418 protein-coding genes, 20 tRNA genes, 3 rRNA genes, 12 pseudogenes and 6 riboswitches (1 of these 459 cut by a window edge) are annotated in these 461373 nt (G+C 35.8%); of the genes and pseudogenes, 317 read left to right on the top strand and 136 right to left on the bottom strand.

Annotated elements, in window-relative coordinates; genetic code table 11:
- The 5 genes and pseudogenes from MKX66_RS17060 to MKX66_RS17045 form a co-directional block, all read left to right on the top strand.
- Positions 1–1193, top strand: partial view of a flotillin family protein gene (locus tag MKX66_RS17060; RefSeq protein ID WP_002029662.1) — the 3' portion only. The gene continues 382 nt to the left of window position 1, outside the view; 1193 of the gene's 1575 nt are visible here — the last part of the coding sequence; its start codon lies off the left edge, out of view; its stop codon occupies positions 1191–1193.
- A 112-nt stretch (positions 1194–1305) separates the two neighbouring features.
- Positions 1306–2493 (top strand): annotated as a pseudogene (locus MKX66_RS30885) (HAMP domain-containing protein); the annotation flags it as partial.
- Positions 2485–3432, top strand: a complete 948-nt coding sequence (locus MKX66_RS30880; protein ID WP_373695849.1) for a methyl-accepting chemotaxis protein — start codon at positions 2485–2487, stop codon at positions 3430–3432. The pseudogene MKX66_RS30885 and the gene MKX66_RS30880, both read left to right, overlap by 9 nt.
- Before the next feature lie 308 nt (positions 3433–3740).
- Positions 3741–5351 carry a sensor histidine kinase gene (locus MKX66_RS17050; RefSeq protein WP_326997106.1) on the top strand — a complete coding sequence of 537 codons (1611 nt, stop codon included), beginning with the start codon at positions 3741–3743 and terminating at the stop codon, positions 5349–5351.
- A complete protein-coding gene (locus tag MKX66_RS17045; protein ID WP_061689360.1) occupies positions 5351–6043 on the top strand; it encodes a response regulator in 693 nt (230 codons plus the stop codon). Before MKX66_RS17050 ends, MKX66_RS17045 begins: the two co-directional genes overlap by 1 nt.
- A gap of 69 nt (positions 6044–6112) precedes the next feature.
- Here the strand turns inward: MKX66_RS17045 and MKX66_RS17040 are convergent, their stop codons facing one another.
- Positions 6113–7417 carry a CitMHS family transporter gene (locus MKX66_RS17040; protein WP_061689361.1) on the bottom strand — a complete coding sequence of 435 codons (1305 nt, stop codon included), beginning with the start codon at positions 7415–7417 and terminating at the stop codon, positions 6113–6115.
- Between the two features lie 254 nt (positions 7418–7671).
- Between MKX66_RS17040 and MKX66_RS17035 the strand changes: the two genes are divergently transcribed.
- The 20 genes and pseudogenes from MKX66_RS17035 (at position 7672) to MKX66_RS16945 (ending at position 28179) form a co-directional block, all read left to right on the top strand.
- Positions 7672–7926, top strand: a complete 255-nt coding sequence (locus tag MKX66_RS17035; protein ID WP_149190134.1) for a hypothetical protein — start codon at positions 7672–7674, stop codon at positions 7924–7926.
- 136 nt (positions 7927–8062) lie between these two features.
- A complete protein-coding gene (locus tag MKX66_RS17030) occupies positions 8063–8566 on the top strand; it encodes a nitrous oxide reductase accessory protein NosL (RefSeq protein WP_002140312.1) in 504 nt (167 codons plus the stop codon).
- A 289-nt stretch (positions 8567–8855) separates the two neighbouring features.
- Positions 8856–9728, top strand: a complete 873-nt coding sequence (locus MKX66_RS17025; RefSeq protein WP_326997107.1) for an ankyrin repeat domain-containing protein — start codon at positions 8856–8858, stop codon at positions 9726–9728.
- Positions 9729–9898: 170 nt separating this feature from the next.
- Entirely contained in the window at positions 9899–10579 is a 681-nt protein-coding gene (locus MKX66_RS17020; RefSeq protein WP_002125110.1) for a GNAT family N-acetyltransferase, read from the top strand.
- A 307-nt stretch (positions 10580–10886) separates the two neighbouring features.
- Positions 10887–11453 carry a glycerol-3-phosphate responsive antiterminator gene (locus tag MKX66_RS17015; RefSeq protein ID WP_002169199.1) on the top strand — a complete coding sequence of 189 codons (567 nt, stop codon included), beginning with the start codon at positions 10887–10889 and terminating at the stop codon, positions 11451–11453.
- The gene (locus MKX66_RS17010; protein ID WP_113708913.1) at positions 11450–12547 is read left to right on the top strand and encodes an ABC transporter ATP-binding protein; all 1098 of its coding nucleotides are present in this window, start codon (positions 11450–11452) and stop codon (positions 12545–12547) included. The genes MKX66_RS17015 and MKX66_RS17010 overlap by 4 nt, the downstream gene beginning before the upstream one ends.
- On the top strand, positions 12547–13479 hold the full coding sequence (locus MKX66_RS17005) for a carbohydrate ABC transporter permease (protein WP_215590666.1): 933 nt from the start codon (positions 12547–12549) through the stop codon (positions 13477–13479). Before MKX66_RS17010 ends, MKX66_RS17005 begins: the two co-directional genes overlap by 1 nt.
- On the top strand, positions 13476–14297 hold the full coding sequence (locus MKX66_RS17000; protein WP_341086785.1) for a carbohydrate ABC transporter permease: 822 nt from the start codon (positions 13476–13478) through the stop codon (positions 14295–14297). Before MKX66_RS17005 ends, MKX66_RS17000 begins: the two co-directional genes overlap by 4 nt.
- A gap of 27 nt (positions 14298–14324) precedes the next feature.
- Positions 14325–15701, top strand: coding sequence for an ABC transporter substrate-binding protein (locus MKX66_RS16995; protein WP_002029681.1), 1377 nt, complete (start codon positions 14325–14327; stop codon positions 15699–15701).
- A 419-nt stretch (positions 15702–16120) separates the two neighbouring features.
- Positions 16121–16825 (top strand): metallophosphoesterase family protein, encoded by a 705-nt coding sequence (locus MKX66_RS16990; protein ID WP_002029682.1) that lies wholly within the window; start codon positions 16121–16123, stop codon positions 16823–16825.
- Between the two features lie 212 nt (positions 16826–17037).
- A complete protein-coding gene (locus MKX66_RS16985; RefSeq protein WP_002091066.1) occupies positions 17038–17709 on the top strand; it encodes a response regulator transcription factor in 672 nt (223 codons plus the stop codon).
- 11 nt (positions 17710–17720) lie between these two features.
- Positions 17721–18959 (top strand): sensor histidine kinase, encoded by a 1239-nt coding sequence (locus tag MKX66_RS16980; protein WP_033708775.1) that lies wholly within the window; start codon positions 17721–17723, stop codon positions 18957–18959.
- Positions 18960–19192: 233 nt separating this feature from the next.
- Positions 19193–20014: a hypothetical protein gene (locus MKX66_RS16975; RefSeq protein ID WP_002140315.1), complete on the top strand. Its 822-nt coding sequence runs from the start codon at positions 19193–19195 to the stop codon at positions 20012–20014.
- Between the two features lie 43 nt (positions 20015–20057).
- On the top strand, positions 20058–20786 hold the full coding sequence (locus MKX66_RS16970) for a C39 family peptidase (protein WP_002125127.1): 729 nt from the start codon (positions 20058–20060) through the stop codon (positions 20784–20786).
- Positions 20787–21079: 293 nt separating this feature from the next.
- Positions 21080–22123: pseudogene (locus MKX66_RS30875) on the top strand (HAMP domain-containing protein); the annotation flags it as partial.
- Positions 22115–23062, top strand: a complete 948-nt coding sequence (locus MKX66_RS30870) for a methyl-accepting chemotaxis protein (RefSeq protein ID WP_433736617.1) — start codon at positions 22115–22117, stop codon at positions 23060–23062. The pseudogene MKX66_RS30875 and the gene MKX66_RS30870, both read left to right, overlap by 9 nt.
- A gap of 78 nt (positions 23063–23140) precedes the next feature.
- Positions 23141–24739: a sensor histidine kinase gene (locus tag MKX66_RS16960; protein ID WP_341086781.1), complete on the top strand. Its 1599-nt coding sequence runs from the start codon at positions 23141–23143 to the stop codon at positions 24737–24739.
- Between the two features lies 1 nt (position 24740).
- Entirely contained in the window at positions 24741–25448 is a 708-nt protein-coding gene (locus MKX66_RS16955; protein ID WP_341086780.1) for a response regulator, read from the top strand.
- 122 nt (positions 25449–25570) lie between these two features.
- Positions 25571–26917: a 2-hydroxycarboxylate transporter family protein gene (locus MKX66_RS16950; protein ID WP_002029691.1), complete on the top strand. Its 1347-nt coding sequence runs from the start codon at positions 25571–25573 to the stop codon at positions 26915–26917.
- 59 nt (positions 26918–26976) lie between these two features.
- Positions 26977–28179, top strand: coding sequence for an NAD(P)-dependent malic enzyme (locus MKX66_RS16945; protein WP_002029693.1), 1203 nt, complete (start codon positions 26977–26979; stop codon positions 28177–28179).
- 293 nt (positions 28180–28472) lie between these two features.
- On the opposite strand, the gene MKX66_RS16940 is transcribed toward MKX66_RS16945, so the two are convergent.
- Together MKX66_RS16940 and MKX66_RS16935 are read right to left on the bottom strand one after the other, a co-directional pair.
- Positions 28473–28997 (bottom strand): DUF4871 domain-containing protein, encoded by a 525-nt coding sequence (locus MKX66_RS16940; RefSeq protein ID WP_341086776.1) that lies wholly within the window; start codon positions 28995–28997, stop codon positions 28473–28475.
- A gap of 181 nt (positions 28998–29178) precedes the next feature.
- Positions 29179–30105 carry a DMT family transporter gene (locus tag MKX66_RS16935; RefSeq protein WP_002140321.1) on the bottom strand — a complete coding sequence of 309 codons (927 nt, stop codon included), beginning with the start codon at positions 30103–30105 and terminating at the stop codon, positions 29179–29181.
- A 120-nt stretch (positions 30106–30225) separates the two neighbouring features.
- Here MKX66_RS16935 and pdxR point away from each other — a divergent pair, with 120 nt between their 5' ends.
- Positions 30226–31626 carry a MocR-like pyridoxine biosynthesis transcription factor PdxR gene (pdxR, locus tag MKX66_RS16930; RefSeq protein WP_341086774.1) on the top strand — a complete coding sequence of 467 codons (1401 nt, stop codon included), beginning with the start codon at positions 30226–30228 and terminating at the stop codon, positions 31624–31626.
- A gap of 34 nt (positions 31627–31660) precedes the next feature.
- Here pdxR and MKX66_RS16925 read toward each other — a convergent pair whose 3' ends face one another.
- The 3 genes from MKX66_RS16925 to MKX66_RS16915 all read right to left on the bottom strand — a co-directional run bounded on the left by MKX66_RS16925 (position 31661) and on the right by MKX66_RS16915 (position 34532).
- Positions 31661–32173, bottom strand: coding sequence for a GNAT family N-acetyltransferase (locus MKX66_RS16925; RefSeq protein ID WP_002029700.1), 513 nt, complete (start codon positions 32171–32173; stop codon positions 31661–31663).
- Positions 32174–32319: 146 nt separating this feature from the next.
- Positions 32320–33783: a sensor histidine kinase gene (locus MKX66_RS16920; protein WP_002188251.1), complete on the bottom strand. Its 1464-nt coding sequence runs from the start codon at positions 33781–33783 to the stop codon at positions 32320–32322.
- Positions 33784–33860: 77 nt separating this feature from the next.
- Positions 33861–34532: a response regulator transcription factor gene (locus MKX66_RS16915; protein WP_002010439.1), complete on the bottom strand. Its 672-nt coding sequence runs from the start codon at positions 34530–34532 to the stop codon at positions 33861–33863.
- Positions 34533–34865: 333 nt separating this feature from the next.
- Between MKX66_RS16915 and MKX66_RS16910 the strand changes: the two genes are divergently transcribed.
- Positions 34866–34988: a hypothetical protein gene (locus MKX66_RS16910; protein WP_002029704.1), complete on the top strand. Its 123-nt coding sequence runs from the start codon at positions 34866–34868 to the stop codon at positions 34986–34988.
- 362 nt (positions 34989–35350) lie between these two features.
- On the opposite strand, the gene MKX66_RS16905 is transcribed toward MKX66_RS16910, so the two are convergent.
- Complete coding sequence (locus tag MKX66_RS16905; RefSeq protein ID WP_002010444.1) at positions 35351–35857, bottom strand: GNAT family N-acetyltransferase; 507 nt, start codon at positions 35855–35857, stop codon at positions 35351–35353.
- Positions 35858–36358: 501 nt separating this feature from the next.
- Positions 36359–37165 carry a formate dehydrogenase accessory sulfurtransferase FdhD gene (fdhD, locus tag MKX66_RS16900; RefSeq protein WP_215590673.1) on the bottom strand — a complete coding sequence of 269 codons (807 nt, stop codon included), beginning with the start codon at positions 37163–37165 and terminating at the stop codon, positions 36359–36361.
- Between the two features lie 295 nt (positions 37166–37460).
- On the opposite strand from fdhD, the gene fdhF reads away from it, so the two are divergent.
- The 8 genes from fdhF to MKX66_RS16860 all read left to right on the top strand — a co-directional run bounded on the left by fdhF (position 37461) and on the right by MKX66_RS16860 (position 49736).
- Positions 37461–40403, top strand: coding sequence for a formate dehydrogenase subunit alpha (gene fdhF, locus MKX66_RS16895; protein WP_002010447.1), 2943 nt, complete (start codon positions 37461–37463; stop codon positions 40401–40403).
- Positions 40404–40415: 12 nt separating this feature from the next.
- Complete coding sequence (locus MKX66_RS16890; protein WP_002140332.1) at positions 40416–40898, top strand: DUF1641 domain-containing protein; 483 nt, start codon at positions 40416–40418, stop codon at positions 40896–40898.
- Positions 40899–41052: 154 nt separating this feature from the next.
- A complete protein-coding gene (locus MKX66_RS16885; protein ID WP_341086772.1) occupies positions 41053–42924 on the top strand; it encodes a glycerophosphodiester phosphodiesterase in 1872 nt (623 codons plus the stop codon).
- Between the two features lie 370 nt (positions 42925–43294).
- Positions 43295–44428: an alanine dehydrogenase gene (ald, locus tag MKX66_RS16880; RefSeq protein ID WP_002010453.1), complete on the top strand. Its 1134-nt coding sequence runs from the start codon at positions 43295–43297 to the stop codon at positions 44426–44428.
- Between the two features lie 103 nt (positions 44429–44531).
- Positions 44532–45947, top strand: a complete 1416-nt coding sequence (locus MKX66_RS16875) for an amino acid permease (protein ID WP_002063741.1) — start codon at positions 44532–44534, stop codon at positions 45945–45947.
- A 126-nt stretch (positions 45948–46073) separates the two neighbouring features.
- Complete coding sequence (locus MKX66_RS16870) at positions 46074–46634, top strand: class I SAM-dependent methyltransferase (protein ID WP_016101850.1); 561 nt, start codon at positions 46074–46076, stop codon at positions 46632–46634.
- Between the two features lie 349 nt (positions 46635–46983).
- A complete protein-coding gene (locus MKX66_RS16865; protein WP_002010461.1) occupies positions 46984–47361 on the top strand; it encodes an ArsR/SmtB family transcription factor in 378 nt (125 codons plus the stop codon).
- Positions 47362–47381: 20 nt separating this feature from the next.
- On the top strand, positions 47382–49736 hold the full coding sequence (locus tag MKX66_RS16860) for a heavy metal translocating P-type ATPase (protein WP_341086770.1): 2355 nt from the start codon (positions 47382–47384) through the stop codon (positions 49734–49736).
- A 224-nt stretch (positions 49737–49960) separates the two neighbouring features.
- Here MKX66_RS16860 and MKX66_RS16855 read toward each other — a convergent pair whose 3' ends face one another.
- Positions 49961–51424, bottom strand: coding sequence for a nicotinate phosphoribosyltransferase (locus MKX66_RS16855; RefSeq protein WP_002169184.1), 1464 nt, complete (start codon positions 51422–51424; stop codon positions 49961–49963).
- 199 nt (positions 51425–51623) lie between these two features.
- On the opposite strand from MKX66_RS16855, the gene MKX66_RS16850 reads away from it, so the two are divergent.
- The 3 genes from MKX66_RS16850 to MKX66_RS16840 all read left to right on the top strand — a co-directional run bounded on the left by MKX66_RS16850 (position 51624) and on the right by MKX66_RS16840 (position 54897).
- Positions 51624–52895 (top strand): tetratricopeptide repeat protein, encoded by a 1272-nt coding sequence (locus MKX66_RS16850; protein WP_002029721.1) that lies wholly within the window; start codon positions 51624–51626, stop codon positions 52893–52895.
- 1 nt (position 52896) lies between these two features.
- Positions 52897–53022, top strand: a complete 126-nt coding sequence (locus MKX66_RS16845; RefSeq protein WP_002029719.1) for an NprX family peptide pheromone — start codon at positions 52897–52899, stop codon at positions 53020–53022.
- Positions 53023–53196: 174 nt separating this feature from the next.
- Entirely contained in the window at positions 53197–54897 is a 1701-nt protein-coding gene (locus tag MKX66_RS16840; RefSeq protein ID WP_012260292.1) for a M4 family metallopeptidase, read from the top strand.
- 63 nt (positions 54898–54960) lie between these two features.
- On the opposite strand, the gene MKX66_RS16835 is transcribed toward MKX66_RS16840, so the two are convergent.
- Positions 54961–55509, bottom strand: coding sequence for a TVP38/TMEM64 family protein (locus MKX66_RS16835; protein WP_002029716.1), 549 nt, complete (start codon positions 55507–55509; stop codon positions 54961–54963).
- Between the two features lie 399 nt (positions 55510–55908).
- On the opposite strand from MKX66_RS16835, the gene MKX66_RS16830 reads away from it, so the two are divergent.
- Complete coding sequence (locus MKX66_RS16830) at positions 55909–56427, top strand: RNase A-like domain-containing lipoprotein (RefSeq protein WP_002125157.1); 519 nt, start codon at positions 55909–55911, stop codon at positions 56425–56427.
- Between the two features lie 14 nt (positions 56428–56441).
- Entirely contained in the window at positions 56442–56714 is a 273-nt protein-coding gene (locus MKX66_RS16825) for a hypothetical protein (RefSeq protein WP_016101844.1), read from the top strand.
- A 54-nt stretch (positions 56715–56768) separates the two neighbouring features.
- On the opposite strand, the gene MKX66_RS16820 is transcribed toward MKX66_RS16825, so the two are convergent.
- The 3 genes from MKX66_RS16820 to MKX66_RS16810 form a co-directional block, all read right to left on the bottom strand.
- Positions 56769–58031, bottom strand: a complete 1263-nt coding sequence (locus MKX66_RS16820; protein WP_341086769.1) for a VanW family protein — start codon at positions 58029–58031, stop codon at positions 56769–56771.
- Between the two features lie 234 nt (positions 58032–58265).
- A complete protein-coding gene (locus MKX66_RS16815; RefSeq protein ID WP_002029713.1) occupies positions 58266–59282 on the bottom strand; it encodes an LCP family glycopolymer transferase in 1017 nt (338 codons plus the stop codon).
- A 332-nt stretch (positions 59283–59614) separates the two neighbouring features.
- Positions 59615–60793 (bottom strand): NupC/NupG family nucleoside CNT transporter, encoded by a 1179-nt coding sequence (locus MKX66_RS16810; RefSeq protein ID WP_088038426.1) that lies wholly within the window; start codon positions 60791–60793, stop codon positions 59615–59617.
- Between the two features lie 91 nt (positions 60794–60884).
- Between MKX66_RS16810 and gloA2 the strand changes: the two genes are divergently transcribed.
- The 3 genes from gloA2 to aspA all read left to right on the top strand — a co-directional run bounded on the left by gloA2 (position 60885) and on the right by aspA (position 64292).
- Positions 60885–61271: an SMU1112c/YaeR family gloxylase I-like metalloprotein gene (gloA2, locus tag MKX66_RS16805; protein WP_001017670.1), complete on the top strand. Its 387-nt coding sequence runs from the start codon at positions 60885–60887 to the stop codon at positions 61269–61271.
- Between the two features lie 107 nt (positions 61272–61378).
- Entirely contained in the window at positions 61379–62677 is a 1299-nt protein-coding gene (locus tag MKX66_RS16800; RefSeq protein ID WP_016093357.1) for a hemolysin family protein, read from the top strand.
- Positions 62678–62858: 181 nt separating this feature from the next.
- Entirely contained in the window at positions 62859–64292 is a 1434-nt protein-coding gene (aspA, locus tag MKX66_RS16795; RefSeq protein ID WP_002029742.1) for an aspartate ammonia-lyase, read from the top strand.
- A gap of 38 nt (positions 64293–64330) precedes the next feature.
- Here the strand turns inward: aspA and MKX66_RS16790 are convergent, their stop codons facing one another.
- Together MKX66_RS16790 and MKX66_RS16785 are read right to left on the bottom strand one after the other, a co-directional pair.
- Positions 64331–65950, bottom strand: coding sequence for a lactate permease LctP family transporter (locus MKX66_RS16790; RefSeq protein ID WP_002029741.1), 1620 nt, complete (start codon positions 65948–65950; stop codon positions 64331–64333).
- Positions 65951–66153: 203 nt separating this feature from the next.
- Positions 66154–66582, bottom strand: a complete 429-nt coding sequence (locus MKX66_RS16785) for a TlpA disulfide reductase family protein (RefSeq protein WP_080683317.1) — start codon at positions 66580–66582, stop codon at positions 66154–66156.
- Positions 66583–67080: 498 nt separating this feature from the next.
- Between MKX66_RS16785 and MKX66_RS16780 the strand changes: the two genes are divergently transcribed.
- Both MKX66_RS16780 and MKX66_RS16775 read left to right on the top strand, forming a co-directional pair.
- Entirely contained in the window at positions 67081–67368 is a 288-nt protein-coding gene (locus tag MKX66_RS16780; protein WP_001075217.1) for an ArsR/SmtB family transcription factor, read from the top strand.
- 207 nt (positions 67369–67575) lie between these two features.
- Positions 67576–67755, top strand: a complete 180-nt coding sequence (locus MKX66_RS16775; RefSeq protein ID WP_002010492.1) for an acid-soluble spore protein H — start codon at positions 67576–67578, stop codon at positions 67753–67755.
- 42 nt (positions 67756–67797) lie between these two features.
- Here MKX66_RS16775 and MKX66_RS16770 read toward each other — a convergent pair whose 3' ends face one another.
- Both MKX66_RS16770 and MKX66_RS16765 read right to left on the bottom strand, forming a co-directional pair.
- Positions 67798–69147, bottom strand: a complete 1350-nt coding sequence (locus tag MKX66_RS16770) for a peptide MFS transporter (RefSeq protein WP_061674012.1) — start codon at positions 69145–69147, stop codon at positions 67798–67800.
- A gap of 380 nt (positions 69148–69527) precedes the next feature.
- Positions 69528–70496: an ABC transporter substrate-binding protein gene (locus MKX66_RS16765; RefSeq protein ID WP_002125165.1), complete on the bottom strand. Its 969-nt coding sequence runs from the start codon at positions 70494–70496 to the stop codon at positions 69528–69530.
- Positions 70497–70668: 172 nt separating this feature from the next.
- Here MKX66_RS16765 and MKX66_RS16760 point away from each other — a divergent pair, with 172 nt between their 5' ends.
- From MKX66_RS16760 to MKX66_RS16750, 3 genes are read left to right on the top strand one after another with little or no spacing between them, the layout of a single operon-like run.
- Positions 70669–71673 (top strand): FecCD family ABC transporter permease, encoded by a 1005-nt coding sequence (locus tag MKX66_RS16760; protein ID WP_002029732.1) that lies wholly within the window; start codon positions 70669–70671, stop codon positions 71671–71673.
- Positions 71670–72728: a FecCD family ABC transporter permease gene (locus tag MKX66_RS16755; protein WP_002125167.1), complete on the top strand. Its 1059-nt coding sequence runs from the start codon at positions 71670–71672 to the stop codon at positions 72726–72728. The genes MKX66_RS16760 and MKX66_RS16755 overlap by 4 nt, the downstream gene beginning before the upstream one ends.
- 12 nt (positions 72729–72740) lie before the next feature.
- The gene (locus MKX66_RS16750; protein ID WP_002188271.1) at positions 72741–73562 is read left to right on the top strand and encodes an ABC transporter ATP-binding protein; all 822 of its coding nucleotides are present in this window, start codon (positions 72741–72743) and stop codon (positions 73560–73562) included.
- 32 nt (positions 73563–73594) lie between these two features.
- Here MKX66_RS16750 and MKX66_RS16745 read toward each other — a convergent pair whose 3' ends face one another.
- Positions 73595–74326 (bottom strand): class I SAM-dependent methyltransferase, encoded by a 732-nt coding sequence (locus MKX66_RS16745; RefSeq protein WP_326997117.1) that lies wholly within the window; start codon positions 74324–74326, stop codon positions 73595–73597.
- 212 nt (positions 74327–74538) lie between these two features.
- Here MKX66_RS16745 and MKX66_RS16740 point away from each other — a divergent pair, with 212 nt between their 5' ends.
- Genes MKX66_RS16740 through MKX66_RS16730 form a run of 3 tightly spaced genes read left to right on the top strand, consistent with a single transcriptional unit; the run spans position 74539 to position 77222 of the window.
- Positions 74539–75729, top strand: a complete 1191-nt coding sequence (locus MKX66_RS16740; RefSeq protein WP_078180279.1) for a glycine C-acetyltransferase — start codon at positions 74539–74541, stop codon at positions 75727–75729.
- 44 nt (positions 75730–75773) lie between these two features.
- Positions 75774–76739: an L-threonine 3-dehydrogenase gene (locus tag MKX66_RS16735; protein WP_033708778.1), complete on the top strand. Its 966-nt coding sequence runs from the start codon at positions 75774–75776 to the stop codon at positions 76737–76739.
- Positions 76740–76799: 60 nt separating this feature from the next.
- Positions 76800–77222, top strand: a complete 423-nt coding sequence (locus MKX66_RS16730; protein WP_002029727.1) for an NUDIX hydrolase — start codon at positions 76800–76802, stop codon at positions 77220–77222.
- A 40-nt stretch (positions 77223–77262) separates the two neighbouring features.
- Here MKX66_RS16730 and MKX66_RS16725 read toward each other — a convergent pair whose 3' ends face one another.
- The 3 genes from MKX66_RS16725 to MKX66_RS16715 all read right to left on the bottom strand — a co-directional run bounded on the left by MKX66_RS16725 (position 77263) and on the right by MKX66_RS16715 (position 81700).
- A complete protein-coding gene (locus tag MKX66_RS16725; RefSeq protein WP_341086766.1) occupies positions 77263–79146 on the bottom strand; it encodes a vWA domain-containing protein in 1884 nt (627 codons plus the stop codon).
- A 3-nt stretch (positions 79147–79149) separates the two neighbouring features.
- Positions 79150–80043 carry an ATP-binding protein gene (locus tag MKX66_RS16720; protein ID WP_000892986.1) on the bottom strand — a complete coding sequence of 298 codons (894 nt, stop codon included), beginning with the start codon at positions 80041–80043 and terminating at the stop codon, positions 79150–79152.
- 127 nt (positions 80044–80170) lie between these two features.
- On the bottom strand, positions 80171–81700 hold the full coding sequence (locus MKX66_RS16715; RefSeq protein ID WP_002010479.1) for a cardiolipin synthase: 1530 nt from the start codon (positions 81698–81700) through the stop codon (positions 80171–80173).
- Between the two features lie 380 nt (positions 81701–82080).
- On the opposite strand from MKX66_RS16715, the gene MKX66_RS16710 reads away from it, so the two are divergent.
- Both MKX66_RS16710 and MKX66_RS16705 read left to right on the top strand, forming a co-directional pair.
- Positions 82081–82392, top strand: a complete 312-nt coding sequence (locus MKX66_RS16710; protein WP_033733777.1) for a hypothetical protein — start codon at positions 82081–82083, stop codon at positions 82390–82392.
- Between the two features lie 825 nt (positions 82393–83217).
- Entirely contained in the window at positions 83218–84921 is a 1704-nt protein-coding gene (locus MKX66_RS16705; protein ID WP_002010499.1) for a putative bifunctional diguanylate cyclase/phosphodiesterase, read from the top strand.
- Between the two features lie 31 nt (positions 84922–84952).
- Here MKX66_RS16705 and MKX66_RS16700 read toward each other — a convergent pair whose 3' ends face one another.
- Positions 84953–86350 carry an amino acid permease gene (locus MKX66_RS16700; RefSeq protein ID WP_002010500.1) on the bottom strand — a complete coding sequence of 466 codons (1398 nt, stop codon included), beginning with the start codon at positions 86348–86350 and terminating at the stop codon, positions 84953–84955.
- A 438-nt stretch (positions 86351–86788) separates the two neighbouring features.
- Here MKX66_RS16700 and treR point away from each other — a divergent pair, with 438 nt between their 5' ends.
- From treR to treC, 3 genes are all read left to right on the top strand, one after another.
- The gene (gene treR / locus MKX66_RS16695; RefSeq protein WP_002029746.1) at positions 86789–87499 is read left to right on the top strand and encodes a trehalose operon repressor; all 711 of its coding nucleotides are present in this window, start codon (positions 86789–86791) and stop codon (positions 87497–87499) included.
- 295 nt (positions 87500–87794) lie between these two features.
- Positions 87795–89222 carry a PTS system trehalose-specific EIIBC component gene (gene treP, locus MKX66_RS16690; RefSeq protein ID WP_002010521.1) on the top strand — a complete coding sequence of 476 codons (1428 nt, stop codon included), beginning with the start codon at positions 87795–87797 and terminating at the stop codon, positions 89220–89222.
- 13 nt (positions 89223–89235) lie between these two features.
- Positions 89236–90897 carry an alpha,alpha-phosphotrehalase gene (gene treC, locus MKX66_RS16685; RefSeq protein WP_098635236.1) on the top strand — a complete coding sequence of 554 codons (1662 nt, stop codon included), beginning with the start codon at positions 89236–89238 and terminating at the stop codon, positions 90895–90897.
- 31 nt (positions 90898–90928) lie between these two features.
- On the opposite strand, the gene gerKC is transcribed toward treC, so the two are convergent.
- The 3 genes from gerKC to gerKA are packed head-to-tail and all read right to left on the bottom strand — an operon-like array spanning position 90929 to position 94623.
- Positions 90929–92053, bottom strand: coding sequence for a spore germination protein GerKC (gene gerKC, locus MKX66_RS16680; protein WP_088038445.1), 1125 nt, complete (start codon positions 92051–92053; stop codon positions 90929–90931).
- Positions 92034–93140, bottom strand: coding sequence for a GerAB/ArcD/ProY family transporter (locus MKX66_RS16675; protein WP_341086764.1), 1107 nt, complete (start codon positions 93138–93140; stop codon positions 92034–92036). The genes gerKC and MKX66_RS16675 overlap by 20 nt, the downstream gene beginning before the upstream one ends.
- Positions 93121–94623: a spore germination protein GerKA gene (gene gerKA / locus MKX66_RS16670; RefSeq protein WP_044444478.1), complete on the bottom strand. Its 1503-nt coding sequence runs from the start codon at positions 94621–94623 to the stop codon at positions 93121–93123. Before gerKA ends, MKX66_RS16675 begins: the two co-directional genes overlap by 20 nt.
- Before the next feature lie 408 nt (positions 94624–95031).
- Here gerKA and MKX66_RS16665 point away from each other — a divergent pair, with 408 nt between their 5' ends.
- The 14 genes from MKX66_RS16665 (at position 95032) to MKX66_RS16600 (ending at position 112076) form a co-directional block, all read left to right on the top strand.
- Entirely contained in the window at positions 95032–96864 is a 1833-nt protein-coding gene (locus MKX66_RS16665) for a GAF domain-containing sensor histidine kinase (RefSeq protein WP_341086762.1), read from the top strand.
- 1 nt (position 96865) lies between these two features.
- On the top strand, positions 96866–97507 hold the full coding sequence (locus MKX66_RS16660; protein WP_199634200.1) for a response regulator: 642 nt from the start codon (positions 96866–96868) through the stop codon (positions 97505–97507).
- Positions 97508–97896: 389 nt separating this feature from the next.
- Complete coding sequence (locus MKX66_RS16655) at positions 97897–102138, top strand: S8 family serine peptidase (protein WP_215590695.1); 4242 nt, start codon at positions 97897–97899, stop codon at positions 102136–102138.
- Positions 102139–102396: 258 nt separating this feature from the next.
- Positions 102397–102996 carry a TasA family protein gene (locus tag MKX66_RS16650; RefSeq protein ID WP_000023369.1) on the top strand — a complete coding sequence of 200 codons (600 nt, stop codon included), beginning with the start codon at positions 102397–102399 and terminating at the stop codon, positions 102994–102996.
- Positions 102997–103196: 200 nt separating this feature from the next.
- Complete coding sequence (locus tag MKX66_RS16645; RefSeq protein WP_215590696.1) at positions 103197–103883, top strand: CPBP family intramembrane glutamic endopeptidase; 687 nt, start codon at positions 103197–103199, stop codon at positions 103881–103883.
- Between the two features lie 23 nt (positions 103884–103906).
- A complete protein-coding gene (locus MKX66_RS16640) occupies positions 103907–104878 on the top strand; it encodes a phosphotransferase enzyme family protein (protein ID WP_326997122.1) in 972 nt (323 codons plus the stop codon).
- 159 nt (positions 104879–105037) lie between these two features.
- Positions 105038–106498 carry an alanine/glycine:cation symporter family protein gene (locus MKX66_RS16635; protein WP_002029764.1) on the top strand — a complete coding sequence of 487 codons (1461 nt, stop codon included), beginning with the start codon at positions 105038–105040 and terminating at the stop codon, positions 106496–106498.
- Between the two features lie 10 nt (positions 106499–106508).
- On the top strand, positions 106509–107363 hold the full coding sequence (locus tag MKX66_RS16630; protein ID WP_307837906.1) for an amino acid ABC transporter ATP-binding protein: 855 nt from the start codon (positions 106509–106511) through the stop codon (positions 107361–107363).
- A 12-nt stretch (positions 107364–107375) separates the two neighbouring features.
- Complete coding sequence (glnH, locus tag MKX66_RS16625) at positions 107376–108206, top strand: glutamine ABC transporter substrate-binding protein GlnH (protein ID WP_000916495.1); 831 nt, start codon at positions 107376–107378, stop codon at positions 108204–108206.
- 87 nt (positions 108207–108293) lie between these two features.
- Positions 108294–108950: an amino acid ABC transporter permease gene (locus tag MKX66_RS16620; RefSeq protein WP_061673994.1), complete on the top strand. Its 657-nt coding sequence runs from the start codon at positions 108294–108296 to the stop codon at positions 108948–108950.
- Positions 108951–109595 (top strand): amino acid ABC transporter permease, encoded by a 645-nt coding sequence (locus MKX66_RS16615; RefSeq protein WP_326997123.1) that lies wholly within the window; start codon positions 108951–108953, stop codon positions 109593–109595.
- A gap of 204 nt (positions 109596–109799) precedes the next feature.
- Positions 109800–111218 (top strand): amino acid permease, encoded by a 1419-nt coding sequence (locus tag MKX66_RS16610; RefSeq protein WP_002029755.1) that lies wholly within the window; start codon positions 109800–109802, stop codon positions 111216–111218.
- Positions 111202–111579 (top strand): OsmC family protein, encoded by a 378-nt coding sequence (locus tag MKX66_RS16605; RefSeq protein ID WP_326997124.1) that lies wholly within the window; start codon positions 111202–111204, stop codon positions 111577–111579. Before MKX66_RS16610 ends, MKX66_RS16605 begins: the two co-directional genes overlap by 17 nt.
- Positions 111576–112076, top strand: a complete 501-nt coding sequence (locus MKX66_RS16600; RefSeq protein WP_341086753.1) for an HIT family protein — start codon at positions 111576–111578, stop codon at positions 112074–112076. Before MKX66_RS16605 ends, MKX66_RS16600 begins: the two co-directional genes overlap by 4 nt.
- Before the next feature lie 21 nt (positions 112077–112097).
- Here MKX66_RS16600 and MKX66_RS16595 read toward each other — a convergent pair whose 3' ends face one another.
- A complete protein-coding gene (locus tag MKX66_RS16595) occupies positions 112098–113081 on the bottom strand; it encodes a helix-turn-helix transcriptional regulator (protein WP_341086751.1) in 984 nt (327 codons plus the stop codon).
- A gap of 65 nt (positions 113082–113146) precedes the next feature.
- On the opposite strand from MKX66_RS16595, the gene MKX66_RS16590 reads away from it, so the two are divergent.
- A complete protein-coding gene (locus tag MKX66_RS16590) occupies positions 113147–113671 on the top strand; it encodes a dihydrofolate reductase family protein (RefSeq protein ID WP_016101817.1) in 525 nt (174 codons plus the stop codon).
- Positions 113672–113709: 38 nt separating this feature from the next.
- On the opposite strand, the gene MKX66_RS16585 is transcribed toward MKX66_RS16590, so the two are convergent.
- Complete coding sequence (locus MKX66_RS16585) at positions 113710–115080, bottom strand: sensor histidine kinase (protein WP_002167094.1); 1371 nt, start codon at positions 115078–115080, stop codon at positions 113710–113712.
- Positions 115081–115091: 11 nt separating this feature from the next.
- A complete protein-coding gene (locus MKX66_RS16580) occupies positions 115092–115769 on the bottom strand; it encodes a response regulator transcription factor (RefSeq protein ID WP_098635228.1) in 678 nt (225 codons plus the stop codon).
- Between the two features lie 174 nt (positions 115770–115943).
- Between MKX66_RS16580 and MKX66_RS16575 the strand changes: the two genes are divergently transcribed.
- The 4 genes from MKX66_RS16575 to MKX66_RS16560 all read left to right on the top strand — a co-directional run bounded on the left by MKX66_RS16575 (position 115944) and on the right by MKX66_RS16560 (position 119777).
- Positions 115944–117191 (top strand): cell wall-binding repeat-containing protein, encoded by a 1248-nt coding sequence (locus MKX66_RS16575; protein ID WP_341086749.1) that lies wholly within the window; start codon positions 115944–115946, stop codon positions 117189–117191.
- Positions 117192–117347: 156 nt separating this feature from the next.
- Positions 117348–118799: a SulP family inorganic anion transporter gene (locus MKX66_RS16570; RefSeq protein WP_341086747.1), complete on the top strand. Its 1452-nt coding sequence runs from the start codon at positions 117348–117350 to the stop codon at positions 118797–118799.
- Positions 118800–118864: 65 nt separating this feature from the next.
- Positions 118865–119287, top strand: coding sequence for a universal stress protein (locus MKX66_RS16565; protein ID WP_002010593.1), 423 nt, complete (start codon positions 118865–118867; stop codon positions 119285–119287).
- Positions 119288–119660: 373 nt separating this feature from the next.
- Positions 119661–119777 carry a DUF4027 family protein gene (locus MKX66_RS16560; protein ID WP_002125236.1) on the top strand — a complete coding sequence of 39 codons (117 nt, stop codon included), beginning with the start codon at positions 119661–119663 and terminating at the stop codon, positions 119775–119777.
- A gap of 116 nt (positions 119778–119893) precedes the next feature.
- Here the strand turns inward: MKX66_RS16560 and opp4A are convergent, their stop codons facing one another.
- The 6 genes from opp4A to glpT form a co-directional block, all read right to left on the bottom strand.
- On the bottom strand, positions 119894–121669 hold the full coding sequence (opp4A, locus tag MKX66_RS16555; protein ID WP_341086746.1) for an oligopeptide ABC transporter substrate-binding protein: 1776 nt from the start codon (positions 121667–121669) through the stop codon (positions 119894–119896).
- Between the two features lie 12 nt (positions 121670–121681).
- Positions 121682–122587 carry an ABC transporter permease gene (locus MKX66_RS16550; RefSeq protein ID WP_215590709.1) on the bottom strand — a complete coding sequence of 302 codons (906 nt, stop codon included), beginning with the start codon at positions 122585–122587 and terminating at the stop codon, positions 121682–121684.
- A 17-nt stretch (positions 122588–122604) separates the two neighbouring features.
- Positions 122605–123573: an oligopeptide ABC transporter permease gene (gene opp4B, locus MKX66_RS16545; RefSeq protein ID WP_215590711.1), complete on the bottom strand. Its 969-nt coding sequence runs from the start codon at positions 123571–123573 to the stop codon at positions 122605–122607.
- Positions 123574–123587: 14 nt separating this feature from the next.
- On the bottom strand, positions 123588–124514 hold the full coding sequence (locus tag MKX66_RS16540; RefSeq protein WP_002140382.1) for an ABC transporter ATP-binding protein: 927 nt from the start codon (positions 124512–124514) through the stop codon (positions 123588–123590).
- Positions 124501–125520, bottom strand: coding sequence for an ABC transporter ATP-binding protein (locus MKX66_RS16535; protein ID WP_215590713.1), 1020 nt, complete (start codon positions 125518–125520; stop codon positions 124501–124503). Before MKX66_RS16535 ends, MKX66_RS16540 begins: the two co-directional genes overlap by 14 nt.
- Before the next feature lie 274 nt (positions 125521–125794).
- Positions 125795–127144: a glycerol-3-phosphate transporter gene (gene glpT, locus MKX66_RS16530; RefSeq protein ID WP_002029809.1), complete on the bottom strand. Its 1350-nt coding sequence runs from the start codon at positions 127142–127144 to the stop codon at positions 125795–125797.
- Positions 127145–127415: 271 nt separating this feature from the next.
- On the opposite strand from glpT, the gene MKX66_RS16525 reads away from it, so the two are divergent.
- The 12 genes from MKX66_RS16525 (at position 127416) to MKX66_RS16470 (ending at position 139705) form a co-directional block, all read left to right on the top strand.
- Positions 127416–127883 carry a MarR family winged helix-turn-helix transcriptional regulator gene (locus MKX66_RS16525; protein ID WP_002140385.1) on the top strand — a complete coding sequence of 156 codons (468 nt, stop codon included), beginning with the start codon at positions 127416–127418 and terminating at the stop codon, positions 127881–127883.
- 19 nt (positions 127884–127902) lie between these two features.
- Positions 127903–129516, top strand: a complete 1614-nt coding sequence (locus MKX66_RS16520) for an MDR family MFS transporter (RefSeq protein WP_044444494.1) — start codon at positions 127903–127905, stop codon at positions 129514–129516.
- 138 nt (positions 129517–129654) lie between these two features.
- Entirely contained in the window at positions 129655–130626 is a 972-nt protein-coding gene (gene rbsR, locus MKX66_RS16515; protein ID WP_341086742.1) for a ribose operon transcriptional repressor RbsR, read from the top strand.
- Between the two features lie 13 nt (positions 130627–130639).
- Positions 130640–131536, top strand: a complete 897-nt coding sequence (rbsK, locus tag MKX66_RS16510; RefSeq protein ID WP_341086741.1) for a ribokinase — start codon at positions 130640–130642, stop codon at positions 131534–131536.
- Positions 131533–131928, top strand: coding sequence for a D-ribose pyranase (gene rbsD / locus MKX66_RS16505; protein WP_002125248.1), 396 nt, complete (start codon positions 131533–131535; stop codon positions 131926–131928). The genes rbsK and rbsD overlap by 4 nt, the downstream gene beginning before the upstream one ends.
- Before the next feature lie 18 nt (positions 131929–131946).
- On the top strand, positions 131947–133431 hold the full coding sequence (gene rbsA, locus MKX66_RS16500) for a ribose ABC transporter ATP-binding protein RbsA (protein ID WP_002029800.1): 1485 nt from the start codon (positions 131947–131949) through the stop codon (positions 133429–133431).
- A 3-nt stretch (positions 133432–133434) separates the two neighbouring features.
- Positions 133435–134370, top strand: coding sequence for an ABC transporter permease subunit (locus tag MKX66_RS16495; RefSeq protein ID WP_002029798.1), 936 nt, complete (start codon positions 133435–133437; stop codon positions 134368–134370).
- 14 nt (positions 134371–134384) lie between these two features.
- On the top strand, positions 134385–135308 hold the full coding sequence (rbsB, locus tag MKX66_RS16490; protein WP_061673978.1) for a ribose ABC transporter substrate-binding protein RbsB: 924 nt from the start codon (positions 134385–134387) through the stop codon (positions 135306–135308).
- A gap of 38 nt (positions 135309–135346) precedes the next feature.
- Positions 135347–135994, top strand: coding sequence for a fructose-6-phosphate aldolase (gene fsa, locus MKX66_RS16485; protein WP_000667669.1), 648 nt, complete (start codon positions 135347–135349; stop codon positions 135992–135994).
- Positions 135995–136292: 298 nt separating this feature from the next.
- Entirely contained in the window at positions 136293–138683 is a 2391-nt protein-coding gene (inhA2, locus tag MKX66_RS16480; RefSeq protein ID WP_098635223.1) for a M6 family metalloprotease immune inhibitor InhA2, read from the top strand.
- A gap of 322 nt (positions 138684–139005) precedes the next feature.
- Complete coding sequence (locus tag MKX66_RS16475; protein WP_002029794.1) at positions 139006–139347, top strand: hypothetical protein; 342 nt, start codon at positions 139006–139008, stop codon at positions 139345–139347.
- A 28-nt stretch (positions 139348–139375) separates the two neighbouring features.
- Complete coding sequence (locus MKX66_RS16470) at positions 139376–139705, top strand: hypothetical protein (RefSeq protein ID WP_012260316.1); 330 nt, start codon at positions 139376–139378, stop codon at positions 139703–139705.
- 17 nt (positions 139706–139722) lie between these two features.
- On the opposite strand, the gene MKX66_RS16465 is transcribed toward MKX66_RS16470, so the two are convergent.
- Positions 139723–140877, bottom strand: a complete 1155-nt coding sequence (locus MKX66_RS16465; RefSeq protein WP_341086740.1) for an MFS transporter — start codon at positions 140875–140877, stop codon at positions 139723–139725.
- A 226-nt stretch (positions 140878–141103) separates the two neighbouring features.
- On the opposite strand from MKX66_RS16465, the gene bdhA reads away from it, so the two are divergent.
- The 6 genes from bdhA (at position 141104) to MKX66_RS16435 (ending at position 147400) form a co-directional block, all read left to right on the top strand.
- Positions 141104–142156, top strand: coding sequence for a (R,R)-butanediol dehydrogenase (bdhA, locus tag MKX66_RS16460; protein ID WP_000645834.1), 1053 nt, complete (start codon positions 141104–141106; stop codon positions 142154–142156).
- Between the two features lie 118 nt (positions 142157–142274).
- Positions 142275–142619 (top strand): potassium channel family protein, encoded by a 345-nt coding sequence (locus MKX66_RS16455; protein WP_000948238.1) that lies wholly within the window; start codon positions 142275–142277, stop codon positions 142617–142619.
- 264 nt (positions 142620–142883) lie between these two features.
- Positions 142884–143735 (top strand): phospholipase CerA, encoded by an 852-nt coding sequence (gene cerA / locus MKX66_RS16450; RefSeq protein ID WP_002029789.1) that lies wholly within the window; start codon positions 142884–142886, stop codon positions 143733–143735.
- 76 nt (positions 143736–143811) lie between these two features.
- The gene (gene sph, locus MKX66_RS16445) at positions 143812–144813 is read left to right on the top strand and encodes a sphingomyelinase C (protein ID WP_215590718.1); all 1002 of its coding nucleotides are present in this window, start codon (positions 143812–143814) and stop codon (positions 144811–144813) included.
- Between the two features lie 113 nt (positions 144814–144926).
- Positions 144927–146099 (top strand): amino acid deaminase/aldolase, encoded by a 1173-nt coding sequence (locus MKX66_RS16440; RefSeq protein ID WP_002029787.1) that lies wholly within the window; start codon positions 144927–144929, stop codon positions 146097–146099.
- Complete coding sequence (locus tag MKX66_RS16435; protein ID WP_193663954.1) at positions 146087–147400, top strand: D-arabinono-1,4-lactone oxidase; 1314 nt, start codon at positions 146087–146089, stop codon at positions 147398–147400. Before MKX66_RS16440 ends, MKX66_RS16435 begins: the two co-directional genes overlap by 13 nt.
- 4 nt (positions 147401–147404) lie before the next feature.
- Here MKX66_RS16435 and MKX66_RS16430 read toward each other — a convergent pair whose 3' ends face one another.
- Positions 147405–148559 carry a VanZ family protein gene (locus tag MKX66_RS16430; RefSeq protein ID WP_341086738.1) on the bottom strand — a complete coding sequence of 385 codons (1155 nt, stop codon included), beginning with the start codon at positions 148557–148559 and terminating at the stop codon, positions 147405–147407.
- A gap of 171 nt (positions 148560–148730) precedes the next feature.
- Here MKX66_RS16430 and MKX66_RS16425 point away from each other — a divergent pair, with 171 nt between their 5' ends.
- Positions 148731–148934, top strand: coding sequence for a hypothetical protein (locus tag MKX66_RS16425; protein ID WP_002010557.1), 204 nt, complete (start codon positions 148731–148733; stop codon positions 148932–148934).
- Between the two features lie 104 nt (positions 148935–149038).
- Here MKX66_RS16425 and MKX66_RS16420 read toward each other — a convergent pair whose 3' ends face one another.
- Together MKX66_RS16420 and MKX66_RS30865 are read right to left on the bottom strand one after the other, a co-directional pair.
- Entirely contained in the window at positions 149039–149851 is an 813-nt protein-coding gene (locus MKX66_RS16420) for an undecaprenyl-diphosphate phosphatase (RefSeq protein WP_002010553.1), read from the bottom strand.
- Between the two features lie 132 nt (positions 149852–149983).
- A pseudogene (locus MKX66_RS30865) lies at positions 149984–150487 on the bottom strand (methyl-accepting chemotaxis protein); the annotation flags it as partial.
- Between the two features lie 661 nt (positions 150488–151148).
- Between MKX66_RS30865 and MKX66_RS16410 the strand changes: the two are divergent.
- The 5 genes from MKX66_RS16410 (at position 151149) to MKX66_RS16390 (ending at position 155259) form a co-directional block, all read left to right on the top strand.
- Positions 151149–152444 carry a 3D domain-containing protein gene (locus tag MKX66_RS16410; RefSeq protein ID WP_088038472.1) on the top strand — a complete coding sequence of 432 codons (1296 nt, stop codon included), beginning with the start codon at positions 151149–151151 and terminating at the stop codon, positions 152442–152444.
- A gap of 103 nt (positions 152445–152547) precedes the next feature.
- The gene (locus MKX66_RS16405; protein ID WP_078185072.1) at positions 152548–152775 is read left to right on the top strand and encodes a helix-turn-helix transcriptional regulator; all 228 of its coding nucleotides are present in this window, start codon (positions 152548–152550) and stop codon (positions 152773–152775) included.
- Positions 152768–153241, top strand: a complete 474-nt coding sequence (locus MKX66_RS16400) for a DUF2178 domain-containing protein (RefSeq protein ID WP_341086733.1) — start codon at positions 152768–152770, stop codon at positions 153239–153241. Before MKX66_RS16405 ends, MKX66_RS16400 begins: the two co-directional genes overlap by 8 nt.
- Positions 153242–153359: 118 nt before the next feature.
- Positions 153360–153992 (top strand): class A sortase, encoded by a 633-nt coding sequence (locus MKX66_RS16395; RefSeq protein WP_002186970.1) that lies wholly within the window; start codon positions 153360–153362, stop codon positions 153990–153992.
- A 145-nt stretch (positions 153993–154137) separates the two neighbouring features.
- The gene (locus MKX66_RS16390; RefSeq protein ID WP_341086731.1) at positions 154138–155259 is read left to right on the top strand and encodes a YHYH domain-containing protein; all 1122 of its coding nucleotides are present in this window, start codon (positions 154138–154140) and stop codon (positions 155257–155259) included.
- Between the two features lie 30 nt (positions 155260–155289).
- On the opposite strand, the gene MKX66_RS16385 is transcribed toward MKX66_RS16390, so the two are convergent.
- On the bottom strand, positions 155290–156675 hold the full coding sequence (locus tag MKX66_RS16385; protein ID WP_002029777.1) for a peptide MFS transporter: 1386 nt from the start codon (positions 156673–156675) through the stop codon (positions 155290–155292).
- A gap of 253 nt (positions 156676–156928) precedes the next feature.
- Between MKX66_RS16385 and brnQ1 the strand changes: the two genes are divergently transcribed.
- Together brnQ1 and MKX66_RS16375 are read left to right on the top strand one after the other, a co-directional pair.
- A complete protein-coding gene (gene brnQ1, locus MKX66_RS16380; RefSeq protein WP_445662208.1) occupies positions 156929–158230 on the top strand; it encodes a branched-chain amino acid transport system II carrier protein BrnQ1 in 1302 nt (433 codons plus the stop codon).
- Positions 158231–158363: 133 nt separating this feature from the next.
- A complete protein-coding gene (locus MKX66_RS16375; RefSeq protein ID WP_215590723.1) occupies positions 158364–160085 on the top strand; it encodes a DUF2339 domain-containing protein in 1722 nt (573 codons plus the stop codon).
- 40 nt (positions 160086–160125) lie between these two features.
- Here MKX66_RS16375 and MKX66_RS16370 read toward each other — a convergent pair whose 3' ends face one another.
- Positions 160126–161673, bottom strand: a complete 1548-nt coding sequence (locus tag MKX66_RS16370; protein WP_215590724.1) for a DNA-binding protein — start codon at positions 161671–161673, stop codon at positions 160126–160128.
- A 181-nt stretch (positions 161674–161854) separates the two neighbouring features.
- A complete protein-coding gene (locus MKX66_RS16365) occupies positions 161855–163246 on the bottom strand; it encodes an amino acid permease (protein WP_002029773.1) in 1392 nt (463 codons plus the stop codon).
- 265 nt (positions 163247–163511) lie between these two features.
- Between MKX66_RS16365 and MKX66_RS16360 the strand changes: the two genes are divergently transcribed.
- The 3 genes from MKX66_RS16360 (at position 163512) to MKX66_RS16350 (ending at position 165583) form a co-directional block, all read left to right on the top strand.
- Positions 163512–164804, top strand: a complete 1293-nt coding sequence (locus MKX66_RS16360) for an NCS2 family permease (protein WP_002029772.1) — start codon at positions 163512–163514, stop codon at positions 164802–164804.
- Positions 164805–164943: 139 nt separating this feature from the next.
- Positions 164944–165144, top strand: coding sequence for a helix-turn-helix transcriptional regulator (locus MKX66_RS16355; RefSeq protein WP_000301182.1), 201 nt, complete (start codon positions 164944–164946; stop codon positions 165142–165144).
- 4 nt (positions 165145–165148) lie between these two features.
- The gene (locus MKX66_RS16350) at positions 165149–165583 is read left to right on the top strand and encodes a hypothetical protein (protein WP_016121469.1); all 435 of its coding nucleotides are present in this window, start codon (positions 165149–165151) and stop codon (positions 165581–165583) included.
- 33 nt (positions 165584–165616) lie between these two features.
- Here MKX66_RS16350 and MKX66_RS16345 read toward each other — a convergent pair whose 3' ends face one another.
- The 8 genes and pseudogenes from MKX66_RS16345 to MKX66_RS16310 form a co-directional block, all read right to left on the bottom strand.
- A complete protein-coding gene (locus MKX66_RS16345) occupies positions 165617–166054 on the bottom strand; it encodes a GNAT family N-acetyltransferase (RefSeq protein WP_341086721.1) in 438 nt (145 codons plus the stop codon).
- Between the two features lie 14 nt (positions 166055–166068).
- A complete protein-coding gene (locus tag MKX66_RS16340; RefSeq protein WP_002090894.1) occupies positions 166069–166359 on the bottom strand; it encodes a DUF4022 family protein in 291 nt (96 codons plus the stop codon).
- An 18-nt stretch (positions 166360–166377) separates the two neighbouring features.
- On the bottom strand, positions 166378–168207 hold the full coding sequence (locus MKX66_RS16335) for a monovalent cation:proton antiporter family protein (RefSeq protein ID WP_016093315.1): 1830 nt from the start codon (positions 168205–168207) through the stop codon (positions 166378–166380).
- Between the two features lie 269 nt (positions 168208–168476).
- On the bottom strand, positions 168477–168788 hold the full coding sequence (gene qoxD / locus MKX66_RS16330; protein ID WP_002029843.1) for a cytochrome aa3 quinol oxidase subunit IV: 312 nt from the start codon (positions 168786–168788) through the stop codon (positions 168477–168479).
- Positions 168789–169391 (bottom strand): cytochrome aa3 quinol oxidase subunit III, encoded by a 603-nt coding sequence (qoxC, locus tag MKX66_RS16325; RefSeq protein ID WP_002029841.1) that lies wholly within the window; start codon positions 169389–169391, stop codon positions 168789–168791.
- Positions 169392–169404: 13 nt separating this feature from the next.
- The gene (gene qoxB, locus MKX66_RS16320; RefSeq protein WP_002063826.1) at positions 169405–171339 is read right to left on the bottom strand and encodes a cytochrome aa3 quinol oxidase subunit I; all 1935 of its coding nucleotides are present in this window, start codon (positions 171337–171339) and stop codon (positions 169405–169407) included.
- Positions 171340–171372: 33 nt separating this feature from the next.
- A complete protein-coding gene (locus tag MKX66_RS16315) occupies positions 171373–172248 on the bottom strand; it encodes a cytochrome aa3 quinol oxidase subunit II (RefSeq protein ID WP_002010605.1) in 876 nt (291 codons plus the stop codon).
- Positions 172249–172530: 282 nt separating this feature from the next.
- A pseudogene (locus MKX66_RS16310) lies at positions 172531–172750 on the bottom strand (amino acid permease); the annotation flags it as partial.
- A gap of 409 nt (positions 172751–173159) precedes the next feature.
- Between MKX66_RS16310 and MKX66_RS16305 the strand changes: the two are divergent.
- From MKX66_RS16305 to MKX66_RS16275, 7 genes are all read left to right on the top strand, one after another.
- Positions 173160–173870, top strand: coding sequence for a C39 family peptidase (locus tag MKX66_RS16305; protein ID WP_033708232.1), 711 nt, complete (start codon positions 173160–173162; stop codon positions 173868–173870).
- 129 nt (positions 173871–173999) lie between these two features.
- A complete protein-coding gene (locus tag MKX66_RS16300; protein ID WP_326997146.1) occupies positions 174000–175175 on the top strand; it encodes an amidohydrolase in 1176 nt (391 codons plus the stop codon).
- 1 nt (position 175176) lies between these two features.
- Entirely contained in the window at positions 175177–175374 is a 198-nt protein-coding gene (locus tag MKX66_RS16295) for a DUF3311 domain-containing protein (protein ID WP_002029838.1), read from the top strand.
- The gene (locus MKX66_RS16290) at positions 175371–176843 is read left to right on the top strand and encodes a sodium:solute symporter family protein (protein WP_341086718.1); all 1473 of its coding nucleotides are present in this window, start codon (positions 175371–175373) and stop codon (positions 176841–176843) included. Before MKX66_RS16295 ends, MKX66_RS16290 begins: the two co-directional genes overlap by 4 nt.
- 101 nt (positions 176844–176944) lie before the next feature.
- The gene (gerLA, locus tag MKX66_RS16285; protein ID WP_080019353.1) at positions 176945–178423 is read left to right on the top strand and encodes a spore germination protein GerLA; all 1479 of its coding nucleotides are present in this window, start codon (positions 176945–176947) and stop codon (positions 178421–178423) included.
- Entirely contained in the window at positions 178424–179548 is a 1125-nt protein-coding gene (locus MKX66_RS16280) for an endospore germination permease (protein WP_341086716.1), read from the top strand. It begins immediately after the preceding gene.
- Positions 179532–180698 carry a Ger(x)C family spore germination protein gene (locus MKX66_RS16275; RefSeq protein ID WP_341087654.1) on the top strand — a complete coding sequence of 389 codons (1167 nt, stop codon included), beginning with the start codon at positions 179532–179534 and terminating at the stop codon, positions 180696–180698. The genes MKX66_RS16280 and MKX66_RS16275 overlap by 17 nt, the downstream gene beginning before the upstream one ends.
- Positions 180699–180901: 203 nt before the next feature.
- Here MKX66_RS16275 and MKX66_RS16270 read toward each other — a convergent pair whose 3' ends face one another.
- From MKX66_RS16270 to MKX66_RS16260, 3 genes are read right to left on the bottom strand one after another with little or no spacing between them, the layout of a single operon-like run.
- Positions 180902–182302 (bottom strand): nucleoside recognition domain-containing protein, encoded by a 1401-nt coding sequence (locus tag MKX66_RS16270; protein ID WP_215590733.1) that lies wholly within the window; start codon positions 182300–182302, stop codon positions 180902–180904.
- Entirely contained in the window at positions 182280–183002 is a 723-nt protein-coding gene (locus tag MKX66_RS16265) for a FeoB small GTPase domain-containing protein (protein WP_002090874.1), read from the bottom strand. Before MKX66_RS16265 ends, MKX66_RS16270 begins: the two co-directional genes overlap by 23 nt.
- Entirely contained in the window at positions 182999–183256 is a 258-nt protein-coding gene (locus tag MKX66_RS16260) for a FeoA family protein (protein WP_002090873.1), read from the bottom strand. Before MKX66_RS16260 ends, MKX66_RS16265 begins: the two co-directional genes overlap by 4 nt.
- Positions 183257–183756: 500 nt before the next feature.
- On the opposite strand from MKX66_RS16260, the gene MKX66_RS16255 reads away from it, so the two are divergent.
- The 4 genes and pseudogenes from MKX66_RS16255 to MKX66_RS16240 all read left to right on the top strand — a co-directional run bounded on the left by MKX66_RS16255 (position 183757) and on the right by MKX66_RS16240 (position 187210).
- Complete coding sequence (locus MKX66_RS16255) at positions 183757–184656, top strand: phosphate ABC transporter substrate-binding protein PstS family protein (RefSeq protein WP_002167124.1); 900 nt, start codon at positions 183757–183759, stop codon at positions 184654–184656.
- A gap of 71 nt (positions 184657–184727) precedes the next feature.
- Entirely contained in the window at positions 184728–185618 is an 891-nt protein-coding gene (gene pstC / locus MKX66_RS16250) for a phosphate ABC transporter permease subunit PstC (protein ID WP_016101789.1), read from the top strand.
- Positions 185619–185620: 2 nt separating this feature from the next.
- Positions 185621–186541, top strand: coding sequence for a phosphate ABC transporter permease PstA (pstA, locus tag MKX66_RS16245; protein ID WP_002010630.1), 921 nt, complete (start codon positions 185621–185623; stop codon positions 186539–186541).
- A 139-nt stretch (positions 186542–186680) separates the two neighbouring features.
- Positions 186681–187210, top strand: a pseudogene (locus MKX66_RS16240) (AAA family ATPase).
- A gap of 49 nt (positions 187211–187259) precedes the next feature.
- On the opposite strand, the gene MKX66_RS16235 reads toward MKX66_RS16240, so the two are convergent.
- Complete coding sequence (locus tag MKX66_RS16235) at positions 187260–190304, bottom strand: efflux RND transporter permease subunit (RefSeq protein ID WP_341086710.1); 3045 nt, start codon at positions 190302–190304, stop codon at positions 187260–187262.
- Positions 190305–190974: 670 nt separating this feature from the next.
- On the opposite strand from MKX66_RS16235, the gene MKX66_RS16230 reads away from it, so the two are divergent.
- The 25 genes from MKX66_RS16230 (at position 190975) to MKX66_RS16110 (ending at position 199771) form a co-directional block, all read left to right on the top strand.
- A 16S ribosomal RNA gene (locus MKX66_RS16230) occupies positions 190975–192526 on the top strand.
- 146 nt (positions 192527–192672) lie between these two features.
- Positions 192673–195594: ribosomal RNA gene (locus MKX66_RS16225) — 23S ribosomal RNA — on the top strand.
- A 100-nt stretch (positions 195595–195694) separates the two neighbouring features.
- Positions 195695–195810, top strand: a 5S ribosomal RNA gene (gene rrf / locus MKX66_RS16220).
- The 16S, 23S and 5S rRNA genes sit together here with 20 tRNA genes alongside, the layout of an rRNA operon.
- A 5-nt stretch (positions 195811–195815) precedes the next feature.
- A tRNA-Val gene (locus MKX66_RS16215) sits at positions 195816–195891 on the top strand.
- 8 nt (positions 195892–195899) lie between these two features.
- Positions 195900–195983, top strand: a tRNA-Tyr gene (locus MKX66_RS16210).
- Between the two features lie 12 nt (positions 195984–195995).
- Positions 195996–196070 (top strand) — tRNA-Gln (locus MKX66_RS16205).
- Between the two features lie 4 nt (positions 196071–196074).
- Positions 196075–196150, top strand: a tRNA-Lys gene (locus MKX66_RS16200).
- A 16-nt stretch (positions 196151–196166) separates the two neighbouring features.
- A tRNA-Leu gene (locus tag MKX66_RS16195) sits at positions 196167–196247 on the top strand.
- Positions 196248–196276: 29 nt separating this feature from the next.
- Positions 196277–196351 (top strand) — tRNA-Gly (locus tag MKX66_RS16190).
- A gap of 16 nt (positions 196352–196367) precedes the next feature.
- Positions 196368–196456, top strand: a tRNA-Leu gene (locus MKX66_RS16185).
- 3 nt (positions 196457–196459) lie between these two features.
- Positions 196460–196533: transfer RNA gene (locus MKX66_RS16180), tRNA-Arg, on the top strand.
- Between the two features lie 10 nt (positions 196534–196543).
- A tRNA-Pro gene (locus MKX66_RS16175) sits at positions 196544–196617 on the top strand.
- Positions 196618–196632: 15 nt separating this feature from the next.
- Positions 196633–196705, top strand: a tRNA-Ala gene (locus MKX66_RS16170).
- A gap of 18 nt (positions 196706–196723) precedes the next feature.
- Positions 196724–196816: transfer RNA gene (locus tag MKX66_RS16165), tRNA-Ser, on the top strand.
- A gap of 61 nt (positions 196817–196877) precedes the next feature.
- Positions 196878–196970 (top strand) — tRNA-Ser (locus MKX66_RS16160).
- A gap of 24 nt (positions 196971–196994) precedes the next feature.
- Positions 196995–197071 (top strand) — tRNA-Met (locus tag MKX66_RS16155).
- 2 nt (positions 197072–197073) lie between these two features.
- Positions 197074–197149: transfer RNA gene (locus MKX66_RS16150), tRNA-Asp, on the top strand.
- Between the two features lie 9 nt (positions 197150–197158).
- Positions 197159–197234: transfer RNA gene (locus MKX66_RS16145), tRNA-Phe, on the top strand.
- A gap of 19 nt (positions 197235–197253) precedes the next feature.
- Positions 197254–197329 (top strand) — tRNA-Thr (locus MKX66_RS16140).
- A gap of 3 nt (positions 197330–197332) precedes the next feature.
- Positions 197333–197403 (top strand) — tRNA-Trp (locus MKX66_RS16135).
- A gap of 10 nt (positions 197404–197413) precedes the next feature.
- Positions 197414–197490, top strand: a tRNA-Ile gene (locus MKX66_RS16130).
- Positions 197491–197497: 7 nt separating this feature from the next.
- Positions 197498–197572 (top strand) — tRNA-Asn (locus MKX66_RS16125).
- Position 197573: 1 nt separating this feature from the next.
- Positions 197574–197645 (top strand) — tRNA-Glu (locus tag MKX66_RS16120).
- A gap of 131 nt (positions 197646–197776) precedes the next feature.
- Complete coding sequence (locus MKX66_RS16115; protein ID WP_215590739.1) at positions 197777–198196, top strand: CBS domain-containing protein; 420 nt, start codon at positions 197777–197779, stop codon at positions 198194–198196.
- A 423-nt stretch (positions 198197–198619) separates the two neighbouring features.
- A complete protein-coding gene (locus tag MKX66_RS16110; RefSeq protein ID WP_215590741.1) occupies positions 198620–199771 on the top strand; it encodes a DUF3965 domain-containing protein in 1152 nt (383 codons plus the stop codon).
- Positions 199772–200012: 241 nt separating this feature from the next.
- On the opposite strand, the gene MKX66_RS16105 is transcribed toward MKX66_RS16110, so the two are convergent.
- Together MKX66_RS16105 and MKX66_RS16100 are read right to left on the bottom strand one after the other, a co-directional pair.
- Entirely contained in the window at positions 200013–200345 is a 333-nt protein-coding gene (locus MKX66_RS16105; RefSeq protein ID WP_002010638.1) for a hypothetical protein, read from the bottom strand.
- A gap of 5 nt (positions 200346–200350) precedes the next feature.
- Positions 200351–201511, bottom strand: coding sequence for an SH3 domain-containing protein (locus tag MKX66_RS16100; protein WP_002029853.1), 1161 nt, complete (start codon positions 201509–201511; stop codon positions 200351–200353).
- A 259-nt stretch (positions 201512–201770) separates the two neighbouring features.
- Positions 201771–201883: riboswitch (TPP riboswitch) on the top strand.
- Positions 201884–201943: 60 nt separating this feature from the next.
- Positions 201944–202047, top strand: a riboswitch (TPP riboswitch).
- An 89-nt stretch (positions 202048–202136) separates the two neighbouring features.
- Here MKX66_RS16100 and tenA point away from each other — a divergent pair.
- The 19 genes from tenA to MKX66_RS16005 all read left to right on the top strand — a co-directional run bounded on the left by tenA (position 202137) and on the right by MKX66_RS16005 (position 218117).
- Positions 202137–202832 (top strand): thiaminase II, encoded by a 696-nt coding sequence (gene tenA, locus MKX66_RS16095; RefSeq protein ID WP_002140424.1) that lies wholly within the window; start codon positions 202137–202139, stop codon positions 202830–202832.
- Positions 202801–203553, top strand: a complete 753-nt coding sequence (locus tag MKX66_RS16090; protein WP_215590745.1) for an ABC transporter ATP-binding protein — start codon at positions 202801–202803, stop codon at positions 203551–203553. Before tenA ends, MKX66_RS16090 begins: the two co-directional genes overlap by 32 nt.
- On the top strand, positions 203553–204305 hold the full coding sequence (locus MKX66_RS16085; protein WP_002029858.1) for an ABC transporter permease: 753 nt from the start codon (positions 203553–203555) through the stop codon (positions 204303–204305). The genes MKX66_RS16090 and MKX66_RS16085 overlap by 1 nt, the downstream gene beginning before the upstream one ends.
- Positions 204302–205303 carry an ABC transporter substrate-binding protein gene (locus MKX66_RS16080; RefSeq protein ID WP_341086704.1) on the top strand — a complete coding sequence of 334 codons (1002 nt, stop codon included), beginning with the start codon at positions 204302–204304 and terminating at the stop codon, positions 205301–205303. Before MKX66_RS16085 ends, MKX66_RS16080 begins: the two co-directional genes overlap by 4 nt.
- Before the next feature lie 10 nt (positions 205304–205313).
- On the top strand, positions 205314–205934 hold the full coding sequence (gene tenI / locus MKX66_RS16075) for a thiazole tautomerase TenI (protein WP_016101785.1): 621 nt from the start codon (positions 205314–205316) through the stop codon (positions 205932–205934).
- Positions 205927–207036, top strand: coding sequence for a glycine oxidase ThiO (gene thiO / locus MKX66_RS16070; protein ID WP_002140430.1), 1110 nt, complete (start codon positions 205927–205929; stop codon positions 207034–207036). Before tenI ends, thiO begins: the two co-directional genes overlap by 8 nt.
- Positions 207037–207051: 15 nt before the next feature.
- On the top strand, positions 207052–207255 hold the full coding sequence (gene thiS / locus MKX66_RS16065) for a sulfur carrier protein ThiS (RefSeq protein ID WP_001049509.1): 204 nt from the start codon (positions 207052–207054) through the stop codon (positions 207253–207255).
- Between the two features lie 2 nt (positions 207256–207257).
- A complete protein-coding gene (gene thiG, locus MKX66_RS16060) occupies positions 207258–208028 on the top strand; it encodes a thiazole synthase (protein ID WP_002087526.1) in 771 nt (256 codons plus the stop codon).
- Positions 208021–209040: a thiazole biosynthesis adenylyltransferase ThiF gene (locus MKX66_RS16055; protein ID WP_193652589.1), complete on the top strand. Its 1020-nt coding sequence runs from the start codon at positions 208021–208023 to the stop codon at positions 209038–209040. Before thiG ends, MKX66_RS16055 begins: the two co-directional genes overlap by 8 nt.
- 15 nt (positions 209041–209055) lie before the next feature.
- Complete coding sequence (gene thiD / locus MKX66_RS16050) at positions 209056–209868, top strand: bifunctional hydroxymethylpyrimidine kinase/phosphomethylpyrimidine kinase (protein WP_033708803.1); 813 nt, start codon at positions 209056–209058, stop codon at positions 209866–209868.
- Between the two features lie 85 nt (positions 209869–209953).
- A riboswitch (cyclic di-AMP (ydaO/yuaA leader) is annotated at positions 209954–210101 on the top strand.
- A 93-nt stretch (positions 210102–210194) separates the two neighbouring features.
- On the top strand, positions 210195–210581 hold the full coding sequence (locus tag MKX66_RS16045) for a hypothetical protein (protein WP_002029867.1): 387 nt from the start codon (positions 210195–210197) through the stop codon (positions 210579–210581).
- 16 nt (positions 210582–210597) lie between these two features.
- On the top strand, positions 210598–210828 hold the full coding sequence (locus tag MKX66_RS16040) for a hypothetical protein (protein WP_016101779.1): 231 nt from the start codon (positions 210598–210600) through the stop codon (positions 210826–210828).
- Positions 210829–211090: 262 nt separating this feature from the next.
- Positions 211091–211236, top strand: a riboswitch (cyclic di-AMP (ydaO/yuaA leader).
- A 94-nt stretch (positions 211237–211330) separates the two neighbouring features.
- Positions 211331–211435, top strand: a complete 105-nt coding sequence (locus MKX66_RS16035; protein ID WP_000887888.1) for a SipW-dependent-type signal peptide-containing protein — start codon at positions 211331–211333, stop codon at positions 211433–211435.
- Positions 211432–211512 carry a K(+)-transporting ATPase subunit F gene (gene kdpF, locus MKX66_RS16030; RefSeq protein ID WP_000973728.1) on the top strand — a complete coding sequence of 27 codons (81 nt, stop codon included), beginning with the start codon at positions 211432–211434 and terminating at the stop codon, positions 211510–211512. Before MKX66_RS16035 ends, kdpF begins: the two co-directional genes overlap by 4 nt.
- Before the next feature lie 19 nt (positions 211513–211531).
- Positions 211532–213199 carry a potassium-transporting ATPase subunit KdpA gene (kdpA, locus tag MKX66_RS16025; RefSeq protein ID WP_341086703.1) on the top strand — a complete coding sequence of 556 codons (1668 nt, stop codon included), beginning with the start codon at positions 211532–211534 and terminating at the stop codon, positions 213197–213199.
- A 13-nt stretch (positions 213200–213212) separates the two neighbouring features.
- A complete protein-coding gene (kdpB, locus tag MKX66_RS16020) occupies positions 213213–215303 on the top strand; it encodes a potassium-transporting ATPase subunit KdpB (RefSeq protein WP_326996995.1) in 2091 nt (696 codons plus the stop codon).
- 17 nt (positions 215304–215320) lie between these two features.
- Entirely contained in the window at positions 215321–215902 is a 582-nt protein-coding gene (kdpC, locus tag MKX66_RS16015) for a K(+)-transporting ATPase subunit C (RefSeq protein WP_326996996.1), read from the top strand.
- Positions 215903–215958: 56 nt separating this feature from the next.
- Positions 215959–217113: a KdpD-like non-kinase potassium sensor gene (kdpDN, locus tag MKX66_RS16010; RefSeq protein ID WP_326996997.1), complete on the top strand. Its 1155-nt coding sequence runs from the start codon at positions 215959–215961 to the stop codon at positions 217111–217113.
- Positions 217114–217262: 149 nt separating this feature from the next.
- A complete protein-coding gene (locus tag MKX66_RS16005) occupies positions 217263–218117 on the top strand; it encodes a patatin-like phospholipase family protein (RefSeq protein ID WP_002029877.1) in 855 nt (284 codons plus the stop codon).
- A gap of 72 nt (positions 218118–218189) precedes the next feature.
- Here the strand turns inward: MKX66_RS16005 and MKX66_RS16000 are convergent, their stop codons facing one another.
- Complete coding sequence (locus MKX66_RS16000) at positions 218190–219491, bottom strand: NCS2 family permease (protein WP_002029878.1); 1302 nt, start codon at positions 219489–219491, stop codon at positions 218190–218192.
- Positions 219492–219715: 224 nt separating this feature from the next.
- Here MKX66_RS16000 and MKX66_RS15995 point away from each other — a divergent pair, with 224 nt between their 5' ends.
- The 3 genes from MKX66_RS15995 to MKX66_RS15985 all read left to right on the top strand — a co-directional run bounded on the left by MKX66_RS15995 (position 219716) and on the right by MKX66_RS15985 (position 222133).
- Positions 219716–220582: an SDR family oxidoreductase gene (locus MKX66_RS15995; RefSeq protein WP_002087502.1), complete on the top strand. Its 867-nt coding sequence runs from the start codon at positions 219716–219718 to the stop codon at positions 220580–220582.
- 374 nt (positions 220583–220956) lie between these two features.
- A complete protein-coding gene (locus MKX66_RS15990) occupies positions 220957–221718 on the top strand; it encodes a L,D-transpeptidase (protein WP_341086699.1) in 762 nt (253 codons plus the stop codon).
- Between the two features lie 163 nt (positions 221719–221881).
- Positions 221882–222133: a hypothetical protein gene (locus MKX66_RS15985; RefSeq protein ID WP_002029881.1), complete on the top strand. Its 252-nt coding sequence runs from the start codon at positions 221882–221884 to the stop codon at positions 222131–222133.
- Between the two features lie 32 nt (positions 222134–222165).
- Here MKX66_RS15985 and MKX66_RS15980 read toward each other — a convergent pair whose 3' ends face one another.
- The 9 genes from MKX66_RS15980 to MKX66_RS15940 all read right to left on the bottom strand — a co-directional run bounded on the left by MKX66_RS15980 (position 222166) and on the right by MKX66_RS15940 (position 229029).
- Positions 222166–222381, bottom strand: a complete 216-nt coding sequence (locus tag MKX66_RS15980; protein WP_002029883.1) for a DUF1540 domain-containing protein — start codon at positions 222379–222381, stop codon at positions 222166–222168.
- Positions 222382–222453: 72 nt separating this feature from the next.
- Complete coding sequence (locus MKX66_RS15975; RefSeq protein ID WP_002029885.1) at positions 222454–222906, bottom strand: thioredoxin family protein; 453 nt, start codon at positions 222904–222906, stop codon at positions 222454–222456.
- A 12-nt stretch (positions 222907–222918) separates the two neighbouring features.
- On the bottom strand, positions 222919–223338 hold the full coding sequence (locus MKX66_RS15970; RefSeq protein ID WP_002125372.1) for a disulfide formation protein C: 420 nt from the start codon (positions 223336–223338) through the stop codon (positions 222919–222921).
- A 165-nt stretch (positions 223339–223503) separates the two neighbouring features.
- Positions 223504–223752 (bottom strand): YhdB family protein, encoded by a 249-nt coding sequence (locus MKX66_RS15965; RefSeq protein ID WP_001195459.1) that lies wholly within the window; start codon positions 223750–223752, stop codon positions 223504–223506.
- 121 nt (positions 223753–223873) lie between these two features.
- Positions 223874–224383 (bottom strand): PCYCGC motif-containing (lipo)protein, encoded by a 510-nt coding sequence (locus MKX66_RS15960; RefSeq protein ID WP_002029887.1) that lies wholly within the window; start codon positions 224381–224383, stop codon positions 223874–223876.
- Positions 224384–224428: 45 nt separating this feature from the next.
- A complete protein-coding gene (locus MKX66_RS15955; RefSeq protein ID WP_341086697.1) occupies positions 224429–225538 on the bottom strand; it encodes a GerAB/ArcD/ProY family transporter in 1110 nt (369 codons plus the stop codon).
- Positions 225539–225554: 16 nt separating this feature from the next.
- Complete coding sequence (locus MKX66_RS15950) at positions 225555–226637, bottom strand: Ger(x)C family spore germination protein (RefSeq protein WP_341086695.1); 1083 nt, start codon at positions 226635–226637, stop codon at positions 225555–225557.
- A complete protein-coding gene (locus MKX66_RS15945) occupies positions 226634–228151 on the bottom strand; it encodes a spore germination protein (RefSeq protein ID WP_341086692.1) in 1518 nt (505 codons plus the stop codon). The genes MKX66_RS15950 and MKX66_RS15945 overlap by 4 nt, the downstream gene beginning before the upstream one ends.
- Positions 228152–228432: 281 nt before the next feature.
- Positions 228433–229029 carry a hypothetical protein gene (locus MKX66_RS15940; protein ID WP_341086690.1) on the bottom strand — a complete coding sequence of 199 codons (597 nt, stop codon included), beginning with the start codon at positions 229027–229029 and terminating at the stop codon, positions 228433–228435.
- 231 nt (positions 229030–229260) lie between these two features.
- On the opposite strand from MKX66_RS15940, the gene MKX66_RS15935 reads away from it, so the two are divergent.
- Together MKX66_RS15935 and spoVR are read left to right on the top strand one after the other, a co-directional pair.
- The gene (locus MKX66_RS15935; protein ID WP_044444615.1) at positions 229261–229821 is read left to right on the top strand and encodes a nitroreductase family protein; all 561 of its coding nucleotides are present in this window, start codon (positions 229261–229263) and stop codon (positions 229819–229821) included.
- Positions 229822–229938: 117 nt separating this feature from the next.
- Positions 229939–231354, top strand: coding sequence for a stage V sporulation protein SpoVR (spoVR, locus tag MKX66_RS15930; RefSeq protein WP_002029894.1), 1416 nt, complete (start codon positions 229939–229941; stop codon positions 231352–231354).
- Positions 231355–231412: 58 nt separating this feature from the next.
- On the opposite strand, the gene MKX66_RS15925 is transcribed toward spoVR, so the two are convergent.
- Positions 231413–231886, bottom strand: a complete 474-nt coding sequence (locus tag MKX66_RS15925) for a MarR family winged helix-turn-helix transcriptional regulator (protein WP_326997005.1) — start codon at positions 231884–231886, stop codon at positions 231413–231415.
- A 152-nt stretch (positions 231887–232038) separates the two neighbouring features.
- Between MKX66_RS15925 and MKX66_RS15920 the strand changes: the two genes are divergently transcribed.
- From MKX66_RS15920 to MKX66_RS15860, 13 genes are all read left to right on the top strand, one after another.
- Positions 232039–232623: a DUF3238 domain-containing protein gene (locus MKX66_RS15920; RefSeq protein WP_326997006.1), complete on the top strand. Its 585-nt coding sequence runs from the start codon at positions 232039–232041 to the stop codon at positions 232621–232623.
- Positions 232624–232759: 136 nt separating this feature from the next.
- On the top strand, positions 232760–233344 hold the full coding sequence (locus MKX66_RS15915) for a DUF3238 domain-containing protein (protein ID WP_326997007.1): 585 nt from the start codon (positions 232760–232762) through the stop codon (positions 233342–233344).
- A 267-nt stretch (positions 233345–233611) separates the two neighbouring features.
- On the top strand, positions 233612–235276 hold the full coding sequence (gene cdr, locus MKX66_RS15910; protein WP_326997008.1) for a CoA-disulfide reductase: 1665 nt from the start codon (positions 233612–233614) through the stop codon (positions 235274–235276).
- Between the two features lie 185 nt (positions 235277–235461).
- Complete coding sequence (locus MKX66_RS15905; protein WP_000456201.1) at positions 235462–235725, top strand: metal-sensitive transcriptional regulator; 264 nt, start codon at positions 235462–235464, stop codon at positions 235723–235725.
- Positions 235726–235813: 88 nt separating this feature from the next.
- Positions 235814–236374 (top strand): sulfurtransferase TusA family protein, encoded by a 561-nt coding sequence (locus MKX66_RS15900; protein ID WP_044444623.1) that lies wholly within the window; start codon positions 235814–235816, stop codon positions 236372–236374.
- A gap of 38 nt (positions 236375–236412) precedes the next feature.
- Complete coding sequence (locus tag MKX66_RS15895; RefSeq protein WP_002087465.1) at positions 236413–237543, top strand: MBL fold metallo-hydrolase; 1131 nt, start codon at positions 236413–236415, stop codon at positions 237541–237543.
- A 27-nt stretch (positions 237544–237570) separates the two neighbouring features.
- Complete coding sequence (locus MKX66_RS15890) at positions 237571–237801, top strand: sulfurtransferase TusA family protein (RefSeq protein ID WP_002087464.1); 231 nt, start codon at positions 237571–237573, stop codon at positions 237799–237801.
- Between the two features lie 24 nt (positions 237802–237825).
- Positions 237826–238053 carry a sulfurtransferase TusA family protein gene (locus MKX66_RS15885; RefSeq protein WP_002087463.1) on the top strand — a complete coding sequence of 76 codons (228 nt, stop codon included), beginning with the start codon at positions 237826–237828 and terminating at the stop codon, positions 238051–238053.
- Positions 238054–238119: 66 nt separating this feature from the next.
- Positions 238120–238479 carry a sulfurtransferase gene (locus MKX66_RS15880; protein ID WP_326997009.1) on the top strand — a complete coding sequence of 120 codons (360 nt, stop codon included), beginning with the start codon at positions 238120–238122 and terminating at the stop codon, positions 238477–238479.
- A gap of 4 nt (positions 238480–238483) precedes the next feature.
- Positions 238484–238849 carry a rhodanese-like domain-containing protein gene (locus tag MKX66_RS15875; protein ID WP_326997010.1) on the top strand — a complete coding sequence of 122 codons (366 nt, stop codon included), beginning with the start codon at positions 238484–238486 and terminating at the stop codon, positions 238847–238849.
- A gap of 14 nt (positions 238850–238863) precedes the next feature.
- Positions 238864–239160, top strand: coding sequence for a rhodanese-like domain-containing protein (locus MKX66_RS15870; RefSeq protein WP_107887860.1), 297 nt, complete (start codon positions 238864–238866; stop codon positions 239158–239160).
- A gap of 72 nt (positions 239161–239232) precedes the next feature.
- Positions 239233–239712 (top strand): DsrE/DsrF/DrsH-like family protein, encoded by a 480-nt coding sequence (locus tag MKX66_RS15865; protein ID WP_002087459.1) that lies wholly within the window; start codon positions 239233–239235, stop codon positions 239710–239712.
- 33 nt (positions 239713–239745) lie between these two features.
- Positions 239746–240519, top strand: a complete 774-nt coding sequence (locus MKX66_RS15860; protein ID WP_002087455.1) for a sulfite exporter TauE/SafE family protein — start codon at positions 239746–239748, stop codon at positions 240517–240519.
- 33 nt (positions 240520–240552) lie between these two features.
- Here the strand turns inward: MKX66_RS15860 and MKX66_RS15855 are convergent, their stop codons facing one another.
- Entirely contained in the window at positions 240553–240993 is a 441-nt protein-coding gene (locus MKX66_RS15855; protein ID WP_002029912.1) for a hypothetical protein, read from the bottom strand.
- A 148-nt stretch (positions 240994–241141) separates the two neighbouring features.
- On the bottom strand, positions 241142–242344 hold the full coding sequence (locus MKX66_RS15850; RefSeq protein WP_131929390.1) for an LCP family protein: 1203 nt from the start codon (positions 242342–242344) through the stop codon (positions 241142–241144).
- A gap of 314 nt (positions 242345–242658) precedes the next feature.
- Between MKX66_RS15850 and MKX66_RS15845 the strand changes: the two genes are divergently transcribed.
- The gene (locus tag MKX66_RS15845; protein ID WP_326997012.1) at positions 242659–243657 is read left to right on the top strand and encodes a YhdH/YhfP family quinone oxidoreductase; all 999 of its coding nucleotides are present in this window, start codon (positions 242659–242661) and stop codon (positions 243655–243657) included.
- Between the two features lie 34 nt (positions 243658–243691).
- Here the strand turns inward: MKX66_RS15845 and MKX66_RS15840 are convergent, their stop codons facing one another.
- From MKX66_RS15840 to MKX66_RS15830, 3 genes are all read right to left on the bottom strand, one after another.
- The gene (locus MKX66_RS15840) at positions 243692–245347 is read right to left on the bottom strand and encodes a Na/Pi cotransporter family protein (protein WP_002010739.1); all 1656 of its coding nucleotides are present in this window, start codon (positions 245345–245347) and stop codon (positions 243692–243694) included.
- 510 nt (positions 245348–245857) lie between these two features.
- Positions 245858–246847 carry an NAD(P)-dependent alcohol dehydrogenase gene (locus tag MKX66_RS15835; protein WP_098635821.1) on the bottom strand — a complete coding sequence of 330 codons (990 nt, stop codon included), beginning with the start codon at positions 246845–246847 and terminating at the stop codon, positions 245858–245860.
- Positions 246848–247028: 181 nt separating this feature from the next.
- Entirely contained in the window at positions 247029–248231 is a 1203-nt protein-coding gene (locus tag MKX66_RS15830; RefSeq protein WP_002140467.1) for an MFS transporter, read from the bottom strand.
- A 320-nt stretch (positions 248232–248551) separates the two neighbouring features.
- On the opposite strand from MKX66_RS15830, the gene MKX66_RS15825 reads away from it, so the two are divergent.
- From MKX66_RS15825 to MKX66_RS15795, 7 genes are all read left to right on the top strand, one after another.
- Complete coding sequence (locus MKX66_RS15825; protein ID WP_002029923.1) at positions 248552–249640, top strand: DUF871 domain-containing protein; 1089 nt, start codon at positions 248552–248554, stop codon at positions 249638–249640.
- Between the two features lie 78 nt (positions 249641–249718).
- Positions 249719–251659 (top strand): BglG family transcription antiterminator, encoded by a 1941-nt coding sequence (locus MKX66_RS15820; protein WP_215590761.1) that lies wholly within the window; start codon positions 249719–249721, stop codon positions 251657–251659.
- A 110-nt stretch (positions 251660–251769) separates the two neighbouring features.
- Positions 251770–252090 carry a PTS lactose/cellobiose transporter subunit IIA gene (locus MKX66_RS15815; RefSeq protein WP_215590762.1) on the top strand — a complete coding sequence of 107 codons (321 nt, stop codon included), beginning with the start codon at positions 251770–251772 and terminating at the stop codon, positions 252088–252090.
- Position 252091: 1 nt separating this feature from the next.
- Entirely contained in the window at positions 252092–252397 is a 306-nt protein-coding gene (locus tag MKX66_RS15810; protein ID WP_002134545.1) for a PTS sugar transporter subunit IIB, read from the top strand.
- 76 nt (positions 252398–252473) lie between these two features.
- On the top strand, positions 252474–253784 hold the full coding sequence (locus MKX66_RS15805) for a PTS sugar transporter subunit IIC (protein ID WP_002140468.1): 1311 nt from the start codon (positions 252474–252476) through the stop codon (positions 253782–253784).
- Positions 253760–254038 (top strand): hypothetical protein, encoded by a 279-nt coding sequence (locus MKX66_RS15800; RefSeq protein WP_002087437.1) that lies wholly within the window; start codon positions 253760–253762, stop codon positions 254036–254038. The genes MKX66_RS15805 and MKX66_RS15800 overlap by 25 nt, the downstream gene beginning before the upstream one ends.
- A complete protein-coding gene (locus MKX66_RS15795) occupies positions 254028–255113 on the top strand; it encodes a DUF871 domain-containing protein (RefSeq protein ID WP_215590763.1) in 1086 nt (361 codons plus the stop codon). The genes MKX66_RS15800 and MKX66_RS15795 overlap by 11 nt, the downstream gene beginning before the upstream one ends.
- 175 nt (positions 255114–255288) lie before the next feature.
- On the opposite strand, the gene entC is transcribed toward MKX66_RS15795, so the two are convergent.
- From entC to MKX66_RS15775, 4 genes are all read right to left on the bottom strand, one after another.
- Positions 255289–256725, bottom strand: a complete 1437-nt coding sequence (gene entC / locus MKX66_RS15790; RefSeq protein ID WP_326997014.1) for a cell wall-binding protein EntC — start codon at positions 256723–256725, stop codon at positions 255289–255291.
- Positions 256726–257443: 718 nt separating this feature from the next.
- Positions 257444–258595, bottom strand: a complete 1152-nt coding sequence (locus tag MKX66_RS15785) for an ABC transporter permease (protein WP_445662213.1) — start codon at positions 258593–258595, stop codon at positions 257444–257446.
- Positions 258596–258621: 26 nt separating this feature from the next.
- Positions 258622–259296 (bottom strand): ABC transporter ATP-binding protein, encoded by a 675-nt coding sequence (locus MKX66_RS15780; RefSeq protein ID WP_016101751.1) that lies wholly within the window; start codon positions 259294–259296, stop codon positions 258622–258624.
- Positions 259293–260396 (bottom strand): efflux RND transporter periplasmic adaptor subunit, encoded by a 1104-nt coding sequence (locus tag MKX66_RS15775; RefSeq protein WP_341086674.1) that lies wholly within the window; start codon positions 260394–260396, stop codon positions 259293–259295. Before MKX66_RS15775 ends, MKX66_RS15780 begins: the two co-directional genes overlap by 4 nt.
- 211 nt (positions 260397–260607) lie before the next feature.
- Here MKX66_RS15775 and MKX66_RS15770 point away from each other — a divergent pair, with 211 nt between their 5' ends.
- The 4 genes from MKX66_RS15770 to MKX66_RS15755 all read left to right on the top strand — a co-directional run bounded on the left by MKX66_RS15770 (position 260608) and on the right by MKX66_RS15755 (position 265364).
- Positions 260608–261342 carry a YwaF family protein gene (locus MKX66_RS15770; RefSeq protein WP_326997015.1) on the top strand — a complete coding sequence of 245 codons (735 nt, stop codon included), beginning with the start codon at positions 260608–260610 and terminating at the stop codon, positions 261340–261342.
- 87 nt (positions 261343–261429) lie between these two features.
- Positions 261430–262296, top strand: a complete 867-nt coding sequence (locus MKX66_RS15765; protein WP_063219336.1) for an ABC transporter permease subunit — start codon at positions 261430–261432, stop codon at positions 262294–262296.
- Between the two features lies 1 nt (position 262297).
- Complete coding sequence (locus MKX66_RS15760; RefSeq protein WP_088038539.1) at positions 262298–263302, top strand: ABC transporter permease; 1005 nt, start codon at positions 262298–262300, stop codon at positions 263300–263302.
- 139 nt (positions 263303–263441) lie between these two features.
- Positions 263442–265364: an ABC transporter permease gene (locus tag MKX66_RS15755; protein ID WP_341086672.1), complete on the top strand. Its 1923-nt coding sequence runs from the start codon at positions 263442–263444 to the stop codon at positions 265362–265364.
- A gap of 38 nt (positions 265365–265402) precedes the next feature.
- Here the strand turns inward: MKX66_RS15755 and brnQ2 are convergent, their stop codons facing one another.
- From brnQ2 to MKX66_RS15735, 4 genes are all read right to left on the bottom strand, one after another.
- Positions 265403–266719 (bottom strand): branched-chain amino acid transport system II carrier protein BrnQ2, encoded by a 1317-nt coding sequence (gene brnQ2, locus MKX66_RS15750; RefSeq protein WP_326997018.1) that lies wholly within the window; start codon positions 266717–266719, stop codon positions 265403–265405.
- Between the two features lie 220 nt (positions 266720–266939).
- Positions 266940–267509: a spore coat protein CotJC gene (gene cotJC, locus MKX66_RS15745; RefSeq protein ID WP_002140479.1), complete on the bottom strand. Its 570-nt coding sequence runs from the start codon at positions 267507–267509 to the stop codon at positions 266940–266942.
- A gap of 12 nt (positions 267510–267521) precedes the next feature.
- On the bottom strand, positions 267522–267785 hold the full coding sequence (locus MKX66_RS15740) for a spore coat protein CotJB (protein WP_002140482.1): 264 nt from the start codon (positions 267783–267785) through the stop codon (positions 267522–267524).
- Between the two features lie 8 nt (positions 267786–267793).
- Positions 267794–268009, bottom strand: coding sequence for a spore coat associated protein CotJA (locus tag MKX66_RS15735; protein ID WP_000357172.1), 216 nt, complete (start codon positions 268007–268009; stop codon positions 267794–267796).
- A 109-nt stretch (positions 268010–268118) separates the two neighbouring features.
- On the opposite strand from MKX66_RS15735, the gene MKX66_RS15730 reads away from it, so the two are divergent.
- The 6 genes from MKX66_RS15730 (at position 268119) to MKX66_RS15705 (ending at position 271339) form a co-directional block, all read left to right on the top strand.
- Positions 268119–268484 (top strand): VOC family protein, encoded by a 366-nt coding sequence (locus MKX66_RS15730; protein ID WP_000398543.1) that lies wholly within the window; start codon positions 268119–268121, stop codon positions 268482–268484.
- 20 nt (positions 268485–268504) lie between these two features.
- Positions 268505–269284, top strand: coding sequence for a DUF2935 domain-containing protein (locus tag MKX66_RS15725; protein ID WP_341086667.1), 780 nt, complete (start codon positions 268505–268507; stop codon positions 269282–269284).
- A gap of 312 nt (positions 269285–269596) precedes the next feature.
- Positions 269597–269878, top strand: a complete 282-nt coding sequence (locus tag MKX66_RS15720) for a YkvA family protein (protein ID WP_000733844.1) — start codon at positions 269597–269599, stop codon at positions 269876–269878.
- Positions 269879–269889: 11 nt separating this feature from the next.
- Positions 269890–270495 (top strand): DedA family protein, encoded by a 606-nt coding sequence (locus MKX66_RS15715; protein ID WP_002140485.1) that lies wholly within the window; start codon positions 269890–269892, stop codon positions 270493–270495.
- Between the two features lie 110 nt (positions 270496–270605).
- Positions 270606–270974 (top strand): DUF3992 domain-containing protein, encoded by a 369-nt coding sequence (locus MKX66_RS15710; RefSeq protein ID WP_002087413.1) that lies wholly within the window; start codon positions 270606–270608, stop codon positions 270972–270974.
- 20 nt (positions 270975–270994) lie between these two features.
- Entirely contained in the window at positions 270995–271339 is a 345-nt protein-coding gene (locus MKX66_RS15705) for a DUF3992 domain-containing protein (RefSeq protein ID WP_000525803.1), read from the top strand.
- Between the two features lie 60 nt (positions 271340–271399).
- On the opposite strand, the gene MKX66_RS15700 is transcribed toward MKX66_RS15705, so the two are convergent.
- Positions 271400–271825: an S-Ena type endospore appendage gene (locus MKX66_RS15700; protein WP_002087412.1), complete on the bottom strand. Its 426-nt coding sequence runs from the start codon at positions 271823–271825 to the stop codon at positions 271400–271402.
- Between the two features lie 353 nt (positions 271826–272178).
- Here MKX66_RS15700 and MKX66_RS15695 point away from each other — a divergent pair, with 353 nt between their 5' ends.
- Both MKX66_RS15695 and MKX66_RS15690 read left to right on the top strand, forming a co-directional pair.
- A complete protein-coding gene (locus MKX66_RS15695; protein WP_326997019.1) occupies positions 272179–274641 on the top strand; it encodes an FN3 and LamG domain-containing metallophosphoesterase family protein in 2463 nt (820 codons plus the stop codon).
- A gap of 80 nt (positions 274642–274721) precedes the next feature.
- The gene (locus MKX66_RS15690) at positions 274722–274925 is read left to right on the top strand and encodes a hypothetical protein (RefSeq protein WP_000391506.1); all 204 of its coding nucleotides are present in this window, start codon (positions 274722–274724) and stop codon (positions 274923–274925) included.
- Positions 274926–275069: 144 nt separating this feature from the next.
- On the opposite strand, the gene MKX66_RS15685 is transcribed toward MKX66_RS15690, so the two are convergent.
- Positions 275070–276467, bottom strand: a complete 1398-nt coding sequence (locus MKX66_RS15685; protein ID WP_341086663.1) for an amino acid permease — start codon at positions 276465–276467, stop codon at positions 275070–275072.
- 353 nt (positions 276468–276820) lie between these two features.
- Between MKX66_RS15685 and MKX66_RS15680 the strand changes: the two genes are divergently transcribed.
- The 10 genes from MKX66_RS15680 to MKX66_RS15635 all read left to right on the top strand — a co-directional run bounded on the left by MKX66_RS15680 (position 276821) and on the right by MKX66_RS15635 (position 285351).
- Positions 276821–277948: a cation:proton antiporter gene (locus MKX66_RS15680; protein ID WP_002010790.1), complete on the top strand. Its 1128-nt coding sequence runs from the start codon at positions 276821–276823 to the stop codon at positions 277946–277948.
- A 124-nt stretch (positions 277949–278072) separates the two neighbouring features.
- A complete protein-coding gene (locus MKX66_RS15675; protein WP_341086662.1) occupies positions 278073–278402 on the top strand; it encodes an outer surface protein in 330 nt (109 codons plus the stop codon).
- Positions 278403–278419: 17 nt separating this feature from the next.
- Positions 278420–279283 (top strand): MurR/RpiR family transcriptional regulator, encoded by an 864-nt coding sequence (locus MKX66_RS15670; RefSeq protein ID WP_326997022.1) that lies wholly within the window; start codon positions 278420–278422, stop codon positions 279281–279283.
- 155 nt (positions 279284–279438) lie between these two features.
- Complete coding sequence (gene murQ / locus MKX66_RS15665) at positions 279439–280323, top strand: N-acetylmuramic acid 6-phosphate etherase (RefSeq protein WP_326997023.1); 885 nt, start codon at positions 279439–279441, stop codon at positions 280321–280323.
- 23 nt (positions 280324–280346) lie between these two features.
- Positions 280347–281711: a PTS transporter subunit EIIC gene (locus MKX66_RS15660; RefSeq protein ID WP_002029962.1), complete on the top strand. Its 1365-nt coding sequence runs from the start codon at positions 280347–280349 to the stop codon at positions 281709–281711.
- 50 nt (positions 281712–281761) lie between these two features.
- Positions 281762–282820: a DUF871 domain-containing protein gene (locus tag MKX66_RS15655; RefSeq protein WP_341086661.1), complete on the top strand. Its 1059-nt coding sequence runs from the start codon at positions 281762–281764 to the stop codon at positions 282818–282820.
- A gap of 168 nt (positions 282821–282988) precedes the next feature.
- Positions 282989–283393, top strand: a complete 405-nt coding sequence (locus tag MKX66_RS15650) for a DoxX family protein (RefSeq protein ID WP_001077751.1) — start codon at positions 282989–282991, stop codon at positions 283391–283393.
- A 182-nt stretch (positions 283394–283575) separates the two neighbouring features.
- Positions 283576–284376 carry an MBL fold metallo-hydrolase gene (locus tag MKX66_RS15645; protein WP_341086659.1) on the top strand — a complete coding sequence of 267 codons (801 nt, stop codon included), beginning with the start codon at positions 283576–283578 and terminating at the stop codon, positions 284374–284376.
- The gene (locus tag MKX66_RS15640; protein WP_341086658.1) at positions 284376–284780 is read left to right on the top strand and encodes a nuclear transport factor 2 family protein; all 405 of its coding nucleotides are present in this window, start codon (positions 284376–284378) and stop codon (positions 284778–284780) included. Before MKX66_RS15645 ends, MKX66_RS15640 begins: the two co-directional genes overlap by 1 nt.
- An 88-nt stretch (positions 284781–284868) precedes the next feature.
- Positions 284869–285351, top strand: coding sequence for a PRK06770 family protein (locus MKX66_RS15635; RefSeq protein WP_002087394.1), 483 nt, complete (start codon positions 284869–284871; stop codon positions 285349–285351).
- 33 nt (positions 285352–285384) lie between these two features.
- Here MKX66_RS15635 and MKX66_RS15630 read toward each other — a convergent pair whose 3' ends face one another.
- Positions 285385–286296, bottom strand: coding sequence for a DMT family transporter (locus MKX66_RS15630; protein WP_256485645.1), 912 nt, complete (start codon positions 286294–286296; stop codon positions 285385–285387).
- Positions 286297–286501: 205 nt separating this feature from the next.
- Here MKX66_RS15630 and MKX66_RS15625 point away from each other — a divergent pair, with 205 nt between their 5' ends.
- Complete coding sequence (locus MKX66_RS15625; protein ID WP_002188423.1) at positions 286502–286996, top strand: Lrp/AsnC family transcriptional regulator; 495 nt, start codon at positions 286502–286504, stop codon at positions 286994–286996.
- Positions 286997–287286: 290 nt separating this feature from the next.
- On the top strand, positions 287287–287742 hold the full coding sequence (locus tag MKX66_RS15620) for an N-acetyltransferase (protein ID WP_326997027.1): 456 nt from the start codon (positions 287287–287289) through the stop codon (positions 287740–287742).
- A gap of 78 nt (positions 287743–287820) precedes the next feature.
- Here the strand turns inward: MKX66_RS15620 and MKX66_RS15615 are convergent, their stop codons facing one another.
- Positions 287821–288591 (bottom strand): SDR family NAD(P)-dependent oxidoreductase, encoded by a 771-nt coding sequence (locus MKX66_RS15615; protein WP_326997028.1) that lies wholly within the window; start codon positions 288589–288591, stop codon positions 287821–287823.
- Between the two features lie 140 nt (positions 288592–288731).
- On the opposite strand from MKX66_RS15615, the gene MKX66_RS15610 reads away from it, so the two are divergent.
- From MKX66_RS15610 to MKX66_RS15590, 5 genes are all read left to right on the top strand, one after another.
- Positions 288732–289091, top strand: a complete 360-nt coding sequence (locus tag MKX66_RS15610) for a MerR family transcriptional regulator (RefSeq protein ID WP_002087388.1) — start codon at positions 288732–288734, stop codon at positions 289089–289091.
- 493 nt (positions 289092–289584) lie between these two features.
- Positions 289585–289941 (top strand): DMT family transporter, encoded by a 357-nt coding sequence (locus MKX66_RS15605; protein ID WP_002010813.1) that lies wholly within the window; start codon positions 289585–289587, stop codon positions 289939–289941.
- A gap of 2 nt (positions 289942–289943) precedes the next feature.
- Positions 289944–290258 carry a DMT family transporter gene (locus MKX66_RS15600; RefSeq protein WP_326997029.1) on the top strand — a complete coding sequence of 105 codons (315 nt, stop codon included), beginning with the start codon at positions 289944–289946 and terminating at the stop codon, positions 290256–290258.
- A gap of 138 nt (positions 290259–290396) precedes the next feature.
- The gene (locus MKX66_RS15595) at positions 290397–290975 is read left to right on the top strand and encodes a TetR family transcriptional regulator (protein ID WP_002063960.1); all 579 of its coding nucleotides are present in this window, start codon (positions 290397–290399) and stop codon (positions 290973–290975) included.
- A gap of 210 nt (positions 290976–291185) precedes the next feature.
- Positions 291186–292388, top strand: a complete 1203-nt coding sequence (locus MKX66_RS15590; protein WP_326997030.1) for an MFS transporter — start codon at positions 291186–291188, stop codon at positions 292386–292388.
- A gap of 53 nt (positions 292389–292441) precedes the next feature.
- On the opposite strand, the gene MKX66_RS15585 is transcribed toward MKX66_RS15590, so the two are convergent.
- Positions 292442–292780: a winged helix-turn-helix transcriptional regulator gene (locus MKX66_RS15585; protein ID WP_002188429.1), complete on the bottom strand. Its 339-nt coding sequence runs from the start codon at positions 292778–292780 to the stop codon at positions 292442–292444.
- 169 nt (positions 292781–292949) lie between these two features.
- On the opposite strand from MKX66_RS15585, the gene MKX66_RS15580 reads away from it, so the two are divergent.
- Positions 292950–293489, top strand: coding sequence for an ester cyclase (locus MKX66_RS15580; RefSeq protein WP_098635810.1), 540 nt, complete (start codon positions 292950–292952; stop codon positions 293487–293489).
- 19 nt (positions 293490–293508) lie between these two features.
- Positions 293509–294054: an NAD(P)H-dependent oxidoreductase gene (locus MKX66_RS15575; protein ID WP_305927090.1), complete on the top strand. Its 546-nt coding sequence runs from the start codon at positions 293509–293511 to the stop codon at positions 294052–294054.
- Positions 294055–294200: 146 nt separating this feature from the next.
- Here the strand turns inward: MKX66_RS15575 and MKX66_RS15570 are convergent, their stop codons facing one another.
- Complete coding sequence (locus tag MKX66_RS15570; protein WP_061689542.1) at positions 294201–294719, bottom strand: hypothetical protein; 519 nt, start codon at positions 294717–294719, stop codon at positions 294201–294203.
- Between the two features lie 32 nt (positions 294720–294751).
- A complete protein-coding gene (locus MKX66_RS15565) occupies positions 294752–296491 on the bottom strand; it encodes an SgrR family transcriptional regulator (protein WP_098635808.1) in 1740 nt (579 codons plus the stop codon).
- Between the two features lie 154 nt (positions 296492–296645).
- Here MKX66_RS15565 and MKX66_RS15560 point away from each other — a divergent pair, with 154 nt between their 5' ends.
- Positions 296646–297908, top strand: a complete 1263-nt coding sequence (locus tag MKX66_RS15560; protein WP_341086647.1) for an MDR family MFS transporter — start codon at positions 296646–296648, stop codon at positions 297906–297908.
- A 51-nt stretch (positions 297909–297959) separates the two neighbouring features.
- On the opposite strand, the gene MKX66_RS15555 is transcribed toward MKX66_RS15560, so the two are convergent.
- The 5 genes from MKX66_RS15555 to gapN all read right to left on the bottom strand — a co-directional run bounded on the left by MKX66_RS15555 (position 297960) and on the right by gapN (position 303842).
- On the bottom strand, positions 297960–298163 hold the full coding sequence (locus MKX66_RS15555) for a hypothetical protein (protein ID WP_002010828.1): 204 nt from the start codon (positions 298161–298163) through the stop codon (positions 297960–297962).
- A gap of 251 nt (positions 298164–298414) precedes the next feature.
- On the bottom strand, positions 298415–298930 hold the full coding sequence (locus tag MKX66_RS15550) for a type 1 glutamine amidotransferase domain-containing protein (RefSeq protein ID WP_215587328.1): 516 nt from the start codon (positions 298928–298930) through the stop codon (positions 298415–298417).
- A gap of 282 nt (positions 298931–299212) precedes the next feature.
- Complete coding sequence (locus tag MKX66_RS15545) at positions 299213–300412, bottom strand: ABC transporter permease (RefSeq protein ID WP_341086644.1); 1200 nt, start codon at positions 300410–300412, stop codon at positions 299213–299215.
- Positions 300413–300472: 60 nt separating this feature from the next.
- Positions 300473–301897 carry an amino acid permease gene (locus MKX66_RS15540; protein WP_088038583.1) on the bottom strand — a complete coding sequence of 475 codons (1425 nt, stop codon included), beginning with the start codon at positions 301895–301897 and terminating at the stop codon, positions 300473–300475.
- 146 nt (positions 301898–302043) lie between these two features.
- Positions 302044–302225: riboswitch (Lysine riboswitch) on the bottom strand.
- A gap of 177 nt (positions 302226–302402) precedes the next feature.
- Positions 302403–303842, bottom strand: coding sequence for an NADP-dependent glyceraldehyde-3-phosphate dehydrogenase (gene gapN, locus MKX66_RS15535; RefSeq protein WP_002010835.1), 1440 nt, complete (start codon positions 303840–303842; stop codon positions 302403–302405).
- Positions 303843–304470: 628 nt separating this feature from the next.
- Between gapN and MKX66_RS15530 the strand changes: the two genes are divergently transcribed.
- The 5 genes from MKX66_RS15530 (at position 304471) to MKX66_RS15510 (ending at position 310777) form a co-directional block, all read left to right on the top strand.
- Positions 304471–306231, top strand: a complete 1761-nt coding sequence (locus MKX66_RS15530) for an ABC transporter ATP-binding protein (RefSeq protein WP_341086640.1) — start codon at positions 304471–304473, stop codon at positions 306229–306231.
- Complete coding sequence (locus tag MKX66_RS15525; RefSeq protein WP_341086638.1) at positions 306228–308228, top strand: ABC transporter ATP-binding protein; 2001 nt, start codon at positions 306228–306230, stop codon at positions 308226–308228. The genes MKX66_RS15530 and MKX66_RS15525 overlap by 4 nt, the downstream gene beginning before the upstream one ends.
- Positions 308229–308531: 303 nt before the next feature.
- Positions 308532–309329, top strand: a complete 798-nt coding sequence (locus MKX66_RS15520; RefSeq protein ID WP_002030008.1) for an amino acid ABC transporter substrate-binding protein — start codon at positions 308532–308534, stop codon at positions 309327–309329.
- Positions 309316–310014 carry an amino acid ABC transporter permease gene (locus MKX66_RS15515; RefSeq protein ID WP_033706449.1) on the top strand — a complete coding sequence of 233 codons (699 nt, stop codon included), beginning with the start codon at positions 309316–309318 and terminating at the stop codon, positions 310012–310014. The genes MKX66_RS15520 and MKX66_RS15515 overlap by 14 nt, the downstream gene beginning before the upstream one ends.
- 28 nt (positions 310015–310042) lie before the next feature.
- Positions 310043–310777, top strand: a complete 735-nt coding sequence (locus MKX66_RS15510; protein WP_002010843.1) for an amino acid ABC transporter ATP-binding protein — start codon at positions 310043–310045, stop codon at positions 310775–310777.
- A 51-nt stretch (positions 310778–310828) separates the two neighbouring features.
- On the opposite strand, the gene sasP is transcribed toward MKX66_RS15510, so the two are convergent.
- A complete protein-coding gene (sasP, locus tag MKX66_RS15505; RefSeq protein WP_000013349.1) occupies positions 310829–311032 on the bottom strand; it encodes a small acid-soluble spore protein, SasP family in 204 nt (67 codons plus the stop codon).
- 490 nt (positions 311033–311522) lie between these two features.
- Here sasP and MKX66_RS15500 point away from each other — a divergent pair, with 490 nt between their 5' ends.
- Positions 311523–311768, top strand: a complete 246-nt coding sequence (locus MKX66_RS15500) for a hypothetical protein (RefSeq protein ID WP_002087367.1) — start codon at positions 311523–311525, stop codon at positions 311766–311768.
- A gap of 16 nt (positions 311769–311784) precedes the next feature.
- Here MKX66_RS15500 and MKX66_RS15495 read toward each other — a convergent pair whose 3' ends face one another.
- On the bottom strand, positions 311785–313245 hold the full coding sequence (locus tag MKX66_RS15495) for a YheC/YheD family endospore coat-associated protein (protein ID WP_012260385.1): 1461 nt from the start codon (positions 313243–313245) through the stop codon (positions 311785–311787).
- Positions 313246–313264: 19 nt separating this feature from the next.
- A complete protein-coding gene (locus MKX66_RS15490) occupies positions 313265–314317 on the bottom strand; it encodes a YheC/YheD family protein (protein ID WP_002010850.1) in 1053 nt (350 codons plus the stop codon).
- 125 nt (positions 314318–314442) lie between these two features.
- On the opposite strand from MKX66_RS15490, the gene MKX66_RS15485 reads away from it, so the two are divergent.
- Both MKX66_RS15485 and MKX66_RS15480 read left to right on the top strand, forming a co-directional pair.
- Positions 314443–315588, top strand: coding sequence for a DUF445 domain-containing protein (locus MKX66_RS15485; protein ID WP_033708825.1), 1146 nt, complete (start codon positions 314443–314445; stop codon positions 315586–315588).
- Positions 315589–315731: 143 nt separating this feature from the next.
- Positions 315732–316085, top strand: a complete 354-nt coding sequence (locus MKX66_RS15480) for a YlbF/YmcA family competence regulator (RefSeq protein ID WP_002030016.1) — start codon at positions 315732–315734, stop codon at positions 316083–316085.
- Positions 316086–316237: 152 nt separating this feature from the next.
- Here MKX66_RS15480 and MKX66_RS15475 read toward each other — a convergent pair whose 3' ends face one another.
- Together MKX66_RS15475 and MKX66_RS15470 are read right to left on the bottom strand one after the other, a co-directional pair.
- Positions 316238–316834, bottom strand: coding sequence for an NDxxF motif lipoprotein (locus MKX66_RS15475; RefSeq protein WP_088292456.1), 597 nt, complete (start codon positions 316832–316834; stop codon positions 316238–316240).
- A 24-nt stretch (positions 316835–316858) separates the two neighbouring features.
- Entirely contained in the window at positions 316859–317416 is a 558-nt protein-coding gene (locus MKX66_RS15470; RefSeq protein WP_215590782.1) for an HAAS signaling domain-containing protein, read from the bottom strand.
- A 411-nt stretch (positions 317417–317827) separates the two neighbouring features.
- Between MKX66_RS15470 and alsS the strand changes: the two genes are divergently transcribed.
- From alsS to MKX66_RS15450, 4 genes are all read left to right on the top strand, one after another.
- Positions 317828–319516: an acetolactate synthase AlsS gene (gene alsS / locus MKX66_RS15465; RefSeq protein ID WP_002125517.1), complete on the top strand. Its 1689-nt coding sequence runs from the start codon at positions 317828–317830 to the stop codon at positions 319514–319516.
- 16 nt (positions 319517–319532) lie between these two features.
- The gene (alsD, locus tag MKX66_RS15460; RefSeq protein WP_002030021.1) at positions 319533–320291 is read left to right on the top strand and encodes an alpha-acetolactate decarboxylase; all 759 of its coding nucleotides are present in this window, start codon (positions 319533–319535) and stop codon (positions 320289–320291) included.
- Positions 320292–320509: 218 nt separating this feature from the next.
- Positions 320510–321589, top strand: a complete 1080-nt coding sequence (locus MKX66_RS15455) for a tetratricopeptide repeat-containing glycosyltransferase family 2 protein (RefSeq protein ID WP_215590783.1) — start codon at positions 320510–320512, stop codon at positions 321587–321589.
- Between the two features lie 49 nt (positions 321590–321638).
- Positions 321639–322748 carry a glycosyltransferase gene (locus MKX66_RS15450; RefSeq protein WP_002169077.1) on the top strand — a complete coding sequence of 370 codons (1110 nt, stop codon included), beginning with the start codon at positions 321639–321641 and terminating at the stop codon, positions 322746–322748.
- A 179-nt stretch (positions 322749–322927) separates the two neighbouring features.
- Here the strand turns inward: MKX66_RS15450 and MKX66_RS15445 are convergent, their stop codons facing one another.
- Positions 322928–323542: a DNA-3-methyladenine glycosylase gene (locus MKX66_RS15445; protein ID WP_012260391.1), complete on the bottom strand. Its 615-nt coding sequence runs from the start codon at positions 323540–323542 to the stop codon at positions 322928–322930.
- Positions 323543–323676: 134 nt separating this feature from the next.
- Between MKX66_RS15445 and MKX66_RS15440 the strand changes: the two genes are divergently transcribed.
- Both MKX66_RS15440 and MKX66_RS15435 read left to right on the top strand, forming a co-directional pair.
- The gene (locus MKX66_RS15440; protein WP_012260392.1) at positions 323677–324549 is read left to right on the top strand and encodes a Cof-type HAD-IIB family hydrolase; all 873 of its coding nucleotides are present in this window, start codon (positions 323677–323679) and stop codon (positions 324547–324549) included.
- Positions 324550–324946: 397 nt separating this feature from the next.
- The gene (locus MKX66_RS15435) at positions 324947–328912 is read left to right on the top strand and encodes a SpaA isopeptide-forming pilin-related protein (RefSeq protein ID WP_341086633.1); all 3966 of its coding nucleotides are present in this window, start codon (positions 324947–324949) and stop codon (positions 328910–328912) included.
- Positions 328913–329013: 101 nt separating this feature from the next.
- Here MKX66_RS15435 and MKX66_RS15430 read toward each other — a convergent pair whose 3' ends face one another.
- On the bottom strand, positions 329014–330717 hold the full coding sequence (locus MKX66_RS15430; protein WP_012260394.1) for an S-layer homology domain-containing protein: 1704 nt from the start codon (positions 330715–330717) through the stop codon (positions 329014–329016).
- 250 nt (positions 330718–330967) lie between these two features.
- Here MKX66_RS15430 and MKX66_RS15425 point away from each other — a divergent pair, with 250 nt between their 5' ends.
- Both MKX66_RS15425 and MKX66_RS15420 read left to right on the top strand, forming a co-directional pair.
- Entirely contained in the window at positions 330968–332458 is a 1491-nt protein-coding gene (locus MKX66_RS15425) for a coproporphyrinogen III oxidase (protein WP_002010930.1), read from the top strand.
- A 271-nt stretch (positions 332459–332729) separates the two neighbouring features.
- On the top strand, positions 332730–334286 hold the full coding sequence (locus MKX66_RS15420; protein WP_341086631.1) for a fatty acid--CoA ligase: 1557 nt from the start codon (positions 332730–332732) through the stop codon (positions 334284–334286).
- A gap of 26 nt (positions 334287–334312) precedes the next feature.
- Here MKX66_RS15420 and MKX66_RS15415 read toward each other — a convergent pair whose 3' ends face one another.
- On the bottom strand, positions 334313–334783 hold the full coding sequence (locus MKX66_RS15415; RefSeq protein ID WP_201051320.1) for a hypothetical protein: 471 nt from the start codon (positions 334781–334783) through the stop codon (positions 334313–334315).
- A gap of 351 nt (positions 334784–335134) precedes the next feature.
- On the opposite strand from MKX66_RS15415, the gene MKX66_RS15410 reads away from it, so the two are divergent.
- The 4 genes from MKX66_RS15410 to MKX66_RS15395 all read left to right on the top strand — a co-directional run bounded on the left by MKX66_RS15410 (position 335135) and on the right by MKX66_RS15395 (position 341702).
- Positions 335135–336604, top strand: coding sequence for a SulP family inorganic anion transporter (locus MKX66_RS15410; protein WP_341086628.1), 1470 nt, complete (start codon positions 335135–335137; stop codon positions 336602–336604).
- 334 nt (positions 336605–336938) lie between these two features.
- Positions 336939–338459 (top strand): putative polysaccharide biosynthesis protein, encoded by a 1521-nt coding sequence (locus MKX66_RS15405; protein WP_040963037.1) that lies wholly within the window; start codon positions 336939–336941, stop codon positions 338457–338459.
- Positions 338460–338602: 143 nt separating this feature from the next.
- Entirely contained in the window at positions 338603–339691 is a 1089-nt protein-coding gene (csaB, locus tag MKX66_RS15400; RefSeq protein WP_002087333.1) for a polysaccharide pyruvyl transferase CsaB, read from the top strand.
- Between the two features lie 148 nt (positions 339692–339839).
- A complete protein-coding gene (locus tag MKX66_RS15395) occupies positions 339840–341702 on the top strand; it encodes an S-layer homology domain-containing protein (protein WP_326997038.1) in 1863 nt (620 codons plus the stop codon).
- Between the two features lie 94 nt (positions 341703–341796).
- On the opposite strand, the gene MKX66_RS15390 is transcribed toward MKX66_RS15395, so the two are convergent.
- Positions 341797–343176, bottom strand: coding sequence for an O-antigen ligase family protein (locus MKX66_RS15390; protein WP_063217453.1), 1380 nt, complete (start codon positions 343174–343176; stop codon positions 341797–341799).
- Positions 343177–343506: 330 nt separating this feature from the next.
- On the opposite strand from MKX66_RS15390, the gene MKX66_RS15385 reads away from it, so the two are divergent.
- From MKX66_RS15385 to MKX66_RS15375, 3 genes are all read left to right on the top strand, one after another.
- Complete coding sequence (locus MKX66_RS15385; protein ID WP_215590791.1) at positions 343507–344295, top strand: enoyl-CoA hydratase; 789 nt, start codon at positions 343507–343509, stop codon at positions 344293–344295.
- A 136-nt stretch (positions 344296–344431) separates the two neighbouring features.
- Positions 344432–344752: a hypothetical protein gene (locus MKX66_RS15380; protein WP_002010902.1), complete on the top strand. Its 321-nt coding sequence runs from the start codon at positions 344432–344434 to the stop codon at positions 344750–344752.
- A gap of 17 nt (positions 344753–344769) precedes the next feature.
- Positions 344770–345096 (top strand): nucleoside triphosphate pyrophosphohydrolase, encoded by a 327-nt coding sequence (locus MKX66_RS15375; protein WP_002125566.1) that lies wholly within the window; start codon positions 344770–344772, stop codon positions 345094–345096.
- Positions 345097–345116: 20 nt separating this feature from the next.
- On the opposite strand, the gene MKX66_RS15370 is transcribed toward MKX66_RS15375, so the two are convergent.
- On the bottom strand, positions 345117–345296 hold the full coding sequence (locus MKX66_RS15370) for a hypothetical protein (RefSeq protein WP_001103321.1): 180 nt from the start codon (positions 345294–345296) through the stop codon (positions 345117–345119).
- A gap of 127 nt (positions 345297–345423) precedes the next feature.
- Here MKX66_RS15370 and MKX66_RS15365 point away from each other — a divergent pair, with 127 nt between their 5' ends.
- From MKX66_RS15365 to MKX66_RS15350, 4 genes and pseudogenes are all read left to right on the top strand, one after another.
- Entirely contained in the window at positions 345424–346473 is a 1050-nt protein-coding gene (locus MKX66_RS15365) for a M42 family metallopeptidase (protein ID WP_088038602.1), read from the top strand.
- A gap of 58 nt (positions 346474–346531) precedes the next feature.
- Positions 346532–346784, top strand: a pseudogene (locus MKX66_RS15360) (hypothetical protein); the annotation flags it as partial.
- Positions 346785–347008: 224 nt separating this feature from the next.
- Positions 347009–348601: an N-acetylmuramoyl-L-alanine amidase gene (locus MKX66_RS15355; protein ID WP_012260406.1), complete on the top strand. Its 1593-nt coding sequence runs from the start codon at positions 347009–347011 to the stop codon at positions 348599–348601.
- 172 nt (positions 348602–348773) lie between these two features.
- Positions 348774–349727, top strand: a complete 954-nt coding sequence (locus MKX66_RS15350) for a TRM11 family SAM-dependent methyltransferase (RefSeq protein WP_012260407.1) — start codon at positions 348774–348776, stop codon at positions 349725–349727.
- A 201-nt stretch (positions 349728–349928) separates the two neighbouring features.
- On the opposite strand, the gene MKX66_RS15345 is transcribed toward MKX66_RS15350, so the two are convergent.
- Complete coding sequence (locus MKX66_RS15345) at positions 349929–350429, bottom strand: DinB family protein (RefSeq protein WP_001273686.1); 501 nt, start codon at positions 350427–350429, stop codon at positions 349929–349931.
- A 462-nt stretch (positions 350430–350891) separates the two neighbouring features.
- Entirely contained in the window at positions 350892–351107 is a 216-nt protein-coding gene (locus tag MKX66_RS15340) for a YflJ family protein (RefSeq protein WP_002030060.1), read from the bottom strand.
- Between the two features lie 240 nt (positions 351108–351347).
- On the opposite strand from MKX66_RS15340, the gene MKX66_RS15335 reads away from it, so the two are divergent.
- The 7 genes from MKX66_RS15335 (at position 351348) to MKX66_RS15305 (ending at position 359715) form a co-directional block, all read left to right on the top strand.
- Entirely contained in the window at positions 351348–351701 is a 354-nt protein-coding gene (locus MKX66_RS15335) for a DUF3870 domain-containing protein (protein WP_001225455.1), read from the top strand.
- 528 nt (positions 351702–352229) lie between these two features.
- On the top strand, positions 352230–353168 hold the full coding sequence (gene glaH / locus MKX66_RS15330) for a glutarate dioxygenase GlaH (RefSeq protein WP_088038604.1): 939 nt from the start codon (positions 352230–352232) through the stop codon (positions 353166–353168).
- Between the two features lie 58 nt (positions 353169–353226).
- Positions 353227–354429, top strand: coding sequence for an L-2-hydroxyglutarate oxidase (lhgO, locus tag MKX66_RS15325; RefSeq protein ID WP_341086624.1), 1203 nt, complete (start codon positions 353227–353229; stop codon positions 354427–354429).
- A 240-nt stretch (positions 354430–354669) separates the two neighbouring features.
- Positions 354670–355131 carry a VOC family protein gene (locus MKX66_RS15320; RefSeq protein WP_215590797.1) on the top strand — a complete coding sequence of 154 codons (462 nt, stop codon included), beginning with the start codon at positions 354670–354672 and terminating at the stop codon, positions 355129–355131.
- Positions 355132–355387: 256 nt separating this feature from the next.
- The gene (locus MKX66_RS15315) at positions 355388–356440 is read left to right on the top strand and encodes a proline racemase family protein (RefSeq protein WP_215591277.1); all 1053 of its coding nucleotides are present in this window, start codon (positions 355388–355390) and stop codon (positions 356438–356440) included.
- A 19-nt stretch (positions 356441–356459) separates the two neighbouring features.
- Positions 356460–357437 (top strand): ornithine cyclodeaminase family protein, encoded by a 978-nt coding sequence (locus MKX66_RS15310; protein WP_215590798.1) that lies wholly within the window; start codon positions 356460–356462, stop codon positions 357435–357437.
- 175 nt (positions 357438–357612) lie between these two features.
- Positions 357613–359715 (top strand): hypothetical protein, encoded by a 2103-nt coding sequence (locus MKX66_RS15305; protein ID WP_341086621.1) that lies wholly within the window; start codon positions 357613–357615, stop codon positions 359713–359715.
- A 289-nt stretch (positions 359716–360004) separates the two neighbouring features.
- On the opposite strand, the gene MKX66_RS15300 is transcribed toward MKX66_RS15305, so the two are convergent.
- The gene (locus MKX66_RS15300) at positions 360005–360343 is read right to left on the bottom strand and encodes a hypothetical protein (protein WP_002030071.1); all 339 of its coding nucleotides are present in this window, start codon (positions 360341–360343) and stop codon (positions 360005–360007) included.
- Positions 360344–360662: 319 nt separating this feature from the next.
- Here MKX66_RS15300 and MKX66_RS15295 point away from each other — a divergent pair, with 319 nt between their 5' ends.
- The 8 genes from MKX66_RS15295 (at position 360663) to MKX66_RS15260 (ending at position 367949) form a co-directional block, all read left to right on the top strand.
- Positions 360663–362252 (top strand): ABC transporter substrate-binding protein, encoded by a 1590-nt coding sequence (locus tag MKX66_RS15295; protein ID WP_159146286.1) that lies wholly within the window; start codon positions 360663–360665, stop codon positions 362250–362252.
- A 298-nt stretch (positions 362253–362550) separates the two neighbouring features.
- Positions 362551–363501 (top strand): ABC transporter permease, encoded by a 951-nt coding sequence (locus MKX66_RS15290; RefSeq protein WP_002035186.1) that lies wholly within the window; start codon positions 362551–362553, stop codon positions 363499–363501.
- Between the two features lie 6 nt (positions 363502–363507).
- On the top strand, positions 363508–364359 hold the full coding sequence (locus tag MKX66_RS15285) for an ABC transporter permease (protein ID WP_002035185.1): 852 nt from the start codon (positions 363508–363510) through the stop codon (positions 364357–364359).
- 27 nt (positions 364360–364386) lie between these two features.
- Complete coding sequence (locus MKX66_RS15280; protein ID WP_016119684.1) at positions 364387–365379, top strand: ABC transporter ATP-binding protein; 993 nt, start codon at positions 364387–364389, stop codon at positions 365377–365379.
- On the top strand, positions 365372–366343 hold the full coding sequence (locus MKX66_RS15275; protein WP_341086613.1) for an ABC transporter ATP-binding protein: 972 nt from the start codon (positions 365372–365374) through the stop codon (positions 366341–366343). The genes MKX66_RS15280 and MKX66_RS15275 overlap by 8 nt, the downstream gene beginning before the upstream one ends.
- Positions 366344–366669: 326 nt before the next feature.
- The gene (locus MKX66_RS15270) at positions 366670–367194 is read left to right on the top strand and encodes a hypothetical protein (RefSeq protein WP_085309462.1); all 525 of its coding nucleotides are present in this window, start codon (positions 366670–366672) and stop codon (positions 367192–367194) included.
- Between the two features lie 287 nt (positions 367195–367481).
- Entirely contained in the window at positions 367482–367643 is a 162-nt protein-coding gene (locus tag MKX66_RS15265; RefSeq protein ID WP_002150223.1) for a hypothetical protein, read from the top strand.
- Positions 367644–367790: 147 nt separating this feature from the next.
- Positions 367791–367949, top strand: a complete 159-nt coding sequence (locus MKX66_RS15260; protein WP_002087303.1) for a hypothetical protein — start codon at positions 367791–367793, stop codon at positions 367947–367949.
- Positions 367950–368069: 120 nt separating this feature from the next.
- Here MKX66_RS15260 and blaIII read toward each other — a convergent pair whose 3' ends face one another.
- Positions 368070–369017, bottom strand: coding sequence for a class A beta-lactamase BlaIII (gene blaIII, locus MKX66_RS15255; protein ID WP_215590801.1), 948 nt, complete (start codon positions 369015–369017; stop codon positions 368070–368072).
- A gap of 566 nt (positions 369018–369583) precedes the next feature.
- Positions 369584–370906, bottom strand: coding sequence for an MFS transporter (locus tag MKX66_RS15250; protein ID WP_341086610.1), 1323 nt, complete (start codon positions 370904–370906; stop codon positions 369584–369586).
- 225 nt (positions 370907–371131) lie between these two features.
- Between MKX66_RS15250 and MKX66_RS15245 the strand changes: the two genes are divergently transcribed.
- From MKX66_RS15245 to MKX66_RS15180, 14 genes are all read left to right on the top strand, one after another.
- Positions 371132–372721 (top strand): sensor histidine kinase, encoded by a 1590-nt coding sequence (locus MKX66_RS15245; RefSeq protein WP_341086608.1) that lies wholly within the window; start codon positions 371132–371134, stop codon positions 372719–372721.
- Positions 372722–372740: 19 nt separating this feature from the next.
- The gene (locus tag MKX66_RS15240) at positions 372741–373418 is read left to right on the top strand and encodes a response regulator (RefSeq protein ID WP_341086607.1); all 678 of its coding nucleotides are present in this window, start codon (positions 372741–372743) and stop codon (positions 373416–373418) included.
- Positions 373415–374383, top strand: a complete 969-nt coding sequence (locus MKX66_RS15235) for a tripartite tricarboxylate transporter substrate binding protein (RefSeq protein ID WP_341086606.1) — start codon at positions 373415–373417, stop codon at positions 374381–374383. The genes MKX66_RS15240 and MKX66_RS15235 overlap by 4 nt, the downstream gene beginning before the upstream one ends.
- 137 nt (positions 374384–374520) lie before the next feature.
- Positions 374521–376371, top strand: coding sequence for a PDDEXK-like family protein (locus tag MKX66_RS15230; protein ID WP_341086603.1), 1851 nt, complete (start codon positions 374521–374523; stop codon positions 376369–376371).
- A gap of 69 nt (positions 376372–376440) precedes the next feature.
- A complete protein-coding gene (locus MKX66_RS15225) occupies positions 376441–376857 on the top strand; it encodes a hypothetical protein (RefSeq protein WP_341086602.1) in 417 nt (138 codons plus the stop codon).
- A gap of 88 nt (positions 376858–376945) precedes the next feature.
- Positions 376946–377890 carry a helix-turn-helix transcriptional regulator gene (locus MKX66_RS15220; RefSeq protein WP_341086600.1) on the top strand — a complete coding sequence of 315 codons (945 nt, stop codon included), beginning with the start codon at positions 376946–376948 and terminating at the stop codon, positions 377888–377890.
- 236 nt (positions 377891–378126) lie between these two features.
- The gene (locus MKX66_RS15215) at positions 378127–382497 is read left to right on the top strand and encodes a hypothetical protein (RefSeq protein WP_341086598.1); all 4371 of its coding nucleotides are present in this window, start codon (positions 378127–378129) and stop codon (positions 382495–382497) included.
- Between the two features lie 3 nt (positions 382498–382500).
- Positions 382501–382665 (top strand): hypothetical protein, encoded by a 165-nt coding sequence (locus tag MKX66_RS15210; protein ID WP_170952767.1) that lies wholly within the window; start codon positions 382501–382503, stop codon positions 382663–382665.
- Between the two features lie 25 nt (positions 382666–382690).
- On the top strand, positions 382691–384706 hold the full coding sequence (locus MKX66_RS15205) for an AAA family ATPase (RefSeq protein ID WP_341086596.1): 2016 nt from the start codon (positions 382691–382693) through the stop codon (positions 384704–384706).
- Between the two features lie 15 nt (positions 384707–384721).
- Positions 384722–385168, top strand: coding sequence for a hypothetical protein (locus MKX66_RS15200; RefSeq protein ID WP_341086594.1), 447 nt, complete (start codon positions 384722–384724; stop codon positions 385166–385168).
- 104 nt (positions 385169–385272) lie between these two features.
- Entirely contained in the window at positions 385273–386754 is a 1482-nt protein-coding gene (locus tag MKX66_RS15195) for a type I restriction-modification system subunit M (protein WP_341086592.1), read from the top strand.
- Positions 386747–387931: a restriction endonuclease subunit S gene (locus MKX66_RS15190; protein WP_341086590.1), complete on the top strand. Its 1185-nt coding sequence runs from the start codon at positions 386747–386749 to the stop codon at positions 387929–387931. Before MKX66_RS15195 ends, MKX66_RS15190 begins: the two co-directional genes overlap by 8 nt.
- Entirely contained in the window at positions 387928–390870 is a 2943-nt protein-coding gene (locus MKX66_RS15185) for a type I restriction endonuclease subunit R (RefSeq protein WP_341086588.1), read from the top strand. Before MKX66_RS15190 ends, MKX66_RS15185 begins: the two co-directional genes overlap by 4 nt.
- Positions 390871–391169: 299 nt before the next feature.
- Complete coding sequence (locus tag MKX66_RS15180) at positions 391170–392822, top strand: HNH endonuclease (protein WP_341086586.1); 1653 nt, start codon at positions 391170–391172, stop codon at positions 392820–392822.
- A 44-nt stretch (positions 392823–392866) separates the two neighbouring features.
- Here the strand turns inward: MKX66_RS15180 and MKX66_RS15175 are convergent, their stop codons facing one another.
- A complete protein-coding gene (locus MKX66_RS15175) occupies positions 392867–393598 on the bottom strand; it encodes a M48 family metallopeptidase (RefSeq protein ID WP_341086585.1) in 732 nt (243 codons plus the stop codon).
- A gap of 186 nt (positions 393599–393784) precedes the next feature.
- On the opposite strand from MKX66_RS15175, the gene MKX66_RS15170 reads away from it, so the two are divergent.
- The 13 genes and pseudogenes from MKX66_RS15170 (at position 393785) to MKX66_RS15110 (ending at position 408917) form a co-directional block, all read left to right on the top strand.
- On the top strand, positions 393785–396319 hold the full coding sequence (locus MKX66_RS15170) for an McrB family protein (protein ID WP_341086583.1): 2535 nt from the start codon (positions 393785–393787) through the stop codon (positions 396317–396319).
- Complete coding sequence (locus tag MKX66_RS15165; protein ID WP_341087653.1) at positions 396294–398738, top strand: restriction endonuclease-like protein; 2445 nt, start codon at positions 396294–396296, stop codon at positions 398736–398738. The genes MKX66_RS15170 and MKX66_RS15165 overlap by 26 nt, the downstream gene beginning before the upstream one ends.
- A gap of 334 nt (positions 398739–399072) precedes the next feature.
- The gene (locus MKX66_RS15160) at positions 399073–399951 is read left to right on the top strand and encodes a hypothetical protein (RefSeq protein WP_341086581.1); all 879 of its coding nucleotides are present in this window, start codon (positions 399073–399075) and stop codon (positions 399949–399951) included.
- Between the two features lie 186 nt (positions 399952–400137).
- Positions 400138–401241, top strand: coding sequence for a phosphoribosyltransferase-like protein (locus MKX66_RS15155; protein WP_341086579.1), 1104 nt, complete (start codon positions 400138–400140; stop codon positions 401239–401241).
- A 74-nt stretch (positions 401242–401315) separates the two neighbouring features.
- A complete protein-coding gene (locus tag MKX66_RS15150; protein WP_341086577.1) occupies positions 401316–401564 on the top strand; it encodes a hypothetical protein in 249 nt (82 codons plus the stop codon).
- Between the two features lie 195 nt (positions 401565–401759).
- Positions 401760–402782 (top strand): reverse transcriptase family protein, encoded by a 1023-nt coding sequence (locus tag MKX66_RS15145; protein WP_341086576.1) that lies wholly within the window; start codon positions 401760–401762, stop codon positions 402780–402782.
- Between the two features lie 576 nt (positions 402783–403358).
- A pseudogene (locus tag MKX66_RS15140) lies at positions 403359–403684 on the top strand (nucleoside triphosphate pyrophosphohydrolase).
- A 197-nt stretch (positions 403685–403881) separates the two neighbouring features.
- Positions 403882–404742, top strand: coding sequence for a DnaD domain-containing protein (locus MKX66_RS15135; RefSeq protein ID WP_341086574.1), 861 nt, complete (start codon positions 403882–403884; stop codon positions 404740–404742).
- Entirely contained in the window at positions 404739–406028 is a 1290-nt protein-coding gene (gene dnaB / locus MKX66_RS15130) for a replicative DNA helicase (RefSeq protein ID WP_341086573.1), read from the top strand. The genes MKX66_RS15135 and dnaB overlap by 4 nt, the downstream gene beginning before the upstream one ends.
- A 519-nt stretch (positions 406029–406547) precedes the next feature.
- Positions 406548–407747, top strand: a complete 1200-nt coding sequence (locus MKX66_RS15125) for an FAD-dependent monooxygenase (protein WP_341086572.1) — start codon at positions 406548–406550, stop codon at positions 407745–407747.
- Positions 407748–407896: 149 nt separating this feature from the next.
- Positions 407897–408514 carry a hypothetical protein gene (locus MKX66_RS15120; protein WP_341086571.1) on the top strand — a complete coding sequence of 206 codons (618 nt, stop codon included), beginning with the start codon at positions 407897–407899 and terminating at the stop codon, positions 408512–408514.
- 7 nt (positions 408515–408521) lie between these two features.
- Positions 408522–408755 (top strand): DnaB-like helicase C-terminal domain-containing protein, encoded by a 234-nt coding sequence (locus tag MKX66_RS15115; protein WP_445662212.1) that lies wholly within the window; start codon positions 408522–408524, stop codon positions 408753–408755.
- A 21-nt stretch (positions 408756–408776) separates the two neighbouring features.
- The gene (locus tag MKX66_RS15110; protein ID WP_341086567.1) at positions 408777–408917 is read left to right on the top strand and encodes a hypothetical protein; all 141 of its coding nucleotides are present in this window, start codon (positions 408777–408779) and stop codon (positions 408915–408917) included.
- A 233-nt stretch (positions 408918–409150) separates the two neighbouring features.
- Here MKX66_RS15110 and MKX66_RS15105 read toward each other — a convergent pair whose 3' ends face one another.
- The 3 genes from MKX66_RS15105 to MKX66_RS15095 all read right to left on the bottom strand — a co-directional run bounded on the left by MKX66_RS15105 (position 409151) and on the right by MKX66_RS15095 (position 412458).
- Complete coding sequence (locus MKX66_RS15105; RefSeq protein ID WP_341086565.1) at positions 409151–410530, bottom strand: aldehyde dehydrogenase; 1380 nt, start codon at positions 410528–410530, stop codon at positions 409151–409153.
- Between the two features lie 323 nt (positions 410531–410853).
- Complete coding sequence (locus tag MKX66_RS15100; RefSeq protein WP_341086564.1) at positions 410854–411741, bottom strand: DMT family transporter; 888 nt, start codon at positions 411739–411741, stop codon at positions 410854–410856.
- Positions 411742–411912: 171 nt separating this feature from the next.
- Positions 411913–412458, bottom strand: coding sequence for a TetR/AcrR family transcriptional regulator (locus MKX66_RS15095; protein ID WP_341086563.1), 546 nt, complete (start codon positions 412456–412458; stop codon positions 411913–411915).
- Positions 412459–412743: 285 nt separating this feature from the next.
- On the opposite strand from MKX66_RS15095, the gene MKX66_RS15090 reads away from it, so the two are divergent.
- The 3 genes from MKX66_RS15090 (at position 412744) to MKX66_RS15080 (ending at position 415559) form a co-directional block, all read left to right on the top strand.
- The gene (locus MKX66_RS15090; protein WP_341086561.1) at positions 412744–413877 is read left to right on the top strand and encodes an NADH-dependent flavin oxidoreductase; all 1134 of its coding nucleotides are present in this window, start codon (positions 412744–412746) and stop codon (positions 413875–413877) included.
- Positions 413878–413924: 47 nt separating this feature from the next.
- Positions 413925–414833 (top strand): alpha/beta hydrolase, encoded by a 909-nt coding sequence (locus tag MKX66_RS15085; protein ID WP_341086559.1) that lies wholly within the window; start codon positions 413925–413927, stop codon positions 414831–414833.
- A gap of 69 nt (positions 414834–414902) precedes the next feature.
- Positions 414903–415559: an SDR family oxidoreductase gene (locus MKX66_RS15080; protein WP_341086556.1), complete on the top strand. Its 657-nt coding sequence runs from the start codon at positions 414903–414905 to the stop codon at positions 415557–415559.
- An 81-nt stretch (positions 415560–415640) separates the two neighbouring features.
- On the opposite strand, the gene MKX66_RS15075 is transcribed toward MKX66_RS15080, so the two are convergent.
- A complete protein-coding gene (locus MKX66_RS15075; RefSeq protein WP_341086554.1) occupies positions 415641–417674 on the bottom strand; it encodes a sigma 54-interacting transcriptional regulator in 2034 nt (677 codons plus the stop codon).
- 327 nt (positions 417675–418001) lie between these two features.
- Here MKX66_RS15075 and MKX66_RS15070 point away from each other — a divergent pair, with 327 nt between their 5' ends.
- Positions 418002–418760: a gamma-glutamyl-gamma-aminobutyrate hydrolase family protein gene (locus MKX66_RS15070; protein ID WP_341086553.1), complete on the top strand. Its 759-nt coding sequence runs from the start codon at positions 418002–418004 to the stop codon at positions 418758–418760.
- A 152-nt stretch (positions 418761–418912) separates the two neighbouring features.
- On the top strand, positions 418913–420343 hold the full coding sequence (locus tag MKX66_RS15065) for a YfcC family protein (protein WP_341086551.1): 1431 nt from the start codon (positions 418913–418915) through the stop codon (positions 420341–420343).
- A gap of 93 nt (positions 420344–420436) precedes the next feature.
- Here the strand turns inward: MKX66_RS15065 and MKX66_RS15060 are convergent, their stop codons facing one another.
- On the bottom strand, positions 420437–421012 hold the full coding sequence (locus tag MKX66_RS15060; RefSeq protein WP_341086549.1) for a TetR/AcrR family transcriptional regulator: 576 nt from the start codon (positions 421010–421012) through the stop codon (positions 420437–420439).
- A 142-nt stretch (positions 421013–421154) separates the two neighbouring features.
- Between MKX66_RS15060 and MKX66_RS15055 the strand changes: the two genes are divergently transcribed.
- Positions 421155–422630, top strand: a complete 1476-nt coding sequence (locus MKX66_RS15055; RefSeq protein WP_341086547.1) for an MDR family MFS transporter — start codon at positions 421155–421157, stop codon at positions 422628–422630.
- 128 nt (positions 422631–422758) lie between these two features.
- Here MKX66_RS15055 and MKX66_RS15050 read toward each other — a convergent pair whose 3' ends face one another.
- The 5 genes from MKX66_RS15050 to MKX66_RS15030 all read right to left on the bottom strand — a co-directional run bounded on the left by MKX66_RS15050 (position 422759) and on the right by MKX66_RS15030 (position 425018).
- The gene (locus MKX66_RS15050; protein WP_151304818.1) at positions 422759–422959 is read right to left on the bottom strand and encodes a hypothetical protein; all 201 of its coding nucleotides are present in this window, start codon (positions 422957–422959) and stop codon (positions 422759–422761) included.
- A 282-nt stretch (positions 422960–423241) separates the two neighbouring features.
- Entirely contained in the window at positions 423242–423769 is a 528-nt protein-coding gene (locus MKX66_RS15045; protein WP_341086541.1) for a permease, read from the bottom strand.
- Positions 423766–424248, bottom strand: coding sequence for a hypothetical protein (locus tag MKX66_RS15040; protein WP_002140612.1), 483 nt, complete (start codon positions 424246–424248; stop codon positions 423766–423768). Before MKX66_RS15040 ends, MKX66_RS15045 begins: the two co-directional genes overlap by 4 nt.
- Positions 424241–424582: a PadR family transcriptional regulator gene (locus tag MKX66_RS15035; protein WP_002087269.1), complete on the bottom strand. Its 342-nt coding sequence runs from the start codon at positions 424580–424582 to the stop codon at positions 424241–424243. Before MKX66_RS15035 ends, MKX66_RS15040 begins: the two co-directional genes overlap by 8 nt.
- 289 nt (positions 424583–424871) lie before the next feature.
- Positions 424872–425018 (bottom strand): YjcZ family sporulation protein, encoded by a 147-nt coding sequence (locus MKX66_RS15030; protein ID WP_000540380.1) that lies wholly within the window; start codon positions 425016–425018, stop codon positions 424872–424874.
- 200 nt (positions 425019–425218) lie between these two features.
- Between MKX66_RS15030 and MKX66_RS15025 the strand changes: the two genes are divergently transcribed.
- Complete coding sequence (locus MKX66_RS15025; RefSeq protein ID WP_002140614.1) at positions 425219–425455, top strand: hypothetical protein; 237 nt, start codon at positions 425219–425221, stop codon at positions 425453–425455.
- 127 nt (positions 425456–425582) lie between these two features.
- Here MKX66_RS15025 and MKX66_RS15020 read toward each other — a convergent pair whose 3' ends face one another.
- Positions 425583–426131 carry a DUF4352 domain-containing protein gene (locus tag MKX66_RS15020; RefSeq protein WP_341086540.1) on the bottom strand — a complete coding sequence of 183 codons (549 nt, stop codon included), beginning with the start codon at positions 426129–426131 and terminating at the stop codon, positions 425583–425585.
- A 519-nt stretch (positions 426132–426650) separates the two neighbouring features.
- Here MKX66_RS15020 and MKX66_RS15015 point away from each other — a divergent pair.
- The 4 genes from MKX66_RS15015 to MKX66_RS15000 all read left to right on the top strand — a co-directional run bounded on the left by MKX66_RS15015 (position 426651) and on the right by MKX66_RS15000 (position 428712).
- Positions 426651–427109, top strand: a complete 459-nt coding sequence (locus tag MKX66_RS15015) for a MarR family transcriptional regulator (protein WP_107888114.1) — start codon at positions 426651–426653, stop codon at positions 427107–427109.
- 45 nt (positions 427110–427154) lie between these two features.
- Entirely contained in the window at positions 427155–427688 is a 534-nt protein-coding gene (gene pssA, locus MKX66_RS15010; protein ID WP_044440278.1) for a CDP-diacylglycerol--serine O-phosphatidyltransferase, read from the top strand.
- A gap of 39 nt (positions 427689–427727) precedes the next feature.
- Positions 427728–428099 (top strand): ATP synthase subunit I, encoded by a 372-nt coding sequence (locus MKX66_RS15005; RefSeq protein ID WP_341087651.1) that lies wholly within the window; start codon positions 427728–427730, stop codon positions 428097–428099.
- Between the two features lie 139 nt (positions 428100–428238).
- Positions 428239–428712 carry a hypothetical protein gene (locus tag MKX66_RS15000; protein WP_012260456.1) on the top strand — a complete coding sequence of 158 codons (474 nt, stop codon included), beginning with the start codon at positions 428239–428241 and terminating at the stop codon, positions 428710–428712.
- A gap of 125 nt (positions 428713–428837) precedes the next feature.
- On the opposite strand, the gene MKX66_RS14995 is transcribed toward MKX66_RS15000, so the two are convergent.
- Positions 428838–428939: a YjcZ family sporulation protein gene (locus MKX66_RS14995; protein ID WP_000505688.1), complete on the bottom strand. Its 102-nt coding sequence runs from the start codon at positions 428937–428939 to the stop codon at positions 428838–428840.
- 344 nt (positions 428940–429283) lie between these two features.
- Positions 429284–429541 (bottom strand): annotated as a pseudogene (locus tag MKX66_RS14990) (IS4 family transposase); the annotation flags it as partial.
- On the opposite strand from MKX66_RS14990, the gene MKX66_RS14985 reads away from it, so the two are divergent.
- The 5 genes from MKX66_RS14985 (at position 429539) to MKX66_RS14965 (ending at position 434498) form a co-directional block, all read left to right on the top strand.
- Positions 429539–429697: a DUF6241 domain-containing protein gene (locus tag MKX66_RS14985; RefSeq protein WP_001982172.1), complete on the top strand. Its 159-nt coding sequence runs from the start codon at positions 429539–429541 to the stop codon at positions 429695–429697. The pseudogene MKX66_RS14990 and the gene MKX66_RS14985 overlap by 3 nt on opposite strands.
- A 283-nt stretch (positions 429698–429980) precedes the next feature.
- Positions 429981–430748: an ABC transporter ATP-binding protein gene (locus tag MKX66_RS14980; protein WP_002086075.1), complete on the top strand. Its 768-nt coding sequence runs from the start codon at positions 429981–429983 to the stop codon at positions 430746–430748.
- Positions 430738–432726, top strand: coding sequence for an ABC transporter permease (locus MKX66_RS14975; protein WP_341086537.1), 1989 nt, complete (start codon positions 430738–430740; stop codon positions 432724–432726). The genes MKX66_RS14980 and MKX66_RS14975 overlap by 11 nt, the downstream gene beginning before the upstream one ends.
- Positions 432727–432807: 81 nt before the next feature.
- Positions 432808–433479: a response regulator transcription factor gene (locus MKX66_RS14970; protein WP_097810615.1), complete on the top strand. Its 672-nt coding sequence runs from the start codon at positions 432808–432810 to the stop codon at positions 433477–433479.
- Positions 433476–434498 carry a sensor histidine kinase gene (locus MKX66_RS14965; protein WP_341086536.1) on the top strand — a complete coding sequence of 341 codons (1023 nt, stop codon included), beginning with the start codon at positions 433476–433478 and terminating at the stop codon, positions 434496–434498. Before MKX66_RS14970 ends, MKX66_RS14965 begins: the two co-directional genes overlap by 4 nt.
- A gap of 280 nt (positions 434499–434778) precedes the next feature.
- Here MKX66_RS14965 and MKX66_RS14960 read toward each other — a convergent pair.
- Positions 434779–435348, bottom strand: a pseudogene (locus MKX66_RS14960) (IS4 family transposase); the annotation flags it as partial.
- Between the two features lie 172 nt (positions 435349–435520).
- Here MKX66_RS14960 and MKX66_RS14955 point away from each other — a divergent pair.
- Together MKX66_RS14955 and MKX66_RS14950 are read left to right on the top strand one after the other, a co-directional pair.
- Entirely contained in the window at positions 435521–435721 is a 201-nt protein-coding gene (locus MKX66_RS14955; RefSeq protein WP_215590834.1) for a hypothetical protein, read from the top strand.
- 260 nt (positions 435722–435981) lie between these two features.
- Positions 435982–436440, top strand: coding sequence for a putative iron-sulfur cluster-binding metallochaperone (locus MKX66_RS14950; RefSeq protein ID WP_002087258.1), 459 nt, complete (start codon positions 435982–435984; stop codon positions 436438–436440).
- 119 nt (positions 436441–436559) lie between these two features.
- Here the strand turns inward: MKX66_RS14950 and MKX66_RS14945 are convergent, their stop codons facing one another.
- Positions 436560–436883, bottom strand: coding sequence for a hypothetical protein (locus MKX66_RS14945; protein WP_002110670.1), 324 nt, complete (start codon positions 436881–436883; stop codon positions 436560–436562).
- 999 nt (positions 436884–437882) lie between these two features.
- Here MKX66_RS14945 and MKX66_RS14940 point away from each other — a divergent pair.
- Positions 437883–438188, top strand: a complete 306-nt coding sequence (locus MKX66_RS14940) for a hypothetical protein (RefSeq protein ID WP_002140620.1) — start codon at positions 437883–437885, stop codon at positions 438186–438188.
- A gap of 61 nt (positions 438189–438249) precedes the next feature.
- Here MKX66_RS14940 and MKX66_RS14935 read toward each other — a convergent pair whose 3' ends face one another.
- Together MKX66_RS14935 and MKX66_RS14930 are read right to left on the bottom strand one after the other, a co-directional pair.
- A complete protein-coding gene (locus MKX66_RS14935; RefSeq protein WP_002125677.1) occupies positions 438250–438471 on the bottom strand; it encodes a hypothetical protein in 222 nt (73 codons plus the stop codon).
- A 12-nt stretch (positions 438472–438483) separates the two neighbouring features.
- On the bottom strand, positions 438484–438687 hold the full coding sequence (locus MKX66_RS14930) for a hypothetical protein (RefSeq protein ID WP_078176431.1): 204 nt from the start codon (positions 438685–438687) through the stop codon (positions 438484–438486).
- 98 nt (positions 438688–438785) lie between these two features.
- Between MKX66_RS14930 and MKX66_RS14925 the strand changes: the two are divergent.
- Positions 438786–439030, top strand: a pseudogene (locus MKX66_RS14925) (N-acetylmuramoyl-L-alanine amidase C-terminal domain-containing protein); the annotation flags it as partial.
- Between the two features lie 294 nt (positions 439031–439324).
- Here the strand turns inward: MKX66_RS14925 and MKX66_RS14920 are convergent.
- Positions 439325–439666, bottom strand: a complete 342-nt coding sequence (locus tag MKX66_RS14920) for a YolD-like family protein (RefSeq protein WP_159146308.1) — start codon at positions 439664–439666, stop codon at positions 439325–439327.
- A 155-nt stretch (positions 439667–439821) separates the two neighbouring features.
- Here MKX66_RS14920 and MKX66_RS14915 point away from each other — a divergent pair, with 155 nt between their 5' ends.
- The gene (locus MKX66_RS14915) at positions 439822–440103 is read left to right on the top strand and encodes a barstar family protein (protein ID WP_033715111.1); all 282 of its coding nucleotides are present in this window, start codon (positions 439822–439824) and stop codon (positions 440101–440103) included.
- A gap of 616 nt (positions 440104–440719) precedes the next feature.
- Here the strand turns inward: MKX66_RS14915 and MKX66_RS14910 are convergent.
- The 3 genes and pseudogenes from MKX66_RS14910 to MKX66_RS14900 form a co-directional block, all read right to left on the bottom strand.
- A complete protein-coding gene (locus MKX66_RS14910; protein ID WP_002140622.1) occupies positions 440720–441895 on the bottom strand; it encodes an MFS transporter in 1176 nt (391 codons plus the stop codon).
- 288 nt (positions 441896–442183) lie between these two features.
- Positions 442184–442495 carry an ArsR/SmtB family transcription factor gene (locus tag MKX66_RS14905; RefSeq protein WP_002087249.1) on the bottom strand — a complete coding sequence of 104 codons (312 nt, stop codon included), beginning with the start codon at positions 442493–442495 and terminating at the stop codon, positions 442184–442186.
- 175 nt (positions 442496–442670) lie between these two features.
- Positions 442671–442772: pseudogene (locus tag MKX66_RS14900) on the bottom strand (TetR family transcriptional regulator); the annotation flags it as partial.
- Between the two features lie 244 nt (positions 442773–443016).
- Between MKX66_RS14900 and MKX66_RS14895 the strand changes: the two are divergent.
- Positions 443017–443643: a VanZ family protein gene (locus MKX66_RS14895; protein WP_215590836.1), complete on the top strand. Its 627-nt coding sequence runs from the start codon at positions 443017–443019 to the stop codon at positions 443641–443643.
- 41 nt (positions 443644–443684) lie between these two features.
- Positions 443685–443939 (top strand): annotated as a pseudogene (locus MKX66_RS14890) (hypothetical protein); the annotation flags it as partial.
- Positions 443940–444183: 244 nt separating this feature from the next.
- Here the strand turns inward: MKX66_RS14890 and MKX66_RS14885 are convergent.
- From MKX66_RS14885 to dhaS, 3 genes are all read right to left on the bottom strand, one after another.
- Positions 444184–444291 carry a YjcZ family sporulation protein gene (locus MKX66_RS14885; RefSeq protein ID WP_000505673.1) on the bottom strand — a complete coding sequence of 36 codons (108 nt, stop codon included), beginning with the start codon at positions 444289–444291 and terminating at the stop codon, positions 444184–444186.
- Between the two features lie 295 nt (positions 444292–444586).
- Positions 444587–445585 (bottom strand): DhaKLM operon coactivator DhaQ, encoded by a 999-nt coding sequence (gene dhaQ, locus MKX66_RS14880; protein WP_215590837.1) that lies wholly within the window; start codon positions 445583–445585, stop codon positions 444587–444589.
- 19 nt (positions 445586–445604) lie between these two features.
- Positions 445605–446171 carry a dihydroxyacetone kinase transcriptional activator DhaS gene (gene dhaS / locus MKX66_RS14875; RefSeq protein WP_002166228.1) on the bottom strand — a complete coding sequence of 189 codons (567 nt, stop codon included), beginning with the start codon at positions 446169–446171 and terminating at the stop codon, positions 445605–445607.
- 326 nt (positions 446172–446497) lie between these two features.
- Here dhaS and dhaK point away from each other — a divergent pair, with 326 nt between their 5' ends.
- Positions 446498–448249 (top strand): dihydroxyacetone kinase subunit DhaK, encoded by a 1752-nt coding sequence (gene dhaK, locus MKX66_RS14870; RefSeq protein ID WP_215590838.1) that lies wholly within the window; start codon positions 446498–446500, stop codon positions 448247–448249.
- Positions 448250–448323: 74 nt separating this feature from the next.
- Here the strand turns inward: dhaK and MKX66_RS14865 are convergent, their stop codons facing one another.
- Positions 448324–448965: an FMN-dependent NADH-azoreductase gene (locus tag MKX66_RS14865; protein WP_341086531.1), complete on the bottom strand. Its 642-nt coding sequence runs from the start codon at positions 448963–448965 to the stop codon at positions 448324–448326.
- 210 nt (positions 448966–449175) lie between these two features.
- On the opposite strand from MKX66_RS14865, the gene MKX66_RS14860 reads away from it, so the two are divergent.
- Both MKX66_RS14860 and MKX66_RS14855 read left to right on the top strand, forming a co-directional pair.
- Positions 449176–449682 (top strand): RrF2 family transcriptional regulator, encoded by a 507-nt coding sequence (locus MKX66_RS14860; protein ID WP_016101675.1) that lies wholly within the window; start codon positions 449176–449178, stop codon positions 449680–449682.
- Between the two features lie 191 nt (positions 449683–449873).
- Positions 449874–450044 carry a DAK2 domain-containing protein gene (locus MKX66_RS14855; RefSeq protein WP_371411555.1) on the top strand — a complete coding sequence of 57 codons (171 nt, stop codon included), beginning with the start codon at positions 449874–449876 and terminating at the stop codon, positions 450042–450044.
- Positions 450045–450142: 98 nt separating this feature from the next.
- Here the strand turns inward: MKX66_RS14855 and MKX66_RS14850 are convergent, their stop codons facing one another.
- A complete protein-coding gene (locus MKX66_RS14850) occupies positions 450143–450694 on the bottom strand; it encodes a DUF4352 domain-containing protein (RefSeq protein ID WP_341086526.1) in 552 nt (183 codons plus the stop codon).
- Between the two features lie 305 nt (positions 450695–450999).
- Between MKX66_RS14850 and MKX66_RS14845 the strand changes: the two genes are divergently transcribed.
- Complete coding sequence (locus MKX66_RS14845) at positions 451000–451389, top strand: hypothetical protein (protein WP_060750949.1); 390 nt, start codon at positions 451000–451002, stop codon at positions 451387–451389.
- Between the two features lie 249 nt (positions 451390–451638).
- On the opposite strand, the gene MKX66_RS14840 is transcribed toward MKX66_RS14845, so the two are convergent.
- Positions 451639–451845 carry a hypothetical protein gene (locus tag MKX66_RS14840; RefSeq protein ID WP_002035364.1) on the bottom strand — a complete coding sequence of 69 codons (207 nt, stop codon included), beginning with the start codon at positions 451843–451845 and terminating at the stop codon, positions 451639–451641.
- 261 nt (positions 451846–452106) lie between these two features.
- Positions 452107–452213, top strand: a riboswitch (SAM riboswitch).
- Positions 452214–452295: 82 nt separating this feature from the next.
- Between MKX66_RS14840 and MKX66_RS14835 the strand changes: the two genes are divergently transcribed.
- The 3 genes from MKX66_RS14835 (at position 452296) to MKX66_RS14825 (ending at position 457119) form a co-directional block, all read left to right on the top strand.
- Positions 452296–453354 carry an LLM class flavin-dependent oxidoreductase gene (locus MKX66_RS14835; protein WP_085309524.1) on the top strand — a complete coding sequence of 353 codons (1059 nt, stop codon included), beginning with the start codon at positions 452296–452298 and terminating at the stop codon, positions 453352–453354.
- Positions 453347–454303, top strand: coding sequence for an ATP-grasp domain-containing protein (locus MKX66_RS14830; RefSeq protein ID WP_341086523.1), 957 nt, complete (start codon positions 453347–453349; stop codon positions 454301–454303). Before MKX66_RS14835 ends, MKX66_RS14830 begins: the two co-directional genes overlap by 8 nt.
- Before the next feature lie 431 nt (positions 454304–454734).
- Positions 454735–457119, top strand: a complete 2385-nt coding sequence (locus MKX66_RS14825; protein ID WP_341086520.1) for an immune inhibitor A domain-containing protein — start codon at positions 454735–454737, stop codon at positions 457117–457119.
- A 638-nt stretch (positions 457120–457757) separates the two neighbouring features.
- Here the strand turns inward: MKX66_RS14825 and MKX66_RS14820 are convergent.
- Entirely contained in the window at positions 457758–458588 is an 831-nt protein-coding gene (locus MKX66_RS14820) for a VanW family protein (RefSeq protein WP_098635059.1), read from the bottom strand.
- A 1-nt stretch (position 458589) separates the two neighbouring features.
- Complete coding sequence (locus MKX66_RS14815; RefSeq protein ID WP_341086517.1) at positions 458590–458796, bottom strand: hypothetical protein; 207 nt, start codon at positions 458794–458796, stop codon at positions 458590–458592.
- Between the two features lie 729 nt (positions 458797–459525).
- Here MKX66_RS14815 and MKX66_RS14810 point away from each other — a divergent pair.
- Positions 459526–461265 (top strand): S-layer homology domain-containing protein, encoded by a 1740-nt coding sequence (locus tag MKX66_RS14810; protein WP_341086515.1) that lies wholly within the window; start codon positions 459526–459528, stop codon positions 461263–461265.
- Positions 461266–461373 lie beyond the last annotated feature (108 nt).

The raw sequence follows: 461373 nt of genomic DNA, 5'->3' as shown, positions 1-461373 counted from the left end.
CGGAAGAGTTAAAAGTAGAAGCAAAAGAAGTTTTAGAAGGGCATCTACGTGCTATTTTATCTTCTATGACAGTAGAAGATGCTTATAGTAATAGAGAGCAATTCGCACAAAAGGTGCATGAAGTGGCCTCTACTGATTTGAAGAAGATGGGACTTCGCATCGTTTCCTTTACAATTAAAGAAATAATGGATAAAAACGGCTACTTAGATGCACTTGGTCAGCCGCAAATTGCAATGGTTAAGCGTGATGCAACAGTTGCAAATGCAGAGCGTGAAAAAGAAGCACGAATTGAAAAAGCTCGTGCTGAGAAAGAAGCAAAAGAAGCAGAATATCAACGTGATGCACAAATTGCTGAAGCTGAAAAGCATAAGGAATTAAAAGTACAATCTTATAAGAGAGACCAAGAACAAGCTCGCGCAGATGCAGATCTTTCTTATGAATTACAACAAGCGAAAGCGCAACAAGGTGTTACAGAAGAGCAAATGCGAGTTAAAATCATTGAGCGTGAAAAGCAAATTGAGTTAGAAGAAAAAGAGATTGCGCGTCGTGAAAAGCAATACGATGCAGAAGTAAAGAAAAAGGCAGATGCAGATCGCTATGCTGTTGAACAATCAGCCGAAGCGGAAAAAGTAAAACAAATGAAAAAAGCAGATGCGGATCAATATAAAATTGAAGCAGAAGCAAGAGCACGTGCAGAAGAAGTTCGTGTAGAAGGTTTAGCAAAAGCAGAAATTGAAAAAGCGCAAGGTCAAGCGAAAGCGGAAGTACAAAAAGCGCAAGGTACAGCGGAAGCAGATGTTATTAGGTTAAAAGGTTTAGCAGAAGCAGAAGCGAAACAAAAAATTGCAGAAGCATTTGAATTATATGGGCAAGCCGCGATTATGGATATGGTTCTTAAAATGCTTCCAAGTTATGCGAAAGAAATTGCGAGTCCACTTAGCAATATTGATAAAATTACAGTTGTTGATACAGGCGGCGGTGGTAAGAATAGCGGTGCCGGTAAGGTTGCAGGCTATGCGACTGATTTAATGGCAACAATGCAAGAAACGTTAAAAGCTTCTTCTGGCATTGATTTAAAAGAATTACTAGAAGGATTCGCTGGAAAAGGTGCCGTGCAACAACTATCAAATGATAAACCTGTAGTATCAGTAGTAGAAGATGAGAAGAAAGAAATAAACAAAGATAAAGAATAGCAAGATGAAAAGAACCTCTAGTAAATGGGATACTAGAGGTTCTTTCGTGAAATGTAGTATTTCGAATAATGTACATTTTTATATATTGTTTTAATTATTTAAATTCTATAGAATGAAAAAGGTATGTAACAATACTTTAAATGTAGAGAAAGATGAGGGAAAAGAGAAAGAGGGTCTCATCAATACATTTAAATCGTATGATTTGTATAAAAAGATTAAATGTAAAGTAATTGCATTTAAAACGGTATGGAGGGGTAGGAATATGTTTCAAGGAAAATTAAGGAGTAGAAGCTTAAAAACAAAGTTACTTGTATCATTTATTATTATTTTAATTCTTCCAAGTATTGTAATTGGTTGGACGTCTTATCAGCAGGCGAAGACAAATTTTAATGAAACAATTTTGCAATCAGCAAAAGATAACGTGAAGGTTTTAAATAATGTAATTAATAAAGAGTTAGATAGTAAGAAAGTAGACGCAGCATATTTTACAAAATTATTCACTGGAGCGAGCTATCAAGCAGATCAGCTTCAAAACGTGCAAAATAAATTAGAAGAATATAATAAATTACATCCAGAAATGGAAGCAATCTATACTGGATCTAGTAATGGACAATTTATTCAATCACCGGTACTTCAAATGCCAGAAGGGTATAATCCTACAGAAAGAGATTGGTATAAAGAGGCAGTGAAAAAAAGTGGTGAAGTAATTATCACAGCTCCATATAAATCAAAAACGACAGGAAATATTGTTGTTACAATAGCAAAACAAAATGAAGATAAAAGTGGCGTTCTCGGTATTGATTTAATTATTAATGATATTGTAAATACTTCAAAAATGGTTAATATCGGTAAAGAAGGGTATGTTGCAATTTTTGATCAAGATAAAAATGTAGTAGCACATCCAGCGTTAAAGCCGGGGGAGAAGGTAGAAGAGAAACTTGAAAAAGAGCTGTACAAGCAGGAAATAGGTGATTTTAAATTCTCATTAGATGGTGAGGATCGTAATATTACCTTTAAAACAAATAAGCAAACTGGATGGAAAATAGCAGGAATTATGCCTTCAAAAGAAATAATTGAAGCGGCTGAACCTATTTTCTATAAAACATTAACTGTTATTGGTATCTCGTTAATAATTGGTGGAATTATAATTTACTTCATAATCGCTTCTATTATTAAACCGTTAAAGCAACTTGTTATATCAGCGAGGAAAATTAGCGAAGGTGACTTAACGGAATCAATTGCTGTTCGTTCGAGGGATGAAATTGGACAGTTAGGTGAAAGTTTTAATGAGATGGCGGCATCATTACATGATGTAATTTCAAATATTAATACTTCAGCTGGTCATGTAGCAGCTTCTTCGGAAGAATTAACGGCTAGTATGAAGCAAGCAAGTGAAGCGACGGAACAAATTACAAGGGCGATGGAACAAGTATCGAGTGGGGCAGAAATACAAACGCGGGAAGTTGAAGAAGGAGCGACTCTGTTAGAAGAAGTTACAGAAGGAATTCAGCGTGTTGCGGATAGCTCTTCATTAGTATCCACAGCCTCTATGTATACGAAGCAAAAAGCTGAAGATGGTGGAAAGTTAGTTGAACAAACTGTGAATCAAATGCAATTAATTCATGAGTCTGTGTCACAGTCAGACGAAGTCATTTCTTTATTAGATGATAAGTCGAAGCAAATTGGAGCTATTTTAGAAGTGATTCAACATATTGCACAGCAGACAAACTTATTAGCATTAAATGCTGCAATTGAGGCTGCAAGAGCTGGAGAGCAAGGAAGAGGTTTTGCAATTGTAGCAGATGAAGTACGTAAACTAGCGGAACAATCGGGACAGTCTTCTACGGAAATTGGAAAGTTAGTGAAAGAGATACAATTTGATATAAAAGAAACTGTAAGTTCTATGAATCAAGTTGGGACAGAGGTACAATCAGGGCTTGTAGTTGCAAATGAGGCGAAGCAAAGCTTTGTAGAAATATTGAAATCTACAAATGATACAGTTGTACAAATTGATAGTATGGTAGATGTAGCGAAGCGAATGACGATAGATACAAAACAAGTAAGTGCATCTATTAATGAAATTGCAGCAACGATTGAAGAAAATGCAGCAAGCGTTCAAAATATTGCTGGCTCCTCTGAAGAACAAGTAGCTTCAGTAGAAGAAATAAATTCAGCAGCAGTTCACTTATCGCGAATGGCTGAAGAATTACAAGAGATGATTGGTAAATTTAAAGTGTAATAACAAGCATTAAGAAACGAGGTAGTAATTTTACCTCGTTTCTTTTTTTATCCCGCTATTTGTGGGCAGTAAAACTCCCACCTCATAATTCGGCTGGAGCAAAGAAGTTAGGTGGGAGTCGGGCGGCCCGTAGATGCCCGATTGGTGAAGGCTAATGATCAGTGAGGGATGAACAAAACCCCCACTGATTAAAGTTTCACTTTATGAAGATAAAGATAAAGAAATATATAGTAACCGTGTTATGATAAAAGGTGATATTTAAAAAAACTGTATTTTCTTTAAATTCTATCTTTAGCCATGTTAGGGGAATGATTTTGAAATTGAAGAAATTGAAACTACAACCGAGAATTACATTAACTATTAGTACACTTATTCTTGCTGTGCTTCTGTTAACGAGTTATTTATTTTACTACATATTATCTGAAACAGTAGAAGAACAAATTGGAAAAAGGGCGTTGCATGTTGCGAAAACAGTTGCTGCTATACCGGAAATTGGGGAAGCTTTTCAAAAAGAAAATCCAGCTTCTATTATTCAGCCAATTGCAGAAAAAATTCGAATCGAAACAGATGCTGACTTTATTGTAGTTGGAAATAAAGATGGTATTCGTTATGCACATCCTAAGCGAGATAAAATAGGAGAAGCTATGGTGGGCGGAGATAACAAAGGGGTTCTATTAGAAGGGAAATCTTACGTTTCGAAAGCAACGGGATCATTAGGGCCTTCATTACGTGGAAAAGTCCCAATTCGTAATCAGGATAATGAAATTATTGGTGTAGTATCTGTTGGTTTTTCCATGGATGATATTCATGGAGCGATAGAAGTGTATGGAAAGCGTGTGTTTTGGATTACAATAACAGGTCTGTTAATTGGGATAATTGGCTCTGTATATTTAGCTAAAAGTATTAAGCGGATGATGTTTGGAATGGAGCCAGAAGAAATTTCATCTTTATACGAGGAGCATAGTACAGTTATTCAATCTGTACGTGAAGGAATTGTAGTAATCGATAAAAATGGTATGGTTAGTTTAGTAAATCAAGCGGCATACGATATCCTTTCTTTAGATAAACAACAAAATATAATAGGGAAATTTATTTTAGATGTTATTCCTAATTCATCGATACTGGATGTACTTCAAACCGGAGAAGAACAATTTGATCGCCAATTAAATATAAAGGGGCAGGATGTTATTGCTAATCGTCTACCTATTAAAGTTAATCATAAAGTAACTGGTGTAGTATCCAGTTTACGCTTGAAATCTGAGATGGATCAATTAACAGCAGAATTGTCTCAAACGCGGCAATATACAGAGGCACTGCGGGCACAAACGCATGAATATAACAATTTATTGTATACGCTTTCGGGTCTTATCCAATTAGAGTCGTATGAAGATGCTTTAGAGCTTATTCATAAGGAAACAGCAGTATATCAAGAGTTCGTTCAATTTATTATGAAACGAATTCAAAATCCATGGTTAGGTGGGATTTTAATTGGATTTTATAATAGGGCGCGAGAGTTGAAGATTGATTTTATGTTAGATCGGGAAAGTAGTTTAGAAGAGTTAAGTCCGCATATTGAGGGTAATTACGTTGTTTCTATTTTAGGGAATTTGATCACGAATGCATTTGAAGCAATTGAAAGAAATCAAGATCATGATAAGAAAGTAAGAATGTTTGTAACAGACATGGGGGAAGAAATATTAATTGAAGTAGAAGATTCAGGACAAGGTGTTCATGATGAAATAATTACAAGTATATTCTATAAAGGTTTTTCGACGAAAGTGGGCGAAAAACGTGGATATGGATTAGCGAAAGTGAAAGAGTTAGTGGAAGACTTAAATGGAAGTATTGCGATTGAAAAAGGGGATTTAGGTGGTGCTTTATTTATCATTGCATTACCGAAAGAGAGAGGCGAATTGTAATGAATGAGGGGATTGAAGTATTGATTGTAGAAGATGATATTCGGATTGCGGAAATTCATCGTCGTTTTACTGAAAAAATTGAAGGGTTTAAAGTAATTGGAACAGCAACGACTGGGGAACAGGCGAAAGAATGGTTAGAGTTTGTAAAGCCACAACTCGTTTTATTAGATGTATATTTACCTGACATGCAAGGGACTGAACTCGTCACATATATTAGGCATAATTTGCATGATACAGATATTATTATGATTACAGCCGCATCAGAGACGAATGTAGTGTGGCATGCTTTACGAGGCGGAGTAACAGATTATATTGTAAAGCCACTTACATTTGATCGGTTTAAAACAAGTTTAGAAAGTTATCAAAAGAAGATTACGAAGTTAAAGAAAAATATTCAATTATCTTCAGAACAGATTGAACATCTATGGTCCCAAAGAGGGGTGCAGGCAAATCAAATAGAATATGCGCCAAAAGGAATCGACCCTTTAACGTTAGCAAAAATAAAAAAGCATATGCTAACTATTAATGAAGAGGGAATTACTGCAGAGATACTAAGTTCAATGGTAGGTGTAAGCCGATCAACTGCTAGGCGCTATTTAGAGTATTTGATCTCTGGAAAGAAAGTGCATGCGGAGCTTATATATGGAAGTGTGGGAAGGCCAGAAAGAAGGTACTTCCGCGTTTCTTCATAGGGGATTTTTACAACAATAAAAACAGTAGAGGATTATTACATTTCCTCTACTGTTTTTTCTAGTTTCATCTTATATTGGAATAATTCCAATTACAATTCCAGTAATCAACATAACCATTGTCGTTCCAACGGCCCAAAGTAAAGTGAATCGTTGGTGTTCACCAAAATCAACCTTGGCCATTCCGACTAATAAATAAGTGGAAGCAACGAGGGGACTCAGTAAGTGAACAGGTTGACCGAGTAACGAAGCACGTCCCATTTCTGCTGCACTAATTCCGTAAGCGGCAGCAGCTTTCGTTAAAATAGGTAATACGCCGAAGTAAAAAGCATCATTAGACATGAAAAATGTGAACGGCATACTTAGTAAAGCTGTAATAATTGGAAGCTGTGGGCCAAGTGCATCTGGTATAAGAGTAACAACACTTTGAGCCATCGCATCTACCATTTTTGTTCCAGATAGAATACCTGTGAAAATTCCAGCAGCAAAGACGAGAGAAACAACCGCTAATACGTTTCCAGCGTGAGACGCAATACGCTCTTTTTGTTGCTCTAAGTTTGGATAGTTAATCATAACGGCAATAGCAAAAGCGACTGTAAATAGAACAGGTAGCGGCATAACTTCTAGTATGAGACAGACAAGTAATGTAGCGGTCAATAAAAAGTTAATCCATAGCAGTTTAGGGCGTTTATGCACGGCAGCTTCAACAGTCGCAGCTTGCTCATCCATTGTTTGCATTTGTTTTAAATATTGTACATCCATAATTCCTAAACGTTTTCTTTCTTTTTTTCCAAGATAATAGGCAACGAAAACTACCCAAATTGCACCAGCAATCATTCCTGGTATAAGTGGTGTGAAGAGCTCTGATGCATCAAGTCCAAGAGCACTCATAACCCGAGCAGTTGGTCCACCCCAAGGTGTAAGATTTGTAACACCTGCCCCTAACATAACAACCCCAGCTAATATAAGTGGATTCATTCCAAGACGTTTATATAGTGGATACATTGCGGAAACTGTAATCATATATGTTGTTGTTCCGTCACCATCTAATGAAACGATAATAGTAAGAATAGCTGTACCAACAACAATTTTTAAAGGATCACCTTTTACAAATTTTAAAATTTTACTAATAACAGGATCGAATAAACCGCTATCAATCATAATTCCGAAATATAAAATGGCGAACATAAGCATAATACCAGTAGGTGCTAGCTTTTGAATTCCTTCTAACATCATCGGGCCCATATTGGCATAAAAGCCACCAATTAATGCGAAAGTAATTGGAATTAATATTAATGCTACTAAGGCTGACATACGTTTAGTCATAATCAAAAACATAAAGACGAATACCATTGCAAATCCAAGTAATGCTACCATGTAATCTCCCCCTCAAAAAATGATTACGCTTTCAAAATAAAATAAAAATTCAGATAAAAGGTTTTTTGTTTATAATAAAAGGTTCAATTGGAATGGTAAATAATTTGAAAAATAACATCATTAGAAGCATAATCTTTATTTTGATCATTTTGTTCACAGGGTAATTTTGAATTTTTAAAAAGATAAATGCCTTCGTACAAGAATGATAGAATAAGATGGAAATAGCGAAGCGTGAAGTAGGGAGTAGATTTTGAATGCAAACAAGAATAGAAGAAATTTATAGTTCATGTAAAGGAAAAGTAGAGGAGATTTTTATTAATGAATCCTCTTACGTATATGAATGGGAGAAATTAATGATGATCCGAAAGCACGATGGTGAGCTTGAGAAAATCGGGATAGGGATCAGTGGAAATATAAGATTAGTAAATGTAGAAGTTGGACAGGAAATTGATACGGATACATTATTAGTTAAGCTGGAAGATGATTTATTAATTACTGGTTGTGAATGATGAGGGATGTGTAGAAGTAACTGCACATCTCTTTTTTGTTCCATATATTACAAAAAGAACATTGTTTTTTCACAAATCTCACACAACCTTCTGCTATTCTTTTCGTGGAGTATACGGTTTTTAGGGAGGAATATTAATGAGGGTAAAATATGTCGTACTTGTTATATGTGTATGTTTCATCTTTATGGCAGTAGGATGTGGAAAACAGGAAATAAAAGCTGTGGCAATTAATGAGAAACATGATAAATGTGATATTTGCCAAATCGGGGTAATGGATAATCAATTTGCAACAGAAATCATTTTAGAAAGTGGAAAAGCGTTAAAGTTTGATGATATCGGTTGTATGTATAAATGGATGGAGATCAATTCAGGTGAAAAGACGAAAGAAAAATTTGTTCGAGATTATGATTCGAAAGATTGGGTTTCGTTAGAAGATGCTACTTACGTATATGATAAAACAATAACGACACCGATGGCTTATAATGTCATTTCATTTAAAAATAAAAAAGATGCAGAGAGTTTTGTATCTAACTATAAGGGGAAAGTTCTTTCGTATAAAGAGCTATCAGAGCATAAATGGGAAATGAATAAAGAGATGATGGGGAAACCGAAAACAGGGAATCACGGTGGGCATCATTAATAATAGAAAAAGACAACTATATAGTTGTCTTTTTCTATTATTACTCAGGTGCAAATATAGAAAAGGTGTAAAAATTTTAGAAGAACGGTTACAATGGAATATAGTAACCTAAAGCAATCATTTATGTACTTTTTAGAAATATATACAAATGCGGTAAAAACGTGCTAAACTAATTGCTTCATAATGTTAATGATGAGGCCATCAGGCGTATCATTCCAATAGGTTGAGAAACATAGTATAAGTTTAAGATAATCCGATTAAAGAAGGAATCTAAAGGGCTTATGGATAAATGTACTCAAGAAGTGTTATTGTATGTGATGGAGGAATGGTTAAGAAAACATTATCTTTCATAGGAGCTGTAGTTGTGAGAAAACAAAAAATTTTATTATGTATGTTATTAGGACTTTTAATGACGGTAGTGGCTTGCGATAAGCAAGAGGAGCCAGAATCAAAACCGGTTCATGTGAAAAACGAAAAGAAAAAAGAAAAGCATAAAGAACAGGAAGAATCTAAAGAAGAAAAAAGTATAAATTTAATGGACAAACAGTTGCTACTTTCTGCGACGCTTGGAGACACAGAAACAGCTATGAAGCTGATCCAAGATGGAGCGAATATCAATGTAGAAGGTGACAACGGAGAAACGCCTGTCCTTGCAGCAACGTATCAAAATCATGTAGAGACAGTTAAAGCATTAATTGATGCGGGTGCTGATATTGAAATTCAAGACGAAAAACAAAGTAATCCATTTCTTTATGCAAGTAGAGAAGGATATACGGATATTGTAAAAGTATTAATTAATGCAGGAGTTAATACGAAGGAAACGACTAAGTCAGGTGGAACAGCACTTATTTCTGCATCTGAGCGTGGCCATGTAGAGGTTGTTAAAGAATTATTAGAGCATACAGATATTGATGTGAATTATAAGAATGAACGTGGTGGAACAGCTTTATTAGAAGCAATTGTATTAGGAAATGGTAGTGAAAGTCATAAGAAAGTAATTCAAATGCTTATTGACCACGGGGCAGATGTAAATATGGCCAATAAGGAAAATATTACGCCGCTGCAATATGCTGAAAAAAGAGGTTTTAAAGATATTGCGAATATGTTGAGGATAGCTGGAGCGAATGAAGTAGTACAGCCGCAACCACAACTGGCAGAATAACAAGCTGAAGAAATAAAAAGCACGAGATAATCCCATTTAGATAGACAGAATGAAGAAGTCATTTTAGTATGATGGATTCAGTAATGTGTATTTAAATGGGATTTTTGTTTTGAAAAAATGGATGGATGCTATATCGAGAAGGCTACAAATAGTAGTTAAGGAGGGTATAAATGCGATTTTCAGAACTTGAGTTAATAGCAATTCAGGCAGAAGTTTTATTTGTTCATAATCAAGTAGGAAGAATAAAGTGTGTAAATGAAAATGGAAATCTGAAAGCACCACGTTTTTTTCTTAGCAGAACTCGTGAAGGGAATATAACGAGGTATCATTATAAACTGCATGGTGAAATGATAAGTAAGATTGAGAAATTAATTCGAGAATGCTCAAATCACATTGAGATAGCAAAGATTATTAAAGTATTAAATGAAGAGAGAACGGTGGAGAATATTTGGGTGGGTCCTGCTTTCATGTTCCCTAATAATTTACATAAGCCAACTAGAACAATACAAATAACAGAGAAGAATAAAGAGCTTTTGCGAGAAAATTTTTCTAATCTAATAGAACAGATGGAATGGAGGCGACCTTATTTTGCAATTGTAAAAAATGAAAAGGTAGTTTCTATATGTTGCAGTGCCAGAAGTACGCCCGTAGCTGCTGAGGCAAGTGTGGAAACTTTAGTGGAGTTTCAAGGGAATGGATATGGTGCTGATGTCGTTACAGCCTGGGCACTATCAATACAAGAGGAAAAGCGCATTCCGCTTTATAGTACTTCTTGGGATAACTTTGCTTCGCAAGCAGTGGCGAGAAAACTAAAACTCATTAACTATGGAATGAATTTACACATTGATTGAATTTTAAACATTGTTGTGTTCTGTTGGGGTTTATTCGTATATCTAGATTATTGTAAAAGTGATATGGTGAATATTAACATTCGATTAACATCTAATTAACAATTTATCAAAACTGACTTAATAAATGCGTAATATAGTAAAGATAACAAAATAACTAGGGTAGAGAACATTTGAGAACACCCGCTTACATATAACGTGCCGCTTTCTTAAGTGTGCTCTATTCCCTAGAGTTCAAATAAGGAGAAAGGTGTTCTATGTAAGTAGGTGTTTTTAGTTTGGATAAAAATAGAAAAGCTAGGTGGAATGAATGTTTAAAGAACCTTATATTGCGATGATAAAGGATTGGGAAGGGTACAAAACATACAAAAAATTACCGAAAACAGTTTTTCTTATGACTGGTTCAATGCTGGAGTTACCAGAGCGTGTATATGAACTACAGAAACATGGACACGATGTATTTCTTCATTGTGATTTTATACAAGGCTTAAATACGAACACAGAGGAAGCACTTTTATATATTCAAGATGTTATCGGAGCACAAGGTATTATTTCGACAAAGGGATCGACAATTCGAAATGCCAATAAAATTGGATTGAAAACGATTCAACGCATTTTTATTGTTGATACTTTATCTCTTACAAAATCAATTGAAAATTGTAAAACGACTAAACCGAATGCAGTAGAGATTATGCCTGGCATTATGCCTTCTATTATTAAACAGCTAGCGGAGGAAATAAAATTCCCTATTATTGCAGGTGGGCTGATTCAAACGCGAGAGGATGCAGAAATCGCAATTCGTGCAGGAGCAAGTGCAATTTCAACGAGTCATTATGAAGTGTGGATACAAGAAGAAAAAAGGAGTGCAACCTTGTGATTGAATTGAAAAATGTTTCAAAGGTATATAAAAATGCGGAAGAGACAGCAGTTAAAGACGTATCAGTTCATATTAAAAGAGGAGAATTTTTTGTTTTAGTTGGACCTTCTGGATGTGGAAAAAGTACATTATTACGAATGCTGGCTGGTTTAGAAGAAATTTCTTCGGGAGATTTAATTATTAATGAACATGTTGCAAATGATTTAGAGCCGAAAGACCGTAATCTATCAATGGTATTTCAAAATTATGCATTATATCCACACCTAACTGTAGAAGAAAATATTTTATTTGGACTTAAGGTAAGGAAGGTACAAAAAGAAGAGCGACAAAAGCGATTAATGGAAGCTATTGAAATGGTAGGACTGAAAGAGTATGTGAAAATGAAACCGGGCCAATTATCAGGCGGGCAAAGACAGCGTGTTGCACTTGCTAGGGCCATCGTCAGTCAAGCACCGATTTGTTTAATGGATGAACCACTTTCGAATTTAGATGCGAAATTACGTGCACAGATGAGGATTGAAATTAGAGAAATTCAGCAACGATTAGGAATTACGATGATTTACGTTACTCACGATCAAATAGAAGCAATGACTATGGGAGATCGTATTATGGTTTTAAATAAAGGAAGTATACAACAAGTTGGAACACCGCTTGATATATATAACGAACCAGCAAACGAATTTGTTGCAAGTTTTATAGGTTCTCCTTCTATGAATATAAATGATGGGGAAGTGGATAAAGAAAAAGGCATATTACATATAGGGCAATTGCAAATCCCATTATCTATTGGACAGCTAAAGCAATTACCAGAAGGAACTATTCGAATAGGTATGCGTCCTGAGCATATTGCACTGTCTGAGGAAGGACAAGAAGTGACGCTGCAATCTGTAGAAGTATTAGGGAATGAATCTATATTAAACTTTGCGGTAAATGGAACAACTTGGAGTGCGAAAGTCATCGGACAGTTACTCCTGAACAAAGGTGACAAAGTAAAATTATTATTCTCGCAAGAAAAACTATGCTTCTTTCATCAAAATAAGAATGAACGATTAAAAGTGGTGGCTGAAGAAGAGTTGAAAGTGGTGGCGAAATAATGATTGAAGTAGGTAAGTTACCAGTTCAAACAACAGTGTCAAAAAAGAAGAGTTTATGGGGCAGAACGAAAGATTTAAGAATAGGATTATTGTTTTTGGCGCCATCTATTTTGTTATTTTCAATTTTTCTTTTCTATCCATTGTTTAGGACGATCTACTATAGCTTTTATTTAACAGATATACACGGAGAAGCTAATCTTTTCGTTGGCTTAGAAAATTATCAATATTTATTTTCGGATCCTGCTTTCTACAAAAGTATAAAGTCAACTTTATTATTTGTTTTATATACAGTTCCTACTAGCATTGTATTCGCCTTATTTCTTGCATTAATTGCAAATGAAAAAGTAAGAGGGATCGGGTTATTCCGAGTACTATTTTCTTCAACGATGGGAATATCAGTAGCTGCTAGTGCAGTGATTTGGCTATTTTTATTTCATCCAAGTGTAGGGTTATTTAATAATATATTAGCCTCTATGAATCTTTCTGCAATCGCATGGTTAACGAGTCCAGAATGGGCACTGTTTTCTGTATCGGTTACAACGGTTTGGGTGAATACAGGATTTGCATTTTTAGTTATATTAGGTGGTTTACAAAATATTGATACGTCTTTATATGAGAGTGCATCTATAGATGGTGCTAGTTATTTATATAAGCTTCGCCGCGTTACATTACCGATGCTATCACCAACTTTATTTTTTATCGTGACAGTAACGTTAATTAGTGCATTCCAAAGCTTTGGACAAATTGATATTTTAACGCACGGTGGACCGAATGATGCAACGAATTTAATTGTGTACTCGATTTATAAAGAGGCATTTGTGAATCATCAATTTGGAACAGCAAGTGCACAAGCGATGGTATTATTTATTTTCATTTTTATTGCTACATTGATTCAATTTAAGTTTGCTGAGAGAAAGGTGCATTATAAATGATCGTTAAACAGTGGAAACAAAATTTCCTATTATACATGCTGCTCATTATTAGTGCAGTAATGGTGTTTTTTCCTGTACTGTATGCGTTTTTAATAAGCTTTATGACACCAGACGATATTCAAATGAGAAGGTTATTTCCAACTCAATTTACTTTTGATAATTTCATTAATATTTTTCAAAAAGTACCTCTTTTTACATACTTATATAACAGTTTAATTGTATCGACAGTTGTTATGCTTGGACAACTTATCGTATCCAGTTTAGCAGCTTATGCTTTTGTTTTTCTTCAGTTTAAAGGCAGAAACTTAATTTTCTTCTTGTTTATTTCAACAATGCTTATTCCGTGGGAAGCAACGATGGTACCGAACTTTTTAACGATTCAAAACTTCGGATGGATTAATAGTTTTGCTGGGATGACGGTGCCATTTTTTGCAACAGCTTTCGGTATTTTCTTACTACGTCAACATTTTATGACACTTCCGAATGAACTGAAAGAAGCTGCTTTTATTGAAGGGATTGGAAATGTAAGGTTTTTATTCAGTGTTGTAATTCCGTATTGTAAAACGAGTTTTATTACGCTTGGAGTATATAGCTTTTTAACAACGTGGAATATGTATTTGTGGCCGCTCTTAGTAACCACTGATGAAAAAGTAAGAACGGTTCAAATTAGTGTAAAGCAGCTTCAATCTCAAGAAGTTGCAACTGATTGGGGCAGTGTAATGGCCGGTGTTACGGTTATCGTCATTCCAACGTTGATTTTACTATTTTTAGGGCAAAAGCAATTACAAAAAGGATTAACAAAAGGTGCAATTAAATAAGCATACATAGGAAAAGGTGGGATTGAGATGAGTTTATTGAAAAAAAGTGCTGCTCTTTTAATGGCAGCCACAATGGCATTAACCGGCGCAGCTTGTTCAAATAGTAAAACAGAGGGGAAACCTGAAGCACAGGCAAAAGTAGCTCCAGTTGAAAAGAATGGTGATAAAACTGTAATTCGTTTCTGGCATGCAATGGGTGGAAAAACACAAGGTGTACTAGATGGGCTTGTTGCAGACTATAATAAGTCGCAGAATAAATACGAGATAAAGGCAGAGTTCCAAGGAACATACGAAGAGTCTTTAACGAAATTTAAAACGATGTCTGCAACGAAAGAAGCGCCAGCTCTTGTTCAATCGAGTGAAATTACAACGAAGTATATGATTGATAGCAAAAAGATTACGCCTATCGATAGCTGGATTAAAAAAGATAAGTACGATACATCAAAATTAGAAAAAGCAATTACGAACTATTATTCAGTTGATGAAAAAATGTATTCTATGCCGTTTAATTCATCTACACCAGTATTAATTTATAATAAGGATGCTTTCGCGAAGGCTGGATTAGATCCAGAGAAAGCTCCGCAAACATATGATGAGTTAAAAGAAGCGGCGAAAAAGTTAACGATTAAAGAAGGCGGAAATGTAAAGCAGTATGGATTTTCAATGCTGAATTATGGTTGGTTCTTTGAAGAGTTGTTAGCGACACAAGGTGCTTTATATGTAGACAACGAAAACGGCCGTAAAGATGCTGCAAAGAAAGCGGTATTTAACGGAAAAGAAGGTCAAAAAGTATTTGGGATGTTAGATGAATTAAATAAAGCTGGTGCACTTGGAAAGTATGGAGCAAGTTGGGATGATATTCGTGCTGCGTTCCAGTCTGGACAAGTTGCTATGTATTTAGATTCTTCAGCTGGTGTTCGTGATTTAATTGATGCATCTAAGTTTAATGTAGGCGTTTCGTATATTCCGTATCCAGAAGATTCGAAACAAAATGGTGTTGTTATTGGCGGTGCATCATTATGGATGACGAATATGGTTTCAGAAGAAACGCAGCAAGGTGCTTGGGACTTTATGAAATATTTAACGAAGCCAGATGTACAAGCAAAATGGCATACTGCAACAGGATATTTCTCAATTAATCCAGATGCATATAATGAGCCGTTAGTAAAAGAGCAGTATGAAAAGTATCCGCAGTTAAAAGTAACGGTAGAGCAATTACAAGCAACGAAGCAATCTCCAGCAACTCAAGGGGCATTAATTAGTGTATTCCCAGAATCAAGAGATGCAGTTGTAAAAGCATTAGAAGCAATGTATGACGGAAAGAATAGTAAAGAAGCTTTAGATGAAGCTGCAAAAGCAACAGATAGAGCAATTAGTATTTCAGCTCGTACGAGTCAAAAATAAGAGAAAGCCGCATCCTTTTTCAGGATGCGGCTTTCTTTATTGGGAGATAAGGGATCAAAGAAATGATGAAGTCTTATCTCGTTTATATGAGTAAAGGGTCTAGAATGAATTTTGTCTTTTTCATTATTTGTTTAACTCCATTGCAACTTGTTTCCCATTTACAAAAACCGCTGCCACCGCTACTACAACTTCCATCACTTTTTTCATATCTCATCTCTCCTTGTTTTTTGTTTCATTTCTTACTTTTAGTATAAGGAAATGCAGTAATTGCAACCATCGAATTGGATGACAAGAGACTTACATTGTTGTAAGGATAATAGTTTTATTTGTAATAAATGCTATTTCGGATTGTGATTCAGAAATTTCTGTCGTTTTAATCTATAATTAGAAAGAGAATGGTTTAGAAAGAAGGGGAAGAAATGAAGAGAATACTTGTTATTAGTGATATTCATGGAGAAATAGAAAAGTTCGAACAGTTATTGGAAGAAGCTCAATACGATGCAAGACAGGATCAATTGATTTTATTAGGGGATTATGTAGATCGTGGTCCAAATGCGCGTGCAGTAATTGAAAAGGTAAAAGAGTTAAAAGAAGCGGGAGCCCTCGTTCTAAAGGGCAATCATGAAGATATGATGATCAAGGCGTTAACGACTGATGAGGAACGTTCATGGAACCATTGGGTAAAAAGGAATGGTGGAGATAAAACGTTATATAGCTATGGATTTGTAGAAGAAGACATTGCGGTTAATGAGGAAAACTTCCAAAAACCGATTTTACAATCTCATATATTAGAGGAACATGTAACGTTTATTCAAGAATTAGATCATTACATTGAAACAGAAGAGTATATCTTTGTACATGCTGGTGTTGAGCCGATGAACCGAGTTTCTGAATCTGAACCATATACGTTAATGTGGATCCGTAATGAATTTCATAATGGATATAGCGGCGAAAAGGTTGTTGTATTTGGCCATACGGAAACAAAAACGCTTCATGGTAGTGAGAATTGCGGAGTGTATTTTGGTAGTAATCGTATTATTGGAATTGATGGCGGTGCGGTTTATGGTGGTCAGTTAAATTGTTTAGAATTGCCGAGTAAAAAGGTGTATGTAGTAAAAAATTGAAAGAGATAAGGGTAATCTTATTTCTTTCAATTTTTTATTAAGCAAAATTTAAGAAAGAGCCTTTATAATAAAGGTTCAAAATTTTATATCGAGCAAAACTTTAGAAGGAAATAGTTGAAAATGAAATTACATAATATGATTACATTATTTCGTTATGAAGAGAAGAGATGCAATAATAAAGAGAGTTGAAATAGATTGTGGAAGGTGAGAATATGCGCTTACTTGTAGTAGAAGATAATGCCTCGTTATTAGAGTCTATCGTACAAATTTTACGTGATGAATTTGAAGTGGATACGGCAATGAATGGGGAAGACGGCTTGTTTTTGGCGCTGCAAAACATTTATGATGCAATTTTGCTTGATGTGATGATGCCAGAAATGGACGGATTTGAAGTGATTCAAAAAATACGTGATGAAAAGATTGAAACGCCAGTCCTGTTTTTGACAGCGAGAGATTCTTTAGAAGATCGAGTGAAAGGATTGGACTTTGGTGGAGATGATTATATTGTTAAACCGTTTCAGGCCCCTGAATTAAAAGCGAGAATTCGTGCATTACTACGCAGAAGTGGTAGTTTAACAACACAGCAGACCATTCGCTATAAAGGAATTGAATTGTTCGGAAAAGATAAAGACATTCAAGTAGATGGACAAGGTATTAAACTGACATTAAAACAATACGAGCTACTAGAGTATCTCATTCAAAATAGCGGGAAGATTTTAATGCGTGAACAAATTTTCGATCGTGTTTGGGGATTTGATTCAGATACGACAGTAGCAATTGTAGAAGTGTATGTACATCATTTACGTAAAAAATTAGAACCATTCGGTTATCAGAAAGATATTCAAACCGTTCGTGGTATTGGATATATATTAAAAGAACAATGAGAAAGGGAAGCATGTTTCAAAAGACACGTATTCGTCTAACTATATTGAATTCGTTAGTATTTATCCTATTAATAGGTGTATTAGGTAGTATTATTTATTCGTACACATACAAGCGTACTTATAATGAAGTGGATCAATCTATAAAAATGATAACTCAGTATAGAGAAAAATTTGATGTTAAAATGCCACCACCAAGAAAACGTATAGAGAATATCAAAATTCGAGACCCACGGATAACTATAATAACTTGGAATGGAAAAATAGTGGAGATAGAAGGCGATAACCATAAATTTCGCTCTAACTTTGAAGGGGATTTGGAAAAGTTTTCTCCAAAAAAGGTAGGGGATTTGCAAGATATTGAAGTGCAAGGACGATATTTTAGAACGTTTGCGTTTCAAGAAGATGGAAAAATAGTTCAAATTGTACGTGATACAACAGCTGAAGAAGAGATGCTAAATACTTTATTTTTAATTCTCATAATAGGTTGTAGCATAGGCAGTCTATGTGCAATAGGTATCGGTTTTTTCCTAGCTGGCAGGGCACTCATACCTATTCAAAATTCATGGGAGAAACAGCAGCAATTCGTTTCCGATGCATCACATGAATTAAGAACACCGCTTGCAGTTATTCAATCAAAAACGGATGTATTATTCCAGTCGCCATCCGCTACGATAGAAGAAAAAGCCGTGGATATCTCTACAATTTCAAAAGAATGTAGGCGGCTATCGAAACTCGTTAGCAATTTATTGTTGTTAGCACGTTCGGATTCTAATCAAATTGAGATGGATAAGAAAACATTTGAACTGGATAAGTTGTTAGAAGAAATTATAAATCCATATAAAGAAATTGCCTCTTATCAAGAAAAAGCGATGATATTAAAAGTAGAACGTGATATAACGTTTATGGGTGATAGAGAGAGAATCCATCAAATGATGGTCATATTGTTAGATAATGCGATGAAGTATACGAATGAAGATGGGCATATTCAAATTGATTGCACACAAACGAGTAATTCAATTTGTATACGGGTGAAAGATAATGGGATAGGAGTTAAAGAAGAAGATATTCCAAATTTATTTGATCGTTTTTATCAAGGAGACAAAGCAAGAAGTATGTCAGAAGGAGCTGGGTTAGGTCTTTCAATCGCTAATTGGATTGTAGAAAAGCATTATGGAAAAATATCGGTAGAGAGCAAATGGGGAGAAGGAACTTGTTTTGAAGTGATTTTCCCAAAAAATCAAAGATTATAAGTGAGAAGACGACCTTGTTTTTACAAGGTCGTCTTTTTTAAGGGAAAGTTAAGGAATAACTTGTAGCATGTATTACATAATGGAAACTTGTGATGGAAAAAAAAGATGTAAGGTTTTTTTGAATGAACTGGATAAATCATAAGGTTATTTCTAACAGAGATGAAGTTTATGTATAGTATAAAAAAAATTATGGGAAAGCTGGAAAAAGAAAGCGTGAGAGGGAGGAAGAAGTCTTGAAAAAGAAAATGATGACGGTATTCACTATTGGAGTAATGAGTTTAAGTATATTAGGGGGTGCCTCCCCTTCTGGAATGACAAAAGGAAAGACAGATTACACGCAGCGTAGTAAAGAACAATTAAATGATGGGAAAATACATGCAATGCATACGGAAGAAAAAGCGGAAAAGTTAGGCATTGAAACGGATGGGAAAGAACAAATTACGTTAGAAAAAGAAATTCATGAGACGGAAGTAGGAAGAGAAGCTAATCAATTAGGTATCTCGGCAGAAGGAAAAGATGTTGGAATTCTTTCAGAAGAAATTTATGAAACAAAAGTGAGGAAAGAAGCGTTGAAACTAGGAATATCTATAGAGAATACGTCGATTGTAAGTTTAATTGATCAAATTAATAAGATTAAAATTAATAATGAAGCAGAAAAGCTTGGTGTTTCAACTGAAGGAAAAGAAATAGAAGAGATTGAGGAAGAAATCTACGGAACGAAAGTTAGAGAAGAAGCAGAAAAGCTAGGTATTGCTCAACAAGGAAAAGAGATGGAAGAGTTAGCAGGGGAAGTGTACGAACAAAAAGTACAGGAAGAAGCAAAAAAATATCATATTGATTTATATGGCAAAGATATATATCAAGTATTAAGAGAAATAAATGAGCAAAAGGTAATAGAAATAGCAGATGAGCTAGGTATGGATAGAACGAATTTGAAGATTCAAGATTTAGCGGAGAAGATAAATCTTGAACAACCTGAAAAGGGAAAAGAGCTTAAGTTTGTTCCTATGGTTCAAACAGATGCTAATGCGTTTTATTCGTATTTAACGAATTAAAAAGGGCGTGAGAGTGATACGAAAATGGAAGTGGTATATATGTATGGCCTTACTATGTATAGGGGTATGGGGTGCATATACAAATGGAATTACAAAGTATGTGGAGAAAGTAAAGGGGTTACTATTTTCAAGTGTACAAAGTCAAAAACGAATAGAGTTTAGTAATAACGATGAAAAAGTCATGTTATCAAATGTGCCTTTAATTCAGCAATTACCAGAGTTAGATAGAGGCTGCGAAGTAACAAGTTTAGCGATGATGTTACAATACGCAGGTGTTTCTGTAGATAAGATGAAATTAGCAAATGAAATAAAAAAAGTTAATTTTATGGAAGATGGTGTACGTGGGAATCCGAATGAAGGATTTGTAGGGAATATTTATACCTTTTCTGAATCCGGATACGGTGTATATCACGGACCACTTTTTCAATTAGCAAAAAAATATTTACCGAATAAAGCTGTGGACTTAACAGGGAAGAGTATAGAAGAAATTTATAAGAGTGTAAAAGCAGGGCACCCGGTAGTCATGATTACGAATGCAACATATGCTCCTTTAGATGAAGATGAATTTACTACATGGGAAACAAATAGTGGGGATGTTTCTATTACGTATAATGAACATTGTGTTGTACTTGTTGGGTACGATAAGGAATCTGTATATATTCGAGATCCCCTCGATGATAGCTTAGATGTAAAAGTGCCAAGAGGAAAATTTGAACAGGCATGGGTGCAGATGGGGAGTCAGGCAATTAGCTATGTAAATAACTCCAAATAAATTAGGAAGAAGAGCATGAACTATATAACTATAAGGTGAAGGATAAAGATTTAAGGAATTGTAAGAGAAGTTTTGCAGATTTTTTTGAAGAGAAGCTGTTAAAAAACAAGAGAACTTTAGCTTATTATATATGCTAAAGTTCTCTTGTTTTTTAGGATTAAAATGTTTAGGAGAAGTGGATATGTAAAAATGCATAATTGACGAAAAAATTACATGTTATCATTATATATTGTTTTATACATGTTGATTGTATAAAATTACACAAGTGTTCTATTACATAAAGGAGGATTATTATGCAAAAAATATTTAACTGGGTTAAATGTATGAGTATCAATAAAAAATTAATCATTTCATTTTTTATTATTTTAACTATACCAGGACTTATTATCGGTGGTGTTTCATATCAAACTGCCAAAACAAATTTTGAACAACAAATTACAGGTAAAGCAAAGGAAAATATTTCAGTTTTAAATACTGTTATTTCTCAAAATATAGAAGAGAAATTTGTTGATGCGGCGTACTTTGCAGACATTTTAACAGAGGATACATATCCAAACGGACAAGAAGAAATAGTAAGAACGAAGTTAGCACAATATATAAAGCTTCATCCAGAAGTAGAAGGTATTTATATTGGAACGCAGACGGGGAAGTTTATAAGAGAACCATTTATTCAAATGTCTGATGGCTATAACCCAACAGATAGATCTTGGTATAAAGAAGCGCATGAAAATAAAGGAAAGGTAATTGTTACTGCACCATATCAATCAGCATCTACTAAAAATATGGTAGTGACAATTGCTAAAGAAGTAAAAGATGGTAAAGGTGTTATAGGAATTAACTTAAATTTAGATAACATCTTAAAAATTTCCAAAATGATTAACATTGGTGAAAAAGGTTATGCAGTTATTCTAGATCAAAATAAGCAAATTGTTAGTCATCCATCTAGAAAACCAGGTGCAAAAGTTACTGATCCGTGGATTAAACCAATTTATGAAGAAAAACAAGGAAATGTGTCTTATACAGAACAAGGTGATAAAAAGAATTTAATCTTTGCAACAAATGAGAAAACAGGATGGAAAGTAGTTGGAGTTATGTTCGACGAAGAAATTACCCAAGCTGCGAATCCAGTGTTTTATAAGACTTTGATTGTCATTGCTATCGCTATTGTATTTGGTAGTGTATTAATTTATTTCATTACAAAGTCTATTACAAGACCATTAAGAAAAATAGCTGACTCGGCACATAAAATTAGTAAGGGAGATTTGACAGAGAAAATTACAATCCATTCCAAGGATGATATAGGGAAATTAGGGAATTCATTTAATGAAATGTCTGCCTCTTTACAAGATGTGATTACTCAAATTAGTTTTTCAGCAGAACATGTCGCTGCATCGGCTGAAGAGTTAACAGCGAGCGTACAGCAAGCAAATGATGCGACAGATCAAATTACAATTGCAATGGAACAAGTATCAGGTGGGGCTGAATCACAAAGTCAAGGTGTTGAAGAAGGTGCGGCTACATTACAACAAGTAAATACAGCAATTCAAGATGTAACTGGAAGCGCAGAGTCAATTTCTATTTCCTCATTACATGCGCGAGAAAGAGCTGAAGAGGGAGAAGATTTAGTTGAACAAACCGCAAAACAAATGCAGTCTATTTCTAAATCGGTATCCGAGTCAGATGCTATTATTAAACTTCTTGATGAGAAATCAAAGCAGGTAGGAGCTATTTCTGAAGCAATTCAAAACATTGCTACTCAAACGAACTTATTAGCTTTAAATGCAGCTATTGAAGCGGCAAGAGCAGGTGAGCAGGGAAGAGGATTTGCTATTGTAGCTGATGAAGTTAGAAAATTAGCAGAGCAATCAGGAGAATCATCTGGAGAGATTGCAAATTTAATTGCAGAAATTAAGGCTGATATTGAACATACTGTTAAGGCAATGGGTAATGTGAGTGGGGAAGTTCAACAAGGCTTAGATGTTGTAACAAAAACGAAAGTAAGTTTTACAGAAATTTTAAGTTCTACTACTCATATTGTTTCTCAAGTTAATCAAATGGTAGAAACAACGAAGAGAATCGCTGGAGATGCAAATGAAGTGACAAACGCTATTGATGAAATTGCAGCGGCTGCAGAAGAAAATACAGCTAGTATGCAAAGTGTTGCAGCTTCAACAGAAGAACAAGTAAATTCGATGGAAGAAATTAGTTCGGCTTCGCAAAACTTAGCTGAGATGGCCGAAGAACTACAAGCAATGACTAGTAAATTTAAAGTATAATAACAGCAAATAAGTAAGGTGAAAATAATATCACCTTACTTATTTTTATATTCAGTAATTAGGGGAGTCATTAACGGGATGAAAAAAAGAAAAAGACTATGGAATTTATGGAAAACGATTACATTGTTAGTTTGTACAGTTGTAATTTTTTCTTTACTTGTTACAGATATATTAATTAGTCATAATGTAGAGCGGACAACGGAGGATAGCCAGGCAGAGAAAGCGAAAACAATTGCACATATTGTGGCGAATGATTCGATTGTAATTGATGGTTTGATTGGGAAAGCAGGTACTTCTGCAATTCAAATGTATACAAATAGAATATTAAAAAACACAGGTGTTCAATTTATTGTAGTTATGGACATGAATGGAATAAGAAAATCACATCCAGATCCTCAAAAAATAGGTCATCATTTTATTGGGGGAGATGAAGGGCCTGCATTGAAAGGAAAGGAACATGTATCGCTAGCAGAAGGAACTTTAGGTATTTCAATGCGAGTGTTTGTACCTATATTTTCTGAAACAGGTGAACAACTTGGCGCGGTGGCCGTTGGTATCTCGGCAGATAATGTAAAAGAGAGAGTTAAGGAAAGTAGACATATTATTTATATCGGTGTCGGAGTTGGAGTACTAGTCGGACTTATAGGAGCAATATTGCTAGCTAGACATATAAAGAAAAGTTTATTCGGTCTTGAGCCGCACAGGATAGCGAAAATTCTTGAAGAAAGAAATACGATGTTACAATCTGTAAAAGAAGGCATTATTGCTGTAGATAAAGAGGCGAGAGTAACGTTAATTAATAATGAAGCGAAACGGCTATTTAAAAAAAGTGGACTGGAAGAAGATTTTATTGGTAAAGATGTTGAGTTGTATATGCCAAATTCACGTATAAAAGAAGTGTTGCAAACAGGCGAGGTACAATTAAACGAAGAACAAAATATTTACGGAATTACGATTGTCACAAATCGTGTTCCTTTATATGTAAAAGGAGAAATAGTTGGCGCGATCGCAACATTTCGTGATAAAACAGAAATTAGAAAATTAGCAGAAGAACTAACTGGTATTAGGCTATATGCGGAAGCGTTACGGGCACAATCTCATGAATTTATGAATAAAATGCATGTCGTATTAGGGCTAACACATATGAAACAGTATGAAGAATTGCAGAAATATGTAAGTAGTATGGTATCAGAGCATCAATATGAAATTGGCGGGATTATGAAAAAAATTCAAAGCCCAGTATTTGCTGGATTTTTACTAGGTAAACTTAGTTATGCTAGAGAGAAAAATATAAAGTTAGTTATAAAAGAGGATTCTTACTTACCAGAAATATATGATGAACGTATCATTCATGAACTGATTACCATTGTCGGAAATTTAATTAATAATGCATTAGACGCAGTGACGAATTGTGAGAAGAAGCAGGTTGAAGTTGGAATACAATATGGGGATACATTAATAATTACAGTACAAGATACGGGGAAAGGCATACAAGAAGATAAAATTGATGCATTATTTATAAAAGGTTATTCTACAAAGGGTGATAATCGGGGGTATGGTTTGCATCTTGTAAAGGAAAGCATACAGCGAATAGATGGGGAGATTTATGTTCATTCATCGTTAGGAACCGGAACGACAATAACGATTGAAATACCTAAAAGTAGGGATGAGAGATAAGATGATCAAAGTTTTGATTGTAGAAGATGATCCGATGGTTGCGATGTTAAATAAGCATTATTTAGAGCAAGTGGGAGGGTTTGAACTTGTCCATGCAGTTAACTCAGTTAAAGAAGCGATAGAAGTGATAGAGAGGTCACGAGTAGACTTCATATTACTTGATATTTTTATGCCTGAGGAGACTGGATTTGAGCTTTTAATGTATATTCGAAATCAAGAAAAAGAAATTGATATTATGATGATTTCAGCTGTACATGATATGGGAAGTATTAAAAAAGCATTACAATATGGAGTTGTAGACTATCTAATTAAACCATTTACATTTGAACGCTTTAAGGAAGCATTAACGGTGTATCGAGAAAAATTTACTTTCATGAAAGAACAACAAAAAATTAGTCAATCGGAATTAGATTCGTTAATTTTACAAAAAGAAAAAAGAGAGTCCTTTGACTATAAAGAGCTTCCGAAAGGATTAACAAAGCAAACATTGCAATTAATTTGGAAGAAAATCGAATCACTTAATGGACAAGCATTTACAACTGATGAAATGGCACAATTAGTAGGGGTTTCGAGAGTTTCTATTCGAAAGTATGTAATGTTTTTGAATGAAATCGGAGTATTAGAGAATGAAATGGTGTATCAAAATGTGGGAAGACCGGTGAGTAAATTAAGGTGTATTGACCAAAATAAAATAGACTTTTACGTATAAGCGACTTATTATAGGTCGCTTATACTTTTTTTAATTACAAAAGTAGTTACAAAACTTACAAAAACTATTTTTACTATTGAAAGCGTTTTAATATTGTTATTAAGAAAACAAGGGGGTGCCATATGGGAATTCAAAAGAATGTGGAAGCGGTATCATTTTCTGAAGGCAATGAATTGAAAAGTGAATCTTTCGCTTCTAAAATTATGAACGTTAAAATCGGTGTTATACCTTTACCGTTATATGTAGTATTGGCTGCTATTATTTATGGAGCATCTGTATATAATAAATTACCAGCAGATATGATTGGTGGTTTTGCAGTTATTATGATTATGGGTATTTTCTTAGGTGATATTGGAATGAGAATTCCAATATTAAAAAATATCGGTGGTCCAGCAATTCTCTCATTATTTATTCCATCGTTACTTGTATTTTTTAACTGGATGAATCCAGCTTCAATGGAAGCTGCGACCATGTTAATGAAAAAATCGAACTTTTTATATTTATATATTTCTTGTTTAGTAGTTGGAAGTATTTTAGGAATGAACCGTAAAGTATTAGTACAAGGTTTCGTTCGTATGTTTATTCCTTTAGTAGTAGGGACGTTAGCTTCTGTAGCAGTAGGCTTATTAGTCGGTTCACTATTTGGATTTGAAATGAAGCAGACATTCTTCTTTATCATCGTACCAATTGTGAGTGGTGGTATCGGAGAAGGGATTTTACCATTGTCGCTAGCTTATAGTGATATTTTAAATGAATCATCAGCAACATTTGTATCACAGCTTATTCCGGCAGCTATTATTGGAAATATGTTTGCAATCGTGAGTGCAGGGTATATGAAGCGTTTAGGTGAGAAGAAACCGGAGCTTAGTGGGAATGGTGTATTAGTAAAAACAGACAATCAAGCAGATTTATTAAAGGAGCAAAATACAGAAAAACCAATTGATTTCTCATTAATGGGAGCAGGATTATTGATTGCATGTACATTCTTTATTTTCGGAGGATTCGCTTCTAAGTTTATCGGTATTCCAGGAGCAATCATTATGATTTTTTCAGCGGCAATTGTGAAGTACTTTAATCTAATGCCAGCAAAAATGGAGCAAGGAGCATTCCATTTATATAAATTCATTTCAAAGAATTTAACATGGCCATTAATGGTCGGTTTAGGATTGCTATATATTCCTTTAAAAGACGTAGCAGCAGTTCTTTCGGTAGGATATGTTGTTGTATGCGCATCGGTTGTTCTTACAATGGTAGCGTCAGGTTTTCTTGTAGGGAAAGTGATGAAAATGTATCCAGTTGAATCAGCGATTGTAACTGGATGTCATAGTGGTTTAGGTGGAACTGGAGATGTTGCTATTTTATCAGCTTCAAATCGTATGGAATTAATGCCGTTCGCACAAATTTCAACGCGTTTAGGCGGGGCAGCAATGGTCGTAACAGCGACAATTTTATTAAAAATGTTTTCATGATCAAACAAGCTAGCTATATTCATATAGCTAGCTTGTCAAATTAAGGGGAGATTATAAGTATGTTAGAAAAACAAATTAATGAAAGATCATTGTTATTGCATAAAGAATTAGTAGGGAAAATTGAAATTACAAGTAAAGTAGAAGTGAATACAGCGGACGATTTAAGTTTGACTTATACACCGGGGGTAGCAGAGTCTTGTAAAGCAATTGCGGCAGATGAGGAAACAGCCTATGACTATACAGCACGTGGTAATATGGTTGCAGTTGTTTCAGATGGAACTGCAGTACTTGGTTTAGGGAACATTGGACCGAAAGCAGCTATGCCTGTTATGGAAGGGAAAAGTATTTTATTTAAGAATTTTGCGAATGTAGATGCTTTCCCGCTATGTTTAGGTACGACTGATGTGGATGAAATCGTTACCCTTGTGAAAAATCTAGAGCCTACATTTGCAGGAATTAATTTAGAAGATATTGCAGCACCACGTTGCTTTGAAATTGAAAGACGATTAAAAGAAGAAACGAATATTCCTGTATTTCATGATGATCAGCATGGGACGGCTATTGTCGTTTTAGCAGCTGTTATTAATGCACTAAAAGTTGTAAGTAAACAAATGAATGATGTGAAAATTGTTATTAACGGTGCGGGCTCGGCAGGAATTGCAATTGGAAAATTGTTATTAAAAGCTGGTGCAAAGCACATTACGTTAGTTAGCTTAGAAGGTATTGTTTGTGAAGGTGAAACATGGATGAATGGAGCACAAATCGAAGTTTCAAAGAAGACAAATCGAGAATACGTACGTGGAACATTAAAGGAAGCAATTCATCAGGCTGATATTTTCATTGGTGTATCGGCGCCTAACGTATTAACGAAAGAACTTGTACAGACGATGAATGAGAAAGCGATTGTGTTTGCAATGGCGAATCCAATTCCAGAAATATTCCCAGAAGATGCATTAGAAGCTGGAGCTGCTGTAGTTGGAACTGGTCGTTCTGATTATTCAAATCAAGTAAATAATGTATTAGCGTTCCCTGGTATATTCCGTGGTGCATTAGACGTACGCGCGACTGATATTACAGAAGAGATGAAATTAGCAGCAGCATATGGGATCGCTAATATAATTACGGACGAAGAGCGTAATGCGAATTATGTAATTCCAAATCCATTAGATAAAAGAGTTGTTCCAAGTGTTGCAGAAGTAGTAGCGAAAGCAGCCATTGATTCAGGTGTGGCACAGATTACGAAAATGCCAAGTTATAAATAGTCAAAAGCAGCGCCTTAAAAAGGCACTGCTTTTTTTGAGATAAGAAATCAAAATAATGAAGAAGTGTAAATTTATTCAAGCCCCTTTCATTATTTATTTAACTCCATTGCAACTTGTTTACCATTTATTAAAACCTCAGTTACTGCTACGATCACTTCTATCATTTTTTTCATCTCTCATCTCTCCTCGCGTCATTTCTTACTTTAAGTATAAGAGAAGAGAGATAATCCACCTATCGAAGTACGTGACGTAGAAATTACATTGTTGTAAGGAAGTGTTTCAGTTTTGTCACTTTATTCGGCATTGATTACAAATTGATCATAATATCTTTCATTCACATATATGTTTAATACCCATAATCCAGATGAAGGTAGTGACATTACGAGAGGGAGTTCCTTTACGGTTGTATCGACTGTATTTGAAGTAGTCCAAGTTTGTTTGGAGGTTTCTTTTTGAAAGAGTACTGGTGTTGGAGTTGTAGTTCCTTGTTTTAACGCGATAATAGATAGTTTTCCAGTTGGCATTTCAGGATCCAGGAAGAACCACATTATTTCATTTTGCTCATTTACGATAATAGAGCTATCAGCCATTGCAATTTTTCTTTCAATGCCTTTTAACGGTATTTTTCCTTCTACGAATGATGGTGCTTCTTCCCAATTTACATCTTTTAAGACACTAAGGTGAAAAAAGGAAGGTGCGTTAATTTGAGAGGATGACGTTTCTATTACTTCTTTTTTAGGTGCTGTTGAATCGGGTTGCGATTGCGCGCAGCCAGTAATGAGGAAGGAGAAAAGTAGCATAGTTCCGATTTTTTTCATGGTGCCACACTCCTAATTTTTATTGTTAGTGTAATTGTATTTGCTAGAAGACGAGACAATTCCTTTAAATCATAAAAAGAGGTCGTAAGTTTTGTACGACCTCTTTTGACATTTTCTATCCCAATTGGTGAGGGCTAATAATCAGTGGGGGATGGAACCCCTCACTGATTAAAGTTTCACTTTATATTTGTTCAGTTGAAAAGGTTGGTTCTCTCTCTTTTTGAGGCATTGTTAAGAAAATAACAGAAAGGACGATACATACTCCGCCTAATAATTGATATGCTCCAAAAGATTCATTAAGCCAAGCGATTGAAACGATGGCAGCTACAAGTGGTTCAATGCTAGATAAAATACTTGTTTCTGTTGCTGCCAAATATTTAAGACTCCCGATATAAAGAAGGAAAGAAAGAGTGCCACTTATAATGATAAGAATAAGCATAGAAAAAGTTTGAAGTGTGAAAGTTTGCGAAATCTGATTCCATCCAAAAGAACGATTACAAATAAGCAGTGCAATCCCTCCAATTAACATCCCCCAGCCAATTACTATAGTTGTTCCGCATTCTTTAATAAGGGAAGCCGGATGAAGGGTATAAAACGCAAAACCAATCGCTGTTAATAGGCCGAAAGTAATAGCTGCTTTAGATAAAACAATATTTTCGATTGAGCCATTTGTAATAATAAAGTATGTTCCTGTTAGAGCAGTTATAATTGCGAGTATTTGCATAGAAGCAGGGAATTTCTTTTGCTCAAACGCAACGTAAATGGTAATAAGAACAGGGCCTAGAAATTGAAATAGCGTTGCCGTTACGGCATTACTAATATGAACTGTTTCGATAAAAGCGTACTGCGCACCAAGCATGCCAAGAATAGAGAAAATAATAAGCTGTATAGAATGTCTAGGGTGTCTCCAAATTTGAAATATGTTTTGTTTCTTTATTAGTAAGAAAGACAAAATAAATACTCCTGCAAGCAACAAGCGAATTGTTAAAAAATCAATTGATGATACGTTCGTATGTTGAAATAGCCATTGAATCATCGGTCCAGATAATCCCCATAATGTGGCTCCTGTAATAATCATAATGAGTCCGATACGTCTACTTTTGTTCATGATCATGCATCTCCTCTTTAGTATTTGATTTTTTATGTGTGACATGATAAAAGGAATTATATATAAAATCTGGTACTGTAAAAAGTATCAGATTTTAGTTTTATTAAGGGGTCAGATATTATGTTAGAATTAACGCCTAATTTAAATATGAATAGTAAGAAGGCATTGTATGTGCAGTTGTATGAGTATATAAAAAAAGAAATTAAAGATGGAACGATTCTATCTTTTACGAAATTACCGGCTAAGAGGAAGCTAGCAACATATTTACAAGTAAGTAAAAATACAGTAGAGGCGGCTTATGAGCAACTTCTTGCCGAAGGATATATTGAGTCGATTTCTAGAAAAGGTTATTTTGTATGTGAAATCGAGCAAATGATTCATGCGGAAGGTAGCGAAGAGGTAATAGAGGAAGTACCTTTTCAAGAGCAGGTGTATAAATTTGACTTCACTCAAACGGGTGTGGATACTAGTACTTTTCCGTTTCATGTATATCGAAAAATTACGAACGAGGTATGGCAATTTGAAAATAAAGATTTACTTTTTATTGGACATCCGCAAGGGGAGGTAAGTTTACGAGAAGCAATCGCGAGCTATTTGTATGAATCTAGAGGTGTGCGATGTTCGGCTAGTCAAATTGTAATCGGAGCTGGTACGCAAATATTAGTGAAGTTGTTATTTCAATTGTTAAAAGGAAGTGGTTATGCAGTTGAAAATCCAGGCTACCACCGGAAAATGGTTGTTTTTGAGCAAGGGGAACAAAATGTCCAAATGTTATCTTTAGATAAAGATGGTATTTGTATTTCAGAGTTAGAAAATAGTTCAGCTAATATTGTGTTTGTTACACCTTCTCATCAGTTTCCATATGGGATGATTATGCCTATCACGAGAAGGATGCAGCTTTTACAATGGGCGAAGAAAGAAGAAGGTAGGTATATTGTTGAAGATGATTACGATAGTGAATTTCGTTATTCGGGAAAACCTATACCGGCACTGCAAGGGTTAGATACAGACGGGAAAGTTATTTATATGGGGACGCTCTCTAAAGCGCTATTGCCATCATTACGGATGAGTTATATGGTGTTGCCAAAATCCCTTATTAAGCAGTATCAAGAGCAATATTTATTTTACACACAAAGCGTTTCAAGAATGGATCAAGAGATCATTAGGAAATTTTTAAATGACGGGCATTGGGAAAAACATATTCATAAAATGCGTGTTGTGTACCGAAAGAAGAGAGACCGTCTTGTTTCGGTATTAGAAAAATATTTTTCTAATCGCATTGAAGTAATAGGGGAAGATTCCGGCCTACATATTTTATTAAAAGTGCATAATGGGATGGAAGAGAAAGAATTAATGGAAGCTGCAGCTGAAAGGAGTATTAAAGTGTATCCTGCTTCGATATATTATAAGGAAGGGACTTCTCCCAAAAGTACAGTATTGCTTGGATTTGCGACTTTATTAGAGGAAGAAATTGAAGAGGCCATTCAATTATTATATACAGCATGGTTTACAAGAAAGTAAAAAAACATCCTCATAAATGGAGGATGTTTTTTTATTATTTTTCTTCATCTAGGAAAAGAACCATATGCTCTTCATCCCAATATTGTCCGTTATATTTTAATGAACGTTCTTGCACGCCAAATGTTTTAAAGCCTAATGACTCATAAAGTTTTTTTGCACCATCGTTTCCGACAACAACATCAAGCATAACTTGCTCTACTTCTAAAGATTTAGCAAGCTCAAGACATTCTTTAATAAGTGCTTTTCCCGCTCCAAGTCCGCGTGCTTTTGGAGACACGTATACTGAACCGATTTTTGCTTTATGTTCTTGTTTTACATATGGTTTCGTTTCCAGTGTTGCAACTCCGATTAAAGTGCCATCTTTAAATGCACCTAGTGTATAGTTCTCATCTTGTGCTAATTTTTGGGCTTTATATTCAATAGCACACTCTTTATTAATAATATCTTCATAAGAAGAGCTGAAAGCTTCCGGATTTTGTTTTAATCCTTCTACTCGAAGTTCTAAGTAAATTTCTGCTTCGTCTTTTGTTAATACATGGATATCCAATTGTATCACCCTCCAAATCTTTGACAGTTATACCTATATTTTATATTGAAATAAGAATAATTTCAAAAGCTTAGCTTATAATAGTTGGTTTTATAAATAAAATAGCACCAGTAGTGTTGACTACTACTGGTGATTTCACGCATATATTATACAAATGGTAATTCAATTATAAATTCTGTTCCGACTTCTAATTCGCTTTTAACTTCAATAGAACCATTATGAAGTTCTACAATTTCTTTTGCAACAGCCAGTCCGATACCTTTTCCACCTGTAGCTCGTGTTCTGGATTTATCGACACGGTAAAAGCGATCAAAAACATGTGGGATATCTTCTTTTGGAATACCTTCACCTTCATCTTGTACACTTATTGTAAAAGTATTCGCACTGGTTAGTACACGTATTATTATAGAAGTGTTTTCTGGTGAATGTTGATAAGCATTGTGTAATAAATTTAACATAACTTGTTCCATACGTCTTTCGTCTATGCAAACTTCTAAATCATCTTTGCAATGTACATGGAGTTGCATTTGTTTGTTTGTTAATGTTGTTTTTGTTTTTTCAACCATTCGTTCTAAAAATGGTTTAAGAATTACTTTTTGTTTTTTTATAACAAACTGGTGTTGCTCTAATTGTACAAGCATAAATAAATCTTGTACGAGATCGGTTACACTATCCGTTTCGTCTTCAATGATTTGTAGGTATTCTTCACGTTCTTCTTTCGTTAGAGAATCTCTTTTTGCTACCTTTGCATAACCTTTCATATACGTTAATGGAGTTAGTAATTCATGCGCTACACTAGCGAGAAATTCGTTTCGTTCTTTTTTCATATACGTAAGTTCACTAGATAAATCTTCAATCGTTTTTGCTAAGCTTCCAAGTTCATCATTTCGTTTAATTCCTAATTGAATCGGCTTATTTAATTTTGACATTTTTTCTGTCGCCCGCTTCATTTTTATAAGCGGTTCTGTAATAACACGAGAAAAAACAAAGACAGAAATAGTAGTTAAAATAATTGTCAAAACACTAATGATAAGAAATTGATTCATGAGTTTAAGTAACATATTTTCTAAGAAAGATGTCTTTAATAACATATATAACTTACCTTGAAATCCTTGAATTTCCAGCGGGCTTACTGTTGAGATGAATTTTGATTTTTTCCAGTTTTTTTCAACGATTAATCCACCTTCTGGGATAGTCTCAGTTTTACAAGTAAGTTGTTTTTGCATTTCTTTCGTTACGGGTTCTGAGGTAGAAATAATTTTGCCGTTATTGTCTGTTATAATGATAGCTATATCAGAGTTAGCAATTAATTCTGATTCAACTAAGTGTTCAGCCTCAGTGTTGATATCAAACTCGGGGTACACAGCACGTTTAGGTCGTTTACTGTGTTCAGCGCTTTCTGTGAGTTGCCTTTCTTTAGAATATGCACCCCACTTCGCGCGGTTTTTAATCATTTTACTATAGCGATTTCCTTTCTCTAAAAGAGCAAGAGTTTCCTCTTCAATGCGTATGTTTGAAAGGTTCTTATAAAAAGATACGAAGGCAATTGTTTCAATACATAAAGCTAATATTAAAAAGTATGTCCCAACTTTAAGGGAAAGTTTGCTCATTTTCTCACCATACCTTATTTTATATAGAGTGAAACTTTAATCAGTGGGGATTTATCCATCCCCACTGATTAAAGTAATTATTCACTTTTCCATTTATATCCGACTTTATAGACGGTTTCTAAGTAATCTTCAACTGGAAATTCTTTTTTGCGTAATTTATCACGGATATTACGAATATGTGAATCGATAGTTCTGTATTCGATGTCTGTTTGATAGCCCCAAATTTTTTCAATTAAATCATCACGGCTGTAAGCACGGTTTGTATTTTGTAAAAAGAGTCCAAGTAACGAGAATTCAATAGGAGTTAGTGAGATTCTTTCACCATAAACTGTAACAGTATGTTTCGTTTTATCCCACTCAATACCATTGAAGCTAACAAAGCCATCTTTCTTCGTACGGCGTAATATAGCCTCGATTCGCGCGACTAATACATGCTCATCGAATGGTTTTGTAATGTAGTCATCTGCTCCCATAGTCAGACCTTTGACCATATCATAATTTTGGTTGCGAGCTGTTAGCATAATAATTGGAACGTTGGAAATTTGACGGATTTGATAGCAAGTATCCCACCCATCCATATTCGGCATCATAACATCTAATAAAATAATATCGAAGTCCTTTTGTTCGATTAATTCTAGCGCTTCAAGGCCAGAAGTAGCTTTCATACAAAAATAGCCACGAGGGCTTAAGAACAGATCTAACAATCGTAACATACGTTCTTCATCGTCTACTAATAAAATTTTCACCATAATCTTGTGCACCCCAAACTATTCATTCTACTTGTATAGTTTACATGAAAATAATAAAAAACTCTTTTTATGTGATTGAATGGATGGCTGATTTTTTCAATCAGGGCAATTGACATAAAAAATGCACTAGTTTTGCACAACTATTTTTTATAATAGAAAACGTAGCGACACAAATACCCTATGTTGCGACATAACGTCATGTCATTTTATTTATAAAATGACAATTCCATTCTATTGTGTATGTGAGATAGAGAGGGTTTTCGTATTCACCTCGCATCGGATAAGAAAAATTTCCTATCTCACACTTTTTTTAATATAAAGGGGATTGTACACATGAGTAAAAAAGTAGAACGTTTACAAAAAGAAAAGCAAGATCGTAATGCGATTGTAATGTGTGTTGCGGTATCTATGCTTATTATGATAAGTTGTGTAAATAAATTTTTCGGGATTTTATAATAGAAAAAAAGCTTATTGCTTCTTAAGAAGCAATAAGCTTTTTTAATGTGTTCTATATAATAAACCAGGGTAGAATTGCCAGTCCAGAAGTTACAATTGCTGTAGCAAATATTAAAAAGATAGCTTGTTTTTTTTGTTTCATGTTACATTCTCCTCTACATATCAATTGCATGCTATACGTTCATTTAATAATTAGCGGGAGACGGATCCTCCTCGCTGAGTGAAGTTTCACTTTATATTTTTAGTATAACGAATGGAAAGGATTGGAACGATCGATAAAGGTGACATGAAGATTACATTGTTGTAATGAAAAAAGCATCTTAATTAATAAGAAGATGCTTTTGAAAAATTATATTAAAATGTTAATTATTTAAGAATAAAACCATATGCTCTTCGTCCCAATATTGGCCATTATGTTTTAAGGAACGTTCTTGCACACCGTAAGTTTGGAAGCCGAGGGACTCATATAATTTTTTTGCAGCAGTGTTATCAGCGACAACATCAAGCATAAGCTGTTCTACATGTAATTTATCGGCATTTTCAATAATCGCTTTAATTAAAGCTCGTCCTGCACCGAGGCCACGCGCTTTTGGAGAAACAAAAACTGAGCCGATTTTTGCCTTATGCTCTTGCTTAATAAATGGCTTTGTTTCTAGAGTAGCAATACCGATTAAATCATTATCTTTGAAGACACCTAGAGTATACTTATCCGGATTGCTTAATCGCTTTGCCATAGCAGCGACAGGGTTTTCCTGTTTAAGAACATCTTCATAAGAAGAGCTAAAAGCCTCAGGGTTTTTCATTAAACCTTCCATACACACTTTCAAATAAATTTCTGCATCCTCTGTTGTTAATAAGCGAATTTCCATAGTTGTAACCTCCTAGATTGATTCAAATTTAATTCATTAACTTTGTAAGATTAAGTTTAGTTAAATGTATTCTGTGACTATTCTTTCTTAATTTGTAAAAGAATGAAAAGATTATGCTACTATGTTTTCATTTTATTTATCCCGCTATTTGTGGGCAGTAAAACTCCTACCTCAAAATTCGGCTGGAGCAAAGAAGTTAGGTGGGAGCCCTGCTGCCCGTAAAAGCCCGATTGGTGAAGGTTAATAATCAGTGGGGGATGAACACCTCCCACTGATTATAGTTTCACTTTATGTAATGAAATTATATATTAACTTTATTAACTATTCAAGGTTTTAATATGTTACATTTATATAACTAAAATTCCCGCTTTGTAAAGGAGTCATTTTTATCCGAATATTCGTGGGAGTCGGATTGCCCGTAAAAGCCCGATTGGTTGAGCTAATAATCAGTGAGGAGGGAAAAACCCTCCACTGATTAAATTTTCACTTTCTTTTACGTATTCAATCGTTTATTTTGTAGCCATCGATTCGTTCCGGATGTGTATAAATATTGCAAGATCCATTTCGAATAAATCCTACTACGGTAATACCTAAATCGTGGGCGAGTTGCAGGGCTAGTTTAGTTGGAGCTGATTTAGATAGAACAATTTCGCAACCTATTTTTGAAACCTTTAACAAAATTTCAGATGAGATGCGTCCGCTAAACGCAATGATTTTCCCTTGAACAGAGATATTGTTTCGTAAACAATGACCGTATATTTTATCTAGCGCATTATGTCTTCCGATATCCATTCTTGATAAAAGAATGTTATTTCGATCACATAAAGCGGTATTATGCACACCACCCGTTTGGCGAAATGTAGTTGAAGATTGTTGTAAGGAAGTCATTAGGTGAAAACATTCTTCCGGAGTAATAGTTATATGTATATCATGTAACTTTTTTGCTTTTGCTGCATCGTTGACGAAAACAAAACCTTGTCTACTTTTCCCACAACAAGAAGTTACGTACCGTTTATTATATAAAGTTTGATAGAGCGGATTAATTTTTGATGATTTTACATGGACAATTCCGTTTTCTTTTTGGATCCATAATTCTTCAATATCTTTATAAGAAGAAATAATTCCTTCAGAAATTAAAAAACCGGTTACCATATCTTCAATGTAATTAGGAGTGCATACAACTGTTACATATTCTTCGCTATTTAATTTAATTGTAATGGGAGATTCCGTAACAACCTCATCGGTTTGTTTTGAAAATGTACCAGAGTGATAACGTACAATTGTATATGTTTCTTGAATAGGCCCCATATTAAATTCCCCTTTATATGTATTTTTCTCCATATTTATCATAAAACATCGAAAAAACAAAAGCATCTACTAACAAGAAGATGGCAGATTATTTTGGTTATTATTGTATATGTACGATATAATAGATTTGTAGAATAGCGACATTTTCAAGCTTTCGTAGTTATACCTTATAACATCTAGAATCGACTTCCAAAGGAAAGTATTTCAACAGGGCGCTTCAAAAATATGTACAACACAATTATGAAAACGGATTCATAATTGTGTTGTACAGTTAGTTGTAAGGAGAGGGGAAACTATGACAGAACAGACAGTCCGTGTAACCGTTGATGGTAAAGAATTTTTCGTATCAGGTGAAAAGACGATACTCCAATTGTTTAACGAAAGTAATTTAGAACATCCTCAAATTTGTCATGTACCAGAGGTAGATCCTATTCAAACTTGTGATACATGTATTGTAGAAGTGAATGGAAGTTTACTACGTGCCTGTTCGACAAAGTTGGAAGATGGCATGCATATTGAGAGGCAATCGGAACGTGCAAAGGAAGCACAAACTGAAGCGATGGATCGAATATTAGAGAATCATTTATTGTATTGTACAGTATGTGATAACAATAATGGTAACTGTAAAGTCCATAATACAGTACATATGATGGAGATTGAAGAACAGAAATATCCATATGAACCGAAAGTAAGTGCATGCGAAGTGGATACGTCGCATCCATTCTATCGATACGATCCAAATCAATGTATTGCTTGTGGGCAGTGTGTAGAAGTATGCCAAAATTTACAAGTGAATGAAACTTTATCGATTGATTGGAGTTTAGACCGTCCACGTGTTATTTGGGACAATGGTGTGAGTATAAATGACTCGTCTTGTGTTAGCTGTGGGCAATGTGTAACAGTTTGTCCTTGTAATGCATTAATGGAAAAAACGATGCTAGGAGAAGCTGGATTTATGACTGGTTTAAAACCAGATGTGCTTAATCCAATGATTGATTTTGTAAAAGATGTAGAGCCTGGATATAGCAGTATTTTAGCAGTTTCAGAAGTAGAGTCCGCGATGCGTAAGACGAAAATTAATAAGACAAAAACAGTTTGTACATTTTGTGGTGTAGGTTGTTCATTTGAAGTATGGACGAAAGATCGTCAAATTTTAAAAGTGCAACCTGTTTCAGATGCACCGGTTAATGGTATTTCCACATGTGTAAAAGGAAAATTCGGATGGGACTTTGTGAACAGTGAAGAGCGTATTACAAAGCCGTTAATTCGCCAAGGGGATATGTTTGTTGAGGCTTCATGGGAAGAGGCTCTTGAAGTTGTTGCATCTAATATGCAACATATTAAATCAGAGTATGGTAGCGATGCGTTTGGGTTTATTTCTTCTTCGAAAGTAACAAATGAAGAAAACTATCTTATGCAAAAACTAGCTCGTCAAATATATGGAACAAATAATGTAGATAACTGTTCCCGTTATTGCCAATCTCCAGCAACAGACGGTTTATTTAAAACTGTCGGTATGGGCGGAGATGCTGGAACAGTGAAAGATATTGCTGAGGCAGGTCTTGTTATTATTGTTGGGGCAAATCCAACAGAAGGACATCCTGTACTTGCAACTAGAGTGAAGCGTGCTCATAAATTACATGAACAAAAACTAATTGTCGCAGACCTTCGTAAACATGAAATGGCGGAGCGTGCTGATATATTTGTTCACCCGAGTCAAGGGACGGATTATGTATGGCTTGCTGGGATAACGAAATACATTATTGATCAAGATTGGCACGATAAAAAGTTCATAGCTGAAAATGTAAAGAATTTTGATGAATATAGCAAAATGCTAGAAAAATATACGCTTGATTATACTGAGGGAATTACAGGGATTTCTAAAGCTCAGTTAAAAGAAATGGCTCGTATGGTATATGAAGCAGATGGTACTTGTGTACTTTGGGGAATGGGTGTAACTCAAAATACAGGAGGAAGTACAACGTCAGCAGCAATTTCAAATTTACTTCTCGTTACAGGTAACTACCGTCGTCCTGGTGCCGGTGCGTATCCGTTACGCGGGCATAATAACGTACAAGGTGCTTGTGATATGGCGACATTACCGAACTGGCTTCCGGGTTACCAAGCTGTTTCAGATGATGTGCATCGTGCGAAATTTGAAAAAGCATACGGTACTACCATTCCGAAAGAACCGGGATTAAATAATATCGCAATGTTACTTGCGGCCGAAGAAGGAAAACTACGTGGTATGTATGTTATGGGAGAAGAAATGGCTTTAGTAGATTCAAATGCCAACCATGTACAACATATTTTAGCGAATTTAGACTTCCTTGTTGTTCAAGATATGTTCTTATCGAAAACAGCTCGTTTCGCCGATGTTATTTTACCAGCAGCACCAAGCTTAGAAAAAGAAGGAACGTTTACGAATACAGAGCGCCGTATTCAAAGATTATACGAAGTATTGAAACCGCTTGGTGATTCAAAACCAGATTGGTGGATTTTACAAAAAGTAGCTCGTGCACTGGGCGGAGACTGGAATTATGGAAGTCCAAGTGAAATTATGGACGAAATTGCATCGCTTGCACCGTTATACTCTCAAGCGACGTATGACCGTCTAGAAGGCTGGAATAGTTTATGTTGGGGTAGCCATGATGGTAGTGATACACCATTATTATATGTAGATGGATTTAACTTCCCAGACAAACTAGCACGTTTATCACTAGATGAATGGGTTCCGCCAGTTATAGCACCAGATGAGTATGATTTACTATTAAATAATGGCCGTATGCTAGAGCATTTCCATGAAGGGAATATGACGAATAAGTCGGCTGGTATTTTATCTAAAGTGTCTGAAGTATTTGTTGAAATTTCACCTGAACTTGCTAAAGAACGCAATGTGAAAGATGGTGGTCTTGTAGAGTTAGCATCACCATTTGGAAAAATCAAAGTACAAGCGCTTGTTACAGATCGTGTAACTGGAAATGAGTTGTATTTGCCGATGCATGCGACAGTAAATGAAGAGGCAATCAATATTTTAACAGGAACAGCAACAGACATTTATACGTGTACACCAGCTTATAAACAAACAATGGTGAAACTGCGCGTATTACGTGAAAAAGGAAATCGTCCGTTACCATCTTCAAACCCGAGAGATAAAAAACGTCATCCGCAAAATGGTGTTGAAATCGAGCGAAAGTGGCAAAGAAAACAATACGTATCACTTGTGGACCAGAATTAGGGGGCGGAGATAATGGCAAAAGAGATTACTTTAATTAAAAAGAAGATTGTAACAGAAGAAGAAAAAAAACAGCAAGTAACAGATGAGTTGTTAAATGATCTAGCTGAGAATAGAGAAGCAGTAGAAGAGACGATGCAGCTATTAGCGCAGTTGCAAAAAGCAGGAATTTTAGATGCAGCAATTAGTTTACTTGCTGCAAAAGAAGATGTTTCCAAAATAGCTGTTGAACAATTGAATCGTGAACCAGTAAAAAACGCATTAAACAATATGATGGGGGCAGGAGAGGCATTATCTTCAGTGGACCCAGAAATAACGAAACAAATAACATCTAGTTTAGTCACTGGATTACAATTTGCAACAGAGGAATTAAATAGTGGTAAAAAAACAAAAGTGATGGATTTCTTTAAAGTGTTAAAAGATCCAGATATCAATAGAGCAATTACATTCGGTTTTAGCTTCTTGAAAGCATTTGGTCAAGGGTTAGAGAAAAAATAGAGTAAATGAAAAAGTGATGGCAAGTAGCCATCACTTTTTCATTGTATGTATAAGAGTGTTCATGTTAAGCGGAATATATTATTATTAAAAAGATGGGTTGGAAATGGAAATATGGAATCCATCTCAAATATCGTTTTAGAATGTGGAGGAATATATGCAACACCGTAAAAGACTATCTATACCAGGGGTAATGGGACATTCCTTTCAAACAGTTAGATTTGCTTTTTGGAATGTATTAACCTTTCAACTTGCTTATAAATTATTAGCAGCGATTGTATTTGTCCCGCTATTTGGGATCATTTTTAATAAGTTATTGTATTTTGGTGGTTATGCAAATGCGACGAATGATGAATTATTAGCGTTTTTAAAGACACCATACGGCATTTTGGCAATCGTAATTTTATCATTGTTAGCACTGTTTCTTATCTTTACGGAATTTGCGGTGCTTATTATCATTTCGTACTTCGCTCATAAAAGACAAAAGGTGAAATTACGTCCGATTTTATATAAAACCGTAACGTATTTACCTACTCTTTTCACATATTGCTTACCGGGATTTATTTTATATGCTGTCGTATTGTTACCGCTTTTAAATCTTGGATATGAAACGGCATTAATTCCGCAAATTCAAATTCCTAACTTTATTACAGGAGAACTGTTTAAGACAACGATGGGACAAGTTGGTTATTACACGTTCTTTGCTGTAGTTGCGTATTTGAACCTTCGCTGGATTTTTGTTCTACCTATTGTTGTTTTAGAGCAAAAGCCGTTTCGCACAGCAGCACGTAAAAGTGCAACGTTAGTAAAAGAAAGTTTTTTTAAAGTACTATTCTTTTTAGTAGGATTTTTTATTTCAATAGGGATTGTGTACGGTGTATTTTTTGGAATGTATTTATTGTGTCTATGGGGCATGTATGAATTTACAAATCCACAGGGAACATTTGCATTATTAGCAGAATCAACAATGTCTGTATTTTTAACGAGTACATTGTATTTATTTAGTTTTATCGTGACGCCATTTTATGTTATGGCAATAACACGATTGTATTTACAAAAGGTTCCGGTTGAAGATGTTTTATTAGAAGAAGGATTAGATTATTCGAAAACAAAAGCAGATAAATGTTTCTTCCAAAAACATCGTTGGAAATTTATTGGTGTATATATTGTAGGAATTATTACTGCCGGAATGGTCGTTGCCTTCATTGTAACGTTTATTTCAAATTCATATAAAGAACCAATTATTATGGCTCATCGTGGTTATATTTCAAAAGGTGTAGAGAATACGAAAGAAGCTCTGCAGGGGGCTATTGATGCCAAAGCAGACTACGCTGAAATTGATGTACTGCAAACAAAAGACGGTGAACTAGCAGTTATACATGATTTGAAGCTAAAACGTCTTGCGAATGCTAATGTTCACGTGTCAGATTTAACGATGGAGGAGTTAAGAGAGCTTACCCTTAGTCAAGATGGGTTTTCAGGACAAATAAGTACACTTGATGAGATCATTAAGCTGGCAAAAGGAAAAATCAAACTTAATATTGAAGTGAAGCTCCATGGTGGCGAAAAAGATTTCGTAAACAAAGTATTAAAAGCGATTAAAGATAATGAATTTGAGAAGCAATGTGTCATTCAAACGTTACACTATCCGCTTATTAAAGAGTTTAAACGTGCAAATCCAAATATAAAAGTAGGATACATACTGTATGCGAGTAGAGCTAACTTAAAGAATGTGAAGGCTGATTTTTATGTAGCAGAAGAATACATGTTAAATAAGAAATTAGTAAAAGAAGCAAGGAAGCTAAACAAGCCAATTTACGTATGGACAGTAAATGATATGGAAAGTTTAAAGGCATATTATAAGTTAAACGTGGATGGTATCATTACCGATTATCCTGAAGACGCACGTGAAACAATTAAGATGTTAAAAGAGCAAGAAGATCGTGAAAGTGATATGTTTGATAAAATTACCGAGACGACAGAAGATCTATTTTCAAAGTTATTTATGATCTATCCAGCTGCTGGCTAAATGCTAGTAGCTGTTTTTTTTATGGAAAGAATATATTTCTAAAGTATTGTACAAAGTAATAAGTGTATATGTATACGTAACTACTTAGTTTTTTTGCATTGTTACATTATTGTCAAATAATAAATAATTACTATGCGTTTTGAATGGATATAATGTAAATAGAGTGATAGATAATGAGATGGTACAAGTAACCCAATAGAATCAATGTTTCGTATATTTACACTATTCTAAATATATAAACTTTAAAAAAATGGTATGTTAGCGTTTTCATAATTTTTAAGTTATGCTAGAATAAGGACATAAGTTATTAATTATTACAAAAAGAAAAAAGAATTCCTTTTTTCTGTTAATTATAAGGGGGCATTTCATTATGCGTATTGGGGTACCAGCAGAAATTAAAAACAACGAAAACCGTGTGGCAATGACACCAGCAGGTGTTGTACATTTAGTTCGTAACAATCACGAAGTATTCATTCAAAAGGATGCAGGTGTAGGATCTGGTTTCACAGATGCTCAGTATGTTGAAGCGGGAGCAAAAATTGTTGATACAGCTGAAGAAGCTTGGAACATGGAAATGGTTATGAAAGTTAAGGAACCAGTTGAAAGCGAATACAAACACTTCAGCGAAGGTTTAATCTTATTCACATACTTACACTTAGCTCCAGAACCAGAATTAACAAAAGCGTTAATCGAGAAGAAAGTTGTTGCTATCGCATATGAAACAGTACAATTAGAAAACCGTTCTTTACCATTACTTGCACCTATGAGTGAAGTAGCTGGTCGTATGGCTGCACAAATCGGTGCGCAATTCCTTGAGAAAAACAAAGGCGGTAAAGGTATCTTACTTGCAGGTGTTCCAGGAGTTAAACGTGGTAAAGTAACAATTATCGGTGGTGGACAAGCTGGTACAAATGCTGCTAAAATTGCAGTTGGACTAGGTGCGGATGTAACAATCATCGACTTAAGTGCAGAACGTCTTCGTCAATTAGATGACATTTTCGGAAACCAAGTAAAAACTTTAATGTCTAATCCTTACAATATTGCAGAAGCTGTAAAAGAGTCTGATCTTGTAATCGGTGCAGTATTAATCCCAGGTGCAAAAGCGCCAAAACTTGTAACAGAAGAAATGATTAAATCAATGGAACAAGGTTCTGTTGTTGTAGATATCGCGATTGACCAAGGTGGTATTTTCGAAACAACTGACCGTATTACAACTCATGATAACCCAACTTATGAAAAACACGGCGTTGTTCACTATGCAGTTGCAAACATGCCAGGTGCGGTTCCACGTACATCAACTCTTGCATTAACAAACGTAACAGTACCATATGCAGTACAAATTGCTAACAAAGGCTACAAAGAAGCTTGCCTAGGCAACACTGCATTATTAAAAGGTATTAATACATTAGAAGGCTATGTAACATTCGAAGCAGTTGCAGAAGCTCACGGTGTAGAGTACAAAGGTGCTAAAGAATTATTAGAAGCAGAAACAGTATCTTGCTAATAGAAGCATTATACAAAACAAAATCGAACAATATATAAAACAACATGATAAGAGCTAAGAGATAATACCTCTTAGCTCTTCTTGGTAAAAGGGGGCATTCATCGTGGCCAACCTATTTAAAAAGAAATCCGTTACGCAATTGTTAGGGGAAAGTAAAAGTAAAACTTTGACGAAAACGCTAGGGGCATTTGACCTAACAATGCTAGGGATTGGTGCGATAATTGGTACAGGAGTTCTAGTATTAACTGGATTAGTAGCAGCAAGAGATGCTGGTCCAGCAGTTATTTTTTCATTTATGATTGCAGCAATTGTTTGTGGATTTGCAGCTTTATGTTATGCAGAGGTTGCATCTGCACTTCCTGTTTCAGGTAGTGTGTACACATATTCATATGCAACAATTGGTGAGTTTGTTGCCCATTTAATGGGATGGACATTGCTATCCGTATATGTCGTAACGACTGCCGCAGTAGCTGGTGGATGGACAGGTTATTTCAATAATTTAGTGAGTGGATTGGGACTTGAAATTCCAAAAGCGTTGTTAACGATTCCATCGCAAGGTGGTATGGTGAACTTACCCGCAGTTATCGTTACGTTGGTGATAACTTGGTTATTATCACGAGGTACAAAAGAAAGTAAGCGTGTGAATAACATAATGGTATTAATTAAAATTGGTATTGTTGTTTTATTCATTGCAGTTGGTGTATTCTACGTGAAACCAGAAAACTGGATACCATTTGCACCGTACGGCTTAAGTGGAGTCTTTGCCGGAGGAGCAGCAGTATTCTTCGCTTTCTTAGGATTTGATGCATTAGCAACTTCTGCTGAAGAAGTAAAAAATCCGCAACGTGATTTGCCGATTGGTATTATTGCTTCATTAGTCATTTGTACAATCATTTATGTTGTAGTTTGTCTCGTTATGACAGGTATGGTTTCTTATAAGGAATTAGATGTACCTGAAGCGATGGCCTATGTATTAGAAGTTGTAGGACAAGATAAAGTGGCTGGTGTAATCGCTATTGGAGCTGTAATTGGTATTATGGCTGTAATTTTCGCATACATCTACGCTACGACACGTGTATTCTTCGCTATGAGCCGTGACGGTTTATTGCCAAAATCTTTTGCGAAAATTAACAAGAAGACAGAAGCACCAACATTTTCAGTTTGGTTAACAGGAATTGGTAGTGCTTTAATTGCCGGATTTATCGATTTAAAAGAATTGTCGAATTTAGCGAATATTGGAGCGTTATTAACATTTGCGATGGTTGGTGTAACTGTCATCATTCTTCGTAAAACGCACCCGAAATTACAACGTGGATTTATGGTACCACTTGTACCAATCTTACCGATTATTTCAGTTGCAAGCTGTCTATTCTTAATGGTAAATCTACCGTTAAAAACATGGATATACTTCGGTGTTTGGTTAGCAATCGGAGTGGTTGTATACTTTGTTTATTCGAAAAAACATAGTCATTTAAAAGACGATGGAAGTTCGCAAGATAGTTTAGAAAAAGCTAATTAAAGGGATATAAAGTTAGTAAGCCTTGTGCGTCTAGGGAGCGCGCAAGGCTTTTTCTTTTGGGGAAATAAAGGAGACCAATGTTATGTTGTCGAATTTTTATGTCGGAATATAAGAAGGGGTGGAAAGATGGAGACGAAAGTTGTCGTTGGAGCAGAGGGATATAATAATAACCCAGGTTGGTTACATACAAATGAGGATGAATTAAATTTATTAAAAAGAGAAACGTGGCTTAATAAATTTCAGCCTAATTCTTTATCGGTAATTTTAGCTGAACATGTATGGGAGCATTTATCGTATGAAGAAGGTATAGAAGCAGCTAAAATATGCTTTGAGTTTTTACAAGATGATGGTTATATTCGTTGTGCAGTGCCGGATGCATTTTTCCCCAATGAAGAATATCAGCGTGGTGTGCAAGTGGGAGGACCTGGCCCGTTAGATCATCCAGCTGCAAGTCATAAAATTGTACATAACTACAAAACGATTATATCTATGTTTGAAGCAGTAGGTTTTCAAGTAAAGCTTTTAGAATACTGTGATGAGAATGGCCAGTTTCATTATAGTGATTGGGAAGAGAACGGTGGATTTATTTATCGATCGAAACGTTTTGATCATAGAAATCAAGATGGTAAATTAGGATTTGCTTCGTTAATTGTGGATGCAGTAAAAGTTAATAAAGTGAAACTTTAATCAGTGGGGGCTTCATCCCCCACTGATTATTAGCCCTCACCAATCGGGCTTTTACGGGCAGTTAATCTCCCACCTAACTTCTTTGTTCCAGCTGCATTTTGAGGTGGGAGTCTTACTGCCCGTTAATGCGGGATAAATAAGAAGGGATGCACGGTAGTTTTCGTGCATCCTTTTTGTATGAAGGGCATGATAGATGCGGAGAATATTTATATATTTATTTTGAAATATAAACGAAATGTTTTAAAAAATGTATGAGAATTCATTGACACATATGAATGGACGCTCATATAATAAAGATATAAGACATATGAATAGTTGTTCATATGTTCAAATAAAGAGGTGAGCTGTGATGGCTGAAAATAAAGTAGAAACGCAACAGGAAGCATGTTCTCAAACGGTAATTCACGAGGAAATCGTGGATCAAGTAAAACAAACAATTCCGACTGATGAAAGTTTAAGTAAAGTAGCAGAATTATTTAAAGTATTAGGTGACCGTACACGTACGAGAATATTACATGCATTATTTGAAGCTGAAATGTGTGTTTGTGATTTAGCTTATTTATTAGGAATGACGCAATCTTCAATCTCACATCAGCTTCGTGTATTAAAGCAAGCGAAGCTTGTAAAGAACCGTAAAGAAGGAAAGGTAGTTTATTACTCATTAGCTGATCAACACGTAATTCATATCTTCGAGCAAGCGTTTGAACACGTAAACGAGGAAGAATAAAAAAGCGAGGAGGGAGAACGATGGCAGAAGCATTAGTGAAAAAGAAACTTATGCTAGAAGGTTTAGATTGTGCAAATTGTGCAATGAAAATTGAAAAAGGTGTTGGGAATATAGAAGGGGTAACATCTTGTTCCGTAAACTTTGCAACAAAAACGATGCTTTTAGAAACACCGCAAAATAAAGAAAATCAAGTTGTTACGGAAGCGAGGCAACTTGTTACAAAATTAGAGCCACATATTAAAGTGCAAGAAGAGCAAAAAACAAAATCAGTAAAAGAAGTATTTGTACTAGAAGGCTTAGACTGTGCAAATTGTGCAATGAAGATTGAAAATAAGGTAAAGGAAATGCCAACAATTTCAGAAGCGACTGTTGATTTCGTATCAAAGAAATTACGAGTAGAAGTTGCAAATAAACGAGAACTTGAATCGACTGTACAAAATATAAAAAATGTTGTTCAAAAGTTAGAGCCTGATGTAAAAGTTGTTCGTGAAGAGGAAAAAGGACACGACCATGATCATGGTGATGGAAATGTGAAAAAGATGATAGGAAGATTAGTAGTCGGTGGAATTTTGACAGGAATTGCTGCGTTAGCCGGATTACCGCAAATGATAACAATTCCATTATTCGTCCTTGCTTATTTATTAATAGGTGGAGATATCGTTTGGAGAGCGGTAAGAAACATAACTCGCGGCCAAGTGTTCGATGAAAACTTTTTAATGGCAATTGCAACTTTAGGAGCTTTCGCGATTCAACAATATCCAGAAGCGGTAGCAGTTATGCTATTTTACCAAGTAGGGGAACTGTTCCAAAGTATTGCAGTAAATCGTTCTCGAAAATCAATTACGTCATTAATGGATATTCGTCCTGACTATGCGAATGTGAAAGTTGGAAACGAAACGAAACAAGTATCACCAGAAGATGTGCAAATTGGTGAGTATATTATCGTAAAACCAGGTGAAAAAGTACCGTTAGACGGGAAAGTAGTTGAGGGAACATCAATGATGGATACTTCAGCGTTAACAGGTGAGTCTGTACCGAGGGAAGTAGAAGTTGGTAATGACGTATTAAGTGGTTTTGTAAACCAAAATGGTGTATTAATTGTCGAAGTTACAAAAGAGTTCGGTGAATCCACGGTATCGAAAATTTTAGACTTAGTACAAAATGCAAGTAGCAAAAAGGCGCCAACAGAAAACTTTATTACAAAGTTTGCACGTTATTATACTCCTGTTGTAGTTATAACAGCAGCAATAATGGCATTTATTCCACCACTTATTTTAGAGGGTGCTACATTCTCCGATTGGATTTATAGAGCTTTAGTGTTCTTAGTAATCTCTTGTCCATGTGCGCTCGTTGTATCGATTCCTCTTGGATTCTTTGGCGGTATTGGTGGGGCATCTAAAAGTGGTATTTTAGTAAAAGGAAGTAACTATTTAGAAGCATTGAATGATGTGAAATATATCGTTTTTGATAAAACAGGAACATTAACAAAAGGTGTCTTTAAAGTTACGAAGATGGAGCCTAGTGAAGGTATCACAGCTGAAGAGCTATTAGAATATGCAGCATTTGCAGAAGTATATTCAAATCATCCGATTGCACAATCTATTCGAAATGCATATGGAAAATCAATCGATGAAAATGCTATTGAAGACTATAGTGAAATTTCTGGTCATGGTACGGTTGTAAAAGTACAAGGAAAAGAAATTTTCGCAGGTAATGCTAAATTAATGAGCAAAGAAAACATTACATTTAAGCAACCAAATACAGTAGGTACACTAGTTCATGTTGCTGTAGATGGTAAATATGCAGGTTATATTGTTATCTCTGATGAGGTAAAAGAGGATTCAAAACAAGCAATTCAAAAGTTAAAAGAACTAGGTATTAAGAAGACAGTCATGTTAACTGGTGATGCAAAATCAGTCGGGGAAGCTGTTGGTAAAGAATTAGGTTTAGATGAAGTTCATGCCGAATTATTACCACACCAAAAAGTAGAAGCAATCGAAAAAATTGATGCAGCAAAACGCGGTAAAGAAAAGATTGCATTCGTCGGTGATGGTATTAATGATACGCCAGTACTAGCAAGGGCAGACGTTGGTATTGCGATGGGAGGCTTAGGGTCAGATGCAGCAATTGAAGCTGCTGACATCGTTATTATGACTGATGAGCCTTCAAAAATTGTGACAGCAGTAAAAATTGCAAAACGTACACGTAGCATCGTATGGCAAAATATTATATTTGCATTAGGGGTAAAAGGGTTAGTGTTATTACTCGGCGCCTTTGGTATTGCAACAATGTGGGAAGCAGTCTTCTCAGATGTTGGTGTGACGTTACTTGCAGTATTAAATGCAATGCGTGTACTACGAGTAAAAGATTTATAAAAAAGAGGACGCAATTGCGTCCTCTTTTTTATTGGTTATTTTGTTGAAAGTGACTCAAGAAAATAATATCAAATATTATTTTGTTTTTAAATAATTTAATATATAAATTTACAAAAATATAATATTCTTCTTATTATTTTAATATATTTTTTAAAAATATCTATATAGTATTGAAAAATGGAGAAGTGGGGGAGGGACAAAACCCCACTGATTAAAGCTTCACTTTATTTTTGTATATTTTTTTCAACCTGTTCTCGAACAGTTTGAATATAATTCATTTTATGATCCCAACATTCTTGGCTTAAATCGACAGGGTACTCTTCTGGGTTTAAAGTTCGCATATACTCTTCCCAAAATAGTGAGAGGCTGCGTTCATTATACTTTTGAATATCTAATATATTAGGTAATTCATACGCTCTTTTACCGTTAATGAAAATATCTTGATGTAGTTCGCGTGCTTCAAAGCTTGTTACGAATTTACTTATATATGTATGAACTGGATGAAACATTTTTAAACGCTCTTCTTTTCCGGGTTCTTCTGACTCTAAAGCAATATAATCGCCCTCTGCATGATCGTTAACACGGTTAATAATACGATAAACTCGTTTAAGTCCTGGGGTTGTAATTTTTTCAGGATTAGATGAAATCTTAATCGTATCATTTAATTTTCCGTCAGTATCTTCAATAGCGACTAGTTTATAAACAGCCCCTAATGCTGGCTGCTCAAAGGATGTAATCAGCTTTGTACCAACACCCCATACATCAATTTTTGCCCCTTGAGATTTCAAGTGCATAATCGTATATTCATCTAAATCGCTAGAAGCGATAATTTTTGTGTTTGTAAATCCAGCTGCATCAAGTTGTTTTCTGGCCTCCTTTGATAAATATGCCATATCACCACTATCAAGGCGAATGCCATAAAAATCGATACGATCCCCGAACTCTTTTGCAACACGAATCGCATTTGGAACACCAGATTTTAATGTGTCGTATGTATCGACAAGAAATACACATTTTTTATGTGTTTCAGCATATTTTTTAAATGCAACATATTCATCGCGATATGCTTGAACGAAAGAATGGGCATGTGTGCCAGCTACAGGGATGCCAAATCGTTTCCCTGCGCGAACGTTACTTGTAGATGAAAAACCACCAATAAAGGCAGCTCGTGTTCCCCAAAGGGCAGCATCAAACTCATGAGCGCGTCTTGTACCGAACTCTAAAAGCTCATCATTATTTGCAGCGTGCTTCATACGTGCAGCTTTTGTAGCAATTAATGTTTGGTAATTTACAATATTTAAGAGGGCGGTTTCAATTATTTGTGCCTCGCCAAGCGGTGCATCAACACGTAATAATGGTTCGTTATTAAAAACAACTTCGCCTTCTTGCATACTACGAATCGTGCCAGTAAATTTCATGTTTTGTAAATAATGAAGGAAGTCTTCTTCAAATTGCAGCTCTGCTAAATAAGCGATGTCACTTTCGGTAAAGCTGAAATTTTCTATGTACTCTACAATTTTTTCAAGACCAGCAAAAACAGCATAGCCGTTTTCGAATGGAAGCTTTCGAAAGTATAGATCAAAAACAGAACGGCGAGTATGAATACCATCTTTCCAATATGTATAAGCCATGTTGATTTGATATAAATCTGTATGTAAGGCGTAACTATCGTCTTTATAATGATTCATTGCGAAAACACCTCCGTAATTTGGTTATAGTATACCAATTTTTCCCCTTTCGTAGCAAAGAAGTAATAGGGGATTGAAGTCAAGAGAGAAAAAAATGAAATAATGCATATTTTTTAGAAAATTTACATTTATCAATTTATATTTCTCTAGATTTTATGTATTATTAGAGTAGTGGGGGTAATGAGAATGGAGGAGGACAATGCAACAAACATTAGAAAAAATAGGCAAGCAAGTTTTTTATAAACGGCTACAGCAAAAAATGACACAAGAAGAATTATGTCAGGGCATTTGTTCTGTCTCATACTTAAGTAAGATCGAAAATGGAAAGATTGAAGCATCAGAAGAAATTCTACAATTGCTCTGCACAAGACTAGAAATTGCTGTGACGGATTTGAGAGATGTAGAAGAAGATGTGAAAGTGAAGTTGGACGAGTGGTTGAATGCATTAGTTCATTTGGACAAGCAACAAGTAGAGCGCATATACGAAGAGTTGCAAGGTGAAATGAAGCATGTGTTGGATTTTGAAATTATAAATTATTATAAACTGCTGTATACACGTTATTTAATTATGAAAAGGGATTTTCCTGCTGTCGAAGAAGAGTTAGAGAGCTTAAAGAAGATGTATAAAAAGTATTCACCATTCCAGAAATTATTATATACGTATAGCAAGGGATTATATTATTTCTTACAACATAAATATAAGACGGCATTGGAGTACTTGGCTCGAACAGAAGTAATGGCGAAGGAGCAAGGGTATCACGAAAATGGAATATACTTTAATTTAGCTCTTGTTTACAATGAATTAGAAGTTGAACATATGACTTTACATTTTGCTAATGTAGCAATGGAGGGATTTAAGAATGAATATAAGTTTCGGTATGTAATAAATTGTCAATTGCTTATTGCGTTGAGTTACATACAGAAAAGGCAATATGATGAAGCGCTTTCTATTTATAATAATATTTTGAGAGAGGCGAATTCTTTTGCTGATAAAGAAAGCATAACAGCTATTGCTTTAAATAACTTAGGATTTTTGTACTATAACTTAAAAGATTATGCAAAGGCTAAAGATTATTATTTGCAATGCTTAAAGTATAAGAAGGAAGAGGATTTAAATTATATTGATGCAGTATATGAGATTGCTTTACAGTGTATAGAATTAAAAGAATTTGAAGAAGCAAAAGAGTGGATCAGTAAAGGGGTAGATGTCGCGAAGAGGGATGAAAAGTATAAAAGTATGCTATATATACTTTTAGTGCTTAAGCATAAATACTTTGAAACTAAAGATGTTTATAAAAAATTTTTAGAAGTTGAGGCGATCCCATTTTATAGAAGTGAAGAGAATAAAAAGGAATTAAAAATGGTGTATTTAGAACTAGCAGCGTATCATGAAGAATTATTAGAGTTTCGAGAAAGTAATAACTATTATAAATTAGCAATTAATTTATTGGAAGAAAAGGGAGGAAAATAATATGAAGAAAATAATTATTGGTGCTTTGGCTTTGGTAGCTGTATTAGTGGTATTGGAACCTCAGTATGCTTGGACATCGGATATCTATGGTCAAGGAGAGAATGTAGTTGAAGTGGTAAACTCTTAATAAAAACCCCCTTTCCAAACGGAAAGGGGGTTTTTATTTTTCAATATTTGTTCCTCAAAATTCTACAACACTTGAGAAAGAAATTAATTGAATTTTTAGTATATTAATAGTGGAAACATAATGATAATATGAAACTACTCTTTTTCAAAAATTTTTTATTAGGGGGAATGTTAGATGAAAAAGAAGAGTTTAGCGTTAGTGTTAGCGGCAGGAATGGCAGTTACTACGTTCGGAGGGACAGGCTCTGCATTTGCGGATTCTAAAAATGTACTCTCTACTAAGAAGTACAATGAGACGGTACAGTCACCTGAGTTTATTTCTGGTGATCTAACTGGAGCGACTGGTAAGAAAGCGGAATCTGTGGTGTTTGATTACTTAAACGCAGCAAAAGGTGATTATAAGCTAGGGGAAAAGAGTGCACAAGATTCTTTCAAAGTGAAACAAGTGAAAAAAGATGCTGTAACTGATTCAACAGTAGTACGTATGCAACAAGTTTACGAGGGAGTACCTGTATGGGGGTCTACTCAAGTAGCTCACGTAAGTAAAGATGGTTCTTTAAAAGTATTGTCTGGAACAGTTGCGCCTGATTTAGACAAGAAGGAAAAGTTAAAAAACAAAAATAAGATTGAAGGCGCAAAAGCAATTGAAATTGCGCAACAAGATTTAGGAGTAACACCTAAATACGAAGTAGATCCAAAAGCGGATTTATATGTATATCAAAATGGTGAAGAAACGACATATGCATACGTTGTGAATTTAAACTTCTTAGAGCCAAATCCAGGAAACTATTACTATTTCATTGAAGCGGAAAGCGGTAAAGTGTTAAATAAATATAATAAACTTGATCATGTAACGAATGATGATAAGTCACCAGTTAAGCAAGATGCTCCTAAACAGGAAGCGAAAGCGGTTGTAAAGCCTGTAACAGGGACGAATAAAGTTGGAACTGGTAAAGGTGTATTAGGAGATACGAAATCGCTTAATACAACGTTATCTGGATCATCTTACTATTTACAAGATAATACGCGCGGAGCAACAATTTTCACATATGATGCGAAAAACCGCTCAACATTACCAGGAACATTATGGGCAGATGCAGATAATGTTTTCAATGCAGCGTATGATGCAGCGGCAGTAGATGCTCATTACTATGCAGGTAAAACATATGATTACTATAAAGCTACATTTAACAGAAACTCTATTAATGATGCAGGAGCACCATTAAAATCAACAGTTCATTACGGAAGTAAGTATAATAATGCATTCTGGAACGGCTCACAAATGGTATACGGAGATGGTGATGGTGTAACATTCACTTCATTATCTGGTGGCATTGATGTAATTGGCCATGAATTAACACATGCTGTTACGGAAAATAGCTCGGATTTAATTTATCAAAATGAATCAGGAGCGTTAAATGAAGCAATTTCTGATATTTTTGGTACTTTAGTAGAATTCTATGATAACCGTAACCCAGATTGGGAGATTGGTGAAGATATTTATACACCTAGTAAGGCGGGAGATGCACTTCGTTCTATGAGTGATCCAGCGAAATATGGTGACCCAGACCATTATTCTAAGCGTTACACTGGTTCAAGTGATAACGGTGGCGTTCATACAAACAGTGGTATTATTAACAAACAAGCTTATTTATTAGCAAATGGTGGTACGCATTCTGGTGTAACTGTAACTGGTATCGGTAAAGATAAATTAGGTGCGATTTACTACCGTGCAAATACACAGTATTTCACGCAATCTACTACATTTAGTCAAGCACGTGCTGGTGCAGTACAAGCTGCAGCTGATTTATATGGTGCTAGCTCTGCAGAAGTAGCAGCAGTTAAGCAATCATTTAGTGCTGTTGGTGTAAACTAAGGCTTTAAGGGATAGTTATTAATAAAATACCTCAAAAATAAAGAAGGAGCATAGGCTCCTTCTTTATTTTTTTCTCCATTTTTTCCACAAATAAAATAATCCAACACAACCTGCGATTGTAATAATCCATTTCGCTTCATTTGTTCCGTTAATGACATGATATGCAGAATATACTTCAATCAATAAAGCCGGTATTTTCCCTATTGTGCTGGCAATACTGAAAGAGAGTAATGACATTTTGCCTAGAGCTGCAAATAAAGTAACGATACTTGATGGGATGAAAGGTATGAATCGAAACGATAGAACGAGTAGAAAGGCCTCTCTACCTTCTACATAAAGTAGGCGTTCTACCTTTGGATACTTATTTACTTTGTTGTGAGTGAATTTCTGAAGGCCTATACGATAAATATAAAACGAGATAATAGCCCCTAATGCCTCACCTGCGATCGAAATAATGGTTCCGTTTGTTACACCGAAGAGTTGTATGTTAATAGCGGTCAAAAAAATACTAGGGATAAAACCTAAAAGACTGATGATGATGTTAATTAAGATACTAAGTGGAATTGCGATTGAATAATAGTCTGTTAAGAAGTTTTGAATTGTTTCAGCCATTGTTTAAAATCCTTTATCTTTTTTTGCATTACACCATATTTCTATTGTGTAGGCAAGTGCAAATTTACATAATGTAGGAAACTGTTGATAGAAAGGGGTTTGTATACCTCATATAGGTATTGGGTATATGAAAGTAGGGGTATATTTAGTTTGTTTAAAAAACACTCCATAAATCCTGTATTTAAAGGGTTTGTGGAGTGTTTCGATTGGTGTTTTCATCTGGGAAATAATTATAAAAACATGGGGGTATATTTTATAAAGGGCGAAAAACAGTGATTTGATGAAAGGGGGGTGGAAAATATAGCAAAATGAATGAGGATTTTAAAACTGTATACATTTTTTCTTTGTGAAATTGACTTTTAGTGGAGTTACGATAATAATCATGGAAGAGGTGATACGATGAAACGATTAAGTAGTCTTTTCTTGAGTAGTTTATTGGCACTAATGCTGATTTTAAGTGGATGTGCAGGAAAAGAACAAAAAACAGAAAAACCAAAAGAGGATCATTCTACATCAGTAGAAAAAATTAGTGATAATATTTTAGATGAAATGGAAGGGCCACCTAAAAATGGTCATACGATTGAAAGGCATGTAGGTAAATCAGAAGAGGATTTGAAGAATCGTTTGAAGACAGATAAAGTTTCAGCGGCAAGTACATACTATGATAAGGAAACAGCGACAAAGGCTGTGAAAGATAGTTTAAAACAACATGATAAAGAAATTCAGGATTGGTTGAAAAACTCTAAAGAGGCTCGTCTTGTATTGAATACAACTCATTCATTCCCAGTTGGAAAAACAGTAATAAAGAAAAATATGAATGTAAAAGACAAACTAGTAAAGACTGTTACTGTTTTAGCGAGAGATAAATCAGGAAATCTAGGATTTAAGATTATTACTTCTTATCCATCAGATAAATAAAGGGGGGAGTATATATGTATCCAACATTACAATACTTTCTTAAATCGTACTGTACGTTAAGTATTCATGAGGATGAAATAGTAAGCGTGATGGAAGAGTTTATAGAGCAAGAGGACGAAGAGATTGTTTTGAAATTACGCGATGAATTAGTAAATATGAAGAAAAAGAACGCGTGGGAAGAAGCGTGCGTATTAGCTGCGAAGCAAGGCAATCGTGTGTGGTCTTTAGAAGAAACGAAAGATCATCTGGGGATTTTTTTACTATTATTGCAAAAGAAAAAGGCGTGAGTAGATCACGCCTTTTTGTATACGCTTTTTGAAATTTGTCCGTTTGATATTATCTCATTGTTTTGGGGCACTTTTATATACGCTTTTTGAAATTTGTCCATTTGAGAGTACTTCACCGTTTTGTGTTACTTTTTTATACGTAACCGCTGTTATTTTATCACCAGTATTACTAATTACTTGAGAAGAAACTTCAACATTTTTATCAGTATTTGTACCGAAAATACGTGTAGTAATACTACCGCCATTTGAAAATGCTTGAATGTAAATATGCTTACCTGTATTGTTTTTAAATTTTAAATCCGGACCATAATCTGCCACTGCTGCATCCTGCCCAAGTGGTAAATAATTTACGGGCATAGAATGATTGCTTCGAGAAACAATTCCTAAATCTGCCCTTAAAGCTGCGCTGTATAAAGTACTACTTACTTGGCAAACGCCTCCGCCTGCACTTTGTATAACTTTACCTTGTGAATATACTGCTGCGGATTTATAACCATGTGCAGCATCAGTTACGCCAACACGGCCATTAAAACTAAACGTTTCATCAGGTGCTACAATAACTCCACTTAAAGTATTAGCTGACTTATTTACGTTATAGGATTGATTTCCATTACGGCCAGCCATTGGGGTAGAGTATTCAGCAATCACTTCTTTAATCCCCATTTGTTGTATATCTTCTGTAGAACGTTCAGGTTTTATTAGTGTAACTGGTAATACAACATCGGGTGTGCCAGAAGTAATAGCTGCGCTTGTTAAATCGGTTAATTTTCCTTTATCAATTTTTTCTCCATTTTGACTTTGGCTAATATTTACTGTAGAGCCTTCAACACTTAATTCGGCGTTGACAGGATTCTTTAATGTTTCATTATATTTATCCTTTATAAAGGTTTCATAAGTTGTTGTATTTAATTGTGGTGTTAATTTATAGTCACGTTTTACTTCACCGTTTTCAGCTTGCTTACGCATGTTGTAACGATTCATTACGTTCCCTTCTTGTTCTTTAAAGATATTGTCGACAATATCCTTCTCTTTATAATCTACTCCTAAATCTTTCCACGTGTAATTTTGCTTATCATTTTGGAATACGTAGTTAAGAGATTTTTGATTTAATTCATTCATCTTTTGATTAACAAGGGCTTGAATATCTGCTTTATTTTTTCCATCAAGAGAAATACCTTCAAATGTAGTGTTTGGTAGTGCAGTTGTATTTAGTTGATTATTTAATTTGGATACATATTGATATCCACCAATACCACCAACACAAAGTAATATGCCACCAGCAATAGCGGAACCAATCAGTATTTTGCTTAGCTTCATTTATTTCCCCCCAGAAAAATTTGTATAAATATATGTATTACATTTTTTGTATAAAAATGATGAAAATAACATTATGTACGTCCTAGTATACTATTATTTTCACTACGTGTGTAATGTTTTCATAAAAAATGTTACACTGCTGTAATAATTGTCTCTTTTTGTCACAATATGCATGAGAAATATGTTGAAAATTATAATAAAAAGGCTGCTTAGAAAAATCTAGCAGCCTTTTTATTATAATTTTTTATGCTCATTTTTATTCGTAACACCGAGATGTTCTTGAAGTGTTGTCGATATATCATTAACACTCTTTTCGTTTGGAACGTAATAATAAATACCACCTATATATTTATCAGTACCTTCCACTTGCAATTTATCCATTTTTAAATTTGAATCCATTGAATTTTTTGCAATAGTCATCATATCATCAAAAGTTAAATTTGTTTTTAAGTCTGTATCGACAGCATCTAATAGGCTTCCGATTTTATTAATGGAATTGAGAGATAGGGCTTTTTCAGCAATAGCTTCTAAAACAAGTTGTTGTCGTTGACCGCGCATATAATCACTGTCAATATGGCGAGTTCTAGCTAGTGCAAGTGCTTCTTCTCCATTTAAATGTTGACGCCCTTTTTTTAGGTGAATTGCATCTGCTTCGTCGCTACTATTTTGTTCTGTGAACTCAACTGGAACGTCGACAGTTATACCACCTAGAGAATCAACAATCTTGATAAAGGATTTGAAATTAAATTTTACATAGTAATCAACTGGTACATCTAAAAATTTTTCTACTGTATCAATTGTGCTGTCTACACCACCAAATACATGTGCATGTGTAATTTTATCATATTTATCACGTGATTTAATGAAGACGCGTGAATCACGTGGAATGCTGACTAGTTTAACAGATTTATCATTTTTATTAATTGTTGCAAGTAGTAATGCATCTGTACGAGTCGCTTTTCCGTAACCTTTTTCCCTGATATCACTTTCATCAACACCCATGATCAGGACAGAAATATTATCAGTCATAGGTTTAACAGCTTTTTCACGTTTGCTGGATTTATCTCCTCGGCCGAGTTCAGAATAAGCGTTGCTTAAGACGGATTTTGCTTTACTGTATATATGGAAGGAATATCCTCCTGCTCCCATTGCTACAATAAGTAATGGAATAAGAATGAACCAAAGTAGGCGCTTTTTCTTTGAGCGTCCTTTTTTGGCTCGAGTTTCGTTGTTAATGTCGGATTTCATCATTTTTTCTCCTTTAAAACAATCAAAGTGTATACATCTAGAAGCGTATTAAAACACATAAAAAATATTTTACGCTAAATAAAAGGTATTGTACATGCATAAAAAATAGATGTATTGATTATTTATCCCGCATTAACGGGCAGTAAAACTCCCACCTCAAAGTCCAGCGAATGCAAGGAAGTTAGGTGGGAGATAACTGCCCGTAAATGCCCGATTGGTGAGGGCTAATAATCAGTGGGGGATAGCCCCCTCTGATTAAAGTTTCACTTTATAAGACATCTATTCGTTATTGTATACAAAAGACAGGGATAAGAAAATGATAAAATTTTACCTAATTAAAGCATAATACTTACAATAATCGCAGATAAAATACTAACAAGAGTAGCGCCGTATAGTAATTTTAGGCCGAAGCGGGCAACAACATTTCCTTGTTCTTCGTTTAACCCTTTTACCGCACCGGAAATAATTCCAATGGAAGAAAAGTTGGCAAAAGAAACGAGGAAGACAGAAATAATACCAACTGTACGGATAGAGAGAGTGCTGGAAATTTTGCTAAGATCCATCATTGCTACAAACTCATTTGTTACAAGCTTTGTTGCCATAATGCTACCAGCTGTGACAATCTCAGAACTTGGTACGCCGATAAGAAATGCAATAGGGGCGAATACATAGCCTATTAATTGTTGGAAAGTAATGCCGAATATAATGAGGAATAGGTCATTAATGCAACTCATTAATGCGACGAATCCAATGAGCATAGCACCGACGACAATTGCTACACGAAAACCATCAAGAATGTATTCTCCAAGCATTTCAAAGAAACTTTGTTTTTCCCCTTTTATTACCAAAATGTCTTCATCATCGTTAACGTCGTAAGGGTTAATAATGAGTACGATAATAAAACCACTAAATAAATTGAGAACGAGTGCGGTTACTACATATTTTGGTTCAATCATTGTCATATAGGCACCGACAATGGACATAGATACTGTTGACATAGCAGAGGCGCAAAGTGTATATAGTCGATGTTTTGGAATTTGGGCTAATTGTTTTTTAACCGTAATAAAAACTTCTGATTGGCCGACAATAGCGGAAGCGATGGCGTTGTAAGATTCTAATTTCCCAAGACCGTTTATTTTACTAAGAAAGAAACCAATCCAACGAATAAAGAATGGTAGTATTTTGAAATGTTGTAATATACCAATTAAGACGGAGATAAAGACAATCGGTAATAATACGTTAAGGAAAAATGGCATTTCCCCTTTATTTGCAAGACCGCCAAATACAAAGTTTATACCACTGGCAGCATACTCAAGTAGCCTCGTAAACAGGCCAGAAATTACCGTAATAAGTATGAGACCAATTTCTGTATTTAATAATAAATAGGTTAAAATTAATTGTATAATAAGCATGATGAAAATTGGTTTAAATTTAATATGTTTTTTATTGTTGCTAGCAATATAAGCAAGGAAGAAAACAACGATAAGTCCCACGAAAAAAGTAATAAATTTCATAGTAAGCCCCCTAAAAGAGATATTCTGCTATATATGTTTTTCATTTCAAGGGAGAATATGCATCTTTGGTAAAGAAAGGAATAGAGAGAGCATGAATATATGTAGAGTGCACCACGTTGCAATTATTTGTTCGAATTATGAACTGTCAAAGGATTTTTATACTCGGATATTAGGTTTTAAAGCGATAAATGAAGTATATAGAAAAGAACGAGATTCTTATAAGTTAGATTTATGTGTAGGGGAAGAGTATCAAATTGAATTATTTTCATTTCCTAGTCCACCTGAGCGCCCAAGTTTTCCAGAAGCAGCTGGACTTAGACATTTAGCATTTGCTGTTACAAATATAGAAGAAGCTGTAAACCATTTAAAACAATGCGGTGTGGAGACTGAAGCGATACGTATGGATGAAATTACGGATAAAAAATTTGTCTTTTTCCAAGATCCTGATGGCTTGCCTTTAGAATTGTATGAGGCTTGAAATTGGTGAATTTTATATAGGGTTGCTTTCAAATAAATGAAGAAACTAAAGTGAAACTTCTTTTTTAAAGGAGGTGTAACTTTAGCTAAGAAAGCTAAAGGACATATGTGGATATTTTAAAATTACTGATGGTAGCCATCCTTATTGCGTTAACAGCATTTTTTGTGGCTGTTGAGTTTGCAATTATTAAGGTGCGTAGCAGTCGTATTGATCAACTCGTTAGTGAAAAACGACGAGGAGCATTGGCAGCTAAAAAAGTAACTTCGAATTTAGATGAGTATTTATCAGCATGTCAGTTAGGTATTACAATTACTGCTTTAGGGCTTGGGTGGTTAGGAGAGCCCACTATAAAACATATACTCGAGCCGTTGTTTTTAAAACTACACCTATCTCCTGCAATTGCAAGTACAGTTTCATTTATTATTGCCTTTGCAGTTATTACGTTTTTACATGTTGTCATTGGTGAACTTGCTCCGAAGACGCTCGCTATACAAAGGGCAGAGCAAGTTAGCTTATTATTATCGAAGCCAATTATTTACTTTTACCGAGTAATGTATCCGTTTATTTGGGCTTTAAATGGTTCTGCAAGGCTTGTAACAGGGTTATTCGGATTACATCCGGCTTCTGAGCATGAAGTAGCTCATTCGGAGGAAGAATTACGATTAATCTTATCTGAGAGTTATGAGAGTGGAGAGATTAATCAAAGGGAATTTAAATATGTAAATAATATTTTTGAATTCGATAATAGAGTCGCAAAGGAAATTATGGTACCTCGTACGGAAGTTGTAGGTTTATATGAGGACGAACCATTTGAAACACATATTAAAATAATCGCACAAGAAAAGTACACGAGATATCCCGTATTTGGTGAAGATAAAGATGAAATTATTGGGATGGTTAATGTAAAGGATTTATTTATTCGTTATATGGATGGTAATCGAGACGAGGGGTGCTCGATTACGCCATATACAAGACCAGTTATTGAAGTGTTAGAAAATATCCCTATTCATGATTTGCTATTACAAATGCAAAGAAAACGAATTCCATTAGCTGTATTATATGATGAATATGGTGGTACAGCGGGGATCGTTACACTAGAAGATATTTTAGAAGAAATTGTTGGAGAAATCCGAGATGAATACGATGAAGATGAACACCCGCCTATAGAGCATATAAGTGAAGGGTGTAAAATCGTAGAGGGAAAAGTGCTTATTAGTGAAGTAAATGATTTATTTGGCATACACTTAATCGCTGATGATGTAGATACAATTGGTGGTTGGATTATGGTACAAAAGCAAATCGTTGCTGAAGGAGATATTATTGAAAAACACGGCTTTTCTTTTAAAGTTCTTGAAAAGGATATGCATCAAATTAAGCGAGTTGAAATAAAGAAAGTAGAAGAATGAATGGATTTTCTATTATATAAACTTTAATAAAAAGTATATATAGAAAAATAAATGTTTGCGCTTTCAAAAAAGGTGCTATATAGTGAAAGTGGATACTGAAGAATTCATTTAATGATACTCGTATTTTATAGGGCGAATTCTTTAGATAAGGATTTAGAATGAAAAGTATAGGTGATGAAAAATGATAGCAACGAAGGATATACGTATAGAAAAAGATTTTTTAGGTGAAAAGGAAGTACCGAGTGTAGCTTATTATGGTGTACAAACATTACGTGCCGTAGAAAACTTTCCTATTACAGGATACCGCATTCATCCGTCACTCATTACGGCAATGGCAATTGTAAAAAAAGCGGCAGCGCTTGCGAATATAGATACAGGTTACTTAGCTAAAGATATCGGACAAGAAATTGCAGAAGCGGCACAAGAGATTGTTGATGGAAAGTTCCATGATCAATTTATCGTAGACCCGATTCAAGGCGGAGCAGGTACTTCAATTAATATGAATACTAATGAAGTAATTGCAAATAGAGCCTTGGAACGTATGGGATACGAAAAAGGTGAATATGCGAAAATTAGCCCAAACACTCATGTGAACATGGCTCAATCAACAAATGATGCGTTCCCAACTGGGATTCATATAGCAACTCTTATGATGCTGGAAGAACTTCTTGTTACAATGGAAGAACTTCACTCTGCTTTTCATGATAAAGCAAAAGAGTTTGATCACGTTATTAAAATGGGGCGTACGCATTTGCAAGATGCAGTTCCAATTCGCCTTGGGCAAGAATTTGAAGCATATAGCAGAGTGCTAGAGCGTGATATAAAAAGAATTAAACAGTCTCGTCAACATTTATACGAAGTTAATATGGGTGCGACAGCTGTCGGTACGGGATTAAATGCAAACCCTACTTATATAGAACAAGTTGTGAAGCATTTACGAACTTTTAGTGGTTTCCCTCTTGTTGGTGCAGAGCACTTAGTTGATGCGACGCAAAACACAGATGCATATACAGAAGTATCTGCAGCACTAAAAGTATGTATGATGAATATGTCTAAAATTGCAAATGACCTTCGTATTATGGCGTCTGGTCCACGTGTTGGGTTGGCGGAAATTCAATTACCAGCTCGTCAACCAGGTTCATCTATTATGCCGGGTAAAGTAAATCCAGTTATGGCGGAAGTAATTAACCAAGTTGCTTTCCAAGTAATTGGAAATGACCATACAATTTGCTTAGCGTCAGAAGCTGGACAATTAGAGTTAAATGTAATGGAGCCGGTATTAGTATTTAATTTAATTCAATCCATCAGTATTATGAATAACGGTTTCCGTGTATTCCGTGAATACTGTATAAAGGGAATTACAGCGAATGAAGAGTTGCTTAAGCAATATGTTGAAAAAAGTGTTGGAGTTATTACAGCAGTGAATCCTCATATTGGTTATGAAGCAGCTTCTCGCATTGCACGTGAAGCAATTGCGACAGGAAAATCTGTTAGGGAGCTATGTTTAGAACATGGTGTACTTACAGCAGAAGAGCTTGATATTATTTTGGATCCATACGAAATGACGCATCCTGAAATTGCTGGTGCTTCTTTATTAAAGACTAAAAAAATGTAATGTAAAAAGCACCGATCCATTTGGATCGGTGCTTTTTTTTAGAAGATATTAAATACAGAGTTAAGTTGAAGTAAGCTAATAATAGCTAAGAAGATTAAACTATATTTCATTACTATTTTAAATAGAGCAGATTCTTGACCAACTAGTCCAACTGCTGCACAAGCAACTGCTACAGATTGTGGTGAAACCATTTTTGCGATTGTACCACCAACTACGTTTAATGAAACGAGAGTAGATGGTACGATGTTTAACTGATCGGCAGTTACTGCTTGAAGTGGTGCGAATAATGAACCACTTGATACGACCGAACCTGTAATGAATACGCCAATCCATCCTAAGATTGGAGAAAGAACTGGGAATGCATTTCCTGTAGAAGAGAATGCAAGTCCAAGTGTAGATGACATACCAGAGTAGTTTTCTACGTAAGCTAAAGCGATAACGCTACAAATTGTATATACTGGAACTTTTAGTTCTTTTATTGTTTCGATCATTAATTCTTTAATCATTTTGCCGTTTACACGGTAGACGATAAGTGAAACGATGATTGCTAATACAATTGCAGTAGTTGTAGAAGAGAATACATCTAGTTTGAAAATCGCTGCGAAAGGTGTATCAGCCTTTGTAATTGGTGCAGTTTTCATAACCGCATTATGAAGACCAGGGAATTGAATGTTAAATACTAAGTTTGCCAATGGACCATCCGGAGCAAATAAAGCTTTAATTGGTTTTAAATTAAAGATTGTTACAAATGCAGTTAAGAATACGAATGGGGACCAAGCATATAAAATTTGATTGAATGTATGAGATTCTTTTTCTTCTTGTTTTTCTTCTTTAGCAGAAGATTTTGGTTGCCAAACACGTAAGAATAATGTAAGAGCGACCATACTTACGACTGCTGCGAAAATATTAGTAAGTTCAGCGCCTAAGAAGTAAGTCACAAGGAACTGAGTAATTGCGAAAGAAACACCACTTACAAGAATACCTTGCCAAGTTTCTTTAATGCCTTTAAATCCATCTACCATTGAAACAAGTAAGAACGGTAAAACAATGCTAATGAATGGCAAAATGTAAACAGCTTGACGACCGACAGTTAATGCATCTAGCCCAGTTAATTGTGCAGGTACTGTAACTGGAATACCCATAGCACCCATAGCACCACCAGCGATATTAGCTACTAAGCAAATACCTGCTGCTTTTAATGGATTAAAGCCCATACCTACAAGTAATGCAGCTGTAATAGCAACTGGAACACCGAAACCAGCTGCACCTTCTAAGAAAGCACCGAAAGAATAAGCGATTAATAATACTTGTAAACGCTGATCATTTGTAATACTTGAAATGCTATCACGAATGACATTGAATTGTTCTGTTTTAACAGTTAATTTGTAAAGGAAGATAGCTGCGATAACGATAGTACAAATTGGATAAAATCCAGATAAAACACCGAATCCGGCAGATGCTACAGCCACAGTTGCGGGCATTTTATAAACAAATATAGCAAGAATAATAGCGACGATCACACTATAAAGCCCAGCCATGTAACCTTTCATTTTGAATCCCACTAAACAAATAATGAAGCAAAAAATTGGGAGTGCTGCGATTAGTGCAGATAACCAAATATTGTTTAATGGGTCATAAATTTGTGTCCAAGTACTCATAATAATGACAACTCCTATCTATTATATGTGAAGAAATTCACATTATTTGTGAAACTATTCACAATCAACTTACATGCTTAGTATATTCTCCTTCAACACTATTGTCAACGTGAAAAAGTATAATTATTCCATAATAGTATTAAAAGTAACATTTTGTTCATAAAGTAGACAAAAAGCGTAATCAAATTGATTTGATTACGCTTCTATAAATTATTTACATATTCTTTCATTTTTTCATATGTCATTGGTCCTACATGCTTATATTGAATGACACCGTTTGTATCGATGACAAAAGATGTTGGAATGCTGATGATTTGATATGCGGCACTTGCCTGGCCTTTCTGATCTAATAGGACGGGGAAGGTATATTTGTTTTCTTCAAGAAATTGTTTTACATTATTCGGGTCTTTTTCAGTAGCTGTCGCATTTATAGCGACAATTTCAATCCCCATATCTTTAGTATCGTGATAAAACTTTTCCATATCAGGCATTTCTATTTTGCATGGACCACACCAGCTTGCCCAAAAATTCAATATTACTTTTTTTCCTTTATAGTCTGTAAGGCGAACTTCTTGACCAGTGGTTGTTTCCAGAAGGAAATCGAGTGCAGCATTGCCAACTTCAGTTCCAATGGGGATGTTTGATTTTGAAGCTATATCTTCTTTTTTGTCTAATAGGAAGTGATTGATAATAGTCCAGCCAACCGCAATGCTAATTAACGCAAAAATAAACCATTTTTTAATATTACATCCTCCTCCTTACTTAAATTTCCTTTTTATCGTAACAAAGTGGTTAAATATGGTCAAATTACTTTACGATAGGTTATCAATTATGGACGATATTTTACAATATCATTACTGTACATTTCAGTAAGGTGAAAATATAACAAAAAGCCTGATAAAACAACGTTTGTAAGCAAAGTATTGCTAGCCCTTTGTTTTGCTTTTTTATTGTATCATATAGTATAATATTCAAAATCAGGTGGGATTTTTTCTTGAACTGTGTGCTGATAAAAGTCGGAAAATTTTCTCAGCATTATAGGTTGATAAAGTTATGTCGTAACAGGAAATATAAGAACAGATATATAAATAAATAAAGAGAAAATAAAAAATGAAAATGAGGGGAATTTTATGAACCAAAACCAATTTGACTGTCGTATTTCAGAAGAAGACGTACAGATGTTAAGAGCATTAGCTCATCCACTTCGTCTACGTTTAGTAATGGAACTGATGCAGCGTGGAACATGTAATGTAACACAATTACAAGAGGTATTAGAAATTCCGCAATCAACTGTTTCGCAGCATTTAACGAAATTAAAACAAAATAAAGTAGTACGCTTTGAGAGACGCGGGTTAGAAGTGTACTATCAAATTCATAACGATAAAGTAAGTGAAGTAGTAAAAACATTATTTTCTTAATTTTTGAATATTATGGAAAGAAGACGTGTGAAATATACGTCTTTTTTTATTTGGAAAGGATCTAATAATAGGAAGATTTGAGAGCGTATATATTAGCGCGTTAGAAAGAAACAAACTATCGGTTGAAGTGCTAAATTGACGGAATATATTCTGAAGGGATATGAAAAGATAGAAAGGAGTGTTGTAAGCTAAAGGAGGAATAATATAATGGATGTAAAACGTGTGAAACAGATATTATCTTCTTCAAGTAGAATTGATGTTACATACGAGGGAGTCCCCGTATGGATTGAGAGTTGTGATGAGCAGAAGGGTAGTGCTCAAGTGTATGACGTATCCAACCCAGGAGAGAGCGTTCACGTGGATGTCACGGCTTTAGAAGAGATGTAATAGAAAAGACGCTTCTAATTGTAGAAGCGTCTTTTTTATTTACTATTCCATCATATGTGCAATTTTCTTAGAGAACATAAGAAGTACTAATCCTAGCACGATTACGATAACACCGATGCTTGCGAATACTTCTAAATATCCTAAAGATTGAGTGAAAGCAGCTAATTGTCCTGCTAATAAGTTTGCAAAGCCAGTACCAGCTAACCATACACCCATTAATAAAGATGCTAATTTAAGAGGTGCGATTGCACTTACCATAGATAATCCAATTGGTGATAAGAATAATTCACCGATTGTGTGGAACATGTAAGTGAATACAATGAATAGTAAGTTTGCTTTCATTGTAATGTTACCTTCATCGCTACCAGTTTTTAGAACGGCTAAAGTTAAAACTAAGTACCCGATTCCTAGTAAAATCATACCAAAAGCCATTTTTGTAGGGATTTTTAAATCACCATTTTTTGTTTTTGAAAGTTTAATCCATAATGCAGAAACTGGTAATGCTAGTAAGATAATGAATAGTGGGTTTACAGATTGGAACCAAGGTGTTGGAATTGTAAATCCACCAATTGTACGATCCACGAACTTATCTGTGTAAAGTGTTAAAGAACTACCAGCTTGTTCAAATCCTGCCCAGAAGAATACAACGAAACAAGTTAAAATTAAAATTGCAGTTGTACGCTTTTTCTCTTGTGTTGTTAAAGGTTTTTTCTCAATAGGTTTTGCATTTTGTTCTTTAGATTTTTTACCGACAACAGTTGTTCCGATAGACCCTAAGTAACGAGGTGCTAAGAAATTAAAGGCAATCTGTCCAATAATCATACCGATACAAGCTGTTAAGAAACCGTATCTATAATCTGTGAAGTAACCACAAATGAATGGAGCGATAAGAGCTCCTAAGTTAATTCCCATGTAGAAGATAGTGAAGGCACTATCACGACGAGAATCGTTGTCGCTATATAATTGACCTAGTAAAGTCGAGATATTTGGTTTGAAGAATCCGTTACCGATAACTAATAATCCTAATCCTAAAAATAGTCCAGTTTTCGTGTTCATTGAAAATAGTACGAAGTTACCAATCGCCATAATGATACCGCCGATGGTAATGGCATGTCGTTTCGTAATGAAATGGTCAGTTAACCAGCCACCAATAATCGGTGTGAAATATACAAGCATTGTGAAAATACCGTAAATTTGAACTGCAACTGCTTTATCAAATCCTAAACCGCCACTTACTAAGCTCGTTGTTAAATAAAGAACTAATAAGCCACGCATTCCGTAATAACTAAATCTTTCCCATGCTTCTGTAAAGAACAACAAATATAATCCTGGTGGATGTTTTTTTGGTGATTGTTGCTCTCCAGCTTTGTCTAATTTTAAAGCTGCATCCATGTTTGTTTCCCCCTAATCCTGTATAACGGATATTTATGTAATTATTTTAATTCACAAAATATTTAGAAGTCAATAGAATTATATGGAAATAGCAAGAAAATTTCTGAAAAAATCTATTTTTCTTCAACCGTTATTGTATTTTTCCCTGAAAACAAGATAATAAGCGTTTTCAAATGTAGTAATTGAATTCTAAAATGAAGTAAAATAGTGATAAATCAGAAAATTTAGATTAGAATATTTATTCTGATATAGAGAAAATATTCTATATTTACTTTTATAATATAACATATCGGGAATAAAAATACAAAATGAAATAATGTGACACTTCAGTGAAATGAAAAAAAACAGCTCCATAAAAGAGGGAGCTGGTTACAATGAAATTATTTAACAAAGCGTTTTTCAATGTCGTCTAGTAGTAAGTTAGCAGCCATTACACCGCCAGCTGTATTCCAAATAACGTCGTCAACTTTGTATGCTTTTCCGTTCTTTACTGCATTTAAGTTTTTAAAGAGAGGATCGTTTATATATTCTTTTTCTAGTTCAGAACCTTTTTTCTCATTGCCTTTATCGAATGTGAAGTAGAATAATACATCGCCATCCATTGCCGAAATACGCTCTTTAGATACGTTACGTTCTGCGAAATCATCTTTGTTTTGATCTCCAGGACGTTTAAATCCAAGTTCTTTTAAAATAACACCAGAGAATGTATCGCCATGATAAATACGAACATCACCAGGCATAAAGCGTACCATAGAAATTTCTTGATTTACTGTATCACCAAGTTTGCCTTTTAAATCTTCCATACGTTTTCCGTAATCAGCTAAAACTTTTTGACCTTCTTTTTCCTTATTTAAAGCTTTTGCATAAAATTTGAAGTTATCTTTCCATTCACCACGTAATGTTTCCGAGAAAACAGTAGGTGCAATAGCTTTTAATTGCTCATACACTTTTTCGTGGCGCATTTTGTTACCGATAATTAAGTCTGGTTTTAAAGAAGCGATAGTTTCAACGTTAACTTGTCCTTCATCGCCAACAACTTTTACATCTTTCATTTTATCCTTAATATGCGGATACCATGGGTCACCCGTCCAAGACTTTACAGCCCCAACTGGTTTTACACCTAATTCGAGTAAAGCTTCAGTTCCTTCATTAGTTAAAATAACTACACGTTTTGGATTGGCAGGAACTTCTGTTTTACCCATTGCGTGCTCAACCGTAATCATTTCTTTTTTATTATCTTCTTTTGTTGATTCTTCTTTGTTATTTGATTTTCCACAAGCACTTAAAAGAAGTGAAAAAGCTAGTAAAAATACAAATACTGTAAACGATTTCTTTTGCATGAAATTCATTATGTACCCCCTACATGTTGAGAATATTTTTCAATAGCAAGCATGATGTTAAGCCTTTATCTTTGGATTGTCAATATATATTACTGAAAATAGTTCTCATTATCGTTGACAATGAGAATTAAGTTGAAATACACTTACAACGTATCATTATACATTGAAGGGGAAACGCTGCATGTTATTAAAAACAAATCAAGCAAAATGGATTGGATTACTTGTTGGAATCATTGCAGTCGTTATTTGTATTTGGGGAAGCATTATTTTCGGATATACAAATACGAGCTGGAAATTAGCTTTAGATGCTTTTTTCCATTTTAATGGTTCAAATGAGCATATTATTATTCAAAATGTGCGTCTACCAAGGGCGTTAATTGCAGCAAGTGTTGGTGCTAGTTTAGCCATTGCAGGTTGTTTAATGCAAACTTTAACAAAGAATCCGCTTGCTTCTCCAGATTTTATTGGATTAAATTCAGGCGCTGCGTTCTTTATAGTTGTAGCAATTGTACTCTTTTCCGTGACATCATTATCAGCTTTCACATGGATTGCCTTTTTAGGAGCGGCAGTTGCAGCAGTACTTGTATTTGCCTCTAGTTCTTTAGGAAAAGAAGGGACAACGCCTCTTAAGTTAACATTAGCAGGTGTAGCGATAAGCGCTTTATTTTCATCATTAACACAAGGGTTACTTGTATTAAATGAAAAAGCATTTGAAGAAGTGTTATTTTGGCTTGCCGGATCTGTGCAAGGAAGAAAGTTAGAGATTTTACAATCAGTATTCCCGTATTTATTAATAGGCTGGATTGCATCTTTTATGATGGCAGGGAAAGTAAATACATTAATGATGGGGGAAGATGTTGCAAAGGGGCTCGGACAACGAACGATTTTAATGAAATCATTCGTGTTACTTATTATTGTACTGTTGTCTGGTGGTTCAGTTGCGGTTGCTGGTCCAATTGGATTTATTGGCATCGTTACTCCTCATTTCGCAAGAGCTCTTGTTGGGGTAGATCACAGATGGAGAGTACCCTATAGCGGATTGTTAGGTGCAATACTATTAATCTTGGCTGATATAGCAGCAAGATATGTCATTATGCCACAAGAAGTACCAGTAGGGGTTATGACAGCATTTATCGGGGCCCCATTCTTTATTTATATTGCACGTAAGAGAGGGCTTAGCAAATGAAGAAGTATATTCCGTTTCGTATTGGAAAAGGCGAGCTCTCGTTTTTAATGTATAAACGAGCTTGTCTCGTCTTATTGAGTTTACTAGTTGTTTTAATAGGATTATTTTTTGCGAGTGCAGGTATGGGGGATATGAAAATTGCTCCTTATGACGTATGGCAAGCGATTACCGGAAATGGTGATGCGATGTCAAATATGGTTGTAAATAAATTTCGTATGCCGCGTATTTTAATTGCTATCCTCGTAGGAATTGCGCTTGCGGTAGCGGGCTGTATTTTACAAGGGCTCGTTCGAAACCCACTTGCTTCTCCTGATATCATCGGAATTACGGGCGGGGCAAGTGTTGCAGTTGTACTCTTTTTAGCTATATTTAGTGATAAAAACAATGCGTTAACAGTAAGCATTCATTATATGCCGCTAGCAGCTTTTGCTGGGGCAACAATTGTAGCGTTTTTTGTATATTTATTTGCCTGGAAAAATGATGGATTATCACCGATTAGTCTTGTTTTAATTGGTGTTGGATTTTGGGCATTAACGAAAGCAGCAACAACTTTATTTATGTTGTTAGCACCAATTTATCAAGCAAGTCAAGCGAATGTATGGATCACAGGTACTGTTTATGGCTCTTCGTGGCAAAATGTTATGGTACTTGCGCCGTGGGTTCTCATTTTAACGACAATATCATTTATCGCTGCGAGACATTTAAATGCACAAGAGCTAGGGGATGATATAGCAGTGGGACTTGGTGTTCCTTTAACGAAGTCGCGTGTATTTATGTTGTTACTTAGTACAGCTTTAATTGGCGGGGCAGTTGCCTTTGCAGGAGGAATTGGATTTGTTGGTTTAATGGCACCTCATATTTCGCGAAGATTAGTTGGCTCTTTCTACGGTGCATTGCTCCCAGTTGCGGCGATTATCGGTGCAATTCTAGTACTCGCTGCAGATTTAATTGGGCGTACAGTTTTCACACCACTTGAAATTCCAGCAGGGGTATTTACATCAGCAATTGGTGCACCTTATTTTATTTATTTACTTTATAAAAGTCGGAATTCATAAAGGGAGATGAATATGCAAAAAGCATTGGAGACGAAACGCTTGACGCTGTCGTATGGTGAAACGATTATTATTGATGAGCTGAATTTAGAAATTCCAAAAGGGGAAATTACAATCTTCATCGGTTCTAACGGTTGTGGGAAATCAACTTTATTACGTTCACTAGCTAGATTATTAAAGCCAACAACCGGTGACATTTTGTTAGATAATCAAGCAATTCAAAGTATGCAAACGAAGCAAATCGCTCGTCAAATGGCGATTTTACCGCAAGGGCCACAAGCACCGGAAGGACTTACGGTATTACAACTTGTAAAGCAAGGACGTTATCCATATCAAACATGGCTGAAGCAATGGTCCGAAAAAGATGAGGAAATGGTACAAAAAGCGCTTGCTGCAACGGGTATGACAGAATTTGCTGAGCGTGATGTTCATGCCCTTTCAGGTGGACAACGTCAACGTGCTTGGATTGCAATGACCCTTGCACAAGATACAGATATTATTTTGCTTGATGAGCCGACTACATATTTAGATATGACGCACCAAATTGAAGTGTTAGATTTATTATTCGAATTAAATGAAACAGAGAAAAGAACGATTGTTATGGTATTGCACGATTTAAATTTGGCATGTCGTTATGCAGACAACATTGTCGCTATTCAAGATAAACAAATATATGCGCAAGGTAAACCAGAAGAAGTTATTGACCAGAAGTTAGTTCGGGATGTATTCCGTATGGAGTGTCAAATAAGCGCTGATCCGTTATTTGGGACACCGCTCTGTATCCCGCATGGAAGAGGAAGACGTGTATTTAAAGAGGCTGTTCAGGCGATGAGATAACGAAAAAAGACGATGAGGATTCATCGTCTTTTTTATTTTCGGCAAGAAAATAATAGAAAAAGGGGAATACGTAAACGTCGTTCATATTCTCCTTCATCTTGAAAACAGTTTCGATTTGGTGTAGCTTCTTTTAAGCTTGTAATCGTAAATCCGGCTTGTTGTAATAATGTAAAATATTCTTCCGTAGTCCGGTGATATTTAATAACTTCTTGATCAATCCATGGCTCAACTCGTTTTCCTGTTTCGAAATAATCATCGACGAGCCAACTAGTTCTTTTACCACTCGTTTGCAAGCTTTCAAATGAAGAGGTAACAACGGGATGTTGAACGCTAAAGGTGAAGGTTCCGTTTGTTTTTAAAGTTTGAAACACATTTTGAAAAATGATATCAAGGTGTTCAATATAATGTAAGGCGAGTCTAGATGTTACTAAATCAAAAGTAGAAGGAGGGTATGTGTAGTCTTTGAGGTTTAAAAAATGAACGGTGCCATTTTTATTTTCTAGTTGTTTTTTAGCTTTTTCATACATAAGCTCGGAGCCTTCAATACCAGTGTAAGAGTGGCATCCATGTTCTAATAATTCTTCGCCGAATTTAGCATCACCACAACCTAAATCGAGGATTTGTTTTCCAGTTACATTGCCAATGAGCTGAAAGAATGCTGGTTTTTCAAGGGATTCGTTTGGACTATTTTCTCGATATCTTCGCTGCATATATTGCTCTAAAAACGATTCGTTATTATATACATCAGATTCAGTAAACGCCATTTTAAAAGCCTCCTAAATATTTTTTTAATTCTATCAAATATGAAAAGTAAATGATAGATTTCTTGTAATGAATCATTTATAATCTAGAATTGTAAGCGGTTTCTTTAAACTATTTTTCTATAATAAATTCTGAAAACGTGTTAAGCTAGTAGAGGGATTATTAGAACTATTAAGATAATAATCCGCTTACATGAACGATGGGAGGCTTCACGATGTCTAGTAAAACACTTGCAAATTTTTTAGAAGAAAATTTAGAGGATTTAAAATCAAAGGGGCTTTATAACGTAATTGATCCGCTTGAAAGTCCAAATGGGCCGATTATTACAATTAGCGGAAAAGAATATATTAACTTATCTTCAAACAACTACCTTGGATTAGCGACTGATAATCGCTTACAAGAAGCAGCAATTGGTGCAATTCATAAGTACGGCGTTGGAGCAGGAGCTGTTCGTACAATTAACGGTACTTTAGATTTGCATATTAAATTAGAAGAAACAATTGCAAAGTTTAAACATACAGAAGCAGCAATTGCTTATCAATCAGGATTTAACTGTAATATGGCAGCGATTTCAGCTGTTATGGATAAAAATGATGCGATTCTTTCAGATGAATTAAACCATGCATCTATTATTGATGGTAGTCGTCTATCAAGAGCGAAAATCATCGTTTATAAGCATTCTGATATGGAAGATTTACGCAAAAAAGCAATCGAGGCAAAAGAATCAGGTCTTTATAATAAATTAATGGTTATTACAGACGGTGTTTTCTCAATGGATGGAGATATTGCAAAATTACCAGAGATTGTTGAAATTGCAGAAGAGCTGGATTTAATGACATATGTAGATGATGCACACGGTTCAGGTGTACTTGGCAAAGGTGCAGGTACTGTAAAACATTTCGGCCTTTCTGATAAAGTTGATTTCCAAATTGGTACATTATCAAAAGCAATTGGGGTAATTGGTGGATATGTAGCTGGGAAACAAAACTTAATCGATTGGTTAAAAGTGCGTTCACGTCCATTCTTATTCTCAACAGCTTTAACACCAGCTGATGCAGCTGCTTGTATGAGATCAATTGAAATTCTAATGGAAAGCACAGAGTTACACGATCGTTTATGGGAAAATGGTCGCTATTTAAAACAAGGGTTAAAAGAACTTGGCTTTAACATTGGAGAAAGTGAGACACCAATTACGCCTTGTATTATTGGTGATGAAGTATTAACACAAGAATTTAGTAAACGTCTAAATGAAGAAGGCGTATACGCAAAATCTATCGTATTCCCAACCGTAGCAAAAGGAATGGGACGCGTTCGTAATATGCCTACAGCAGCTCATACGAAAGAAATGCTAGATGAAGCAATTCGTAAGTATGAAAAAGTAGGGAAAGAAATGGGTATCATTTAAGTAACGACATCTTTTGAATAGCTTGCAAATGGGGAGTGGGAAAAATGAAAAAAATTCTAGTAACCGGTTCTTTAGGGCAAATTGGTTCTGAACTAGTAATGAAACTTCGTGATGTATACGGCGCATCAAATGTTATTGCAACAGATATTCGTGAAACAGACAGTGAAGTAGTAACGTCTGGTCCATTTGAAACGTTAGATGTAACGGATGGACAAAAATTACATGATATTGCAAAGCGTAATGAAGTAGATACAATTATTCATTTAGCGGCTTTACTTTCAGCAACTGCAGAAAAAAATCCGTTATTTGCTTGGAATTTAAATATGGGCGGACTTGTAAATGCATTAGAAGCAGCACGTGAATTAAACTGTAAGTTTTTCACGCCAAGTTCTATCGGTGCATTTGGTCCATCAACGCCAAAAGATAATACACCACAAGATACAATTCAGCGTCCTACTACGATGTATGGGGTAAACAAAGTAGCAGGAGAATTACTATGTGATTATTATCATCAAAAGTTTGGCGTTGATACGCGCGGTGTACGTTTCCCAGGCTTAATTTCTTACGTAGCTCCTCCAGGAGGCGGAACAACTGACTATGCAGTTGAAATTTATTATGAGGCGATTAAAAAAGGTACATACACCTCATACATTGCAGAAGGAACATACATGGACATGATGTATATGCCAGATGCTTTACAAGCAATCATCTCATTAATGGAAGCTGATCCAAATAAACTAGTTCATAGAAATGCGTTTAACATTACAGCAATGAGCTTTGAACCAGAGCAAATTGCAGCATCAATCCGTAAACACATTCCGAACTTTACAATGGATTACGCAGTAGATCCAGCTCGTCAAACAATCGCTGATAGCTGGCCGAACTCTATTGATGCAACAGCAGCAATGAAAGAGTGGGGCTTTAAAGCAGAATATGATTTAGACAAAATGACAACTGATATGCTGGCTAAGTTAAAAAAAAAGCTCGCATCTGAGTTAGTAATGAATTAATAAGAAGAGCCGATTCTTAGGAATTGGCTCTTAATTATTTTAGGAAGGGAGAAAAGCAACATGCAAAGAGTTGATGTTGTATATGCATTAATACACGATAGCGAAAAAGATAAAATATTAATGGTACATAATATAGAACAAAACGTTTGGTCATTGCCAGGCGGGGCTGTTGAAAAAGGTGAAATATTAGAGGAAGCACTAGTAAGAGAAGTGAAAGAAGAGACAGGTTTAACTGCTGCGGCAGGTGGACTTGTTGCGATCAATGAAAAATTCTTTGAAGAACTAGGGAATCATGCGTTATTTTTTACATTCCGAGCAAATGTTGTAACAGGTGAACTTGGTGCAGAAGATGAAGAAGAAATTTCCGCAATCGAGTGGGTAGATAGAAAAATTGCGAATGAGCGATTCCCATACTACGATGGAGGGTTCGAATTATTATTAGAAGTTTCCATTCCATACAAGTTTCAACCAGAAACAAAGTAAGTTAACGAAGAAAAACAGGAGCCTCGGGGCTCCTGTTTTTCTATTCAATCGTCTTCAGTAATAGTTTCTTCAACAATGGTTTAATCTTCAGGCGTAAATCTTCAGCATGATTTGCAACTAAGAAGTGATGGTTATAAATGTTTTTCATTAGTTGATAAGTCGCTTCTTTCGCTTCGCCTTCTTCGATAAAGATTCCGATTACTTCCATACCACTTTTACGAGCAAGTTTGACTGCTTCGTGCGTATCTAAAATTCCGTCTTGTTGATAGTCTAGTGCAGAAGGTTCACCGTCTGTAAAGACAAGTAAGAATTTATGTTTTTCTGGTCTTTTCGCAAGCTTTTCGGAAACGATACGAATAATATACCCGTCGCGGTTATCTTCTTCTTCGCGAAGTTGCATAATTTCTGGACCGACGTTTTGTAACGTTGAGTTTTTATACGTAACAACTTCATGGATAACGTTCGGTTTATCTTCAGGTTTAGCACTAGAAGCATCTTCCCAAAATCCACTAATAGCGTGCGGAATTTTTAAAGATTTTAAAGCTTCATGGAATAGGACCACACTCTTCTTCGTTTCTTCCATTTTGTTATACATAGAACCAGAGCAATCCACTAATAGTTGGAATGCAACGTCGAGCTCTTGTGATTCTTGTCCTTTTTTATAAAACATACGCGGCTGCTTTTCAGTATAAATACGAAGGAATTTCTTACGAAGCCTTCCGTAATATTTATCACTGTTTGCATTCGTTTTGTTTTCAATTGTTTTTTCGATAATTTTCTTTAATTCTTTTACATCTTTATTAACGACTGATTTGATAGCTTGGTAATCTTTTTTCTCATCAGGATTCGATTTGCGAGCTTCTTTAAATGTATGAGAAGCTCCCACATTATACTTGCCGTATGCACCGTCGTTTTGGCTAGAAGCATGAGACGCTCTTGCTTCCTCTGTATCAGCACCATCAAAGTTAGATTGTGTACTTTTTTGGGAAGTACCTTGTACAGAACCAAGTGCTTGGTCACCATCTTCTGATTCACGAGCAGTATCACCCATCATATTTGTTTTTGTTCCGCTTTCTAAATCAAAGCGTAAAAAGTTCTCGTTTTCATTGTTTTTATTTTCACGGTGCCATGTCGAGAAGCTTTCATCCATTTTGTTTTTGTTATCATCGTCATCTAGGAGCTGCGTATCATCATTTGCTAATTTTTCAGCGCGACTGTCTTTCTCATCTGCAATCACAGATAAATAAAGCGGTGCATGTCCGAAATAATTATTAAGCATATCACTTTCAAGAAGTCCTTCTAAACGATAGCGAATTTTCTCAACAATATACATAATATCGTCCGTATTACGAGCTTGGAATGTTTCATGCAAAATTGATTCAATTTGCTCGAAATATTCATTATTAAACATTTCATATTTATCACTCGTTAATGAAAGATAGCATAGACAAAATAGACGATCACCGTGATAGTTACGAACACGATTGATTTCATTTTGTGAGCCAAAGTAATTGCGATACATTTCTTTTCGGCGTTTAAAAATATGTTTTGTGCCAGGACGTAAATTTTTGACGATTTCCTCAACACGTAAATCTTCTAATAGAACAAATAATTGTGTTAAAAACTTTTTTAGAGGCGATTCTTGTAACTCAATCGCATAAGAACGAATTAAAGTCATGTCCGAGTAATGTTTATTACCAAGTGCCTTTAAGAACACTTCGCTTTTTAATCCGATTACTGTATCCTCTTCTTTTCGATCATCCCAAAAGTGACTAATGACAACCTTTTTTTCAATTTCGTCGTAGTATGCTTTATAGCCATACTCAAGATAGGCATCGTCTTCTTTTAGAAGAGCATACATTAAGTTTTCCATTTGTAGAAACAGCGACGCATCAATTTTTTTGTCACTAAAAATTTGTCTCATGAATTATCCCTCAAAGAAATAACTTTCTGCTAATTCACGGACAGTCATTTGTTCTGTTTCATCGTTTAATTTTGCGATAATACTACGTTCAATTGCACGCATAACAGGAATATATACACCTAAATCACATGCATCGATAATGCCACGAATACTAGCTGCTTCTTCACTTACGCGCCCATCACGAGCTAAAGGCATAAGATCGCTTGCGAATGCAACGAACTTTTCAATTGTTGCAACATCATTTAATTTTGATTCAGATAGTAATAGTTCTTTTAATGTATCACCTTGAATGTAAGGAACTTCAATAATAACGAAACGGTTTTTTAACGCTTCGTTTAGTTCACTTGTACCAACATAACCTTCGTTAATCGCAGCAATTACGCGATATTCGTCATCACCGTATACAACTTCTTGTGTAAATGGGTTTGTAATCATTTTACGGTAATCTAACGCACCATGAAGAAGTGGTAACGTTTCAGGTTTTGCCATATTGATTTCATCGATATAAAGGAAATGACCGTTTTTCATTGCCTTCATAAGAGGACCGTTAACGAACGTAACTTCAGATGCGCCGTCTTTCGTTTGTAATGTGTTGTATCCTAAAATACCTTCTACATCTAAGTCGACAGAACAGTTAATGCTATGCATTGGTTTTTGGAATAAAGAAGAAAGAGTTTCCGCTAGTACTGTTTTACCACTACCAGTTGGTCCTTTTAATAGAATGTTTTTACCAAGTAAAAGTGCTGTAATGGCATCTTCAATAATGCTGTTATCAGATGCTTTATATATTTTCTTGCCAATTAAATGTGCATTTTCACCAGCTTCTTGTTTATTCTTTTCATGAATTGTAGAAAGCTGCTGTTTTAAATCAGAATGTATATGAAATTGTTCTAACATGTATTTCCCACCTAACATTATTTTCATAAAGTAATACATCTTATGATAACTTGTTTTAATATGGTATGCAAAGAAAAGGAGAAGGGGGAAATATAAAAGAAAAAGCAATCAATATCACATTGATTGCTTATAGTAAAGGAGAAATGAGTCGCATAAAGGACTCTAATATTCGTTTTTTGATACTTCTTTTTTGGAACGAGTTCCATTTAATTTCAGTGGAGTGTTTAAAGTCTTCTTCAAAATCGCGTTTAATATCATGAACGGTTTCTGATTCATATAGTACGCTAATAATTTCATAATTCAATTCAAAGCTACGTACATCCATATTTGCTGTTCCGATTGTTGCAATTTTATCGTCAACGAGTACAATCTTTGCGTGCATAAATCCATCTTTATAACTGTAAATAGAAGCACCAGCTTTTAAAAGTGGAGTGAAATAGGATTGAGATGCTTGATCGCTAATAATACTATCACTCTTACCAGGATATAAAATGCGTACATCTATGCCAGATATTGCACTTAAGCGTAATAATGTTAAAGTTTCTTGATCCGGAATAAAGTATGGTGTAGCGATCCAAATAGATTTTTTGGCTGAGCCCATAACAGCTAGTAATGTATTACGAATACTTTTATCATCTGAGCTTGGTCCACTTGCTACAATTTGCACCGCACCTTCTGCATCCGGAATTTCTTTTCCTGGGAAGTAGTGTCTATTCATAAATTGATCCCAAGAATAAGTATTCAATCCACTAGACGCATAAAGCCAATCTTCTAGAAAGATGGCTTGTAATTTATACAATGCTTTTCCTTCTATTTTTAAATGACTATCACGCCAAACAGGGAATTTTTTTGAGCGACCAAGATATTCATCACCGACGTTGAGCCCTCCGGTAAAACCAATTTCTCCATCTACAATGACGATTTTACGGTGATTACGATAATTAACGGTCTCGAGTAACCAAGCTGAAAAAATAGGGTCAAATTCGACAATTTCAATTCCAGCTTTTTTCATAGGTTGTAAAAATCGTCGTCTTAACGTATTACTTCCGAGTCCATCATAAAGGAAGCGTACAATAACACCATCTTTTGCTTTTTGTATTAAAGCATCTCGTACTTTTGTACCAATCTCATCAGATTTATAAATATAGTATTGAATATGTATGTGATGTTTTGCATTCTCGATTGCGTTCAAAATTTCTGAAAAGGTTTGATCACCGTTTGTTAAAAGTTTTGTTGTCGTTCTATCTGCGGCAGGCCCGCCTCCGAATTTTTGTACGACTTCTGTTAAATGTATAGAACGTTCATGTAATGGGACTGTGAGTGATAATTCTAGTCGTCTTCCTTCTAATATTTCGCGGAATAACTTTCTTTGTTCTTCTGAACGATGAAGATGTTTTTTTCTTCTCCAACGGCTACGCCCGAAAATAGAGTATAAAAGTACACCTACAACAGGAAGAAGTGCTAATACTAAAAACCACGCTAAGGTACTTTGGGGTGATCTATTTTCGATAAAAATAACGAATGAAATTCCTACGATTGTGATGGACCATAGAGCACCAACAAACGTATATAACGAAATAACCGATGTATTTAATAGAAAAAGAACGATAGATACGATTGTAAATATTAATAATAATTGAACGATAGGTTTCTTCATTTCTATAAAATTCCTCAAATCTTTCTTAAATATAGACTTCTTATATAAAAGGTGTAATCTGACATTCTTATTATAAAGTGTTTTGTTTTTTTTACAAAATATAGACATTTTCCCCATGCTTTCCGCATTTGTCCTACATACAGTATATTATTACATTTTTATATAGAAAAGGGGATGAATAAAATGTACGATCTTCCATTTGGTGGATTTGTACATTCTCCATTTTTAGGAGGAGGATTCTTTCCTAGAAGGGGCTTTACTTAGTCCTGCGTTTGGTTATGGCGGATATTGCTATCCATACTATACGGATTATTAACAGTATCCTTACTATTCATACAACACATATTAAAGTAGGGAAATTGAAAAGGAGAGGAAGAAAAATGAACTATATGCTAAATCACGGAGGATATTATCGTAATCATCATGGTGGGGGAGGGCATAATCACCATGGAGGACACAATCATTATGATCATCATCATCATCACGGTGGTGGATGGGGCTGGGGTGGCGGCTCGTGGGGCGGAGGATTTTTCCCAGGAAGTTTTGCTGGAGGCATGTTAGGTGGGCTTACAGCTGGCGCATTAACGGGTGCGGCAGGTGGAGGCTACTATCCAGCACCGTACCCAGTAACATACCCAGCACCATATCCAATGCCATACCCGGGTTATCAGCAAATACCATATCAGTATTAAACTAAAAAAGAGGATATCCTCTTTTTTAGTTTAATAATTTATTTATAAAATATTTCCAAAAACAAGGTGAAAATATGTTAATATTTTGTTATTATAATTCAATATGTTAAATGCAAATTTTGGCTTTATCCCGCTATTTGTGGGCAGTAAAACCCCCACCTCAAAATTCAGCTGGAACAAAGAAGTTAGGTGGAAGCCCTGCTACCCGTAAAAGCCCGATTGGTGATCAGTTGGGATGAACAAACCCCCCACTGATTAAAGTTTCACTTTATATTATTATTCGTGAATCGTTGCATTTTGTATATTAATCTCTATTTCATTATGTATCGGCAGTTAGATTTACATCTTAACATTTAATGAAATAAAAGAGGTTAGGTGTGAGGTCGTATTAGTAGGGAGCAGAGGCTAATAGTGATGAAATTGTCACTTTACAAATTCAAAGAATGTAAGAGAATACTGTATAATAAGCTTAGATAAGTAGAGAGATGAGAAGCTTCTACTATAATTAAAACAGCACCATATTGCTTTTTTTTATAAATAATATTATGTTATTTTAATCGGCCTATTTAGAAAAAAATTGTGATTTATCCCGCATTAACGGGCAGTAAGACTCCCACCTCAAAATTCGGTGAATGTGAGGAAGTTAGGTGGGAGATAAAAGCCCGATTGGTGAAGGCTAATAATCAGTGGGGGATGGACAATCCCCCCCCACTGATTAAAGTTTCATTTTATGTAAAAGCGTATTGTTAGAAAATGAAATATCTCTATTTCTATGAAGAGAAACGAGTTGTGTTTTAGTCAGATAGGAAGCAAGGAGAGGTGCGCATGCTAGAACAAAGAGGTCATGCATTATATGACTCTTCATTGCAAGATTTAAAATTAGCATTAGATGAGTCTTCAATTGTTGCTATTACAGACCGAAATGGTCTTATTACATATGTGAATGATAAATTTTGTAAAATCTCAAAATATAAAAGAGAAGAGTTAATAGGAAAAGATCACCGTATTTTAAATTCCGGATATCATCCGAAAGCATTTTTTCAAATCCTATGGAAGCGTATTTTGAGTGGAAAAGTCTGGACAGGGGAAATTCGAAATCAAGCAAAAGATGGTACGTATTATTGGGTTAAAACAACAATTGTTCCATTTTTAAATGAAAAGGGAGAACCTTATCAATTTATTGCAATTCGAAATGATATAAGTAGTAGGAAAGAAGCAGAACAAAGATTACGATTAAGCGAAAGTCGTTATAGGGAACTTGCTTATCATGATGCGTTAACAAGTTTACCGAACCGTTTACAGTTAATTACGACTGTAAATAAGATGATTGCAGAGAAAATAGAGTTTGGCATGATTTACTTTGATTTAGATCGTTTTAAATTAGTGAATGATACGTTAGGTCATATGATAGGAGATTTACTTTTAAGCGAAGTTGCTTCACGGTTGCATTATGTGCTAGGAGAGAAAGATGTTCTGGCTAGGCTTGGTGGCGACGAATTTGTGCTGTTAACAAAAACTCATACACATGATGAGATGAGGCAGTTAGCGACATCCGTGTTATCATGCTTTCAAGCGCCATTTATGCTTGAAGGTCATGAAGTATATATTTCAGCTAGTCTAGGACTTTGTTCCTATCCGCAAGATGGAAAAGACGTTGAAACGTTATTAAAAAATTCGGATTTAGCCATGTATAGTGCGAAAGAGCAAGGAAGAAATGCGGCGTGCTTCTTTACAGATGAATTACGTGCGAAAATAAACCGTAGAATGAAAATAGAATTTGCTTTGCAAAAAGCGATTCGTGACGAAGAATTAAAAGTGGCATTACAACCCATTATTGATTTGAAAACAAAGAAATGTACTGGTATTGAGGCTTTAGTACGATGTAAGACAGAAGAAGGTCCTATTTCACCAAGTGAATTTATCCCTGTAGCTGAAGAGTGTGGACTTATTATAAAACTAGGAGACTGGGTACTAGAAAAGTCATGTCGACTGTTTAAAACTTTACCAGATTATCAAGAGGGACTGAAGTTATCTGTTAATTTATCAATACAACAATTGATGCAAAAGCGATTTATTTTATCTGTTCGTAGTATATTGAAGCGAACAGGGTTTCCGCCAAATCGTTTAATATTAGAAATAACAGAAAGTATAGCTGTACGTCATTTTGATTATATTATTGCTACATTACAAGAATTAAGAAGTATGGGAATTTTAATCGCTTTAGACGATTTCGGAACAGGGTATTCCTCATTATATTATTTAAAACAACTACCACTTGATATTGTGAAAATTGATCGTAATTTTATTCGTGAGTTTCATTATGATCATGCACAACCAGAGCGAACGATTGTAAAATCGGTTATTGAAATCGCCCATAGTTTAAATTTATTAGTGGTTGCTGAAGGGGTAGAAACGGTAGAACAAGAAAGTTTATTAAAATCAATGAGTTGCGACTTTGTACAAGGTTTTTATTATGCGAAACCGTTAGATATAGGGGAACTAAAAGAAAAGTTATTAACTGATTTTTAATAAAAAAAGAGAAGCGAAAAGCTTCTCTTTTTTATTGTTTTTTTTGTGAATCTTTCATTAAAACTGGATAAAGAATAAGACCTAATACAAACAAACCAATGCCTAAGAAGAATGTTTTTAAATCAGCAGTTCCCGTTTTAATAACCCATATAGAATATAAAAATGCTAATGCAGTAATGATTCCGTCTTTTATTCGAGATCCCGGCATTATATCATACGTTTCCCCCGTAATAACTAATTTTAACTGATACAAGGTAGAAACAAGGTACGGGATTAAATATGCTAATGTCGCTACAACAATAGCGAAATTATATGCTTCTGAAACAGTACCAGAAATCGTTGAGAATAAGAAAATTTGCGTCATCACATTTGTAATAAATAATGATTTTGAAGGACTACCTTTTTTATTTGTTTTACTGAAAAACTTAGGGAAAAGGCCATTTTTAGCAGCCTGGTAAGGTACTTCTGAGCTAACAACGATCCATCCTACAGTAGAGCCGAATAAAGATACGAGTGCAAGTAAGGCCATTATATAAGCACCTTTAGTACCAATTGCTAAATTTAATGCATCTACTAATGGTTTTTGAGACTCTTTTAAAGCGTCTTGTGGAAGAGCGCCCATTGTTAGTAGAGTAATTGCCATGTAAATAAGAAGAGCGATGATTAATCCGAAAATCGTAGCTTTCTTAACATCGTGCTGAGATTTTGCACGGTTAGAGAGCATAACTGCTGACTCAATACCGATAAACGCCCAAAGTGTTGCAATAGCAGCGGAATTTATTTGTCCACCCAACGAAATAGGTTGTCCAGCTTCATTCATAAATGTTTGACCGTCCCCGAAATTAGAGGCATTGAAAATGAATAATGTGATTACAATAAACATTGTAAATCCAATGATTTTAGCGATTGTTGCCAGAAGGTTCATATTTCCGGCTCTATCAATATTTTGAGAAAGAATATATTGAATTCCCCATAGCATCATACTACATACTATGAAGGTTAAAGCTTTTCCAAGTTCTAATGAAAATCCGTTTGTTGAAAAGAGAATTTGCTTACTTTGTAAAACTGGGAAGAATGTTGATAAATATCCTGCAAAGGAAATAATTACAGATGCTGTAGCAGCCCAGTTAGCAGCCCAGTATCCCCAAGCCATACTATATCCTGCAACTTTACCTGTCTTTTGAGAAGTAAACATTGCTTGGGCGTAACTTTGTGGTCCTGCTTTTAATTCTGGTTTACGAATTGCTAAATTTCCAAATACGAGTGCAATCATAAATACACCAAGTCCTGTAATACTCCATGCCAGTGTAGATCCCATTGGACCTGATACGTGTGCTAAATTTGCTGGGAGCATAAATACGCCACCGCCAACCATATTCCCGATAACAAAAGCTGTTAAAATCCATAATCCCCATTTTTTCGTTTCCATTTTTGTTAACTCCTTTGTAGTAAGTTTTGCTTAAACATCATTTTTTACTAGCATTTTTGGCAATAAAAAAAGAGCCATGTAGATAAAAAATACCTACATGGCTCTTTGCCAAAGCGTAGGTACAACGGGAATAACCCTTGTACCTACGCGTAATTTTTCCGCTAGGTTTCAAGGGTTAAGTATGATGATGATGTTTTTGTGCAAATGTAACTACAGTTGTATAAGTAAGCATAGTTCCTTGCTCCCTTTCTCCTCTGATTTTGAAGTTAGTATACTACATGTTTTTTTGAATGAAAAGAAAAATTTATAAAAATACGTTTTAGAGACTAAATATTTACCTATAGTTTTCTTGTACTGGAAAATAAGTGAGAGATTGGCAGAAGAGTATAGCGTGGTATAATATATATAGAACTAGAAGGTGACAAGGGGCTATTGTAGATGATGAGTAAGTATGAACAAATTTATACAGAAATCAGCAAGTCTATTGATAATAAACAATTAAAAGAAGGATGTAAAATCCCATCAGAAACGGAATTAATGAAGCAGTATGAGGCAAGTAGGGGTACTGTAAGAAAAGCTGTAGATTTATTGCAAGAGCGTGGATATGTTCAAAAAATACACGGAAAAGGTGTTTTTGTATTAAAGCGCAAAAACATTGAATTTAACTTTGGTGGTATTGTAAGTTTTCAAGAAGAAAATGAACGTTTAGGACGTCATTGTATTACAGAAGTCGTGGAAATAGAGAAAATGAAAGCGACACAAGATATAGCAAAGCTATTAAACGTGAAAGAAAAAACGGAAATAAATCATATTAAACGTGTACGAAATATTGATGGAGAAAAAGTAATTTTAGATATAAACCATTTTGTATCGGAATATATTCCAGGATTAACGAGAGAAATTGCAACTGCATCGATTTATAAATACATTGAGAAAGAATTAGGGCTACATATTAGCTATTCACAGCGGGTAATTGAAGTGCAACCATGTACAGAGGATGACCGAAAGTATTTGGATTTAAATGGAACAGACTATGTTGTCGTTGTAAAAAACTTTACTCATTTATACGATGGGAGTCAGTTCGAATATACGGAATCACGTCACCGTTTAGATATTTTTCACTTTTCGGATGTGGCGCGAAGAAAATAAAGAGATGGAGCGAAATAATCGTTCCATCTCTTTATTTATCCCGCTATTTGTGGGCAGTAAAACTCCCACCTCAAAATTCAGCTGGAGCAAAGAAGTTAGGTGGGAGATCAACTGCCTGTAAATGCCCGATTGGTGAAGGCTAATAATCAGTGGGGGATGAACAAAACCCCCACTGATTAAAGTTTCACTTTATAAAAAAATCACCAACTTATATATACGAGTGTTGACTAACTTATATATACGAGTTAATATGTAAGTGTAAACGGTATCAAAAAAAGAAAAGAGGGACGGGAATATGGGGAAAGACTATCGTAAAACAGCAAAAGAAGTGTTGCAGTATATTGGTGGGAAAGACAATATTGAACAAGCTGCGCACTGTGTAACGAGGCTACGTATCGCTTTAAAAGATGAAAATAAAATAGATAATGATAAATTACAGTCTGTTTCATTAGTAAAGGGAGCGTTTCATAACGCTGGGGTATTTCAAATTGTAATTGGTCCAGGTGATGTCGATCGAGTATACGCTGAATTGATAACGCTTGCAGGTATGGAAGAATCGACAGTAGCTGACGTAAAAGGTTCAGGGGATAAAAAATTAAATCCAGTTCAAAAGTTTGTAAAAGTATTTTCAGATGTATTTATGCCGATTTTGCCAGCAATTATTACGGCAGGTTTACTAATGGGGATTAATAACCTGTTAGGGGCAAAGGACTTATTTTTTGATGGGAAAAATTTATTAGAAGTATACCCGAACTTAGGTGGGCTTTGGGATTTAATTAATATGATGGCCAATACAGCATTCGTATTCTTACCGGCACTTGTTGGTTGGTCAGCAACGAAGCGCTTTGGTGGTAGTCCAATACTAGGGATTGTTATGGGATTAATGCTTGTGCATCCGGCCTTATTAAACGCGTGGGATTATGGAAAAGCAGCGACTGGTTTAGAGGGACAAAAGATTGAGTACTTCGATATTTTAGGGCTATTCCAAATTGAAAAGGTAGGATATCAAGGCCAAATTTTACCCATTTTAGTAGCAGCATTCGTATTAAGTAAAGTTGAAATCTTCTTAAAGAAACATGTGCCAAACGCAATTCAATTATTAGTTGTACCAATTACAACAATCGTTGTAACGGGTGTGTTAGCGTTAGGAATTATCGGTCCAGTTACACGTCATATTGGCGATTTATTAACGGCTGGATTAGTTGGCGTATATGAAACGGTACCAGTACTTGGAGCAGTATTATTTGGAGCATTATATGCACCGCTCGTAATTACAGGAATGCATCATATGTTTATTGCAATTGATTTACAGCTAATTGCACAGCACGGCGGTACATTTATTTGGCCGATGATTGCTCTTTCTAACATTGCACAAGGTAGTGCGGCACTAGCGATGTTCTGGATTTCTAAAAATCAAAATGATAAAAGTATGGCATCAACATCAGCAATCTCAGCGTACTTCGGTATTACAGAGCCAGCGATGTTCGGTGTGAATTTAAGAAATAAATTCCCGTTCTATGCAGCGATTATTGGGTCTGCTATAGCAGCGATATTTATTACATTAAATGGTGTATTAGCACCAGCAATCGGAATTGGCGGATTGCCAGCATTTATTTCTATCATTCCGAAATCGATTCCGATGTTTATTGTAGGGATGATAATCGCAGTAGTAATTCCATTTACATTAACATGGTTATTTGCGAAACGAGTAAAACAGAAGTAGGAGGAAATTAAGCATGAAAGATTGGCATAAAAGTGTAGTCTATCAAATTTATCCGAAGAGCTTTAATAGTTACTATAATAAAGAAACCGGTGATATAAAGGGAGTTACAGAGAAATTAGATTATTTAAAGGAACTTGGAGTGGATTATATTTGGTTAACACCGATATACCGATCACCACAAAATGACAATGGATACGATGTAAGTGATTATTACAGCATTGATCCATCTTACGGGACGATGGAAGAGTTTGAAGAGCTTTTAAAAGAAGCGAAAGTACGTGACATTGAAATCATGCTTGATATCGTTGTAAATCATAGTTCAACGGAGCATAAGTGGTTTAAAGAAGCAAAAGAAGATAAGAATAGTCCGTATCGAAATTATTATATTTGGCGTGATGAAAAGAATAATTGGCAGTCTAAATTTGGAGGATCTGCTTGGAAATATGATGAGAAAACAGAGCAATATTTTTTACATCTATTTGATGAGACGCAAGCTGATTTAAACTGGGAAAATGAAAAGCTTCGTGAAGAAGTGTACGATATGATGCGCTTTTGGTTGGAGAAAGGTGTAAAAGGATTCCGCCTTGATGTTATTAACTTAATTTCAAAAGATCAAAGATTTTTAAGTGATGAAGGCACCACTGCTACAAGTGATGGGCGTAAATATTACACAGATGGTCCACGCGTCCATGAATATTTACAAGAGATGAGCCAAAATGTTTTTGAAGGGAAAGATGTAATTACAGTTGGAGAAATGTCATCTACGACAATTGATAATTGTATTAAATATTCGAATCCTGAGCGCAATGAACTAAGCATGACGTTTAGTTTCCATCATTTAAAAGTAGATTATCCGAATGGTGATAAGTGGACGAAAGCTGATTTTGATTTCATTAAATTAAAAGAAATTATGTCTAATTGGCAAATTGAAATGCAAAAGGGCGGAGGATGGAATGCGTTATTTTGGTGTAATCATGACCAGCCTCGTATCGTTTCACGGTTTGGTGATGATGAGAAGTACCGAAATGAATCTGCGAAAATGTTAGCGACAGCTATGCATATGTTGCAAGGAACACCTTACATTTACCAAGGTGAAGAAATCGGTATGACGAATCCTAAATTCGAGTCCATCGAGCAATATCGTGATGTAGAATCATTAAATATATATGATATAAAGCTAGAAGAAGGATTATCAAAAAAAGAGATTATCGGGATTTTAAAACAAAAATCTCGTGACAATTCCCGTACTCCGATGCAGTGGAATGAAGAGGTGAATAGTGGTTTTACAACGAGTACACCTTGGATTTCTGTGGCTGAAAACTTTAAAGAAATAAACGTAGAGAAGGCATTAGAAGATAGAGAATCTGTATTTTATCATTATAAAAAGCTAATTGAATTTAGAAAAAAATACGATGTCCTTACAGAAGGGAAATATGCTATTTTAGATGGAAATCATCCTAGCATTTGGGCGTATACACGTACTGTAAATAATGAAGTATTACTTGTTATAAATAACTTCTACGGAGAAGAAATAACGTATTCTGTACCAGTTCATGTTCAATTGGATGGTATGAAACAAGAAGTATTATTATCAAATTACAAAGATTCAAGTAAAGATATTACCAATCTTAACTTAAGACCGTATGAGTCAATTGTATATCGTTATATGAAATAAAAGGTTGGATGCCGGCGGGCGTCCAACCTTTTTATTTTAAGACGCCACTATATAAAATCTTTACTTCTACTTCCGGTTTAAATTTTACCTTTGCATAATCTTTATTCCAATTCTTTTTCTTCCATAACTCTGGATGATAAGCGATAAGATTTCTACCTATACCGAAAGCGTCACAATTTGCTTTTTGTAGCTTTTTCGTTATTTGTTTTGCTTCTTTTGTGAGCTGCTTAGATAATTCTTTGTTTAGTTTTTTTCTTTCTCCCATTTTATAAAGATTATCTCTCGGTGCTTCAAGAGCGATTACTTGTAGCTTTAGTTTTAGATGAGCGTAAACATTTCCTTTTTTGTCAGTCGTTATATTCAAGTCTCTTTTTAGTTTCCGATTGCTCACTTCCATTGTTAAATAATCAGATGTCTTCTCTGATTCATCGCTAGTAAGTTTTTGGGTTATACGGGCACTTGTTCCCATTTTTCCGGTTAATAACACGAATAGAACAGATTGTTTCAAAGGTAAATGCCCAGTTAATTTATCGTTGTTAAATAAAGCTAACCCGTTTGTAATTACTTCTTTTCCTTTTATTTTTATAGAAGGGAGAGTAAAGTCTTTACCGGGATCTAACATTTTTGTAGCGGCTGTTTCTAAAGTTTCTTTTGGAAATACACTCATATCTTCTAAGCTTTTCACTTTTTTCTTTAGAAAATCTCCAATTAGTAAATTTCCTACTTTCTTTTTTTCGAGTATCTCGGATGTTTCACCATCTACTGCAATAAGTTTTACTAAAGCAGTTGGGTTTGTTGGATCCCGAAAGCTAACATCTAAATAGGGTAGTATACCTTTTTTTAGAATTTTGGTTCCTAGTAATTGAACACCATATTTGAAATAGCGAATATTCCCAGTCACATTTTTTTTTAGGGCATCGCTTGTATCCCTTATGTTATGCCCGGTTGATGAATGTATTTCATTCTCGAATGAAGATTGCTCTCCGCTTGAACTTTTTACGAGCTCGACTGTTTGCTGGAGTTTATTCTCTTCCGTAATATCAGATCCAATGCTATAAGCTAATCTGGCTTCTCTTAATGGTTCTTGATCCCAACAGCCAGAAAGGAATGAACTAGCACATAATATAAAAAGTAGTTTAACTCTTTTTTTGAACATACTGTTCTCCTTTCTTATTTCTTATTACTGAATAAAGTAGAAATAAAAGAGGGAGAACAACGATGAAAATATAGGTGAACTTATCAGTGAAAGTTGAAATTACTTTTAATTCTTCAGGTGTATCTATAAATAAGGCTACACTAAAAGCAATAATACCAACGATTGGAACGGCCTTTTTATGATTAGCAAGGTTGAATATATGTCCAATTCCTATTGAGGCAGCACAGTAATAACTAGCAATAGAAGCGACAACTGTTATCATCCATATTGGTATGAATAGTAAATCAGTTCGGTCTATAATCCCGATATGCAAGGAGCGTAATAAGTAAGCAACTGGCTCTGGAATAAGTTCAACTTGTTTTGGACTGAATACGATAAAGCAAATCCAAACAGTAAAAGTATAAAAAAGCGTTACAAATCCATTAGCGATAGAAATGGCCTTCAGTTTTGCCACAGAACTGCCATTTACTTTTGGAAAAGCGATAAGAATAATTTCAAAACCATACATGGCTGTAATTGTTTCCTTGGATGCTTGAATTATATTCCACCATCCGGCTTCTGTAAGTGGAAAAATATAAGAAAAATCAGCTCGTGTGAGCCCAAGTGCAATTAAAAGTGCCATTGGGATAATAAGAATAGAAGCCATGACATAAAATCGTACAATCACTTTAAATGTATTATAGGCTACGTAGCAACAAGCTATTGTAAATAGTATGAGAATTGCAGACCAAGGGGTGGCTTGTAAGACCCATACTTTAATGACATTACAAGCATTTAACATAACCGTCATACCGATAAGGGTAAAATAAAAAACATAAGCAAAACCTAGTAGTTTTCCAAACTTATTACCAAATAGCATACAAACACTTTCATACATATCAGCATCAGGAAATCGTTTTAAGAAAAGCCACATAAGTAAAATAATAAGTTGAATCGCAAGCCCAGCGATGAGAGCAGAAATCCACCCACCACCTTTCGCTATTGGGTGAAGACGGTTTGGTAGAGAAAGTATACCAACCCCGATTTGGCATTGAATAACGAAAAAGGTAAATTGAACAAGTGAAATTTTACTTTGCGTGTTTGTCACCGTTCTCATCCTCTCTCGTTACATGTTGTCGTTGCATTTTTTTCGGCTTTGGATCATGAGGTCGTTCCCAAAACGACCAAATTGGAAGTCTTACAAAAGAATCTTTCATATCTTTTATTCGCATCGGTGCAATAGGAGAAAGATATGGTGTATGAAATGAATGTAGCTGGCATAAATGAACGAAAGTTATAATTAGACCAAATGATATTCCTACGTACCCGAATATAGCAGCAAGAATCATTAATGGAAAACGAAGAATTCGAACTGCTGAACTCATATCGTTTGATGGAACGAGAAAAGATGAGATTGCAGTTAAAGCTACAACGATAATCATTGTGTAAGAAACGAGTCCGGCTTTTACAATTGCATCACCAATTACTAAACCACCTACAATACCGATTGTTTGTCCAACGCGGCTCGGCAGACGAATACCAGCTTCCCGTAATAATTCGAAAATTAACTCCATTAAGAGAGCTTCAAAAATAGGAGGAAGTGGCACTTTCTCTAATGAAGCTTTAATTGTATACACAAGTTCGAGCGGCAGCACATCAGGATGAAAAGCGACAGTTGCAATATATAAAGCTGGTAAGAGAAAGGCAATTAAAAAACTTACTAAACGAATCATTCGGACGAAAGAACCGACAATCCAGCGGTTATTATAATCATCTGGCGATTGATAGAAAGCGAATAACGTAACAGGTACGATGAGCGCTGTTGGATCTCCGTCAGATAAAATAGCAACTCGTCCCTCCATTAAATTAGCAACAGTTCTATCTGGACGCTCTGTATTTAATTGTTGTGGAAATGGTGAGAAAGACGTGTCTTCTATAAATTCTTGTATGTATCCTGGTGGCATTAGTGCATCGGTCTTAATCGTTTCTAATCTTCTTTTTACTTCTGTGACGAGATCATCATTAGCTATATTTTGCATATAAACAATTGCTACTTTCGTGTGCATCTCTTCACCAAGGATAAAATATTTAACGACTAAATTTGGACTCTTAATTAGTTTCCGTACGGAGGCTAAATTAGTAGCTAAATCTTCTACAAAACCAGAATGTGGTCCGCGTACAACACCTTCATTGTCAGGCTCTTTTATATCCCTTTTTAAAGATAAAGCTGTTTCAAAAGTACAAAAGCTTTCGACATGTTCATGGAAATACAATGATTTACCCTGTAATAAAAGTTGCACACCATAATTTAAATTTGTTTCTTTTTTCATATTCAATGTAGAAAAAGCTTTTTCTAAAGACAAATCAGATCGAGTTAATAATGGTTCAAGAGCTAATTGATGAATTAAATTTGGGTCTGCTAAAGATTCGATATATAAGATTGTTCCTTTTCCATTTTGAAAAGGAACATCTAATTTTTTTATATCATCAGAATGGCAGAGCTTATTTTCAATGTAATTAATATTTTCCGGAAGTGATGGAAACATATGCTTTTGGTTCTTGCTTTCTTGCTGTTCTTCGTGTTGTGTCATAAATTCCACCTCTTTTAGAATAAAATTCCTTCTGTTAATTTTTGTTTTTTATAAGGAATTTATGCTTGGATTATTTGAAAAAGTAGCTTGAAAGTTCTGTTACATTATCTTCTATACTTAAAGAAAATGAAAATTAGGGGAATCGAAAGAAAGCGTATAGTTAGATTGGCGATATTAATATATATCTTTTGTACTATAGGAGGGTAAGCCTAGCTGTATGCATAATTACATCATTCGATGAATAGGAAATTTAAGAAAAGCGATTTATACTACAAGTATTGTGTCTTGCCTTTTTAGGTGTAGTACACAGCCGGTGATTGGCTAGTGGAGGTTCTTCCATTTTGCCAGTGCCGGTTTTTTATTGGATAATAGAGAAAATGAAGTTTAATAAAGAAAGAAGGGGTTGTTTTGAAAGAAGTAAATTCTATCTTTATGAGAGAAAAGATTGCTAGTTTTTATCTTTATTTTATTTCTTTTCTTGGTTTGATTACTATAACTATATCTTTACTTGAAATTAAAATCCCTTCTCATCCAACAATACTAATATTGTTATTAATATTTATGGGGATTGCAGAGTATTTTCCTGTACGATTTTGGAGAGGAACTAGCTCGCTTACCTTTCCGATAATTTACGCTATGAGTTGGCAGTTTGGAATCCATATAACTATTATTGCTATTGTACTCGTAACGCTAATTATTCACCTGCATCGTCGTTCACCGATACAAAGAATGTTATTTAATAGTACTCAGCATGCGCTTAGTTTGATCTTGGCCGAATGGTTTTCAAATAAATGTATGTCTTTATTAATTAACAAGATAGATATGTCAGTTCTATATGAAAATTTAATATCTTTGTTGTTATTTTGCGTGTTTTTTGGTTTCTTCAACAACCGCTTTTACGATTTGTTAATGATAATTCTTCCGCAGCCATATTCAATCTATCAGTGGTATAAAAAAACTGTAACGGTATTTCTTTGCGAAACTTTTGGTTTCTCTTATGCGGCCCTGATGCATGTATTAATTAGTACATATAGTGTGGAAATAAACGAGATTACAGTACTGTTTTTCTTTTTTCCACTTGTAGCAATTTCAGTTATTAGTTCTTTTTCTGTACGGATAAGGATGGAGAAGGAACGATTATATGAGCTGTTTCTTATTACGACAGAAATTAGTCGTGGACTAACCGGAGGAAACTTGAAACATATTAAACAAGCACTTAAAGGCTTTTTTGGCATACAAGCATATGTAATATGGACAAAAGATGATGGGAACTGGAATCTTCTATTAAAAGATGGGAAAGTTCGTCTTGATATTTCTGATCATTCAGAAATATCAGAGGCGTTTGAGGGAATCTCTAAAAATCTTGTGTTTAATGATTGGAAAAATGGTACGGCTCCTGGAGATGAAATATTTGATAGCATCATACGCTCGCTTGTATATTTTCCTCTTATTGTAAATGATGAACTAGTCGGAATGTTTGTTGCAGGGAAAAGTAGAACTGCGGGTTTTTTTCCGGAAGATGTACAGTCGTTAGCTACGTTTTCAAACCAATTAGCTAACGTAGTTAAAACAAGGATATTGATTTCTGAACAGGAAAAAAGAATGATTTTAGAAGAAAGAAATAGAATCGCACGCGAAATTCACGATGGTATTGCACAAACATTGGCCGGGGTGATATACCAACTAGAATCCGCGCAAAAAAAATACCGTGATAAACCAATAGATATGCAGCAAATAGTAGAGAAAAGTATAAAAGATTTAAGAGGAAACCTAGGAGAAGTTCGTTATTCTATTTATGCTTTAAAACCATATCCGACACAACAATTAGGGCTTAAGCAGGCGATAGCAAGTAAAATAAAATCTTTAAAACAAGAATATGAACTAGATATTACATATCATGAAAGAGGTCATGCACGTGCGCTTAGCTTTTCAAAAGAAAGAGTTATTTTTGATACATTACAAGAGAGTTTGCAAAACATTGTAAAACATGCACAAGCAGAAAATACTGATGTTTTACTTAGCTATCAAAGTGAGCACGTGCTTTTAAGGGTTAAGGATAATGGAGTTGGCTTTTCACTATTTGAGTCTATGGTTAAAACGAAGAATGAGCCACATTATGGTATATTACATATGAATGAACAAGCTGAACAATTAGGGGCTACTTTACAGATTGATAGTTCTGTAGGGAAAGGGACAGAAATTACACTATTAATTCCAGATTCACAAACAAGGGGTGCGTAAAATGATTAAAATATTAGTAGTGGATGATCATGCTTTTTTACGAGACGCAATTCGGAACATACTAGAGGATGAATCTGATATGAAAGTGGTTGGAGAAGCTAGCTCTGGGGACGGAGTATTGGGAAAAGTAGAAGAATGCAGACCAGATTGTATTTTGATGGATATTAATCTTCCAGGGAAAAATGGGATTGAAGCCACAGAGTTAGTAAAAAAAAATTATCCAAATTGCCGAGTACTTGTGTTTACAATGTATGAGCATGATGAGTACTTAATGGATGCACTCCAAGCTGGTGCTGATGGTTATTTATTGAAGGATTCATCATCGGAGCAGGTAATAGCAGCAATTCGAATGTTATATCGAGGCGATTCAGTTATTCATCCGCGTATGACTAAAAAATTAATTACATATCATCAGCAAAAAATGAAATTAGAATCAAATGAAAATGAACTGACGGAACGTGAAAAGGAAATTCTCTTTGAATTAGTAAAAGGACTTAGTAATAAAGAAATTGCTGAAGCTCTATATATTAGTGATAAAACAGTTAAAATTCACATCAATAAAATTTTTAAAAAACTAAATGTAAAAAGTCGATCGCAAGCGGTGATTTATGCTGTTCGAAATCAATTGGTTCCGTTGGATTAAATAAGAGATGTTTAAAAGAACTATCGTGTTTCTTTATTCTATATTACAAAGAATAAAGGGCAAGGTAGTTCTTTTGTACTATTTGGGCATAGAATCATTAGAAAAAAATTACTCCTTTTGTTCAATATTCAGAAAAATCAAAATGTGAAATAATAAAAATAGAATTATTGCTTAACGCTACTAATAATTCATGTTGTAAATCATTGTAGTTGGAAACAATTTATGGGGGCTTTTATAGAAAGAAGATTAGAAGTGTGGGGATGGCGGTAGTAGTGTTGGAGATTCTCGATTATTTTAAATAGATTCAAGGTTGATAGAATTGCCAATGCTAAATAGGAGCTCAGAGGATTTATTTTAGAAAAATAAATTTAATAATAAGGAGATGCGCTATGAAGAAGGGGAAATTCGGAAAAATACTTATTGGAACGCTAACTGTTGGTATGTTAATGTCTCAAGGAATTCCATATAACGTATTGGCAGAAGAGGTAAATACAACTACTTTAACTGGGATTGATGATGCAAACGCTATATTGAAAGGTCTTACAAAGGAACAACGTAATGCCTTAAAAACGTTAAATACAAAACCAGGTTTTGTTATTTCACCAGGCATCAATACAGCAAGTCCTGATAATGTGAATGTGATTGTAGAGTTTAAGCAAGCACCTAGCAAAATCGAGATGTTAAAACAAGCAGCTAAAGGGAAAAAAATAGCTCTTTCAACTGCGGAACAAAAGGTAGAAGCATCTCATAAAGAATTTAAATCAGAGTTTGAACAGCTTCAAAAGAATAAAGATAAAGGGACGAATTTTAAATCTGCCAAAATAACAAGAGAATATAAGAATGCTTTTAATGGTGTAGCGATTTCGTTACCTGCGAATATGATTGAAGACTTAGTTCGCACTGGTATTGTTAAGCGCGTATGGGAAGATAGTGAGGTCAAAATTGATTTGCCGAAAGAAACAGCTAAGACTGCTGCTGAACCCAAAATGGCAGATAGTGTACCGCAAATTGGTGTGGACAAGCTGCATGATGAAAAAATAACAGGTAAAGGAATTAAGGTAGGTGTACTGGACACAGGTATTGATTACAACCACCCGGATTTGAAAGATGCATATAAAGGATATCGTGCAAAGCAAGGTGAAGATCCAAGCAAAATAGATCCGAACTCAATAAAAGGATGGGACTTTGTTAATAATGATGCTGATCCAATGGAGACAACGTATAAGGATTGGCAAAATTCTGGAGGATATCCTGAAATTTATGATGGAAGTGCATATTATACATCCCATGGCACTCATGTAGCTGGGACAATTGCTGCAGACAAAAAGAATAATGTGGATTATGCGGTTAAGGGAGTCGCTCCAGATGTAGATTTATATTCATATCGTGTATTAGGACCATATGGAAGTGGACAAACAAGCGGTATTCTTGCTGCGATTGATAAAGCAGTGAAAGACGATATGGATGTTATCAATTTATCATTAGGTGCAGCTATTAATGATCCTTTATATCCAACTTCTGTGGCAGTGAACAATGCCATGTTAGCTGGTGTTGTTACAGTAGTAGCGGCAGGTAATAGTGGTCCTGGAGAAGGTACTATTGGATCACCTAGTGCGGCGGCACTTCCAATTACAGTTGGAGCAAGTGACGCTGCGATGTCTATCCCGACATTTTCTGCCGATGCAGGTGATTTACATGTCGATAAGATGATGCTACTTGGAAAGAGCTTTACTGATAAGCTTGAAGACTTAAAAGGTCAATCCTTATCGGTTGTATATGCAGGACTTGGGAAATTAGATGATTTTAAGGGGAAAGACGTAAAAGGAAAATTAGCGCTCATCCAACGCGGTGAGATTACATTTGATGAAAAGATTAAGAATGCGAAAGAAGCAGGTGCAAAGGCCGTAATTGTATATAACAATGTTGATGGTGAAATCACAAGTTATCTTGGAGAAAGTACGTCATCTATTCCATCGTTCCGCTTAGCGAAAGTAGATGGTGAGAAATTACAAGTAAAAGCTGCACAAGGAGATGTGTCTTTAGCGTTTGGAGAAATTAGTAATATAAAAACAGAGGGAGATCATTTAGCCGATTTTAGCTCTCGTGGTCCTGCAACTAAAACAGATGATATTAAGCCGGACATTGTAGCGCCAGGTGTGTCTATTTTCTCTACTGTTCCTGAATATATTAACGATCCAAAGGATGGAGAAAATTATCCGGTAGCGTATGGACGTATGTCAGGTACATCTATGGCAACTCCTCATACAGCGGGGGTGGCAGCACTCATTTTGCAAGAACATCCAAACTATAGTCCGTTTGAAGTAAAAGAAGCGCTTATGAATACTGCAGTTGACTTAAAAGAAGAGCGCTCTGTATTTGAGGTGGGATCAGGCCGAATTGATGCGTATCGTGCAGTTCATGCAGACGCATCTATCGAGGTTATCGATAAAACATCAAACGTTGTAAATGATGAAGAAGTAGAAATCGAAGAAAAAACAGGTTCAATTGCATTCGGGTATAAAAACCAATTAGGAAATGGACCAATTAAAGATAGTCGAAAAGTCTTAATTAAGAACAACAGTAAAACAGATGGAAAAGAGTTCAAATTAGAAGTAGAGTTTTCAACAACAAGTGTAGGTGTGCAGGATGCAGTAAAGAATGGTGTGAAGCTGAACGTACAAGATTCTATTAAAGTGGCTTCTGGTACATCAGGGGAAATTAGCCCTGAAATTATCATTCCAGAAAACGCAGAATTCGGTAGGTATGAGGGGTATATTCATATTTCAAATAAAAACAATGAAAAAGAAGTATATCAAGTACCGTTTGCAGTTAAATTCACAGAAAAAGGGATTGAGTCTGTAGATTTGCTGAGAGACGCAATGGCAACAGATGCATCAAAATTCCATCCATTTATGGAAAGACCAAGTTCGCCGTTGGCATTTAAATTGAATAGCCCTCTTGAAACTATTGATGCGGTTGTGAAGGATCGAAAAACAGGAAAGGCATTAGGAATCGTTGGTACACTTAATGCAAGTAGTCTAACACCGAATGTTGAATATATGATGTTTTCTGGTATGGGAGGATATGTATTTCCGTTCACAGGAGATCCTGCCCATCCAATTGGGGATAAACCTGTTATGTTGCCTGATGGAGATTACGAATTGAACTTCGTTGGATATGATAAAGAAGGGAAATCTTATACAAAAGGCGATAGCATTATCATTGATAATGTCATACCTGAAATGAAATTTACGGATGTACAACCTGGTATTCATGAAGTAAATGATTCTATGTTCAAAGAAGAAGATGGCCAGCGGGCATTATGGGTGCATGGTAATGTTTATGATTCTACAGTGGATGCATTAAAGGCAAAAGGCCTGCAGTATGACCAAAAAGCTAATCAAATTGTATATTATCAGAACTCGGCCTTTCCATCAGGTTGGCTGAATACAATTCAGGCCAATGGTGACTTTAAATTTGGAGTACTTCCAGAAGAAATAAATGAACCGTTAAATTTAAAATTATTTGGATATGACCTCGCAACTGCAGGGAATATGGCAACTGGATATAAAGATTACGTCTTTGTAAAAGAAGGGACAGAATACGCTGTTCCAAGTTATGACAAAGATAAAATAAAATTAGGAGAAAAAATTACGTTAACTTTAAATCTCAATAATGTAAAACAACTTATGTCAGGTACATTTGAAATTCCTTATTACAAGCAGCTATTTAAATTTACAGATGTGAAACCCAATCCAGCACTTACGGAATATGTAAAACAACATGGACTGAACCTTAAATTAGAAGATCCGAAGATAAGTGAAGAAGGATCTTGGGAAAACAAGGTGAAAGTTGGCGCATCATTGGAAGGAAAAGAATTTAAAGGATTAGATGGAGATACACCATTTTTAGATGTTACATTCGAAATGACTAGCGATGAATATTTTAATGATTTAATTGCATTTGGAGCGGATAAGTTTTCTTATACAAAAGCTGGTGCATCAGACGGCATTGAGATTCCTGTGTTTAAAGATAAGTCTTTTGCTATTGTTTCGAAACATTCAACAGTTACAGGATATATTGGTCCGGAAGCTTTCTTGAATGAAGAGGGGTATTTAGGTAAGAATGATTACACAAAACTAGGAGCAAAAGTGTACGCAGTTGGCAAGGATGGAAAGAAATATACAGGAACGATTAATGATAATGGGCAATTTGAAATTCATAGTGTTCCTGTAAGCGATAAAGAATATGATATTTTCGTAGAAATGCCGGGTCATTTAAATAGTAAATTAACTACAAAAATAGGGAAAATGCAAGATGGAGAATTAGTGGGACAAAACTTTAGAGCCGATATGGATGACAACCTTGCAGGTGATGTAAACGGCGATAAAATGGTGGATATTCAAGATGCTAGAATAGCAGCTCTTTCATATGAAAAAGGAAAAGTGGCTACAAAAGATGGAGATGTCAATCAAGATGGTGTTGTAAATGAAACAGATATTCGTTTTATCGAGAAGAATTTCTTGAAAAAGGGTCGAGATGCTAAAGAAAATCAGAAGCCGAAAGAAAATGTAGGGCCAGTGACGTTAGATAAAATCTTACGCTCTATTGGTTTAGAACCAAAAAAATAAGTGGACAAACTTCTAGAGTAAATAAAGCAATAGGACAATGAATATAAAATTAAATGAGATTGGCTAACAAATAACCGGTAATGATTTACGGTAACATTACTGGTTATTTTAAAGGTAATAATCGCTTGGGTACATGAAGTAACTAGTTTAAAGTTAGTTCGCTTTCGTTGTGGGACAAGGTAGTTGCTTAATTATTATTGTTTGTGGGATGGAAATAAGGTTTGTAGTTTAAACTTTAAAAATAGGGGGACTTGTGAAATGAGTATTAAGAAAAAACTTGGTATGGGTGTTGTAACTGCAGCGCTTGGCTTATCTTTAATTAGCGGGGGAACATATGCGTATTTTAGTGATAAGGAAGTATCACAAAACACGTTTGCAGCGGGTACTTTAGATTTGAGTGTTAATCCTGAAGTTGTTATTAATGTCGACAATATTAAACCAGGTGATGAAATGGAACGTGGTTTTCAATTAGTAAACAAAGGAACCTTAGCAATAGGGGATGTGAAACTTCTGACAGATTACAGTGTAATCGATGCTAAAGGAGATAATGGAAATGCTGATTTTGGTGATCATATCCGTGTTGATTTCTTGTGGAATTTGGATAAAAATGAGGTTCCAATTTGGTCTACTACATTATCTGAATTAAAGGTAGCTACGCAAAACGGAAGTATTCCTGATCTTGTACAAAAAGGTGTTGTAGACCGAGAAGGAAATGGACTTGCTCCTGGTGATGATGATACTTTCTACGTAATGTTCACATTTGTAGATAACGATGAAGAGCAAAATGTATTTCAAGGAGATTCATTGAAGTTAAATTGGACCTTCAACTCAATGCAGACAAAAGGTGAAGAGAAATAAAGATAAATATTATATATGAGAATGAATTGATGAGGAATTGAAGAATAGAATTTTTAATAGTGTAAAGGTTGATTGAGTGAATCAACCTTTTTTTATTTTGTGAGAAAATTATGCTTAGATTATTTGAAAAAAAGTAGCTTGAAAGTTACGTTACGTCATCTTTTATACTAAAGAAAATAGGATATAGGGGGATGGTGTAGATGACTTTAAAATGTATGTGGGGATGGAAAGAAATTTTATATTTATTTGTTTTCGTATTTCTGATTGTACCAGTAATGATTGAATCTCTTTTTTATGATTATGCTTTAAAAATACTAGGGAACTCATTATATGCTGGAGTATTAATGGGACTTATAATGGCAGTGATATTTACGTTTGTAGTTTATCTTTTTTGCATAAAAAGATATAAACTGTCGTGGAAAGATATTGGAATTCGGAAGCTTTCATGGAAAGATTTATTGTGGACATTTGTAGCGGTTATTTCTTTGATTGTAGTGAGTGTTGGAGTATTAATGATAATGGAAAAACTGGGGATTTCTTTCGAAAATAGTAAAACGGAGACGATCCAAAATGATAAATCAATATATGCGTTCTGTATCGCGGTAATTGGAGCAGCAGTTATATCACCAATCTATGAAGAAATTTTATATCGAGGTGTTTTTTATACGTTTTTTCGTGATAGATATGGCATATTGGGCGGGGTGATTATAAGTTCAATAATATTTACCGTTGTTCATATTCCAACATATAACACATTACCGGTGAATTTTTTAAGCGGTGTAGTATTCGCGTGGTTATATGAAAAAACAAATTCTATTTTATCGGCTATGATTGCACACGCACTATTTAATTTCATAGCAGTACTTCTTACATTTATGTCGAATTAAGAAGATATATAGGAGGGATACAAATGGAAATAGCGGTAGAACGTGTTTTTACGAATGAAATTTTAGCAAGAGCAGCAAAGGCATATCATGTAACGGTGGAAGAAAAGCCACTTGGTGATTTTGAAAATTATATTTTTAAGGCGAAGGGTAAAAATAATGAAGATTACGTATTACGCTTAACTCATTCTTCTCATCGTTCTAAAAAAGAGGTAGAGGCCGAACTAGATTTTTCACGGTATGTTGCGGAGCATGGGGCGAAAGTGGCGGGACCTCTTAATTCAATATCTCAAAATCTTGTAGAAGAAATTGGAGCGGAAGATGGCACTTTCTTTTTCGCGTCTTTATTTACATATGCAAAAGGTGAGCAAGTAAAAGGAGAAGAATCGCCTTATTGGGGAGATGCTTACTTTGAAACGTGGGGAAAAGCGATTGGACAACTGCACCGCCTTACAATGGATTATCCTAAAACAGACTACCGTGATACGTGGGAAGAGGATGAAAGTAGCATTGTTAGCGGATTAGAAGATGCGAAGGTGAAAGAGATTGCTTCTGTATTAATGGATGAAATAAAGGCTCTTCCAATTGAAAGAGAAACGTTTGGTCTTATGCATGGTGATATTCATCCAGGTAACTTTCATTATGATGGTAAAGAGCTAACAATCTTTGATTTTGATGACGCTGCCTATAATTACTTCATTCATGATTTAGCAATGGTTCTTTATTACTCTGTTCTTTTTACACCGTGGACATTGGAGAAAAAGACTGAATTTGCTCGTAAACAGTTACAAGTGTTACGAAAAGGTTATGAATATGAGCACAGACTGGCGGATAGTTGGTATGAATCGTTACCGTTATTTTTGCGTCTACGTGATATTGGTTTATACGGTACGCTTCAAAAGAAGTTTAAAGGGAAAGATATGCCAAAGGATTTTCAAAAGTTATCAGATGAGTTGTATGAAAGAATTATAAAGCAAGAGGCAATAGTGAATATATAATACAGATATAAGGGAACAAAGTATATAAAATAAATATATACTTTGTTTTTTTATACAAAAATATGTTTACTTTATTAAAATAATATTGTTATAGATTCGGTATACACTTATAATTTTATATATATTCTGAATATTCTTTATAAAGGAGGGGGGGGAAAGTTGGAAGCTATCGTAAGTTGGATAAATAATATTGTTTGGAGTCCAGCACTTGTCTATTTATGTTTAGGAGTAGGTCTATATTTTTCCATTCGAACAAGGTTTTTACAAGTAAGACATGTAGGGGAAATGGTGAAGCTTACATTTAAGGGAGAAAAGTCTGATGCGGGTGTTTCTTCGTTCCAAGCGTTAGCACTTTCGTTATCAGGGCGCGTTGGAACCGGAAATATTGCCGGTGTTGCAACGGCTGTTGCCTTTGGTGGTCCAGGCGCTGTATTTTGGATGTGGGCGGTAGCCTTTCTAGGAGCTGGTTCTGCATATGTAGAATCGACGCTTGCACAAATATATAAGACGAAGCATCAAGGGCAATTCCGCGGTGGTCCTGCTTATTACATTGAAAAAGGACTAGGTGTTAAATGGTACGCATTAGTGTTCGTCGCAGCGACAATTCTTGCAACAGGAATGCTGCTTCCAGGTGTTCAAGCGAATAGTATTGCTGTAAGTCTAGAAACAGCTTTTGGTATTAATACTTCTGTATCAGGGGCGGTATTAGTAGCGGCATTAGCACTTATTATTTTTGGTGGAGTTAAGCGAATTGTTAACGTAGCGCAAGTTGTAGTACCGTTTATGGCGCTTGGCTATATTTTAGTAGCTTGTGTAATTGTAGGTATGAATATTGAAAAATTACCAGACGCTTTCATGTTAATTTTAAAAAGTGCATTTGCATTAGAAGCAGCTTTTGGCGGGATTATTGGTTTAGCAATTTCTTGGGGTGTAAAGCGTGGTATTTATTCAAACGAAGCAGGGCAAGGAACTGGGGCCCATGCAGCAGCAGCTGCTGAAGTATCGCATCCAGCTAAACAAGGGTTAGTACAAGCATTTTCCGTTTACATTGATACATTATTTGTTTGTTCAGCAACAGCATTTATGATGATTATTACAGGCATGTATAACGTATTTGATGCAAGCGGAAAAAACTTTATCGTCAATAAATTAAATGGTGCACAGCCAGGTCCTGGTTATACACAGGCAGCAGTAGAATCTGTTTTCCCTGGATTTGGAAACGGTTTCGTGGCAATCTCTCTACTATTCTTCGCATTTACAACAATTATGGCTTATTACTACATTGCAGAAACGAATATTGCTTACTTAAATCGTGATAAAGACCGTCCTTGGATGTCTATCGTACTAAAGTTTGTATTCTTAGGAGTTGTATTCTACGGTTGTGTAAAAACAGCAGAAACAGCATGGGCTTTAGGCGATATTGGTGTAGGAATTATGGCATGGGTTAACATTATTGCGATTCTATTATTACAAAAACCGGCATTGATCGCATTAAAGGATTATGAAAAGCAGAAAAAAGAAGGAAAAGATCCAGTGTTCGATCCGCAGAAACTAGGAATTAAAAATGCTGATTTCTGGGAGCATGAATACGGGAAAGACAAGAAAGAAGAAGTATCTTAAGAGAATAGAAATGAAGGAGCAAAGGGAAATCCCTTTGCTCTTTTTTATGGACAAAATGAAGATGAAAGTTATTTTTTTGCCTATTTTTGAATATAAAAAGAATGTACATGCTTTGTTTAGGGGAGGGGGGAGTATGGTGATAGAGTTTCGTAATGTAAATAAATATTATGGTAACTTCCAAGTTTTGAAAAATATTAATGTGCAAGTGAAAAAAGGTGAAGTGGTAGTAGTTGTTGGTCCTTCAGGATCAGGAAAAAGTACATTGCTTCGGTGTATAAATCAGTTAGAGGCGATTACCGATGGAGAATTAATCGTACAAAATACAGACGTACACAATAAAAAAACAGATATGAATGAATTACGCCGAAATATTGGTATGGTCTTCCAGCATTTTTACTTATACCCACATAAAACAGTTCTGCAAAATATTACACTAGCACCAATTAAAGTAAATAAAACTTCAAAAGAAGAAGCAGAAAAAACAGCGATGGTTTATTTAGAGAAAGTAGGAATCCCGGAGAAGGCAGGTGTATATCCTCATCAATTATCCGGAGGTCAACAGCAAAGGGTAGCGATCGCTAGGGGGCTCGCAATGCAGCCGGAAATTATGCTATTTGATGAGCCTACGTCCGCTCTTGATCCAGAGATGATCGGAGAGGTGCTTGATGTTATGAAAGCGCTGGCTAAAGAAGGAATGACGATGGTCGTCGTCACACATGAGATGGGATTTGCACGTGAGGTAGCAGATAGAATTTTATTTATGGATGACGGTCAAATTATCGAAGATACAACACCGGCGCAATTTTTTGCAAGTCCTGAACAAGAAAGAGCTCGTCTATTTTTAAGAAGAGTGTTAAATCATTAAAGGGGGAGTTTTATGCTTAAAATGAAAAAGTTGTTTACGTTAATCGTATTTTCATGTTTATTCGTACTTGTCGTTGCTGGATGCGGAAGTAAAAAAGATGAGACGAAAGAAACGAATACGAAACAAGGCGGGGCTGTTGAGCAAATTAAAAAGCGCGGGAAACTAGTAGTTGGGGTGAAGAATGATACGAACTTATTTGGCTTGAAAAATCCTTCGACAGGACAGGTAGAAGGGTTTGATGTTGATATCGCAAAGGCGCTTGCGAAAAAAATCCTTGGAGATGAAAAGAAATTAGAATTAAAAGAAGTAACGTCTAAAACGCGTATTCCACTACTGAAAAATGGTGATATTGATGCAATTATCGCGACAATGACAATTACGGAAGAACGTAAAAAAGAAGTAGATTTTTCAGATGTATATTTTAAAGCAGGGCAATCGTTACTTGTGAAAAAAGGAAGCGATATTAAAAGTATTGATGATGTGAAAAAGGGTGTGAAAGTGTTAGCGGTAAAAGGTTCAACGTCTACAAATAATATTCGTCAAAAATCACCAGAATCGACTGTATTAGAATTTGAAAATTACAGTGAGGCATTTACAGCGTTAAAAGCAGGTAAAGGCGATGTTTTAACTACAGATAATGCGATTCTTTACGGAATGGCAAAACAAGATTCTAATTATGAAGTTGTAGGGAAAATTTTCACGGATGAACCGTATGGAATTGCAGTACAAAAAGGTGCAGACGATTTAACGAAAGAGATTAATAGTTTATTAAAAGATATGAAAGCGAATGGAGAATACGATAAATTGTATGAAAAATGGATTGGTCAAAAACAAGAGAAGTAAAATGAAACTTTATTTCTCGTGATAAATAGTAAGAGTGAGAGGATGAGAGTACTCATCCTCTTCTTGTAAAGAAAGAGGGGAGAATATGTGCCTGATTTTTCTATATTAACGAATAACATTGATATGTATTTAGAAGGATTTAAATATACGGTTATGTCTAGTGTAGTTGCGCTAATAGGAAGTTTTGTTTTAGGAATTGTTATGGCAGTGATGCGAATTTCACCTATTCGTATTTTGAATTGGATTGGCTCTGCCTATGTAGAGTTTGTTAGAAATATTCCACTCGTATTAATTGCATTCATTTTCTATTTTGCTTTGCCTGTAATAGGAATTACTTTCAACGGTTTTGTAGCAGGGACAGTTGCGCTTACAGTTTATACAGCGGCTTTTATTGCGGAAGTAATTCGTGCTGGTATTTTATCAGTCGCGAAAGGTCAAATGGAAGCAGCACGTTCTTCAGGATTAACTTATACGCAAGCGATGTATCATGTCGTCTTACCTCAAGCGATGAAAATCGTCATTCCTCCTCTAGGAAATCAATTTCTCAATTTAGTAAAAAACTCTTCAATACTCGGAATTATTGCTGGAACGGATTTAATGTATCAAGGGGACTTAATTTCAACGAAGACGTTCGTTACGTTTGATGTATATATATTTGTCGGGATGTTTTATTTAATATTAACAATACCGCTAAGTATGCTAGTGCGTTATTTAGAAAAACGCTTGGCAAAGGAGGCGGTATAAATGGATTTTAAAGGAGCGATAACAGGTGATCATATCCTCTTTTTATTAAAAGGATTACTCATAACGTTAGAGGTAGCGCTCGTAGCAATTGTACTTAGCTTTATTATTGGTAGTGTAATAGGGATATTGCGCTACATGAAAATACCTGTCGTCTCACAAGTATTAGGAATTATCGTTGAAGTGATTCGAAACTTACCACTACTTTTAATTATATTTTTCACATATTTTGCGCTTCCAGAAGTAGGCTTGAAATTAGAGATTATAACAGCTGTAATTGTTGCTTTAACAATATTTGAAGCAGCAATGATATCTGAAATTGTTCGAAGTGGTCTATTATCGATTGAAAAAGGACAGATTGAGGCCGCAAGATCTTCAGGATTAACGTATGTTCAAGCACTGTGGCATATCATTTTACCACAAGCATTAAGAAGAATGGTCCCGCCGCTTGTCAGTCAGTTTATTTCATTGCTGAAAGATACATCATTAGCAGTTGGTATATCACTGCCAGAGCTTATGCATAATGCTCAAATTATTAGCGGGCAGAATGTAAATTATATGATTCCAACGTTTATAGTAGTAGCTTGTATGTATTTTGTTGTAAACTACGGTTTATCAATTTTATCTAGAAGATTAGAAATGCGTTAACTCTTACAAAAAATGTAAGAGTTTTTTCCTTATAAATCCTTTTTTGCCTCAAATTAGTATCGTGAGCTCTTAATAGTTGAATTTTTATATTGTTTTATCAGAAAAGTTTTAATTTTATATAGAAATTGTAATCGCTTTCGTGTATATTTTTATTATCAGAAAATTTTAAAAAGAGATAGGGGTACTTGTAGGGGGAGGATTAAGATGCAGCAAACAACGAATGAGCAATTACATCGTACGATGAAGAGTAGACATTTATTTATGATCGCACTAGGTGGTGTAATCGGAACTGGTTTTTTTCTAGGTTCAGGTTACACCATTAATCAGGCTGGACCAGGGGGAGCCATCCTTTCATATTTAGTGGGCGGATTTATTATGTATTTAACAATGCTTTGTCTTGGAGAGCTAACGGTAGCAATGCCAGTTTCAGGATCTTTCCAAAAGTATGCGACGAAGTTTATTGGACCAGGAACTGGATTTATGATTGGTTGGCTATACTGGATTGGATGGGCAGTAACAGTAGGATTAGAATTAACATCGATCGGTTTAATGATGAAAAGATGGTTTCCGAATGTTGATGTTTGGGTATGGTGTCTCGTATTCGGAGTTATTTTATATGCTTCAAATGCAATATCAGCGAAGAGTTATGCTGAATTAGAGTTTTGGTTCTCTAGTATTAAAGTAGTTACAATTATTGCATTCATTCTACTTGGTGGTAGCGCATTACTAGGATTCTTACCATACGATGGAAAAGAAGCAGCGCCTCTTTTCTCTAACTTTGTAAGTGATGGTGGGCTATTCCCAAATGGACTAGCTGCAGTGCTTCTTACGATGATTACAGTTAACTTTTCCTTCCAAGGAACAGAGTTAATCGGGATTGCAGCAGGAGAGAGTCAGAATCCTGAAAAAACAATTCCACGTGCGATTCGTAATACAGTATGGCGCATTATGTTATTCTTCATTTTAACAATGACAATTTTAGTAGGGTTAATTTCTTGGAAAGAAGCAGGGATAATTGAAAGCCCATTCGTAGTTGTATTTGATAAAATCGGTATTCCATATGCAGCTGATATTATGAACTTCGTTATTATTACAGCTCTTCTATCTGTAGCGAACTCAGGGTTATATGCAGCAACGCGTATACTATGGTCACTTGCAAATGAAGGAATGGCACCAACTTCTTTCAAGAAAGTAAATAAACGTGGTATTCCGATTACAGCGTTAGTCGTAACGATTGCTGTAGCGGCGTTATCTTTATTAACAAGCTTCCTTGCAGAAGATACAGTATATATGTACTTATTATCTATAGCTGGTTTATCGGCTGTTTCAAGTTGGATCATTATTGCTTTATCACAACTTCGCTTTAGAAGTCAGTATTTAAAAGGCGGAGGAAAATTAGAGGACTTAAAGTATAGAACACCACTATACCCGCTTGTTCCAATTTTAGCTTTAATTACAAATAGCATCGTTGTTATTAGTTTAGCGTTTATTCCAGAACAAAGAATGGCTTTATATTGTGGTATTCCATTTATCATTTTCTGCTACATATATTATTATATGAGTAAGAAACGGAAGAAACCGATGAAAGTGGAGATGGAAGCAAAGTATGAAAATAAAAATTAAGCATGATGATATAGAGGCAGATTTATCGTATGGTCCATTAGCGATTGGAGAAGAAAATGGGTATTCACCGTTACAATTACTCGTTTCTTCTATCGCAGGATGTAGTGCAATTGTCTTTCAAACAATTTTAGAAAAGAAACGTATTACATACGATACGTTTACAATTGAAACTGAAATTGGTAGAAGTGAAGCTTTATCAAAACCAGTTGAAAGTGTTCATTTGCACTATAAAATTAAAGCGCAAAACATTACAGAAGAACAATTAGACAAGGCGCTGCAACTTGCAGTGAAAAATTGCACAATTGTTCAATCTGTAAAGGATAGTATAAAAGTTACAGAAACAATTGAATTAGTAAAGTGAAATATAAAAGCGTGAGAATAGGGCGCTCACGTTTTTATGTTTTTGGCAGAGGGGGAAGCATGATGGAATGTTTAGGTTGTAAATTAGCAAATGAAGAAGAAATTATATATAAAGTGTATGAAGATGATTATGTAACTTGTTTTTTAGATCATGCGCCTTTCTATACAGGGCATACTTTAATCGTTCCAAAGCAGCATGTTGTAGAAGTGGACGAATTAGATGATTGTGTAGCAAAAGCGATTATGGATGCTTCTAAGCTTATTTCAAAGGCTATTAAGTTATTATATAAACCAGACGGAGTTACAATTTGTCAAAATGGTGGAATCTTTAACGAGTTAACTCATTATCACATGCATGTTGTGCCGAGATATAAAGAGCGTTCGTTTGCTGAGTTTTATACGGTACAGTCGGGAGAAAAGAAGAATTATAATTTTGAAGTGACACAGAATTTGTTAAAAGAAGCGATAGCGCAAATAATACATAGCGACAAGGCGTAAGAGGAGTTTTCTTACGCCTTTTTAGTCTCCATACATATTTAAAATTTCTTTCGCACGTATGCGTAAACCATCTATTAATTCTCTCGGTTCTAAAACTTGTGCATCTTTTCCAAGCCGATAAAATAGAGGCGTAATAAAATTAATTTCACCTTTATCAATTGTTGAATTTATATATCCTGTCCCATCTTCGTCTACTACAACGAATTCTTCAAGGTAAGGAACGCTTTTGCATTGGCGCACACCCTCTGTCGTTAGTAAAACATGTAACTGAGTAGGAATGTTTATTACGTTAGAGTTAGAGGCGAACCATTCTTCTAAATTCATAAACTTATCTTTATTTTCTTCGGTCGATAATATGGAAAGAATACGATCCACGCGATACAGTAATACTTTGTTTCGACTATAGTCATAGGATGGCAAGTACCATAAACCATCGTGGGCATATACACCGATAGGATGAACATGTTTTGTTTTAATCCCCGATTTAGACTCGTATTGAAAGTGTAAGTTTTTATTTTCAATAGCCGCTGTTAATACTTCGTTTAAAAAAGTTGTCTCAATTGTTCTCTTCGGATTCCAAAAAGCGATATAAGAACGTATTTTATCAACTTTAGCTTTCGCATCATTTTGTAGAGAGCTATACAGTTTATGAGTAACAGAATTGATTTCTGTATTAAAAGGCAAGTTACGATAGTAGCCTAAAGATTGGAAAGCAAAAAAGATGGAGACCGCTTCTTCTTCGGTAAATAAAATGGGGGGAAGCATGCTGCTTGTTAATACTTTATATCCTCCATTACGACCTTGTTCAGCGTAAATGGGTAATCCCATATCACTTAAATCTAAAATATATCTATGGACCGTACGAACGGAAATATTAAATTCATCAGCTATTTCTTGAGCTGTAAATGTTTTTTTTGCAGAAGCAAATATAAGAATGTCTAGTAAACGTTTTGCTTTTGACAAGGATATCACCTTTTTCTTTTTTAACATGACATAAGTTGTCATGTTTTATGGTTAGTATAGTGCTTATAAGATGATTTTATCAATAGAAGCTGTAAGGAGGAAAAGATATGTCACGTGAAATTGTTTTATTTATTGCAGCGAGCTTAGATGGATTTATCGCGAAAGAAGATGATGATTTAGAGTGGTTAATGGAAACAGAAGGTGAGGGAGACAACGGTTATACAGAAATGTACGAAACAATTGATACGATAATTATGGGAAAGAGAACGTACGATTATGTGGTAGAGCATACGGAAACATTCCCGTACCTAGATAAAAAATGTTATGTTTTTTCTAATTCAGAAAAAGGTTCAAACGAACATGTAGAGTTTGTAAATGAAGATGTATTAGAGTTTACAAAAAGGTTGAAAGAGCAGGAAGGATCTAAAATATGGATGGTCGGTGGAGGGAGTCTACTGAGAGAGTTCTTTAAGAATAATTTAATTGATGAATATGTTGTTACGATTACACCTCACATATTAGGTTCTGGAGTTCCGTTATTTAAAGAAAAGAACCCGGAAATTCATTTAACTTTAACGGATACGAAACGTTTTGGCCAATTCGTAAATTTATATTATAAAGTAAAGTCCTAAAGGATAAGAAAACACGACTATTGATGATAGTCGTGTTTCTATATAGATGGCAATGAAATTGTAAAGCAAGATCCGTGATCAATTTCACTTGTGACAGTAATATTCCCGCCGTGTAGTTCTACGATTTCTTTTACGATGGAGAGCCCTAAACCAGTGCCTCCTGTAGCTCTAGAGCGCGCTTTATCAACACGGTAAAAGCGATCGAAAATGTGAGGGAGGTCTTCAGGCGGAATACCTTCTCCCTTGTCCTTAATTTTGATGGAAATATGTTTATGTTCTTCTGTAACAGAAATATTAATATGAGAATGTTCTTTTGAATGTCTATACGCGTTATTTAAAATGTTAGCCATAACTTGTTCAAAGCGTTGCTCATCTAGCTTTACTAAGAGTGAGGAAGGACATGTGAAAACAACTTTAATTTGTTTTTCTCCGTACATCACATTTATTTTTTCAGTGATGCGAGTAAGGAAGGTGTGTAAATGCACTTCCTGTACTTGAATGAAAAAGTTATGCTTTTCCATTTGAGCGAGTGAAAATAAATCTTGAACTAAGTTTGTAATATAATCAGACTCGTCTTTTATAATGGATAAGTATCGTAAACGTTGCTCTGGGGGTGTGTTTTCTTTTAATGCAATGTCAGCATAACCTCTTACGTACGTTAATGGTGTTCGTAATTCGTGAGCAACACTTGCTAGAAATTCACTTCGCTCTGTTTTCATGTAATGTAAATCATTTGCGAGAGTTTGGATAGATTGTGCTAGTTCACCAATTTCGTCATTTCGAGTAGTTGTTAATGAAACGGATAGATCGCCCTTACTCATTTTTTCAGTCGCTTGTTTCATGTGTAACAATGGTTTTGTTAACAAACGTGATAATAGAAAAATGGTGATGGCTGTTAATAGGAAAGTAATGACTCCAGCGATAATGAATTGCCGTGTGAGCCCGTTAACCATTTCTTCGATTGATTCCGTCCCGAGAAACATATATACATAGCCTTCCGTTTTTCCTGCCACTACAATTGGGCTAACTGTACATATATAATTAGATGTTTTCCAATGATTCTCTATAATTGCTCCATCATGATCTGTTCGTGTTTGCATTCCTTCAATATGTTTTTTTATAGTAGTATTTATTTCATTGGATTTAGCTAGTATTTCCTTATTTGCATTTGTAATAATAACAGTTGTTTCAGCTTCGGATTCCATTAAAGCAACATGGGAGATTGTTTGCCTGTCAAAATATTTTTCAAGGACATCTCGGTGACTATTTCCACGCTTTAATAAAGCAGTCATTTCTTCATTCACTCTATTGTTTACAAGGCTATAATAGAGCAAGACAAATAGAACACTTTCGATTAAAAGTGTAACAATTAGAAAATAAAATCCGAGTTGAATAGAAATTCGCTTCATCGTTTTGCTCCTTAGTTTTCAATATCAATCCATCGATATCCTACTCCGTAAACAGTTTTTAAATGGTGATCAATGGGGAAATTTACTTTTCGTAATTTATCACGTAAATTACGAATATGTGAATCGACTGTTCTATCTTCTGTATTTGTATTTAATCCCCAAATTCGTTCAATGAGCTGATCACGGCTTAATACGTAGTTCACATGACGTAAAAATAATCCGAGTAAAGAGAATTCGATTGGGGTGAGAAGAAGTTCTTCATTATGGACAGAAATGAAATGCTTGGCCTCATCCCATAAAATGCCGTGATATTGGATTTGTGCATGTTGATTGGTTCGGCGTAAAACAGCTTCAATTCTTGCGAAGAGCTCCTCTTCGTGGAATGGTTTCGTCACGTAATCATCTGCTCCAAGTTTTAACCCTTGAACGACATCTACCGTTTGATCACGAGCAGTTACCATAATGATAGGAACGTTACTAAATGATCGAATTCTTTTGCAAGTTTCCCACCCATCCATCTTTGGCATCATAATATCGAGTAAAATAAATTTGAAGTTTCGATTTTCTATATGTGAAATAGCTTCTTCTCCGGATGCTGCACATACGCAGTTATATCCGATTGGAGTAAGATAAAGCGTTAATAATTCAAGCATTCTCGGTTCATCATCTACGAGTAGTATATCGATCATAGAGTACCTCCGCATTTGTAGTTATTACTTAAATTGTAAGGCAAAATCATGAAGAAATTATGCAGATTATAATGCATCTGCATAATTTCTTCAGAATTGCTTGTTATTGTAAAGTTGAAATTCCATTTTAGGTAATAATATTGGCTCGAAAACGAATAATACGGAGGCGATATAGTGAAAAAGATGACCCGAATTTTGGGGATAACAATAATTGCAGCAGTCGGTCTTGCGGCATGCGGACAAACGAGTACAGATCATAAAAATCATGAATCTACAGAAGAGAAGAAAACAGAGCAAAAGGAAATGAAAATGAATCAGGAGGTAACTGCGCCGAAAGAAATGAATCAAGGTGCATCGAATGATTTATTAACGACAAGTTTAAAAAATGTAACGAGATTAAATACAAATGATCCTCTGCAAATGGCAGTATTAACTTCGCAAACGATATGGCCAGCAACGCATAAAGAGAATCAGCCAGGCGCTATTATTTTAGTGCCAGTAAGCGAGTGGCAATTAGGTATTGCAAGTGCGGATCTTATTCATCATCCGAATAACGGACCGATTTTATTTATAGAAAAAGAAAAGGTACCCGAAATGACGTTAAAAGAAATAAAACGATTAAATCCGCTCGGAACGAAAGATGGAACGCAAATTATGGTGATGGGGGATATAGGGGCATCTAGCCTAGAGCAATTAAAAGAATATAAAGTAAAGCAAATAAAAGAAACGGACCCAGCTAAATTTGCTAAAGATGTTGATAAAGAATATGCCGATATAACAGGAAATTATCCAAATAGCGTTATTATCGGTTCGTCTGAAGAAGAAGGACGTTTATATACAACACCAGCTGTAAATTGGATTTCTCATATGCCAGAACCTCTTCTATATACTGAAAAAAATAAAGTGCCAGAAGCGACAATAGAGGCATTAAAGACGAGAAAAGATAAAGCGAATATATATGTGTTAGGACCAGAAAAAATCGTTTCGAAAGAAGTAGAAAAAGAGTTAAGTAAATACGGGAAAGTAACGCGTATTAGTGGGGAGACTCCAACAGAAAATTCGGTTGCATTTGCGAAATTTAAAGATGAAAAAACGAAATTTGGCTGGGGATTCACAAAACCAGGTCACGGTTTGTCATTTGTTTCAAGCAAAACACCAGACTTAGCAATTGCGGGAGCACCGTTTTCACATATGGGTAAACATGCCCCTGTTGTTTTGCTTGAGGAAGGAAAAGCTTCACAACCAGTTTATGACTTCCTTGCTACTATTCAGCCGAAGTTTAAGGATGACCCAACACTTGGACCGTATAACCATGGTTTCCTATTAGGAAGTACTAGTGATATCTCATTTGAAACACAAGGGATATTAGATGAGAGGTTAGAGATTGTTCAGGAAAGTGGTCAAGGTCACGGTGGACATTAATGAAATGAGAAAAGACGCTGCTAAGGTAGCGTCTTTTCTTTAGGAAACTTTTACATAGCACAACATCCTTTGCTCGTTATATAATAGCCTTCGTGCAGTCGGCCTTGATTTTCTTATGGAGAAAATCAAATGATAAAAGAGTGGAGGAGTGTTACTTTGTTTCAAACTATAAAAAATGAATGGTTCTCAAATATGAGAGGGGATGTGCTATCAGGGGTTGTTGTTGCTTTAGCGTTAATTCCTGAAGCGATTGCTTTTTCTGTTATTGCAGGTGTAGATCCGACCGTTGGGTTATACGCCGCTTTTTGTATTGCGGTTACAATTTCGTTTGTCGGCGGAAGACCAGGGATGATCTCGGCGGCAACGGGTGCGATGGCATTATTAATGGTCACTCTTGTGAAGGATCACGGTTTGCAATATTTATTTGCTACGACAATAGTAACAGGTATTGTTCAAATTATTTTCGGAGTGTTCAAGCTGAGCTCATTTATGAAGTTTGTTCCTAAATCTGTTATGAGTGGTTTTTTAAATTCACTTGGAATTTTAGTTTTTACAGCGCAATTGCCGCATTTTAAAAATGCAACTTGGCAAATGTATGCACTTGTCGCATTAGGACTTGCAATTATATATTTATTTCCACGTATTACGACGGCTGTTCCGTCTACACTTATTTCAATTATTATTGTGACAAGCATTGCACTTATGAGCGGATTACAGTTGAAAACAGTAGGGGATATGGGAAGCTTACCGAAAGAATTACCGTTCTTTAGTATTCCTGATGTTCCATTTACACTTGAGACATTAGCAATTATTTTACCGTATTCAGTTATGCTAGCGGTTATAGGTTTACTAGAGTCATTATTAACGGCGTCGGTTTTAGACGATATGACACATACGGAAAGTAATAAGCATAAAGAGGCACGTGGACAAGGGATTGCGAACGTTGTTGCTGGTTTCTTCGGAGGAATGGCAGGATGTGCAATGATTGGACAATCTGTTATTAACATTAAATCAGGTGGTCGCGGGAGATTATCGACGTTTGTAGCCGGTGGTTTTTTAATCGTATTGCTATTTGTTTTAGGTGATTACGTTGTTCATATTCCGATGGCAGCTTTAGTTGCAGTTATGATTATGGTTTCGATTGGGACGTTTGATTGGAACTCTGTAGCGACGATTCATAAAGTACCAAAAGGAAACGCATTTGTTATGATCGTAACAGTTGTGATTGTCCTAATTACACATAATTTAGGATTAGGTGTAATTATCGGAACGATAATTAGTGCAGTTTTATTTGCATTCAATATGGCAAAGATTCACGTGAAACATTTGTATATTGAAAATAAGAAAATATACGAAATTCACGGCCAACTATTCTTCGCATCTACGGCAGATTTTATAAATGCTTTTTCATACAATGAAGATGTGAAAGAAATTGAGATGAACTTTACTAACGCACACGTATGGGATGATTCAGCAGTAGCGGCAATTGATAAAGTTATCATGAAATATGAACAGAACGGTGTGAAAGTAAGGATCACAGGGTTAAATGAACGTAGCTCGAAGCTCGTTGCGAATTTAGCTACTTATAATAAGAGAATTGCTAGTTAGAAGCCTCCTTTTTAGGGGGCTTTATTATATAATACGGGTAGGATAACGAAAAGGGGATTCAGCATATGTACAAACAAATTTTATTAGCATGCGATGGTTCTGAACATGCACTTCGAGCAGCCGAGCATGCAACATATATTGCGAAATTTAACGAAGAAACACATGTTGAAGTTGTGTACGTAGTAGATAATAGAACGGCAAAGTCAGATATTATACAAGGACAAACGGATTTAGAAACAATATCAGCTAGTCGAAAAGATAAATTAAAAGAGATTGAGGGTTTATTAAAGAAAGAGAACATTTCCTACAAAATTACGATTCTACATGGCGATCCAGGAGATACGATTGTTCAATATGTAAATACAGGAGATATAGATCTTATTATTGCTGGGAGTAGAGGGCTAAATACACTGCAAGAGATGGTGCTTGGTAGTGTAAGTCATAAAATAGCAAAGCGTGTGAAATGCCCGGTTATGATTATAAAGTGAAACTTTAATCAGTGGGGGTTTTGTTCATCCCCCACTGATTATTAGCCTTCACCAATCGGGCTTTTACGGGCAGTTGATCCCCCACCTAACTTCTTTGCTTTCACTGAATTTTGAGGTGGGGGTCTTACTGCCCGGCGAATAGCGGGGTAAAATGAGTTGAGTGAGATATTATGTAGTGTAAGCAGGACCTTGATATAATTCGAGGTCTTTTTTGATGTATAGAGGGGGAGATTATGGAAATACTAGATATAAGTTTAGAGGGAAGTTGTTAACTTACAAATTTGTAAGTTAGTTGTCAGCGAAATCGATGTTATGAAATTTTTCCCATTGATACAATAAGAATATCAAAGGGGATATAGGGAGGATGGAAGGTATGAAATCATTTCAAAATTTGTCTTATAGCCAAGGGGTAAGTTTAATTTGTTTAGGTGGATTTGCTGGATCTGTTATGTTAGCTGTTTTAATAAAGATGTTTCAGCAAATGTTTTAATCGTATTGTATAAGAAGAAGGGAAATGGTCATTATAAACTACAAAATTTATACTTTAGAGATAAATAAAAAATAGCTCCTAGCGAAAGAAAGTATAGGCTAGGAGCTATTTTTATTTTATTTCTCTGTTTCTGCTTTATCGCTTGTTACGCTAACGTTACCCCATTTATATTGATCTTCTGGTGTATATTTATAGTCTTTTACGCGGTTGTTTACACCTTTTAAATCGAATTTATAATGAAGTGGAATTAATGGTACTTCATCATGAATTAATTTTTGCCATTTATCGTAGACGTCTTTACGATACTTTTCATCAGCAGCCGCTGGAGAAATACCCTGTTTTAATAATTCATTATTTTTGTCATTAGACCAACGCGTGTAATTGAACGATGCATTTTTAGCCCAAATACCAGAAGGGTCTGGGTCAGATGCAGTTCCCCAAGCTCCAGAGAAAATATCAACTTTTGGATCATCCTTTTTAATCATATCGTAGAATGAGTTAAATTCATGTAAGCGACCATCAAGAAGCTCTACTTTTAGGCCGATGTCTTTCCAAGATTGAATAAAGAATTTTGCGAGTGGTTCACTTACATCGCTACCACTCATTGATAAGAAATTAGCTTTAAATTCTTTACCATTCGGATCTTCACGGAATCCATCTCCGTTCGTATCTTTATAGCCAGCTTCATCTAATAACTTTTTAGCTTTCTCTACATCTTTATCGTAAGAACCAACTTTATTGTTGTGATATTTTGGTAGAGATGGTGGGATTGGTGAGTTAGCCGGATAACGTAGGCCATGATATAATTTTTCACCAATTTCTTTTCGATCAATAGCATACGCCATTGCTTGACGTACACGAACATCTTTGAATTTCTCCTTATCCATTACTACTTCTTCTTTTTCTTTATCCATATGGCCTAATTTAAAACCGATATAGCTATAGTATAAATCAGTTTTACCGACTAATTGTGCATTTTTTAATGTACTTACATTTGGATACTGATCTGCACTTACTTCAGCAATGTCAATATCACCATTTTTTAAGGACGCGTTAACAACGGAAGGGTTAACAACTTTTAAAACCATACTTTTTAGTTTTGGTTTTCCGCCATAATAATCATCAAAACGTTCAAATTCAACAGCTTCACCTGGCGTAATTTTCTTCACTTTAAAAGGTCCGAAACCAATTGGGTTTTTACGGATTTTATCAGATTCTGCTAATTTATCGATTGGTACATCTCCTAAGTATTTCTTATGAAGAGGGTATGTCCAAAGCCCAGTTTTCACTGAAGGATTCGGTTCTTTAAACGTAATCGAAATTGTTTTTGGATCCGTTACCTTTATACCTGAAATTTTTTCGGCTTTTCCATTATGGTAATCTTCCATACCTTCAATCATTTGCATTTGAGTGTCATAGCGAGAACCGGCATATTGTTTGTTACCAATCACTAGATAAGAGTATTCTAAATCCTCAGCAGTAACAGGGTTTCCATCATGCCATTTTACATTATCTTTAATTTTAAGGGTAATTGTCTTTTTATCTTTAGAAATTTCATATGTAGCAGCACCATCATTCGTGTATTCCCAGTTTTCGTCATTTGATAATAAAGATTCATCGAAAATTGTAATGACCTGGTTATCAGGATCTCCTTCATATACAGCGAAGTTCAAAAGTCCTTCAAATGGTGTGTTAGAAACAAGACCATATGTTAATGAACCATCTTTAATTTCCTTTTTATCATTTTTAACAGATGCACTAAATTTATTTGTATCTACTTTTTTTGTGCTGCTCGTTTTTTCACTACCACCACTGCCCCCACATGCTGAAAGTAGTAATGTTGAAACCGCAAGTGTACTTAATACTTTGAAAAATTTTGGCTTATTTGTCATTTCTTCCACCCCTTATCCTTTTCTTTGTCTTGCGTCGGCCGAACGACGTAGCGCTTGACCAATAAAATTTATACACAGCATCAATGCTAAAATCATGATTGATGCGGGTAACCAAATCCACCATTTCTCTTGTAATACATCTGGATTTCTAGCATAACTAACAAGTGTACCAAGGCTTGGTGTACTTTCTGGTAGACCAAATCCTAAGAAAGTTAGACCAGATTCAATACCGATGTTTCCAGCAAGATTTAATGTAACACTGACAATGATAATTGAGCTTAAGTTAGGTAGTACTTGAAAAAGAATGATTTTCCAGTTTGGTGTTCCTAATGTTTTTGATGCAGAGACATAATCGAGTTCTTTTTCAGTTAATACTTTTGAGCGAATTAATCTTGCCTTTCCTGTCCATAAGAAAACGGTCATAATTAAAATGAAAGTAAAAATGTTGAATGTAGGAACAAGTGTAATAAAAACAATTACAAGCATTAAAAATGGTAAAACCATGACAAAATCGATAACGCGCATAATGATATTATCAATAGTTCCTCCAAAATAACCGGCAATTAATCCAATTGAAAGACCAATCAAACAAGAAAGAATAGTAATAGCTAGTCCAATTGTAAATGAGTTACGTGTACCAATAATAAGTTGGCCGAAAATATCGCGTCCTCCGTAATCTGTTCCTAACCAATGTTCAGCAGAGGGAGGGGCATAAATGGCGAATAAATCAACTCGTACAATATCTTCTTGTTTCATAATAAAAGATGCTGCGTATACCGCTAGTAATAAGATTGCTAGGAAAAAAAGTGAAAACATTGCTAATTTATCTTTGCGAAGTTCTCGCCACATAATAGAGAAACCAGAAGGACTTTTTTCGTAATGAATAACTTCAGTTTGTTTTTTAGGGTTTGCTAACATTAAAAACCCTCCTTTCTTTAATCAATACGAATACGTGGATCAACGATGCTTAGAATAATATCTGAAAGGAGAGTTCCAAGTAGCGTTGCAAATCCAGTAAACATAACGAGTGCAGTTATTACACTAAAATCGCGTTGAGAGATAGATTGTATAAATAGTTGTCCAATCCCTGGATAACTAAAGATACTTTCCAAGAAGATGGCACCACCAACTAATCCTGTAATTTCATAACCTAAGAAGGCTGCAATTGGTAAGAATGAATTTCGTAAAATATGTCTAGAATAGACTTTTGATTCTGGAACACCCTTTGCTCTTACTGTACGTACAAAATCTTTATGTTTCGTATCGATAATTTCGCTTCGTAAATATTGAACAGTACCAACTGTCGCAATTAATGCGCCGGATAAAGCTGGTAATAGCATGTGATTGAATTTGCTTAAATAGTAAGCAAATGTACCTGTTGCAACTTGAGGATCTACGCTACCGCCAGTCGGAAACAGAGCAAACTTAAATCCGAAAAGGAAGAGCATAATTAGTGCAAATATAAATAGCGGTGTAGCAAAACCTAGATAGTTGTAAAGGGTAATGAGTCGATCAGCCCAGGTATCATTCCAACGCCCACTTATAACTCCGAGTGGTATGGCAATTAAATAAGTAAGAATAAGAATGACAAGTGCTAAAGATACTGTGTTTCCAAGTCGTTCTCCAATTAAATCGGTTACTTTCATTTTATGTGCATAGGAAATACCAAAGTCACCTTGGGCTGCATTTTTAATCCAGCGAACATATTGTGTTGTAACTGGGTCATTTAATCCAAGCTTTTCTCGCTGTTCTTCAATCACTTTTGGATCTGCTTTTGGGTTATTCATTGTTCTACCGGTTAAGGCATCGCCTGGCATTGCTTTAGCTAGTAGAAAGACTAGTATACTTAACACGAATAATTGCGGGATCATCACTAAAAATCTCCGTAATATAAATTTCCACATGTTTTATCACTCCCTTAAGGTAATGCCACCCGGTGAGTTGGCGAGATTGGTTTTAAATCGTAAGCACGACCGTTTTCATTGAAATACTTTTCGTATGATTTTTCGTACTCAGAACTTACTTGTTGACGTAATTTACGTTGTTGTTCGCGGTTTTCTGGACGAATATCAGGAATAGCTGATATTAGGCGTTTCGTATAGATGTGCTGTGGATTATTATAAATTTCTGCACTAGTTGCTTCTTCGACAATGCGCCCGCGATACATTACACCGATGCGGTCACACATATGACGAATTACGCCTAAATCGTGACTTATGAATAGGTACGTTAATCCAAGTTCAGATTGTAAATCTTGTAAGAAGTTTAAAACTTGCGCTTGTACCGACACGTCAAGTGCAGATACTGGTTCATCGGCGATAATAAGTTTTGGTTTTAATGTAAGAGCGCGTGCAATACCAATTCGCTGTCTTTGTCCACCGGAAAATTCATGTGGGTATTTATAAATAGACTCTGGATTTAACCCAACTTTATCAAGGTATTCTTGAACTGCTCGACGCTCTTCATCGGGTGAGAGCTTTTCAAAATTCCGAAGTGGTTCGGCAATAATATCGATAACACGTTTTTTTGGATTCAATGATGAATACGGATCTTGGAAAATCATTTGGATATCTTTTCGTTGTTCTCTTAACTCAGAGCGACTTAATTTCGTTAAATCCCTATTATTAAAATGAATGCTACCGCCTGTCGCTTTCGTTAAGTGCATAATTGCTTTACCCGTTGTTGATTTGCCGCTACCTGATTCACCAACGATTCCATATGTTTCACCAGGTTGTAATTCAAAGCTTACGCCATCGACAGCTCGTACATAATCTAATGTACGTCCGAAGAAACCGCCTTTAATTGGAAAGTGTACTTTTAAATCTTCTACTTTAAGCAGTGCCATGAGTTACGCCATCTCCTTTCTTATGTTGGAAGTTGAAGTGCTTATAGCAAGTACAACGTACCCAATGGTCTGGTTTTACTTCATGTAAAACAGGATTTTCCTCATGTTGATCTGGTCTAACCCAAGGGATTCGGGCTTGGAATCGACATCCAGTGCGAGGAAGCTTCGCTAACGAAGGAACCACGCCTTGAATTACATGCAATTTTTCTTTTTCACCATACGCAGATGGAATGGAGTTTAATAGAGAACGAGTATATGGGTGAAGCGGGTTATTAAAAATCTCTTCTACTGTTCCTGTTTCTACAACTTGTCCTGCATACATAACGACAATACGATCAGCTGTTTCGGCAACAACGCTTAAATCATGTGTAATTAAAATGATGCCCATTTTCGTTTGTTCTTGAATAGATTTTAGTAAGTCTAAAATTTGTGCTTGGATGGTTACGTCAAGAGCCGTTGTTGGCTCATCCGCAATAATGAGTGCTGGGTTACAAGCAATCGCAATCGCGATAACAATTCTTTGTCTCATTCCGCCAGATAATTCGTGAGGGTATTGTTTATATGTAAGTTCTGGTTTTGGAATACCAACTTGATGGAGTAGTTCTAAGGTGCGTTCTTTCTTTTCTGCTTTCGAAAGGTTTGTGTGGTAGTCTAAGTTTTCTTCGATTTGTTTTCCAACTGTCATAAGAGGATCGAGTGCTGTAAGAGGTTCCTGGAAAATCATACCGATGTTTGATCCGCGTACTTTATTCATCTCTGCGGTCGACATAGTAAGTAAATCCTTATCTCTATAGTTAAGTTGCCCTTGTAATTTTGTATTTGCTTCATTATGCAGTCGCATAATGGAAAGGGCAAGTGCACTTTTTCCGCAACCGGATTCACCAACTATCGCGACAATTTCATTTTCATGGACAGTTAACGAAACGTTATCAACTGCTGCATGATATTGATCTTGTATGCGAAAGGAAGTCTGTAAGTTTTCAATGCGAAGAAGTGGATTCTTCATGGTTATCCCTCCATCTTTTCTGAAAAGACTAAATATTTAGTATGTTGTTGCTATTTTAATATAAAGCGATAATGTTTGACAAGAGTAAATATTCAAAAATCTTTTTATATAGAGATGAGATGCAGTAATATAAGGATAAAAACCCTTTTAAAACGCTCACAATTATGGGGTGGATTGATAAATTATTTGTAATAAAAAAGTACTATATGTAGAAAAAAGAGAGGTGTTCTGGAAAGAACTGTCTCTCTTTTTTTTGTAAGTATAATATTATTGTTTAAGCTTGTTTTTGTTTTGTAGATCCTGTATTTAAAGTAAGAGCAAGGAAGAACATTGCAAGGACACAAGAAGCAAGGAGCAAAATGAATCCGCCGTCCCATCCGAATCCATCTACAATAAAGCCCATAGCTGCGCTAGCAAAAGTAGCTCCCCCTAGGTAACCGAAGAACCCAGTTAACCCAGCGGCAGTTCCAGCAGCTTTCTTTGGTGCTAAGTCAAGAGCGTGTAGGCCAATTAACATAACAGGTCCGTAAATTAAAAATCCAATTGCGACAAGTGCGATGCTATCAACCATTGGATTACCAGGAGGGTTTAGCCAGTAAACAAGAACTGCGATAAATACACCGACCATAAATAAAATACCAGCAGGTGCACGGCGTCCTTTAAATAGTTTATCACTCATCCATCCGCAAAGAAGCGTACCTGGAATACCAGCCCATTCATATAGAGCATAAGCTGTACGTGAGCTACTATGAGTAAAGCTTTTTTCTTCAACTAAATAAGTAGGAGCCCAGTCTACAACGCCGTAACGAACGAAATAAACAAAAACGTTAGCGATAGCGATGTACCATAAAAACTTATTGTTTAATACGTATTTAAATAAAATTTCCTTTACCGAAAGTTCGCGTTCACGGTCCGCTACTTTTTCATCTGATGGATATTCCCCAGTATGTTCTTCAATAGAAGGTAATCCGCAAGATTGAGGTGTATCTCTCATCGTAATTAATACATAAATCCCCACTAAAATTGAAAGAATACCTGGGAAGTAAAATATACTTTTCCAGTCATTTGCAAAGAAATATAAGCCTAATGTAACGAGAGAAGGCATAAGCGCGCCGCCGACATTATGAGCGACGTTCCAAATAGACATTTTTGTACCACGTTCACTAACGGAGAACCAGTGAACCATCGTACGACCACAAGGAGGCCATCCCATACCTTGTACCCATCCATTTAAAAACTGAAGTACAAACATAAGTATAATGCTCGTTGTAATGAAAGAAAATGAGCCGAAAATAATATTAATGATACCGGATAAAAATAGCCCAGCTGCTAAAAAGTAGCGAGGATTACAACGATCGGATACGATACCCATAAGAAATTTACTTAATCCGTAAGCGATAGATACTGCTGAAAGGATAACCCCAAGTTCCCCTTTACTAAAGCCTTGTTCGATTAAGTATGGCATTGCGAGTGAAAAGTTTTTTCGAACAAAGTAGTAACCCGCATAACCGATGAAGATGCCTAAGAATACTTGCAAACGCAATTTGCGGTATTCGCTATCAGTGCGATCAGCTGGTAAGCGTTCTGCGTGGGGCGCAGGTTTAAATAATTGTGTGAAAAACATAAAATGAAAATCCTCCCCTAATTAATTGGAAGCGTTTTAAGACAGAGAGAATACAAAAAGGCTATGAAATATAAAAAAGTTCCCTTTTTTATGATTCATAGCCATATACTCCGATTCTCCGTGACTGTCAATATTAACTTCGACGAAAATTATACAACTTTGTGACAAGAATGTAAACGTTTTTATAAAGAAAGTTGTTGACGTATTTTGTTTGTGGGATTAATATTTAAATACGTTAAATATTTTATTGCTTAAATAAGAGGTGGATAACATGCCAAATGATATGACTCATATTGATAAGATTCAAGCTCTTACATTCGCTATAGGAAAGAAAATGCAAACAGAGCTATTAGAACAAATGCAAGCATCAGGACTTACACCACCGCAGTTTTATATTTTAAAGATTTTAGATCATTACGGAGCTTCAAGAGCGACACAATTGGCGGAGAAAATGTACGTGAAACCGAGCGCGATTACAGTAATGACTGATCGTTTAATTGATCATGGGTTAGTAGAGCGCTATCACGACGATAATGATCGCCGCGTTGTTGTCATTGAGCTAACGAAGAAGGGGAAAACTACAGTAGAAGAAGCGATGGCGGCTCGTAATGAGCATATTGCAAAATACTTCTCACACTTAGAATTACAAGAGAGGGAAGATTTGTTGCGCCTCTTTGAAAAGCTAGAAACAATTATTTGTGGGAAACCAGAGAAAAAAGAGAAAAAAGAGAAAAACTAAGAGGAATTGAGGAGATTACATGGAGCAACAAGAAAATCAGAATAGAAAGTTGTTGTTAATCGGTTTAGTAATCGCAATGCTATTTGCTGCATTGGACGGAACAATCGTTGGTACAGCAATGCCGCGTATCGTCGGTGAACTAGGTGGATTAAGTTTAATGACATGGTTAACAACAGCGTACATGTTAACATCAACAACGGTTGTACCGATTGCAGGTAAATTAGCGGATTTACTTGGACGTCGTAACGTATATATAGCAGGATTAATTATCTTTATGGTTGGTTCAGCGTTATGTGGTATGGCAAACGGTATGACAGAATTAATTATTTTCCGTGGTATTCAAGGTCTTGGTGGCGGTATTATGATGCCAATGGCTATGATTATTATCGGAGATATGTTCACGGGAAAAGAACGTGCTAAATGGCAAGGTATTTTTGGAGCTCTATACGGTCTTGCCTCTGTAATTGGACCACAAGTTGGTGGTTGGATTGTAGACGCAGTGAACTGGAGATGGGTATTCTATATTAACTTACCAGTTGGTATTTTAGCGACAATCTTCATTGCAATGGGATTAAAAGCACATAAACAAACAGGACCAATTAAAATTGATATCGCTGGAATCTTCACGATGATTCTCGGTGTTGTAAGTTTATTACTTGCGTTAACGTTTGGCGGGAAAGATTATGCATGGGGTTCTTGGCAAATTATCGGGTTATTTGCACTAGCTGCCATTGGTATTGTTAGCTTTGTTATCGTTGAAACGAAGGCTGAAGAACCAATTTTACCGATGCACTTCTTTAAAAACCGTACATTTACACTACTGAATGCGATCGGTTTCTTTATGAGTATCGGAATGTTTGGAGCAATTATGTTCGTACCGTTCTTTATGCAAGGAATTGTAGGCGTAAGTGCTGCTGAATCAGGAACGATTATGACACCGATGATGATTACAATGATCGTTATGAGTATTATCGGTGGTCAGCTTGTATTAAAAATTGGTGTGAAACCACAAATTATTACAGGGATGCTTATTATGGCTAGTGGTTTCTGGTTATTAACAACGATGGATATGCATACAACTAAGCTTACCGCTACTTCTTATATGATGGTTATCGGTTTAGGAATGGGTCTTGTTATGCCGATATTAACATTAGCATTACAAGAAAGCTTCCCGAAAAAAGATCTTGGCGTTGTAACATCATCAAGTCAATTCTTCCGTCAAATCGGTGGAACGTTTGGGATTACAATTTTAGGATCAATTATGAATAACACTTCAGGCACAACGTTAACAAATAAATTAGTACCTGTATTAGACACATTCCCAAAAGAAGCGGGACAAATGGTAACAAAATTTAAAGATATGATTCATACAGATCCACAAAGTTTATATTCTATGCTATTTAGTCCAGAGGCATTAAAACAAATGCCAGAAGCATTTTCTAATAGCATCGTACCAATTTTGAAAAGCTCTTTAGTGGACTCACTTCATACTGTATTCTTAACAGGATTGGTATTTATCGTAGTAGGTGCTATCTTTACGATTTTCTTACAGAAAATTAAACTGTCTGATCGTAAAAAAGATGCTGAAGAGCCTGCTGTAGAAGAAAAGGAAAAAACTGTATCATATTCGTAATAAAAAAGCATCGCCTTATGGCGATGCTTTTTTTGAGTATAACCTTAAAAGCTTTTTAGTTAGAAATGATTGACGTATTTTTATAAATGCGTTATATTATTTTCTGTAAACGGTTACATGAAATGAGGAGAAAAGAGAATGAGTACGATTAAAGACGTTGCAAAATTAGCAGGGGTATCTGTTGCGACCGTTTCCAGAGTGTTAAATAAAAATGGATATGTCCATGAGGATACATTAAAGAAAGTAGAGCGAGCAATTGAAATGCTAGATTATAAGCCTAGTACAGTAGCGCGTTCTTTATATAATAAAAAGTCTCGTTTAATTGGCTTAGTTGTTCCAAATATCGTGAATCCATTCTTTCCGGAAGTTGCACGTGCTGTAGAAGATGTAGCACATAAGCAAGGATACACAGTTGTACTTTGTAACTCTGATGAAAATTTAGAAAAAGAGAAGCAATACATTGATGTGCTTAGACAAAATAATGTGGACGGATTTATTGTAGCAACGAATCCACAAAATAGTGTTAATTACATGAATTTGTCTACTCCAGTTGTTGCGATTGACCGTATGTTTAATGAGCGCATTCCTACTGTATATGCAGATAACTATGCAGGGAGCCAGGCGGCGACAAAGTTATTAATAGACAAAGGGTGTAAACATATTGCACATATTCGTGGACCGCGTGATGTGAGCACAGCTAATGAACGTTTTGAAGGTTTTGTAGACGTTATTACGCAAAATAATCTTTCTTATATGATTGCAGAGAGTACATTCGATCCAGCTAATAGTGAACAGGTAGCGGTGGAATTATTAGAAGAATATCCGCATATTGATGGAATTGTTGCTGGGAATGATTTAATTGCAATTGGTATTGTAAAGGCTGCACTTCAAAAGGGAATTTCTATTCCAAACGATTTACAAATTATTGGATTCGATGGAATTTCTTTAACTGAAATGATGTATCCATCTATTACGACTGTTGCACAGCCAATTTATGAAATGGGGAAAATTGCAACAGAATTGTTGTTAGAGCAGATGGAAGGAAATCCATTAGAAGAAAAACACTATCGTTTACCGATTGAAATTATAGAACGAAATACAACGAAGTAAGGAGATGAGACAGATGCCAAATATTGCAGTAGTAGGTAGCATTTCAATGGACTTAGTGGCTGTTTCAAAAATACGGCCGAAAGCAGGAGAAACAGTAATTGGTGAAGCGTTTCATACGATACCAGGAGGAAAAGGGGCCAACCAAGCAGTTGCTGCAGCTAGATTAGGAGCAAATGTAGCGATGGTTGGTGCAGTAGGAAATGATGATTACGGAACAGTAGTTAGAAAAAATTTGGAGAACGAACGCATTTTTATCGACTATGTGGTACCGGTTACAGATAGGACGACAGGAATCGCTCATATCGTTTTAGCAGAAGAGGATAACAGTATTGTTGTCGTACAAGGAGCAAATGCTCTTGTAAATGAGTCGATTGTAGATCGTTCAAAAGACCTTCTTGTAAAAGCAGATATGGTTGTTCTTCAACTAGAGATTCCGCTTGAAACAGTAAAATACGTTCTGGCTATTTGTGAGGAGCATAACATTCCAGTTATGTTGAATCCGGCTCCAGCACAAATCTTATCAGAAGATATTTTAGAAAAAGCGACTTATATTACGCCGAATGAACATGAATGTCGCATCGTATTAAATGATTTCACATCACCAATTGAAGAGTTACTTGCGAAATATCCAAATAAGCTATTGATGACGGAAGGGTCTAACGGTGTTCGTTTCCATAACGGAACGGAAGTTGTTCAAGTTCCAAGTATTGCTGTAGACGTAGTGGATACGACTGGAGCTGGTGATACATTTAACGGCGCGCTAGCAGTTGTACTTTCTGAAGGAGAAATACTTCAAAAAGCAATTCGTTTTGCGAACATTGCTGGTGGTCTTTCTGTAACGAAACTTGGGGCACAGGGCGGTATGCCAACAAGAGATAGAGTACGTGAAGTGCAGGTGATTGTCGGATGAAGAAACACGGTGTATTAAATAGTGAAATTGCGGCGGTCCTTGCTTCACTTGGACATACAGATACGATTGTAATTGCTGATTGCGGGTTACCTATTCCTGATGGAGTAAAACGAATTGATTTAGCAGTTGAAATCGGAAAACCTAGTTTTTTAGACGTATTACAAGTAGTTGCTGATGATATGGCAATTGAAAAAGTGATGTTAGCAGAAGAAGTTATTATAAATAATGCAGAGGTAAATAAAGAAGTTGAGATGCGATTAATAGAGCCAGCATTTGAATATGTGTCTCATAAGGAATTTAAAGAGCATACAAAGAGAGCGAAGGCGATTATTCGTACAGGAGAAGCAACGCCTTATGCGAATGTTATTTTACATGCAGGCGTGATTTTTTAATAAAGGGATGTGATGAGAATGCATATTGAAATGAAGAACATTTCAAAAGCGTTCAGTGGTAATCCTGTTCTAAAAAACGCACAGTTTATGATTGAAACAGGAGAAGTTCATGCATTGATGGGGGAAAATGGAGCGGGGAAATCGACGCTCATGAAGATTTTAACAGGTGTATATAAAAAAGACAGTGGAACAGTCATGATTGATGGGAAAGAACGAACTTTTAAAAATGCGAAAGAAGCTGAAGAGTATGGTATTGCATTTATCCATCAAGAGTTGAACATATTACCGAATTTAACGGTAGCTGAAAATATGTTTCTTGGAAAAGAGTTAATGTATGGGAAAACGGGCATTTTACGTACGCGTCAAATGAATGCGATTGCCCAGCAACAATTAGCAGATCTTGGCCTACATGTGAGAGGTGCTATGCTAGCAGGTGAATTATCAGTTGGACAACAGCAAATTATTGAAATTGCTAAAGCATTAATGACAAAGGCGAGCGTTATTATTATGGATGAACCTACAGCAGCATTAACAGATCGCGAAATTGAAACGCTGTTTATTGTTATTAATAAATTACGTAAAGAGGGCGTTTCATTCGTTTATATTTCACACCGGATGGAAGAAATTTTTTCAATATGTGATGCTATTACGATTTTGCGTGATGGAGAATATGTAGGGAAGAGATTAATTCCAGAAACATCATTTGATGAAGTAGTTAGCATGATGGTGGGGCGCAGTATTGGTGAACGTTATCCAGAACGAAATAGTCAAATTGGCGAAGTGATTTTTGAAATGCGAAACGGAACGAAAAAGGGGAAATTTGAAAATGTTTCGTTTCAAGTTAGAAAAGGTGAAATCCTTGGTGTTGCGGGCTTGATGGGAGCTGGTCGCACGGATATTATGAAAGCAATATTTGGATATGAACCGCTCGATTCAGGAAAAATTTTCATGAATGGACAAGAAGTAAAAATTGATAGTCCAATTGATGCGATTAGACAACGAATTGCCTTTATTACAGAGGATAGAAAATCTGAAGGGCTTGTGTTAGATTTTTCGATTCGTGAAAATTTAGCTTTACCAAATTTAGAAAGTCTTTCAAAGGGAAGCGTTGTTAATAAAGGTTTAGAACAGCAATTTACTGAGGATATGATGAAGCTTCTTAATGTGAAAGCAGCAAACGGAGAGCAAGCTGTAAAATCTCTTTCTGGTGGAAATCAGCAAAAGATTGTAATTGCAAAATGGTTAGGTATTCATCCGCAGTTACTCATTTTAGATGAACCAACGAGAGGTGTAGATGTTGGGGCTAAAAAAGAAATTTACTCTATTATGAATAAGCTTACCGAGCAAGGAGATGCCGTTATTATGGTATCGTCTGAGCTTCCAGAAGTTTTAGGAATGAGTGATCGAGTTCTCGTCATTCATGAAGGGAAAATCGGTGGTATTTTAGAGAAAGATCAGGCATCGCAAGAGTCTATTATGGCACTAGCTACAGGGGGAGAGTAAGATATGGCTAAGAAGGGGAATGTATTACAACAACTTGGTTCTTTAATTGGATTAGTATTAATTATCGTAGTAATTACAGCTTTAAATCCAGCATTTATTGAAATTCCAAATTTATTTAATATACTGCGCCAAGTATCGATTAATGCACTCATTGCATTTGGAATGACCTTCGTTATTTTAACAGGGGGTATTGACTTATCGGTAGGTTCTATTTTAGCATTATCAAGTGCACTTGTTGCCGGAATGATGGCAAGTGGCATGGATCCGTTCCTTGCAATGGTAGTTGGATTATTAGCAGGTCTTGCAATGGGGATTGTAAACGGTATCATTATTGCGAAGGGAAAAGTAGCTCCGTTTATTGCAACTTTAGCAACAATGACTATTTTTCGCGGGTTGACGCTTGTTTATATGGACGGACGTCCGATCACTGGTCTTGGTGATCATTTAATGTTCCAAATGTTTGGCCGTGGTTATTTCCTTGGTATTCCTGTGCCAGCCGTTACAATGATGATCGCTTTTGCAGTACTGTACTTTATTTTAAAGAAAACAACGTTTGGTCGCCGTACGTTTGCGATTGGTGGAAATGAAGAAGCGGCAGCTTTATCAGGTATTAATGTTACGAGAATTAAAGTAATGATTTACGGTCTTTCCGGAATTTTGGCAGCGCTTGCAGGTATTGTCTTAACATCAAGGTTAGATTCTGCACAGCCGACTGCTGGTACTTCTTACGAATTGGATGCAATTGCTGCAGTTGTGTTAGGAGGAACGAGTCTTTCAGGTGGAAGAGGATGGATTGTTGGTACATTCATCGGTGTGCTTATTATTGGTGTACTAAATAACGGTTTAAATTTATTAGGTGTATCTTCTTTCTTCCAACAAGTTGTAAAAGGACTTGTAATCTTACTAGCTGTACTAATTGATCGTCGAAAAGAAGCGTAATGGAGGGGCAATTCATGAAAAAATGGTTACTGATACTCGTTGCATGCATCATGGTAGTTACTGCTGGTTGTTCAATGGAACCACCAGAATGGGCAAAGGATTCTAGCGATAAAGGTCGAAATAAAACTATTAAAGTTGGATTTTCTGTTTCAACTTTAAATAATCCATTTTTCGTCACGTTGAAAAAAGGTGCAGAAAAGAAAGCAAAAGATAGCGGCATTGAATTAATTGCTGTTGATGCACAAAATGATGCAGCGAAGCAAACAAACGATGTTGAAGATTTAATTCAAAAAGGTGTCGATGTAATTGTTATTAATCCAACCGACTCAGATGCTGTTGCTTCAGCGGTAAGTGCAGCCAATGCAGCCAATGTTCCTGTTATTACAGTAGACAGAGTTGCAAATTCAGGTAAAGTTGTTTCTCACATAGCTTCCAACAATGTAGAAGGTGGTCAAATGGCTAGTGATTACATTCGGGAAGTAGTTGGCGTGGGAACAAATGTCGCTGAGTTAGAAGGAATACCTGGATCGTCTGCTGCTCGTGAGCGTGGGAAAGGATTCCATAACGTAGCTGATAAGTCTTTAAAAGTAGTAGCAAAACAAGCAGCTGATTTCGATCGTGCAAAAGGGTTATCCGTTATGGAAAATATTTTGCAAGCAAATAGCGATATTAAAGCGGTATTTGCTCATAATGATGAAATGGCATTAGGCGCAATTGAGGCATTAAAATCTGCTGGTAAAACGGATGTAGTCGTTGTTGGATTTGATGCAACGGATGATGCTGTAAAAGCGGTTAAAGATGGGCGTATGGCAGCAACAGTCGCTCAAAAACCGGAATTAATCGGAGAGAAGGCGATGGAAACAGCAAAAGAGATAACACAAGGTAAAAAAGTGGACAAATTTATTCCGATTGAATTAGAGCTTATTAAGAAAAAATAAATAAATATAAAATGAAAATTAGGAAGGAAGAATAACAAATGAAATTTTTTATTGATACAGCAAACATTAACGAAATTAAAGAGGCAAATGCATTAGGCGTAGTAGCTGGAGTAACGACAAACCCATCACTTGTAGCAAAAGAAGGCGTAGATTTCCATGAGCGTATTCGTGAAATTTGCAGCTTTATTGAAGGACCTGTAAGCGCAGAAGTAATTAGCTTAGAAGCTGACAAAATGATTGAAGAAGGAAAAGAGTTAGCAAAAATCGCTCCAAATGTTGTTGTAAAAGTTCCAATGACAACAGAAGGCTTAAAAGCAGTAAAAGCATTCTCAGATTTAGGAATTCGTACAAACGTTACATTAGTATTCTCAGCAGTGCAAGCATTACTTGCAGCTCGCGCTGGTGCGACATACGTTTCACCGTTCTTAGGTCGCCTAGATGATATCGGTCATAACGGTATGGACTTAATTCGCCAAATCGCAGAAATCTTTGCAATTCACGGCATTGAAACAGAAATCATTGCAGCATCTGTACGTCATAGTGTTCACGTAACAGAAGCAGCATTAAACGGTTCACATATTGCAACAATCCCAGCAAACGTAATCGCTTCATTAGTGAAGCACCCATTAACAGATCAAGGAATTGAGAAATTCTTAGCTGATTGGGAAAAAACACAAGAGAAATAATACGAAATGGAGAACCCAAGTTTAATTAACTTGGGTTCTTTTTTTGTTTGAAAGAATTTTCATGCAATTGTGCATATTGTCTTTTAAATTTTTAATATAAGCTATTTAATATATACAAATCACTCTTTATTTTTCACATTTCGACATAAAAAGATAGAGGGTCTGACCAGAAAACTGGAGGGCATGATTCTATAACAGAAAGCTTATTTCTTATAGAATCATGTCTTTTATTATACAAGGGAGGATAGATTACATATTTTTATCTGAAGTTTAAGATTGATACAAGGGGATGATTAAAATGAGAAAAAAAGCGCCATTTAAAGTGTTGTCATCATTAACGATCGCAACACTCATCGGTTGCTCAGCTGTAATGAGTGCTCCGTTAGCATATGCAGAAACGTCAGCAAAAGAAGGTGTGTCTACAACGCCAATTGATCATAACTTAATTCAAGAAGATCGTTTAGCGGAAGCGCTGAAAGAAAGAGGAACAATTAATCCAGCATCGTCTAAAGAAGAGACAAAAAAGGCCGTAGAGCAATATATTGAAAAGAAACAAGGGGATCAGGCGAATAAAGAAATTCTTCCCGATGCGAATCAAGAAGCATCTGATTTCGTGAAAAAGGTAAAAGAGAAGAAGATGGAAGAAAAGGAAAAAGTAAAGAAAGCTGAAAAAAATGTTAGCCCTGAGCAAAAGCCAGAGCCAAATAAAAAGCAATTAGATGGGAAAGTTCCAACTTCTAAGGCGAAACAAGCTCCATATAGTGGACCTGTCCGCAATGATAAAGTGTTAGTGTTACTCGTTGAATTTAGTGATTATAAACATAATAATATTGAGCAAACACCAGGTTATATGTATTCGAAAGACTTTAGTAGAGAACATTATCAAAAAATGTTATTTGGTAATGAGCCTTACACATTATTTGATGGTTCGAAAGTAAAAACATTTAAGCAATATTATGAAGAACAGTCTGGCGGTAGTTATACGACGGATGGATATGTAACAGAGTGGTTAACTGTTCCAGGTAAAGCCGCTGATTATGGTGCTGATGGTAGTAGCGGTCACGATAATAAAGGACCAAAAGGCGCACGTGATTTAGTGAAAGAAGCTTTACATGCAGCTGCTGAGAAAGGGTTAGATTTATCTCAATTTGATCAATTTGATAGATATGATACAAATGGTGATGGAAATCCAAATGAACCTGATGGTGTAATTGATCATTTAATGGTAATCCATGCTGGTGTTGGTCAAGAAGCTGGTGGCGGTAAATTAGGTGATGATGCAATTTGGTCACATCGTTCAAAATTAGCAATAGATCCAGTAGCGATTGAAGGTACAAAATCAAATGTAGATTACTTTGGTGGAAAAGTAGCAGCGCATGATTACACAATTGAACCAGAAGATGGAGCAGTAGGTGTATTTGCGCATGAATTTGGACATGACCTTGGCTTACCGGATGAATATGACACGAAATATACTGGAACTGGTTCACCTGTTGAAGCGTGGTCATTAATGAGTGGAGGTAGCTGGACAGGAAAAATCGCAGGAACAGAGCCAACTAGTTTCTCACCACAAAATAAAGATTTCTTACAAAAAAATATGGGTGGTAACTGGGCAAAAATTTTAGAAGTAGATTACGATAAAATTAAGCGTGGTGTAGGAGTTCCTACATATATTGATCAAAGTGTTACGAAATCCAATCGTCCAGGCGTTGTACGTGTTAACTTACCAGGTAAAAGTGTTGAAACAATTAAACCGGAGTTTGGAAAGCATGCATATTATAGTACAAGAGGAGATGATATGCATACAACATTAGAAACACCATTCTTTGATTTAACAAAAGGAACAAATGCAAAATTCGATTATAAAGCAAATTATGAGTTAGAAGCAGAGTGTGATTTCATCGAAGTACATGCTGTAACAGAAGATGGAACGAAGACGTTAATTGATAGAGTTGGAGAAAAAGTAGTACAAGGAGATAAAGACACGACAGATGGAAAATGGATTGATAAATCATACGATTTAAGTCAATTTAAAGGGAAGAAAGTGAAACTACAATTCGACTATATTACAGATCCAGCTGTAACATATAAAGGTTTCGCGATGGATAATGTAAATGTAACAGTTGATGGACAAGTAGTATTTTCTGATGATGCAGAAGGAACATCTAAAATGCAGTTAAATGGATTCGTTGTTTCTGATGGGACAGAGAAGAAACAACATTATTATTATTTAGAGTGGAGAAACTATGCTGGGTCAGATAATGGATTAAAAGCAGGAAAAGGTCCGGTGTATAATACTGGTCTTGTCGTTTGGTATGCAGATGATAGTTTCAAAGATAACTGGGTTGGGGTACATCCAGGTGAAGGCTTCCTTGGTGTTGTAGACTCTCATCCAGAAGCGTTTGTTGGTAATTTAAACGGGAAACCAGCGTATGGTAATACAGGCATGCAAATTGCAGACGCTGCCTTTTCATTTGATCAAACACCCGCATGGAGTGCAAATTCATTAACACGTGGACAGTTTAACTATTCTGGATTACAAGGTGTTACAACTTTTGATGATTCAAAAGTATATAGTAACAAACAAATTGCAGACGCGGGAAGAAAAGTTCCAAACCTTGGACTTAAATTCCAAGTTGTTGGACAGGCAGATGATAAGTCTGCAGGTGCTGTTTGGATTAAACGTTAATAACATAAAAGCACATTCTTCATATGAAGAGTGTGCTTTTTAATTTGTACATTAAGTTATTATTTTAGCTTATGTAATACAATTGTCTGTTCATATGTAGTGTATCAAATTATGTGGGTAAAGGAAATATTTCCGAGGAAATTGTCGAAGTATCGTCGGTATTTATAGACTTTCTTTTTTAAAGGAAGAATGTAGTATTGCTTTTATATGTAAGTTTATTTACATTGATATTTGGTTATATACAAAAGTAATATATATTAGGCAATAAAAAGAGTTCTATTTAATAGAACTCTTTTTTGATGAGTAGAAAGGAGGGGGACAAATGAAAGAAACAATTGCATGTCCACAATGTGAAGAGAATATTACTGCACAACATATTATCGACATCCCACATCCTTTTTCATTAAGGTGTCCGCATTGTAAGGTGAAGCTGAAAGAAATGAGGATAACACCATGTTTAATATTAGCGGCAATCTGTGTTATCCCACTGTTTATTATTATTGGAGAGAGTATTAAAGAATTGCTAGTAAAACATTTTTCTATTATAGACAATGTACCAACCGTACTTATTTTCTTCTTATTTTGTTATCCGTTGTATTATTTCTATGAAAAATATAATGCCATATTATTCATTAAATATGGTTTATTGAAAGTTAAAAGTTGAAAGTTGAATTGAATAGGAGATTATCATTATGTTGTGGAAAATTTATTTGGTAATTGTAGCGATATTAGCTATTACTTCGCTAGTGAGAGGGATGTTTCAAACACCGATTCAAAAGTTTGATTTTGTAGTGTCTATTATTACATGGATAGGACTATTTGGATTTGTTTTTGATGTACAAATATTGACGCCGATCGTTTGGCAATGCATCTTCGTATTTAGCATCATTTGGACTTTAACTGCAGTTTTTGTTTTACGTTTATATGAAGAGAAGGATGACCCGCTACCTTTTATATTCAAATTAATTGGTATTATCCCAACGCTGCCATTATATTACGGGTTATATCAATATGCATTTTAAAAAAGACAATGATGGAATTAACCCATCATTGTCTTTTTTACTTTGCTTCTTACAAAAATCATTCCAGCAAATGTTAACAAGAATGCAGTTCCGATAACGAAGCTGACGCTAGGCGATGCCCCGATTGCTCCAACTGTAAAGGAGCCAGCAACAACTCCTAATGAGAAGAAAGCATAAAACAATCCGAATGCTTTCCCTCGGTTACTATCTGTTGTATTTTCAACAAGTAAAGCATTAATTGCTGGGAAGAGGATAGCGAATCCAATTCCATAAATCATCATAACGATAAAGAGCATGCCTTTTGTTGCAAATAATCCGAGTAAAGATAACGCTAGTGCCATTACTGCAATCCCGATTAGCATTAGTTTGGAACGATTAAATCGATCGTAAATGCGATTTGTTGGCAGTAAGAAGAAGAGGATAGCGGTAATTCCGAATACACTTAACATCATGCCTGTTGTAGATGCTTTAAGTGCTAATGCCTCAACTTTTACTGGTAACATATAAGTGACAATCCCTTGTGAAAACATTAGTGTGAAAGCACCAATATATGCTTGTAATAACGGTTCTGATTTCAATAGTTCAATCATATCTTCTTTGTTCATCATTTGTGTTCTTGATGTATCTTTTCTTGATACGTTATTTGGTAAGAAGAATAGAGATACGATTGTACCAAGGACCATTAAAATAGAAATAGTAATGAACACCCACTCTATACCAGCTGTTGCTTTCATAATGCCGCTGAAAGCAGGTCCTACGATTGCAGCTGTTCCAACAGCGGCACCAGATAGAGCCATTGCTTTACCTTGCCTTGCTGAATTCGTTTGCTTTGATAAAAACGTAAAGGCAGCAGGAATTAAAAATCCGTCACTAAAACCGTGCATAAAGCGCACAACTAATAGTTGTTCACCACTTTGAACAACGGTGTATAACAAGACTATGAAACTCGTAATTCCCATGCTTATATAAAGGATTTTTTTTGCACCAAATTTATCGACAGCGGCTCCAGCGATAATATTACCGATCATATTAGCGAATGAGTACATACCGATAACTAGCCCGATAACAAGAGGGGTTCCTCCAAGACCTTGAGCGAAAGTACTCATAATAGGTAATTGTGAAAATGTATCTAAAAACGCTACGATAACAATAAAGTAAATAAAATATTTCAAGCGATATTCACCTCTCCTCTGCTATTATGGCATAATGCTAATTTCAACCGCAATGAAATTAGCATTAACAGATGTGGAAAAAAGTACAAAGTGACAAAATATTGAACGTTATTTGTTAAAATTTAGTGGGAATGAGATTGTTTTTTTGAAATATATGGATGGAAGTATTATAATAGATTTGTAAACTTCACCAGGTTAAGTATATACGTAGAGAGGGATGTATAAAATGAAAGCACTACTTTGGCATAATCAACGTGATGTACGAGTAGAAGAAGTACCAGAACCAACTGTAAGACCAGGAGCAGTTAAGATTAAAGTTAAATGGTGTGGTATCTGCGGAACAGACTTGCATGAATATTTAGCAGGACCTATTTTTATTCCAACAGAAGAGCACCCATTAACACACGTAAAAGCACCGGTTATTTTAGGTCATGAGTTTAGTGGTGAGGTAGTTGAAATCGGTGAAGGCGTTACTTCTCATAAAGTGGGAGATCGCGTCGTTGTAGAACCAATTTATTCTTGTGGTAAATGTGAAGCTTGTAAACACGGACATTACAATGTTTGTGAACAACTTGTTTTCCACGGTCTTGGCGGAGAAGGCGGCGGTTTCTCTGAATATACAGTAGTACCAGAAGATATGGTCCACCATATTCCTGATGAAATGACGTATGAACAAGGTGCACTTGTAGAACCAGCAGCAGTAGCAGTTCATGCAGTACGTCAAAGTAAATTAAAAGAGGGAGAAGCTGTAGCGGTATTTGGTTGTGGTCCGATTGGGCTTCTTGTAATCCAAGCAGCAAAAGCAGCAGGAGCAACTCCTGTTATCGCAGTGGAACTTTCTAAAGAACGTCAAGAGCTAGCTAAATTAGCAGGTGCTGATTATGTATTGAACCCAGCAACTCAAGATGTACTAGCAGAAATTCGTAACTTAACAAATGGTTTAGGTGTAAATGTGAGCTTTGAAGTAACAGGTGTCGAAGTAGTACTTCGTCAAGCGATTGAAAGTACAAGCTTTGAAGGACAAACTGTAATTGTTAGTGTGTGGGAAAAAGATGCGACAATTACGCCAAACAATCTTGTACTAAAAGAAAAAGAAGTTATTGGTATTCTTGGATACCGTCATATCTTCCCAGCTGTTATTAAATTAATTAGCTCTGGCCAAATTCAAGCAGAGAAATTAATTACGAAAAAAATCACAGTAGATCAAGTTGTTGAAGAAGGATTTGAAGCACTTGTAAAAGATAAAACACAAGTGAAAATTCTTGTTTCACCTAAATAATAGAGAATAGTAAAAAGTAGCCCTTTTCTAGAAATAGAAGAGGGCTACTTTTTTTCTATACAGAAAGGTGATAGACTTTCCTTTAACTACAGGTATTTTGTTTGGAAGGGGAAGTCTAATGCTTTCATTTATGTTGACATTGAAACGGATGCTAAAAGCTTGTTTACGAGCGTGGAAAGATAAAGAATTTCAAGTATTATTCGTATTAACATTTTTAACATTAACATCAGGTACGATTTTTTATAGTACAGTTGAAGGATTACGTCCTCTTGACGCCCTATATTTTAGTGTGGTCACGTTGACGACTGTCGGTGATGGGAATTTTAGTCCGCAAACTGATTTTGGAAAGGTATTTACGATCTTATACATATTTATCGGGATTGGATTAGTGTTTGGATTTATTCATAAGTTGGCAGTTAATGTACAGCTGCCAAGTATATTATCGAAAAGAAAAAAAGAGTAAAGCATGTGGATGCTTTACTCTTTTTTTACATTAGTTTAGACAATCATTTGCAGTAGCTTAACAATACTTTATTACAATGTAAGTGTATTCATTCATTATATTCACTATGTATAAAGTTATAATGATATGAACATTTGCATATTTTAATTTATTGATAGAAATTTCATGAAAGGTGGGATATTCTAGTCATAGGTTAACCAGACGATATCATAGGATCCTAACAAAAAGTTTACAATAATTCAATTAAAAAATGGAGGATTTTATATGAAAAAGAAAGTACTTGCTTTAGCAGCGGCTATTACATTAGTAGCTCCGTTACAAAGTGTTGCATTTGCTCATGAAAATGATGGGGGAAGTAGAATAAATATAGTTCACCGCTGGTCTGCTGAAGATAAGCATAAAGAAGGCGTAAACTCTCATTTATGGATTGTGAACCGTGCAATGGATATTATGTCTCGTAATACAACACTTGTAAAACAAGATCAGGTTGCACTATTAAATGAATGGCGTACGGAGTTAGAGAACGGTATTTATGCTGCTGACTATGAAAATCCTTATTATGATAATAGCACATTTGCTTCACACTTCTATGACCCTGACAATGGAAAAACTTATATTCCATTTGCAAAGCAGGCAAAGGAAACTGGAGCTAAATATTTTAAATTAGCAGGTGAGTCATACAAAAATAAAGATATGAAACAAGCATTCTTCTATTTGGGGTTATCTCTTCATTATTTAGGGGATGTAAATCAACCGATGCATGCGGCAAACTTTACAAATCTTTCGTATCCACAAGGGTTCCATTCTAAATATGAAAACTTTGTAGATACGATAAAAGATAATTATAAAGTAACGGATGGAAATGGATATTGGAACTGGAAAGGTACAAATCCAGAAGATTGGATTCATGGAGCGGCAGTAGCTGCGAAACAAGATTACTCTGGCATTGTAAATGATAATACGAAAGATTGGTTCGTGAAAGCAGCTGTATCACAAGAATATGCAGATAAATGGCGCGCTGAAGTTACACCAATGACAGGTACGCGATTAATGGATGCACAACGTGTTACTGCTGGATACATACAGCTTTGGTTTGATACGTACGGAAATCGTTAAATATTTGAAAAAGGTCAAATCTCAGAATAGAGTATTTGGCCTTTTTATCACTACACAGTACATGGAGGTATGAAACGTGAAAGGTAAATTGCTAAAAGGTGTACTTAGCTTTGGTATTGGTTTAGGAGCTTTATATAGTGGATCTTCAGCTCAAGCAGAAATGTCTATAAATCAAAATAATACATTAAAAGTGATGACGCATAATGTGTACATGCTATCAACGAACTTATATCCGAACTGGGGACAAAATGAGCGTGCTGATTTAATTGGGGCAGCGGATTATATGAAAAATCAAGATGTTGTTATATTAAATGAAGTATTTGATAATAACGCTTCAAATCGCTTATTAGGAAATTTGAAGAAAGAATATCCAAATCAAACGGCAGTATTAGGTCGTAGTAACGGAAACGAATGGGATAAAACATTAGGTAACTATTCATCTTCGACCCCTGAAGATGGAGGTGTAGCGATTGTGAGTAAATGGCCAATTGTTGAAAAGGTTCAATATGTATTCGAAAAAGGCTGTGGACCAGATAACTTATCAAATAAAGGATTTGTATACACAAAAGTTCAGAAAAATGATCGTTTTGTACATGTGATTGGGACTCATTTACAAGCTGAAGATAGTATGTGTGGAAATACTTCGCCAGCATCTGTACGTACAAAACAGCTACAAGAAATTCAAGAGTTTATTAAAAATAAAAATATACCAAATAACGAGTATGTGTTAATTGGTGGTGATATGAATGTAAATAAAATAAATGCTGAGAATAATAGCAATTCAGAGTATGCATCGATGTTTAAAACATTACATGCGTCTGTTCCATCTTATACAGGACATACAGCAACTTGGGATGCGACGACAAACAGTATTGCGAAATATAACTTCCCCGATAGCCCTGCCGAGTATTTAGATTATATTATTACAAGTAAGGACCATGCTAATCCATCGTATATAGAGAATAAGGTGTTACAGTCGAAATCGCCACAATGGACTGTTACGTCATGGCTCAAAGAATATACATATAATGATTACTCGGATCATTATCCAGTAGAGGCGACTATTTCTATGAAGTAGAGTAGCCTTGAAAAAGTTTCTTCGTAAAGAAGAAACTTTTTTTATTTGAAAACAGGAAAATCATTCTTTCTTTCCAATATGTATAAGACATATATAGAAGAGGAGAGAAAACTGTGGATAGAGGAATTTTTAAGGAAGTTCCATTACCGTGTGCATTTTTAGATGAAGTGGCTTTAGAGAGGAACATTCAATCGATTATAGAGTTAAGTGGAGATAAGAAGATTCGTATAGCGAGTAAATCATTACGCTCTGTTCCAATTATGAAAAAGATTTTGGCTGCAAATAATCGCTTTCAAGGTATTATGTGTTTTTCTCCTAGAGAAGCTTTGTTTTTAATTGAACAAGGATTTAATGATTTATTGCTCGGATATCCTGTTTATGATGAAAGAGCTTTACATGAAATTAGTTTGCTAACAAAGCAAGGGCACATTATAACTTGTATGGTGGATTGTGAAGACCATATTACTTATTTAGAAAAGATTGCTGAGAAGTCTAAAGGGTGTTTTCGCGTTTGTTTGGATATTGATATGAGTAGTCGTTTTTTGAAATTTCATTTTGGTGTAAAAAGATCCCCCGTAAAAGATGTGCAGAGCGCTTTGAAAATAGTAGAAAAGGTGAAGGGCTCATCATATTTAATACTAGATGGTGTAATGGGATATGAAGCTCAAATTGCCGGGGTGGGGGATCATATACCGAATCAATGGATGAAAAGTAAAGCTGTTTCGTATTTAAAGAAGAAATCAGTGTTAGAGGTTAAAGAAAGAAGAGAACGTATCGTAAAAGAAATACAAAACCTTGGTATTGAACTAAGATTTGTAAATGGGGGAGGAACAGGAAGTATAAAAACAACTGAGCAAGATAACTCAGTTTCAGAGATTACTGTAGGATCCGCCTTTTACTCTCCTAAACTGTTTGACTATTATAAAGAAGTAAAATTTCAGCCAGCTGCCGGATTTGCTTTACCAGTTGTACGTAAACCGGATCCTTTTATTTATACTTGCCTAGGTGGCGGATATATTGCCTCAGGTGCAGTTGGTAAAGATAAAGAGCCTGAGGTTTGGATGCCGCATGGTGCAAAACTATTAGCTTTAGAAGGTGCTGGTGAAGTGCAAACACCAATTTTTTATAACGGCGAGGAACGAGTGGATATAGGAGATTCTATCTTGTTTCGCCATAGTAAAGCTGGGGAGTTATGTGAGCGTTTTCCTATTTTATATCGCATTAAACAAGGGGAAATTGTTGGAGAGTATTCAACATATCGGGGGGATGGACAATGCTTTCTATAAAGGGACAAAAATGGAGAAATTGGACAGGGAATGTAGAAGGAACGCCGCATTATACGATGTATCCAAAAAGTATACAAGATGTAGTAGAAGTTGTGGGGCTTGCACGAAAAAAAGGAAAGAAAATTCGTGTTGTCGGTTCAGGTCATTCGTTTACACCTCTTGTGCAAACGGAAGAAATTTTAGTTTCTTTAGATGAATTGAAGGGCATTGTGAATATTGATGCAGAGAAGATGGTTGCCGAAGTATGGGCGGGAACAAAGTTACATGATTTAGGGAAGTTACTTCAGGAAAAAGGTTATGCGCAAGAAAATTTAGGAGATATTGATTCACAATCTATTGCAGGAGCGATTAGTACGGGGACTCATGGGACGGGTGTTACATTTGGGAGTTTATCAACACAAGTTATAGAGATCACGGCAGTTTTATCAACAGGTGAGAGTATAGTTTGTTCAGAAACCGAGAACGCCGAATATTGGAAAGCATTTCAGTTGTCGCTTGGAATGCTAGGTATCATTGTAAAGATAAAATTGAAAGTTATCCCAGCGTATTCGCTTGTTTATGAAAGTGAAAAACAATCATTGTCTACTGTAATGAACAAACTAGAAGAATATAAGAAGAATCGTCATTTTGAATTTTTCGTTTTTCCTTATTCAGATGAAGTGCAAGTGAAATTTACAAACGAAACAACGAGTAAAGAAAGTGATTTGAAATGGCATAAACTAAAGGTGGAGTTACTTGAAAATAGGATGTTCTCTTTATTATCTAAAGGGTGTAAATGGTTTCCTTCTATAAGTAAAGGAGTAAGCCGATTATCAGCTAAGGCTGTACCGAACACGAAAATAATTGGACCAAGCTATGAAGTATTCGCTACATCACGTACAGTTCCATTTTATGAAATGGAGTACAGTGTCCCTTCAAAGTATATGAGGGCTGTTGTAGAAGAAATTTCAAATCTTATTGAAAAGAAAAAGTATAAGGTGCACTTCCCGATTGAATGCCGCTACGTGAGAGGTGATGATATATGGCTCAGTCCAGCATATGGAAGAGATTCAGCGTATATAGCTGTTCATATGTATAAAGGTATGAAGTATGCCGCTTATTTTGGTGAAGTGGAGAAAATTTTTCTAAAGTATGAAGGGCGCCCACATTGGGGGAAAATGCATACGTTAACGTACGAAAAATTGCAAAATATATATCCAGAATTGCATTCGTTTCTAAAAGTGAGGAAGTCACTAGATGAAACAGGAATATTTTTAAGCCCTTATACAGAAAAGTTATTTACGATTATGAAAAAAAGCTGACAAATTAGTATTTGTCAGCTTTTTTAAGTGTAATTGCATTTCTTGTATGACTAATACGCTCGTAAAATAGTAATTTATCACTACTAAATAAATGTAATAAAACATGAATAATAAATAGCCCGTTAATTACAAATTGGAATAACAGTATAACTAGTAATACTAAAGGCTCTGTATGATTTAAAATAGAGCTACTAGAAAGAATGTAATTGATTCCACCTAAAATGAAATAGAATATACCGTAACGAATGAATAATTCTTTTAGTGTAATACGCTCTGCTTGTCCTTTAATGTAAATACGAAGCAACGCTTTCCCTATTGTTCTTCCATTTGTAAAGTATGGGATGATAATAAAGTAAATTAAGATTGAACATGCGATGAAAAGGAGTTCGTATACATTTGTATAAGATTGGATGTTAGAAATAAATAGTGAGTTTCCTTTGTTTTTAATGAAAGGTACAACGATAGATAAGAAGATCCAATCAATTTGCATAGCGATGAGACGACGAACGAATCCGACTGGTTTCGTTTCCAAATCAATATGACTATCTAATTCGCTTGTTTTTGGCAGGAAGTACGTAAATATTGGTGCAATGATAAAACCGATTACGCCGCCTAGCGTGTTTAAAAACAGATCGTCGATATCGAATAAGCGATATGCACAATTATAAATACCATATAATCCAGTTACTTGTGTTAATTCAAAGAACAGTGAAAGGCAAAAAGAAATGCACACTGTCTGGAAGAAACTACGTCGGAAATAATAACGTAAGTAAATACCGAATGGAACGGTTAATAGAACGTTAAAAGCAACTTGTAAAAATGCAGATTCTTTTAATAACAAGAAATAAGTAGTAGGTTTCGTTAAAATTGCCGATGTATGACTACTAATCTCTTGTATGAAATAAAATGGTGAGAGTTGCATATGCTGTGTATTAGCGGGTTGTAGGCTACAAGTATCATACGTTTGTGGTAACGGCAAAATAACAAGAAAATAGGCATTTAATAAGTAAAGTAATAATGAGTATAAAATAAATGAGCGCCATTTATTTAAATAACCGTATTTTCGATAATTAAATATTAAAAAAGGAATTAATAGAAACATTGCTAAAATAGGAAATAAAATAAAAGCTGTTTTTACTGGAAATAAATATGCAGTCAAAATGAAGCTCCTTTCAATGAAATTTCGTTTATCATTATAGCGCTTAAAAGAATGTAAAACAAAGTTGAAATAGCTCGAAATAGAAAAAATTACAAATTTAAAATAGATTAAGTTATAATAAGTTTAATATAAAGATATTATGATTATACAAGTTGAAAGAGGGTACATGATATGCAATATGAGCTTTTTTCGGTAAGCGGGGATCATATTACAACTTTTGAAAGCACATGGCGTTTTCAAGAGGGGGAACAGATTTTTGTTCATGATGATAATACAAAACGAAATTTTATTATTATTCGCTTAACACATGATTTATTTCAAAAAAATACACATGTTATTCGCTTGTATTGTCAGGAAAAGAAAGTTTATGCATAAGGAAAAACCACTTACTGTATGAGGGCAGTAAGTGGTTTTTTATCCCGCTATTTGTGGGCAGCAGGGGGGGTGAACAAAACCCCCCCACTGATTAAAGTTTCATTTTATAAGAAAATGATAGTTAGCACACCTACGATAATACAGTAGAAAGAGAAGTATTTTAAATTTCCTTTTGCCATAATGTTCATAAACCATTTTAATGAAATATATGTCATGACAAATGTTGCGATGAAAGCAACAATATAAGGTACAAATAATGTATCTAAATTTGGATCGTTTGCAATGTCTGTAATACTTAACAATAAACCACCTAAGCTAACAGGAATGTATAGTAAGAATGAGAAGCGAAGAGCTGTTTCTTGCTTCATACCAAGTAACATTGCTGCCACAATTGTAGCACCTGATCTGCTTATACCAGGAATTAGTGCGCAAGCTTGTGCTAGACCAATAATGATTGCATCTTTCATAGAAAGGTCGCCATCATTTTTACGCCCACGCAAGTTTCGAATAATCCAAAGGCCGATAGCAGTAATAAGAAGGGAAATCCCAACCATTTTAACACCTTTTAAATAGTGGTCGATATAATCTTTAAATAAAACTCCAATTACACCTGCTGGAATGGTTGCAATAACAAGGTAAATAATAAAGAAGAAATCTGATTTTGCATCTTCTGCTCTTGTGAATATATAAGATAGACCATTCTTTGTTAGACGAATTAAGTCATTTCTATAAATAAGTAATACAGCTAATAATGAAGCTGAATTAACAAGTAGCTCAAAGCTAAACCCTTCTATTTTTAGTCCTAGCAAATGCTGTGCTAAAACGAGGTGACCGCTTGAAGAAATTGGAATTGGTTCTGTTAGTCCTTGGAATAGACCAAGAATTAAATATTTTAAAATGTAATAAAATTGTTCCATAATAACCTCCTTGTTTATTAGTCGAAAGAAACAACTTGTCCATTATAACAAGAATACGGATGAATATTGAGAAGAAATAAATATTCAAAATATAATAAAAATCCCTTATAACAGTATAAGGGATTTTTATTATTAATGAGAAACTACTGTTTCTTCAAGACTTTTCGTTAATTGAACATCGACTTTCTCAGCATCATGAATATGATTCATAATAGTAGTATTTAACTTTTGGAACATTTGTTGTGTGTTTGCAAATTCTCGTAATATATCATCGTTACAAGATTTTTGGTTTTCGATAGCTTTAATAACATTTGTAGCACCGCTTTGTAATGTTTGAATCATCATTAAAATATTTTCAATTCTAGCGTTAGTATCAGCGCTCATTTCTACACCTTCATCAACTAAATGTAAATTATCTTTTGTATTTTCATATGCTTTTTCAATTTCTTCTTGAATTTTTTTCGTTAAGTTACCGATGTTTTTTGTACTTTCAGCTGTACTTTCAGCTAGTTTTCTTACTTCATTAGCAACAACAGCAAATCCTTTACCGTGTTCTCCAGCACGTGCAGCTTCAATACTTGCATTCAACGCTAGTAAATTTGTTTGTGCTGCAATGTTTTGAATCACTTCTACAATTTGTTCAATTTCTTTAGAGCGTTCGCTTAAATGATTCATACTATTAGAAGTACGTTGAGATTGTTCACCTAATCTATTAATTACAATGAGTAAGCGATGAACGGATTCTTTTCCTTCATTAGAGCAATCGATAATTTCTTCAATAGATTGAATTAAGTTTTGCTCTTTTTGTAGCATTTCGTTATTTAATTCGTTGGAATGTGTAGTACGCGTAGAAACATTTTCAAAGCATGCGTTCAATTGTTGAATTAAGTTTTGGAGTGTATGATGTTGGCTATTTACAAGTTCGTGCTCTTGCATAACGCTTTTTACACGATTATGGATAGAAGATATAATTTCTTGTTTTTCCACATCTTTTTGTTTTAATTCTGCTTCTAGTTCATGTATATGAGCTTCTAGTTGATCAATTTTATGTTGGAGTGATTTCTTTTGAGTAAACATTTTATTTAATTCAACCGCCTTTAGGATTTTTAATTTCTCTATATTTGGATTTTAGCATCTTTTATAATTTTTAAATATAGGAATTGTTAAATATTTAAGAATCTATTACATTTTGTTCACAATTCTCTTTTTTTGTCATGAAAAATAAACTGTATTTAATGGTTCTGTAAACAAACTGTAAAATAAATCATGTATAACTGTATAAGAAGGGAGTCGGATTATGAACTATTTTAAGCGAATCAGTAGTCTAGTATTAGCAGGAATGATTGTTCTTTCTAGTACAGTCGCTGTAAAAGCAGAGTCAAACGACGAGAAACTTAACAACATGCAACAGCAATTGCAGCAAAACGATGCAGATATGCAGAAGAAAGAGCAAGAGAAGCAAGCTGTTAGTAAAGAAATTCAAGGTATCGAAAATGAACTACATAATTTAAATAATACAATTGCAAAAAATAAAGAGGATCAAGCTGCTATTCAACGTAAAATCGATGAAACACATAAGCAGATTGAACAAAAAAAGAACGAAATTGTCGTTTTAGAAGATAAAGTCCTTGCTCGTAAGGATATTATGAAAAAACGTATGGTTTCTGTTCAAAATAGCTCAAATACGAGTTTAGTAGTAGAAGTTGTTGTAGAATCAAAAAACTTTGCAGATTTCATACAACGTATGAACGCAGTTACGACTATTCTAGAAGCAGATAAAGAAATTTTACGTCTACAAGAACAAGATCTTCGTCAAATTGAAGAAGATAAAAAAGAGATTGATGAAAAAGAAGCATCTTTAGTAGTAGATAAACAAAAATTAGCAAAAGCACAAGCTGATTTGCAAGATAACTTGAAAAAACGTCAAGATAACTTACAAACAGTTCAAGCTAAATATAATCAGGTTGCAAGCCAACTTAATTTAGCAGCGGAAGAGAAAGCAAAAGTTGAAGCAAATATGAAAGCAGTACAAGAAACAATTGCTCGTGAACAAGAAGCAGCAAGAATTGCAGCAGAAGAGCGCGCAAAAGCTGAAGCAGCTGCAAAGGCTGAGCAAGAAGCTTTAGCGAAAGCGCAAGCGGAATTTGCTGAAAAGCAAAAGCAAGAAAAAGCTAATAAACCAGCTGAACCAGTTGCTAATAAACCAGCTGAACCAGTTGCTAATAATAGTTCGAAAGTAGAGCCTGAACAGCCTAAAGTAACTGCTGGCGGAAAAGAAATGTATGTACACGCAACAGCTTATACAGCAGATCCATCTGAAAATGGTTATGCAGCAGGTCAACAAGTATATTCTGCATGGGGACCGGGTGGTAAGCCTTATAACTTAACTGCAAACCCAGGAATGAAATTAATTGCGGTGGATCCATCTGTTATTCCATTAGGATCTACTGTAAATGTTGAAGGCTATGGAATTGCAATTGCAGCAGATACTGGTGGCGCGATTAAAGGTCACAAAATCGATGTTTTAATGCCGGATAAAGCCTCGTCTAGTAATTGGGGCAGAAAAAATGTTAAAGTTACAATTTTAAACTAAAACGTAATCCAACTTTACAAAACGTAAAGTTGGATTTTTTTGTAAAAATAATGTTAAGTTGAGTTTACATTTTGTTAAGGACAGCATACAATGATGGTAAGAGGTGGTAAATTTGACCATTTGCAATAAGGTGAAGGAATTAAGAGCTCGCTTTAATTTTACGCAAAGTGTATTAGCAGAAAAGGTTGGGGTGACGAGACAAACGATCGCTGCAATTGAAAAAGGGGATTACGTTCCTTCATTATTACTAGCATTGACGATTTGTGATGTATTCGAGTTAAAGATGGAAGATGTATTTGTTTTAAATAAGGAGGGGGAAGAGGATGAATAGAATTGGGGTTTCTTATATCTTAAATGTGCTGAGATTTGTGATAGCTTTTTGGGCGTTTATTGAGCTCTATTATGCTTGGATAGAGCTGGCAAATATTATTGAAACTGAGAAATTACCGTTTGAAGTAACAATCAACATGATGCCATTAGGAGTGTTAACAATTGTAGCTATTATAACGACGATTTTTTATAAAGTTCAAAAGAAGAAACATAAAGCTCTTTCTTATTGGATGTACCCGTTATTATTTCCACAAGAAGACGAGCGGGAAAAAGCAATTACACAAAAGGCATGCCGGACAACATTTATTTCATTTTGGTATGGAATAGTTATTGCTATTGGATTTTTAACACTTTCTCCTGTAGCTAATTTATATATTCCTGGATATCCATTATATATTTTATTTTTCATGCTTTTTATTCAAATGACAGTCTTTTACGTATCCCTGTACAGAAATAAATTAGTCTAAAAAAAACCTTCTTGCTGATGTGCAAGAAGGTTTCTTTTTTAGCTTACACTTGTACATATAGCAATATTGTCTTATCATTTTATATAGAGTAAGATTTTGTAACGGAAAGGAATTGTATATGAATAAGCAAAGAATTTATAGTATAGTAGCAATCCTTCTATTTGTTGTAGGTGGTGTATTAATCGGAAAGCCATTTTATGATGGATATAATGCAGAGAAGAAGCAGACAGCGAATGTACAAGCTGTTCAAAAGATGGAATATGAAAAGCATGATACAGAATTTGTAGATGCTTCAAAAATTAATCAACCAGACTTGGCAGAAGTAGCGAGTGCATCGTTAGATAAAAAACAAGTAATCGGTCGTATTTCAATTCCGAGCATCTCATTAGAACTTCCTGTTTTAAAAGCGTCGACTGAAAAGAATTTATTATCAGGTGCGGCAACTGTAAGAGAAAATCAAGTAATGGGACAAGGGAATTATGCACTTGCAGGGCATAATATGTCAAAAAAAGGTGTTTTATTTAGTGATGTATCAACTTTAAAGAAGAACGATAAAATTTATTTGTATGACAATGCAAATGAGTATGAGTATACTGTTACCGGTGTATCTGAAGTGACTCCTGATAAATGGGAAGTTGTAGAGGATCATGGGAAAGATGAGATAACACTTATTACATGTGTATCTGTTAAGGATAATTCTAAGCGTTTTGTTATTACTGGTGATTTAGTAGGAACAAAGGCTAAGAAATAAAGAAAAAAGAAGGTTCACTCTTTAAAGAGTGAACCTTCTTTTTTTATCCAATGTTGAGAAATAAAAGAATATTTCAGTTGGTATTTAAATATTTTTCTATTTTTATATAATAAAGTAATGATTCTAGATTTTGGGAGGAACAAAAGTGAAACAGCAAGTAAAAAGACTTCTTTTAACAACAAGTGTAGCGTTATTGGTAGCGCCAATTTCTGCTTATGCACATCCAGGACGTACAGATGCTAATGGTGGACATACGTGTCGTACAAATTGTGAAAAATGGGGATTGCAGTACGGGGAATATCATTATCACAATAAACCAGCTTCTAGCGGCGGAACAACAAGCTCTGCGCCTAGTCAAAATAATAATGGTGCTGTAGAAGCTGAAAGACAAGCAGAAGCGCAGCGCAATGCTGAGGCTGAAAAACAACGTGCTGCAGAAGCACAGCGTAAAGCAGAGGAAGAGAGACAGCGTGCTGCAGAAGAACAACGCAAAGCTGAAGAAGAGAGACAACGTGTAGCCGAAGAGCAAAGAAAAGCAGAAGAGGCACGTAAGCAAGAGGAAGCCCAGCGTCAAGCTGACATGGAAAAAGGGCAGCTTGAAGGTCAAAAAAGTGGAGAGACAGATTTTAAAGCAGGAAAGAATAATGCAGAAGGACATGTAGCTGGAAAGTCAGACGCATATAAACAAGCATTTACAACTGCGTATGCTGCGGCATGGTCTTTAGAAGAACAGAAAAAAGCACATTTTGAAAAAGGTAAAGAGCAAGGGTTAACACAAGAAGCAATGGACGATAGTCAAATTACTCCTGAGTTTAAGGTGAACTTTGCAGAAGGTTTCCAAGTAGGTAATAAAGAGAGAACCGAAAAGATTGAAAAAGAACAAGCGGAACTTGGTGAAAAGGCTGGTAAAGAATTAGCTGAAAAGAAACCTGGAAATACTGAAAAGGATACATATGTGAAAGTATATGAAACCGCGTATGAAAAGGGATATAAGGCTGCTAAAAAGGCAGCGGAAAAAGCTGGATATACATATGCATTTGAAAACTACGACTTAAAAGTTCCTGCTAAGTATGAAAAGAATGAAACATTAAAGAAATGGTTTACTGAAGGATTTAAATCAAATAAAAAGGCAGCGGAAATTCGAGAAGAAGGATATAAAAAAGGAGACAGCTGGCTTTCGTTCTTCTATAAGAGTTTCGTGCCAAGTGAATATAAAGAACATAAAGGCTTGTATGAACAAGCAATAGAAAAGGGAAAGAAAGCGTAAAAAAAGATGAGGAATTTTCCTCATCTTTTTTTAATCCATCCATTTCACTAATTTCTTAGAAATTGATAATAAAACACAACCTAAAACAATCGCCACAGCGCCAATAACTGTGAATACTTCAGCATATCCAAGTGAAGTTGTGAAGCTTGCAAGCTGTCCGCCTAAAATATTAGCAATACCTGAGCTTGCTAACCATACGCCCATTAATAAAGAGGCTAGTTTTACTGGAGCGAGAGCACTAACCATTGATAGCCCGACAGGTGATAAGAATAGCTCACCTAACGTATGGAAAAGATACGTAAAGACGATAAATAGTAAGTTTGCTTTTTCTGTAATGTTATGTTCGTCACTGCCTGTTTTTAATGTAGCGATAACAAGAACAATATAACCGATACCGAGTAAGATCATACCAAGTCCCATTTTTGTTGGGATTTTCATGTCACCATTTTTTCTAGTTGCCAGTTTCGCCCATAATGCTGAAATAGCTGGTGCAAGTAAAATAATAAATAACGGATTGACCGATTGGAACCAAGATGTTGGAACTTCCCATCCGAACACAGAGCGGTCTACAAATTTGTTTGTATATAATGTTAACGAACTACCAGCTTGTTCAAATCCAGCCCAGAAGAAGACAACAAAGCATGTTAAAATGACGATAACTGTTGTACGTTGTTTTTCTTTTTTTGTTAACGGTGTATTTCCTATTGTTTGTTGTCCAGCATCCGTTTGCAAATCGCGAGTTGGTTTTTTACCGATATCACCAAGGAAGCGATTTGATAGTGTTGTAAATAAAATTTGTCCAATGATCATTCCGATTGAAGCGGCTAAGAAACCGTAACGGAATCCGAAATGAGCAACGCCATCTATTGTTGTTTTGAATAAATTTTCTGATAAAAACCCGCAAACGAGTGGAGCTAAAAATGAACCGACGTTAATACCCATATAGAAAATTGTAAATGCACTATCACGTTTTGGATCATTTTCTTCGTATAATTCTCCAACAAGTGTAGAGATATTCGGTTTGAAGAATCCATTACCGATAATAATAAGCGCTAATCCGAGGTATAGACCGACTTGGTTTTGCAAGGCGAATAGTGTAAGGTTACCGATTGCCATTGTTATACCACCAATTGTGATGGCTTTTCGTTTGCCTAGAAAACGGTCCGTTAAGTATCCACCGATCAATGGTGTGAAATAACAAGCACCAGTATAAAATCCGTAAATAGAGAGTGCCCAAGCGGGACTAAACCCAAGACCACCACTTACTAAAGCTGTTGTTAAATATAATGTTAATAATCCTCGTAATCCATAGTAACTAAATCTTTCCCACATTTCTGTAAAGAAGAGTAAGTATAAACCTGGAGGATGTTTCTTTTTTCTTTGTTGTTCTCTTTCTAGTTGTATCGCTGATTCCATAATATTTTCCTCCTGACACAAGCAAAAAACAAAGTTAATAGTATTGTATGATTAATATTTTACCTTATTAACTATTATAAGTCAATAAAGGTTGATTTTTCAGAAGAAATTTGAAAAGGGAAATAGCTATAGAATGGGTGTTTCTTTTGTGATAGACTATGGACTATGTTTTCTTTGTAAGGAAGCGGATTACCGCATTTTTTTATTTGTGGAATTGATTTCATGTAAGGTGAAATTGAAGAAGGAGAAAGAAATGAAATTGTTACAGAAAAAAGAAATTTTGCTTATTAGTCTTATGTTATTCTCTATGTTCTTTGGGGCCGGAAATCTTATATTTCCACCTTTCCTTGGATATGAAGCAGGAGAACATGTATGGATTGCATTGTTAGGTTTTATTATATCAGCAACAGGGCTTCCTATATTAGGTGTTATCGCTATTGCGAAAGCAGGGAGTTTTCAAACGTTAGCGGGCAGGGTTCATTCTTCATTTGCAATTATTTTTCCGTGTATTGTGTACTTATTTATTGGACCAGGTCTTGGTATACCACGTGCAGGAAGTTTAGCTTTTGAAATGGGGCCAGGCCAGTTGTTCCCAGAAGCGGGTAGCGTAGTTTTGTTATTGTACACGGCTATTTTCTTTAGTATTGTTTACTGGTTAAGTTTATCACCGTCTAAATTAATGGGCTTGTTTGGAAAGGTGTTAACGCCTTTATTATTATGTATGATTGCTATTATATTTATAAAAAGTGTGTTTACATCAGTAGGCAGTGTGAAAGAGCCTGCAGGAAATTATGGACAAGCTCCTATGTTCCAAGGATTTTTAGATGGATATTTAACGATGGATGCGTTAGCAGCTTTAATATTTGGGATTGTTATTGCAAATGCTCTGCGTGCAAAGGGTGTAGCGGATGATAAAGGTTTAGCGAAATATATGAGTATTGCTGGTATTGGAGCAGGGCTTTTATTATCTATTATTTATGTCATTCTTGGATATGTTGGCTCAATTAGTGGTTCATTGGGTACATTTGATAACGGTGCGAAAGTGTTAGCACAAGTTATGACGACATTATTTGGACAAGGTGGGTTAGTTTTATTAGGTCTTATTTTTACTGTCGCTTGTCTATGCGTTTCCATCGGACTTGTTACGTCTTGTAGTCAATTTTTCACAAGTGTATTTCCGAAAGTATCTTATAAAGTTTGGGCATTTATATTAAGTTTTGTTAGTATGGTTTTAGCTAATTTAGGATTAACGCAAATTTTAAAAGTATCGGTACCGATTCTTGGATTTATTTATCCAGTTGCACTAACGCTTATTATTTTAGGGTTATTCCATAAGTATATTGGAAAGTATGTATACGTATATTCGGTAACGATTGGACTCGTAGCGGTATTTAGTGCGATTGATATTTTAAACAAAAGTGTACTGATGAATAAATGGACACCACTACTAAAAATGCTTCCGTTTTATTCAGAAGGTGTAGGTTGGATCGTTCCGGCATTTGTAGGTGTCTGCCTCGGTGTAATTGTTAGTATTGCTATAAATAAGAATAAATAAGTAAGAGGTGTTTTCCTATTTCGGAAAACACCTTTCTTTTTTGGAAAAATAGTATTGAAAATGAATAGACTAAGAGTATGATAAAGGTAATTGGTAATATATAGGTTTTACATGAATGATGAGGGGGGAGCGTATGAAGGAGGATTTGAATAAGAAAATAGAAGCACTCGAAACGGCAATTGAAACGATGCAAGAGGCACTTTATGAATTGAAAGCGAAACAAAGAAAAATAGAAGTAGATAAAGTTCAACAAAATGTTAATAAGGAAAAGAAAGAATATATTGAAGCGGTAAGTAATGAAAAGTTACAAGAAGATGTAGTTAAGACGAGGAAGTCCATGCAAGAGCCAGAGGTGAAACAAGTAGATATATCTGCATTTAAACCAGAACCATTTAATATTATAAAGTTTTGTCAAACGTGGTTACCACGCATATTTGTCGGTATTATGCTACTTGGCGTTATTTGGTTATTCAAAGCAGGGGTAGATGCCGGATTATTGACACCAGCGATACGGGTTGTGTTTGGTATAGTACTATCTGCCGGTTTGTATTACGTAGGAGATATACAAATTAAAAGAGAGCGGCAAGCGTTAGGGTTAGTATTAGCTGGAGGAAGTATTACGGGAATTGTTTTAACAACGTTTGCGGCACATTATTTATATGAGTTTATTCCTGCAAGTATTGCGTTTATCTGTAATATTGTATGGGTTATTTTAGGGATTTATTTAGCGAAAAGATATAGATCGGAATATCTCGCTATTTTCGTGGCGGTGGGAGCATTTTTTGTTCCTTTCTTGTTAAATAGTACGACTCCTAATACGTATATTTTCTTTAGTTATGAGACGATATTAACAATTAGCCTATTATGGTATGCATTGAGAAACCTTTATAAGTACTTGTATATGATTTCTTATGTTGTTGCGGCAATTGTCCTATTTGTCTTCTTTGTTGTTATGTCAATATTAGTAGAGAATGTGCAAGTACAGTTAACAGTTGTATACGGTGCAATTCATTTACTATTATTTTGGCATATGTTTTCGGAGAGAAGGTTTATACAAGAAGCACGATTGGCGATATTTAGTGCGAATGCAGTTTTCTTTATTTTAGCCATTTCTCAAATTCCTGAATTTACAACGTGGGGATTAGTTATAAGTTCATTTGTGCATGCTGTTATGTTTGTACTTGAATATAGGAAGAATAAACATTCGGTATTTTCAAATCTAATATTTGGCTTTGCAATGGGATCATTTAGTTTAGCGATTTTATACGAGTATAGTTTGGTGAATGCAGCGATCGTATTATTGTTACAAGGTTTCCTCGGTATGGTTACTGCTATTAAAGTAAAGCAAAACATTAAGTTGTATGTAGGTGCAACGATTTATGCGATTGGAATGGTACAGACGATTTTTAGCCCGTTTGATGAGTTCATTTCAGCAGGGTTTGTCGCTCATATTATTTTAATAGGAACGTTCTATTATTGCATGATACAAGCAAAAGAAGTGTTAGCGAGTTTAGGTAAATATGTTTATTCTATAGCGCTCTACTCGTTAATGGTTATTGTATTTATTACAATTACTAGGATCGGTGAAGTTCTTTCTACAGATGGAAGTATAATTAGCGTATCTGTATCATTATTATGGATGGTATATGCTTTATTTGCAGTTTGGTTTGGCCGTTATAGACAGATGAACGAAATATTATATGCTGGATTAGTCGTATTAGTAGTAACAGTAGGGAAGTTATTCCTTCTCGACCTACCAGAGGTGTCGATGATGATTAGAGCGGTGTTATTCTTAATCATTGGCAGTATCGGTATCGTTATTTCAAGAATGTTTTTCTCAAAAGAAGAGAAGTGAGAAGAAGGCAATCCCTTTACGGATTGCCTTTTCTTTTACTTTACTTCTTACCAATCGTTACAGCCTCATTATATTTAGCTGTTGTGTTTTGTCTTAGGCGAAGTGTTGCTTGTCCAGTTGTATTTGGATCAAGTTGTACGTTCACAATTTTTTCAGCAGATCCTTGGTTATTTGTTATGAAAGAGAATGTACTGCTATATCCGAAAGAAGATGGCCAAGTACCATTTGTATTTTGAACTTTTGCTACTTGTGTTCCGCCAGTTGTGAAAATACCTAACGAATAATTATTGTATGTTGTATTTGGTAATAAGTTATTTACTTGAATCTTCATTTGGAACACTTCATTGTTTGGTAGAATGCTAGGGTGCGTAATTACGTAATCACTCGTTGTCACTGCACCGTTATAGCCGTATGAACCTGGTTTGAAAGTATTTGTATTGAACCACTGGTAACCTTGAGTTGGTGCGCTCCAAGGTTCTGGTTGTGGTTCTGTTGATAAACTTGGTTGTTCAAATGTTTGTAGAGCTGTAGGTGCATCAAGCTGTAAACCACTCACTTGATCTAAGCTTGTAAATGTTTCTTGTTTCGCTAACCAATTCACGATGTTTTCTAATAGAACAGCATCGTTTTCTTCTTTATAACCATCATAAGTTTTCTTTGTTTGACCTGAGTCTTCGCGAACATATTTTGGTGTAGCATCTTCAACAGGAGAAGAATCACCAATAAAGGCAGCTTTTCCAAGACCAACTTTCGAAATAGCAGCATAAGGCCCCTCGGCAACGCCACCACCGTTATAAACGCCGCTATCAACAGCGTTATTCCATTTTGATGGATTTTCTGGAAGATATACAAGGCCTTTCGCTAGTTTTGGATTTGTAATCGCAAGGGTAGAGCCGGCATGCATTGCTACAGATGAAACGCCAGTTGTAATTCCGAATGATTGCGCAGGTGAGACAATATTTTTAGCTGAAACATCACCAAGTGCATTGTAACGGAAGCGAATACCGAAATTATCGGATAGCCAATCAGAGCTTTCTACTCCTTGCATAGCTTGTGAAGTTGTTTCTTCATTAGACATTCCCTTTGCTGGATTATCCCATGCCCCGCGTCTATATCCATTGAACACTTCTGAGGAGTCCCAGCGGTTTTTATTACGATCTGCATTATAATGATCGGCAATGAAGAAAATACTGCCGCCATTTTTCACGTATTGTAACATTGCGTCTTGTTCAGATTTTTTGTAAGGAATATTTGCCTCTGGAACGATAAACACGTTGTAATTTTTTAAATCGTCGTATGTAATAGGTGTTGATTTACGCAGTTCTTTTACATGATATCCGTTTTGGGCAATGCCGTTTCCGAAATCAGAAAAACCGCCATCAATAACCCAATCAGCTGTCCCGGCCGTTTGACCGTGCGTATTATCAAATAATACTTTCTTCCCATTGTTTTGATTTACAACCTTTGCAGCAATTTCAGGAGCTGGGTCTACAGAGCTTTCGGCATAAGTAGACGGTATGAACGAACTCCCCATACTAAGTGTAATTGCTGTTGCTAAAGAAAATGTAATCCATTTTTTATTCTTCATAGAAGAATCCCCCTAATAATAAATATATGTGCTTTAATAATGTAATTTATTTTTCTGAAAAAATAAAGACAGAAAACGTAAAAAATATTAAAAAATTGTAAAAATAAAGTGAATTTTGTTGAGAAATATTTATATAGACAATAAAAAATCCCTTCCAATTAATAAGGAAGGGATAGCTTGTTTAACTAATCTTTGAATTAGGTGTTTCATCAATCTTATGAAACCCTTTCATGTAATACACGATAGCTAAGCCGATAAGCCAAATTGGGCCAATGATTAATGCAATTCGTGTATCTTCTGAATACGCCATAATACCTAGTACAAGTGCAAGGAAGCCAAGTGAGAAGTAAGAGCTTAATGGATGTAAAGGCATTTTATACGTTAGCTTGTCTTTTTTCTCAGTTGGCAATCCTTTACGGAATTTAATTTGAGCGACTAATATTATACCCCAAGTCCAAATTGCCCCGAAAGTTGAAATACTAGTTAGCCATGTAAACACTTTTGCAGGAACGAGATAGTTTAATATAACGCCAACGAGTAAAACAATCGCAGTTGCTACAATACCTTGACTTGGAATGCCATTTTTATTTAAACGTCCAAATCGTTCAGGTGCTTTCTTTTGTTTTGCTAGTGTAAATAGCATACGGCCTGTACTAAATAAACCACCGTTACAAGATGAAAGAGCCGCTGTTAAAACGACAAAGTTAATAATACCTGCTGCCTTTGCAATACCGATTTGCTGGAACGTTAGTACGAAGGGACTTCCTTTCTCACCAAATTCGTTCCAAGGATAAATTGCCATCATAACGAATAATGCCCCGACGTAAAAGATTAGGATTCTCCAAAATACGTTATCGATAGCTTTTGCGAGTGTTTTCTTCGGGTTTTGAGCTTCACCAGCTGTAACACCAATTAGTTCAACGCCTAAATAAGCGAATAATACCATTTGTAAGGAAAGCAATAATCCAGAGAAGCCATTTGGGAACCAGCCCCCATGTTCCCAAAGATTTGAAATACCAGTTGCAACGCCGCCATTTCCAAATCCGAATAGAATAATACCAAAGCCAATTACTATCATACAGATAATTGTGACAATTTTGATGAGAGCAAACCAAAACTCAAGTTCTCCAAATACTTTTACTGATAAGAAGTTGAAAGCGCTCATTAATAATAGAGCGAGTAGTGCCCAAGTCCAGCGCGGGATATCTGGGAACCAGTACTGCATGTAAATTCCAGCCGCCGTAATTTCAGCCATACAAGTAACAACCCATAAGAACCAGTAGTTCCAACCAGTAATATAGCCAGCAAGTGGACCGATATAATCATTAGCATATTTACTAAAAGAACCGGCAACCGGTTGTTCAATTGCCATTTCTCCGAGCGCTCGCATAATGAAAAAAATAACGAGTCCAGCGATCATATAACCTAGTAAGATGGAAGGACCAGCTAGTTTAATAGCAGAAGCAGATCCTAAAAATAGCCCAACGCCAATAGCCGAACCGAGTGACATTAAAGTAATATGTCGTTCTTTTAAACCTCGATTTAAAGTTCCAGATTTGTTTGTGTGCTGCATAAGAAGAATCCCCCTTGTAGAATGAGCTACCTAAATATTTAACTATTTCAAATTATAAAACATTTCTATCTGTTATGCTACAAAAATAATCAAAATGAACTGTACTACATCTGAACTTGTCAGACTTAAACTTAAAATTCTCACTATTAGAGAATATATTGACTCTTCTTTTTATTGATTGTTAAGATTAAGTATTATATTTTCTCACATACTAGTAAGAAAAGAATGTGTAATAATAATTCAGGTGTAGGAAGGGTACATAGCCATGTTTCAATTACAAAAATATAACACTTCTGTGAAGCAAGAGCTTTTAGCGGGCATCACAACTTTTTTTACATTTGCGTATATTCTTGTCATCAATCCGAAAATATTATCTGATGCAGGTGTACCATTTGATCAAGCGTTTACGGCAACTATTATTGCGACAGTTATTGGGACGCTATGTATGGCGTTTTTAGCTAACTATCCAATTGTTATTGCTCCAGCTATGGGAATGAATGCATATTTTGCTTATTCTGTTGTTCAACAGGCAGAGGGGATTACATATGTCATTGCGTTTTCAGCAGTCTTTGTAACAGGCATTATTTTTCTTTTATTATCTTTCACTTCATTTAGGCAAAAGCTAATTATCGCAATTCCTGACAGTTTAAAACATGCAATTGCAGGTGGAATTGGACTATTTATTGCTTTTATTGGATTACGTCTATCTGGAATTATCGTGGATCATCCATCTAACTTAGTTACGATTGGTGATTTTCATTCTCCAGCCGTTATTTTAACTTTAATTGGTTTAATTTTAGCGGCAGTATTAATGGTATTACGTGTGAGTGGTGCATTATTTATTAGTATGATTGTGACAGGAATTATCGCCTTCTTTACGGGGCAACTGAAGTTTGAGGATAAAATTGTAGCGATGCCTCATTTACCAGAGGGTATTATCGTTTCAAATCCAATCAATGCTTTTTCAGATGTAATTCAGTATGGATTATATGGTGTTGTATTTTCATTTTTACTTGTACTTTTATTTGATACGACAGGTGCATTACTCGGTTTAATTAAACAAGCTGGTTTAATTACAGATAATACAGAGAAACGTTTTGGCAAAGCGTTTATTGCAGATGCGATTGGCGGAACGACAGGTTCTATCTTCGGAACAAGCCCAACAGCAGCAACGATTGAATCGTCAGCTGGCATTGCTGCAGGTGGTAAAACTGGATTAACAGGTATTGTAGTTGTTGGTCTAACGATTATAACGGCATTTTTCAGCCCTGTTATCGCGTCTTTATCAAGTGTAGCTGCTATTACAGCTCCTTCATTAATTATTGTAGGTAGTTTAATGGCACAAAGCATTCGTGATATTAATTGGAATGAATTTGAAGATGCATTACCAGCATTTTTAATTTTCGTTGGTATTCCGTTAACGTCTAGTATTGCAAATGGAATTGCAATTGGATTTTTAGTGTATCCAGTATTAAAAATTGTGAAGGGGAAAGGGATGGAAGTACATCCGTTACTATATTTATTTACAATTTTATTTGGATGTCATTTATTCTTATAGTATAGAGATAGGAAAGGGGGCTTCTTATGAGAGGCTCCTTTTTTGTGTATAATAAAGTGAAAAAAACAAATCAATTACGTAAAATATAAATTGCTTAATGGAATATATATGTTACAATAAAGGCAGAGGAGGAACATGAATGGCTGTAAGTAAAATAAAAGTCGCACGTGTTCAGTTAGATTTAACACAACAACAATTAGCAGAAAAAGTAGGCGTCACAAGGCAAACAATTAGTTTAATTGAGAAGGGGAAATACAATCCATCTTTAGATTTATGTTTGAAAATTTGTTATGCAGTAGATAAAACATTGAATGATTTGTTTTGGGAGGAAAAGGAGTGATAGGGTGAAAATCGTGAAAGATGAACGTTTAATGATTGAGGGATTAAAACATATTAGATTGGCTTTCATCTTACAAAATGTCGTCATACTAGGCATTGTTTTTTACCGTTACGTCTTGCAAGGGGCAGGGTATGAAAGTGTTTCGGATTTATTAATGGTATTTATGGGCGGGATAATAGTTATTAACTTTTTAAACTTAAAAAATTCGGTGGAAGTGTATGAGCATACAGGGGGAGTATCTCGTAGTTATTTCATGAAACTATTATTAATTCCAGTAGGGATTGTTATTGGACTGTTAGCTATTTGTATCATTGTAACACCGGATATTTCGATAAAGGAAATTGGTATAATAGGAGTTATTATGTTTGTTTGCTTTTTAATTCCTAGTTTGTTTATATACATATATATGAAAAAAATAAAAAGTGAAAATGAAATATAAGAAAAGCTTTCTGCATATTGCAGAAAGCTTTTCTTATATTTCTTTATACATTACTTTATGTAGTCCTATTGGATCAATCTCGAAGATTTCACCATGCTCATGGAAGCCTAATCGTTTGTAATAATCCACTACGGTAATTCGGGCATTACACCATAGAATATTTGCTTCGCGTTCTTGGAGGACTTGTTCAGCTTTACGGATTAAGGAGCTGCCAGCATGCTGGTTTCGGAAATTAGGTAATGTTGCCATTCCTCGTAGACGATAGTGGGTACCAGCTTGTAAATCAGGATGTATTTCTTTAGAGAAAGAGGCGATACTAACAAGTTCATCATATAAAAATGCACCTAAATGAAAGGCGTCTGTTTCGTAATCTGAATCGTATTTACAATCTTCTAATGATTGATTGGGACGCAAAACCTTTTGACGTAATAAGTATGTTTCAGATGCATCAATATGTTTCACTGTAATCATAATATCATCCTTTCTTATAAGCCTTTTTCTATAAGTTGTAAGAAGAAATATGCGGGTGCAACGAGAAGTCCTAGTATGCTAGCTGTTCCGAGAAGGAGTGAAATTAAGAGACAAAAGTACTTAATTCCATTCGATTTTTTCCATCCATAACTACAAATTTCAATGCTAATACCGATGAGAATAATGGCGACGAGTACTTCTGCTAATAATAAGAGAGCTAAAGTTGAAATAGACATAATGTGATTCATCCCCATAATATGTGATAGTAACATTTTACCATATGAAATTGAAAAAATGCCCCTCATTTATGTGAGGGGCATTTTCTATTCTAATATGTTTTTCATTGTATCAATATGTTCTTTTGAACCCGTTACAAGTAAAGTATCGCCATGCTGTAACTTCGTATCACCATGTGGTATTAATGCTTTATTACCACGGTAAATTTGAATGACAAGTACATCACCTAGAAACGGAAGGCGACGAAGTGCTAAGCCGTTATATTTATTACTTCGTAGTTCAACCTCACGCACCGTTTCATTTGCTGTTGTAATCAAGCGAACGAGACTCGGTTTATCAATAAGTGCACGTAATAAAATACGTGTAGAGTTAATAGTCGAGAATACAGCGATATGTTCTTGAGTCGCTTTTTCTTGTAGAAGGGGATCTTCTACACTTGCAATGACGTGTTCAACACCTAATTCTTTTGCGTGTTCTGCTAATAATAAGTTTTGTTCATCATCACTTGTCGCAACAACAACACGGTCTGCTTCGAAAGCTTGTTGCTCCATTAAAGATTGAATAGTAATCTCATCTAATTTTACAATAGGGAAGTCATGAGATTTCGCTTCCTCATCATTTATTTTATTTTGACGTATCATATATAGTGTTACGTCATAATCCTCACGTTTTAAATCAAGTGATAACGGAAGGGTAATTCTGCTTGCACCAATAATAGATACTTTCGGTTTTGGTGTTTCCACTTTTGGAAACATCTTTTTAAATAATATAGGTGCAAAAATACAAGTAATAACTGCACTTAAAATAAGAGATGCTGATAAACTTGGGCTAATGATGCCTAGCTTTTCACCGATTTGTGCAGCCGCAATAACTAAAGAAAGTGTTGATGTTAACAAAATAGCACTTCCGAGTACGATATTGCGTGGGTACCATTTTCGTAAGACGAGTGATGGCAACAGTTTTGAAATAAAGAGTCCCACAATTAGAATTGGGATCATTAGCATACTAGAAGGCTCGTTAAAAATAGACCATACTTCTAGATTTACACCAACCATTACGAAGAAAATAGGAATGAAGAAGCCATATCCGATGGAATCAAGTTTTTCAACCATATCTTCATTTGGTGATAATAAAGATACGAGTACACCTGCTAAAAAGGCTCCCAAAATATTTTCTGCCCCAACAGATTCAGATAATCCAACTAATATTAAGATGAGTGCAAAAACAGCTCGTGTATCAATTTGTACACTACCGGCTTTTAAGCTTTCTAGGTATGGAATATTTTTAAACCGTCTTGCGACAAAGTAAATTACAATACCAGCACCGAATAGAAGAAGTAGAAGCCACATGCTTTGGCCACTTTCGGAATTTAATCCGACGAATACAGCGAGTAAAATCATTGTAACTAAGTCTGCAATAACAGCGACTAATAAAATGATTTGCCCGATTGCGGTTTTTCCTAAGTTATTTTCTTTCAATGTTGGTACGACAACACCTAAAGAAATAGTTGAAATAATTAAAGTCATGAACATTGCATTGTCTACGAATCCTAGCCATACGAATAGTAATGATAGGGCATAAGATAAAATGAAAATAAACAAGAAGATAATGCTTGCTGCTTGGAATGTGTTCGGTTCGTTTGTCGTATTCTTTTTCCCTTTTTGTTTAAAGATCGAAAAGTCAATTTCTAAACCACTTAAAAACATTAGGAAGATAAACCCTAGTGTTGATAAGACTTGAAGCCACATGTCTGGCTCAATGATGTTAAATCCACTTTTACCTACAAAGATTCCTGCGATAATTTCTGCAACAACGACAGGAAGTGCGTTTAATTTAAAGCGCTGTAACAAAAGGGGAACGAAAAACGCGATTGCGACGACAACCATAAGTGATAGAACAGAAGAATGATGTTCCATTGCGTTCTCTCCCTTCAAATAAATATAGTAACTATTTAGCCATATAATAGGAAGAAAAGCAACGGATATGGTTTCGATTTCATAAAGAAAGAGTTTTCTTAACATTTGTCATAATAAGTATATTTTTCATGATTTTGTTGTTAATTCCGTAATGTGGATGTAATAGGGGAGGGGATAAAGTGAAACTTTAATCAGTGGGGGTCTTACTGCTCGTTAATAGGGGATAAAAAAAGACTGCTGAGGAATCCCAGCAGTCTTTTTCATGCAAATTACATTGAGAAGAAGATCCATACAGTAAGACCAACTGTTGCAGTTGCAACGAAGAAACTGTATATCATTGTAAGAACTTGAATTCTTCCTTCTCCTTCTTTTAAGTGCATGAACATAATTAATTGTAATAACGCTTGCGCAACTGCCATTATGATGATAGTTGTTAATATCGTTGAAAGTGGCAGGTTTGTGTAAAGTGCCACGTATAACGCTAGAAACGTTAGTGCAAGCGATAAAATAAATCCGAAAACGTGTGACCATGGGAATCCGCTATGCCCATGCCCGTTTGCTTGGTTGTTATTTTGACCCATTTACGCCACCATCCCGTTCAAGTAAACTAGTGTGTAAATAAAGACCCAAACAAGATCAAGGAAATGCCAGTATAAGCTGATAATAAATACTTTACGAGCTGTAACTGGTGTTAAACCTCGTTTTAAAATTTGGATAATAACACAAGTTGCCCAGATGATACCACCTGTTACGTGGGCACCATGCGTTCCAAGAAGAACGAAGAATGCCGATAAGAAAGCACTTGTTTGAATCGTTGCACCTTCACCAACGTACAAAATGAATTCTTCAATTTCAAAGAATAGGAAGCCTGCACCTAAAAGTAAAGTCAGGATAAACCAAGCTAACATTCCTTTTTGATTGTGTTTACGCATTTCGTGAATTGCGATCCCACATGTAAAGCTACTTGTTAAAAGTAACAGTGTTTGAATTAAAAGTGTTTTAACTTCAAACAATTGCGCTGGTGTTGGGCCATCAGCCGTACGACCAGCAAGGACTAGATAAGAGGCGAAAAGTGTTGCGAACAGCATAATTTCAGCCCCAAGAAAAATCCAGAATCCTAGGATATTCAATCTGCTTTGCTCGGATTGATATTCCAAAGGTAAGCTTTTATCTAAAGCCGCCATGTCATTTCACCTCTCATGCTATATGTTCTGTTTCTTTAATTTCATCAACGCTTACGTAGTAGCCATCATCATAATCGAATGAACGATAGATTAAGCAACCTAAAATACCAATACCACCGATTGCTGCAATCCAGAACCAGCTAAATACTAATGCAAAACCTGCAAGACCGAAGAATAAAGACGCAATAATAGGCACACCAGAATTACTTGGCATGTGAATTGGTTTTAATTCATCTGCTGTTGGTGTAATTGTTTCTCCACGTTTTTTCATGAACCAGAAAGCATCAGCTTCTTTAATTTCAGGAAGTTTCGCGAAGTTGTAATGTTGTACAGGAGATTGAGTTGCCCATTCAAGTGTACGGCCGTCCCATGGATCTCCAGTTGTGTCACGCTCACCGTGACGTGCACTCCAAATTACGTTATAGCAAAGGATTAGGAAGCCGATAGCCATCATTACAGCACCAACAGATGCGATTTGGTTTAGCCAGCCCCATCCAAGACTTTCAGAGTAAGTGTACATACGACGAGTCATACCGTCTAAACCTAAGAAGTACATTGGGAAGAAACAGATGTTAAATCCGCTCATAAAGATCCAGAATGTCCATTTACCTAGGCGTTCATTTAACATATGACCTGTCATTTTTGGATACCAGTATGTGAATCCAGCAAGCATAGCGAATACTGTACCTGCGATTAATACGTAGTGGAAGTGAGCAATTAGGAAGTAGCTGTTATGGTATTGATAATCAGCTGCTGCCATTCCAAGCATAACCCCTGTAACTCCACCAACTACGAAGTTTGGAATAAATGCCAATGACCAAAGCATTGGAACTGTAAAACGGATACGTCCTTTATACAGTGTAAACAACCAGTTAAAGATCTTAACACCGGTTGGAATCGAAATCGCCATTGTCGAAATCGAGAAGAATGAGTTAACCGCTGGACCTGCACCCATAGTGAAGAAATGGTGAAGCCATACGACGAAACTTAGTAAAGAAATTGCAACCATCGAGTACACCATCGCACTGTAACCGAATAGACGTTTACGTGAGAATGTACTAATGATTTCAGAGAAAATACCGAATGCCGGTAAAATAACAATATATACTTCAGGGTGACCCCATACCCAGAATAGGTTGGCCCATAACATTGGCATACCGCCGCTCGCCATCGTAAAGAAGTGAGCATCGAATAGACGGTCAAATGTCATTAATGCAAGAGCAACTGTTAATACTGGGAAAGCGAAAATAATGATAATTGTTGTAATTAAGATTGACCAAGTAAACATTGGCATTCTCATTAATTTCATACCAGGTGTACGCATTTTTAAGATAGTAACAAGGAAGTTAATACCCGTCATCAGCGTACCGAGACCTGAAATCTGTAATGCAATTGCGTAGTAGTTATTTCCTACACCAGAAGTAAACTCTGTACCTGCCATTGGGAAGTAAGAAGTCCACCCAGCGTCTGGAGAACCACCGATTACGAAAGCGATGTTGAATAACATTGCTCCGACAAAGAATAACCAGAAACTTAAAGCATTTAAGAACGGATATGCAACGTCACGAGCACCAATTTGTAATGGTACTACAAGGTTCATTAATCCCATAACGAATGGCATTGCCATGAAAAGAATCATTACCGTACCATGTGTTGTAAAGATTCCGTTATAGTGTTCAGCGTTTAAATAAGTTGTTTCCGGGAATGTTAACTGGGCACGAATCATTAAACCATCCATACCACCACGGAATAACATTATAACGGCAGAGATAATATACATGGTCCCTATTTTTTTATGGTCAACAGTTGTCAACCACTCATCCCAAAGCCATCTCCATTTTTTGTACTTTGTTAGTACGAAAAGAATCGCTAATGTCACAAGAACGATAGAAGCGTCAGCTCCGTAAATAATCGGGTCACCTGTGACAAAAAATTCATCAAGCTTCACTGTGTTCACTCCAATCTGTTGGAATAATAGCTATTATTTTTTGTTTTTGTAGTAGTTGTAATCACAATATTCAAGTGATTTTGGATCTACATAACTTAAGTGGTGACTAGAGAACGTCATACGCCCCACTACACCAGGTTTAATAATTTCGTTATATTTCTTTTCTGATAATTTAGGGGCAGTTTCTTGTACTTCTTTTACCCACTTATCATATTTCTCTTTAGTTTTTGCCTCAACTTCGAATTCCATGTGAGTAAATCCTTCACCAGAGAAGTTCGAGCTACGACCTAGGTAAGAACCTGGTTTGTCAGCTTGTAAATATAAGTCCATGATCATGCCATCCATTGTATACTTCATACCACCAAGTTCTGGTACCCAGAAAGCATTCATTGGACCTACAGAAGTCAGTTTAAATTGAATTGGTACACCAGCTGGGATGTTTAAATAGTTAACGGTTTCAATTTTTTCCTCCGGGTAACTAAATAACCATTTCCAGTTTGCAGATGTAACATAAATTTCAACTGGTTTAATATGTTTGGACTCTTGCGGAACCTCTTCCGAAGCATAAGTTGCTTTAACTGTTGGAATCGATAATGCGATAACGATAATAACAGGAATAATTGTCCAAATGATTTCTAATAATGTGTTACCATGTTGATCAGGTGGCTCATAGTCCATATTCTCTGGTTTTTCACGATAACGAATCAAGATGACTGTAAACAAGATGAATACAATTGCGATAATTAATGACATAAGCAAGAATGACCAAACAATTAAATCATACTGTGCTTTTGCAACAGGTCCTTGCGGATTTAATACTGCGAGTTTTTTATCACAGCCACCGAGGAACAGAAGTAATGATAACGGAAGAAGCGAAGCCAACTTCCAAAATGCTTTCTTTAGTTGCACGATTGAAAATCTCCTTTCTCCTTGGATTGAAACTATGCCAATAAAACAATATAAACCTATTAATTTATAGATGGCAATAGTTTTTGTTATATTGTTAAAAAATAGACACAAATGCACGCTTTTTAAGGTGAATATCATTTGTAACTTGATAACATTGTAAACTATTTTCCAGATAAAAACGTGATTGTGGGAATTTTAAGATAAATAAAGTTATACCAACATACCCAATAAATAGAAAAAAATTATCTTATCATAAGGAAAAATACTGAATTTTTAATATATTCAGTTTGTTACCTGGGTTATATTTCTTTTTTGCTCAAATGTGACAACTTTCCGAAACTTTAACTCGGTATAAAATGTAATAAATGATCATAAATGGAACCCAGCAATAAAGAGCAATTCTCTGATCTGGAATGAAAGCTAAACTAACAAATGTAAGGAAATTGAGTGAGAAAGCTACGATTGGAACTATTGGATAAAGTGGTGTGCGGTATTTTAATTCTGCTTGTTCTACTTGTTGATTCATATGTCCCTCCCCCCATATTTTTTTGTATGTTTTAACTAGATTTTATTCGGTGCTTTTAATCATTAGTGGGGGTGAAAAACATACTTGGTTTATTTTGTTGTGAACTGAGTATGTAAAGGAAAAACTAACTATGACTAAATACCTTAGAATGTTTATTAACCTAGTGAAGGAAACGTGGTTTTTTCACTGGGTTAATAATTTTGTTTTTTAGTAAAAAGTTCCGAAAAATTATAATTTTTTCTTTCTATTTCAAACAATCGGAATTTTAAAAAAGGTATTTGTGAATAATAATTCACAGAATCTTTCTAGCAAACTAGTAAGAAGAAAGGTACAATGATAGGAGTTGTGCCTTTAAAATAATTGATATAATGGAGTTTGGTTTATGATGAAAAAGTTAAAATATATTTTTATTTTCGGTATTATATTTGCTGTCGTGTTCTTTTTCGAGAAAGATAAAATTATGAAAAAGGCACAAGAATTTCGGTTAGACCTGTTCTCTGAGATGAAAGAAAGTGCAATGATTACAGAGGTTCCGTTTATTAGACAGTTACCTGAATTACCTAGAGGTTGTGAAGTGACAAGTTTAACTATGCTACTACAACATAAAGGTGTACAAGTAGATAAGATGCAACTTGCTAGTGAAATTCATCGCGTTCCATTTAAACAAGATGGTTTGCATGGAAATCCGTATGAGGGATTCGTTGGAAATATTTACACGAAAGCTGAGCCGGGATACGGTGTATATAATCAACCGATTTTTAATTTAGCAGAAAAGTATGTTCCTGAAAAAGTAATTAATTTAACAGGTAGAGACGTGCAAGATCTATATAAAGTAATTAGTTCTGGTTCTCCAGTATGGGTAATTATTAATACAACGTTTAAACCATTAGCCGAAAGTAGTTTTGAAACATGGAATACGAGTTCAGGTAAAGTGAAAATTACATATTATGAGCATAGTGTTGTAGTAATTGGATATGATCAAAACTTTGTATACGTAAATGATCCTCTTGCAAACAATCCACGAAAAGCTGTTCCTCGTGCTGAATTTGAAAAGGCATGGGAGCAAATGGGGAAACAAGCAATTACTATTTTATAAAATGAAAAGTCATCTTGAGATGGCTTTTTCTTTTTGAATATTCATTATAGAAAATTCTGAAAATTCTTTCAGAAGTTAACGATTCACGCTATAATAACATTTAACTTGGTAAAGAAGGGGAGAAGAGAAATGGATGTCGCAAAGGAACTTGTTTTATCAAAGAATCAGTTGATTGAGTGGAGAAGGCATTTTCATAAGTATCCAGAGTTATCTTTTCAAGAGGAAAAAACATCTCAATTTGTATTCGACATACTTCGGGAAATCCCATATTTAGAAGTCTCAAGGCCTACTAAATATAGTGTAATGGCAAGGTTAATTGGTAGGCAGCCTGGTAAAACTATCGCGGTTCGTGCTGATATGGATGCTCTTCCTATTCATGAAGAAAATAAGTTTGATTTTATTTCTATATATCCAGGTGTGATGCATGCGTGTGGTCACGACGGTCACATGGCAATATTGCTTGGTGTAGTACATAAGTTGGTAGAGGAAAGAGAGAAAGTTAAAGGAGAGATTCGCTTTTTATTTCAACATGCAGAAGAAAACTTTCCGGGCGGTGCAGAGGAAATGGTCGCAGCGGGAGTGATGACTGGTGTGGATTACATTATTGGTGCTCATCTTTGGGCGTCATTAGAGGTTGGAAAAGTAGGTGTAATTTATGGTCCTGCGATGGCGGCGCCGGACGTTTTTAAAATTACGATAGAGGGAAAAGGTGGGCATGCTGGAATTCCGCATGAAACAGTTGATAGTATCGCCATTGGTGCGCAAGTAGTTTCGCAAATTCAGCAAATTGTATCTCGCCTCACGAATCCGTTAGATTCTCTCGTAGTATCTGTTACGCAATTTCATTCTGGGACAACTCATAATGTTATCCCGGAACAAGCGGAGATTGAAGGGACAGTGAGAAGTTTAAGGCATGAATTAAGAGAAGAAACAAAGAAGAAGCTTGAAAGGATTGTAAAACATATTACAGAATCCTACGATGCTAAGTATACATTTTCTTATGAATATGGATATCGCCCAGTTGTGAACGATTATGAAGTTACAGAGCTTATTGAACATACAGCATTACAGCTGTATGGAAGAGAAAGAGTTGTTCGTTTACAGCCAACGATGGCAGGGGAAGATTTTTCAGCATTTTTACAAAAGGCACCAGGGACGTTCTTTTTTATAGGGGCAGGAAATGAAGAGAAGGGAATTATATATCCGCATCATCACCCTCGTTTTACAATTGACGAAGACGCATTACCAATTGGAGTGGAAGTCTTTGTATCATCTATTATGAATTTTATAAGTAAAGGAGAATGAGATGAAAAAAATACACGTGCTAGCACTTATTCCAGTTCTTTGTTTAGTAGTTGGACCAGTATTTGCAAATTCGGTCACTCCTTACGTATGGGGGATGCCATTTTTATTATTTTGGGTACTATTATCAGTGCTCATTACGTCTCTTTGTATGGGGCTTGTGTACGTATTCGATCCTGCTAATAAGGGGGACGTAAAATGACTGCATTATTTATCATTATTATATTTTTGTTTCTCGCACTATTTTTAGGAATTCGGGCACAACATGGAAAAGATATGAATTTAGAACAATGGTCAGTTGGAGGAAGAGGATTTGGAACCATTTTCGTTTTTCTCCTTATGGCAGGGGAAATTTATACGACGTTCACATTTTTAGGAGGAAGTGGCTGGGCTTATAGTAAAGGAGCCCCTACATTTTATATTTTAGGGTATGGTGCATTAGCTTATATTTTATCGTATTTCTTATTGCCTCCAATTTGGAAGTATGCAAAAGAACATAACCTCATTTCACAATCAGATTTCTTTGCGAAGAAATATAGGAGTAAGACGCTTGGGGTAATTGTTTCAATTATTGGTGTTATTTCGATTATCCCGTATCTTGTTTTGCAATTAAAGGGATTAGGAATTATCGTTTCGGAAGCTTCCTATGGAAGAGTGACACCTGTTATTGCGGTATGGATTGGTGCTATTGTTATAACCATTTATGTAATGGTTTCAGGTATACATGGATCGGCTTGGACAGCTGCTTTGAAGGACATTATGATACTATTTATCGTTATGTTTTTAGGTATATATTTACCGTATCACTATTACGGAGGATTTCAACCGATGTTTGAAGCTGTAGAAGCTGCAAAACCAGGTTTTTTATCTTTACCTGAAAAGGGAATGAGTATTTCTTGGTTTGTTTCTACTATTATATTAACGGCTCTCGGTTTTTATATGTGGCCTCATACATTTGCCTCAGCTTTCTCAGCGAAAAGTGAAAAAGTATTTAGGAAAAATGCAGCAATTATGCCTCTCTATTCTTTAGTTTTGCTTTTTGTGTTCTTTGCAGGTTTTGCTGCTATATTGCAAGTTCCAGGGTTAAAGGGAGCGGATGTAGACCTTTCATTATTCCGTCTTGCTCTTCAAACTTTTGATCCATGGTTTATTGGGATTATTGGTAGTGCGGGGGTATTAACAGCACTAGTTCCCGGTTCCATGCTTGTTATGGCCGCTTCTACATTATTAGCAAAAAATATTTACCGAACAATGGTGCCATCTGCTTCAGATAGACAAGTTGCAAAAGTAGCTAAGTTATTTGTACCTGTTGTAACGCTTGTTGCAGTATTGTTTACATTTAAAGGGGGAGAAACGATAGGTGCTCTTCTTTTAATGGGATACAGTATAGTTACGCAACTTTTCCCTGCACTTGTATGTAGTTTGTTTCCACGTCAAATTATTACGAAGCAAGGAGCGATTGCAAGAATGGGGATTGGGTTGTTAATTGTCGCATATATTACCTTATCTGGTTCAACTATAGCTACGATGTTTCCAAGTTTTCCGCAATATATAAAAGATTTAAATGTAGGTATAGTCGCATTGTTAATGAATATGATTGTGATGTTTATCGTTAGTGGATTCACAAGAAATGTATCTGTAAAGACCGACAATATAATAGTAGAAAAGTAATTCGTATGTTAGAGCTATCTTCGAAAAGAGATAGCTCTTTTTTGTATATATTTTCTTCTATTAGCGGAATCTAACTAAAAACTTGTTGAAAAGGAAGTTAGGTGGGGAAATTGTTAGAGCTAAAAGGTAACTTGTTTGAAGTTATGAAGGAAATTAGAGATGAGTTAGGTTCACCTAATGATTTAACAATTAGAGAAGTTGCTCTTGCTGGTAGTTTTACACGTTGTGCGGTTGTTTTCTTATGTGGATTGACAGATAAGGATAATGTTTATAAATATGTAGTTCGTACACTTCAATATGAAGAAATACCAAATGAAGCAGCTGTGGTTCAGATATTATTGGATCGTTTTATTTCTATTGCAGAAGTCGGTATGAAGACGACTTTTCCAGATATTATAAATGCGGTTTTAGCAGGAGATACAGTCATATTAATTGATAATATTCAAACGGCTATTGTTGTTAATAGTAGAGCTTGGGAAAAAAGAAGTCTAGAGCCTCCAGTGACAGAAGATTTAATACGTGGACCGAGAGTTGGATTAAATGAAGATATTAATGTGAACAAAATGTTAATTCGTCGTGGTTTACGTGATCCGAAGTTACGGTTTCAATCTTATATTATGGGGAAGCGATCGCAGAAAGAAGTAACCCTAGTATATATAGAGGATATTATTAACCCTTACATCGTAAACGAGCTAGATCGGCGTCTTCAATCAATAGTGACAGATGTCATTTTTGAGACAGGAACGATTGAACAATTAATTCAAGATAATAATTTATCGCCGTTTCCGCAGTTTTTAAATACAGAAAGACCAGATAATATAGTGGCTGCATTGGCGAAAGGGAAAGCGGCCATTTTAGTAGATGGGTCACCATTTGCTCTTATAGCTCCACTAGTGTTTGTTGATATTTTTCAATCTGTAGAAGATCATTATGAGCGTTGGGTAATTGGAACGTTATTAAGAATATTACGTATGGGATCAGGTATCGCTGCTGTTTTATTACCTGCCATGTACGTAGCGCTTGTATCGTATCATCAAGGGCTTATTCCATCTAAACTAGCTTATTCCATTGCGGGAGCGAGAGAAGGGGTACCGTTTCCTGCTTATATAGAAACGTTAATGATGGCATTAACGATGGAATTAATACGAGAAGCCGGGATTAGGCTTCCGAAACCGATGGGACAAACAATTGGCATCGTAGGCGGTCTTGTAATTGGAGAAGCGGCAGTAAATGCGGGGATTGTAAATCCGTTTTTAGTAATTATTATTGCGGTTACCGCAATTGCTACATTTTCACTTCCTGTATATAGTATTACGATTACATTTCGAATTTTACTTTTCGTCTTCGTGTTAGCTGCAACTGCTTTTGGGTTATACGGAATCATTTTAGCTCTTATTGCACTGGCGATCCATATTACAAATTTAAAGAGTGTTGGGGTACCGTATACAACACCTATTGCTCCTGCTTTTTATAAAGATTGGGAAGAAGAATTGGTTCGCCTACCAAAATCAATGTTAAAAGAGAGACCAGAATATTTACAAACGAAAGACTCTACACTACGTCCAAAGGAGCGAGAGTAATTGAAACCATTTGAATATGGGGATGAAGAAATTGGATCTCGGGAACTTGGTTTTGCGGTATCGTCAACAATTATCGGTATAGGTGCATTATCTATGCCTCGAGATATTGCTGACCAAACTTTATTTTCGGATGGTTGGATTATTTTGCTTTTGGGTGGATTGATATGTGCGGTTTTAGGTTGGTTTGTAACGAGGATAGCTATTTTATTCCCAAAACAAAACTTTGTTCAATATACAAGTGCACATTTGACGAAGCCTGTTGCATACACAATTAGTAGCATTTTAGTATTAACATTTGCAGCTTTGACAGCATATGAATCGCGAATGATTGCGGTTATTTCACAAACATATTTATTTAGTGATACACCAATACAGCTATTGTCTTTCTTCTTCTTATTAGTTGTTATTTATGGAGTAGCAGGATCGAGAGCGGCTTTAGTAAGGTTAAATGTTCTATTCTTACCTATCGTGTTCATTGCGATAGTGTTGCTTTCTTTATTGAATGTGAATTTAATGGAAATAAACAATTTACTACCAGCTTTTCAAACGAACGCAAGTCAATATGCTGTAGGAGTTAAAAATTCTATTTTCACATTTATCGGATTTGAGGTAGCTCTGTTTTATGCTGTGATGTTGAACGATAAGACAGCGAAAAAAGCGCCAATGGCAGTTGCAAAAGCAGTGATGGTAAATGTGCTGTCATACATTTTAATTTATGTAACTTGTATTAGCGTTTTTTCGTATATGACAACCCGTGGATTGACGTATCCAACAATTGAATTGGGTAAAGAAATTGAAATTGGTGGAGGTTTTTTAGAAAGATTTGATGCCATTTTTTTTACTACTTGGATTATTACTATTTATAACACTACAGCAATGTATTATGACGTCGCATCTTTATTATTTTGTGCTATGTTTCCGAAAGTGAAGAAACATATTTTCATTTTTGTAAGTGCCCCGATTATTTTTATGGCGAATATGATACCTAGTAATTTGAAAAATTTGTCAATTTATGGGACTTATTTAGCTTGGATAGATATGGGGTTTGTCGTGCTAGCGCCTTTGTTAGTTTTTATTGTATATAAAATAAAAAGAAGGAATGGTAGAAATGAAACACCTTCTTAAAATTATAATGGTTATGGTTTTAGCTGGATCTATAAGTGGGTGCTCTGAGCTAGAAGAAATAGAAGAAAGAGGATTTGTAGTAGGCGCAGCTTACGATATTGTGAAGGAAAAGAAATCGAATCCAATTATGAAAGGGACGTATCAGATGGTACTTCCCAGTAAGTTAGCGCAACAAGGTGGCCAAGGCGGTGGAGATAGTGAAAATTATATTAATGTTAGTGCGAAAGCAGATAGTGTCTTTGAGCAAATACGAATTATTGCTAAAAAAATTAGTCGCTCACTATTCTTTCCACATATACAAGTGATAATTTTTTCTAAAGATTTACTAGCGAATCCATATGTTTTACAAAATACGTTAGATGTATATATTCGTGATCACGAGATGAGAAGAAATATTCGTTTGTTCGTTTCTAAGAAAAATGCAGAAGCTATTTTAAAGCAGAGTGCCAAGCCTGAGAACTTACCGGCACAGTATATTGATATGTTAGCTGAGCATCCTCCGAAAAATGCTCAAATGATTGAAGCTGCAAGAATTGGTGAGGTACAGCAAAAAATGATTGCTAACCAAAGTTTCGTATTACCTATTCTCGAACTAACAAAGCAGGGGGTACAAATGAACGGGGCAGCGTTGTTTCGTGGAAAAGATAATAAGTGTGTAGGCAGTTTGAATGGAGAAGAAACATTAGGAATGAATTATGTAATAGGTAAAAAAATTGGAGGGTTCTATACTATCCGTAAACAAGGTCAGCTTGTTACATACGAAATTCATAAGATGCACCGAAAGATTAAAGTATCTACGGAAAATGCTAAAAAACCGAAGTTTGATATCCATTTATCTTTGGAAGGGACCTTAGCAGAGTTGCATTTTAGTGATCATAAACAAATTATGAATGAAAAGCGATTAAAGAAAACCATTGCGGAGGAAATGGAGAAGCGTATCCAAAAATCGATTAAGCTTGTTCAAACAAAATATAAGGTAGATGTATTAGCGTTAGGAGAAGTATATAAGCGGCATAATTATAAAGAATGGAAGAAGATAGATAAAAATTGGGATCAAGGTGAAAATTATTTTAGTAATGCTGAGGTTACTGTTCATGTTCATCCGACAATTGAGCATTCAGGTTCAGCTTTACCGAAGAGAGTGAAATAAGGTGATTTAAGTTGTTTACTGGACTAGGAATTAGTTGCACGATATTAATGGCGATTCTTCCGGGAGCCATATACTCCATTCATAAAAAAATCACAACGTATGGAGCTCAGCCGTGGAAAGAAAAAAAGAAACCTGAATAATTTCAGGTTTCTTTCGTGCAAAGCATATGTGAAGGGGGATACCTTCTATGTATGCTTTGTTTTTTATACAAGTTCTAACCAATGTACCAATTGTGTAGAGAGGAATGTAACAACAATTGCGATAACAGTAGGGATTGCGAACGATAAGAATGTCCATTTTGCACTTTTTGTTTCTTTATATATGTTAACTAGTGTTGTTCCACACGGGAAATGAAGGAGTGAGAACAACATTGTGTTTAAAGCTGTTAACCAAGTCCAACCATTTTCTAAGAATAGATTTTTAATTTGATTAAAATCATCTATTTCAGTTAAAGCGCCAGTTGATAAATAAGACATTAATAAAATCGGGATAACAATTTCATTCGCTGGTAGTCCAAGAATGAATGCAGCTAGAATAAAGCCGTCAAGTCCTAACATTTTAGCGAATGGATCTAGGAAGTTTACAAAATACATAAGTAAGCTTGTGTCACCGATGAAAATATTAGCAAGTAACCAAGTTAATGCAGCTGCAGGGGCAGCTACAACTATAGCTCGTTTTAAAACATATATTGATTTATCGAGTGTTGCGCGTACAATTGTATTCCAAACTTTTGGCTTACGGTACGGTGGTAACTCAAGTGTGTAGTGAGTCGGAACACCTTTTAAAGCTGTTTTTGATAGTACCCAAGAAACGGTTAATGTCATAATGACACCAATTACAACCATTCCAACTACAACGCCAGCAGTAACAAGTGTTTGCATACTACCTGTATAACCAGCAGCCATAAATAGTGAAGCCATTAAAATCAACATAGGCCAGCGCCCATTACATGGAACGAAGTTGTTTGTTAAGATTGCAAGCATACGTTCACGTGGTGATTCAATAATACGTGTTGACATAATGGCAGCTGCATTACAACCGAATCCCATTGCCATTGTTAAAGATTGCTTGCCATGTGCACCAGATCGTTTGAATAAGCGGTCCATGTTAAATGCGACACGTGGTAAATATCCGTAGTTTTCTAATAGTGCGAACATAGGGAAAAAGATTGCCATAGGTGGTAACATAACGCTTATAACAGCACTGGTACCGCGGAATAAACCAAGTATTAAAATGCCATGTAACCATTCAGGTGCATGCGCTGCTTGGAACCAAGATGTTAAATATCCTTCTACCCAGCCAAAGAACTTAGCGATCATATCAGAAGGTACGTTAGCGCCTGCAATTGTAAGATAAAAAACAATAGATAAAATACCGAGCATAATTGGGAATCCCCAGATTGGAGATGTGAAAATTTTATCTAGTTTTTCAGAACGATACAATTTATCGGTATTTGTATATTGGACAGCTTCTTTACATATACTTGCGGAGGTTCGATAAATATCTCCGACAATATCATCTCGTATATCTTCTTTTGAAAGTGTTTGTGCATGTTGAACAATATAGTCCAGCGGAAGAGCTTTACTGGCTGAGTGAGATTCCATTTATTACGACCTCCCTTACAAGTGGTTCGTTATGATGTTTTTGAAGTGCAGTTAAGAAATTTTTATCTCCATCTAAAATACGTAACGCAATCCAACGTGCTGGATACGTATTGCCGAACACTTTATAAATTTGTGGTTCTAATTCTTGAATCATATTTTCGATTTTTTCATTATAAGTAATTTTAATTGGTGTTGGAATGAGTTTTTTATTTGCTACTTTAGCGATGACATTTAGCAAATGACCAATGCCTACTCGGTTGCGAGCAGAAATCTTCACTACAGGTACACCGAGTGATTTTGCTAATTTCTTTTCGTCAATAATGATTCCTTTTTTCTCCGCTTCATCAATTAAGTTAATACAAATGACCACATCGTTTGTCATTTCCATCACTTGGAGTGCTAAATTTAAATTTCTTTCCATTGCAGTTGCATCTATAACAACTACAGTTACTTCTGGTTTTTCAAATATAATATAATCTCGTGCTACTTCTTCATCTGCCGAATTTGAATACAGTGAGTAAGTTCCAGGTAAATCTATTATTGTATATATATTTCCGCCATGCTTATATTCCCCTTCAGCCTTTAAAACAGTTTTCCCCGTCCAGTTTCCAGTATGTTGTTTTAAGCCTGTTAAAGTATTAAATAATGTACTTTTCCCGGTATTCGGGTTACCAGCTAACGCAATGCGATGGTTACTCATCTGAAATCATCTCCTATTAATACCCCGAAAATAAGGGAGCTTTCTTCACTACGCAGTGCAATAGTTGTGTTGCTTACTTGATAAGCGACTGGGTCTCCAAGTGGGCTGCGTTGTAATACTTTAATTGTCGCTCCAGGAAAAAAGCCTAAATCTAATAAACGTCGTTTCATAGTTCCTTCTAATTGTATCTTCTCAATTTGTACAAATTCCCCTGTTCTGAATTCGGAAAGGGGTTTAGTATTAGCCGATACCATAAAAGTTACCTCATCTCTATATTTTTAGTTTTAGTTTAAAAAGTTTCCTTAGGTAAACTTTTTGATACTAATATAGTAGACTACATTTAATGATGCTGTCAATTAGTACTTTAAAAATATTCAAATATTTTTAGAATTGTTCCAATTTATTTAGTTGTACCGAAAAATATTACTGGAATTCTTCTTAAAGTAAGAGTGTAAAAGCTTAAAAATATAGGGGAATTGTAAATGTAGTTTTAACCTAAAGGGAAAAATACAGAAAATCATTTACATTGAATTTACATTGTTAAGATTAAATTTACAATACTACGTGTTTAGTGTGGGTTTTGTTGGCTTTTTCAACTGTAAATGTTGGAATGTCTAGCTTTTAGGGGATGTTATCTCTATTTACTTAAACTTAAAAATTGCTTAACACTCACATAATATTGTTGTCCTACAATGAATTTGTGTTCGAAAGAAGATGAATTCGAAAAGTGATAATCCAAATGGGGGTACAAGACATGGTTATGAAAAAGGGTATTAAATTTTCTTTAGCGGCTTTAGTTGTTGCAGGTGCATTAGTTGGATGTGGAAAAGCAGAAAGTACGGATAATAAGGAAGCTGCTAAAGGTAGCGATGCAAAACAAGAATTATCAGGTACGATTGCAGCGGCTGGCTCTACAGCTCTTCAACCTCTTGCGGAGGAAGCTGGAAAGAAATTCATGGAGAAAAATTCAAAAGTTTCTATTCAAGTTCAAGGTGGCGGTAGTGGAACTGGAATTAACCAAGTAGCATCTGGTGCGGTACAAATTGGTAACTCAGATGTTCCAGCTGGAGATAAAATAAAAGATGCTGAAAAAGCAAAAGAATTAGTAGATAACAAAGTTGCGGGTATCGCATTCGCACTTGTCGTAAATAAAGATGTAAAAGTTGATAACTTAACAGTAAAACAAGTGCAAGATATCTTCACTGGAAAAGTAACGAACTGGAAAGAAGTAGGCGGAAAAGATGAAAAAATCAATGTAATTAACCGACCGGCTTCATCTGGTACACGTGCTACTTTTGAAAAGACAGTGATGAAAGACGCGAAGATTAATGATGGAACTGGTACAACACAAGATTCTAATGGTGCTGTAGAGCAAGCGATTAACTCTACTCCAGGTTCAGTTAGTTACTTAGCAATGTCTTACATGGTTGGTGAGAAAAAAGGTGCGTTACAAACGGTTAAAATTGATGGATCTGAACCGAAAGTTGAAAACATCTCTGCTGGTAAATATCCATTCTGGTCTTACGAGTACATGGTAACTAAAGGTGAGGCAAAAGAAGCGACAAAAGCTTACATTGATTATGTAAAAGGTAAAGATTTCGAAAAACAAGTAGAAGATATGGGTTACATCCCAATGTCTAAATTAGATAAGTAATAAAATTTTATGGGGCTGGCTGCAAGGCCAGTCCTGTTCAATGCAATCTATGAAGTGGGGTCTGTCCTGTGATGAAGGGGAAAAAACAAATTAATTACGTAAAGAGTGAATATATAGGTAGATCACTTGTTACGTTTTGCGGTATCTTTATTGTTTTTATTACATTAGCTATTATTGCGTTTATTTGCGGCAAAGGCATTCAATCTTTCACGCAAAGTGGTATCTCATTTTCTGAGGTGTTAACTTCGATGAAATGGAATCCAAATGCTGATCAAGGTACGTATGGTGCTGTCATCTTTATTGTCGGTTCGACGCTTGTGTCGTTAGGTGCTGTTGTCATTAGTGCACCAATTGCTATAGCTCTTGCTATATTCATGAATTTAATTTCGCCGAAGTTTGGGAATAAAGTATTAAAGCCTGTTTTAGAATTATTAGTTGGTATTCCATCAGTTGTATACGGATTATTAGGGGTTACGATCTTGGTTCCTCTATTACGGGATTCGTTCGGTGGAGTGGGATTTAGTTTAATTGCGGGTATTATTGTCCTGAGTATTATGATTTTACCTACTATTGCTAGTATTGCCTCTGATGCAATACGCTCTGTTCCGTTTGATTACTTGGAAGCTTCTTACGGTCTAGGATCGACGAAATGGCAAGCGATTAGCCGAGTTATTGTTCCTGCTGCAAAACAAGGAATTTTAACAGGTATAGTTTTAGGGTTAGCGCGTGCTTTTGGTGAAGCGTTAGCGGTTCAAATGGTAATCGGGAACACGATTAAATTACCGGAAGGAATATATAGTCCAACAGCAACGTTAACAGGTATTCTGACAATGGATATGACGAATACATTGAACGGAACAGCTTGGAACAATGCGCTATGGACGTTAGCAATGATTTTACTTGTTATTTCATTCCTGTTTATTTTAGTAATTCGAGCGATTGGTCAAAGAGGTGAGCGATAATAATGAATGCAAGAACGGTAAATAAAGTTTGGACAGGTATCTTTTATGGGGTTGCAGCTTTAGTTGTAGCTTTGCTAGCTTTTTTAATGTATGAAATTCTGCAAAAGGGATGGGGATTTTGGGATCCTAGTTTCTTATTCGGAGAACCAAGCAATACAAGAGCTGGTGGGGGAATTGGTCCACAGTTATTCAACTCTTTCTACATGCTTGTTATAACACTTATTATATCTATTCCTCTTGGACTAGGGGCTGGAATATATTTAGCGGAGTATGCAAAACAAGGTCGTTTTTTAAGTTTTGTTCGTTTATGTATTGAAACAATGGCGTCTTTACCTTCTATTGTTGTTGGACTATTTGGCTTATTAGTATTTGTTACCATGACAGGCTGGGGATATACAGTAATGGGTGGAGCTCTTGCTTTAACTATTTTGAATTTGCCTGGTTTAACACGTGTTTGTGAAAATGCGATTTCTGAAGTTCCTCATAATGTAAAAGAGGCGAGTCTTGGACTAGGTGCAACGAAATGGCAAACAATTGCCCGCATCATTATCCCGTCTTCGTTACCACAAATCATTACAGGTATTATTTTAGCGGCAGGCCGTATATTCGGTGAAGCTGCGGCGTTAATTTATACAGCGGGTTTAACATCACCTATTTTAAATTCAGCAGCGGACTTCTCGAGCCCCTCGCATCCTTTAAATCCATTTAGACCAGCTGAAACGTTAGCTGTTCACATTTGGAAATTAAACTCTGAAGGGATTATCCCGGATGCGAAGTTAATTGCAACAAAATCTGCAGCTGTATTAATTATTATGGTATTACTCTTTAATATCATTTCTCGTTTCGTAGCATCTGTATTACACAAGCGTTTTACAGGAGCGAAAAAAAGTCGTAAAACGACGAAGAAGGTAAAGGCGGCATAAGTTGAAGATGAAAACTCTCTGTTTATAAAACAGGGAGTTTTTTTACGGTCATTTTGTTGCTGGAAGGAAAAGAAGGAGAGTTGTTGAATAGGTAATTTGATATGTGGATATTCGGATGAAAATAGGGAGGGGTTTGAAGGTGTTTTTTCTGCAAATGTCGGGATTTCCTGGATCAGGGAAGTCAACTCTTTCTAAGTATATCGCTAAGTTAACAGGTGCTGTTATTGTAGATCATGACGTCGTGAAATCAGCTTTATTAAAATCATTAAAGGCAAAAGGTGTTGAACCAACAGTGGTTGGGGGGGGATCTCCTATGATATTGAGTGGGAACTGATCGATTTTTTGTTGGAGCAAGAGCACAGTGTGATATTAGATAGTCCATGTCTCTATGAAGGGATGGTTAAAAAAGGAATAGATTTATGTCAGAAACATGGTGCTACATATAAATATATTGAATGTTATCTTAATAATATAGAAGAAATTAATCGTAGGTTACAAACGCGTGAACGTAAGATAAGTCAAATTACAAAAGTAGAATCAGAGGTAGCATTTAAAAAATGTCTGGCTGGCAGTAAAAGGCCTTTACATGGTGAATATCTTATTGTGGATTCTGGAGAGCCGCTAGAGAAGTATGGTAAAAAAGTGATGGATTATATTATGGATAGATAGAGGGATAAAAAAGGCGTTATCTTCATAATTGAAGATAACGCCTTTTGGTTTAAATATCAGGTGTTTCTGTAGAAGTGCTTATTTTTCTGCGGGAGCGTCTTTTTCTCCCGATTTTATCTAATAGTTCATACATAACGGGAACGACTACTAATGTAAGAACGGTTGAGACTGCCAAACCACCGATTACAACGACGGCCAGACTTTTCGATACCATACTTCCTGCTTGAGATTGCCCGAAGAGGAGTGGTAGCATAGCGACGATTGTTGTTATAGCTGTCATAATAATTGGGCGTAATCTAGTAGATCCTGCTTCTAGTAAGGCTTCTCTAGTTTCCATACCGTTTTCCCGATTTTGTTGCACTCTTTCTATTAATACAATAGCATTTGTAACGACAATCCCGATTAACATTAATGCGCCGATTAATGAATTTACGTCAACAGGTGTTCTGGAAATGATTAATCCTAAAATACCGCCGACAGCAGCTAATGGTAAAGAGAATAAAATTGCGAAAGGAGCGCGTGCTTGCCCGAATGTGATAACCATAATTAAATATACAATCCCGATTGCGATCCCCATAATTTTGAATAAATCTGTGAAGTTCTCTTGCATAGATTCAGTAGCACCTGCGATATTTACTTTTGCTCCGGTAGGTAAATCTAAGTCGGCTATAGCTTTGTTTACTTCTGCGCTTACTTTACTTAAATCTTCACTTGAAGCTTCTGCAGTAATTTGAATCGTTTCTTTCCCGTCTTTATGGAAGATTTCCGTTTGAAGTTGTTTTTCTGAAATAGTTGCAATGTCTTTTAAAGGAATTGGTCCGTTAATAGGTGATAGTATGTTTGTGTTTAAAATATCTTCTTGTTTGTTAACGGATGCCTTTTTATGTTCTATCATAATAGTTGTTTTTTCATTATTGATTGAGATTTCCCCAATAGGAGATTTCTTCATAAGGAATGATACTTGTTGTGCTGCTAATTCTGGTGTTAAACCTAGTTGCTCAGCCTTTGTTTGATCGATATGAATTTGCCATTCTTTTTTAGATTCTTCTATATTTGTTTTTACTTTAGAGAGATCGTCCATACCTTTTAGTTTTGTTTCGACGATGTTAGCGGCCTTTTTTAAATTTGTTTCGTTAGTAGCGGTTACGTTAAATTGTAAGTTGTTTCCGCCTCCGGAATCAGAGTAACTCGTCTTTATATAATCAAGTTCAGCTGGTTCGAAAGCTGTATGATCCTTTTTTAATTCTTTAATATATTGGTCGATGTCAGATCCTTTTTTAAAGACTACAAATATAGTTGCAAGATTGTTTTGAGTTGTCTGTCCCCATTGTGCATCTTCTGCGCTAGATCCCATTCGCAAAATAACATCTGTTACATCAGAGTTAGAGAGGAGTTTCTTTTCGAAATCAAAGGCTTTTTGTTTTTTAGCTTCAGAATCATAATCACCTGGAAATGTCATGTTAACGGAAAGCATTGTATCGTCCTCAGACTTTATGTTAGCTTTCGGAAGTAGTATGTAGGCTGCAATTGATCCTGCAAATAATAAAAAAGAAGTGAGTAGAATGATAAACTTATGAGAAAGAGCCCACTTTAATGTAGCGACATATCGCGGTGAAGAATGTGAATTGCGACGTTTTGTTTTTTTGAGCAGTAAAAAAGCCATAAGTGGAACGACTGTTAATGCCACAATTAAGGAAGACAGTATAGAATACACAACTGCTAACACCATAGGTAACATTAGTTTTCCGATTACTCCCGATACGAGACCGATAGGTAAAAAAACGGCGACTGTCGTTAAAGTAGAAGAGGTAATTGCGACGGCGACCTCTTTTGTTGCATCGAGAATAATATCTTTAGAGAAAGATTCTTTTTGTAAACGACGGAAAATATTCTCGATGACAACGATACTGTCATCGACGAGACGTCCAACTGCAACGGCTAAGCCACCAAGAGTTAGAATGTTAAGTGTGATGTTAGATTGATGGAGTAAAAATAGTGTTAATAAAATAGATAATGGAATACTAATGACAGCGATGAGTGTTGTTCGGAAGCTGCGTAAAAAGATTAAGATAATGAGAGTTGCAGCAATTGCCCCAAGGATTACTTCTTTTCCCATACTAGTAACAGCATTTTCAACTTGCTCATGAGTTGAAGCTAAAAGTTTAATAGAGAATTGATCTTTATATTGCTTGCTTATATCTTTAATCTTTTTATCAATCTCTTTTCCGATTGCAACCGCATTTTTACTCGGCTCTTTCATGATGATTAATCCTGTTCCTTCTTCCCCGTTTATGTGCGAGATTGTATCGTAATGTTGTTTTAATTCAATTTGAGCAACATCTTGTAATTTTACTTGAGGTGTAACGGTGATATTTTTTATGTCATTTACATTTTTTATATCCCCGATGACACGAAGATTGTATTCTGCCTTATTAACGGTAATTGCTCCGGCTGGAGTGGAAGTTTCTTTTCCTTGTAAAACTGTTAATACTTGCTGTGATGTTACATTTTTATCTTTTAGTTGGTTAGGATCAAGTACGATGGATAATTCGGAAGTTGATTTTCCGAAAAACATAACATTGGCAACACCATCAATGCTTTCGAGTTGTGGTACGATTTCTTTCTCAATTTGTTTTTCGTCAGCTTTTGAAAATCCGTTTTGCTTCTGGATGGTAATTTGAGCGAGTGGAATCATAGAAGTGTTTAATTGACTAACAACAGGTTTAGTTACATCTTTAGGTAACTTAATCGTATTAATTGTTTTTTCGACTTCGCGTGCCGCGTCTTTCATATTTGCCTTGGATGTATATGCAATGTCGATGCGTGATAATCCTTCATGTGTGGAAGAAGTGATGCCATCGATATGTTCTAAATTACGAAATTGTTTTTCAAGGGGATCAGTTACGTCCTTGGTCATCGTTTCAGCATCGAGCCCTTGAGATAATGTCGTAACAGTTATTGCAGGGTTATCGATGCTTGGTAAAAATTCCATAGGTAATTTAGAGCCGGAATAAACACCGAGTATGGAAATGAGAAAAACCATGATAATAATAGCGGCTCGGTTTTTTAATGAAAATTTTGTTAACCTATCCATAAAATAATTCCTCCATTAGTTTATTTATAGTTTTGTGGGCACTTTCTTACTATATAACAAAAATTGGATATCTTTCATTAATTAAATGTAAAAAAATTCTAACAATAATCTTAATTTAATATTTCGAGGGGAAGTTTGTTATTTGTGGAAGCAAAATTCCTGATTGGAGAGAAAAATCAGGAATTAAAGTTTTGTTCTAGTATAGTGGCCTCGTTTTTTGTTACTCTACATTTAAATGATTATTTGTCCTTCTTAAGCAGAACTATAGTAATTATAAAATTAAAAAAGGAGAAGACTATAGGTTAGGGAGTTATTGTGAAATACTGCCTGGTTGATGATAGTGTATAGTAACTTGTATACAATCAAAATGAATGTTTTTAGTAGAAAGGATAAGGGTTCTTTCTATAGAAGAAAGTAGGATAGATAACTTTTTGTATTTTTTTATAAAAAATACTTGTTATTTAAAAACCATGATGGTATATTAATAAACGTCGCTGATGCGGAAACGCAGAAAACGACAAAAAAAATTCAAAAACATAGTTGACATCGAAAAATGAAGATGTTAATATGATGAAGTCGCTTTTGAAGCGGCAGACAAGTTCTTTGAAAACTGAACGAAACAAACAACGTGAACGTCAATTTTTATTTTTAGATGCTAGACAAACTAACTTTATTGGAGAGTTTGATCCTGGCTCAGGATGAACGCTGGCGGCGTGCCTAATACATGCAAGTCGAGCGAATGGATTAAGAGCTTGCTCTTATGAAGTTAGCGGCGGACGGGTGAGTAACACGTGGGTAACCTACCCATAAGACTGGGATAACTCCGGGAAACCGGGGCTAATACCGGATAATATTTTGAACTGCATAGTTCGAAATTGAAAGGCGGCTTCGGCTGTCACTTATGGATGGACCCGCGTCGCATTAGCTAGTTGGTGAGGTAACGGCTCACCAAGGCGACGATGCGTAGCCGACCTGAGAGGGTGATCGGCCACACTGGGACTGAGACACGGCCCAGACTCCTACGGGAGGCAGCAGTAGGGAATCTTCCGCAATGGACGAAAGTCTGACGGAGCAACGCCGCGTGAGTGATGAAGGCTTTCGGGTCGTAAAACTCTGTTGTTAGGGAAGAACAAGTGCTAGTTGAATAAGCTGGCACCTTGACGGTACCTAACCAGAAAGCCACGGCTAACTACGTGCCAGCAGCCGCGGTAATACGTAGGTGGCAAGCGTTATCCGGAATTATTGGGCGTAAAGCGCGCGCAGGTGGTTTCTTAAGTCTGATGTGAAAGCCCACGGCTCAACCGTGGAGGGTCATTGGAAACTGGGAGACTTGAGTGCAGAAGAGGAAAGTGGAATTCCATGTGTAGCGGTGAAATGCGTAGAGATATGGAGGAACACCAGTGGCGAAGGCGACTTTCTGGTCTGTAACTGACACTGAGGCGCGAAAGCGTGGGGAGCAAACAGGATTAGATACCCTGGTAGTCCACGCCGTAAACGATGAGTGCTAAGTGTTAGAGGGTTTCCGCCCTTTAGTGCTGAAGTTAACGCATTAAGCACTCCGCCTGGGGAGTACGGCCGCAAGGCTGAAACTCAAAGGAATTGACGGGGGCCCGCACAAGCGGTGGAGCATGTGGTTTAATTCGAAGCAACGCGAAGAACCTTACCAGGTCTTGACATCCTCTGAAAACTCTAGAGATAGAGCTTCTCCTTCGGGAGCAGAGTGACAGGTGGTGCATGGTTGTCGTCAGCTCGTGTCGTGAGATGTTGGGTTAAGTCCCGCAACGAGCGCAACCCTTGATCTTAGTTGCCATCATTAAGTTGGGCACTCTAAGGTGACTGCCGGTGACAAACCGGAGGAAGGTGGGGATGACGTCAAATCATCATGCCCCTTATGACCTGGGCTACACACGTGCTACAATGGACGGTACAAAGAGCTGCAAGACCGCGAGGTGGAGCTAATCTCATAAAACCGTTCTCAGTTCGGATTGTAGGCTGCAACTCGCCTACATGAAGCTGGAATCGCTAGTAATCGCGGATCAGCATGCCGCGGTGAATACGTTCCCGGGCCTTGTACACACCGCCCGTCACACCACGAGAGTTTGTAACACCCGAAGTCGGTGGGGTAACCTTTATGGAGCCAGCCGCCTAAGGTGGGACAGATGATTGGGGTGAAGTCGTAACAAGGTAGCCGTATCGGAAGGTGCGGCTGGATCACCTCCTTTCTATGGAGAATTGATGAACGCAGTTCATCAATAAACGTTGACTTGTTTTGTTTCGTTCAGTTTTGAGAGAACTATCTCTCAAGTTTAAATGTATGTTCTTTGAAAACTAGATAACAGTGTAGCTCATATTTTTTTAATTTTAGTTTGGTTAAGTTAGAAAGGGCGCACGGTGGATGCCTTGACACTAGGAGTCGATGAAGGACGGGACTAACGCCGATATGCTTCGGGGAGCTGTAAGTAAGCTTTGATCCGAAGATTTCCGAATGGGGAAACCCACTATACGTAATGGTATGGTATCCTTACCTGAATACATAGGGTATGGAAGACAGACCCAGGGAACTGAAACATCTAAGTACCTGGAGGAAGAGAAAGCAAATGCGATTTCCTGAGTAGCGGCGAGCGAAACGGAATCTAGCCCAAACCAAGAGGCTTGCCTCTTGGGGTTGTAGGACATTCTATACGGAGTTACAAAGGAACGAGGTAGACGAAGCGACCTGGAAAGGTCCGTCACAGAGGGTAATAACCCCGTAGTCGAAACTTCGTTCTCTCTTGAATGTATCCTGAGTACGGCGGAACACGTGAAATTCCGTCGGAATCTGGGAGGACCATCTCCCAAGGCTAAATACTCCCTAGTGATCGATAGTGAACCAGTACCGTGAGGGAAAGGTGAAAAGCACCCCGGAAGGGGAGTGAAAGAGATCCTGAAACCGTGTGCCTACAAATAGTCAGAGCCCGTTAATGGGTGATGGCGTGCCTTTTGTAGAATGAACCGGCGAGTTACGATCCCGTGCGAGGTTAAGCTGAAGAGGCGGAGCCGCAGCGAAAGCGAGTCTGAATAGGGCGTTTAGTACGTGGTCGTAGACCCGAAACCAGGTGATCTACCCATGTCCAGGGTGAAGTTCAGGTAACACTGAATGGAGGCCCGAACCCACGCACGTTGAAAAGTGCGGGGATGAGGTGTGGGTAGCGGAGAAATTCCAATCGAACCTGGAGATAGCTGGTTCTCCCCGAAATAGCTTTAGGGCTAGCCTTAAGTGTAAGAGTCTTGGAGGTAGAGCACTGATTGAACTAGGGGTCCTCATCGGATTACCGAATTCAGTCAAACTCCGAATGCCAATGACTTATCCTTAGGAGTCAGACTGCGAGTGATAAGATCCGTAGTCAAGAGGGAAACAGCCCAGATCGCCAGCTAAGGTCCCAAAGTGTGTATTAAGTGGAAAAGGATGTGGAGTTGCTTAGACAACTAGGATGTTGGCTCAGAAGCAGCCACCATTTAAAGAGTGCGTAATAGCTCACTAGTCGAGTGACTCTGCGCCGAAAATGTACCGGGGCTAAATACACCACCGAAGCTGCGAATTGATACCAATGGTATCAGTGGTAGGGGAGCGTTCTAAGTGCAGTGAAGTCAGACCGGAAGGACTGGTGGAGCGCTTAGAAGTGAGAATGCCGGTATGAGTAGCGAAAGACGGGTGAGAATCCCGTCCACCGAATGCCTAAGGTTTCCTGAGGAAGGCTCGTCCGCTCAGGGTTAGTCAGGACCTAAGCCGAGGCCGACAGGCGTAGGCGATGGACAACAGGTTGATATTCCTGTACCACCTCTTTATCGTTTGAGCAATGGAGGGACGCAGAAGGATAGAAGAAGCGTGCGATTGGTTGTGCACGTCCAAGCAGTTAGGCTGATAAGTAGGCAAATCCGCTTATCGTGAAGGCTGAGCTGTGATGGGGAAGCTCCTTATGGAGCGAAGTCTTTGATTCCCCGCTGCCAAGAAAAGCTTCTAGCGAGATAAAAGGTGCCTGTACCGCAAACCGACACAGGTAGGCGAGGAGAGAATCCTAAGGTGTGCGAGAGAACTCTGGTTAAGGAACTCGGCAAAATGACCCCGTAACTTCGGGAGAAGGGGTGCTTTCTTAACGGAAAGCCGCAGTGAATAGGCCCAAGCGACTGTTTAGCAAAAACACAGGTCTCTGCGAAGCCGTAAGGCGAAGTATAGGGGCTGACACCTGCCCGGTGCTGGAAGGTTAAGGAGAGGGGTTAGCGTAAGCGAAGCTCTGAACTGAAGCCCCAGTAAACGGCGGCCGTAACTATAACGGTCCTAAGGTAGCGAAATTCCTTGTCGGGTAAGTTCCGACCCGCACGAAAGGTGTAACGATTTGGGCACTGTCTCAACCAGAGACTCGGTGAAATTATAGTACCTGTGAAGATGCAGGTTACCCGCGACAGGACGGAAAGACCCCGTGGAGCTTTACTGTAGCCTGATATTGAATTTTGGTACAGTTTGTACAGGATAGGCGGGAGCCATTGAAACCGGAGCGCTAGCTTCGGTGGAGGCGCTGGTGGGATACCGCCCTGACTGTATTGAAATTCTAACCTACGGGTCTCATCGACCCGGGAGACAGTGTCAGGTGGGCAGTTTGACTGGGGCGGTCGCCTCCTAAAGTGTAACGGAGGCGCCCAAAGGTTCCCTCAGAATGGTTGGAAATCATTCGTAGAGTGCAAAGGCATAAGGGAGCTTGACTGCGAGACCTACAAGTCGAGCAGGGACGAAAGTCGGGCTTAGTGATCCGGTGGTTCCGCATGGAAGGGCCATCGCTCAACGGATAAAAGCTACCCCGGGGATAACAGGCTTATCTCCCCCAAGAGTCCACATCGACGGGGAGGTTTGGCACCTCGATGTCGGCTCATCGCATCCTGGGGCTGTAGTCGGTCCCAAGGGTTGGGCTGTTCGCCCATTAAAGCGGTACGCGAGCTGGGTTCAGAACGTCGTGAGACAGTTCGGTCCCTATCCGTCGTGGGCGCAGGAAATTTGAGAGGAGCTGTCCTTAGTACGAGAGGACCGGGATGGACGCACCGCTGGTGTACCAGTTGTTCTGCCAAGGGCATAGCTGGGTAGCTATGTGCGGAAGGGATAAGTGCTGAAAGCATCTAAGCATGAAGCCCCCCTCAAGATGAGATTTCCCATAGCGTAAGCTAGTAAGATCCCTGAAAGATGATCAGGTTGATAGGTTCGAGGTGGAAGCATGGTGACATGTGGAGCTGACGAATACTAATAGATCGAGGACTTAACCATATAATATGAAGCAACGTTATCTAGTTTTGAGAGAATATAAAAAACTTATTGACTTTCTAAGTGAATCAAGTATAATAATGTTTGTCTCAATCGAATATAGTCTGGTAATGATGGCAGAGAGGTCACACCCGTTCCCATACCGAACACGGAAGTTAAGCTCTCTAGCGCCAATGGTAGTTGGGACCTTGTCCCTGCGAGAGTAGGACGTTGCCAGGCAAAATGGAGGATTAGCTCAGCTGGGAGAGCACCTGCCTTACAAGCAGGGGGTCGGCGGTTCGATCCCGTCATCCTCCACCATATATGTCGGAGGGGTAGCGAAGTGGCTAAACGCGGCGGACTGTAAATCCGCTCCTTCGGGTTCGGCAGTTCGAATCTGCCCCCCTCCACCATTTCTTAATTATTGGGCTATAGCCAAGCGGTAAGGCAACGGACTTTGACTCCGTCATGCGCTGGTTCGAATCCAGCTAGCCCAGCCATTAAGAGCCATTAGCTCAGTTGGTAGAGCATCTGACTTTTAATCAGAGGGTCGAAGGTTCGAATCCTTCATGGCTCACCATTTTCTTTAAAAATATGCGGGTGTGGCGGAATTGGCAGACGCACTAGACTTAGGATCTAGCGCCTTTGGCGTGGGGGTTCGACTCCCTTCACCCGCACTTTTAATAAAATAACTCAAACATGTCTTGCGGAAGTAGTTCAGTGGTAGAATACAACCTTGCCAAGGTTGGGGTCGCGGGTTCGAATCCCGTCTTCCGCTCCAATTTTCAGTATGACATGCCGGGGTGGCGGAACAGGCAGACGCACAGGACTTAAAATCCTGCGGTGGGTGACCACCGTGCGGGTTCGACCCCCGCCCTCGGCACCATATGCGCCCGTAGCTCAATTGGATAGAGCGTTTGACTACGGATCAAGAGGTTAGGGGTTCGACTCCTCTCGGGCGCGCTTTTATTAACGGGAAGTGGCTCAGCTTGGTAGAGCACCTGGTTTGGGACCAGGGGGTCGCAGGTTCAAATCCTGTCTTCCCGATTTTCCCAAAAACATGGGGCCTTAGCTCAGCTGGGAGAGCGCCTGCCTTGCACGCAGGAGGTCAGCGGTTCGATCCCGCTAGGCTCCACTTTATTTTTTATATGTCGGAGGTATACCCAAGTTCGGCTGAAGGGATCGGTCTTGAAAACCGACAGGCGGCGAGAGTCGCGCGGGGGTTCGAATCCCTCTACCTCCTCCATTTTTTTTAAAAGTGGTTTAGTTACATATAAAAATGAATAAGATATTAATTTTTCCTTCATGGAGGTATACCCAAGTTCGGCTGAAGGGATCGGTCTTGAAAACCGACAGGCGGCGAGAGTCGCGCGGGGGTTCGAATCCCTCTACCTCCTCCATTTATTTTTAAAACATAATATCGTCGCGGGGTGGAGCAGTACGGTAGCTCGTCGGGCTCATAATCCGAAGGTCGCAGGTTCAAATCCTGTCCCCGCAACCAATGGTCCCGTGGTGTAGTGGTTAACATGCCTGCCTGTCACGCAGGAGATCGCCGGTTCGACCCCGGTCGGGACCGCCATTTTATGTTGGCTCGGTAGCTCAGTCGGTAGAGCAGAGGACTGAAAATCCTCGTGTCGGCGGTTCGATTCCGTCCCGAGCCACCATTTTTTTGTTTTTTTTTATGCCGGCTTAGCTCAATTGGTAGAGCAACTGACTTGTAATCAGTAGGTTGGGGGTTCAAGTCCTCTAGCCGGCACCATTTAGGGGCATAGTTTAAAGGTAGAACTGAGGTCTCCAAAACCTCCAGTGTGGGTTCAATTCCTACTGCCCCTGTAAAGTATATGGGCCTATAGCTCAGCTGGTTAGAGCGCACGCCTGATAAGCGTGAGGTCGATGGTTCGAGTCCATTTAGGCCCACCATATATATTCCGCAGTAGCTCAGTGGTAGAGCTATCGGCTGTTAACCGATCGGTCGTAGGTTCGAGTCCTACCTGCGGAGCCATGGCCCGTTGGTCAAGTGGTTAAGACACCGCCCTTTCACGGCGGTAACACGGGTTCGAATCCCGTACGGGTCATAAAAAAAGAGTCAGCATATTGCTGACTCTTTTTTATTATGTATAAGCCTCTTTTTATCACCTTATTTTCCTGAAATAAATAAAGGGATTTAGGAAAAGCTATGGTATGTATTAAAAGGAGGAGATGAAAAATGACGCAAGTTAGAGAACTTATGAGTACTCATATCGTACATTGTACACCATTAGACAATGTATATGAGGCAGCTGTAAAAATGAAGGAAGAATCGGTTGGATTGATTCCTGTTATTGAAAATAAACAAGTTGTTGGGCTTGTTACTGATCGAGACTTAGTTGTTCGTGGGATTGCTGAAAAACATCCTGGATCTAATCAAATTACAAATGTAATGACAACAAACATTGTTTCAGTTTCTCCAGATGATTCTATTGAAAAAGCTACAGAATTAATGGCACAATATCAAATTAGACGGTTACCGGTTGTTGAGGGCGGTCAACTTGTTGGGATGCTAGCACTAGGTGATTTAGCTATAAGAAAATCAGCAGATGATCAAGCAGGGTTTGCTTTAAGTGAAATCTCAGAGCATACGGAATAAACTATTTATAAAGATCAGATACATTATTCTAGTATATACGGATTAAACTAATATGTTAGCGTGATGTATCTGAGACATTATATAATAAGTATAGCGTCAATATTTTTGAAAGTTTTTTTAAATTTGTCATTCCTGATTTTTAATAAGAGAAAAAATGATATACTGAGAGATATAAGTATTATGATAGATTTTGAATATAACAATATTCATTGTTAATGATGTAATAATGAATTAATATTTCCTACATAGATAAAGTGAAACTTTAATTATTGGGGGGTGTCCATCCCAAAATAATTATTAGTTGAACCAATCGGGCTTTTATGGGCAGTTTTATCTCCTACCTAACTTCCTCGCATTCGCAGAATTTTGAGGTGGGAGTCTTACTGCCCGCAAATAGCGGGATAAAAAGGGAAGGGGAATTATATGAGGGCTGTACAGGGCGATCCAAATTGGAATTTGGTTACAGATACATATATAGAACCAAATGATTTCGCTGAGTTATTTTCTTTGCTTGTACCTTGTCATCCAAAAGGTGAAGGGAAAGAGCGAACTATATTAGTATGGAAAGAAAAAGAATTTTATAAAGAAGAAAATTTAGCGCCATTTATCGTATATGGCATGAATAAAGTAAAGAATTTACCGCAGTTTCATAAAGATGAAATTCCAACTCTAGTACGTATTCTTCGTTTATGTCAAGAGATTGGTTGGTATGAAGAGGCAAATGCTTTTATGATAACCCAAGGGCTAGATGAATTTGTCCGAACTTCATTGGAGTATGAAACATGGGATCTTTTGACGAAGGCAGTTGCTTTAAACTATTTAATTATTAAATATCGTATTGGTGAATTAACAGCTGAGGATGTAGAAATTTGGGATCGAGTTAAATTTAATGAGAAATGTATAACAGATTGCAAACATCTATTATCTCATAAAGAAGTATTGGAATTTACATTCTTTTATATGTGTAAGCGAGCTAAGCTACTGTCAAAAGAGCAATTAAATATTGATATGATGAGTCTGGCAATGTATTGTAATACTTTTGTGTATGATTTATATACACATGACTTATTACGAAAGTATCGTAAGTGTACAGACTTCCTATCATATTATGGACCTAGTCAAGCGGTTTTAGCTTGTCAAAGAGCTGTACTTTCACAAATTTCCGATCGATTAGACCCTTTAAAGACAACTCATGTAGATGATTATTTATATGTGATGAAAGAAATGATGGAGCATATGACGATAGGGGTAATGGATCGGTATGGTCATTTTATTGGAAAGCTACTATCATATGTACCATTTTTCGAAATGATCCAAGTTCCACAGCATGCATATTACTGTGAAGAATTACTGTATATTTGTAAGGGAATTGAATACAAAGAAGAAATACTACGCAATTATATATTTATACAATTACATGATTGTTTACCATCATTCTTTAAACTATTTCTTAAAAATAAGCGTTATGCAACGATTCATGATATTCTTTTCTATTGGTGCGACGATGAACAAAGAATGAGCTTAGAGAAAAAATATAATCTTAGTTTCATTTATGAAAAATATGCTTGTGGATAAACCATATTTTACATATTAAAAATTAATATAAATTAAAAAGGATCTCAAGTTTATGTGAGATCCTTTTTTTGTTAGTAAAGCAAGGAGAAAGTAACTAAGATAAGAAATAACATTCCATAAAGGAGAAATTGTGCAGTATAACTTCCTTGTATACCAAAAAAAGTATTCATTTTTTCATATAAATTCAATATATATTTCATTGGATTATCTTTGAAAGATTGGTACACAGTGTCTCCTCTTTCTAAGCTTCTTGTTCATGTTTTTGGTTATTAGGAACATGAACGTATCTAGCTATGAATAATAAAACACCTATAAAGAATACAGGAAGTACGGTAGATAAATAAAAACCATTACTAATTATATTTGTTATAAGAGCACTTAAAAGAAAAATTACATTATAAATATGGGCAATTTTTTGTTTTAGCCGCATTTGTAATGCTTCCATAATGATTTCTAAAGCAACAAAAGCAATAATAATAGATAAAAATACAGTGTTCGTATTATAAATGATTAAACAACAGATTAAACCTAAAAAGGCCAGGTATTCAATAAAGAGAGGTATATTGCGTGGCATATAATTTACCTAACTAAATATGGCAGTGGGTTTACTGCATTTGTTTTTTCAAAATTCCATTCCCCATTATGTAATTCAAAATGGAGATGTTGCCCGTATGAATGACCTGTGTTTCCCATATGACCTACTAATTGTCCAGTTTGTACTTGATCACCAGCTTGTACAGTGCGATCCTTCATATGAGCATAAACTGTTGTATATAATTTCCCATTTATTTGATGGGCGATGAACACGACATTGCCGTAGCTAGCCGAATAATAAGATTTCACAACCTTACCTGCAGCAGCAGCTTGAATAGAGACATTTCCTTGTGCTGCTATATCTATACCATAATGCATTTGCTCCCAGCGCATATCAAAAGTGGAGCTGATTTTCCCTTGAGTAGGGAATTTGAAAACTGCTGGAATTGATGCAGGTTGAGCTGTTTTAGCTTGTGCTTGATTTTGATTTTGCACTACATAGTGTTTTGCTACATATCCGTATCCTGTGCCAAAACGAATTTTATACCAAGTACCTACCGTTTCTACTACTTGTACTTGTGTACCATTTTGTAATGAGCCAAGTAGAGTGCCACTTGTGCTAGCATTGCTACGTACATTTAATTTTGGTGTTGCAACAGTATAAGAAGGAGAACCTTGTACTGTTACACCTTTTACTAGAGGTGTGGATCCATTAGATACAAATGTTTTTTGTACGTAACCAATTTGACCGTTATGTAATATTTTGTACCAATCTCCTTGTTCACCTTGAATGGTAATGAATTGACCATTTGGTAATATATCTAGAATAGAAGACTCTGTATTAGGTTCAGAACGAACGTTTAATGCGTTTGCATTTACGATATATTGAGACTTTGGTTGAACATTTTTTTTGAATAGAATTGCATCTTTTTTCATATAGCCTGTTTTGTTGTTAACAGATACTTTATACCAATCTTGAACTGTTTCAAGAATAGTAACCGGGCTATTAAATCGAATGGTATCAACTATTGCACTGTCTGTATGGCTATTTTGATGTAGTGCAACGTTGTCAATTTTTACATATCCAGTTTTTACTGTAGATGGTTGCTTAGCAGCCGCTGTTTGTATATCGGATTCTCCCATAGAAGGAAGTAAAGAAGCAATTGCGATAGTAGTTGCTGTTAAAGCTGTGGCTTTCATATTCATGTAATAAAGACCTCCTCTAGTTGTATAGTTGTAATTTTATTATAGTATAAAGATATAATATATTGGTCGTATTCACATAAATGTAATATGAAATCAATAAAAATAATGTCAGAAGAGAGATTCGTATATAAATATTGTATATATCATTTGTGAGGTCGCATTTATATTTGTTTAACACGTTAAGATTTAATTCGCAATTAAGAAAATTAAAACAGTTGATGATGTCTTATGGCGATGTTATACTGACAGTGATAATTTTATAGTTTGCTAGGAGGGCTGGTGTTGCCAGCTGAGAGTAGGGCCATAAGCCTTTGATCCTTTTTATTACCTGATCTAGATTATGCTAGCGTAGGGAAGCAATTCGGACATTAACAATGAGTCCCCGTTTCTTTGCGTATAGAAACGGGGCTTTTTTATTTGAAAATTTCATATTAACACCACTAGGGGTGCTTTTCGTGCTGAGAGAGGAATAATCCTTAACCCTTACAACACCTGATCTAGATAATACTAGCGAAGGGAAGTGGAACAACGAATAAATTATAATTTTATTTGCTGTAACCACTTCTTATATACAGAAGTGGTTTTTTTATTGAGATAAATAGATATATAGGAAGGGGAATTATTAATGAAATTTTGTGAAAGATTATTTGATACGGTGCAGCCTGTTTGGGAGAAAAGTCATAATCATCCGTTTGTAGTAGGTATGGGGGATGGTACGTTGGAAAAAGACAAATTCCAGTACTATATTATTCAAGATTATTTATATTTGTTAGATTATGCAAAGCTATATGCAATTGGGGTTGTAAAGGCAACGAATCCACAAGTTATGGCAAAATTTGCAGAGCAAATTGATGGGATTTTAAATGGAGAAATGACGATCCATAAACAGTATGCAAACAAACTTGGCATTACTGTAGAGGAGATAGAATCTGCGAAACCATCTGCTAAAAATTTAGCCTATACAAATTACATGATGTCTGTATCTCAAAATGGCACACTTGCAGAATTAATATCAGCTTTACTTCCATGTATGTGGAGCTATTGGGAGATCGGAAAGCGTTTAAATGATATTCCTGGAGCAAGAGATCATGAGTTCTTTGGAGAGTGGATTCAAGGATATAGTTCTGAAGAATACGGTAACCTTTGTATTTGGTTAATAGATTTATTAAATGAAATGGCAGTTGGAAAGTCAGAGAAAGAGCTAGACCGATTAGAGGAGATTTTCTTATATTCCAGCCGATTTGAATATTTATTCTGGGATATGGCTTATCGTAAGGAGATGTGGGGTTTTGAGGAGCAAGAACATACTACAGTTTCATAATGTTTCCTTTCATTATGATGAAAAACCAATCATCAATGAATTAAATGCTTCTATACAAGATAAAGAGTTTGTAAGTATTATCGGACCGAGTGGATGCGGGAAAAGTACTTTATTTCGCCTTATTATAGGCTTAGAAGAGGCAAGTACTGGACAGATAGAGCTGACAGAAACAAAGAAGAGTCATTCTGTAGGGTATATGCCCCAAAAAGATATGCTCTTGCCGTGGAGGACGATTATTGAGAATGCGGCCCTGCCGCTAGAGTGCCAAGGTGTGCAGAAGAAAGAAGCGCAAGTAAAAGCGAAAGAACTGTTACATAAATTTGGTTTACAAGGGTACGAGAAAAAATATCCGAAAGATTTATCTGGTGGTATGAGGCAACGCGTATCTTTTATCCGAACTTTATTAACAGGAGGGGAGATATTATTGTTAGATGAACCGTTTAGCGCATTGGACGCTTTAACGAAGGCATCTTTGCAAGAATGGTTGTTTGAACAATGGAAAGAGTGGGAAAAAACAATTTTATTTATCACTCATGATGTTGAAGAAGCATTGTTTCTTTCTAATCGAATTTTGGTTGTAGAAAATCAACCGATAGCAACTTTAACTGAGCGAATTGTGCCGCTTGATCGTAACCGAACAAGAAAAGATTTATATAAGCCTGAAGTGTTAGCGCTTAAAGAAGAGCTCCTTAGTATGTTACAAAGGCAGGTACTCGTATGATGAATCGCTTGAAGGAGTTATTACCTGCCCTTATATTAAGTGGAATTTTACTTGCTCTGTGGGAAGTAGGAGCAAGAATTGTAGATGAGATGTACATTTTGCCATCACCTTCTGCAATTGTAATGAAGATATGGGCGCTGAAAGATATATTATTTACGGTTCATTTACCTGCAACGTTATACGTCGTTTTAATAGGCGTTGTTATTTCTATCGTACTGGGCGTAGGGCTAGCAATGTTAATGAATGCGAGTACGTGGATGGAAAGAGCATTTTATCCGTTATTAGTTGCTTCACAAACAATCCCGATCACTGCGCTTGCACCGCTCTTCGTTTTATGGTTTGGATATACCATCTGGAGTAAGGTTGTTGTTACCGTTTTAATTACTTTTTTCCCAATTGCGGTCAATACGTATGATGGACTGCGCAGTACGAAAAAAGAATGGGAGGAGCTATTAGTTACATATGGTGCAACGAAAAAAGATGTTTTTCTAAAGCTAAAGTTGCCATCTGCTCTTCCTTATTTTTTTTCAGCGTTAAAAATTGCGATACCACTTAGCGTTATTGGGGCAGCGATTGGTGAATGGCTCGGTGCACAAGCTGGGCTTGGATATTTCAGTAAAAGAATGATGACGCAGTTAGACGGAGCTGGTGTATTTGCACCAATTGTATTGTTATCATTATTAGCTATTTTCTTCGTCATACTTGTTTCGATATTAGAAAAGAAATTTATTAGTTGGAGGAAACATTCATGAAATTATTAAAACGCATCTTTGTGTTTACATTATTAGTTGCAATGATTGCAGGATGTTCGAGTAACTCGGCATCAGATAAGAATAAATCAGAAAAAGAAATAACAGTAATGCTTGATTGGTACCCGAATGCGGTACATAGCTTTATTTATACGGCAATTGAAAAAGGATACTTTAAAGAAGAAGGAGTCAAGGTGAATATTAAATTCCCTTCTAATCCGACTGATCCATTAACGCTAGCGGCAGCAGGGAAAGTGACAGTTGGTTTGTATTATCAACCAGATGTTGTCATGGCAAAAGCAAATGAACAAATTCCAGTGAAATCAATTGGAGCTGTCGTACGTTCACCATTAAATCATGTTGTATCACTGAAGTCAGCAGGCATTCAATCGCCAAAAGATTTAGAGGGGAAAACAGTTGGATATTCTGGAACACCTTTAAGTGAGATGTATTTAAAAACGATGGTAAAAGAAGCTGGTGGTAATCCAGATACAGTGAAAGTAGTCGATGTTGGCTTTGATTTAGTACCAGCATTAATTACGAAAAAAGTGGATGCGGTAACAGGGGCATACATTAACCATGAAGTACCTGTTATACGTCATGAAGGTCATGAACCAGCATACTTTAATCCAGCAGATTATGGTGTACCGAACTATCATGAGCTTGTGTTTGTAACGGGTGATAAAACGTTGAAAAAAGATAAAGAAGCATTGCAAGCCTTTTTACGTGGGGCACAAAAAGGGTATGACTTTATGAAGAAAAAACCCGATGAAGCATTAAATATTTTATTAGATCATCAAGAAAAAGAAAACTTCCCGCTTGTACCAGAAGTTGAAAAAGAAAGTATGAAAATTTTATTAGAGAAGATGGAAACGAAAGATGAGCCATTCTTATCGGATTCAAAAGAGTCATGGGAGAAACAAAACAAATGGTTGAAAGACAAAGGAATGACGAAAGAAATCGTTCCAGCCGATGAATTATTTGAAAACATTTTAAAGTAGGCGAATGAATATGAAAAATGAGCTCCATGTAATCTCAAATGGCCATATGCCATTCGAAGAGTTAGTGAATGTAGCGATGCAAATTGAGAGTGAGATCGATTATTTGCATATTCGTGAGCGTGAGAAAAGTACGAAGGAATTGTATGAAGGTGTGGAAAGTCTTTTGGGGAAAGGCTTTCCAGCATCGAAGATAGTGATAAATGATCGAATTGATATTGCTATTCTATTAAATATTCCGCGTGTTCAGCTAGGATATCGAAGCGCAGATGTAAGGTTAGTAAAAGAAAAGTTTTCTTATTTGCATGTCGGTTATTCAGTACATTCGCTAGATGAGGCGATAGTAGCATTTAAAAATGGAGCAGATTCACTCGTTTATGGTCATGTATTTCCGACAGATTGTAAAAAAGGTGTGCCAGCGAGAGGATTAGAAGAAATTGCTCATATGGCAAGTTGTTTATCCATACCAATAACTGCAATTGGTGGGATTACCCCTGAAAATACAGGTGATGTTCTTGCAAATGGTGTAAGTGGCATTGCTGTTATGTCCGGGATTATAAGCAGTAGTAATCCGTATAGCAAGGCGAAATCTTATAAGGAATCAATAAGAAAGTGGGCGGAAAAACATGTGTAAGAAGTATGATGTAGCGATTATTGGCGGAGGTGTAATTGGTAGTTCAGTTGCACACTTTCTAGCAGAAAGAGGGCATAAAGTAGCGATTGTAGAGAAGCAAAGAATCGCATCTGAAGCTTCGAAAGCAGCTGCTGGTTTGCTCGGTGTTCAGGCAGAATGGGATGCATATGATCCGTTGTTTGAGCTTGCTAGAGAAAGCCGTGCTATATTTCCACAACTTGCAGCAGTTTTACGTGAAAAAACAGGCATCGATATTGGGTATGAAGAAAAGGGCATTTATCGCATCGCTCAAAATGAAGATGAGAAGAAAAGAATTCTTCATATTATGGATTGGCAGCAGAAAACAGGTGAAGATTCCCGATTTCTAACGGGGGACCATTTACGGGAAAAAGAGCCGTTTCTTTCCGAGTCAATTATAGGGGCGGTATATTATCCGAAAGATGGTCAAGTTATTGCACCAGAGCTTACGAAAGCATTCGCACATTCTGCAGCAATTTCCGGTGCTGATATATATGAACAAACAGAAGTGTTTGATATTCGTATTGAAAATAATAAAGTGACTGGAATTGTTACGAGTGAAGGTGTAATCACATGTGAAAAAGTCGTTATCGCTGGAGGCTCATGGAGTACGAAATTACTACATTATTTCCATAGTGATTGGGGCACGTATCCTGTGAAGGGTGAAGTTGTTGCAGTAAGAAGCAAGAAACCGCTCTTGAAAGCTCCTATTTTCCAAGAACGTTTTTATATTACACCGAAACGTGGTGGCCGTTACGTAATTGGGGCAACAATGAAGCCTCATACGTTTAATAAGTCTGTACAACCAGAAAGTATTACTTCCATATTAGAGCGTGCCTACACAATATTGCCTGCCTTAAAAGAAGCAGAATGGGAAAGTACGTGGGCTGGGTTAAGACCGCAGTCTAATCATGAAGCTCCTTATATGGGAGAGCATGAAGAAATAAAAGGTTTATATGCTTGTACGGGCCATTATCGAAACGGCATTTTATTAAGTCCTGTTTCTGGTCAGTATATGGCTGATTTAATAGAAGGGAAGCAGGAGAATCACTTGCTAGATTCATTGCTTTCTAAAACGGTTTAGAAAGGGGATGGAAGTTTGAATTTAAAAATTAATGGTAACCAAATTGAAGTACCAGAGAGTGTGAAAACAGTAGCTGGGCTACTTACACATTTAGAGTTAGATAACAGAATTGTTGTAGTAGAACGTAATAAAGATATTTTACAAAAAGATGATCATAACGATACATCTGTTTTTGATGGGGACCAAATTGAGATTGTAACTTTCGTAGGAGGCGGTTGATTATGTTAAACATTGGACAATTTTCATTTCATTCTAGACTTTTATTAGGAACAGGGAAATTCCCTGATTTTGATGTGCAGCAAAAGGCAATTGATGTTTCTGAGGCTGAGATTTTAACATTCGCAGTACGTCGTATGGATATATTTGATGCGAAGCAGCCTAATTTATTAGAGAAACTTGATGTGAAAAAATATACGTTATTACCGAATACAGCAGGAGCAAAAAATGCTGAAGAAGCTGTTCGTATTGCAAAATTAGCAAAAGCTTCTGGACTTTGTGACATGATAAAAGTAGAAGTTATTGGTGATGATAGAACGTTATTACCTGATCCAGTAGAAACGTTAAAGGCATCTGAAATGTTACTAGAAGAAGGATTTATCGTTCTACCATACACATCTGATGATGTTGTATTAGCTCGTAAATTACAAGAACTTGGTGTACACGCGATTATGCCAGGAGCATCACCGATTGGTTCAGGGCTTGGTATTGTAAATCCATTAAATTTAAGTTTCATTATTGAACAAGCGACAGTACCAGTTATCGTTGACGCAGGTATTGGTAGCCCAGCTGATGCGGCATTTGCGATGGAATTAGGAGCGGATGGTGTGTTATTGAATACTGCAGTATCTGGAGCGAACGATCCTATTAAAATGGCATACGCAATGAAATTAAGTATTGAGGCAGGACGATTAGGGTTTGAAGCAGGTCGTATTGCACGTAAACGTTGTGCAACAGCAAGTAGTCCTTTAGAAGGAATGAGCGTAGTTGAATAATCGATATTCTCGCCAAGAACTATTTTCTCCAATTGGGGAAGAAGGGCAACAAAAGCTAGGAGAAAAGCATGTACTTATTATCGGTGCAGGTGCATTAGGTAGTGCAAATGCAGAGATGTTTGTAAGAGCAGGCGTTGGTCAAGTAACAATTGTTGACCGTGATTATGTCGATTGGAGTAATTTGCAAAGACAACAATTGTATGCAGAGAGTGATGTAGAGAATAATCTTCCGAAGGCTGTAGCGGCAAAAAAACGTCTAGAAGAGGTTAATAGTGAAGTAAGAGTAGAAGCTCTCGTTCAGGATGTAACGGCTGAAGAGTTGGAAGAACTCGTTACAAATGTTGATGTAATCATCGATGCGACTGACAATTTCGAAACACGTTTCATTGTGAATGATATATCGCAAAAATATTCTATTCCATGGGTTTATGGGGCATGTGTAGGGAGTTACGGTCTTTCTTATACTATTATTCCAGGAAAAACGCCATGTTTATCTTGTTTATTACAATCGATTCCACTTGGCGGAGCGACATGTGACACAGCGGGGATTATATCACCTGCTGTATCTCTCGTCGTTTCTCATCAAGTAACGGAAACGCTTAAACTGTTAGTAGAAGATTATGACTCGCTTCGAGATGGGCTTGTGTCATTTGATGTATGGAAAAATGAGTATTCATGTATGAATGTGCAAAAGCTTCGTAAACATAATTGTCTATCGTGTGGTGAGCAAGCACTATATCCGTATTTAAATAAGGAAAACACTTCAAAAACAGCAGTGTTATGCGGGAGAAATACAGTTCAAATTAGACCACCTTATAAAGAGGAAATGGATTTTGAACAATATAAAAGATTGTTGAATGATCGTGTGACTGATTTAAATGTAAATCCATATTTATTATCATTTTCGGTTGAAGAAAAGAGATTAGTTGCTTTTAAAGATGGCCGTGTCCTTGTACATGGAACGAAAGATATAAGCGAAGCGAAAACAATTTATCATCGCTATTTTGGGTAGAAAAGGATGAGTGGAATGAAAGTGAATAAAGCTTTAACGATTGCAGGGTCTGATAGCGGAGGCGGCGCTGGGATTCAGGCGGATTTAAAAACATTCCAAGAGCTTGGTGTGTATGGAATGACGGCTATTACAGCAATTACTGCTCAAAATACGCTTGGCGTTCAAGGGGTGTATCCTGTTTCTTTAGAAGGAATTACGGAACAGCTGCATTCAATTGGCACGGATTTAACGCCAGATGCTGTAAAACTGGGAATGTTATTTAGTAGTGAAATTATTCAAATTGTGGCAGAGCATATTAAGAAATTTGGCTGGAATAATATTGTGCTAGATCCTGTTATGATTGCTAAAGGTGGTGCGTCATTATTACAACAAGAAGCAGTACAAGCATTAAAAGAATATTTATTGCCAGTAGCAACGGTTGTCACACCGAATGTTCCGGAAGCAGAAGTGTTAACTGGAATGGAGATTCAAAATATAGAAGATAGTAAGGAAGCTGCAAAAGTATTGCATGAATTAGGAGCTAAATATGTGCTTATGAAGGGCGGACATGCAGAATATCAAGGTAATGAAGTAATTGATTTACTCTTTGATGGTGAGCAGTTTATTGAATTTAGAAGTGAACGAATTCCTTCGAAGCAAACGCACGGAAGTGGGTGTACATTTGCTTCAGCGGTTACAGCAGGACTTGCGAAAGGCTACTTGATGGAAGAGGCAGTTCAAGAAGCAAAACGATTTATTAGTATAGCAATTGAAGAGCCATTGAATATTGGAAGTGGTCATGGGCCGACGAATCATTTTGCATATAAATTGAATAAGACGCATGTATAAAGATACGAGAAGCCAGTTTGTTAACTGGCTTTTTTTGTGTTTACTTTTTCAAAATACAGGAGTAATATATCAGCCAGAATACATTTTTTGTAATACGCTGAGTCCAAATGTATGGAGCGGAGGAACCAATTTGTGCGTCGTCACTAGGGGTGAATCTTTCAATGTTGAAAGTAGGGCTACTCTCAAAGTCCGAATCCGACAGCTAACTTCGTAAGCTTCTTGAGAGAGGACGGTGCCATGATGGATACATCACTTCATCGGTCTGATTAGTATAGGAGAATATCAATCTATGTTTGAGTTCTTTTATGCTAAGGAGGATGAGGTACATGGAACTAACACTTATTTGTGTTGGAGAAAAAAACAAGGTAAAGAGTTTAAGAGAGCTAGTAGCATTTCAGCATGAGTTAATTATTTTTACAGCCAATGAAGAGATAGCGGATGAAGTTAGAGAGTATGGGTTTGAATCAGCTTATAGCTGTAATAAGGAGAAGGATTTTACTAGTATTTGCACACGTATTAAGAAGGTGATTTTACTAGGGGATGAGCTTCCGATAGTTAGTTTCTTCACAGAACACATTCGTTTTTCTTTTCAAGCGCCTATTACTGTTGTTACAAAGAATAAACGCTATCCGGCCAGGCTCTATGAAACAATTGGAGCTAAATTTGTAGTGTTTACGAACTGTGATAATATTTCTTTTTTATTTTTTGAATAGGGCGGGGGAAATGAAGATGAAAGTGTTGTTACTAGGAGATATAGCGAATCGTTGGGCGATATCGGTAGAGAGAGTTCACGAATTGGTAGTGCTCGATCCTCTTTTTCCAGGTCCATATATTATATTACCATCAAAAGATGTTTTGTATTTAGAGGCGGATATTACCGAATATGAGCAGTTACATGCGGAATTATCACAAGTTTATATTCGAGGGAGAAATTTGCGTGCTTTTTTGCGTGGAGAATAAAGGTTGAATGAAAAAAGAGCGAATGCTGAGTGCAACAAGCTATGCACTTCATGTAATTCGCTCTTTTTATTTCGTATTTAAAAGATCATTTCTGTGAAAAAGAAAGGAAAGACGAGAAAACAGATGAAAAAATATTAATAACAACTAATGTAAACGCTTAAATAGATGGATATTTTCTTATTTTCAGTAATTTACCCCTTTACAAGTTAAATTTAGAGGAGTATATTTACTCTCATAAATCATTCATAAAATTTCCAAAAAAAACCTAAAATCGCTGAGTTCCAGAAATGGAGCGGGGGAACCAATTTTGTGCATTGTCACTTGGGGTGAATCTTTCAATTTTGAAAGTAGGGCTACTCTTTAGGCCCGAATCCGACAGCTAACCTCGTAAGCGTTTAGAGAGGAGGTTTACTTTGTGTTGTTCGTTTCGAACACTAAGTAGAGCTTAGTGTTCTTTTTTTGATAACTAGATGGTAAATTTTAACAAAAGTGAGGGGTAGTTATGTTAGATGTTGTAATGATCGGTATTTTTGTTGGGTTAGTCGCATCGATGGCAAGTCTTGCAAGTTGGTCAGATAAAGTTGTGAAAGAAGGGAAGCAATCATGATGATTGTCTTATCGGTTATTGTTGCAGCGATTACGGTGTACTTAGTGTACGCATTATTAAATCCAGAAAAGTTTTAATTAGGGGGAATCATTCATTATGATTTGGGTTGCAGTCGTTATTACAATGCTCTTGTTTATTCTAGTAGCAAAGCCAACGGGGATTTATTTAGAAAAAGCTTTTCAAGGTAGCAAAACGCTAGAGAAAGTATTCGGGCCTTTTGAAAAACTTATTTTTAAAATTACGGGTGTAAAAGAATACAATCAAACGTGGAAACAGTACGCATTATCACTCGTTTTACTCAACGGATTTATGATTGCTGTTGTATATTTCATTTTCAGATTACAAGGTGTGCTGCCGCTAAATCCAGCGCATATCGAGGGAATGGAGCCTACGCTTGCTTTTAATACAGCAATTAGTTTTATGGCTGATACAAATTTACAGCATTATAGCGGTGAAAATGGTTTGTCTTATTTATCACAATTAATCGGGATTACATTTTTAATGTTTGCAGCACCAGCAACGACGTTAGCGCTCGTTATGGCATTTATAAGAGGACTCGCTGGAAAAGAACTTGGTAACTTTTTCGTTGATTTTACGAGAGCTTTAACGAGAGTATTTCTTCCTATTGCGTTTGTTGCAGCGCTAATCTTTGTCGCACTTGGTGTACCACAAACGTTAGACGGGGCAGTTACAGCACAAACAATCGATGGGGCAAAGCAAAGTATATTACGTGGGCCTGTTGCATCATTCGTGTCCATTAAGGAACTCGGAAATAACGGCGGTGGATTTTTCGGAGCAAACTCTACACATCCTTTCGAAAATCCAGGGCAAATGAGTAATATTTTGCAAATGATGCTTATGATGTTATTGCCAACAGCACTTCCATTTACGTACGGACGAATGGTAGGAAATAAAAAACAAGGTCGCATCCTTTTCGTGTCACTATTCATGGTGTTTTTACTAGGATTTATAACGATTACGACATCTGAATTACATGGAAATCCAGCGTTAAATGGAATGGGTATCGAACATGTACAAGGAAGTACAGAAGGAAAAGAAGTCCGATTTGGAACAGTATTTTCTTCCCTTTATGCGACAGTAACGACAGCTGCGGAAACAGGGGCCGTTAATACGATGCATGATACGTTAACACCAATTGGTGGTCTAGTTCCACTCGTAAATATGATGTTAAATACAGTATACGGCGGTGTTGGAGCAGGTTTTGTGAACATTATTATGTATGCAATTATTGCAGTCTTTATATCTGGTTTAATGGTTGGACGGACACCGGAGTTTTTAGGTAAGAAAATTGAAGGTAAGGAAATGAAATTGATTGCGGTAACGATTTTATTTCATCCATTGCTTATTTTAGGGTTTTCAGCATTAGCTCTTTCAACAAGCTTAGGAACGGATGTAATTTCTCATTCAGGTTTCCACGGTTTAACGCAAGTTGTATATGAGTACACATCGTCAGCTGCGAATAACGGATCTGGATTTGAAGGTTTAGCAGACAATACACCGTTTTGGAATATTACGACTGGTTTAGTTATGTTTTTAGGACGCTATTTCAGTTTAATTACGATGCTAGCTGTTGCAGCTTCACTGAAAGAGAAGACGGTAGTACCAGAAACAGTCGGGACATTCCGTACGGATAATGGTTTATTTGGAGGGATCTTTATCGGAACAATTGTAATTGTTGGTGCGTTAACATTCTTCCCGATGTTAGTACTTGGCCCAATTGCAGAATTTCTTACATTGAAGTAATGGAGGGTAAATGATGAGACCGGTAGTAGTAAAAGAAAAAAGAGTAAATGAATCACAAATACATGCTGTAGAAGATGAGGTTAGACAAGCAAAAACGATGGATCGTGATATCGTGACACATGCAATGAAACAATCCTTTGCGAAATTGAATCCGAAAGTAATGATAAAGAATCCGATTATGTTCGTTGTGGAAATTGGATTTATCATTACGTTAATTTTATCCTTTCTTCCAAGTAGTTCTAGTAGTGTACCAGGGTGGTTTAATATAACAGTTTCTCTCATTCTATTATTTACAGTTTTATTTGCTAACTTTGCAGAAGCTTTAGCTGAAGGGCGTGGTAAAGCGCAAGCCGATTCTTTAAAACAATCGAAGAAAGATGTGTTTGCAAATGTTGTAAAAGAAAATGGAGATATTATTCAAGTTTCAGCAACTGATCTGAGAAAAGGTGACGTTGTTATTGTAAAACAAGGAGAAATGATTCCAAATGATGGTGAAGTGATTAAAGGTTTAGCGTCTGTCGATGAATCTGCAATTACAGGGGAATCAGCTCCTGTAATAAAAGAGGCGGGTGGCGATTTTTGTTCAGTGACAGGCGGTACGATGGTCGTAAGTGATGAGATTACGATTGTAATTACGAGTAATCCTGGCGAATCATTTATTGATAAAATGATTTCTTTAGTAGAAGGAGCTGCGCGTCAAAAAACGCCGAATGAAATTGCCTTAAATACAGTATTAACGAGTTTAACTCTAATTTTCTTAATCGTCGTTGTGACGTTGCCGATTTTTACAAACTATTTAGGGTTTCAAATTGATACAGCTGTACTTGTAGCATTGTTAGTTTGTTTAATTCCAACGACAATTGGTGGGTTATTATCAGCAATTGGTATTGCTGGGATGGACCGCGTAACAAAGTTTAATGTATTAGCGATGTCAGGGAAAGCAGTAGAAGCTGCGGGTGATATTAATACAATTATTTTAGATAAAACAGGTACGATTACTTTCGGGAACCGGATGGCACATACACTGCTACCAGTAGGAAATGAAACGATTGAGCAAGTAGGAAAATGGGCTGCGATTAGCTCAGTTTTAGATGAAACACCAGAAGGTCGATCTGTTATAGAATATGTACAAACGAAATCTATATCATATAATAGAGAAATTGCAGAACAAGGTGAATTTGTTCCATTTAAAGCAGAAACAAGAATGAGCGGTGTTGATTTACAGGATGGAACGAAAGTGAGAAAAGGTGCTGTCGGTGCCGTTATTGAATGGGTTCAATCACAAGGCGGAACGATTCCGAAAGATGTGAATCAAAAAGCAGATTTAATTTCAAAAGAAGGCGGAACACCACTTTTAGTTGCAGTGGATGATCGTATTTACGGTTTAATTTATTTAAAGGATACAGTAAAACCTGGTATGCGTGAGCGTTTTGAACAATTGCGCCAAATGGGGATTAAAACGGTTATGTGTACAGGGGATAACCCATTAACAGCAGCAACAATTGCAAAAGAAGCAGGGGTAGATGAATTCGTTGCTGAGTGTAAACCAGAAGATAAAATTGCAGTTATTAAAGCAGAGCAAGATAAAGGGAAACTTGTAGCGATGACAGGTGATGGTACAAATGATGCTCCGGCATTAGCACAGGCTGACGTTGGATTAGCAATGAATAGTGGGACGACAGCTGCGAAAGAAGCAGCAAATATGATTGATTTAGATTCGAATCCAACGAAAATTATTGAGGTTGTAGGAATCGGTAAGCAATTGTTAATGACACGTGGTGCGTTAACGACGTTTAGTATTGCGAACGATATTGCAAAATACTTTGCAATCATTCCAGCAATGTTTACACTTGCGATTCCGCAAATGGAAGCATTAAACATTATGAAATTAACATCACCGCTTTCAGCAATCTTATCAGCATTAATATTTAATGCGGTTATTATTCCGTTACTTATTCCGCTAGCGATGAAAGGTATCGCATATAAACCGATGAGTTCTAATGCATTGCTTAGCAGAAACTTACTCATTTATGGGCTTGGCGGAGTGATCGTTCCATTCATTGGAATTAAAGTAATTGATATGATTGTTGGCTTGTTCATATAAGGAAGAGGGGAAAAAAGATGGCGGAAAAACAAAGTATACTTTCACCAATTATTCGTATTACTTTTACGTTCTTAGTCTTGTGCGGCCTTGTATACCCGCTTATTGTAACTGGTATTGCTCAAGCGGTAATGAAGGATAATGCGGATGGAAGTCTTATATATAATGAAAAGGATGAAGTAGTTGGTTCAAAACTAATCGGTCAAAATTTCACAGATCCACGTTATTTTCATGGACGTGTCTCTAGTATAGAATATAAAGCAGAAGCATCTGGTTCAAATAACTATGCACCGTCTAATCCAGATTTAGCAAAACGAGTTGAGAAAAGTATTGCAGAGTGGAAGGAACAAAACCGGGCCGTTCCAGTTACAGAAGTACCGATAGATTTAGTGACGAATTCAGGTTCAGGGCTTGATCCTGACATTAGTCCGAAGGCGGCTTCTGTGCAGGTAGATCGCATCTCAAAATTAACGAATATTCCGAAAGAAAAGCTAGATCAATTGATTAAGGATCAAACAGAAGGAGCTGCACTCGGTTTATTTGGAGAGGATCGTGTAAACGTCTTAAAGCTAAATTTAGAATTGCAGAAATTAATGAAATAGTAACAGTGCTACCTCAATCTAACGGATTGAGGTAGCGTTGTTTCGAAAGAAAGGTTGTGAGTTTTTTGTATGCGGATGACTATAAACCGACGTTTCAAAGGCGAACGCCAGAAGAGTATTTAGAATATATTCGGCAGCAAAATCGCGGAAAGCTAAAGCTATACGTAGGGGCTGCACCTGGAGTTGGGAAAAGTTATAAAATGCTATTTGATGCAAGAGAGATGAAAAAAGACGGTATTGATATTGTAGTTGGTTTAATTGAAACACACGGTAGAAAAGAGACGGAAGAAGCAATTGCTGATTTAGAAAAAGTTCCTTTAAAAGAAATAGATTATAAAGGGAAAGTATTTTATGAACTTGATGTAGAAGGAATTATAAAGCGGGCACCACAAATTGTTGTTGTGGATGAACTTGCGCATAGTAATATTCCCGGGTCGAAAAATAAGAAACGTTACATGGATGTGCAGGAATTGTTAGATGCCGGTATATCTGTATTATCAGCGTTTAATATTCAACATTTAGAAAGCGTTCATGATATTGTAGCTCAAATTACGAATGTCAAAGTACGAGAGCGTATTCCAGACTTTATTTTACAAAAAGCAAATGAAATTCAGCTTGTTGATGCAACACCTGAGGTACTACGGAAGAGATTAATAGATGGAAAGATATATAAGGAAGAAAAAATAGAGCAAAGCTTACAAAACTTCTTTACGATAAATAATTTAGGGGCATTAAGAGAGTTATCACTTCGAGAAGTTGCAGATGATATGGATGAGAAAATTAGCCAAACAGTAATAGAACCGATCGGTGTGAAAGAAAAAATTCTCGTTTGTGTACAATACAGTTCAACAGCAGAGAAATTAATACGGAGAGGTTGGCGCATGGCTGATCGGCTAAATGCTGAATTGTATGTGTTAAACGTTGAAAGAGAAAATATAGATTCTATTTCAGCAGGCAAAAAGCAAACGATTGAAGAATGGAAATCGCTAACGAATCAATTTGATGCGAGCTTTGTATTAGAAGAAGCAAAGGGAAGAAAGCCCGCTGATGTTATTATTGAAGTTGCAAAAAGACTACAGGTGACACAAGTTTTACTCGGGCAATCGGCGAGAACACGGTGGGAAGAAATACGAAAAGGTTCTATTGTAAATGAAATTATGAGACAAACGAAGTATATTGATATTCATATCGTTGCTGATCAAAGAGCTTAAAATAGAGACCGGGTTGTTGAGGAGTCTCTATTTTTCTTTTTTTCAAGCCTTTTGAATATAATTTCTGAAAGAACTCATATATAATAGAAAAAGATACTTAACATAGTGAATAATTAAAGAGTCAATGTATATAAAGAGGAGAGAATAACATGCTTGAAAATACGGGGTTAGTATTAGAAGGCGGCGGTATGCGTGGTGTATATACGGGCGGGATATTAGAATATTTTATGGAACAAGATTTATATTTTCCATATGTAATTGGTGTATCAGCTGGTGCTTGTCATGCAGCGTCGTATCTTTCCAGACAAAGAAATAGAAATAAAACAGTAAATATTGATTACGCATCACATCCGCAGTATTTATCGTATAAAAACTTGTGGAAAAAACGTCAGCTATTTGATATGGAATTCATTTTTCATGAAATTCCAGAAAAGCATGTACCGTTTGATTTTGAAACATACTTTAATAGTCCAGAGCGTTTCCTTGTAGGAACAACTGATTGTGAAACAGGACAGTCTGTTTATTTTGAAAAAGAGGGAACGAATGATGATGCACTAAATTTATTGCAAGCATCTAGTTCATTACCTTTCATTGCACCGGCAGTAAACTACCGAGGTAAGCAATTGTTAGATGGCGGGATTTCAGATCCGATTCCAGTTCGTAAAGCACAGGAAGATGGATTTAAAAAATCAGTCGTTATTTTGACGAGAAATCATGGTTACGCGAAGAAAAAATCAAAATTTGGTTGGATTGCAGCAAAGGCTTATAAGAAGTATCCAAACCTTGTAAATACGATGCTGAATCGTTATGAAGTGTATAATGAAACACTTCACTACATTGAAAAAGAAGAGCAAGCAGGTAATTTATTTGTTATTCGCCCAGAAGTGCCGCTTCAAGTAGATCGTATGGAAAAGGATACGGCTAAATTACAAAGTTTATATGAGCAAGGCTATGAAGATGCAAAGAGACAATTTGCAGATTTGCAGACGTTTTTGCAAAAATAATAATTAGGCTGTGGAGAAGGAGTTCTCTGCAGCCTTTTTTATTTATGAAAAAATCCCTCTTTATGAGGGATTTTAATGTGGTAAGAAAACTAATTGATAAGCGAACAAGATCCCGAATAAATACACAAGTGGGTGAACAGCACGGAATTGTCCTTTTGCCACTTTCATAAGTGGGTATGAAATAAATCCAAGTGCAATACCTGTTGAGATACTTGATGTAAGTGGCATGCTTAAGATTACTAAAAATGCTGGGAATGCTTCATCGAATGTATCCCAATCGATGTGGCGAACTGAGCCCATCATAAGACTACCAACGATAATTAGTGATGGTGCTGTAATAGCTGAAACGCCAGAAACAGCGCTCACTAACGGTCCGAAGAATGCTGCTAATGCAAATAGAACAGCTACTGTAACAGTTGTTAAACCAGTACGACCACCAGCTGCAACACCAGCAGATGATTCAATGTAAGCTGTTGATGGTGTTGTTCCGAACATAGCTCCAATTGTTGCTGAGAATGAGTCAGATAGAAGAGCTCGTCCTGCTTTTGGAAGCTTTCCATCTTTCATAAATCCACCTTGTTGTGCAACGCCAAGTAGTGTACCTGTTGTATCAAATAGTGTAACAAGGAAGAATGAGAACACAACGCCGTATAATCCGTAGTTAATTACATCAGATACAGCAGTAATTGGATTTGAAACGATAATTCCTTCTGGTAATCCAGGCATCGATGTAACGCCGCTTGAGAATGTTAATTGACCTGTGAAGTAAGCGATAATACCAGTTAATAACATTCCGATAAATAGTGCCCCGTTTATATTTAAAGACATAAGGATAATTGTAATTCCAAGGCCAGCTAATGCTAGTAGAACTGGAGCAGAGTGAAGATCGCCAAGCCCAACTAAGTTTGCATCATTTTTTGTAACAATTCCCGTTAAGCGCAAACCGATAAAAGCAATAAAAAGACCGATACCAGCAGTAAGTGCATGTTTTAAGTTCTCAGGAATTACTTCCATTAATTTCGTACGGAAAGATGTGAATGATAACAAAATTAAAATCATACCTGCTACGAATACAGCAGAGAATGCAATTGCGAAAGTCATGCCTTCATGGGCTTTTACAACAGAATAAGAGAAGTAAGCATTTAATCCCATACCTGGTGCGATTGCGATTGGTAAATTAGTAAAGATCGCCATAAATAATGTTCCGACAACAGCAGCGATAATTGTAGCTGTAAATGCTTGTTCAAACGGAACACCTGCATCCCCAAGGATGACAGGGTTTACGACAATGATATATGCCATTGTTAAAAAGGTAATAATACCTGCCATAATTTCAGTTTTAATAGAAGTTTTATGTTTTGAAAGGTTAAACATATAAACATCCTTTCTTTTTACGAATAATTTTCACAACAGTTATATATAATATTCGTTTTTTAACTATTTTGCAATAGTTTTGCATAAAAACTTTAGAACAACTTATATTTTATGTCGTAAATTCGAATATTAATCGTAAAACTGTGTGTGAATTGCGGTTCTTTAATTTGTAAGTAGTTTTTTTTATTGTGCGCATTATAAGGGGAAAGGAGTTGAAGGAAGTTATGCCGCAGCAAAAAAACTTTTTAACAATGCCAGCACAACATCAAAATAAACAACCTGGTATTGAATCGTTAATGAATCCTCTTCCAAAGTTTGAAGATCCTAATTATAAAGGAAGTGAAAAGTTAAAAGGAAAGAATGTATTAATTACAGGAGGAGATAGCGGGATTGGGAGAGCTGTGTCCATCGCTTTTGCAAAAGAGGGAGCAAATATTGCGATTGCTTATTTAGATGAGGACGAAGATGCAACTGAGACGAAACAACTTGTGGAAAAAGAAGGCGTGAATTGTGTATTATTGCCGGGAGATTTGAGTAATGAACAACATTGTAAAGAGATTGTAGAAGAGACCGCCCAGCAGCTAGGGGGACTAAATGTTCTTGTGAATAACGTCGCACAGCAATATCCGCAGCAAGGACTAGAGTATATTACAGCGGAACAGCTAGAAAAAACGTTCCGTATTAATATTTTTTCTTATTTTCATGTTACAAAAGCAGCCCTCTCTCATTTAAAGCAAGGGGATGTAATTATAAACACGGCATCTATCGTTGCGTATGAAGGAAATGAAACGTTGATCGACTATTCTGCAACGAAAGGAGCGATTGTCGCTTTTACAAGATCGCTCTCTCAGTCGTTAGTACAAAAGGGAATTCGTGTAAATGGTGTTGCACCAGGCCCAATTTGGACACCGCTTATTCCATCCAGTTTTGATGAGAAAAAAGTATCACAGTTTGGGAGTAATGTTCCTATGCAAAGGCCTGGTCAGCCGTATGAATTAGCGCCTGCATATGTATATTTAGCGTCTAGTGATTCGGCATATGTGACGGGACAGATGATGCATGTAAATGGTGGAGTAATTGTGAATGGATAGTTTTCATTTATAAGAGCAAAGTAAAGTTAATTGTATTTATCCCGCTATTTGCGGGCAGTAAAATTCCACCTCAAAATTCAGGTGGAGCACAGAAGTTAGGTGGGAGATTAACTGCCCGTAAATGCCCGATTGGTGAAGGCTAATCCTCAGTGGGGGATGAACAAAACCCCCACTGATTAAAGTTTCACTTTATCCCGCTATTTGCGGGCAGTAAGACCCCTACCTAACAATTCGGTGAATACAAGGAAGTTAGGTGGGAGATAAATGTCCGTAAATGCTCGATTGGTGAAGGCTAATTCTCAGTGGGGATGGACAAAATCCCACGACGAGTAAAGTTTCACTTTATTATGATGTTAGTGCTAGGGAGGATTTAGATGAAGAAAGTATGGTTTATCGTAATCCTATTTTTCTGCCTGCCAGCTAGCGTTTTTGCTAATACAGATCATTTAATATTAGTTAACCTTACGACGAATCAGCTGTCTTTTTTTGAAGATGGAAACTATACTAAGACATTTCCGATAACGACAGGAAAAGACAGGACCCCGACGCCTGAGGGTAATTTTTGTATTATAACTAAATATAAAAATAAAGAATACCATCGTAAAAAAATAGCTGGGGGTGCTCCGAATAACCCTCTCGGTACGAGGTGGTTAGGTCTAGATAAAAAGGAATATGCAATTCATGGAACAAATCGGGAATGGACGATTGGAAGCAGGGAGTCGAATGGTTGTATTCGCATGCACGATCGGGACATACAATGGTTATACGACCGGGTACAATTACAGACGAAAGTAATTATTTCTCGTTTTCATACGAGTCCCGAATATGAAGCGTATAAGCTTGGTTATCGGGTTGTGAGTTGGAATGGTCGTAAAGTAGAAGAAGAACAAATTGGAATGCTTACGTTAGTAGATCGCGCCGATATATATTGGCAAGAACCAAATGGACAATTGACGAAAGTAAAAACAGTATTGCCAAACGAAAGATACACAGTGTATTCCAAACGAAAAGATGGAACCTATTATATAGGAAACAATTTGTATATTGTAGATGAAACAGGAGAGAAAATTCGTTATGAGCAATTACCTTATTCGATTTTAAGTAACATATATAAAAGGAAATATAATGTTCCATAATAGCTACCGTGTATAGGCGGTAGCTTATTTGTGATGAAGTTTAGTTGGTTTTAATGATTTCATACCAATCGCGCGCCTGTAAATAGTGAGATAAAAAAATTGAAACAGCAACTATTATGTTTTGCTGAATATAATACAGTACAGACTGGGGGGCGGTCACATTATGAAAAGTGAATTTGCATTTAAAATTTTCTTAATCACGACTTGTTTATTTATCGTGTATTTATATGCGTTACTCGTCTTCTCCTTTTATGTTCCATATATTGATTTAATATTGTTCGTTGGATTTATTTGGGCATTTGTTAAAGCGAGGGAAGGGGAGAAGAGTGTATATCGGCGCATTACTTTATGCGGGACGGTCCTTCTCGTTATTTTGTACTTTTTTATGATGCATGATGTTTGGAGAGGAATGTAAAAAAGCATACGACTAATCGTATGCTTTTACGTTTAATATTTCGGTTTAAATGTATGACAACACGTTTCTACACTCGTTGTTACAGAACTTTCAAGCGTCTCGTTTGTTAAAGTAGCGTTTGTATATGAACTGTTTTCAATTTGACCTGCTTCTTGTGCATCAGGTTGAACAACGATTGCACTTGCTTGACAAAGGTTACCTTGTCCCCAAAATGAGCAATTGGAAACAGAGCATTTCACTTCTGGCATAAAACCCCCTCCTCATACATTAGTGTGGGATTTTACGCCCATTTCATGTATAGAAGGAGTTTCCTTTTCTTATTATTTTTTCGTTTGCTCAAGCCACTCTTTTAATTTGTCCTCCGGTTGTTCGCCGCTAATACGGCTCACTTCTTTACCATCTTTAAAATGAATGATTGTTGGAGTTCCTTTAATTTTATATTCATCCCAAGGAGCATCTAATTTTTCAATATCCATAACTTTCATATCAACATTCAAGTCTTTAGCCATTGGTACTACGATAGGAGATAATTTTTGGCAATGAACGCAAGATGTTTGATAAAAGTATACTGTTTCTTCTTTTTTCTCTTTTAAATTCTTTTGGAGATCTGAAAGAGAGATTTTATTTGTGTAGTAGTCAGAACCATCTGTTTGACTAGTAGCATTATCAATTTTTTGGCTTGTTGAAGCATTTTTTTCTTCCATTTGTGTTACAGCGAAAATTGCTGCAAACAAGGCGATAATAATACCGCCAAATATAAGCATTTTTTTCATTCTTTCATCTCCTTATTTGTTTTTAATTACGATGAAGCTACAAACAGCGATTGTGATAAAGCCGATAAGTGCTAAAAACGGGATTGTCACAAAGCCGAACCAGTTTATGTATTCTCCCGTACAAGGTACGCGGCCGCAAGCTGCCCCAGCAGCTGAAAATGCTGCGATTTTTTGAATTGCATAGTGATATAAAGAAATACAAGCACCAATACTTGCGATTGGTAAAGAATAACTTGCAATGCGATAGTCTTTCTTTACTACAGCGATACCGAGCCATAAAACAAATGGATACATAAAAATACGTTGATACCAACAAAGGACACAAGGCTCAAATTTCATAATTTCGGAAAAGTATAGACTTCCTAATGTAGCAATAAAGGAAGCTCCCCATGCAGCAAATAAAGCATACTCTTGCTTTTTTTCTCGTCCCATATTTTATACCTCACTTATAATAGTTACATACTAAATTATAGTATGAAGTGGTAGGGAAAAGAAAGAAAAAATATGTTTATCAATAAAAGTTTTATAAGGAGAAACTTTTATTGATATAAACATTTTAAAAAAGCGCTATTCTCATAAAGAGAATAGCGCTATATTTTACATTTGAATTTGCTCTACTTCTTCTACATGTGACTTTTGGGATGCGTGGTCAATATATTGAAATAGGAGCTGCAATTGTTTATCAACTTCTGGTAGTTCTTTACTGTATTGATAAGCGTGTAAAAAATGCTCAATACGCTTAGAAAATAATTGATCGTTCGTTTGAACCATGAGAACGAGTAATTTATCCCAATTACAGCAATACGTGTAATAGAGAGCTTTATCATAGTCGTTATATGTTTGCACTGTGTACCCTCCTTACCGAGGAGTTATATATAGTGTGTGACAAGTAAGGAGAAATACACTTGAAAGAATTTGTTAAGAAAAAAGGTGAATGAAAAGAGAAAAACGAGGGATTTCCTCGTTTTTATGCTTTTGGCATTGGCGTAGGTGTTGGCTTGCCATACCCTTCTTTGTATTTATTGTCGATATAGTTACGAATTTCGAGCGTTGATTTTCCTTTTTGTTTCATGGAAGCCGATTCAACCGCGATTTCTAGGCAGTTGACACAAGTTGTTGCGTGGGAATCCCAAACAACTTCACCATTCTTTTTAATTTCACGAATAAAGCAGTTTTTATTGTTTTTATGTCCTACACTCTCACCGCAACCGCAGTAACATGGAATCCAATCTAATAGCTCTGCATTTTGTCCAGCGACAGTGTAGATATCTTTCATTTGCGGATCAAGCTTGTCTAGGAAGGTAGGGAGTGTGTCGACTCCTTTTGTCTTTTCTTGAATATCAGCTTGCTGAGTATGTGATGCGTGGTCATGCTCTTCTTTTGATTCAGAAGATTTTTTTTCATTTGTACCAGTACTCCCGCATCCAGCAAGAATTAAGCTTAGTACTACAAGTAAAGAAAATACATACTTTTTCATTCGCTTGTCCCCTTTACAAATGTATTAACCAAATTGTATCAAATATCATGGTGTGTCGGGTGAAGATTTTTTCGACGGATTTTTGAAGCGCCATCGCACTGAATGGAATAGAAATAAAATTGGGATATAAGCGTATACAATATATAAACCCGCTTTAGATAGTACTGTATTTAATGTGTTGATACTTTCACGATTTGTGAAAAATAAGGAAGTTGTAAAGACCATGAAAATAAAAAATGGTAATGTGAATTTAAAGGGAATATGGAATGAACGCTTCATCGTTTGACATGATGACCAAATGGTTAAACAAAGGTTTGGCAAAATAATTAAAAACCAAACGAAAATAATAATATATTCAAAGCGTTGAATGAAAGGGACTTTAATGATTTTTAACATTGTTAAAGTAGGCCAAATCGTGTGATTTAATTGGCCCTCGCTATAATACATAAAAGATAAGATGGCTAAAACTACATAAATTAAGGTACTAAAAGCAATACCTGCATGAGCCCATCTTTTTAAGGATTTTCCTTTTTCAATAAATGGATAGAAGATTAAGATTGTCTCAAAACCAAGAAACTCTAACGCAGAGTGTTTTGCAGATATAAGCATGTCAAAAGGTGAATGTGTAAAAATTGGTAAAATATTGCGGAAATGTGCATATTTCATTGGATAAATTAAAAAGAATACAACGAAAATAGGAAGAACGACTCCCCAAAAACATATTCCCGTCACAGAGCGAAATCCTCCCTTTATAATATAGTAAGTCACTAATAAAAACATAAGGGTTAGTTTCCATAATTTAATGGTAGGGAAAATCCAAACTTGTATTACTTCCATATATGTACGAAGAACAGTAAGGCAAAATAATAAGCAATAAAGAGTAAAAATTACAGAAAATATAGAACCGATCCATTTTCCAAAGCTCGTTGTATGAATGCTAATTAAATCGCCATCTTTTTCTAACATTTTTAGCATGCAAAACAGTACAATATGAGTTGCAATACCTGCTATGATTAGAGATATCCAAGCGTCATAACCAGCATTTTTTAAAATTACCCGTTGATATCCTAGAATTCCTATTCCAATTTGAAGAGAATGTAACAAAACAAATGCAAAATATGGAGAGACAGTCTTTGTTTTATTCATTGTATGCATTGCTTATTTCACCTCGCTATTCCCCAATTCCAGATTGTACAATGTTAATATCTAAATTTATATCCACAGCTATATTCGGGTACATATTTCGAATTTGGTTTATATTCCATTTTCTCGTATGGCTTCTAATTTCATCGCGTATTCCTAAAGGATCAATTCTCTTTTGTTGAAATTGTTTTATTAATTCTTCACAATCTTGTTCAACGTTTCGTTCAATTTGTTTTTTTATATAATTGATATTTGTTTTTTTTCTTAAATCAATCCAAGTAGGGGAGTTTTTAATTAGTCCATTTAGTTTTAAATGGATTTTTACTTTTGGTATGTCACCAGTTTGATCAATATCATACTTGCTTTCCCCAGCTAAGTTTTGTATGACAACCATACCTTTATGTTTGTTCTTCTTTATCGCTGCTTCGTAACGTCCATTTTTCGTAGGGTTAATAAGTAATTTTGCTAAAACAGAATGTCTTTTATCTGTATACATAACGACTTTATCACCTTTTAAAAAAGCAAGTCCTTTGACAGCCACGGAATGATTATCGTCCATTTTAATATAAGGAACATACGCATCACATACAGAAGAGTAGTAATTATATAAAAAAATGTTTAATGTGGTTTGTGGAATGTTCTCGTTTCGTATATTTTGTTCAAGTAAATCAGCAATGTATAACGAACCATTTTTTTTTCCATAATTTAAAAGCTCTTCAGCCGATCCATCTACAATTGCTAGTTGTATATCACGCCCGATATTTGGGTCACGTTGTAAGTTAGTAATAATTTCCCCCATTCCTTGTTCTCCTAGATCTTTTCCAAATAGAACGACACGCATTTGACCTACAACAACATTGTGAGGGGATTTTGCATTTAATCGTGAAGCGATTGTTTCAAGTGAACGGGCAGATGTTGATTGAGTTTCTGGTTTCGATTTTACACCATGTGTATACTCTGGAAATAAGATCGTTCCTTGGAATCTTTTGTTTTTTGTGATGTCAAATCCAGCAATATGAATAATACGCTGTGTATCCACTATATACGTTTGTGTACAGCCAGTTTGTAGAACAAAAAGGGTTATAATAAGGAACAATAAGAGTTTTTTCATTCATTATCACCATCACGTTTTTGCTTCGCTTTGTTTGGATTATAGCGCCATTTAGATCTTGGTCTAAGGAAAGAAGGCCTTTGTGCAGTTTGGCTAAACGGTAAACGGAAAAACCCTTCCGCTGTACCTAAACCACGAAATGGATATAAAGGTAATAAATAAGGTGATCCAAGTGATTTTAATTTAATTAAATGAGCTAAAATAAACACAAACCCGACAATAAGACCTAATCCACCAAATGCACCAGCTAAAAGAATAAGCGGAAATCGTAACAACCGAATAGTAGAAGACATTTTTACAGTCGGCGTTGTGAAAGATGCAAGAGCGGATAAAGCAACTGCAATTAATAAAATCGTACTCGTTAAAGCGGCTTCAACAGATGCTTGCCCAATTACAATCCCGCCAACAATACCAATTGTTTGTCCGACTTTCGTCGGTAAACGTGCTCCCGCTTCACGAAGCAATTCGATTGTAATCTCTAGAAAGAGTGCTTCTAGAATAGGCGGGAAAGGTACGTTCGCTCTCGAGAAAATAATAGGTCCTAGTAAATCAGCAGGAATCATTTGATAATGATATGTTAAAGCCGCTGTATAAATAGCGGAGGAAAAAAGAGAAAATATAGCTCCGAAAAAACGGATAACGCGAAAGAACGATCCAATCATCCACGGTAAATAATAATCTTCTGGTGAAATGAAAAAATCTAGTAACGTTGTCGGTCCTAATAAAGCATATGGAGAGCCATCTGTTAAAATTAAAACTTCCCCGTTAATTAATGCAAATACTGCTCGATCTAATCGTTCTGTAGGTAATAGAACAGGGAATGGTGAATTGCTATTATCACTAATAAATTGCTCAATCATAGTCGAATCGAATGGAACATCAAAGTCAATGTCTTCTAGTCGTTGTATTGCAGTGTTGATAAATTGTTCATTTGTAACCCCTTCAATATAAGCAACTGCTACTTTCGTTTTTGACATAGATCCAACGATAACTTCTTTGAAAATGAGTTGCTCCGTTACAATATTTCGGCGCAATAAGTGTATATTTGTATCAAGGTTTTCAACGAAACCGATTTTAGGTCCGATTACGCTATACTCATTTTCTGTATCGTTATATAATCGTGTTCCTAAAACAGTACTTTCGGCACGAATTAAAGCATATTGATCGGGATTCGAATTGCTTTTTAAGCGTACTAAAATATATCCACCTAATAATTTCTCACGAATATCATCAATAGAGGGAGAGGTAATAATATCTTCAATGGAGACAATATTACATAGGTCAGAGATATTTTGAATATGTTCTGATTCCTTTTTCATAGGAGTTAAAATAAACTGTTTAATAATAAGTGCTTCCACGACAGATTTATAATAAAACAAGCATAACGTTTCATCTTCAAGTACGTTGTAAGAAACAAAATCGCTAGATTCTTTCATGGTTTTTATAAATTCTGGAATAGAACAAATTGGTTTTGTTGTAGTCTTTTTGGATTTTTCAGATGATAAACCGAACATTTTTTCACCCCTTACCCATATATCATTTACTTGTGTTAGTTTTTGGGAAAGACGGGAATTTATACTTGAAAATTGAAAGTTCATAAAGTGAAACTTTAATCAGTGGGGGGTTGTTCATTCCCCACTGATTATTAGCCTTCACCAATCGGGCTTTTACGGGCAGCCCGACTCCCAACCTAACTTCTTTGCTCCAGCCGAATTTTGAGGTGGGAGTGTTACTACCCACAAATAGCGGGATAAAGAAAAGGAAGAGTATTGAATATCTCTTCCTTTTTGACAGGCTAATTTGTTTTCTTTTCTTTAATAGACTTCACTAATTTAATCATTTCTGCCCGTATATCTTCTTTTTTAACATTTAATTTTTCCGCAATTTGTTTAATATCCATCCCATCTTTTTTCATTTTTAGTACATCGTCAAGAGGGGTATTACTTTTTTGAGAGATGATTGTTAACACGGTAAGTTGGCGTAATCCGATGTTATATTCTTTCATTTTTTGTTTCAGTCCATCTGGTGTGGACTTTTGCATATTTGCTAATTCTTGCAGTAGTGCTTTTTTCGTTTCTTTATTCATATGATGCTTTTTCAATTTACTTGGGTCTACACCGAAATGCTCGGCTGTTTTCTCCCAAGATTTATTTTGCTTATAGTAAGCTAAAACGTCCTTAATTTCTTTTTTACTTATTCTTGCAATGTGGGAAGCTTTCCAAATTTCATGTTTATTATAGCCGAGTTTTTCGAGCGACTGCATTTCTTCTTCTGAAATAGGCTTATGATGGTGCATTGTTACTTCTTTTGGCGTGGCAGCGGAAGTAGGAAAGACAGATATTCCGCACAATAATGCTGCCATAGTCATACTTACTGCGATTTTCTTGTACATATAAACTCCTCCTAGATGGGTAATGTGTAAAACTTACACATATCATTTCCATAAAATGTGAAAAACTTGTGAACAAGTTAAGTTTTTTTATTCACAGTATAAAAAGAAGTTTTTCATGGTTTTCCAACATAAAACATTGATTAATAGTGAAAAACTAGGTTATAATCGAAATTGAAAATCAATATCAATGACGGATTTATACATATAGATAAAAATAAGGGAGAGAAAAATATGACTACATATACTTCCATCGCAAACGTTATTAAAGAAAGACGTTCTGTTCGTACATTTACAAATAAAGCAGTAGAAAAAGAGCTATTAATTGAACTATTAAACGACGCAACATGGGCACCGAATCATAAACACCGTGAACCATGGAATTGTAAATTATACATTGGAGAAGGCCGTCAGAAATTAGTAGATGCAGTATTAAACTCTTTCACAGAAGAAGAAAGAGCGAAACGCGGCAAGATTTTATCTGATCGTTTCTTAAGCACACCTGCACAAATCGTTGTTTACATTAATGAAGATCCGCGTCAAATTCAACGTGACGAAGATTACGCTGCAACATGTGCATTTATGCAAAACTTCCAATTACTTGCTTGGGAACGCGGCTTAGGGTGCGTTTGGAAATCAGGTGGATTAAACTACAATCCACTATTTATAGAAGGAATTGGTTTAACAAGAGGTCAACGCATCATTGGAATTCTTCATATCGGCTATTTCGATAAAGCACCAGAAGGAAAAGCTCGTACACCGATTACGGAGAAGATGGAGATCATTGAAGGTTAATTAGAAAGAGGCATTCTCGTTTTTTTAGAGGGTGTCTTTTTATTATGCAATCAATCCTCATGAAAGCTTGTTCCTCATCATACACTTTCTTAAGGGAAAGTGTAAGGAGGGAAAATAATGAGAGCAAGTGATGATAAAGCACTACAATATGCGATTGCTGAAATTACGGAAATTGCGACTGGATTTGGTCTTGATTTTTATCCGATGCGCTATGAAGTATGTCCAGCGGAAATTATCTATACATTTGGTGCATATGGGATGCCGACGAGGTTTTCGCATTGGAGTTTTGGAAAGCAATTTTTCAGAATGAAATTACAATACGATTTAGGACTTAGTAAAATTTATGAACTCGTTATTAACTCTAATCCATGTTACGCCTTTTTATTAGATACGAATTCTTTAATTCAAAATAAATTAATCGTGGCGCACGTTTTAGCACATTGTGATTTCTTCAAAAATAATATTCGTTTTTCTAATACGAAGCGCGATATGGTGGAGAGTATGGCAGCGACAGCAGATCGTGTGAAGGCGTATGAACATAAGTATGGAAGAGAAGAGGTAGAAACATTTTTAGATGCCGTACTTGCCATTCAAGAACATATTGATCCATCGCTTATGCGTCCGAAACTTGCATGGAGTATTGAAGATTTAGAAGAGGATGTAGAAAAGAAAAAGATATCACAGTACGATGATTTATGGAATTTAGATGATCGAAACAAAAAGAGAGAACGACCTAATATGCATAAAAAGAAGAAAATCCCACCGCAGCCAGAAAAAGATTTACTCCTCTTTATTGAAGAATATAGCCGTGAGCTAGAAGAGTGGCAGCGCGACATATTAACGATGATGCGTGAAGAAATGTTATACTTCTGGCCACAGCTTGAAACGAAGATTATGAATGAAGGTTGGGCTTCCTTCTGGCATCAACGCATACTTCGTGAAATGGACTTAACATCTGGTGAAGCAATTGAATTTGCGAAATTAAATGCAGGTGTCGTACAGCCATCAAAAACAAGTATTAATCCATACTACCTCGGTATTAAAATGTTCGAAGATATTGAAGAGCGCTATAACAACCCGACAGAAGAAATGAAACGACGCGGTGTGAAACCTGGTTCTGGTCGTGACAAAATCTTTGAAGTACGGGAAATTGAATGGGATGTATCGTTCCTAAGAAACTATTTAAATAAAAAACTTGTAATGAGAGAAGATATGTACTTATTCCAGCGCCAAGGAAAAGAATATAAAGTAATTGATAAAGAATGGGAGCATGTACGCGATCAACTCGTAAATATGCGCACAAATGGAGGTTTCCCGTACTTAGTAGTAGAAGATGGAGACTACTTAAAGAATGGGGAATTGTACATTAAACATAGCTATGAAGGAATTGAGTTAGATTTAAAATACTTAGAAAAAGTATTACCGTATCTTCATCAGCTATGGGGAAGAACAGTGCATATGGAATCGATTGTGGAGAGTAAGGGCGTTGTGTTTTCTTATGATGGGAAGATGGTGCATCGGAAGTATGTGTGATGAAAAGAACGGACATAGAATTTCTTGTCCGTTCTTTTTTATTATATGGAGTTTTTGTTTACCAAACAGGTCGTATGCTCGAGGATAATTTTCCTGTATTTTCTTTAGTAACGAATGTTGTTAAATCCTCTTTAAGCATTTGCATTCGTTCTGCACCTATGTTTGTAATCCATCGCTGTTCTATTTCAGCTACTATTTCTTCTTTTGCTTTTATTACTGCTAAACCACGCTCGGTTAAAACAATAATTTTACCTCTTTTATCAGTAGGATGCGTTTGGCGCGTGACATAACCACTGTTCTCAAGAGAATCTACCATTTTACTTATGGCTTGTTTTGAAACCCCTAAATATTCAGCTAGTTCTATACCGGTTGCTCCATTAGGAAGGATGCGTTTGAACATAAAACCATGCGCTGGCCTAATATCTTCAAATCCTAATTCACTTAATTTGTCATGTAGTTCAGTAATTAATGTGCTGAAAGATAGTGATAAAAGTGATGTAAGATCTAGTTCGTTAAGTGTTTGATGATCCATATATATAACCTCCGTGATCATAGTCAATTAAGTTGACTATAGGTGGAACCTATTGTACTATATAGGATATAGTCAATCAAATTGACTATATGTTAGTGATAGAGCAAATAATGATTTATCTAAATAAAATCAATGAATTATGGAGGTTTCACATGGTTAATATCGTTAAAATTAGAGGGAGTGTATTTGCACCGTATGCTTTGCTGAAACCTATTCAGGATCCTGAGACGGGAAGAGTGTTTGAATATGCCGGAGATGCACGTGAATTTACACCATACGCTGTGAACACAAAGCGTTCAAGATTAGAACAAGAAGTGGTTGTTGATTTTTATAAAAGAGAAATTTTCACATATGAAGATGCTTGTATCGTTACTGTGAAAATTACAAATCCAGATGGCTCAATTGAGTATCAAAAAGGAGAAACAAGTACAGAAAACATTGCATGTACAAATATTGTATGGAGTGAAGATGAAGTTTCCTTTGAAATGAGAGCAAGTGCAAGTAATCCGTTAAACGCGGCAGCACCTGCAGCTGATTATTTTTTGACTATACGAGTTAATGAAAGTGGTACTGTGCATGTTGAAGGTTTACATGATGGTTTTCCTTGCTATGAATTTTATAAACAAATCGACTTTGGTTCATTTGAATTAATATATACACATGATTTCAGGAAAACGGATGATACCCCAGCAGCACTAGCTGGAGAAATGGAATATAGCTTTAAAACGAAAATCTAGATATAAATATGGCGCTATTTTTTAGAAGGAAGTAGCAAACGTAAAAGAGAAAGCTATTGGTTCTAGGATTGAAATTGTGGTCTATTTTATTCAATAGTATGCAGTATATAAAATTAGAATTACAGGGGTGTTTCTTATGACGAATATCGTTAAAATTAGAGCCAGTGTATTTATTCCAATGTCTTGGACAGAACCACAGAAGGATGTACAAACCGGAAAAGTAATCCAATTCGAAGGTGATTCACGTGAATTTACACCACATGCGGTAAATACTATGCGCTCTAGAGTTGAGCAAGAGGTAGTAGTGGACTTTTATAAAGAAGAAGTGTTTTCATATGCAAACACGGGTATTACGACAGAGAAGGTCACAAATCCAGATGGTTCTGTGAATAAAAGAACAGGAAAAGCGAGTACTGAAAATACTGTGTGTACGGATATTTCATGGAATTCTGACGGTGTGCAATTCAAAATGAGTGCAAGCGCTAGTAATCCGTTAAATATGTATGCCCCTCCTGTGGACTATTTATTAACTGTATGTGTGAAAAAGGATGGTAGTATTGATATTCAAGGAGAACATGATGGATTCCCTTGTTTCGAATTTTATAAGCAAGTAGATTTCGGTTCATTTGAACAAATTTATACACATGATTTTAGAGAAACTGGTGATACACCTGAAGCGTTAGGTGGAGAAATGGATTATAGTTTTACAAAGAGTTTATAGGAAGTATGACAAATTACTTCATTCGGAAATGAATTCAGCCGTCAAAAAGAAGTATTACTCTATACTACGCCGCCTTTAGGCATGGATTTAATCATACAGAAAGGAACCTGGAGATATCTAGGTTCTTTTTTGTTTCGAATTTGTGAACAAAAGATATATATATTGAAAATGATTTTTGTATATTTTATTATATACCCATACGGGTATGAGTTTTTTGTTTGTAATACATGGAGAAATTAAATAATAAACAACATGGAGGTTTAAAATATGTCTAGAAAAATTGTTGTAGTAGGTGGAGTTGCTGGTGGAGCATCAGTAGCTGCAAGGCTTCGTCGCTTAAGTGAAGAAGATGAAATTATTATGGTTGAACGCGGTGAATATATTTCATTTGCAAACTGTGGATTACCATACTATATTGGCGGTGTAATTACAGAAAGACAAAAACTATTAGTGCAGACAGTTGAAAAGATGTCAAAGCGCTTTAATTTAGATATACGTGTATTGAGTGAAGTAGTAAAAATTAATAAAGAAGAGAAAACAATTATTATAAAGAATGTAACTACAAATGAAACATATAACGAGGAATATGATGTTTTAATTCTTTCACCAGGGGCGAAACCAATTGTTCCACCTATTCCGGGTATTGAAGAAGCGAAGGCGTTGTTTACGTTACGAAATGTACCTGATACAGATCGTATTAAAGCGTACATTGATGAGAAGAAACCACATCATGCGACGGTTATTGGTGGTGGATTTATTGGAGTAGAAATGGTTGAAAACTTAAGAGAACGAGGAATTGATGTTACCCTCGTAGAGATGGCCAATCAAGTGATGCCACCGATTGATTATGAAATGGCGGCATATGTATACGAGCATATGAAAAAGCACAATGTTGAGCTTATTTTTGAAGACGGTGTAGATGCATTAGAGGAGAATGGGAGTATTGTACGTCTAAAGAGTGGGTCAATTATAAAGACAGATATGCTTATTTTAGCAATTGGTGTACAACCAGAGAGTAGTTTAGCGAAGGATGCAGGATTAGAGCTAGGAGTTAGAGGAACGATAAAAGTAAATGAGAAATTTCAAACATCGGACCAACATATATATGCAATTGGTGATGCGATTGAGGTGAAAGATTTTGTTACAGAAACAGAAACAATGATTCCTTTAGCGTGGCCGGCTAATCGTCAAGGCCGCATGTTAGCAGATATTATTCATGGTCATACGGATTCTTTATATAAAGGTACGATGGGAACTTCAGTGGCTAAAGTTTTTGATTTAACAGTTGCTTCGACTGGAGTAAATGAAAAAATATTAAAACGATTAAATATACCCTATGAGGTAGTACATGTACAGGCCAATTCTCATGCTGGATACTATCCAAATGCTACGCCAGTACTAATAAAATTAATTTTTAATAAAGAGAGTGGAAAAATTTATGGGGCACAGGCTTTAGGACGTGACGGGGTAGATAAGCGTATCGATGTTATTGCAACGGCAATGAAGGCGAATTTAACTGTAATTGATTTACCGGATTTAGAATTATCATATGCACCACCGTATTCTTCCGCAAAAGATCCAGTAAACATGGTAGGGTATGCGGCAAGTAATATAGTAGATGGTTTTGTTGATACAGTACAATGGCATGAAATTGATCGTATTGTTGAAAATGATGGATATCTGATTGATGTTCGAGATCCTAATGAATTAAAGCAAGGAATGATCAAAGGTTCTATTAATATTCCATTAGATGAATTACGTGATCGCTTGGATGAAGTGCCATTAGATAAAGAAATATATATTACTTGTCAGCTTGGTATGAGGGGATATGTTGCAGCACGTATGTTAATGGAAAAAGGATATAGGGTAAAAAATGTAGATGGTGGCTTTAAATTATACGGAACAGTATTACCAGACCGGATTGTATATTGATATTTGTTCATCTTTCACTTCAAAATTTGGTGGAGGATGAACCCCCATGGATTAAGGTTTCACTTTTTGTTTTGCGAACATGTAAGATGAAAAATAAAAATAGGGGTTTACAAAATACCCTGTAGGGTATAATATATTGTCATAAGTTATAAATGGTGACATAATGGTAATGAGGTGATTATAGAATGGAATATAATCAAGATATGAAAAATAGATTGAAACGTATTGAAGGTCAAGTTCGTGGTGTGCTTCGCATGATGGAAGAGGGAAAAGATTGCCGAGATGTTATTACACAGTTAACTGCATCCCGTTCTGCACTTGATCGTACAATTGGACTCGTTGTTGGAACAAATTTAGAGCAATGTTTGCGCGAGCAGTTTGAGACAGGTAATGGCTCAAATGAAGAGTTAATTAAAGAAGCTGTTCAATTACTTGTAAAAAGCCGATAATCTGTCAAACGTATGTGTTGACAGATTTTCAAAAACATTCTATCATACCCCTATGGGTATGTGTATAATGATTAGGGAGGAAATGATTATGAGTATAAAAGTGGATATGAGTTTAGATTGTAAAGGTTTGGCCTGTCCGATGCCGATTGTGAAGACGAAGAAGGCGATGGAAAGTCTCGCATCAGGGCAAGTGATTGAAGTTCAGGCAACAGATAAAGGGTCTACTGTAGATATACAAAGTTGGGCGAGTAAAGTAGGTCATCAATATATCGGTACGAAACACGAAGGCGATTTATTGATGCATTACGTTAGAAAAGCACATGAACATGAAATGAATGAAATAGTGAAATATCCTCATACAATTACGAATTCGGAATTGGAAGAGATATTATTAAGTGGTGAAGAGTGTATTATATTAGATGTTCGTGAAGCGGCGGAATTCGCTTTTGGTCATATTCCATCTGCTATTTCAGTTCCATTAGGCGAACTGGGCAGTGCAGCGTTAGATCAGACGAAGCAAATTTATGTTGTTTGTCGAACTGGTAACCGTAGTGATGTAGCTTGCCACATGTTGAAAGAGAAAGGTTATGCAAATGTGAAAAATGTCATTCCAGGCATGTTAGAGTGGCAAGGGAATGTGGAAAAATAAAATTTTTTAAACAAAAACATACCTATGGGGGTAATAAGATGAATGTTAAACCGTTACAAGCAAAAGATGTTGCAGAGAAAGTTTTATTCGGAGAGTTATTTATTTTAGATGTTCGTAATGAGGCGGATTATGAAGATTGGAAAATTGAAGGAAAAGAAGTTACTTCAATGAATGTGCCGTACTTTGATTTATTAGAGGGTGTAGATCATATTGTTAGTGAACTACCTAAAGATAAAGATGTTTTAGTAGTATGTGCAAAAGAAGGGTCTTCTATATTTGTGGCAGAGCAATTAACAGAGGCTGGATTAGAAAATATTTATTATTTATCTGGTGGTATGAAGGCTTGGAGTGAATATGTAAAGCCTATAAAGGTTGGAGATTTAAAAGATGGCGGAAGTATGTATCAGTTTAACCGTCTTGGAAAAGGTTGCTTATCATATATGGTCATTTCTAAAGGACAAGCTGCTGTTATTGATGCAGTACGAACAGTTGAGGCATATGAGGAATTTGCAAAAGAACAAGGTGCTGTAATTACAAATGTAATGGATACACACTTACATGCGGATCATATTTCAGGAGGTCGTAAGCTAGCTGAGAAAGTAAACGGGACGTATTGGTTACCGCCGAAAGATGCGGAAGAAGTTGTATTTTCTTATGAGCCACTTGTAGAGGGTGCTGTAATTACTGTTGGACAAACAAAGATTGATATTGAGGCAATCTATTCGCCTGGACATACAATTGGTAGTACTTCATTTATTGTAGATGATGAGTATTTATTATCAGGCGATATTTTATTTGTGGATTCAATTGGGCGTCCAGATCTTGCTGGAAAGGCTGAAGATTGGGTAAGTGATTTACGTAATACTTTATATAGCCGATATAAAGAGCTATCTCAAAGTTTAATTGTGTTACCGGCTCATTATTCAAAAATAAGTGAAATGGATGAAAATGGTGTTGTGAGCGCAAAGTTAAAAGATTTATTTGCGTATAATGCAGGGCTAAATATTGAGGATAAGGAAGAGTTTCGTAAAGTTGTAACGGAGAATTTACCACCTCAGCCAAATGCTTACGAAGAAATTCGTCAAACGAATATGGGTAAAATTCATCCGAGTGCAGATGAAGAGCGTGAAATGGAGATTGGTCCAAATCGTTGTGCAGTTCATGAATAATAAAATAAATGAAACATGGAGGAATAGATGATGAATGTAAAACAAGTATTAGATGCGAAAGGATTAGCATGTCCAATGCCGATTGTAAGAACGAAGAAGGCAATGGAAGCATTACAATCAGGGGAAGTGTTAGAAGTACACTTAACAGATAAAGGTGCGATTAAAGATATTCCAGCATGGTCACAAACAAGCGGTCATGAAGTGTTAAAGCATACAGAAGAAGACGGCGAATTAAAGTTCTGGATTAAGAAAGCTTAATTATAAAAATAGGAGGCATATAAGATGAAAGTGAAAGAAGTATTAGATGTAAAAGGATTAGCATGTCCAATGCCAATTGTAAAAACAAAGAAGGCAATGGAAGTATTACAATCAGGAGAAGTATTAGAAGTACACTTAACAGATAAAGGTGCGATTAAAGATATTCCAGCATGGTCACAAACAGGCGGTCATGAAGTGTTAAAACACACGGAAGAAGCTGGTGAATTAAAGTTCTGGATCAAGAAAGCATAGCAGTTCAATAATAAGTGGAAGATTACATCCTCTGCTTATTATTGAAAGTAAAGAGGATAATCATATATGTCTTATATAGTTATATCTCTAATAGTATTGATGCTGGGAAGTTTAGTAAAACGTTACATTTCGGTTTTAAACGTTGAATATATTTCGTTAGAACAAGTAAGGGAAATTGAAAGTGTTGTTGTAGATGTACGCAATTATACAGAGAGTCACAGTGATAACAATTCTAGAATTATGTGTATACCGTATGCGTATTTAAAACGGTATTATCATGAAATACCAAATAAGCCTTTGCATCTTATTGTTCATAATAAAGTGGATCGGAATTTAAGCGTTCGTTTTTTAAGAAAGAAAGGGTTCCATATTCAAAGTTATAGTATATATTTGGACGGGAAAAAAGCACAGAAGGAGTTTAAATAGCTTTATGGATGTAAAGACAATATTGAATGTAATCTTAATTGTACTTGTATCGTGGTTTATTATTTCTCGCTTCTTACCAGTTAGAGGAGTGAAAAATATTACAGGGAAAGAATTAAAACGTATGATGGAGCAAAAGAATAAACAATTTATCGATGTTCGTACAGTAGGTGAGTATAGAGGGAATCATATGAAAGGATTTCAAAATATCCCGTTAAATGAGTTAGCGAGTAAAGCAAATCAGTTAGATAAAAATGAGGAAGTAATCGTTATTTGCCAGAGCGGGATGAGAAGTAAGCAGGCTGCAAAAGTATTAAAAAAATTAGGATTTCAGCACGTTATCAATGTTTCAGGCGGTATGAATGGTTTGTGAGGAGGGAATTTAAAATGAAAGAAATGAAAGCAAAAGAATTAGAAGGAAAATTGTTACGTAAAGAAGCAGTAAATATTGTGGACGTACGTGAAGTAGAAGAAGTAGCTGAAGGGAAAATTCCAGAAGCGTGTAATATTCCACTAGGACTATTAGAGTTTCGTATGCATGAGTTGGATAAAAAGAAAGAGTATATTATCGTTTGTCGTTCTGGCGGAAGAAGTGCACGAGCAGTTCAATTTTTAGAGAGCTACGGTTTTCAAGCAATCAATATGGTAGGCGGTATGTTAGCGTGGGAAGGTAAAGTCGTATAGTACAGAGATAAATGATTTGAGCCTTTTTATAAATGATAAAATACCCCTATAGGTAATTAGGAGGAGAACAACATGGAACAACAGAAGAAAACAACAATCGTTTTATTTAGCGGAGATTATGATAAAGCAATGGCTGCTTATATTATTGCAAATGGTTCAGCGGCGTACGATCATGAAGTGACTATTTTTCATACTTTCTGGGGTTTAAATGCTCTTAGGAAAGATGAGCATGTGAAAGTAAAGAAAACATTTATAGAGAAAGTGTTTGGAAAAATGATGCCGCGCGGCGCTGATAAGATGGGATTATCAAAAATGAATTTTGCCGGTATGGGACCAAAGATGATTAAAGGTATTATGAAAAAACATAATGCGATGCCTTTACCAGATTTAATCGATTTGGCGAAAGAACAGGGAATTAAACTTGTAGCTTGTCAAATGACAGTAGATTTATTAGGGTTAAAAGAGGAAGAGATTATGGATGGGGTAGAGTTTGCAGGAGTAGGAGCTTATTTAGCAGATGCTTCGGATGGGAATGTAAACTTATTCATTTAATTCACCTTCTTTTTAGAAGGGAGGGGATGTAAGATGAGCTTAGTCGTATTACTTTTTATAATTGGGTTTATAGGATCGTTTATATCAGGAATGGTTGGAATTGGTGGTGCAATTATTAATTATCCGATGATCTTATACATTCCGGTATTGCTAGGATTTGCTGGATATACATCACATGAAGTGAGCGGTATTACAGCGATTCAAGTATTCTTTGCAACTTTTGCAGGCGCGTGGGCGTACAGGAAAAGTAACGATATGGATAAAACTTTAGTTGTGTATATGGGAGCTAGTATATTAATAGGAAGCTTTGTAGGTAGCTTTAGTGCGAATCTATTAAATGAGCATGCTGTAAACGTTGTTTACACATTACTAGCTACTATTGCGGCTATTATGATGTTTATACCGAAGCGAAGCAATCGTAAGGGGACAGAAGGAATTACGTACAATAAGTGGCTCGCTAGTTTGCTAGCGTTTATTGTAGGAAGTGTTTCCGGCATTATTGGGGCTGGTGGTGCATTTCTTTTAGTACCGATTATGCTAGTTGTTTTAAAACTACCGATACGTACGACAATAGCAACATCTATCGCTATTACTTTTATTTCCTCGATAGGAATTACTACTGGGAAAGTGATTACTGGACAAATAGTTGTTATTCCGGCTCTTATCGTTGCGATAGCAAGTTTATTTGCCGCTCCTCTTGGAGTGAGAGTAGGGAAGAGAGTGAATCAAAAAGTTTTGCAATACGTATTGTCTACTTTAATTGTAGGAACTGCGATAAAGATGTGGGTTGATATGATATCGAAATAAAAAGATGGTGCTCTTGTAGCACCATCTTTTTATTTACGCCCAAATCACTTTCATTAAGTTCTTATATTCATCGTTTGCCAGTTTATATAGCATTCTCGTATGTTCAAAGACAAGTGCGGGATTAAAGTTTGGTTCTGAGAATGCAAGAGATGTTGAAATATCAATTGCATTTTGTTTGTTTAGCGTGAATTTTGCAAATCGATAAGATGTGTTTAATTCATTGATGACATGTAAAATATCATTTGTTGATGTTGAATCAGGTACAAGAGCAACATTGAAGCAGTATATATCCACAGCAGGATGTTCGCTTTGGAAAGCAGCGATAAGTTGAATTTTTGCGCCAGCTTCTGTTTCTAACCCTACTGAAAAATGTACCGAACCATCATTTTCATCTATATTTTCTTCCATGTATATATCGTTTGATTTTAAGTACTCTTTAAAATCTGAAATGTTATGTTTTACTGCAGCTTTCATATGTGTGTGCCCCCTGATAATTGGAATAGATTACTATTATTTATTATAATTTAAAAATATTAAAAAAGATAGTTGGAAAGTTCTGATTTTTTGTTTTGAAAGCATTAAAAAGAAGCAGTGCTCTACCTCCATAGAGCACTGCTTCACTTTATTCATTGTCATTAGACGATGTTTCTGTATCTTCACTGTTATTCTTATTTTGAGTTTCATCGTTACTTGATTCGCGTTCACTCGTATTTTCAGACTTAGATTCTTTTGTTTTCTCTGAGCTTGTTTTTTTCGAATCAGAATCAGATTTTGTATAGGCAGGTAGTCCAAGGTGACTACGAAGTTCGTTTGTAACATTAGCTAATTCTTTTTTATCTGGATTGTAGTAGTAAGTTCGACCACCACCAGCTGACTTACTACATGTATCATCACCTTTTGCCATGTAACAATCTTCACCTTGAAGTTGTAATTTCTCAATTTCCGAATCCGATCCATATTTATAGAATGAAAGCATGTCATCGAATGTTAAGTTTGTAACGAATTGTCCGTTAATATCATCAATGATGTTACCAACTTTTGTTACGGATCCAACGCTTGTTAGTTTCTTTAAAATGGCTTCGATAACGAGTTGCTGACGTTGACCACGCATCGCATCACTATCAACGTGTCGTGTTCTAGCAAGAGCAAGAGCTTCTTCACTATTTAACTTTTGAACACCTTTTTTTAAGTGAATTGCTTCGGCGTTATCATTACTATCTTGTTCAGTAAACTCAACTGGTACGTCAACTTCAATGCCGCCTAAATCATCAACGATTTTCATGAATGATTTAAAGTTGAATTTTACAAAGTAATCGACGGGAACATTCATTAATTTTTCAACTGCATCAATACTAGCTTGTGGTCCACCATCTTTTCCGTTTTTAGTAGAACCAAATGCATGAGCGTGTGTAATTTTATCTTTTTTCTTTTCTACTGGAATATAAGTATATGTGTCTCGTGGAATACTTAATAGTTTTACAGTTTTGCTATCTTTATTAAACGTTGCAAGTAATAGTGCATCCGTTCTTATAGCTTCACCATATTCTTTCCCACGGACATCGCTTTCATCAACGCCCATTATTAAGACAGAGACGTTATTTGTAATAGGTTTTACAGCTTTAGCACGTAAATCAGACTTATCACCGCGTGCTAAATCGTGAGCGGCGTTTCGAACAGCAGAAGATGCTTTATTTACTAAAAACCATGTATAACCGCCACCTATTATTAAAACTAATAGAATAACGCTTATAATAATTTTTGTTTTTTTCTTACCTTTTTTCGGTTTATTGCGTGTATTTTCTTGCAAAGATGGGTTTTGCTCCATTTCTTGTACTCCTTCATTTGAATTGAAATACGACACTCATATCCACTTATTATAATGAAATTTAGCGAAAAAAAACATTACAAATCATTTACATTTCGTAAAAATTCAATTTATTTATAAAAAGTTAGATTTTCTATATTTTATTTTTAAGATGTAGAACAAGTATAATGTGTTTTAGTAGAAATGAAAATATGTAATGTGAGAAAGTGATAGAGAAGTAAGATTTGTTGAAATATAGCCAATAAGATGTGATTAGCTGTATATGTACTTCTTATATAATAAAGAAAGATTTTACGGATGAAGGAGAGAGCATAATGAATAATACATCATTCCGAGCAATTGTCGTGAACGAAAAAGAAAATAATCAATTTGAAAGAAAGCTTGTTGAGAGAGAAATTAATAGTTTACCTGAAGGAGACGTATTAATACGTGTTTATTATTCGTCATTAAACTATAAAGATGCCCTTTCAGCTACGGGTAATAAAGGTGTAACGAGAACATATCCTCATACACCAGGTATCGATGCAGCGGGAGAGGTAGTTAGTAGTGAAAATAACGCCTTTCAGGAAGGCGATCAAGTTATTGTAACTGGATATGATTTAGGTATGAATACTTCTGGTGGTTTCGGAGAATATATTCGCGTGCCATCATCTTGGGTTGTTCCTTTACCGAAAGAAATGTCTTTGAAGGAAAGTATGATGTACGGGACAGCCGGTTTTACAGCTGCCTTATCGGTATATAAGCTCATTAGAGCGGGAATTACGCCTAGTATGGGAGATGTTTTAGTAACGGGTGCTACGGGCGGAGTAGGCAGTGTAGCAGTTAGCATTTTAGCGAAGCTAGGATATGACGTAGTAGGATCAACTGGGAAAATGGAAGAGGAACAGATGCTGCTACGTTTAGGTGCAAAAAAGATGATTCATCGCGCGGAGTTGAGTGATGAATCAGGAAGACCGATGCTTAAAGGAATATACGCTGGGGTTGTCGATACCGTAGGCGGAAGCATGTTAGAAAGTTCTTTAAAGGTAGTTAAGTATGGAGGCTGTGTAACAACGTGTGGTAACGTAGCAGGGCATGAATTAAATACAACTGTATACCCATTCATATTACGAGGGATTAGCCTTTTAGGAATAGATTCAGTTCAATGTCCAGTAGATGTGAGAAGAGAAGTGTGGGCATTGCTAGCAGGTGAGTGGAAAAATTCAGAGCTATTATCTTATACAGAAGAATGTACATTAAAAGAATTAGATGAGAAGTTTACACTTATACTGCAAGGAAAGTTAAAAGGAAGAACGGTTGTAAAGATGAAATGAAAAAAGAGACGCTTAAATTAGCGTCTCTTTCCTATTATAATGATTGTTTTAAATTTACTTTTCCTTGTTCACCTAAAACACCATCAGCGATATTTACAGCGTGATCACCGATACGCTCTAAGTTACTTACCATATCAACGTAGATGATGCTTGCATCACCTGAACAGCTACGTTCGTTCAGACGTAACACATGGCGTTTACGTAAAACACGTTCCATTTGGTCAATTTTACGTTCTTTTGCAATAACAGTTTGAGCTAGTTCAGTGTCAAAGTTTGTTAAAGCATTGATTGCATCTTGTAATGTTGAAATTGTTAATTCAAGCATTTCATTTAATTCAGCTAGTGCTTCATCTGATAGTGAAACGCGGTTTGAAATTTGGAAATCTACAAGTTCTACAAGGTTTTCTACATGATCACCGACACGTTCAATATCTCCAACAACACCTGCTAAAACGGAATGTTTTTCAGAGTCTGTAGGTGAAAGTGGTTTTTCTGATAGTAAAACTAAATACTCAATAATTTTTTTATCTAAATTGTTAATAGCTCCTTCTAATTGAGTAGCCATGTCAGCATGTTTTTTATCTTGTGTATTTAAAAATTGGTTTGCTTCTTTTAATCCATGTAATGAAAACTCAGCCATACGAATGATTTCTTTTTGAGCTTCTGTTAAAGCGATAGCTGGAGATTGCTCAATAAAGATTGGATTTAAATGTTGCGGTTTGAAGTTAATAGATGCATCTTCACCACGAATAATTTTTGTTACAATCCAGGCTAATACTGCAATGAATGGGAACTGAATGATTGTATTCGTTACGTTAAACGTCCCGTGTGCAAATGCAATTGTCATTTCTGGATTTAAGTTTAATGACGTTTGGAAATATTGAATTAAACTTGTAAATGGTATTAATATAATCGTAAAGATAATGGTACCGATAATATTAAAGATAACGTGAACTAATGCTGCACGTCTTGCTGCAATTGAAGTACCGATTGCTGCTAATACAGCTGTAATTGTCGTACCGATGTTATCACCGAACAATACAGGAAGAGCAGCTTGTAAATCGATTGCACCTTGACCGAATAGTTCTTGCAAAATACCGATTGTCGCACTTGAACTTTGTACAATTAAAGTGAAGACTGTACCAACAACAATTCCTAAAATTGGATTATCACTCATGCTAACCATTAACTCTTGGAATGACTCTAAAGAACGAAGAGGTTTCATACCTGCGCTCATTAATTCTAAACCGAAGAATAACATACCAAAACCGAATACAACTTGACCTACAGAATGTACTTTTTTATTTTTAAAGAAGAATAGTAAGATTGCTCCAACTGCCATAATTGGGAGAGCGTATTCTCCGATTTTAATCCCGATAATAAATGCAGTAACTGTCGTACCGATGTTCGCACCCATAATAACACCAATTGCTTGTCTTAATGTCATAAATCCGGCACTTACAAGTCCGACTGTTAAAGCGGTTGTTCCTGAACTTGATTGAATTAATACTGTAACTAACATACCTGCTAGTACACCCATAAGAGGGTTTGTTGTAAAACGATCTAGAATATCGCGAAGACGATCTCCAGCTGCTTGTTGCAGTCCATCGCCCATGTATTTAATCCCGAATAAGAAAATACCTAATCCACCAATGAACTGGAAGATCATATCTTGAATATTGTATTCCACGCATTCCACTCCTTAAATTTCATGTACGATGTAATTATTAACTAAACCTTGAGGCACTGTAAACGGTTTATCAGTAAAATTTACACTAAATTTACAAAGGGATAAAAAGTTTACAAATCTTTAAAGAAACACCTGGATTTAATTGGTTTTTCAGATGATATATCTGATCGGTTTGTAAAGAAGTCGCATTTATCACACTATTTGCGGATAGTAAAAATAGGTGAAGGGAAACTACCCAACTGGGTATGTGGATTGGAATTTTATTTTGTTATGATGATGGTTCTTTGCATATTTTTTGATTAAAGTTAGAAAAATATGTAGGGAAACGGGGGAGGTTTGAAATGGATTTATTTAATGAAAGTAAAAAACGATTAAATTATTTTAAACTGTTTTCTTTTGAGATGCTCGCAACAATAAAAAAGAGCAATTCGCATATGAATTTGCTCTGCTTTTTTATGTTAAAAACTTTCGGTGCTTTGCATTTTAACAATTATGCAAAGTGTTTTTTCTTTATTTAGAATCGTCATTATGCTCCAAAGTGATGACGACATTTCCCTTCTTATGTCCTTTTTCAACATATATGTGAGCTTCAATAATTTCCTCAAAAGTGTATTGCCTATCAATGACCACTTTTATTTTACCGTTCTCAACAAGTTCTTTAAGGAAATTTAATGCTTCGGAAGTTTCAGGTGCGTTTTGACTTAATATGAGTTTCACGCGACTTGTCAATTTAGTCCAGAGCATTTGAGCACTTGGTAACGGTTCAACGATATTTATATAGGTACCATCTTCCTTTAACATTTTAATACACTCTGAAAAGGAGCTCCTGTTTACCGCTTCAAAGATAACATCATAAGTTTCGTCTGTAGTAGAAAAATTTTTTGTGGTGTAATCAATTACTTCGTCAGCTCCTAGAGATTTGACCAATTCTAAATTGGAGCTACTGCACACGCCTGTAACTGTTGCGCCGAAATACTTGGAAATTTGTACTGCATAACTTCCGACACTTCCAGAAGCTCCGTAAATAAGAATGTTTTGACCGCTTTGAACGTTAGCTTTCCTAAGGAAAAACAAAGCTGTACGTGCTCCAATTGGGATGGCTGCGGCTTCTTCATAGGATATATTGGAGGGCTTCATGCACACTGCTCCAACTTCAGGTAGACAAATATACTCAGCATAAGAACCAAAATTTACTTGGGTAGCTGCAAAAACTTGGTCTCCTTTTTTAAATCGTGTGACGTCTTTTCCTACCGATTCAACTTCACCAGCCAATTCCATTCCAAGTATTTGTTTTTTCGGTTGCTTAAAGCCAAGTGCGATTCGAGCGGGTAGCCAAACAGAAGAGGGAACCGTAAAACTTCGTGAGCGAATATCTCCTGCTGTTACGGTTGTCGCTTTTATTTTTACTAGTATTTCATTGTCCTTAGGAGCAGGTTTTTCTATCTCTTTCAGTTGAAGAACGTCGGGGAGACCGTATTTTGTGTACACTATTGCTTTCATTAATATTTCCTCCAATTCGTTCTATATTAATATCATACGAACAACATGAATAAATAGAACAGCGGTTCACTCTTCAATACAATGCAAAAAGCAGTGTGATTTTTTTAGGAATCCACTGCTTTTTACAAATGTGTATACATGATTTTTTGGTCTAAGTACTTCGAAAAAGAACCAATTAGCATTACCCAACGGCTTTTTCTTTTGTTTTATCCCCCTGTTTTTGCTTCCGTAAGCTTGTGATGTAAATGAAAAGAAAAGCGATAAGTAATAGAGAGGAATATCGATATACAGTTGCATAGTTGGTAAAGTGTGCAATGAATCCAAAAATAATCGCTCCAGCACCAATTCCAAGATCAAATGCTGAGAAGAATGTTGCTGTTGCTACTCCTCTCCGGTGCGGTGCTACTCGGTCAATCATCCATGCTTGTAGTGCCGGTTGAATTGCTCCGAAACCACTGCCGTAGCACGCTGCGGCAATAATTAAACTCGGAATTGTAGTTGTATACGACAGCAAGATAATACCTGTAAACGTAATAATAACTCCTGGAATGATGACGAATGTATGGCCTTTCGTATCATATAATCTTCCAGAAAACGGGCGAGTTACAGCGATTGCAAGTGCGTTAAATAAAAAGAAGAGACTGATATCAACAATCCCGACTTCTGTAGCAAATAATGTGATAAAGCTCCCAATTCCCCCGTACATTAATGTAATACATAATATTAATAGTGAAGGAAGTAAAGCTTTACGCTCAATAAACCCATCGAGAAAGGTACCAGATGTTTGCTGTGGTGGTTGCGGCGATTTTTTGATTTGAAGTAGTTTCGTTAATATTAATGAAACTATTGTGCATGAAAGTGCACATAAAAAAAGAATCGTGAAGTTATATGCTTGCATAAGCCAAAGTCCGATAAGCGGACCGAGCGCCATGGCGATAGTTCCAGAAAGACCGAAATATCCCATGCCTTCACCGCGGCGAGCTTGCGGAATTAAATCTGAAACGACAGTTCCGTATGTAGTCGTTGTAATACCAAAACCAGCTCCGTGTAAAATTCGAACGGCAAGCAATAGGAAAACGGTTGAAGCGAAAAGATAACTGCCCATAGCGAGTAAACAAATAGCGGTACCGATCATTAAAATGATTTTTTTGTTGAATTTCTGCAAGGCATTTCCAGTTAGCGGCCTAATAAAAAGTGCTGCAACGGTAAACATGCCGACAACGAATCCGATATTTGAACTTGTGCCTCCAATTTCTTTCACATAAACAGGTAAAGTTGGAATTAACATTTGAAATCCTAAAAACATACATAAGTTTGCTAGAATTAGCGCAATAAACTCTTTCGTCCATAACGGTTCTCGTTTTACGAGTACTGCCTCTCCCATATATTCATCCCCTATATAAAAGTTTTCTCTATTCTTTCGAGTATATGTATTGGTCAACGTAACAGTCAAGGAAGGTGCCTTGAAAACGTATAACAATTTTCGAGGCGAAAAAACTGACAAATTTGTGTAAAAGCTACACAACTATGAAAAAAAGATGTAAAGTATAGATGTATAGACTAGTAGTTGTTATGAATGATAGAAATTGTTTTTTTTTTAAAGAAAGCGGATTCAAATTGTAGTGGAAGAAAAGGGGATACATACTTTTTCGCTACATATATTTGAAAAGGTTTACAATATGATGAAGAAAGAGGCGTGTACATATGAGACGATTAGGTATTTCTATTTATCCAGAACATTCGACAGTAGAGAAAGATAAAGAGTATGTAACATTAGCGAGTAAATACGGATTTACACGTGTATTCACATGTTTACTATCTGTGGATGGAGAAAAAGAGAAAATTATCGAAGAGTTTAAAGAAACGATCTCTCATGCAAATGCATTAGGGTTCCAAGTATTAGTTGATATTAGTCCGTCTGTCTTTACACAACTAGGTATTTCGTATAACGATTTATCGTTCTTCCATGAACTAGGTGCTTACGGTATTCGTTTAGATGTCGGTTTCTCAGGTTTAGAAGAATCGATTATGACGTACAATCCATACGGTTTAAAAATTGAAATTAATATGAGTAACGGTACGAAATATGTAGATAACATTATGAGCCATAGACCAAATCGTGAAAATTTAATTGGTTGCCATAATTTTTATCCACATCGTTATTCAGGATTATCATACGATCATTTCATTAAATGCTCGAAACAATTTAAAGATTACGGTATGAGAACAGCTGCTTTTATTTCATCATTCGATGCAACGTACGGGCCTTGGCCAGTAACAGAAGGGTTATGTACGTTAGAGCAGCATCGCGAATTACCGATGACAACACAGGCGAAGCATTTGTTTGCAACAGAATTAATTGATGATGTTATTATTGCGAATGCTTATGCTTCAGAAGAAGAATTACAAGCACTAGGTGCGTTAAATAAAGAGAAACAAACATTTGATATAGAACTATACGATACAACAACAGATTTAGAAAGAATTATCGTATTAGAAGAACCTCATTTTTATCGCGGGGATGTATCTGAATATATGATTCGTTCTACACAAAGTCGTGTGAAATATAAAAAAGAAGAGTTTAAACCGCATAATACGCGTGAAATTAAGCGTGGCGATCTTTTAATTGATAATGAGCAATATGGCCAATATAAAGGTGAATTGCAAATTGCTTTAAAAGATATGGTGAATACAGGAAAAACAAATGTAGTTGGCCGAATTATAGAGGAAGAAATCTTCTTATTAGATTATTTACAAGCTTGGGATAAGTTTGGATTTACGCTAAAGAAATAATGAACGCGGGATAAAAGGGAAAAAACTACTGAGTTCAGTGGCTTTTTCCCTTTTATATAAAGAGCGAGAGGAAGAGCTATGACAAAAGTGCATCAGCGATTAATTTCCATTTTAGAGGAGTTTTTAGAAGAGAAATCGATGTTAAATCGAGCTTTTTTAGCGAGCCGTTTACACGTATCAACGAAGACGATTCAAAAGGATATAAAATTATTAAATGATATATTGGAAGAACACGGAGCGAAAATTGAATCACAAAGAGGGAATGGGTACGAACTAGAAATTATACAAACTAAGAAGTTTGAAGATTTTTGCGTAAATGTATTTCAAAAACAGACAGAAAAGATTCCAACTTCTTATGAAGAAAGAGTAGCCTATATTTTACACCGTATTTTAACGACAGATGGGTATGTGAAGCTTTCACAGCTAGCGGAAGAGATTTATGTGAGTAAATCTACTGTAAACTTAATTATGAAAGATGTTACGGATATTTGTAGTCGCTATGAGTTACAAATTGAAAAAAGACCATATTATGGTATACGTATTGTAGGAGAAGAATTTAATATTCGTTCTTGTTTATCACAATATGGTTTACCGCGGTATGACCATACTCCGTTTCATGAGAACTATGAGCAGCCGGACACATATTTATCGTTACCCCATATTTCTCTCATCCGCTCAGTTATACTAAAGTATATCGAGGGAGGAACGATATATTTATCAGATATAGAAATTGATAATTTATCAATTCATATTGCGATTGCTTTAAAGAGATGCAGGGATGATCATTACATTCAAGCACTACATGTAGAGGAATCTGAACTTATAATAAAGAAAGAATATAAAATTGCGAAACAGATTTTAGGGAATTTAGGGGAAGAGCTAAAACTTCAATTTCCAGAAGAAGAAATTTTATATGTGACGATGCATTTATTAAGTACTGCTGTTACAGCGAGAGATCGCTATGAAAATGTAGAAGAGCTATTAGGGAAAGACGTATATGCATTCATGCAGCATATTCTTTTCAAAGTAGCGGAAGAACGGAATCTTACTTTTTATTACGATGAAGAATTATTATTTGGTTTTGGTGTTCATTTAAAAACGTTATTAAATCGTTTGAGATATAAGTTAAATACGAGAAATCCTCTTTTGGCAGAAGTGAAAAAAAATTATCCATATGCTTTTGAAATTGCAGTTCTCGTTGGAGATATAATTGGTGAATATACGGGTGAATCCATTCCAGAGAGTGAGATTGGTTATATTGCCATTCACTTTGGTGGGGCGATGAGCCGCTTGCAGGAAAATAATCAAAAGAAAAGATGTTTATTAGTTTGTGCAACTGGTCAAGGGAGTGCACAACTACTGAAATATAAAATTCTATCACATTTCCGAGATAAACTAGAGATTGTAGGTATTACAGGGTACTATCAATTGAAAGTGGAAGATCTTTATAAAGATAAAATAGATTGTATTATTAGTACGATTCATATACCGAGTGGTTTGCCTGTTCCCGTTATAAAGGTAAACTCAATATTTGATGATAAAGAGATTAAATCAATTGGTAAGCAGTTATTTACACATGTGAATGATAGTATGCAGCAATATATTAAGGAAGATTTGATCTTCTTAAATCGTAGTGCTTCTACGAAAGAAGAGGTTATTCAGTTTTTATGTGAGAAAGCTGCTGAGAAAAACTATGTACCCGCAAATTTTTATGCTTCTGTTATGGAGAGAGAGAACACATCTCCTACAGCAGTTGGAAACTTAGTGGCAATTCCGCATCCGATGCAATTATTAAGCGATACGACATTTTTGATGTTTTGTACACTCGATAAGGCGATTGACTGGGGAGATAAAAAAGTACAAGTTATTATTTTATTTAGTGTGAAGCGCAATAATAATGAAGATTTACAAAAGCTTTATGATTTTTTATATGATATTATGTCTAATCAAACTATAATAGAAAAATTGCATCAGGCTCAAGCTGTTGATGATTTTCAAGAAATCTTACTATCATTGTGAAAAAGTATATTAAAACTTCCGTTACATAACGGAAGTTTTTTATGTTTAATTGTATGCGTTTTCATAATAAGATAAAAATATAGAAAAAAGATAGCTTGGGGGAATTTAAAATGACTGATATGCAAACTCCATTTGCGTTAATTTTACATGGTGGCAACGCGAGAAGCGCGGCACTTGAAGCAATCGCTTTTGCAAGACAAGGAGATTTTCAGAATGCGAGTGAAAAGATGACACTTGCTAGTGAAGAAATTTCAGCAGCTCATCGCATTCAAACGGACTTAATTCAAGAAGAAGCAAGAGGAAATCATGCAGAAATAAGTTTACTGTTAGTGCATGCACAAGATCATTTAATGAATGCCATTACAGTGAAAGAACTTGCTGAGGAATTTATTACTCTTCATAAACGAGTGGAAGAGAAAGTGACAGTGTAATATGTACATTTTATTATGTTGTGCAGCAGGCATGTCAACGAGTATGGTTGTAAGAAAAATGCAAGAAGAGGCAAAGAAACAAGGGAAGGATTATAAAATTAAAGCAGTTGATTCGGAACTTGTGAAACTGGAAATGAAAAATGCTGATGTTGTTTTAATTGGACCACAGGTGAAGTATTTGTTTCCAGCGGTAGAGTTTCTTGCAAAGTCATACGATATACCAGTTGCAATTATAGAGCAGCGAGATTATGGTATGTGTGATGGTTTGAAAGTACTTAAGCAAGCTGAACAATTAGTTTTAGCGTAATTATATTTTTTTAAATATAAACATTATAATGTTATAACTTTTACTTTTGTCATATTGAACATAGGGAGGGTTATCGATGAATGGTTTTATGAGTTTTATGGAACAGAAGATTATGCCAACAACGCAAAAGATTGCGGGGCAACGACATTTATTAGCAATTCGAAATGGAGTTATTTCTACATTACCGTTAACGATTGTCGGGTCATTTTTCGTTATCTTTTTAAACTTACCAATTGATGCATATATGGAGTGGATTGCACCGTTTCGTCATATTTTAGATATTCCATTCCGATTTACAGTAGGCTTAATGGCTTTATACGCAGCATTTGGGGTAGGGGCCTCACTCGCGAACTTTTATCAGCTCAATCAATTAAGTGCAGGATTATTATCTGTACTCGCCTTTTTACTAGCATCAGTTGAACCAATTCAAATAACAAAAGCTGTACCAGGTGTTATTGATGCAGGTAGATATATTTCAGTAGGAACATTAAGTGCAACTTCTTTATTCGGAGCTATTGTGACAGCATTAATTGCAGTAGAAATTTATCACTTTATGATTAAGCATAATATTTCGATTAAATTACCAGATAGTGTACCACCAGCAGTTGCAAACTCGTTTGCAGCATTAATTCCAACTTTAGTAGTTATTCTTTTATTCTGGGGTATTCGTTACGGTTTGAAATTTGATGTAAACACAACAATCACATATTTAATCGCACCATTAAAATCAGTATTAGTAGGAAATAATTTATTCGGCGGTTTATTAACAGTATTCTTAATCGTGTTCTTCTGGTCGTTCGGTATACATGGCCCAGCGATTTTAGGACCAATCATCCGTCCGATGTGGGATTCAGCAATTCTTGAAAATATGGAAGTGTTCACGGCTACAGGAAATGCACATCAGTTACCAAACTTATTTACAGAGCAATTTATTCAATGGTTCGTATGGATCGGTGGATCAGGCTCAACGTTAGCTTTAGTAATTATGTTTATGTTCTCTAAATCTAAGTTCTTAAAAGAGTTAGGTAGATTATCATTCGTACCAGGATTATTCAATATTAACGAGCCAATTATTTTCGGGGCACCAATTGTAATGAACCCGATCTTAATTATTCCATTCGTTATTACACCGCTAGTTACAACGACAGTATCATATTTCGCAGTTGTTTCAGGTGTGATTCCGCTCATGATGGCGAAGCTGCCATTTACGATGTTAGCGCCAATTGCAGCGATTATTAGTACGGACTGGACAATTATGGCCGGTGTACTTGTACTTGTTAACTTTGTTATCTCATTCGTTATTTACTATCCATTCTTCAAAATGTATGAGAAGCAACAATTAGCAGGAGAGGAGAAAACAGAATGCTCGGAGCAATTATCATCTTAATTACATTCGTGGCGGGGCAGTGTATTGCACATTATTCAAAATGGGTACAAAGTAAATCGCTATTAGTTTTACTACTTGTGTCGATATTATTTATTGGATGTTCAATGGGAGCTTATGTGGCATTTAGTTTAGAATCACCGTACTTTATCATCGTACCAACGATTTTATGTGCAACATGTTTATCTGCAAAATATAGATTTACGAGCATGGCATTAATACAACGTGTGAAGGAGATGCAAAAGCATGGAGCGTAAATTAGGAATTTCACTTTATCCAGAGCATTCAACGAAAGAACAAGATATGGCATACATTTCGGCAGCGGCACGCCACGGTTTTTCAAGAATATTCACTTGTTTACTGTCTGTTAATCGTCCGAAAGAAGAAATTGTAGCTGAATTTAAAGAAATTATTAATCATGCAAAAGATAACAATATGGAAGTTATTTTAGATGTAGCTCCAGCTGTATTCGATCAACTTGGTGTTAGTTATAGTGATCTATCGTTCTTTGCAGAGCTAGGCGCGGATGGAATTCGTTTAGATGTAGGGTTTGACGGGTTAACAGAAGCGAAAATGACGAATAATCCATATGGTTTAAAAATTGAGTTGAATGTAAGTAATGATATTGCCTATTTAGAAAATATCCTTTCGCATCAAGCGAATAAATCAGCTTTAATTGGTTGTCACAATTTTTATCCGCAAAAATTCACTGGTCTTCCGTATGATTATTTCATTCGCTGTAGTGAACGCTTCAAAAAGCATGGTATTCGTAGTGCAGCCTTTATTACATCGCATGCAGCTGACATCGGTCCATGGGATATTAATGACGGATTATGTACGTTAGAACAACATCGTAACTTACCAATTGAAGTACAAGCGAAACATTTATGGGCAACAGGGCTTATTGATGATGTTATTATCGGAAATGCTTATGCGAATGAAGAAGAGTTAGAGAAACTAGGAAACTTAAATCGTTACATGTTACAGCTAAAGGTACAATTTGTAGACGAAGCGACTGAAGTAGAGAAGAGAGCGACACTGCAAGAATTACACGTAAGACGCGGTGACATAACAGAGTATATGGTACGTTCTACAGAAGTACGTAAAAAGTACAAAGACTATGACTTCCCAGTGCGCGAAAGTGTACGACAGGAAAGAGGGCAAGTTGTAATTGGTAATAACCTATTCGGAAAGTATAAAGGTGAACTACAAATCATTCTGAAAGAAATGCCAATAGATGAACGGAAAAATATTGTCGGTACAATTGCAGAAGAAGAGTTATTCTTACTAGATTATGTAGGAGCTTGGACACAGTTTACTTGTGTGGAATAGGGAAGGTAAAAGAGGATGCTATAGCATCCTCTTTTTTCTGTTGAAATAGTAGTCTATCGTATATAGAATGCAAAGAGATAGATTTAATTTGGACGGGAGAGAAGGAGAAAGAATATAAGAATCATAAAAAAAGAGTCAGTCTCAACGTTGAGACTGACTCTTTTTTTTATAGTAATTAGTTTAAAATTTTCACTGTAACTGTTTTACGTCCCCAGTTACTTGATGTACCTTTATCTGGCATTAAAACATCGATTTTATTTCCTTTAATAGCTCCACCAGTATCACCAGCGATTGCTACTCCGTAACCTTCAACCCATACTTTTGAACCTAATGGAATGACACTTGGATCAACTGCAATTAGTTTCATGTTTGGATTAGCTGTTAAGTTATGACCCATAGCTGATTTTACTTGGTCTCCTGCTTTGTAACCATTTTCAAGTGGATCCGCTGTGTAAGCTGTTGCTTGAACTCTTAATTCACGAGAAGAAGATGGTGCACTTGTTTCAGTTTCTTTTGCAACAGGTTGTTGTGTAGCTGGTTTTTGAGCTTTAGCCGCTTCACGAGCTTTAGCTGCCTCTTGAGCCTTAGCTGCTTCACGAGCTTCAGCTGCTTCTTGAGCCTTAGCTTCTGCTTGAGCTTTAGCCGCTTCACGAGCCTTAGCTGCTTCTTGAGCTTTAGCTTCTGCTTGAGCTTCAGCTTCTGCCTGAGCTTTAGCTGCTTCACGAGCTTTAGCTGCTTCTTGAGCCTTAGCTTCTGCTTGAGCTTTAGCTGCTTCAGTTGCTTCTTGAGCTTTAGCTGCTTCACGAGCTTTAGCCGCTTCTTGAGCCTTAGCTTCAGCTTGAGTTTCAGCTGCTTCACGAGCTTTAGTTGCTTCTTGAGCCTTAGCTTTTGCTTGAGTTTCAGCTGCTTCACGAGCTTTAGTTGCTTCTTGAGCCTTAGCTTTTGCTTGAGTTTCAGCTACTTCCCCGGTTTTAACTGCTTCACGAACTTTAGCTGTATCTTGAACGTTAGTTACTTTTTCAGCTTTAACTACTGGCTGAACTTTAACTGGTGCTTTTCCTGTTAAGTAAGGAATGTGTACATAAGCTGTTTGGCCGTTATATTCAAATTGGATCCAATCATTTTGTACTTGGTGTGTTGTTTCGATTACATCATCTTTTTTCAATTTACCAAGAATCGCTGAATCTGTATTTGCTCCAGCACGTACGTTTAATACGTTTGCTGTTACGTAGTAAGTATCTTTTGTGTAGTCAGCGCTTATGAAAGCCTCTTTACCACTATTTAATTTAACTTTTGACCATCCGTTTTCTGTATGTAAAACGTTAACTTTATATCCATCTAATAACTTTCCGACAACTTGTGATTCAGTAGTTGGGTTTTCTCGTACATTTAGTACATCAGTCGTTACGATTGTTTCTGCTTTAGCAGATGTTGTGAAAATCCCAAGACCAAAAACCGCTGCTGTTGCTATACCCATAAATTTTTTCATAATAGCCTCCATTGCATTTGTTTTCGTTGACCTCATTATAGCAACCATTATTTTCTTATTTGCGGAAAACACAAAACTACAAAGCATTCGTAACGAGGCATTAATATTCTGTAATAATTCCATTAATATCCTGATAGCGTTTTCTTTGCGTTTTTGAGGGGATTAGAACATACGATTCATAAAATCAACACTTTTTTAATTACTAATAGATTAATAATGTATCAGTGGTATTACTTAAGTGTTTCTGTAACGTTACAAAAAAGGGGTATTTAACTGTTTGAATCGTAATGTAGTTATGAAAATATAATCTTCTTGTGTGTGAAGTCGTATATATAGGGGGGATTTTAATGAAATAGAGATATAATTGTTACAAAATAAGTTGTAGTATGGAAAAAATTACGCCTTGAATTTGTTCTTTTACATATTATTTTTGCAATAATAGGATTGCTTGATAGCTTTCGTGAGAAATGAAAGTTTAAATGATAAAAAGATAATCGCAACATGAAACATATATAATAGAAGAAACATGATTTAAAGGGATGATATCGTTATGAATTGGTTCGCGAGTTGCATTAGAATTATCCCGCTATTTGTGGGCAGTAAAACCCTCACCTCAAAATTCGGCTGAAGCAAAGAAGTTAGGTGGGAGATTAACTGCCCGTAAAAGACCGATTGGTGAAGGCTAATAATCAGTGGGGGATGAACAAAACCCCCACTGATTATAGTTTCACTTTATATAATAGAAGTTAGAGGTTCTTATTTTTGTCAAAACGTCGATGAAATTACATTTGCCTTCAACAAAATAAAAAACGTAGGAGTGTAAACTCCTACGTTTTTTTATTTACTCATATCGTAAACATTCAATTGGATCAAGTTTAGCAGCTTTGTTTGCTGGTAGTAAACCGAATGCAATACCGATTAGCATTGAGATACCTACTGAAAGAAGTCCAAGTTCTTTTGAGATAACGAGTGGCCATCCGGCAAAGATTGAGACGATCCAAGCGAAGAAAATACCAAGCATGAATCCGATGAAACCACCGAGTCCTGTTAAAATACAAGATTCAATTAAGAATTGTGTTAATACTTTACCGCGCGTTGCACCAAGTGCTTTACGAATACCGATCTCACGTGTACGTTCTGTTACAGATACAAGCATGATGTTCATTACACCGATACCACCAACAAGTAAGGAGATAGCGGCAATGCCACCGAATATCATTTTCATCATACCGATGGATTCGTCTAATTGCTTCGTAAATTCACCTAAGTCCTGTGCTTCGAATTTGTGCTCGAATTTAGGAGCTTTCATGTCGTTTAAAACAGAAACAGCTTGTTTTTCTACACTTTTACGTTCGGTTGGAGAGGTCATTGTTAATTTTACAGAGTCATACTCATTTACTCCTGAAATGACAGGCGCGTTTTCAAGAGATGTATAACCTTCAGGCATAGCCATTCCAAATTCGTTTTTCGTTTCGTATACACCGACTATTTTATACGGCTTTCCTTTTACATCTGTGTATAGATTTGATTCCCAACCACTAAATAATTTGTTGAAAGCTTCTTCATTTAATATAACAGCAGGAATTGCTTGGTTTAATTCGCTGTCGTTTAATTCACGACCGTGAACTAATTTTATTTTCGAATCTGTCATAAAGGCGCCTGTTCCACCTTTTAAATCAAGAGAGACATCTTTTGAACCAGAAGATGCTTTTACTTTCATACTTACATCTGGATAAACATCTTTAACGCCTGGTACAGTTTGAAGACGTTTTAGCATATCCGGTGTGATTTTGGCACTATCAGTTCCATAATCAGGGTTGTTGTAGTAAATCGTTACTTCAGTATCTTTTCCTTGGCCTAACTCTTTTTTAAACTTTGCATTTGTACCATCACCCATTGAAATGATAGTAATAATGGCGCTAATACCGATAATAATACCTAGCATTGTTAATATAGAACGCATTTTATGAGCAAAGATAGAGGAAAGGGCCATGCGTATATTTTCACTCGTGTTCAAAATTAACCTCTCCAATCTTGGACGATATTTCCGTCACGAATTACAATTTGACGTGCTGCCGCTTCCCCAATTTCACGATCGTGGGTAATCATAATGATTGTTGAGCCTTGTTTGTTTAATTCGTAAAAGAGATCCATAATTTGTGTACTTGTTTTCGTATCAAGTGCACCCGTCGGTTCATCTGCTAAGAGAAATTTCGGGTTATTTACGATTGCACGTGCGACTGCGACACGCTGCTTTTGTCCACCTGACAATTCATTTGGTAAGTGAGTAGCACGATCAGCTAAACTGACTTTTGTTAAAGCTGCTAATGAGCGCTCACGTCTTTCTTTTTTATCGACTCCAGCGTAAATAAGAGGTAGTTCTACATTTTGAAGTGCTGTAAGTCTCGGTAATAACATAAAGTTTTGGAATATGAATCCGATCTCTTTATTACGAACATGTGCAAGTTCTGTTTCAGACATGTCTGAAATGTTTTGACCAGCTAGTTCGTACGCACCTGTCGTTGGCTTATCTAAGCAACCGATAATGTTCATTAATGTTGATTTACCAGAACCAGATGGTCCCATAATAGAAGTGAATTCTCCTTGGTTTAGTGTTACATCAATTCCGTGTAATATTTGAACGGACTCTGCACCATTTTGGAAAGATTTCGTGATGCCTTTTAAGTTAATCATTGAGTGACAACCTCCATACCGTCTTTTAAGTCTTTTTCAGGTTTAGAGATAATTTCCTCTCCTTTTTTCACTCCAGAAACTTTTGCTTCGCTATCTGTCTCGAATTCAACAGTAACTGCTTGTTCTTTCGCTTTACCGTCTTTTACAACGAAGACAACATTTTTGTCACCTTTTTTCACAATGCTGCTTTTCGGAACAATCGTACCAGTTGCTTCGCCAGATTTACTTGTTACGTAAACATGGAAGCCGTTTTGTAATTCTTCACTATTATCTAATGTGACAGTGAATTGATAATTAGAAACAGTTTTATTTTCGTCCATGCTCTTTAATGGTGTAGAACCGATTTCTGTTACTTTTCCTGTCCAAGTCTTACCAGCGACAGTTTTTGATGAAACAGTTACTTCTTGCCCAACTTTCATACTAGCAAGTTCATATTCAGAAAGTTGACCTTTTACTTTAAATTGACCAGCGTGACGAAGTGTAATGCCACTCATACCTGTTTTTTCATCAGCAGTTTTTACGATATCATCAATTACACCGTCGGTTGGACTCGTTACAGAAAGTGTGTTTACTTTCTCTTTTGCTGCTTTAATCATTTCATCAGCTTTTTCTACTTCAAACTTTTTCATTTCAAGTTGTGATTCTAATTGTTGCACTTCGACTTCCGATGCCTTTAATGCTTCTTGAGGAAGGCCTGCATTTTTATCTTTTTGTAATTTTTGTTTCGCTGCATCAATTTGTTTTTGGAACAATGTTACTTCTTTTTGTGCGATTTTCTTTTGCATTTCTGCTTCCGTTACACCTTGTTTAGCAGTAGGGTCATTATATTTAAACAGAAGCTGACCTTTTTTCACTTCATCACCTTTTTTAACAGCTAATTCATACGTACCTTTTGTTGGATCGAATGAAATTGTTTCAATACCATTTGGAATAACTTCGCCGCCAAATTTTTGTGCATTTTCAATTTGTTTTTCCGTAATTTTATAACCGCTATATGCCATTGCTACTTCTGAACCACCGCCAGCAAATGCAAAATATGATCCAGCTGCAATTCCGATCGCTACTACACTAGTAATTAATACTTTATTTTTCTTCTTCATCTATTTATCACCTTTTCGTTCGTTTTAGTATCTACATTAAGTATAGAAGAGGTGAAGAATCTGACAAATCGTTTTAGCTTACAATAACCTTACAGTTTTGTAAGGTATAAATATGTAAATGTAAGGTGGAGGTTGTCCTAGTTTAAGCAAATGAATTGACTCGTTGTTTCTTTCTAACAATAATATTGTATGAAGGAGAGGAGGAAGGAAGATGGAAGCTTATTTTAGTGCGCATCCATTAAAACCATTTATTCCGTACTCGAGGCAACATGTCATTATATTATTTATTATGTTGGTGGGGATATTTTTTCTGTATCAATACCAAGATTTATTGCGTCAAAGTGAGTGGAATATAACGGTTCGATATGCGATTGCATTTCTATTTATAGGAAGTGAGATTGGACTTCATATGTGGGAATGGAAAGCCGGTATTTTTGAGCTAGGCACTTCATTACCATTTGAGTTATGTACGATTAGTTTATTGTTAGCATCGATTATGATTGTAACGAAAAGCTATCGAATATATGAGATTGTGTTTTTTACAGGAATTATCGGTGCATCGCAAGCCATTTTAACGCCGAACGTGCAATACGCTTTTCCGCATTTTCGCTTTATAGAATTCTTCATTGCACATGTATTACTCATTTGGGCACCGCTCTTTATGACGTGGGTAGAAGGATATAGACCTACCTTGCAATCGATTAAGCGTACGATGATATTTTTAAACATAGTAATTCCAATCGTTTCATTTGTTAATTATAAAACGGGTGGCAATTATATGTTTTTAGCTCGTAAGCCAGAAACTACTTCATTACTCGATATGTTAGGGCCGCATCCTTACTATATTATTTCATTAGAGCTAGCTGCGCTTATTGGATGTTTTATTTTGTATATGCCATTTGCGAAAAGAGAAGGGCATGCGCATAAAGAATCACTAGGATCATAACCTAGTGATTTTTTTATTATAAATATTTACAATTCAGAAAATTAAGAATGAAATTAAATGGTAAATTATATAGAGAGAAGGGGGAAAATGGTAAAGAAAGTTTTTTTGAATGGGATGGAAATGACAATTCAATTTATCATTTCAATTTTGGGTATTATTTTTTTAGGGGCACTGCCGAAATTATTTTATGGATTTGAGCTGAATGTATCAGCGTACATAAAGAGTTTAAAAGAAGTATTTGCGAAATTAATGGATATTTCCAATATGCAATATGCAAGTGATAAATTTTTATTTCCACAGTTGTTTGTTCATTATAAAGAAACAATGGTTATTTTCTTGTCTGCATTTTGCATTTCATTATTTGTAGCATTTTGTATCGTTTATATGATTATGAGTAGTTCACCGCGTATACAACATCGAATTAAATCATTTCTCATCTTCCTAGAATCCATTCCAGACATTCTTCTTATTTTGGGATCACAAATTTTAGTTATATGGTTTTTTAAACAGACAGGTTTTTTACCCTTTCAAATTGCGTCAATCGGAGGCGAGTCTATTAGAGGATTGCCAATATTTTGTTTGAGTATACCGACTACGATTCTGTTTGTAAAACTGTTAGTGCTTCGTTTTGAAAATGAGCTAGAAAAAGATTATGTACTATTTGCTAAGGCGAAAGGGTTGGGGCGTTTTCACATTTTAAATCGTCATATTTTACGAAATGTGTTGCTTAGTACACTGTTCTTTGCGAAAACGAATATTTTTTTTATGTTATCTAATTTATATATTATAGAATGGATTTTTAATACGAGAGGTATTTTTATGTTTTTGAAATCATATCCGGATATTAGGGTTGAGGTTTTCATCGTTAGTGTGCTGCTTATTTATATTCCGATTTTTATTTTGTTTAAATTGTTTCATTATCTCATTCCAGCTGCGATGAAGGAGAGGCTATAATATGTGGACGTATATAAAACACGATAAAAGATTTTGGATAAGCATTGGGTTTCTTCTCATATTAGTTCTTTTGAGCATCGGAAATACGATATGGAATGATGGACATATTAGACAAGTTACATTGCAATATGATGCGGATGAAAATCCACAAGTACCACCGTTTTCACCTTCATTACAATTTTTACTTGGGACAGACCGGAAAGGATATGACCTTTTACATTTAGTAATTGAGGGAGCAAAGTGGACGATTGGAATATCGTTTTTAATCGCATTACTTAGAATGGTAATGGGTGTGTTTTTCGGTGTTTTGCTCGGAACATACATAAAAAAAGGCTTTTCAAAGATTGAGGCTTTCTTTGATAGTTTTACAGTCATTCCAACAGTTATGATTGCGTATTTCTTGCTTCGCTCTGTGAATACCTTTGGAAATGGAGAGGAAACAACAACTTTTTTTGAAAGAGCTTCGTTTCAAGTGGTATTACTTGTAATGCTTGCGATGCCGGTTATTGCACTGTATGTTGCGAAGGAAGTTCGTAAATTACAAACGGAAGAATTTATTGATGCCGCGCGCATATTAGGTGGATCGAGAAGACATATTGTTATAAAGCATCTTTTTCCGCATCTTTATATGACGTTTATACTCGTATTTCTTCAACAGTTTACGCAAACTCTTACTATTTTACTGCACTTAGGGCTACTGGAAGTATTCTTTGGCGGAACTGTTAAGTTTTTCGGACCGGTAGAAGAAGTAGACTCTTACACGCATGAATGGTCAGGTTTAATTGGAGTATACTTTAGATCCTTAACGGTGCATCCGTGGATTCCTCTCGTCCCAATTACATTTTTCGGGCTTACTATTTTTTCAGGAAATATGATTGTGAAAAGTATAGAAGAAGCGATGACAAAAGTTCGATTAGGGGGAGAGATAAAGAAGACGGATGTAGAAGAGGAACAATCTGCTGTGCAGTCAAAAGAAGAGTTATTTACTTTTAAACATACGATGTGAAGAACCTAGGAAACTAGGTTCTTTTATTTTGTTATATTACAATATCGTAAGAGAGATGTAATGAAAATCGATAGGGGAGAAATACAATTTCGTATACACTTCATGTATAGAGAAATGCGAGAGCAGGTGAAGGTATACGATGGATTTTTTAGAAGTATCAAAACGTAGTATAAAACGAAATATGAAAGATTATTTTCTATACTTTATTTCATTAGTAGGCAGCATTATTATTTATTTTACATTCGTATCGATTAAACGAAATGAAAGTGTAGTAGCTCTTTTAAAAGAATCGGATAAGGTGGAAACGACATTTACGTTTGCACAAATATTGTTGATTATCTTTTTGACGATATTTGTTTTTTATTGTAATAGCTTCTTTTTGCGAAAGAAGAAAAAAGAAATTGCGCTATACAGTTTATTAGGTATCCGTAAAGAAGAAATTGCGAAGTTACTCTTTTATGAAACGTTATTAGTTGGTGGTGCGGCAAGTGTGTTAGGTATTCTTGCTGGTTTATTTATAGCGAATATATGCGCAGGGCTTCTTGTGAAGTTAATGGGAAGTGCGTTTACTTTTACATTTACGATTTCATTTTTATCTATAGTAGAAGTTCTTATAACGATAGGCGCAATTTTCTTTATTGCATCATGGAAAAGTAAAAAGTTAATTTATGAGCATCGTTTAGTTGAATTATTATATGGTGAAAATCAGAGAGAAGAGGCACCCACGTATTCAAGTAAGAAGGCAAAACGAGCGATTGTTTTATTAATTACAGGTTATATCATTGCGCTACTCACACAAGTTTTTGGGCTTGGAGCCATTTTTATTACAGGTCTACTTATTTTTGGTTGTATTGTAAAAGGTACGTTTTTACTATTTGAGCAATATACAGTGAAATCACTCCATAAAATAAAGGGAGATAAAACGAAATATTGGAATGGAACGAACATTTTATCCATTTCTTCATTGTTCTTCAGAATAAAAGGAAACGTAAAGATGCTGGCGCTATTATCTTTATTAATTGCGGTAACGTTATGTACGATTGGAATTAGTTCTAGTATGTATTATGGAGCGCAGAAGACAGCGGCATTAATGAATCCAGTTAGTTATGAATATGTAACAACTGGAAAAGGATTAGATAAGAAAGTTAGAGAAGAAATTCAAAAGCATGAGTTAGCAATCAAACATGAAACGTCTGTAGTTATGCTCTCTATGCAAGGGAAGATAGATGGAGAACAAATATTAACTGGGTATTTAATAGGTAATGGTAATGTACAAGTTATAAAAGAGTCGGATTATAATAAAGTAGCTTCTATGTTAGGGAAGAAAAAAGTTGTTCTGGGTTCGGAAAAAGAAGTTATTTTATTAGATCCGTATAAATCATATAACATCGAGAAAAATTCGCTTGATGGAAATAACGTGTCTTTAAAAGGGATGAAGAGCGGCGTAACAATCGTTGATCATCGTGAGGAAACAATTGTGAGTGCGAAACTTGCACCAGTTGGACTTGTTGTTCAAGATTCGTTATTTAATAAGTTGCAGCAAGGAAATGTTGTTTCAAAGGTAAGTGGATTTATCGTTGAAGGAAACGGTAGTAGAGAGCTAACGAAAAGTTTAGGGACTATCCTTTCAAAGGAAGCGAGATTCCAATCATTTGAGCAGGCGAGCCAATCTGAATTGCAAGATGGTGCAGTGTTGTTATTTGCAAGTGTATTTTTAGGGATTGTTTTTATTCTTGCTACTGGCTGTATTTTATACTTTAAACAAATAACAGAAGCGATGGCAGAGCGACCAGCATACGGAATGTTAAAGAAAATCGGACTAACGAAAAGAGAAGCAACAGAGTCTGTAAGAAAACAAGTAGGAGCGATTTTCGTAGTACCATTACTGCTTGCGATTTGTCATACATTCTTTGCATTTTTAAGTTTGATGGGCTTTACAGGGATGTTTGAATATAGTCTTCCTTTACTAGGTAGTATAGGAGTGTATATCATGATTTACTTAGGCTACTATATGTTAACTGTTCGCTCATATACAAATACTGTATTCAGCGATAGAAAATAAAAAGAAGCAAGCATGGATTTCATGCTTGCTTTTTTTCTTTATTTTGTAGAAACTTCACCTGCAGCTTCTGTTTGCGGAATACAGTATCCGATTATACCACCGATTATTGCTGGAACGATCCAGCCGATTCCTAAGTTATAAAAAGGAATTGTGTGTACGATATTAGCGATAAAACTTGGTATCATTCCCACATTATCAAGTGCATGAATACAGCTAATAATGAATGCTGCGATCATCGCTCCGATATAGACAGAAGGTTTACGTTTCGTATATTTATCGATAAATGATACGAAAATTAAAATGATTGTAATTGGATATAAAATAATTAATACGGGTAATGTAATTTTGATTAATAAACTTAATCCTAAGTTTGAAATAACGAAGCTAAAAATACAAACGTATAGTACAAGCTTCTTATATGAAACATTTGTTAATACTGTTGTGAAATAGTTGGCGAATGCACTTACAACACCGATTGCAGTCGTTAAACAAGCAGCTATAATTGCGATACTTAATAAAACATTACCGCTTGTCCCAAAGAATTGATACATAATAGTTGCTAATAGTTGACCGCCATTTTCAAATTGTCCTAAGTTTCCGTTTGAAGCGCCGATATAACCTAGTAAGAAGTAAACAATTGTTAAGAAAAGAGCCGCAATGCTTCCGCAAATAATTGTATATTTCGCAATGGATTTCTTATCTTGTATACCGTTTTGGCGAATTGCATTTACAACAATTGTTGATAATACGAGAGCTCCGATTGCATCTAATGTTAAAAAGCCTTCGAGAAATCCTTTGAAAAATGGAATTTCTTTATAGTCACCGATAGGTTCTGCGAATGATCCTGGTGAAAGAATTGCTTTTGTTGCCATAATTGCAATAATTCCAAGCAAAATTGGCGTTAATATTTTTCCGATATGATCTACTAATTTGGATGGATTTAACGATAAGAAGTAGACGACTATAAAGAAAATCGCACTAAAAACTAACATAGAGTACCATTGATCTGGGAAAAGTGGTGCAATCCCAATTTCATAAGATACAGTTCCAGTTCGTGGAATAACAAATAGTGGGCCGATGGAAAGATAAATAATGATAGCGAATACTGCTGCGAATTTTGGGTGAACACGGCTCGCTAAAGTATTAAAACTACCACCAGCAAGGGCAACAGCGACGATAGCTAGTAAAGATAAACCGACATCTGTAATAATAAATCCTGTAATGGAAACCCACATATTTTCTCCGGAAGAAAGACCGAGAAGGGGCGGGAAAATCATATTACCAGCACCAAAGAAAACTGCGAATAGTAATAAACTAATCGAAAGTATTTGCGCTGGTTTTAAAGTTGTACGCATATAAAGAAAAGCCTCCTAATGAGCGTTTTTTTGTCGAAAATTCAAATAATTTGTCGATTAACTGTTATTATTTTAAAGGTCTGATGACTAGAAAGCAAGAGGGAATTTTAAAAATATTTTAAAATAATGCGTAAAATTGAATAAATATACTATTTATATGTTAATGCAGGAAGAATTTCACTTTTAACGTAAAAAAACACATATCGCTAGGATATGTGTATTAAAAATAAATTTGCCTATCACGTTCTTCTTTTAAAATTTCTACAGCCTCTCGGAAACGTTGAGAATGGACAATTTCTCGTTCGCGTAAAAAGCGTAAGCTATCATTTATATCGGGATCGTCTGATAAATCAATTAGCCATTGATAAGTCGCTCGTGCTTTTTCTTCAGCTGCAATATCCTCGTATAAATCTGCGATAGGATCTCCTTTCGCTTGAATGTAAGTGGCAGTAAAAGGAACACCACCTGCATTATGGTAAAACAAGGCGCTATCATGATTCGCATAATGCGCGTCTAATCCGGCAGCTTTCATTTGTTCAGGTGTTGCATCTTTTGTTAATTTATAAATCATTGTAGCAATCATTTCTAAATGTGCGAACTCTTCTGTACCAATATCAGTTAGTAAGCCAACGACTTTATCAGGAATTGTATAACGTTGATTTAAGTAGCGAAGAGCAGCAGCTAGTTCGCCGTCCGCACCACCGTACTGTTCAACTAATAATCTGGCGAGTGCTGGATTACAAGTACTCACCTTAACAGGATACTGTAATTTTTTTTCATAAATCCACATAGTTTCTCTCCTTCATATTTGCCATGGCCACGGTCCTTTGCTCCATTCCCAGGGAGCGTTAGAATAACTATTTCCAAACTGCTGAAGTGGTCCGTATTTTTCTTCAATTTTTTGTTTTAATACTCTTCGTTTATAAGAAAAATCGTTGAATTGATTTATAGCTGCAGTATCGTCGGGATGCGTATCTAAATAGAGAGTAAGTTCAACTAATACAAAGTCTAATTCTTGAAGTTCTTCAATCCATTTGTAATATTCATCAGGCAATGTTTGTGTCACGTCTTTATTCACCGTCCTTTTTTGTAAGGATTTTCATAATAATCATAAAAGGCAGGCCATAAAGTCCCTTTTCTTAAAGCTTCTTTTGGTGTGAATTGGGGTAAATTAGTTGGTTGAAAACCCATATATAAGTGCGGGGGAGTTGAGTAATATTTCTTTCCAATTGGAGGACAAGGATCGTTTGGACCGTGATAAGGTATGTAGGATTTCATGAATTTATCCATGTCACAACCCTCCTTTATAAATGAAATATCCATTACTATGTATTGTATTCGTACATAATTGTCATTTATGACTCATATAAAAAACTAATAGAGACAGGGGGAGTTGAGGATGGAAGGCATTACAACATGCATCGTATTAGAATCAAAAAATTTAAAGGAAACATTGTATTTTTATGAAGGGATTTTAGGCTTTAAACCAAGCAAGGAGAGACCTCAACTACATGTAACAGGTGTTTGGTATGACGTTGGTTTAACGAGAATTTGTTTTGTGGTAAATCGGAATTTGCGAGGGCGAGAGAAGGTTGCTAATTCTTCGTGTGAATTAATAACCTTTTCAATTTCTGATATGGAAAAAGTAAAGAGAAAATTACAGTTTTACAAAATATCTTTTGCGGAAGAACAGCATGCGGATGGGGTGGTAATTACTCTGTATGATCCAGATTGCTATAAGCTTCAAATTTCATCAGAGGCATGAGTAACCATAGGGGGGATAGTGTGGATAGAATGTATGAAGAAAGCGCACTGTTTGAACATAAATTTTGGCTCAAAGTTCTTGGGGATCATGCTCATTTTTTACTAGATGCTTTAGCTCCACAGGAGAAAGAAGATATACAGAAAGCCACCTATTTTGTAGAAAAATTTACGAACTTTTTAAATGAAATTCATACTGTAAATTTTATTGCATTTTCAAAAGATGCAGAACAAGCTGCAGAGGAGATTCGAGCATTTAAATTAAATATTATACAAAAGCAATTGGAAGGTAAAATTGTGATTCATTTTACTCCGACTTTTATTAATCATATGGTAAATGAAGTGGAGGAATATATAACAGTATTAGAATACTTAGGGAGGGGAGAAGTCCCGCCCGTTTTTCATGAACTACACTATCATCTCGCGTGGTTAACGGATGCAGCAGGGCATGCTGGTTCTATTTCAGGCGGATTAGATGTTGTGGAAAAAAGATTGAAGGAGAAAAGTGATTTGTTTGCTAAACATTTTGAACAATTTTATTTAAAGGCAGTTGAAATGACAGGTTATTTACGGGCAGAACTGAAACATTTTCCAGCTTTGAAGAAGTTTACAAAAGACGTTTCACTAGAGCTAAAGTTATTCTCGCATTTCCTTCGAGAAGTAGAAGAATTAGAGTTGTCTGAGCAAATATTAAGTTCATTATCAGCCAGGATGGCGGATCATATGGCGAGGGAGGAGTGTTACTATTTATTGAAGTTAGCACAATCCTCAGGGTTAGAGATACCGAAATGTAATCCGCTTTAAAAATAGATTGTAGGGAAGATTAAGCAGACAAATTGTAACAGTGATAGAAGTATGTGAACAGGTTTCATTATGAAAAAAATATTGACAAGCCCCTCCAAATATCTTAATGTGATTGTATAAAATTGTGTATCTAAAGGGGAGTAACTTATTACAGTAAAGTCGTCATTACAGGGAGAAACCCTCGGCTTTATTGGCAACGTTTTGTTGTTAGTGAGACCTTTACCAGCAATGGTAAAGGCCCCTTATTGTCTTTTTAGGACCCTTACCATATTTGGTAGGGTCCTTTTTGTATACAAAGAGAGGAGCTAGAAAATGAAAAAACTTATTAGTAGATTAAGAGTTGTATTTCATGTCCGCCGTTTTGTTCCATTTCTATTTGACTTTTTTACTTCAAAAGAGGTTTCCATAAAGAAGAAAATCTTATCTATTGCTTTTTTAGTTGGTTATGTAGCGATGCCGCTCGATTTAATTCCAGACTTCTTACCGTTTATCGGTATTTTAGATGATATTGGAATTGTGTTATTTATTTTAAATCGAATTGTAAAAATGGCGCCAGTGCAATTGCAAGAAAAGCATAACGTAAACGTAGGATAGGAGTTGAAAATATGGAGCAAATTATTTTAGATATAATCGAGTTTTTAAAGCAGTTTTCTTATTTTGGAGTCGTGTTAGCTTTAACTTTTGAGTTTATTCCAGCAGAGGTAGTTTTGCCTATGGTTGGATATTGGGTATACGAGGGTGATATGAATTTTTGGCTAGCTGTATTAGCTGGAACACTAGGGGGAACGACAGGACCATTAACGTTATACGCACTAGGTTATTACGGTGGTCGTCCTCTATTAATAAAATACGGGAAATACTTCTTTATTAAAGAAGAACAAATTCAAAAAGCAGATGATTTCTTTGAGAAATATGGGCCGGTTGTAGCATTTTTAGGACGCTTCATCCCGGGAGTTCGAACGCTTATTTCCGTTCCATGTGGTATGGCGAAAATGAACATATGGAAATTTAGCATATATACATTTGTAGCAATGTTCCCGTTAACGACTTTGTATATTTATTTTGGAATGAAATTAGGTCCGCATTGGGAAAAAGCAGCGGGTGTTGTTGGACAATATATGTTACCTATATTAGTGGTTGTTCTTATTGTTATAGGTAGTATCTTTATCTATAAATTTATGAAAAAACGAAACAAAACTGAATCTATTTAGTTAGTAGTATTAGGGTGGGATTATTTTTTGAAAATGGATGAATAGTACAGGCAAAAGACTCTGAAGGACATACACATATAGGGAATATAAAAGAGAGAGGGGAAACAACTATGTCTTGTGAGTGCTCAGGGTCAGCATTAACTTGCTGTCCAGATAAAAATTATGTGCAAGATAAAGTGTGTAGTCCGTGGTCTGCTACTGTAGTTGCAACAGCAATTGATAATGTTCTTTATACAAATAATATTAACCAAAATGTAGTTGGTACTGGTTTTGTTAAATATGATGTTGGTCCAGGTCCAATTACTGTAGAAGCGCTTGATTCTGCTGGGGCTACAATTGATACACAAACATTAAACCCAGGAACGAGTATCGCTTTTACGTATCGCCGCTTTGCTAGTATACAAGTTGTGTTACCTGCAACACCTGGTGGAACGTATCAGGGAGAATTTTGTATTACAACACGTTATCCACTTTCATAGTAGAATTGGAGAGGATCGAAATGGGAATGAGAAGTTCCGGTTTGTCTTGTTGTTCTAATAAAACACTTGTGCAAGATCAAGTATGTACAGACTGGTCTATTACAGGTGCTGGTACTCAAATTGTATATACGAATAATATTACACAAGAAGTATATGGTTCAGGTTATGTGAAATATGATGTAGGCGCGAATCCCATTACAGTTGATTTTTTAGTCGGTGCTACAGTAGTTGATACAATTACTGTACAACCACAAAGTAGTGGTACTTTCACTGTACGATATTTTACTACTGTCCGAATTACTACGACAGGAACAACTGTTAATCAAGGCGAGTTTTGTATTACAGTACGTTATCCGATTTCATAAAAAAAGCATACCGTAAATGGTATGCTTTTTTAAAATTGAGGAAGTAATAAAATTGGTATTCTATAAGCAACATGTAAATTGGCAACAGTACTTGCCTTCTAAATATAGTGAAGGATTATTTTGTATATTAATAATACTAACGGATTTTAAATCTTTACCTGTGTAAGATATTGTATTGCCAGGAAACACAGTGAAAATATTGGTTACTGCTCCAATGATTTGAATTGTAATTGCTTCAGTGCTGCTAGTACTATTGTAAACCGAGACAGTACCTGATATAAGTAGTATCCCATCACTTTGCCACAGTATCATTGATTGTAGTGCATCTTTGGTAGAGGGAATGGTGTTGTTAGTTATGAGGAAATTCCCTGCAAATTCATTTGTTACTCGCTCACAACTTGGATTTGGAGGAGGGGGCGGTGGACAAGGGTCTGGACAAATGATAGATAAAGGAGCGAAACAGCCAATATTTTTTTTGTTCTTCAATACAACCCCTCCTTTTTAAGTTGTCTTTTACTACTATTAAATGTAGAAGCATGGCCGATGTGTTAAGAAAAGAAGAAAATTTTTAAAATTAAGATTGTCTAATAGGCTTACAGCTTAACTTATCATTAATGTTATAGAAAAGATTATATGTGAATAGACATGGGAAAAGAAGGATCAGACTCTTTTAGACAAAAGGTGGTTGTATACAATAGTACGAGTAATGTTGGACTTAACACTTAATTAACTGTATATTTACAAAAATCTAATAAAATTCATTTGTTATTTAAACGATATTAATATGTTTAAGATAAAATAGCCCTTGTAATGAATCAATTATTATGAGGAGGATTCACGTGGAAAGAACTGCTTTACGAAAAGTAAAAGGTCTTATTGGATTATTAATGGTGTTTGTATTGGCATTTGTATCATTACCGTGGAGTACGTCGGTTAAAGCGGAAGAGAAAAAGCAAGAAAAGGCACCAAGTGAGAAGAAAATCGTTTTCCCAGTTGTAAGTGATGTGCATATTAAAGATAGTGGAACAGATGATACGTTCCGCTGGAAAAGAGCGATTGAGCAATTTAATACGCTTGCACCAAAGCAAGATGCGTTTGTCATTGTAGGTGATTTTACTGATTCGGGTTCAGTAAAGCAATATGATCGTTTCATGCAAGTGTATAACGAAAATGCAAATAAAGATGCGGTACGAATGAATTCTCTAGGTAATCATGATTATTGGAACGGCTTATCTGTAGAGGGAGCACAGAAGCGTTTCTTAGAAAAGACAGGAATGGAATCGGTTTATTATCATAAGATGGTAAAAGGGTATCATTTCCTTGTTATGTCTCCAGAGGATGGGACAACACATGGCTATTATTCGGACAAGCAAATTAATTGGTTAAAAGAAGAAATGGCAAAGGCACAAAAAGATGATCCAGAAAAACCGATTTTTGTGTTTTTACATCAACATATTAAAGATACAGTGTACGGTAGCCAAGAATGGGGAACGAAAGATAGTGCGAAAATTAATGCGGTATTAAAAGAATATCCACAAGTCATTACGTTTTCAGGTCATTCGCATTATCCGTTAGATGATCCAAGATCGATTCATCAAAAAGACTTTACGTCTGTTGGAACATCTTCTGTAAGTTATATGGAAGTTGAAGGTGGTAAAGTACAAGGAAATATCCCGTCAGGAGCTAGCACGTTAAGCCAAGGTCTATTAGTAGAAGTGGATGATAAAGAAGTAACGATTAATCGCCGCGACTTCCATACGAATTCTTGGACAGGTGAACCTTGGAAAATTAAATTACCATCAAAGAAAGAAACATTTACGCATGTAGAAGATCGTGATAAAGAAAAGCCATCTTTTGCGAAAGATACGAAATTGTCAGTATCAAATGTAACGGAAAATGCGGCAACAGTAACATTCCCGCAAGCGTTGGACAACCTTCTTGTTCACTCTTATCGTGTACAAGCGAAGGATAAACAAACAGGTGAGATTAAAAATAAGTTATTAGCATTCTCAGAGTTTTATCGTGATCCAGTGCCGAAAGAACTTACATTTACACTGGCAGGATTAGATGGCGGGAAATCATATACACTTGAAGTAGTTGCGATTGATTCGTTTGGCAATGAAAGTGCGCAACCGTTAACTGCAGAAATCATAACGAAAAAAGATAATATTGATCCGAATGTGAAAGTACCAAAGGCAGACGTTTTTGATGTGAATTTCTTAGATGGTACATTTAAAGATAACTCACCGTTTGGAACAAAAGGTGATGTGAAAGGAAATGTATCTATTGAATATGATAAAGCGTTGAAAACAAATGTAATGAAATTAAATGGAAAAGCAAATACATTTGGGTATCTTCCATTTTCAGCAACACAAAAAGAAAAAGTAGCAAATTCATTTACATTAGAAACTGTATTTTCAATGAATGAAATTCGCGGACAAGGCATTTTGCAAAATACAGAGAGCGGTGGAATTGGTTTTGAGTCTACAGGAAGTGGATATGTAGAATTATGGGCTCATATTGGCGGAAGTTATAAACGTGTAGGTGTTCAATTAGAAGCAAACAAAACGTATCATTTAACAGGAACGTATAATGGAAGTGAAGTAGCAATTTATGTAGATGGTAAAAAAGTAAATAGTCAGCCAGCTCAAGGGAAAGTATATCACCCGAACGTACCATTTGCACTTGGTGCAGATCCAGATAGCAATGGAAATGGTGGCATTCCGTTAAATGGACAAATTGCGTTAGCAAAATTATATAGTAAAGCATTAAGTTCTTCAGAAGTATTAGCAGCATATAACGAATTTTCTAATCGTACAAAATTAGAGCAAGTAAATGCGTTATATGAAGAGAGTGGAAAAGTGAAAGAAGTGTTAGCTGGTACTTATGAATTTGGTGAAAAACCAGGTCAGTATTCCCAAGCAGCTTTTAACGAATTACAAAGAAGTTATGACAATGCAAAGAAAGTGTTTGAGAATATAGCAAGTACAGGAGAACAAATTGTTCAAACGTATAATGAATTAAAAACAGCAAATCAAACATTTGTACAATCAAAGGTAGCAGAAGAACAGCCAAAAACACCGAAAGAAAAATTACAAGTGACTATTGAATCTGCAAAAGCAGTAGTGAAAAAAGCACAAGCTGCGAATGTAACGGACGGTTCAGTGAGATCATTGAGTCAAAAAATTACAGTTGCAGAAGCTGTATTAAAAGATGTGAAAGTAAAAGATGCACAGGTAGAAACGATGAATCGTACGTTAGAGTACGCTATTTCACTGGTTGAAAAAAGCATCAACAAATAAGGTATAAGAAAAAGAAGCTTATCATGATAGGCTTCTTTTTTGTTATACTAAAAGTAGTATAGAAAAAGGGAGCGAATAATTTGGAAGAGAAAAAGCTAAAAAGAATTCTTGAATATGTATGGATCGCCGTTGTGCTCCTTGTAGGATATTATTTATTAAAAGATAAAAGTATATGGATTCTATTTTTAATGACATTTTTATTAGCGGGATTAGGAACGCTATTTATTAACTTTTTCTTTGATAGTGTAAACGCGTGGAGAAAGAAAAAGAAAGAGACGAAGTAAGGGAGAATAAAGTGAAACTTTAATCAGTGGGAGTCTTACTGCCCGGCAAATAGCGGGATAAGTATACAAAAGTTGATCGGTATATTTTTCGTTTTACAATCGTTAATGAAAATAGCTCGCCTTTATTATAGGCGAGCTATTTTTTTATACTTCTTTTTTCTCATCATTTTTAGTAGCTAAATGACTATGTTTTCTAGAGTAGAAGAAGTATACGCATAAACCGACTATAAGCCAAAATGAAAAGCTGATCCATGTCGTTTTGGACAAATTAGTCATTAAATATAAACAACAAAGAATAGCGACAACCGGTAGTGCAGGTACGAGTGGTGTGCGGAAGCCTCGTTTTAAATCAGGATGAGTTTTCCGTAAAATAAGTACAGCAAAGCAAACGAATGTGAAGGCTGTTAACGTACCGATGTTTACTAAATTCGCTAGTAAATGTAGGTCTAAAAGTCCTGCTAATAAAGCTGCAAATACTCCAGTAATCCATGTATTTAATAAAGGGATTTTCACTTTTTTATTTACGCGTGATAAAGCTTTTGGGAGTAAGCCGTCTCGGCTCATTGCATAAGAAACACGAACTTGTCCATACATAACGACTAAAAGAACGGTTGTCATTCCTGTCATCGCACCTACTGCAAGTAGCCCCGCAATAGTATCTTCACCAACGAAATGTAGTGCAAATGCAACTGGATCAGAAACGTCTAATTGCGTATAAGGAACCATGCCTGTTAAAACGAAAGATACGATCATGTATAAAACTGTACAAATAAGAAGGGAACCGATAATGCCAATTGGTAAATCACGCTGCGGTTTTTTCGTTTCCTCTGCCGCGGTTGCGATTGCATCAAAACCTAAAAAGGCGAAGAAGACAGTGGCAGCTCCGGTAATAATACCGTCGTACCCGAATGGAATGAACGGTGTCCAATTTTCAGGCTTTACATATTTTGCACCTGCTACGATAAAGGCGATAATAACTGCTAATTTGATAAGGACCATAACATTATTAATGCGTGCGCTTTCGCGTATACCAAAACTTAAAAGCCCAGTAATGAGAAGTAAAATACAAACAGCTGGTAAATCAATGAGACCACCTTTTCCTGTACCAGGGGCCGAGGAAATAATGGTGGGAAGGTGTATATTGAACCCTTGAAGCAATGATTGTAAGTATCCAGACCAGCCAACAGCTACCGCTGCAACAGCGAGTAAATATTCGAGCATTAAACACCAACCAACGATAAAGGCGACAACTTCTCCGACTGTCATGTATGCGTAAGTATACACACTTCCTGAGACAGGAATAGAAGAAGCAAATTCGGCATAACAAAAGGCTACACAAGCACAAGTAAATGCAGCAATAAGGAATGATAACATAATACCAGGGCCAGAATGTTTTGCCGCTACGATACCTGTTAATACAAAAATCCCTGTCCCAATTACGGCGCCGATTCCTAAAAACGTTAAATCGAGTGCCGTTAATGTTCTATCTAGCTGTCGTGGTGATTCAGTACTAAGCGCTTTTTTTCGTAATAATGACTTCACTTTGGACTCTCCTCCCGTTTTTCATCTCCATAACTGCGAATAGTGTGAATCCATTGGAAAAGAGTACGTCAGTGAATAAAGGTACAGTTATGGTATGTAGTTTTTTGAAATTTCTGGATTAATTTTATTATAATTCAGAATATTTTGTCAAATAAAAATGTGACAAATAATATTCGAATGAATAGGGGAAACTACTTGCAGGAATGGACGAGGGTTAACAGAGTGACAAAAACACTCATTAAAGTTTCACTTTATCCCGCATTAACTGCCCGATTGGTTTAACTAATAATCAGTGAGGATGGGGAAATTCCCCACTGATTAAAGATTCACTTTATAAAGTAGGAGAAGATGTTATGTTATTTTATTTTGAACTTGTCGTCATTTTACTTTGTACGAAATTAGCTGGTGATATTAGCGTTAGGCTCGGCCAGCCTTCTGTACTTGGTAAATTAATCGTTGGTATTATTATCGGTCCGGCTGTGCTAGGTATTATTAATAGTTCAGAACTTATTGATGAGCTTAGCGAAATCGGTGTTTTGCTACTTATGTTTATGGCAGGACTCGAAACTGATTTAGAAGAGTTAAATCGTAATTTAAAATCTGCATTCGCAGTAGCGATGGGAGGAATTATTTTCCCATTCCTTGGTGGGTATTTAGCAGGGCTTGCTTTTGGAATGTTACAGTCGCATGCGATTTTTTTAGGGTTATTACTTTGTGCCACATCGGTTAGTATTTCTGTTCAAACGCTAAGAGATTTAGGGAAAATGAATACGAGAGAAAGTACGACGATTTTAGGTGCAGCTGTATTTGATGATGTAATTGTCGTTATTTTATTAGCGTTTGTCATGAGTTTTTTAGGCACACAAGATGTAAATGTAACGCTAGTCATTGCAAAGAAAATCATCTTTTTTGTAAGTATTGTTTTCATCGCTTGGAAAGTTGTTCCGTGGATTATGAAAATGCTCGTACCACTTCGCGTAACAGAAGCGTTAATTAGTGCTGCACTTATTATTTGTTTCTCTTTTTCGTATTACAGTGAAATGATGGGAATCGCAGGTATTATTGGGGCATTTGCAGCAGGAATTGCGATTTCGCAAACAGAGTATAAGCATGAAGTGGAACATAAAATTGAACCGATTGCTTACGCGATATTCGTACCGGTTTTCTTCGTAAGTATTGGAATGGAAATTACATTTCAAGGTATCGGAAGCCAACTTTGGTTCATTATCATTATGACGCTCATCGCAATTTTTACAAAGTTAATCGGATCAGGTTTAGGAGCAAGATTAACAGGGTTTAACTTACAATCTTCTATTAGTATTGGTGCGGGAATGGTGTCGCGCGGGGAAGTAGCGCTTATCATTGCAGCAAATGGACTTGCGGCGAATTTGTTAGCGAAAGAAAATTTCACAGCGATTGTCATTGTTGTTATATTGACGACAATTATTACGCCGCCGCTTTTGAAGAAGTATTTTGTATAGAGAGGAAGGGCTTATCTGATGTAGGTAAGCTCTTTTCTTATTGCAAAATGCAGTGGTCATGTAGCATGAATGGATTGTAATTATGATAAAATCTATGTATGTGATATGACAAGGAGAGGGAAGTGTGAAGATTACAAAGGGGAAAGTTATAGGTGTAATCATACTTATTGCACTATGTATACCATTTACTGCATGGAAAGAGTCAAAAGTGAAAAATTTTCCAGTTTCTATTTTTTCTTCCTATGTAGAAGACGAAAACCCGAAAGACTATAAGTACACTGCTTTTGTACCTGACTTTGCAATTTGGATACATGGATGGGAAAAACAGCGATCTGAAGGTGAAATAACGTCATATAAAAAAGGGAATCGAACTGTAATTGTTCACCATCCACCTGGCAATGATGGTTTTTATCTATATGATACAAATGATATTAGAGAATATACGCAACCGTAAGAAGTGGAGGTTAAATAGTGAAAGCTTCAACATTACTATTTAAAATTGAAAGTAGTATGGATCAATTTTCACCAGCTGAAAAGAAGGTGGCCATGTACATAATGGAGAATGCTGAGATTGTTCCGAATTTAACGACGAAAGAAGTGTCAACGAATGCAGGTGCAAGTGAGGCGAGTGTTGTTCGCTTTTGTAAATCGATTGGAATCGGAAGCTTTAAAACATTTAAGATAGCGCTCGTTCGTGAATTAACGATTGCTGATTATAATATTAATGATTTTTCAGTGATGAATACGGAAGATGGACCGTACGATTTGTTTAATAAAGTTACATATGTGAATAAAGCTGCAATTGAGGCGAGTGTTACTGCGATAGATAAAAAGGAACTTGAGAAAGCTGCAGATCGTATTGTAAATGCGGATAAAATTATATTTTACGGAGTAGGCGGATCGGCTACTCCGGCGATGGACGGGGCTTATAAATTTACAAGGCTCGGATTTACAGCGATGATGCTATCTGATTTTCATATGATGTTGCCACTCGTCACGAATTTAAAAGAGGGAGATATATTTGTTGCGATTTCAACTTCTGGTCGTACGAAAGATGTACTTGAAATGGCGCAATATGCGAAGAAGCGAGGGGCTACAGTTATTGCGATTACGAAGCTAGACCAATCATCTCCGTTATATAAAGCGGCAGACATTCGCCTTTGTATGCCAGATGTAGAGCAAGACCATCGCATTGCGAGTATTGCTTCGAGAATGACGCAACTGAATATGATTGATGCTTTATACGTGATTACTTTCAATCGAATTGGTAATAAAGTATTAGATCAATTTATGGAGACGAGAGAAGAAGCATTACGGTTACGGAAATTGAAGTAGAAGAAAAGATGGGGAGACTCATCTTTTTTATTATCTTTGACACAAATATGTCATGTCGTGAAATTTTATTTCATAAAATAAGAAAGAGTTATTGATTTTTAGTTTCTTAAAGTTATAATAAAAGTGTGAAATATAATTTCGAAGAGGGTGGCAATATGTTAGAGAATTTATCGACAGAACACCGTAATGAGAAAACGATGAATCTAGATGAGATGAGTATAAAAGAAGTGTTACAAAGTATGAATGAAGAAGATCGAACTGTTGCGTTAGCAGTTGAAAATGAAATAGAAGAAATTGAAAAGGTTGTACAAATTGTTACTAAGTCTTTTGAAGAAGAAGGCCGTTTAATTTATATTGGGGCTGGTACGAGTGGCCGTTTAGGCATTTTAGACGCAGTAGAATGTCCCCCGACATTTGGAACAGATGATAAAATGGTGCAAGGATTTATAGCAGGTGGATTGAAAGCGTTTACTAAGGCGGTGGAAGGTGCCGAAGATCGCGAAGAGTTAGCAGAAGAAGATTTAAAAAGCATTGGGTTGAATGAGAAAGATACAGTTATCGGAATTGCAGCAAGTGGTAGAACACCATATGTAATTGGCGGATTGAAATATGCAAGTAGCGTGGGAGCAAGTACAGCTAGTATTTCCTGTAATAAAAATGCTGAAATAAGTAAATATGCAAAACTAAATGTGGAAGTGGAAACAGGCGCAGAAATATTAACAGGCTCAACACGGTTGAAGGCTGGCACAGCGCAAAAGTTAGTACTCAATATGATTTCTACAGCGTCTATGATTGGTGTAGGGAAAGTATATAAAAACTTAATGGTAGATGTTCAATCTACAAATGAAAAATTGGTAGAACGCTCAAAACGAATTATTGTTGAAGCGACAGGCGCTAGTTATGAAGTAGCTACAGAGTGTTATGAGAAAGCAGATCGAAATGTGAAAGCTGCAATCGTTATGATATTACTACAGTGTGAATATGGGGAAGCACTAGAAAAATTAAAAGGTGCGAAAGGATTTGTGAAGAAAGCACTTTAAACTTTGGGGAGGGGGATTCTATTATGAAGAAAGAAGAGAGAATGGCCAAAGAGATTTCAGAGCAACTTGGGGGAGTAAAAAATATTCGTGGCATTGCTCATTGTATGACGAGACTGCGATTAACGCTTCATGATGAAAGTAAAGTGAATATGGACCTTTTGAAAAAGGTTGAAGGGGTTATGGGCGTTATTGAAGATGAGACGCTTCAAGTTGTTGTTGGACCAGGGACAGTAAATAAAGTAGCAGCTGAGATGGAAGGTTTAACGGGACTGCGAATTGGTGAGGTGGCAGATCATCACCTTGAAGATCTTGGGCAAGAGATGAAGTCAGAGATTAAGAAGAAAAATAATACACCAGTGAAAAACTTTTTAAGAAAAATAGGAAGTATTTTCATTCCGCTAATTCCGGGGCTTGTTGCGTCAGGAATTATAAATGGGGTTGCTAACTTTGCGAAAAACGCAGGTGCTGATCCGAATGCAACGTGGCTACAAATGCTACTACTTATTGGCGGCGGTATCTTTACATTCTTAGGAATTTTAGTCGGTTGGAATACAGCGAAAGAATTTGGCGGGACACCAGTTCTTGGGGCAATTGCAGGTATTTTAATTTTCAACCCAGCGATGGCGAATGTAAAATTATTCGGTGAAGCGCTCGTACCCGGACGGGGCGGATTATTTGCAGTTATTTTTGCAGCATGGCTTATGGTTGTAGTTGAGAGACGAGTGCGAAAAGCTGTGCCAAATGCAGTTGATATTATCGTAACACCACTCATTACTGTATTAGCTGTAAGTATAGTAACGATGTTAGCGATTCAGCCAGTAGCAGGCTTCTTATCTGATGGTATTACAAGCGGTATTAATGCAATTTTAAATGTTGGCGGAGCATTTGCTGGAGCTGTGCTTGCCGGAACATTTTTACCTCTCGTAATGGTCGGATTACATCACGGTTTAACACCGATTCATATGGAATTTATTAATCAAACGCACGTAACGCCTTTATTACCAGTACTCGCAATGGCTGGCGCTGGGCAAGTAGGAGCAGCAATTGCGATTTATGTGAAAACAAAAAATAAACGCCTTCGTAATGTGATTAAAGGTGGATTACCAGTAGGATTTTTAGGAATTGGCGAACCGCTATTATACGGGGTTACATTGCCACTTGGGAAACCGTTTATTACTGCTTGTTTAGGAGCGGCTGTCGGTGGTGCATTCCAAGCTGTTATGAAAACGGCTTCACTCGGAATAGGTGTATCAGGATTATCATTAATTCCGTTAATTGCTGATAATAAATATTTATTATATTTCCTTGGATTAGTAGTGGCATATACGTTCGGATTCATCTTTACGTACTTCTTCGGCTTTAAAGAAGAAATGGCAGAAAACATATAGAGAAAGGGATTCCTTTCTCTTTTTTTATATTAATAGAAGGAGAGATTCATATGATAGGAGTTTCAATTTATCTTTCAAAAGAGCGCGTAGAGAAACAAGAAGCATGGTTAAAACTAGCGAAAGAAAACGGATTTTCATCTATTTTTACATCTCTTCACATTCCAGAAGATGATCCGAATACGTATAAGGAGTTAATTCAAATACTTGGGAAGCAAGCTCTCGAAAATGAAATGGAATTAATGGTTGATGTCTCCCCGAAGTCGTTAAACCATTTAGGAATAACGTATGAAAATGTGGAAGAATTATTGGAGTGGGGCATTACTGGTTTTCGAATGGATTACGGTATTACGCCAAAAGAAATCGCACGTGTATCTCATAAGATGAAGGTAGCTTTAAATGCGAGTACGATTACAGAATCATTTTGGAAAGAGTTACTTGCGGAAAATATACGAGTAGATCGAGTAGAAGCGTGGCATAATTTTTATCCGCGTCCAGAAACAGGATTAGCAAAGTCGTTTTTGCAAAAACAAAATAAGTATTTACATGAGTGCGGAATAAAAACGATGGCATTTATTTCGGGAGATGGTGAAAAACGCGGTCCATTATATGAAGGTTTACCGACGTTAGAAAAACACCGCTATATGCGGCCGCTTGAAGCTTATTTAGAACTTGTGCAAGATTGTGCTGTTGATAAAGTGCTAATTGGAGATATAAGCGGGAGCCTAGAGAGTGTACAAGAAATCTCGAGTGCGAGTGGTGGGATTATTCCAGTGCGATATGAGTCATTTATAAATGCAAGTGAAGTATTAAAAGTGGTAGAGCAATTGCATACAAATAGGTTAGATCCGGCTCGTGATGTAATTCGTTCTGTAGAATCGCGCGAAGAAAATAAAGTTGCATTACAACCGATGAATACAATTTCAAGAAAACGAGGCAGTATTACAATTGATAATGAATTGTACGGTAGATATGCTGGTGAAATGCAAATAGTTATAAATGATTTACCTGAAGATAGGAAAGTGAATGTTGTTGGAATGGTGATGGAAGAAGATGTGTCTTTATTGTCTTATATAGGTGCTGGGAAAAATTTTCAACTTTTTTCTAAGTAATAGAGCGAAAGCTTGAATTAGCACTATTTTATAAAAAACATTATCTGCAAAAAGGATAATGTTTTTTGGTTTCTTTAAAAAAGCATTTGACGAATGAAAAGAAATACCGTATTGTTTTGTCTTGTGAATAAATGTTCACCATAACAAAACAAAAAGGGAGAGTTCAGAATGAATCAATATATTGGTAATTTAATTATTCGTATCGTATTAGGAGTTACTTTTTTTGCACACGGTTTAGCAAAGTTTCAATCAGGTATAGATAACGTAGCAGGATGGTTTACAAGCATCGGTTTACCAGGTGGTCTTGCATATGGCGTAGCAACAGTTGAATTAGTTGGTGGTATATTATTAATTATCGGTTTAGGCGTGAGATATGTAGGATTGTTATTCGCTCTTATTTTGGCTGGAGCTATCGTAAAGGTAAATGGAGCAGCAGGCTTATTAGGAGATGGAAAGAATCCGGGATATGAATTAGATCTTGCATTATTATCAATGGGTGCGTATTTATTCGTTGTAAAAGCAGAAGGATATGTAGATCGCTTCTTAAAAGAGAAAGTAATGAAAACGAAGTAAATTTTATTTTTTTAGTGTTGACTTGACGACTTGGTGTAACTATAATGATTACATCAAGTCGATTAGTAATAAAATGATTCGTATATTTTTTTATTCTAGTTGTAACTAACTTAGTTACAACTAGAATAAAGCTTAAAGAATAAAGGAATATAAAAGAGTAAATAAAAAGTGGAGGAAATAACATGTCAAAATTACATTTAGAGGTTTTTACAGGATCTGAGCAAGCATTTCAAGTTACATCCACAATTGTATACGGAGAAAAAAATGCAATTCTTATCGATGCACAATTTTTATTAAGTGATGCGCACCGTTTAGCAGCTCAAATTATTGAAACAGGAAAGAATTTAACTCATATTTATGTGACTCATTTCCATCCAGATCACTATTTTGGATTAAATGTATTACATGAAGCATTTCCAGAAGCGAAGATTGTTGCATTACGGAATACTGTTGAAGATATTCGTAACACATTTGAGAAGAAAGTGGAACAGTGGAAACCATCTATTGGGCATAATGTTCCTCATCAACCAATTGTTCCAGAGGAATTAACAGAAGAGAAATTGATTTTAGAGGGAAATGATTTAATCATTAAAGGTGGTTTGCAAGGTGATACACCGAATAATAGTTATGTATGGATTCCATCATTAAAAGCCGTTGTTACAGGCGATATCGTTTATAACAATACTTTCGTATGGACGTTAGAAACAGATGCTGAAGCTCGTCATAAATGGTTAGAAACATTAAGTGAACTTGAAAATCTTCATCCTGAAATTGTTGTAGCGGGGCATCGTGATTATGACGTACCAAATACAGCAGACGCGATTAAACATACTCGTAAATATTTAGTTGCATTTGATGAAGTTCTTGCAGGAAATCCTTCAAGTGAAGAAATTCAAACGGCAATAAAGGAGCGGTTCCCGAACGTTAAAGCGTTAGAAATTGGACTTGTTGTAGCGGCAAACGCGTTTGGGGTGAAAAAATAATGAAGCAAAAAACAAATTTAGAAATTATTCAAAGCACGTATGAAGGATCAGCTTCTTCGAATGCAAGACATTTAGCGGAAGCATTTTCTGAAAAAGTGGAATGGACAGAGGCAGAAGGTTTTCCGTACGGCGGAACGTATATAGGTACAGAAGCTATAATGGAAAATGTATTTAGTCGTTTAGGATCAGAATGGGATGATTATAAAGCGAGTGTAAAGACGTACCATGAAGTAAACGGAAAAGATGTGATTATTGCTGAAGGTGTTTACTCAGGAGTTTATAAAGAGACGGGAAAATCATTTGAGGCGGAATTTGTTCATGTGTGGCAGCTTGAAAATGGAAAAATCGTGAAATTTAAGCAATATGTGGACAGTTACATTGTACGAGAAGCGATGAAGGCTTAAAATGAAATAAGGAAACAAATGGAATCGACTATGTGCAGGCGATTCCATTTGTTTATGTAATTATTAGGGGGAATGGGGAGTACATAATATGAAAAAATGGATAATAGGGACAATTACAATGATTGTAATTGCGGTAGGAGCTGTATTCGGTGTTACTAAACTTCTTAATTATATAGAGGAGGAGGAGAAGAGCCTTAAAGTACAAAAAGTAATGGATCAACAGGAGAAGAAAGTAAAGGAAGAGAAGCCACAAGTTAGTGAAGATGAAATTATTTCTACAATGCATAGGATGGTACATCAAAAAGTGAAATCCTCTGAGAAATGGGGATTTATCGAAATGACAAATAAGGAAATTAGTAGTGCGAAGAACGCAGTAGAAAGCAGTACTAATTTTAAATATAAATCAAAGCTACTTTCTACTTTAGAGCGTTGGGAGAAAGGGGATTTTTCACAGACGGTTGAGGAGCATAACTTTTTGTGGGAAATTCAAGGTGGTGATACCGGAAAGGCAACAGAACGTTTATCGCCAGAAGAAGAAAAACAGTATGTGAAAGAAATGAAAGGTAAATAAAAACATCGCCACTCTGGTGGCGATGCTTTTTCATTAAGAATGCTTTCGTACTAAAGTTCTAGTCGTCTGAGGAGAAACAGTTTTAAAATGAGAGAATAAATAGCACCCTGTAACGACGATAATTGTCCCGAAAATTTGAATCCATGTTAGTTCTTCTCCAAGGAAAATAAATGCTAAAATAGCTGTGAAAATTGGATTGAAATTTAGAAAAATCCCCGATGTAGTAGCGCCTAATTTCTGTACACCAATATTCCAAAACACCATACAAAGTACTGTTGAAATGAGTCCTGTATATAAAAGTGATGTTATGAAGGAAGAGTTGATATTGGAAACAGTGAAGCTACCTATGTTAAATGGAAGCAATAAAATGACACCAAAAATGCCAGAATATAATGTAGCCATTAGCGGTGTAACTGTTTTTGTCGCCCATTTACTACAAACAGAATAAATGCCCCAAATACAAACTGCTGCAATCATCCATAAATCTCCGCTATTAAAATGTAGTGAAAATAAAAGAGCAAAGTTTCCCTTTAAAAGAACGAGGATGACCCCAAAAAATGAAAGAATCATAGAAAGAATTTGAAGCGTATTTACTTTTTCTTTTAGAAACAGCACAGAAAATAATGCAATTGAAATAGCGTTCAATGTAGAAATAAGACCTACATTCGTTGCGGATGTTTTTTCTAATGCTAAAAATTGAAAAATGTTGAAAAGAGCGACGCCTGTAATTCCCATAATTACTAACGGGATTATAGCAGCACGCGGTGGAATAATTTTCTTCTCTTTAAACCATACGAGTGGTAATAAACAAACAATCGCAATCATCCATCTTAAACTTGTCAGTGTCATCGGAGACGCATGATCGACAAGTGATTTCCCAACGACAAAATTTCCTCCCCATAATAAGCTTGTTAATAATAGTAAAAAGACGTAAAAATAAGGCATGCTAAAAACCCCTTTGTTGAAATAAGAATGAACTGTAAATAATTTTAGCATTTTTCTTTATTATCTAATATATTCTTTTGTATAATGGTAAAAACTCGATAAAATGTTTCGTTAGAAATATTATTTGCAGAAAAACATTCAGTTTTATATAAGTTATGAGATGTTTCTTCGAATAATCGTCGGTAAGAAAAAAGGGGGATTTTTGATGGAGTCATCTGTTATTAAAGTGCTTGATGATTTGGATGTGAAAATTTTAGATATATTGCAGAAAGAATCACAAGTAAGTAATGCAGAACTAGCACGCCGTGTTAATTTATCTCCAGCTGCGATGCATGCACGAATAAAAAGGTTAGATGGGGAAGGTTTTATTGATAAGCAAGTAGCAATTTTAAATCAAGAAAAGCTTGGATTTGATTTATTATGTTTCATTTTTATGAGTACGAATATTCATCAGTATGAAAAGCTGGAAGTGTTAGAACGAGAATTAGAATCTATGCCTGAAGTGTTAGAATGTCACTGTTTAACAGGAGAGTATGATTATTTATTAAAAGTTGCGAATCGTGATCGTAAAGAACTGGAGCAGTTTATTAGAAAGTTGAACAAGCTTGGTATTACACGGATACAGACGAGTTTAGCACTTCGTGAAATTAAATATTCGACGGTATTGCCGATACGAAATGAGGAACCGAGCATCGATTAAGTTGCTTGGTTTTTTGTTTGTGTAAAGTGAAACTTTAATCAGTGGGGGTTTTGTTCATCCACCACTGATTATTAGCCTTCACCAATCGGGCGTTTAGGGGCAGCCCGACTCCCACCTACCTTCTTTGCTTCAGCCGAATTTTGAGGTGGGAGTCTTACTGCCCGTTAATGCGGGATAAAATTCAGAAAAGTGATTGACGGAGAGAAAAGAGAGATGTATTATTATATGAAATTATGAATTAAAATTCATATAATGTTATAAATATTAACACTGGGGCAAGGGGATATAATATGAAAATCTTTAATGCGGTTACAAGTGATGTGAAAGGAATTTATAATCTCATTGAAATGTATGCAAAAGAAGGAATTGTTTTGCCGCGTTCTCTTTTGTCTCTCTATCAATATTTACAATGTTTATATGTTATGAAAGAAGGGGAGGAAGTCGTTGGAGTTGCTGGTTTGCATGTGTTAGGAGAGGATCTCGCAGAAGTACGATCGTTAGTAGTTTCGCATACATATGCAGGAAAAGGGATAGGGCGTAAGTTAGTGAATCATGTAATGAATGAGGCGGAAAAGATAAAAGTGAACAGGGTAATTTCTTTAACATATGAAACAGAATTTTTTCAAAAGTGCGGGTTTGATTTTGTGAATAGACAAGCATTGCCAGAAAAAGTGTGGATTGATTGTAGACATTGTCCAAAAGTTGATTATTGTGATGAGGTGGCGATGATACGGTATGTGGGGTGAAATTTTTAGAGAGAAAAAAGGCCCACTATTATTTAAGAAATAGTGGGTATCTATATTTTAATCAGAAATGAGATGTTGTTAAGAATTTGAATTCGTTTGTCTCACTGCAAAATTAAAAATGGGATTTTTAAGCTCATAGTTATAAGTAGAACCATCGACAAGCCCTACAACTTTATCGCTATCATAAAGGTCGAGCATAAATTGTGCCATTTGTTTTGCAGTGTGGAATTTTGGTACAACACTATCATATTGGAACTCATCAATATTAAATGAACGTTTCGCAAATTCTGTTTCAGTTGCACCAGGAGCTAAAACTTTTGCTTGTAGTTTTGCACCTTGTTCTTTCAGTTCATGAGATAGTCCTTCTGTAAATGCACTTACATAAAATTTCGTAGCGCAATACGTAACAGCATCAGCAACAATCGTGTATCCACCGCCTGATGAAACGTTAATAAGCTGTGTTCCTTCGGTCATTGAATAATCTCGAACGAAAAGGGAAGATAGTATTGTTAGTGCTTCTATATTTACATGCAACATCGTTTCTATCTTGTTTAAATTTTGTTCAGCAATTGAGGCGAAATTACCAAAACCTGCGTTGTTAATCCACGTTTCAATTTGAAAACTTTGTAGACTTTCATAAAATTTATAAACTTCTTCAGTGACTGATAAATCAGTTCTTCGAATGACAACATCCAATTCCGGATGCATTTCGTTAATTTTCAATTTTAATTCTTCTAATTCTGCTTGTCTTCGAGCTACAAGTATTAAGTTTTTTCCGCGAGATGCAAAGGCTAAAGCGGATTCATAGCCAATTCCTGAACTAGCACCAGTAATAACAGTATATTTCATATAAAAGCCTCCTAAATTCAAATTAATTTATCATGGTTAGATTGTATTTGTTAGAGTATACTCTAAGTCAAATGTTTTTTATAATTTGGATAAGGCAGTAAAATATATGAGCGTAAATGGCGTGCGGAGGGAGTATGGTTATGTACACAATTAGCGAGGTAGCTAAATTATTAGGAGTGAGCACACATACATTACGTTATTATGAAAAGGAGAACATATTAATAGCAAATCGCGATGCAAATGGGAATAGATTGTATGAAGAGTCACATATAAAGTGGTTGCAGTTTGTAATGAAATTAAAACAAACACAAATGCCGATAGCGAAAATAAGAGAATATGCTAGATTATATTTAGAAGGGGAGCATACAACCGAAGCTCGTTTACAACTGTTAGAAAATCATAAAAAATCTATTCGAACTCAAAGAGAAAACTTAGAAATTACAGAGAAGATGCTCGAAAATAAAATTATTGCATACAAAGACTCGTTGAAAAGTAAATAGCGTACAAAATATTTCGTTCTTTGTTGCATGTTGAAAAGGGAGTACAGGTCTTTGTTTTGGAATTTATCTATGAGTATTTTATTATAATGTACCGATAAATTAAAAAAGAGCAGTTAGCTAAAAGCAACTGCTCGATTCAAAGGGATCTCCAAGGGGGGAATGGAGAAAATATTATGTTACTACCATTATTAACAGATTATTAAGAAATATTCATGTGGATTTAAGAAATTTAAAATATTTTTGGGTTAATAGAATCCGGGTGTTGACACTTTATCAATTGGTCATGTAGAATGTTTATGAATGACATTCAGTCATTTTTTTCTGTGAAAGGGTGTAGATAAGCAACTTTTATATGTAGTTAGCTTAATAACGGAACAAATATAAGGATAAATGAGGATGATATTGGTTTTTTAAATAGTAGTTAGAGTGAGATTGTATTTTTTAAATTAAAAATGACTGACGGTCAGTCATTAAATAATAGAAGGTGAGAGATATGAAAAATAAAGCTTGGTTATATGTCATATTAACATGTATTTTTGAAGTCTTTTGGGTGTTTGGTTTTAATACAGCTCATACTTGGTGGCATTGGGTCATTATTGTAGGAGTTATCGCTGTTGATTTTTACTTCCTATCGAAAGCGTGCGAACATCTTGCAACAGGGACTGTATATGCTGTGTTTGCCGGAGCTGGTACGGTAGGTACTTTCCTAATGGATGTATTCCTTTTCGGCGGCAGTTTCAGTGTAGGAAAACTATTCTTTATTGTGATGGTCGTAGCGGGCGTTATCGGTTTAAAATTGGCTGATAATAAAGAAGAAACCGCGGAAGAAACTATGGAAGGAGCTGCTTAAAAATGGGTTGGTTTTTCGTATTTTGTGCTGCAATTAGTGAAATAGTCGGTGTGATAGGCCTTAAAATGTATAGTAAAGATAAGACGTTAGCAAATGGAGCGATTTATATGGGTGGATTTGCAACTTCCTTCGCATTCTTATACACATCTTTCTTGTTCTTACAAGTAAGTGTAGCTTATGCGGTTTGGATTGGCATTGGAACAGCAGGAGCTGTTTTATTAAATATGTTTCTGTTTGGTGAATCAAAAAGTAAGGCACGTTTGATTAGTGTAGCTCTTATCGTATGTGGAGTTACGGGATTAAAGGCTCTTTCATAAGAAAAGGATATTAAAGTTAAATCTCCTAACGATTTGTTGGGAGATTTTTATTATGAAAAGTGCACGATGATTGACAGTACAGCTAGTTATTTTATAAAATGAGTGACAGTCATTCAATACGCGTGTGAAAGGGTTTAGATGATGAATAAAAAAGAAAAAATTGTCTATGCAGCTATTGAAGTGTTTCAGGAAAAGGGCGTTGAAAAAACGAAGATTTCTGATATCGTGAAATTGGCTGGCATTGCACAAGGAACTTTCTATTTATATTTTCCTTCTAAGTTATCTGTTATGCCTGCAATAGCAGAAGTGATGGTTGAGAAGATGATACTTGCAGTGAAAGAAAAAGTACAGAACGATTCACCTTTTTCAAGTAAAGTTGAGCAAGTAATAGATGCAGTATTTACCTTTATAGCTGAATATCGTGAAATACAAGCATTAATGTATGCGGGCCTTGCATCAACTGAACATATAAAAGAATGGGAAGCTGTATATGAGCCTCTTTATATATGGCTAAGTGACTTTTTAAGTGAGGCAAAAGAATCAGGTGAAATTCGTGATTCGGTTCACGCAGAGCGAACAGCGAAGTTATTTATCGCTCTTGTTGAATCAGCAGCGGAACAAGTTTATTTATATGATCATAAAGATGATGAGCAAGTCGAGCTACAAAAGGCAGAAGTACTAGATTTTTTAACACATGCACTACATATAAAGAAGTAGTAAGATGAACCTGTCTGAAAAGGTAGGTTCATTTCTGCGGGAAACTGAATGATAGTCATTCACCCTGTGTTTATGTATGTGTGGAAGGATAGAGTGAAATTCTAATGAGTGGGGACACCTTTACTCAGTATGAGCCCACAAATAGCAGGATAAAGAAAAAGCTTCTTGGGCATTATTTTTGAGAGGAACTACGGGAAGAGGTGTTAAAAATTGAAGAAACCGATAAAAGAACAAAAGATGGTATTGATCATTCTTTTGAGTAATATATTTATCGCTTTTTTAGGGATTGGATTAATCATTCCGGTTATGCCGTCCTTTATGAATGATATGAATTTAACAGGAAAGACGATGGGTTATCTCGTTGCAGTGTTTGCAATGGCGCAGCTTATTACTTCCCCTATTACGGGTCGTTGGGTCGACATTTACGGTAGGAAGAAAATGATAATCATTGGATTATTTATTTTTGGTGTTTCAGAGCTTCTTTTTGGATTAGGTACAGATGTGTGGATGCTTTATGCAGCGAGGGTGTTAGGCGGAATTAGTGCCGCGTTTATTATGCCGGGTGTTACGGCATATGTTGCGGATATTACTTCTATTCAGGAACGTCCAAAGGCGATGGGATATCTTTCAGCTGCTATTAGTACCGGATTTATTATAGGGCCTGGAATCGGCGGATTTATTGCAGAATACGGTATACGTGTGCCGTTCTTTGTGGCAGCAGTGATTGCCTTTGTTGCATGCGTGATTTCTATATTTATTTTGAAAGAGCCGTTAACGAAAGAAGAACTTGCAGAGATTTCTGCTAATACGAAAGAATCCAGCTTTATCGGAGATTTAAAGAAATCATTAAATCCAATGTATGCAATCGCATTTATTATTGTATTTGTACTCGCATTTGGATTATCAGCATATGAAACTGTTTTTAGTTTGTTTTCTGATCATAAATTTGGTTTCACACCGAAAGATATTGCTGCAATTATTACGATTAGCTCCATCTTTGGGGTAGTTGTGCAAGTATTTATGTTTGGCAAATTGGTTGACACGTTCGGTGAGAAAGTATTAATTCAAATATGTTTAATTGTAGGTGCAGTATTAGCATTCGTCTCAACTGTAGTCTTTAATTATTGGAGTGTACTTCTCGTTACTTGCTTTATTTTCCTAGCATTTGATTTACTTCGTCCAGCTTTAACGACGTTTTTATCAAAAGCAGCTGGAAAAGAGCAAGGATTCGTTGCTGGTATGAACTCAACGTATACGAGTTTAGGAAATATCGCAGGACCAGCGATGGGCGGAATATTATTTGATATAAACATTAATTATCCATATGCATTTTCAGGTGTTGTTTTAATCGTTGGTCTCGGCATTACATTTATGTGGAGAGAGAAACAGCTAGCTCAAAGTTTTGCGAAGTAATGTAGTGAATAACGAAAAGCCTCTTACTATTTTTATGGTAAGGGGCTTTTCGTTTATAAACTTAATCCAAACCGCTTTAATTCAATAAATATCCCCTCTAATTGCTTTCCTTTATCCGTTAACGTGTACTCTACGCGAGGTGGAACTTCTGGGTATACTTTTCTCGTTATAATCCCTTGCGTTTCCAATTCTTTTAGGCGAAGCGATAAAGTTTTCGGACTAATCCCATCCATTGATTTTTGTAAATCGCTAAATCTTAATGTTCCTTCGATAAGAAGATCGCGAATGATTAAAAACGTCCATTTTGTACTAATTACGTCAAGAGTTTTAGCGATAGGACAAGGTATACCAGGTAAACCTTTCGTTAATACAACTGGATCTATATTGCTCATGGAAATAGCCTCCATAAAAATTTTTTGAATGAATTTTCCTTATCGTATCACAAAAATATACTTTTGGTAACTATATGAAAAAAATATCACTACTTCCATAAAGGAAGTTAGTGCATATACAATAGCAATACGAAATACAAAGGGTTTGTATGAGGAGGAGGTGATTTCCATGGGTATGAAAAAGTTGTTTATGTTTCTTAGTTTTTTTGTCATTTGTATTGTGCTTGTAGCATGTAGTGTTGAGCAAAAAAATGAAATTCAGTTATTAAAGGAAATGCCGAAGCCAAAAGCAATGACAATTGATTCTTCATTAAGTAAAAAGGAAGCGACAGAAATCGTGCATGCAGCTCAGCGTTTTTATGCATTTTGGGATACAGGTAAAGAGGAGCTTATTCCGCAGACGGTTACTGAAAATTTTTTCGATAACACACTGCCGAAAGGTCGACCACAAGGCACTGAAGGATTAAAGCTTGCGGCGCAAAACTTTCGTAAAGTAGTTCCTGATATACATTGCGAGATTGAAGATTTATTAGTCGTTGGTGATAAAGTAACAGCTCGTCTTTCTTTTACAGGAACTCATAATGATAAGAAAATCAATTTTTTTGCAATTGATATTTTGCATGTGAAAGACGGAAAGATAACGGAAGATTGGCATTTAGAAGATAATCTTACGCTGAAACAACAACTTGGGTTAATAGCTGAAGAGTAAAATAAGGGAGAGAAAAGTGATGAAAAATATATTTATTATAAATGGACATGAAAAATACGGTACGAAAGAAGGTCGATTAAATAGAACGTTAGTTGATTATATGATAACTGTATTAAGTGAGAATCATTATGTGAAAACAACGACGATTCAAGATGGATACAGTATTAAGGAAGAGCAAGAAAAGTTTTTATGGGCTGATGTTGTAATTTATCAAACACCTATTTACTGGTTTAGTGTACCGGGATTATTTAAAACATATATGGATGAAGTGTATGAATACGGTTTGTTCTTTAAAGGTGCAGATGAATATGGAACAGGTGGTTTATTAAAAGAGAAGCAGTATATGTTTTCTACAACTTGGAATGCACCTGAAAAAGCATTCGGAGATAAGACGAAGTTCTTTGAAGGAGAAAGTTTAGAATCAGCACTTAGTCATTTACATCGTGTGCAGAAGTTTATTGGTATGAGTCCGTTAAAGAGCTTTGCTTGTTATGATGTGGTGAAAAATCCGGATATTGAGAAATTTTTGATGGACTTGAAGAATCATTTGGCTGAGGTAATTTAATAGTAGTTTGCATCTTTGTGCGTAAAAAGGTTCATCTTTAAACATGTAAAAGAAGGTACTACTAAGGAGGTAGTACCTTCTCTTGCATTCATAAAAATTTCTTAGTTTTTCTTAGCTTAAAGTCTTCATAAGCGGAATTTAACCTTTTATGAAATACGTTGAAAATCTTTACTCATACAGGACTGTTTTAGTTTTTTTGATTTGATTAAATGTTTAATATCAGAGATGTTATCGTATGAAAGCTGAGTATGATAATAGTTAATGTACTCAAGTAATGCAAAAATATAAATAAATAGAGTGAATGATAGCCCACCTAAAGGTAAGTGGGGATACCAAATTACAAAATCAATAGTAAACGTAATAAATCCCGTGATAAGTAATGCTATATTTATCTTTTTAAGTATTTTTAAATATTGAATCATCCTAATGGGTGTAACAGATGTTTTCTCTTTTTTTAGTCGTTTCCACTTTACGTACCAGTAAAGTGTTCCTTGTAATAAGATAAACTCTAAAAGAAGAAATGAGATCCAAAAAGAATATAAGGAATATAAATGTAACGTAGGATAAGCATAATTAAGTAAGTAACTTGTGAAAATAAAAGTAATGACTGAAAATAACTCACCTGTGTATAGATAGGAAAGCCTTTTTTCTAGGTTGCTTTTCATGGTTCTTCTCCTTTTATAAAAAACTTCACATTTTAATGCGGGGATGGCTGTATCCATAACTTCGCAAAATTCGCCCAACCGAATGAATCAATTGTTACGTTTTTTAAAGAAGAAGGGTATGTTTTTCTTTTTAAAACGTGATAGTTAAATAAAATGATGTTTTCAGCTTGTAAAAACTCTTCAATCTCATACATGAGCTTATACCGTTTTTCTTTATTGTCTTCTAATAAAAAGGTATCAAGTAAACAATTAATTTGTTTTGCATAGTGTGGGTCCATGAATCGATTTACGAAGCAACTTTTATTTTTAAATACATTTAAAAATGAAATTTCATGATCAGCAGCAAACACTTCGCCCATAAAAATAATATCCGCATGTTTATCAATAGAACGATCCATATAATCTGAAACGAGAAATGGGTGAAGTTCTACGTGTACTCCTAATTGTTCGCAGCGTTCTTTTAGGAAATGTGCATCATTTGCACTATCTTTAAATGCGAAGAAATAAATATGTATCGTTTCTCCATTATAGGTGCTCTTTTTTAAATAATCTTTCGCTTTTTCTAAAGAGTAGGATCTTTCCTGAGCTTGGCGGCTTCTTTCAGGGAAAAAGCTTGATGCAGCAATGGTTCGTCGCCCCTCTATATTACGAAGTATCGTTTCAACGTCATATATTTCTCTCCAAGCTTTACGAAAGTAAATGTCGTGGTGGGGACCAGGTTTTGTAAAGTTGAAGCTAGCATAAATACAGCCTATTTCTTCTATTTGTATGTCATGTCTTTCATTTTCATTCTCATTTGGTAATTCATAATCAGCATCTATTTGCACATGATCAGGAATACCCCAAAATTCAATACGGTCTAATAACGCGCGCTCTTTAAAATAATGGGTGAACGCTTCGAGTACGATATTATCTTCAGAGTAATGAGCAAGCCTGAAAGGTCCAGTACCTATATAATGATGATTTTGAACGGCTGCATCATGGGGCAAAATTGCTAGTTGCATGGAACTCACATAGTGTAAGAAAAATAAATTTGGTTTTGCTAAATGAAATCGTATTTGCAGTGGTGATGGTGTTTCAATTTGAACAATTTCCTGTGTTAACCATGCGTAAGGAGATTGAGCTTGCTGCAATCTTTCAAATGAAAATTGTACATCTTTAGAAGTTAGAACAGTTTCGTTATGAAAATATATATCTTTTCGTAAATGAAACGTCCACGTAAGCCCGTCTTCGCTTAATTCCCACGTATGTGCAATGTGTGGTTCCATTTTTTCTGTAATATCGTTATAAATGACTAATGTATCAAAAATTTGGTTAATAAGATGACCCTCTGTTGTTACAGCCGTAAAAGCGGGATCTAATGGTAATATCTTTCTTGATATAGGGATCTTCAATATGTCATACATATCATTTGAAGGTTCGTATCCAAAATGATGATGTAGTTTATTTTCTATCTTTTTTTGAATTGCAAGGGGTAGAGGTTCTTTTAAAAGAAGAAAAACATCCTTTAACTTTTCTTGCGCTAACAGTTCATCTGTATAGGATTCAATTGCTTCTAGGAAACTATGTGCAAATAAAATTTCCGTTTTATTTCCGCGACCACGTCCTGGAGTCCAGTGAATTAATTGCTCCTCGTTCATTTTCTTTAATAAAATCTTTACGTTTTTCGTACTGCAATATAAAACATCCGCTAATTCTTGTAAGCTATTTCGTATATGTTGTTGGTCTTGTGCATGTAATCTTAAACGAATGTAATAGTCCATAATTTTCATATATACACTTCCTTCTATAATAAAGTGAAACTTTAATCAGTGGGGGTCTTACTGCCCGTTAATGCGGGATAAAAGGGGAAACTCTTTAGAATATTCTAACCTTTTTCTTCCTCTTTTTCAAAGTAAAATGAATAAGCATAAGGAGGGGGAAACAATGGGATTTTGGAGTATGCACCGAAATATAAAAATCAGAATTATAACTTCGTTTTTAACACGCACTGTATCCACAATGATTTTTCCATTTATGGCAATTTACTTTTCAATAAAATTAGGTAGTGCGATTGCTGGTGCTTTATTACTCATCAATGTGCTAGCTGCATTAATTATCGGTTTATATGGTGGGTATGCTGGAGATCGGCTCGGTCGTAAAAAAGTAATGATTATCGGCCAAAGTATACAAGTCGTTTCCATTGCTTGTATGGGAATTGCAAACTCAGATTATGTAGATTCACCGTGGCTAACATTTGTGTTTATGTTAGTGAATAGTTTAGGATCTGGACTTATGAATCCAGCGACGGAAGCGATGTTAATAGATGTGAGCACACCTGAAAATCGAAAAGTGATGTACAGCATTAACTACTGGGCTATTAACTTATCAATTGCGATTGGAGCAATATTTGGCGGATTACTATTTGAGAACTATAGATTGCAATTGTTTATCGGATTAACAGTTATTGCAGTTATTACTTTATATGTGATGGCTGTATATATGGAAGAAGTGTATGTGGCACGAAAAACGGTGGAGAAGAAAAATGTATTAAAAGATATGGCAGATAGTTATAAAGTCGTGATGAAAGATAGAGCGTTTTTAATTTTTTGTGCAGCAAGTATATGTACACTATCGTTAGAGTTTCAAATTAATAATTATTTAGGGATACGTTTACAGAAGGAATTTGAAACGATTCACCTTTTCTTTGGCGATGGTTTTACTTTTGATTTAACAGGTATTCGAATGCTGAGCTGGATTTCAGCAGAGAATACAATTTTAGTTGTGTTATGTTCGGCGCTTCTTATTAAAATGCTGAAAAGCTTTAACGATTTAAAAATTTTATATGTAGGCTTATTCATTTACACGATTGGATTTACAATACTCGGAACGAGCAATAGTTTATGGATCTTATTAATCGCAGGGCTTTTCCAAACTGTAGGAGAGATGATGTATGTGCCAGTTCGTCAATCTATTATGGCAGATATGGTGCCGAATGAGGCAAGAGGCTCTTATATGGCGATTAACGGAATGGTCTTTCAAGTTGCGAAAATGAATGGTGCATTAGGTGTTATGCTAGGTTCATTTATTGCATCTTGGGGCATGAGCGCTCTATATTTCATCGTTGGTATGAGCAGTATTTTATTATTTATGAAGGCGATAGGGAAAGAGAAGTATCAGAATGAAGGAAATGTTTCTCAGATTGGATGAAACTATATAAAAGCGAACCAGTTATACTGGGACCCGCTTTTTATATAATTTTTAAAACGGATCAACTTCAGCTAAATCAGGATTGGCGTTAGGGTTTGTTAATAAGGTTTTCAGCTCACCTACTTCTGAGAGAGCGACGAGGATATAACCACTAATAAGGACGATGAGTCCGATGACTCGTAATGTTTGCAATTTAATGTCACGGCTATTTTCTTCTGAGTTGTTTTGGGGCGTTGCAGGCGGATTGTTGTTCATAATAGAGCTCCTATCTTTTTTATTTATATGTGCGAAATCATTATTTAACTTATGGATAGGAATTGTATAGTCATTTTCACTATATGAGAACTGCCTATGAAAAGTGATTAGAAATTTTGGGACGAGAAAAGAGGCTGTCTCAAAAAATCATTAAAGATGAAGAAATGTTTCATATGGTGTTAATTTTGTTTTTTACAAATAAAAAGGTTAACCAAAGTAGTTATTTAGCTACTTTGGTTAACCTATAATAACTATCCTAATATACGCAATGATTCTTCAATAAACACTGGGATGTCCTCCGGTTGTCTACTTGTTACTAGCTGATTTTGGCATACAACCACTTCTTTATCATGAAAATTTCCACCGGCATTTTTCAAATCGACCTCAATGGATTTATATCCAGTCACATCGCGTCCTTCAAGTGCTTGTGCAGTGATGAGTAATTGGGGGCCGTGACAAATAGCAAAAACAGGTTTTTTCGCATCCATAAATGCTTTGCTAAAGCGAACAAAACGTTCATCTGCACGAAGTATATCTGGGGAAAATCCGCCTGGTATAAAGAGGGCATCAAAGTTCTCTGGAGAAACATCATCAATACTTTTATTAATTACGACTTCACTTTTTCCTTGTTTACCGTGTACCGTTTTACCTTTTTCCATTTCAATAGTTGTTAATTCGTATCCTTTTTGATTAAAAGCTTCTACTGGCTCTGTGTATTCTGTGTCCTCGAAATAATCCGTTATTAAAATAGCAATTTTTTTACTCATTGCAATCAGCTCCTTATATTATATAATCGGTTCCAGAATCGTCCTTGAGCAACGCCTTTTATAAAGTGAAACCTTAATTCATATTTTTTCATTCCCTCCAGTTCCTTTGCCCTGTTAATTTAATAACTACCCTTTTTATTAGGACGTAAACATGTATTATCGTTTTTGTATGTAAAAATCATAAAATATCGGTTGTTTCAGTGATTCTTGTTTGAGGAAGAAAAATAAAAAAGCCAAGGAGGTAATTTATTTTTCCCTTGGCTTTTAAGATAATTCTTTTCGTTAAAACGAAGAAACGCGTTGCTTCGTTTTTGGTACAATAATAAATTTTATCCAGATTAACCCGATAATCATAATGATAAGACTATGTGAAAATTGCCCTGTAGCAATGAGTATAATACTTGAAAATACAATGAGTTGAATGCTTAGCAATATAAAGATTAAGCGGAGAAATTGATTCATTCGTTTTTCAGTATCAATTGGATATAATGCTACAATAATATTTCCCGAAAAATATTTCCACAGAGAACGAAGCTGCATAGAAATCATATATAGGACGATATAAGTGATAGCACCTTTTACATATATATTCGGAATGAAATATAGAGCGAAAGCACCGATCAACCCTAAGCGAATATATATACCAAAATAATCATTACCGCGTAAAAATGCTAGTGTATGTAAATAGAAGAAAGTTGCTCGTTTTTTATGTAATAAAGGTTCAATCCAATTTGTAAGCCATTTTCTTTTATTTACTTGCTTATTCAGTTGCGGAACATCGGTGAAAATGCTAGCAAATTGATAGAAACGAACGTCCATTTTTTCTTCTTGTTCGATTATGTAATCCCACGGTATTCGTTTTGTAGGTTGTTTCTTCGTGTATAGAAGTAGGAAAGCAAGAAGTAAGAGTAGTCCGCCTAACAGGATCACATTTGCAGTATAAAACAGCATGTAAATGATCAGGGCGTTACAAGCAATGCGAATGATAAACCATATGCTTTTTTCATAACTATCACGCCACATCCAATGTATGTATATGTTCCAGCCCTTTAGAATCATTAAAATTATAAAGATTGTACATAAGAAAGGTACGGTTAGTTGTAATGATTGCATGGCAAGCGGTACGATAACAAGGAACGTAAATATAAGCGGGAAAAGCTGAATGATGTAATTATATAGAAGAGATTTTTTAAAATAAGATGTTAATTTCTCTTCTAATGCAAGTAAATAGACAGCGTCCGGTTTTTGAATAAATGTGCGAACTTGGCATCTCGTTACAATGAGTGTAAGTACGATCGTGATGAGTAATAAAGATATTCCTTTAGAAGGATCCGTTTTAAGAAACTTAGCGTAATAATATGCACCTACACATGAGACGAAGATGAAGCTATATAGTAAACCGTTAATCATACGTGCAAAGTATGTGATGGCATTTTGAATATGTTGTTGAAAGCGAGAGCTCCATAGTGATTCGATTGACATGTTTTTCACCTCTTTTTTCTATTATATATGTTTTATAAAGTAAAAAACGAGCAAATTGCGTTACGCAACTTGCTCGTTTTTCTTTTCTTTATTTTTTTTCTGATCACGATTCATTAATGGATAGAAGGCAAAGCCAATTCCGAATAAACCAATTCCGAGAAGAAATGTTTTTATATCGGATGCCCCTGTTTTAATAACCCATAGTGCATAGCAAAGTGCGATAACTGCAACTACACCATCCATAATTCTTGAACCCATTTCATTTTTATATGTTTCACCAGTTGCGACTAGTTTTAACTGGAAGATTGGTGAAACGAGATATGGAATGAGGTAGGCCAGTGTTGATACGGTAATAACGAATGTATAAGCTTCCGCAATTGTTCCTGATAATGTTGAGAATAAGAACACTTGCGACATAATGTTTGTTAATCGTAGTGAATGAATTGGACTTCCTTTTTTATTCGTTTTTGCGAAGAAGGAAGGGAAGAAACCTTCTTTTGCTGCTTGATAAGGTACTTCTGAGCTTAATAAAATCCAGCCTAATATTGAACCGAATAGGGAAGTAAGAGCAAGTAATGCCATAAGTTTCCCGCCGCCATGACCCATTGCAGCGTTTAATGCATCTGCTAATGGACGTTCAGAAGTTTGTAATTTATCAACGTGAAGTACACCCATTGTTAAAATTGTAATTCCTAAGTAAATTGCAACTGTTATTAGTAAACCGGCAACAGTCGCACGTTTTACCGTTTTGGGAGAAGTAGCTCGGTTTGATAAAAGAACGGCTGATTCAATCCCGATAAATGCCCAAAGTGTTGTAAGAGCAGCTAAGTTGACTTGTGAAAGTAGACCGTGTGATACGCCTTCTTTATCGATCATTGGTGTGTACCATTGTCCAAATTTTGAAGCTTCGAACGCAAATAACGTAACAATGATGAATAGAAGGAATCCAGTTACTTTCGTTGTTGTTGCTAAGAAATTTAGTTTCCCAGCTCCGCTTACACCGTTTGTTAAAATTAAATGTGTGCCCCATAGTAAGACGGAACAAATAGTAAATGTAATTAGTTTTCCAACTTCTATATTGAAAGAGCCAATTGAAAATAGTAGTCGTGTATCTTTCATAATTGGGAAGAAGAGCGATAAATATCCCGCGAAAGATGTAATAATGGCAACGTTACTTGCCCAGTTTGCAACCCAATATCCCCATACCATGCTGAAACCAGCCATTTTCTTTCTTTTTGGTGTTGAGAATAAAGCATATGCATGACTTTGTGGTCCTGTCGTTAAATCAGGACGACGAATTGCTAAATTACCGAAAACAAGAGCTAGCATTAAAACACCAAACCCTGTTGTTAACCAAGCTAAAGTGACACCGAGTGGGCTTGCTGTTTGTGCTAACGTACTTGGCACCATGAAAATACCAGCGCCAACCATGTTACCGACAACGAAAGCTGTTAGTACCCAAAAGCCCCATTTTTTTTGTTGCATAGAAAATACCTCCAAAGTTAGTATAACCAAGTCAAGCGAGGAGATATGTATGTCTTCCTGATAAGGAAGAGAAGGTCCAAACAAAACAAAAAAAGCACGTAATTTGCCGCTACATGCTTTCTATCTTATAAGAAACCCACGACATACCTCTCGATAGCTCTCCACAAACGAAACGTTTGTGACAGTTCTGCACTTATTAAATGCAGACCCAGCAAGCGTGCATGGTGGACACGACTTACTTCGGCAATCATTCCTTTCTCATTTCTTCATCAATGCCACTACATCTCCTGAAATGATACTCTTAATGACTGCAACCTCTACCTCACCGAGATACGAATGAGGATTTATGTATTAAATTAACATGTTTAAGAGTAACAAATGTATTTTTATACGTCAATGGATATAGTAATAATCAGATTATAGAGAAGAATTTGTTATTAGGTCCCGGAGGATTTTAACTAAAAAGCAGCTGACCTAAATATTAGATCAGCTGCTACATATAAGATTAAACTAAGTTTAATACAGTTACTTTTTGACGAGTCATAGACTCAAGGCTCTTACGAATACCTTGTGCGCCCATACCTGAACCTTTTACACCGATGAATGGGAAGTGGTCAGGGCCGCGCTCTGTGCGTCCGTTAATTTGAACAGAACCAGTGTCGATTTTGTTAGCAATTGCAAATGCTTTGTTAATGTCTTTTGTGAAGACACTTGCTTGCAGACCGAACTCTGATTTGTTAGCAATTTCAATCGCTTGTTCGTCAGAAGAAACACGGATGATTGGAAGGATTGGGCCAAATGGCTCTTCCCAAGCAACTTTCATTTCTTCTGTTACGTTGTCGATTAATGTTGGATAAATTAGGTTGCGCTCACGTTTGTTACCGATAACGATTGTTGCACCTTTTTCAGCAGCATCGTCAATTAAACCTTGAACGAAGTCAGCAGATTTGTCGTCGATTAATGGAACGATTGTGCTGTTTTGTTCTGGAGATCCAACTGATAGTTCAGCTACTTGCTCTTTTAATAAGCCAGCTAGTTCGTCTGCTACATTTTCATGTACAAGTACACGCTTAATAGCCGTACAACGTTGACCTGAGTAAGAGAATGCACCGCTTACGATATGCTTTGCAGCTTCTTGTAAGTCTGCATCTTCACAAACGATACCAGGATCTTTACCACCAAGTTCTAATACAAGTGGAATCATCGCAGCTTTTTTCGCTAAATGTTTACCTGTATTTGTACCACCTGTGAACGATACCATATTTACGCCAGGATGTTCTACTAAGTAGTCACCAATTACAGAACCGCGTCCTGTAGCTACGTTTACAAGACCTTTTGGAAGGCCAGCTTTATGAAGTGCTTCAACCATTTTAACACCGCTAATTGCACCTTGAGTTGCTGGTTTGAAGATAACAGCGTTACCCATAATAAGTGCTGGTGCAAGTTTTGCAGCAGATAAGTTTACTGGGTAGTTAAATGGTGCAATTGCTAATACAACACCAAGTGGTGCACGCTGAATAATCGCAAGTTTAGATTTAGATCCACCAGGGAAGCTATCACCCATCATGCTTTCACCGTGCATGTGAAGTGCTTCGTCAACTGTGTAACGAATTAAGTCAGCTGTACGAACGACTTCTTTTTGCGCATCTTTATAGCCTTTACCGACTTCTTTCATAATGATATCGGCAATTTCATCTTGCATATTTACGAGCTCATCAGCCCATTTATATAAATATTTTGCGCGATCTTGTAGAGAAGCTTCAGCCCATGATTTTTGAGCTTCTTTTGCAGATGCAATTGCTTCATCTACTTCTCCTTGAGTAATTGCTTGTACTTGCCCAATTACTTCGTGTAAGTATGGAGATGGAATGTCGATTGTTTGACCTGAAGAGCTTTCTCTCCATTCTCCGTTTAAATAAAATTTGTACGTATTGCTAGTTGTCATGATTAGTCCTCCTAAAATAGCAACTTGTAAGAGTGAGTATAAGGTGATTGTAGGTGGTTTGATAATATTTTTCAAATGAAATGTTTGTGAAAACGATTTCTTACTATTTTTTTATTTTGTATGCCCTTTCTTACAGAAGATTCTCTTATTTCAAACTGAATTGTAAGTAGAATGCATCACTTTTATTTTTTGTGATAAAAGATTATTTTATTCTAAAGCGAAAAAAACAATTGACAGAATACTCAATAAAGTTGTAAGATTATAAATGGAAAATAAATGAAGGGGGTGTGCGTAATGATTGTAATCGTAAATGTAATGGGCTTAGCTCTGTTAAATGGCGGAAAACATTCATATCATTACGCAACCCGTGCGGATATATAGGACCTTTTTGTCTTATGAGAAGCGTACGTTGCGTATATCGTAACGTACGCTTTTATGCATTCTATTGCATATCGTCAAGCGGCGGTATGCTTTTTTTTGTTTGTTTTCCTTGTTACTATAAAAAACCAGAATTTGGAAGGTGGAAAAATGTGATGAAATTGTATGGCTTACGAAATGTAAATGTGATGGGTTTGGATAGCGGATAAAGAAATGTGAATCAAACGGGAACGAGAAAGGAGAGGTTATATTGTTTTCAGTATTACTAAAGTTAAGCTGGTTTTTTAGAGAGCATTGGAAAAGGTATAGTATTGCAATTGGGGTACTTTTAATTGTAAACGTGATAGAGGTAATTCCTCCGAAAGTGTTAGGAATTACAATTGATAATATTAAAACGGGAGCCTTAAAGAATGAGGCGATTATGCAATATATTCTTATTTTACTTGGGGTAACGATTGGTGGGTATGTACTTACTTTCATTTGGCAGCACCAACTATTTGGCGGTGCGTTCGTACTTGAGAAAACGATGCGTTCAAAATTTATGGGGCATTTACTTAAGATGACACCGACGTTTTATCAAAAAAATCGTACTGGCGATTTAATGGCGAGAGCGACAAATGATTTAAAAGCAATCTCCATGACAGCTGGTTTTGGTATATTAACGCTCGTTGATTCTAGTCTATATATGCTTACAATCGTTTGTATGATGGGCTTTTCAATTAGTTGGCAGTTAACATTTGCTGCGCTTATACCGCTTCCGATTATGGCGTATGCGATGAATAGATACGGAAAGAAGTTGCATGAAAGATTTACAGTCGCGCAAGATGCGTTCGGGGATATGAACGATAAAGTACTTGAATCAATTGCGGGTGTACGCGTTATTCGTGCGTATGTACAGGAGAATGCTGATCAAGAAAGGTTTCATCATTTAGGAGATGACGTATACGAGAAAAATATGAGAGTAGCAAGAATCGATGCATTATTCCAGCCAACTGTAAAAATGCTCGTCGGTCTTAGTTATTTAATTGGTTTAGTGTACGGTGCATATCTCGTATTCCAATCAAAGGTGACACTTGGTGAGCTCGTTTCTTTTAACGTCTATTTAGGGATGATGATTTGGCCGATGTTTGCAATTGGTGAATTGATTAATGTTATGCAAAGAGGAAATGCGTCGCTCGACCGTGTAAATGAAACGTTAGCTTATGAACCGGATGTAAAGAATCCGAAAGATCCAAAGGTTGTACAAGAGCCAGATTACATTGAATTTGATAATGTTACTTTTTCATATCCTTCATCAATTGAAACAAATTTAAAAAATGTTTCGTTCTCATTAAAACAAGGAGAGACACTTGGAGTTGTTGGGAAAACAGGAAGCGGGAAAACGACGCTCGTTCGTCAGCTTCTTCGTCAATATCCACTCGGGGAAGGGGATATTGCGGTTTCTGATGTGAAGCTAGATAAAATTACGAATGATAACGTACTTGGCTGGATTGGATATGTACCTCAGGAACACATTTTGTTCTCAAAAACAGCGAAGGAAAATATTTTATTCGGAAATAGAGAAGCGACTGAAGAAGAACTTGAAAAAGCGATTGAAATAGCTGCGTTTAAAAAGGATTTAGAGTTTTTACCGGAAGGTTTAGAAACGCTCGTTGGAGAGAAAGGTGTTTCTTTATCAGGTGGGCAAAAGCAAAGGATTTCGATTGCGAGGGCTGTTATTCAAAATCCGGAAATTTTAATTTTGGACGATTCTTTATCAGCTGTTGATGCTCGTACTGAAGCGGCAATTATTGAAAACATACGAACAGAAAGAAGCGGGAAGACGACGATTATAACGACGCATCGTTTGTCAGCAGTGCAGCATGCTGATTGGATTCTCGTTATGGATAACGGTGAGGTTATTGAAGAAGGCTCGCATGAAGCGCTCGTTCGAAATGGGGGCTGGTATGCAGAGCAGTTCGAAAGACAACAAGGTGAAAGTGAAAGTACGGATAGTGGGGTGAAAATATGAGTGTTTCAAAACGATTGTTTCAATACGCGATGAAAGTAAAAGGGCCGATTTTTGCAGCGATGGCGATGCTATTTGTTTTCGTTATTGCAGAACTCGCGGGTCCTTTCGTCGCAAAAACGATGATCGATGAGCATATCGTTGGAATAGAGAGACCCTGGTATGAAACAGAAAAGAGTGAGGATGCTGTTTCATATAATGGCGCCTTTTATAAGCGAAGTGATCGCTTTGAACAAGGTGAGCAAAAAGGGAAAGAAGTCCGAGTGATTCAAGTTGGTTTTCAGTACTATTTTGTACCGAATAAAATAACGCTTGAAGGAACTCGTTCTGTTAAGGGTGATGTGCTTACAGTACAAAGTGGTAAGGCAGTGCAAGTGTATAAATCGAAAGCCTTAACGAAAGAAGAAGTATTTGCGTTTTATAAACCAGAAATAAATAGGTTATTACTACTTGGCGGTGGATATTTCGCTTTATTAGTAGTCGTATCATTATTTGCATACGGAAAGCAGTTCTTCTTACAGAAGGCGGCAAACAAAATTATTCAAATTATGAGGGAAGACGTCTTTTCTCATATTCAAACGTTGCCAATTCGTTATTTTGACCATTTACCAGCAGGGAAAATTGTATCGCGTGTAACGAATGATACAGAAGCGATTCGTGATTTATATGTAACAGTGCTGGCGACATTCGTCTCTAGTATCATCTATATTATCGGGATTTTCGCTGCGCTATTTTTACTGGATGTAAAACTGGCGGCGCTATGCTTACTCATCATCCCAATTTTAATTGTTTGGGCGATTATGTATAGAAAGTATGCGTCTGTATACAATCATAAAATGCGTTCGCGTTTATCGGATATTAACGGAACAGTGAATGAATCAATTCAAGGGATGCCAATTATTCAAGCATTTCGTCAAGAACATGAAACGAAGAAGGAATTTGAAGAGTTAAATGGTGATTATTTTAAATATCAAAATAAAATTTTAAATTTAAATGCAGCAACTTCGCATAATTTAGTGTCTGTATTAAGAAACATCGCTTTTACAGGCGTAATTTGGTATTTCGGTGGTGCTTCATTAAGTGCTTCTGGCCTCCTTTCTCTAGGGATACTGTATGCTTTCGTCGATTATTTAACGAGATTGTTCTCGCCAATTACGAACATGGTGAACCAACTTGCTAACTTAGAGCAATCGCGTGTTGCATCAGAGCGTGTCTTTGAATTGCTAGAGGAAAAGGGAGAGGCAGTAGAAGAAGAACGTATGCCTCGCTTAACCGGAAATGTGAAATTCGATAATGTTTCGTTTTCTTACAATGGAAAAGATGAAGTATTAAAAAATATTTCTTTTGAAGCGAAACAAGGGGAGACAGTGGCACTTGTCGGTCATACTGGATCAGGAAAAAGTTCCATTATGAATGTGCTCTTTCAGTTTTATGAATTTCAAAAAGGGAAGCTTACGATTGATGGTCACGATGTAACAGAGATGCCGAAACAAGCAACACGTGAACATATGGGAATTGTATTGCAAGATCCGTTTTTATTTAGCGGGACAGTGGCATCCAATGTAAGCTTAGAAAATGAAAAAATTTCAAAAGATCGCATCGTAAAGGCGTTACGTGATGTTGGTGCGGAAAGGTTTGCGAACAATATAGATGAAAAAATTACGGAGAAAGGAAGTACACTTTCAACCGGAGAACGTCAGCTTATATCGTTTGCTAGGGCACTTGCTTTTGATCCTGCCATTTTAATTTTAGATGAAGCGACTTCCAGTATTGATACAGAAACAGAAGCGATGATTCAACAAGCGCTAGAAGTTGTGAAGAAAGGACGAACGACGTTTATTATCGCTCATCGTCTTTCAACAATTAAGAGCGCTGATCAAATTATTGTGCTTGATAGAGGAATGATTTTGGAAAAAGGTTCCCATGATGAATTAATGAAAAAGCGCGGGCGTTATTACGATATGTATAAAACGCAAATGGAAGGAAACCAGAGTGCTTAATTTTTAGAAGAACTTGCGATTTTCGCAAGTTCTTTTTTGATAGGATTGTCCGCTTAGAAGTTAATATATTTCACCGGCTGAAAAACTTATAAATAAGTAGGTATTGTTTTACCTTTTTCTTTATAAATGCTATATTAAAAAATGTTACTTATTTTTTGTATGTAGCGCTATTTTTCCATTTTGTTTGATTATGAAGAAAAAGGTTAAACTAAATAAGAACATTTTCATTGAAAAATTGTTCGAAATTGCATACAATCAATATAGTTTTTAAATTCCTATCAGAATACTTGGAGGACTACTATCATGAAAAAATTATTTTCAGTGCTTGCAGTAACTACATTAGCGATTGGGATTGTAGCGGGCTGCGGTAAAGAAGAGAAAAAAGATACAGCTAATCAAGATGCATTACAGAAGATAAAACAAAGCGGTGAGCTTGTAATTGGTACAGAAGGTACATATCCACCATTTACGTTCCACGATACAAACGATAAATTAACTGGGTTTGACGTTGAATTAGCAGAAGAAGTTGCAAAACGTTTAGGTGTAAAGCCTGTATTTAAAGAAACACAATGGGATAGCTTACTTGCAGGAATAGATGCAAAACGTTTCGACATGGTTGCGAACGAAGTTGGTATTCGTGAAGATCGCCAAAAGAAATATGACTTCTCTAGTCCATATATTTCTTCTTCAGCAGCATTAGTTATTGCGAAAGATAAAGATAAACCTGCTACATTTGCTGACGTAAAAGGATTAAAAGCAGCACAATCTTTAACAAGTAACTACGCAGATATTGCTAAGAAAAATGGTGCGGAAATCACAGGTGTAGAAGGATTTAGCCAAGCAGCAGAATTATTAAGTTCTGGCCGCGTTGATTTCACAATCAATGATAAATTATCAGTGTTAAACTATTTAGAAACGAAAAAAGATGCAAAAATTAAAATTGTAGATACAGAAAAAGAAGCGTCACAAAGTGGATTCTTATTCCGTAAAGGTAGCGACAAACTTGTACAAGAAGTAAATAAAGCGTTAGAAGATATGAAAAAAGATGGTACGTACGATAAAATAACGAAAAAATGGTTCGGTGAAAATGTATCTAAGTAGCGCATTGATGTCAGATCGATTGTCTACTTGGATAGATATTATGCAGACTTCCTTCGCGCCTATGCTGAAGGAAGCTGTCTTTACGACAATTCCGTTAACGCTTATTACATTTATTATCGGTATTATACTTGCGACGTTAACCGCGCTCGCACGTATTTCAGGTAGTCGTATTTTACAATGGATTGCTCGTATCTATGTATCTATCATTCGCGGAACGCCACTTCTTGTACAGTTATTTATTATTTTCTATGGTCTTCCAACTCTTAATATTGAAGTTGAGCCATATACAGCAGCAGTTATTGGATTTTCATTAAATGTAGGTGCATATGCATCTGAAATTATTCGTGCTTCTATCCTTTCAATCCCGAAAGGACAGTGGGAAGCAGCTTACACAATTGGGATGACATACCCGCAAGCATTAAAACGTGTTATTTTACCACAAGCAACACGCGTATCAATTCCGCCGCTTTCGAATACATTTATTAGTTTAGTGAAGGATACGTCATTAGCGTCGTTAATTTTAGTAACAGAAATGTTCCGAAAAGCGCAGGAAATTGCGGCAATGAACTATGAGTTTTTAATTGTTTATTTTGAAGCAGGTCTAATTTATTGGGTAATTTGCTTCTTATTATCTATCGTGCAACAAATATTAGAAAAACGTTCAGAACGTTATACTCTAAAATAACCCTTTCATAAAAGGAGTTTTTGTTTTTATGATTTCAATTCAACATTTACAAAAAAGTTTCGGAGATAATACCGTATTAAAACATATAGACCTATCAGTTGAGAAGGGCGAAGTGGTTGTTATTATCGGGCCATCTGGATCTGGTAAAACGACATTCTTACGTTGTCTCAACGTGTTAGAAACGCCGAACGCTGGTAACATTCGCATCGGCAATAAAGAGCTCGATTTCTCTCAAAAAGTATCGAAGAAAGATATTGTAAATCTTCGTACGCAAACAGGTATGGTATTCCAACACCATAATCTATTTCCTCATTTAACAGCAATTCACAATGTAATGGAAGGGCTCGTTACAGTGAAAAAGATGGGGAAAGAAGAAGCGAAGAAAAAAGCAAACTATTTCCTTGAAAAAGTTGGTCTTGCGGATAAAGTAGACTTATATCCGTTCCAATTATCAGGTGGACAACAACAGCGCGTTGGAATCGCTCGTGCGCTTGCGATGGAGCCGGAAGTTTTACTATTTGATGAGCCAACGTCAGCACTTGATCCTGAGCTAGTTCAAGAAGTTTTAAAGGTTATGAAAGAACTTGCTAAAGAAGGAATGACGATGGTCATTGTAACGCATGAAATGCGCTTTGCTCATCAAATTGCGAACCGTGTTATTTTCATGGATGGCGGTGTCGTTGTCGAACAAGGTACACCGGAAGATGTATTTACAAATCCAAAAGAAGAACGAACGAAGAAGTTTTTACAAATGTTGCAATAAATTAAGGAAGGTCTCAAGGCATATGCCTTGAGACCTTTTTGCCATATATATTTATTTTTGGAATCCGCCAAGGCTTTGCTCAGCCATTGCAACTAGACGTTTTGTAATTTCTCCACCAACAGAACCGTTAGCGCGAGCCGTAGAATCTGCTCCTAATTGTACACCAAATTCTTGAGCGATTTCGTACTTCATTTGATCGATTGCTGCTGTTGCACCTGGTACTACTAATTGATTGTAAGAACTTTGGTTTGCCATAGGAATATATCCTCCTTAGAGTTATAAAAATTTTTTTGGTTGGACTAGCTGGATTTGAACCAGATTATCGCCCCGTTTGGCGCTAATCCATCGGTAATTAAGTTTGTACTCATAGTATGGATGTTACCTAGAAAGATATACAAAAAAATAATTTGTAAATTTTGTAAAAAATATTTCATCATTTCGTAAATTATGAAATAAGAGTAATCGTTGTATTTTTAAGAAAGAAGGCTAAACTAAGAGCGAAATCATATGCGTTTTTTTCTTTGTATAACCAGCTTGGCTTACTTAACTTATGATTTGTTAAAGTGAGACAAATTCCAGTTTAGTAAAATGAAAATTAAATCGGGAGCAACTACATAGTTCTGTTTTAACCCAGGATGGGGCAGAAAAAGGAACTGACCGCGTCTATGCACGGCTAGATGCTCTCTTCAATCTAAAAAAAGGGCTTTTTAATTGTTTTTAAACGATAACGTATGGAGGAATCATGATGGGAATTTGCCCGCTTTGCAACGCGCTAGAATCACAAACATATTCTTGTCAAAATTGCCAAGGTATACTCCAAGATTATGGGAAAACTGTAGATTACATAGACGATTACAGTGCATATATGGATCAAGAATTATTAAGTGCAGTAGACGGTTTAACACATAATAATTCACAGGAGTATTGCAATCATGTTTTTTATTGCGGAGTATGTAATGTGGAAACAGAAGTTGTAGTGAAGCTCGTTTAAATAAAAAACTTCCACCTTATGAAGGAGGTGGAAGTTTTTGTTTTTGTATTTGTGAGTTAATCATAGGGGAAGGGATGTTTTCGGTATGTGACGAAGGATCTGATTTTATTTGTGACATTTTTTCTTTCTTGTCGCGCAAAGAGTGTTCAGTTAAATAGATGGCATATTCATAAAATAATTGGCGCGTAAGTTCACTTTGTTCTTTTAACTTTTCATCTTGGAATACAGTTCGCCCCGGTTTAGAATTTGCTTCAAATAGCCACGGGTTTTCCGTGGTGTCTAAACCAATGTCAAAACCAATTTCTCCAATGTTCCCGGTTACTTGCCCATCAAGTGCATAACTGATTTGTAAGGCTGTTTGTTTTAGTTTATTTTCAATTTGAACTTGCTTTGTTGAATCAGGAAATAGTTCCTGAAGTAATTTCGTATCACCGCCGCTATTTACATGAGTTGTTAAGCTACCTTTGCCGGCGATTTTTGCGACGATTGCACTGACTACCCAATTACCAAAATGGTTTTTATTTGTATGAATGCGAAAATCGACGGGTTGCCCTTCGAAGCGGAGCAGTGAGATACCTTGTTGTACGATAAACTTTTTTAAATCATGTCCTTTTAACACATGGTTAAGAAGGGCTTCTAATGATTGATACTTTCTTAGTTTGTTTTGTTCATTTTCACGATAACGACAATAGTAGCAATTATCAGTTTGAGAATAGAGTATTTGATGAATATTTCTTCCGAAGCTACCGTGTATTGGTTTCATATAAATGTACTTATACGTACCGAGAAGTCGTTCTACTTGTTCAAAATGTTGAAATACTTCTGTATTTGGTAAGAATGGTTTAATTGAATCTTCTTTCATTAAAAGTTGATGCACTTCCCATTTATTGAAAAATCCCGGATTAAACCACGGAATCGCATAGTCGCTTTCTAAACGTTTTTTTGCTCTTACGATAGGTTTGTAATTTTCTGCTTGCCGATTTGGTAATCGGTCGTAAATGACATTTGGTAAAGGGACTTTGTTTTTTACCCATTTTCCTTCTTGAAAGAAGTACCCTTCAATTGTTTCCTCTTCCCAGTTTATATGTTGAATGCCAAAGACAAATACAAATGGCTGCAATGTGAATGGTGGTGTTAATAACTCACTGAGAGAGATGGAACGACTTCCTAAAGGAGAATTAGAATCATCGTTAAAGCCAGTTGTAAAAATCCCGATTAATGGGCCGAAAACAATGGTTTGATTGTGTAAGAAGGCATGGATTGCCGTCGAATGCGGTAGTAAAAGATCGGCTGCAATCTGTTCGCCAATAATAATTTCTCGCGTGAATGAATAATGAATTTTAATATTCTCACATGTAATATAACGTAAGCCAAAGAAAAAGGATGTAATTGGTGGTGTAATAGAAAAAACGTAAGGTAAAGTAATACTATTTGGATGCTCATCTGAAATACTTAATGTATATATGTGCTCTTTCAACGGGGATTTCCTCCTTTCGTTATGGTGTAAATCGGCTAAACTTTAATGGACCATGAAAAATTTGTTCAGCCAGTTCGTCGTTGTACCTAGTATAAACATCGTAAGAAGGCATCGTATTGACGTACATAAGCCAAATGGCACCTTTTTGATCCATAATGGTAGAAAGCTCTAGTTCAAATAATGAAGAATAGGACTGATCGAGTGTTTTAAACACTTCATTTACAACATCATGTAAAGCATCTTTTAATAATTGAACGCCAGTTGGAGAAAGTAAATATTTAATTTTAGAAAATGGATGTAACATAGAACGTTCTGTTGCTGAAAGTAAAAATTGTGCTGGGAATGAAGATTTTTGTATAAATTGACCGAGCACTTTCCAATTCTGTTCTTTATTTTTTTGCATAATGGTTCGAATATGAATCGGATATGATAGTTGATTTGGAGGTTGTAACATTGGATGAATCATATAACGGAATGAGTGTATGTTCGATTTGCACCATGATATAAATTTATCTGTTCGTTTGAATTGAGTAGAAGTATGATGTTGTTCATTTATTGTATCGATATGAAATGTTTTATTTTTGTAAGTGGCCCGATATAAATTTTCATTGGAGTGTATATTGATTGGTCTTATAATAATATCTCTTGTTTCTAGTAGTAATTTAAAAATTCCTTGTACTGTTCCTTTTATTATTTTTGGTACGTAAGGGGAAAGACGTTTATTAGTAAGAAAAAGATTGTGTAAATCGCTTGGGTTAATAAGTGTGTTGTTTAAAAAAGTAGTGGAAGAACGTTTGTGTAATGAATGAATAATCGCATTTGCTTGTTGGAATTCCTCATCCTCTTTGAAATGACAACGATCATATATATATGAAGGAATGGGAAAGGTTTGATCTATCCAATTTCCTGTATCTGTATCGTAAATAAGACCAGAAACAAGATCTGTCTTTGAATCAATGCTAAACGGTGTGAATTGGGCAACGACGTTATGATAAAGACGAGCTCGCTTAGCGATTTCGGTGTAATACGTTTGCTCGTGATGGAGCCCGGAAGTTAAAAGACCAAGAACCAACGAAATCACTCCTTTAGTAATAAGATGTTTGCATTATAGGCGAAGCTATATATTGCAAATACGTTTTTATACCATTATACTTTTGTCCGTATGATGATATGCTATAGTTTTGGAGAAGTGAAAGGTTGATTGTGATGAATATATGGTTAAATATGTTAATAACGACAGGGCTCGGGGCAATTATTGGAGGATACACAAATCATTTAGCGATAAAAATGTTATTTCGTCCTCATCGTCCGATTTATATTGGGAAGTTTCAAGTTCCATTTACGCCAGGGTTAATTCCGAAGCGCCGCGATGAGCTTGCTGTTCAATTAGGTAAAATGGTTGTAGACCATTTGTTAACACCAGAAGGAATCGGAAAAAAACTAACAAATAAAGAGTTTCAAACCAGTTTAATTCGCTGGACACAAGTGGAAGTTGATAAAGTAATTACAAATGAACAGTCGTTACGGGATATGTTAGAAAAATGGAATTTAGAACATGTAGAAGAAGAGGCGATCGGGAAAATCGAACATGTTATTACAGAAAAAATTCATGCATTTTTAGCAGAGTACTATACATATACATGGGAACAGGCGTTACCTCATTCTGTTCATGAAAAAGTAGAGAATGCGATTCCGAATGTAGCATCTTTTATTTTAAAAAGAGGAATTAGCTTTTTGGAAAGTGAAGAAGGAAAGGAACGCCTTTCAAAAATGATTGATGACTTTTTCGCTTCTCGCGGAACGCTGCTTAACTTAGTTGGTATGTTTTTAGGGAATGTAAGTTTAGTTGATCGCGTGCAGCCGGAAGTCATTAAGTTTTTAGGACAAGATGGAACAGAGCGTCTGTTAACTGATGTACTGCAAAAAGAGTGGGAAAAGTTAAAAGGAAGAGACGTAAAAGAATTAGAAACGTTCGTAGAGAAAGAAATGATTGTGAACTCCATATTGTCAGCGGTTAAAGTAGAGGAAACAGTGAGTAGATTTTTAAATCAGTCTGTTCAGCAAGTATGTGAGCCAGTTCGAGAAACAATCGTTGAAAAAGTGGTCCCTAGCGCAGTAGAGAAAGGCTTGAAGTGGGGGACAGAAAATGTGGGAAGTATATTGGGAAATCTACAGCTTGCGGAAATTGTCCAGCAGGAAGTATCTACATTTTCAACAGAGAGACTAGAAGATCTCGTATTGTCCATTACAAAAAATGAGTTAAAAATGATTACATATTTAGGGGCGTTATTAGGAGGAACAATTGGATTTATTCAAGGGTTGTTACTCTTGTTCCTTAAGTAATAAAGATGGGTGCATAGAAATAAAAGTGAAATTTCTTCCCATCTCTTGCATAGTTTGATATGGTAGGAAGAGGTGCGTATGTAAATGCACTTAAAAGGCAGTGCGAGCGAAAAGCGCTAGCCTTCTAAAGGAGGAAAAATAAAATGACAAAAAACATTCATGATGTTGCATATGAATTACAAAAAACAATCGCTGAAAACGAAGATTTCCAAACACTAAAAGCAAGCTACGCAGCAGTACAAGGAGATGCAGAGTCAAAGAACTTATTCGAAGAGTTCCGCACGATGCAACTTGGCTTACAACAAAAAATGATGCAAGGCCAAGAAATCACTGAAGAAGACAACCAAAAAGCACAAGAAGTTGTAGCTCGCATTCAACAAGATGCTAAAATCACAAAGTTAATGGAAACTGAGCAACGTTTAAACATCGTTATCACTGACGTTAACAAAATCATCATGAAGCCACTTGAAGAATTATATAGCGCGCAACAAGCGTAATGATAGAAGACGCTCCTACTATAGGGGCGTTTTTTTGTGTAGGAAATTTGATAGTCCTTCCACAAAAAATCCCCTTCAAAATAGCCATGTGTTAGTGACTGTTTTGAAGGGGATATATGATGTATCTTTCAATTTCTCTTTTACATATATAATTACTTGTTGAAATACTCAGTTCTAATATTTTTTTCTTTCAAAAACTTTTCAATTTCTTTTTGCTTCCTACCATTAACTTTCTCAAAGCGTTTTGTAAAAGAAAAATCAGTTTTGAATAAGTTACCATCTTGCGCGAGTTTGTCTAATTCGTCCTCTAGTTCTACTGAAAGTGCCGTAGATGCTGAAATAAAATCATGAATTTCCTTCGAAGGCTTTTTGTAATCATCAGGGATCGTATTGTTACTAATAAAATCATGGAAATTCGCATCATTTTGTTTTGCTAAATCTACTAGTTGCTTTAATTTCTCACGGTCGGATTCCGTGACATTCTCGTCAGACATAGATGATGAAAGTGGAACGATGTTTTCGTCTAACTCTCCGCTATAATCTAAATAAGTTTTTATATTTTGTTTCATTTCGTCTTCGTTAATCGTTTCATTCTTTTTTGAGGAAGTGAATATAGTTTCTGGAATTTTTATCGTTACATCTTTAATAGATTGCACATCGTTTTCTTCCTTAGGTTGTGCACTGTTTGAACAAGCTGATAGAAATAAAATTGTAAGTAACATGAGTAGATATAAAGTATACTTCTTCATTTTAATCTCCTTTTATATTCATTATTATCTTTGTAAAATAGCTATATTCCATTTCAAATACTTTACTAAAGTTGCGTATACATGTTTTACCATTTGGTAAGATATGACGGATATGAGTAAACCGCTGCAAAAAGCGATGAACACATTATAAACATCGGAATAACTAATTTGATGAAATCCTTTAAAAAAGCCTAACCCTATTAATAAAATAGGTGAAATGATTAATAATGGAGTGGCAATGATAAGGGCTAGAAGAATCGGTAATAAAAAGAGTAGTACGAAAAAGGCGATAATGATAAAGGCAAAGTTTAAAACACTTAAGCTCATAACAGAAAATAGTGCGGTTATCATATTTTTAAAGCTTCGTTTATTATCAGCGTTATGTATTGCATAGGAGACATTAAGCTCTTTCGCGATCGTTTTAGGGTTTCCTAGTTTTCTAGCAATTTCTTCTTCACATTTCCCATCCTGTTTAGCACTGATAAAATGAGTTTCATACTCTGAAATAATATCTTTCTTTTCTAAACTAGGCATATTCCGCAGGGAAGAACTAAGTTGTTCTAAAAATTCATTTTTCTTCATAACAATCACTTTCCTTTATAAAATGATGAATTAAAGCTGAGAATCCTATCTTTTGAAAAGGGGATACGAATTATAAAGCGCGTTCCAATTATTGGGTATTCCAATATTTACAAATATATCATTTAGTAATGTTCTTTGCAAGGTACTATAATCTTATTAATACTGTGATTAGATGGAATTTTTTCGTGCATTTTTAGAGAAGATATAAAAATATTCTTTTAGGATAAACAAAGGGTTGTAAGCGTATTCCTTAGAGGTTGTCAAAAAACTGTCAAATTCATATCGTTGGAAAAATAATGCATTTGTACTATAATAATAAACAAGATATATTACACTATGTTAATTAATGTGGTGAAGTATATAAAATTAAAATCTTTATTACACACATTATGAAATAAAGGGATGATTAGTTTGAGTACAGGTGTAAAAGCAAACGACGTGAAAACAAAAACAAAAGGAGCAGATCTTGTTGTTGATTGTTTAATTAAACAAGGTGTTACACATGTTTTCGGTATTCCAGGAGCGAAGATTGACTCTGTATTTGATGTACTGCAAGAAAGAGGACCAGAGTTAATTGTTTGTCGTCATGAACAAAATGCAGCTTTTATGGCAGCTGCTATTGGTAGATTAACAGGGAAACCGGGCGTATGTCTTGTAACTTCAGGACCAGGGACATCAAATTTAGCGACAGGTCTTGTTACTGCGAATGCGGAGAGTGATCCCGTTGTTGCTTTAGCTGGTGCAGTTCCGCGTACAGATCGATTAAAACGTACGCATCAATCTATGGATAATGCTGCATTATTCGAACCAATCACTAAATATAGCGTAGAAGTCGAGCATCCTGATAATGTACCAGAAGCACTTACTAATGCATTTCGAAGTGCTACTTCTACAAATCCAGGAGCAACACTTGTAAGTCTTCCGCAAGACGTTATGACTGCGGAAACGACAGTAGAATCTATCGGTGCGCTTTCTAAGCCACAGCTTGGAATCGCTCCCACAAATCATATTGAATACGTAGTAGAAAAAATAAAATCAGCAAAATTACCAGTTATTTTACTCGGTATGAGAGCAAGCACCAATGAAGTAACGAAAGCAGTTCGTGAGTTAATTGCTGGTACAGAACTTCCTGTTGTTGAAACGTATCAAGCAGCTGGTGCAATTTCGCGTGAGTTAGAAGATCATTTCTTCGGCCGTGTTGGATTATTCCGTAACCAACCAGGTGATATTTTACTAGAAGAAGCGGATTTTGTTTTATCTATCGGCTATGACCCAATTGAGTATGATCCGAAATTCTGGAATAAACTTGGCGATAGAACAATTATTCACCTTGATGATCACCAAGCAGATATCGACCATGATTACCAACCAGAGCGTGAATTAATTGGCGATATCGCTTTAACTGTAAATAGCATTGCGGAGAAATTACCGAAGCTTGTATTAAATACGAAATCAGAAGCAGTTTTAGAACGATTACGCTCGAAATTATCAGAGCAAGCAGAAGTTCCAAATCGTGCTTCAGAAGGTGTTACGCATCCACTTCAAGTCATTCGTACACTTCGTTCTTTAATTAGTGACGATACAACCGTTACATGTGACATCGGTTCCCATTCTATTTGGATGGCGAGATGTTTCCGTTCTTATGAACCACGTAGACTATTATTTAGTAACGGTATGCAAACGTTAGGTGTTGCACTTCCTTGGGCAATTGCTGCTACTTTAGTTGAGCCGGGTAAAAAAGTTGTTTCAGTGTCAGGTGACGGTGGTTTCTTATTCTCTTCGATGGAGTTAGAAACAGCGGTACGTTTAAATGCACCGGTTGTACATCTCGTTTGGAGAGACGGTACATATGATATGGTTGCGTTCCAACAAATGATGAAATACGGTAGAACATCAGCTACAGAGTTTGGCGATGTTGATCTTGTGAAATATGCAGAGAGCTTCGGAGCAATAGGTCTTCGTGTCAATACACCAGACGAATTAGAAGGTGTATTGAGAGAAGCGTTAGAAGCAGAAGGTCCTGTCATTATTGATATTCCAATTGACTACCGTGACAACATTAAATTAAGCGAAAAATTATTACCAAACCAATTAAACTGATGGGGGCATGAGTGAGATGACTGTTGCGCAATTAATTGATATTGATGCAAAAAGAACGAAAATGAGTAATGAAGTATATCAAACATCTACAATGCTTGCGCTATTAGATGGTATATACGATGGTGTTATTAACTTTGAGGAATTGAAAGAACGTGGTGATTTTGGCATCGGTACATTTGATCAATTAGATGGTGAAATGATTGCGTTTGATAATGAGTTTTACCATTTACGTTCAGACGGTTCAGCGGAAAAAGTAGAACCGGAAGAAACAACACCGTTTGCGACTGTAACGTTTTTTGAAAAAGAAATGAGTTATACGGTAGAGCGTCCGATGAATCGTGAAGAAGTGGAAGCATTATTACATGAGTTAATGCCAAGTAAAAACTTATTTTACGGTATTCGAATGGATGGAACGTTCCGTGAAGTAAGAACGAGAACTGTTCCAAGACAAGAAAAACCGTATACGCCGCTCGTTGAAGTGACGAAATCACAACCGATCTTTTCATTTAAAGATACAGAAGGTACGCTAGCTGGATTTTGGACACCAGATTACGCGCAAGGTATTGGTGTAGCTGGTTTCCACTTACATTACATTGATGATGAAAGAAGCGGTGGCGGGCATGTTTTCGACTATGTTGTAGAAAACTGTACGATCCAAATTTGTCAAAAAGCTCATATGCATTTAGCACTTCCTGAAACAGCTGATTTTATGGCAGCTGAATTATCAAGAGAAAACTTAGAGAATGATATTGCGACCGCGGAAGGTGCGGAGTAAAAAGGAATCGAAATTATGTATTCTCTATATAAAGAACCGAAGTCTTGTTCAGGCTTCGGTTTTTTTCATTGATTTGCAATCTTCGAGTGAAATTCCCCTATCCAATTTCACTGCACCGCCTCATTATGTTTCTTTTGTAAAATGAAAACTCAATTTTGAAGCAAAAGAAATATAAATTTCTCTCCAAACATATACATCAAAAGGATAGGGGGGATATGATGGAAAACTCCATTACTATTAGTTTATGCATGATTGTAAAAGATGAAGAACAAACTATATCAAAATGCTTAGAATCGGTTAAAAGTGTTGTGGATGAAATTATTATTGTAGATACAGGTTCCACAGATGCTACAAAAGAAATTGTGAAGAAGTACGACGCGAAAGTTTATGATTTTCAATGGATTGAAGATTTTTCAGCGGCACGAAATTTTGCGTTTTCTAAAGCTACAAAAGAATATATTCTTTGGCTAGACGCAGATGACATAATAGATACGGAAGATATAAAGAAATTGTTGCAGTTAAAACATACGTTAGATCGTAGTACGGATGCAGTATCTATGAAATATTATTTAACTTTTGATATAGAAGGAAATCCAACACATTCTTTAAGGAGATATCGATTAGTCAACAGAAGTAAAAATTTTCAATGGTATGGATTTGTTCATGAATATTTAGAGGTGTATGGAAATCTTATAAATAGTGACGTAGGGGTAAGTCATAAAAAAGAAAAAGCATATACTAATCGTAATTTAAAAATATACGAAAAACATCTTGAGAGTGGAAAAGAGTTTAGCCCCCGCGATGTGTACTATTATGCAAATGAATGTAAGGATCACAGATTATTTGATAAGGCTGTTAAGGGGTATTCTAGGTTTTTAGATGAAGAAAAGGGTTGGGTTGAAGATAACATTCAAGCTTGTTTAAAAAGAGCCGAATGTTATTTAGAATTGGGAGACTTAAAAAAATCTATACAGTCTTGTTTACAATCATTTACGTATGACACGCCTAGAGGAGAACTTTGTTGCCACTTAGGACGTTTATTTTTGCAACAAGGGGAATATTCTAAAGCGATATATTGGTACCATGCAGCAATTGACGGGCCCAGGCCAAAGGATTCGCCGTTTGTCCGAGAAGAGTGTCATACATGGTTGCCGCATATTCAACTATGTATTTGTTATGATCGAATAAAAGAATATGAAAAGGCAATTTATCATAACGAACAAGCTGCACTGTTCATACCTAATAATCCGAGCATTGAATATAATAGAAAATATTTTGATAGTTTATCGGAAAAATAATATTTAATAATACTAGATATCATTTTGGCTGCTGAGAGGAGTTTGATTCATGCTCACAAGTATAATTATATTGACTCATAATCAATTACAGTATACAAAAGAATGCATCCAAAGTATTAGAACTTATACAGTGGAACAAGAGTATGAGTTAATAGTTGTGGACAACGCGTCAACAGATGGTACTGTAGAATGGTTACAAAAACAATCGGATATTATGCTAGTGGAAAATGCGGAGAATATGGGTTTTCCAAAGGGATGCAATCAGGGAATTAAAGAGGCAAAAGGTGACAATATTCTATTATTGAATAATGATGTGGTCGTAACTGAAAATTGGCTAAGTAACTTAATTCGGTGTTTATATGAAAGTAAGGATACTGGAGCGGTAGGGCCCATAACTAATAATGCCGCTTACTATACTGCTATACCAACCTTTTATAAAGATATTGAAGGAATGCAGAAGTTTGCAACTTTATATAATCAAAGTGATAAAAATAAATGGGAAGAACGTATGAAATTAATCGGATTCTGTATGCTTATAAAAAAATCAGTGTTAGATGAAGTTGGATTATTAGATGAACGATTTACACCGGGGAATTATGAAGATGATGATTTGTCACTAAGAATGTTTGAAAAAGGATATAAACTGTATTTATGTAAAGATACATTTATTCATCACTACGGAAGTGTCTCATGGAAAGAAGATAGTATGAAATTTTCTGTAGTTTTACATGCAAATAATATAAAATTGTATGAAAAATGGGGATTTTATGGTGAAAGTTTATACATTCATTATGATTTACTAGCAATTGTAGATCGATTTGCGCCTGATCAAGTGAATATTCTTCATATAGGAGCTGGATGTGGTGCAACTTTATTAGAAATGAAAAGGCGTTACCCGGCAGTTCCCATATTTGGAGCAGAAATTAATGAAAAAGCAGCAGCTCTTGCAAATAGGGTAGCTCCTACAACTTCTGCTGAGTATGACAAGTTACATGAGGTATTTACAGATGAAAAATTCCAGTACATTTTGTTATCACATCCTATTGAGCCAGCGAAATTACCGCAGGTCATACAATCTATGTCACAACTTTTAACGCCAACAGGAACTTTCATTATGTCGAAATTCAATTTGGATAATTATTATGCATTAAAAAAATAATGCTTTTAAGATTTTCTCTTTGGAGATGAGCTGTATTTGGCAATGCTTTAGGAACAACGGTTTCTTTTATAGAAACAAAACCGAAATCCGAGCCCGGATTTCGGCTTTTCGGCGTTTGATGAATTACGAAAAAAGAGCTATCCTATAAGTTGGTTTCACTTACTTATAGGATAGCTTCTTTATTTTGAAACAAACGGATGCTTTTCATAATAAAACCGCCATGGATAGTGAACGGCTTCTTCTGCATAATCAATATTAATACGAGGGCCAGCTATTATGTTATGTGTGGATGATAAATGGTCTTCTTCAGGAACTAATTCAATATGTAACGTATCACTTTGAAGTGATACGCCGCGCTCTTCTAAAGTGATTCCGAGCGCGCGGCATAGTTTTCCGGGGCCATTTGTTAAGTTTTTATACTGAGCTTTCGTAATGTCAGTTTTGTTGTAGCGCGCTAGTTTCATGTCTTCGATTCCATCTACAGGTTCAAGGGCACGAATGAGAACTCCTTGCGGGGTGCCGATTGGTGCTGTAATTACGTTAAAGCAATGATACATGCCGTAAATTAAATATACGTAAGCATGTCCCGGTGCACCGAACATTACTTCTGTTCGATCAGTCCGTCTGCCTCCGTAACTATGAGCGGCCTTATCATCTGGACCTTTGTATGCTTCTACTTCTACAATAAAACCGCTCCGCTTTATGCCGTCTACAATATGAACGAGTTTATGTCCGAGTAACTTCTTTGCGACCACTAATGTATCGCCTTCATAAAAAGAAGGAGGTGCCTGCATTGTACTATCTCCTTTGCCAGTTGTATATGTATATAGTAAACCAAATTTTCAGTAGTAATTCTAACTCGTTCTATTTACTACATTTATTTCATAAATTATGGATAGAGTACAACAGCGAAGAGGGGGAGTGCGACATGATTTATCGCTTACTAGCTCTTAATATAGATGGGACACTACTATACAACAACGGAAAAATCGCAAAAGGGTTACGGGAGACAATTGACTTTGTGAAAAGAAAAGATGTATACGTTACATTGTTTACGAATCGTAATTTTCAATCTGCTCATAAAATAGCGAAGGCGTTAAAATTAGATTCTATATTAGTTACACATGGTGGTGCTTTCGTTTCAGCGACGTTAGATAAGCCGTTCGTTCAAAGGAGATTATCTGAAGAGAAAACCTTTAATATTGTGCAAGTGTTAGAGCATTTTGATTGTAATGTTCGCATTTCTCATGAACGATATTCAATTGGGAATCGTGAGAGAAATACACCAAACTTAATTGCGCGTACTGTATTATCAAGCGCAGATCCATTATTTTATCCGGTTCAATTTGTAGATTCGCTAGGGGATGCACTGCGTGATCATCCAGTAGCTGCACCAAAAATTGATATTGTTTTCCATACGAAAGGTGAAAAAGAAAGAGGGATGAATACGTTAAAAAAGGCATTTCAAGATGTAGAGTACGTCGAGTGTGATGAAAGACATATAGAAATTCTCCCTCAAAATGTATCAAAACTACGTGGTTTACAATTACTTGGGGAGCATTTAAATATTAACCTTAGTGAAATGGTTGCGATTGGAGATAGCGTAGAAGACTTAGAGGTAATTGAAAATGTTGGGCTTGGGGTAGCGATGGGGAACGCTCCTGTAGAATTAAAGCAAGCGGCGGACTGGATTACACGTTCTAATACTGAGAACGGCGTAGAGTACATGATTAAAGAGCATTTTCGTAAGCAATTCCCGCTTCCTTTTTTAAAGAATCATAAACATACACCGAAACGATGAAAGAAAAACGTAGCTTTTTGGCTACGTTTTTTTGTTGAACTTATTAAAATGAATGAAGGCATTTTAAAATGTGAATTGTGTATGAAATCTATACAATTCACTTGAATACTCTAGGAAAATGTTGTAAGGTGGATGATGTTGCCAAAGTAGTTACACCACATGAAATATTCTTCAGATTAATTTTATTGGGCTCCCGTACGTAAAAACACTTCAGCATGTTAGTTTAGTTCACGTATTATCTCAAAAATGAATTGTAGTAGTTTCGCCAATTAGTTGTAGAGCTTCTTTGTTTTATTTAAATGGATTATTTGTAAATTAGTATGAATAGGTTTTAAGTACATCTGAAATGTACTTCTTGTTATAAGTTTTTGAAATTTGAAAAGGGGGAATGAATTTCTTGAGGAAATCATTAAGTCAAAAAGTAAAAAAGATATGCAGCAGTTTTATAATTATATTGTTAGTATGTATGAATTTTTTAATCCATTTACCGTATAAAGCAGAGGCAGCTACAACAGAATTAAAAGGTTTAGGCGATACATCTTATTATAACGCAATCATTTTTGGTGATCATAGTGCAACGAGTGCGGATATTGAGGGTGCGATGGCTGTTCAAAAGAACATGAACGCATCAAGTTATACAGTCGTAGCGGCTGCAACTGGAGCAAACAACTTAGCTGGAGCAACATGGAAAGATGAAGGATATCCATCATTATTACTGGGTGGTCAATTTACGAAAGCGGGAGCAGGACAAGTAATCATCCAAGATGGAACAGTGGCGATGACAAAAGATGGTGACCCAGAAGGTGCAATGAAATCATCTTATGACCGTATCTCTTATAAAGAGCAAGCAGAGATTGATGCCAAGTTCAAAGAATTTAGAAAAGACGTTGATGGTGTAATTGGGGATGCGGGTCAATTGCAAACTGATAAGCCAAAACTTAATATGAGCTTTGGAATCGGTGAAGATGTAAACAACCCTAATATTTACGTTTCTTCAGGCTTAACAGGAAAGAAAACATTTGATGTAAGAGATGTTTATCTTCCGAATGTAAATAACAAAGACTTTATTGTTATTTATTCAGACGCAGAAGAAGTGAATTTTGGTAGCGGTGCAATTTTGTACGATACGAGAAATACTGGGATGGCAACAGACTTAATTAATACATCTCAAGCATATGACCCTAATTCAGCTTTTACTGAGTTAGCTAATAAAGTCATTTGGGTGTTCCCTAATGCTACAAAGATAACAACTAAAGGTTATGGTGTAGTAGGTAGTTTGTTTGCGCCTAATGCTGTTGTAGAGACAAAAGGTGGTTCTATTAACGGACAAGCCTATGTTGGAGGATTACACCAAAGAGATGGATTTGAGGTTCATAACTTTAAATTTAATTGGCCAAAGTGGAATAAGCCAGTAGTTGAAAAAGGAAACTTACAAATTAAAAAAGTTGATGCAAATGATGAAAATATTGTTTTAAAAGACGCAAAGTTTGATGTTATAGACAAAGATAATACTGTTGTGGCTACTGTTACAACGAATGAAAAGGGTATTGCTGAAGTCAAGGATTTACCACTTGGTGACTATTTTGTAAAAGAAATAAGTGCACCAGAAGGATATATAAAAGTTGATACACCAGTAAAAGTAACAATTGATAGTACAAACGTAATTGAAATTGTTATGAAGAATACGAAAAAAGTAGAGAATGGCCAATTTAAATTATTGAAAAAAGATAGTGAATCTGGTCAACTTCTACCAGGTGCAAAATTTGATGTTATAGATAAAGATGGAAATGTTGTTGAAACAATTATTACAGATGGTAAAGGTGCAGCTTTATCAAAACAACTTCCAGTTGGAACATATACATTAAAAGAAGTTGAAGCACCAAAAGGTTATGAGATATCATCTAGCTCAGTTCGTGTTGATGTAGAGGCTAATAAAGTAGTTACTGTAGATGTGTTGAATAAAAAGATCGTTGAAAAAGTAACAGGTCAATTTGAAATCGTAAAAGTAGATGCGAATGATAAAACTAAGCTACTATCGGACGCAGAGTTTGAAGTGTATAAAGATGGTAAAAAAATAGATACATTACGAACAGATAAAACAGGTAAAGTAATCTCTAAGAAATTAGAACCAGGAAAATATACATTAAAAGAAACGAAAGCACCACAAGGATATAAGTTGTTAAAAGAAGAAATTGAAGTCGTTGTGGAAGCAAACAAAGTAGTACAAGTACAAGTAGAAAATGCGAAAGAACTAGGAAGCTTACAAGTAATCAAAAAGGATGCAGAGAGTGGAAAAGTTTTAGAAGGCGCGGAATTCAGACTAAAAAACGAAACTGGTCAAGTAGTTGGAGAAGCGAAAACAACGAATAAAGATGGTGTTGTGACATTCGAAAACTTAGTGCCAGGAAAGTACACGTTAGAAGAAACGAAAGCGCCGGAAGGCTACAAAGCGGTAGAATTAAAAGTGGAAGTAAATGTTGTAGCGAATGAAGTAGTAAAACAAGAAGTTGCGAACGAAAAAGTAACAGGTCAATTTGAAATTGTGAAAGTAGATGCGAAAGATAAAACAAAGCTATTATCAGATGCAGAATTTACTGTGTATAAGGATGGTAAAAAGGTAGCAGAGTTGAAAACTGATGAGAGTGGAAAAGCGATGTCACCGAAATTACCATTAGGTGAATACACAGTGAAAGAAACGAAAGCACCAGCAGGTTACAAGATTTCAAATAAAGAATGGAAAGTAACAATTCAAAATGAGAAAGAAGTAGTAAAAGTAGAGGCAGAAAATGAAAAGCTCTTGGGCTCTCTACAAATTATTAAAACAGATGATAAAGATCAAGCGGAACGTTTAGCAGGCGCAGTATTTACATTGAAAGATGCTAAAGGAAATGTTGTAAAAGAAAAAATTACAACAGATAAGTCTGGAACGGTTAAAGTAGAAGGACTAGTACCGGGTGAGTATACGTTAGAAGAAACAAAAGCACCAGAAGGTTATGAGTTAACAAAACAAGTAATTCATGTAACAGTCGACGGTGAAAAAGTTGTTGATGTAAAAGTAACGAATAGTAAGAGCCTTGGTCAATTTGAAATCGTAAAAGTAGATGCAAACGATAAAATGAAGCTTTTATCAGACGCAGAATTTGAAGTGTATAAAGATGGTAAGAAAGTAGAGATGTTACGAACAGATAAAACAGGTAAAGCAATCTCTAAGAAATTAGAACCAGGAAAATACACGTTAAAAGAAACGAAAGCACCAAAAGGATATAAATTACTAAAAGAAGAAATTGAAGTCGTTGTGGAAGCAAACAAAGTAGTACAAGTACAAGTAGAAAATGCGAAAGAACTAGGAAGCTTACAAGTAATCAAAAAGGATGCAGAGAGTGGAAAAGTTCTAGAAGGCGCAGAATTCAGACTGAAAAACGAAAATGGTCAAGTAGTTGGAGCAGCGAAAACAACGAATAAAGATGGTGTTGTGACATTCGAAAACTTAGTGCCAGGTAAGTACACGTTAGAAGAAACGAAAGCACCAGAAGGCTACAAAGCGGTAGAAGTTACAGTAAAAGTAAGTGTTGTAGCAAATGAAGTAGCAAAACAAGAAGTATTGAATGAAAAAGTGAAAGAAAAAATCACAGGTCAAGTAGAAATTACAAAGATAGATGCTAATGATACAGATAAACAATTAGAAGGTGCAGTGTTTGAAATTCTGAAAGATGGAATAAAAATAGACACATTAACATCAGATAAAAATGGTAAAGCAACTTCGAAGAAACTGGAACCAGGAGATTACGTTTTAAAAGAAGTCCAGGCTCCAGAAGGATATAATTTATCTGATAAGGGAATTGAATTTACGATTTCTAATGAGAAAGTAGAAGTTATAAAGCTTCAAATTACCAATGAAAAAGAAACAGGAAAAGGTCCAGAGAAACCAGGTGGAGAGACAGAAACACCAGGTGAAGGAACAGAAAAGCCAGGTGAAGGAACAGAAAAGCCAGGTGAAGGAACAGAAACACCAGGTGGAGAAACAGAAAAGCCAGGTGAAGGAATAGAAAAGCCAGGTGAAGGAACAGAAACACCAGGTGGAGGAATAGAAAAACCAGGTGGGGAAACAGGAACACCAGGTGAAGGAATAGAAAAGCCAGGTGAAGGAATAGAAAAGCCAGGTGAAGGAATAGAAAAGCCAGGTGAAGGAACAGAAAGCCCAGGCGAAGAAGTAGAAAAGCCTAACTTACCAGAAAAAGAACAAGGTGGTTCTAATAATCAAAAACTTCCAGCTACAGGGCATAATACGGATTACCTTCCATTTATAGGTGTAATTCTGGTGTTATTAGGAGTACGTTTAAGATTTATGACTAAAAATAGTTAATAGATGTATAAAAGGCAAAAGAGATAATATTATCTCTTTTGCCTTTTAGGTTAATACAGAAGGATTAAAGTAAAAACATCTATATTTAGTTATAAATGTTTTTAAGCTTCAATCACGTTAAGCATTCTGTTTATAAATGCAGCTGCGTGAGCACGTTGTGATGGTCCTTTTGGTACGAATTGATTAAATTCGTTACCTTTTACAATTCCATATCCATACACTCTTTGTACTTCTTCTTTAGCGTAAATTAAGTTTTGGTCTACGAATGGTAGTTCAACTGGTTTTGCGAAAATACCAGCGTGTTTTAGAGAACGATCAATCATAATAACAGCTTCTTCGCGTGTAATTGTAGTATTTGGATCAAAGGTATTATCACCACGTCCGCGGATTATGCCTGCGCTTGCTGCACGATTAATACCGTCTCTTAAAGATGGATGTACTTGTTCTAAGTCTGTGAAATTAGCATTTCCACTTGGTAATTGTAAAGCACGAGTAATTAATGTAGCAAATTCAGCACGCGTTACAAGACGTTCTGGGAAGTACTTGCCGTTCCCTTCTCCTTGCATAATGCCTCTAGCTGCTAATTGACGAATGTCTTGTTCATACCATCCACCTGTAATATCATCGGTTACTGGATCTTTTCGGTTTTCCTTATAGTATGTTTCAGTTCCTTTTAAGAAAGCATCCCATTGTCCGCGTTGAATCATATACGCAGGGCAATTTTTTCCTGACCAAAATTGGTGTTTTTGGACCTTATCTAGAGAAATATTTAATTCGTTCATTAAATAAGCTGCTAATTTACGGGCATTCTCTACCGCTTTTTCATAGTTTCCATCTTGATTAACGGCAATTTCAATTCCGATAGATTCATAGTTTCCAGTTTTATTTCCAGCATGCCATCCAACTTCATTTACTGGAAGATGTTGATAAATTTCTTTATCATCTACTGTGAAATGCCAAGATGCGGCGCGATCAGCTGTTCCGCGTGCTTGACTATCTAAGAATTTTGCGTGATTTAGAGCATTGGCACCTTTCGCTGGATTAGCCGTTTCGTGAATCGTAATATATTTAGGGACCATCGCGTAGCCAGGGCGAATGTCGTCATTTCCTTTTGGGACAATCATTTCTTTAAATGTAACGCCATAAATATTGTTTGTTTGTAGAGTAGCTGGAGCTCTCAATAAACTACTTTTAGCAGAACGACCGTTTTTTAATAATGAAGCTTTTGTACCTTCAAATGTAGCAGAAGGTGCATAAATCCATTTTGATGTTTCATTTATTTGGACTTTAAACCAATTTCCTGCTTGTTCAGTAGGAATAATTACTTGAGGCTGTAGTTTACCCTCTTCTTTAAACGTTTGGAATGGTAATGAATGTATGGAAGCTTCTTCTTTCACAATTAATTTTTGATTAGATAGTTTATGAATCTCTTGAACTTCTAAGCTATTATCATTGTTATTTATCCACCCAGCGCCAGCTGGAGTTGTTATGTAGTATGCATTCCCTTTTTTCTTTGTCGCCGTTACGACTTGTTCTGTAATCTCGATATTCGATTTGTTTTTTAAATCATTCGCGGTATATAATGAATGTTTTTTTGATGTGTATAGTAGGAATTGGCCAGTAACCTCGATATCTTCTTCATGAGTACTATGCTCTTTCACATGCTCTTTGATACTTTTAAAAACTTGATCCTCCGTATATACTTCGGCGGATTTTTCAGCACTCTCTGCAAATGAATAAGTAGGTGCAAGAACAGTTTGTAATGCAAGAGAGAGAGTTAAAACACTATAAAATTTCTTTTTCATATTTTTTTTAACACATTAGATTATGGAATCTAGTGTTAACATTCCTCCTTTATATATTGTATTTTCACTATGTATAGATTTTCATACTAATAAATTTTAACAAGAGAAAATCATGATGTCTATATACATGAGCGATATTCATAAAAAGAATTATTTGAAAAAGTGTAAGAGAAACAGGTAAAACCTTCTGTATTGACCTTCAAACGCCCTTCAAGTAAACTAAAGAGAGTTTGCAAATGAAAAGGTGATAATGTTGTTAATTTCAATTAAAACGTTACAAGATGATCGTTTTTTACGTCCGCTACAAAATATTGGCGGTTTATTTTTTGAAGAGAGCACGATAGGGTTTGAGAAAGAAGAAGCAAATCTTATCGTTGATATACAGATAGAAGGTAATGTGACAGCATCGGCTCGTTTAACAGATGTTGCAACCGGAAATGTATATGAAGAAACATTCGCAAAAGATTTATCTGCTTTCACAGAAGAAAAAGAACGTATGAAGCAAGTGAAACATGTTGTTTCTTACGTATATCTTTCTGTACTTCAACAGCTAACTGGACTTGAACAGAGCTGGGGAATATTAACTGGGGTACGCCCAACGAAACTTCTTCACAAACTGCTTCAAAATGGTATGTCAAAAGAAGAAGCGCATAAAGAACTTCGTGAAAGTTATTTAATTCATGAAGAGAAAATTGAACTTCTTCAGCGTATTGTTGATTGCCAATTAGCGGTTGTTCCGGATTTATACCGTTTGAAAGAAGAAGTAAGTATTTACATCGGTATTCCGTTTTGTCCTACAAAATGTGCGTACTGTACGTTCCCGGCTTATGCAATTAACGGACGCCAAGGATCAGTTGATTCGTTCTTAGGCGGGTTACATTATGAAGTTCGTGAAATTGGTAAGTTTTTAAAAGAAAAAGGTGTTACAGTTACGACGATTTATTACGGCGGCGGTACACCGACGAGTATTACAGCAGAAGAAATGGATATGTTGTATGAAGAAATGTACCAAGCTTTCCCTGATGTGAAAGATGTACGTGAAGTAACAGTTGAGGCAGGTCGCCCAGATACGATCACACCAGCAAAGCTAGAAGTGTTAAATAAATGGAATATTGACCGTATTAGTATTAATCCGCAGTCATACCACCAAGAAACACTAAAAGCAATTGGACGTCATCACACTGTAGAAGAAACGATTGAGAAGTATCATTTAGCACGTGAAATGGGAATGAACAATATTAATATGGATTTAATTATTGGTCTTCCTGGTGAAGGATTAGACATCTTTAAGCATACGTTAGATGAAACAGAAAAGTTAATGCCAGAATCGTTAACAGTTCATACGTTATCATTTAAACGTGCTTCTGAAATGACGCAAAACAAACGTAAATATAAAGTAGCAGGTCGCGAAGAAATTACTGCGATGATGCATGAGGCGGAAGAGTGGACGAAGAACCATAATTACGTACCATACTATTTATATCGTCAAAAAAATATTTTAGGTAACTTAGAAAACGTTGGGTATGCAATACCGACGCAAGAAAGTATCTACAATATTGTTATTATGGAAGAAGTACAATCGATTATCGGACTTGGTTGCGGGGCATCAAGTAAATTTGTTCACCCACAAACAGGAGCAATTACACACTTTGCGAATCCGAAAGATCCAAAATCATATAACGATGGCTTCGTGAAATATACAGAAGATAAACTGAAAATTTTAGAAGAGCTATTCGTGTAAGAAGAAGGGGGTTGTTCCGATTTGGAACAGCCTCTTTTTATATTGTCAGTTTTTGTCGGTAAGTCGATATATTCGAAAAATAGCTGATATAAATTGAGTTGCGTTCGATATATTCAAAAAATCGCCGATGTAATTTCATTTACCATCAAACGGTCCATATGTAAAACTATGTCGATAATAATCAGAAAAATTAGTCAGGTTATTAGAGGAAAATGTCTACTTATAGACGAAATGATAGATTTATGAAAGGGAAAAGGGGGAAATTGTTGGCATGTACATGACGATAGGGAGAATTTTTGATTTGACAGTTGGCAAGTATCCGAATAAAGAGGCGTTAGTAGAACCAGAAAAAAATATTCGTTGGACATATAAACAGTGGGATGAGCAAATAAATAAAACGGCGCAAGCTCTATTGAAAGAAGGAGTAAGAAAGGGAGATTGTGTATCTGTTTACCTATATAACTGTCGTGAATTTGTAAACGTTTACTTAGCCTGTGCGAAAATTGGCGCGATCTTCAATCCAATTAATTTCCGCTTAAAAGCAAAAGAATTATCGTATATCCTCCAAGATGCAGCCTCGAAAGTAGTTGTCTTTGAAAAAGCAGTCGGATCAACAGTTGCTATGATTGAACGAGATTTTCCAAATTCGTCTTTTTGGTACGTGGAAGAAGATGCACCTTCCTATGCTAGTTCTTACCATGAAAAAGTAAATGAAGCATCAGCTGAGAAAGTAGATATTGTAGTCGATGAAATGGATTTTTGTTCTATGCTTTATACGAGCGGAACGACTGGTCATCCGAAAGGCGTACTACATCGCCATCGTGATATGGCTGAGCATAGTATGATTTGTACGTATTTTATAAAATATAACAGGGATAGCGCCGGACTTGTGGTAGCGCCTTTATATCATTGCGGCGAGTTAAACGCTGGAATCATACCGCGCATTCAAGTTGGCGGAAAGAATGTTATTTTACATCATTTTGATACGGATAGAGTATTACATACCATTCAAGAAGAGAAGATTACGACGTTTTTTGCAGCACCGACGATGTGGAATATGTTACTGCAAAAAGATCTAACTAAGTATGATTTAACTTCAATGAAAATCGGTGTATACGGCGGAGCTGCAATGGCACCGGCGCTAGTGAAGGAATGTAAAGAGCGCCTTTATATTGATCTTGTTCAAATTTACGGAATGACAGAAATGGGACCAGTTGTTGCGTTTCTCGTAGAAGAGGATCAAATTACGAAAGCTGGTTCAGCAGGAACACCGTGCTTTAGCCATGAAATTCGAATTGTGAAACCGAACGAAGATGGACCAGCAGAGCCAAATGATACGTTGCCTCCTTATGAAGTTGGGGAGATTATTTTGCGCGGCCCAACTATGATGGCTGGTTATCATAACCGAGAAGAAGCAAATGCAAAATCGATGTATAAAGGCTGGTATCATTCTGGTGATTTAGGATACTTCGATAAAGACGGCTATTTATTCGTTGCAGACCGCGTTGATGATATGGTAATTAGCGGTGGCGTAAATATTTATCCTCGCGAAATTGAAGATTTCCTTCATAGTCACCCTGGTGTATTAGATGTTGCAGTACTTGGTGAGCCCGATGAACTATGGGGAGAGCGTGTCGTTGCGGTTGTTGTAAAGAAAGATGAAAATATTACAGAAGCTGATTTAGAAACGTATTGCAAAGAAAGTGATGAATTAGCAGATTATAAACGTCCACGTCATTACTTATTTGTAGATGAACTTCCACGTAATGCGAGCGGGAAGTTGCAGAAGTTTGTGCTGAGGGAGTCGTTAAAAGGGGCAAAAAAATAGAAAGTGGGGACACCCACTTTCTATTTTTATTTACGTGAAAATCCTTCTTCATCAAGGTATTCCGCAGCTTCTGGATAAGAGTTGAATGTACCGTCTAAGTTTACGCCAGCGTAAACGTTCCACATGTCATCCTCTTGAATAAGAGTTAGGACATGACCGTCTTCGTTACGCCATTCTTCTTCCGCAGCAGGTTCCATTGGTGCTACAATTTCCTCTTGCTCCTGTGATAGACGTTCAATTACTTTTTCAATTAATGAACGCAGTTCTTCTTCTGAAAACTCACGGATGTTAATCATGCCTTTATCATCTGTTTTATAACCTTTAATGAAGTTTGCATATACAAATCCGTTTCCATTTGGGTGTAAATGATATACAACGTTCTTTTTATCTAAACGACTTTCTTCAAAGTGGAAGTTTACACGTTTTAATGATACGTTCTTTCTTTCTAGTTCTGGGAAAGATTCAATAATCGATAATTTTTCTTCAAAAGTTAGCATAGTGCCTCCAAGTATATAGTAAAAGATTTAATTTGTTCATTATAGCATAGTTGTAATTGTTTCCAAAGGTAAGGGGGAAACTTTTATTTGGATGCGTTTACTTCACGATACTGTAAAGAGTTTCTTATAAACAGGCTAACGGATGAGTATTTTTAGGTGTACAATGGAACGTGGACTTTATCCCGCATTAACGGGCAGTAAGACCTCCACCTCAAATTTCGGCGAATGCGAGGAAGTTAGGTGGGAGATCAACTGCCCGTAAACGCCCGATTGGTGCCGGCTAATGATCAGTGGGGATGAAAAAACTCCCCACTGATTAAAGTTTCACTTTATATGAAGGTGGTTATTTATATGTTTCAAAAAATAGCAAAGGAATGTTTAGCAGGATTTACTGTTGCGATTGTTGCGTTGCCGCTAGCAATTGCATTTGGTATTGCCGCGACAGGGACGTCTGAGGGAGCACTTGTTGGATTGTATGGTGCGATTTTTGCAGGTTTATTCGCAGCGTTATTTGGCGGGACACCTGGGCAAGTAACGGGGCCAACTGGACCAATTACTGTTATCGCAACAGGAGTTATTGCGACGCACGGCTTAGAGGCAAGTTTTATTGCCTTTATGATGGCAGGGTTATTTCAAATTTTATTCGGTGTATGTAAGCTCGGTTCTTACGTTCGATATATTCCGTATCCTGTCGTTTCAGGATTTATGAATGGTATTGCATTAATCATTATTTTAGGTGAAATAAAGCACGTACAAAATAGTTTTCTACTTGTTGTGTTAACGATTATTGTAATGATTGTTTCTGGCAAATGGATTAAGGCGATTCCGTCTAGTTTAGTAGCACTAGTCGGTGTGACAGCTTTGCTTCCTTTATTTTCTTCTCTACTCGAAGGACTTACAGTAAAGTTACCGATTATCGGAAATCTTTCATTAAACAAAGTAATTGAAAAGATTGGAACCATTCCAGAAGCGATGCCTACGCTTCATATTCCATCTTTAAGTGGAACAGGAATAGCAACACTTATTTTACCAGCGCTTAGTATTGCTTTATTAGGATCGATTGACTCGTTGTTAACATCGGTCGTAATGGATAATGTGACAGGTACACGTCATAAAAGTAATAAAGAGCTCATTGGACAAGGTATCGGTAATATGATGAGCGGATTGTTTGGTGGATTAGCAGGTGCAGGTGCGACTGTAAGGTCTATCGTGAATATAAGAAGTGGTGGTAAAACAGCACTTTCGGCATGTATGCATAGTGTTATATTATTTATTTTTATTATGGGTCTTGGTTCGGTCGTACAATACATTCCGCTTGCTGTATTATCAGGTATTTTAATTTTAACTGGTATTGGAATGTTCGATTGGGAAAGCATGAAAAAGATGCATGTCGCTCCTAAAGGTGATGTCGTTGTTATGCTCGTAACGATGATTGTAACGGTGAAGTTCGATTTAATGATTGCTGTTGCATTCGGTATTATTCTTTCGTTCATCATATATATGGTGAAGTGTAAAGAACGTAAAACTTCTATCGTAAAAGAAAGAGAAGAAACGTACACGATTCAAGGGCCGCTCTCTTTCCTATCAGTAGAGCGTATTTTCTCTACTTTACAAGATGTGAAGTCACCGGTTGTTTTACGTATGAAAGATGTGCGTTATATGGATGTATCAGGAGCTATGGCATTATTAAATTTTGTTGAGCAATCAAATAAAGTAGGAGCAAGTGTAAAGCTTGAGCAAGTACATCCGAGTATTGAAAAAACAATCGTAGTAATGGCGAACGATGAACAGAAAGAGCAATTGAAAATCTTAAGTGTTTAGATGGTAATTAGAATATCTCACAATCTTACATACATTATAATGTAGAGTTGTGGGATATTCTTATAATGTTTTTAGTAATATGTATCGCATTGATAGAGAAGAAGAGCTTTTTTGAGTAACAGAAACAGTGATAATATGTACATATATAATGGAAAGAATTAGAAAATTAATTGTGAAGAAATAGGCGTGAACTGGTTCTCTTTTCTATTTTGAAAAAAAAACCAAGTATTCAACCTATAATAAATTTGTTATGATAATCAATGGGATAAAGTGAATCCCTATCGTTTAAAACAATATGTTTGAGAGTATATGTATAAAAGAAAAGAGAAAAAATATGAATAAAACATTTGTAAAAGGAGCAGCAATTTTAACCATTACAACTTTTTTGTCGAAATTGCTTGGTAGTTTTTTTCAAATTCCATTACAAAATATTGCAGGAGATGAAGTGCTCGGTATTTTCCGCCTTGTTTTTCCTGTATATATGATTGCTCTTACATTATCGGTAGCCGGAGTTCCGCTTGCAATTTCGAAATTAATTGCAGAGTTGAACGAAAAAAATAAGCAAAAGGAAATTGCGAAATTATTTAAATCAGCGTCAATTATAGGGATAGCATTTGGCGTTTTCGGCTGTTTAGTCATTGTATTATTTTCTATTGAAATTGCAAATATGCTTGGTGGACAAGAAACTAGAATGCCGTTGCTTATTACTTCATTAGCATTACTCATTGCGCCATACATGGCGGTTTATAGAGGGTATTTTCAAGGTTTCGGTGATATGAAACCAACAGGGGTATCACAAGTCATTGAGCAATTTGTACGTGTGTTTTTTATGCTAATAATTGCTTACATACTAGTATCATGGGATAAGAGTAATACTGTTATTACTAGTGGTGCGATGGTTGGCTCTTTTCTTGGAGTCATTAGTTCGCTTATATATTTGCGTATAAAATATAATAGAAGTCCATACTACAATAAAAGCAATTCCTATTCGCTCCGAGATTTAAGAGAACACGGCAAAAAGATATTGCGGGTATCGATCCCAATCGCTATCGGAGCTTTATCAATGCCACTTTTAAATTTAGTAGACTCGCTTACAATACCGCATGTATTACAAGGATCATCAACAGAAATTCAAGAACAATTTGGAATATACAGTCGCGGTTTTGCATTCACGCAAATAATTGTTATTTTTGCAAGTGCAATTGTATTTCCGTTAATACCACTCTTAACTTCCGCATTGGCCAAAAGAGATATAAATTTGGCGAAAATAACAATTCAAAATACAAATCGACTAGCGCATGTTTTGACAGCACCGTTAACAATATGGTTGATGGCATTAACAGTACCGTTAAATATCGGATTGTTCACAGACGTAAAAGGCAGTAGTATGTTAACAGTTATGATTGGCAGTTCGTATTTTACTGCGGTTATGGTATTATCAATAGGTGTTTTACAGGGGATTAATCGTTCTGCACAAGCTGCATGGATTGTTATTGGCGCGAGTTTTGTGAAAGTCGTGTTAAACATGATGTTAGTGCAGGAGTTTGGCATAGATGGAGCGGCGTATAGTACATTAATTACTTACGTATTGATTTGTATTGTAAATTATTTGTATATTCGAAGCTACATTGCCTATTCTATTCATTTAAAAAGCTTTTTTGGTGTGCTAGGAATAGCATGTATTTTGGGACTAGGATTGTATGAACTATGTAATGTGATAGATGTTACATCTTCAAGAATTATGACGTTATTATTCAGTGGAATAGCATTAAGTATTACAACCATTTTGTATGGTGTATGTGCTTTGAAATTAAAATGGATATCAATAAAAAAAATACCATTTTTGAAAAGATAAATATAGAAATTTAATTTTTTATTAAAATTCATATGAGCTGATAAAGAGGAAACTATGTAGGGTATCAAGTGTTTAGGTAAGGAATGGGTACCAGTTTATGTTAAATGAAATAAACGGTTACCTAGTTTTGGAGGAGATTTAGGGTGCGTTTAGTCTTATCAGGATATTATGGTTTTTATAATGTTGGAGACGAGGCGATTCTACAATCAATTATTGAATCGTTAAGTAAAGAGAACCCGGATATAGAACTAGTAGTACTATCAAATGATTCTAAATATACAAAGGAAATGTATGGTGTAGAATCGGTAGATCGCTGGAATATAAAAGCTGTTTATCATGCGATAAAAAACAGTGATGGAGTTATTAGCGGTGGCGGGAGCCTTCTTCAAGATCAGACAAGTACGAAGAGTATTCTATATTATACGGGTATTATGGGACTCGCTCGATTATTAAAAAAGCCGTATTATATTTATTCACAAGGAATAGGGCCAATTACAAAAGGATATAATCGTCTATTAGTAAAATGGAACTTGTCAAAAGCTTCCTATGTATCAGTTCGAGATGAGGATTCGTTTTTATATTTAAAAGGACTTGGTATAAAAAACGATATTGAAATTGTTCCAGACCCTGTTTTAACATGGAAACGAACAAAACAATCGGATTGGTTGCAAAAGCATTCTATACATGGAAAAGTAATCGCGGTTAGTGTACGTTATTGGCATGCAAAAGAAGATTATATAAAAAAATTAGCTATGGCATTAAAAAAATTAAAGCAAGAAGGATACCAAATTTTATTTGTTCCAATGCATGAGCCATTTGATCAAAAAGCTTCGCGTGAAGTAATAGAATTAATGGGAGAAGAGACGTATATGCTTCCATATAAAATGGATATCGACGAGAAAATATTCATTTTATCACAATGTTCATTACTAATTGGTATGCGTCTTCATGCACTTGTTTTTTCTGCAGTAGCCAAAACTCCAATGGTCGGGATTTCGTACGATCCGAAAATTGATTCGTTTTTAAGTCAAGTGAATCAGCCAGTTATAGGAAGTGTGGATGGCGAATGGAGTGCTGAGTATTTATATGAACTTGCAAAAAAGCAATTAATGCAACAAGGAACTGTGCAGCAAGAGTTACAATTAACAATAGATGAACTTCGGTTGCAAGGCAAACAGGCAACAAAGAAACTCATTGATCATATGGAAAAAGACACTTTATTAAAAAAGTAAAGTGTCTTTTATTTTGTTTTTTAATTTAATGAAAATTCTAATTATAAAAACGTTTTATGTTAATTTCTATTTATTATGCTAAAATGATTGTGATTATTATATAATCAAATTTGTGATAATAAATTCGTAGATTACGAGGAGGATAACCTTGAAGACTTTTTCAAAAGGTATAACAGCAGTGGCATTAACGGGATCATTACTTTTAACTCCTATTTCAAGTTATGCGGCAAATGATGATATTACAGGACATATGTTTGAGACGCATATGCGTTCACTTATTACTAAAGGAGTTTTAATGGGGTATGGTGAGAATGTATATGCGCCTGATAAACTAGTAACAAGAGCAGAGTTTGCTACATTCATAGCAAGGGCTTTAAATTTACCGAAAGCTGATTCGAATTTCGAGGATGTGCCGAAGACTTACGGTTTATATGATGGTGTAAGTAGAGCATATGGAGCGAAAATTATTAATGGTCGTACTAACGAGACATTCTCACCAAATGATGTGATTACACGTGAAGAAATGTCGATAATGGTAAAGCGAGCGTTAGACTATAAAAATATTAAAATAGCTGTAAGTCCGCTTACCTTTACTGATAAAGATAGTATTAACTATAAAGAGCATGTACAAGTTATGGTGGCTACTCAAATTATTAAGGGGTATCCAGAAGATAATACATTTAGACCACATTTATCAGCTACAAGAGGTATGGCTTCAGCTATGTTGGATCGCATGCTTCAGACAATTGAAAAAAACGGAAATAGCAATCCTGTAGAAACTAAGAAATATGTCGTGATAAATGTAAGAGAAAACGGAACAGAGCAAGAAGTAGAGCGCTATAATACGTATAAAGAAGCGGTTACGGCTGCTCAAAATAAAGGTATGAGTGCGGTGAAATACGAGAACGAATTTTTATGGATTAAAGATGGTTTTGCAAGTGCGAAGAGAATAACTGGGCAAAATATTATTAATATTTATGACGAGAAATTGTCAGCAGTATATACATATATTCAGTATGGAACAGAATTGAAAGTGTTAGAAATTGGCGAAGATCGTGTGAAAGTTCAAGTTTCTGGTTTGACAGGTTATGTGAAGAAGAATGAAATCACTTTAATTCCTACAAATGAAATGAAACAGTCTTCTTATTATGTGAAATCAGATGGATATTTATACCATAAATATTATACATATAATACAAGCTCACCTGGATATACAGAATTTAGATATGGTGTGGCACCTTCTTTCATGAAGCAAGGACAGCAAATGTATAGTGTAGATGGAAAGACGTTTGGAAATGAAACTTTCTATCAATATTTCAATTATTTATCATTGCGTTCTAAAACAGACTATACAGCTGAACAATTAGATAGTTATGTGAAATCGATTAAGCCAGACTCTCCATTAATTGGTTTAGGAAAGAAATTTAAAGAAGTAGAAAGCAAGTATAATGTAAATGCATTATTCTTATATTCATTAGCAATTCATGAAAGTTATTATGGAACAAGCGCTCTTGCAAAAGACAAAAATAATTTATTTGGTTTAAAAGCAACAGACGATAGTCCATATGGTAACGGGGAAGCATTTAATTCAAAAGAAGATTGTATTGAACATGCAGCAAAAGTATACATGAATGAAGGATATTTAAATCCAGGACATTGGCGTTATACAGCAACATATACAGGTGATAAAGCTGCTGGTTTAAATGCGAAATATGCATCTGATGCGAATTGGGGTAAAAAAGTAGCGGGGCATATGAATCGTTTTGATTCTTATTTAGGTAAAAAAGAATACAACAAGTATAAACTTGCACGTGTGATGAATGATGTGGAAGTGAAAAAGGATCCGCATAGATCAAATGAACGACTTTATCGCTTAACTACAAATAAAGTTGTAACAGTTACAGGTGAAGAAACGATGAATGGACAAGTGTGGGTTAAAATTATTTCTGATAATCCTGCTGTAAATGAAGCATATATCGCAAAAGAAAACTTAGAATACGTAACACACTAATTAAATATAAAAGAGAAAAACTGTTTATCTAGATGCGTTTATAAAAAAGGTGCTCCAAAAGCCAGCATAACTGACTTGTTGGAGCACCTTTTTTTTATTCAATTTCAAAATCAACAATCATATAAGCGAGTATAACAACGAAGAAAATACTAACGGATGGCGCTGTTAATACGTGCCCGGACATAAAGCCGATTCCAAGTGATAGGACGAGCGTGCTAGCCAGTAGCATATATTTCACAGTTAATATTTTCTTGAAGTTTGTCATGATACGAATGAATAATTTAATACCGAAGTATAGAAATGGTATTAAGTAAATAAGGAAACCGACGATTCCGAATGCAAAGAATAGGTCGTGGAAATCCATTTCGATTAACTTAATTTTATCAGTATAGTTACCAGCATAGCCCATTCCGAATAGTTTTTGTGATAGTGGTGCGTCTTTATAGTATTGTTTGTATACTTTTAAAAATTTATCGCGATCACTGTAAATTAAACTTTTCATTTCAGAGTCTGTTAGTTCACCCTGCTCATGTTTTTCTTCTTTAATTACTTTTCCTTCTTTTCTATCCTTTTCTTCTTGTACTGATTTTTTGTATTCGTATATTTGCATGTGGATGCCCATATTTTTTGCGATAGGAGTATGTGGTGTAAGTACAATTAAACCTCCTAGTACAATAGCGGCAACAACTGTATTTACGAGATATGTGAATCCTGTTCCTTCTTTTTTGCGATGAATCATATATTCAATGAATGAGAATAAAAGTGCCACGCCAAGCGTTAGAACAATTGCACCATATCCTACTTTCGTTCCGACCATAATACTTGCATACATCGCAAGCATTGTTGGAATCCAGTAATAGATTTTCGAGAAAGAAGTTGTTTTATGAATCGAATAGAGCACTACGATTGGGAACATAATTGCAAAAATAGAACTTAAATCATTTCCAGCAAAGAACCAACCTCTTGAGCCAATCTTTGAGTGAGGGTAGCTTGGGAAATCTGTACCAGTTTGCATTGCAACAATCAGTGTGATGCTTAAAATTAAAGTTGCATATAAGAAATATGTAATGATTTTATGCAACGTATATTCTTTATTTTTCAACTCTTTAAAGACGATGGTATATCCAAACAGTAGCACAATTGGATATATGCTCTTTAAAATAAATTTTACTTCTTCGCCAAATGAAACTGGAGATTTAATCATCATATTATTTGCAAGACCAATTGCTAGTACGATCCCGAGTAGGCATAAATAGAGAATGTACTTTTTCGCTCCAGGTTGTTCTCTATGAAGAAGTAGATAACCTAATGCAAGAAGCATAAAGGCGAAACGGACTACGATTCCAACTGTTGCGCTCATGTGTAATACATAGATTGAAAAAGACGTTAATAAATCTAAAATTGGTTGAAACACAATGAATAGCAATAGGAAATGCGGGAAGTAGTTATCCGTTTGTTTCAACTTATTAACCATATATTCCTCCATTTCTTCATTCCTTTAGTTCAATACCCAAGAGATGGGGATAAAAGCCTTGTTTACATAATAAGGCGAATGAATTTTAATATTTATTTTTTTGCATCAAAATTAAGAATACACCATTTCATTGTAATGGTAAATAGATGAAAAATATTGATAAACCGACTTTAATTTCTATATTTTTTAACGAAATTGGATGTTTTATACGGAGATATATACAAATTACGAGAAAATTAGACAGAAAATTAAGAAAAAAAGAAGGATTTTTAACATGCTTTCTATAATTATATAAGTATAATCTTTATGTTGAAAAGAGGGGTATATATAATGGAAGTAACAAGTAAAACAGAATCTGTTGTTGTGAAATATGAAGGGCGCGTAGCAACGGTTATGGTCAATCGTCCAGAGGTTTTAAATGCATTAGATGAACCAACGTTAAAAGAGTTATTACAAAAGTTGAAAGAAGTGGCGGAAAGTTCTGTTCACGTTGTTGTGTTGTGTGGAAGTGGCCGTGGTTTTTCTGCGGGTGGAGATATTAAATCAATGCTTTCAAGTAATGATGAAAGTAGGTTTGAAGGCATCATGAATACAATTTCTGAAATCGTTGTGACGTTATATACGATGCCGAAGCTTGTTATTAGTGCAATTCATGGGCCGACTGCTGGACTTGGATTAAGTATTGCATTAACAGCTGATTATGTTATGGCAGATATATCATCAGTTATTGCGATGAACTTTATTGGAATCGCTTTAATTCCAGATGGTGGTGGCCATTTCTTCCTTCAAAAGCGCGTCGGTGAAAATATGACGAAGAAAATCATTTGGGAAGGGAAGAAATTATCAGCGACAGAAGCGCTAGATATCGGTTTAATTGATGAAGTAATCGGTGAGGATTTCCAAACGGCTGTGAAGCAAAAAATTAATGAATGGTTACAAAAACCAATCAAGGCGATGATTCAAACGAAACAAATTTTATGTGAAGTAAATCGTTCTAATTTAGAACAAACGCTTCAGCTCGAAAAGCGTGGTCAATATGTGATGAGACAAACAGCGGACCATAAAGAAGGTATTGCTGCTTTTCTAGAAAAACGTTTACCAGCATTTAAAGGGGAATAAAGTGAAACTTTAATCCGTGGGGGGTGTTTATCCCCCGCGGATTATTAGTCTGACTGCCCGTTAATTCGAGATAAAGGGAAGAAAGTGCTAACACATTTTAGTATAATTGTGTTAGCACTTTTTTTAGGAGTAATAAATGAAGAAAATTATCGGTGTTATCGTTATTATTTTACTTACATATTATGCTTTGCATAGTACACCATCTCTTGCGGTACGGACTGCATTATTCTTTGAGGGACATCCAACTGTTGCTTTCTCTGGTGAAGTGAAGAAAGAACGGGATGTGAAAAAAGAGGCGATTCCTGATGAGTACCAAACCTTATACGGCGATAAGAAAGAAGAACCAGAGCATTACTTCTTTCCGGTAGTAAAGGCGCACGGATCAGGAATTGATATGTTAAGTGCTTGTGTGAAAAAAGAGTGGTTTTTCTATAAAGCAGAGCTTGGGTGTTATTAAAAGTGGGAGGAAAAGTGATGTCAACTTATAACAGGTTAGTAAGAGATCGTGTCCCAGAGAAAATTTTGATGTCTGGAAAAACATATACAGCACAAAAATTAACAGGGCAAGCTTACATACAAGCGTTAGCGAAAATTGGTACAGAAGAAATTCGTGAATTTGCTTCGATGAAAGAGCGTGAACATGCGCTAGATTCACTTGCAGATGCACTTGAAATTATTATTTCATTAGCGCGTGCAGAAGGTGCAACAATGGAAGATGTAGAGCTTATTCGTAAGCAGAAAGAAGAAGAGCGCGGCGGATTTACAAGAGGGATTTATTTGATGGACGTTTCGGAAGAGTAGTTTAATAGAAAAAGCACAGCTTACTCAGTAGCGCTGTGCTTTTTTCCTGCAATTAGGCTAACGATTAAGAAGATAGCTGTTAATGTCCAGCCGATTGCAATAGAAGTAGTAGTGTGAATGGCATAAGAAACTTGTAAACAGAGTAAAGATGATAAAAACCAAATAAGTGCAATATGTACATGTTTTTTCGTTACATTCATTTTTGTTATCTCCTTTTCACTTACTAAACTAAATTTTACTATAATTTAGAAAATTAAACTAAATGAGTAGAGGTTTTATCGTAATTTCGCTATACTAAATAGTAGAGAAAATGAGGAGGAAACGACAATGGCACATCATACGAAAGAAACGATGGAACTTATTAAGGAGCTTGTCTCTATTCCAAGTCCATCTGGAAACACGGCGAAAATTATTAGTTTTATTGAAAATTATGTAAGTGAGTGGAATGTAGAGACGAAGCGTAATAATAAAGGCGCTCTTATTTTAACGGTTAAAGGAAAGAATGATGAGCAGCATCGTTTATTAACTGCACACGTTGATACGTTAGGTGCGATGGTGAAAGAAATTAAGCCTGACGGTCGTCTTCGTCTATCTATGATTGGTGGATTTCGCTGGAACTCTGTAGAAGGAGAATATTGCGAAATTGAAACGTCAAGCGGTAAGAAATATACAGGTACAATTTTAATGCATCAAACTTCTGTCCATGTGTACAAAGATGCAGGGGAAGCGAAGCGCGATGAGAAAAATATTGAAGTGCGTATTGATGAGCGTGTCTTTTCAGCAGATGAAGTACGTGAGTTAGGAATTGAAGTAGGAGACTTCGTTTCATTTGATCCACGCGTTCAAATTACAGAGAGTGGATACATAAAATCACGTCATTTAGACGATAAAGTAAGTGTTGCAATTCTATTGAAATTAATTAAAAGATTGCAAGATGAAAAGGTAACATTGCCATATACAACACATTTCTTAATTTCTAATAATGAAGAAATTGGATACGGTGGAAACTCAAATATTCCAGAGGAAACGGTAGAATATTTAGCAGTTGATATGGGAGCGTTAGGTGATGGACAAGCATCTGATGAATATACAGTATCTATTTGTGCGAAAGATTCTAGCGGTCCATACCATTACGCTTTACGTAAACATTTAGTTGAACTGGCGAAAGCGAATGCTATTGAATATAAAGTGGATATTTATCCATACTACGGATCAGACGCATCAGCTGCGATTCGCGCCGGATTTGATGTGAAACATGCGTTAATTGGAGCTGGTATTGATTCTTCTCACGCATTTGAGCGAACGCATGAGAGTTCTATTATGTATACAGAAGCATTAGTGTATGCATATGTAATGTCTAATTTAATTGAAGAATAATTTCATAGCAAATAGAGAGGGCTGATTGAAAATATTATTTTTAATCAGCTTTTCATTAGCGCAAGTTTTTTATATTCATAAAGGAAAAGTACTCGAAGTGAAAATTGGCGAAGGTGACCTAGGTATTGCAGGAACTCGTTTTAAAGCTTTAGATAAAGGGAAGTTCCTTATAGGGAATTATGATAATGGAGAAGGAATATGGTATTTCTCGACTTTCCAAACAAATCTTGAGACGGGAAAAGCAGAAAGGATCGATCAGGTAAAGCTTTCTTTGGAGGAAGGGAATATATATTAAAGAAAATTTTAAATAATACATTAGGAAAAGCGATTAGAGTACTATGTACTAATCGCTTTTTTATATACATTCATTATCAGTTATATATATACGATTTTTGTTATGTGAAGGGAAAACGTATTTACTATAGATATATAATGTTATAAACTATGAAAGGATTAATTATTAGTTAATACTTTATAGTTAGTTTAATGGGAGAAATTGTATAAATATGAAGTTTCGAGAGGAGATTTATTTTTCATGAAGTACAAAGCAATAGCCGCAGGTATATTAGCAGCAAATTTACTAGCACATCCAATTAGTAGTTTAGCAGAAACGAAGAAATTTCCTGATGTTTCAGACGATGCGTGGTCGAAAGACGCGATTTATTATTTAGTAGAGAGAAATGTAATTAATGGTATGCCAGATGGTAACTTTATGCCACAAGGAAATTTAACACGTGCTCAAGCGGCAAAGATTATCGCAACAGCAATTGGCGTTAAAGTGGATCCAAACGCGAAGCCATCTTTTAATGATTCAAAAAATCATTGGGCAGCTCAATATATTGCAGCGATTGAAAAAAAGGATATTATTAAAGGCCGAGGACCGGGAGTATTTGATCCTGAAGGACAAGTAACTCGTGCTGAAATGGCGGCTATGCTTGTAAGGGCATATGAATTGAAAAGCCAAGTAACCGGAACAGCGCCTACAAAATTTGCTGATTTAGAAAATCATTGGGGTAAAGAAGAAGTAAATATTTTAGTAGAATTAAAACTTTCTTTAGGTACAGGTGACGGCTGGAAACCAGATAATTCTATTACGCGTGAACAGGCAGCTCAGCTTACTGCTCAAACAGATAAATTTGGAAAGAATAGTAATCGTCCAGTAGAAACAAAGAAAATATATATCGATAGAAAATTCATTACATATCACGGACCATCATTAACATCTGGGGTTAGTGAAAATCAGCATGATCCACAAATGGTTGAAGTAAAAGAAGAGCGAGATGGATGGATCAAAATTGCAACAAGTAACGGTGATAAATGGACACCTTTAGTAGAGAAAACAGAAGCTATTAAGGAAGGATTCACTACATATGCAGGGGCTTCCCATACTGCTAAAGTACTAGGTACATATGGAGCACAACAAGTAACTGTTATTGAAGAAAGCGGTAGCTGGATTCGCATTCGTACAACTAGTGGTTTCCAATGGGTTGATAAAAATCAATTGAACCCAGTGAAACAAGGGAACTTCTTAGAAGGAAAAGCGATTATTATTGATCCGGGGCATGGCGGGGTTGATCCAGGGCATTCTGGTGTGAAAATGGATGAAAGTGCTATCGTATTAGATACATCTTTACGCGTACAAAAACTATTTGAACAAAAGACACCATTTACTGTTTTATTAACACGTAATGATGATACACGTCCAGGAAATACCTCTGGTGAATCTTTGAAAAAACGTATAGAATTTGCGCAAGAAAATAAAGGTGATATTTTTGTGAGTGTTCATGCAAACGGGTTTAATGAACAAGTAGAAGGAACAGAAACGTTCTACTACAGATCAGCATCAAATCCAAATTCAGAAGAGAGCCGTGTACTAGCAGAAAAAGTACAAAAACGTTTAGTACAAGCACTTCAATCAAATGATAGAGGTGTAAAAACAGAAGACTTCTATGTAGTGAAATACAATACAATGCCTGCTATTTTAGCTGAACTAGGTTTCATCGATGCTAAAGGCGAAGGTGAAAAACTAGCTACTGAACAATGGAGACAACGTGCAGCAGAAGCAATTTATTCTGGTATTCTAGATTACTATGAATGGCAAGGTAACGATGTATCTTCTTATCGTTAATAATAGAAAAAATTATGGAATAGATTGCCGAGAGGCAGTCTCTTTTTATTTATAAAACAAATTATAAAGGTTTCTCTTTATTTCGGGCATATGATATCATTTAATTTTATATGAAAAAGTATTTGAGTAATTTTGATCATAACAATTTTAAACGATAAAGGATGATAATAGATTGAGTAATCATAGTAAAACACCTGCATGTATATATACGTATGCATTTCGTGAGGAGGAGCGTGCTTTATGTTACTTGGAAATGCGCTCGTTCTTTGGAATGGAGTCTCACGTTAATATTTTGAAAAGTGATGTCAAAATTGATCCGAGTAGAAGTGCGTTTATGAAAGAGCGCGTTGAGGTTATGTATGAAGGAGACGACTTAGAAAGTATTTTAAAACAAGTAGAACAAATTGATTTGGCGGGGGCGTCATTTAAAGTTATCTTCGTTAAAATCAATGATCTTGGGAAAGAAAATAAAATTGAATATGGGGAAAGACGTCTCATTGAACGCGACCTCGGTATGCATATTGAAGGAGAAGCGGATGTTCGTAATCCAGAGCGTGTATTCGGGATTGTTCCTCTTGGAGGACGCTGGTACTTCGGACACTATGTAGAAAGTGAGCCAGTTTGGTATCATCACATAAAAAAACCGCATAGTTATTCGACATCTCTTAGCACGCGTGTTGCGAGATCAGTTGCAAATATCGCTGTACCAAATCCAGAGGGAGTACGAGCTATTGATCCGTGCTGCGGCATTGGAACAGTAGTAGTAGAAGCACTTTCTATGGGAATTAACATTGTTGGTAGAGATATAAATCCACTTGTGGTTCTTGGAACGAGGAAAAACATAGCACATTTTGGATTTGAAGGAACAGTAACAAAAGGTCCAATCGAGGAAATTACTGAGAACTACGACGTTGCAATTATCGATATGCCGTACGACTTATTTACGCATGCAACACCAGAAGACCAGTTCTCAATTCTTTCAAGTGCGCGCCGCATTGCAAAAAAAGTAGTCGTTGTCACGATGGAAACAATGGACGACATGATTCATGAAGCGGGATTTGAAATTACAGACCGCTGTATCACAAGAAAAGGATCATTTTCTAGACAAATTCTTGTTTGTGAATAGGAAAAGTCACCCGTTTATTAAATTAATAAATTACAGGATAGTTAGTCCATTATGAGGCTGATTATCCTTTTTTATTTAACAACAAATACAAAAACTCCATCTTGAATAAAGATTGATCAAAATGGAGTTACCCTTTTTAGCTAAGTATGAGATTTTTATAAAAAAGTTTGATTATTTTACTGAGCCTTAATGAATAACATTTCAAGAATACCAATAAAAAGCATAATCAGTCATAACTGAAGAATCACCCAACTGATGTAACATAGCTGAAATATTCCCTCTATGATAGGTTCCATGATTCACAACGTGTAAGACCATTTCAGATATACTTGTTTCTCTTAATCCTGCCCATGGATTATCCAACATTATTCTCTTTTCCATATCTTCCTGTCTGTTCAAAAAGGTTTTAAACCGGGATGTTAAAGTGTGAAATTCCGTTTCTAAGTCTTCAATGGGCAGTTTCTCAATCTTTTCTTGAATTTGAAATGAAGATTGCATTGCTTCATTCATACTCTGACCCTCAAGGGTATGAAGCCATCCATATTCCACCAAATAGAGATGAGATAAAACCTTTGAAACAGAAGAAAAGACACTTTTCATTTCCTTTTGATATTTCTCAGGAGAAAGTGTCTTAAGATGATCAATAATCCGTTGATTTGCCCATACATGATAGTTATATAGATTTTCTACATGATTTGCCATACAATCGCCTCCTTATCATCACGTTTTTTAATGTTCTTTATCAGAATGAATTATTCCTTTAAATATCATTACTTATTTGATGAGATCTTCAACTAAATGGCCCAATTGTTGAACAAAGGTCAAAGCAATCTTCAATTAACCTGCCCCGTTAGTTGAAGTACATTTCTTCACAATGTTTATCGTTAGATTAACATAAATATCCAACAAGAAAACATCAAACCTCTAAGAAATCTATAGAGGTTTGATGTTTTTAATCAATCTTTTTTACAAAGCTACACTTGTGACAAAAAAGCTTATTTTTTCATTTTGTGGTGATTCTGAATTCTTAAGTTGATGGGCATGCCTGTGTAGGTGATCTTTTTTTGGTTTGTATCAATGTGTGATTAGTTGGTAGTTTAGATGGGAGATTTGACGGGATTTGTTGAATAGATGATATATCTCGAGAGTTGTTTTGTTAGTGAATTACTCTTCTTTCGTTGTCTCTTGTTGTGCGATTAATAAATTGCGTAATACGTGTGCGCGGTAACTTTCTAGTTTTCGTCCTTCATGATAGCGAACACCTAATTTCTTTAGTTCAGCTACGTACCAGCCTTTTGTTCCGTAATACATGAGACCACTTCCTTTTTTCTTTTGAACAGTATATGTGCCTGGGTGAGAGAATTTTCTTTTTTTATTCATGAAATTCGCGGAGTTTAATATTGAATATTCAGTTTATTTTTATTATGATTAACTTATTATCGGATGACAGTGATTAGCCTCGCTGTAAGCCCAGATTTATGTTTGAAAATGAAGAGAGTAACTTCTTTCCACTTGAGCTTCTTTAGCAGAAGTACGAGCTATAAGGATAAGGGTAGTAAAATTCAATGCAAATGTGTACATTGTTTTTCTGGCTCTTAACATAGTAACGGAGGATGAAATATGCGTAAAGGGACTTTTTTTATGGCAGGACATTCGAGACTTCCGAAAGGTATGGCTGTTCGCAGTATGTATGAAACATTAACAATTACAATTGAGGCAGATCATAAATATCATGTCATTATTGAAGCGTCATGTACGCTTGCGACAGAGCATGGTAGAGACTTCGTCGCTCAAATGTTGAGAGGACATAGTTTGCAAGATGGTATTGAGGAAATCGTTCAAGATATTACGGACCATTATCAAGGAAAAGCGCAAAATGCTATCGTCAGTGCGGTGAAAGATTTACATCGCCAATATGTAAGTTATTTAAATGATGAACAGCCCAGGGGAGAGTACGAGGAAACAACACCATAAAAACTATCTAGTTTACAACCATAAACGAGAGCCAGTTGTATTTCTTTTAAAGAGATACGACTGGCTTATTTTATTGAGGAGGCAAGAACTATGAAAAAGTTAAATGAAGTGTAAGTTGTAAAACAAGAGATGAAAAAAAGAGGGTGCGTAGAAAGTAAGGGGGTTTTTAAAACGTATAAAGTATGTAGAGAAAATAATAAAAAACAAATTGACAGTTAAAATATTTTGAATTATCATTTAATTAATAAGATCCATACGAGAAATTAGCCTTCTCTATATTCGATCTTGCTTTCCTGTTTTACAAATATTTCCATACAAACTGTCTATTATTATTGTACTTTAAGAGATTAAAGAACACTCGTAATTATGAGCCAGTTGTACGTTTCTACGATTTTATGTCGTGGATGCGTATGACTGGCTTTTTCGATGTTAGGGCAGTAAGACCGAATCTCAGCATAAGAAGATAAGGATAACTGTCTGTAAAAAACGTCAATACGTTCTTCATATTTAAATTAGGGAGGAATTGAAATGTCGATTATTACAGAACAAAATACGAAGATGAAATTTGCAAAGAAATATGAGGGGTATGAGATTGTTCCTCATCCAGAGCATAAGCGTTTATATCATATTGTTTTAAATCAGCAATTGCTTAAGCAGTTTTTTGAAGAGGTAAAAGAGCATTCAGAGCAGTCATTACAATACATTCCTTATTCTCGATTTAATCTTGCGGATGGAATGAGAAAGATTTTTGGGCAATCATTTATGGATAACATTCGCGGCATTGTTCATGACCGTGAAACGGGCGGATTTACAATTGGGGTACAAGGTGAAACGTCAGATCCAGCAGACTACGTGAAATTTGCAACAGCATTAACACATTTAATCGGGGAGCCAAACTTTGATGCAATGACAGGAACGTACTATGCTAGATTTAATGTGAAAGATACGGATAGTAGTGATTCTTACCTTCGTCAAGCGTACCGATTGTTTACACTGCATACAGACGGTACATTCGTTGATGAGCCGACAGATTGGCTTCTTATGATGAAAATTGAAGAGCAAAATGCAGTAGGTGGAGAATCTCGTTTACTACATTTAGACGATTGGGAAGACCTTCATAAATTTAGAAATCATTCGCTCGCATCTGTTAAGGTTACGTATAAAGCGCCACCAAGTAAAAATGCGCAAGAAATCGTCTATCGTGAAACGTTTTTTGATGTGAATAACGCACCATGTATTTGCTTTATTGATCAGTTCGCTTATCCAGATAATATTGAACAAGCAAACTATTTGAAAGACTTATCATATTCTGTTGAAAACTCACCAGCAACACATGCATTGAAATTACCAATTGGTGACTTAGTTCTTTTAAACAACTTATTTTGGATGCACGGAAGAGCTGCGTTTGAGAAAAATAAAGATTTATATAGAGAACTAATGCGTCAACGTGGTTGTTTTTCTAAATAAGTTTGTACGGCGGGTCTTAAAAAAGACCTGCCTTTCATCATATTAAGGGGGAAGTAGGATGTATGACTTTATAATTATTGGCGGAGGAATTGTTGGGCTTTCAACGGGAATGGCTTTAACGAAAAAATTCCCTCGTGCGAAAATCGTGATCATTGAAAAAGAAAAGGAACTTGCACATCATCAAACTGGACATAATAGCGGAGTAATTCACTCTGGAATTTATTATAAACCAGGGAGTTATAAAGCGAAGTTTGCCAAAGAAGGAAACGCAGCTATGGTTCAATTTTGTAAAGAAAATGACATCGCTTATGACATGTGCGGAAAAGTAATTGTCGCTACAGAAAAGGACGAACTTCCTCTTTTACATAACTTATATGAGAGAGGCTTACAAAACGATTTACATATTGAAAAAATAGATAAAGAAGAATTAGCTGAAATTGAACCGCATGTAAAAGGACTTGGCGCAATCCGTGTTCCTTCTTGCGGGATTGCTGATTATAAAGGAGTAAGTTATGCATTTGCCCGTTTGATCCAAGAAAGCGGGGGAGAAGTACATTTAGGAACAGCGGCAGAGCGTATTACGGAGAAAAAAGACGCTGTAACAATTGAGACGAATCAAGGGATATTTAAAACGAAATTTCTCATTAACTGCGCCGGCTTACATAGTGACCGTATTGCGAAAAAGACAGGCATATTAACGGATATGAAAATCGTTCCGTTTCGTGGTGAATATTACGAACTTGTCCCAGAAAAACGCCATCTCGTAAAACATTTAATCTATCCAGTTCCAAATCCAGAATTCCCGTTTTTAGGTGTTCATTTCACAAGAATGATAAACGGGGATGTACATGCAGGACCAAATGCAGTATTAAGCTTCAAACGCGAAGGCTATACGAAAACAGACTTCAACATAAAAGACTTCATGGAAACAATGACATACACAGGCTTTTGGAAAATGGCGATGCCAAATATGAAAGAAGGCATAAAAGAAATGGTGCGCTCATTTAGTAAACAATCATTTTTAAAAAGCTTACAGCGCTTAATACCAGAGCTTACAGAGAAAGATATCGTGCCAACCCATGCAGGTGTAAGGGCACAAGCCATTTTATCAAACGGAAATATGGTTGATGACTTCTGCATTATCCCTGGCATCAATTCTCTGCATATTTGCAATGCACCATCCCCGGCCGCAACGGCTAGTATAAAGATTGGTGAGGAGATTGTAAGGCAAGTGCCGGATGTGGTGGCGGTTAGGGTTTGATGGGTCAGGGTGATTTGAGTCATAAATCCGCCTCGCTTTGAAGCGTAATATTACCGTGAATCATGAATTTGAAGAATCCCTTCTCACAAAGTGAAGCTTTAATCAGTGGTAGTTTTTCCTCAGCATTAGGGCTACGAAATTGAAAACTATTTAAAGAAAATACGACATCACTTCTATTTCTAGTTTATTAAAATAGTATTTATAGTAAGAATTTCTAAAAATATAAAGGAGGGATATGCTTTGTTTCCAGGTACTTTATATGAAACACATGTTAAAACAAAAAATTTAGAAGTGGCAAAAGAGTTTTATACTAAACTTGGATTATTTCATGCTCGCACTATTGAAGAACGCCGTGTAGCTTTCTTTTGGTTTGATAAAGAAAATAAGAAGGAACAAATGCTGGGCATTTGGGAAGTATCGGAAGAAGCATTCCATACAAGTCACTTCGCATTCAAGGTTAACTATGAAGAAATCATTCATGCAAGAGAATGGCTTCTTAATAAAGGAATGAACCCAAGGGCTGCTTTCGGTCTTGAACCTTCCGAGCCTATGGTTCAAACTTGGACACCTAGTGCAAATCTTTATTTTTATGATCCTGACGGCAATTCTTTAGAATTTCTATGTTTACTTCCTGAAAAGAAAAAAGTAAAACAAGACGTCATGTATTTGAGTGAGTGGGAAAGCTTGGAGAGTGAAGAATAAATTTGATTTTTAACTCAAATCCCGCAAAACTATGGCTTAAATCACCCCCTGAGTTTTCGGGGGATCTTTTTGTTTTGGGGCTAATAATCACCTACTGTATAAAAAAATAGACAGTAGTATGTATTTTTCAAAAAATGTATACAGATTTATCCCGCATTAACTGCCCGTAAAAGCCCGATTGATGTGGGCGAATAATCAGTGGGGGATGAAGACCCTCCGACTGATTAAAGTTTCACTTTATACTCTATGCGTTGGCATGATACTTGCAATGAAAATAGTATTAACATATAGGGGAGAGATAGAAATGAAGGTTAGTAAAATATACACAACAATTGATGCTCACGTAGCTGGGGAACCACTTCGAATCATTACGGGCGGAGTGCCAGAGATAAAGGGAGCAACACAACTAGAAAGACGCGCATACTGCATGGAACATTTGGATCATCTTCGCGAGGTTCTTATGTATGAACCGAGAGGACATCACGGCATGTACGGTTGTATCATTACTCCGCCCGCAAGTCCTCATTCTGATTTTGGCGTATTATTTATGCACAATGAAGGCTGGAGTACGATGTGTGGTCACGGAATTATCGCTGTTATTACAGTTGGAATTGAAACAGGTATGTTTGAAGTGACAGGAGAAAAACAAAAATTCATTATTGATAGCCCTGCCGGGGAAGTTATTGCGTATGCAAAATTTAACGGGAGCGAAGTAGAGGCAGTATCATTTGAAAACGTTCCTTCGTTCGTATACAAGAAAGACGTTCCTATCAAAATAGATGACTATGAATTTCAAGTAGATATCGCGTTTGGCGGAGCATTCTACGCTGTAGTGGATAGTAAAGAGTTTGGTTTGAAAGTCGATTTCAAAGATTTAGCTGCAATTCAAACGTGGGGCGGTAAAATTAAACACTACATTGAAAGGCAAATGGAAGTAAAACATCCACTTGAAGAAGATTTAAAAGGAATATACGGAGTTATTTTCTCAGATGAACCGAAAGGAAAAGACGCTACTTTACGAAATGTAACGATCTTTGCTGATGGGCAAGTAGACCGTTCTCCTTGCGGCACAGGAACTTCCGCAAGAATCGCAACTCTCTTTGAAAAAGATACCTTACAAAAGGGAGAGATGTTCGTCCACGAATGCATTACTGACGGGAAATTCGAAGGAGAAGTATTGTCGGTAACCGCAGTAGATACATATGAAGCTGTCATTCCGAAAGTAACGGGGAATGCATTTATTACAGGATTTCATCAGTTCGTTGTAGACCCGAGAGATGATTTGAATCGGGGATTTTTGTTAGAGTAGAAGGAGGAGGTGGAAAGATATGCTAGTCATAAGCGCGAACGAACAACGAAACTTAGTAAATATGAAGGAAGTCATTGAATACGCGGCGCTTGCTTTAAAAGAATTTTCAGCAGAAAGAACGATCACACCAATTCGCGGTTCATTACCATTTGCGAACGAGCAAAATACCGCATTAATTATGCCTTCAGTAGCGGAAGGGCTCGAAGCGCTCGGTTTAAAAGTAGTAACGGTAGCTCCGCATAATAAAAAGATAGGAAAGAAAACGATAAACGGAATTGTTATGCTATCAGACTTTCAAACGGGAGAACCACTCGCACTTTTAGAAGGATCGTACTTAACGATGATTCGAACAGGCGCCTTATCAGGAGTAGCGACAAAACATTTAGCTCGTCATAACGCAAAAAACTTATGCATTATCGGTACAGGTGAACAAGCGAAAGGAATTGCAGAAGCTGTACTCGCCGTTAGAGATATCGAAAAAGTAATTTTATACAACCGAACGGAAGAAAAAGCCTATGCATTCGCGCAATATATACAAGAGAAATTCAATAAACCGGCTTACGTCTACAGGGACCCAAATGAAGCAATAAGCGAAGCGGACATCATCGTCACAACAACGAATGCATCCACACCAGTCTTCTCAGAAAAACTACAAAAAGGCGTCCACATAAACGCCGTCGGTTCATTCAGACCGAGCATGCAAGAACTACCATCTCACGCCATCGCGGGCGCTGACAAAGTAGTAGTCGAATCAAAAGAAGCAGCACTAGAAGAAACGGGTGACCTTCAAGTTCCTATAAAAGAAGGATTATTTGAAGCGAGCGACATCCACGCCGAACTTGGTCAGATTATAAGCGGAGAAAAAGCTGGTAGAGAGAATGATGAAGAGATTACTATTTTCAAATCAGTAGGTTTGGCGGTAGTGGATATTATCGTCGCGAAGTATTTGTATGAGAAAGCGGTGGAGTGTGGAGTGGGTACTATGATTCAGTTGTGAGAGACTGCCTTTTGGTGGTCTTTTTTTGGTGGGGTGTGGCGCCGCTTTGGGGTTGGTTGCGGGCGAATTACAGATTTATTTTAGTTAAAATTTATATATATAAATTACAAAAGGCGTTATATAATCTATAAGGATGAAAACGGTTTATGAAACAATTAAGAAAGGAGTATAAAGTATGGAGGAATGGATTGCAAGTCAGAAAGAAACCAACCATCATAAAATAGCGATAACATTATTTCCTATCATTTTATTTTTAGGATATATCCATCCAGGATTATTTGGTTTTGGACTATTTTTATTTTTTATTATTACATCATTTAAGTTATTGAAGAAAATGTTATTTTTCATGCTCATATTAGGCATAATAGCGGCAATTCTTCCGTTTTTAGCACCAATTATTTTTATTGTTATGCTCGTTCTCTTTTTTATGAGAATTCAGTTTGTGCTAAAAAATTGGAGGCCTTTCTTAGCTGGATTGCTTGTATATGGAATTGCGGCTATTTTATTAGCCAGAATGAGTTTCGATCCTACTAGTGCGTCTTTAGCCTACGATTCTTCACCTAGTAAAGTAATGGAGTCTATTATCGTTTCGGCGTTAGGCTTTATTGGTATAAGAGCAACGTTAATTTGGTTGTATGGACATAGTTATAGTAGTTATGCAGCTCTTGGAATTATGGGAAGTGTACCTCTTATTATTATTTCTTTCATTTTGCCATTTTTAAAAATGCATGTTGGTGGAGATGTGTATGTCGCAGAACCAGGAGTGGTTGATGGACACGCTGTGACAGGAGAAACAGTTGTACATTCTTCAGAGGCGCATATAGCTAAGGGAACGAATGTGCAACCATATGTAAGAACGGCGCCAGATGGAGACGTAACGAATAACTTATCGTATCACGGCCCCGATGCAAAGCCTGTGAATACAGAAATGGTAGCAGTGAAAGGCCATGTAAGAACAGTGCCAGATGGAGATGTAACGAATAACTTATCGTATCATGGTCCGGATGCAAAGCCTGTGAATACAGAAATGGTAGCAGTGAAAGGCCATGTAAGAACAGTGCCAGACGGAGATGTAACGAATAATTTATCGTATCACGGCTCAGATGCGGAATCGGTGAATGTAGAAGCACACGACTATGCAAAAACTAGTTTGGATGGAGATACGGCTAAAGCTAAAGACTCTTCACAGTGGGGGAGCATGACCCCAGAACAGAAAGAAACCGCTTTGAATGCATTTAATGGAACATTAGTTGGACAAGGCATGATAGATAAATTGTTAAAACGTGTTGAGCCGAAGAAAGGGCGGAGTCGTTTTTGCGGACATTGTGGTAAGGAAAGGTCTGGAAGAGAAAGGTTTTGTGTCGCATGTGGCAGTAATCTTGAAAATGATGAGCTAGCTCCAAAACAAGCGGATAGTAAAAAAGAAAAGGATTTCGTGTTGTTAGGCATTACGGGAGTAATCGGTGTAGCAGTTGCGCTGCTTACGGTGAAAATGTTATTTTTCTCAGGTGATGATAAAATCACAACTCCGGTGGAAACTAGCGAAAATATGGAAGCGCAAACTACACAACTAAGCACCGCATCATTAGCGGATATAGATGGTTATTGGGTAGATACAAGTGATCCTAGTTATGTAGGGATTAATGTAACTGGAGATAAAAAAGGCGAAATAACACTCTATAACGGTGAAAAAAACGTTACATACTTATTTAAAGAACAAAATATTGATGAGAAGAAAATTAGTTTACGCATTTATGAGGTCAAATCTAATTTAGAAACATTCACACCATTTAATGTTCAGGTGAATGTAGTAGATGACGAGGAGATTGAGTTAATAAGACTAGGGCATCAAGAAGAAAACCTCTCGCTAAAACGAATGACGAAAGAAGAGTTTATGAACAATTATGAGCCTGTTGATGAGAAAAAAACGTATACAGGACAAAATGATAAACGTGAACAATCTAATCGCACGAAAACAACGATACCATTCACACAGGTAGAAGGTGACTGGATCAATACTACCGGTGGGGATGGCATAGCTTTTGTATTAAGTGAAGGAGATAAAAGCGGTGAATTAATTATCGCAAAGGAACAGCCAGGCGGCCGTCTTCCACAACATAAATTCTATATAAGCTCTGAACCGAAGAGTGGGGATAATACATATATCATCTCGGTCAAACAAAACTCAGGTGAATACAAAAAAGTAGAGTTAACGTTGGCGGAAGATCGATTACGAATGAAGGTGGATGGGCAGGAGAGTGTTTATCGGAGAGGATAGAAACGGTTTTGTCTCAAAAGGTGTAAATTAGTTTTTACTATAATATATAAGAGAATCGTTTTTTTATTTAATTTTGTTGTGGTGACTCTTATATGTACAACGAAATTTAAAAGGCATTACGAGGAGAAGTCGAAATAGACGAAGGACTGTAAGAATGGTTAGGGAAATTTGATTTAGAAGATGTTAATGATATGTTGGAACACGTGAATTCTGTGCGGACATCAAATCATTAATTCAATTGGCAAGAATGGTAAAAAGCTGTACCTCTAATAATTAGAGGTGCAGCTTTTTACCATTCTCGCCATTCTTCTGTTATATCTTCTTCGGATTCTAAGCCAGCTATTCGTGCTGCTGCATCGATAAATTCATAGAGATCTTCTCTTTCCATTGTTTCGATAAAATGGTCATGTTCGATATTTAGTTCATTTAGTTTAATAACTACCTCTTTAACAACTTGCATTACTTCGACTTCGGTTGGAGTCTCGCCTAATTGCTCTAGATGGTTAATGTAAGTGTCAAGAACCTTATTTGTTGCACTTATATTTTCTTCAGTGAAAAATTCCCCATCTTCATCATGCTCAACCCATGGGGTTGTTGGTTTGTTTTTTTTCAATTCATCAAACGTCATGATAACCTCCTAAAAATGTTTTTTTATCTTTAATCTCATTCTACATTTTCAATTATATATAACAACCATTTCAGAGAAACTTTCTGTAGGCTGCTAGTTTTTCAACGCATTTTACGAGGCCACCTATTCGTGGTCTTTTTATTTTACCCCCCGCATAAATATATTTTATCGCAAGAATTCATTAATAGATTTCAAACTGTCTATCTTTGCGAAAAAGTTTGACAATACATAAGGGTAGTGGTAATTTAAAACCTATAAGAAAACTCGGTATTAATTCCGAGTTTTCTTATAGGTGTAAATAGTCGAGAGGGGTCGAAATATGAAGAAGAAGTTGTTTGCATTACCATTTGTCCTACTATTACTTATTGCATTAGCGGCTTGCTCAGGGGAGAAAGATTCTTCGAAGCAAGCGAACACTAGTAAATCAGGGACTCCGAAAGATGGAGGAACGTTAACGGTTGGTGTTAGTGATAATCCAGATACGATGAACCCGCTTTATGCAAATGATCGAGTGTCATTAACGATACAGCAAGCTTTATATGCACCGCTGTATCATATGGAAGACGGTAAGAAAAAGTTTGTTCTTGCTGAGAGCTTTACGCCTTCAGAGGATCAATTAACATGGACTTTAAAATTAAAGGATAATTTGAAATGGCATGATGGTAAGAAAATTACATCAGATGATATTGTATTTACATTCAAATCTATTCTAGATGAGAAGCAAAATAGTTCAAGCCGTGAAAACTTTATTTTTAAAGGAAAGCCGCTTGAGGTGAAAAAAGTGGATGAGCTAACGACTCAATTCGTTTTACCACAAGTAAGTGCATCTTTCGAAGGGGTTATGAACGATTTCTTCCCAATTCCGAAACATGTATTTGAAGGTGAAGCGGATTTAGTGAAGAGTAAGAAAAACTTACAACCCGTAGGATCAGGTCCATTTAAATTAAAAGAGTTTAAATCAGATGAATATGTTGCGCTAGAGCGATTCGATGATTATTTTGCTGGTAAAGCGAAATTAGATTCTGTCGTGTACCGCGTTGTAAAAGACCGTAATACAGCAAACGTTTCACTACAAAATGGTCAAATTAATATGAAGATGATTGAGCCGCAAGACTTTAAGAAATTAGATAGCACTGGGAACTTCTCAATGGTCACATTCCCTGAAGGTAGATTATTCTACTTAGCTTATAACTTTAATACAGACCTTATGAAGAAAAAAGAAGTGCGCCAAGCAATTGCGCATGCATTAGATAAGAAAGAAATGATTAACTCAGCGTTCGTTTCTAGTCAATTTGCAGAACCGGCAAATTCAATCTTAACACCAGACGCTATGTATTATGCGAAAGATATTAAAGAGTATAAGTATGATCAAAAAGAAGCGAAAGATTTATTAGCAAAAGCTGGTGTGAAAGATAAAGAAAAAATCCGCGTTATGTATGTAACGAATAATAAAATCATGGAAAGTCTAGCACTTTATACACAGCAAAAATTACAAGAAGTTGGCTTACAAGTTGAACTGAATGCATTAGATGCTAGTGCAGCAAGTGAAAAAGGCTTAGATAAAGAGAATAAAGAATATGACATTACATTCGGTGGTTACATAATGGGACCAGAGCCAGATTCATATAAGAGCCTGTACTTAAGTAATGCGGAATACAATTATGCACGTTATAAAAATGCTGACTTCGATAAGTTATGGGAAGAAGCTGCGGTTGAAACAGATAAAACAAAACGCGCAGAGCTATACCACAAAATCCAAGATACAGCTAGAGAAGACTTACCTTATCTTCCAATCGCATATCCGAAAGCAGTTATTGCAGTAGATAAAAAGTTTGATGGATTAAAAGAAGCAAAAGCAATTCCAGTTACAATGTTTGAAGATCTATCGAAGATTTATGAAGTGAAATAAGAAACTGTAAAGAAGCTGGTGAAAATCAGCTTCTTTATCCCGCTTTAATGGGCAGTAAGACTCCCACCTCAAAATCCGGCGAATGCGAGGAAGTTAGGCGGGAGTAGGGCTGATTAAAGTTTCACTTTATCCCGCATTAACGGGCAGTAAGACTCCCACCTCGAAAGTCAACTGAGGCAAAGAAGTGAGGTGGGAGATCAACTGCCTGTAAATGCCCGATTGGTTCAACTAATAATCAGTGGGGATGGACAAAACCCCCACTGATTAAAGTTTCACTTTATCTTGAGGGGGGAAGTTTGTGTATAAAGTAATTGCAAAGAGGCTTTTAAATGCGATTCCGCTTTTATTTGTTATTTCTATTATTTCTTTTCTATTAATAAAACTAGCGCCGGGCGATCCTGTTCGAAACTTTGTAACGCCGAATATGAGTCCGATTGATGTCGAGCGTATTCGCAAAAGTTTAGGACTAGATCAGCCGATTTACGTGCAATATTTTTTATGGTTAAAAAATATTTTAACAGGGAATTTTGGATACTCACTTCAAAACCATCGTCCTGTTTTAGAACTTATTACAGAAAGATTACCCGCAACAATTGGGTTAATGGGATCATCTTTACTCGTCTCATTTGTAATCGCAATACCGCTTGGATTATTTACAGGTGTGAAAAAGAACTCGTTCTTTGACCGCATTGTGAACTTCATCTCCTATGTGGGAATCTCAATGCCAGTCTTTTGGTTCGCGTTACTATTAATCTACTTATTCTCTTTAAAGTTGAACATGCTTCCGAGTATGGGTATGCGCACAGTCGGTCAAGATTCCTTCTGGGATATTGTCCAGCACGGTATTTTACCTTGCATGGTGCTAGCGTTCCAAAACATCTCTGTCTATATGAGATATATTCGCTCAAGTACAATTCAGCAATTAGAGGAAGATTACGTACAAATTCAATATGCGTACGGTGCTTCACAGAAAACAGTTTTATTTAATCACGTACTTCGAAACGTATTAATACCGATCATTACAATTTTCGGATTATCCATTCCAAGTTTAGTAGGCGGAGCGTTCATTACGGAAACAGTATTCTCATGGCCGGGACTTGGTTCACTCGGGGTAAATGCTATTTTTAGATTTGATTATCCAATTATTATGGCAATCACATTATTATCATCGTTCATGTTAATTCTCGGTAATTTAATTGCTGATATTTTATATGGCGTAGTAGATCCGCGCATTCGAATGAGGGGGTGATTTGGAATGAACAATAGGAGATTTCAAACGATAAAAAATAGTTTTACAAAAAATAAGTTTGTAGTAATGGGAGTTATTATACTGGGTGTTTTAACAATCGCGTCTCTTTTCGCATTCGTATCACCGTACGATCCTAGTAAAATGTCGATTCCAGATCGTTTACAAGAACCGAGTATGAGTCATCCGTTCGGCACAGATGATTACGGAAGGGATTATTTAACGAGAGCGTTATATGGCGGACGAGTTTCCCTTGCTGTTGGTTTTCTAGCGATGGTTGTTTCCATTACAATCGGGACCGCAGTAGGAACAATTAGCGGATATTTTGGCGGAAAGTTAGACAACTTCTTAATGCGAATTGTTGAAGTTCTTATGTCGATTCCATCATTCTTCTTAATGCTACTATTAAATGCTTACTTAAAACCAGGAATTACAACGCTTGTTCTTATTATCGGATTACTAACGTGGATGGACACCGCGCGTATCGTAAGGGCAGAAACGTTATCTGTAAAAGAGCGTGAATACGTTTTATACGCAAAAGTGTCGGGACAAAAATCATTGATGATTATTGTAAGACACATCATTCCGAACATTTTATCAACCATTATAATCGCAGCGACATTAACAATTGCGACATCGATTTTAATGGAATCATCACTTAGCTTCTTAGGATTAGGTATTAGAGAACCAGATTCTTCTTGGGGCAGCATGCTAAATAATGCGCAAGGATACATAGGTGAAGCTTGGTATTTAACACTCTTCCCAGGGTTCCTTATTTTATTAACAGTACTAAGTTTTAACGTAATCGGTGAAGCGTTGAAAAAAGCTTTCGCGCCAAAAGGGGCTCATCATGAGAACTAATGCTTTAAGTGAGGGGGAGTGAAAAGCGTGTCTGAAAAACTATTAGAAGTGAAAAACTTAAAGACTTCTTTTTTCATAGAAGACGGCGAAGTAGAAGCGGTTCGCGGCGTTTCATTTAGCTTGAAAAAGGGTGAAGTCGTTGGGATTGTTGGCGAATCGGGAAGCGGAAAGAGCGTTATGGCGAAATCCGTTATGGCCCTCGTTACGTCGCCAGGGAAAGTGAAAGAAGGAGAGATTCTTTTTCAAAATGAAAACGTGCTTTCTAAATCGGAGAAAGAATTGCGTTCTATTAGAGGAAATCAAATTTCACTCATATCTCAAGATCCAATGTCGGCATTAAACCCAGTTGTGAAAATTGGTAAGCAAATGACGGAAGTAATTATTCGGCATCAAAAAGTGAAAAAGAAAGAAGCACAAAATATCGCGGTCAACTTACTAAAACAAGTCGGTCTTTCTTCACCGGAAGAAAGGGTAAAACAATATCCGCATGAACTAAGCGGCGGTATGAAGCAGCGGGTTATGATCGCAATGGCAATGTCTTGTAACCCAGACCTTCTCATTGCGGATGAACCGACGACTGCGCTTGATGTAACGATACAAGCACAAATACTAGATTTAATGAAAAACTTAAAAAACGAAACGAATATGTCGTTACTTCTTATTACACATGATCTTGGAATTGTTGCGCAAAACTGTACACGCGTCATCGTTATGTACGGCGGGCTTATTATGGAAGAAGGACCTGTACTTGATATTTTTCAATCGCCGAATCATCCATATACGAAAGGGCTATTAAACTCTCTGCCAAAAATATCGAACGGAGTAAAAGAAAGACTAGCTCCAATTCAAGGTGTCACGCCCAACTTACTACACCCGCCGAAAGGGTGCCCATTCGCAGAGCGTTGCCCACATAAAATGGACATTTGTGAAAAAGAACGTCCACCATATTTTGAAATCGGAAACGGAAGACGCTCTATGTGCTGGTTAAACGATAGGGCGGTAGGTGATTCCCATGCATGAAGAAAACTTAATTGAAGTTCGGAACTTAAAAAAGTATTTTCCTATTAAAAAAGGACTATTCGGCAGAAAAACAGAGCAATTAAAAGCAGTCGATGACCTAAGCTTCACAATAAAAAAGGGTGAAACATTCGGACTAGTAGGAGAATCCGGCTGCGGAAAATCAACGACAGGAAGAAGTATCATTCGCTTACACGATGTCACTTCAGGTAACATCCTATTCGACGAAAAAGATATCGCAGATCTAAAAGAAAGTGAACTAAAAGAATATCGAAAACGAATGCAAATCATTTTCCAAGACCCATACGCATCATTAAACCCGACAATGAACGTATTCCAAATTATTAGCGAACCGATGAACATTCACGGTTCTTACACAGCCGAAGAAAGAAAAGAAATCATTCTAGACTTACTCAAAAAAGTAGGCCTAAAAGAAGAACACCTATATCGCTATCCGCACGAATTTAGCGGGGGCCAAAGACAGCGCATAAGCATCGCGCGCGCACTATCTGTAAAACCAGACTTCATCCTATGTGACGAACCAATATCAGCACTAGATGTCTCAGTCCAAGCACAAGTCGTAAATATGCTGCAGGACATTCAAGAAGAAACAGGCGTCACATACTTATTCATCGCACATGACCTATCCATGGTAAGACACATATCAGATAGAATCGGAGTCATGTACTTAGGAAACATAGTAGAAATTGCCGACAGTGAAGACCTATACACAAAACCGGCACATCCATACACACAAGCACTACTCTCATCCATGCCAGAACCAGATCCAACAAACACAGGCAAAGAACGGATTATCCTAGAGGGAGAAGTACCAAGCCCACTAAACTCACCATCCGGCTGCAAATTCAGAACGCGCTGCAAATTCGCCACTGAAAAATGCGCGCAGGAAGTACCGAAGATGGTCGAGATTGCGAAGGGGCATGAGGTGGCTTGTCATTTGTTTTAGAGGAGAAAGCATTGGGGGGACCTGGTGGTATTTCAGTTGGTAATATGATAGCTGGTATGGCTTGTAGCGTTAAATAATTTATATAATAAACAATAAACATAAAAAAGAGCTAAGGTTCTCATACAGCCTTAGCTCTTTTTTATGTTTATTAAACAATTGATCATCTATTTTTCTTTACATAATCTCCAGATACAGTCCATATCAACTATAGATTCTTGTCTTATGCTAAATGTAATCAAAAAGCAAGTAGATAAAGATAATGACTAAAGCATTAACTCTAGATACTTTTTTGATGAATATTACAAATAAACAGGAGGTAATGAAAAATGATTAAAACATTATTAGCAGGAGCACTTTTAAGCACAGGATTGGTAGCGGGAGGTGCAGTAGGTGCAGATGATGCGAAAATGGACAATTTAAAGTCAAATGAAAATAGTTCCAATCAAGTAATTACACAGAGTGCAGATGGAACAACGTCTTTCTCACAAAACTTTGATTTACCTAAAGATGCAGTGCCAGCAACTCCTAAAGGAGACGCAAAAACTGTTGAAAGAACAGAAGGTACAGGTTCTCAAGAAGGAAAAATGGTGCCAACAAAAGAAGGTACAGATTCTCAACCAGGATTTGAAATGGGAGCCCCTGAAAAACCAGAACATGCAAAAACTGTTGAAAGAACAGAAGGTACAGGTTCTCAAGAAGGAAAAATGGTACCAGCAAAAGAAGGTACAGATTCTCAATCTGGATTTGAAATGGGAGCCCCTGAAAAACCAGAACATGCAAAAACTGTTGAAAGAACAGAAGGTACAGACTCTCAAGAAGGAAAAATGGTACCAACAAAAGAAGGAAATTAAATAATATATAGTTATAACGAAGAGCATCCAAAAGGGGTGCTCTTTTTATATTGTAGGGATTAACTAGTTTTACTCAATATAGAACTGTAGGAGGAATTGAGGCTAGAATATAGGTTACTGTCTCTTCAAATCATGGTGTTGGAAGCACTAGTTTTGGTGGTAACGTTACAACATAAACATTTTATTAGAGATTTTTTAAATTTACATACACTCTAGATAGACTACATATCAACTTCAGATACTTGTTTTATGATACAAGTAATCAAACAAAAGGAGGGCAATACAAAATGATTACAACAGTATTAACAGGGCACTCTTTTAAGTACAGGAGATTATTAACAGGTGGAGAAAATGTTGAAGATGTACAGACAGATAAACATATTCCATATGAACAAAATGAATTACAGCAAACTCTAGAAAAGTACGATTCGAAGAAATTTGAGTTATAAAAAGAAAATAGATAAATATAGTGAAAATAGATAAATTGACAAGAGAAAAGCACTTTGTGTATATCACAGGTGCTTTTCATTTTGATATAGGGCTTGAATTAAATTTTTGCACTAAAATATATACGGCAAAAAAAGGGGGGGAGTTCATTGCACAAAGTTATTTATGGAATATTAATTTTAATTTATACTTTGTATTCATTTTTTGTAAGTGATGGAAGTGAAGTAAGGTTTATTATGGTGTTAACTATAGTACTTATCTTTTCTGTAGTTTTAGAAAAAGGAAATGCAAACAAAACGACTGATTAAAGGTCTTTTTGTTTGCATTTTTTAGTTGGCTATTAAAGTCCAGATGTTTTAGGGACACTATCAAATTTTTATTTGATGAAAACACCCGCCTAAAATAGAAAACTTTTAACCTATTATCATTTATTCCGTAGCTTTTAAGGTATTTAACACGACTTTGGTTGCGTCTGCAATAAGTTTATCATCGTATTTAGCATCTTCTTTATCATGATTAGAAAGTATAGCAAGAACAATCGGCTTTTTATTTGGTGGCCAAATAATTGCGATATCATTTCTTGTTCCGTAAGATCCCGCGCCTGTTTTATCAGCTACTTCCCAGCCTTTTGGTACGCCCGCACGAATCAATTTATCTCCAGTTGTATTTCTCTTCATCCAATCTACTAATAGTTCACGTTTTTCTATTGGAAGTGCAGTTCCTAATGTAAATGATTGAAGTGTCTTAGCTATTGCTTCTGGTGTACTGGTATCGTGTGTTTCTCCTGGATGCACTTCATTTAATTCAGGTTCAAATCGTTCTGAAGTAGTAACAGTATCTCCCATTTCTCTCAAGATTTTTTCAAATTCAGAGGGCCCCCCTAACTGTTTAAGAATCAAATTATGTGCTGTGCTGTCACTATATCGAACAGAAGCATCTGCAAGTTCTTTTAACGTCATTCCTGTATCAACATGCTTTTCAGTAATTGGATTATAATTAGAAAGATCTTCATGAGTATACGTAATCCTTTGATCAAGAGCTTCTAATGAGTTCTTGCGTAAAAGAGCGCCCACAGCTAATGATTTAGATGTAGATGCAAATGCAAAACGATCATCTGAATGATAAGCAACAGTTTGATTCGTACTTGTGTCCAGTGCATAAATACCAAGCTTAGCATCATATTCTTTTTCAAGTTTAGCGAAAGAGTGATTACCTGTATTTTCTTGTTTAATTTGATTAGCTTGATTCGTTTGTTTAGGTGGTTCAGATTGAGTGTTACTATTGGAACAGCCTATAAGTGATACACATGAAAGTAATACTACAGGCACAATCTTTTTGTAATGTAAAATGTTAAAGAACTTGTTTAAAACGAACATAAATTTTCAACCTCTTTCAAGAATATATGGATTTTGTCTAGGTATTCTAAATACCAATGCAATTAAAGATGGCATAGGGTAACAATACTACTACAGCTAAAATTTCACAGGTTAAAGGACATCCAAAACGTTTATATGATTGATAAATCACGGTTTGGGGTGTTTCTTTTTTTTTTTTGCTACTTGTAATGCTTCACCTGTGAAAGTATTAAACTTGTAATACTTAACCGTAGTCTTACAATACATGTTTTTTACTTTTGGGAATAATAAGTCCTTTCATTTTTTTGTAATACATAAAAATAGATGTCAAACGGGATATGTTGTATCCAATCTGGACAACTAATGTTAGAAATACACTTATTAGACACTCTAAGTAATAAATTTGTTCCACTTTAAGATGAGGAAGAATTTGAGGTTTGTAAAATAACAATGGAACTACGTGTTTTTTCGTCATACAAAAACCTCTACATATAAGTAGAGGTTTTTAAATTGTATATTAATGAATTATGCTTTTTTAGATAAAGTAAATCGAGTTCAGTTAAACGAAGAACATAGAATACATAATTTTAACTAGATTTATTATTAGCTAGTTTATCCTCGCCACCAAGCTCCGCCTCAATTTGCGAAGTCTTCGATGACTCAGCCATACGCCAATACGTAATAAAGCTTATTGCGATACATCCAGCTACGTAGAAATAGAATAGTGATTCCATTCCGATACTTTTTAGCCATAATGCGATGAACTCGGCTGTTCCGCCAAATATCGCAACTGTTAGTGCATATGGTAAACCTACGCCAAGTGCGCGAATTTCAGTTGGAAAGAGTTCGGCTTTTACAATCGCGTTAATGGAAGTGTAACCAGTAACGATAATGAGGCCGACCATCATGAGTAAGAATGCTACCATTGGTTCTGTCGTTTTTTCCATAAAGAAGAAGATTGGTGCTGTTAGTAACGTTCCGAGAATACCGAAAGCCATTAATAGTGGGCGGCGTCCAATTTTATCGGATAATAGCCCTGCAATTGGTTGAAGTACAACGAATATAAGTAGTGCGGCAAAGTTAATCCAGCTTACAACTTCTTTCGGGAGACCGACTGTATTTACCATGAACTTTTGTAAATATGTTGTGTACGTATAGAATGCAACAGTGCCTCCTAGTGTTAGGCCGACTACTGTTAATACTGCTTTCGGGTGTTTCATAAGAGCGCGAACGGTTCCTGCGCTTTCGCGGTTTTTCGATTCCATATTTGAGAACTGCTCCGATTCATCCATTGTACGTCGAAGCCATAATACAGCTACTGCTCCCATCGCACCAATAATGAATGGAATACGCCATCCCCAAGCTTTCATATCTGGTTCGCTTAGTAATTGCTGAAGAACAATTTGAACGCCTAACGCAACCATTTGCCCTGCAACGAGCGTTACATATTGGAAACTTGAATAAAAACCACGGCGTCCACTACTAGCCATCTCAGATAAATATGTTGCGGAAGTTCCATACTCTCCGCCAAGTGATAACCCTTGAAGTAAACGAGCAAGAACTAAAATAATTGGCGCCATAATACCGATGCTTTCGTAACTAGGTGTACAGGCGATAATTAAAGAACCACCGGCCATAACTGTAATGGAAAGCGTTAATGCTGCCCGGCGGCCGTGCCGATCCGCATAACGTCCCATTAATAAACTTCCGATAGGGCGCATTAAAAATCCGACTGCAAAAATAGCTGCTGTGTTCAGTAACTGACTCGTTGGATCTCCTTTAGGAAAGAACTCTGCTGAGAAGTAAACAGCGAAAGCAGAGTAAACGTACCAGTCGTACCATTCAATTAAATTGCCGACGGAACCTTTAAAGATATTGCCGGCGACTCGGTTAGATTTTGCTTGAGCCATAATAATTCCTCCTCTTGCTTATAAATAAAATGATAATTATGAAAGCGTGTTCAATATAGTTGAATTGTACTGTTCTTGAGTTGAAATCTCAATATTATGACAATTTTATTCTTTTTGTACTTTATGTACATGGAGATTTTTAATAGTTGCTTCATTATTAGTTTTGTCATAATAATAGAAAAAGGAGATTGATAGTTTTGAATATTTTATCAAAGGATATGGAGTATGAAGAAATCACGCAAAGTGTCATTACAAACGAAAATAGTAAGCTTAATTATTACGTTAATTTTATTTGTTGTTCTTCTATTAGCGGGAATATTTGTTTACATTCAGTCTGTTGATACGAAGCGCCAAGTAGAACAGTTAGCTCTGCAAACGGCTAAATCTTTGTCTTTTATGCCAGCTATAAAAGATGCTTTTCAATACAACGAGCATAAAAGTACGATTCAATCCATTGCGGAACAAGTTCGTGAGCAAGCTGGTGCAGATTATGTAATTGTGGAAGATCGCTATGGGGTTATGTATTCCCATTCTAATTCTGAGTTGATTGGAACAAAAAGTAACAATCCATATAACTATGAAGCACTCACTTTTGGTGGCTATTATACACTCGAAGGAAATGGTGCAAGTGGTCCGGCTTTAATGGCGAAGGCACCCATTATTGTTCATAACGGAGACTACGATCAAGTTGTAGGCGTTGTGACAGTAGAGTTTTTAATAAAGGGTATTGAATCTAACATACTGAGCAGAACGAAAGAAATTATACTCTTTTCTTTAGCGGTGTTACTAGTTGGAATTGTTGGCGGCATTCTTTTAGCACGTAGCATTCGTAAAGATACACTCGGTTTAGAGCCGAATGAAATTGCAGCGTTATACCGGGAACGAAGTGCGATACTACTATCTATAAAAGAAGGGATTATCGCTATTGATCAAAATGGTTTTATTACGATGATGAACACGTCGGCAGAAGAGATGTTGCATGTAAGTGATGATTATATGCAGCAGCACATTTCAAAAGTTTTACCGAATTTTAATATGGAAAGAGTGCTAGAAAACGATCAAGAAATCGCGTTTCAAGATAAAGTGTTTATTTTAAACATGACACCAATACTCGAAAATAACAGTACGGTAGGCGTTGTATGTAGTTTTAGAGATAAAACAGAACTGCAAAACCTTGTTAACACAATATCTGAGGTAAGGAAGTATTCAGAGGACTTACGCGCTCAAACACATGAATTTACAAATAAGCTTTTTGTCTTATCAGGATTACTTCAGTTAGGACATTACAAAGAAGCGATTGAATTTATTCAACAAGAATCTAATATTCATCAAAGCCAAAACCATATTTTATTCCATCAAATTCATGATGCGAAAGTACAAGCTATTTTATTAGGTAAACTCGGAACAGCGTCTGAGAAGAAAATTGATTTTCATATTGAAGGAGATAGTGCGCTTCAACCGTTGTCGGGCCATATAAAAGTTTCGCACCTTATTACGATCCTTGGAAACATAATCGACAATGCGTTTGATGCGGTGAGTGAACGAGAGGACAAGAATGTTTCCTTCTTTGTTACGGATATTGGACATGACATTGTATTTGAAGTGATAGATAGTGGAGCGGGAGTACCGGCAGAAAAAATCACGACCATTTTTCAAAAAGGGTTTTCAACGAAAGGAAATGATCGTGGTTACGGACTAGCAAACGTGAAAGAAATGGTAGATCTACTAGGGGGAACAATTGAAATTCAAAACGAGAAAAATGGGGGAGCTATTTTTACAATTTACCTTCCAAAAACATTGAGAGAAAGTACATGACAAACTGGGGGATGGGCATATGTTGAAGGTTGCAATTGCAGAAGATGATTTCCGCGTCGCGCAAATTCAAGAGGAGTTTTTATCAAAAATAAAAGACGTAAAAGTGATTGGAAAAGCATTGAACGCGAAAGAAACGATGGAACTACTACAAAGGGAAGAAATCGATTTACTTCTATTAGATAATTACTTACCAGACGGAATCGGTACAGACTTATTACCAAAAATTCATGCTGACTTTCCAAACGTTGACGTCATTATGGTTACGGCGGCAAATGAAAACCATATGTTAGAAAAAGCAATTCGAAATGGCGTAAGTAACTACCTTATAAAACCGGTCACGTTAGAAAAATTCGTTCGCACAATTGAAGAATATAAAAGAAAGAAGCAACTATTACATAGTAACAATGAAGTGAATCAAGCACTTATCGATAACTTCTTCGGCATTTCGCAAACACAAGACGTAAAAAACTTACCGACAGGTGTAGATCCGCTAACACTGCAAAAAGTGAAAGGGATTATAAAAGGATTCGAAGAGGGCATTACAATAGAAGAAATGGGAGAACAAATGGGGGCTTCCAGAACAACCGCAAGAAGGTATTTAGAATACTTAGTAGCGACAAACGAATGCACAGTAGAGTACACATACGGCATTATCGGACGACCAGAACGAAAATATCGCATAGGACGAGGACTATGAAAAAAAGATTATTACTAAGTATATGGATCATGACAGGAGTAATAGCTGGTTGTTCCGTAGAAAAAACGCACAAGAATAAAGTGAACATAGAAGAAGTAGAAATCGTTGCGCCAAACGTTCAAGGAGCGGGATGGGACTTAACAGCACGGGCGATGCAAAAAACACTGACAGAAGAAAAAATCTTCACAAAACCAATCACTGTCACAAACAAAGTAGGTGGCAGCGGTGATGTCGGATGGAAATATACGAAACAAAAAGGTGGTCACGTACTGGCGATTAACTCAAGCTTACTCATAACGAACAACCTACTAGGCCACAGTAAACTAACATATAAAGACTTCACACCGCTCGCGACACTCGCATCGGACTGGGAAGTCTTTGTCGTCTCAAAAGAATCAAACATAGAAAACGCAAACCAACTAATAGAACAACTAAAACAAGACAAGAAAAACTTCAAAATCGGCGTTGCCCCAGGCCTAGGAAACGACGATCACCTATCCTTCGTGCAAGTAAGCAAAGCATTCGGCATCAACCCTGCCGAACTACAATTCTTCGTCTACGAAAACAAAGAAAAAATCATAAACGCCCTAACGAACAAACAAATAGGCGCCGCAACAATGACCCTATCCGAAGCCGAAAAACAATACAAAGCCGGCAAAATAAAAATACTAGCCGTATCCGCACCAAAACGACTAGACCGACTACCAGAAATCCCAACGTGGAAAGAACAAGGAATCGACGTTGTCTTCCAGCACTGGAAAGGGATTATGGGCCCGAAAGATATGATGGAGGAAGAGGTTGCTTATTGGGATAGTATTATTAAGAAGATGGTGGAGAGTGATAGTTGGAAGGGGATTTTGAGGGAGAGGGGTTGGGAGAGTTTTTATAAGGGGAGTGGGGAGAGTAGGAGTTTTTTGGAGGAGAGTTATGGGTGGTATGGGGGTATGGTTAAGTTTATTGATTAATACATGTTTATTTGTAAGAAATAGGATATGTGACATAAATAATGCCACATTATAAGTTATAATTTACTTATAACAATTTATTAAAATGATTATTCAGGAGAATTGATTCACAAATTTATAAACGGCGGGTGTGGGGAATGGATTATAATTTTGAGATTTTATCACTGTTAGATAATTCAATTGAGTTTGAGAAGTTACATAGTAAATTTAATCGTTTTAATCCTTTTAAAATATTGAAGGTAGATAAGTTTGAGATTAGGCATTCTAATATGATTGCTTGGTTACTGGATCCGACGGAGAATCATCATTTAAGTTCTATGTTTGTAAATAAGATAATTTCTAAAACGTTTGTAAAAGCAGAGAATGAGGAGTTAATAGGTCAATATAATTTTATTAAGTTACATAAGCAGTCACTTCAAGATTTGGAAGTATTTCGCGAAGTACAAACGAAAAATAATAAAAGAATTGATATTTTGGCAATATCAGAGGCGCAAAAGGTTGCTATTTTGATTGAAAATAAATATAAGTCATCTGAATCAGATGGACAATTACAAAATTACATAAACTTTGTTAGCGAGAAATATGAAGGGTATACAATCATTCCAATCTTTTTAAGTTTAGATGGTAGCGCGCCAAGTCATAAGTCGTATCTTACTTTAGATTATGGGGATATATTAAATATCCTAAAAGGGCAATTGGAGATTTATAGTGAGTATACGTCTAGTACGATAAAAGATTTCCTTTCCTACTATATTGATATATTAGAGGGGGAACTTGTTCGTGATGAGGAAGACATTGAACTAGCGTTAACAGTGTATAAGAGTCATAAGGCCGCTGTTGATTTTCTATGCTTAAATGGTAACGGAAAAATAGTTGGAAAGTTTGTTAATAAAGAGTTGTTAAGTGCTGTGAAGAAGTTGAACGCTGAAGAAAAGGAAGATCTTCGCAAAATTTATAAGAAGTATGCTGAAACGCTTCACTTTATACATGGAGCTGGAAATAGCGTCATGAGAGAGGCATTCCTACAATTTGTAGAGCAAAATCAAATACCGGAAGATTGCTACCATGAACATATTCGCACTCCATCTTTCATTTTCGGAGAATGGAAACAACTTGATGAGATTGTTGGAGTTCCAAATCATGAGTGGTGGCTAAATAATGCTCTTATAACTTGGTTCGAAAGAAAAATAGATGGGCGTATGAAACTTATCGTTGAAGTTGGGCCGTTGGAATATAAGCAGAGATTAAAGTTACTATGCAAGTTAGAGGACAATGGAATTACTATTAAAGAAAAATCAAAAGAAGCTGGATCCATGTATACAAGAATTTATGCTGGATATGAAAATATAAGTGATTGGGCAGATCAAGATGAAATTCGTCGTGTGATGAATGATATGTATAACAATGCTGATTTTAATCAAGTGGTGGCGGCTATAGGCGATACTATAAAAGGGCTTGTATACGGAGAAGAAGATTCTTCTTCTGAAATTGTTGCGGTAGAAAGTAGTCAAACAGATGCGGATACTTTAGCTAATGCATTTCAATTATTCGTCCATGAACAAAAGTTCCAAGAAGGCTTTTACAATATTCATCACCGACTACCATCATTTATTATGCCGGAGTTTCGCAAACTAGAAGAACAATTTGGAACACCGAAATGGAATTGGTGGTTAAATAACTGTGTGATTATGTGGTTTGAACGTTTGAAAGATAATAGATTGAAACTGACGCTAGAAATTGGACCACTGGAATCACAAAAGAGATTAGCGCTATTAACAAGGCTTGAAAGTAAAGGGAGAAAAATAAGCGCAGCAGCGAAAAGGCCGGAAGCGTCGTATACAAGAATTTACACAAATACAAGCAATATAAGTAATTGGTCAGATGAAGATATTGTTATACAGGCTATGAACGATTTATTTAATGATACGGACTGTCAAAATGTTATTCAAATGTTAACAGATATCGCTAAAGAGGAAGTTCATATTTAAAAAGCATTGCCAAGTGCAGAGGGATGTACTTGGCAATTGTTTTAATGGAATAAAGGAGATTAGTCATTAATGAAATTAGCAAAAACACAGATACAACAATTCATATCAAAACAATTGGAGCTTTGTGAGTTGAAAGAAATAAATGTCGAGTTCGCAGTTCGAGGGCTGGATTTTGATCCGAACATGTTTATTCGTGCAGGAGAAATGGGGCTAGAAATAGGGTTTTATAGATTGGTATGGAATAGTCCTGCTATACCAGACATGACAGAGTTTACGCATCATATATTATTATGGGAACATCTAGAGGAATTAAGTGACAGTGAGAAAGCGGTGGAAATTAAAGAGAGTATTATTATGGTGGCCGATTTTAGAAAGAGGCGGTATCAACAGTGTAAGTTTTGTAATACAAAGACTTTGCCAGAACATCTTTTTGAAGATGGTGTATGTCATGGGTGTGCTACTGTACATTTTGGGGTAATATATTGATATTTTAGAAGTATATAGAAAAAATTCAAAAGATGGTTCTATTCTTTTATACTTAAATGAGGCTGGATGAATAGAAACGAGGAATTATATGAGCAAATTAAGTAACTGCCTATACATGATTGAACTCCTGCATGCGAGAGGGAAAATGAGAATTAGTGAATTGGCAGAGTTATTAGAAGTAAAAGAGCGGATGGTCCGCATTTATCGTGATGATATTGAAATGGCTGGTATTAAAATTGATACAACTAAAGGAAGGGACGGTGGTTATTCTCTTTCAAATACATCGTTATTTCCTATTAAAAATATGTCTCAGCAAGAGATGGATGCGTTAACATTCTCTATTCAAAAACTAGTTTCAAAAGGTAATGATATTTATTCAAAGGACGCACAAGTAGCGTTAGATAAATTGAATGCAGTTCGGAAAGTTGAAACGAATAAAGATCGTCATATTTATTTTGTTCAAAGATCTAAGCCAAATTATGAGTTTTCTAATGAAAATCAAAAATATGTACAACTACAAGAAGCGTTATTTACAAGGCGTAAGGTGAAAATTCAATATGAAAAACGATTTGGTGAAAGATCAGAACGAATTATTGATCCATACGGCTTTGTGCACTACAACGAATTCTTTTATTGCTTAGCTATGTGTAATGATAAAAAGGAAAAACGTATGTTTAAACTATCTCGAATGAAAGATATTAGAATTTTGTATGATACATATAAAATACCCGATAATTTCGATATTCGAGAAGAATTTCCGAAATTCGGCCTTATGAAAGAACCATTAGAAGTAGAGTTGCTCATCTATCCGCCATTCGCTGCATCTGTACCAGAATCCATTTGGGGAGAAAATCAAAAGATAGAACATAATGATGATGGCAGTATCCTCTTTCGCGCAACGATGAGTGGGAAAGAGTCGATAAAGAAATGGATTCTGAGTATGGGTGCTTCGGTTAGGGTTGTGGAGCCTAGAAGATTGAGGGAAGAGGTTGTTGAGGAGAGTCGGAAATTAATTGCGTTATATGGTGGATAATTACATTATATTTATATTAAAATATAAATAGGGATAATTGTAATATTTTTGGAAGGATATACAGTTAAAAGTGACGTTAATAGTGCTGGTTTTGATGTTATAATGGAATAGAATGTAAAAAGATAGTAGATACATTTAATTACGATATAGTTTAGTATATGGCCCTTAAAATCGGACTTTATTTTATAAGTATATAAAGAATTGACAATTAATTTTAATTAGAAAGGATAGAGTATATGAGCAACGAATTTTTATTTTCTTTTTTACAGCAAAAGTATAAGAAATTGGCTGATGTTGCAGAAGCGTTAGAGAAACAAGTATATAACGATGTTCCGTCTGCGTTATCAAAGGCGAGGCTTTTTGCAGAAAAACTAGCGAAGTATGTAATGGAAATGGAAGATATTCAAGTATATTACGAAATGAAGCACGTAGAAGTTGTGCATAAGTTGTATCGGGAAGGGATTTTAAATGAAGAGATGCATTTCCGATTTGAATGGGTTCGCAAGATGGGCAATAAAGCGGTTCATGAAGCGAATTTTGGAAGTGTAGAAGATGCATTAAAAGCTCATAAACTTACATATGATTTGGCAGTTTGGTTCATGGAATTATACGGAGATGTTAATTTTAAAGCGCCAGTATATGCAAGCCCGAAAGCCATCACAGACCAGACGGTGAATACAGATGAGATTAAACAAACGGTAGCAGAAACAGTAGAAAAAACACTTGAAGCCAAGTTCCGTGAAATGCAGGAGACATTACTCAAGTTAACGCAGGAACAGCAAAAAGAGAAAGAAGTCGTACAAGTTGTAACGGAACAAAAAGAGCAAGAAAAAGCACAAGAGCCAGTTATCGAAGAAAAGACGCCTGTAAAGGAAGAAGCACAAGAACCAGTTATTGAAGAAAAGGTGCCTGTAAAGGAAGAAGCACAAGAGCCAGTTATTGAAGGAAAGATGCCTGTAAAGGAAGAAGTACAAGAGCCGGTTATTAAAGAAAAAACGCCTGAAAAAGCAGAAACAACTGATACGGAAATTTTAGAAGAAGATTTTGACTTAATGAGCTATTTGCAAAGTCATGATATAGAAATCATTGATAAGCGTTCTGCGGGAGGATCCCTTTGGTTAGTTGGTGGTTGGGAACTAAAAGAGGTATTAGATCCATTGAAACCACGTAAAATTTATTTCCGTCACACAGCTAAAGGTGGGCGCGTGACAAAGCGTAAGCCAGCTTGGTTTTTAATGGGGGATTATAATGATGGTCCTAAGAAAAAGGAAGGTTCTCCTAAAAAGGAAGTAGAAGAACCGAAGCAAGTGGATGTGCCAAAAGAAATTGAGCAAGAGAAAGAAAAAGAAGTCGTGCAGCAAGTAATAGAAAAAAGAGAAGTGACTGATCAGCAATTGATTGTTCCTTTTCGATTATTTGAAGTGTGTATAAATGAATATGGAGAGAGTCCGGTTTATACATTTGGCGAACATTTTCATTTAGAAACTTTTGGAGAAATAAAAGAAGACCATTTACGAGATTGGTATCGAAAGGATAAACAAGATTTTTATGATTTAGCAATCCAGTTATGGTTTTTAGGCTGTGAGTATCAAGGAAATTTAGCGAAGCTTATAAACTTGCCTCATGAACAAGAGCGAGTATTAATAGAAATAAATACTACACAAAATGAAGCATTAAGCGAGAAGCTTCCACAACACTTAACAGAGTTATTTGCTAAGTTTGGTGTGCGAAAGATAAAGCAATTAAATGGACTACCAGTGTTTGCAGTTCGCTGGCTTACAGCTGAAGCATTTGATGAATTTTTAAATTGTTTAAAGCACGAAGAGTCTGATACAGATGACGACAGTCCCAGTAGTAGCGGAGAAGAGAATACACAAAGTCAGCACGAATTTGAAGAAGAGTTACAAAATGAGGACGGATTTATAGTTTGTATGGGAACGGAATGTGTAGAAATTCCTGCTTCTATGAGAAATATTGAAATTACGCTAGAGCTGATTTCAGGCTGTAATACCCTTGTTAAACAATTGCGAAAAAATATGGGGATTCATGTGATAGGAGATCTTCCAAAAGATATACTCCCTTTACGGGAACAAATGCGTAATGTTGGCCCTAAAATGATGGAGAAATTTTTTAGTCAGTTAGGACAGATGGGGCGCCCTAAAAAAATCGAGGTTGTCGTTGAGCCAATAGGGACACAAGGAGAAGAAGTACTATTAAATGGAGAACGAGTCGTAATTCCGTCTTCATTACAGGAAGAATCGTTAGAATACGGTGATTATTTAAGTTGTCCATCACTTATAGAAAAATTGCATGAAGCTGGTATTCATCAGTATAAACAACTGCCTCTCGATTTACAGGAGCTGAGAAAGTTTCAAGGTGTTGGCGAGTCAGCTGTGAAGAGATTCTTACAACACTTAAAAGAAAAGGTAGAAATTGCTGAGAAGAGAGAACAGGAAGAAAGTTTTTATGCAACAATGACGGCGGACGAGAGAGTGCAGTACGAAACAGATCAGTTAAAAGAAATGCTGCAAGAAATGGTAGAAACAGGAAGTGTTCATACTAAGCTGAAGATAAACGAGAAAGCTCTTGCGATTATGCGCGAACGGTATGAAGGAACATTAAATGGAAAGCGCCCAACATTAGAAGAATCAGCGCAAAATCATGATGTAACGCGTGAAAGAATCCGACAAATTGTTAAAAATTCAGTCGGAAAGATTAAAATGAAAGCGGAAGTATGGTTTCAATTATTCCGAAATAAATTAGAAGCTAACAGAAACTTTATGGAAAATGACATTTTCACAGAGAACACTTTTTACGAGTACTTAGTTTTAGAAATGTTAGAGTTAGAGGATATATACCTTTGTTTTGATAAGCAATTTTTCACTACTTTAACGAAAGCTGAGTTACAAGAATTTGATAGACAAATTTCTAATATTTTCTCTGAACGATTAAAAGGGAAATTGTTAGAAGAAGAGCAATATGAGGAAATGATCGAGAATGTTGCAACGGAATTAGAAGTGTCTCCGTTTATTGTAAGGAATACTTGTAATGAAATAATGCGTCAGACAGATCAAAATCAATATGTATTAGCAAAAGCAAAGAAGATTGATGTAGCTGAGATTGTATTGAGACAGTTCCCGAATGGTGCTGAAGTGTACAAAGGGTATGAGATGTTAAATGAGAAGGCAAATGAAATAATGCCGAATTCATTCCATGGAGAAAGAGATTTTCCTGCTATTTGTACGAGAGATGAATCTGCAGACACGATTTATTTATGGGGTAGAGGTATTTATATTCACAGTAGCTTCGTTAAGCCGAATATAGAATTAATTGAGACAATTGCAAAGGAAGCGGCTGATAAATTAGAGAAGAAGCCGGTTATTACGGTTACATATTTGTTCGATCAATATGAAGACGTACTACTAGAAAATGACGTTCCAACAGAATATGCGTTGTACACATTATTAAGACAATATGGTTCTGACCATATTGCACTACCAAAGTTCCCGAAAATTATTCAAATAGGGGACACAGGAAGTATAAGAAATGCAGATTTACTTCGAGATTTTATTAGAAGTAAAGGGTATGGAGTGAGCACGAAAGAATTAAGAGAAGAGTTTATAGTAAATCGTGGTTGGAAGCCGTTTACGGTGGAATTCACTTTATCTAGTACACCAGATATTATTCAGAGTAATCATGGAGAATACACATTGCTAGAATTCTATGAGCAAATGCCAGTTCATATATTTGATCCAATTGTAAAGCGTGTAAACGAAAAATTAGAAGAAATTCCGCAGTTTCAAATTAATGGCATATTTAAAGAGTTTGAATCATACTGCATTGCAAATGGCATTCATACAAATTACTTACTCTATTATTTACTTCGTCCCAAGTGTGCTAATCATTTTATGTTGCCACGTTACCCACACATCGTGAAAATCGGAAGTGATTTAGAAACTGCTAGTATTAGAACTTTAGTAGAAGATTATATTCTAGAGCAAGGATACGAGGTTTCAAGAGAAGAGGTAATGGATTGGCTTGTCAATGAACTAGGTGCTCATGAAAATGCTTTGGATATTACACTACAGCTCTCTGATCGAATTTTTTACTATACGAGAGGCCAGTATGCTGAGTATGTACACGAAATGACAATTGGATGGAATACAGAAAAGCAACTTATGTTAAAAAATGCGGTATTGGATGTATTAGCGAGAGAACAGCAAATAAATGAGAAAAACTTTATATTGGTAGAACAATGTTTATCTGAAAATCTTCCAGAATTAGATGAAGGTTTATCTTGGACAATTGATTTATTTGTAGATTGTTTAAAACGAGATGAAGAATTCATTTTATTAGGTTCAAGAGGAACTATTATCGTACCTCGTACAAGCTCTATTCAATCAGAGACAGATTTTATCCAATATGTATTAGTAAAAGAGTTTGGTGGATCAGCGAAAATGCGCGATGTAAAGAAAAAGTTAATGCAATACGGATTCTCGGCGGATGGAGAGTTGCTATTTGAGACAGAAACGTTACTAGCCGACGGAAAAGCTCCTTTCGTTCAAATAGGTGATGAGATTATCTCTAAGCATTTAGTGGAGGTGTAAAATTTGCAACAGGACTTAAAAGAAAAGATTGAACCGTATTTACAAAAGGAAGAAGATATAACGAAGAAAATTGTGCTGAAGACGGTAGAGTTAGTGAGTACACGCAAAAAATTATCTACACAAGCTTTAGTGAAAAAATTAGATAGAGATATTGATAGTTTAATATAAGTGTGACATACAGGAGGTGTAGAACATGTTAATTCAAAAAATCACCTTTCATCATTTTAGACAGTTTTACGACACGCAAAGTATTACGTTTGCAGGAGTAAATAGTGAAGGGCTTGTTACAGTCATTTTAGGTGAAAATGGTCGCGGTAAAACAGGTATTTACCGCGGTCTTCTCTTCGGTTTATATGGAGATATGTATTTAGATCAAGATGCTGATGGAAAAGACGATATTGTTTTAACGAATACAAAAGCATTGCAAGAAGATTATGACGGTGAGAAAAAAGGTGTTACTTGTACAGTAACAATTGATTTTCTTCATAATCAAAATGAATTTTCTATTAGCCGTTCCATATTTGCGGTGCAAAATGATAAAGGTGAAAAAATTGAGAGATTACATGCTGCTGAGTTAAAAAATGTAACGAACGGAAGTGTCATTACAGATAAAGAAGAAATTCAGCAATTTGTAAATGAAATATTAGATGAGCGTGTAAAAAACTATTTCTTTTTTGACGGAGAACGTATCGAGCGCCTTACAAGAGCGTCAGAACAGCAACGTAAAGAAATCGCAAAAGGTATAAAAAACTTATTAAAAATTGATGATTTACTTAAATCGCAAGAGGTATTACAAGCGTTAGATAAACAAGTGCTAAAAGAATTACAAAAACATTCTTCTGGTGATTATCAAAAGAAGTTAAAAGAAAAACTAGAAAATGATGAAGCGAAAGAAAAGGCTAAGCTAGAACTAGAAACAACTGGTGTACAGCTAGATGAAGCTGAACAACGTTTGGATCACCTTACTACGCAATTAGAGCAATTCCAGGAAGAAGCACAGAAAATTAAAGAATTAAAACAACAAGAAGAACTTCTTCAAACGAAGCAGATGGAACAACGAGCTGCAATACAACATTTAGTCGGTTTCAACAACACGTTATCTTTATTATTAGCGAAAGATATTCTTCATTCTGTTAAAACAAAGCTAGAGATCGTACTCGATTATCAAACAGAAAAAATGGATATTGGTTTAGAGTTCATTCAAAACTTACTAAGTGATTTAAAATGTATGTGCGGTACTGCTCTGCAAGAAGGATCTAAAGAGTACGAATCCATTATGAGACTGGAAAAAGTTGCAATTCGTAACGTTGAAAAGAAAGCCTTTTATGAACTGCTAACAAACGTTATACAATTAATCGGTTTCCTTGAAGATAAAGAAAACGACTTAAAATATAAGCTTGATGAAGTGAGTAAAAAGGAGTACGAATTAGAAACGATTCGACAACAAGTTGAAAATTTAAATAAACAACTGGCAGATACAGGAATTGAAGATTTAGCTACTTTAAATAAAGAGCGAAATGATGTACATAAACAACAAGTACAGTTAGATGTGCATATGAAACAATTGCGCGAAAGCATAGAAGAGCTTGAACGTAAAGAAGAGCAATTAGAACTAGCTCTGCGCGATTTAAAAGTGAAAAGTGGCGTACACGCGAAGCTTGCTAAAAAGCAAGAAGAAACAGGGAAAGCTGTAAAGGCAATTAATCAAATGATAAAAGAATTTGAAAAAATTATTATTGCCGACCTAGAAAAAGTAACAACAAATAATCTTCAGCAGCTATTAGATGATAGCGGGAATATGAATATTCAAGAAGTAAGAATTAAAAAGGATTATTCATTAGAAGTATTAAATAGCTACGGTCACTCATTCCTAGCGAACATTTCACAAGGACAGCGACAAGTACTATCTTTAAGCTTTATTACCGCATTAGCGCAAGTTGCAGGAGGACATGCTTCCTTAGAAATGCCATTATTCATGGACACGCCGTTCGGTCGTTTATCTTCAAAACATGAACTGAACTTATTAAGCTTCTTACCAGAAGTATGTTCACAATGGATACTACTCGTAACAGATAGAGAATTCGGTGATCGTGAAAGAGCCATGTTCTTAGAAAAAGGATGTTGGGGCAAATATTACGAACTTCGCAGCGTCGAACCGAGCGTAACAAAAATTATCGAACATCCAATGTTCATCCCGCAACATTCATAAGGAGGAGGGAGTTATATGGAAGAAACAAAAACGTCATTACGTGTCAAAGTACGCAAAGAATACTTACCGTTCTTTAAAGACTTACGAACAAAACATATATTTGAACAACACAGCTCCTTCTTCACACTATGTGCATGTGTAGGACAACGACTAGGCAAAATAGACGAATCCTACAAAGGAATCGAACTATGCCAAGCCTACACATTCACAACATACGAAAAAACGATTTTACAATCACTCATCTACAACAAAACAAAACAACTAACAGAAGAAAGAGAAATGTTCACAGAAGCAGAAAAGTATGCGGATGCTGGATTTCGATTTCTAATTGAAGGACCGTTCTCAAGCGTTGCAATCAAACTGGAGAGTGGGGAATATTCCTTGCATTCAGGTAGGGAGGAAGAGCTGGAGAAGTTGATGGCGGGGTATGTTTTGGAGTTGGTTGATGGGGTTCCGTTTTAAGAGGGACATTAGTCGTAAAGAGTTTATTTTGTTATAGTAGTGGATAAAGAACCTTGTTTAAAAACATACATGAAAATAGATATGATCCAAATGGAGGAAAGCACATGGAAAAATTAACATTACAACAATTAGAATCCCATTTATGGGAATCAGCAAACATAATGCGAGGGAGTATTGATTCTTCTGATTATAAAAATTATATATTCGGTTTATTGTTCTTAAAGCGATTAAATGATGTATTTGTAGAAACAGCAAAACGTATCGAAGCAGAAGAGCAAGATGATTATGGTTGGTATGATCGTGATGAGCATCAGTTCTTTGTTCCAGAAGGTGTAAGATGGGAAGATATTCATTCTAAAACGCAAGATATTGGTGACGCCATTAATAAAGCGTTCGAGAAGTTAGAAGAAGAGAACGTATCGTTACAAGGGGTACTAGCAAACATCGATTTCAATGATAAAGAGAAATTGCCTGATAGTCTATTATTACAACTGATCCAACATTTCTCTAAAATCGATTTAAGCAATGCCAGTTTATCAGAGCCTGATATGCTTGGTCGTGCGTATGAGTACCTTATTAAGCAGTTTGCAGATGATGCAGGGAAAAAAGGTGGGGAGTTCTATACACCAAGCGAAGTAGTAGAACTTATTGTAAAACTGATTAAACCAGAAGAAGGAATGCGTGTATGTGATCCGACAGCAGGATCTGGTGGAATGCTTATCCAATCTGTAGATTACATCAAAGAAAAAGGTGGAAATCCACGAAATTTAGTTCTACATGGACAGGAACGAAACCTTAATACATGGGCAATCTGTAAAATGAACTTATTATTACATGGACTAAGCGACCATCGTATTGAAAAGGGAGATACAATTCGTGAGCCGAAGTTACTCGAGGAAGGCGAGCTTATTCTTTATGATCGTGTTATTGCTAATCCGCCTTTCAGTTTAAAGAACTGGGGACGTGAGGATGCTGAAAGTGATGAATATGGTCGTTTTCGATTTGGATTGCCACCAAAAACAGCAGGAGATTATGGGTTTATTCAACATATGATTGCTACGTTAAACCATGAAGGTAAAGCTGGAGTAGTTATGCCACATGGTGTGTTATTCCGTGGTGCAGCAGAAGGGAAAATTCGTAAGGGAATTATCGAAGAAGACTTAATTGAAGCGGTTATTGGTCTGCCTTCAAATCTTTTCTATGGTACTAGTATTCCGGCGTGTATTCTTATTTTGAATCGTAATAAACCAGAAGACCTTAAAAATAAAATCTTCTTCTTAGATGGTTCTCAGGATTATCAAGAGGGAAAAAATCAAAATACATTACGTGATCAAGATATTGAAAAGATTGTGGCAGCTTATGATAAATATGAAGAAATGGAAAAGTATTGTCGTCTTGTAAGTATTGAAGAAATTGATGAAAATGAATATAACTTAAACATTGCTCGTTATATTGACACAACAGAGGAAGAGGGACAAATTGATGTAGCTGTGGCAATAAGTGAACTTCGTAAGTTGGAAAAGGAACGTGAAGAAATAGAAAAGGTTATGTATGAATGCTTAAAGGAGTTGGGGTACCGTGAATAAGTGGAAAAGGATAAAATTAGGAGAGATATTATCTTTGACCAGTGGAAAATCCAAAACAAAGAAACATCTTCATCAATTTTCAGAACAATATCAAGTGCCTGTTTATGGCGGAAACGGTATAAATGGATATACAGATAATCTTCTTGTTAATGAGCATGTTATAGTTATAGGAAGAGTTGGAGAATACTGTGGTTCAGTATATCTTACTGAAAGTGTATCTTGGGTTACAGATAATGCTCTTTATACAAAAGCTGTTACTGCAGGTACTAACTTAAAGTATCTATATTATCTCTTAAAATATAATAATTTAGGGAGACTTAGGAGCCAATCTGGTCAACCTCTTATATCACAAAAACCGATATATGAATTAGAAGTGGATTTTGCTCCCAAGGAAGAACAGCAAAGAATCGTATCTATTCTTTCTTCTGTTGATGAAGCGATAGAAAAAACGACAGCTATTATTCAGCAAACTGAAAAAGTAAAAAAAGGATTAATGCAACAGTTTCTTACAAAAGGGATTGGACATACGCAGTTTAAGAAAACGAATATTGGAGAGATTCCTGAAAAGTGGGAAGTATGCGAATTGAATGAAGTAACTGATGTTAGGGATGGGACTCATGATTCCCCTAAGTATTTTCCATCTGGAATACCGTTGGTTACATCTAAAAATCTTAAAAACGATGGCTTAGATTTTAGTAATATAAGTTTTATCTCTGAATCGGACCATACACAGATTGAAAAGCGGTCCAGGGTCGACGATGGGGATATTCTATTTGGAATGATAGGGACTATAGGGAATCCTGTCATTGTAGAGAAGACAATTGACTTTTCTATCAAAAATGTTGCATTAATTAAATTTACTAAGTCACATATTTCCAATATATTTGTAAAGTATCTTTTAGATTCTGATATCATTCAAAAGCAATTTTTAAAGGGTTCTAATGGTGGAGTTCAAAAATTTATTGCATTAGGAACGATAAGAAAATTAAAAATCCCAGTACCTTCTATACAAGAACAGGAAAATATTGTGAGTATCATATATTCTGTAGAAAGAAAGATGACAATAGAAAAAGAAAAGCTGTTAAAATTATTAGAAATAAAAAAAGGTCTTATGCAATCTCTCCTCACAGGAAAAATTCGTGTGAAAGTCGATGAAGCTGAGGTGAAACAAGCATGACCTCAGCTTCAAAATGGAACGAGAAACAGCTTGTAGAAAACCGCATGATTACACAATTAAAAGGATTGGGCTATGAATCTTTTCATGGTCCTTCCCTTGATACAGAAAGAGAATTGAAGAGTGAAATCGTACTAAAAGAACGCCTAAATAAAGCTATTATACGATTAAATCCTTGGCTTTCCGATACAAATCTAGCAAAAGTTATTCGCTTCATTACTCATATTGAATCAAACAGCTTAATGGAAGCAAACCAAAAGTTTCACGAAATGATAGTTAACATGATTTCTGTTCAACAAGATCTTGGTAAAGGAAAAAAGAACCAAACAGTAAAACTTATTGATTTCGAAAAACCTGAAAATAATGAGTTCCTTGTGGTAGACCAGTTTACAATTAGTAACGCAAAAGGCAATATTCGTCCTGACCTAGTTGTTTTCGTTAACGGGTTACCACTTGTTATTGTTGAATGCAAGAGTCCTATGCTATCTCCAGATGAACAAATTGGTGAAGGGGTACGCCAGTTGCACCGATATCAAAACACATATGAGCAGCTATTTCACTACAATCAATTTATGATTGTAACGAGTAATGACCGTGCAAAAGCAGGGACAATTGGAGCGAAAGCACAACACTATGGTGAGTGGAAAGACCCATATCCAAGAACGATCGCGGAATTAGGTGTTTCTCCCACACCACAAGATATTTTAACGGCAGGAATGTTAACAAAAGAGAATTTACTAGATTTAATTCGTAATTTCATTGTATATGAGCCAGTAGATGGTCGTACGATTAAAAAACTTGCTCGCTATCAGCAGTTCCGTGCAGTAAATAAGGCAATTGACCGTATTTTACGTTCAGAAGACAAGACGCAACGTGGCGGTGTTGTTTGGCATACGCAAGGAAGTGGGAAATCTTTAACGATGGTTTATCTTGCGGTAAAGCTAAGACGAATTAAGGAACTTAAGAATCCTACTATTGTTGTGGTGACAGATCGCAAAGACTTGGATGATCAAATTACAAACACGTTCCGCCGATGTGGTTTCCCAAATCCGCAACAGGCAGAGTCAGTCGCACAATTAAGACAGTTGCTTGGACAAGGTACAGGTTCTACCATTATGACATTGGTACAGAAATTCCAAGAGGATGCAGAGACAAAGGAATTTAAGAACTTATCCACTGCAGAGAATATTTTTGTAATGATTGATGAATCACACCGTTCTCAATATGGTGGATTAGCGACTACAATGAAAAGCGCTATGCCGAATGCTTGTTATTTAGCGTTTACGGGTACACCGATTGATAAGGAAGATAAAAGTACAAATCGTACATTTGGACCATATATCGATAAGTATACAATTGAACAAGCAGTAGAAGATGGGGCAACATTACCGATTTTTTATGAAGGAAGAATGCCCGAGTTGCATGTACAGGGAGATTCGTTAGACGAATTGTTCGATCGACAATTCCGTGAGTACAGTGACGAAGATCGGGAACGTATTAAGAAGAAATATGCAACAGAACAAGCAATTATTTCATCTCAAAAACGAATTAAACGTATTGTACTAGATATGATTGAGCATTATGAAAAACATATTCAGCCAAATGGCTTCAAAGCACAAATTGTAGCGATTAGCCGTGAAGCGGCAGCTATGTATAAAGAGATGTTGGACGAATTAAGTAATTATGAATCAAAAGTTATTATGTCAGCAGGTCATAATGATGAGGAGCATCTTCAAAAACATCATTTATCAAAAGATGAAGAAAAAGATATAATTGCTCGTTTTAAAAAGCCGATGTCAGAGGATAAATTAAGTTTCTTGATTGTATGTGACAAACTACTGACAGGTTTTGATGCTCCAATCGAACAAGTTATGTATTTAGACAAGCCAATTAAAGAACATAATCTTTTGCAAGCAATTGCTCGTACAAATCGTACATATGATAAAAAGACTTATGGATTGATTGTCGATTATTACGGTGTTTCTAGATTCCTAGAACAAGCACTTGCTATTTTCAATAAAGAGGATGTACAAGGTGCATTACAAAATATCGATACTGAAATACCAAGGTTACAATCTCGTCATCGTTCTGCTATGCGCTTTTTCGACTATATCTCGACAGATAATCTAGAAGCGTGCTTACAGGTGCTAGAACCAGAAGACGTACGAAATGAATTTGACACAGCATTTAAACGTTTCTCAGAAAGTATGGATATGGTAATGCCTAGTCCTAAAGCACATGATTACATAGTGGATTTAAAGTTTCTAGGTAAAGTACGACAAGCAGCAAAGTCTCGTTATCGTGTTGATGAGATGGATATTAGTGACTGTGGAGAAAAGGTGAAACAGCTTATAGAAGAGCATCTTGCAGCAGTAGGAATTGCTGTTGTTCACGAACCAATTGATATTCTTTCAAATCGATTTGAGAAACAGATAGATGAAACAAAGACACCAGAAGGTAAAGCGGCTGAAATGGAACATGCGATTCGTCATGAAATAAGAGTCAAAATGGAAGAAAATCCAGTTTACTATACATCTTTAAAAGAGCGACTTGAAGAATTACTTCAAAGGCGTAAGGACCGCCAGATGGATATCGACGAGTTGTTGGAAGAATATCGTAATATGGTAAATGATATGCGACAAGCAGCACAAAAGGGAGAAGAACACGGTTTTACTCGTGAACAATATCCTTTTTATCAAATGTTGGAGAAAGAAATGCCTCCATATGATGATATGGAGGATTTGAAAACATTGACTCATCTTATAACGGATGTTATTCAGCAAGAAGCACATATAGTAGAATGGACGAATAAAGAAGATGTGAAACGTGAAATGCGAAAAAAGATTAAGAAACAACTGCGTGTAAGTACTTGTCCAAAAGAAAAATTGGAGAGCTTAACACAGCAATTGATAGATTTAGCGACAGTACATTATAAGAAATAATTATGCTGCTACAAAATATGTTGGTATGGGCAGGTAAAGAGAGGTATCTAGTCTTTTAGATACCTCTTATTTTTGAACTTATTAAAGTTTGAGATTAGTTTTGTAATTGAGTTAATGAATTTATCTGGTGAAATGTAACAATTGTATTCAGATCATCTGCTTTCGCTTGGCATAAACCTCTATCTATTTGTTCAATCGGTCTAGATATTAACGTGCTTTTTAGTATTCAAAGATTATTAAAATTACAGCAGAAACAGTATTATAGTTTATAGGTTTATTGATATGGGAGGAATTATAAGGTGATTAGTGATAAATGGGAGCGTACTATTAGTATGCTCAAGGCTTATGCATCTAAATTAGGATACTGGCCTCATTGTCAGGTATGGGATGAGTATGCCAAGCAGCATAGGCTCTCTCATACGAAAACAATTCGTGAGAAGTTAGGTAAGGGCTGGAAGGAGATAGCAGAGGAATTTGATTTTCAGTACGTCCAAAAGAAAAGGGAGGGAAAGAGATCATCAGGAAAAAGAACCGATTTAGATGATAAGTTAATTTTTGCAAGTTATGAGGCAGGCGCATCTATTAATGAAATAGCTGATAGTATGAAGTGTAATAGAGAAACGATACGTGGTCGTTTGAAGAAACTGGGGGTTGACACCTCTAGCGGAAGAAAACGAATGCCAATTCCTCATAAGAGAGACGATATTCTAGATTCGGAAATTCGCAAATTATATCAAGAAGGAATATCTGCACAGGAAATTGGAAAGAGATATGGTGCTTCAAAGATGTTAATCCTACGTCGATTGGAGCAAATGGGGATAGAACGTCGACAGTACAACAGTTATCCATATGTGGATGAACCCTTTCTTCGTGAATATTATGAGAAGAGGAGGATGTCCGCGCGAGAGGTTGCAGAAGTAGGTAATTGCAATTATCGATTAGTTCTTAAGCGTCTCAAGAAATTTAAAATCCCAATACGCAGCAGTATGAGTGATTTTACTATAGAAGAACGTAAGGAGAAGTATGGAAGAAAACGAGAGCAGCATGGTCTTTGGAAAGGGGGAGTAACCCCCGTTCGAAACATGGTTCGGAATCGTCTAGCCTATTTGAGTCAGCAAGTGTTTAAAAGAGACAAATATCGTTGTGTTGTATGTAAAGATAAGTCTATACTTCATGCTCACCATATCCGTCCCTTTGCTGAGATTTTAGATGAGATTTTGCAAGAGAATGGATGGGTAGACCTACAGAATGAAGAATCGAGACTTATTTTTGTAGAAGTCTGTGAAAAAGATGAAAGGCTTCTATCCTTAGAAAACCTTATAACTTTATGCGAAAACTGTCATAAGATTGAACATGGTGATAACCCCGTGGAGACGGTTCACTATGATATTCTAGAGAAGGAATGGAGAGAATTTGTAGAAAGGCATCATCATGAAATGACATTGGGAGAGATGGGGAGTCAGTTACAGGTTAAACGTTATCGTATTGTGCGATATATGAAAAGTAGAGGTCTTCTATTCGCCTATGAATATAAGGAATGGTTACAAAAGGCCATTCAAACAAAGCGGTATTCTGAAATTGCAAAGGAGTTTCACAGCACACAGTTTCCGTGTAAGGCAGAAGATATTAAGAAAGTGTCTATACAACTAGGACTTTTAGAAAATTTAACAGAGGAAATTCTTCAACTATATAAGGAGAAGGGGGTTGCGATTAAGACTATAGGAAAACAGCTAGGGTATTCCCCAGGATATATCAAGGACATTTTAGTTATAAACGGAGTACATATTCCAGAACGAGAGGATGTAGAACTAGCAGAAGAAGAAATTTGTTTTCTATTCAAAGATGGAATAACAGTTGAAGGTATTGTAAAATCTCTGGATTTGCCAAAGGCTGCAGTTCGAAGCATTTTACTACGGAATGGATATAACACATCTGCAAACCGTAGGAAATAAAAATGATAACAAAAAAAGCCATCCTGTTTGAGATGGCTTTCCCACTATTCTAATGTTAAAGTAGGACCATTTACACGTAACCACTCTTTACGCTGTTCATAATCTGGCAAGATAGAACGTACAAAATTCCAATAGTTATTACTGTGATTCATATATTTTAAATGTGCCAATTCATGCACGAGTACGTAGTCTACAATGGACATTGGTGACATGATAATTCTCCAATTTAAATAGATATTTCCCTCAGGTGTACAAGTACCCCAACGTATTCTTTGCTCTTTTAGTTGTACATCATTAGGTGAAACGCCCATCTTAGCGCAGTATAGCTGTAAACGTGATTCTACCTTAGCTATACCGTGTTCAAGATACCAAGTTTTAAACAACCCCAGTAATTGTCTCCTTTTTTCAGTCTCGTCTATCCCGTCTGGAACGCTTGCGATAAATTTACCACGTACAAAGTTTAACTGTGATTTCTTTAGATCTTCTTCTCTATATACTTTTAATCGATAATTTCGTCCTAAATAAGAAAATTTTTCACCACTGACAAATTCCTTTGGTAAAGGAGGATCAATTATTTCATTAACTTCTTTCATTTTTTGAAAGATAGTAGGTGCTTTCTTCCGTATAATTTCCTCAACTTGCTCATTAGTAATACCTGTCGGGACGATGAGCCGAATATCTTCCATCCATTCAACAATAATAGATATATCTTTCTTACCGTCGGCATATTCGATGTCATATTCAATAGCTGTAGTTCCATATTGAAAAGTCGGCATATTATAACTCCTTCCCATGCATATCATCATTTTACGGAATGCAGGGTGATGTGGCAACTGTAATGAAATAATTTTTTTGGTAGACATATTAAATAAATGATATCGTTTTATCCATATGTTTTTTACTTGTTGATAGTTTGATAAAATAACAGTAATTGTAATTAATTGTAGCTACGGAGGATAAAGATGCTAGGTAAAATAATGATTGAATTTATTAAAGTAAAACAGCGAATTACTCATATCATTGATAGCAAATGTAATTGGATTACGACGATAAAAAATAATGAAGTACATGTAGACAGAGAGATTGGAATAGAAGAAGAGTTGGATTTAGAATTTAGTGTGAATGAGGAAGAGATCCAACAATTTTGGCGAGATTTAATAAATGTTCAATTAGTTAATGTTAACGATTTTGTACGACAAGAGGAACGGAATGCTTTTCTTATATCGCTATTTGCAGAATTACCTTTTGTAGAGGTAACAAAAATTAATGGAGAAAATGCTATTGCATTTGAAAAGTTCCAAACAGATAACCTACCAAGTGAAAAATATGATAAAGTCATGCTCTTTTTAGAAGAAATAATAAATGGTACATATAATCCAAGTACGTTACGTGAACAAATGGATGAAAATTTATATAGTAGGAAGTCGCGCGCACGCCAGGATTTAAGATTGTTGGGCTTTTTGAATGAATCTCATGAAATGAATCAGCTGCTATTAAGCGAATATGTTCAATCGAAGGATAGGAATGCTTACATTGCACAGTTAGTTTTAAAGCAGGAATATTTCCGACATGCTTTATTTGTTCTTGGATTGCTAGAGAAATATTCAAAGGATGAAAAGAAAGCAGCTCTAGTTGATTTTGGAATGACGATTGTCCGAAATTCATTAGGAGATAATTTAATGGTTCAATCGGTAGCGAAGCGGCGTACGGGTAACTTACTAGATTGGCTTGAACAAGTAGGGCTGATTAATAATGAATGGATTCCATCTGAACAATACATAAAAAAGAGTGAAGAAAAGGGCGGTAATATGAGTAGTAGTTTACGTGAAGGCTTTTTAAAGATAATGAAAGAATATTTGGATGCAAAAACAGAAAAACTTGCAGGACATAAATTAGGATTAACAGTCCGAAATGATATAGCAACAGAGATCGTTCGTTTATCATTTATAGATGAGAAGCAGTACAGTGTGATAGGGTCAGTCGGAAAAGGGAATTGGGCAACAGTTCCTTGGGTTGCGCTAATGCATAGAGATATTACAACATCCACGCAGCGAGGTTATTATATCGTTTACTTATTTAGTGAAGATATGCAACGACTTTATTTAACTATTGGACAAGGTGTGACGGAAACGTCTAAAGAAGAGATGCAAAAAATTAAAGAAGAGATTCGCGAGCAAATACATATGTCTCAAAAGGTGAAAAAAGATGATGAGATTTTCCTAGGGACAAGCCCAAAAGCGAAAGGGTATGCGAATTCAACTGCGGCTTATATTGTGTACGATGCTAATAAAATGCCAAGTGAAAGTGAGTTAGTAGAGGACCTAGAAGAAATGCTTCGCTATTATGAGGGATTTATTGCTTATAAAGAGGAAGGAACGAAATATGAAATGATTTATGAGAGGAAAGAAGTGTATTTAGATCAGCAATCCATTATCGATCACGTGTCTTCTTATATTCAAAGTAAAGGTTTCTTTTATGAGAAAAAGGATCTTATTAATTTCTTCCTGTCATTAAAGACGAAGCCGTTTGTGATTTTGTCAGGTATTTCAGGTACAGGGAAAACGAAAATTGTTCAGTGGTTTGCGGAGAGTTTAGGGGCAACGGAAGAGAATGGACAATTTACGCTTATTCCGGTTCGACCTGATTGGAGTGATAGTTCTGATTTGCTTGGCTATGTGAATCTTCAAGGTGAGTTTCAAGAAAGACCGTTAATTAAAGTTCTTGAAAATGCAGATGCAAATCCAAATAGACCGTACTTTGTAGTGTTGGATGAGATGAACTTAGCTCGAGTAGAGTACTACTTTAGTGACTTTTTAAGTGTAATTGAAAGTCGTAAATGGAAAGATAGAAAAATTGTTACATCACCAGTACTTCCAGAATCAATTACGAATAAGCATATTACGATTCCATCAAATGTATATATTATCGGAACTGTAAATATGGATGAAACGACACATCCGTTAAGTAAGAAAGTATTAGATCGTGCGAATACAATTGAGTTTAATACCGTTAACTTAGATTATTTTAATTTCTTAATGGATGTGGAAGAGAAGGAAGCTGAAATTGCTTCAAATCGCTCTTTAGAAACGGAGTATCTGCATCTAAAGGAATGTTTTAAAGAGAACGAAGATCTTGTTAGAAATATATCGAGCGTTTTAATAGAAATAAATAAAACACTTGAATCAGTTGGAGCTCAAGTTGGGTATCGTATACGAGATGAAATTTGTTTCTATATGGCATACAACGAACAAGGAAAGTTATTAGCGTTTGATGAAGCGCTTGATTATCAAATATATCAAAAGATTTTACCGCGTCTTGCAGGGAGCGATGGCAGAACAGAAGATGTATTAAAACAGTTGTATGTATTATGCGCAAATGAAGAATATGATAGTGGCAATAATGACGCTTCATATGCTAAGTATCCTCGTTCAGCTAACAAGCTGTCTCATATGTTAAGGAGGTTCGAGTATGATGGTTTCACCTCTTTCTGGATCTAATAATGAGATAGAGCTAGTTAAGATTGAAACAGAGGAGCTATCATTGACGATTAAAGGAAATCCTTATCATGAAAAATACGAGAGTTTAAAAGAATATCACGCTATGAACGCAGATGAAATGATGTATTTTCATGTAAATGGGAAGACGGAATCCGTTTCTGTATTTGATGCGGGATTGCAGAGGTTGGATGAATGGAACGAACATCCGCCAATCTTTTTTGAAAATAGAAGTTATCAGCTTGTTGTTGTTCCGAAAAATAACAAGCATCTCTCTTTTTATCATGAACATCCAGGATTTCGAAAACAAGTTAGTTCTATTCAAATGGGATCACTTCATGTGTTAATGGGTAATCTTTCTTTTCCGAATGAAGTAGGAAATACAACGTTTGAAATTAAGGATGATCAAAACACTTTATTAACTGTTACATTTGAAGTTTTTCCGGCAAAACTTGATTATAAGGATGATTACAGAGCCTTATTAGAGGAAGTAAATGATGAAATTTATAATTTAGCATTTCATTTACTGAAGAGAACATACTTAGGAGCATCTGCAATTTACGCTACAAATCCATCGAAGAGTGAGTTTTATCGTATTTTAAATGATTCGTTTGAGCGATTTATGAAGTCGATCTCTCATATTAAAAGACAACCGCATCATACGCTTATGACTAGGCATCAACTTGTACGAGGAGAAAAAATTCGTAAATTGGATTCTGTCGGAATGAACTATTTGCGAAAGCGACCACACTTGCTGCAAGGAGAAAACAATATACCGACTAAAGGCATTACAGCTTATAAGGAAGTTTCTTATGATACGCTGGAAAATCGATTTGTTAAATGGATGATTCAAAGAGTTGTACATAAAATAGATGATTTACTTAAGGCGCTAGAGACAAAATCTAGATATACACGTGGTGAAACTGATGAAGATTTGCTGGAACGTGTAAAAAATATGAAGTATCGAATGAAAAATGAATTGAACGATCCATTTTGGAGAGGAATCGGAAAATTAGATCGCTCAGTCTTTTCACTTGTTATTCAAATGGCAGCAGGATATAGAGATGCGTATCAAATTTTCTTAATGCTATCGCGAGGTTTAACATTACGAGGACAAATTTTCAAAATGTCAGTAAAAGACGTCGCTAGATTATACGAATACTGGACATATTTAAAACTCGGACAAATTTTATCAAAGAAATATATACCGCTCCATCAAGACGTTATTCAAGTTAAGCAAGATGGTTTATACGTAACGCTTGATGAAAGTAAAACTGCAAAAAGAACGTTCAAACATCCAGTCACTGATGAAGTAATAGAAATTTATTTCCAGAAAAGAAGCGGTAGACTACCAACAGTTACACAAAAACCAGATACAATGCTCGCTATTGAGAAAAAGGGAAAGAGTTATCAATACCAATACATTTTTGATGCGAAATATCGAATTGATTTTGCTGAAAAGGCCCATTACAAAAGGCAGTATGGCACCCCTGGTCCAATGGAAGAAGACATTAACACAATGCATCGTTACAGAGATGCACTCGTAGTAGAACAAGAGGGGCCTTTTGAGCGAACAGCTTACGGAGCGTACGTACTATTCCCGTGGAACCAAGAGGAAGCGTACGAGAACCATCCATTTTATAAAAGTATAGAAAAAGTAAATATCGGTGGCTTCCCGTTCTTACCAAACGCAACAAGACTAGTCGAACAATTTCTAGATCACCTTATTGAAAAAAGCCCAGAAGAAATTATAAGAGAAGGTATCCTTCCAAGAGGAACAAAAGAAGAATGGCACTCTTCACTAGAAGAAAAAGTATTAGTGGGCAGCGTGAAAACTGAAGCCGACTATGAAACTTTTAGAAAAGAAGGCTTATACCAGTTACCAGTCACACAGTTAAAACCAGAATGGCAAGAAGCAAAGTACATAGCATTATATGTACCGAAAAAATGGTACGGAGAAAAAGGCGGCATTCAATACGTTGCAAAAATTAAACACATTCAAATGCAACAACACGATGAGTATGTACATTTCGAACTAGAGCCATGGAAAAAACTAGACCATCTCATTCGTCCAGTAGGATATGGAATTCAAACATACACCATAACAACTATGTCGTTATTAAAAGAAGTACAAGAACTCCCAGAACTTTTCATGAAATCAAAAGAAGAACGAACTCTTTGGAAAACGCTGCGTCGTTTTACGAAGCAAGTTAAGGTTGAGCTGGATCATAGTAATTTAGATGAGGCTTCTTCTATTAAGAGGTATTATGTGCAGGATGTTCAGATTTGGGTGGATTATGAGAATGGGGTTGTGGTGGTGGGGAGAGATGGGCGAGTTAAAGAGGTGCCTTTGGAGTTGGTTGTTGGGAGAGGATCGGTGTTGTTTAGGGAAGTGTTGGAAGTATTAAATATTGGTGAATAGTGCGTAGATACAAAGGGGATTAAGTGATGAATAAGGGAACAAAATTATTTTTGTATAGAACAAGTGAGTTTTCGTAGGCACTTTTATTTGTTGGTTGATAGAGTGGATGAATCAAAAAAATATATGCATAAAAGGTTATATGAAGCTGGTGCGGATTTTATTAGAAAAATATATGATTATTATAGTGGGAAAGCATGTCGTCTGTATTTAAGTTAGTGGGGCGCGGGTTATAAAACTTATCGGCTGGAACTCATATACTAAGTATGTTGAGGATGCTATATTAGAGTTATTAACATTATGGAATCAAAGTCAATTATTAGAATGAGGTGCAGAAATGAATCATACTAAACTATATTTGAGATTTGGTATTTCATCAGGAGCGCTCCAAAATCTAGCGGAAGAACTTCTGAAAAAGGAAAAAGATTGGGTAAATTATAATCACATAGGAAACGTTGAGGGGGCTGATCAGACTAGATCAGGACAACCAGATTTATTAGCGTATCAAAAGAATGGTAAGGAAGTCCATATTCAAATCACGAAAGATGCTACAAAAGGAAAAATGCGTAAAGATTTAGAAGAGAGTTTAAAAGTATTAAAAAACAGATCTTCAACAATTGGGGCAATTTGTGTGGCATTTACAAGCTATGACCCAAAAACTCAAGAAGTAGCTGAATGTGAAGAACTATGTAGTGAAAACGAGTGCACATTCATTTTATATAAGAATACTGAAATAGCAGATCTTCTTGATAAAAAATATAAAGATCTTAGAGTTAAATACTTATCTATTCCTGACAATACAAAACCAATTATTATGCTGGATTTAGAGAGAGAAGAAGGCTACACAAGTATTGAACATGGTTTTTTTACACATGTAAGAATTGCGAATATTGGTACATCTCCTGCTGTTAATATTAAAGTAACTGCAATAAGAAAAAAATCGGATGGTTTAGAGGAGTGTGCTTCCCCTTGTTTTATTGGATTAATTATGGCACAGGAAGTAAGGTCAAAACAGTTTATATCAGATATTGTGTCTGATACTACGGTTTTAACATTAGTAAAAGATGAAGCGAAAGAATATGTAATGTTTATATTTGAATATGAGGATAATAATTTCAATCAGTATAGTACTATGCAAATTTTTACAATAAAATCAAAGTTTCATAGTGGAGGAGAACGTAAAGTAACTTATGGAAAGCTAGAATTAGTTAGATAGCTAAGTAAAAAATAAATATACTTTTCCATAAAAATTATAGGTATGATACGGTGAACTTTACTAAATATATTATGTAAAAAATGTTGGATTTTATGATAATATTTTAATGAAGTTTGTTTTTTGCAGGGGATATAATAATGAAAAATGCTATACATATAATGAAATAAATTATTTGGGGAATCGAGTATGCTAAAGCAAATAAAAGATATTAATGAACTTGTCCTTATGTGGGATTTAGATGAAAATTTGCGAAATGAAAAGTTGAGCACCTTAATGAAATGGAAGGAGGATCTTGATGAGGAAGAATTTGAAATAGTATTGAAAATTTGTAATTATTTCAATTATTATTCTGAAAAAAAATCAGCGCATGTGTATAAGAGTGTTTTTGAAGAGAAGATATGTTCTATGGAGAGTGTTGATGTATTTATTAAAAAATCTATGTTTATGCCATTAAGAAGAAAAGACAGAATTGAATCAGCGATAGGCATGCTTCTTAGCTTTATATATCTTAATAACATAGATGTTAATCGAACAAATGTAAATGGCCCAGTAGACTATCTAAAAAAATATAAAGCTAAAAAAGAGAGTGCTAGTAAAATTGTAGAAAAATGTGATCAAGAAGATAGTGCTGATGACGCTGCTATTTTGAATCTACAGGAGAAATCTGCGATTCAAAGTAACCAAAAAGTAAAATCTAAAATAGAAAAGCAGATTAGTGGCTTGCAAGCAAGAAAGGCTAAGAGAGAAAAGCGCTTAAATGAGGTGGTTAAAGAATATGATGAAAAATATCATTCAGTAAAAAATCTAATCATTATTGATGATTTCATTGGTACCGGTAAGTCTGTAATTAAATTATTGAACCAGATAGGTGAGATTACTAAAGATAGTGATATTGGCACCAAATTGCATTTTTTGGTGATTGAAGCTAGTAAATCAGGAATGGAAGCAATAAAAAAAACTGCAAAAAGATTAAATATTGAAATCCAAATTAGTTTTTATAAAATATCTACAGATGTATTAGAAGAAGACACGGTATTTAGTAGTGATAATATAGATCAAATAAAAGAGATGATTAGTAATATAAATAAAAAAAATAAATTAAGAAAAAGTGAATATTGTAGGAATCATGCAATTGCATCATTTATAAATGCACCAAATAACAATTTAACCTTACTTTCAAAGGAAAATTCAAACTGGAAAGCTTTGTTTCTTAGAAAAACAAGGAATAATGACAGGGAAGAAAAGGATAGCGATGAGCTAAAAGATGCTATGCAATCTTTAAGAAAGTAAGAGAGAGGGGATAGGATGTGAAGTTTTCTCCTTTAAAAAGGAACATTGTGCTATTGATTATAAGGGACTATGAGATGGCCGAGGTATTAGATACTATTAAAGAGTATTTGACTGTTACAAATGAACAAGTATTTTATATTATTGATTTTTTAATTAAATCAAAATTGGTGATTTTTGAAGATGGAAAACTAATTATTACATACGAAGGTTATAGTATATTAAGAAATTCAAAACTTGATGGGTTTTCTCTTCAGAGAATAAATGAATTTAAATATGTAGTTAAAGAGACCCCTTTAAAAAATTATATTCCCAAAAAACTCTAAAGGAGGTATAATGTTTAGTGGTGACTAGACTTTTAGCAAGTGCTAATTGAAGTAAGTATGTATTTAATTCTTATTTCAAAACCATAATAATAATTCTGCCAAAAGCCGCAGAACTATTATCACCTTTAAATTAAGAATTAAAACATTAAGATCTTCTTAATTTAAAGGTGAAGTAGTCACTAAACATACTAGGATATGATTAAGCAAATTTTACAGAATATTGAATCAAGTGATTTATCAAAGGAAGAGAAAAAAATCTTTAACCAATATGCTAAGAATTTATATTCTAACCATTGTCCTGTTATTTTTGATATTAATCAGTTAATGATGCTTTTTGAATTGTTGAATGACGATTTAAAAAAGTTTATGATCGACAATACCAATCATTATTATGTGAAAAAACGAAATGGGGATCCTAGAGAGGTTTGGAAACCAAGTTATAAACTAAAAACGGTTCAAAAATGGATACTTAAGAATATCTTAAATAAAATTGTAGTATCGAACTGTGCACATGGATTTGTTAAGAATAAATCGATTCTAACGAATGCAGAAGTCCATCAACATCAAGAGCCATTTTGGGTATTTTCAACAGATATCAAAGATTTCTTTCCCTCAATAAAATATAATGAGGTAAAGAAAATATTTATGGGAATTGGTTATTCAGACGCAGTTAGTGAAGCCTTTAGCCTATTAACAACTATAAATGGAAGACTGGTACAAGGTTTTCCAACAAGTCCGATGTTATCTAATATTGTTTTTCATGGAATTGATGAGGAATTTCAACAATTAGCTAGACGATACAATATTCAGTATTCTAGATATGCAGATGATATTACTTTCTCAGGTGTTCAAAAAAAAGGTTATCTTACATTGGTAAAGAAAATAAAAGAAATAGTATCATTTGTATTAAATAAGCATGGTTTTATTATTAATGATAATAAAACCAGATTAATGAAAAATAGGCATACGAAAATAGTAACGGGCCTAATTGTTACATCACAAGGTGTGAGGATTCCACAAAAATATATTAGGAGACTGGATAAGGAAATTTATTATTGTCAAAAATTTGGTGTAAATGAACATTTGAAATACCATAAGATTATTACCATTGCTAATTATAAAGGGTATTTAATTGGATTAGCAAGATTCATTTATATGGTTGATCAAATGAAAGGGAAAGAATTAATAAAGGAAATTCAAAACTTAGATTGGGATTAACAATTGAGGATAGTTTATTAAACTATAAGATAGATATATTTTTAAATATGAAATATTATTTTGATATATAAGAAATGCAGCAAAAATAACTACAAACTAAAGTTAAACGGCATGCTTTAATAGGTATGTCGTTTTTATTTATTTCAAGGATTTTGTATTTATTATTAATAAGAACACTTTGGAAATTCGGTTAATCAGATTTATAAAATACAACAGTTTTCAGTGTATAATATTGATAATCTAATATTAAATTATCAATATTATACTTATTATTAGGAGGAATAGGTTGCGGATTATACATTTTGCAGAAAAATTTTGATTTGATGTTCAAATTTTAAAAATATATATTTAATGAAAAAGAGGTTAGTCTATAGATGGAACGCCCTCTTTTTGTTTTTCGATGGTCGTGTAAATAGATCTGTAAGGAGTATGTTAAAACTTACAACTGATTTTTACAATAATAATCATCAATGCAGCAGTTCCGCATGCTAGTTAATATTTATTATGAATATAAGCTTGGAAATTTCAATAAACAAACATTATTATAATCGAGGAAAAACCAACGGAGGAAACCACATGCCAACCTACAACAAACTAATCCGGAACAAAATCCCACAAATAATAAAATCCAACGGAAAAACACCAACAACAAGAATCCTACACGAAGACGAATACATAAAAGAAATCTGCAAGAAAACAGAAGAAGAAATAACAGAATACATCGAAGCAAAACAAAACCCGATAAACTAGAAGAACTATCCGACCTCCTAGAACTAATCAACGCCCTAGCCGAACACGAAGGCCCAACACTAGAAGAAATCAACAACATCCGTAAAAAGAAAGCAGAAGAAAGAGGTAGCTTCTCAGATCGAGTGTTTCTAATTGAAGTAACCGATAAATAGCCCCTCCTAAGCCCCTTACAAGCCCCTACCAAGTAGTAAATCACTAAGAAAAAACATAACAAAACAAAAACACCAACAAACACCGTAGTAGGAGTCGAAAAAAATTTTGAAATAACACGCCAAAAACCCGGCCCTCCTTCCTATATATAGTACAAAGAGGGAATTTTCATTTTTGAATTAGGACGGGAGGAATTAGGATGGCGGTATACCGTAATGTGCAGGTGAATTTTTGGCAGGATGATTTTGTTTTGGATTTGACGCCGGAGGAGCGGTATTTTTATGTTTACTTGTTAACTTGTTCGAAGACGACGCAGTGTGGGATTTTTCCTTTTCCGAAGCGGTTAGCTGAGATGGAGACGGGTTATAATCGGGAGACTGTTGATAAGCTTGTGCAGCGCTTCATTGATTATGGGAAGATTCTTTATGATGCGGATACGAGAGAGTTATTCGTTTTAAATTGGCTTCGTTATAATCCGGTGACGAATACGAATGTGGAGAAGTGTGTGCTTCGTGAGCTGAAGGGTGTGAAGAATAAGGAGTTTGTACATATGTTTCTTCAGAAGTGCGTAGAGGAGGAGCTGAATGTTCCGATGCTTTTAGCGCATTTCGGTATGCCGAGTGATTTAGCTGTGGATAATGTTGATCCAGTTTGCGAGGAGACAGGGGAAGAAGAGGTTATAGAGGAAGAAACGGGAAGTCGCGTGTTTTCTTTTTATGAGCAACATTTTGGGAGTTTGTCTCCGCATACTGTGGAGGAACTGAGTGCGTGGATGGAAGATTTGTCAGAGGAGCTTGTGCTGAAGGCTCTTCAAATTGCGTTTGAGAATAATAAGCGGACGGTTGCTTATGTGAAGGGGATTTTGAGAGGGTGGCATGGGAAAGGATTTACGAAAGTATCTGAGGTCGAGGCGGATACGGCGAGCTTTAGGAAGAAGGAGTCGTCTGTTAGTACGGGGGAGACGGAGGAGTTTTTGGCGAGGTGTGAGGAGTGGGAGAAGAATGCGCCATCTGAGGAAGAGTTGCAGCGCTTTTTAGCGGAGCGCGGGTGGCGGCCATGAGTATTCAAAATGTGGAGGCGGAAAAGACGGTGTTAGGTTCTCTATTACTTGATGGAGAGCTTATTAAGGAGTGCCGTTTGACGGAGCAGTATTTTTCTTTGTCAGTGCATAAGTCTATATTTCAGTTAATGCGAAAAATGGAAGAAGAGGGGCAACCGATTGATCTTGTGACGTTCATTTCTAGGGTAGATCCGAAGTTTTTAGAGGGGATCGGGGGGATGGAGTATTTTATAGGGTTAATGGATGGTGTGCCTACAACTGCCAACTTCCCTTATTATGAGGGGCTTGTTCGAGGTGCCTGGAAAATGTATCAGGCGGGTGTTCTCGGGCACAAGATGGGAGAGCGTCTTATTGCGGAGAAGAGTGAGAAAATTATTGGTGAGACGATTACGGCACTTTGTGAGTTAGAGGAGAAGGACTGTGTATGTGAGTTTGATTTGAAGGATGCGTTAGTTGATTTATATGAAGAGCTACATCAAGATGCGAAAGAGATTACTGGTATTGAGACTGGTTATACATCGTTAAATAAAATGACGTGCGGATTGCAGGAAGGTGATTTTGTCGTCCTTGGTGCGCGTCCTTCTATGGGGAAGACTGCGTTTGCGCTAAATGTTGGACTGCATGCAGCGAAGTCTGGAGCGGCGGTTGGATTGTTTTCATTAGAGATGAGTAGTAAGCAATTGTTGAAAAGGATGGCGTCTTGCGTAGGGGAAGTATCAGGAGGTAGGCTGAAAAATCCGAAGCATCGTTTTGCGATAGAGGACTGGGAAAAGGTGAGTAAGGCGTTTGCGGCGATTGGTGAATTACCATTTGAGATTTACGATAACGCAGGCATTTCAGTGCAAGATATTTGGATGCAAACTCGTAAGTTAAAGAGGAAGCATGGGGATAAAAAGATTTTAGTTATTGTAGATTACTTGCAGCTTATTACGGGTGATCCGAAGCATAAGGGCAATCGATTTCAAGAGATTAGTGAAATTTCGCGTAAGCTTAAGGTATTAGCACGTGAACTAAATGTTTGTGTAGTAGCATTATCGCAATTGTCTCGTTCCGTAGAAGCACGACAAGATAAGCGACCTCTTTTATCTGATTTAAGAGAGACAGGACAAATTGAGCAAGATGCGGATGTCATTATGCTTATGTATCGCGAAGATTATTACGATAAGGAAACGAAGCAGAAAGAGATGACGGAGATTCATGTGGCGAAGCACCGGAATGGGCCTGTGGGGAGTTTTAAGCTGAGGTTTATGAAGGAGTTTGGTCGGTTTGTGGAGAAGGGGAATTAGGTGTTGGGAAAATAGCCGACTATTTTTTATATGAAAAAATTATTATGTTTAATACGCAAATTTTTTGATTTAAAAGCTCTTTAGTATATAAGTGTATAAAAATATTAAGTTAGTATATGGAATAAAAATGGGTTTCATATTTGTGAAAGAAAGCATTATATTTTTGTATGGGATAACAGGGGGGAGAAACGCATTTAAAACAGGGTATGAATTCTTGAGCACTTCATATGATTGTTGGTGGTATGATATCCTTGATTACGGTCCGGATTGTTGAACAAGAATTACAAAGGTGATGCATAACTAAGATGTATCACCTTTTATTTTTTATGGCGTTTTATGTTTTAGATATTAATAATTTGTAATAAAGTTTGATCAAATGTCCTATATTGATAGGCAGGATTTTTACTTTTTCAGCAAGCGAGTTATTTGGTGAATAGTTCAATACCTATTATTTTGTTGCGGTGAATATACTGGAGGGTATGTTAAGACTTTCATTAGGATAGGAGTGAATAAGTAATTATGAAAAAAGCGATACGCGTCCTTATTTCTGGTGCGAGCATTACCGGTCCGGCACTGGCTTACTGGCTTCATCGTTATGGTTTCGACGTGACTGTAGTAGAACGCGCACCTGCATTGCGCTCTGGTGGATACGGGGTTGATGTCCGTGGTGCAGCTGTTACGGTGCTTGGACAGATGGGTATACTCGATCAAGTCCGTGCAGCTGATACAAACATGACCGGTGTGTACTTCGTGAACAGCAAAGGTGATGTTGAAGGTCAATTAAGTGAAGCAAGTGTAGCGAACCAGCATGGTGTGGACATCGAAATCATGCGTGATGATTTGATTAATATTTTGTACGATTTAACTAAGGATACAATTAAATACATTTGGAGTGAGTCAATTACTGCTATACATGAAACTGAAGCAGGTGTCGAAGTCCAATTTATTCATGAAAAGCCACAGACGTTTGATTTGGTCATCGGTGCGGACGGGCTGCATTCTAATGTGAGGTCCCTTACTTTTGGTGATGAGGCACAGTTTAAACATACACTTGGCTGTTATATTTCGATTTTTACTCTCGAGAATTACCTCAACCTTGACCACCGCGTAATGCTTTATACAATGCCAGGCAAAACTGTGGGTATGTATAGCGCTCGTGGTAATACAGAGGCAAAAGGTATGCTCCTGTTCCAATCAGAGGCACTGGAGTACCACCGCTATGATGAAGAATCTCAAAGAAAACTTGTAGAAAATGCCTTTGTAGGCCATACAGAAGACTGGGAAACTTCACACATACTTAAAACTATGAAAGAGGCAGATGACTTTTACTTTGATGAGATTTGTCAAATTCACATGCCAACATGGTCAAAAGGTCGAATTACATTGGTAGGTGATGCGGCGTATGGTCCATCACCTCTATCAGGGCAAGGTGCTAGTCTAGCGCTTGTCGGAGCTTATGTATTAGCAGGCGAACTCAAAAACGCGAGTGGTGATCATTCCCGTGCCTATGTTGCTTATGAGCAAGAGATGAGAAGGTTTGTTGAGAAGAATCAAAAAATAGGGAAACTAGCTGCTGGGAGCATGGTTGAAAAATCGAGCTTTAAAATCTTTCTGCGCAATTTTATGTTACGAGTACCAATCCTTATGGTCTTCCAGTTTAAGCTAATCTCGAAAATGGTAGCGAAAGCCGCTAACGGGATCGAGCTAAAAGACTATTGATATGAATATGTAAGAAAAGAGCTTTGTCTCCATGATTTATATTACCGCACGAGATTGATTGTAATAACTGTTTCTGGTTAAAAGACTGAAAAATTAATAAATATAAATGAGATAATAAAATGAAAAAATTATTGGATAGGGGGAAGTTTATGGGAGATTATTCGAATAAGTCAGATGAAGAACTGGAACGGTTATATTATGAGGGGAATACACGTGCAAGTCGAGATGCAGAAAATAAGTTATACGACAGAGGATATACACTAGATTCTGATAGTGATACATGGGATTTAGCATCAAATCAAAATGATACTCATTCAGTAGGGATTCCAATACCTACTGGACAAGGAACATTCCTTTTGTTTTTAGCTATTTTAATAGGCGGTTTAATCGCTTTTTTCATCGGTGGATTTCTTGTTATTGCGTACGCAGTTGAATACGCTACATATATTTATATAGGCTTTGTTTTATCATTTGTACTCTTGTGTGTAACGAAAGGTAATTCTAGATTTATTAATTTTTTATTTTATTTAGGGTGTTTAGCTCTAGCCACTAGGTTATTTACAAATGTTATTGAACTGTTTGAAAATGTAGATTACGTCACTTTTATAATGAGAGATACGGATGGATTAGGGGTTATTATTAAATATGGAATCATATATATTATATACGCAGCTATTATTCCCCTATTGTTCATGAAGATAATAACGACAATTGTAAGGAAAATACATTTAAAATCTAAAAATAAAAATTCTACATTAAATGTTTAAAAAAGAGGTGTCACATAGTTATAAGGTGACACCTCTTTTATTTGATCTAAGAGAGACGGGACAAATTGAGCAAGATGCGGATGTCATTATGCTTATGTATCGTGAAGATTATTATGATAAGGAAACGATGCAGAAAGAGATGACAGAGATTCATGTGGCGAAGCATCGGAATGGACCTGTGGGGAGTTTGAAGCTGAGGTTTTTGAAGGAGTTTGGGCGGTTTGTGGAGAGGGTGAATTAGTGGGAGGGAGAAGCTTGTGCTTTGAGGAACGGAGTAGAAGTGGCTTCAATTATGAAAGGAAAGATTGTTCGTTTAATAATTGGAGGAAATATAGATCTTAAGACAGAAAATTTGTATGTTATTTTCATTTTCTTTAGCGGTTCTGATGCAGAGATAAAGTGAAACTTTAATCAGTGGGGGTCTTACTGCCTGGAAAATAGCGGGATAAAATAAAGCACTCCATCCATATTTGTATAAGCTATAACATTGTTAACGCGTATCCCCATCACGTTTAAAGCAGGAAGAACCATCGCTGAAAAATGGATTAGGTTATTACAAGGCAAAGGGAATCCATTCTACTGGATTCCCTTTATTATTGCTTCTTTCATATCAACATTAATATGTAACACATCGTATTACTTAAAAATCTTTCGCAAAATTTTAATTTTGTTCCTATATGGTGGAAATAAAAAACCTAGCTCTATCCTTGAGCTTTTCTTTAAAATGCTTTTATGATGTGTAAAAGCATCAAAACTATGTTTCCCATGATAGGAGCCAAATCCTGCAGTTCCTACTCCGCCAAAAGGTAAGTGGATATTAGCCATATGTGACATTGTATCGTTGACGCATCCTCCGCCAAAAGAAATTCGTCCTAATACCTGCTTTTCAACATTTTTATTTTCAGTAAATACATACAAAGCTAACGGCTTGGGATGGGCGTTAATCGTATGAATGACTTCATCTAAATCATTGTAATCCATAATTGGTAAAATGGGCCCAAAAATTTCTTCTTTCATAGCTGCATCATCCCATGATTTTACTTCAAGAAGTGTTGGTTCAATATATAAATGGCTTCTAGATGAATTTCCACCAAATACTATATAATTTTTGTCTTGCTCTAATATAGAAATAAGTCTATCGAATTGTTTCTCATTAACAATTCGACCATAATCATTGCTTTTTAATACATCTGATCCATAAAAGTCTGTAATGATTTCTTTCATTTTCGAAATTAGTTTTGCCTTAATAGATTTGTGGGCAATAACATAATCAGGTGCAATACAGGATTGGCCAGCATTTATGAATTTTCCCCAGATAATGCGCTTGGCTGCTATATCGAGGTTAGCAGTTTCATCGACAATAGCTGGTCCTTTTCCACCAAGTTCTAATGTTACTGGTACAAGATTTTTCGCTGCAGCTTCCATGACAATTTTTCCAACTTGAATGCTCCCAGTAAAAAAGATGTGGTCAAAAGGTGCATGAATCAATAAAGAAGTTATTTCTCTGCCTCCTTCAATTACACGAATGTATTGCTTATCAAACGTTTCACTTATTATTTTGTTCATTACAGCTGAAACATTTGGTGCATTTTCTGAAGGCTTGAGAACTACACAATTTCCTGCTGCAATTGCCCCAATGAGAGGTTCAATTAATGATTGGAATGGATAATTAAAAGGTCCAATAATTAGCACGGTACCATATGGCTCTTTTATTATATAGCTTTTGGATGGGGCAAAATGAATAGGTGTTTTTACTTTTTGAGGTTTCATCCACTGTTTTAGGTGCTTCATTATAAAATTGATACTGTTAAATGCGAAACCAACTTCTGCAGCGTATGCTTCAAACTCGCTTTTGTGTAAATCTTGATATAATGCGCTCAGTACTTGACTTTCATATTTTTGAATAGAATTTTTTAGCTTTTCTAACTGTTTCAGCCGAAATTGAAGACTTCTTGTATGATCATGATGGAAAAATTGTCTATGTTCTTGAATAAGTTGTTGTATATCATCAACCATTAGGAAATCCCTCCAATAGTAAGAAAATATTCACGTACCATATTCATCGATTGTATGAAGCATTTCATTCACATATCATATTTACTAATGCATCCGTTTGCTGAAAAATAGGGGGGGGCATGATTTTTCAGCAAACTTTATTCTAAACTAACATCAGCAACAGGAAGTAGAATTCCTGTTGCTGAATAAAAGGCAGAGCACAGTATGTTTCAGTCACCTAAATACTCTTTTAAGAGACCGATATTCACGTAGATTAAGAGAATAAAATAATACAAACGAATTCTCTCAATGTGGATGTGTAGTTATTTATTTTAGTAAAATCTCTACTCCATATTCTTCTTATAACTAACCCGCAACAACCCTTTAAAATCAACCTCAGCAATCAACACACTTACTAATATAAGTGTCGCGCCTAAGTATCCTTTCCCAGTAAGTGTTTCACCTGTGAAAACGAAAGCGAAGCCTGCGGAAAAGACAGGTTCTAATGAGAAGATAAGTCCTGTATGTGTAGGCGTCGTGTATTGCTGGGCGATAACTTGCACGATGAATGCAACTGCGGTGCAAAATATGCTTAAGGCTAAGATGATGAGCCATGAGTTGGTTGTGCTAGGCAGTTTTGGCGTTTCGATAATGAATGAAAAAATAAGACTAAATAGGCCAACGAAGCCGAGTTGTATGACTCCAAGTGCAATGGAGTTTACATGTTTTGTTACGCTGCCAGTGATGATGACGTGAATGGCATAAAATAAGGCAGACAGTATGCAAAATATATCGCCGTTACCGATCTTGAATTCGCTCGTTAATGTTAATAAGCCGATTCCTATTATCGTTAAAATGATTCCTACTATAACTTTCTTTTCTGGAATGTGTTTTAAAATTATAGCTGATAGTATCGGAATGAAAATGACTGTGAGACATAGTAAGAAGCCAGCATTAGAAACACTTGTGTACTTTGTGCCGAAAGTCGCGAAAATGTAAACGATAAATAAGACAGAAGCGAGTATAAATGCATATTTTACAGTTTTAAAATCGACTTTGAATAAATGTTTGTAAAATATTAAACCTGATAAAAGAAAGGCGATAATAAATCGTAATGCGATTAAGTTGTATTCTTCTATACCTTCAAGTCCAACCTTCGTAAGTAAGATGGATGCACCCCAGAAGAATGTAACAAGTAGTAGCCCTAAATCCGCTTTTAATTGTAGTTTCATTTCTATTCCCTCGTTATGTATAAATTTTATAATCCCATACCCCTATCCCCATTCTTTATTTTAATATCAATTCTGAATATTTGTAACTTAAATTTATCGACGTTTTATTCCAAAAGAAAGAGGCTATTGTATAATCCGGTTTAATCGGTTTATACAATAGCCTCTTTTCATTTAAAAGTTCCGATCTAATAATAATCCGAGTTGCTCCGCGACAACTTCCGGCGGATCAGGAAGCCCTTTCATAAAGTATGTCTCCACGACTCCTACGATAGCGTAGCCGAAGAATGTGATGATCATGTCTTCACTAAATCCTTTGTTTACACCTTCTTTAACATCTATGTCATCTTTTATTTGCTCGATGATGTAGTCGAAGAAGTGTTTGCGGAAAGCGGAAGCTCCTTTTCCCGCTAGCATCGTTGAGAAGAAGAAGTAGTGCTGTTCCATGTTTTCGAACCAAGCGATGCAAGCTTCTCTAAAGCTTAAATCGTGGAGAGGAGCACACAATGTTTTTAGTGCTTCGATACGTTCTACAACGAGTTTGTCGAGTAAATCATATTTATCGAGGTAGTGAAGGTAGAACGTTCTGTTTCCGACGTCTGCCGTGGTGCAAATGTCCTTTACTGTAATTTTATCAAATCCCTTTTCGGCCATGAGTTCAATAAAAGCGTTTTTGATTGCTTCCTTGGATTTAATAATCCTTCTATCGACTTTTTCCATTGTCTTCACCAAACTTTCTGCGTAGTTAATACACAATTTTTATGGATGTGTGTATTAATGCGTGAATTCACTAAAATTGACGTTTGAAAACATCTCTTTTTCATTTTATATTATACACACGGGAGAGATAATACATCAACGTGCATTAATTCTTCCGAGTATCATTTCTTAATGAAAGAGGGGGATAGCGGCCACATTTCGTGCTCTAAGCAACTTTTTTCAAAAGAACCAATAACAAAATAATGACAATTTTATATATGAAAAACAACGAGAAAGAGGTCAATTATGAACCCGAAATATAACAACTTATTTGAAGCATTTACATTTAAATCTGGCGTTACTCTGAAAAATAAAGTCGTGATGGCGCCGATGACAACTTGGGCTGGTAATGATGATTATACGATTTCAGATGAAGAAGTAACGTATTACAAAAAGAGAGCGAACGGAGTCGGGCTTGTGATTACGGGATGTACACACGTACAGGCGAACGGGATTGGTTTTACACATGAGTTCGCAGGTTATGATGATATGTTTATTCCAAGTTTACGCAAATTAGCGGATGCGGCTAAGAGCGGCGGAGCTCCAGCTATTCTTCAAATTTTCCATGCAGGGAACAAAGCGTTACCTGATTTCACACCGGGCGGGGATGTAGTGAGTGCAAGTGCTTTAGAAACAGAAGCTTCTCCGTTTGCACCATCTGTATTACCGAGAGAACTTTCGCACGATGAAATTTTAGAAGTGATTCGTGATTTTGGAGAAACGACGCGAAGAGCAATCGAAGCTGGGTTTGACGGCGTTGAAATTCACGGCGCACACGGGTTTTTACTACAAAACTTCTTATCACCATTCTTTAATAGACGTGAAGATGAGTGGGGCGGTTCTTTAGAAAATCGTTTACGTTTCCCGCTAGCAGTCGTTCGTGAAATTCAATCCGTTATTAAAAAGCACGCGAAGAAGCCGTTCGCATTAGGTTATAGATTTTCACCTGATGAACCGCAAGAAGGTGCTTTAAGAATGAAAGATACGCATGAGTTAATCGATCATCTAATCGAAGCAAATATTGATTACGTTCACGCTTCATTAGCACGTGCCCTTACTGCAAAACCAGTGGATAGTCAGGACGAGAAAACGTACCTTGAGTTAATTGCGGAGCATGTAAATGGCAGAATTCCGTTAATGGCAGCTGGTTCTATGGTAATGCCAGAGGATGCTTCGTTAGCGCTAGAAAAAGGAATCACACTTGCGGCAATTGGCCACGGGTTAATTATGAATCCAGATTGGGTAGAGAAAGTGCAAGGCGGAAAAGAAGATGAAATAAAAACTGCTATTAAGAAATCAACAGTAAGTGAACTGGAGCTTCCAGAAAAGCTGTGGAATGTCATTCAAGCTTCAGGACCATGGTTTAACATCGAAGATTAATTATGAAAATGTATCAATAAAAACGACTATGAAATGGAGAGATTCATATGAAAAAGCAAGTAAATTTTAAAAAATATAATTTGAACATGGCTGGTAATCTGCATGTACCAAACGAAATGGATGATAGCAAGAAATACCCAGTTCTTATCGTTTTACATCCGGCTGGTGGAGTGAAAGAACAAACAGCGGGCCTTTACGCTCAGAAGTTAGCGGATGAAGGATATGTTGCATTAGCATTTGATGCGGCTTATCAAGGGGAAAGTGAAGGGCTACCTCGCTATCTTGACGATCCAACATCTAGAGTAGAAGATGTGCGAGCAGCGGTAGATTATGTAACGACACTTTCTTTCGTTGATCCAGAGCGAATTGGTGTAGTTGGTATTTGTGCTGGTGGTGGTTATGCGATACGCACAGCACAAACAGAACGTCGTATTAAAGCGGTTGTAGGAATTAGCGCAGCAGATATGGGAAGAACGTTCCGCGAAGGTTGGAATGGAGAGGCTCCAATATCGAATGCAATTGAGACGCTTGATGCAGTTGCAAAACAACGTACCGCTGAAGCGAATGGGGCGGAACCGATGTATCTTTCTTACGTGCCGCATGAAATTGATGAAAATACAGATTCGGAAACAGCTGAAGGATATGAATATTACAGAACAGCTAGAGCGCAGCATCCGAATTCAGTAAATAAATTGCTGTTTTCAAGCTTTGATAAAATTTTAGCGTTTACGGCAATTGATGAAAAAATGAGCTCTTTATTAACACAACCACTTCTATTAGTTGCAGGAAGTAAAGCAGGGACACTTTGGCAAAGTAAAGAAGCGTATGAATTAGCGAACGAACCGAAAGAATTAGTCATTCTGGAAGGTGGATCCCACTTTGATCTGTACGATATTCCCGAGTATGTGGATCAAGCTGTAGTGAAGGCAACGGAGTTTCTTCGTAAGCATTTGTAATTTGATTCTCACGAGGCAGTAGAAACATTTTCTACTGCCTCATAACAAATAGGAAAGGGAGTTATGAATATGACGAACGTATTAATTCTTGGAGCGAACGGACAAATTGCACGCAACGCAATTGATATATTTTTAAATGAAACGGATGCAAAGTTAACTCTATATTTACGAAATGCAGATCGAGTACAGCAATACGCTTCTGATCGCGTACGCATTGTGGAAGGTGACGTTTTAAATCGTGAAACATTACAAGAAGCGATGGTAAATCAAGATGTAGTGTATGCAAATTTAGCTGGTGATGATTTAGAAGAGCAGGCGAAAACGGTTGTGAATGCGATGGAAGAGACGGAAGTGAAACGTCTTATTTTCATTAGTTCACTTGGCATTTATGATGAAGTGCCAGGAGAGTTCGGGAAATGGAATAACCGTACGATTGGTCAATATTTAGGACCGTACCGAAAAGCTGTTGATGTAATCGAGTCTTCAAATCTTGCATACACCGTATTACGACCAGCATGGTTAACGGATTATGATGAAGTGGAATATGAAATTACGGCAAAAGGTGATCCGTATAAAGGAACGGAAGTGTCACGTAAAAGTGTTGCAGCTTTCGTCGTGAAATTAGCACAGTCACCTGATTTACACGTTGGCGGAAACTTAGGTGTAAACAAACCGAATACAGATGGCGATAAACCAGCCTTTTTATCCGGCAGTAACGGGCAGTAAAACTCCCATCTCAAAATACCACATTAGAGTTGTAATGTGGTATTTTGAGATTGTATGGGCAATAACACCGATGATAAGTAATCAAAGATTACGTACAATCTCCAACCCTGTTCTTGTTAAATGAATCCCTGCTCTACCTCTTTTTATTTCCAGATATCCTTTCATTTTCAGGAAGTTCAACCGATGTCTAACCTGTGCCTCAGATAAATTTATTGCGACTTCTTGGCTCTTTTCAGAAATAATTCTTCTTCCGATTGTTTTTCCTTTTTCTTCATAATTCATGATGAGGGTAAGGATGAAAAGTGATTCTTGATCAAGAGCGTTTGGACTTGTAGAAAAGGTTGTTATACTCTCGGCTTGGTCGCTATCTGTTTTCTGATGTGGAGGCTTTTGGAAATAATGTTGATTAGGTAAATCATTTTTTGTTATTTGGTTTCCGGTACGGACAGCAAGCATATAATCTATCGTATTTTTAAGTTCTCTTACATTTCCGTACCAGGGATATCCTTGAAGTTCTTCAATTAATTCTTGTTCAATTTTGACTTTAGGGTCCGATAGTGCAACAAAATGTTTAGCCAATAATTCAATGTCATTTCGGCGCGCCCTTAATTCGGGAAGGTGTATAAAGAGTACTTTAAGCCTATGGTATAAGTCCTCTCTAAACACATTTTCTTGAATCATTTTCAGTAGATCTTTATTGGTTGCGGCAATAATTCGAACATCTATCGGGATAATTTGGCTTCCGCCAACACGCATAATCTCTTTTTCCTGCAATACTCGAAGGAGTCGTGCTTGAAGTTTCAGGCTAATATCTCCAATCTCATCTAAAAAAATAGTGCCGCCATTTGCTTGTTCAAATAATCCCATTTTCCCGCCTTTTTTTGCTCCGGTAAACGCTCCGTCTTCATAACCAAATAATTCACTCTCGACTAAATCATCCGATAAAGCACTGAAGTTAACAGCAAGAAAAGGGCCGCTATGTCGCTGGGAAGCGTTATGAATAGCACTTGCAAATAACTCTTTTCCGGTACCACTTTCACCCTCAATTAATACAGTTAAATCCGTCTTAGCTAATCTTTTTGCAATTTGTTTCGTGTCTTGGATCGGAGAGCTAATGCCAACGATATTATGAAAATTGTATTTTGCTACATAACCTTTTTTGATAAATTCTTTTCTTAATTTCCGTTCAAACCCGATGGTCTTAAGGGCATTTCTAAAAGTAACAATAATTGATTGATCATTTATATGTAGACGTTCCACTATTACATCCAAGCCGTTTACAACAAATATTCCGCTTTCTTGTTGCTTATTTGAAAGGATGAAGTTTACTAAATCAATATTATCAATAATGGCATCAATCGGATGACCGATAGCATGTTTGCTTTTTATTTTCAGCATGCTTTCCAAGAATTCATTAAAGACAACAATTCTTCCTTCATAATCAATAGCTAGTATTCCATCCCCAACACCATCAATAACTTGATGAAGTTGTCGATGAGCTTTAGCCAAATTCTTTGTTAAATCTACAATTTTTCGATAGTATCTTTCAGAAACGTGGTTACCTGATTCCTCCATTAAATGGAATCGATCTAGAATGGACATGATTGTAGTAATATCTATTAATCTATGGCCAATATTAATTACTTTTTCTACAAAGTCAGGGATAATTTCAAGTTCGCCAGGTGTAATTGCGAGCTTGATCATTTGTATATTCGTTTTTCCAGGATAGTATGGGACATATTCAATGTGGTTCAGCCCTAATTGACGCATCGTTTCAATTGATTCGTATACTGTTTCATGATTATCATTCACATATAGGGCTTGTGTTCCTTCTGGTAAAAATAAAAGCTGGTCCACGTTTTCATAATTTAATGTTCGTTTTGCTATTATTACTTCGCAGTTTTCCCCAATAAAGTCTTTCACCGTTTCTATCGTAAATGTATTCGGTAACACAATTAATGTAGAATGAAATACTTTTGGAATGCTTTCTTCTACAGAAAAACTTTCGATATCTATGAGATCACCTACCATCTCCGTTAGTTGTTGATGTAGGGCTTTTCGTGTTTCTTTTAAAACGGTGATCAATACAATGTGGTTGTTTTCAAATTTGTTCATAGAACACCTCTTTAGTTGAATGTAATTGGTCTAAAGTTGGTTATTAATTGGTGATTATGTAGTCAATTAATAACCAATTATAATACATTTCAACACAGTAAACACCGATAAAGCGACAAAATATTTAAAAATATGTAAATAATCACTTTAATTTTAATGTTGGCACGATATTTGCTTGTATCAATGGTGTGTAAAGAAATAATGAAATGAGTAGAGTCGTAATTTACATATTTAATTCTTTACCACTTGTTAGAAAAGGGAGGTTAAGAGTATACAATTTCAACAGAGAAAGACAACGAAACCATTTAAATTATGAGGTGAGAGAAAATGAAACCACTAATTGGTGTTACGGGGTATTATATTGATCATAGTGAAATAGGGAAGGAGGGCTTACGAGGGCTACCAGGTCAAGATATGGCTATCTTTTCTTATGACTACATTCGTTCCATTCAACGAGCAGGTGCAACGGTTGTTCTACTTCCAATTGAGGAAGTTGATCAAATTGAGTCCACACTTAATCAATTAGATGGATTGTTATTGGCTGGTGGCGCGGACATCAATCCAATTTATTACGGTGATACTCCAAAAGCATATATAGGTACTGTAGAGGAAGAACGAGATAATTTTGAATTAAATCTGGCAAAGCAGGCTTTAGAAAAAGATATTCCTATTTTAGGAATTTGCCGAGGATTACAAGTGTTAAATGTTGCAGCTGGTGGAACTCTTTATCAAGACTTAGAGCACGAGATGGGGCCAGAATATTTCCATGTTCGAGAACAGTTCCGTAAATGGCAAGGCTCTCATTCTGTAGATCTTCTGGAAGAGGGAAAAATTTATGAGGCTATTGGCCAAAAATCTTTAATGGTTAATTCTTTTCACCATCAAGCAGTGAAAACATTAGGGAAAGATTTTGAGGCGAGCGCATGGTCCTTTGATGGTGTGATAGAGGCTATTGAATCCAAAGCTCATCGTTATGTAGCAGCGGTTCAATGGCATCCAGAAATGATGTCGGAAAAGGATGCTCTACAGCAACGTTTATTTAATCAATTTGTAAATGAAATTAGTAAAAAGGTAGTTAAATCCTAGCGTGTTATAAATAAAAGAATTGATGGAGAGCTTGGTACGTCATGGTAGTGGGACAACCAGACTGCCGGCTGCTTGTAAAAGTAATAATCATTGGGGGATGAACAAAACCCCCAATGATTAAAGTTTCATTCTATTGCAAAGGGGATTGGTATATGAGTCAAGTATCAGAAAAGGCAGTTTCATTCGAGCCAGAAGAAAAAAAGGAAAAAAAAGAATGGAAAATAAACGTATTTGCAATGTTACTTGTCTTGTTAGTTATTGCGGCTGTTATTACACATATATTGCCGGCCGGAAAATATGAACAGATTGAAAAAAATGGGTATACAACAGTAGATCCAAATTCATTTAAATGGATTGAATCAACGCCACTTGGATTTTTTGATACGGTAAAATCTATTCCTACAGGGATGGTAGAAGCTGCTAATATTATCTTTTTTATTCTTATTATCGGAGGGTTTTTTGGTGTATTAAAGGCATCTGGTACGGTTGAGGCTCTTGTTTCAACGATGGCAAAAAAACTTGCTAACCGTGAAAAGTTAATGATTCCTATTATTATGCTGTTCTTTGCACTTGGCGGGTCATTAATGGGGATGGCTGAGGAAGCTTTAGTGTATGTACCTCTATTTATCCCGCTAGCTCTTGCGGTTGGATTTGATACGATAACAGGAACCGCGATGGTACTAGTAGGAGCGTCCGTTGGATTTACAACGGCAATTATGAATCCGTTTACAGTTGGGCTTGCGCAAGGGATAGCAGGTCTTCCTATGTATTCGGGGATGGGGTTCCGCCTAGTTTTATTCGTAATCATATATGTAATTGCTGTTACATTCGTCTATCGTCATGCTATGAAAGTGAAGAGGGATCCTGCAAGCGGAATTTACGGAAAATTCGATACAAACAATCCAGACAGTCTATTAACAGCGAAAGTAAAGTTAACAAAAAGACATAAATGGATATTAACGGCCTTTTTAATCAATTATATTATTCTTGTATTCGGTGTTATTAAGTACGAGTGGTATATAAAAGAAATTGCAGCCTTATTTATTATTTTAACTATAATCATTGCAATCCTTGGCAAGATATCTCTTGATGATACTGTAGAATCTTTTACACAAGGATCGGCATCTTTAATCGGCGGCGCATTAATTATTGGCGTATCACGCGCTATTTTAGTTGTATTGAATCAAGGGCATATTATAGATCCATTACTTTATCAAGTATCGGAAGAAATGAAACATGTGTCTCCTTTTTTAAGTGTTGTTGGAATGTACAACTTCCAAGTAGCTATTCATTTTATTTTAGCATCAGGTAGTGGTCATGCAATGTTGACAATGCCTATCATGGCGCCACTTGCAGATTTATTGGACATTACACGCCAAACAGCAGTATTATCCTTTTCATTCGCGGATGGTATTGGAAATATTATTTTTCCGACAGGTGGTACGCTAATGGCTGGATTAGCAATTGCAGGAATTTCATGGACAAGGTGGGCAAGGTGGATTCTTCCTTTAATTCTAATTGAATACTCAATCGGTTTAATAGCAGTTATAATTGCTCATCTTATTGGTTATGGTCCGTCTTAATAAATATACATAAATATAAAATTGAAGAGACTCGGTATGTAGTATGTACAAAAAAAACGCCTATTTCATATAGGCGTTTTTTTGATGGTGAAGTTATTCCTTTTCAAACTGAAAAATATCCCGGTTAATAAGTTGATGGAGATACCTATCCATTTCAGCAGCAGAAACGCTTCTTTCATTTTTAAACCACCATGTGCTTAATGAGGTGATTGCCCCTGAATAAAATTCAATGATTAAATCATTGGACATCGTATGATTTTTACACAGTTGATTTAACGCTTCTATTTCTTGTTTTCTCGTTTCGTGACTTAAATACTGTGTCCGGCTAATAAATTGTTCATCAGACATTTGCGTTTCTAATATTTTACCGATTTCTTCATGATGTAGAAATTGTTCCATTACTTGAAATGGTTTACTTAATCGATCTGAAACCGGTATTCCCGCAATCATCTTGCTGTATCGTTTAAATCCAAATGCTAATAAAGCATCTTTATCTTCGAAGTGTTTATAAAAGGTTGTTCGGTGTACCATCGCACGGTCACATATTTGGTTAATCGTGATAGTACTATATTTCTGTTTTGATTGCGTCATTAATTCAAATAAGGAATCCCATAGTAATTTATGTGTACGTCTAATACGTAAATCAAGTTGTTTTTCATTATCATTCATCTACAATTCTCCTTTTTTGTAGATTAAATATACAATGGCTGAAAATTGATTCTCCCTTTTTAATCTACATATGTATATTATATTACATGTGTTCCGTTGTATTTAAAGCTTTTTAAGTAAGAAACAGGAGGAGAATTTGCAAATGAATATAACAACTAAGAGCCCTGCAAGTGGCAAAGTTGATACTTCTAATATGAAACATACCCCGATTTTAATTGCATTACTTTTAGGGGCAATGGTTGCATTATTAAACGAAACATTACTTGGTAATGCGTTAACTGTATTAATGAAAGAATTTGACGTAACAGCTTCAACGATTCAATGGCTTTCTACAGCTTACATGTTGGTGGTTGGGGTTTTAGTCCCGATTACAGCGTTACTTCAGCAATGGCTCACAACGAGACAAATGTTTTTGATCGCTATGGTAACGTTTTTAGTCGGTACATTAATTGCGGGATTTGCACCGACATTTTCCATTTTATTAATCGGCCGTATCGTCCAAGCTGTAGCGACGGGGTTAATTTCACCGTTATTAATGAATACGATTTTACTTATTTGTCCACCTGAAAAGCGCGGTGCCACGATGGGATTAATCGCACTTGTGATGATGGCAGCTCCAGCAATTGGTCCTACATTATCTGGAGTAATTGTGGATTCATTAAATTGGCGCTGGTTATTCTATATTGTTATTCCTATCGTGATCATTTCAATTATGATTGGGATGAAATACATTCAAAATGTTTCAGAGTTAACAAGGCCAAAAGTAGATTATCCATCTATCCTTTTATCGACATTAGGATTTGGCGGGTTTGTGTATAGCTTTAGTGCATCAGGTGATTTAGGGTGGTCCGATGCGAAAGTGTATGGCACTTTAATTGTTGGGCTTATCTCATTATGTATTTTTGTCGTTCGACAATTAAAAATTGAGAATCCAATTTTAGAATTACGAGCATTTAAAGTGCCGATGTTTACAATATCAGTTGGATTAATCGTCATTGTGATGATGTCGTTATTTTCAACGATGACTTTATTGCCGATGTTCCTACAAACAGTTTTACTCGTTACAGCATTTAAATCAGGACTAATAATGCTTCCAGGAAGTATTATTAGCGCCATAATGGGACCAATCGCAGGTAAACTATTTGATAAATTTAGTCCGAAAGTTGTTATCGTTCCCGGTATTGTGTTAGTAGGTATTGCAATGTTCTTATTTAAAGGCATTACTCCTGATACATCAATGGTACAAATTATTGTCATGCATAGCGTATTAATGGTCGGGCTCATGTTTGTAATGACAGCACAAACATATGGATTAAATCAATTAACACCAGATTTATATCCGCACGGAACAGCACTGTTTAATACGTTACAGCAAGTAGCTGGCGCAATTGGTACAGCTATCTTTATTTCGAAAATGTCTTCAGGAACAACTAAGTATATGGAAAGCTCAGCAAATCCAATGGATCCAGTAGAGAAGTTAAATGGTTTAACATCTGGATTCCAAGGTGCATTTACACTAGGGTTAATCTTTATCGTTATTGCTTTTATCGTATCGTTGTTCTTAAAAGAAGAGAAAAAGGGAGTAAAGACAGCGAGGGTTTTACAGAACGGGAATTAAGCTTCAAATAAAAAAGACATCTTTTCTAGGAAAGGTGTCTTTTTATATTTCTTTCGTAACACTTGTTTTGGATATCTTAATACTGAAGAATGGTATGTGCAATGTCTTTCCTTTTTGAGTATGAATAACTATTGAGAATAACGATGTAAAGCTTTACTAATGACTAAAAGGCCGATAATAAGCGATAGTATTCTCATTATAAACTCTGCAACTAATAAGTTACCCATTGCTGTCGATCCATCATACATCAACCCTGTGATGATAATGGGCGTGATCATGATTATAATTCCAATTCCTATTTGAAGAAGTAGATTCATGTTTTTACTCAAGATAATCCCCTCCAAAAAATATTAAAAAGTAAATACATGGAATTTTCTGTGTTATACAGTTAGTATACTGTATCGAGTTTAGGTTGTGGTAATGTTTCTAAAATAAAAAGGAGTTGTCATATAGTCAAAAGATGACTCGTGGGACAGCTCCTTTTAAGTAGTAGTAATATCGATCTGGGGGCACCAATGTAGTTAAAAGGGTAACAGGTTGTTAATGTTGGTTCATCTTTTTCCACAATAAAAGTTCGATCTTCTGCGTCTGTTATCCAATGTTTGTTAATCTTACATTTCTTCCGTAACATCATACCTTAGCAACTGTCCCTGATCATAAAACCTCTCAAAAATAAGCCCCATTACATAAAAGAATACTAGCCCGAAACCAATATGAATGAGCGTAAAGGTAGCTCCAAATGAAGAAAATTCATACACGATAATTGGTAATTTCGCAGTTGTCCAAACACCTAAGAAAAATACGATGTACCTAATGCTGGCACCTTTTTTTAATAGTAGTGCTGCAATTGGAAAGGCAACATAGAGGGGACCAGCTGCAATGCCGCCTAATAATAGAGAGAATAAGATTCCGTATATGCCGGAATTTTTACCCATATATTTCATGAGAGTTTCTTTCTTCACCCATTGATCAAGTAACCCTACAAATATTAGGACAGGGGGGAGTAGAAACAACATATCTAAAATGCTATTCCCCGTTAATTGTAATGCGCTCCATCCTAAAGATTGGTTTATAAAAGTTAGAATGATAAGTCCAATCAGCAAAATGAAAAAGAAGCGATATCTTTTTAGTTCCTTCATACCATCACCACCCAAATGATATATGAGAATAGGAGTGACATGAGTAATGCAGATGCATTACGTGCGTAAGCAAAGCTTCGTCCGAATATCTTTTGTTCCATAGGCAAGGTTGTAATTCCTACTGACATTAGTGTAGACATGAGTGCCGCAACTTGAGGAAGACCTGCGCCGTGCTGTACTAACGTATTACCAAGTGGGAACACGATAAAGCTTGGGATAAGTGCCACAGATCCGAGTAGTGCTGAATAAATAATGCCTAAAAATCCAGACTGTTCTCCAATGATGGAAGAGATGAAGGACGGCGTTAAGATAGAAAGTGATAGTCCAACGAAAAGCATAATGGAGAGCATGGCAGGGAGAAGGTTTTGAAATATTTTCCATGATTTTAATAGGGCAGCTTTCGTTTTATTCCGATCCTTCATAAAAGAAATTCCCGTAAGAATAATGGCCAAAGTGTAAAGGATAGCGCCATTAATCATGATTAGATTCCTTTAAGTCTTTATATTTGTCTAAGAAAAATGATAAGTTTTTCATTTTTTCCTCAATATCCATTTGAAAATCCGCTAATTGTTCTTTTCCGGCTATAGTAATTTTGTACATCTTTCTCGGCTTATCTGGAACGGATGTACTTACATAAGATTCAATAGCGCCTTCGTTTTCTAATTTCTTCAGCGTGCGGTAAAGGATGGCACTATCGATTGGATTGACCGGAAGTTCTTCTTCACATTTCTGAAGTAGCTGTCCGCCATAGTTATCACCTTCTGCTAAAAATAACAAAAGAAATGCACCTGTATGTCTTCCTGTATGCTTCATGAATATACCTCCTAGAATATATACTGTTAATGACAGTATACTGTTGTTAACAGTATATGGTGCATGAAGTGCTATGTCAATTTAAAAATGTTACTGAGGGGAAATGGCAATTCATGTTTTAATCTTGTTAAATAACAAAATAAAAGCCTACTGTTTTCTTGTGACAGTGGCTTTCATAGTTGGTAAACTACTATATTACGCTTAGGGAATCTCGCCTTTTGATAGTAACATATATATGTTAGCCCTATATTGAGAAATAAAAAAAAGACACTCTCAAGAGTGCCTCTTATTAGCAGCCGAATCCGCCGCCCCAACAGCTAGCTCCAACGATGATTAATAAGATAAAGAGCACAACAAGTAAGGCGAATCCACCGCCAAAACCACAGCCTCCACCACAACTACCACCATAGCCTCCACAACTACCACCATAGCCCATATTAACTCCTCCTTCCATAAAGTCCATATATTAATGGATTTATATCACTTTATGTTTTTACGGATAAACTTGAGCAGGTCCTTTTGAAAAAATAAAAGTACTCGGTATTTTAAAAGAGTTGACGAGCGTATTTTTGTCACGAGTATTCCGCTTATTACATATGGTATTTTATTCTGTGCATTGGGGGAAAGGAGATCGTTATGGCTAATTCTGAGATGATATTACGTTTACTTACGGATTTAAAGATTGAGCAGCAAGCTTTAAAAGAACAGCTGGAGAAAATGCAAACAGCTTTGAGTATTCTTGAAGAAAAACCAACTATTCCTGAAGAGAAATCAACTACTCTTCAAGAGAAACCAGTTGTTACAAAGCAACGTGGACATTCTGGGTTTCCAACATCTTTTCGTGATTGGAGAGCATCTTCTCAAAAGAACTAAGGAATCCTGTTATAGTGAGTTATACAAAATCACAAATGAAAAAGTACAGTCTACTGTAGTTAATACAGAGGCTGTACTTTTTGTTATGTTAGTATAAGTTGTGATAGGTGGTTTGTATTTTCTTTGACTATTCCACCTTTAACTCGATCCCTTCACCCAGCATATCTCCATTAATTTTCAAAGTTAATCCTTGCGTATTTTTCGGAACATCGAATACAATGTTCCCTTCCGAATTTTCATTAGGATTAAGAACACCAAATTTAAATGTAGCAGTATTTGCAGCTTTAAGTACTAATTGAGATTCATTAGAAATGTGATATTCTCTTCCGGTTCCGTCAATTAATTTAAAGTTATTGATATTTAGTGTAATGGGTTCCTCTTGACGATTATAAACTGCGACGTCTAATACTTTAAATACACCTTGTGCTTTAACTTCTCCATTACCTATAACATCTAATGAATCGGCAGAGCGTATTGATATGTATACATCAGAAGAATCTCCATGGGTGGGAAGTTCCTTTTGAGAATCCTTGTTGCTAAGTTCATCATTTTTTGTTTCTTTAGAAGTCTCCTGTTCGTTTTTCGTGTTACTGCTAGATGTATCATGTGAACTGCAAGCTGATAATCCAAATAAGAATGTGCTACATAATAATGATGTTACTAACTTTTTGTTCATAGTTTGTTCCTCCGAAATAAAAGTACTTTCATGGGTGCCATAATGATTTAATAAATCTGTATTTTTCTTTATATGTATTAAATGTTGCATTTTATTATATTGGTTTTGGGATAAAAAGGAAACTTGATGCAAATAAACAAGACACTTTGCAGTGTCTTGTTTATTTAAGTTATGCGCATTACTTAATAAGACGTTAGTTACTCATCCTGAACATGAGTAACTATGTAAGATGGTTTAATTATAACATTTTAACCAGTAATGGGTCTATATGGAATTTAAATAATGGGTACGTTTTGTTATTTGGAATGCGAGATGTTGTATATTATGTTGGGATTTGATCCATTAAAAGCAGTAGACAAGGTAAATGAGCATACCTTATTTCATAATTTACACAAATTGTGTAGAAAAGTATGGAGCTATATTTCCCTTTACACGAACATAAAGGTATAATATAGTTTAGTTAAGTTAACTAAACTATATTACGAAACGAAATAACAGCATGACTGGAGGAAGAATGCTATGACTAGATCGTATAAAGAAGTAATTAATGAAATGAATCGAGCCTACAATGACTTCTACATTTTACTATTTCAGGAGTTAAAGGATGAGTTCGGTCTTACAGGGCAGCAAGAGAGCATGCTATTTTATATCAATTTAAATGAAAACACGACAGCAAATAACATTGCGAGTACTTTTAATATATCGAAAAGTGCTGTGAGCCAAGTTTTATCGAAATTGGAAAAACAGAAGATGATTTCGAAACAAATAAACCCTAATAATAAACGGGAGTATTTCCTTACACTTGGTCCAAATGGTAGTAAGTATATAGATCGGTTATCTGAATTAGATGATGTACTAATTGAGAAATATTTTTCTAAAATTGATATCGAAGCCTTAGAGCAAATGACTGAGACGTTAACGAAAATAAATAAAGTTATATTGGAAGAAAAACAGAAGGACATTAATCCGAATGAGTAAGAAAATCTATATGAAGTGGATGGGTGAGAGGAGGAGAAGCGTGTTATGAGTTACATACCAAATATGATTACGATAGCAAATTTTGTATGTGGGCTTTTGGCCATTTTCGCTATCCTCGTTCACGATATGTATTTGGGAGCAGTTTTTATTATTACAGGAATGCTATTTGATTTTTTTGATGGCATGGTCGCTCGGAAACTTGATTCTGTTTCGGAAATAGGTGGAGAGTTAGACTCATTTGCGGATTTAGTTACCTTTGGTGTGGCACCGTCTATTCTTGCATATAGTGTCTCTTTAAAAGATTTACAGTTTATCGGGATGTTATGTGCGCTTGCTTACAGTATTTGCGGAATGCTGCGGCTTGCTAGATTTAACACACAACAAAGCAAACTCCCAACGTTTATCGGAATGCCCATTCCATTTGCGGCAATGTGTCTCCTTATTTTATGCTTTTTGAATAATCCAGTTTCTGTGGCGTTTGGCACATGTATACTCGCTTATTTAATGGTGAGTAAAATGAAATTTCCTCATTTTAAAAAAGATATATCGGAAAGCTTGAAGTCTGAAAGATGGAATTGATGATACGTAAGTACAATGAGAAAGATAAAGGGGTACAGCATGATTCGTATGGCACTAAGATCATTTAACATACAAATGTATTGTTTACTAGGTGTGATGTTATTGGGATGGTATATAACACCTTGCTCAACCCATTTTGTAGGGATAAGCATTGGCCTTTTGGTGAGCATGTACTGTACTTGGATTTTAGGAAGGCGTATTGAAAAGTTCGGAGATAGCATTGTAAAAAAAGAAAAAGCACCGATGCTTGGAATGATGAATCGATTTGCAGCCGCGATACTAGGTGCGATTATTATGTATGAAATTGAACACCATGATTTCATGTGGACATTTGCTGCTGGAATTATGGGTGGGTATTTCTTGATTATTATCAATTTAGGATATTACAGCATGAGAGATGCGAAGAAATAAAGTGAAACTTTAATCAACACACACTAATCGGCCTTTTAAAAATATGGTTACCTATGGAATGATACTAATCTGTTTAAAGAAGATTTGCCGGATGTATCACCTGCTGAAAATAATGAGAAGGAAAGGGTATTAGAAAATAATGAGTGAAATTAAGGGATTGTTTCAAAAGATGCTTGACGAGTATTATTTTAAAGAAGAAGGCGATTTTTATGTCGTTGATACTTTTCCAGCGGTAGTAAAGAGTGAGAAGTATTTTGATTTCGAAGATAATGTATTGATACCCAATAAATATAATATTTTGAACAAAAGTGTGTTAGCTTTAAGCAAGTTATATTTATATGATGAGAATATATATGTTTTAGATGATGTAGAATCTTTAACATATAGCAAGTACACCAAAAACATAATTGAATTTAATGATGATGTGTTAAAGTTTTTACCAAGTAGAGAAGTTGATAAACTTATATTAATATTTTCTGATTTAAGAATAGGTGTATTAATTGGTGATGGGTGTTTTAATTATATAAGTTTTGAATCTAAGGAATTAAAGTTAGTTGAGCAACTTTGTGTAGCGGAAGGCTTATTTGTATTTCACACTAAAGACCGAAAGTGATGAAGTGTTGCGTAAATAACTAATTTGGATGACTTGAATGTATAAACCTAAAAACTTTCCTTTATGAAGAGCTTTTTATTACAAAGAAAAGACACCCATATAAGAGTGTCTTTTCCGATAGTTTTTTAGCAGAAGCAAGAAGCTCCAACAATGATCAATAAAATAAACAATACAACTAGTAAAGCAAAGCCGCCGCCACAACTACTACAACTACCACCAAATCCCATAATAGTTCCTCCTTTAATAAGAGGGGAAAACAAGGGGTCACTCATGTATTTTAACGGATTCAATTTACTTTATGTTTTTTACGCAATAATTGAGCAGGTCCTTTTGAAAATAAAGAAAAGACACCCTAAGGTGCCTTTCTCCGACTTGAACCATCTTAATTTTAATAATATTGGTCATTGAGAAAAAAGAAAAAGCCCTATATAGGGGTATCACCACATCGCTATCAAGCTAAGCTTATGCAAAGTCAATTTTAGGCGAGATTGTTTCTTTTTCAAAAGGGCAAGTTTAGGTGATTGAAAGATTTGCATACGAAATAAACCCTAACGGGTTTCAATTTTTTAGATTATGCTACATGATTGTGATACATAGTAAAGTCGTATACGATGCCTAAGATATCAAAGACTGTTTTCTTCTTGTACCGGTGAGATTTTCTCCCGTTTTTCTCTAAAAGATAAAACAAACGCAGTAAAACTTTTAATAATTCATGGATGCCCTTCTGTAAACCTTCATAAAACAATAGATAATAATTCTTTATCATATAGATGGACTTGTATTCACTAAGCTCTTTCTTTTTCTTATCTAAGAGTAACTCAAGATTTTGGTTCGTTGGTATGAAGGCGATTTCTCTCAATCGGTTGAGGAGCATAATTTATTATGGGAATGGGACAATAACAGCACTGGTAAAGCATACGAATTAGCGACACCGGAACAAGAAGAAGCATACATTTTAGAACAAGCGAAGTCTGAAAAACAATAAAGGGGTATCGTCACCTCGGTATCAAACTAATAAAAAGAAATGCCCCCTAAAATGAAAAAATACGCTATTCTTTCTGTAGAATCATAGGAAAGGATGGCGTTTTTTTATGTCTGTTTCTGTCGCGATTTCTGATAACTTACATGTAGAGGCATCACTCAATATAACAAAAATGTAATGTTAATGAAATGTAATTCCATCGATACTATAAATGAAATTATATAAAATGAATTACATAAATGAATGGGAGTTAAAGAATTTTTATAATGAAAAAGGAGAAGTATTAATGCGAAATATATTAAGTGTAGAAAAAATCGAAAAATATTATGGTAATAAAGATAATGTAACAAAGGCTATAGATAATATTAGTTTTAAGGTAGATGAGGGAGAATTTGTTGGGATAATGGGGCCTTCAGGAAGTGGCAAAACTACATTACTTAACTGTATATCAACTATTGATAATGTTACTACGGGAAAAATAATAATAAATAATAGTGACATTACTCGGTTAAAATCAAAGTCATTAGATAAGTTTAGACAAAATGAATTAGGGTTTATATTTCAGGACTTTAATTTATTAGATACCCTTACTGCTTATGAAAATATTGCCCTAGCGTTAACAATAAAAGGTGAGAAAAGTTCAAAAATTGATGGAAAAATACAAGCAGTTGCAAAATATTTAGACATTGAACAAGTATTAAGCAAATACCCTTATCAAATGTCAGGCGGACAAAAACAAAGGGTTGCTTCGGCAAGAGCTATCGTAACAGATCCATCTTTAGTACTTGCAGATGAACCAACAGGATCGTTAGATTCTAAATCAGCTAGATTATTACTCGAAAGATTTGAAAGTCTAAATAAGGATTTAAAAGCTACAATACTTATGGTTACTCATGATGCATTTACAGCAAGCTATGCTCGTAGAATTCTTTTTATTAAAGATGGAAAAATATTTATTGAGTTGGTAAGAGGGAATGATTCCAGAAAAGAATTCTTTATTAAAATTATCGAAGTTATAACCCTTCTTGGAGGTGACGATAATAGTGTATTCTAAGATTGCTATTGGGAATGTAAAGAAAAGTCTTAAAGATTATGCAATATATTTCTTAACACTAACACTGGCTGTTTGTATATTTTATAGCTTTAACTCAATAGAATCACAAAAGGCACTTATGGAAATTAACGCTTCAGATAGAAAGTATGTGCCTACAATAATGAACGTTATCTCAAATGTGTCAGTATTTGTATCCGTAATATTAGGTGGTTTAATATTGTATGCAAATAATTTCTTAATCAAAAAACGTAAAAAAGAATTAGGAATATACATGACTTTAGGTATGGGAAGAAGAAACATATCCAGAGTATTAGTAACAGAGACATTTCTAGTTGGTGTTATATCTTTAGTGAGTGGGCTTATAATAGGTATTGGAGTATCACAGGGATTATCTACATTTGCATTAAAGTTATTTGAATTGCCCATCAATAAATATAAATTTACAATTTCAACAGGTGCTATAGGTAAAAGCGTATTATACTTTGGAATCATGTTTTTGCTTGTTATGTTATTTAATGTATATGTTGTTTCTAAATACAAAATAATTGATATGTTAACAGCAGGTAGAAAAAATGAAGATGTAAAATTTAGAAATCCTCTTATTTATGTAATCACATTTATTATGTGTGTAGCGTCACTTGGATATGCATATGTGACTGTACTAAAAATCGGATTGAATTTTAAAAATCCTATGCTTATGGTATCAATCATTCTTGGCACATTAGGTACATTTCTGTTTTTCTTTAGTTTATCTGGATTTATATTATATGTTGTAAAGAAGAATAAAAAAGTTTATTTTAAAGGGTTAAATATATTTATCATCAAACAAATAAATAGTAAGGTTAATACAAATTTTATATCCATGTCTTTAATCTGTTTAATGTTATGCCTTACAATGGTGGCTTTATCTACAGGAATAAGCTTTAACAGAATTATGGACGCAAGAATGAAAGAAACAACACCATTTGATGCCAGTATTAAATTGGAGAATAAGGATGAAAGTTACACTATAGAAGACGTATTAAATAAAGTTAATTTTAAAATAAGTAAAAACGAAAAATATGTATCTTATAATGTATATCCAACAGAGATGTCTGTGGGGGACTTAGTACCAGAAGTACGTAAAGATTATAAGAAAAGCGGTATGAATTTCATTAAAGTATCTGATTATAATAAAATTTTAAATCTTAAAGGTGAAAAGGTAATCACTTTAAATAACAATGAAGTTTTACTTTTATCAAATAATAAGCGGTTGTTTAATTCGATAAATGAAAGATTAAAAAATAGCAATAAGGTGAATATTAAAGAAAAAGAATATCTGGTGAAAAACGCTAAAATTATGCAAGAGAATCTTTACACTTCTGATGAACAATTTGATTTCTTCACAATCGTTATAAATGATGAGTTTTTATCAGACTACAAAATTATTGCATCCGTACTTAATGTGAATTATTTAGGTGGAAATAGAGAAGAATATAATAAAAAATATGATAACGTTGCACGGGGCTTTTATGACGAAAATGGACCGAAATTAAATATTAATCGTATAGCAGGCAAATCAAAGGATGAAGTTTGTGCAGAAAGTAAGGGATTGAAAACTATCATACTGTTTATTGGGATATATATAGGTATTGTATTTTTAATAACGAGTATGGCTGTATTAGCTCTTCAACAATTATCGGAAGCCAGTGATAGCATAGATCGATATAAATCTTTGAAGAGAATTGGTTCAAACGGAACAATGATCGACAAAACAATTTTTATTCAAACTTTCGTATACTTTAGTCTTCCAGTTATTCTTGCCCTAATTCATTCTGTAGTTGGAATTTATGTAGTCAATGATTTTATTAACGCGTTTCAAGAAATAGATATTACTTTACCAGCATTGATGACTGGCTTAGTATTTCTTGTAGTTTATGTAGTATATTTCTACACGACATATATCGGGTATAAAAATATTGTAAAAAGTAATACTTGATTTTATAATGCTTATTAGGGCTATTACACCTTGTTTCTCAAGATGTAATAGCCTTATATTCTGTATAGGGAGGGAAAAGTCATGAAAAAAATCATTCTTATTGAAGATGATGAAATCATCAGAGAAGAATTACAAAATTTTTTTATAAAGTATGGATATGAAGTAAAGGCTCCCACAGATTTTAATCATATTATCGAATATATAGAAAGTGAGAATGCAGACCTTATATTACTAGACATAAATCTTCCTGTGTTCGATGGCTATTATATATGCAGAGAAATACGTAAAACTTCAGATGTTCCAATCATTATGGTTACAAGCAGAGATAGTGATGTAGATGAACTAATAAGTATGAATTTAGGAGCAGATGATTTTATAACAAAGCCTTATAATACAGAAATACTATTAGCAAGAGTAACAAATATTTTAAGAAGAACATCTGGAGATTTAAAGACGAATAATATCTTAATTTATAGAGATTTTAATTTAAATCTTTCAAATGCAACAGTTACTTATCAAGACAAGTCTGTAGAGTTAACTAAAAATGAAGTTAAGATACTCTCATGCTTAATAAATAATCGCGGTAATATTGTAAAAAGAGATTCACTCATGGAAACCTTATGGAAATCTGATTATTTTGTGGATGATAGCACTTTAACTGTTAATATAAATAGATTAAGAAAAAAGCTTGAAGAGATAGGTATAGAAAATCCAATTGCAACAAGAAGAAGGTTAGGGTATATAATGCCATGAATATAGGTGAATTTTTTAAAGATAAAATGGTAGTAATACTATCTAATGTACTGTTATTTATTATACTAGCAGGTATATTGCTGACTGCGAATGTTCAGTTCATTATAATATTCTTTGTCTTTTGTATTTGGTTTTTTCCATTGATTTCATATATGGCTATAGAATTTATAAAATGTAAAAATTATTATAATGAGATTAATGGTATATTAGAAAACTTGGAGAAAAAATACCTACTTCCAGAGGTAGTAAAGGAAGCAAACTTTATACATGGGGAAAAGCTTAACGCTATACTGAAAGAAATAAGTAGAGATATGCATGAAAATGTAAAATATTATAGAGATATGCAAATAAATTACAGAGAATATATAGAGACATGGGTGCATGAAATTAAGACACCGATAGCTTCTACAAAGCTAATAATTGAAAATAATCAAAATGAAGTAACTAATAAAATTGACTCTCAAATGGATCGAATCGAGGGATTTGTAGAACAGGTTCTGTATTATTCTCGAAGCAATAACGTTAATAAAGACTATATTATAAAGCCAATCAACCTTGATAATGTAGTAAGGAATGTAATTAAAAGAAACTATAGGGATTTTATTCATAAGAGAATAAAATTAGACATACAGGATATTGATGAAATCGTATATAGTGATGGAAAATGGGTTGAATTTATTATTAATCAAATAATAGGAAATTCTATAAAGTACTCAAATAACAAAGAACAAATGATACGTATATACTCAATTAAGAAAGCTAACTCAGTAATACTAACTATAGAGGATAATGGAGTAGGGATAATAACTAAAGATATAAATAGAGTTTTTGAAAAAGGATTTACTGGAGAGAATGGAAGGAGATTTAGCAAAAGTACAGGAATGGGTTTGTATCTATGCGAAAAACTGTGCTCCAAATTAGGAATGAAAATTGGCATTGAATCTGAAGTGAATAAAGGAACTAGAGTTACATTAATATTTCCTTTATCAGGTATGGTAACTTTTGAGCCTTGTTTATAAAAGAGATGCTGCCACCTTTCCACGAATTTCGTATGAAACTTATAAACAAATTTAAAACGGTATGAAAAGAGTAGAAATTCTCTTCATACCGTTTGTATTATTTAGCCATTTAACATATTGGTATATTTAATTGTGAATCGGATGGATGTTAATCTGGATTAGTCATTACTATTTTTGATGTCCACTAATACTTAACGTACAATAAACCCAAGTTTTTCAACTTAGAAAATCCTTAGCGTACAAAATTCGCGTTTTGTTGGCGGGATCCCATCGCCATCAAGCTAATAGTTGGGGCACACAGAGAGCCGTAAGTGCGATCATGTTGTTTACCTGGACCAGTATGAATATGTAGGAACTGTCCACTTAACAAATCATACTCAAGTTGAATTTTTATCCCAGCTGTATGGCTGCATCCTCCTGCACCTGGATAAACCGATGAAAATACATCCGGGAGTTGAAATGCAGTTGAATCTAAAATACGAATACGCTTGAAAACAGAAGTGTATGGAGAAGAAATCGGCATAGATGCGGCCAATTTTTTGCTTAGTAGTTCGGCTAGTAGGTGTTGTAAAAGTTGGACGGCCGCCTTATTAAACCGTTGATTCAGTCCCTCAGGACTGATGAGTACTTCTGTTGATGCTTCTAAACAGCTAGATAACTGAGTTAAAGAAGTCATAGCTACATTTTGGCTCAACCATACACATAAAGCTACTAAATCTTTTGCTTGGTACTTACTGGTTCGTTGTACAAAGCCAACATTTCTAGCAAGATCCCGTAAGGTATTTGGAGATAAGAAACTTTGAATCTCTTGAGCAAATAGTTGTAATTCGTCATACACAGAAACAGACATGAAAAACGCCATCCTTTCCTATGATTCTACAGAAAGAATAGCGTATTTTTTCATTCTAGGGGGCATTTCTTTTTATTATTTTGATAGCGATGGGGTATCACCACACGACTAGCCAGCACTCACACCTAAAAACAGGAGGGAATGATAAAATGTAGTTTAAAGAGGGGGATGAATGAAAAATGTACATAGATGGTTAAATTATTTTGGTTTTATATGTGTGTGCATGTCTAGCTTCGGTTTTTTTTCTCGTTGGATTTTTCGTGATGTGATTGCACTCGATCAATTACTTGTTTTGAGTATAGGAATTATTATTTTAATAACAGCATTTTTTGTAAAACGTTGTAGTAAAGAGTTACGAGGTGATAAAGGTTAATCGCCCTAAATGTAGTTTTAGAATTTCGCAATCGGAGTATATTGTTGAAAAAGGCTTATTGAATAATGACAATTTATTTTAAGAAAGTAAATCGATAATATAGTAAATAATACTTTCCTTGACCCTGTACTATGGCACAGGGTTTATACTTTATATGAGGTGAGACAGATGCAATATCTTATTATCGGAACTTTAATAGATTCAGAAAAAAAAGTAGAAGAACATTTATAAAAATAATAAATTGTAAAGGTGGGAGAATAATGGAAGATTGTTGTAGTAACCTTAAAGGAATAAAAATTAAAAATAATGGTCATTGTCCATCATGTAAAAATAAAGCTAAGAATGTAAAGTTGATTACACTAAAATCATTGCTTAAACCATCGGCATTAGAAACATTAAATGCTAAAGAAAATCACTATTTTTGTTCAAACGAAGATTGTGATGTAGTCTATTTTGATACGAATAATAAAAAATACTTTGTATCTGACATAAAGGTAGCTGTAAATCAAAAAGATGACTCAGCAACTACACCAATTTGTTATTGTTTTGATTGGACAAAAGAAAAAATCAAACAATATGTGAAAAATGGACTTACTCCTAATCCAGTAGAGCATATTCGCGAAAACATAAGAGAAAATCGATGTGGTTGTGAAGTAAACAATCCACAAGGTAGTTGTTGTTTAGGTAATGTTACAACTTATATTAGAAAAATGTCATAAGGAACTTAAATGTTGCTTTTTTTCACCAAAATACTTTGGGGTATTTCAAAATCTCAAGTCGATGGGCATGTGACGTTGCCTCATGCTCACCAAGCTAGTTAGGGTATGTTAAGTAAACCTTATGGATTTGTATATCTCATCCATCCACTTTCAGATTGTTTCGCTTTATACTTCCCATAAGACAGAAGCTTCATTGCCGAGCGATTGGCCGCATGAAAAACCAAGTTCAGCTTCCATTCTTCCTCCATTTCACTGGGATAGGTGGTAGATTCATAAACATAATAACCCGCCATGATACAGGGGATTACTTGCTCCGGTTCAAATCCATAAGCAGTTGCATCATCCACAACCAAATCAATGATGCATCGGTTTCCATCTTTAACTTTTTTCTGTAGTAATTTTTTTACCGATCCTGGTACTAATTCTAATATTTTATCCTTCATGTCAGTCACCTCATCTTTTATCATGTCCAGATAGCCTGGGGATATGTGTCAAACAGAATGAAGTTCCAACCGTAATTACACTGGTTTAACAAGATCTTAAGGACTATATCACCCTAAAAGAGAAAATGGCTTTAAATAAAAGAAATCCCGATTGTCTGCGGGGCTCCTAAGGTTAATCGTCAAGTAATGACGTACTCGACTAATTAACGATATCATGAATTTTTTGGTAAAAATAATGGTAAATGTGTCCGAATTAATGAGGGCATTATTTGGAACAAAAACGCTATTTTAATTTCAAACAAAAGAACAGTCAGCAAAAGCTAACTGCTCGGTTCTCCAAGGGGGAACAAGGAGAAAGTAACTTAATCGGTTGTCTACAGTATTGACGGAATATTGAATTTTATTCAGGGGACTATGTTATATGATTGATAAAAAATCCCTTTATTAGCAGTAAAACTCCGAGGAGAGACAAGACTTCAATTGAGAACCAAAACATGCTTTTTTGAGGTTTTTTAAACTCCATTATTATGGAAGAAAATAAAAAGGTTGCAATCATCATGATAATTAAGAGACGGATTATATCAGACATTAATAGCACTCCTAATATTTAATCAGTTTCATTATATAGTTATTTCCAATGAGATGGAATTTAAGAATTGTTTTATTGAAATTCGAACAAAAAAGGTCCTGTTGTCTCCAACAGAACCTTTTCTAAAATGGCAAAGAGTAACTCTTACCTTACTCTTCTGCTATATAATACACAAAACACGTATAGATGTGTAGAACAAGAAATTCCAATATAATTATTTGAATAAAGTGTTTAAAAGTATCTTGTCGGGGTTTAATATAAGTAATTAAATTACAAACGTTGATTTATCAATGGATATTAATGATGAACTAGAAAATGGTAGTTAATAAAGAAATATTACAATAATTAAATATGAAATATTGCATATTCAATTGAAATAGAAATTTACAAGTAGAAAGCGAGGAATAACAATGGGGCTAGGAAACCATAGAACAGAAAATAGTTTGAGTGTAAATGACAGGTGTTCCGGGTTCTACTATGCATGCGAAGAATGTCATTGGGAATTCCATAGACACTTCGAAACAGTTAAATCACACGAGTATGTTACGGAGACACCTAAATATACAGAATTGATAGGATTATGGGAAGTATTGAATGATCCATTATCTATGAAAGAGTTCAAGGAACTTGTTTATAAAGGATTGGATTTAAAAAGAAATGTACAAAAATCATTTAATGAAGAAGAAATAGAAGCAAACAACAAACAATTAAAGTAGCGAATTCGCTGCTTTTTTATTTTACATAGAAAAAAGGAAACCGCAAAGGATCCTTTTTATATTAAGCTGCTTTATAATTTTTATTTTTAATCCTATTTCTAGTATCCATAAATGCGGCGAATGTCGCTATAGCACCACCTAAATCATAAACTTGGAATTTGTGGACAAAAGCAAGTCCTACAATGAAATTGTAGCTGTATATAAAGCATGTAATACCGAACAGCCATAACATGAACTTTAAATCTTTTAAGCTCAATCTATAATTCTTAATTTTTTTCCACATATGTATCAACTCCTATTGTTCTGAGGTTCTATAGTTTTTCTTGCAGATCTCTCGCATGTTTACGATAAAGAATAGAAAGAAGATAACAGCTGCGATGCCATTAACCCAGTAATACGTATGTCCCATCGTGAATCCATCATAGAAGGAATAGGCATTCCAAATTATAAGGATTATTGAGCAGATAGTAGAGATCATTAATGAGCCAAAACTTCTCATGCTTTTCACCTCGATCCAAAGTTTTAGAACTTTTCATACAATTATACATTTAAATAAAAAGATTTACAAAAGGAATTACCATAAGGAGGGGGGGATGACTATACGCTCTAACGGGACAAACTGTTGGGAATTGTGAAGGAAACGGCGGTTCTAATGTGGATATCAATATGTTAAGTCAGGTGGATTCGATACTAACTCCTTAGATGAAGCTATTCAAGCTATGGCAGAACGAGGAATAAAAGGTAGCGTTAATGTTGATTCACTTTCTGCACTGTGTTATATCCAAACCGATGTCCTACCTAATACAGAGTTAGATAAGATTACTTGGTGGGTGGATACTTGATCAGGTGGTAAATGGTGGTATGAATATATCAAAGTTAGATAATAGTTGAAGCCGTCCTTAATCGGGCGTTTTCAACTATTATCTAAATGCTTCTTTAGTTTTCTCTATTGTGTTCTGTTCCTCTTTTGTATTTGTAAATTTGATAACGATAACAGACAGTCCAAAACCTAAACAAACAGCCTTTATCTTGCTAATTCTCACAAGAACTTACACTTTTTCTCTATCTGTATTTAACCTAGAATACAAGATTCTTTCATTTTTATTCCTGGATATATTTGAAAAACTGTATGTTTTTTATCTCAAATCAATTACATCTATAAATTTAAGGAAAACTCTGTTATAAGATGCATCAGTGCAAGTTATTAAATTCTTTATCGGATTTATGTCAGTTACAGTCACATATCTAGTAAGTAAATGACCATCTCTATAATAAGTAATCAATACCTTCTCTTCAGAAAGAAATGAACATAGTAACTTGTTTTCAATAATTTCTTGTTCGTCTTGGGTTAATGTAGGGCGCTCCACTTTTGTTTGTTTTTTAACAATCTTACCAATACCGATGAATTTCTTCGGTATTGAAGTGAATGGAGTCCGCTTAATCATTCCTATTTCTTTTGGCATATGTGTATAGTTCATGCTGTATATCTCCCTGATTGCTATTAATAACTGTATCATTATATCAATTTTTGGAGATGTTAGGATTATTTATATAATTATAAAATAAACATTTAGAGGTTTTTGACTCCTTATAAAATCAACCCAATTTAACTAAGCATGATTTATATATATAATTGAGTAATGCACATGAATCAATTATTACCATAGATGTAAGCAACATTTATAATGCAAAAGAATTGCATTTACTTCTTAAAGAGAAGCTTGAGTTTCCTAATTTGTACGTGGAAAACTGGGATGCTTTTTGGGATTGTATTACAGGATTTGTGTGTCCTTTGCCAAACAAAATGATCTTCGACGGATGGTCAAAGTTTGAAAAAAGGTTACCGAGAGATACGAAAATAATGAAAGAGTGCCTTCTTGATTATAATGAAGAGGATAGAAAGGATCCTGCATGAGCGTCTTTTTTATTAAAATTTATTTTTTAAAGAGTTACCTAGAAGAGAACAAGCTATTAATTAACAAAAAAGAAAAGACACCCTAAGGTGCCTTTCTCCGACTTGAACCATCTTAATTTTAATAATATTGGACTCCCGTCCAAATATTATTTTACCATGTTAAGTTGTTTTTGGAAATATGCCATATCGATAATTACAATACACGTTTTAGTTTTTAAATTATTTATCTTTCTAAAAGTTGAAATTAATAAGAACCCCATAAATGATAAACCATTCCACTAACAAAAAACACTAATCCTAAAAACAAAACAATTAAAGCAAGTACTCCATTTTGATTATGTTCCATAAAATTAGCTCCTTTTAGATTTATTTTTATCCCGCTATTTGTGGGCAGTAAAACTCCCACCTCAAAATTCAGCTGGAGCAAAGACGTTAGATGGGAGCCCTGCTGCCCGTAAACGCCCGATTGGTGAAGGCTAATACTCAGTGGGGGATGAGCAACCCCCCCACTGAGTAAAGTTTCACTTTATATACAAAAAAGCCTTTAGTCGTAATTATGGCTAAAGGCTTTGATCATTATACTTTTTAGTTTATAAAATTTGAAACTGAAAATGTACTAGCTTGATAATGAAGCTTGGCTATTAGAATTGAAAAATTTTAGTTTTATTATAATTAACAGAAATGAGAGTAGTGTGAAAATGAATCCGCTCCAAATAAGCTGGTGAATACCTAAGTTTGAAATGAACCAGCCTCCAATAGTTGTTCCTAAAGTAATTCCGAGATTTGAGAATGAAACGAATAGGCTATTACCGAATTCAGGCGCTTCTTTTGCTTCGCTTATTAACCATGTTTGACCAACAATTAATCCACCAGCATGTACGATTCCCCAAATGAATACGATAAAAATCATTGGAACAAGGTAGGAACCTAAATAATAAACCAATATGTAAACAATAGAATATAGGATAGGGAATAATATTACTGTATTTACTATACTTTTTTGCAGGAGACTACCAAATAAATGATTGCCTAAAATCATAACTATGCCAAATATGAATAGCATGATACTGATGAGAGATCCATTCATGGAAGTTACTTTGGCAAGGTACTCAGCGAAGTAGCTGTATACGGAAAACATGGCTGCAAAAAGGAATGTGACGGTTAAAATATTTAACCATAATCCTGGTTTGCCGAGTATACGAATTTGTTTGCCGAAAGACATTTTTTCTTTAACAGGCATAGAAGGAAGTAGGATTAGTATTCCAATGAATGCAAGAGTGTTAACAAGCGCTCCGAATAAGAAAGCAATTTCGAGTGAAAATTGGTCTGCAAGGTAAGAGGTTAGTGGTACACCTAAAGCAAAGCCAACAGTAATTCCCATGAAAACTTTTGTAACCGCTTGACCGCTCTTTTCTGGAGGGACAAGTTTAGCAGCTGTTACAAGAGCAATTGAAAAGAAGAGTGGGTGAAGTGCTGCCGGTAAAATACGAAAAATAAGCATAATTTCAAATTGTGTTGTATAAGCGTAGATTATATTTGAAATAACAAATGCAAAAATTGCTGTTAATAAAATTATTTTGCGATTAATACTAGAGACGAGCAGAATTAAAAACGGACCAGAAATAGCAACAACTAGTGCAAAAATACTTACTAAAAATCCAGCTTGTGTAGTTGAAATTCCAAATTTTTGAGTGATTTGTGGTAATACGCCGACAATACCCATCTCGGTAGTAATAATTCCGAACACACCTATTGCGAGTGTCAGAATAAGTAAAGGATTTACTTTTTTCATTTATAAAACTCTCCATTCGTATCAGTATTTTGAAAGTAAATTCATTAACAAAGAAGCATTATTACAAGTATGATTGGATGCCAATATTATCTGGACTATGTAATTTTAAATACAATAACAGATATCTAAATAACTAGATATGATATATTAAAAAATTTTCTCCTTTCTATGTTTCTTGCTTTTATAGGTAGTGCAATTTTATAAAAAAATAATTGGATGCCTGTAAAAAAGCAGAATGTGTGAAAGCTAATAATCAATTGATATGTAGATTGATTAGTAGCTTTCATTTTATAATTCGTTTTGAACGTATTCAGAAAACTCTCGTATTGTTTTTTCATTTCGGCGATAGTATGTCCATTTTCCAATTCGGTCAGAGTCTAGTAATCCTGCCTTTTTCATTGTTAATAAATAACTAGAAATAACCGATTGGGCTAAGCCAGTTTTAAGCTGGATATCTCCTACGCACACTCCAACTTGAAAGCTAAGGCCTTGCTCTAGATAAGGTTTTTCATCGAAATGGTTTTCTGGATTTTTCAACCATGATAAAATTTGACATCTTGTTTCATTTGACAATGCTTTATAAATTAATAAAGGTTCCATAAGGATATTATATCTACTTTTATAGATTTGTAAATGGGTTTTGGTGATTTTAAGGGGAGAAGGTATACGTGAGCCCCTTAAATAGGAATGAGGTGCTCTTGATCTGTACCTTTTGTAAAGGACATTCTAAAAAAGATGATTTCTGTATGCAAACAGGAGTCATCTTCTTTACATTCTATTGATAGCAAGAGTGATTATAGTACGTCATATATTTCTTAATTTCATGTTTTAACTGAACAAACGATTCACATGATTTTATATATGCTTCATCGGTTAAAGTACTACGAGGATTACGTGCAAAAATGATAATATTGTTAGGTTTAAGTATGTTGTTGCCTAGCTATCAATGGCGGATTCCTAAGAAGAGTAATAATAAAACCCAACTGAAGATTTAAGAAAAATTTTATGTTTACCCCATTTTTTATTTTAAAAGTTTTTCCTATCCTATAAATGAGTTACATCAAGAAGGAGATTAAAAACGATAAAGTCATAGATGAAAATGTAAAGTTAGGGGATTCTACATGCATACAGGAGTTTTGATGAGTTATTTGTATACTTATTTCTTTACTATTATTTTTTGTGTTGTGTTTCAAATTGGATTTTATTTTAAAGCGAAAAGAAATATATCTATTGAGCATTTTCTATGGATATATGTTTTTCTATTTTACCTTTCGTTAGTGTATGGGGTGACGCAGATCGCAACTGTATGGGATATAAGTAGATATGAAACGTGGATTCGTGTCAGTCAAATTAACTTGACTCTATTTGATACGGCAGGTAGTACTACGTATCTTTTGAACATTGTACTGTTTATGCCGTTAGGTTTTTTATTACCGACTATTTGGCCACAGTTTAGAAAAATGAAAAACACCGTATGTGCGGGATTCTTGTTTTCATTGGCAATTGAGTTAAATCAATTACTAAATAATAGAATTACAGATATTGATGATCTATTTACGAATACCCTCGGGGCAATTGTTGGGTATGTAATATATAGAGTTTTATTTAAAATGTTTAAAATGATATGTAAAAGAGAGGGGAAAAAGCTTGATACGAACTCTTCTTTAGTCATAAAATACGAAGCTATTTTTTGTTTAGTTTGTTCATTTGTAGGTGCGATGTTAATTTATTATCCTGGAGACCTGTAAGCTTCCAATGAGATACGATCTCGTTTATAAAATGAGTCTAGTATTTCTTCCAATCAGCACAAGATTCTCTCTATACGTTATTAAGTTATTCAGCGGACTGTAAGATTATCAGCAATAATACTGGTGAGATTGGATTAAAGGCTGACAGTTTCTATCCAAGCTTTTCATTTATGTATGATGCGCAAGAATTATTTATTATTGGTGGGGAAGAAAAGTGGTCACATATCCATTATATAAAAAGATTTTTTCATCTTGAGCAGATTACAGATGAGCTAACTATTGATGTAAGAAAATGAATTTAATGATGATGTGTGTGTTAATTATATAAGTTTTGGATCTAAGGAATTAAAGTTAGTTGAGCAACTTTGTGTAGGGGAAGGATTATTTGTATGTCACACTAAAGACCGAAAGTGATAAGGTGCTGTATAAATAACTAATTTGGATGACTTGAATGTATAAACTTAAAAACTTTCCTTTATGGAGAGTTTTTTATTACAAAGAAAAGACACCCATATAAGAGTGTCTTTTCCGATAGTTTGTTTAGCAGAAGCAAGAAGCTCCAACTATGATTAATAAAATAAACAATACTACTAATAAAGCAAAGCCGCCAGAAAATCCACAGCCGCCACAACTACCACCAAATCCCATAATAGTTCCTCCTTTAATAAGAGGGGAAAACAAGGGGTCACTCATGTATTTTAACGGATTCAATTTACTTTATGTTTTTTACGCAATAATTGAGCAGGTCCTTTTGAAAATAAAAAAAAGACACATTAAGGTGCCTTTCTCCGACTGGATAACCGCATTTCGAAACTGGTGGATAACTTGCAAATAGTATGTATGCTTCGATTTATTTACAGATACCTAAGATTTATACATTCTTCCATATAAGTCAGTACTTTTGATTACTAAACGTTCAATCATCATAAGGTTTAGTTTATTGTTACCAACCACTCGCTCCAACATCCGTCTTCAACCACTTCACCCAATCCAAATCCTCTACCTTAAGTAAACTCAGCGAAACACCTTTCATATCTAAAGAAGTGAGAAGGGTACCAACCTTTACGAACTTTACATGTAAGCCTTCCAGCTCACATAAACGGCGAATATCGTTTGCGAAAATGTATTGTTCCATTAATGGTGTCGCACCTAGTCCGTTAATGAGGATGGCAAAGTTGTCGCCTTTTCTCCAGCGATAAATGCTTTTTAATTTGTTCATTAGTTCAATCGCTAATATTTCAGAAGAGGATAGTGCTTCTTTACGGTATCCTTTTTCGCCGTGGATACCGACTCCATAAAATACTTCATCATAGTTTAATGTGAATGAAGCTTTTCCTTGTACTGGATCATTTGCAGGTGAAAGGGCGACTCCTAATGTGTGTAAGTTTTTGATGACAGAACGGCCAAGTGCTGTTAGTTCTTCTAAAGAATGACCGCTCTCAGCGGCCGCGCCTACTATTTTTTGAATGAAAACAGTACCAGCGACGCCGCGTCTTCTTTTATTAAACGAAGCATCATCTTCAATTGAAACGTCGTCATTTACGATGATGTGGTCAATTTGTCTTCCTTCTTCTTTTGCGATTTGTTCTGCCGCTAAAAAGTTTTCAACGTCATCTTTAAAGTTTTTGATGATGAATAAAATACTTTTATCTTTTGGCATGAGGCGAGTTGCCATTGTAATTTGTTCCACTGTAGGCGGAGTGAAAATATTGCCGTTTACGGCCGCTGTAAGCATTCCGTTTCCTACATAGCCAATATCAGCTGGTTCGTGTCCGCTACCACCGCCGCTTATAATGACAACGTTTTGCTTCAGTTTTTCGATATCTTTTACATAAATGATGTTATTTGTTTCATCGTAATTCACTTTGTCGTTATGTTCAAAATAAAAGCCATGCAGCATATCTTGAACAATATTTTCTACATCATTCATAATCTTTTTCATTGCTTTTGCCACCCTTTAATTACTTTGCTGATTGCTCCAGTAATAGTAGTAATTGATTGTTTATCATATTTTTCATGAGAGAAGACATAATGGAAGGATCTACTTCGCACTTGCTTTCAATCCAATCTTTTATCGTTCCAACGAAGCCGTGACTATAAAAGGAGGCAATCGTATTTTTTGTCTCATCAGAAAGGCTGAATCCACAGCTCATCGATAGTTCATCAATAATCTTCATATATAAGTTTTTCGTATGCTCAAATAAATAGTGATTAAACGAGTTTTGCTCAATGACTTTAAATGCATTTCGGTAAAATTTTTGATTTTCGTAAAAGTAATCAAATAATAAATCGAAAATGTTTTCCCATGTTTCATAATCAAGAAAGTCTATAATATTTTCTTTCGTTTCTTCTTTATAAATCCAGCTTAATAGTTCGAATTTATCTTTAAAATGATAATAAAAAGTTTGCCTGCGCATTTGACAGTGTAACATAATATCGCTCACTGATATTTTATGAAACGACTCTGTTTCCATTAAATACTTCAATGAATTCGCGATTATCTTTTTAGAAATTATAGAAGAGGTCATCTGAATCATCCCTAGAATGTAGTAATATGAAAATCTTATCTATACAGTGAAACTTTAATCAGTGGGGAGGTTCATCCCCCACTGATTATTAGTTGAACCAATCGGGCATTTACGGGCAGTTGATCTCCCACCTAACTTCTTTGCTTTCATTGCATTTTGAGGTGGGGGTCTTACTGCCCGTTAATGCGGGATAAATGAGAGCGGTGTCTTTAGACAGATTGTCCATTTTGTCCGTTTACTATAAAACGCTTTCATTTTAACATGAGTAGTAAGAAGAAGATTTCAAATATATCACAATATATTAAAGGAATTGAGGGAGAAGCACAATGAAAAAAATTATAAACAAACCAGAAACATTAGTAATGGAAATGTGCAACGGAATGGTTATGGCTCATCCAGAGCTGGAGCTTTTGAAAAAATATAAAGTCATTAAGAAGAAAGAAATGAATGAAAATAAAGTAACGTTAATTAGCGGCGGCGGTAGTGGTCACGAGCCAGCACATGCAGGTCTAGTCGGAAAAGGAATGTTAGATGCAGCAGTGTGCGGAGATGTGTTTGCTTCGCCTTCACAAATTCAGGTATACCAAGCAATTAAAGAGACAGCTAGTAAAAAAGGTACGTTATTAATTATTAAAAATTATAGCGGCGATATTATGAATTTCAAAAACGGTGCGCATTTAGCGACGGAAGATGGAATTGAAGTTGACTATGTAAAAGTGGACGATGATATTGCGGTAGAAGATAGTCTGTATACAGTAGGACGCCGCGGTGTTGCGGGAGTTATTTTAGTGCATAAAATTGCCGGCGCAGCAGCGGAAGCAGGAATGGATTTAGGAGCGGTGAAAGCTGTAGCGGAAAAAGCAGCGGCTAACGTGCGTACAATCGGTTTAGCATTAACTTCTTGTACAGTTCCAGCGAGCGGATCACCTACTTTTACACTTGCGGAAGATGAAATGGAATACGGCGTAGGTATTCACGGTGAACCAGGTATTAAACGTGAAAAAACGATGTCAGCAGATGAATTAGCTAACCGTATGACAAATGATTTAATAAAAGATTTAGGAGTAAAAGATGGCGAGGAAATTGCGCTTCTTGTAAATGGTTTTGGCGGCACACCACTGCAAGAACTATACTTATTTAACAACGCAGTTACGAGAGAATTAGCTGCTAGAAACATTAAAATTAATAGAGTATTCGTCGGTAATTATATGACGAGTATCGATATGGCTGGTATGTCTTTAACAGTGATGAAGTTAGATGACGAGTTAAAAACGTTGTTATCGAAAGAGTGTAATACACCAGCGTTTAAAGTAGATGGACCAGTTCAAAGTGTAGAGTACGTGAATGTGCTTGAAGATGTAGAAGAGAAGGAAGTTTCCTTCGAAATAGAAACAGCGGAAGAGCACGCTGTTATTAAAGATAATGTCATTACATTAAATAACATGATTTATCTCGTTGATAAAATGAGTGACATTATTATTAAAAATGAAGTACCGTTCTGTGAGTTAGATACACATGCAGGTGACGGAGACTTCGGAATGAGTGTTGCAAAAGGATTTAAGCAATTAAAGCGTGAGTGGCATTCTATTGTAGATCAAGAGAATGTAACGATCGGATCATTCCTTGACGGTTGTTCAATGATTATTATGGAACATTGCGGCGGCGCTTCTGGTCCAATTTGGGGCGGAGCATTCCGCGCAGCTAGTAAAGCAGCAGGCGAAAAACGTGAGTTAGCAGCCAAAGAGTTCGCTGAAATATTGCAAGCGGCACTTCACGGCATACAATCTATCGGTGAAAGATCGTTCGGTAGAGGAGCGGTAGTTGGTGATAAAACACTTGTTGATGCACTTGCTCCATGTGTAGATTCTTGGATTGACAGTGCTTCAAACGGCACAGACGTGAAAACTGCCTTCGAAAAAGGTGCAGAAGCAGCGGTTAAAGGAGCAGAGTATACGAAAGAAATCGTAGCTCGCATGGGCCGCGCCGGTACAGTTGGTGAAAGAAGTTTAGGCTATCCTGATGCAGGTGCGCATGCACTTGGGGTGATCTTCACGGAGATTGCGGGTAGTTTGAAATAGAAATTAGAAGATCCCCTCTGCCTTAAGGTGGAGGGGATCTTTAATTATAACCATCATTCTTCCAGTGAAAAAATTTATTTGTTAGCCAATCTAGAAGCTGCTTCTTCAACTTCTTTATATGCATTTTGTAATACTTCATTTGGATCTAGTACTGCTGTTCCTTGTGCACGAACGATTTGATAATCTTCAATACCTAGGAAATTAAACATTGCTTTTAAATATTTATGAGAGTATTCCACTTCTGTATACCAATCATCATTTGTATAGATTCCTCCACTTGCTTGTATAACAAGCATTCTTCTTCCATCTTTAAGTAATCCCACTGATCCAGTTTCAGTATATTTAAATGTTTCACGTGCAATCATGATATTGTCCATGTAATCTTTTAACTTTGATGGAATATTAAAGTTGTGCAAAGGTAATACGATAACATACGTATTTGCACTTTTAAATTGTTGTAAAATTTCGGACATACGCTCTGTTACTTTTTGTTCTTCATCAGTTAACTTCTGTCCATTTCCTTGCTTTTCCCATGCGCTTAAAACAGTTTTATCTATCATTGGTACTACATCATCGTATAAATTAATCTGTTCAATCGTTTCATTATTAGGAATTAATTCTTTATAAGATACTAAAAAGTGGTTAAGAACCTTAATGCTGACTGATGATGTATCATCCACTTTCGGATTTGCGTTTATGATAAGTGTTTTGTTCATTTGTATTTCCCCTTTTTAAAAGTTTTTACGTTTTAATTATCGACTAAATTAATCGTCGATTAGTTCGGTCTTTAATATAAACTCTGAAATTATTTTTGTCAAATGAAATACATACTATTCTAAAAGAGCCTTTTTTTATTTGACTAAAATTCTAAATGGTCCTAAGATACAATTTGATAACCCTTAAAATAAAAAGCAGGTGATTTGTATATGCAATATAGTGTTGGGGTTGAATATGCCTTGCATTGCCTAGTTTATTTAATTAATACTCCTTCCAAGGAAAGTGTTGGAATAAAAGATTTGGCAGAGTTTCAAGGACTTTCTGAAACATTTCTTTCAAAAGTTTTCGGTAAATTATCTAAAGCTGACATTGTGAATTCTGTCCCAGGTGTAAAGGGAGGATATAGGTTAGCTAAGTCTCCAGAAGATATCTCTTTTTGGGATGTAATAGAAGCTGTCGAAGGTCCAAAACCTATTTTTCAATGTAAAAATATTGTGCAGAATGGCCTACTATATCGAGACGAGGCTTGTAATTCTTGTGAACCTAGCAATTCTTCTTGTACAATTAACTTAGTAATGCTTGAAGCAGAAGAACACATGCGTGAGTTTCTCCGTAAAAAGACTCTTGCATGGTTAGATAAAGAACTTGACATTGTTTTACCTGAAAAAATAAGGGTAGATACTCGTGAATACTTCAAACAAAAAAACTCTAACTAAATCGCCATGACGAATTAGTTAGAGTTTTTTTGTTTTTTAACATTAATTCCATCATGTGAGTACTTCATCATAAATTCCTTCTTTAAATATCACATTTAATTAACTCATAAAGTTTCAAATTGATTAACATTAAAATTCTAAAAAATACAATTTTATTTTCGTAAAAAGTAAATGAATTTATGTTTTCAGATATTTTAAACATAGTGAAAATCGCCTTTGAAAAAGGAGCAGAGTATACGAAAGAAATTGTAGCTCGCATGGGCCGCGCCGGTACAGTTGGTGAAAGAAGTTTAGGCTATCCTGATGCAGGTGCGCATGCGCTTGGGGTTATCTTTACGGAGATTGCGGGTAGTTTGAAATAGGAATTAGAAAGTCCCTCTGCCTTAAGGCGGAGGGACTTTTATATATTCTTCATTTGTATCTATATCAAATTTTTCATTGCTTTTTGCTTATTTGAGACTTAGTTTTTTTGTGATTGCAGCTTATCGATTTTCCAGTGTGCTTCTAGAGATTCTAAAGAGCTTTCAATATAAAACATATATTCATCTGCGGTACTTGTTACTTCAAAAGCTATTTTTAATTCTACCGTTTCATTTGGTTTAACTTGTATATCAGAAGGGTTTTGGTCAAGCACCTTGCCTTCATAGGCCTTTCCGTCTTTTTCATCTTTTAAGTTATATTTTAATTCTGATAGTCCAATCATTTGACCTCGTACATTTTTTACAGAGACATTAACAACGACGGAATCGTTGTTAGCATTTAAATATGCATTTTGAACGGTGGCCAAGTAATAGCCTCCCTTAACACTCTCACCAACTAATAAAATACCTTGTTCCAAGCGGCTCATATCTTCTTTTTCTTCAAAATTTATTAATTCTTCATTTTCATTTTTTGCGGTTGGTTCTTCTATTGGACCATTTTCAACGGCACTATCTTTTTTATCTTGTGTGCAAGCAGCCGTAACACTGGCTAATACTAGAATTAAAGTAAGTAATATGAATAATTTCTTCATAAAATTTATCTGTCTTCTTAAGTTTCTCAATTTTGTGCAACTATACATATAAGATTAACATAATGTCTCATTATTGGATCGAAATAGGGGGTCTTTTAGACACCTTATTCTTTTTACTTTTAATATACATTCGATTGGTTCTCTTCCATATTTTTCACGGTACTTGTTAATCTTTTGAATCATTAGCTTAGTAATACCAAGGGTTATTATAGATATATTAATCACATAATTTGTCCATATCAAAATGAACGTTTTTTACATCTAATATATTGTAAGTATATTTTATTTTGAAAGGATGTGATTATATGGCTCATAAATCTACTGGAGTGTTTCGAGTTCCAGTTTCTGAAAATGGGATTATTCCAACTGCTCTCAACATTATGTTAAACAATGATTCACGCTGTCATACTAGTAATGTAACGATAAGTGTTAAGAGAAGTCGAAACATTTCTTTCCCTACTCAAAATGAGTTAGTTGAAATCTCTCGTACGTTTGTTTCTTTAGAACCAAACAGAACAACTAAGATTGTGTTGTTTACGCCAGAATTCGAAATAGAAGATTTTCTTGATGTCATCGTTAGTGGAAATAAAGATGATGTTAAGGATGTTCTTGTATATTCTTTCTTAGCAGATTCAGCAGGTCACAATCTGCCATCTACTGTTTTCAGAAATGCAGAATACACTTTTGCTTGCTGACACCGTGATGATGTATTCTTTACTGTCATATATTTGAAGAGAAATGTTAAATAGGAGTCGATTTAACTTTTATTTGGGTTCTCCAAAGAAGTCTGCTTTAGCTAAAAAAACAAGGAACCAACTAATAGGTTCCTTGTTTTTTTATTAATATGATTGGTGTATTTACTCTAGTTGTAGCGAAATCGTCCGTTGTTATCATTCCTACTGTATCATTAATAAACATCTGCATAATATGTAATTAGTATTATTTTATTCTTTAAATATCTCCGGTTTTTCAACTCTAAATGATTGCACCTCACCGCACTCTAAACAAAATGTGGTTAATAGTTTGGAACGTTTCCCTCCTGAAAAGAATCTACTAGATTCATCTTCACAAACATATGCATGATAAGCAGATCCAACTCTTCCTTCTTTAAATGTAGTAGAACCACAATTCTCGCATCGTTTATTTTTCATGTTACTAACACCTCTTTAGGTTGATATTTATTTTGGCGTATTCTCTATCTCCTTTACGATAGAAGTAAAGCAACTTGGTTATAAATGATGTTTTCGACATGATATAACATACCCCTTTATATATCCGCAAGTAAAACAACACCCTATAAATCTCTATAACAATATGATGTTTCATATATCACTTAATGTTTATCGGAAAAATAAGTATTAAAGTATTGAGTTTTATTATTCTGATGATTATAATAAATGGAAATCAAACAATTCTTATGTTGAGAAGTGGAGGGACGGGCCCTATGAAACTTCGGCAACCTCGTTTTAGACGAAAGGTGCCAAATCCTGCAGGTGAAAAAACACCTGAAAGATAAGAGCGGTTCACTTAGTCAAGAAGGCTACTCTTATTTCGATAAGAGTAGCTTTTTTTATGGCTAAAAGATAAAGGGGGAATAGGTAGTGGAGTATGGTTTTTGGTTGCCGATTTTTGGGGGATGGCTTCGAAATGTAGATGATGAATCTATGCCGCCTACGTTTGAGTATGCAAAACAAACAGCGCAAGCGGCAGAACAATTAGGTTTTTCCACAACACTTATAGCAGAATTAAATTTAAATGATATAAAAGGTGTTTCAGCACCAAGTTTAGAAGCGTGGACAACTGCGGCAGCACTTGCTGCAGTAACGGATCGATTAGAGATTATGACAGCTGTAAGACCTGGCTTCCACAATCCAGCAGTTACAGCGAAAATGGCAGCGAATATCGATCAATTAAGTAATGGCCGTTTTACATTGAATGTAGTTTCAGCATGGTGGGAAGAAGAAGCGAGACAGTACGGTGGAGTATTTACCGCACATGATGAACGGTATGATCGCACAGAGGAATTTGTAACAATTTTGAAGGAACTTTGGAAAGAAGAAGAGTTTTCTTATAAAGGGAACTTTTATGAGCTTCATCATACACATTTAAGTCCAAAACCTGTGCAGAAACAAGGCATTAAGATCTATGCAGGTGGTGAGAGTGAGCGAGGAAAAGAGGTCATTGTAAATCACGCGGATGCATATGTAATGCATGGCGGAACAGTGGAAGAAGTATTTGTGAAAATAGAAGATATGAAGAATCGTAGAAAGAAAGTCACAGAGGAGCCATTGCAGTCATTCGGGCTCGCGGCTTATGTCATTTGTCGTGATACAGAAGAAGAGGCGTTAGAAGAATGGAGACGCATAACGGATGTGAAAGACGATGCTCTAGGTTATGCGGGTTACCAAGATTTTATTAGTAAATCGCATTTGGAACAGCAAGTGAAGCTCAATGATTATTCCGTATCTAATCGCGGGTTACGTCCTAATTTAATCGGAACACCAGAACAAATTGCAGAAAGGATACTTGCTTTTGAAAAAGTGGGTGTTACGTTATTACTTTTACAATTTTCACCGCAGCTTGAAGAGATGAAACGATTTTCTGAAAAAGTGATGCCGTTAGTTGAAGCAAAAAGAAAGGAATTGATTACAAATGAGTAAAATTTACATATTACATGAGAATAAGGAATGGACGGATCATTTAGTGAAAAGATTGGAAGAACTGGAGTTACCTTATGAGGAGTGGTTTTTAGATGAAGGAACTGTTTCGTTAGAACAAGAACCTCCCCAAGGTGTTTTTTATAGCCGCATGAGTGCTTCTTCACATACGAGAGGGCATCGATATGCACCTGAATTGACTGAAGGGGTTCTTGCTTGGCTAGAGGGATACGGACGAACAGTATTTAATGGGTCTCGAGCATTACGCCTTGAAGTAAGTAAATTGAATCAATATGCAGCATTAAGAAAATTTGGGATACAAGTGCCGAAAACAATTGGTGCTGTTGGCCGTGATAATATAGTAAAAGCAGCAAGGGAGTTAGGGGAAGTACCGTTCATTACAAAGCATAACCGTGCAGGTAAAGGCCTTGGTGTTCAACTGTTTCATTCTATTGATGCTTTAGAACAATATTTGGATGGTCCGACATTTCAAGAACCCATTGATGGAATTACTTTAATCCAGCAATATATTGAAGCGCCAGAACCATATATTACACGTTGTGAGTTTGTAGGCGGTCAGTTTGTATATGCAGTTAAAGTAGATACATCAGAAGGATTTGAGCTTTGCCCGGCAGATGCATGCTCGATTCAAGATGCTTTTTGCCCAGTAGGAGAAGAGAGTAAGAAAGAGTCGTCAACAAAATTTGAAATTATATCGGACTTCCAAGAGCCAATTATTGAAAAGTACAAAGAATTTTTGAAAGAAAACGAAATTACTGTCGCTGGTATTGAATTTATTCGCAGTTCGGATGGAACAATTTATACGTATGATATTAATACAAACACAAACTATAATTCTGACGCAGAGTCTGTAGCGAATCAATTTGGTATGCTTGAGCTTGCTAAATTCCTTGGAATAGAATTAGAAAAACAAGTAGAGTCAGTTAAATAATGTTGATTAAAAAATAAGGTTCTGGTGCAAACCTTTGCTAAATTAATAGTATCAGTGTGTCCAAGTTTAAGAGCGTACTTACAAGGTTTTTAGAGTTTTTGCACCAGCAAGAAAAGTATCAGTTTATATTAAAAAACAGCCCAAGTTCGAATAGGGAACTTGGGCTGTTTGTATGTTGTATTTTCTTTCCTTTCCTAGCACTACTCCATCGCATCAAGATAAAAGAACGAGTGATTCCATTGTATGGTTATGTGTAAAACATAAACTAGTAGAAATTTTGTATTTTTTTATCCTACGTATCCCACCCTGCACAAAAAAATATTTCTCAACATTTTATTTGTTGAAAAAGATTGAATATTCTCTATAAAGAGAATATTATGTTTCTATCGGCAAAAAAAACGATAATTCGCAGACACTGGGGAGGAAATGCATTGAAAAAGAATAAGAAGTTAAAACCATTATCAGTTTTAGCAACAGCAGCAGTACTAAGTAGTAGTTTTGCTTTTGGAAGTCATGCAGCGTATGCTGATTCGCCATCATCTCTACCAATAGATGAGCATTTAATACCGGAAGAGCGTTTGGCAGAAGCGCTAAAACAACGGGGCGTAATTGATCAATCTGCATCACAAGCTGAGACGTCAAAGGCTGTCGAAAAATATGTTGAGAAAAAGAAAGGGGAAAACCCTGGTAAAGAAATCTTGACAGGAGATAGTCTTACGCAAGAAGCTTCTGATTTTATGAAAAAAGTAAAAGATGCAAAAATGAAGGAAAATGAACAGGCGCAGCAGCCAACAGTAGGGCCAGTAGCTGGACAAGGTGCAGGATTGAATTCTAGTAAATTAAATGGAAAAGTACCTACTGCACCAGCGAAGCAAGAAGAGTACAACGGTGCTGTTCGAAAAGATAAAGTACTTGTTTTACTTGTAGAATTTAGCGATTTTAAGCATAACAATATTGATCAAGAGCCAGGATACATGTATTCTAAGGACTTCAATCGTGAACATTATCAAAAAATGTTATTTGGTGATGAACCATTTACGTTATTTGATGGATCGAAGATTAACACATTTAAACAATATTATGAAGAACAATCTGGCGGCAGCTATACAGTTGATGGAACTGTGACGGAATGGCTTACTGTTCCAGGGAAAGCTTCAGATTACGGTTCGGATGCAGGAACTGGCCATGATAATAAGGGTCCTTTAGGGCCACGTGATTTTGTGAAAGAAGCATTAAAAGCAGCGGTAGCAAAAGGAATTAATTTAGCAGATTATGATCAATTTGATCAATACGATCAAAATGGTGATGGAAATAAAAACGAGCCAGATGGCATTATTGATCATTTAATGGTTGTACATGCTGGCGTTGGTCAAGAAGCTGGCGGCGGTAAATTGAAAGATGATGCGATTTGGTCTCATCGTTCAAAACTTGGATCAAAACCATATGCGATTGATGGCACAAAATCTTCTGTTTCGAATTGGGGCGGAAAGATGGCTGCATACGATTATACAATCGAGCCTGAAGATGGAGCAGTTGGTGTGTTTGCGCATGAGTATGGTCATGATTTAGGCTTACCAGATGAGTACGATACAAAGTATTCAGGACAAGGTGAACCTGTTGAGTCATGGTCTATTATGAGCGGCGGCAGCTGGGCTGGAAAAATTGCAGGAACAGAGCCAACAAGTTTCTCACCACAAAATAAAGAGTTTTTCCAAAAGAATATGAAGGGCAACTGGGCGAATATCGTTGAGGTAGATTATGATAAACTTCGCACGGGAGTCGGTGTTGCAACATATTTAGATCAAAGTGTTACAAAATCAAAACGACCAGGAATCGTTCGTGTTAACTTACCAGACAAAGATATTAAAAATATTGAGTCAGCATTTGGTAAGAAGTTTTATTACAGTACAAAAGGAAATGACATTCATACAACACTTGAGACACCAGTATTTGACTTAACAAATGCAAAGGATGCTAAGTTCGATTATAAGGCATTCTACGAACTTGAAGCGAAGTATGATTTCCTTGACGTATATGCGATTGCAGAAGATGGAACGAAGACACGTATTGATAGAATGGGCGAAAAAGATGTAAAAGGCGGCGTGGATACAACTGATGGTAAGTGGGTTGATAAATCATACGATTTAAGCCAATTTAAAGGGAAAAAAGTAAAACTGCAATTTGAGTATTTAACAGATATTGCAGTAGCTTATAAAGGATTTGCGTTAGATAATGCTGCATTAACTGTAGATGGAAAAGTTGTTTTCTCAGATGATGCAGAAGGCGGGCCAGCAATGACGTTAAAAGGATTTACTGTATCTAACGGATTGGAACAGAAAAAAAATAACTACTATGTAGAGTGGAGAAATTACGCTGGTTCTGACACGGCGTTACAACATGCGCGTGGTCCAGTCTTTAATACAGGAATGGTTGTATGGTATGCGGATCAAAGCTTTACAGATAACTGGGTAGGTGTTCATCCAGGTGAAGGATTCTTAGGAGTAGTAGATTCTCATCCAGAGGCAATCGTAGGTACATTAAACGGACAACCGACTGTGAAGAGCAGTACGCGTTATCAAATTGCCGATGCGGCATTCTCATTTGATCAAGCGCCAGCATGGAGAGTAGACTCGCCAACTCGCGGTATCTTTGACTATAAAGGATTACCAGGAGTTGCAAAATTTGATGATTCTAAGCAGTACATCAACAGCGTTATTCCAGATGCAGGACGTAAGTTGCCGAAATTAGGATTGAAGTTTGAAGTAGTAGGTCAAGCTGAAGACAAATCTGCAGGTGCAGTTTGGATTCATCGATAGAATAAGGTGAAACTATGAGAGCTGTCCATAAGTTGGTGAAACTGACTTATGGACAGCTCTTTTCTTATTCTAGAAACGTGGCAGTTTAGTTTAGGAACCAGTTCATTGGAAAGGAAGATATAAAATTTATTTTCAATAAAAACGAGAAATGATATCTCTAGAAAATCTCCTTTTCCTTCCATATTCGAGGTATAAAACAAAGGGAGAAAGTCAGTAGCGGTCCTGTTATATTCTGCATAGCAGCGATTTATATGTCGAGAAATCAAAATAGATTTATGTAGCATGCCGCTTTAGTTTTAAAAGTAGAAAAAAATCAATAAATTACAATATAGCATGATTAAAATTAATTGAAATGCATGAGCAAAAATACATTCTCATACGAAATTTTTATTAAATTACAAAATACTTATCAGATTTGATTGTAAGAAATGATAAGTATAATTGATTTTTTATGATGTACAGAAAAAATTAATTATCACATCCCTTTATTTTCACACTAGAACCTAAAAAGAGGTTCTGTTACAAAGTTTTTTAACAAGAAAAAGTTATGTTGCAAAAAGGGTTGTGCCTATTAATTATATGAAGAGAGGCATGTAGTGTGTTACTAGACAAAAATACTTGATACACCAATGTTACCTTCACTCACCCTCCTCAGTATTATAAGCTAATAGTGGTTCGTACATCATTATAGCGTGATTCTCCGTTACATATTGGTCTTCTATAAACTGTTTCTGTTGAGTATATACTTTACGTTGAATAACATTATGTCGTATATAACCACCCCAGTATGCAGATTGGATTGAGTGTTCTTTTTCATATACTTCATATTGATAAAGCTGCGGATGGGCAATTCTCCACTCACCGACTAAATGCTTATCTGTAATATAAAGGTGAAGTTGATACGATTGGTCCGTTTCATTTTTGATTTGTAAATCCAAATAATTATAAGAACAAGTCGCTCCACTTCCAAATGGTTGGGTCCGCTTGGAATCAGGAAAGACATCAAAACTATGACGATATCGCTCTGTTACTGTCAATGGTGTATGTAAGGTCATCCAATATATTAAATTTGAAAGCTGACAAAGCCCTCCTCCAATGCCTGCTTGAAAAGATCCATAGTGTAGTATCATGCCCTCTACATACCCTTTTCTTCTCGTAGGCTTACCTATTAAACGCCAGTAAGAGAATGTTTCTCCCGGTCTAATGACGATACCATTTAGTTGTTTAATAGCAATCTTCAAATTAACAACTTTATTCTGTTGATACCACATATCTACATCTTTGAGCTTACGAAGTAGTATCGTTCGATGCTGAATCGCTGTATAGGGTAACTTTTCTTGTTGAAACGTTTTTGCATATGTTTTTCCATCTGCTAACCACTGAATGTACCTCTTTGTAGAGTAATACCATGTCCCTAGTAGAATGCGATACTTAGACCGCTGTTTAGGACGTAAGTTCACTAAATTCATTTTATTTCCTCTCTCCATCGTTTTCATATGTTACCATTTCCGTAATTACGATCCCAATCAATTGTCGTATTAATGCCTTTGAATTTACCCAAGTTTTCCCGCACAGAACTGTAATATTAATTGTCACATTCTCTCGTTTTTTAACTACATTCTTATATGTATATCCATCAATAAAATGTACTTTTCTTAGCTGCATAGTAATTAACATAAATAGATAAAAGACGCAAAAAAACAGTATAATTAATCTAATGGGGACCTTGTTTTTTCCATTTTTCGAATTGCTTATAGTCATGTGAAACTCTGCCTCAATATGATAAATTCAACACATTATAAATATAAAGGATAACCTTAAACAAAGAATAATGAAAATTAAAGGAATTCTAAAGAATTAATATATTTTTACTAAATATTGATTGATAATAAGTTGTTTTTTGAGACTTTACTAGGTTCTGTTGCAAAGTTTCTTAGCAAATAAAAAGTTAAGTTAATTACAATGAATCATGTTAAAAGGTATGTTCTCAGGATTATATTGTGATTTTAATGGAGATAGCATTGTTTTTTAGGCTACATTTTAGCGAAATAAAAGCTCAAAAATCGATATGTATATTTACAATGTTACATTAGTATTTTTCTTTTTATTTATCCCGCTATTTGTGGGCAGTAAAACTCCCACCTTAAAATGCGGCTGGGGCAAAGAAGTTAGGTGGGAGATGAACTGCCCGTAAACCCCCACTGATTATTAGCCTTCACTTTATATATTCGCAAGTAAAATAGCATAATATCAGTATGAATCCCTATAGTGATATGAATTTTTGCATATTTTGAAATTCAGTATATCCTCCGAAAAGTTTTGATTGTATAATGTGTTTTGTTATATTATTTTAGATTTTTCGACAAAAAACAACAAAAAATAGAAGACGTATTGGGAGAATGCATTATGTACATAAAACTATTAAAATCAATTACATCATTATCACTTATTGGTAGCGCTTTATTATATACAAATGTTGGTGAGATGAAAGCTGCTGAAGCGGGTACTTTTTCCGATGTACCTACATCGCACTGGTCCTATCCTGCGATTAAAGACTTAGCGAGCAAAAATATTATTTCAGGCTATGGAAATGGAAAGTTTGGTTTTGGTGATGTTGCGACGAGGGAGCAAGTTGCAGCTTTAATTTATCGTGTGTTAGTACCGAATAAGCAAGGCGGTACGTTTAGTAATGATGGTGCTCGTTATGTATTACAAGATGGGTCTACTTTAAATAATCCGTATGGAGATATTCGCTCAGGTTCTACAATGTTTCCGGAAGAGGTTTTAACGTTAACGAAATTGGGGATTTTTAAAGGTGATGGAAATGGCGGTTTTAGACCGAAAGATTCTGTTAGCCGCGCAGAAATGGCGCAAATTATTAAAAATGCGTTCCAAGTTTCAGCTAAACAAAAACATACATTTAATGATGTTCCAAAAGGATTTTGGGCAGAAAATGCGATTAGTGCGGTGCAGTCAAACGGGATTGCATCTGGTACAGGAGACGGGAAATTTGAACCAGCTAAAACGGTAACGCGTGAACAGTATGCACAGTTTTTATATAATGCATTGAAATATAAAAAGCCTGAGGTTGCGGTGCAAGATACAGGAGATGCGGCATTATTAGCAGCATTCAAAAATGAAGTACAAACGCGTATTAATACGTATGAAACGAATATTACACTTCCATATAAAACGAAAAACAGTAATACAAAAGAAGTGATGAATACACTTTTCACCGCATATAAAGAAGTCGCAAGTAAAAATGAGTATACAAATTATAATAGATCGAATGTTTCATACTCACTATCTGGATCGCCAGGGAATTATACGTTTACGCTAAATATTACATATCGTGAAACGAAAGAACAAACAGAATATGTGATGAAACAAGCGAAAGCGATCGTTTCTTCTATTATTCAAGTCGGGATGGATGATCATGAAAAAGTGAAGGCGATTCATGATTATGTTGTAAAACATGTTTCTTACGATACGTCTTATAAAGCGTATACAGCATATGAGGCACTCGCGAATCGTTCTGCCGTTTGCCAAGGTTACACACTATTAACCTATCAATTATTAAAAGAAGCTGGAATTGAGAATCATTTTGTAGTAGGAACTGGAGACGGTCAGCCTCATGCTTGGAATTTAGTGAAAATCGATAACAAGTGGTACCATCTTGATACAACATTTGATGATCCAGTGCCAGATGAACAAGGCCGCGTAACATATTCTTATTTCAACTTATCTGACGAGCAAATTGCAAGAAATCATGAGTGGAACCGCGGGGACTATCCGCAAGCTACAACAAACTATTATAGTACATTAACAAATAAAATTGCGACAGGTGGTACGAAAACACCTGCATATCAGCAAATATTGAAAGATACAAAGTTAAATTATTTAGGAAATGAATACATCGCGAATAGCTATAATGAATTAAAAAGTAAAATGCAGCAGCGCTATAGTGCAAAGCCAGAGAAGATTGAAGTTCTTTATAAGCAATCAATGGACGGTTCACTGCAAGATGTGAAAAAGGCAATTGGAGAAATCGGTTATCCAAAAGGATCAAACCGTGTTTCTTATAAAGCGGAGCCGTATAATGCAAAAGAAGGGTATTCTTTGGTGACGATTACGTTTACGTATTAAAAATAACCTAGATCCATTTAAGGGATCTAGGTTATTTTTTTATACCTTAATTTGACATATACAGTCAGACTGTATAAAATAAAACTATACAGTTGAACTATATAGTTT

The organism is Bacillus sp. FSL R9-9530 (assembly GCF_038008145.1).
Taxonomy (GTDB): domain Bacteria; phylum Bacillota; class Bacilli; order Bacillales; family Bacillaceae_G; genus Bacillus_A; species Bacillus_A mycoides.
Note: the sequence above shows the minus strand (reverse complement) of the source record. Positions and strands in the feature narration are given on the sequence as shown.

Coding starts and splice junctions, on each gene's coding strand:
- MKX66_RS30880 (WP_373695849.1), top strand. CDS start 2,485: ATGGCGGCATCATTACATGATGTAATTTCAAATATTAATACTTCAGCT.
- MKX66_RS17050 (WP_326997106.1), top strand. CDS start 3,741: ATGATTTTGAAATTGAAGAAATTGAAACTACAACCGAGAATTACATTA.
- MKX66_RS17045 (WP_061689360.1), top strand. CDS start 5,351: ATGAATGAGGGGATTGAAGTATTGATTGTAGAAGATGATATTCGGATT.
- MKX66_RS17040 (WP_061689361.1), bottom strand. CDS start 7,417: ATGGTAGCATTACTTGGATTTGCAATGGTATTCGTCTTTATGTTTTTG.
- MKX66_RS17035 (WP_149190134.1), top strand. CDS start 7,672: ATGCAAACAAGAATAGAAGAAATTTATAGTTCATGTAAAGGAAAAGTA.
- MKX66_RS17030 (WP_002140312.1), top strand. CDS start 8,063: ATGAGGGTAAAATATGTCGTACTTGTTATATGTGTATGTTTCATCTTT.
- MKX66_RS17025 (WP_326997107.1), top strand. CDS start 8,856: ATGTACTCAAGAAGTGTTATTGTATGTGATGGAGGAATGGTTAAGAAA.
- MKX66_RS17020 (WP_002125110.1), top strand. CDS start 9,899: ATGCGATTTTCAGAACTTGAGTTAATAGCAATTCAGGCAGAAGTTTTA.
- MKX66_RS17015 (WP_002169199.1), top strand. CDS start 10,887: ATGTTTAAAGAACCTTATATTGCGATGATAAAGGATTGGGAAGGGTAC.
- MKX66_RS17005 (WP_215590666.1), top strand. CDS start 12,547: ATGATTGAAGTAGGTAAGTTACCAGTTCAAACAACAGTGTCAAAAAAG.
- MKX66_RS17000 (WP_341086785.1), top strand. CDS start 13,476: ATGATCGTTAAACAGTGGAAACAAAATTTCCTATTATACATGCTGCTC.
- MKX66_RS16995 (WP_002029681.1), top strand. CDS start 14,325: ATGAGTTTATTGAAAAAAAGTGCTGCTCTTTTAATGGCAGCCACAATG.
- MKX66_RS16990 (WP_002029682.1), top strand. CDS start 16,121: ATGAAGAGAATACTTGTTATTAGTGATATTCATGGAGAAATAGAAAAG.
- MKX66_RS16985 (WP_002091066.1), top strand. CDS start 17,038: ATGCGCTTACTTGTAGTAGAAGATAATGCCTCGTTATTAGAGTCTATC.
- MKX66_RS16980 (WP_033708775.1), top strand. CDS start 17,721: ATGTTTCAAAAGACACGTATTCGTCTAACTATATTGAATTCGTTAGTA.
- MKX66_RS16970 (WP_002125127.1), top strand. CDS start 20,058: ATGGCCTTACTATGTATAGGGGTATGGGGTGCATATACAAATGGAATT.
- MKX66_RS30870 (WP_433736617.1), top strand. CDS start 22,115: ATGTCTGCCTCTTTACAAGATGTGATTACTCAAATTAGTTTTTCAGCA.
- MKX66_RS16960 (WP_341086781.1), top strand. CDS start 23,141: ATGAAAAAAAGAAAAAGACTATGGAATTTATGGAAAACGATTACATTG.
- MKX66_RS16955 (WP_341086780.1), top strand. CDS start 24,741: ATGATCAAAGTTTTGATTGTAGAAGATGATCCGATGGTTGCGATGTTA.
- MKX66_RS16950 (WP_002029691.1), top strand. CDS start 25,571: ATGGGAATTCAAAAGAATGTGGAAGCGGTATCATTTTCTGAAGGCAAT.
- MKX66_RS16945 (WP_002029693.1), top strand. CDS start 26,977: ATGTTAGAAAAACAAATTAATGAAAGATCATTGTTATTGCATAAAGAA.
- MKX66_RS16940 (WP_341086776.1), bottom strand. CDS start 28,997: ATGAAAAAAATCGGAACTATGCTACTTTTCTCCTTCCTCATTACTGGC.
- MKX66_RS16935 (WP_002140321.1), bottom strand. CDS start 30,105: ATGAACAAAAGTAGACGTATCGGACTCATTATGATTATTACAGGAGCC.
- pdxR (WP_341086774.1), top strand. CDS start 30,226: ATGTTAGAATTAACGCCTAATTTAAATATGAATAGTAAGAAGGCATTG.
- MKX66_RS16920 (WP_002188251.1), bottom strand. CDS start 33,783: ATGAGCAAACTTTCCCTTAAAGTTGGGACATACTTTTTAATATTAGCT.
- MKX66_RS16915 (WP_002010439.1), bottom strand. CDS start 34,532: ATGGTGAAAATTTTATTAGTAGACGATGAAGAACGTATGTTACGATTG.
- MKX66_RS16910 (WP_002029704.1), top strand. CDS start 34,866: ATGAGTAAAAAAGTAGAACGTTTACAAAAAGAAAAGCAAGATCGTAAT.
- MKX66_RS16905 (WP_002010444.1), bottom strand. CDS start 35,857: ATGGAAATTCGCTTATTAACAACAGAGGATGCAGAAATTTATTTGAAA.
- fdhD (WP_215590673.1), bottom strand. CDS start 37,165: ATGGGGCCTATTCAAGAAACATATACAATTGTACGTTATCACTCTGGT.
- fdhF (WP_002010447.1), top strand. CDS start 37,461: ATGACAGAACAGACAGTCCGTGTAACCGTTGATGGTAAAGAATTTTTC.
- MKX66_RS16890 (WP_002140332.1), top strand. CDS start 40,416: ATGGCAAAAGAGATTACTTTAATTAAAAAGAAGATTGTAACAGAAGAA.
- MKX66_RS16885 (WP_341086772.1), top strand. CDS start 41,053: ATGCAACACCGTAAAAGACTATCTATACCAGGGGTAATGGGACATTCC.
- ald (WP_002010453.1), top strand. CDS start 43,295: ATGCGTATTGGGGTACCAGCAGAAATTAAAAACAACGAAAACCGTGTG.
- MKX66_RS16870 (WP_016101850.1), top strand. CDS start 46,074: ATGGAGACGAAAGTTGTCGTTGGAGCAGAGGGATATAATAATAACCCA.
- MKX66_RS16865 (WP_002010461.1), top strand. CDS start 46,984: ATGGCTGAAAATAAAGTAGAAACGCAACAGGAAGCATGTTCTCAAACG.
- MKX66_RS16860 (WP_341086770.1), top strand. CDS start 47,382: ATGGCAGAAGCATTAGTGAAAAAGAAACTTATGCTAGAAGGTTTAGAT.
- MKX66_RS16855 (WP_002169184.1), bottom strand. CDS start 51,424: ATGAATCATTATAAAGACGATAGTTACGCCTTACATACAGATTTATAT.
- MKX66_RS16850 (WP_002029721.1), top strand. CDS start 51,624: ATGCAACAAACATTAGAAAAAATAGGCAAGCAAGTTTTTTATAAACGG.
- MKX66_RS16845 (WP_002029719.1), top strand. CDS start 52,897: ATGAAGAAAATAATTATTGGTGCTTTGGCTTTGGTAGCTGTATTAGTG.
- MKX66_RS16840 (WP_012260292.1), top strand. CDS start 53,197: ATGAAAAAGAAGAGTTTAGCGTTAGTGTTAGCGGCAGGAATGGCAGTT.
- MKX66_RS16835 (WP_002029716.1), bottom strand. CDS start 55,509: ATGGCTGAAACAATTCAAAACTTCTTAACAGACTATTATTCAATCGCA.
- MKX66_RS16830 (WP_002125157.1), top strand. CDS start 55,909: ATGAAACGATTAAGTAGTCTTTTCTTGAGTAGTTTATTGGCACTAATG.
- MKX66_RS16825 (WP_016101844.1), top strand. CDS start 56,442: ATGTATCCAACATTACAATACTTTCTTAAATCGTACTGTACGTTAAGT.
- MKX66_RS16820 (WP_341086769.1), bottom strand. CDS start 58,031: ATGAAGCTAAGCAAAATACTGATTGGTTCCGCTATTGCTGGTGGCATA.
- MKX66_RS16815 (WP_002029713.1), bottom strand. CDS start 59,282: ATGATGAAATCCGACATTAACAACGAAACTCGAGCCAAAAAAGGACGC.
- MKX66_RS16810 (WP_088038426.1), bottom strand. CDS start 60,793: ATGAAATTTATTACTTTTTTCGTGGGACTTATCGTTGTTTTCTTCCTT.
- gloA2 (WP_001017670.1), top strand. CDS start 60,885: ATGAATATATGTAGAGTGCACCACGTTGCAATTATTTGTTCGAATTAT.
- aspA (WP_002029742.1), top strand. CDS start 62,859: ATGATAGCAACGAAGGATATACGTATAGAAAAAGATTTTTTAGGTGAA.
- MKX66_RS16790 (WP_002029741.1), bottom strand. CDS start 65,950: ATGAGTACTTGGACACAAATTTATGACCCATTAAACAATATTTGGTTA.
- MKX66_RS16780 (WP_001075217.1), top strand. CDS start 67,081: ATGAACCAAAACCAATTTGACTGTCGTATTTCAGAAGAAGACGTACAG.
- MKX66_RS16775 (WP_002010492.1), top strand. CDS start 67,576: ATGGATGTAAAACGTGTGAAACAGATATTATCTTCTTCAAGTAGAATT.
- MKX66_RS16770 (WP_061674012.1), bottom strand. CDS start 69,147: ATGGATGCAGCTTTAAAATTAGACAAAGCTGGAGAGCAACAATCACCA.
- MKX66_RS16765 (WP_002125165.1), bottom strand. CDS start 70,496: ATGAATTTCATGCAAAAGAAATCGTTTACAGTATTTGTATTTTTACTA.
- MKX66_RS16760 (WP_002029732.1), top strand. CDS start 70,669: ATGTTATTAAAAACAAATCAAGCAAAATGGATTGGATTACTTGTTGGA.
- MKX66_RS16755 (WP_002125167.1), top strand. CDS start 71,670: ATGAAGAAGTATATTCCGTTTCGTATTGGAAAAGGCGAGCTCTCGTTT.
- MKX66_RS16750 (WP_002188271.1), top strand. CDS start 72,741: ATGCAAAAAGCATTGGAGACGAAACGCTTGACGCTGTCGTATGGTGAA.
- MKX66_RS16745 (WP_326997117.1), bottom strand. CDS start 74,326: ATGGCGTTTACTGAATCTGATGTATATAATAACGAATCGTTTTTAGAG.
- MKX66_RS16740 (WP_078180279.1), top strand. CDS start 74,539: ATGTCTAGTAAAACACTTGCAAATTTTTTAGAAGAAAATTTAGAGGAT.
- MKX66_RS16735 (WP_033708778.1), top strand. CDS start 75,774: ATGAAAAAAATTCTAGTAACCGGTTCTTTAGGGCAAATTGGTTCTGAA.
- MKX66_RS16730 (WP_002029727.1), top strand. CDS start 76,800: ATGCAAAGAGTTGATGTTGTATATGCATTAATACACGATAGCGAAAAA.
- MKX66_RS16725 (WP_341086766.1), bottom strand. CDS start 79,146: ATGAGACAAATTTTTAGTGACAAAAAAATTGATGCGTCGCTGTTTCTA.
- MKX66_RS16720 (WP_000892986.1), bottom strand. CDS start 80,043: ATGTTAGAACAATTTCATATACATTCTGATTTAAAACAGCAGCTTTCT.
- MKX66_RS16715 (WP_002010479.1), bottom strand. CDS start 81,700: ATGAAGAAACCTATCGTTCAATTATTATTAATATTTACAATCGTATCT.
- MKX66_RS16710 (WP_033733777.1), top strand. CDS start 82,081: ATGAACTATATGCTAAATCACGGAGGATATTATCGTAATCATCATGGT.
- MKX66_RS16705 (WP_002010499.1), top strand. CDS start 83,218: ATGCTAGAACAAAGAGGTCATGCATTATATGACTCTTCATTGCAAGAT.
- MKX66_RS16700 (WP_002010500.1), bottom strand. CDS start 86,350: ATGGAAACGAAAAAATGGGGATTATGGATTTTAACAGCTTTTGTTATC.
- treR (WP_002029746.1), top strand. CDS start 86,789: ATGATGAGTAAGTATGAACAAATTTATACAGAAATCAGCAAGTCTATT.
- treP (WP_002010521.1), top strand. CDS start 87,795: ATGGGGAAAGACTATCGTAAAACAGCAAAAGAAGTGTTGCAGTATATT.
- treC (WP_098635236.1), top strand. CDS start 89,236: ATGAAAGATTGGCATAAAAGTGTAGTCTATCAAATTTATCCGAAGAGC.
- gerKC (WP_088038445.1), bottom strand. CDS start 92,053: ATGTTCAAAAAAAGAGTTAAACTACTTTTTATATTATGTGCTAGTTCA.
- gerKA (WP_044444478.1), bottom strand. CDS start 94,623: ATGACACAACACGAAGAACAGCAAGAAAGCAAGAACCAAAAGCATATG.
- MKX66_RS16660 (WP_199634200.1), top strand. CDS start 96,866: ATGATTAAAATATTAGTAGTGGATGATCATGCTTTTTTACGAGACGCA.
- MKX66_RS16655 (WP_215590695.1), top strand. CDS start 97,897: ATGAAGAAGGGGAAATTCGGAAAAATACTTATTGGAACGCTAACTGTT.
- MKX66_RS16650 (WP_000023369.1), top strand. CDS start 102,397: ATGAGTATTAAGAAAAAACTTGGTATGGGTGTTGTAACTGCAGCGCTT.
- MKX66_RS16645 (WP_215590696.1), top strand. CDS start 103,197: ATGACTTTAAAATGTATGTGGGGATGGAAAGAAATTTTATATTTATTT.
- MKX66_RS16640 (WP_326997122.1), top strand. CDS start 103,907: ATGGAAATAGCGGTAGAACGTGTTTTTACGAATGAAATTTTAGCAAGA.
- MKX66_RS16630 (WP_307837906.1), top strand. CDS start 106,509: ATGAAGGAGCAAAGGGAAATCCCTTTGCTCTTTTTTATGGACAAAATG.
- glnH (WP_000916495.1), top strand. CDS start 107,376: ATGCTTAAAATGAAAAAGTTGTTTACGTTAATCGTATTTTCATGTTTA.
- MKX66_RS16615 (WP_326997123.1), top strand. CDS start 108,951: ATGGATTTTAAAGGAGCGATAACAGGTGATCATATCCTCTTTTTATTA.
- MKX66_RS16610 (WP_002029755.1), top strand. CDS start 109,800: ATGCAGCAAACAACGAATGAGCAATTACATCGTACGATGAAGAGTAGA.
- MKX66_RS16605 (WP_326997124.1), top strand. CDS start 111,202: ATGAAAATAAAAATTAAGCATGATGATATAGAGGCAGATTTATCGTAT.
- MKX66_RS16595 (WP_341086751.1), bottom strand. CDS start 113,081: ATGACAACTTATGTCATGTTAAAAAAGAAAAAGGTGATATCCTTGTCA.
- MKX66_RS16590 (WP_016101817.1), top strand. CDS start 113,147: ATGTCACGTGAAATTGTTTTATTTATTGCAGCGAGCTTAGATGGATTT.
- MKX66_RS16585 (WP_002167094.1), bottom strand. CDS start 115,080: ATGAAGCGAATTTCTATTCAACTCGGATTTTATTTTCTAATTGTTACA.
- MKX66_RS16580 (WP_098635228.1), bottom strand. CDS start 115,769: ATGATCGATATACTACTCGTAGATGATGAACCGAGAATGCTTGAATTA.
- MKX66_RS16565 (WP_002010593.1), top strand. CDS start 118,865: ATGTACAAACAAATTTTATTAGCATGCGATGGTTCTGAACATGCACTT.
- MKX66_RS16560 (WP_002125236.1), top strand. CDS start 119,661: ATGAAATCATTTCAAAATTTGTCTTATAGCCAAGGGGTAAGTTTAATT.
- opp4A (WP_341086746.1), bottom strand. CDS start 121,669: ATGACAAATAAGCCAAAATTTTTCAAAGTATTAAGTACACTTGCGGTT.
- MKX66_RS16550 (WP_215590709.1), bottom strand. CDS start 122,587: ATGTTAGCAAACCCTAAAAAACAAACTGAAGTTATTCATTACGAAAAA.
- opp4B (WP_215590711.1), bottom strand. CDS start 123,573: ATGTGGAAATTTATATTACGGAGATTTTTAGTGATGATCCCGCAATTA.
- MKX66_RS16540 (WP_002140382.1), bottom strand. CDS start 124,514: ATGGCACTGCTTAAAGTAGAAGATTTAAAAGTACACTTTCCAATTAAA.
- MKX66_RS16535 (WP_215590713.1), bottom strand. CDS start 125,520: ATGAAGAATCCACTTCTTCGCATTGAAAACTTACAGACTTCCTTTCGC.
- glpT (WP_002029809.1), bottom strand. CDS start 127,144: ATGTTTTTCACACAATTATTTAAACCTGCGCCCCACGCAGAACGCTTA.
- MKX66_RS16525 (WP_002140385.1), top strand. CDS start 127,416: ATGCCAAATGATATGACTCATATTGATAAGATTCAAGCTCTTACATTC.
- MKX66_RS16520 (WP_044444494.1), top strand. CDS start 127,903: ATGGAGCAACAAGAAAATCAGAATAGAAAGTTGTTGTTAATCGGTTTA.
- rbsR (WP_341086742.1), top strand. CDS start 129,655: ATGAGTACGATTAAAGACGTTGCAAAATTAGCAGGGGTATCTGTTGCG.
- rbsK (WP_341086741.1), top strand. CDS start 130,640: ATGCCAAATATTGCAGTAGTAGGTAGCATTTCAATGGACTTAGTGGCT.
- rbsD (WP_002125248.1), top strand. CDS start 131,533: ATGAAGAAACACGGTGTATTAAATAGTGAAATTGCGGCGGTCCTTGCT.
- rbsA (WP_002029800.1), top strand. CDS start 131,947: ATGCATATTGAAATGAAGAACATTTCAAAAGCGTTCAGTGGTAATCCT.
- MKX66_RS16495 (WP_002029798.1), top strand. CDS start 133,435: ATGGCTAAGAAGGGGAATGTATTACAACAACTTGGTTCTTTAATTGGA.
- rbsB (WP_061673978.1), top strand. CDS start 134,385: ATGAAAAAATGGTTACTGATACTCGTTGCATGCATCATGGTAGTTACT.
- fsa (WP_000667669.1), top strand. CDS start 135,347: ATGAAATTTTTTATTGATACAGCAAACATTAACGAAATTAAAGAGGCA.
- inhA2 (WP_098635223.1), top strand. CDS start 136,293: ATGAGAAAAAAAGCGCCATTTAAAGTGTTGTCATCATTAACGATCGCA.
- MKX66_RS16475 (WP_002029794.1), top strand. CDS start 139,006: ATGAAAGAAACAATTGCATGTCCACAATGTGAAGAGAATATTACTGCA.
- MKX66_RS16470 (WP_012260316.1), top strand. CDS start 139,376: ATGTTGTGGAAAATTTATTTGGTAATTGTAGCGATATTAGCTATTACT.
- bdhA (WP_000645834.1), top strand. CDS start 141,104: ATGAAAGCACTACTTTGGCATAATCAACGTGATGTACGAGTAGAAGAA.
- MKX66_RS16455 (WP_000948238.1), top strand. CDS start 142,275: ATGCTTTCATTTATGTTGACATTGAAACGGATGCTAAAAGCTTGTTTA.
- cerA (WP_002029789.1), top strand. CDS start 142,884: ATGAAAAAGAAAGTACTTGCTTTAGCAGCGGCTATTACATTAGTAGCT.
- MKX66_RS16435 (WP_193663954.1), top strand. CDS start 146,087: ATGCTTTCTATAAAGGGACAAAAATGGAGAAATTGGACAGGGAATGTA.
- MKX66_RS16425 (WP_002010557.1), top strand. CDS start 148,731: ATGCAATATGAGCTTTTTTCGGTAAGCGGGGATCATATTACAACTTTT.
- MKX66_RS16420 (WP_002010553.1), bottom strand. CDS start 149,851: ATGGAACAATTTTATTACATTTTAAAATATTTAATTCTTGGTCTATTC.
- MKX66_RS16410 (WP_088038472.1), top strand. CDS start 151,149: ATGAACTATTTTAAGCGAATCAGTAGTCTAGTATTAGCAGGAATGATT.
- MKX66_RS16400 (WP_341086733.1), top strand. CDS start 152,768: ATGAATAGAATTGGGGTTTCTTATATCTTAAATGTGCTGAGATTTGTG.
- MKX66_RS16395 (WP_002186970.1), top strand. CDS start 153,360: ATGAATAAGCAAAGAATTTATAGTATAGTAGCAATCCTTCTATTTGTT.
- MKX66_RS16385 (WP_002029777.1), bottom strand. CDS start 156,675: ATGGAATCAGCGATACAACTAGAAAGAGAACAACAAAGAAAAAAGAAA.
- brnQ1 (WP_445662208.1), top strand. CDS start 156,929: ATGAAATTGTTACAGAAAAAAGAAATTTTGCTTATTAGTCTTATGTTA.
- MKX66_RS16375 (WP_215590723.1), top strand. CDS start 158,364: ATGAAGGAGGATTTGAATAAGAAAATAGAAGCACTCGAAACGGCAATT.
- MKX66_RS16370 (WP_215590724.1), bottom strand. CDS start 161,673: ATGAAGAATAAAAAATGGATTACATTTTCTTTAGCAACAGCAATTACA.
- MKX66_RS16365 (WP_002029773.1), bottom strand. CDS start 163,246: ATGCAGCACACAAACAAATCTGGAACTTTAAATCGAGGTTTAAAAGAA.
- MKX66_RS16360 (WP_002029772.1), top strand. CDS start 163,512: ATGTTTCAATTACAAAAATATAACACTTCTGTGAAGCAAGAGCTTTTA.
- MKX66_RS16355 (WP_000301182.1), top strand. CDS start 164,944: ATGGCTGTAAGTAAAATAAAAGTCGCACGTGTTCAGTTAGATTTAACA.
- MKX66_RS16345 (WP_341086721.1), bottom strand. CDS start 166,054: ATGATTACAGTGAAACATATTGATGCATCTGAAACATACTTATTACGT.
- MKX66_RS16340 (WP_002090894.1), bottom strand. CDS start 166,359: ATGAGGGGCATTTTTTCAATTTCATATGGTAAAATGTTACTATCACAT.
- MKX66_RS16335 (WP_016093315.1), bottom strand. CDS start 168,207: ATGGAACATCATTCTTCTGTTCTATCACTTATGGTTGTCGTCGCAATC.
- qoxD (WP_002029843.1), bottom strand. CDS start 168,788: ATGGGTCAAAATAACAACCAAGCAAACGGGCATGGGCATAGCGGATTC.
- qoxC (WP_002029841.1), bottom strand. CDS start 169,391: ATGGCGGCTTTAGATAAAAGCTTACCTTTGGAATATCAATCCGAGCAA.
- MKX66_RS16305 (WP_033708232.1), top strand. CDS start 173,160: ATGAAAAAGTTAAAATATATTTTTATTTTCGGTATTATATTTGCTGTC.
- MKX66_RS16300 (WP_326997146.1), top strand. CDS start 174,000: ATGGATGTCGCAAAGGAACTTGTTTTATCAAAGAATCAGTTGATTGAG.
- MKX66_RS16295 (WP_002029838.1), top strand. CDS start 175,177: ATGAAAAAAATACACGTGCTAGCACTTATTCCAGTTCTTTGTTTAGTA.
- MKX66_RS16290 (WP_341086718.1), top strand. CDS start 175,371: ATGACTGCATTATTTATCATTATTATATTTTTGTTTCTCGCACTATTT.
- MKX66_RS16275 (WP_341087654.1), top strand. CDS start 179,532: ATGAAACACCTTCTTAAAATTATAATGGTTATGGTTTTAGCTGGATCT.
- MKX66_RS16270 (WP_215590733.1), bottom strand. CDS start 182,302: ATGGAATCTCACTCAGCCAGTAAAGCTCTTCCGCTGGACTATATTGTT.
- MKX66_RS16265 (WP_002090874.1), bottom strand. CDS start 183,002: ATGAGTAACCATCGCATTGCGTTAGCTGGTAACCCGAATACCGGGAAA.
- MKX66_RS16260 (WP_002090873.1), bottom strand. CDS start 183,256: ATGGTATCGGCTAATACTAAACCCCTTTCCGAATTCAGAACAGGGGAA.
- MKX66_RS16255 (WP_002167124.1), top strand. CDS start 183,757: ATGGTTATGAAAAAGGGTATTAAATTTTCTTTAGCGGCTTTAGTTGTT.
- pstC (WP_016101789.1), top strand. CDS start 184,728: ATGAAGGGGAAAAAACAAATTAATTACGTAAAGAGTGAATATATAGGT.
- pstA (WP_002010630.1), top strand. CDS start 185,621: ATGAATGCAAGAACGGTAAATAAAGTTTGGACAGGTATCTTTTATGGG.
- MKX66_RS16235 (WP_341086710.1), bottom strand. CDS start 190,304: ATGGATAGGTTAACAAAATTTTCATTAAAAAACCGAGCCGCTATTATT.
- MKX66_RS16115 (WP_215590739.1), top strand. CDS start 197,777: ATGACGCAAGTTAGAGAACTTATGAGTACTCATATCGTACATTGTACA.
- MKX66_RS16110 (WP_215590741.1), top strand. CDS start 198,620: ATGAGGGCTGTACAGGGCGATCCAAATTGGAATTTGGTTACAGATACA.
- MKX66_RS16105 (WP_002010638.1), bottom strand. CDS start 200,345: ATGCCACGCAATATACCTCTCTTTATTGAATACCTGGCCTTTTTAGGT.
- MKX66_RS16100 (WP_002029853.1), bottom strand. CDS start 201,511: ATGAATATGAAAGCCACAGCTTTAACAGCAACTACTATCGCAATTGCT.
- tenA (WP_002140424.1), top strand. CDS start 202,137: ATGAAATTTTGTGAAAGATTATTTGATACGGTGCAGCCTGTTTGGGAG.
- MKX66_RS16085 (WP_002029858.1), top strand. CDS start 203,553: ATGAATCGCTTGAAGGAGTTATTACCTGCCCTTATATTAAGTGGAATT.
- MKX66_RS16080 (WP_341086704.1), top strand. CDS start 204,302: ATGAAATTATTAAAACGCATCTTTGTGTTTACATTATTAGTTGCAATG.
- tenI (WP_016101785.1), top strand. CDS start 205,314: ATGAAAAATGAGCTCCATGTAATCTCAAATGGCCATATGCCATTCGAA.
- thiO (WP_002140430.1), top strand. CDS start 205,927: ATGTGTAAGAAGTATGATGTAGCGATTATTGGCGGAGGTGTAATTGGT.
- thiG (WP_002087526.1), top strand. CDS start 207,258: ATGTTAAACATTGGACAATTTTCATTTCATTCTAGACTTTTATTAGGA.
- thiD (WP_033708803.1), top strand. CDS start 209,056: ATGAAAGTGAATAAAGCTTTAACGATTGCAGGGTCTGATAGCGGAGGC.
- MKX66_RS16045 (WP_002029867.1), top strand. CDS start 210,195: ATGGAACTAACACTTATTTGTGTTGGAGAAAAAAACAAGGTAAAGAGT.
- MKX66_RS16040 (WP_016101779.1), top strand. CDS start 210,598: ATGAAAGTGTTGTTACTAGGAGATATAGCGAATCGTTGGGCGATATCG.
- MKX66_RS16035 (WP_000887888.1), top strand. CDS start 211,331: ATGTTAGATGTTGTAATGATCGGTATTTTTGTTGGGTTAGTCGCATCG.
- kdpF (WP_000973728.1), top strand. CDS start 211,432: ATGATGATTGTCTTATCGGTTATTGTTGCAGCGATTACGGTGTACTTA.
- kdpA (WP_341086703.1), top strand. CDS start 211,532: ATGATTTGGGTTGCAGTCGTTATTACAATGCTCTTGTTTATTCTAGTA.
- kdpB (WP_326996995.1), top strand. CDS start 213,213: ATGAGACCGGTAGTAGTAAAAGAAAAAAGAGTAAATGAATCACAAATA.
- kdpC (WP_326996996.1), top strand. CDS start 215,321: ATGGCGGAAAAACAAAGTATACTTTCACCAATTATTCGTATTACTTTT.
- MKX66_RS16005 (WP_002029877.1), top strand. CDS start 217,263: ATGCTTGAAAATACGGGGTTAGTATTAGAAGGCGGCGGTATGCGTGGT.
- MKX66_RS16000 (WP_002029878.1), bottom strand. CDS start 219,491: ATGTTTAACCTTTCAAAACATAAAACTTCTATTAAAACTGAAATTATG.
- MKX66_RS15995 (WP_002087502.1), top strand. CDS start 219,716: ATGCCGCAGCAAAAAAACTTTTTAACAATGCCAGCACAACATCAAAAT.
- MKX66_RS15990 (WP_341086699.1), top strand. CDS start 220,957: ATGAAGAAAGTATGGTTTATCGTAATCCTATTTTTCTGCCTGCCAGCT.
- MKX66_RS15985 (WP_002029881.1), top strand. CDS start 221,882: ATGAAAAGTGAATTTGCATTTAAAATTTTCTTAATCACGACTTGTTTA.
- MKX66_RS15980 (WP_002029883.1), bottom strand. CDS start 222,381: ATGCCAGAAGTGAAATGCTCTGTTTCCAATTGCTCATTTTGGGGACAA.
- MKX66_RS15975 (WP_002029885.1), bottom strand. CDS start 222,906: ATGAAAAAAATGCTTATATTTGGCGGTATTATTATCGCCTTGTTTGCA.
- MKX66_RS15970 (WP_002125372.1), bottom strand. CDS start 223,338: ATGGGACGAGAAAAAAAGCAAGAGTATGCTTTATTTGCTGCATGGGGA.
- MKX66_RS15960 (WP_002029887.1), bottom strand. CDS start 224,383: ATGAAAAAGTATGTATTTTCTTTACTTGTAGTACTAAGCTTAATTCTT.
- MKX66_RS15955 (WP_341086697.1), bottom strand. CDS start 225,538: ATGCATACAATGAATAAAACAAAGACTGTCTCTCCATATTTTGCATTT.
- MKX66_RS15950 (WP_341086695.1), bottom strand. CDS start 226,637: ATGAAAAAACTCTTATTGTTCCTTATTATAACCCTTTTTGTTCTACAA.
- MKX66_RS15945 (WP_341086692.1), bottom strand. CDS start 228,151: ATGTTCGGTTTATCATCTGAAAAATCCAAAAAGACTACAACAAAACCA.
- MKX66_RS15940 (WP_341086690.1), bottom strand. CDS start 229,029: ATGTACAAGAAAATCGCAGTAAGTATGACTATGGCAGCATTATTGTGC.
- MKX66_RS15935 (WP_044444615.1), top strand. CDS start 229,261: ATGACTACATATACTTCCATCGCAAACGTTATTAAAGAAAGACGTTCT.
- spoVR (WP_002029894.1), top strand. CDS start 229,939: ATGAGAGCAAGTGATGATAAAGCACTACAATATGCGATTGCTGAAATT.
- MKX66_RS15925 (WP_326997005.1), bottom strand. CDS start 231,886: ATGGATCATCAAACACTTAACGAACTAGATCTTACATCACTTTTATCA.
- MKX66_RS15920 (WP_326997006.1), top strand. CDS start 232,039: ATGGTTAATATCGTTAAAATTAGAGGGAGTGTATTTGCACCGTATGCT.
- MKX66_RS15915 (WP_326997007.1), top strand. CDS start 232,760: ATGACGAATATCGTTAAAATTAGAGCCAGTGTATTTATTCCAATGTCT.
- cdr (WP_326997008.1), top strand. CDS start 233,612: ATGTCTAGAAAAATTGTTGTAGTAGGTGGAGTTGCTGGTGGAGCATCA.
- MKX66_RS15905 (WP_000456201.1), top strand. CDS start 235,462: ATGGAATATAATCAAGATATGAAAAATAGATTGAAACGTATTGAAGGT.
- MKX66_RS15900 (WP_044444623.1), top strand. CDS start 235,814: ATGAGTATAAAAGTGGATATGAGTTTAGATTGTAAAGGTTTGGCCTGT.
- MKX66_RS15895 (WP_002087465.1), top strand. CDS start 236,413: ATGAATGTTAAACCGTTACAAGCAAAAGATGTTGCAGAGAAAGTTTTA.
- MKX66_RS15890 (WP_002087464.1), top strand. CDS start 237,571: ATGATGAATGTAAAACAAGTATTAGATGCGAAAGGATTAGCATGTCCA.
- MKX66_RS15885 (WP_002087463.1), top strand. CDS start 237,826: ATGAAAGTGAAAGAAGTATTAGATGTAAAAGGATTAGCATGTCCAATG.
- MKX66_RS15880 (WP_326997009.1), top strand. CDS start 238,120: ATGTCTTATATAGTTATATCTCTAATAGTATTGATGCTGGGAAGTTTA.
- MKX66_RS15875 (WP_326997010.1), top strand. CDS start 238,484: ATGGATGTAAAGACAATATTGAATGTAATCTTAATTGTACTTGTATCG.
- MKX66_RS15870 (WP_107887860.1), top strand. CDS start 238,864: ATGAAAGAAATGAAAGCAAAAGAATTAGAAGGAAAATTGTTACGTAAA.
- MKX66_RS15865 (WP_002087459.1), top strand. CDS start 239,233: ATGGAACAACAGAAGAAAACAACAATCGTTTTATTTAGCGGAGATTAT.
- MKX66_RS15860 (WP_002087455.1), top strand. CDS start 239,746: ATGAGCTTAGTCGTATTACTTTTTATAATTGGGTTTATAGGATCGTTT.
- MKX66_RS15855 (WP_002029912.1), bottom strand. CDS start 240,993: ATGAAAGCTGCAGTAAAACATAACATTTCAGATTTTAAAGAGTACTTA.
- MKX66_RS15850 (WP_131929390.1), bottom strand. CDS start 242,344: ATGGAGCAAAACCCATCTTTGCAAGAAAATACACGCAATAAACCGAAA.
- MKX66_RS15845 (WP_326997012.1), top strand. CDS start 242,659: ATGAATAATACATCATTCCGAGCAATTGTCGTGAACGAAAAAGAAAAT.
- MKX66_RS15835 (WP_098635821.1), bottom strand. CDS start 246,847: ATGAAAGCAATAGTGTACACAAAATACGGTCTCCCCGACGTTCTTCAA.
- MKX66_RS15830 (WP_002140467.1), bottom strand. CDS start 248,231: ATGGGAGAGGCAGTACTCGTAAAACGAGAACCGTTATGGACGAAAGAG.
- MKX66_RS15825 (WP_002029923.1), top strand. CDS start 248,552: ATGAGACGATTAGGTATTTCTATTTATCCAGAACATTCGACAGTAGAG.
- MKX66_RS15820 (WP_215590761.1), top strand. CDS start 249,719: ATGACAAAAGTGCATCAGCGATTAATTTCCATTTTAGAGGAGTTTTTA.
- MKX66_RS15815 (WP_215590762.1), top strand. CDS start 251,770: ATGACTGATATGCAAACTCCATTTGCGTTAATTTTACATGGTGGCAAC.
- MKX66_RS15810 (WP_002134545.1), top strand. CDS start 252,092: ATGTACATTTTATTATGTTGTGCAGCAGGCATGTCAACGAGTATGGTT.
- MKX66_RS15805 (WP_002140468.1), top strand. CDS start 252,474: ATGAATGGTTTTATGAGTTTTATGGAACAGAAGATTATGCCAACAACG.
- MKX66_RS15800 (WP_002087437.1), top strand. CDS start 253,760: ATGCTCGGAGCAATTATCATCTTAATTACATTCGTGGCGGGGCAGTGT.
- MKX66_RS15795 (WP_215590763.1), top strand. CDS start 254,028: ATGGAGCGTAAATTAGGAATTTCACTTTATCCAGAGCATTCAACGAAA.
- entC (WP_326997014.1), bottom strand. CDS start 256,725: ATGGAATTATTACAGAATATTAATGCCTCGTTACGAATGCTTTGTAGT.
- MKX66_RS15785 (WP_445662213.1), bottom strand. CDS start 258,595: ATGGCCCTTTCCTCTATCTTTGCTCATAAAATGCGTTCTATATTAACA.
- MKX66_RS15780 (WP_016101751.1), bottom strand. CDS start 259,296: ATGATTAACTTAAAAGGCATCACGAAATCTTTCCAAAATGGTGCAGAG.
- MKX66_RS15775 (WP_341086674.1), bottom strand. CDS start 260,396: ATGAAGAAGAAAAATAAAGTATTAATTACTAGTGTAGTAGCGATCGGA.
- MKX66_RS15770 (WP_326997015.1), top strand. CDS start 260,608: ATGGAAGCTTATTTTAGTGCGCATCCATTAAAACCATTTATTCCGTAC.
- MKX66_RS15765 (WP_063219336.1), top strand. CDS start 261,430: ATGGTAAAGAAAGTTTTTTTGAATGGGATGGAAATGACAATTCAATTT.
- MKX66_RS15760 (WP_088038539.1), top strand. CDS start 262,298: ATGTGGACGTATATAAAACACGATAAAAGATTTTGGATAAGCATTGGG.
- MKX66_RS15755 (WP_341086672.1), top strand. CDS start 263,442: ATGGATTTTTTAGAAGTATCAAAACGTAGTATAAAACGAAATATGAAA.
- brnQ2 (WP_326997018.1), bottom strand. CDS start 266,719: ATGCGTACAACTTTAAAACCAGCGCAAATACTTTCGATTAGTTTATTA.
- cotJC (WP_002140479.1), bottom strand. CDS start 267,509: ATGTGGATTTATGAAAAAAAATTACAGTATCCTGTTAAGGTGAGTACT.
- MKX66_RS15735 (WP_000357172.1), bottom strand. CDS start 268,009: ATGGATAAATTCATGAAATCCTACATACCTTATCACGGTCCAAACGAT.
- MKX66_RS15730 (WP_000398543.1), top strand. CDS start 268,119: ATGGAAGGCATTACAACATGCATCGTATTAGAATCAAAAAATTTAAAG.
- MKX66_RS15720 (WP_000733844.1), top strand. CDS start 269,597: ATGAAAAAACTTATTAGTAGATTAAGAGTTGTATTTCATGTCCGCCGT.
- MKX66_RS15715 (WP_002140485.1), top strand. CDS start 269,890: ATGGAGCAAATTATTTTAGATATAATCGAGTTTTTAAAGCAGTTTTCT.
- MKX66_RS15710 (WP_002087413.1), top strand. CDS start 270,606: ATGTCTTGTGAGTGCTCAGGGTCAGCATTAACTTGCTGTCCAGATAAA.
- MKX66_RS15705 (WP_000525803.1), top strand. CDS start 270,995: ATGGGAATGAGAAGTTCCGGTTTGTCTTGTTGTTCTAATAAAACACTT.
- MKX66_RS15680 (WP_002010790.1), top strand. CDS start 276,821: ATGTTATTTTATTTTGAACTTGTCGTCATTTTACTTTGTACGAAATTA.
- murQ (WP_326997023.1), top strand. CDS start 279,439: ATGTTAGAGAATTTATCGACAGAACACCGTAATGAGAAAACGATGAAT.
- MKX66_RS15660 (WP_002029962.1), top strand. CDS start 280,347: ATGAAGAAAGAAGAGAGAATGGCCAAAGAGATTTCAGAGCAACTTGGG.
- MKX66_RS15655 (WP_341086661.1), top strand. CDS start 281,762: ATGATAGGAGTTTCAATTTATCTTTCAAAAGAGCGCGTAGAGAAACAA.
- MKX66_RS15650 (WP_001077751.1), top strand. CDS start 282,989: ATGAATCAATATATTGGTAATTTAATTATTCGTATCGTATTAGGAGTT.
- MKX66_RS15645 (WP_341086659.1), top strand. CDS start 283,576: ATGTCAAAATTACATTTAGAGGTTTTTACAGGATCTGAGCAAGCATTT.
- MKX66_RS15640 (WP_341086658.1), top strand. CDS start 284,376: ATGAAGCAAAAAACAAATTTAGAAATTATTCAAAGCACGTATGAAGGA.
- MKX66_RS15635 (WP_002087394.1), top strand. CDS start 284,869: ATGAAAAAATGGATAATAGGGACAATTACAATGATTGTAATTGCGGTA.
- MKX66_RS15630 (WP_256485645.1), bottom strand. CDS start 286,296: ATGCCTTATTTTTACGTCTTTTTACTATTATTAACAAGCTTATTATGG.
- MKX66_RS15625 (WP_002188423.1), top strand. CDS start 286,502: ATGGAGTCATCTGTTATTAAAGTGCTTGATGATTTGGATGTGAAAATT.
- MKX66_RS15620 (WP_326997027.1), top strand. CDS start 287,287: ATGAAAATCTTTAATGCGGTTACAAGTGATGTGAAAGGAATTTATAAT.
- MKX66_RS15615 (WP_326997028.1), bottom strand. CDS start 288,591: ATGAAATATACTGTTATTACTGGTGCTAGTTCAGGAATTGGCTATGAA.
- MKX66_RS15610 (WP_002087388.1), top strand. CDS start 288,732: ATGTACACAATTAGCGAGGTAGCTAAATTATTAGGAGTGAGCACACAT.
- MKX66_RS15605 (WP_002010813.1), top strand. CDS start 289,585: ATGAAAAATAAAGCTTGGTTATATGTCATATTAACATGTATTTTTGAA.
- MKX66_RS15600 (WP_326997029.1), top strand. CDS start 289,944: ATGGGTTGGTTTTTCGTATTTTGTGCTGCAATTAGTGAAATAGTCGGT.
- MKX66_RS15595 (WP_002063960.1), top strand. CDS start 290,397: ATGATGAATAAAAAAGAAAAAATTGTCTATGCAGCTATTGAAGTGTTT.
- MKX66_RS15585 (WP_002188429.1), bottom strand. CDS start 292,780: ATGAGCAATATAGATCCAGTTGTATTAACGAAAGGTTTACCTGGTATA.
- MKX66_RS15580 (WP_098635810.1), top strand. CDS start 292,950: ATGGGTATGAAAAAGTTGTTTATGTTTCTTAGTTTTTTTGTCATTTGT.
- MKX66_RS15575 (WP_305927090.1), top strand. CDS start 293,509: ATGAAAAATATATTTATTATAAATGGACATGAAAAATACGGTACGAAA.
- MKX66_RS15570 (WP_061689542.1), bottom strand. CDS start 294,719: ATGAAAAGCAACCTAGAAAAAAGGCTTTCCTATCTATACACAGGTGAG.
- MKX66_RS15565 (WP_098635808.1), bottom strand. CDS start 296,491: ATGAAAATTATGGACTATTACATTCGTTTAAGATTACATGCACAAGAC.
- MKX66_RS15560 (WP_341086647.1), top strand. CDS start 296,646: ATGGGATTTTGGAGTATGCACCGAAATATAAAAATCAGAATTATAACT.
- MKX66_RS15555 (WP_002010828.1), bottom strand. CDS start 298,163: ATGAACAACAATCCGCCTGCAACGCCCCAAAACAACTCAGAAGAAAAT.
- MKX66_RS15550 (WP_215587328.1), bottom strand. CDS start 298,930: ATGAGTAAAAAAATTGCTATTTTAATAACGGATTATTTCGAGGACACA.
- MKX66_RS15545 (WP_341086644.1), bottom strand. CDS start 300,412: ATGTCAATCGAATCACTATGGAGCTCTCGCTTTCAACAACATATTCAA.
- MKX66_RS15540 (WP_088038583.1), bottom strand. CDS start 301,897: ATGCAACAAAAAAAATGGGGCTTTTGGGTACTAACAGCTTTCGTTGTC.
- gapN (WP_002010835.1), bottom strand. CDS start 303,842: ATGACAACTAGCAATACGTACAAATTTTATTTAAACGGAGAATGGAGA.
- MKX66_RS15525 (WP_341086638.1), top strand. CDS start 306,228: ATGAGTGTTTCAAAACGATTGTTTCAATACGCGATGAAAGTAAAAGGG.
- MKX66_RS15520 (WP_002030008.1), top strand. CDS start 308,532: ATGAAAAAATTATTTTCAGTGCTTGCAGTAACTACATTAGCGATTGGG.
- MKX66_RS15515 (WP_033706449.1), top strand. CDS start 309,316: ATGTATCTAAGTAGCGCATTGATGTCAGATCGATTGTCTACTTGGATA.
- MKX66_RS15510 (WP_002010843.1), top strand. CDS start 310,043: ATGATTTCAATTCAACATTTACAAAAAAGTTTCGGAGATAATACCGTA.
- sasP (WP_000013349.1), bottom strand. CDS start 311,032: ATGGCAAACCAAAGTTCTTACAATCAATTAGTAGTACCAGGTGCAACA.
- MKX66_RS15500 (WP_002087367.1), top strand. CDS start 311,523: ATGGGAATTTGCCCGCTTTGCAACGCGCTAGAATCACAAACATATTCT.
- MKX66_RS15480 (WP_002030016.1), top strand. CDS start 315,732: ATGACAAAAAACATTCATGATGTTGCATATGAATTACAAAAAACAATC.
- MKX66_RS15475 (WP_088292456.1), bottom strand. CDS start 316,834: ATGAAGAAGTATACTTTATATCTACTCATGTTACTTACAATTTTATTT.
- MKX66_RS15470 (WP_215590782.1), bottom strand. CDS start 317,416: ATGAAGAAAAATGAATTTTTAGAACAACTTAGTTCTTCCCTGCGGAAT.
- alsD (WP_002030021.1), top strand. CDS start 319,533: ATGACTGTTGCGCAATTAATTGATATTGATGCAAAAAGAACGAAAATG.
- MKX66_RS15455 (WP_215590783.1), top strand. CDS start 320,510: ATGGAAAACTCCATTACTATTAGTTTATGCATGATTGTAAAAGATGAA.
- MKX66_RS15450 (WP_002169077.1), top strand. CDS start 321,639: ATGCTCACAAGTATAATTATATTGACTCATAATCAATTACAGTATACA.
- MKX66_RS15445 (WP_012260391.1), bottom strand. CDS start 323,542: ATGCAGGCACCTCCTTCTTTTTATGAAGGCGATACATTAGTGGTCGCA.
- MKX66_RS15440 (WP_012260392.1), top strand. CDS start 323,677: ATGATTTATCGCTTACTAGCTCTTAATATAGATGGGACACTACTATAC.
- MKX66_RS15430 (WP_012260394.1), bottom strand. CDS start 330,717: ATGAAAAAGAAATTTTATAGTGTTTTAACTCTCTCTCTTGCATTACAA.
- MKX66_RS15425 (WP_002010930.1), top strand. CDS start 330,968: ATGTTGTTAATTTCAATTAAAACGTTACAAGATGATCGTTTTTTACGT.
- MKX66_RS15420 (WP_341086631.1), top strand. CDS start 332,730: ATGTACATGACGATAGGGAGAATTTTTGATTTGACAGTTGGCAAGTAT.
- MKX66_RS15415 (WP_201051320.1), bottom strand. CDS start 334,783: ATGCTAACTTTTGAAGAAAAATTATCGATTATTGAATCTTTCCCAGAA.
- MKX66_RS15410 (WP_341086628.1), top strand. CDS start 335,135: ATGTTTCAAAAAATAGCAAAGGAATGTTTAGCAGGATTTACTGTTGCG.
- MKX66_RS15405 (WP_040963037.1), top strand. CDS start 336,939: ATGAATAAAACATTTGTAAAAGGAGCAGCAATTTTAACCATTACAACT.
- MKX66_RS15390 (WP_063217453.1), bottom strand. CDS start 343,176: ATGGTTAATAAGTTGAAACAAACGGATAACTACTTCCCGCATTTCCTA.
- MKX66_RS15385 (WP_215590791.1), top strand. CDS start 343,507: ATGGAAGTAACAAGTAAAACAGAATCTGTTGTTGTGAAATATGAAGGG.
- MKX66_RS15380 (WP_002010902.1), top strand. CDS start 344,432: ATGAAGAAAATTATCGGTGTTATCGTTATTATTTTACTTACATATTAT.
- MKX66_RS15375 (WP_002125566.1), top strand. CDS start 344,770: ATGTCAACTTATAACAGGTTAGTAAGAGATCGTGTCCCAGAGAAAATT.
- MKX66_RS15370 (WP_001103321.1), bottom strand. CDS start 345,296: ATGAATGTAACGAAAAAACATGTACATATTGCACTTATTTGGTTTTTA.
- MKX66_RS15365 (WP_088038602.1), top strand. CDS start 345,424: ATGGCACATCATACGAAAGAAACGATGGAACTTATTAAGGAGCTTGTC.
- MKX66_RS15355 (WP_012260406.1), top strand. CDS start 347,009: ATGAAGTACAAAGCAATAGCCGCAGGTATATTAGCAGCAAATTTACTA.
- MKX66_RS15345 (WP_001273686.1), bottom strand. CDS start 350,429: ATGGCAAATCATGTAGAAAATCTATATAACTATCATGTATGGGCAAAT.
- MKX66_RS15340 (WP_002030060.1), bottom strand. CDS start 351,107: ATGAATAAAAAAAGAAAATTCTCTCACCCAGGCACATATACTGTTCAA.
- MKX66_RS15335 (WP_001225455.1), top strand. CDS start 351,348: ATGCGTAAAGGGACTTTTTTTATGGCAGGACATTCGAGACTTCCGAAA.
- glaH (WP_088038604.1), top strand. CDS start 352,230: ATGTCGATTATTACAGAACAAAATACGAAGATGAAATTTGCAAAGAAA.
- lhgO (WP_341086624.1), top strand. CDS start 353,227: ATGTATGACTTTATAATTATTGGCGGAGGAATTGTTGGGCTTTCAACG.
- MKX66_RS15315 (WP_215591277.1), top strand. CDS start 355,388: ATGATACTTGCAATGAAAATAGTATTAACATATAGGGGAGAGATAGAA.
- MKX66_RS15310 (WP_215590798.1), top strand. CDS start 356,460: ATGCTAGTCATAAGCGCGAACGAACAACGAAACTTAGTAAATATGAAG.
- MKX66_RS15305 (WP_341086621.1), top strand. CDS start 357,613: ATGGAGGAATGGATTGCAAGTCAGAAAGAAACCAACCATCATAAAATA.
- MKX66_RS15300 (WP_002030071.1), bottom strand. CDS start 360,343: ATGACGTTTGATGAATTGAAAAAAAACAAACCAACAACCCCATGGGTT.
- MKX66_RS15295 (WP_159146286.1), top strand. CDS start 360,663: ATGAAGAAGAAGTTGTTTGCATTACCATTTGTCCTACTATTACTTATT.
- MKX66_RS15285 (WP_002035185.1), top strand. CDS start 363,508: ATGAACAATAGGAGATTTCAAACGATAAAAAATAGTTTTACAAAAAAT.
- MKX66_RS15275 (WP_341086613.1), top strand. CDS start 365,372: ATGCATGAAGAAAACTTAATTGAAGTTCGGAACTTAAAAAAGTATTTT.
- MKX66_RS15270 (WP_085309462.1), top strand. CDS start 366,670: ATGATTAAAACATTATTAGCAGGAGCACTTTTAAGCACAGGATTGGTA.
- MKX66_RS15265 (WP_002150223.1), top strand. CDS start 367,482: ATGATTACAACAGTATTAACAGGGCACTCTTTTAAGTACAGGAGATTA.
- blaIII (WP_215590801.1), bottom strand. CDS start 369,017: ATGTTCGTTTTAAACAAGTTCTTTAACATTTTACATTACAAAAAGATT.
- MKX66_RS15250 (WP_341086610.1), bottom strand. CDS start 370,906: ATGGCTCAAGCAAAATCTAACCGAGTCGCCGGCAATATCTTTAAAGGT.
- MKX66_RS15245 (WP_341086608.1), top strand. CDS start 371,132: ATGAAGAAATCACGCAAAGTGTCATTACAAACGAAAATAGTAAGCTTA.
- MKX66_RS15240 (WP_341086607.1), top strand. CDS start 372,741: ATGTTGAAGGTTGCAATTGCAGAAGATGATTTCCGCGTCGCGCAAATT.
- MKX66_RS15235 (WP_341086606.1), top strand. CDS start 373,415: ATGAAAAAAAGATTATTACTAAGTATATGGATCATGACAGGAGTAATA.
- MKX66_RS15230 (WP_341086603.1), top strand. CDS start 374,521: ATGGATTATAATTTTGAGATTTTATCACTGTTAGATAATTCAATTGAG.
- MKX66_RS15225 (WP_341086602.1), top strand. CDS start 376,441: ATGAAATTAGCAAAAACACAGATACAACAATTCATATCAAAACAATTG.
- MKX66_RS15220 (WP_341086600.1), top strand. CDS start 376,946: ATGAGCAAATTAAGTAACTGCCTATACATGATTGAACTCCTGCATGCG.
- MKX66_RS15215 (WP_341086598.1), top strand. CDS start 378,127: ATGAGCAACGAATTTTTATTTTCTTTTTTACAGCAAAAGTATAAGAAA.
- MKX66_RS15205 (WP_341086596.1), top strand. CDS start 382,691: ATGTTAATTCAAAAAATCACCTTTCATCATTTTAGACAGTTTTACGAC.
- MKX66_RS15200 (WP_341086594.1), top strand. CDS start 384,722: ATGGAAGAAACAAAAACGTCATTACGTGTCAAAGTACGCAAAGAATAC.
- MKX66_RS15195 (WP_341086592.1), top strand. CDS start 385,273: ATGGAAAAATTAACATTACAACAATTAGAATCCCATTTATGGGAATCA.
- MKX66_RS15185 (WP_341086588.1), top strand. CDS start 387,928: ATGACCTCAGCTTCAAAATGGAACGAGAAACAGCTTGTAGAAAACCGC.
- MKX66_RS15175 (WP_341086585.1), bottom strand. CDS start 393,598: ATGCCGACTTTTCAATATGGAACTACAGCTATTGAATATGACATCGAA.
- MKX66_RS15170 (WP_341086583.1), top strand. CDS start 393,785: ATGCTAGGTAAAATAATGATTGAATTTATTAAAGTAAAACAGCGAATT.
- MKX66_RS15165 (WP_341087653.1), top strand. CDS start 396,294: ATGGTTTCACCTCTTTCTGGATCTAATAATGAGATAGAGCTAGTTAAG.
- MKX66_RS15160 (WP_341086581.1), top strand. CDS start 399,073: ATGAATCATACTAAACTATATTTGAGATTTGGTATTTCATCAGGAGCG.
- MKX66_RS15155 (WP_341086579.1), top strand. CDS start 400,138: ATGCTAAAGCAAATAAAAGATATTAATGAACTTGTCCTTATGTGGGAT.
- MKX66_RS15150 (WP_341086577.1), top strand. CDS start 401,316: ATGGCCGAGGTATTAGATACTATTAAAGAGTATTTGACTGTTACAAAT.
- MKX66_RS15145 (WP_341086576.1), top strand. CDS start 401,760: ATGATTAAGCAAATTTTACAGAATATTGAATCAAGTGATTTATCAAAG.
- MKX66_RS15135 (WP_341086574.1), top strand. CDS start 403,882: ATGGCGGTATACCGTAATGTGCAGGTGAATTTTTGGCAGGATGATTTT.
- dnaB (WP_341086573.1), top strand. CDS start 404,739: ATGAGTATTCAAAATGTGGAGGCGGAAAAGACGGTGTTAGGTTCTCTA.
- MKX66_RS15125 (WP_341086572.1), top strand. CDS start 406,548: ATGAAAAAAGCGATACGCGTCCTTATTTCTGGTGCGAGCATTACCGGT.
- MKX66_RS15120 (WP_341086571.1), top strand. CDS start 407,897: ATGGGAGATTATTCGAATAAGTCAGATGAAGAACTGGAACGGTTATAT.
- MKX66_RS15105 (WP_341086565.1), bottom strand. CDS start 410,530: ATGGTTGATGATATACAACAACTTATTCAAGAACATAGACAATTTTTC.
- MKX66_RS15100 (WP_341086564.1), bottom strand. CDS start 411,741: ATGAAACTACAATTAAAAGCGGATTTAGGGCTACTACTTGTTACATTC.
- MKX66_RS15095 (WP_341086563.1), bottom strand. CDS start 412,458: ATGGAAAAAGTCGATAGAAGGATTATTAAATCCAAGGAAGCAATCAAA.
- MKX66_RS15090 (WP_341086561.1), top strand. CDS start 412,744: ATGAACCCGAAATATAACAACTTATTTGAAGCATTTACATTTAAATCT.
- MKX66_RS15085 (WP_341086559.1), top strand. CDS start 413,925: ATGAAAAAGCAAGTAAATTTTAAAAAATATAATTTGAACATGGCTGGT.
- MKX66_RS15080 (WP_341086556.1), top strand. CDS start 414,903: ATGACGAACGTATTAATTCTTGGAGCGAACGGACAAATTGCACGCAAC.
- MKX66_RS15075 (WP_341086554.1), bottom strand. CDS start 417,674: ATGAACAAATTTGAAAACAACCACATTGTATTGATCACCGTTTTAAAA.
- MKX66_RS15070 (WP_341086553.1), top strand. CDS start 418,002: ATGAAACCACTAATTGGTGTTACGGGGTATTATATTGATCATAGTGAA.
- MKX66_RS15065 (WP_341086551.1), top strand. CDS start 418,913: ATGAGTCAAGTATCAGAAAAGGCAGTTTCATTCGAGCCAGAAGAAAAA.
- MKX66_RS15060 (WP_341086549.1), bottom strand. CDS start 421,012: ATGAATGATAATGAAAAACAACTTGATTTACGTATTAGACGTACACAT.
- MKX66_RS15055 (WP_341086547.1), top strand. CDS start 421,155: ATGAATATAACAACTAAGAGCCCTGCAAGTGGCAAAGTTGATACTTCT.
- MKX66_RS15045 (WP_341086541.1), bottom strand. CDS start 423,769: ATGAAGGAACTAAAAAGATATCGCTTCTTTTTCATTTTGCTGATTGGA.
- MKX66_RS15040 (WP_002140612.1), bottom strand. CDS start 424,248: ATGATTAATGGCGCTATCCTTTACACTTTGGCCATTATTCTTACGGGA.
- MKX66_RS15035 (WP_002087269.1), bottom strand. CDS start 424,582: ATGAAGCATACAGGAAGACATACAGGTGCATTTCTTTTGTTATTTTTA.
- MKX66_RS15030 (WP_000540380.1), bottom strand. CDS start 425,018: ATGGGCTATGGTGGTAGTTGTGGAGGCTATGGTGGTAGTTGTGGTGGA.
- MKX66_RS15025 (WP_002140614.1), top strand. CDS start 425,219: ATGGCTAATTCTGAGATGATATTACGTTTACTTACGGATTTAAAGATT.
- MKX66_RS15020 (WP_341086540.1), bottom strand. CDS start 426,131: ATGAACAAAAAGTTAGTAACATCATTATTATGTAGCACATTCTTATTT.
- MKX66_RS15015 (WP_107888114.1), top strand. CDS start 426,651: ATGACTAGATCGTATAAAGAAGTAATTAATGAAATGAATCGAGCCTAC.
- pssA (WP_044440278.1), top strand. CDS start 427,155: ATGAGTTACATACCAAATATGATTACGATAGCAAATTTTGTATGTGGG.
- MKX66_RS15005 (WP_341087651.1), top strand. CDS start 427,728: ATGATTCGTATGGCACTAAGATCATTTAACATACAAATGTATTGTTTA.
- MKX66_RS15000 (WP_012260456.1), top strand. CDS start 428,239: ATGAGTGAAATTAAGGGATTGTTTCAAAAGATGCTTGACGAGTATTAT.
- MKX66_RS14995 (WP_000505688.1), bottom strand. CDS start 428,939: ATGGGATTTGGTGGTAGTTGTAGTAGTTGTGGCGGCGGCTTTGCTTTA.
- MKX66_RS14980 (WP_002086075.1), top strand. CDS start 429,981: ATGCGAAATATATTAAGTGTAGAAAAAATCGAAAAATATTATGGTAAT.
- MKX66_RS14970 (WP_097810615.1), top strand. CDS start 432,808: ATGAAAAAAATCATTCTTATTGAAGATGATGAAATCATCAGAGAAGAA.
- MKX66_RS14965 (WP_341086536.1), top strand. CDS start 433,476: ATGAATATAGGTGAATTTTTTAAAGATAAAATGGTAGTAATACTATCT.
- MKX66_RS14955 (WP_215590834.1), top strand. CDS start 435,521: ATGAAAAATGTACATAGATGGTTAAATTATTTTGGTTTTATATGTGTG.
- MKX66_RS14950 (WP_002087258.1), top strand. CDS start 435,982: ATGGAAGATTGTTGTAGTAACCTTAAAGGAATAAAAATTAAAAATAAT.
- MKX66_RS14945 (WP_002110670.1), bottom strand. CDS start 436,883: ATGAAGGATAAAATATTAGAATTAGTACCAGGATCGGTAAAAAAATTA.
- MKX66_RS14940 (WP_002140620.1), top strand. CDS start 437,883: ATGGGGCTAGGAAACCATAGAACAGAAAATAGTTTGAGTGTAAATGAC.
- MKX66_RS14935 (WP_002125677.1), bottom strand. CDS start 438,471: ATGTGGAAAAAAATTAAGAATTATAGATTGAGCTTAAAAGATTTAAAG.
- MKX66_RS14930 (WP_078176431.1), bottom strand. CDS start 438,687: ATGAGAAGTTTTGGCTCATTAATGATCTCTACTATCTGCTCAATAATC.
- MKX66_RS14920 (WP_159146308.1), bottom strand. CDS start 439,666: ATGAACTATACACATATGCCAAAAGAAATAGGAATGATTAAGCGGACT.
- MKX66_RS14910 (WP_002140622.1), bottom strand. CDS start 441,895: ATGAAAAAAGTAAATCCTTTACTTATTCTGACACTCGCAATAGGTGTG.
- MKX66_RS14905 (WP_002087249.1), bottom strand. CDS start 442,495: ATGGAACCTTTATTAATTTATAAAGCATTGTCAAATGAAACAAGATGT.
- MKX66_RS14895 (WP_215590836.1), top strand. CDS start 443,017: ATGCATACAGGAGTTTTGATGAGTTATTTGTATACTTATTTCTTTACT.
- MKX66_RS14885 (WP_000505673.1), bottom strand. CDS start 444,291: ATGGGATTTGGTGGTAGTTGTGGCGGCTGTGGATTTTCTGGCGGCTTT.
- dhaQ (WP_215590837.1), bottom strand. CDS start 445,585: ATGAAAAAGATTATGAATGATGTAGAAAATATTGTTCAAGATATGCTG.
- dhaS (WP_002166228.1), bottom strand. CDS start 446,171: ATGACCTCTTCTATAATTTCTAAAAAGATAATCGCGAATTCATTGAAG.
- dhaK (WP_215590838.1), top strand. CDS start 446,498: ATGAAAAAAATTATAAACAAACCAGAAACATTAGTAATGGAAATGTGC.
- MKX66_RS14865 (WP_341086531.1), bottom strand. CDS start 448,965: ATGAACAAAACACTTATCATAAACGCAAATCCGAAAGTGGATGATACA.
- MKX66_RS14860 (WP_016101675.1), top strand. CDS start 449,176: ATGCAATATAGTGTTGGGGTTGAATATGCCTTGCATTGCCTAGTTTAT.
- MKX66_RS14850 (WP_341086526.1), bottom strand. CDS start 450,694: ATGAAGAAATTATTCATATTACTTACTTTAATTCTAGTATTAGCCAGT.
- MKX66_RS14845 (WP_060750949.1), top strand. CDS start 451,000: ATGGCTCATAAATCTACTGGAGTGTTTCGAGTTCCAGTTTCTGAAAAT.
- MKX66_RS14840 (WP_002035364.1), bottom strand. CDS start 451,845: ATGAAAAATAAACGATGCGAGAATTGTGGTTCTACTACATTTAAAGAA.
- MKX66_RS14830 (WP_341086523.1), top strand. CDS start 453,347: ATGAGTAAAATTTACATATTACATGAGAATAAGGAATGGACGGATCAT.
- MKX66_RS14820 (WP_098635059.1), bottom strand. CDS start 458,588: ATGAATTTAGTGAACTTACGTCCTAAACAGCGGTCTAAGTATCGCATT.
- MKX66_RS14815 (WP_341086517.1), bottom strand. CDS start 458,796: ATGTTAATTACTATGCAGCTAAGAAAAGTACATTTTATTGATGGATAT.
- MKX66_RS14810 (WP_341086515.1), top strand. CDS start 459,526: ATGTACATAAAACTATTAAAATCAATTACATCATTATCACTTATTGGT.